The organism is Arthrobacter sp. NPDC058288, from assembly GCF_042880995.1.
GTDB lineage: Bacteria > Actinomycetota > Actinomycetes > Actinomycetales > Micrococcaceae > Arthrobacter.
Map to the genome: position 1 here is coordinate 1 of NZ_JBHVYH010000003.1, position 363690 is coordinate 363690.

325 protein-coding genes, 1 tRNA gene, 1 rRNA gene, 5 pseudogenes and 3 riboswitches are annotated in these 363690 nt (G+C 66.2%); of the genes and pseudogenes, 158 read left to right on the top strand and 174 right to left on the bottom strand.

Annotation, left to right across the window (positions count from 1 at the left end; all coding sequences use genetic code 11):
* The 5 genes and pseudogenes from ACFVWT_RS11000 to ACFVWT_RS11020 all read right to left on the bottom strand — a co-directional run.
* Positions 1-405, bottom strand: a pseudogene (locus tag ACFVWT_RS11000) (endonuclease); the annotation flags it as partial.
* A gap of 240 nt (positions 406-645) precedes the next feature.
* Positions 646-1521 (bottom strand): aminoglycoside phosphotransferase family protein, encoded by an 876-nt coding sequence (locus tag ACFVWT_RS11005; protein WP_390247852.1) that lies wholly within the window; start codon positions 1519-1521, stop codon positions 646-648.
* Between the two features lie 161 nt (positions 1522-1682).
* Complete coding sequence (locus tag ACFVWT_RS11010) at positions 1683-2009, bottom strand: helix-turn-helix transcriptional regulator (protein ID WP_390247853.1); 327 nt, start codon at positions 2007-2009, stop codon at positions 1683-1685.
* Complete coding sequence (locus ACFVWT_RS11015; RefSeq protein WP_390247854.1) at positions 2006-3034, bottom strand: TerC family protein; 1029 nt, start codon at positions 3032-3034, stop codon at positions 2006-2008. Before ACFVWT_RS11015 ends, ACFVWT_RS11010 begins: the two co-directional genes overlap by 4 nt.
* Before the next feature lie 183 nt (positions 3035-3217).
* Positions 3218-3514 (bottom strand): hypothetical protein, encoded by a 297-nt coding sequence (locus ACFVWT_RS11020; RefSeq protein ID WP_390247855.1) that lies wholly within the window; start codon positions 3512-3514, stop codon positions 3218-3220.
* 154 nt (positions 3515-3668) lie between these two features.
* Between ACFVWT_RS11020 and ACFVWT_RS11025 the strand changes: the two genes are divergently transcribed.
* The 3 genes from ACFVWT_RS11025 to ACFVWT_RS11035 all read left to right on the top strand — a co-directional run bounded on the left by ACFVWT_RS11025 (position 3669) and on the right by ACFVWT_RS11035 (position 6238).
* Positions 3669-4208, top strand: a complete 540-nt coding sequence (locus ACFVWT_RS11025) for a TspO/MBR family protein (protein WP_390247856.1) — start codon at positions 3669-3671, stop codon at positions 4206-4208.
* Positions 4209-4254: 46 nt separating this feature from the next.
* Positions 4255-4992, top strand: coding sequence for a VOC family protein (locus ACFVWT_RS11030; RefSeq protein ID WP_390247857.1), 738 nt, complete (start codon positions 4255-4257; stop codon positions 4990-4992).
* A gap of 154 nt (positions 4993-5146) precedes the next feature.
* Positions 5147-6238 carry a type I restriction endonuclease gene (locus ACFVWT_RS11035; protein WP_390247858.1) on the top strand — a complete coding sequence of 364 codons (1092 nt, stop codon included), beginning with the start codon at positions 5147-5149 and terminating at the stop codon, positions 6236-6238.
* 121 nt (positions 6239-6359) lie between these two features.
* On the opposite strand, the gene ACFVWT_RS11040 is transcribed toward ACFVWT_RS11035, so the two are convergent.
* Together ACFVWT_RS11040 and ACFVWT_RS11045 are read right to left on the bottom strand one after the other, a co-directional pair.
* A complete protein-coding gene (locus tag ACFVWT_RS11040; RefSeq protein ID WP_390247859.1) occupies positions 6360-7103 on the bottom strand; it encodes a GPP34 family phosphoprotein in 744 nt (247 codons plus the stop codon).
* 79 nt (positions 7104-7182) lie between these two features.
* The gene (locus ACFVWT_RS11045; RefSeq protein WP_390247860.1) at positions 7183-7623 is read right to left on the bottom strand and encodes a hypothetical protein; all 441 of its coding nucleotides are present in this window, start codon (positions 7621-7623) and stop codon (positions 7183-7185) included.
* Between the two features lie 184 nt (positions 7624-7807).
* Between ACFVWT_RS11045 and ACFVWT_RS11050 the strand changes: the two genes are divergently transcribed.
* The 8 genes from ACFVWT_RS11050 (at position 7808) to ACFVWT_RS11085 (ending at position 19034) form a co-directional block, all read left to right on the top strand.
* Positions 7808-8731 carry a LysR family transcriptional regulator gene (locus tag ACFVWT_RS11050; protein WP_209742294.1) on the top strand — a complete coding sequence of 308 codons (924 nt, stop codon included), beginning with the start codon at positions 7808-7810 and terminating at the stop codon, positions 8729-8731.
* A 149-nt stretch (positions 8732-8880) separates the two neighbouring features.
* The gene (locus tag ACFVWT_RS11055) at positions 8881-9483 is read left to right on the top strand and encodes a TetR/AcrR family transcriptional regulator (protein ID WP_390247861.1); all 603 of its coding nucleotides are present in this window, start codon (positions 8881-8883) and stop codon (positions 9481-9483) included.
* 121 nt (positions 9484-9604) lie between these two features.
* A complete protein-coding gene (locus ACFVWT_RS11060; RefSeq protein ID WP_390247862.1) occupies positions 9605-11143 on the top strand; it encodes an aldehyde dehydrogenase family protein in 1539 nt (512 codons plus the stop codon).
* Positions 11144-12796, top strand: a complete 1653-nt coding sequence (locus tag ACFVWT_RS11065; RefSeq protein WP_390247863.1) for a GMC family oxidoreductase — start codon at positions 11144-11146, stop codon at positions 12794-12796.
* A 123-nt stretch (positions 12797-12919) separates the two neighbouring features.
* Complete coding sequence (locus tag ACFVWT_RS11070; RefSeq protein ID WP_390247864.1) at positions 12920-14506, top strand: APC family permease; 1587 nt, start codon at positions 12920-12922, stop codon at positions 14504-14506.
* Between the two features lie 147 nt (positions 14507-14653).
* On the top strand, positions 14654-15211 hold the full coding sequence (locus ACFVWT_RS11075) for a hypothetical protein (RefSeq protein WP_390247865.1): 558 nt from the start codon (positions 14654-14656) through the stop codon (positions 15209-15211).
* Positions 15208-18108, top strand: a complete 2901-nt coding sequence (locus ACFVWT_RS11080) for an ATP-binding cassette domain-containing protein (protein WP_390247866.1) — start codon at positions 15208-15210, stop codon at positions 18106-18108. Before ACFVWT_RS11075 ends, ACFVWT_RS11080 begins: the two co-directional genes overlap by 4 nt.
* A gap of 95 nt (positions 18109-18203) precedes the next feature.
* Positions 18204-19034: an IclR family transcriptional regulator gene (locus ACFVWT_RS11085; RefSeq protein WP_390247867.1), complete on the top strand. Its 831-nt coding sequence runs from the start codon at positions 18204-18206 to the stop codon at positions 19032-19034.
* Positions 19035-19133: 99 nt separating this feature from the next.
* Here ACFVWT_RS11085 and ACFVWT_RS11090 read toward each other — a convergent pair whose 3' ends face one another.
* Entirely contained in the window at positions 19134-19946 is an 813-nt protein-coding gene (locus tag ACFVWT_RS11090) for an IclR family transcriptional regulator (RefSeq protein ID WP_390247868.1), read from the bottom strand.
* Positions 19947-20426: 480 nt separating this feature from the next.
* Here ACFVWT_RS11090 and ACFVWT_RS11095 point away from each other — a divergent pair, with 480 nt between their 5' ends.
* The 4 genes and pseudogenes from ACFVWT_RS11095 to ACFVWT_RS11110 all read left to right on the top strand — a co-directional run.
* Positions 20427-24293 (top strand): hydantoinase B/oxoprolinase family protein, encoded by a 3867-nt coding sequence (locus ACFVWT_RS11095; RefSeq protein WP_390247869.1) that lies wholly within the window; start codon positions 20427-20429, stop codon positions 24291-24293.
* 118 nt (positions 24294-24411) lie between these two features.
* Positions 24412-25776: an MFS transporter gene (locus tag ACFVWT_RS11100; protein ID WP_390247870.1), complete on the top strand. Its 1365-nt coding sequence runs from the start codon at positions 24412-24414 to the stop codon at positions 25774-25776.
* A gap of 71 nt (positions 25777-25847) precedes the next feature.
* A complete protein-coding gene (locus tag ACFVWT_RS11105) occupies positions 25848-26120 on the top strand; it encodes a glycogen debranching N-terminal domain-containing protein (RefSeq protein WP_390247871.1) in 273 nt (90 codons plus the stop codon).
* 9 nt (positions 26121-26129) lie between these two features.
* Positions 26130-26694 (top strand): annotated as a pseudogene (locus ACFVWT_RS11110) (amylo-alpha-1,6-glucosidase); the annotation flags it as partial.
* On the opposite strand, the pseudogene ACFVWT_RS11115 reads toward ACFVWT_RS11110, so the two are convergent.
* The 3 genes and pseudogenes from ACFVWT_RS11115 to ACFVWT_RS11125 form a co-directional block, all read right to left on the bottom strand.
* Positions 26648-27168, bottom strand: a pseudogene (locus ACFVWT_RS11115) (polysaccharide deacetylase family protein); the annotation flags it as partial. The pseudogenes ACFVWT_RS11110 and ACFVWT_RS11115 sit on opposite strands and share 47 nt — an antisense overlap.
* Positions 27150-27734, bottom strand: a complete 585-nt coding sequence (locus tag ACFVWT_RS11120) for an asparaginase domain-containing protein (RefSeq protein WP_390247872.1) — start codon at positions 27732-27734, stop codon at positions 27150-27152. The gene ACFVWT_RS11120 and the pseudogene ACFVWT_RS11115, both read right to left, overlap by 19 nt.
* A gap of 105 nt (positions 27735-27839) precedes the next feature.
* The gene (locus ACFVWT_RS11125; RefSeq protein WP_390247873.1) at positions 27840-29219 is read right to left on the bottom strand and encodes an MFS transporter; all 1380 of its coding nucleotides are present in this window, start codon (positions 29217-29219) and stop codon (positions 27840-27842) included.
* 292 nt (positions 29220-29511) lie between these two features.
* Between ACFVWT_RS11125 and ACFVWT_RS11130 the strand changes: the two genes are divergently transcribed.
* The gene (locus ACFVWT_RS11130; RefSeq protein WP_390247874.1) at positions 29512-30291 is read left to right on the top strand and encodes an N-carbamoylsarcosine amidohydrolase; all 780 of its coding nucleotides are present in this window, start codon (positions 29512-29514) and stop codon (positions 30289-30291) included.
* 128 nt (positions 30292-30419) lie between these two features.
* Here the strand turns inward: ACFVWT_RS11130 and metH are convergent, their stop codons facing one another.
* The gene (gene metH / locus ACFVWT_RS11135) at positions 30420-34070 is read right to left on the bottom strand and encodes a methionine synthase (protein WP_390247875.1); all 3651 of its coding nucleotides are present in this window, start codon (positions 34068-34070) and stop codon (positions 30420-30422) included.
* Positions 34071-34941: 871 nt separating this feature from the next.
* The gene (locus ACFVWT_RS11140; RefSeq protein WP_390247876.1) at positions 34942-35682 is read right to left on the bottom strand and encodes a hypothetical protein; all 741 of its coding nucleotides are present in this window, start codon (positions 35680-35682) and stop codon (positions 34942-34944) included.
* Positions 35683-35990: 308 nt separating this feature from the next.
* On the opposite strand from ACFVWT_RS11140, the gene ACFVWT_RS11145 reads away from it, so the two are divergent.
* From ACFVWT_RS11145 to ACFVWT_RS11155, 3 genes are all read left to right on the top strand, one after another.
* Positions 35991-37664, top strand: a complete 1674-nt coding sequence (locus tag ACFVWT_RS11145) for an ATP-binding protein (protein WP_390247877.1) — start codon at positions 35991-35993, stop codon at positions 37662-37664.
* Between the two features lie 136 nt (positions 37665-37800).
* Complete coding sequence (locus ACFVWT_RS11150) at positions 37801-39252, top strand: hypothetical protein (RefSeq protein WP_390247878.1); 1452 nt, start codon at positions 37801-37803, stop codon at positions 39250-39252.
* A 5-nt stretch (positions 39253-39257) separates the two neighbouring features.
* The gene (locus ACFVWT_RS11155; RefSeq protein ID WP_390247879.1) at positions 39258-39674 is read left to right on the top strand and encodes an ASCH domain-containing protein; all 417 of its coding nucleotides are present in this window, start codon (positions 39258-39260) and stop codon (positions 39672-39674) included.
* A gap of 69 nt (positions 39675-39743) precedes the next feature.
* Here the strand turns inward: ACFVWT_RS11155 and ACFVWT_RS11160 are convergent, their stop codons facing one another.
* Both ACFVWT_RS11160 and ACFVWT_RS11165 read right to left on the bottom strand, forming a co-directional pair.
* The gene (locus tag ACFVWT_RS11160) at positions 39744-41741 is read right to left on the bottom strand and encodes an ABC transporter ATP-binding protein (RefSeq protein WP_390247880.1); all 1998 of its coding nucleotides are present in this window, start codon (positions 41739-41741) and stop codon (positions 39744-39746) included.
* Positions 41738-43486 carry an ABC transporter ATP-binding protein gene (locus tag ACFVWT_RS11165; protein ID WP_390247881.1) on the bottom strand — a complete coding sequence of 583 codons (1749 nt, stop codon included), beginning with the start codon at positions 43484-43486 and terminating at the stop codon, positions 41738-41740. Before ACFVWT_RS11165 ends, ACFVWT_RS11160 begins: the two co-directional genes overlap by 4 nt.
* 306 nt (positions 43487-43792) lie before the next feature.
* Between ACFVWT_RS11165 and ACFVWT_RS11170 the strand changes: the two genes are divergently transcribed.
* Positions 43793-44197, top strand: coding sequence for a hypothetical protein (locus ACFVWT_RS11170; RefSeq protein WP_390247882.1), 405 nt, complete (start codon positions 43793-43795; stop codon positions 44195-44197).
* 4 nt (positions 44198-44201) lie between these two features.
* Here ACFVWT_RS11170 and ACFVWT_RS11175 read toward each other — a convergent pair whose 3' ends face one another.
* Together ACFVWT_RS11175 and ACFVWT_RS11180 are read right to left on the bottom strand one after the other, a co-directional pair.
* Positions 44202-44525, bottom strand: a complete 324-nt coding sequence (locus ACFVWT_RS11175; protein ID WP_390247883.1) for a YegP family protein — start codon at positions 44523-44525, stop codon at positions 44202-44204.
* 164 nt (positions 44526-44689) lie between these two features.
* Complete coding sequence (locus ACFVWT_RS11180; RefSeq protein WP_390247884.1) at positions 44690-45529, bottom strand: alpha/beta fold hydrolase; 840 nt, start codon at positions 45527-45529, stop codon at positions 44690-44692.
* Positions 45530-45599: 70 nt separating this feature from the next.
* Between ACFVWT_RS11180 and ACFVWT_RS11185 the strand changes: the two genes are divergently transcribed.
* A complete protein-coding gene (locus tag ACFVWT_RS11185; RefSeq protein WP_390247885.1) occupies positions 45600-46070 on the top strand; it encodes a MarR family winged helix-turn-helix transcriptional regulator in 471 nt (156 codons plus the stop codon).
* Positions 46071-46140: 70 nt separating this feature from the next.
* Here the strand turns inward: ACFVWT_RS11185 and ACFVWT_RS11190 are convergent, their stop codons facing one another.
* Positions 46141-46560: a hypothetical protein gene (locus ACFVWT_RS11190; RefSeq protein WP_390247886.1), complete on the bottom strand. Its 420-nt coding sequence runs from the start codon at positions 46558-46560 to the stop codon at positions 46141-46143.
* A 368-nt stretch (positions 46561-46928) separates the two neighbouring features.
* Here ACFVWT_RS11190 and ACFVWT_RS11195 point away from each other — a divergent pair, with 368 nt between their 5' ends.
* Positions 46929-47765 (top strand): PhzF family phenazine biosynthesis protein, encoded by an 837-nt coding sequence (locus ACFVWT_RS11195; protein WP_390247887.1) that lies wholly within the window; start codon positions 46929-46931, stop codon positions 47763-47765.
* A 15-nt stretch (positions 47766-47780) separates the two neighbouring features.
* On the opposite strand, the gene ACFVWT_RS11200 is transcribed toward ACFVWT_RS11195, so the two are convergent.
* Positions 47781-48620: a response regulator transcription factor gene (locus ACFVWT_RS11200; RefSeq protein WP_390247888.1), complete on the bottom strand. Its 840-nt coding sequence runs from the start codon at positions 48618-48620 to the stop codon at positions 47781-47783.
* Between the two features lie 274 nt (positions 48621-48894).
* Between ACFVWT_RS11200 and ACFVWT_RS11205 the strand changes: the two genes are divergently transcribed.
* Positions 48895-49926 carry a hypothetical protein gene (locus tag ACFVWT_RS11205; protein ID WP_390247889.1) on the top strand — a complete coding sequence of 344 codons (1032 nt, stop codon included), beginning with the start codon at positions 48895-48897 and terminating at the stop codon, positions 49924-49926.
* A gap of 65 nt (positions 49927-49991) precedes the next feature.
* Here ACFVWT_RS11205 and ACFVWT_RS11210 read toward each other — a convergent pair whose 3' ends face one another.
* From ACFVWT_RS11210 to ACFVWT_RS11240, 7 genes are all read right to left on the bottom strand, one after another.
* Positions 49992-50150: a hypothetical protein gene (locus ACFVWT_RS11210; RefSeq protein WP_390247890.1), complete on the bottom strand. Its 159-nt coding sequence runs from the start codon at positions 50148-50150 to the stop codon at positions 49992-49994.
* Between the two features lie 4 nt (positions 50151-50154).
* Positions 50155-51204: a glycosyltransferase family 2 protein gene (locus ACFVWT_RS11215; protein ID WP_390247891.1), complete on the bottom strand. Its 1050-nt coding sequence runs from the start codon at positions 51202-51204 to the stop codon at positions 50155-50157.
* A 332-nt stretch (positions 51205-51536) separates the two neighbouring features.
* Positions 51537-52541: a hypothetical protein gene (locus tag ACFVWT_RS11220; protein WP_390247892.1), complete on the bottom strand. Its 1005-nt coding sequence runs from the start codon at positions 52539-52541 to the stop codon at positions 51537-51539.
* 89 nt (positions 52542-52630) lie between these two features.
* Entirely contained in the window at positions 52631-53530 is a 900-nt protein-coding gene (locus tag ACFVWT_RS11225; protein ID WP_390247893.1) for a hypothetical protein, read from the bottom strand.
* A gap of 297 nt (positions 53531-53827) precedes the next feature.
* The gene (locus tag ACFVWT_RS11230) at positions 53828-54781 is read right to left on the bottom strand and encodes a response regulator (RefSeq protein ID WP_390247894.1); all 954 of its coding nucleotides are present in this window, start codon (positions 54779-54781) and stop codon (positions 53828-53830) included.
* A 292-nt stretch (positions 54782-55073) separates the two neighbouring features.
* Entirely contained in the window at positions 55074-55376 is a 303-nt protein-coding gene (locus tag ACFVWT_RS11235; RefSeq protein ID WP_390247895.1) for a hypothetical protein, read from the bottom strand.
* An 8-nt stretch (positions 55377-55384) separates the two neighbouring features.
* Positions 55385-56107: a hypothetical protein gene (locus ACFVWT_RS11240; RefSeq protein ID WP_390247896.1), complete on the bottom strand. Its 723-nt coding sequence runs from the start codon at positions 56105-56107 to the stop codon at positions 55385-55387.
* A 236-nt stretch (positions 56108-56343) separates the two neighbouring features.
* Here ACFVWT_RS11240 and ACFVWT_RS11245 point away from each other — a divergent pair, with 236 nt between their 5' ends.
* Together ACFVWT_RS11245 and ACFVWT_RS11250 are read left to right on the top strand one after the other, a co-directional pair.
* A complete protein-coding gene (locus ACFVWT_RS11245) occupies positions 56344-57705 on the top strand; it encodes a hemolysin family protein (protein ID WP_390247897.1) in 1362 nt (453 codons plus the stop codon).
* On the top strand, positions 57698-58738 hold the full coding sequence (locus ACFVWT_RS11250) for a hemolysin family protein (RefSeq protein ID WP_390247898.1): 1041 nt from the start codon (positions 57698-57700) through the stop codon (positions 58736-58738). The genes ACFVWT_RS11245 and ACFVWT_RS11250 overlap by 8 nt, the downstream gene beginning before the upstream one ends.
* Here the strand turns inward: ACFVWT_RS11250 and ACFVWT_RS11255 are convergent.
* Positions 58735-59424 carry a TetR/AcrR family transcriptional regulator gene (locus ACFVWT_RS11255; RefSeq protein ID WP_390247899.1) on the bottom strand — a complete coding sequence of 230 codons (690 nt, stop codon included), beginning with the start codon at positions 59422-59424 and terminating at the stop codon, positions 58735-58737. The genes ACFVWT_RS11250 and ACFVWT_RS11255 overlap by 4 nt on opposite strands.
* 235 nt (positions 59425-59659) lie before the next feature.
* On the opposite strand from ACFVWT_RS11255, the gene ACFVWT_RS11260 reads away from it, so the two are divergent.
* The 5 genes from ACFVWT_RS11260 to atzF are packed head-to-tail and all read left to right on the top strand — an operon-like array spanning position 59660 to position 68347.
* Positions 59660-61171 (top strand): amino acid permease, encoded by a 1512-nt coding sequence (locus tag ACFVWT_RS11260; protein ID WP_390247900.1) that lies wholly within the window; start codon positions 59660-59662, stop codon positions 61169-61171.
* A 54-nt stretch (positions 61172-61225) separates the two neighbouring features.
* Positions 61226-62128 (top strand): urea amidolyase associated protein UAAP1, encoded by a 903-nt coding sequence (locus ACFVWT_RS11265; protein ID WP_390247901.1) that lies wholly within the window; start codon positions 61226-61228, stop codon positions 62126-62128.
* Positions 62125-62814, top strand: coding sequence for an urea amidolyase associated protein UAAP2 (locus tag ACFVWT_RS11270; protein WP_390247902.1), 690 nt, complete (start codon positions 62125-62127; stop codon positions 62812-62814). The genes ACFVWT_RS11265 and ACFVWT_RS11270 overlap by 4 nt, the downstream gene beginning before the upstream one ends.
* Positions 62811-66470 (top strand): urea carboxylase, encoded by a 3660-nt coding sequence (gene uca / locus ACFVWT_RS11275; protein ID WP_390247903.1) that lies wholly within the window; start codon positions 62811-62813, stop codon positions 66468-66470. Before ACFVWT_RS11270 ends, uca begins: the two co-directional genes overlap by 4 nt.
* Positions 66467-68347, top strand: a complete 1881-nt coding sequence (atzF, locus tag ACFVWT_RS11280; protein ID WP_390247904.1) for an allophanate hydrolase — start codon at positions 66467-66469, stop codon at positions 68345-68347. The genes uca and atzF overlap by 4 nt, the downstream gene beginning before the upstream one ends.
* Before the next feature lies 1 nt (position 68348).
* On the opposite strand, the gene ACFVWT_RS11285 is transcribed toward atzF, so the two are convergent.
* A complete protein-coding gene (locus ACFVWT_RS11285; RefSeq protein WP_390247905.1) occupies positions 68349-69269 on the bottom strand; it encodes a 2-hydroxyacid dehydrogenase in 921 nt (306 codons plus the stop codon).
* A gap of 100 nt (positions 69270-69369) precedes the next feature.
* Positions 69370-69873 carry a hypothetical protein gene (locus ACFVWT_RS11290; protein WP_390247906.1) on the bottom strand — a complete coding sequence of 168 codons (504 nt, stop codon included), beginning with the start codon at positions 69871-69873 and terminating at the stop codon, positions 69370-69372.
* Positions 69874-70067: 194 nt separating this feature from the next.
* Here ACFVWT_RS11290 and ACFVWT_RS11295 point away from each other — a divergent pair, with 194 nt between their 5' ends.
* Positions 70068-70436: a VOC family protein gene (locus ACFVWT_RS11295; protein WP_390247907.1), complete on the top strand. Its 369-nt coding sequence runs from the start codon at positions 70068-70070 to the stop codon at positions 70434-70436.
* A 250-nt stretch (positions 70437-70686) separates the two neighbouring features.
* The gene (locus ACFVWT_RS11300) at positions 70687-73353 is read left to right on the top strand and encodes a Tat pathway signal sequence domain protein (protein ID WP_390247908.1); all 2667 of its coding nucleotides are present in this window, start codon (positions 70687-70689) and stop codon (positions 73351-73353) included.
* Here ACFVWT_RS11300 and ACFVWT_RS11305 read toward each other — a convergent pair.
* The 5 genes from ACFVWT_RS11305 to ACFVWT_RS11325 form a co-directional block, all read right to left on the bottom strand.
* On the bottom strand, positions 73350-74474 hold the full coding sequence (locus ACFVWT_RS11305; RefSeq protein ID WP_390247909.1) for a Gfo/Idh/MocA family protein: 1125 nt from the start codon (positions 74472-74474) through the stop codon (positions 73350-73352). The two genes, ACFVWT_RS11300 and ACFVWT_RS11305, sit on opposite strands and share 4 nt — an antisense overlap.
* 91 nt (positions 74475-74565) lie before the next feature.
* Complete coding sequence (locus ACFVWT_RS11310; RefSeq protein WP_390248189.1) at positions 74566-75771, bottom strand: MFS transporter; 1206 nt, start codon at positions 75769-75771, stop codon at positions 74566-74568.
* A gap of 5 nt (positions 75772-75776) precedes the next feature.
* Positions 75777-76616, bottom strand: a complete 840-nt coding sequence (locus ACFVWT_RS11315; protein ID WP_390247910.1) for a MurR/RpiR family transcriptional regulator — start codon at positions 76614-76616, stop codon at positions 75777-75779.
* 57 nt (positions 76617-76673) lie between these two features.
* Entirely contained in the window at positions 76674-78104 is a 1431-nt protein-coding gene (locus tag ACFVWT_RS11320; protein WP_390247911.1) for a cation:dicarboxylate symporter family transporter, read from the bottom strand.
* Between the two features lie 150 nt (positions 78105-78254).
* Positions 78255-78497: a hypothetical protein gene (locus ACFVWT_RS11325; protein ID WP_390247912.1), complete on the bottom strand. Its 243-nt coding sequence runs from the start codon at positions 78495-78497 to the stop codon at positions 78255-78257.
* 384 nt (positions 78498-78881) lie between these two features.
* On the opposite strand from ACFVWT_RS11325, the gene ACFVWT_RS11330 reads away from it, so the two are divergent.
* Positions 78882-79349: a hypothetical protein gene (locus tag ACFVWT_RS11330; protein WP_390247913.1), complete on the top strand. Its 468-nt coding sequence runs from the start codon at positions 78882-78884 to the stop codon at positions 79347-79349.
* Positions 79350-79455: 106 nt separating this feature from the next.
* Positions 79456-80106, top strand: coding sequence for an SRPBCC family protein (locus ACFVWT_RS11335; RefSeq protein WP_390247914.1), 651 nt, complete (start codon positions 79456-79458; stop codon positions 80104-80106).
* A gap of 95 nt (positions 80107-80201) precedes the next feature.
* Here the strand turns inward: ACFVWT_RS11335 and ACFVWT_RS11340 are convergent, their stop codons facing one another.
* A complete protein-coding gene (locus ACFVWT_RS11340) occupies positions 80202-82268 on the bottom strand; it encodes a rhamnogalacturonan lyase (RefSeq protein ID WP_390247915.1) in 2067 nt (688 codons plus the stop codon).
* Positions 82269-82574: 306 nt separating this feature from the next.
* Complete coding sequence (locus tag ACFVWT_RS11345) at positions 82575-83429, bottom strand: hypothetical protein (protein WP_390247916.1); 855 nt, start codon at positions 83427-83429, stop codon at positions 82575-82577.
* A gap of 150 nt (positions 83430-83579) precedes the next feature.
* On the opposite strand from ACFVWT_RS11345, the gene ACFVWT_RS11350 reads away from it, so the two are divergent.
* Positions 83580-83756 (top strand): CsbD family protein, encoded by a 177-nt coding sequence (locus ACFVWT_RS11350; RefSeq protein WP_390247917.1) that lies wholly within the window; start codon positions 83580-83582, stop codon positions 83754-83756.
* 119 nt (positions 83757-83875) lie between these two features.
* Here ACFVWT_RS11350 and ACFVWT_RS11355 read toward each other — a convergent pair whose 3' ends face one another.
* The 7 genes from ACFVWT_RS11355 to ACFVWT_RS11385 all read right to left on the bottom strand — a co-directional run bounded on the left by ACFVWT_RS11355 (position 83876) and on the right by ACFVWT_RS11385 (position 91491).
* Entirely contained in the window at positions 83876-85132 is a 1257-nt protein-coding gene (locus ACFVWT_RS11355; RefSeq protein WP_390247918.1) for a Gfo/Idh/MocA family protein, read from the bottom strand.
* 44 nt (positions 85133-85176) lie between these two features.
* Positions 85177-85926: a ThuA domain-containing protein gene (locus ACFVWT_RS11360; protein ID WP_390247919.1), complete on the bottom strand. Its 750-nt coding sequence runs from the start codon at positions 85924-85926 to the stop codon at positions 85177-85179.
* Between the two features lies 1 nt (position 85927).
* Positions 85928-87031, bottom strand: a complete 1104-nt coding sequence (locus ACFVWT_RS11365) for a Gfo/Idh/MocA family protein (RefSeq protein WP_390247920.1) — start codon at positions 87029-87031, stop codon at positions 85928-85930.
* A gap of 63 nt (positions 87032-87094) precedes the next feature.
* Positions 87095-87994 carry a carbohydrate ABC transporter permease gene (locus ACFVWT_RS11370; RefSeq protein WP_390247921.1) on the bottom strand — a complete coding sequence of 300 codons (900 nt, stop codon included), beginning with the start codon at positions 87992-87994 and terminating at the stop codon, positions 87095-87097.
* The gene (locus ACFVWT_RS11375; RefSeq protein WP_390247922.1) at positions 87991-88923 is read right to left on the bottom strand and encodes a carbohydrate ABC transporter permease; all 933 of its coding nucleotides are present in this window, start codon (positions 88921-88923) and stop codon (positions 87991-87993) included. Before ACFVWT_RS11375 ends, ACFVWT_RS11370 begins: the two co-directional genes overlap by 4 nt.
* Positions 88924-88925: 2 nt before the next feature.
* The gene (locus tag ACFVWT_RS11380) at positions 88926-90221 is read right to left on the bottom strand and encodes an ABC transporter substrate-binding protein (RefSeq protein ID WP_390247923.1); all 1296 of its coding nucleotides are present in this window, start codon (positions 90219-90221) and stop codon (positions 88926-88928) included.
* Positions 90222-90492: 271 nt separating this feature from the next.
* On the bottom strand, positions 90493-91491 hold the full coding sequence (locus ACFVWT_RS11385; protein WP_390247924.1) for a LacI family DNA-binding transcriptional regulator: 999 nt from the start codon (positions 91489-91491) through the stop codon (positions 90493-90495).
* Between the two features lie 343 nt (positions 91492-91834).
* Between ACFVWT_RS11385 and ACFVWT_RS11390 the strand changes: the two genes are divergently transcribed.
* The 7 genes from ACFVWT_RS11390 to bcp all read left to right on the top strand — a co-directional run bounded on the left by ACFVWT_RS11390 (position 91835) and on the right by bcp (position 99330).
* Positions 91835-92635 (top strand): hydroxypyruvate isomerase family protein, encoded by an 801-nt coding sequence (locus tag ACFVWT_RS11390; RefSeq protein WP_390247925.1) that lies wholly within the window; start codon positions 91835-91837, stop codon positions 92633-92635.
* Between the two features lie 56 nt (positions 92636-92691).
* Complete coding sequence (locus ACFVWT_RS11395) at positions 92692-93570, top strand: 2-hydroxy-3-oxopropionate reductase (protein WP_390247926.1); 879 nt, start codon at positions 92692-92694, stop codon at positions 93568-93570.
* 148 nt (positions 93571-93718) lie between these two features.
* Entirely contained in the window at positions 93719-95497 is a 1779-nt protein-coding gene (gene gcl, locus ACFVWT_RS11400) for a glyoxylate carboligase (protein WP_390247927.1), read from the top strand.
* Positions 95498-95499: 2 nt separating this feature from the next.
* Complete coding sequence (locus ACFVWT_RS11405) at positions 95500-96729, top strand: glycerate kinase (protein WP_390247928.1); 1230 nt, start codon at positions 95500-95502, stop codon at positions 96727-96729.
* A complete protein-coding gene (gene allB / locus ACFVWT_RS11410; protein WP_011693518.1) occupies positions 96722-98065 on the top strand; it encodes an allantoinase AllB in 1344 nt (447 codons plus the stop codon). Before ACFVWT_RS11405 ends, allB begins: the two co-directional genes overlap by 8 nt.
* 11 nt (positions 98066-98076) lie before the next feature.
* Positions 98077-98763, top strand: coding sequence for a winged helix-turn-helix domain-containing protein (locus ACFVWT_RS11415; RefSeq protein ID WP_390247929.1), 687 nt, complete (start codon positions 98077-98079; stop codon positions 98761-98763).
* An 87-nt stretch (positions 98764-98850) separates the two neighbouring features.
* Positions 98851-99330, top strand: coding sequence for a thioredoxin-dependent thiol peroxidase (gene bcp, locus ACFVWT_RS11420; RefSeq protein WP_043484486.1), 480 nt, complete (start codon positions 98851-98853; stop codon positions 99328-99330).
* 115 nt (positions 99331-99445) lie between these two features.
* On the opposite strand, the gene ACFVWT_RS11425 is transcribed toward bcp, so the two are convergent.
* Both ACFVWT_RS11425 and ACFVWT_RS11430 read right to left on the bottom strand, forming a co-directional pair.
* Positions 99446-100405, bottom strand: coding sequence for a polysaccharide deacetylase (locus tag ACFVWT_RS11425; protein WP_390247930.1), 960 nt, complete (start codon positions 100403-100405; stop codon positions 99446-99448).
* Positions 100406-100419: 14 nt separating this feature from the next.
* The gene (locus tag ACFVWT_RS11430) at positions 100420-101955 is read right to left on the bottom strand and encodes a purine-cytosine permease family protein (RefSeq protein WP_390247931.1); all 1536 of its coding nucleotides are present in this window, start codon (positions 101953-101955) and stop codon (positions 100420-100422) included.
* Between the two features lie 108 nt (positions 101956-102063).
* Between ACFVWT_RS11430 and ACFVWT_RS11435 the strand changes: the two genes are divergently transcribed.
* Positions 102064-103689: a PucR family transcriptional regulator gene (locus ACFVWT_RS11435; protein WP_390247932.1), complete on the top strand. Its 1626-nt coding sequence runs from the start codon at positions 102064-102066 to the stop codon at positions 103687-103689.
* Between the two features lie 178 nt (positions 103690-103867).
* Here ACFVWT_RS11435 and purU (ACFVWT_RS11440) read toward each other — a convergent pair whose 3' ends face one another.
* From purU (ACFVWT_RS11440) to glyA, 7 genes are read right to left on the bottom strand one after another with little or no spacing between them, the layout of a single operon-like run.
* Positions 103868-104779: a formyltetrahydrofolate deformylase gene (purU, locus tag ACFVWT_RS11440; RefSeq protein ID WP_390247933.1), complete on the bottom strand. Its 912-nt coding sequence runs from the start codon at positions 104777-104779 to the stop codon at positions 103868-103870.
* 3 nt (positions 104780-104782) lie between these two features.
* On the bottom strand, positions 104783-106156 hold the full coding sequence (locus tag ACFVWT_RS11445) for an L-serine ammonia-lyase (protein ID WP_390247934.1): 1374 nt from the start codon (positions 106154-106156) through the stop codon (positions 104783-104785).
* Complete coding sequence (locus tag ACFVWT_RS11450) at positions 106156-106791, bottom strand: sarcosine oxidase subunit gamma (protein WP_390247935.1); 636 nt, start codon at positions 106789-106791, stop codon at positions 106156-106158. Before ACFVWT_RS11450 ends, ACFVWT_RS11445 begins: the two co-directional genes overlap by 1 nt.
* Positions 106784-109747, bottom strand: a complete 2964-nt coding sequence (locus ACFVWT_RS11455; protein WP_390247936.1) for a 2Fe-2S iron-sulfur cluster-binding protein — start codon at positions 109745-109747, stop codon at positions 106784-106786. The genes ACFVWT_RS11450 and ACFVWT_RS11455 overlap by 8 nt, the downstream gene beginning before the upstream one ends.
* Complete coding sequence (locus tag ACFVWT_RS11460; protein ID WP_390247937.1) at positions 109744-110166, bottom strand: sarcosine oxidase subunit delta family protein; 423 nt, start codon at positions 110164-110166, stop codon at positions 109744-109746. Before ACFVWT_RS11460 ends, ACFVWT_RS11455 begins: the two co-directional genes overlap by 4 nt.
* A 27-nt stretch (positions 110167-110193) precedes the next feature.
* Positions 110194-111414 carry a sarcosine oxidase subunit beta family protein gene (locus ACFVWT_RS11465; RefSeq protein ID WP_390247938.1) on the bottom strand — a complete coding sequence of 407 codons (1221 nt, stop codon included), beginning with the start codon at positions 111412-111414 and terminating at the stop codon, positions 110194-110196.
* A complete protein-coding gene (gene glyA / locus ACFVWT_RS11470; protein WP_390247939.1) occupies positions 111411-112757 on the bottom strand; it encodes a serine hydroxymethyltransferase in 1347 nt (448 codons plus the stop codon). The genes ACFVWT_RS11465 and glyA overlap by 4 nt, the downstream gene beginning before the upstream one ends.
* A 143-nt stretch (positions 112758-112900) precedes the next feature.
* Between glyA and ACFVWT_RS11475 the strand changes: the two genes are divergently transcribed.
* Complete coding sequence (locus tag ACFVWT_RS11475; protein ID WP_390247940.1) at positions 112901-113572, top strand: GntR family transcriptional regulator; 672 nt, start codon at positions 112901-112903, stop codon at positions 113570-113572.
* Positions 113573-113732: 160 nt separating this feature from the next.
* Here the strand turns inward: ACFVWT_RS11475 and ACFVWT_RS11480 are convergent, their stop codons facing one another.
* Together ACFVWT_RS11480 and ACFVWT_RS11485 are read right to left on the bottom strand one after the other, a co-directional pair.
* Complete coding sequence (locus ACFVWT_RS11480; protein ID WP_390247941.1) at positions 113733-114293, bottom strand: hypothetical protein; 561 nt, start codon at positions 114291-114293, stop codon at positions 113733-113735.
* A gap of 178 nt (positions 114294-114471) precedes the next feature.
* Positions 114472-114612 (bottom strand): hypothetical protein, encoded by a 141-nt coding sequence (locus ACFVWT_RS11485; protein WP_354298644.1) that lies wholly within the window; start codon positions 114610-114612, stop codon positions 114472-114474.
* A gap of 592 nt (positions 114613-115204) precedes the next feature.
* On the opposite strand from ACFVWT_RS11485, the gene ACFVWT_RS11490 reads away from it, so the two are divergent.
* Positions 115205-115714 (top strand): hypothetical protein, encoded by a 510-nt coding sequence (locus ACFVWT_RS11490; protein ID WP_390247942.1) that lies wholly within the window; start codon positions 115205-115207, stop codon positions 115712-115714.
* A gap of 23 nt (positions 115715-115737) precedes the next feature.
* Here ACFVWT_RS11490 and hxlA read toward each other — a convergent pair whose 3' ends face one another.
* A complete protein-coding gene (gene hxlA / locus ACFVWT_RS11495) occupies positions 115738-116361 on the bottom strand; it encodes a 3-hexulose-6-phosphate synthase (protein ID WP_390247943.1) in 624 nt (207 codons plus the stop codon).
* A gap of 49 nt (positions 116362-116410) precedes the next feature.
* The gene (hxlB, locus tag ACFVWT_RS11500; RefSeq protein ID WP_390247944.1) at positions 116411-117013 is read right to left on the bottom strand and encodes a 6-phospho-3-hexuloisomerase; all 603 of its coding nucleotides are present in this window, start codon (positions 117011-117013) and stop codon (positions 116411-116413) included.
* 135 nt (positions 117014-117148) lie between these two features.
* Between hxlB and ACFVWT_RS11505 the strand changes: the two genes are divergently transcribed.
* From ACFVWT_RS11505 to ACFVWT_RS11515, 3 genes are all read left to right on the top strand, one after another.
* Entirely contained in the window at positions 117149-118432 is a 1284-nt protein-coding gene (locus ACFVWT_RS11505; RefSeq protein ID WP_390247945.1) for a LuxR C-terminal-related transcriptional regulator, read from the top strand.
* Positions 118433-118434: 2 nt separating this feature from the next.
* A complete protein-coding gene (locus tag ACFVWT_RS11510) occupies positions 118435-119007 on the top strand; it encodes a GNAT family N-acetyltransferase (RefSeq protein ID WP_390247946.1) in 573 nt (190 codons plus the stop codon).
* Between the two features lie 138 nt (positions 119008-119145).
* Complete coding sequence (locus tag ACFVWT_RS11515) at positions 119146-119955, top strand: IclR family transcriptional regulator (RefSeq protein ID WP_390247947.1); 810 nt, start codon at positions 119146-119148, stop codon at positions 119953-119955.
* Between the two features lie 35 nt (positions 119956-119990).
* On the opposite strand, the gene ACFVWT_RS11520 is transcribed toward ACFVWT_RS11515, so the two are convergent.
* A complete protein-coding gene (locus tag ACFVWT_RS11520; protein WP_390247948.1) occupies positions 119991-120923 on the bottom strand; it encodes a LysR family transcriptional regulator in 933 nt (310 codons plus the stop codon).
* A 156-nt stretch (positions 120924-121079) separates the two neighbouring features.
* On the opposite strand from ACFVWT_RS11520, the gene ACFVWT_RS11525 reads away from it, so the two are divergent.
* The 5 genes from ACFVWT_RS11525 to ACFVWT_RS11545 all read left to right on the top strand — a co-directional run bounded on the left by ACFVWT_RS11525 (position 121080) and on the right by ACFVWT_RS11545 (position 129457).
* Positions 121080-122384, top strand: a complete 1305-nt coding sequence (locus ACFVWT_RS11525; RefSeq protein ID WP_390247949.1) for an SRPBCC family protein — start codon at positions 121080-121082, stop codon at positions 122382-122384.
* Complete coding sequence (locus ACFVWT_RS11530; protein ID WP_390247950.1) at positions 122381-123796, top strand: ferredoxin reductase; 1416 nt, start codon at positions 122381-122383, stop codon at positions 123794-123796. The genes ACFVWT_RS11525 and ACFVWT_RS11530 overlap by 4 nt, the downstream gene beginning before the upstream one ends.
* A 259-nt stretch (positions 123797-124055) precedes the next feature.
* Positions 124056-125972 carry a BCCT family transporter gene (locus ACFVWT_RS11535; protein WP_390247951.1) on the top strand — a complete coding sequence of 639 codons (1917 nt, stop codon included), beginning with the start codon at positions 124056-124058 and terminating at the stop codon, positions 125970-125972.
* Between the two features lie 9 nt (positions 125973-125981).
* Positions 125982-126911, top strand: a complete 930-nt coding sequence (gene purU, locus ACFVWT_RS11540; protein WP_390247952.1) for a formyltetrahydrofolate deformylase — start codon at positions 125982-125984, stop codon at positions 126909-126911.
* A gap of 38 nt (positions 126912-126949) precedes the next feature.
* Complete coding sequence (locus ACFVWT_RS11545; protein ID WP_390247953.1) at positions 126950-129457, top strand: FAD-dependent oxidoreductase; 2508 nt, start codon at positions 126950-126952, stop codon at positions 129455-129457.
* Between the two features lie 196 nt (positions 129458-129653).
* Here the strand turns inward: ACFVWT_RS11545 and ACFVWT_RS11550 are convergent, their stop codons facing one another.
* The gene (locus ACFVWT_RS11550) at positions 129654-129938 is read right to left on the bottom strand and encodes a hypothetical protein (RefSeq protein WP_390247954.1); all 285 of its coding nucleotides are present in this window, start codon (positions 129936-129938) and stop codon (positions 129654-129656) included.
* A gap of 166 nt (positions 129939-130104) precedes the next feature.
* Here ACFVWT_RS11550 and ACFVWT_RS11555 point away from each other — a divergent pair, with 166 nt between their 5' ends.
* Positions 130105-131532, top strand: coding sequence for an alpha-amylase family protein (locus tag ACFVWT_RS11555; protein WP_390247955.1), 1428 nt, complete (start codon positions 130105-130107; stop codon positions 131530-131532).
* An 18-nt stretch (positions 131533-131550) separates the two neighbouring features.
* On the opposite strand, the gene ACFVWT_RS11560 is transcribed toward ACFVWT_RS11555, so the two are convergent.
* The 3 genes from ACFVWT_RS11560 to ACFVWT_RS11570 are packed head-to-tail and all read right to left on the bottom strand — an operon-like array spanning position 131551 to position 135676.
* The gene (locus ACFVWT_RS11560) at positions 131551-133920 is read right to left on the bottom strand and encodes an FdhF/YdeP family oxidoreductase (protein WP_390247956.1); all 2370 of its coding nucleotides are present in this window, start codon (positions 133918-133920) and stop codon (positions 131551-131553) included.
* Entirely contained in the window at positions 133917-134537 is a 621-nt protein-coding gene (locus tag ACFVWT_RS11565) for an MBL fold metallo-hydrolase (RefSeq protein WP_390247957.1), read from the bottom strand. Before ACFVWT_RS11565 ends, ACFVWT_RS11560 begins: the two co-directional genes overlap by 4 nt.
* Positions 134534-135676, bottom strand: coding sequence for an S-(hydroxymethyl)mycothiol dehydrogenase (locus ACFVWT_RS11570; RefSeq protein ID WP_390247958.1), 1143 nt, complete (start codon positions 135674-135676; stop codon positions 134534-134536). The genes ACFVWT_RS11565 and ACFVWT_RS11570 overlap by 4 nt, the downstream gene beginning before the upstream one ends.
* A gap of 550 nt (positions 135677-136226) precedes the next feature.
* On the opposite strand from ACFVWT_RS11570, the gene ACFVWT_RS11575 reads away from it, so the two are divergent.
* The 3 genes from ACFVWT_RS11575 to ACFVWT_RS11585 all read left to right on the top strand — a co-directional run bounded on the left by ACFVWT_RS11575 (position 136227) and on the right by ACFVWT_RS11585 (position 139841).
* Positions 136227-137630: an MFS transporter gene (locus ACFVWT_RS11575; RefSeq protein WP_390247959.1), complete on the top strand. Its 1404-nt coding sequence runs from the start codon at positions 136227-136229 to the stop codon at positions 137628-137630.
* Between the two features lie 58 nt (positions 137631-137688).
* Positions 137689-138945 carry an aminopeptidase P family protein gene (locus tag ACFVWT_RS11580; protein WP_390247960.1) on the top strand — a complete coding sequence of 419 codons (1257 nt, stop codon included), beginning with the start codon at positions 137689-137691 and terminating at the stop codon, positions 138943-138945.
* An 89-nt stretch (positions 138946-139034) separates the two neighbouring features.
* Positions 139035-139841, top strand: coding sequence for an IclR family transcriptional regulator (locus tag ACFVWT_RS11585; protein WP_390247961.1), 807 nt, complete (start codon positions 139035-139037; stop codon positions 139839-139841).
* A 23-nt stretch (positions 139842-139864) separates the two neighbouring features.
* On the opposite strand, the gene opgC is transcribed toward ACFVWT_RS11585, so the two are convergent.
* The gene (gene opgC, locus ACFVWT_RS11590; RefSeq protein ID WP_390247962.1) at positions 139865-142390 is read right to left on the bottom strand and encodes an OpgC domain-containing protein; all 2526 of its coding nucleotides are present in this window, start codon (positions 142388-142390) and stop codon (positions 139865-139867) included.
* Entirely contained in the window at positions 142377-143612 is a 1236-nt protein-coding gene (locus ACFVWT_RS11595; RefSeq protein WP_390247963.1) for an ATP-binding protein, read from the bottom strand. Before ACFVWT_RS11595 ends, opgC begins: the two co-directional genes overlap by 14 nt.
* Before the next feature lie 282 nt (positions 143613-143894).
* Here ACFVWT_RS11595 and uraD point away from each other — a divergent pair, with 282 nt between their 5' ends.
* From uraD to purM, 5 genes are all read left to right on the top strand, one after another.
* A complete protein-coding gene (uraD, locus tag ACFVWT_RS11600; RefSeq protein ID WP_390247964.1) occupies positions 143895-144392 on the top strand; it encodes a 2-oxo-4-hydroxy-4-carboxy-5-ureidoimidazoline decarboxylase in 498 nt (165 codons plus the stop codon).
* Positions 144389-144730, top strand: coding sequence for a hydroxyisourate hydrolase (gene uraH, locus ACFVWT_RS11605; RefSeq protein ID WP_390247965.1), 342 nt, complete (start codon positions 144389-144391; stop codon positions 144728-144730). Before uraD ends, uraH begins: the two co-directional genes overlap by 4 nt.
* A 116-nt stretch (positions 144731-144846) precedes the next feature.
* Positions 144847-145197 (top strand): hypothetical protein, encoded by a 351-nt coding sequence (locus ACFVWT_RS11610; RefSeq protein WP_390247966.1) that lies wholly within the window; start codon positions 144847-144849, stop codon positions 145195-145197.
* A 47-nt stretch (positions 145198-145244) separates the two neighbouring features.
* A complete protein-coding gene (purF, locus tag ACFVWT_RS11615; protein ID WP_390247967.1) occupies positions 145245-146891 on the top strand; it encodes an amidophosphoribosyltransferase in 1647 nt (548 codons plus the stop codon).
* On the top strand, positions 146888-148033 hold the full coding sequence (gene purM, locus ACFVWT_RS11620) for a phosphoribosylformylglycinamidine cyclo-ligase (RefSeq protein WP_390247968.1): 1146 nt from the start codon (positions 146888-146890) through the stop codon (positions 148031-148033). The genes purF and purM overlap by 4 nt, the downstream gene beginning before the upstream one ends.
* 99 nt (positions 148034-148132) lie before the next feature.
* On the opposite strand, the gene ACFVWT_RS11625 is transcribed toward purM, so the two are convergent.
* Together ACFVWT_RS11625 and ACFVWT_RS11630 are read right to left on the bottom strand one after the other, a co-directional pair.
* On the bottom strand, positions 148133-148915 hold the full coding sequence (locus ACFVWT_RS11625) for a VOC family protein (RefSeq protein ID WP_390247969.1): 783 nt from the start codon (positions 148913-148915) through the stop codon (positions 148133-148135).
* 214 nt (positions 148916-149129) lie between these two features.
* Complete coding sequence (locus ACFVWT_RS11630) at positions 149130-149363, bottom strand: DUF3073 domain-containing protein (protein WP_104174527.1); 234 nt, start codon at positions 149361-149363, stop codon at positions 149130-149132.
* 279 nt (positions 149364-149642) lie between these two features.
* Between ACFVWT_RS11630 and ACFVWT_RS11635 the strand changes: the two genes are divergently transcribed.
* Positions 149643-150299, top strand: a complete 657-nt coding sequence (locus ACFVWT_RS11635; RefSeq protein WP_390247970.1) for a septum formation family protein — start codon at positions 149643-149645, stop codon at positions 150297-150299.
* Between the two features lie 39 nt (positions 150300-150338).
* On the opposite strand, the gene clpB is transcribed toward ACFVWT_RS11635, so the two are convergent.
* Positions 150339-153008 carry an ATP-dependent chaperone ClpB gene (gene clpB, locus ACFVWT_RS11640; protein ID WP_390248192.1) on the bottom strand — a complete coding sequence of 890 codons (2670 nt, stop codon included), beginning with the start codon at positions 153006-153008 and terminating at the stop codon, positions 150339-150341.
* A gap of 156 nt (positions 153009-153164) precedes the next feature.
* On the bottom strand, positions 153165-153980 hold the full coding sequence (locus ACFVWT_RS11645) for a S1 family peptidase (protein WP_390247971.1): 816 nt from the start codon (positions 153978-153980) through the stop codon (positions 153165-153167).
* Between the two features lie 262 nt (positions 153981-154242).
* Between ACFVWT_RS11645 and ACFVWT_RS11650 the strand changes: the two genes are divergently transcribed.
* Entirely contained in the window at positions 154243-154752 is a 510-nt protein-coding gene (locus ACFVWT_RS11650; protein WP_390247972.1) for a carboxymuconolactone decarboxylase family protein, read from the top strand.
* Positions 154753-154754: 2 nt separating this feature from the next.
* Here ACFVWT_RS11650 and ACFVWT_RS11655 read toward each other — a convergent pair.
* The 5 genes and pseudogenes from ACFVWT_RS11655 to ACFVWT_RS11675 form a co-directional block, all read right to left on the bottom strand.
* A pseudogene (locus ACFVWT_RS11655) lies at positions 154755-155024 on the bottom strand (GMC oxidoreductase); the annotation flags it as partial.
* A gap of 118 nt (positions 155025-155142) precedes the next feature.
* Positions 155143-156219, bottom strand: coding sequence for a sulfate/molybdate ABC transporter ATP-binding protein (locus tag ACFVWT_RS11660; protein ID WP_390247973.1), 1077 nt, complete (start codon positions 156217-156219; stop codon positions 155143-155145).
* Positions 156216-157115 carry an ABC transporter permease gene (locus ACFVWT_RS11665; protein WP_390247974.1) on the bottom strand — a complete coding sequence of 300 codons (900 nt, stop codon included), beginning with the start codon at positions 157113-157115 and terminating at the stop codon, positions 156216-156218. Before ACFVWT_RS11665 ends, ACFVWT_RS11660 begins: the two co-directional genes overlap by 4 nt.
* A 2-nt stretch (positions 157116-157117) precedes the next feature.
* Positions 157118-157924, bottom strand: a complete 807-nt coding sequence (modA, locus tag ACFVWT_RS11670; protein WP_390247975.1) for a molybdate ABC transporter substrate-binding protein — start codon at positions 157922-157924, stop codon at positions 157118-157120.
* The gene (locus tag ACFVWT_RS11675) at positions 157921-158331 is read right to left on the bottom strand and encodes a molybdopterin-binding protein (protein WP_390247976.1); all 411 of its coding nucleotides are present in this window, start codon (positions 158329-158331) and stop codon (positions 157921-157923) included. The genes modA and ACFVWT_RS11675 overlap by 4 nt, the downstream gene beginning before the upstream one ends.
* 168 nt (positions 158332-158499) lie before the next feature.
* Here ACFVWT_RS11675 and ACFVWT_RS11680 point away from each other — a divergent pair, with 168 nt between their 5' ends.
* Positions 158500-159834 carry an FAD-binding oxidoreductase gene (locus ACFVWT_RS11680; protein WP_390247977.1) on the top strand — a complete coding sequence of 445 codons (1335 nt, stop codon included), beginning with the start codon at positions 158500-158502 and terminating at the stop codon, positions 159832-159834.
* Between the two features lie 75 nt (positions 159835-159909).
* Here ACFVWT_RS11680 and ilvD read toward each other — a convergent pair whose 3' ends face one another.
* Together ilvD and ACFVWT_RS11690 are read right to left on the bottom strand one after the other, a co-directional pair.
* Positions 159910-161760, bottom strand: coding sequence for a dihydroxy-acid dehydratase (ilvD, locus tag ACFVWT_RS11685; protein WP_390247978.1), 1851 nt, complete (start codon positions 161758-161760; stop codon positions 159910-159912).
* A 4-nt stretch (positions 161761-161764) separates the two neighbouring features.
* Entirely contained in the window at positions 161765-162466 is a 702-nt protein-coding gene (locus ACFVWT_RS11690; RefSeq protein WP_390247979.1) for a GntR family transcriptional regulator, read from the bottom strand.
* 240 nt (positions 162467-162706) lie between these two features.
* Between ACFVWT_RS11690 and ACFVWT_RS11695 the strand changes: the two genes are divergently transcribed.
* From ACFVWT_RS11695 to ACFVWT_RS11735, 9 genes are all read left to right on the top strand, one after another.
* On the top strand, positions 162707-163873 hold the full coding sequence (locus ACFVWT_RS11695) for a mandelate racemase/muconate lactonizing enzyme family protein (RefSeq protein ID WP_390247980.1): 1167 nt from the start codon (positions 162707-162709) through the stop codon (positions 163871-163873).
* A gap of 92 nt (positions 163874-163965) precedes the next feature.
* Complete coding sequence (locus tag ACFVWT_RS11700) at positions 163966-165342, top strand: cation:dicarboxylate symporter family transporter (RefSeq protein WP_390247981.1); 1377 nt, start codon at positions 163966-163968, stop codon at positions 165340-165342.
* Between the two features lie 96 nt (positions 165343-165438).
* Entirely contained in the window at positions 165439-166386 is a 948-nt protein-coding gene (locus tag ACFVWT_RS11705) for a phosphoglycerate dehydrogenase (RefSeq protein WP_390247982.1), read from the top strand.
* A gap of 35 nt (positions 166387-166421) precedes the next feature.
* On the top strand, positions 166422-167501 hold the full coding sequence (locus ACFVWT_RS11710; protein ID WP_390247983.1) for a tartrate dehydrogenase: 1080 nt from the start codon (positions 166422-166424) through the stop codon (positions 167499-167501).
* Positions 167498-167812 (top strand): hypothetical protein, encoded by a 315-nt coding sequence (locus ACFVWT_RS11715; RefSeq protein WP_390247984.1) that lies wholly within the window; start codon positions 167498-167500, stop codon positions 167810-167812. Before ACFVWT_RS11710 ends, ACFVWT_RS11715 begins: the two co-directional genes overlap by 4 nt.
* 34 nt (positions 167813-167846) lie before the next feature.
* Complete coding sequence (locus ACFVWT_RS11720) at positions 167847-168746, top strand: HpcH/HpaI aldolase/citrate lyase family protein (RefSeq protein ID WP_390248194.1); 900 nt, start codon at positions 167847-167849, stop codon at positions 168744-168746.
* A gap of 55 nt (positions 168747-168801) precedes the next feature.
* Positions 168802-169620 carry a fumarylacetoacetate hydrolase family protein gene (locus ACFVWT_RS11725; protein WP_390247985.1) on the top strand — a complete coding sequence of 273 codons (819 nt, stop codon included), beginning with the start codon at positions 168802-168804 and terminating at the stop codon, positions 169618-169620.
* Between the two features lie 9 nt (positions 169621-169629).
* Positions 169630-170499, top strand: a complete 870-nt coding sequence (locus ACFVWT_RS11730) for a DUF4031 domain-containing protein (protein ID WP_390247986.1) — start codon at positions 169630-169632, stop codon at positions 170497-170499.
* On the top strand, positions 170496-171248 hold the full coding sequence (locus ACFVWT_RS11735) for a 2-phosphosulfolactate phosphatase (RefSeq protein WP_390247987.1): 753 nt from the start codon (positions 170496-170498) through the stop codon (positions 171246-171248). The genes ACFVWT_RS11730 and ACFVWT_RS11735 overlap by 4 nt, the downstream gene beginning before the upstream one ends.
* Here ACFVWT_RS11735 and ACFVWT_RS11740 read toward each other — a convergent pair.
* On the bottom strand, positions 171245-171646 hold the full coding sequence (locus tag ACFVWT_RS11740) for a YccF domain-containing protein (protein WP_209742169.1): 402 nt from the start codon (positions 171644-171646) through the stop codon (positions 171245-171247). The two genes, ACFVWT_RS11735 and ACFVWT_RS11740, sit on opposite strands and share 4 nt — an antisense overlap.
* 86 nt (positions 171647-171732) lie before the next feature.
* Complete coding sequence (locus tag ACFVWT_RS11745) at positions 171733-173127, bottom strand: TrkH family potassium uptake protein (RefSeq protein WP_390247988.1); 1395 nt, start codon at positions 173125-173127, stop codon at positions 171733-171735.
* Between the two features lie 238 nt (positions 173128-173365).
* Between ACFVWT_RS11745 and ACFVWT_RS11750 the strand changes: the two genes are divergently transcribed.
* Together ACFVWT_RS11750 and ACFVWT_RS11755 are read left to right on the top strand one after the other, a co-directional pair.
* Positions 173366-174382 (top strand): magnesium and cobalt transport protein CorA, encoded by a 1017-nt coding sequence (locus ACFVWT_RS11750; protein ID WP_390247989.1) that lies wholly within the window; start codon positions 173366-173368, stop codon positions 174380-174382.
* A complete protein-coding gene (locus ACFVWT_RS11755; RefSeq protein WP_390247990.1) occupies positions 174373-175509 on the top strand; it encodes a serine hydrolase domain-containing protein in 1137 nt (378 codons plus the stop codon). The genes ACFVWT_RS11750 and ACFVWT_RS11755 overlap by 10 nt, the downstream gene beginning before the upstream one ends.
* Before the next feature lie 73 nt (positions 175510-175582).
* Here the strand turns inward: ACFVWT_RS11755 and ACFVWT_RS11760 are convergent, their stop codons facing one another.
* The 3 genes from ACFVWT_RS11760 to ACFVWT_RS11770 all read right to left on the bottom strand — a co-directional run bounded on the left by ACFVWT_RS11760 (position 175583) and on the right by ACFVWT_RS11770 (position 177966).
* Positions 175583-176128: a YceI family protein gene (locus ACFVWT_RS11760; protein WP_390247991.1), complete on the bottom strand. Its 546-nt coding sequence runs from the start codon at positions 176126-176128 to the stop codon at positions 175583-175585.
* Between the two features lie 83 nt (positions 176129-176211).
* Positions 176212-177303, bottom strand: coding sequence for an LLM class flavin-dependent oxidoreductase (locus tag ACFVWT_RS11765; RefSeq protein ID WP_390247992.1), 1092 nt, complete (start codon positions 177301-177303; stop codon positions 176212-176214).
* 66 nt (positions 177304-177369) lie between these two features.
* The gene (locus ACFVWT_RS11770) at positions 177370-177966 is read right to left on the bottom strand and encodes a phosphoribosylanthranilate isomerase (protein ID WP_390247993.1); all 597 of its coding nucleotides are present in this window, start codon (positions 177964-177966) and stop codon (positions 177370-177372) included.
* Positions 177967-178088: 122 nt separating this feature from the next.
* Between ACFVWT_RS11770 and ACFVWT_RS11775 the strand changes: the two genes are divergently transcribed.
* Positions 178089-178721: a HutD family protein gene (locus ACFVWT_RS11775; protein WP_390247994.1), complete on the top strand. Its 633-nt coding sequence runs from the start codon at positions 178089-178091 to the stop codon at positions 178719-178721.
* Positions 178722-178728: 7 nt separating this feature from the next.
* On the opposite strand, the gene ACFVWT_RS11780 is transcribed toward ACFVWT_RS11775, so the two are convergent.
* Complete coding sequence (locus ACFVWT_RS11780) at positions 178729-180690, bottom strand: glycogen debranching N-terminal domain-containing protein (protein WP_390247995.1); 1962 nt, start codon at positions 180688-180690, stop codon at positions 178729-178731.
* A 223-nt stretch (positions 180691-180913) separates the two neighbouring features.
* On the opposite strand from ACFVWT_RS11780, the gene ACFVWT_RS11785 reads away from it, so the two are divergent.
* From ACFVWT_RS11785 to ACFVWT_RS11795, 3 genes are all read left to right on the top strand, one after another.
* Entirely contained in the window at positions 180914-182032 is a 1119-nt protein-coding gene (locus tag ACFVWT_RS11785; protein ID WP_390247996.1) for a LacI family DNA-binding transcriptional regulator, read from the top strand.
* 86 nt (positions 182033-182118) lie between these two features.
* Positions 182119-182184: riboswitch (guanidine-III (ykkC-III) riboswitch) on the top strand.
* A 9-nt stretch (positions 182185-182193) separates the two neighbouring features.
* Positions 182194-182517: a DMT family transporter gene (locus tag ACFVWT_RS11790; RefSeq protein WP_390247997.1), complete on the top strand. Its 324-nt coding sequence runs from the start codon at positions 182194-182196 to the stop codon at positions 182515-182517.
* The gene (locus ACFVWT_RS11795) at positions 182517-182855 is read left to right on the top strand and encodes a DMT family transporter (RefSeq protein ID WP_390247998.1); all 339 of its coding nucleotides are present in this window, start codon (positions 182517-182519) and stop codon (positions 182853-182855) included. Before ACFVWT_RS11790 ends, ACFVWT_RS11795 begins: the two co-directional genes overlap by 1 nt.
* Here ACFVWT_RS11795 and ACFVWT_RS11800 read toward each other — a convergent pair.
* A complete protein-coding gene (locus ACFVWT_RS11800; RefSeq protein WP_390247999.1) occupies positions 182797-183882 on the bottom strand; it encodes a LacI family DNA-binding transcriptional regulator in 1086 nt (361 codons plus the stop codon). The two genes, ACFVWT_RS11795 and ACFVWT_RS11800, sit on opposite strands and share 59 nt — an antisense overlap.
* 196 nt (positions 183883-184078) lie before the next feature.
* On the opposite strand from ACFVWT_RS11800, the gene pulA reads away from it, so the two are divergent.
* The 5 genes from pulA (at position 184079) to ACFVWT_RS11825 (ending at position 191963) form a co-directional block, all read left to right on the top strand.
* Positions 184079-187156, top strand: a complete 3078-nt coding sequence (pulA, locus tag ACFVWT_RS11805) for a pullulanase-type alpha-1,6-glucosidase (protein WP_390248000.1) — start codon at positions 184079-184081, stop codon at positions 187154-187156.
* Positions 187157-187177: 21 nt separating this feature from the next.
* On the top strand, positions 187178-187828 hold the full coding sequence (locus ACFVWT_RS11810) for a nucleoside/nucleotide kinase family protein (protein ID WP_390248001.1): 651 nt from the start codon (positions 187178-187180) through the stop codon (positions 187826-187828).
* A gap of 171 nt (positions 187829-187999) precedes the next feature.
* The gene (locus ACFVWT_RS11815) at positions 188000-190192 is read left to right on the top strand and encodes a putative bifunctional diguanylate cyclase/phosphodiesterase (protein WP_390248002.1); all 2193 of its coding nucleotides are present in this window, start codon (positions 188000-188002) and stop codon (positions 190190-190192) included.
* Positions 190193-190271: 79 nt separating this feature from the next.
* Positions 190272-191291, top strand: a complete 1020-nt coding sequence (locus tag ACFVWT_RS11820) for an aldo/keto reductase (RefSeq protein WP_390248003.1) — start codon at positions 190272-190274, stop codon at positions 191289-191291.
* Positions 191292-191312: 21 nt separating this feature from the next.
* The gene (locus tag ACFVWT_RS11825) at positions 191313-191963 is read left to right on the top strand and encodes an MBL fold metallo-hydrolase (RefSeq protein ID WP_390248004.1); all 651 of its coding nucleotides are present in this window, start codon (positions 191313-191315) and stop codon (positions 191961-191963) included.
* A 171-nt stretch (positions 191964-192134) separates the two neighbouring features.
* Here the strand turns inward: ACFVWT_RS11825 and ACFVWT_RS11830 are convergent, their stop codons facing one another.
* The gene (locus tag ACFVWT_RS11830; RefSeq protein WP_390248005.1) at positions 192135-194042 is read right to left on the bottom strand and encodes a DEAD/DEAH box helicase; all 1908 of its coding nucleotides are present in this window, start codon (positions 194040-194042) and stop codon (positions 192135-192137) included.
* 446 nt (positions 194043-194488) lie between these two features.
* Here ACFVWT_RS11830 and ACFVWT_RS11835 point away from each other — a divergent pair, with 446 nt between their 5' ends.
* From ACFVWT_RS11835 to ACFVWT_RS11890, 12 genes are all read left to right on the top strand, one after another.
* Positions 194489-195133 (top strand): ATP-binding cassette domain-containing protein, encoded by a 645-nt coding sequence (locus ACFVWT_RS11835; RefSeq protein ID WP_390248006.1) that lies wholly within the window; start codon positions 194489-194491, stop codon positions 195131-195133.
* Positions 195123-195923, top strand: a complete 801-nt coding sequence (locus ACFVWT_RS11840) for an ABC transporter permease subunit (RefSeq protein WP_390248007.1) — start codon at positions 195123-195125, stop codon at positions 195921-195923. The genes ACFVWT_RS11835 and ACFVWT_RS11840 overlap by 11 nt, the downstream gene beginning before the upstream one ends.
* Before the next feature lie 127 nt (positions 195924-196050).
* Positions 196051-196545 (top strand): Asp23/Gls24 family envelope stress response protein, encoded by a 495-nt coding sequence (locus ACFVWT_RS11845; RefSeq protein WP_390248008.1) that lies wholly within the window; start codon positions 196051-196053, stop codon positions 196543-196545.
* Complete coding sequence (locus ACFVWT_RS11850; protein ID WP_390248009.1) at positions 196542-196733, top strand: DUF2273 domain-containing protein; 192 nt, start codon at positions 196542-196544, stop codon at positions 196731-196733. The genes ACFVWT_RS11845 and ACFVWT_RS11850 overlap by 4 nt, the downstream gene beginning before the upstream one ends.
* Complete coding sequence (locus ACFVWT_RS11855) at positions 196730-197128, top strand: hypothetical protein (protein WP_390248010.1); 399 nt, start codon at positions 196730-196732, stop codon at positions 197126-197128. Before ACFVWT_RS11850 ends, ACFVWT_RS11855 begins: the two co-directional genes overlap by 4 nt.
* A complete protein-coding gene (locus tag ACFVWT_RS11860; RefSeq protein ID WP_390248011.1) occupies positions 197125-197706 on the top strand; it encodes a DUF6286 domain-containing protein in 582 nt (193 codons plus the stop codon). The genes ACFVWT_RS11855 and ACFVWT_RS11860 overlap by 4 nt, the downstream gene beginning before the upstream one ends.
* Positions 197703-198320 carry a hypothetical protein gene (locus ACFVWT_RS11865; RefSeq protein ID WP_390248012.1) on the top strand — a complete coding sequence of 206 codons (618 nt, stop codon included), beginning with the start codon at positions 197703-197705 and terminating at the stop codon, positions 198318-198320. Before ACFVWT_RS11860 ends, ACFVWT_RS11865 begins: the two co-directional genes overlap by 4 nt.
* Positions 198321-198399: 79 nt before the next feature.
* Positions 198400-198630, top strand: coding sequence for a CsbD family protein (locus ACFVWT_RS11870; protein ID WP_390248013.1), 231 nt, complete (start codon positions 198400-198402; stop codon positions 198628-198630).
* A gap of 74 nt (positions 198631-198704) precedes the next feature.
* The gene (locus ACFVWT_RS11875) at positions 198705-199286 is read left to right on the top strand and encodes an RNA polymerase sigma factor (protein ID WP_390248014.1); all 582 of its coding nucleotides are present in this window, start codon (positions 198705-198707) and stop codon (positions 199284-199286) included.
* Positions 199283-199888, top strand: coding sequence for an Asp23/Gls24 family envelope stress response protein (locus ACFVWT_RS11880; protein ID WP_390248015.1), 606 nt, complete (start codon positions 199283-199285; stop codon positions 199886-199888). The genes ACFVWT_RS11875 and ACFVWT_RS11880 overlap by 4 nt, the downstream gene beginning before the upstream one ends.
* Positions 199885-200229 (top strand): hypothetical protein, encoded by a 345-nt coding sequence (locus ACFVWT_RS11885; RefSeq protein ID WP_390248016.1) that lies wholly within the window; start codon positions 199885-199887, stop codon positions 200227-200229. Before ACFVWT_RS11880 ends, ACFVWT_RS11885 begins: the two co-directional genes overlap by 4 nt.
* A 429-nt stretch (positions 200230-200658) precedes the next feature.
* Positions 200659-202149, top strand: coding sequence for an amino acid permease (locus tag ACFVWT_RS11890; RefSeq protein ID WP_390248017.1), 1491 nt, complete (start codon positions 200659-200661; stop codon positions 202147-202149).
* Here ACFVWT_RS11890 and ACFVWT_RS11895 read toward each other — a convergent pair.
* Positions 202146-203618, bottom strand: coding sequence for an MFS transporter (locus ACFVWT_RS11895; RefSeq protein ID WP_390248018.1), 1473 nt, complete (start codon positions 203616-203618; stop codon positions 202146-202148). The two genes, ACFVWT_RS11890 and ACFVWT_RS11895, sit on opposite strands and share 4 nt — an antisense overlap.
* Positions 203619-203661: 43 nt before the next feature.
* On the opposite strand from ACFVWT_RS11895, the gene ACFVWT_RS11900 reads away from it, so the two are divergent.
* The gene (locus tag ACFVWT_RS11900; RefSeq protein ID WP_390248196.1) at positions 203662-204054 is read left to right on the top strand and encodes a TetR/AcrR family transcriptional regulator; all 393 of its coding nucleotides are present in this window, start codon (positions 203662-203664) and stop codon (positions 204052-204054) included.
* Here ACFVWT_RS11900 and ACFVWT_RS11905 read toward each other — a convergent pair.
* Complete coding sequence (locus ACFVWT_RS11905) at positions 204051-205082, bottom strand: Lrp/AsnC family transcriptional regulator (protein WP_390248198.1); 1032 nt, start codon at positions 205080-205082, stop codon at positions 204051-204053. The two genes, ACFVWT_RS11900 and ACFVWT_RS11905, sit on opposite strands and share 4 nt — an antisense overlap.
* A gap of 144 nt (positions 205083-205226) precedes the next feature.
* Here ACFVWT_RS11905 and ACFVWT_RS11910 point away from each other — a divergent pair, with 144 nt between their 5' ends.
* From ACFVWT_RS11910 to ACFVWT_RS11920, 3 genes are all read left to right on the top strand, one after another.
* Complete coding sequence (locus ACFVWT_RS11910) at positions 205227-206450, top strand: M20 family metallopeptidase (RefSeq protein ID WP_390248019.1); 1224 nt, start codon at positions 205227-205229, stop codon at positions 206448-206450.
* Positions 206451-206476: 26 nt separating this feature from the next.
* On the top strand, positions 206477-207769 hold the full coding sequence (locus tag ACFVWT_RS11915) for an MFS transporter (RefSeq protein ID WP_390248020.1): 1293 nt from the start codon (positions 206477-206479) through the stop codon (positions 207767-207769).
* Positions 207770-207860: 91 nt separating this feature from the next.
* Positions 207861-208202, top strand: coding sequence for a hypothetical protein (locus ACFVWT_RS11920; RefSeq protein WP_390248021.1), 342 nt, complete (start codon positions 207861-207863; stop codon positions 208200-208202).
* 39 nt (positions 208203-208241) lie between these two features.
* Here ACFVWT_RS11920 and ACFVWT_RS11925 read toward each other — a convergent pair whose 3' ends face one another.
* Entirely contained in the window at positions 208242-208454 is a 213-nt protein-coding gene (locus tag ACFVWT_RS11925; RefSeq protein WP_390248022.1) for a hypothetical protein, read from the bottom strand.
* Positions 208455-208586: 132 nt separating this feature from the next.
* On the opposite strand from ACFVWT_RS11925, the gene ACFVWT_RS11930 reads away from it, so the two are divergent.
* Both ACFVWT_RS11930 and ACFVWT_RS11935 read left to right on the top strand, forming a co-directional pair.
* Complete coding sequence (locus ACFVWT_RS11930) at positions 208587-209906, top strand: MFS transporter (RefSeq protein WP_390248023.1); 1320 nt, start codon at positions 208587-208589, stop codon at positions 209904-209906.
* Positions 209907-210311: 405 nt separating this feature from the next.
* The gene (locus tag ACFVWT_RS11935) at positions 210312-211502 is read left to right on the top strand and encodes an ABC transporter substrate-binding protein (RefSeq protein WP_390248024.1); all 1191 of its coding nucleotides are present in this window, start codon (positions 210312-210314) and stop codon (positions 211500-211502) included.
* A gap of 52 nt (positions 211503-211554) precedes the next feature.
* Here the strand turns inward: ACFVWT_RS11935 and ACFVWT_RS11940 are convergent, their stop codons facing one another.
* A complete protein-coding gene (locus tag ACFVWT_RS11940) occupies positions 211555-212856 on the bottom strand; it encodes an MFS transporter (protein ID WP_390248025.1) in 1302 nt (433 codons plus the stop codon).
* A gap of 205 nt (positions 212857-213061) precedes the next feature.
* Between ACFVWT_RS11940 and trmB the strand changes: the two genes are divergently transcribed.
* Positions 213062-214033: a tRNA (guanosine(46)-N7)-methyltransferase TrmB gene (gene trmB, locus ACFVWT_RS11945; protein ID WP_390248026.1), complete on the top strand. Its 972-nt coding sequence runs from the start codon at positions 213062-213064 to the stop codon at positions 214031-214033.
* A gap of 133 nt (positions 214034-214166) precedes the next feature.
* Here the strand turns inward: trmB and ACFVWT_RS11950 are convergent, their stop codons facing one another.
* The 3 genes from ACFVWT_RS11950 to ACFVWT_RS11960 form a co-directional block, all read right to left on the bottom strand.
* Positions 214167-214613 carry a hypothetical protein gene (locus ACFVWT_RS11950; RefSeq protein ID WP_390248027.1) on the bottom strand — a complete coding sequence of 149 codons (447 nt, stop codon included), beginning with the start codon at positions 214611-214613 and terminating at the stop codon, positions 214167-214169.
* A 69-nt stretch (positions 214614-214682) separates the two neighbouring features.
* On the bottom strand, positions 214683-216260 hold the full coding sequence (locus ACFVWT_RS11955) for a hypothetical protein (RefSeq protein WP_390248028.1): 1578 nt from the start codon (positions 216258-216260) through the stop codon (positions 214683-214685).
* A gap of 83 nt (positions 216261-216343) precedes the next feature.
* On the bottom strand, positions 216344-216844 hold the full coding sequence (locus tag ACFVWT_RS11960; protein WP_390248029.1) for a hypothetical protein: 501 nt from the start codon (positions 216842-216844) through the stop codon (positions 216344-216346).
* A 147-nt stretch (positions 216845-216991) separates the two neighbouring features.
* Between ACFVWT_RS11960 and ACFVWT_RS11965 the strand changes: the two genes are divergently transcribed.
* Both ACFVWT_RS11965 and ACFVWT_RS11970 read left to right on the top strand, forming a co-directional pair.
* Complete coding sequence (locus ACFVWT_RS11965; RefSeq protein ID WP_390248030.1) at positions 216992-217882, top strand: DUF1206 domain-containing protein; 891 nt, start codon at positions 216992-216994, stop codon at positions 217880-217882.
* 35 nt (positions 217883-217917) lie between these two features.
* Positions 217918-218397, top strand: coding sequence for an SRPBCC family protein (locus ACFVWT_RS11970; protein ID WP_390248031.1), 480 nt, complete (start codon positions 217918-217920; stop codon positions 218395-218397).
* A gap of 94 nt (positions 218398-218491) precedes the next feature.
* Here the strand turns inward: ACFVWT_RS11970 and ACFVWT_RS11975 are convergent, their stop codons facing one another.
* The 3 genes from ACFVWT_RS11975 to ACFVWT_RS11985 are packed head-to-tail and all read right to left on the bottom strand — an operon-like array spanning position 218492 to position 220894.
* Positions 218492-219658, bottom strand: a complete 1167-nt coding sequence (locus ACFVWT_RS11975) for a pyridoxal phosphate-dependent aminotransferase (protein ID WP_390248032.1) — start codon at positions 219656-219658, stop codon at positions 218492-218494.
* A 31-nt stretch (positions 219659-219689) separates the two neighbouring features.
* The gene (locus ACFVWT_RS11980) at positions 219690-220397 is read right to left on the bottom strand and encodes an anti-sigma factor family protein (protein ID WP_390248033.1); all 708 of its coding nucleotides are present in this window, start codon (positions 220395-220397) and stop codon (positions 219690-219692) included.
* The gene (locus ACFVWT_RS11985; RefSeq protein ID WP_390248034.1) at positions 220394-220894 is read right to left on the bottom strand and encodes a sigma-70 family RNA polymerase sigma factor; all 501 of its coding nucleotides are present in this window, start codon (positions 220892-220894) and stop codon (positions 220394-220396) included. The genes ACFVWT_RS11980 and ACFVWT_RS11985 overlap by 4 nt, the downstream gene beginning before the upstream one ends.
* Positions 220895-221151: 257 nt before the next feature.
* On the opposite strand from ACFVWT_RS11985, the gene ACFVWT_RS11990 reads away from it, so the two are divergent.
* The gene (locus tag ACFVWT_RS11990) at positions 221152-221679 is read left to right on the top strand and encodes a hypothetical protein (protein WP_390248035.1); all 528 of its coding nucleotides are present in this window, start codon (positions 221152-221154) and stop codon (positions 221677-221679) included.
* A 36-nt stretch (positions 221680-221715) separates the two neighbouring features.
* Here ACFVWT_RS11990 and ACFVWT_RS11995 read toward each other — a convergent pair whose 3' ends face one another.
* The 3 genes from ACFVWT_RS11995 to ACFVWT_RS12005 all read right to left on the bottom strand — a co-directional run bounded on the left by ACFVWT_RS11995 (position 221716) and on the right by ACFVWT_RS12005 (position 223890).
* Complete coding sequence (locus tag ACFVWT_RS11995; RefSeq protein ID WP_390248036.1) at positions 221716-222540, bottom strand: hypothetical protein; 825 nt, start codon at positions 222538-222540, stop codon at positions 221716-221718.
* Positions 222533-223090, bottom strand: coding sequence for an RNA polymerase sigma factor (locus ACFVWT_RS12000; protein ID WP_390248037.1), 558 nt, complete (start codon positions 223088-223090; stop codon positions 222533-222535). Before ACFVWT_RS12000 ends, ACFVWT_RS11995 begins: the two co-directional genes overlap by 8 nt.
* A gap of 131 nt (positions 223091-223221) precedes the next feature.
* A complete protein-coding gene (locus ACFVWT_RS12005) occupies positions 223222-223890 on the bottom strand; it encodes a protein tyrosine phosphatase (protein ID WP_390248038.1) in 669 nt (222 codons plus the stop codon).
* Positions 223891-224136: 246 nt separating this feature from the next.
* Between ACFVWT_RS12005 and ACFVWT_RS12010 the strand changes: the two genes are divergently transcribed.
* The gene (locus tag ACFVWT_RS12010) at positions 224137-225369 is read left to right on the top strand and encodes a pyridoxal phosphate-dependent aminotransferase (RefSeq protein ID WP_209742123.1); all 1233 of its coding nucleotides are present in this window, start codon (positions 224137-224139) and stop codon (positions 225367-225369) included.
* Positions 225370-225420: 51 nt separating this feature from the next.
* Here ACFVWT_RS12010 and ACFVWT_RS12015 read toward each other — a convergent pair whose 3' ends face one another.
* Both ACFVWT_RS12015 and ACFVWT_RS12020 read right to left on the bottom strand, forming a co-directional pair.
* Positions 225421-227394: a glycoside hydrolase family 32 protein gene (locus ACFVWT_RS12015; protein WP_390248039.1), complete on the bottom strand. Its 1974-nt coding sequence runs from the start codon at positions 227392-227394 to the stop codon at positions 225421-225423.
* A gap of 169 nt (positions 227395-227563) precedes the next feature.
* Positions 227564-228436 carry a hypothetical protein gene (locus ACFVWT_RS12020; protein ID WP_390248040.1) on the bottom strand — a complete coding sequence of 291 codons (873 nt, stop codon included), beginning with the start codon at positions 228434-228436 and terminating at the stop codon, positions 227564-227566.
* 177 nt (positions 228437-228613) lie between these two features.
* Here ACFVWT_RS12020 and ACFVWT_RS12025 point away from each other — a divergent pair, with 177 nt between their 5' ends.
* On the top strand, positions 228614-232090 hold the full coding sequence (locus tag ACFVWT_RS12025; protein ID WP_390248041.1) for an SNF2-related protein: 3477 nt from the start codon (positions 228614-228616) through the stop codon (positions 232088-232090).
* A 62-nt stretch (positions 232091-232152) separates the two neighbouring features.
* Here ACFVWT_RS12025 and ACFVWT_RS12030 read toward each other — a convergent pair whose 3' ends face one another.
* The 3 genes from ACFVWT_RS12030 to ACFVWT_RS12040 all read right to left on the bottom strand — a co-directional run bounded on the left by ACFVWT_RS12030 (position 232153) and on the right by ACFVWT_RS12040 (position 234234).
* Entirely contained in the window at positions 232153-232539 is a 387-nt protein-coding gene (locus ACFVWT_RS12030; RefSeq protein ID WP_390248200.1) for a hypothetical protein, read from the bottom strand.
* A gap of 267 nt (positions 232540-232806) precedes the next feature.
* Positions 232807-233520, bottom strand: a complete 714-nt coding sequence (locus ACFVWT_RS12035) for a GAF domain-containing protein (protein WP_390248042.1) — start codon at positions 233518-233520, stop codon at positions 232807-232809.
* Positions 233521-233553: 33 nt separating this feature from the next.
* Positions 233554-234234, bottom strand: a complete 681-nt coding sequence (locus ACFVWT_RS12040) for a GAF and ANTAR domain-containing protein (protein ID WP_390248043.1) — start codon at positions 234232-234234, stop codon at positions 233554-233556.
* A 383-nt stretch (positions 234235-234617) separates the two neighbouring features.
* On the opposite strand from ACFVWT_RS12040, the gene ACFVWT_RS12045 reads away from it, so the two are divergent.
* A complete protein-coding gene (locus ACFVWT_RS12045) occupies positions 234618-234923 on the top strand; it encodes a hypothetical protein (RefSeq protein ID WP_390248044.1) in 306 nt (101 codons plus the stop codon).
* Entirely contained in the window at positions 234920-235168 is a 249-nt protein-coding gene (locus ACFVWT_RS12050; RefSeq protein WP_390248045.1) for a hypothetical protein, read from the top strand. Before ACFVWT_RS12045 ends, ACFVWT_RS12050 begins: the two co-directional genes overlap by 4 nt.
* Before the next feature lie 62 nt (positions 235169-235230).
* Here ACFVWT_RS12050 and urtE read toward each other — a convergent pair whose 3' ends face one another.
* Genes urtE through urtA form a run of 5 tightly spaced genes read right to left on the bottom strand, consistent with a single transcriptional unit; the run spans position 235231 to position 240057 of the window.
* Complete coding sequence (urtE, locus tag ACFVWT_RS12055) at positions 235231-235923, bottom strand: urea ABC transporter ATP-binding subunit UrtE (protein ID WP_390248046.1); 693 nt, start codon at positions 235921-235923, stop codon at positions 235231-235233.
* Complete coding sequence (gene urtD, locus ACFVWT_RS12060) at positions 235923-236726, bottom strand: urea ABC transporter ATP-binding protein UrtD (RefSeq protein ID WP_390248047.1); 804 nt, start codon at positions 236724-236726, stop codon at positions 235923-235925. The genes urtE and urtD overlap by 1 nt, the downstream gene beginning before the upstream one ends.
* On the bottom strand, positions 236723-237865 hold the full coding sequence (urtC, locus tag ACFVWT_RS12065; RefSeq protein ID WP_390248048.1) for an urea ABC transporter permease subunit UrtC: 1143 nt from the start codon (positions 237863-237865) through the stop codon (positions 236723-236725). The genes urtD and urtC overlap by 4 nt, the downstream gene beginning before the upstream one ends.
* Positions 237862-238746 (bottom strand): urea ABC transporter permease subunit UrtB, encoded by an 885-nt coding sequence (urtB, locus tag ACFVWT_RS12070; protein WP_390248049.1) that lies wholly within the window; start codon positions 238744-238746, stop codon positions 237862-237864. Before urtB ends, urtC begins: the two co-directional genes overlap by 4 nt.
* Positions 238747-238791: 45 nt before the next feature.
* Positions 238792-240057 (bottom strand): urea ABC transporter substrate-binding protein, encoded by a 1266-nt coding sequence (gene urtA, locus ACFVWT_RS12075; RefSeq protein ID WP_390248050.1) that lies wholly within the window; start codon positions 240055-240057, stop codon positions 238792-238794.
* 279 nt (positions 240058-240336) lie between these two features.
* Here urtA and ACFVWT_RS12080 point away from each other — a divergent pair, with 279 nt between their 5' ends.
* A complete protein-coding gene (locus tag ACFVWT_RS12080; protein ID WP_390248051.1) occupies positions 240337-241272 on the top strand; it encodes a ketopantoate reductase family protein in 936 nt (311 codons plus the stop codon).
* A 17-nt stretch (positions 241273-241289) separates the two neighbouring features.
* On the opposite strand, the gene ACFVWT_RS12085 is transcribed toward ACFVWT_RS12080, so the two are convergent.
* From ACFVWT_RS12085 to ACFVWT_RS12135, 11 genes are all read right to left on the bottom strand, one after another.
* Entirely contained in the window at positions 241290-242123 is an 834-nt protein-coding gene (locus ACFVWT_RS12085) for an alpha/beta fold hydrolase (RefSeq protein ID WP_390248052.1), read from the bottom strand.
* A 110-nt stretch (positions 242124-242233) separates the two neighbouring features.
* A complete protein-coding gene (locus ACFVWT_RS12090; protein WP_209742113.1) occupies positions 242234-242656 on the bottom strand; it encodes a heat shock protein transcriptional repressor HspR in 423 nt (140 codons plus the stop codon).
* A gap of 43 nt (positions 242657-242699) precedes the next feature.
* Positions 242700-243686, bottom strand: coding sequence for a DnaJ C-terminal domain-containing protein (locus ACFVWT_RS12095; protein WP_209742112.1), 987 nt, complete (start codon positions 243684-243686; stop codon positions 242700-242702).
* 199 nt (positions 243687-243885) lie between these two features.
* Positions 243886-244578, bottom strand: coding sequence for a nucleotide exchange factor GrpE (locus ACFVWT_RS12100; RefSeq protein WP_390248053.1), 693 nt, complete (start codon positions 244576-244578; stop codon positions 243886-243888).
* A 2-nt stretch (positions 244579-244580) separates the two neighbouring features.
* Positions 244581-246449 carry a molecular chaperone DnaK gene (dnaK, locus tag ACFVWT_RS12105; protein WP_390248054.1) on the bottom strand — a complete coding sequence of 623 codons (1869 nt, stop codon included), beginning with the start codon at positions 246447-246449 and terminating at the stop codon, positions 244581-244583.
* Positions 246450-246729: 280 nt separating this feature from the next.
* Positions 246730-247170, bottom strand: coding sequence for a hypothetical protein (locus tag ACFVWT_RS12110; RefSeq protein WP_390248055.1), 441 nt, complete (start codon positions 247168-247170; stop codon positions 246730-246732).
* Between the two features lie 85 nt (positions 247171-247255).
* Complete coding sequence (locus tag ACFVWT_RS12115; protein ID WP_390248056.1) at positions 247256-248791, bottom strand: alpha-N-arabinofuranosidase; 1536 nt, start codon at positions 248789-248791, stop codon at positions 247256-247258.
* Positions 248792-248854: 63 nt separating this feature from the next.
* Positions 248855-249754 carry a carbohydrate ABC transporter permease gene (locus ACFVWT_RS12120; RefSeq protein WP_390248057.1) on the bottom strand — a complete coding sequence of 300 codons (900 nt, stop codon included), beginning with the start codon at positions 249752-249754 and terminating at the stop codon, positions 248855-248857.
* 2 nt (positions 249755-249756) lie between these two features.
* Positions 249757-250665 (bottom strand): carbohydrate ABC transporter permease, encoded by a 909-nt coding sequence (locus ACFVWT_RS12125; protein ID WP_390248058.1) that lies wholly within the window; start codon positions 250663-250665, stop codon positions 249757-249759.
* A gap of 79 nt (positions 250666-250744) precedes the next feature.
* On the bottom strand, positions 250745-252076 hold the full coding sequence (locus ACFVWT_RS12130; protein ID WP_390248059.1) for an extracellular solute-binding protein: 1332 nt from the start codon (positions 252074-252076) through the stop codon (positions 250745-250747).
* A 190-nt stretch (positions 252077-252266) separates the two neighbouring features.
* Entirely contained in the window at positions 252267-253010 is a 744-nt protein-coding gene (locus ACFVWT_RS12135; protein WP_390248060.1) for a TetR/AcrR family transcriptional regulator, read from the bottom strand.
* Positions 253011-253160: 150 nt separating this feature from the next.
* On the opposite strand from ACFVWT_RS12135, the gene ACFVWT_RS12140 reads away from it, so the two are divergent.
* Entirely contained in the window at positions 253161-254090 is a 930-nt protein-coding gene (locus ACFVWT_RS12140; protein WP_390248061.1) for an NAD-dependent epimerase/dehydratase family protein, read from the top strand.
* 13 nt (positions 254091-254103) lie between these two features.
* Here ACFVWT_RS12140 and ACFVWT_RS12145 read toward each other — a convergent pair whose 3' ends face one another.
* Positions 254104-256320, bottom strand: coding sequence for an MMPL family transporter (locus ACFVWT_RS12145; RefSeq protein ID WP_390248062.1), 2217 nt, complete (start codon positions 256318-256320; stop codon positions 254104-254106).
* A 221-nt stretch (positions 256321-256541) separates the two neighbouring features.
* On the opposite strand from ACFVWT_RS12145, the gene ACFVWT_RS12150 reads away from it, so the two are divergent.
* Positions 256542-257045 (top strand): MarR family winged helix-turn-helix transcriptional regulator, encoded by a 504-nt coding sequence (locus tag ACFVWT_RS12150; RefSeq protein WP_390248063.1) that lies wholly within the window; start codon positions 256542-256544, stop codon positions 257043-257045.
* Positions 257046-257061: 16 nt separating this feature from the next.
* Here ACFVWT_RS12150 and ACFVWT_RS12155 read toward each other — a convergent pair whose 3' ends face one another.
* Entirely contained in the window at positions 257062-257679 is a 618-nt protein-coding gene (locus ACFVWT_RS12155) for a dihydrofolate reductase family protein (RefSeq protein ID WP_390248064.1), read from the bottom strand.
* 222 nt (positions 257680-257901) lie between these two features.
* Between ACFVWT_RS12155 and ACFVWT_RS12160 the strand changes: the two genes are divergently transcribed.
* The 3 genes from ACFVWT_RS12160 (at position 257902) to ACFVWT_RS12170 (ending at position 260024) form a co-directional block, all read left to right on the top strand.
* Positions 257902-258717, top strand: coding sequence for a methyltransferase domain-containing protein (locus tag ACFVWT_RS12160; RefSeq protein ID WP_390248065.1), 816 nt, complete (start codon positions 257902-257904; stop codon positions 258715-258717).
* 110 nt (positions 258718-258827) lie between these two features.
* The gene (locus ACFVWT_RS12165) at positions 258828-259391 is read left to right on the top strand and encodes a dihydrofolate reductase family protein (protein WP_390248066.1); all 564 of its coding nucleotides are present in this window, start codon (positions 258828-258830) and stop codon (positions 259389-259391) included.
* A 9-nt stretch (positions 259392-259400) separates the two neighbouring features.
* Positions 259401-260024, top strand: coding sequence for a LysE family transporter (locus ACFVWT_RS12170; protein WP_390248067.1), 624 nt, complete (start codon positions 259401-259403; stop codon positions 260022-260024).
* A gap of 89 nt (positions 260025-260113) precedes the next feature.
* On the opposite strand, the gene ACFVWT_RS12175 is transcribed toward ACFVWT_RS12170, so the two are convergent.
* Positions 260114-262693: an ATP-dependent Clp protease ATP-binding subunit gene (locus ACFVWT_RS12175; protein ID WP_390248068.1), complete on the bottom strand. Its 2580-nt coding sequence runs from the start codon at positions 262691-262693 to the stop codon at positions 260114-260116.
* Positions 262694-262923: 230 nt separating this feature from the next.
* Positions 262924-263055 (bottom strand): annotated as a pseudogene (locus ACFVWT_RS12180) (hypothetical protein); the annotation flags it as partial.
* Between the two features lie 17 nt (positions 263056-263072).
* Between ACFVWT_RS12180 and ACFVWT_RS12185 the strand changes: the two are divergent.
* On the top strand, positions 263073-263474 hold the full coding sequence (locus tag ACFVWT_RS12185; protein ID WP_390248202.1) for a MarR family winged helix-turn-helix transcriptional regulator: 402 nt from the start codon (positions 263073-263075) through the stop codon (positions 263472-263474).
* A gap of 27 nt (positions 263475-263501) precedes the next feature.
* On the opposite strand, the gene ACFVWT_RS12190 is transcribed toward ACFVWT_RS12185, so the two are convergent.
* The 7 genes from ACFVWT_RS12190 to ACFVWT_RS12220 all read right to left on the bottom strand — a co-directional run bounded on the left by ACFVWT_RS12190 (position 263502) and on the right by ACFVWT_RS12220 (position 268193).
* Complete coding sequence (locus ACFVWT_RS12190; protein WP_390248069.1) at positions 263502-263756, bottom strand: hypothetical protein; 255 nt, start codon at positions 263754-263756, stop codon at positions 263502-263504.
* 67 nt (positions 263757-263823) lie between these two features.
* A complete protein-coding gene (locus ACFVWT_RS12195; protein WP_390248070.1) occupies positions 263824-264201 on the bottom strand; it encodes an ArsR/SmtB family transcription factor in 378 nt (125 codons plus the stop codon).
* Positions 264161-265447 (bottom strand): MFS transporter, encoded by a 1287-nt coding sequence (locus tag ACFVWT_RS12200; RefSeq protein ID WP_390248071.1) that lies wholly within the window; start codon positions 265445-265447, stop codon positions 264161-264163. The genes ACFVWT_RS12195 and ACFVWT_RS12200 overlap by 41 nt, the downstream gene beginning before the upstream one ends.
* A gap of 72 nt (positions 265448-265519) precedes the next feature.
* Positions 265520-266809 (bottom strand): MFS transporter, encoded by a 1290-nt coding sequence (locus tag ACFVWT_RS12205; protein ID WP_390248072.1) that lies wholly within the window; start codon positions 266807-266809, stop codon positions 265520-265522.
* Positions 266810-267025: 216 nt separating this feature from the next.
* A complete protein-coding gene (locus tag ACFVWT_RS12210) occupies positions 267026-267298 on the bottom strand; it encodes a hypothetical protein (RefSeq protein WP_390248204.1) in 273 nt (90 codons plus the stop codon).
* A gap of 139 nt (positions 267299-267437) precedes the next feature.
* Complete coding sequence (locus ACFVWT_RS12215; RefSeq protein WP_390248073.1) at positions 267438-267860, bottom strand: DUF302 domain-containing protein; 423 nt, start codon at positions 267858-267860, stop codon at positions 267438-267440.
* Positions 267861-267935: 75 nt separating this feature from the next.
* Positions 267936-268193 (bottom strand): metal-sensitive transcriptional regulator, encoded by a 258-nt coding sequence (locus ACFVWT_RS12220; RefSeq protein WP_209742084.1) that lies wholly within the window; start codon positions 268191-268193, stop codon positions 267936-267938.
* 129 nt (positions 268194-268322) lie between these two features.
* On the opposite strand from ACFVWT_RS12220, the gene ACFVWT_RS12225 reads away from it, so the two are divergent.
* The 7 genes from ACFVWT_RS12225 to ACFVWT_RS12255 all read left to right on the top strand — a co-directional run bounded on the left by ACFVWT_RS12225 (position 268323) and on the right by ACFVWT_RS12255 (position 272638).
* Positions 268323-268979 (top strand): rhodanese-like domain-containing protein, encoded by a 657-nt coding sequence (locus ACFVWT_RS12225; RefSeq protein ID WP_390248074.1) that lies wholly within the window; start codon positions 268323-268325, stop codon positions 268977-268979.
* Positions 268976-269734: a sulfite exporter TauE/SafE family protein gene (locus ACFVWT_RS12230; protein WP_390248075.1), complete on the top strand. Its 759-nt coding sequence runs from the start codon at positions 268976-268978 to the stop codon at positions 269732-269734. Before ACFVWT_RS12225 ends, ACFVWT_RS12230 begins: the two co-directional genes overlap by 4 nt.
* 49 nt (positions 269735-269783) lie before the next feature.
* Positions 269784-270125, top strand: a complete 342-nt coding sequence (locus tag ACFVWT_RS12235) for a rhodanese-like domain-containing protein (protein WP_390248076.1) — start codon at positions 269784-269786, stop codon at positions 270123-270125.
* 32 nt (positions 270126-270157) lie between these two features.
* Positions 270158-270463: a rhodanese-like domain-containing protein gene (locus ACFVWT_RS12240; protein WP_390248077.1), complete on the top strand. Its 306-nt coding sequence runs from the start codon at positions 270158-270160 to the stop codon at positions 270461-270463.
* 52 nt (positions 270464-270515) lie between these two features.
* The gene (locus tag ACFVWT_RS12245; protein WP_390248078.1) at positions 270516-270878 is read left to right on the top strand and encodes a thioredoxin family protein; all 363 of its coding nucleotides are present in this window, start codon (positions 270516-270518) and stop codon (positions 270876-270878) included.
* Positions 270879-270897: 19 nt separating this feature from the next.
* A complete protein-coding gene (locus tag ACFVWT_RS12250; RefSeq protein WP_390248079.1) occupies positions 270898-271122 on the top strand; it encodes a hypothetical protein in 225 nt (74 codons plus the stop codon).
* Between the two features lie 106 nt (positions 271123-271228).
* Positions 271229-272638: a rhodanese-like domain-containing protein gene (locus ACFVWT_RS12255; RefSeq protein WP_390248080.1), complete on the top strand. Its 1410-nt coding sequence runs from the start codon at positions 271229-271231 to the stop codon at positions 272636-272638.
* 152 nt (positions 272639-272790) lie between these two features.
* On the opposite strand, the gene ACFVWT_RS12260 is transcribed toward ACFVWT_RS12255, so the two are convergent.
* Positions 272791-273540, bottom strand: coding sequence for a class I SAM-dependent methyltransferase (locus tag ACFVWT_RS12260; protein WP_390248081.1), 750 nt, complete (start codon positions 273538-273540; stop codon positions 272791-272793).
* A 184-nt stretch (positions 273541-273724) separates the two neighbouring features.
* Between ACFVWT_RS12260 and ACFVWT_RS12265 the strand changes: the two genes are divergently transcribed.
* The 6 genes from ACFVWT_RS12265 (at position 273725) to ACFVWT_RS12290 (ending at position 278632) form a co-directional block, all read left to right on the top strand.
* Entirely contained in the window at positions 273725-274156 is a 432-nt protein-coding gene (locus tag ACFVWT_RS12265; protein WP_390248082.1) for a LexA family protein, read from the top strand.
* The gene (locus ACFVWT_RS12270) at positions 274149-275465 is read left to right on the top strand and encodes a Y-family DNA polymerase (RefSeq protein WP_390248083.1); all 1317 of its coding nucleotides are present in this window, start codon (positions 274149-274151) and stop codon (positions 275463-275465) included. The genes ACFVWT_RS12265 and ACFVWT_RS12270 overlap by 8 nt, the downstream gene beginning before the upstream one ends.
* A 23-nt stretch (positions 275466-275488) precedes the next feature.
* Positions 275489-276247, top strand: a complete 759-nt coding sequence (locus ACFVWT_RS12275; protein ID WP_390248084.1) for a prolipoprotein diacylglyceryl transferase — start codon at positions 275489-275491, stop codon at positions 276245-276247.
* Positions 276248-276366: 119 nt separating this feature from the next.
* Positions 276367-276636: a hypothetical protein gene (locus tag ACFVWT_RS12280; RefSeq protein WP_390248085.1), complete on the top strand. Its 270-nt coding sequence runs from the start codon at positions 276367-276369 to the stop codon at positions 276634-276636.
* 2 nt (positions 276637-276638) lie between these two features.
* Positions 276639-278243: a radical SAM protein gene (locus tag ACFVWT_RS12285; RefSeq protein ID WP_390248086.1), complete on the top strand. Its 1605-nt coding sequence runs from the start codon at positions 276639-276641 to the stop codon at positions 278241-278243.
* Between the two features lie 8 nt (positions 278244-278251).
* Entirely contained in the window at positions 278252-278632 is a 381-nt protein-coding gene (locus ACFVWT_RS12290; RefSeq protein ID WP_390248087.1) for a hypothetical protein, read from the top strand.
* A gap of 10 nt (positions 278633-278642) precedes the next feature.
* Here the strand turns inward: ACFVWT_RS12290 and ACFVWT_RS12295 are convergent, their stop codons facing one another.
* Positions 278643-278993 carry a hypothetical protein gene (locus ACFVWT_RS12295; protein WP_390248088.1) on the bottom strand — a complete coding sequence of 117 codons (351 nt, stop codon included), beginning with the start codon at positions 278991-278993 and terminating at the stop codon, positions 278643-278645.
* 160 nt (positions 278994-279153) lie between these two features.
* Between ACFVWT_RS12295 and ACFVWT_RS12300 the strand changes: the two genes are divergently transcribed.
* Together ACFVWT_RS12300 and pabB are read left to right on the top strand one after the other, a co-directional pair.
* Positions 279154-279702 (top strand): low molecular weight protein-tyrosine-phosphatase, encoded by a 549-nt coding sequence (locus ACFVWT_RS12300; RefSeq protein ID WP_390248089.1) that lies wholly within the window; start codon positions 279154-279156, stop codon positions 279700-279702.
* Positions 279699-281777 (top strand): aminodeoxychorismate synthase component I, encoded by a 2079-nt coding sequence (gene pabB, locus ACFVWT_RS12305; protein ID WP_390248090.1) that lies wholly within the window; start codon positions 279699-279701, stop codon positions 281775-281777. Before ACFVWT_RS12300 ends, pabB begins: the two co-directional genes overlap by 4 nt.
* A 19-nt stretch (positions 281778-281796) precedes the next feature.
* On the opposite strand, the gene cls is transcribed toward pabB, so the two are convergent.
* On the bottom strand, positions 281797-283272 hold the full coding sequence (cls, locus tag ACFVWT_RS12310; protein WP_390248091.1) for a cardiolipin synthase: 1476 nt from the start codon (positions 283270-283272) through the stop codon (positions 281797-281799).
* Positions 283273-283377: 105 nt separating this feature from the next.
* On the opposite strand from cls, the gene ACFVWT_RS12315 reads away from it, so the two are divergent.
* Positions 283378-284322 carry an aminodeoxychorismate lyase gene (locus ACFVWT_RS12315; RefSeq protein WP_390248092.1) on the top strand — a complete coding sequence of 315 codons (945 nt, stop codon included), beginning with the start codon at positions 283378-283380 and terminating at the stop codon, positions 284320-284322.
* Between the two features lie 91 nt (positions 284323-284413).
* Here the strand turns inward: ACFVWT_RS12315 and ACFVWT_RS12320 are convergent, their stop codons facing one another.
* From ACFVWT_RS12320 to ACFVWT_RS12340, 5 genes are all read right to left on the bottom strand, one after another.
* Positions 284414-285028 (bottom strand): DinB family protein, encoded by a 615-nt coding sequence (locus ACFVWT_RS12320; RefSeq protein ID WP_390248093.1) that lies wholly within the window; start codon positions 285026-285028, stop codon positions 284414-284416.
* A 136-nt stretch (positions 285029-285164) separates the two neighbouring features.
* Positions 285165-286205, bottom strand: coding sequence for an EAL domain-containing protein (locus tag ACFVWT_RS12325; protein WP_390248094.1), 1041 nt, complete (start codon positions 286203-286205; stop codon positions 285165-285167).
* Positions 286206-286458: 253 nt separating this feature from the next.
* Entirely contained in the window at positions 286459-287484 is a 1026-nt protein-coding gene (locus ACFVWT_RS12330; protein ID WP_390248206.1) for a PLP-dependent cysteine synthase family protein, read from the bottom strand.
* Positions 287481-289094, bottom strand: coding sequence for an aromatic amino acid ammonia-lyase (locus tag ACFVWT_RS12335; RefSeq protein ID WP_390248095.1), 1614 nt, complete (start codon positions 289092-289094; stop codon positions 287481-287483). Before ACFVWT_RS12335 ends, ACFVWT_RS12330 begins: the two co-directional genes overlap by 4 nt.
* A gap of 4 nt (positions 289095-289098) precedes the next feature.
* Entirely contained in the window at positions 289099-290394 is a 1296-nt protein-coding gene (locus ACFVWT_RS12340) for an NtaA/DmoA family FMN-dependent monooxygenase (RefSeq protein WP_390248096.1), read from the bottom strand.
* A 232-nt stretch (positions 290395-290626) separates the two neighbouring features.
* Positions 290627-290739, top strand: a riboswitch (SAM riboswitch).
* A gap of 34 nt (positions 290740-290773) precedes the next feature.
* Here ACFVWT_RS12340 and ACFVWT_RS12345 point away from each other — a divergent pair.
* The 3 genes from ACFVWT_RS12345 to ACFVWT_RS12355 are packed head-to-tail and all read left to right on the top strand — an operon-like array spanning position 290774 to position 292701.
* On the top strand, positions 290774-291085 hold the full coding sequence (locus ACFVWT_RS12345; RefSeq protein ID WP_390248208.1) for a DUF1737 domain-containing protein: 312 nt from the start codon (positions 290774-290776) through the stop codon (positions 291083-291085).
* Positions 291082-291492, top strand: a complete 411-nt coding sequence (locus ACFVWT_RS12350; RefSeq protein ID WP_043485100.1) for a rhodanese-like domain-containing protein — start codon at positions 291082-291084, stop codon at positions 291490-291492. The genes ACFVWT_RS12345 and ACFVWT_RS12350 overlap by 4 nt, the downstream gene beginning before the upstream one ends.
* Positions 291493-292701 (top strand): O-succinylhomoserine sulfhydrylase, encoded by a 1209-nt coding sequence (locus ACFVWT_RS12355; RefSeq protein WP_390248097.1) that lies wholly within the window; start codon positions 291493-291495, stop codon positions 292699-292701.
* Positions 292702-292737: 36 nt separating this feature from the next.
* Here the strand turns inward: ACFVWT_RS12355 and ACFVWT_RS12360 are convergent, their stop codons facing one another.
* The 6 genes from ACFVWT_RS12360 to ACFVWT_RS12385 form a co-directional block, all read right to left on the bottom strand.
* The gene (locus ACFVWT_RS12360) at positions 292738-293061 is read right to left on the bottom strand and encodes a hypothetical protein (RefSeq protein WP_390248098.1); all 324 of its coding nucleotides are present in this window, start codon (positions 293059-293061) and stop codon (positions 292738-292740) included.
* Between the two features lie 28 nt (positions 293062-293089).
* Entirely contained in the window at positions 293090-294316 is a 1227-nt protein-coding gene (locus ACFVWT_RS12365) for a glutamate--cysteine ligase (RefSeq protein ID WP_390248099.1), read from the bottom strand.
* Between the two features lie 73 nt (positions 294317-294389).
* On the bottom strand, positions 294390-295913 hold the full coding sequence (locus tag ACFVWT_RS12370) for a UDP-N-acetylglucosamine 1-carboxyvinyltransferase (RefSeq protein WP_390248100.1): 1524 nt from the start codon (positions 295911-295913) through the stop codon (positions 294390-294392).
* Between the two features lie 108 nt (positions 295914-296021).
* Positions 296022-296825 (bottom strand): energy-coupling factor transporter transmembrane component T family protein, encoded by an 804-nt coding sequence (locus ACFVWT_RS12375; protein ID WP_390248101.1) that lies wholly within the window; start codon positions 296823-296825, stop codon positions 296022-296024.
* A complete protein-coding gene (locus tag ACFVWT_RS12380) occupies positions 296822-298462 on the bottom strand; it encodes an ABC transporter ATP-binding protein (RefSeq protein ID WP_390248102.1) in 1641 nt (546 codons plus the stop codon). Before ACFVWT_RS12380 ends, ACFVWT_RS12375 begins: the two co-directional genes overlap by 4 nt.
* Before the next feature lie 16 nt (positions 298463-298478).
* Positions 298479-299111 (bottom strand): ECF transporter S component, encoded by a 633-nt coding sequence (locus tag ACFVWT_RS12385; RefSeq protein ID WP_390248103.1) that lies wholly within the window; start codon positions 299109-299111, stop codon positions 298479-298481.
* Positions 299112-299184: 73 nt separating this feature from the next.
* A riboswitch (TPP riboswitch) is annotated at positions 299185-299327 on the bottom strand.
* Positions 299328-299478: 151 nt separating this feature from the next.
* Between ACFVWT_RS12385 and ACFVWT_RS12390 the strand changes: the two genes are divergently transcribed.
* Entirely contained in the window at positions 299479-299742 is a 264-nt protein-coding gene (locus ACFVWT_RS12390) for a DUF4235 domain-containing protein (RefSeq protein ID WP_011693690.1), read from the top strand.
* Between the two features lie 112 nt (positions 299743-299854).
* Here ACFVWT_RS12390 and mnhG read toward each other — a convergent pair whose 3' ends face one another.
* Genes mnhG through ACFVWT_RS12420 form a run of 6 tightly spaced genes read right to left on the bottom strand, consistent with a single transcriptional unit; the run spans position 299855 to position 306403 of the window.
* On the bottom strand, positions 299855-300289 hold the full coding sequence (gene mnhG / locus ACFVWT_RS12395; protein WP_390248104.1) for a monovalent cation/H(+) antiporter subunit G: 435 nt from the start codon (positions 300287-300289) through the stop codon (positions 299855-299857).
* The gene (locus tag ACFVWT_RS12400; protein ID WP_390248105.1) at positions 300279-300557 is read right to left on the bottom strand and encodes a monovalent cation/H+ antiporter complex subunit F; all 279 of its coding nucleotides are present in this window, start codon (positions 300555-300557) and stop codon (positions 300279-300281) included. The genes mnhG and ACFVWT_RS12400 overlap by 11 nt, the downstream gene beginning before the upstream one ends.
* Positions 300554-301099, bottom strand: coding sequence for a Na+/H+ antiporter subunit E (locus ACFVWT_RS12405; RefSeq protein WP_390248106.1), 546 nt, complete (start codon positions 301097-301099; stop codon positions 300554-300556). The genes ACFVWT_RS12400 and ACFVWT_RS12405 overlap by 4 nt, the downstream gene beginning before the upstream one ends.
* Positions 301096-302730: a Na+/H+ antiporter subunit D gene (locus ACFVWT_RS12410; protein WP_390248107.1), complete on the bottom strand. Its 1635-nt coding sequence runs from the start codon at positions 302728-302730 to the stop codon at positions 301096-301098. The genes ACFVWT_RS12405 and ACFVWT_RS12410 overlap by 4 nt, the downstream gene beginning before the upstream one ends.
* Positions 302727-303362: a Na(+)/H(+) antiporter subunit C gene (locus tag ACFVWT_RS12415; protein WP_390248108.1), complete on the bottom strand. Its 636-nt coding sequence runs from the start codon at positions 303360-303362 to the stop codon at positions 302727-302729. The genes ACFVWT_RS12410 and ACFVWT_RS12415 overlap by 4 nt, the downstream gene beginning before the upstream one ends.
* Entirely contained in the window at positions 303359-306403 is a 3045-nt protein-coding gene (locus ACFVWT_RS12420) for a Na+/H+ antiporter subunit A (RefSeq protein ID WP_390248109.1), read from the bottom strand. Before ACFVWT_RS12420 ends, ACFVWT_RS12415 begins: the two co-directional genes overlap by 4 nt.
* A gap of 221 nt (positions 306404-306624) precedes the next feature.
* Between ACFVWT_RS12420 and ACFVWT_RS12425 the strand changes: the two genes are divergently transcribed.
* From ACFVWT_RS12425 to ACFVWT_RS12435, 3 genes are all read left to right on the top strand, one after another.
* Positions 306625-308028: an MFS transporter gene (locus ACFVWT_RS12425; protein ID WP_390248111.1), complete on the top strand. Its 1404-nt coding sequence runs from the start codon at positions 306625-306627 to the stop codon at positions 308026-308028.
* A 64-nt stretch (positions 308029-308092) separates the two neighbouring features.
* Complete coding sequence (locus ACFVWT_RS12430; protein ID WP_209742048.1) at positions 308093-308575, top strand: cation:proton antiporter regulatory subunit; 483 nt, start codon at positions 308093-308095, stop codon at positions 308573-308575.
* A gap of 5 nt (positions 308576-308580) precedes the next feature.
* Positions 308581-309771: a cation:proton antiporter gene (locus ACFVWT_RS12435; protein ID WP_390248113.1), complete on the top strand. Its 1191-nt coding sequence runs from the start codon at positions 308581-308583 to the stop codon at positions 309769-309771.
* 71 nt (positions 309772-309842) lie between these two features.
* On the opposite strand, the gene dcd is transcribed toward ACFVWT_RS12435, so the two are convergent.
* Positions 309843-310418: a dCTP deaminase gene (dcd, locus tag ACFVWT_RS12440; protein WP_043430109.1), complete on the bottom strand. Its 576-nt coding sequence runs from the start codon at positions 310416-310418 to the stop codon at positions 309843-309845.
* A 157-nt stretch (positions 310419-310575) separates the two neighbouring features.
* Here dcd and ACFVWT_RS12445 point away from each other — a divergent pair, with 157 nt between their 5' ends.
* Positions 310576-312333 (top strand): CAP domain-containing protein, encoded by a 1758-nt coding sequence (locus ACFVWT_RS12445; RefSeq protein WP_390248115.1) that lies wholly within the window; start codon positions 310576-310578, stop codon positions 312331-312333.
* Positions 312334-312349: 16 nt separating this feature from the next.
* Here the strand turns inward: ACFVWT_RS12445 and ACFVWT_RS12450 are convergent, their stop codons facing one another.
* The gene (locus tag ACFVWT_RS12450; RefSeq protein ID WP_390248117.1) at positions 312350-312796 is read right to left on the bottom strand and encodes an SRPBCC family protein; all 447 of its coding nucleotides are present in this window, start codon (positions 312794-312796) and stop codon (positions 312350-312352) included.
* A 266-nt stretch (positions 312797-313062) separates the two neighbouring features.
* Here ACFVWT_RS12450 and ACFVWT_RS12455 point away from each other — a divergent pair.
* The 3 genes from ACFVWT_RS12455 to ACFVWT_RS12465 all read left to right on the top strand — a co-directional run bounded on the left by ACFVWT_RS12455 (position 313063) and on the right by ACFVWT_RS12465 (position 314522).
* Positions 313063-313136 (top strand) — tRNA-Gly (locus ACFVWT_RS12455).
* 79 nt (positions 313137-313215) lie between these two features.
* On the top strand, positions 313216-313365 hold the full coding sequence (locus ACFVWT_RS12460; RefSeq protein WP_198011525.1) for a hypothetical protein: 150 nt from the start codon (positions 313216-313218) through the stop codon (positions 313363-313365).
* Complete coding sequence (locus ACFVWT_RS12465; protein ID WP_390248119.1) at positions 313362-314522, top strand: N(5)-(carboxyethyl)ornithine synthase; 1161 nt, start codon at positions 313362-313364, stop codon at positions 314520-314522. Before ACFVWT_RS12460 ends, ACFVWT_RS12465 begins: the two co-directional genes overlap by 4 nt.
* On the opposite strand, the gene ACFVWT_RS12470 is transcribed toward ACFVWT_RS12465, so the two are convergent.
* Positions 314455-315960: an MFS transporter gene (locus ACFVWT_RS12470; RefSeq protein WP_390248121.1), complete on the bottom strand. Its 1506-nt coding sequence runs from the start codon at positions 315958-315960 to the stop codon at positions 314455-314457. The genes ACFVWT_RS12465 and ACFVWT_RS12470 overlap by 68 nt on opposite strands.
* A gap of 133 nt (positions 315961-316093) precedes the next feature.
* Between ACFVWT_RS12470 and ACFVWT_RS12475 the strand changes: the two genes are divergently transcribed.
* Both ACFVWT_RS12475 and ACFVWT_RS12480 read left to right on the top strand, forming a co-directional pair.
* Positions 316094-316948, top strand: a complete 855-nt coding sequence (locus ACFVWT_RS12475) for a LysR substrate-binding domain-containing protein (protein ID WP_390248123.1) — start codon at positions 316094-316096, stop codon at positions 316946-316948.
* 331 nt (positions 316949-317279) lie between these two features.
* Positions 317280-317558 (top strand): hypothetical protein, encoded by a 279-nt coding sequence (locus tag ACFVWT_RS12480; protein WP_390248125.1) that lies wholly within the window; start codon positions 317280-317282, stop codon positions 317556-317558.
* 166 nt (positions 317559-317724) lie between these two features.
* On the opposite strand, the gene ACFVWT_RS12485 is transcribed toward ACFVWT_RS12480, so the two are convergent.
* Positions 317725-321276 carry a bifunctional proline dehydrogenase/L-glutamate gamma-semialdehyde dehydrogenase gene (locus ACFVWT_RS12485; protein ID WP_390248127.1) on the bottom strand — a complete coding sequence of 1184 codons (3552 nt, stop codon included), beginning with the start codon at positions 321274-321276 and terminating at the stop codon, positions 317725-317727.
* Between the two features lie 312 nt (positions 321277-321588).
* A complete protein-coding gene (locus tag ACFVWT_RS12490) occupies positions 321589-323052 on the bottom strand; it encodes an amino acid permease (protein ID WP_390248129.1) in 1464 nt (487 codons plus the stop codon).
* Between the two features lie 141 nt (positions 323053-323193).
* Here ACFVWT_RS12490 and ACFVWT_RS12495 point away from each other — a divergent pair, with 141 nt between their 5' ends.
* From ACFVWT_RS12495 to ACFVWT_RS12505, 3 genes are all read left to right on the top strand, one after another.
* Positions 323194-324129 (top strand): LysR family transcriptional regulator, encoded by a 936-nt coding sequence (locus ACFVWT_RS12495; RefSeq protein WP_390248131.1) that lies wholly within the window; start codon positions 323194-323196, stop codon positions 324127-324129.
* 97 nt (positions 324130-324226) lie between these two features.
* On the top strand, positions 324227-324655 hold the full coding sequence (gene panD, locus ACFVWT_RS12500) for an aspartate 1-decarboxylase (protein WP_011693710.1): 429 nt from the start codon (positions 324227-324229) through the stop codon (positions 324653-324655).
* A gap of 146 nt (positions 324656-324801) precedes the next feature.
* Positions 324802-325725 carry an AEC family transporter gene (locus ACFVWT_RS12505; protein ID WP_390248133.1) on the top strand — a complete coding sequence of 308 codons (924 nt, stop codon included), beginning with the start codon at positions 324802-324804 and terminating at the stop codon, positions 325723-325725.
* A gap of 27 nt (positions 325726-325752) precedes the next feature.
* Here the strand turns inward: ACFVWT_RS12505 and otsB are convergent, their stop codons facing one another.
* The 11 genes from otsB to ACFVWT_RS12560 all read right to left on the bottom strand — a co-directional run bounded on the left by otsB (position 325753) and on the right by ACFVWT_RS12560 (position 342082).
* Complete coding sequence (otsB, locus tag ACFVWT_RS12510) at positions 325753-328380, bottom strand: trehalose-phosphatase (RefSeq protein ID WP_390248135.1); 2628 nt, start codon at positions 328378-328380, stop codon at positions 325753-325755.
* 165 nt (positions 328381-328545) lie between these two features.
* On the bottom strand, positions 328546-329649 hold the full coding sequence (locus tag ACFVWT_RS12515) for a PP2C family protein-serine/threonine phosphatase (RefSeq protein ID WP_390248137.1): 1104 nt from the start codon (positions 329647-329649) through the stop codon (positions 328546-328548).
* Positions 329650-329774: 125 nt separating this feature from the next.
* Positions 329775-331886, bottom strand: a complete 2112-nt coding sequence (locus ACFVWT_RS12520) for a hypothetical protein (protein WP_390248139.1) — start codon at positions 331884-331886, stop codon at positions 329775-329777.
* 43 nt (positions 331887-331929) lie between these two features.
* Positions 331930-333021 carry a glycosidase gene (locus ACFVWT_RS12525; protein ID WP_390248141.1) on the bottom strand — a complete coding sequence of 364 codons (1092 nt, stop codon included), beginning with the start codon at positions 333019-333021 and terminating at the stop codon, positions 331930-331932.
* Between the two features lie 3 nt (positions 333022-333024).
* Positions 333025-333981, bottom strand: coding sequence for a carbohydrate ABC transporter permease (locus ACFVWT_RS12530; protein WP_390248143.1), 957 nt, complete (start codon positions 333979-333981; stop codon positions 333025-333027).
* A gap of 1 nt (position 333982) precedes the next feature.
* A complete protein-coding gene (locus ACFVWT_RS12535) occupies positions 333983-334963 on the bottom strand; it encodes a carbohydrate ABC transporter permease (protein ID WP_390248145.1) in 981 nt (326 codons plus the stop codon).
* Positions 334964-334976: 13 nt separating this feature from the next.
* Positions 334977-336278, bottom strand: coding sequence for an ABC transporter substrate-binding protein (locus ACFVWT_RS12540; protein WP_390248147.1), 1302 nt, complete (start codon positions 336276-336278; stop codon positions 334977-334979).
* Between the two features lie 82 nt (positions 336279-336360).
* A complete protein-coding gene (locus tag ACFVWT_RS12545) occupies positions 336361-337380 on the bottom strand; it encodes a LacI family DNA-binding transcriptional regulator (protein ID WP_390248149.1) in 1020 nt (339 codons plus the stop codon).
* Positions 337381-337540: 160 nt separating this feature from the next.
* On the bottom strand, positions 337541-338530 hold the full coding sequence (locus ACFVWT_RS12550; protein WP_390248151.1) for an LLM class flavin-dependent oxidoreductase: 990 nt from the start codon (positions 338528-338530) through the stop codon (positions 337541-337543).
* Positions 338531-338748: 218 nt separating this feature from the next.
* Complete coding sequence (locus ACFVWT_RS12555) at positions 338749-341073, bottom strand: PxKF domain-containing protein (protein WP_390248153.1); 2325 nt, start codon at positions 341071-341073, stop codon at positions 338749-338751.
* A 202-nt stretch (positions 341074-341275) separates the two neighbouring features.
* Positions 341276-342082 carry a hypothetical protein gene (locus tag ACFVWT_RS12560; protein WP_390248155.1) on the bottom strand — a complete coding sequence of 269 codons (807 nt, stop codon included), beginning with the start codon at positions 342080-342082 and terminating at the stop codon, positions 341276-341278.
* 104 nt (positions 342083-342186) lie between these two features.
* Between ACFVWT_RS12560 and ACFVWT_RS12565 the strand changes: the two genes are divergently transcribed.
* The 4 genes from ACFVWT_RS12565 to ACFVWT_RS12580 all read left to right on the top strand — a co-directional run bounded on the left by ACFVWT_RS12565 (position 342187) and on the right by ACFVWT_RS12580 (position 345062).
* Positions 342187-342888, top strand: a complete 702-nt coding sequence (locus ACFVWT_RS12565; RefSeq protein WP_390248157.1) for a type 1 glutamine amidotransferase domain-containing protein — start codon at positions 342187-342189, stop codon at positions 342886-342888.
* A gap of 381 nt (positions 342889-343269) precedes the next feature.
* Positions 343270-344070: an ABC transporter substrate-binding protein gene (locus ACFVWT_RS12570; protein ID WP_390248159.1), complete on the top strand. Its 801-nt coding sequence runs from the start codon at positions 343270-343272 to the stop codon at positions 344068-344070.
* A gap of 89 nt (positions 344071-344159) precedes the next feature.
* Positions 344160-344642, top strand: a complete 483-nt coding sequence (locus tag ACFVWT_RS12575) for a helix-turn-helix transcriptional regulator (protein WP_390248161.1) — start codon at positions 344160-344162, stop codon at positions 344640-344642.
* A 9-nt stretch (positions 344643-344651) separates the two neighbouring features.
* Positions 344652-345062, top strand: a complete 411-nt coding sequence (locus ACFVWT_RS12580; RefSeq protein ID WP_390248163.1) for a VOC family protein — start codon at positions 344652-344654, stop codon at positions 345060-345062.
* Positions 345063-345278: 216 nt separating this feature from the next.
* Here the strand turns inward: ACFVWT_RS12580 and ACFVWT_RS12585 are convergent, their stop codons facing one another.
* The 7 genes from ACFVWT_RS12585 to ACFVWT_RS12615 are packed head-to-tail and all read right to left on the bottom strand — an operon-like array spanning position 345279 to position 352639.
* Complete coding sequence (locus tag ACFVWT_RS12585) at positions 345279-346661, bottom strand: NtaA/DmoA family FMN-dependent monooxygenase (protein ID WP_390248165.1); 1383 nt, start codon at positions 346659-346661, stop codon at positions 345279-345281.
* A 9-nt stretch (positions 346662-346670) separates the two neighbouring features.
* Entirely contained in the window at positions 346671-347750 is a 1080-nt protein-coding gene (locus ACFVWT_RS12590; RefSeq protein ID WP_390248210.1) for an LLM class flavin-dependent oxidoreductase, read from the bottom strand.
* The gene (locus ACFVWT_RS12595) at positions 347750-348580 is read right to left on the bottom strand and encodes a DUF1684 domain-containing protein (protein ID WP_390248167.1); all 831 of its coding nucleotides are present in this window, start codon (positions 348578-348580) and stop codon (positions 347750-347752) included. The genes ACFVWT_RS12590 and ACFVWT_RS12595 overlap by 1 nt, the downstream gene beginning before the upstream one ends.
* Positions 348558-349697, bottom strand: coding sequence for an LLM class flavin-dependent oxidoreductase (locus tag ACFVWT_RS12600; RefSeq protein ID WP_390248169.1), 1140 nt, complete (start codon positions 349695-349697; stop codon positions 348558-348560). Before ACFVWT_RS12600 ends, ACFVWT_RS12595 begins: the two co-directional genes overlap by 23 nt.
* Positions 349694-350722: a transporter substrate-binding domain-containing protein gene (locus tag ACFVWT_RS12605; RefSeq protein WP_390248171.1), complete on the bottom strand. Its 1029-nt coding sequence runs from the start codon at positions 350720-350722 to the stop codon at positions 349694-349696. Before ACFVWT_RS12605 ends, ACFVWT_RS12600 begins: the two co-directional genes overlap by 4 nt.
* 10 nt (positions 350723-350732) lie before the next feature.
* Positions 350733-351575 (bottom strand): amino acid ABC transporter ATP-binding protein, encoded by an 843-nt coding sequence (locus ACFVWT_RS12610; RefSeq protein ID WP_390248173.1) that lies wholly within the window; start codon positions 351573-351575, stop codon positions 350733-350735.
* Positions 351572-352639, bottom strand: coding sequence for an amino acid ABC transporter permease (locus ACFVWT_RS12615; protein ID WP_390248175.1), 1068 nt, complete (start codon positions 352637-352639; stop codon positions 351572-351574). The genes ACFVWT_RS12610 and ACFVWT_RS12615 overlap by 4 nt, the downstream gene beginning before the upstream one ends.
* Before the next feature lie 268 nt (positions 352640-352907).
* Here ACFVWT_RS12615 and ACFVWT_RS12620 point away from each other — a divergent pair, with 268 nt between their 5' ends.
* The 4 genes from ACFVWT_RS12620 (at position 352908) to ACFVWT_RS12635 (ending at position 358309) form a co-directional block, all read left to right on the top strand.
* A complete protein-coding gene (locus ACFVWT_RS12620) occupies positions 352908-354911 on the top strand; it encodes an FAD/NAD(P)-binding protein (protein ID WP_390248177.1) in 2004 nt (667 codons plus the stop codon).
* On the top strand, positions 354899-355447 hold the full coding sequence (locus ACFVWT_RS12625; RefSeq protein ID WP_390248179.1) for a GNAT family N-acetyltransferase: 549 nt from the start codon (positions 354899-354901) through the stop codon (positions 355445-355447). Before ACFVWT_RS12620 ends, ACFVWT_RS12625 begins: the two co-directional genes overlap by 13 nt.
* Before the next feature lie 9 nt (positions 355448-355456).
* On the top strand, positions 355457-357196 hold the full coding sequence (locus ACFVWT_RS12630) for a helicase HerA-like domain-containing protein (protein ID WP_390248181.1): 1740 nt from the start codon (positions 355457-355459) through the stop codon (positions 357194-357196).
* A gap of 120 nt (positions 357197-357316) precedes the next feature.
* Positions 357317-358309 (top strand): hypothetical protein, encoded by a 993-nt coding sequence (locus ACFVWT_RS12635; protein ID WP_390248183.1) that lies wholly within the window; start codon positions 357317-357319, stop codon positions 358307-358309.
* Between the two features lie 119 nt (positions 358310-358428).
* On the opposite strand, the gene ACFVWT_RS12640 is transcribed toward ACFVWT_RS12635, so the two are convergent.
* The 4 genes from ACFVWT_RS12640 to rrf form a co-directional block, all read right to left on the bottom strand.
* Positions 358429-360432, bottom strand: coding sequence for an NHL domain-containing thioredoxin family protein (locus ACFVWT_RS12640; protein WP_390248185.1), 2004 nt, complete (start codon positions 360430-360432; stop codon positions 358429-358431).
* Positions 360432-362603, bottom strand: coding sequence for a cytochrome c oxidase assembly protein (locus tag ACFVWT_RS12645; RefSeq protein ID WP_390248187.1), 2172 nt, complete (start codon positions 362601-362603; stop codon positions 360432-360434). Before ACFVWT_RS12645 ends, ACFVWT_RS12640 begins: the two co-directional genes overlap by 1 nt.
* A 108-nt stretch (positions 362604-362711) precedes the next feature.
* Entirely contained in the window at positions 362712-362996 is a 285-nt protein-coding gene (locus ACFVWT_RS12650) for an HU family DNA-binding protein (RefSeq protein ID WP_011693739.1), read from the bottom strand.
* Positions 362997-363396: 400 nt separating this feature from the next.
* Positions 363397-363513, bottom strand: a 5S ribosomal RNA gene (gene rrf, locus ACFVWT_RS12655).
* Positions 363514-363690 lie beyond the last annotated feature (177 nt).

Genomic DNA, 363690 nt, shown 5'->3' on the forward strand with positions numbered 1-363690 from the left:
GCGCGCTTTGGCCCGGAACCTGCCCGGCACCAGCTCCCCGGCCGGGCAGCCCCGCGCAGCAAAAGGGGCCCCGGGGTCCAGGAAATGCCCCTCCAGGGCAGCGGCAGCGGCCGGGTCCAGACCGGATGTTTCATCACACATCACCCGTGCGTGCTGCCACGACATGCGCCCTGACCCCAGCGCGGACAGGGTCAGGGGCAGCCCGGTGGTCAAGGCGGCCGACTCCGCCAGGAACGCCGCGGCCGAGCGTTCACTCACCGTCAACACACACGCCACCTCCGCTGTCACTGCCATGTCCCGGGCAGTGCGCTCTTGCGGGGAAACGGCCGGCGCCGCCATCGCTGCGGCCGCGGCCGCGTATCCGGCGGCGAAGTGCACTTTCAGCGCGGCCAGCATGGCTTCCATGCCCGCCCACCCCCGCCAGGCCGTCCAGGCACGCGTCCGCTTCGTCCCGAAGAGGGTCAGCTTCAGTCGGGGCCGCGCTTCCGGCCACGCGACTGGCGAACGCAGCCAAGGCAGAAAGGGAGGCCGCCATGCCCTCCAACGTCTCCGCAACTGCTTTGCCGTCCATCCCCACAGCATGCCAGCAGGCACCGACAAAAAACCCCGCTTCAAAGCCACCCCGCTTCAAAGCCGCAGGCAGAGTCAGCCTTCCAGGATCTGCCTGATCCCGAACTCCCCGACGGCGAACATCCGCGGGTTATCGTCGGAGTTGCTCAACATGGCCGTGGACAGGATGAGAGCCCAGCCACGAGCCCTCATCCAGGTGTCCCTTTTCACCGCGGCGCCAAAAGTCTCCATGAAGCGTTCGCGGGCGCCGCCGTCGAACATCAGCCATCCCACGGCGAGATCGACGGCAGGGTCCCCCGCCCCGACGTCGCCGAAATCGATGACGCCAGCCAGCGCGCCGCTGTCCGCCAGCAGGATATTGCCCGGGTGGAGGTCCCCGTGGAGCATCATCGCCGGACCGTCCCAGGCTTCAGCGGCACAGGCCTGCGCCCACACGGCGCTCAGTGCTGCCGCCTGCGGGTAGCGTCCACGGTCCGTGAGCCGTTCCAACACCGCAGAGGCACGGTCCGACAGCGGCACCCCGCGGAAAGGATTCACCGGGACGCCGGTTTCGGCGGGCACATGGAGGGACAGGAGGAAATCGGCCAGGCCTTCGGCGGCGGGGCCGCGGTCTGCCGGGCCGACGTCTGCCGCGGCGGCTCCGGGCACCCACGGCACGATGCTCCACGGCCACGGAAAGTCCGACGTCGGCCGGCCCGCATGGATGGGGACAGGAACCGAAACCGGGGAGCGCCGTGCTATGCCGGGAAGGTAGCGCTGCTCATGCAGTATCAGCGAGACGGCTTCCTCCCGGCGCGGCAGCCGGACGGCCAGGTCATCGCCGAGCCGGAATGTCGCGTTGTCCCAGCCATTCGCAACCCGCGCCAGCGGCCGATCGCCGAGGTCCGGCCGCTGTTCGCGGACCAGACACTGGACGACGGCGTCACTCACTTCCAGCGTGGCTGGTGGCATTCCCGCCATTCAGAGCTCCGCCTTCCATGTTCCTGCGATGCAATCCGGTCCCTTCCATTGTCAGGTACGGACGGTGCGGTCCGCCTTCGGGCGCCATGCCAAGCGGACGACGGCGGGACGTCCCGCCGTCGTCCGCTTGCGTTTGAGAACGGGCAGCGTTCTTACGGTGCCGGATCGGAGAACAACCGGATCAGACCGTCGATTTGCCGGGCTGCCTCGGTGGGATGCCGGAAGTGCTGATGCGGCTTGATGCTGTACCGGGTGCGGCGTCCCACCCGGGAGCGCTGCAGGTATCCGCCGCTTTCGAGGTCCTTGAGGATCTGGAGTGCTGCCCGTGGCGTGATGCCCACCCGGTCGGCGATGTCCGCCACGCGGATTTCGGGGTCCGCCGCCACCGCCAGCAGCACGTGCCCGTGGTTGGTGAGGAAGGTCCACCCGGCCCGCCCGGAGGCGGGCAGGCCGGGTAGGGATGCTTCCTCCGGATTCACGTCCGGACCGGTTTCTTGCCGGGGCGCCGCCACAGCGGCTCCAGGGCTTCGATCTCCTCGTCCGAGGCGGTTCCGAAGGGCGGGTTCGGCGGTGCGGGGAGCGCGTGGCGTCCCTGCCCCCGGGTGGCCCAGAGGCTGGCCGCTATGGATACGCCGAGGATCGTGGCGATGACGGCCAGGGACACCGGGGTGGGGATGTAGTAAATGTCGATCTTGAGGAGCATCTTGATGCCGACCCAGATCAGGACGAGTGCCAGGCCGATCTTGAGGTAGATGAACCGGTGGATCAGGTCGGCCAGGAGGAAGTACATGGCCCGGAGCCCCAGGATGGCGAACGCGTTGGCGGTGAAGACGAGGAATACTTCGTCGGTGACGGCGAAGATCGCCGGGATGGAGTCCACCGCGAAGATGATGTCCGTGACCTCCACCAGGACCAGAACGGCCAGCAACGGGGTGGCAAGCAGGGCGCCGTTCTTGCGGATCAGGAAGCGCTGGCCGTGGAAATCCTCGGTCATGGGCACCCGCCGGCGGAAGAGCGCCAGTGCCTTGGATTTCTCCGGGTCGAGGTGTTCGTTGCGGTGGCGGATCATCTGGACGCCGGTGTAAAGGAGGAAGGCCGCGAAGAGGTACAGCACCCATCCGGCGCTGGCGATGATCGCGGAGCCGGCCGCGATGAAGATCCCCCGGAACACGAGGGCGCCCAGTACACCGAAGAACAGGACGCGGTGCTGGTACTCCCGGGGCACCGCGAAGTACGTGAAGATGATGGCCCAGATGAACACGTTGTCCACGGCGAGGGACTTCTCGATCAGGTAGCCGGCGAAGTACTGCTGGCCGAACTCCGCGCCGTAGACCTGCCACACCAGGGCACCGAAACCAACGCCGAAGGCAACCCATACAGCCGACCACACGGCCGCTTCCCGGACGCCGATCACATGTGCCTTGCGGTGCGCGAAAAGGTCCACGGCCAGCATGAGGACAATGAAGCCAAGGACGGCCAACCAGGCCCATAGGGGAACGTTCATGAGACAAACCCGCTTCCAGTCAGTTAAACCAACTGGAGGTCTTTCCCGGTCCTCTGGGGACCTGTCCCGCCGGGCCGTTCAGGGACGGCCGGACTGACGACGGAACATTTGGGGGATACTCCCCTCCGTACCGAATAGTGAAACATATTTCACGTGTTGCGGCAATGGGTGGGCTTGGGCTTCTCAGGCCGGGGGACGCGGCTGGACGTGGAGGGTTTCCAGATAGTCCTCGTCGTACTTCTCGTCCCTGACATCGTCATTGGGGTAGCCACCGGGAAGGGTCCCCTGGTTCAGGCCGGCCAGAAGGATGTGCTCAAGCCCCGTCTCGGTGTTCATGGCGGTTGCCTGGACGGTTCCAGTGGCCACGCCCGGAATCTTGGCGTTGGCCATTTCATCGATTCCGGCCACGCTGGCGGCGGCCAGGAAAAACGCCGCGACGGCGGCCAGCCCGGGAACTGCTCTCCTTCTCCATGCGCTCATAGCCTCATCGTGGTCTGCCCGCATGGGAACGAGGCACCGTTTGCCTATGGGCAGCCTGTGAAAGGCCAGCACGGGACGACGGCGGGAGGACGACGGCGGGAGGTCGCGCCGTCGTGGTTTGACGGGAAGGCCCGCGGTTGTTCACAGTAGGTCAGTGCTCTTGAACGTTGAACAAAGCGCCCCGGGCACTCTTGCCCCCGGCGCAGGGCCGCGGCGGCGGCAGATTGCGGCCCTCCTCGGATTTCTGGCGGCGTCCTGGGCGGTGTCCCTGCTGGGCTCCCTGCCGATCCGGATAAGCGGTGCCTGGTACGCGGTTGCGGACAAGGCACCGTGGACCCCGCCGGGGTGGGTGTTCGGCTCGGCCTGGCTGGTCCTGTACGCGGCCATGGCGGTGGCGGCGTGGCTGGTGTGGCGGCAGCAGCGCTTCCCGCGCAGGGAGGCGCTCAAGGTGTACGGCGGCCTGATGCTGCTGAACCTGTCGTGGCCGCTGATGTTCTTCGGCATGTACCCGATGCTGGGGACGGCCGCCCTGTGGCTGGCGCTGCTCGTGATTGCAGCCCACGCCGTGATCGCCACCTTAGCCGTGCTGCACTTCGGGCCGATCAGTACGACGGCGGGAGTGCTGATGCTGCCCTACGTTTCGTGGCTGGTGTTCTCGGGGAGCCTGAACCTGTACGCCGCCCTGAACAACTAAGGCCCGCCTCCCGTTTCGGTTGTTGGCTGTTGTAGGGTCTGGCGGTATGGCATTGCAACTCGTTCAGGTGAATTTCAAGGCCCGGGATGACGCAGCGCTCGGCCGGTTTTGGGCGAAGGCACTCGGCTGGGGTGTCTCCAGCGAAGGGCCCGGAGTGACCAATGTTGAACCCGTGGGCTTCGTCTGGCCGGACCCCGCAGCCGTGTGCGTGGATGTGGTCACCGTCCCGGACCCCGAGACGGTCAAGTACCGCGCGCACCTCGATCTCGCCACCACCTCCGCTGCCCATCAGGCGGAGCTAGTCGCACGGCTGAAGGAGCTCGGCGCGGCGGCCGCCGACGTCGGCCAGGGTGACGTGCCGTGGACGGCCCTGGCCGATCCAGAGGGCAACCTGTTCCGGGTGCTGGAACCCCGGTCGATCTACCGGGACACCGGGCCGATCGCCGCCGTGGTGGTGAACTGCACAGACCCGCGGGCCATGGCCCGGTTCTGGAGCGAGGCGATGGACTGGACCCTGCACGAGGTGACGGACAATCATGCGAGGCTGCGTTCGGCCAAGGGCGTGGGGCCGTATCTCGAGTTCCTACGGACTCCCGTTTTGAAGACCGTTTGCGGCCGCGTCCATCTCGACCTGATGCCGTACCCGGGTGATGATCAGGCAGCCGAGGTGGCCCGGCTGCGGGCTCTGGGCGCCACTGACGCGGACGTGGGCCAGGGCGACGTGCCATGGGTGTGCCTCGCGGATTCGGAGGGCAACGCGTTCTGCGTCCTCGCCCCGCGGTGACGAAGCGGGTCATCCGGAGGCGCTGGTGCGAAGTCCCGACCCAAATGTCGAAAATGGCCGACTTAGCCTATTGCTGAAAGCATGCCAGTGTTTCGTATAGATCAGGCCTCGCTACGCTACGGTTGGCAGCATCATCATTTTTCAAGGGGGACAAATGGACTTTGCAGAAAAACTTTCAGCTCTGGCAGCAAAGGTGCGTCAGCAGCGAGGTGTGATCCAAACTGAGGAGGCTACAAAGAACGCATTTGTCATGCCCTTCATTTCCACAATTCTTGGTTACGACGTCTTCAATCCCATGGAAGTCGTTCCAGAGTTCATCGCGGATGTAGGTCTCAAGAAGGGCGAGAAGATCGACTACGCCATCGTCAAGGACGGCGAAGTCCAGATCTTGATTGAGTGCAAAAAGTCCACGGAACCAGTGAAGATCGAGCACGCGTCTCAGCTTTTTCGGTACTTTGCCGTCACGAACGCCAGAATCGCTATCCTGACCAACGGCGAGGTGTACCAGTTCTTCACGGACCTCGATGCACCGAACCGCATGGACGAAAAGCCGTTTCTCGTCCTCGATTTGAGCGACATAGATGAGTCCCTCATACCGGAACTGCAGAAGCTGTCCAAAGACGTCTTTGATCTCGATTCGATCATCAGTGCCGCTGGCGAATTGAAATACATCGGTGAACTCAAGAGGACTTTGGCGGCTCAATTCAAGGAGCCGGAGGATGAGTGGGTCAAGTTCCTCACTGGTCGCGTTTACCCGGGCCCTTACACGCAGAAAGTCCGTGAACAATTCACATCCTTGGTGACCAAGGCGTCCAAGCAGTTCCTGAACGACCAGGTGAACGAGCGCCTAAAGAAAGCCCTCGGCGCCCCCAGCTTCCCGCAAACCGACGACACCACGGCGGCGGCCACCGTCACCAGCGCCCCTGTGGCCGAAGCCGACCTGGCCGAGGCGGATGGTTTGGAAACAACACTGGAGGAAATCGAGGGTTACCAGATCGTCCGGGCAATCGTCTGCAGCGAAGTGAAGCCCGCTCGCGTGGTCCAGAGGGACGCCAAGTCCTATTTCGCGGTGTTGCTGGACGACAACAACCGAAAGCCGATTGCGCGCCTGCACTTCAACCGTACGCAGAAGTACATCGGAATCTTCGACGTCAACAAAGAAGAGACCCGAGTGCCCATCAGCTCGCTGGAAGAAATCTACGAGCACACGGAAGCCCTGCGGGCGAGCGTCAAGAGCTACCTGTGAGCGCAACTACGCCAGCATTACCCGACTGATGCCAGAAACAGCTTGAACCTCAGGAGAAAAGTGAGGGACGGCGGCGGAACTTCCCGCCGTCGTCCCTACCTCGTTTCACAGCGAGCAAGCATCACAAAGTTGCGGCTTCTTCCTCCGCCAATCTGATCAACCGGAGTTCGTCCTCCACGGCGCGGGTCGGCCAATAATCCCTCGCCAGCTCGTTTGCCCGGGTGAGATCTGCTGCCGGGAAGAGCTTGCCGAGCAGTCCGGCGGCCTGAAGCAGGGCGATCAGCACTGTGGTCCTAAGATCGGGCCCCTTGGGCTCAGGCTTGGCGGCAGGCTTAGCACCGTCAGGCTTGGTGGAACCGGAAGCCGTGGCATCCGCAACCCCGGCATCAGGCACCTCGAGATCAGACGGCGCACCGCTCAGCGCGGCGTCGATCTTCTTCCGGAGTGCTTCCTCCGGAGCGTGGTCCTTGTGCGGGTACCGTACGGCCCGGAACCGGCTCAGGTGCTTTTCGCCAACATGTTCCACGACCCCCGCCGACGCCATTCCCTCGTACACGCGCTGAACTTCGGCTCGACTGTCCAGTACGGAAACCCACCATTTGGGAGTACGGGGACGGGATTTGCCACGGATGAGTTCCAGCTCGTCCTGAAAGTCCGTCGTGGGGGCGGTCCCGGTAGCCCTGACGTGCTTTCCCTGCAGCTCGATCGCGCCGAGCAGCGCCAGCTCGGCCAGTATTGCCCCTGCCACGGTGGTCCTGAGTGCGAACAACGGCACTTCAGGTTTGCCGTTGTTGTCGTTCGTGGCCAGGAGCAGGAAGGCCTGGGGGAGGCTGAGTTCCACCGTTTGAGCTGATTCAGCGTTCATAGCATCATGGTGGCCCTGTTGGGCTGCCACCACAATGAGAATTTGCAACCGCCGGCGCCGACGTCCGCGGGAACCCCCGTCAGCGAGTCCCGGCGACGCTGCTCAGGTGCGCGGAGTCCGCTGTCCGCACGTCACGCAGGCTGGCCTGGCACTCAGCCGCACGTCCTGCTACGTCGCCGTGAACGGCAGAGGTGATTGCCTCCACAACAGCGATTTGGCCGGTTGTGTCAGGGACGCCGGGAAACTGCACCTGTGGGGCCTCCTCTGCGGCCACCGGCAACTCCTGCGTGGCGCGCATGCGAAGAATCGCGATCGCAGAAATAAGGCACCAGGCAACGTTCGTGACCACGGAGGGCCACGCTTCGTGGACCGCACCATTGACAATGAAGGCGCATGCACCGATGAGGTTGGCCACCTGGAAGCGCTTACCCGCCTTCAGCCAGCCCATAGAGACCGCCAGGTATGCCGACAGGATCAGAACTGCCCCCGACCAACCTGCGATTTCCCACAGCAGTTCCATGATGTCCTTTCGAGGTGACGCCCGCTGCCATCCGCTGGCGGAATGAAGATGGCGGGCTATGCGTGAATTTGGAGGTCCGGCCCGGATGTCCCCCGCTGGCCTGTCGTTTCAACAGCAATTATGAGGACAGCCCACCTTTAGAGCAATTGCATTCCACTGAAGACCTGGTTTAGAACTACTTAACATGGACATCGATCCGCGCCGGTTGCGCGTTCTTCTTGCAATTGCTCGTACGGGCGGCGTGCTGGCAGCCGCGGACGAGCTGGGGCTTACTCCCTCGGCCGTCTCACAGCAGCTCACCAAATTGGAGGACGAGACGGGGCACGCCCTGGTGGTGCGCACACCCAAGGGCTCAGTTTTGACACCCGCCGGCCTGGCAGTTGCCGAAGCAGGCGAGGAGATTGAACGCGCACTCAGTGTTGCCCGCGCCCGAATCGAAGGCGGGGCCAAGGTCGCAGGAGTCGTACGCGTGGGCGGATTCACCAGCTTCGTCCGGACGGTGGTGATCCCGCGCCTGCCCGAGTGGCGCACCCAGTACCCGCAATTAGCGATCAGGATCGTTGAGGACGACTTCCCTGCGTTGATGCGGCTGCTACGTCAGCGCCAGCTCGACGCCGTCGTGGTTGAGCTTGACTCGACGACCGCCGAGCAACGTTCACTTTCCGCCGGAATGATCGAAGAGCCACTACTTGACGAACCCTGGAAGCTGGTGGTTCCCTCGGGTGCCCTGCTCACCACCGAGAACGTTGATCTCGCCGGGCTGCCATTTCCGTGGCTCGGCGTCGAACCGTCCGCCGCCAACGCGGCGGTGCTCGGTCGCCTTCGCCAGTCAACGGGTGCCCGGATGGAAACTGTCCATCAGTACCAGGACACGCTGACCGCCCTCGCACTCGTGGCTGCTGGCGAGGGTATTGCGATCGCACCCACCTTAGCGTTGAGCGGAGTCCGCCATGACGGGGTGGATGTCCTGGACGTCCCTGGATTGGGCACGCGACGTATCGTCCTGCGACGGTTCGACCGGCGGAGATCAGCCAACATGCCCGTGGACACAGTCGCGCGCCTCCTAAGGGAATCGGCGGCAGCGTTCGACACCCGGTCGACATCCTGACCCGAGCTGCCGGGCCGGGACGTCGGCCTCACCCCTGGCCGGTCGCAGAGGCAATCCGGACGACGGCGGGATGTCCCGCCGTCGTCCGCTTCGGTCATGCGGCGCCCCCGAAAGTGCACTCGTTGCAGGTTAGGCAATAGTCTGGCCGGATGGGGACCAATGCCGTGAACTCCGGCGAACAGATGGACAGGCAGTCGCGCATTCTTGAGGCTGCGCTGGATCTGCTGTCCCGCCATGGGATTTCGGGGGTGAGCATGCGGGCCGTGGCCCGCGAAGCCGGCGTCGCGCTCGGCCTGGTGAACTACTACTACGACGACAAGACCAGCCTGATACGGGCCGCCCTGCGCCGGGTCGATGAACACGACCTTCTGCTCGTGGCACCCGACCCGTCGTCGGATCCGGAGGAGCAGCTGCGCAAGGCCCTGCGGCGAGTGGCGGCCGCCGACCTGCTGACCACCCGCTACCTGTCCCTGCGCCTGCACCTCTGGGCGCTGGCCCAAGCTGACGAAGGCTACGCGCAGATCAACGCCGAGGCGTTCGACCGCTATCTCGACGGCCTTGCCACGCTGGTTTCCAACGCCCAGCCCGCTCTTTCCTGGGAGGCGTGCCGGGGGCGGGCCGCGGACATTGTCGTCATCCAAAACGGCATGTGGCTGACGGCGCTTCTGGGCATTGATGAGGCCTCCATCCAGCGAAGCATCGCCCGCACGGAGCAAATCGCCTTCGCACCTCTTCAGGACCACACCGCCTAGGACCACGGGCTGCACGAGTCCTGAACCACCAGCATCGGGCGGATTAAGCACCCTCCGTAGCATTGAACGACTGTTCAAGAAACTATTGAACACTCGTTCAATCTGCATTACTGTCCCTCGTATGACTTACGCCACACACCTTCGGGACGTCACCCAAACCGCAACAACCGAGACAGCATCCACCCTGTTCATCAACGGTGCCTGGGAGCCGGCCGCCTCCGGCGCTGTCCGCGAAATCCGCAACCCCGCCGACGGCGAGTTGGTGGCCACAGTGTCGGAGGCCGGCCGGGAGGACGCCGAGCGCGCCATCTCCGCAGCCCGTGCCGCCTTCGACTCCGGTGTCTGGTCCTCCGTCCCCGCACCCGAACGCGGCACCTTCCTGCTCAAGGTCGCCGCCGGACTGCGCGAACACCGGGAAAAGTTCGCCCGCGCCGAGTCGCTGGACACCGGCAAGCGCATGGTCGAAAGCCGGATCGACATGGACGACATTGCCGCCTGCTTCGAGTACTTCGGGAGGCTCGCCGGGCAGCAGGCGGGCCGCATGGTCGACGCCGGTAACCCCGCCGTCGTCAGCAAAATCGTCTACGAACCCGTGGGCGTCTGCGGCCTGATCACGCCGTGGAACTACCCCCTGCTCCAGGCGGCATGGAAGATCGCGCCCGCCCTGGCCGCCGGCTGCACCTTCGTCCTCAAGCCCTCCGAGCTGACCCCGTCCACAGCCATCCTGGCCATGCAGCTGCTGCGGGACCTCGGTCTGCCGGACGGCGTCGCCAACCTCGTCACCGGTGCCGGCGCACAGGCGGGCGCACCGCTCTCGGAACATCCCGACGTCGACCTCGTCTCCTTCACGGGCGGGCTGGAAACCGGCAAGCACATCGCGGCGGCCGCCGCCGGCACCGTCAAGAAGGTGGCGCTGGAGCTTGGCGGCAAGAACCCCAACGTGGTGTTCGCGGACGCGGACTTCGACGCCGCCGTCGACAATGCCCTGAACGGCGCCTTCGTCCACTCCGGGCAGGTCTGCTCCGCCGGGGCGCGGCTGGTGGTGGAGGAATCCATCGCCGAACGCTTTGTGGATGAGCTGGTCCGCCGGGCCGAGGGCGTCCGGATCGGCGGCCCGTTTGACGACGCCGCCGAAACCGGGCCGCTGATTTCCGCGGCCCACCGGGACAAGGTCCACGCCTATGTCCAGCGCGGCATCCAGGAGGGTGCGCGGCTGCGGACCGGCGGCGCGGCGCCGCAAGGAGAAAAGTACGACGGCGGTTTCTACTACCAGCCCACCGTCCTGGACCGCGTCCAAAGGGGAATGTCGGTGGTGGTGGACGAGGCGTTCGGCCCCGTGGTCACCGTGGAGACGTTCCGCACCGAGGATGAAGCCGTAGCCACTGCCAACGACACCATCTACGGCCTGGCCGGGGCGGTCTGGACCCAGGACGCCGGCAAGGCGCAGCGCGTGGCATCCCGGCTGCGGCACGGCACCATCTGGATCAACGACTACCACCCCTACCTTCCCCAGGCCGAGTGGGGCGGCTTCGGCCAGTCCGGCGTCGGCCGCGAGCTGGGCCCCACGGGCCTGGCCGAATACCAGGAAGCCAAGCACATCTACCAGAACACCAGCCCGCAGGTCACCGGCTGGTTCGCGGACCACGGCAAGGAGAACTGAATGCACTTCGACAACATTGAGGACCTCGGCGAGCGCGGGTTCGACTACGTCGTGATCGGCGGCGGATCCGCGGGTGCCGCAGTGGCCGCGAGGCTGAGCGAGGACCCGGACGTGTCCGTGGCCCTGGTGGAAGCAGGACCCGATGACCGCAACCTGCCCGAAATCCTGCAGCTGGACCGATGGATGGAGCTGCTGGAATCCGGCTACGACTGGGACTACCCGGTGGAGCCGCAGGAAAATGGCAACTCCTTCATGCGCCACGCCCGTGCCAAAGTGATGGGCGGGTGTTCCAGCCACAACTCGTGCATCGCCTTCTGGGCCCCGCGCGAGGACCTGGACGAGTGGGAGTCCAAGTACGGAGCCGCAGGCTGGAACGCCGATGCCGCCTGGCCGCTTTACCAGCGGCTGGAAACCAACGAGGACGCCGGCCCGGACGCGCCGCACCACGGGGACTCAGGCCCCGTGCACCTGATGAACGTGCCTCCGGCGGACCCAGCCGGCGTGGCGCTTCTGGACGCCTGTGAGCAGGCCGGCATCCCCCGCGCGAAGTTCAACACGGGTAGAACCGTCATCAACGGCGCCAACTTCTTCCAGATCAACCGCCGCGCGGACGGCACCCGGTCATCCAGCTCCGTCTCCTATATCCACCCGATCATCGAACGCCCCAACTTCACCCTGCTGACAGGCCTCCGCGCCCGCCAGCTCGTATTCGACGCGGACAAGCGCTGCACCGGCGTGGACGTGGTGGACTCTGCGTTCGGCCGGACCCACCGGCTCTCCGCCCACCGCGAGGTCATCCTGTCCACCGGCGCCATCGACTCCCCGAAGCTGCTGATGCTCTCCGGCATCGGCCCGGCAGCGCACCTCGCCGCGCACGGCATCGAGGTGCTGGTGGACTCCCCCGGCGTGGGCGAGAACCTGCAGGACCACCCCGAAGGCGTGGTCCAGTTCGAGGCCAAGCAGCCCATGGTGCAAACATCCACCCAGTGGTGGGAAATCGGCATCTTCACCCCCACCGAGGATGGCCTGGACCGCCCGGACCTGATGATGCACTACGGCTCCGTCCCGTTCGACATGAACACCCTGCGGCACGGCTACCCAACCACGGAGAACGGCTTTTCCCTCACCCCGAACGTCACGCACGCCCGCTCCCGCGGCACCGTCCGGCTGCGCAGCCGCGACTTCCGCGACAAACCGATGGTGGACCCGCGCTACTTCACCGATCCCGAAGGCCACGACATGCGGGTCATGGTGGCCGGCATCCGCAAGGCCCGCGAAATCGCCGCCCAGCCCGCCATGGCCGAATGGACCGGCCGCGAGCTCTCGCCCGGCGTCGAGGCGCAGACGGACGAGGAGCTGCGGGAGTACATCCGCAAGACCCACAACACCGTGTACCACCCGGTGGGCACGGTCCGGATGGGTGCGGCCGACGACGGGATGTCACCCCTGGATCCCGAGCTGCGGGTCAAGGGCGTCACCGGCCTGCGCGTGGCGGATGCCTCCGTGATGCCTGAACACGTCACCGTCAACCCCAACATCACCGTCATGATGATCGGCGAGCGCTGCGCCGACCTCATCCAGACCGGCCACACCGGTGGCGCTGAAAGGGCCGCTGCAAGGAAAGAGGAGGAGCTCAGCCCGTCCTTCGCCTGAGAGGCAAGTTCCGGAGGCTATTGATTTCACCCGCGCCCCTTGTGGCCGCGGGGTGCATCGTCGTACTTTTCTGACTTAGGAGTTCACACATTGGAACCCAGCAAGAGTATTGATTCAAGCGGCATGGATGAATTTGGCTACACCCAGACCCTGGACCGGAGCATCGGCAAGTTTGCCAGCTTCGCCGCAGGCGTCAGCTACATCTCCATCCTGACCGGCGTCTTCCAACTGTTCTACTTTGGTTTTTCCATGGCCGGCCCGGCGTACGCCTGGTCTTGGCCCATCGTCTTCGTCGGCCAGCTGATGGTGGCACTCTGTTTCGCCGAGCTGGCCGGCCGCTACCCCGTGGCGGGATCGGTCTACAACTGGGCCAAGCGGCTCTCGTCGGGGACCTCGTCCTGGCTGGCGGGCTGGCTGCTCCTGCTCTCCTCCATCGTGGCGCTGGGCTCCGTGGCACTTGCCCTGCAACTCACCCTGCCCCAGCTCTGGTCCGGTTTCCAGTTCGTCGGTGACGGCACCGGGCCCTACGACTTCGCCATGAACGGCGTGGTGCTGGCCACCATCATGATCACCATCTCCACCCTCATCAACGCCTTCGGCGTGAAGCTGATGACCAGGATCAACAGCATCGGAGTCTTCGTGGAGCTGACCGCGGCCGTGCTGCTGATCCTCGCGCTGGGCTGGCACGTGGTGCGGGGGCCCGAGGTCTTCTTCGACACCGCCAGCTTCGGCGAAGGGCACGACCTTGGCTTCTTCGGCGTCTTCCTCATCGGCGCCATGGCTTCGGGCTACGTCATGTACGGCTTCGATACCGCCAGCTCGCTCGGGGAGGAGACGAAGGACCCCAAGCGCACGGCCCCCAAGGCCATCCTGCGCGCCGTCACGGCCTCGTTCCTGCTGGGCGGCCTGATCCTGCTGTTTGGCATCCTGGCCGCACCGGACCTGGCCGATCCCAAGGTGGGAGCTGCCGACGGCGGGCTGCAGTACATCGTGCTCTCCGTCCTGGGCGGACCTTTCGGCAAGGCCTTCCTGGCATGCATCGTGGTGGCCGTGGTGGTCTGCACCCTGGCTGTCCACGCCGCCGCCATCCGCATGATGTTCGCCATGGCACGGGACAACAACCTGCCGTTCAGCCGGCAGCTCAGCAGGGTGGATCCGGTCCGCAGGACGCCCAAGATCGCGGCGATCGTGATCGGCGTCATGGCCGTCATTCCGCTGCTGGTCAACGTGACGCAGCCGGCCATCTTCACCATCATGTCCAGCATCAGCATCGTCCTGATCTATCTGTCCTACCTGCTGGTCACTGTTCCCCTGCTGCGCAACCGGCTGCTGAAGAAGTGGCCCCTGCAGGATCAGCAGTCCGAAGCCGGGTTCAGCCTTGGCAAATGGGGTCTGCCGGTGAACATCCTCGCGGTCTTCTGGGGCGGTGCCATGACACTGAATCTGGTCTGGCCCCGGCCGGAGATCTACAACTCGGTGCCGCCGTTCGAGTGGTACCTGCAGTGGGGCGGCGTGATCTTCGTGGGCGCCGTGATCATTGGCGGGACCCTGCTCTACCGTCTGAAGATCCGCCACCAGACCGGGGTGCTGGCCGAGCACGCCGCGGCAGTCGCAGCACATCCGTCGTCGGGCGCTGCGCAGTACGAATCAGCAAAGCACGAAGCCCCGGAGGATGCGCTCGCAGTCAAGATGGCCGCGTCGGAAGCTTAGTAACGCCCCCGGAAGGGTCGACGACGGCACTCACCCGAGCGCCGTCGTCGGCCCTTTTGTTTTAATCGGGGACCTGCCCTCTGCCCTGTGACGTCACACAACGGGACGGCATCCCGATCCGGACAGGCCACGCCCTACCCTTGACATGTGACTTTGACTAAGATCCGCACTGCCGCCGCGAGCTCCCTCGCCGCCGCAGGTCTCCTGTTTACCCTCGCCGCCTGTTCCACGCCGGCCGCCACCCAGCCCACCACCTCCGCGCCGGCTTCCCCGGCAACGTCTTCATCCAGCGCCTCCGCCGGGCCCTGCTCCGGCGTGAAGGTCATCGTCGATTCGGGCGCCCTGAAGCAGGATGCCGCTGAAACATCCGTTTGCGTGCCCGCGGACGCGCCGATCCTCGCGTCCAAGGCGCTCGAAGAGGCCAAGGTAAAGACCGAAGGCACCGCCCAATATCCCAAGGAACTGGCATGCCGTGTGAACGGTGTGCCCGCCGCGGACTTCGACATCACCCACAAGGGCGGCACCTACCGGGAAGACTGCAGCAAGATGCCCGCCGCCTTCGCGTACTGGGCCCTCTGGGTCAAGCCGGCCTCCGGTGACTGGGCCTACGCCCAGGAGGGCCTCGCCACCCTGAAGGTGAGCCCCGGAGAGAGCCTGGAACTGCTCTTCACGGTCGACGGCGAACCGGCCGCCCCCGCGGCATGACCTTTCGACCCGCGCCGCTACGTGCAGGGGCGGCCCTCGCCGTCGTCTTCATCGTGGCGCGGGTCATCTACCGCGTCCTATTCAACGGGGCAGGCATTGCTGAGCCGGTTCTGCTCGACCTGCCGGCGATTCGGCTGCCTGCCCCGTACGCCCATGTGGTCCTCCTCGGTCCGGTCACGGCTCCCGGGCTGTGGGCGGCGGTACTGTCCGCCCTGCCGATTGCCGCCATGTTCCTCGGTTTCGGCCTGCTCAACGCCTGGGTGGACGTGGCCCGCGGCTTCGTGCACCTGGCCCGCCGCGGCCCCGTCCAGGGCCTGGCCCGGACGCTTGTGGTGGCCTGGGCGGCGCTCCCGGCGCTCTCCGACGCCGTGACCTCCGTACGCCTGGCTTTCCGGTTGCGGGGCGAACGCTTCGGACCCCGCGCCCTTGTTCCCGTGCTGGAGCGCACCCTTGAGCACGCGGGCCGCGTTTCCGCAGCCCTGGAGCTGCGCGGCTTCGGGAGCAAGGCGGCACACCAACCCGGCCACAGTGTCGAAGCACCGGTCCTCGTCCGGGACGCCGAGTTCCGCATTGGTGACGCGCAGGTGCGCGTCGCAGAATTCACGCCGTCGAGCGGGTCAATCACCGTCATGACCGGGCCCACGGGCTCCGGCAAGTCCACCATCCTCCGGGGTATCGCCGGCCTCCTCTCGCACGTTGATGGCGGAGACATTGCCGGCACCGTGCGCGTGGGCGGAAGGGACCGTGCCGCCACGCCGCCGCGCGATACGGCCCGCCTCGTCGGCGTCGTATTGCAGAACCCCCGCGCAGCCTTCGCCACCACCCGGGTCCGGGACGAAATCTCCCTGGCACTGGAGCTGCGCGGCATGGCATCCGGTAGCGCCAAGGCCCGGGTGCTGGAGGTCGCGGAGAGCATCGGGGTGTCGGCGCTGCTGGACCGGAATGTCAGCACGCTCTCGGCGGGCGAGGCAACGCTCGTAGCCATCGCCGCCGCGGTGGTGGACCAGCCGGACCTACTCCTGGTTGATGAGCCCCTGGCGGACCTTGACGCCGCAGCCCGCGCACACGTTATCGCCGTGCTTGACGCCCTTGCCCGCGATGCCGGTGTCTGCGTCATCGTGGCAGAGCACCGGGCGGAGCCGCTCGTCCCCGTTGCCGACTCGTGGTGGACCATCGACGACGGCGCGCTGATCCCAACAGCAGGGGTACCGGGAGCCGCGCCCTCGCCGTCGCGCCCTGTCGACGCCGGTCCGATGCCGGCACTGCCAGCGGACCTCGCGCCCGTGCTGACGGCAACAAAGCTCGCCGTGCACCGCAAAGGCAAGCCGCTGGTGCGCGACGCATCCCTGACCCTGCACCGCGGTGAAGTGGTGGCCCTGGTGGGGCCGAACGGTGCCGGGAAGTCGTCCCTCCTGGTGGCGCTCGCCCTGGGAGAGGGCACGGTGAGTGAAGGAACGGTCAGTGCAGGAAAGCGCGACGGCGGCACGGTCGACGGCGGGCGCGTCGCCCTGGTGCCGGACGCCTCGGACGACCTCTTCACGAGGGACACCGTCGCCGGGGAGCTCCGCGCGGCCGAACGGCGCCTGGCGCGCAGAAAGAACGGCCAACGGCCCACGCCCGGCTCGGCAGCATCACGTCTTGCCCGTTTACGCGGAGACGTGACGATTCCCATCGGTCACGAGCATCCCCGGGACCTCTCTGCAGGCGAGCGCAGGATCCTGGCCATCGCGCTGCAGACCATGGACGATCCCCAGGTCCTCCTGATCGATGAGCCCACCCGCGGACTCGATCCGGCGGCGCGCACCGCCGTTTCTGCGGCGCTGCGGGCCGCAGCGGACTCCGGCGCGGCGGTTCTGATCGCCACCCACGACCTCGACTTTGCCCACAGCCTTGGCGCCCGGATCCTCCCGATGCGTGACGGCGTCGCGCCCTCTGCCGTGCCGGCTCATGCACCTGAATCGCCCCGTCCCACCCCCCGGCTAGCAGGTGCCGCACTGAAACCAACGGTCGTCGTCGAACAAGACGCGCAGGCCCCGGCGAGGCAGCGCCGCGTCCGGATGCCGCGGGGCGTCGAGCTCGCCGTTCTCGCGGCGGCAAACCTTCTGGCTCTCGCAGCATTCTGCTGGCCGTTGCTAGCCGCGGCCCTCCCCCAGGACGCCACTGCGGCCCTGCCCTACGCGGCACTGGCGATCGCACCCGTGGCGGCAGTCGCCGTCGTGGTGTCCCTGGACGGTTCGGTCCGCTCCGCACACACGGTGGCGTTGCTCGGCGTCCTGGCCGCAGTTGGTTCGGCGGTGCGGGTGGCAAGCACCGGCGTCGGGGGCGTGGAGGCGGTCTTTATCCTGCTGATCCTGGCCGGCCGGGCGTTCGGTGCCCGTTTCGGCATGCTCCTCGGCGCCGCCACCATCGGTCTCTCAAGTGCTTTATGGGGCGGCATCGGGCCGTGGACACCGTTCCAGATCTTCGCCTGTGCGTGGGTGGGCGCGGGGGCCGGCCTGCTCCCACGCCGGGTGCGGGGCAAGGCGGAACTGTGGATGCTGTGCGGCTACGGTGTCGTGGCGTCCTACCTGTTCGGCCTGCTGACCAACCTGTGGTTCTGGCCCTTCGCAGTCGGCGCCGGCACCGGCATCTCCTATGTGCCCGGGGCGCCGCTGGGCACCAACCTCAGCAGCTTCCTGCTGTACTCACTGTTGACGTCGACGGCGGGCTGGGACACCTTGCGCGCCATCACCACAATCGTCGGAATCGCCGTGGTGGGGCGGGCCATCCTCGCGGCACTCCGGCGGGTGAAGCCGGTCTCCGGCGCGGTTCCTGGACCCGGCGGGCAGGCCGTGCAGGCTCAACCTGTCCAGATCCAACCCGCCCAGGCCAAGGACCGGCTTCATCTGGGAGCCTGAGGACACCGTTGGGAAACCCGGCCAGGGCAGTGCCGCGCCGCATCCTCCGTAACTGCGCCTGGGGCTGGGCATATGATGGCCACCAGAGTGGCGGCATGGTCACGAGACGCGAAGGGACGCAGATGGCGGGACGACCGAGGCAGGACAACAGCCAGGTCCAGGGAGCTGCGGCCTCGCTGTTGAACGGTCTTGCTGTACTGGAAGCCTTCTCGGTGCAAAAACCTGTTCTTGGTGTGACTGAGGTTGCTCAACGGGTTGGCCTCCACAAGAGCACCGTCTCACGCATTTTGAGTGGTCTCGCAGAAGCGGGATATGTCCAGCGGGATGAGGAGACGGGGCGGTATCGGCTCGGGCTGGGCCTCCTTGCGTTGGCCGGCCCTTTACTGGCGGACCTGGATGTCCGCCGTGCCGCGGTCCCCTACCTGGAACAATTAACCGAAAGCACCCACGAGACCAGTGCAATCTCCGTCTGGAATGGCCATGAAGCCATCGTCGTGGAGCAGGTGGCCAGCCCCTTTCAGGTCAAACACACTGCCACCATCGGAACCCGGTACAACAAGTTCGAAAGTTCCTCGGTGCGGGTCTTCCTGGCGGAGCTGGCACCGGCCCTCGCGACCGAACTGATCGGATCCGGGCAGATACTACGTACGGCAGGAGATGGACTGCCGGCAGACCACACCACCCACCTGCAGGAAGTCGCCCGTCAGGCCTACGCCGTCAACGACGGCGCAACTGCGGAGGAAGAATTTGGGGTCTCCGCTCCGGTCCGGGATTACCGGGGCAAGGTGGTTGGGTGCATCACTGCATCCGCTCCCCGTTCCCGCGTGCACAAGCACGCCACGAGGGACGCCCTGGTTCAGGCCGTGCAGCATGCCGCCTCGGAGGTATCCACCCGTCTGGGCTGGTCGGTTTCCCTTCCGGACTGAGTCAGCCACGCATCCGGACGTCCTTCGCGGAGTTAACCACTCAGTGGCTGCTGGACCCCACTGCGGGGGTTGCTTCGCCGGCGGAGCCTTAATGGTCCGTCAGTGCACGGGATTTGTTTCCCCCGGGAGGCTGCCCAGCCGAGTCGAAACGCGCTCAGCGGCCTGGAGCACGGCTTCGCGCAGCATCGACTGACTCTTCTGGTACTGAACCCGGGATCGGGGAGCGCTGGCAGTGATGCAGCCGACGACTTCGCCCCGGTAGTCCCGCACGGGGGCGGACACGCCGTATTCCTCGTACGTGGTTTCACCGTCGTTGACGGCATAGCCGTGGTCCCGCACGGCGGCGAGTTGTTCGTGTGCCGGATCTTCGAGCCCGCTGTAGTCCTCTCGCAGGACCGTCCGGCCGGCCAGCAGGCGGTCCGTCTCTTCGGGCGGCAGTTCGGCCAAGAACACACGGACCGAGGAGCTGGCGAACTTGTTATAGCGCGTGCCGATCGCCGCGCTGTGCTTGACCTGATGGGGACTCGCCGTCTGTTCCACGACGATCGCGTTGGTGCCGTTCCAGACGGCGATCGCGGCCGTCTCGCCTGTGGCTTCGGTGAGTTCTTCGAGGTGCGGCAGGGCGGCACGGCGGACGCCGAGCTCGGCCAGCAGCGGTCCTGCCAGGCCGATCATCCCGAGTCCGAGGCGGTATCGCCCGGTGTCTTCGTCGCGCTGCACGTATCCGGCTTCGTCCAGGCCGGTGAGCATCCGGGAGACGGTGCTCTTGTGCAGGCCGACGAGTTCGGAGATCTCCGTGACGCCTAGCAGGGAACGCTTGGCGACGGAGAACGCTTCGAGAACCGTCAGACCGTTAAGCAGCGATGCAGCGGCCCCTTGCGGTTTGTCGTTCGTGATTTGTGGGTCCAGCATGAATTTTCCCTCTCCGGGCGCTAGTGAGCCACCTGTAGCAGTCATGGTACGGCGTGCTTTCCAGTTCCAGCCAGCGGGCTGCCCTCCCCCGCTACAGACACGCGACGGCGCGTCCCAGGAGAAGCGGAACCCGGAACCTGCATCCGACGAATTATTGCTGTTGCATCACTTTAGTTGCTACTTATGCAACGAACAATACCCGCCATCAGTAAGCGCCAAGAACGCCCGCAAACTTCCCGCATTGGCCCATCACCTGACATCGGCACTAAGAAATGAATGCCAAAAGCATTGCGCGTTGTTCATAAAGGAACTAAATTGCTTTCCAAGCAACGATGTGACTCACCACACATCGGATTGCGGGACCGGACCCCCCGGCCCAGCGGACTCCAGCTCCTACCCGGGTGAGAGCGGACCCGGCCGAGAGGCCCCCGGCTTTTCCCTTCAATTCAGTCCTGAACCCACCTTTCGAAAGGACCCCTTATGAAGCGCATCGGAGTAGACGTCGGCGGTACATTCACCGACTTGTATTTCTCAGACGACGACCAGCGCATTGCTGTGGTGGAAAAGGTTCCCTCCACCCCGCACGACCCGTCCGAAGCCGTGATCTCAGGCATCAAGAAGCTCTGTGAGAAGGCGGGCGTTTCGCTTTCGGAGATCGACCAGTTGGTGCACGGGACCACGGTCGCCACGAACACCGCGCTGACGCACACGGGTGCGGAAGTCGGGATGATCACCACCGAGGGTTTCCGTGACATCCTGCACATCGCCCGTCACAAGAAGCCGTACAACTTTTCCCTCCAGCAGGACCTGCCGTGGCAGACCAAGCCCCTGATCAAGCGCCGTCACCGGCTCACCGTCAAGGAGCGCATCACCGCACCGAACGGTGACGTCCTGGTTCCCCTGGACGAGGACGAGGTCCGGGAGCGTGTACGCGAGCTGAAGGCAGCCGGCGTCGAGGCCATCGCGGTCTGCCTATTGCACTCCTATCTGAACCCGGCCCACGAGCAGCGGATCGGGCAGATCGTCGCGGAGGAGTTCCCCGAGGCTTACCTGTCCCTGTCCAGCGAGATCGTGCCCCTGTACCGGGAGTATGAGCGGTTCTCCACCACAGCGCTGAACGCCTATGTCGGGCCCCGGGTTTCGCGATACCTCTACCGTCTGCAGGAGCAGGCCGAAGGATTGGGTTACAAGCGGGAGATCCTGCTGATGCAGTCCTCCGGCGGTATGGTTCCGATCAAGGAGGCCGCCAAGCGCCCTGTCACGCTGATGATGTCCGGACCGGTCGGCGGTCTGATCGGCGGCATGTGGGCCGGTCGTCAGTCCGGCTTCGAGAACGTTGTCACGCTGGACATTGGTGGTACCTCGGCAGACATCGGCGTGGCCTACAAGGGTGAACTGCGCATGCGTCACCTGCTGGACACGAAGATCGGCGACCACCAGGCAATGGTTCCGATGGTGGACATCGACACCATCGGTGCTGGCGGCGGCTCCATCGCGTACGTCGACGCCGGCGGGGTCTTCCGCGTCGGTCCTCAATCTGCGGGAGCTGTCCCGGGCCCGGTCTGCTATGGCCGCGGCGGGTCGGAGCCCACATCGACCGACGCCCAAGTGTTGCTGGGCCGCATGCGCCCTGACCGCGTTCTGGCCGGCTCAGGTATGGATATGGATCTTGAGGGCGCTCGAAAGGCCATGGAGGGTCTGGCAGCAAAGCTCAACATGTCGGTGGATCAGGCCGCCCTCGGCGCGCTGCAGATCCAGAAGTTCGGTATGACCCAGGCGATCGAGCAGAACTCCGTGCGCCGAGGCTACGACCCGCGTGACTTCACCCTCGTCGCTGCAGGCGGTGCCGGCGCACTGTTCGCCTGCGAGATCGCCGCGGAGCTGGAGGTCCCAAAGGTGCTGATCCCGGCCCATCCCGGCATTATGGCCGCCACCGGCCTGTTGGCCACCGACGAGAAGTACGAGTTCGTCGCCACCAACCGGTTCACTTTCGCAGACGCCAACCCTGCCGCGATCCAGGCCTCCTACGAGCAGTTGGAACGCGAGGCCAATGCCCAGCTGGATGCCGAGGACGTGCCGGCCGAACGCCGCAAGCTCGAATGGCTCGCGGACGCCCGCTACGAGGGCCAGGGATACGAGATCCGCTTCACTGCTCCCGAGGGGCCGGTCGACCAGGCCTGGTTGGAAAAGGCCGAGGCAGCCTTCCACGACGCCCACTTTGAGGAGTACGGCCACCGTTTCAAGAACGGCACCGTGGAGGTCATCAACATCCGCGTGGATGCCAGTGCCGTGATGGATGACCTGCCGACGCCGGAAGCGACGAAGTCCGGGTCCCTCAAGGACGCACTGGTGGAAACCCGTCCGGTGACCTTTGAGGAGGGCGGCAAGCCGGTTACGGTGGACACCGGCTTCTACGACCGCGACAAGATGGGGGTGGGTACGGCCTTCTCCGGTCCGGCCATCATCGAACAGTACGACTCCACCGTCGTCATTCCGCCGGGATTCTCAGGAACGGTGGACGCCGCCGGCAACCTCGTTATCGACTGCCCGGCCGCCACGCAGACCGCCGAGAAACTGGCCACCCCGATCCTCATGCGCGTGATTGGCGGCGCCCTGAACTCGGCGGCCAAGGAAATGGCTTCGGTTCTGTTCCGTATGGCCTACTCCTCAATCATCCGCGAGTCCGAGGACCTCGGCGCAGGACTGTTTGACAAGGACGGCAACGTGCTGGCCGAGTCCGACTCCACGCCCATGTTCATGGGCTCCATGCCCAAGATCGTCAAGGGCGTGATCTCTGTCCTGGGCGATGATATCCACGACGGTGACGTTATCCTGCACAACGACCCGTATCTGGGCGCCACGCACTCTCCCGACGTGGCGATTATCGAACCGATCTTCCACGACGGGGAACTCGTCGGCTTCGCCGGCGCCTCGGGCCAGCTGATCGACAACGGCGGCGCGTACTCCGGGCTGATGGTGGACATTCAGGACATCCAGTCCGAAGGCACCATCTTCCGGGCGGTGAAGGTCTACGAGAAGGGCGTCCGGCAGGAATCGCTGATCCGGCACATCCTGAACAACACCCGGACACCCACCTCCAACGAGGGCGACTTCCAGGCGATGATCGCCGCCTGCGAGCTGGCCAAGTCCCGCTACATTGCGCTCATCGAGCGCTACGGCTTCGGCGCGGTCCGCGAGGCCGGCCAGAGCTGGATCGACTACTCGGAGCGGATGCTGCGCCAGGAGATCGCCAAGATCCCGGACGGCGTCTACGAGACCGAGGTGGGCTACCTGGACGACGACGGACGTAACTACGGCAAGAAGCTGCCGATCGTCGTCAAGGTGATCGTCGAGGGTGACGAGATCACCTACGACCTGACCGGGTCCTCCGAACAAGTGCCCACCGCCTATAACTGCGCTTTCGAGGGCACAACGGTCTCGGCGTTCACGTTCATCACCCGCATGATGTTCCTGGACGAGGTCGCCTTCCCGGTGTTTGTGCCCCAGAACGAGGGCATGCTCAAGCCGCTGAAGGTGATCGCCCCGGAGGGCACCATCTTCAACCCGAAGTACCCGGCGGCGACGTTCTCGCGGTTCTCCCAGGTCCAGCGCGCCGTCGACTTGGCTTTGCGGGCCCTCGCCCCCGTCATTCCCGACCGGGTCACCGCCGGCAACTCCGCCCACATCCACTTCATCTCCTACTCCGGCTGGGATGAGAAGCAGGGCGAGTACTGGGTCTACCTCGAGGTCAACGAAGGCTCCTACGGCGGCCGCGCCACCAGCGACGGTCCGGACTCCGTGGACAACCTCATCGCCAACACCCGGAACAACCCGATCGAAGAGCTCGAGTGGCGGTTCCCGATGCGCACCGACCGCTACGAACTGCGTTCCGAGCCGGCGGCGGCTGGCGAGTTCCGCGGCGGGATCGGCATCGTCCGGGAAAACACATTCCTGACCGACACCGCGATCACCTGCGAGGGTGAACGCCACGAGTCGGACGTGCCGTGGGGCGCATTCGGAGGCCATGAAGGCCTCAACGGCACGCTGGTGAAGAACCCCGGCCGGGAAGGCGAGGAGTCCTGGCCCTCCAAGGTCACCGGCCGTCAACTGCTGGCCGGCGATTCTCTTCAGATCATCGTACCCAGCGGTGGCGGTTTCGGTGACCCGCACAAGCGGGACCCGCTGAAGGTCCTCGAGGACGTGCTGGATGGCTTCACCACGGTGGAAGCGGCCGCTCGGGATTATGGCGTGGTCCTTCGGGATGTCAACGACCACCTCACGGTCGACCTGAAAGCCACGGCCGAACGCCGCGACGTCCTGGTCGCGGAGCTGAGCACCACAAGCTGATCCTGGAGCAGCAGTGAGGGGCGGTCTGGGGACCGGTCAGCGATTCTGGCCTCCAGGCCGCCCCTCGCGTTTTGTACTCATCACATCCCCCACCCATCCCCGTGAATTAGGAACCGCTATGTCCACTGCCCCACTCTCCCGATTCGTCGAGTCGGACGTCACCCCCAAGGATGTCCGGCTGGCCACCTGGATATGCTTCTTCGCCTGGACCTTCGCCGTCTACGACTTCGTCCTGTTTGGCAACCTCCTGCCGGTGCTGGCCGCAGACCTCGGCTGGAGTGCGGCCCAGTCCACGGGGATCAATACCTGCGTTACCGCTGGCACTGCACTGGTGGCCTTCGCGATCGGCCCGATCGTCGACCGGATCGGCCGCCGCAAGGGGATCCTGATCGCCGTCATCGGCGCCGCCGTAGCCTCCCTCCTCACCGCCACCGTCGGCTGGGTAGTAGGCCTCGCCGCCGGCCTTGGAATCATCTTCCTGATCCTCGTACGTTCACTGGCCGGTCTCGGCTACGCCGAGCAGGCCATCAACGCCGCCTACCTCAACGAGATGTTCGCCCACCAGAGCGATCCCGCCAAGGCCCGCCGCCGCGGTCTCATCTACTCACTCGTCCAGTCGGGCTGGCCGGTCGGCTCCGTGCTGGCTGCCGGGTCTGTCTACCTGCTGTTCCCCATCGGCGGGTGGGCGCTCTGCTTCGTAGTGGCCGCCATCCCCGCCATCTTCATCGTCATCGCCGGACGTTGGCTCAAGGAGAGCCCCCAGTTCGCCCACCGTCACCAGATCGACAAGATGATCAAGGACGGCCGGGTGGAAGAGGCACAGCAACTCGGTAACAAATACGGAATCGACGTCTCGGAGAAGGCCAGCCCACTCGTCTCCGTCTTCCGCGGGGAATCGCTGCGGTCCACCCTGACAATCGGCGGCGCCTTCCTCCTGAACTGGCTTGGCGTCCTTGCATTCGCGATCCTCGGCACGTCGCTGCTGACGGCACCGGACGGCAAGAACGTCGAGTTCGACAACGCGCTGCTGGTCCTCATCGTCTCCAACGCCACCGCCTTCGCCGGCTACTTGTTCCACGGCTGGCTGGGCGATCGGATCGGGCGCCGCAACGCGATCGGGATTGGCTGGATCCTGTGTGCCGTCTCCTTCTTCGCCATGCTTCAAGCACCGAACGGGAACTTCCCGCTCATCATCGGGCTCTACAGCGCCGGACTGTTCTTCCTTATCGGCCCCTTCTCCGCCCTGCTGTTCTTCACCGGCGAGAGCTTCCCCGTCCACACCCGGGCAACGGGCGCCTCCATTATCAACGCCTCCGGCCAGGTCGGGGCCATCCTCGGCGGCCTGCTGATCACCGCCACCCTCGGCGCCGGCACTGGCTGGATCGACGCCACCCTCTGGTGGGGCGTCATCCCTGTCCTGGCCTCCGGACTGCTGATCTTCGCCGCCCGGAACGTCGACCCCGGCAAGGTCCGCCAGGACTGACAGGCCGCAACTCCCGCACCACAGAAAGTCATCCGCCCGGCAGGAACTCCCTGAGAGTTCCTGCCGGGCGGATGACATTTAAATCGACCGAAGTCAGCGAGTTTCCCCGGCGGCAGATCACCGTCCGCAATTACTCCCTGGAGCCAGCAGAATGCGTGATCTCGCTGCGAATTGATGCGGATTTCGCGGATCTTTTCGAGGTGAAGGAGGCGCGGATCCAGCGGCGCTGGGAGGAAACCCGCCAGCCGGACCGCGACACGTTGACCATCCGGGCCGTCTGGCAGGAGGTCCGAAAGGACGTCGTGATCCACGCCCCCGGCGCAGGCATGTCGCCGGGTTCGTGAGCGTGCTCGATGGCCTACGACGCCGGCGATGCTGCCATGGCGGACGAGCTCGCCGATCGGGCGGCGAAGCTGAAGAAACGGTTCAACGAAGCGTTCTGGCTGCCCGACCGTGGCTACTACGCCGTCGCCCTGGACCGCGACCCGGCGAGCTATCACAACGGTTCCGCCTGGCCCCACGACAATGCGATCATCGCCACCGGCCTGCTCCGCTATGGCTTCGTAGCGGAGTCGCAGCGGATTTCCACAGCCCTGCTGGAAGCGGCAGAGTACCCCGCAGGCCGGTTGCCGGAGCTCTTCTGCGGCTTCAGCCGGGACCAGTTCGCCGCGCCTGTGCCTTACCCGACAGCGTGCTCGCCGCAGGCCTGGGCGGCGACCACGCCGATCCTGCTGGTGACGATTGCCAATTTCGTCCCGGCCGTCCAGGCGCTGCCCGAAGGCATGGTTCTTCGCCGCGGGCACCCGGCCGTGGATTACCGAACTCGTGGAGCAGGCCAGCCGGCACCCGAAGGCTGAAATAAGCGACAGGCCTAACGGGGGCTGCGCCGGGCGAAGTCGCGGGCGACCTCTTCCATGAAGGCGAACTCCACGCCCTCATGTGGCTGACTGTGATCGAAGAGCCTTTCGAGCATGAGCAGGTTCTGCGGCTTGCCGGACACCAAGGGCTTCATCCAGTCTTTTGCGGACTCGGCGCCGTAGTCGATATTGGTCCAGGAGTCCCCGACGCGCACATAGTAAGGGGGAAATCGTTGTGGATCAGGAAGTGGTCGTAGAGGAACCCGCGCTCCAGCAGGATCTCGTTGGTCACCGGGGAGAACTCCCACCACGGCGCCACGTAGCCCACCGGCTTACGCCCGGAACGCCGTTCGATGAGGTCGACGCAGTAGTCGGGGACGTCGGTTTACTGGGGGCGGCTCATGGCGATCGGGTTCTCGTGGCTGTAACCATGCACCCCGATTTCGTGTCCGGCCGTCACGACGGAATCGAACTGCTCCGGAAACGTCTCCACTGAGTGTCCCGGCCAGAACCAGGTCACGGGCATCTCCCGGCGCGGTTCCGTGGGAGAGCAGGACGGCGGCGAGGATGCGCGTCTGGAAGGGGTTGAGGTCCCCCGAGGGGATGGCGCCGGCCAGCACGACGGCACGGCTCCCGGGCTGCACGGCGTGATCCAGCAGGTCCGGCGTCGCGCCGGAGTATGCGGTGACGATTTCCACGCGGGTGCCATCGAACGTGGCCGGCGGCGGCAGCGGCGGGTAGCGGCGGGGCGTGGCCGAAGGGGCTGCTCGCGGTGGTATGCACCTTGCGGGCACCTCGGGCGGAAAGGACCGTTCCGTTGAAGCAGATCAGCGCTCCGGCCCCGCGCAACTGCTGGTCCGCCGCTGCGCGCACCGCCTCCGCGACGTTGCGCGGACCGTCCGCCTCCGGGCTGTCGGCTGTGTGCTGGGCGCCGGTGACCACCACGGGCTTGGGTGAGCCATGCACGAGGTCGAGCAGGAATGCCGTCTCTTCCAAGGTATCCGTGCCGTGGGTGACCGCCACCCCGTCGGTTCCCGGATCGGCGAGGGCCCGCCCTACCTCTTCGGCTACCCGGCGCACTGCCGAGGTGTCGATAGCCACGGCTCTCCCCCGGTGCCGTGGCTTCGTGAAGCGATAGTGCCACCCGTGCCCAAAAGCTGGATGTGTGCCACTGTGTGCTTTCTTTCGACCGGGCCGGCCAGGCCGTCAGACCCTGGGCGCCGCTTCGAAGGTCCTGGCGCGCGCGGGCTCGGCGGCCACGGGGTCGTCGTGGTAGCGGCGCAGAGGCCGTCCTGCCGTCTCGGTCATGAGGAAGGTGGCGACGAGGAATGATGCGACGGCGATGACTGAGACGTAGATCGCGGGCGAGAGCGAATATCCGGTTCCGGCGACCAGCCACGTTGCCACGAAGGGCGCGGTGCCGCCAAACACGGCGTAGGTGATGTTGTAGCAGGTGCCCGATGCTGCGAAACGCACGTCGGTCGAGAACATTTCCGACATCAGAACCGAGGTCACCACGTTAGCGGTCACCGCGCCGAGTCCTATGAGCAGCTGGCTGACAACGGCGGTTGCGAACGTTCCCTGTTCGGCGATCATGTAGGCGGGAATGGTGAGGGTGGCCAGGAGACCGGCGGCGGTCTGCATGGTGCGGCGGCGGCCGATGCGATCCGAGACGCGGCCCATGACGGGGGCCAGCGCCGTCGCGAGGGTCAGCGAGATCAGGCTCGAGAACAGCGCGAGGTGCTGGGGCAGGCCGACCACCTTGATCAGGAAGGTCGACATGTACGTGGAGTAGATGTAGAAGGAGAGTGCCGTGAGCATCACGAACCCGCCCAGGCGCAGCATCGCGCGCCACTGAGTGCGGAAAACGGCCCCCAGGGACGGGGCGGGCCGGGAGGCGGAGTCATCGATCATGGCTTGGAACTCTGGGGACTCGTGGAGCTTGGCGCGGATGTAGAAGGCGATCAGGCCCATCGGCACGGACAGCAGGAAGAGGATGCGCCAGCCCCAATCACCCATGGCCGCAGCGGGCAGGACAAAGCTGAGCAGCGCGCCGAGCCCGGCGGCGAGTGCGAACGAGGAGAACGTCGCCGCGGACATGGCGGACGAGTAGCGGGCCCTGTGGTTGTCGGGGCTGTGCTCGACGACATAGATGGTGGCGCCCGCGTATTCGCCGCCAGCGGAAAAGCCCTGCAAACACCGGGCAAGTACCAACAGGACGGCGGCCCAGATGCCGATCGTCTCGTGGCTCGGGATGAGCCCGATTGCCGCCGTAGACCCGGACATGAGCAGGACGGTCAGGACCAGGATCTTTTTGCGTCCAAGGCGGTCGCCCAGGCGTCCGAAGAAAATCCCGCCCAAGGGCCGCAGCGCGAAGGCTACAGCGAACACGGCGAACGTCTCCAGCAGACCCGTGACCGGATCCTTGGATGCGAAGAAGGTAGCGGCAATGTGGGTTGCCATGTAGCCGTAGATGGCAAAGTCGAACCACTCCACCACGGTCCCGGCAAAGGAGGCCCGCACCACCTTACGCAGGCGTTCCGGGCTCACCTTCTCCAGTGAGTTGTCTGCAAGATCGCGTTCCATGTTGTCTCCATTCGGGGGATGGCGCCAAGACCGCGTGATGCTGCAGTTCTAGCCCAGAATACTGCGGGCTGAGCAGCGCACATATGATCCAGGTCACTGTTGATCAAGCAACAACTTATTTCCTTCTATAGCAACCAGTCAAGGATTTTGTCCGCATTACGGGGAAGTTGGTCCGGTGGAGATGTGGCTCCAAATACCTCTGGTGCTGTGTCGATCCGTGCGCTACAGTAGCCACTACAGCAACCTGGTTGCTACCTTAGAAACACGAGAAGCCGAGAGAGTGGAGAAAACCATGACTGAAATGACAGAGACATTCAACGACATCGAATCCCGCCTTGCAGCAGTGCTGGAGGAGGCGTTCGAAGCCGGAACCAGCATCTACAACGAGCGCGGTTTCAAGCGCCGGATCGGCTACGGCAACCGCCCCGCCGTCATCCATATCGACCTCGCAAACGCCTGGACCCGTCCGGGCCACCCGTTCAGCTGCCCGGGCATGGAGACCATCATCCCGAACGTCCAGCGCATCAACGAGGCCGCGCGCGCCAAGGGGGTTCCCGTCTTCTACACCACGAACGTGTACCGCAACCGCGACGCCACCTCCGGGACGAACGACATGGGTCTGTGGTACTCCAAGATCCCCACGGAGACCCTTCCGGCGGATTCCTACTGGGCTCAAATCGACGACCGCATTGCTCCCGCGGAGGGCGAGGTCGTGATCGAGAAGAATCGCGCCTCGGCGTTCCCGGGGACGAACCTGGAGCTTTTCCTAACCTCCAACCGCATCGACACCCTGATCGTGACAGGCGCGACCGCGGCCGGCTGCGTGCGCCACACCGTCGAAGACGCGATCGCGAAGGGCTTCCGCCCGATCATCCCCCGCGAGACCATCGGCGACCGCGTCCCGGGCGTCGTGCAGTGGAACCTCTACGACATCGACAACAAGTTCGGTGACGTGGAGTCCACGGATTCAGTGGTGGACTACCTGAACCGCCTCCCGCAGTTCGAGGACACCGTCCCGAAGACCCTCGCGGATCGCCAGTTCGAGGTGGCGGCCCCGGCGGATCCGGCATAAGCCACACCGCACGCAGAGCCATGCAGCCCGGCATCCCCGGGCCGACCCGACGACAGCCGGCACCCCTCAGCGGGTGCCGGCTGCCGTCGTTCGGGCCGGGGATGCGGTGATGAGTGCCCCACTTCAACTCACACCTTGAAGTACTTCGCCTCTGGGTGGTGGAACACGAACGCATCCGTGGACTGTTCGGGGTGCAGCATCAGCTCATCGCTGAGGACCACGCCCATCCGCTCGGGACGCAGCAGCTCCGTCACCTTGCGGCGGTCCTCCATGTCAGGGCACGCGGGGTAGCCGAGCGAGAACCGCGCGCCGCGGTAGTCGAGCTTGAAGTACCCGGCCTTGTCCTTGGGCTCCTCGGCCGCGAAGCCCAGCTCGGAGCGGATGCGCGCGTGCCAGAATTCCGCGAGTGCCTCGGTGAGCTGCATGACCAGGCCGTTGAGCTCGTAGTAGTCGCGGTAGTGGTTCCCCTTGAACAGCTCAGACGTGACCTCGTCGATCTTGGAACCGGCGGTGACCAGCTGCACGGGCAGGACGTCCACCTGCCCCGATTCGCGCGAACGTACGAAGTCGGCAAGGCACAGGTGCCGGTCACGGCGCTGGCGCGGGAAGTCGAAACGCAGCCGCTCGGTGCCGATCGGACCGCCTGAGCCGCCATCGGGGGCGAGCAGGCCCGGGGTGCCGAGCACGCCGTCGTGATCCTCGCCGTGGTGCAGCACCACCACCTGTTCCCCTTCGGCGACCACCGGGAAATAGCCGTAGGCGACCGACGCGTCGAGCATTCTCTCGGCGAGGATGCGGTCCAGCCAGTAGCGCAGGCGCGGCCGTCCCTCGAGTTCCACCAGTTCCTCGTAGGAGGCGCCGTCATCGCCGCGGCCGGGCTTGAGCCCCCACTGCCCCATGAACGTGGCGCGCTCGTCGAGCAACGCCGCGTAGTCGTGGAGTGCCACGCCGCGCACAATGCGGGTGCCCCAGAACGGCGGCGCAGGAACGGGGTTGTCGGCGGCCACGTCGGAACGGCCGGGCATGGCCTCCGGCTCGGTCACCGTGAACTTCGGGCCACCCTTGTGGATCCGCTTCTTCAGCGGCGGAAGGCCGACGGCGTCCGGGTCGGCGCCGCGGGCCACCTGCACCAGCGGTTCCATGAGTGCCAGGCCCTCGAAGGCGTCCTTGGCATACCTGACTGTTCCTTCAAACTGCTCCGCCAGGTCCTGCTCCACGTAGGCGCGGGTCAGGGCTGCGCCGCCGAGAATAATCGGCCACTTCTTCGCAAGCCCCCGGGACTGCAGTTCCGCGAGGTTCTCCTTCATCACCACGGTGGACTTCACCAGCAGACCGGACATGCCGATCACGTCGGCGTCGTGCTCCTCGGCTGCGGCCATGATCTCGGCGATCCCCTGCTTGATGCCGATGTTGACCACTTTGTAACCGTTGTTGGTGAGGATGATGTCCACCAGGTTCTTACCGATGTCGTGCACGTCGCCGCGCACAGTGGCGATCACCATGGTGCCCTTGCCTGAGGAATCGGACTTCTCCATGTGCGGCTCGAGCAGGGCCACCGCGTTCTTCATCACCTCGGCTGACTGCAGCACGAACGGCAGCTGCATCTCGCCGGCGCCGAAGCGCTCGCCCACAACCTTCATACCCTCGAGCAGTTGGTCGTTGATGATGCCGAGCGGGGACATGCCTTCGCTGCGGGCAAGGTCCAGGTCAGCTTCCAGGCCCTTGCCTTCGCCGTCGATGATGCGCCGCTGCAGGCGTTCGCCGGTGGGCAGGGCGGCGAGTTCGGCGGCGCGCTGGTCCTTGAGCGCTGCGGTGTCGACGCCGGCGAACAGGTCCAGCATGATGGCCAGGGGATCGTACGTGACGTTGCCGTCGGCGTCGTATTCGCGGCGGTCATAGACCAGGTCCAGGGCCACTTTGCGCTGGTCCTCCGGGAGGGAGGCGAGCGGCACGATCTTGGCGGCGTCGATGATGCCGCTGGACAGGCCGGCCTGCACGGCTTCGTGCAGGAACACGGAGTTCAGCACCACGCGCGCTGCCGGGTTGAGGCCGAAGGACACGTTCGAGACGCCGAGCGTGGTGTTGATGCCCGGGTATTTCGTGGTGATCTGGCGGATGGCCTCGATGGTTTCGATGCCGTCCCGGCGGGTTTCTTCCTGGCCGGTGGCAACGGGGAAGGTCAGGGCGTCCACGATGATGTCCTCGACGCGCATGCCCCATTCGCCCACCAGGGCGTCGACGAGGCGGGAGGCGATGGCCACCTTGCCTTCGGTGGTGCGGGCCTGGCCCTGTTCGTCGATAGTCAGGGCGATCACGGCGGTGCCGTGTTCCTTCACCAGCGGCATGATGCGCGCGAAGCGGCTGTTCGGGCCGTCGCCGTCCTCGTAGTTGACGGAGTTGACCACGGGGCGGCCGCCGATGAGTTCGAGGCCGGCCTGCAGCACTGGCGGTTCGGTGGAGTCGATGACGAGCGGGAGGGTGGAGGCGGACGCGAACCGTGAGACGACCTCCTTGATGTCGGCCACGCCGTCGCGCCCCACGTAGTCAATGCAGACGTCCAGCAGGTGCGCGCCAACGCGGACCTGCTCGCGGGCGATGTCCACGCAGTCGTCCCAGCGCTCTTCGAGCATGGCCTGGCGGAACGCCTTCGAACCGTTCGCGTTGGTGCGCTCACCGATGGCGAGGTAGGCGGATTCCTGGTCAAACGGCACGTGGTGGTAGAGGGACGCGATTCCGGCTTCACGCTCGGTGGGGAGGCGGCCGCCGTCGGCGCCCCTCCCGCCGCTGGTGACGGCGGCGCTGGCGCGGAAGGGCGCAAGACGCTCGACGACGGCGGCCATGTGTTCCGGCGTCGTACCGCAACAGCCGCCCACGAGGCCCAGGCCGAATTCGCGCACGAACTGCTCGTGTGCGGTGGCGAGTTCGCTGGGTGACAGCGGATAGTGCGCACCGTTGGGGCCAAGCACCGGGAGGCCGGCGTTGGGCATGCAGGCGATGGCTACGGAGGACTGCTTGGAGAGGTGGCGCAGGTGCTCGCTCATCTCGTCCGGCCCGGTGGCGCAGTTCAGGCCGATGGCGTCGACGCCGAGCGGCTCGAGCGCGGTGAGCGCCGCGCCGATCTCGGATCCCATGAGCATGGTTCCGGTGGTTTCGACGGTCACCTCGACGAAGATCGGCAGCCGGACGCCGCGGGTGACGATGGCCTGCTTGCAGCCGTTGACCGCGGCTTTGGTCTGCAGGAGGTCCTGGCTGGTCTCGATGAGGAAGGCGTCCGCTCCCCCGTCGATGAGGCCCTCGGCCTGCAGGGCGAAGGTCTGCTTGAGGTAGTCGTAGCTGGTGTGGCCCAGGCTGGGAAGCTTGGTGCCCGGACCCATCGAGCCCAGGACCCAGCGCATGCGTCCGTCTGTCTGTTCTGCCGCTTCTGCGCGCTCGCGGGCGATCGCGGCGCCCTTCCGGGCGAGCTCTTCGATCCGGTCGTCGATGCCGTAGTCGGAGAGGTTGGACCAGTTGGCGCCGAAGGTGTTGGTTTCCACGGCGTCGATGCCTGTGGCGAAGTACGCGTCGTGGATGTCCGCGAGGACGTCCGGGCGGGTGTCGTTGAGGATCTCGTTGCAGCCTTCGAGGCCCAGGAAGTCGACCTTGAGAGACAGTTCCCGGCCCTGCAGCATAGTGCCCATGGCCCCGTCGGCAATGACGACCCGGTGGTTCACGGCGTCCAGGAGCGCCTGGGCGCGAACGGGACGGGGCACGGACTCAATATCAAGCGCAAAACGAGGCATCTAAACAGATTACGTGTGGGGGCTGGAAGGTTGCGCTGTGTGTCCGAGTGCTACGGGGGTGTCCGTGTACTACGGCCGGGGGTGGGGTCTGATTGGAATGCCCTGCACCTCCTAATTGAGGCTAGGCAGCATCGTACCGTCACGCCATCGGTACCTATGACGCTACGGTCGGCAAAGAACTGCTGCGGGCTGGCGAGATCGTCGGTGTTCATTTGGTCCAAACCGGCGTCGAAGAACTCGTTCTAATGTCGACTCGGGTCGCCTCGGGCTGTCCGAGATTGCCGGGTAGTCATTGGCGTGCGACGTGGCTTGGCGGCCTACGCCCTGCAAGTGAAGAGCCGGGCTCAATCGTCGCAGCCCAGCGGCATCGGCTTTCCGGGAGGGTGAGGTCGGCGAAGCGGCCGTCATTGAAGCCAACGCGCCTCTCGTAGGCCCACATAGCAGTCACCGCGCAGTTACCACTGGGACCGGGCCGGGCGCTGACGATTCCTGCTCGATTCCGGCATAGGTGGCCCCGCAATCGCTCTTGACGTCGATCAGGATTTGGAGGCCGCCGTTCCAGCCGCGTAGACGCTGTGGTCCGGCTCTGGCTTGGTTGGGGTCGATGTAGAGACTCTGGGGGTGACGCTCTGCTGGGCATCGACAAGGTCGTGGCCCACCCACAAAGCACCGTTCACCAGCCACACAGGCGCTTCAACGCTGGTGGAGCCATGCCCCAAAAGCGTGGGACAGCCGGCGGTCATGTTTGTTCCTAGATCTACGCGAGGCGCTTCATTGGCAGTGGCTTCATTCCGCAGCCGTGCCTTCTACGGTAGACGCCGATTGCGGGCGTACACTACGGGCGTTCGCGCCGTGAAGAATCTTGGTAAGACTAATCCCATTTCCACAACGATAGGAGGTCCGGGTCGGCATCCGTCTCAAGGTATAGCCAAACGCGCTTCAAATCATGGCCACTTGCACCGGAGTGATCGTCCGACGCGAAGGTCATCTTGAAAAGTTTGTGAGCATCCTCCACGGCTTCCCTTACCTTTAACCAAGCGGCATTACTTGCCGTGACAACGTCTTGGTCTTTGCTCAGCGACGGCTCGAAATACACTCGCCTAACGCCCAACTGTTCGCCAAGAAATGGGTGATCGGGCGGAACGAAGAGTCCGTGTTCCGTCTCAGCGTTCTTTTCAACGAGGTGTGCTAGCAGATCGTGACTTGGCTGGTCGCTGCGCAGATCCTGTTGAATTGCGAACTTCACTTTGTCGTACTTGATCAGTCCAAGGTCCACACGACTGCTGTTTACCAGCGATCCCCTGTGCACCACCATGTCCCGCCCCTCCGAAAACGCTCGAAATACGGGGTCGGCCTTCAAGGCATCCAACCGCTGGCGTCGCCAATCATTTTGTCCCTTGCGCTCAAGATCTATACGCAACATATCAAGTACAGATTTGAGCGAATGAAGGAAAGCATTACAGCTGAAGCGGAACTGGGCGGGGTGATGATAATGATCCATCATCTGATGAAGTTGCCAATGCGCCTCTTCCAGCCTCTCGTGGGCCAATGGAACGGGACATTGCTCGCCGCCTGACTCCTCGTCACGATTCCGCGATTGATCTTCAGTCACGGTTTGAGCATAGCCCCGGCTTCCCTGCCTACTGGCTGAAGGATCCTCTTTGCGGTACGCCAGAGATCCCGAGGTGTCACGTCGATCGTGTCCACCGGCAGCAGCACCCGCATTCAGTTCGAGTCTTCAGCCGAGGGCCAGCGTGTTGGCGAACCGCTTCGCTGCGCTGGGCGGAAGGGGAGTACCGCTAAGCTCGGTGGGTTACAGCAAACGCATTCGTGAGAATTGGGGTCACGTTGAAGTTGTCGAGTGTCCGCTTCAGGAAGTTCAAACAATTTGAAAGTGCGGAGGTAACTCTCCAAGAAGGAATGACTCTCGTTGCGGGTGGAAATAACGCCGGCAAATCTACACTGCTACAAGGCCTGGCTGTGTGGGAGTTTTGTAAAGTGGCTACGCTCGCTCAGCGTGGACCGGAGGGACTGCTCGATTCAAGATCAAGCAGTCAAGGATTCGGACTCGGTGATGACGAGTTCTCCCCAATAAACATACCTTCGCTGAAGCACCTTTGGACCAATCTGAAGACCCAGAAGACAGATGACGATGCCGACGGATACACCCTTTCTGTCGCCTGCGCTTGGCAACATGATGGTAAAAATCATGAGCTGGAGTTCAATCTTGCATTGGCAAATGACCGACTATTCATAAAGGTTTCAAATTCAACACTACAACAAGATGATAAATGCCCCATTATCGCTTACCTACCACCCTTTGCCGGCATCTCAGCCAGGGAAGAACGAACATACGGAGCACTTAGACGGCGACGCATCGGCGAAGGACTCGCAGGTGCGATTCTCCGCAATCTATTGCTTGATATGAGGGACAGCAATATAGAACGCCGCGAAGAACTACGTAGTGGATTAGCCAAAATTCGCACTAAGGACCTCAGACGTCTGCGCGAAGAAGATCCATGGGAGCTCTTGCAGCAAACACTCAGAGAAGTATTTTCCGCGGAGCTGTCGCTCAAAGATTTTGACGAGGAATACCATACGTTCATACAAGTCTTCGTGGAGAAGGGCGAGGTTGACGGATATAAGCTCACCCGCCACCCCGGGTATAACCCTAGAGACCTGATGGTCGAGGGCAGTGGCTTCTTGCAGTGGTTGAGTGTTTATACGCTCGCCACGTCGCCTGTAGCGGACGTACTGCTGTTTGACGAGCCTGATGCCCATTTACATGCGGCGCTTCAATCCCAGCTCGTCGAACGACTCGGGGTTCTAACCAAACAGTTCAACAAACAGGTTCTCTTAGCTACTCACTCCAGCGAGATACTTCGACAAACCGCTCCTGCGCGAATACTTGAGGTGCGTTCAGGCGGAAAGTTTAATTACTTGTCAGAAGACCAGCAAAAAGTAAGCCTGATGGTCGGTATCGGATCAGATTACGCTCCGAAAATTGATAGAATCCGCACAACGAAGAAGGTCTTCTTTTTTGAAGGAACTACTGACCTGGACGTTCTCAAGCTGATTGCTGCCAAGCTCGATGTTTCTTGGCCAACTAATTTTGCTGAGTGGCAAACAAGCGACCATCATAAGGAGCGACGACTTCTTTGGCGCGCCCTCCGAACAGAGTATGGCGATATTTCTGCTCTCAGCCTTAGAGATCGCAATGATGACGCACCTGGCACAGTGGCAGATGATTTACGCGATAAGTCTGAAAAGGTGACGGAGGGCTTTAGTGCTTGTAAATGGCGACGTCGCTATATGGAGTCATATCTAATTGTTCCTCGCGCAATATCAGCTGCAAGCGGAAAACCAGAGTCTGAAGTCCGCAAGATATTGCAGGAAGAAATGTCATTAGTCATAAGCGAAGCCGCTTTTCAAGGCACCAACCCGCCATCTGTTGTTCGCGATCTCCGTGGGAAGGATGTATTGGAAAGGTTTAATCTAACCGCGCACAAGGTGGCTAAAAGCCTCCACCCACACGAGATATGCGAGGACTTAGAAATGATGGTTGGTCACATACGAACTTTTGCGGAAGGATAGTTGTAATAGATGACCTGTCCCATCTTCTATGTGTAGGCGAGTACCGTCCCAAACGATTAGGCGAGTAGCATGCATTTTTATAGTTCCGTAAGGGCTAAGCCCGAGAGCGCAAGCGCATGATCAGCGCGGTCCAGGCATGAAGGTACTACTGGATGCCAACATCGTCATCGCTATTGAAGGTGACACGAACCGCCAACATGTTAATGCCGAAGCTGCCGCGACATTACACCGTTTGATTCTTGCCGCTGATGGCGCGCCCTGCATTATCGAGAATGTCCGGGATGATTTCGTGCGAACGACTAACACCCAGCTTCGTACCCGACGGTTAAGGGAGATATCAAAGTATCTAGCTTTGGCACGCCTTAGCATTCGGCCAGACTTCGCCGAGAGGGCCCGCTATAGTTGGCCGCTAAGTCCTAACGACAAGGTTGACGCCGCACATCTGCTGGCAGTCGAGCGTAATGCTGTGACGTGGCTCGTTACTGAGGATCGTGGTATTCACCGCCGAGCCCAGTATCTGGGACTCGCGGATAGGGTGATGTCGATAGCCGATGCCATCGCCAGCCTTAAAGCCCTGCTGTTCGAGCCCATCGAACACTACGCTGTCGAGAGTGTCAGTCCACACCAATTCGACCTTTCTGATCCAATTTTCGATTCCCTGCGGGTTGGTTACCCTAGCTTTGATGCATGGTGGCAGAACAAGGTAGTTGCCGAAAATCGGCATTGTCTAGTTTTGGGGTCGATCGAGCACGTCACAGGTTTTGCCGTTTTGAAGGCGGATTCACCAGACGTAGGCACTCTGCCAGGTCGAGCCTTAAAAATTTGCACCTTCAAAATTTCAGATAGCGCTGTCGGCGCCAAGCGCGGCGAACTATTGCTCGGAACCGTCATAGAACACGCACGCTCAAACTCCTATGATTCATGCTTTGTCGAGGTTCAAGAGCATCATGGTCCGCTGATTGCGCTTCTTCAGGAGTTCGGCTTCTACCGACTTGGTGAAAAGTCTCCAGGCGAACATGTCTTCGGGAAAGTTCTCACACCGCATTTGGACCACGAACACTACGCTGATCCGCTCGAATACAACCGGAGATACGGGCCGGGCGCAATGCTAGTTGAGCGAGCCTACCTAGTTCCGGTGATACCCGCTTGGCATGGAATGCTATTTCCTTCCACGAGTCCTCAACCCAGCCTTTTTGACCAGACGTACGGAAATGCCGTTCGGAAGGTGTATCTCTGCCATTCGAACATCAAGAAACTGAACCCAGGCGACGCTCTCTTTTTCCTCAGAACCCGTTCCGAACAGGCCGTCCACGCTGTGGGGGTTCTTGAAGCGACACTTCGGACCACAGAAGCTGATCAGATTCTAGGCTTCGCTGGGACGCGAACGGTGTTCTCCCGTGACGAAATAGAAAAGATGTGTGATCGGCCCGTCTTGGCCATCAGATTCCGACTCAATGCAATACTTGAGAGGCCTGTCAGTGTGGAAGAACTCCGCGAGCTTGGGGTAGTCAAGAGATCTCCGCAGTCCATTGCCGAGCTGAGAAGTGAGAGGGGGAAGTCGTGGGCACGCAACGTCGTGGAAGAGTAGCTTTGATGTCTATTCGCCCGGAGTTCGCTCAGGCCATCGTTGAGGGGCGGAAGAAGGTTGAGTTCCGGAAGCGGCCTGTCGCTCCTGACGTAAGTCACGTTCTGATCTACGCGACGATGCCCGTTGGAGCGCTGGTGGGTTGGTTCGCGGTCGACGGGCAGTACACGACCGAACCTAAAAATCTCTGGAGAAAATTTCGGGAAGACGGAGCGATTTCGAGAACCAGATTCTTTGAGTACTACAGCAACGGGTCAGTTGGCACAGGTATCCGGGTGGGGTCCGTCGTTCGGTTCGAGAGCCCACTGTTACTTTCATGGCTGGACGGCGTTTCCCGGCCGCCCCAGAGTTTCCAGTACCTATCAGAACAACAAGCATCCGAATTCTTTGACAGCTGCGTTGCAGAAGACCTAGTTACCGCCTAGTACAGACACTTGTTTCGACGCCAGATATCCTCGAATATAGGGATGATTGACTGCGAGAGTGTCAGCGCCTCAGACCTCCGCCACCGGAGCCGCGAACTGCGCTTCATACAGCCGTGCATAAGCCCCGCCCGCAGCCAACAACGACGCATGAGTCCCCTGTTCCACGATCTGGCCGGCCTCCATCACCAGGATGAGGTCGGCGTCGCGGATCGTGGACAGGCGATGCGCAATGACAAACGAAGTCCGGTCGGACCGCAGCGCACTCATCGCCTTCTGCACCAACACCTCGGTCCGCGTATCCACTGAAGAAGTCGCTTCATCCAAAATCAAAACAGAAGGCCGGGCCAGGAACGCCCGGGCAATCGTCAGCAGCTGCTTCTCGCCGGCCGAAACGTTGCCGCCCTCGTCCTCCAGCACGGTGTCGTAGCCCTCGGGAAGGGAGTGCACGAACCGGTCCACGTACGTCGCCGTCGCCGCCTCCAGGATCTCCTCCTCGGTGGCGTCAGGCCGGCCGTACGCAATGTTGTCCCGGATGGTCCCGCCGAACAGCCACGTATCCTGCAGCACCATCCCCATCCGCGAGCGCAGCTCGCGCCGGGAGACGGAGGTGATGTCCACGCCGTCGAGCGTTATCCGCCCCGCATCAATCTCGTAGAACCGCATCATCAGGTTCACCAGCGTTGTCTTCCCGGCCCCCGTGGGGCCCACGATCGCCACAGTCTGCCCCGGCTCTGCAACCAACGAAAGGTCCGAAATGAGCGGTTTGTCCGGTGAGTAGGAGAACGAGACGTTCTCGAACACCAGCCGCCCCCGCCCGCCGTCGGGAGCAGAACCAGCCGCTTCAGGCGACTGCTCCTCCTCGTCCAGCAGCTCGAACACCCGCTCCGCCGACGCCACACCGGACTGCAGCAGGTTGGCCATGGACCCCAGCTGCGCCAGCGGCTGGGTGAACTGCCGCGAGTACTGGATGAACGCCTGCACATCACCCAGCTGCATCGCGCCCGACGCCACCTGCAGGCCGCCCACCACGGCGATCCCCACGTACACCAGGTTCCCGATGAACGTCATGGCCGGCATGATCAGGCCGGAGATGAACTGCGCGCCGAAGCTCGCCTCATACAGCTCCGCGTTCTTCTGCCGGAACCGCTCCCCCACCTCCTGCTGCCGGCCGAACACCTTCACCAGCGCATGCCCGGTGTACGTCTCCTCGATCTGCCCGTTCAGCTCGCCCGTATGCTTCCACTGCGCCACGAACAGCTTCTGCGAGCGCTTGGCGATCATCGTCGTCGTCACCAGCGTCAACGGAATGGTCACCAGCGCAATCAACGCCAGCGTGGGCGAGAGCAGGAACATCATCACCAGCACGCCCAGCACGGTCAGCAGCGAGGTGACCGCCTGGCTGATGGACTGCTGCAGGCTCTGGGAAATGTTGTCGACGTCGTTCGTCACCCGGCTGAGCAGCTCACCGCGCTGGATCGAATCGAAATACCGCAGCGGCAGCCGGTTGATCTTCGCCTCGATCCGCTCGCGCAGCCGGTACACCGTCCGCTGCACCACGCCGTTGAGCACGTACGCCTGGATCCACATAAACGCGGACGCCAGCACGTACAGCACCAGCGCCCACAGCAGCACGTTGGCCAGCGCGGTGAAGTCGATCCCCTGCCCGGGCGTCAGCGCCATGGCACTGAGCATGTCCGCCTTCTGGTTCTCCCCCGCGGCCCGCAGCTGCGCGATCAGCTGCGCCTTGCTCATCCCCGCCGGGAGCTGCTTGGACACGACGCCGGCGAAAATGAGGTTGGTGCCCTCGCCCAGCAGCCGCGGCCCGATCACGGACAGCGCCACCGCAGCGACGCTCAGCACAATCACCAGCACCAGCCACAGCCGCTCCGGCCGCAGCGTGCCCAGCAGCCGTTTGGCGGACGGCCAGAAGTTCATCGCCTTCTCGGCGGGGACGTTCATCCCGGCGAACGGTCCGCCGTGCCCGGGGCCGCCGCGCGGTCTGGGCATGCGTTCGACGGCGGCAGTTCCGCCGGGTGCCCCGCCTGCCGGCCTGCCTGTGGTGCTCATACCGCCTCCTCCGCTGCCAGCTGCGAGGACACAATCTCGCGGTACGTCTCCGACGTCTCCAGCAGCTCATCGTGCGTTCCGTGCCCCACGATCCTGCCGTCGTCGAGCACAAGGATCTGGTCCGCATCGGCGATGCTGGACACCCGCTGGGCGATGATCACCAGGGTGGCGCCGGAGGTGTCGTGCTTGAGCGCCTGCCGCAGCCGGGCGTCCGTTGCGGTGTCCAGCGACGAGAACGAGTCATCAAAAATGTAGAGCTCGGGCCGTTTCACCAGCGCCCGGGCTATGGCGATCCGCTGCCGCTGGCCCCCGGAGACGTTGGTGCCGCCCTGCGAAATGGGCGCGTCCAGGCCGCCCTCCATCTCCCGGACGAACTCCTGCGCCTGCGCGGTGGACAGCGCGCGCCACAGCTCATCCTCGGTGGCATCGGGCTTGCCGTAGAGCAGGTTGCTGCGCACCGTGCCGGAGAACAGGTACGGCCGCTGCGGCACCAGCCCGATGTGCCCCCACAGCTGGTCCGGGTTCAGCTCGCGGACGTCCACGCCGTCGAACTTCACCGAACCGCTGGTCGCATCGAAAAGCCGCGGCAGCAGGTTCACCAGCGTGGTCTTGCCGGACCCGGTGCTGCCGATGATCGCCGTCGTCTGCCCCGACAGGGCGGTAAAACTGATGCCGGACAAAACCGGCTGCTCGGCACCCGGGTAGGCGAACCCGACGTCGTGCATTTCCAGCTCACCGCTGCCCATGCCGCCCCGGCCGGCGGCAGCGGTGACCGGATGCTCCGGCGGCCGCACGCTCGACTCCGTGGTGAGCACCTGGCCGATCCGGTCCGCCGAGACCGCCGCACGCGGGATCATCACGGCCATGAACGTGGCCATCATGACGGACATCAGGATCTGCAGCAGGTAGCTGAGGAACGCGATCAGCGTGCCCACCTGCATGGAGCCGTCCTCGATCCGGAACGATCCGAACCAGATCACCGCCACGCTGGAGACGTTCAGCACCAGCATCACGGTGGGAAACGCGAGCGCCATCAGCCGGCCGGCCCGGAGCGCGGTGTCCGTGACGTCCTCGTTGGCCTGCGCGAACCGGGCGGTTTCGATGTCCTCGCGCACGAACGCCCGCACCACCCGGATGCCGGTGAGCTGCTCCCGCAGCACCCGGTTCACGGTGTCGATCCGCACCTGCATCTTCCGGAACAGCGGCACCATTCGGGTGATGATCAGCCCGACCGCGATCAGCAGCACCGGGACGCTGACAGCAATCAGCCAGGACAGCTGCGCATCCTGCCGGACCGCCATGATCACCCCGCCGATGCTGAGCATGGGCGCGGCCACCATCAGCGTGGCGGACATCAGCACCAGCTGCTGGACCTGCTGGACGTCGTTCGTGGAGCGGGTGATCAGGCTCGGCGCCCCGAACCGGGTGACCTCCTGCTCGGAGAACTCCCCCACCCGGGTGAAGATGGCCCCGCGCAGGTCCCGGCCCAGGGCCATGGCCGCCTTCGCCCCGAAATACACGGCCACCACCGCGCACGCGATCTGCAGCATGGTGATGAACAGCATCAAGCTGCCCACCCGCAGGATGTAGCCGGTGTCCCCCTTGGCCACGCCCTCATCGATGATGTCCGCGTTGAGCGTGGGCAGGTACAGGGAAGCGATGGACTGCGCCAGCTGGAAAATCACGACGGCGATCAGCAACCGCCGCTGCGGCCGCAGGTATTCAACGAGCAGTTTCCAGAGCATCCGGACTCCACTTCACGCCGCGGGGGCTCCGGTGAGCCCGCGCAATCAGATTCGAAGGCCAGTTTACGACCGGAAGCTGCGAGCGGACCGGGTTCCTCTCAGGGCTTAGGGGCGGCTTGGGGGCTGGCGGCCGGTGTGGCGCCGGGTGCGGTGGCGAGTGGCCGCGGGTGCGGCGGCCGGTTGGCTGCCGGCACGCCCGCAGGAGCGGCCGTTCCCGTATGACAAGACGGCTCCCTGGCCCGTCGCTAGGCTGGAAAATTCAGCGCGCCCGCGGGCGCGGAATGCATGGTGATGATGGGGGACCCTTTGGGGGAACAGCGTTTGATTTTCGGCGGACCGGCCACGGTTCCGCCGGTGGTGAGGGCATCGACGGCGTTCTGGCTGGCCAGCGCGCTCGTCGCCGGCGTACTGCCGGTGATCCTGGAGTTTAGCGGGGTTGGCGCCGGCCGGCCCACGCCCGACTGGGCCATGGTTGTCCTCGCGGTCCCGTTAGTGGCCCTGCAGGTGTGGGCTGCCTTTCGGCTCCTCGCCGGCATCAGGTGGGTCCGCACCGTGCTGACCATCATCGCCGTGCTATCCGCCCTGGGGGCGCCGTTTGAGCTGTCGCCCGTTGTGGTGACCGGGCTGGCCCTCACGCTGGCGGGCGCGGTGCTGATGTGGCTGCCCCCGGCGAACGCGTTCTTCCGGGGGCAGTACGAGGCGGCAGGCTAGCTGTTTAGCGGCGGGTTGCCGGCCTGAGTTGCGGATGCCCGTGATCAGGGTGCAGGTTGTGGGCGGCGCGCGTGCGGAGCAACGGGGTGCCGCTGTGGACCGCCGGCTGCGAGGGCCTGATCCGGTGGGATGCTTCGATCGGGCGGCTGTTGCTCAGATCGCGGATCAGGCCGGTCCCGGCGATCTCACGAACCAGCGCGATCCCCTGGGCGGCAGCCCGCTTGGTGGGGAACTTCACGGAAATGGCCACCAGTTCCCCGGCCTTGCCGAGAAGCCTGAACCTGTACCCGCCGTCGGGTGCGCTTATCAATTCGAAGTGTCCGGACATCGTTGTCAGCCTCCACTCTCAAGGTGATTTGTTCACCTTTTCCAGCCTAGCCGCGGTCCTCGTGCACAGATCAGGGCCGAAGGCCCCCTCCGCGCCCGCGCCCGGTCTGCTAACTGCCGCCGGAAGGGTCAGTGGGCTCGTCAGCCCCGGGCCTGGCTGGGGTTTCATGCCGCGGCCTCGCGATTGCTGTGATGGGCCCAGAATTGCAGGACGTGCTGAGTAACTTCACGGGGTGCGATCAAGAGCGGGGCCACGTGGCCGGCCCCGGTAACCTGCGCAAACCGCCCGTCCGGGACGCTGCGCGCTGCACGCTCCGCCTCCTCCGGATCATTCATCGGATCGTCGCGACCCACCAGCATCAGTGTGGGGACCTGCAGCCGGGGCAGGACCGGGCGAAGGTCCGGGCGCTGCAGCATCACCGAGCGCATGGCCCAGTACTTGCCACGCCTGTTTCCCCGTTGGAATGCTTCACTGATCGCCGCGGCAGCCGTGGGCGCTGTCTTCGCGGCACCGCGCCCGGCCAGCACCTCCGCCAGTGACCCGCTGAACGGTCCTGGGCCTAGCATCCGGTAGAGGAAAACCAACAGGGACATCTGGAGGCGCTCAACACGGGACAAGGGATAAGGCGGGGTGCCGATAGTGGTCAGCGTCCGGCAGCGGGACGGGAATCTGTGGGCAAAGACGATGCCCACATGACCTCCCCAGGCGTTACCGACCCAGTCCACGGGGGCCGAGATGCCCAGAGACTCCAGGATCTGCCCGGCAGCGGTGGCGCAGTCTTCGAGGGAATAAAGCCCTTGCGGTCCAGGACTGTCACCGTGTCCGGGCCCGTCCACCAGGAAAAGCTCGCGCTGCCGGCCCAACTCCTCCACGACGGCGTCGAAGGTCCTGGAATCAACAAACAGGCTGTGCCATAAGAGCGCAGGCGCACCGGTGCCGGCGCGGTGGACCATGAGGGGACCAAGAGTTGTATCAATCATGGTCGAGGAAGTTTCCGAAGACATGTTCGGCCTCCAACATGCATTTGAAGAATTTACTTCGGTTTCCGAAGCTTTATGGGATAAAGTCTCCTCCATGCCCCCACCGCCGTCAAGTGATCCCCAGCGTTCCCGGCTTCCCGTCGGACAGCTCTTAGTCCGCCTGCTTGGAGAGTTCCGGCGCGAACTCCTTGAGGAGGCGGAGGCCTATGGTTATGGGGACATCCGCCTGGCCCATCTGCAGATCACGGGAAACATCGGCACCAAGGGAATCCGCCTCACAGACCTGGCGGCGAGGGCGCAGCTCAGCCTGGCCGCCACGTCGGAACTGGTCAACGAGCTGCAGGAACTGGGGTACTTGGAACGCCGGCCTGACCCGGCCGATGCCCGGGCGAAGCTCATCTTCCCCACCGCCCGAGGGCTACAGCTGCTGCGCGAAGCCTCGGATAAAGTCCGGGAGCTGGAACGGCTGTGGGGCGCCTACGTGGGCGAGGAGCGGTTCGAAGCGGCACTACAAACCCTTCAGGACGTCGTGGATGCCATCCGCCGGGCACAGCCGACAACCTAAACACCCCCGACGATCCTCACGAACCTGGCAGAAACCAATCGCCGTCCCTTCCCCGACGGCGGCTGGTCTGCTAGCTGTCGCCGGAGGGGTCAGTGGGCTCGTCAGCCCCGGGCCTGCCGTGAGAATCGTGACCGCCCGCGGACTCGGTCTCCTGGCCGGCTTCGTCTGAGTCGCGTCCGGGTTCGCTCGAGCCGCGTCCTAAGTCGCGTCCTGAATCCGGGAGGTCGGGATCGTCGGAATAGGGTGCGTACAGGCGGGGAACGTCCTCGATGAGTTCATTGGCCGCCATGGCCAGAAGGTCCCGCTGGACCGAGGGCAGGGAAAGCAGCCCCTGCAGGTAGGCTTCGACTTCGTATTCGCCCACGCTGCCGCCGATGCTGAAGTAGTTCAGCCAGAGGTCCCCGGGCGTGAGGCCCACAGCCTTCAGCGCTGCCCGGAGCTGCCGCCGTTGCTCGGGTTCCTGGGGATCGAAGCCCATGGTGGCGCTCACCTAGTTCCTGCCGGCCGGCATCGCGACGGCGGTGCCCACCTCTTCCTCGGTCAGGAGCAGCCTGCGGATCCTGCCAATCGCGGCGGAGAGGTCGTCCAAGGGAAGCTTCTTTGCCATGGATTGCCCTCCGGCCGGTCGCCGGACCATCCGATTCGCCGGACGGTCCGGGGGAAGTCGTGTGCGGGAAAGAGTCGTCGTGTCCGCAGATTCAGCTTAACCCCGGCGGCGTCCGGACCGCATTGGTTCGCGGCAAGGCCACTTTCCGGAATTGGCTATGGTTTCGATGTCTGACCGCCGCCTACCGTGGTGGAGGAAGTCTCCCGCCGGAGCTACCCGCCATCCAGAGAAAGACCAGCATGCCCACCGTTGTGAATGAATATCCCTTCTCCCAGGTAGACGTCTTTGCGCCGGGCCCGAAAGCCGGGAACCCCGTCGCCGTCGTACATGACGCGGACGGACTGACCACAGAACAGATGCAAAGCTTCGCGAACTGGACCAACCTGTCGGAGACCACGTTCCTGCTGAAGCCCTCGCACCCGGAAGCGGACTACAGGCTGAGGATCTTTACACCGGCATCCGAGCTGCCCTTCGCCGGGCATCCCACACTGGGCTCGGCCCACGCCTGGCTGGAAGAAGGCGGACAGCCGTTCCGTGACGGAGAGCTGCTGCAGGAATGCGAGGCGGGTCTGGTGAAGATCCGCCGCGCCGGCACCGATCTGGCCTTTGCGGCACCGCCGCTGGTCCGCTCCGGTGCGGTTGAGCCGGCCGTGCTGGAGCAGGCCGTCGCCAGCCTGGGCATCGACGCCGGACAGGTCCTGGGCAGCAACTGGGTGGACAACGGCCCGGGCTGGCTGGGAATCCGGCTGGAATCGGCGGAGCAGGTGCTCGAACTCCAGCCGGACTTTGCCCTCATGGACCAGCTCCGCGTGGGCGTTATCGGCGGCTACGCGGAGGGAGGACCGGCGGACTTCGAGGTCCGGGCGTTCGTTCCCGGGTTCGGCGTTCCCGAAGACCCTGTAACCGGAAGCCTCAACGCCGGCCTGGCGCAATGGCTCCTCAGCGAAGGAACGGTAGGCGGCAGCTACACCGTCCAGCAAGGCACCGTCCTGGGACGCGGCGGGCTGGTGACAGTCAGCGTCGAGGACGAGGACATCTGGATCGGCGGAACCAGCCGGGCCGTGGTAAGCGGGCGCGTGTCGATCTAGCGGCAGGCGGGGGTGTTACTGCGGGGTCAGTCGGTAGCCCACTCCCCTGACCGTCTGCACCCACCGCGGCGAACGGGAGCTGTCGCCCAGGCGCTTGCGGAGGTTGCCCATGTGCACCTCCAGCACGCGTTCGTCCCGGGCCGCCACCGCGGAATCCTGGACGGCAGGCTCATTCCGCAGATGGCGGGAAAGGTCCGCCCGGGTCAGCACTGCCCCCTTGTTCTGGAGCAGCGCGCGGAGCAGTTCGAACTGGGTCCGGGTGAGGTCAACGGCTTTTCCGTCCACTGATACCGCGCGGGTGCTGTCCATCAGGGCAAGGCCCCGGTGTTCAAAGTCCCATCCGATCCCCGCATTTGAATCCGCGTTCGGGGCAGCGGAGGCAGGTGGACGGGTTGGAGAGTTGGCCGGAGCTGCCGTTTGCGCACCGTAGGGTTTGGCGACAAAGTGGCCGGCGGCGCACTGCGCTGCGTCCACTAGAGCGTGGCGTCTGGGCCTGCGGAGCATGGCGGCGATCCTGGCCCGGAGCTCGCGGGGACGGAAGGGCCTGGGCAGGTAGTCGTCAGCGCCCGCTTCGAGGCCCAGCAGTGCATCCGCTTCGCTTGCCCGCGCGCTGACCATGATCACGTAGGCGTGGCTGAAGGTACGGATCCGGCGGGAGGCCTCGATGCCGTCGAAGCCGGGAAGGCCCACCTCCACAGTGACCAGGACGGGGTCGTGCTTCCGCACGGCATCCACGCCTTCCGCGCCGGACGCCGCGGCGACGACGTCGAATCCGGACTGGACGAGCAACTCCTCCAGAGATGCCCTGGTGCGACCGTCGCCGTCAACCACCACAGCAATGCCGCGCGTAACCATCAAAACTCCTCGGAAATTCTCGTGTTTATTCAGCTTTAGTAAGTATCACTAATTCCTCAACCACGAATTGCGTAAAAATTGTGGATTTATTGAGGAAAGTCAAAAAGTAAATATCGGCATTCATCTATTGCCAACCCAACCCCACTGAATGATGATCATCTTGTGCTCACTGGGGGCGCGGCGCTGCTGTGATCAGCGCAAAAGTAGGGGGCGTTAAATGGTTTCCTTGAGGTCTCGCGTCGCAAAAGCGGTCTGGCTGAACAGACCGCTTGCCATGCTGGCGGCCGCCAGCCTGGTCATGTTGTCCGCCACAACGCCGGCGCATGCCGCCGACACCACCCCCATGGACCCGAACCCGGGGCCGGCGGGCAGCTTCGCCTGGAAAGGGTTCAACTGGGAAAAGCGGTTCTGGGGCGGTGCACCGCAGTTCAACAAGACCTTCGACGCGGCCAACGTCAGCAATCCCGACGGCAACGGCTACGTCACGCTCTCACTCACCAACCCGACCGGAAGCGCGCCTGTCGGAGCTGAGTTCCAGTCCACCCGGCAGGGATTCGGCTACGGCACCTACAGCACCACGGTGGAGAAGGACGTGAGCGCCCTCCAAAAGGAAGTGGTGTGGGGGTGCCTGTTCACCTACGATCCCCTGGCTTCGCCCGGGTACAACGAGATCGATCTCTGCGAGGCATCAGCCTGGGGCGGCGGTGCAAGCTACGGGGAATCCTGGCCGGTAACGCAGGCGCACGGCTACTGGTTCGATGCCACCAAACCGCCGGGGCAGGGCAACAACACCATCGTCTTTAATACGACGAATGACGCAATCCTCACCCACAGAATGGTCTGGGAACCGGGAAAGATCACGTTCGAAACCTTCGCCGGCGAGGGATACGGGGGAATCCTGCTCAAGCGCACCGTCCTCCAGGGAAGCACCGTTCCCGTGCCGGCCAAAGAAGCCATCCACTTCAACCTTTGGGTCACTGGTGGTGGCGGGGGCGATCCCGAACATGTGAAACCTGAGTCCGTGGTGCTCCGGGACTTCTCGTTCACGCCGGCCGCCAGCACAACGCCTGTTGCCGAGTCCCCCATCAAGCTGACGGCGGCCAACAGCAAGGTCAAGGGCGTCAATTCCACCACCGTGAAGTGGTCCGGGGCCACGGGGTCCAGCGTCACACTCTGGATCAACGGCGCCGCGAAGACCGTCCCCAACACCGGCAGCTATGTGAACAAGTTCAAGGGCGCGGCAACCACAAACTACAAGGTCTGCGATGCAGTTGCGTGCTCCAACGTGGTGAGCGTGGTGACCTGAGCCGAACACGAGCAGGTGGCCCGGATTCGTTGTGAATCCGGGCCACCTGCCCGATCAGGCTGAAGTTACTTGGCCCGGACCGGCACGATCCGCTTGACGGCCATACCGAGCGCCACGAGGGCGAAGGCTGCTAGGGCGAACCAAAAGAGGTCACCGGCCCCGGTTGCGGCGAGGGTTCCGGCACCGGCACCGGCTGCTGCGGGAGCTGCGGGGTTGCTGTACATAGTGTTACCAAGCTTTCTTTTTGTTGAGTGCTGCATCCACGTAAGCCTTCGCGTGGACCACCTGAAGGAACAGGTCGATCAAGAGTTCGTACATCGTTGCGGCCGCCAGCATGTACTTCCAGCCACGCAGCCGCACAGTCACTACCCGTTCGATCACGAAGACACCGGTCACGGCCATCCAGAAGGGCTGAATGTGCAGTCCTTCCCCCGTGCCCAGTGCAAAAGCCACCGTTCCGAAGTAGGCCAACGACACCACGATGCCTGTCACGGAGAGGGCCTGCCTCCCCCAATACGGCCGGGTGACCCTGGTCCAGCCGTACTGGGCACAGTTCTCCACCGCTCCGCGTTTCCACCTCAGCCGCTGCGCCCAGAGTTCGCGCCAGGTGGGCATGATCTCGGTGACCAGCGTGCAGTCGGCCGGTGATTTGATGCGGTAATTGAGGGTCAGCAGTGCGAAGGACAACTCGTTGTCCTCGGTCAACACGGAGGTGTCGTAAACGCCTCCCCTGCCGTTGCCCGGCGGAAGGGTGCCGTCAAGCCGGGCTTCGATGACGTCCACCAGGGTCCGGACACGGAAGAGCGCGGCCGTTCCCGTAACCACCAGGCATTTGCCGTGCAGCCGCTTCACGTCCCGCGCGTACCGTGCGTACTCATTCCGCTGCAGATGGCCCACGAACCCGCCGCCCTCGGCGCCGCGGAAGACGCCGCCCACGGCACCAAGCCGCCTGTCGGCACGCAGGTGACCGGTTGCACGCTCGATAAAGTCATGGTTCAACTGCGAATCGGCGTCCTGGACGAGGATCATGTCTTCCGGATGTGCGCCGGGCAGCAGTCCCTCCAGCGCAAAGTTCAAGGCGCCGGCCTTTTTGTCCGTGTTTCCGACCGTGCGGATGACCTCCGCTCCGAGCGCCAGGGCGATTTCCTCGGTGGCATCGGTGCAGTTGTCGGCAACTACCACCACCCTGTCCGGCGGTTGGGTCTGGGATTTGAGGGATTCGAGCGTGTCAGAAATACCTGCAGCTTCATTATGCGCAGGGATAAGAACTGTAATCACAGTAGTTCGGCACCCGCAGTTCCGGGAGCAGAATTCACATAGTCACGCACAGGCTCCGCAGCTCCCCACCGGAATTAGTCAATTGATTGTTGACTTCGAGTTTTTCAACCGGAACGCAAGCAGGCGGAAAGTATTCGAAAAGGAATCCGCAATCTTCCGTCAAGGAAATGCACACTCAACGGGACCTCAATTTGCCATCTTGAATGGGGCGAAAATACTCAATGCCGGGAGTCGGGGCGGCGGCTTAAAAGCAGAAGTCGGGGTGCTGTCCTGGGACAGCACCCCGACTCCGTTAGCGGGCCACACTCATGGCCCGGGACATACTTTGCTGCTTACAGGAGGCTGTTGCCGCCCTCGTTCACGACGGAACCTTCAGACACAGCCGAAGCAGCAGCATCCAGGCTGGCATTCGCATCCAGATTCACGCCGGCATCCAGATCCGAAACAACGCTGCCCGCAGCAGAACCCTCAGTCGAGCCCTCGCTCCAAGTGCCGTGACCGTCGTTCACAACCGAACCCTCAGACACAGCCGAAGCCGCAGCATCCAGGCTCGCATTCGCATCCAGATTCACGCCCACATTCACGTCCGAAACCACGCTGCCCGCAGCAGAACCCTCATTCCAGGAACCCTCATTCCACGTGCCGTGACCGTCGTTCACAACCGAACCCTCAGACACAGCCGAAGCAGCAGCATCCAGGCTGGCATCCACATCCAGGCTCACGCCGGCATCCAGATCCGAAACAACACTGCCCGCAGCAGAACCCTCAGCAGAGCCCTCGCTCCAGGTGCCGTCGCCGTCCTTCACAACCGAACCTTCAGACACAGCCGAAGCCGCAGCATCCAGGCTCGCATTCGCATCCAGGCTCAGACCAGCATCCAGATCCGAAACAACGCTGCCCGCAGCAGAACCCTCATTCCAGGAACCCTCATTCCAGGAACCCTCATTCCACGTGCCGTGACCGTCGTTCACAACCGACCCCTCAGACACAGCCGAAGCCGCAGCATCCAGGCTGGCGTCAGCATCCAGGTTCACGCCCAGGCCAACGGCAAGGTCGGTGACGGCGCTGGTGTCCGTGGAACTCCCGGTGCCGTGCCCCCAGGTGGAGGTCCCGCCGTCGTTCACTACCGAGCTATTTACTACCGAACCCTCAGCGGCGGCGGAAGTGGCAGCGTCCAGGCTTGCGCCAAGGTTCAGGCTGATGTGGCTTCCCGAGCCGAGGCCCAGGTCCGACGTCGTGGTGGTGGAGTCCGAAGCAGAAGCTGCGCCCGCGCCGAGGATGAGAACTCCGCCGGCAAAAACGGCGCTGCACAGAGTGGTGCGTACGAAAAATTTCATGACAATTCATTCCTTACTAGTGAGGTGAGCCAGGCACGGATGGTGCGTGGCCAGGTGCCGTCCGCGCAGAAGGCGCGGTACCGGCGTCACTAGTCGGGGGAAAAGCCGTGCTCCAGGCTGACCGAACCGGGCAGCTCATCAGAGGGATTGCGGACGTCCTTGAGCGAGATCTGCTTCAAGGAAAACTGGAAGGCGGGAACGTCAGCTGCGACGCTGGATCCGCTGTCGCTACCTGCCCGAAGCAACGAACCGGAGCTCGACGGCGCCGTAGCGGGCGACGCTGGCGAGGGCGTTGCGGGACCTTCGGGTGCGGGAGTCCCCGCTGTCATCACAACGGTGCTGCCCTGCTCACCGGCCGTAGCGACGGGTGAGATGCCCGCCGAAGGTACGGCGGCCGGGGACGTGGCGGCGCTGGACGGTTCAGGTTCCTGCGGAACGGACCCTGCCGTGGACGGCTGGGCGGGGACGTCAACAGGGGCCGGGACGGCGTCGACCGCGTTGCCGGCAACCTCCCCGGCGACGGAACCAACGGAAGCCAGAACGGGTTCGGTGACATCAGCCACCAGCCCCGTGACCGGCGCCGTGATGTCGGCGATCGTTTGGGTCGCGGGGACGACGGCGTCGGAAGCGAGCGACGTTACGGGTGCCACCGCGCTGGTGACCTGCTCGACGACGGCGGTCACCGGTGCCGCAACCGGAGCCACAGCGGTGTCCACGGGCGCCAGAACCGGTTCGGCGATGGCCTGAACCTGCGGCGCAAGCGGGCCTGCCACAGTGGCAACAGGTTCAGTCAGCGCGGCAAGGGGACCTTGTTCATCCGTTGCAGCGCCAGAGGCGGCGGAGTCGGCAGTGATGGGGTCGGTCACGGGCGGCAGCAGGCTGGAAGCCTGTGCCGAGACGGCGCCAAAGACCACCCAGGCGGCCGCGAGCAATGTTGCCAGGATGAGGGACCGCAAGGCGGAGGGAAGCCAGGATGCATTTCCGCGCATTGCCTCACCTCCCGATCATGGCCGGACGTCATCGATTACCGCAGGACTTACAAGCGATTCGCTGCTGCCATGAACGCGGATGGGTACGGCTCGAAGAAATTGGCGGTTTTGACCTGCAGCCCGGATTCCCCTCAACGCCCCCAATGCTGCGCTACGGGGAGCCGCCGGCGCCAGGGCACAGCCCGGGACCGTTCTCCGTATCCCGGGCGCTGCGCCCTTGCCCCGAGGTTCCAGTCAATGCCCCGCGGCAGGCTCGCCACAGAGGCCAAAGCCCCGGAATGCTTCTCGCCGTGATGATCAACGCCGGTGCCCCTGATGCCCCGGCGGACTTCCAAGGGCGGCAGAGCCGGGCCGTTCCGGGCTGCCTATGCGGTTTGGCAGCGGTCGGACGGCCATCAGCGGGGTCCGGATCGCAGCAAGTGCGTCGGCCAGCCGGAGGGCGCCAGCCGCCCTCATGCCGGCCGTGAGCGGCACGGTGCCAGCCTCGCTGGTGCAGTTCAACAGCGCCGCGGTGACCTCGGCGACCAATTCCGGGAACCGGCTGAGCCGGTAGTTTCCGTAGGAGGGGTTTTCCGCTTGCCGCAGCGTCCGGGTGACCAGCACGGCGGCTTGCGTCCTGCGCGCCAGGCCGAGTTTCATCAAAGCGGAGGACACGAGGTTCTTTATGGTCTTTTCCGCCAACGACATTTCCTGGCTGATCTGCCGGTTGGTCATCCCTTTCCCCAAACCGACGGCCACGTTCAATTCCTGTCGGGAGAGCCTCAGGAGTCCCTCGTCCGGCCGGTCCATACCGGGACCGGGGACCGGGCACCGGATCCCTGCCTGGAACCTGCGGCTGTAGGAGGTATCCCCGCCCAGGGCGCGTCGGATCAGCCTGAGCTGTTCCGTGTTGTCATCCTGTTGTGACAGGCACCCCCATGCTCCGGCCAGGATCGAGTCAATCAGCACGGTTTCGTCAATTTCCCCGGTCATCACAACGCACCGGATAGACGAGTCTGCAGCGGCGACGGCCCGGCACACTTCGGCACCGGAACCATCCGGAAGGTCATCGTCCAGGATGACCAGGTCCGGGCGCAGGGCAGGGATCCGCCGGACGGCTTCACAGGCGGACCCTGACTCCCCGACAATTCTGAACCCATGGGACTCCAGCAGCCGCCGAAGCCCCCGCCTCACAACCTCTTCGTCGTCAAGGACGTACACGCTCTGGCCGGTCGACTCGTAGCTCGGTCTGGTGTCCTGGGCAGCCATCATTGCCGCTCCGTTCCTTCGCCCTTGGAGACCGAAAAGGCGCTGTTGCTGTTGCTGGCGCCGGCCTCACTACCGCGAGGACGAACCTTGCCGGATCCCCGTCCGGTGCCTGCTGCCGCACGTTCACGCGCGGGTCCTCACTCCCCACGCTAGACCTAATAGTGGCCGGGCGACAGGCCTCAGCCAACCTCGCATCCAGGAATCCCCGCCTCGGCCTGTGCCAGTCGGATCGGGTGGCGGGAAAGAGGGTCCGGATGAGTGCTGAAAGCGGCCACGTCGTCGCGGAATTCCAAGGTCACCAATACCAGGCAGGAGGGACGAAAGCAGCGACAGTTATGAGAAGGCCCAGGACAGTCACGATCCAGTTCGACACCGACCGCTCCGAATAATGCAGGAGCCCGATCACGCCGAGGATCAGCGCGAATGCTGCAGACATTGCCCATGCGCGACTCTGCGAGAGCAGGAAGAAAACCGGGCTCTGCGTGGGGGCCGTGGCGCCCGCAACCGCAAGGGCGACCAGCATCTCGATGAGAAGAAGGCCGCCGAGGAGAGCCGTCCACCTTCCAACGGGCGTGTGAGGCTTGAACGCAGCTGCCATTTCAGCTCCTAGTGGCCGGCAAAGACGAACTCGGCGATCGCCCAGTAGACGGCGGCAGTTGCCACCAACGCCGTCAGAACGAGGACCAGGGCGGACCGTTCGCGGTAGTGCAGGACTGCGATCAAGCCCGAGGCAGCTGCGGGTCCCCACAGCAGAACGCCCAACTCCGTCACGATTTGCGTGAGCACCGGGTCGGAGTCGAATGGCAGCAGCGATGAGGCGACCATCGAGGCGAGGGCAGCAAACGATAGGCAAAGCGCCCAGGCACCGATCGCAGTCCGAGGCAGCAACGTAACGCGCTGAGCCGAGGCCCGGAAGGAAGCGAAGGATCCCGTCAGGTAGGCCGCGAACGCCACGGCTCCGCCAAGAAGATAAAGATCCCCGTTTCCGATCGTTGGCGCGACGATGGTCAGGACCAGGGCAGCCGCAGCCAGCGCGAATGCCCAGCGACCAAGGCCGGTAGCGAGGATGCGGCCCAACGCCTGCTTCTTTGAACGAACAACAGCCAACAGTGCGAGGGTGACGGCCGCAATGATGCTGACCCATGCAGCGGGCCCGGTCACCTTGTCGATGTCCGCAAACTGGGTTCCGGCTTCGAAACGAAGCAGCGGGGTCAGGTCAAGAAGGAGCAGGCAAAGGATGAAAAAGGCCAGCGCCCAGCGGGCAAGCGGCGAGCGGGGAAGGAACCGCGTGTCCGGCGCAACCATAGCGTTTTTCAGGGACGAACTCATAAGGGCACTCTGCCCGACACCTTCAGGGCGAGATAGGGCTGAAAGGCCCGCCGCGGGGCCTCGACCTGCCGCCCACCCCGCACTCCCCCAACGTTTCGCCCACGGCGCACACGCTTAGTTCGTACGAACCGCAACCCGTAGACTTGGCGACACTATGGATGACCCTCCTTCACATATGCCCAAGCCCCTCCACCTTCTGACCGGTTCACCGGCCACCACGGGAGAGGGGCGCCCGAATGTATGAATGGATCATGCTCGGTATCGGCCTTGTCCTCACGGTAGGTACCGGCTTCTTCGTTGCGTCCGAGTTTGCTCTGGTCAACCTTGACCGCAACGACCTTGAAGCCCGCCAGGCCCGCGGCGAGAAACGCCTGGCGCCCACCATCAAGGCACTCAAGATCACCTCGACGCATCTCTCCGGGGCACAGCTCGGCATTACGCTGACTACGCTCCTCACCGGCTACACCTTCGAACCGGCCATCAGTAAAATGCTCAGCGGCCCGTTGCTGGCGGCGGGCCTGCCTGGGTCCGTGGTGCCCGGGGTCGGCGCCGTGGCGGGTATTTTCCTGGCCACCATCTTCTCGATGGTGATCGGCGAACTCGTCCCCAAGAACTTCGCCCTGGCCCTCCCGCTGGCCACCGCCAAGATCGTGGTCCCGTTCCAGGCCCTGTTCACCGCCGTCTTCAAGCCGGTGATTCTGCTGTTCAACAACACCGCCAACGGCATCATCAGGTCGTTCGGCATCGAGCCGAAGGAAGAGCTTTCCGGCGCGCGCAGCGCCGAGGAACTCAGCTCGCTGGTGCGGCGCTCCGCCCTGGAAGGGGTGCTCGACGTCGACCATGCGGTCCTGCTGCACCGCACCCTCCGCTTCTCTGAGCACTCCGCTGCCGACGTCATGACGCCCCGCGTCCGGATGACGGCTGTGAACGCCGATGATACGGCTGAACAGATCGTCACCCTGGCCTCGTCCACCGGCTACTCGCGTTTTCCGGTGATCGGACGGGACCGCGACGACGTCCTGGGGGTCCTGCACGTCAAGCAGGCGTTCGCTGTTGCCCTGGAGGACCGGGCCAGCGTGACCGCCGCCAGCCTCATGATCGACCCGCTGCGGGTCCCTGAATCCATGGGCGTGGATACGCTGCTGGTCCTGCTCCGCAAGCAGGGCCTGCAGGTGGCCATCGTGTCCGACGAGCATGGCGGAACGGCCGGCATCGTCACCCTGGAAGACCTGGTGGAAGAGATCGTGGGCGAGCTCGAGGACGAACACGACCGCGCACGCGTGGGCGTGGTCCGGACGGGCCGCTCCATCACGTTCGACGCCTCCCTGCGCCCCGACGAACTGCTGGACCGGACGGGGATTGAAGTGCCGGACGGCGAAGAGTACGACACCCTCGCGGGCTTCGTTACCGACCAGCTGGACCGGATCCCCGAGCTCGGCGACGAAGTCACCGTGGACGGCGGAACGCTGCGCGTGGAACGCGTGGTGGGCACCCATGTGGAGCGCCTGCGCTTCACGCCGGACGAATCACAGGAAGCACCCCAGAGCCCGCATGACCGCATCATCGACACCCTCACCTCGGAGCTGACCCATGAGTGAATACCTTCCCGGCATCATCTGGCTGGTAGTGCTCCTGGTGGTCAACGCCTTCTTCGTTGGAGCCGAATTCGCGGTCATCTCCGCCCGCCGGTCACAGATCGAGCCCAAGGCCGAGGCCGGCAGCAAGGCCGCGAAAACCACCCTGTGGGCCATGGAGCACGCCACACTCATGCTGGCCACCAGCCAGCTGGGCATCACCGTGTGCTCACTGGTGATCCTGAACGTTTCCGAACCAGCCATCCACCACCTGCTGGAAATCCCGCTGGGCCTGACCTCGCTCTCCGGCGAGGCAATCGGCATCATCGCCTTCGTGGCCGCGCTGCTGCTGGTGACCTTCCTGCACGTGGTCATTGGCGAAATGGTCCCCAAGAATATCTCGTTCTCCGTTCCCACCCGGGCCGCGCTCATCCTGGCGCCGCCGCTGGTGATGGTGGCACGGGTGTTCAAGCCGGTGATCTGGACCCTCAACGGGATCGCCAACTCCATCCTGCGGCTCTTCAAGGTGCAGCCCAAGGATGAGGCCACCAGCGCCTACACCCTGGACGAGGTGGCGAACATCGTGGAGCAGTCCACCCGGGACGGCATGCTCACGGACACTACCGGCACGCTGAATGCAGCGTTCGAATTCACCGCCAAGACCGTGGCGGACGTGGAAGTGCCCATCAGCGAGATGGTGCTCCTCCCAGCCTCCTCGACGCCGGCGGACATCCAGGGCGCGGTGGCCAGGCACGGGTTCTCCCGCTACATCCTCACGGATGACGACGGCGTGCCCTCCGGTTACCTGCACCTCAAGGACGTCATGGACCTGACGAGCCCGGAAAAGTTCGCCAGGTCCGTGCCTGCCAAGCGGATCCGCCGGCTCGCGTCCGCGTTCAGCGGCAGCGACCTCGAGGACGCACTGGCCACGATGCGCCGCACCGGCGCCCACGTGGCCCGGGTGTTCGACGAGCACGGCAACACCACCGGCGTCCTTTTCCTGGAGGACATCATCGAAGAACTGGTGGGGGAAGTGCAGGACGCGACGAGCGCCTAGCCGCGGCCGTAATCCGCGATCAAGCCCCGGCTGAGTTCGCGGACTTCGTTCAGCTGAGCCGACAGTCCCGCCAGCACCACGGCGGCGTCGGCGGTCTGGGAGGCCGAGTCATTGTCCGCGAGCCCATCAGCGCGAAGGTTGATCAGGGACTCAACCAGGCGGAAAACCAGCTCGCCAAGCGGCGCGCTGCCGGGTCCTCCGGCCGCCGGCAGGAACTCCTCCACCCTTTGGCCTAGGTCCCGGTACAGCTGACGCAGCTCGCGCCTGTCCGCCATGAACGGCTCGAAACGCTCGGCGCGCGCTTCCGGCAGGTGGTACAGGATGCCGAGGTTCCACCGTGCGCTGCATAACAGGCCGCCGTCATAGAGCGCGACTGCGTGGAGGGCCGCGGCCGCCGACACTGCGCCAGCCGGCCGGGGAGCCGCGCAGACCGCCCTCGCGAAGTCCAGACCACCGGCCACGGTGCCCTTCAGCAACTCCCCGAGGATGTCATCCTTCGTGCCGAAGTGATGGTACAGCGAGGACTGGCGCATTCCCACGGCATCGGCGACAGCCCGCGTGGAGGTGTTCGCGAAACCCTGGCCCGTGAAGAGTTCGGCGGCCGCATCGAGGATTTCGTCCCGGGCGGTGGCCCCCGGGCGCACTGGCTGCTGCTTGCGGGGTCGTCCCGGTCCGGCTGAAGTCACCCCACATTCTTACACCGCATGCAGGTGCTCAATGCGCAGCCCGTGAAGGCCGCGGGGAACGGTTAGTTTTTGTTCACAGAACTGAAACACCTCGAAATCCAGCTTTTACACGGGTGAAACGGAACCGGGACACTGCACTGGAAAACTATCAAGTGACCGGTATTTCGGGAGGGGCCATGCAGCGGCTACCCAGATGTGGTCACCAGCCCCCCCCGTTCCAGACACGGAGAAACCGATGACTTCCACCATTTCGACGGCGACCGCCCACGCAGACGATGCAGACCTGACCTCGCTCGGCTACCAGCCCTCACTGCACCGCAAACTTGGCCGCTACGCCTCCTTTGCCGCAGGATTCTCGTTCGTTTCCATCCTGACCACGATCTTCCAGCTCTTCGCCTTCGGCTACTCCTTCGCCGGACCAGCCTTCTTCTGGACCTGGCCGGTAGTACTGATCGGCCAGCTGCTCGTTGCCCTCAACTTCGCCGAACTCGCCGCACGCTACCCGCTCTCCGGCGCCGTCTACCAGTGGTCCCGCCGGATGGGCGGCGAAGTGGTGGGCTGGTTCGCCGGCTGGTTCATGGCAATCGCCCAGGTTGTCACGGCAGCCGCCGCCGCCATCGCACTTCAGGTGGTCCTCCCGCAGCTGTGGGACGGCTTCCAGATTGTGGGTGGCGATCCCGCACTGGCCACCGTCACCGGCGCCGCCAATGCGGTGGTCCTCGGCGCCGCCCTGTTGGTGGTCACCACAGTGATCAACTGCCTGGGCGTCAAGCTCATGTCCCACGTCAACTCCATCGGCGTAACCTGCGAAATCGTAGGCGTCGCTGCCGTCATCCTGGCCCTGGTTTCCGCAGCCCAGCGTGGACCCGAAGTAGTGGCGGACGTCAGCGTGGTGGCCGGCTCGGACCTCGGCGCCGTCGGCGCGTTCCTGGTTTCCGGCCTCATGGCCGCCTACGTCATGGTCGGTTTCAACTCCGCCGGGGAACTCTCGGAGGAGACGAAGAACCCGCGGAAGACAGCTCCCCGCACCATCCTTTCGGCCTTGGTCATTTCCGGAATCGGCGGCGGCCTCATGATCATCACCGCCCTGATGGCCGCCCCCAGCCTCGACGACGGGCGCCTCGCCACCGAGGGCCTCCCCTATGTGCTGACCGCCGTCCTGGGAACCTTCTGGGGCAAGGTCCTCCTGGTGGACGTCGCCGTCGCGATCTTTGTCTGCACCCTGGCCATCCAGACGGCGGGGTCCCGCCTGGTGTTCTCGATGGCCCGAGACGGCAAGCTCCCCGCCTCCGCACTTCTCTCCTCGGTCCACCCGGAGCGCGGCACACCGATGTGGCCGTCCATCGCCATCGGCGGCCTCGCCGTCGGAGTCCTTGCCATCAACATCGGAAACGCCGCCCTGTTCACCACGCTCTGCAGCGTCTGCATCGTCATGGTGTACCTGGCATACCTCCTGGTCACTGTTCCGCAGCTGCTCAGCCGCCTGCGCGGAGACTGGGACCGGGTGGGCCAGACCATGCCGGGCGGGCTGTTCTCGCTGGGACGCTGGGGACTTCCCGTCAACGTCCTGGCCGTACTCTACGGCGCCGTGATGGTGGTCAATCTCGCCTGGCCGCGCCCCGAGGTCTACGACCCCAGCGGCGAAAACGGACTTCTCCTGTTCTCCGCGCCCCTCATGGTGGGGGCCGTGCTGCTCCTGGGCATCTGGGTGCGCAGCCGCAAGGCCTCCGACGTGCCCGCAGCCTAGGGACCCGCCACTGATGACCAACGCCACAGCCACCACCGCCAAGGAATGACTGACATGACACAGACCCTCGAAGCCGCACAGCCCGCCGCCGGAACCGACACTGCCGGAACCGCCACCACGGCGGGTGCGCGCGCCCATGCCCGCGACCAGCACGGACGGACTGCGGACACCATGATCCATGTGCCCGCGAGCGCAGCACCCGAACGCCTGACGTCCGGGCTGCCGGCAGGAGCCGCCGCCTCACTCACCTGGGCAGAATCGCTCGCGTTCGGGCGGTACACGCACCTGGAACTGGCCCGCGGAACCAGGATCCGGCTGACCGATACCGACGGCGACGCCTGCGTCCACGCCGTGCTCTTCCGGGCCGGTGCGAGCTACGAGCGGATCAACGTCGCGGACACCGTCAAGGTCCCGTGGCAGGCCTACCTTGGTCCGGGCCATCCGCTGCTCTCCGATGCCGGCCGGTTGATGGCCACCCTTGTGGCCGACTCCTCCGGCAGGCACGACGCCCTCACCGGAACCACCGGCCTCGCAGGCAACCAGGCCAAGTACGGTGCAGGCTCCGCGCACAGCGCCTCACCCGCAGGCCGCGAACTGCTCACCCTCGGCGCCCTCAAGCACGGCATCAGCCAGCGCGAAGTGCCGCCGTCGATTTCCTTCTTCAAGGGCACCGCCGTAGACGCGGACGGCACCCTCCGGTTCACCGGCAGCGCCGGTGCCGGCACCGCCGTCGAACTGCTCCTCCACATGGACGCGGTGCTGGTGCTCGCCAATACGGCCCACCCGCTGGACCCGCGGCCGGACTTCACCGGAAGCACCGTGGACATCGTTGCGTGGCAGGCGCCCGAAGACCTCGCAGCCCTTGCCGCCGGAAACCTGGGATTCACGCCCGGCCCCGAGCACCTGCTCGCCCTCCAGAACACCGAACACGACTTCACCGCAAGGACTTCCGCATGAACACCAGCACACTGACCGTCCAGCCGCAGGCAACCCAGCCGGACGCCGCTACTGCCGCCCTGGTCCCGGGGCTCGTCGTCCTGGACGAATACGTAGAAGCCCGCGGTCCGTGGTCCGCCGTAGTGGAAGCCGGGGACGTCCTCACCATCGTGGACCTTGAGGGCAACCAGGCCGTGGACTGCCTCCTCTACGCAGACGGAGACACCGCTGTCCGGTACTCCGCCGCCGCAACCATCGCCGCGCAGGGCTCCATCTTCCTCACCACCGGTTCCGTGCTCAGGGCTGACAGCGGCGAACCGCTCATGACCGTGGTGGCCGATGAAGTGGGCGTCCACGACACGATCGGCGGCGCCTGCTCGCAGGAATCCAACACGCTGCGCTACGGCCAGCACACGCACGAACAGCATGCCTGCGTGGAGAACTTCCTCATCGAAGGCTCCAAATGGGGCCTCGGCAAGCCGGACCTGGTCTCCAATATCAACTGGTTCATGAACGTACCCGTGGACCCGGACGGTGCCCTCGGCATCGTGGACGGGCTCTCGGCCCCCGGCAAACGCGTGGCACTCCGCGCCGAGGCCGACACCCTGGTCCTGGTTTCCAACTGCCCCCAGATCAACAACCCCTGCAACGGCTTCAACCCCACGCCCGTGCGCATGATCGTCACCCGCCCGGAGGCCTCCCGATGAACCGCTTCGACACCCTGCTCGTCGCCAACCGCGGCGAAATCGCCTGCCGCATCATCGAGTCCGCCCGGAAGATCGGGCTGCGCACCGTGGCCGTCTTCTCCGAGGCGGACCGCGGCGCCAAGCACGTGCGCCTCGCCGACGAAGCCGTCTTGCTGGGACCGGCCCCCGCCAAGGAGTCCTACCTCCGGGTCGACGCCATCCTGGCCGCCGCGGCAGCCACGGGCGCCGGCGCCATCCACCCCGGCTACGGCTTCCTGTCCGAGGACGCCGGGTTCGCCGAGGCCGTGGAAGCCGCCGGGCTGGTCTTCGTGGGCCCCACTCCGGACCAGCTGCGGATCTTCGGCACCAAGCACACCGCCCGGGACGCCGCCCAGCGCGCCGGAGTGCCCATGATCGCCGGCTCCGGACTGCTTGAGGACCTCGACGCAGCCATCGCCGCCTCCGCCACGATCGGCTTCCCGCTGATGCTCAAGGCAACCGGCGGAGGCGGCGGCATCGGCATGGCCGTATGCCGCACCGAAGCCGAACTGGCCGAGAACTACGCCCGGGTGGCCCGGCTCGCCAGCTCGAGCTTCGGCACCGCCGGCGTCTTCGCCGAGCGCTACATCGAACACGCCCGCCACGTCGAGGTGCAGATTTTCGGTGACGGCGAAGGACGCGTGGTCAGCCTCGGGGACCGTGACTGCTCCCTGCAGCGCCGGCACCAGAAAGTCCTCGAAGAAGCGCCTGCGCCGGACCTTCCGGCCGGACTGCGCGAGGAACTGCACCGCAGCTCCCGTGCTCTCTGCGCCTCCGTGGGCTACCGCTCCGCCGGTACTGTGGAGTTCGTCTACGACCCCGTCCGGCAGGAAGCGTCCTTCCTCGAAGTGAACGCCCGCCTCCAGGTGGAGCACCCGGTCACGGAAGCCGTGACCGGCGTGGACCTGGTGGAATGGATGCTCAACCTGGCCCAGCAGCAGCCCGTGCTGGACGGCCTGCCGGACAGCCTTCCGGTGACCGGCCACGCCGTGGAAGCCCGGATTTACGCCGAAGACCCCGCCCGCAACTTCCAGCCCAGCGCCGGAACCGTCACCAACGCCCAATACCCGGGCGCCGACGTCGTGCGTGTTGACGCGTGGGTGGAAACCGGCAGCGAGGTGTCCACCAACTACGACCCCCTCCTGGGCAAGCTCATCTCCTTCGGTGCCAGCCGGGACGACGCCCTCGACTCCCTGGCGGACGCCCTGGCGCAAACCCGGATGGACGGCATCGAAACCAACCTCGGCATGCTGCGCTCCGTCACAGGGCTGGACGTGGTCCGGGCCGCCGCACACTCCACCAGCACCCTGGACAGCGTGGGCGACCCCGAACCCCGCATCACCGTGGAGCGCCCCGGCCTGCAAACGAGCGTGCAGGACTGGCCCGGACGGACCGGCCTCTGGCAGGTGGGCGTGCCGCCGAGCGGCCCCATGGACGACCTCTCCTTCCGGCTGGGCAACGTGGCGCTGGGCAACCCCGAAGGGGCACCCGGACTCGAGTTCACCATGGCCGGCCCGGCGCTGCGCGTCACCCACGCCACCACCGTCTGCGTCACCGGCGCCGAGGTCGCCGTGACCGTCAACGGCGAAGACGTCCCGGCCTGGGAACCGGTCACGGTTCCCGCCGGCGGCGTGCTCGACGTCGGATCGGCCGAAGGTGCCGGGCTGCGCGGCTACATCCTCTTTGAGGGCGGCCTGGACATCCCCAAATACCTCGGCAGCGCCTCCACCTTCACCCTCGGCCAGTTCGGCGGCCACGGCGGCCGCGTGCTGCGCGCCGGCGATGTGCTCCGCACCGCTGCCGGCACGGCGCCCGACACTGTGCCCGCCCCGGTCCCTGCCGAAAGCCGACCCGCCTTGACCAGGCAGTGGGAGCTCATGGTGGTGGAAGGACCGCACGGCGCCCCGGAGTTCTTCCAGCGCGAGGACATCAACGAACTGTTCGCAGCCTCCTACGAAGTGCATTTCAACTCGGCCAGGACCGGCGTCCGGCTGATCGGCCCGAAGCCCCGCTGGGCACGGAACGACGGCGGCGAGGCGGGCCTGCACCCCTCCAACATCCACGACACCGCCTACTCGGTGGGCGCCCTGGACTTCACCGGGGACACCCCCATCCTGCTCGGCCCCGACGGTCCCAGCCTCGGCGGCTTCGTTTGCCCGGTCACCGTGGTGACCGGCGAGCGCTGGAAGCTCGGCCAGCTCCGCCCCGGCGACACGCTCCGCTTCGTTCCGGTGAAGACCGTCCAGGCGCCGTCTGCCAAAGAGCTCGGGCCGGCCCGGCAGCAGCTGCTGCTCCCCGCTTCCAGCAGCGGCCGCTCGAAGGGCGACGGCGACGACGGCGTGCTGGGCCGCGTGCCCGAAGGCGACGGCCGCCCGGCCGTGACCTACCGCCGCTCCGGTGACGACAACCTGCTCGTGGAATACGGCGACATGGTGCTGGACCTAGGCCTTCGCGCCCGGGTCCACGCCCTGCACCAGGAGCTTGAGCGGCTGCGGCTTCCCGGCATCGTGGACCTGACACCCGGCATCCGCTCGCTGCAGGTCAAGGCCGATCCGTCCGTCCTCCCCACCTCGCGCCTGCTGGGCGTCGTGCGGGAAATCGAGGCCGCCCTCCCCGCCAGTTCGGAGCTGGTGGTTCCAAGCCGCACCGTCAGGCTTCCGCTGTCCTGGGATGATCCCGCCACGCGTGAGGCAATCGAGCGGTACATGGCGGGCGTGCGGGACGACGCACCGTGGTGCCCGTGGAACATCGAGTTCATCCGCCGGATCAACGGGCTGGACTCCGTGAACGACGTCTTCGACACCGTCTTCAACGCCGACTACCTCGTGCTCGGCCTGGGCGACGTTTACCTCGGCGCTCCCGTGGCCACGCCGCTGGACCCGCGGCACCGCCTGGTTACGACGAAGTACAACCCCGCCAGGACCTGGACCCCGGAGAACGCCGTGGGCATCGGCGGCGCGTACATGTGCATCTACGGCATGGAAGGTCCGGGCGGCTACCAGTTTGTCGGCCGCACCACGCAGGTCTGGTCCCGGCACGCCACCGCCGCCCCGTTCGAGCCCGGCTCGCCGTGGCTGCTGAGGTTCTTTGACCGGATTTCCTGGTACCCGGTCAGCCCGGAGGAACTCCTGGACCTGCGGGCGGACATGGCTGCCGGCCGGGGCCGGGGCGTGGAGATCGAGGACGGCACCTTCTCCCTCGCCGAGCACGAGGACTTCCTCGAGGAGAACAGCGATTCGATCGCCGCGTTCCGTGCACGGCAGGAGAAAGCCTTCGCCATCGAACGCAAGGCCTGGGAGGACGCCGGCGAGTTCGACCGTGCGGAAAAGGCCGTCGCCATCGCGCCGCCCTCCGAGGAAGTGGTGGTTCCCGACGGCGGAACCCTGGTGAGCTCGCCGTTCGCGGCGAGCGTCTGGAAGGTGGACGTGGCCCCCGGGGACAAGGTGGTGGCGGGCCAGCCGCTGGTCTCCATTGAAGCCATGAAGATGGAAACCGTGCTGACCGCGCCCAGCGACGGCATTGTGCACCGGGTGCTGCCCAGCGCAGGATCCCAGGTGGTGGCAGGCGAACCGCTGGTGGTCCTCGAAGCGGCGGAACTGAACGAAACAGAACTCGTTCTCGAAGGGAGCGCGGTATGAGCGGCATCAGCGGATCAGCCACCGCCCGGGTGACGGCGGCACTCGCCGCGATCGACGCCGTCGACCGTCCCGAAATCTGGATCACGGTCCGGAGCCGTGAGGACCTGCTGGCCGAGGCCGCGCGCATCGACTCCGACGCGGCGTCCGGCGACCTCCCACTGGCCGGACTCCTGCTGGCGGTGAAGAACAATGTGGACGTCGCCGGAGTGACGACGACGGCGGCGTGCCCCGGTTTCGGGTACGAACCCGCGGAAGATGCTGTGGCAGTGGCGCGGCTGCGTGCCGCCGGCGCCCTGGTGCTGGGCTCAACGAACCTGGACCAGTTCGCCACCGGGCTCGTGGGAACCCGCAGCCCGTACGGCGCGGTCCGCGATGCGCGGCGGCCGGACCGGATCTCGGGCGGCTCCAGTTCAGGATCCGCCGTGGCCGTGGCCCTGGGGCTGGCGGACATCGCCATCGGAACGGACACCGCCGGCTCTGGCCGGGTTCCGGCGGGGCTGCAGGGAATCGTGGGCATCAAGCCCACCCTCAACGTGGTGTCCACGGCGGGAATGGTGCCTGCCTGCCGGTCCTGGGACACTGCCACCATCCTGGCCCGCGACCTGGACACCGCCGAGCTGGCCATGGGGATCATGGCGGGGGAATCGCGGACATGGCCTGCGGACGTACGCCTGGCGGCGCCGTCCCGGCCGCGGGTGGCCTACCCGGCGTCGCTTCCGGCGCTGCCGGAGGCGTGGGTTGCGGAGTTCGGCGCCCAGATCGAACGGCTGCGGTCCACCGGTGTGGACGCCGAGCCGATCGAACTGGACGTCTTCCTGCAGGCGGCCCGGCTGCTGTATGACGGCGCACTCGTGGCCGAGCGCCACGCCGCCGTCGGGTCCTTCATTGACGCTGCAGTCGCGGGCGAGCCCGCAAGCGGCACGGCCGTCGGGCTGGACCCGACGGTCACCGGCATCATCACTGCGGCAGGCCGTGTGCCCGCGCATCAGTACGTCAGTGACACAGCGGCGCTGGAGGAGCTGAGGCGCGAAGCCTTGTCCCGGCTCGAGGGGTTCGACGCCTTGATCGTGCCCACCACTCCCTTCCACCCCACCTTGGCTGAGGTTTCCGCCGATCCCGTGGGCGTGAACTCGCGGATGGGTACGTACACCAACTTCTGCAATCTCTTCGATATGTGCGCCGTCGCAGTGCCTGCCGGCACCGTCGCGGACGTCGGAAGTGATGGCGTTGCGCAGTTCGGCCTCACCGTTGTGGGAAGAACGTTCGACGACGGTGTAGTGGCCGATATCGCCCGCAGGATTGAGGCGACGCCGGACCTCCCGTCACTGTTCGCTTCCGGGGCCGCACCGAATCGGGCCGCCCTTAGCCGTGCCGACGGGGAACGGCTGCCGTGGCCCGTGGCCGCCGGCGCGCAGGCCGTGCCGCTCGTCGTGGTGGGCGCCCACCGCAAGGGGCAGCCGCTGGTGGACGAACTGGAACGGCGGGGCGCGTTCTGGGACGGTCCGGTTACCCTGGCACCCCGTTACCGGATGGTGGCGCTGGACACTCAGCCGCCGAAGCCCGGCGTCGTCCGTTCCGACGAGGGCGCGGAACTGGCCGCAGAGCGGTGGCTGCTGTCCGAGGCCGCTCTGGGATCGTTCCTCGCGGAACTGCCGGAACCCATGCTGCTGGGATCGGTCCGGCTCACTGACGGATCAACGGCCGTCGGTTTTGCCTGCGACGCTGTGGCGGCGTCCCGGGGCAGGGACATCACGCATTTCGGTGACTGGCTGGTGGCCCAGGCCGCGGCGGAACATCCCGCGGACAGAGCCGGCCAGGGCATCTGGAGGCAAACCGGCGAGGCTTTACTGACAGGTCTGCAGCGCGGGCGGGGGTAGCTCAGCCGCCCAGCACCACGTTGACGGGCGGCTCCCCCGCCAGCATCAGGTCGATCTGCCGCTGCAGCAGCCGGCCCATGCGGGGGCGCATCGCCGAACTTGCTCCGCCGACGTGCGGGGTGATGATGACGCCGGGTGTGCTCCACAGCGGGTGGTCCTGCGGCAGCGGCTCGGGATCCGTGACGTCCAGCGCGGCGCGGATCCGTCCCGACGCGGTGTGGCGGACCAGGGCCTCGGTGTCCGCCACCGGGCCCCTGGCCACGTTGACCAGCAGCGCGCCGTCGGGCATTGCCGCCAGGAAGGCGTCGTCGATCAGGTGCGTGGTGGCGTCGCTGAGCGGGACGCCCACCACCACAATGTCATGCTCCGGCAGCAGTTCGGGCAGCTCGGCGATCCCGTGGATCACGCCGCTCTCGTCCGTCCGCCGCCGGCTGGCCACCCTGGTGACGCTGGTTTCGAAGGGGATGAGCCGCTGCTCAATCGCCTTGCCCACGCCGCCGTAGCCCACGATGAGAACGCGCCGGTCGGCCAGGCTGGCGGTGGGCCGGGCTTCCCAGACGCCGTCCTGCTGGTTGCGCATCAGCCGCGGAAACTCGCGCTGGCTGGCCAGCATCATGGCGAGGACCAGTTCCGCGGTGGAGGTTTCGTGCACGCCGGCCGCGTTGGCGAAGACCCGGCCGGCCGGCAGGGAGTCCGCAACGCCGTCGTACCCGATCGACTGGCTCTGCACCAGGTCGGTGTCCACGGCTTCAAGGTTCCGGAGGACCCACGTCCCGCCCATGTACGGCGGGACCACGATGTCGATCTGCGCCTGCGGCGGTTCGCCCGTGAAGTCCCACTGCAGCACGGTGACATCCGGGTGCGGCGTCAGGTATTCGCGAAGTACGGCATCGGGCAGGCTGACAGTGATCTTCCGGGTCATGGGTGCCAGCCTAGTGGAGGGACGGAGCCCGGCGAATTTCCCCTACACGGTGGTGTCGGGGTCCTGTCCAGGGAGCTCCATCCCTTGCTGGGGCGGCCAGTCAGTTGTCAGTGCGGGATGCGCCAGGGCGGGATGCGGAACCGGGGCGGAGGTAGTCCCGGAGCAACGGGAACTCCGTGCGCACGTGGGCGTCCAGTTCCGCGATGAACCTGGGCGTAAAGTAGAGCCGCAGCAACGGATCCAGCACCCGGCCGATCCCCGGCCATCCGGCGCTGATCGTGTGGCGCACCGACACTCCGCCCGGTGCCGGGGTGAATTCCAGGGACAGGCGGGCAGGTAGGGGCACGATCTTCCGGAAGCGCCACACGAGCCTGCGGCCCGGTTCGACCGCTTCCACCACTCCCCGCAGGCGCAACCGGCGCCGGCCGACGAACTCGTCCATGACCACCGCGTCTCCTACCCCGGCGACGGCCCGCCCCAGCACGTGGAGCTGAAGGTGGGTGCCCGGCCACCAGTTCCTGTACCGCTCATCGGTGCAGGCCAGCATGAAGTCGGTGACGTCCCGGCCCGTCAATCCCGCGACGTCGACTCTCGATTCGGTCACCAGCATCGGCGCAACCTGTACCGCCGTGCAGCCGGGAGCCCCCGCGCGGGGGCTGCCAGGTCCGGGTTGTCAGAGGAAAGTCCCATGGGCCAACGCTACGCACCGCGCAGGCAAGGTCAAGAGCCTCCTCTAGCGGCAGCGGAAAGATTCCACACTGCGTTGCGGGGCACTTTGCGTCGGTGTAGCTTGGCGGGATGCTGAGCATTGGCTCGATCGTGATCCGCGTTGATGACCTCCAGGCCCAGATGGCCTTTTGGCAGGCTGCCCTGGGCTTCGAACCCCGGCATGATCCCGGGGACGACTTCGTCATTCTGCAGCCCCCGGGCGGCGCGGGCACCTGCATCTCGCTGAACCGCGTGCCGTCCTCGGTCCACCTTCCGCCGCGCATCCACCTGGACCTTTACACCGAGGACCAGAGCGGCGAGGTGCAGCGTCTCCTGAGCCTGGGCGCTACCCGCGTTGAGTGGAGCAAACGGCCAGCGGACGCGGACTACGTGATCATGGCCGATCCGGAGGGCAACCGCTTCTGCGTCATCGATACCGCCGGCCCCGGCGACCCCTGACCGGCGGCTCCGAGACGAGCACATAGCGTCACACATAAACGCTCACCAGCGCACAGGTGTGCCACAAAAATCATTGACTTGCACCGTTGCGTACTGTTAGAACTGATCGGAAAGCGGTTTCCGACTTATCCCCAACCACCAACCATCCCGGACCACGGGTCGGATTCTGTCGATATTTTGAAACGATACAAGTGCGATGTGAAGCAGCCCTCGACGCTGGTTAGCCACGCGCCTTTGAAGGAGACGGACAATGACGACCGAAGCAATACTCAACTGGCTCGACGGCGACGCTCCCGCGGAGCTCTCCGGCGGCACCACCTGGGGCATGCCCTTCGCCCGGGGCTCGCTGGCCGGCGTCGGCGGACTCTCCCTCTCGGACGCCGAAGGGAGGCCGGTCACCTCGCAGGCCTGGCCGCTCGCAACGTGGCCGGACGGCTCGCTGAAGTGGGCCGGCGTTGCCCTGCCGGCAACCGACGCACCCTCCGCGCACTACCGGGTAATGTCCGACGGCGGCGCCTCGCCGGAGGCCGGGCCATCACCGGAGGCTGCACCCGTCCAGGAGATCACCGTGTCGGAAACCGAAGACTCCATCACTATCTCCACCGGCACGCTGGAAATGGTCATCAACCGAACCGGCTCATCCCTGTTCGCCACCCTCTCCCGCGGCGGCACCGTGGTGGCCCGCGACGGCAAACTGGTCAGCCTGCTCCAGGACGGTGTCCCGGCCGGCCCCGGCAGCGTCAGCCGGGAGGCGTTCACCGGTGAGGTGACCGCCGTCGTGCTTGAACAAAGCGGTCCGGTCCGCGCGGTGGTGCGGCTGGAAGGCTCGCACCGGCCGGACAGCCACAGCGGTGACGGGCGCAGCTGGCTGCCGTTCGTGGTCCGGTTCTACTTTTACGCCGGAGCCCGCAGCGTGCGGATGGTCCACTCCTTCATCTGGGACGGCGATGCCGAGCGCGATTTCCTGGCGGGACTCGGCGTCCGGTTCACGGCGCCGCTCGAGGGCCCGCTGCACGACAGGCATGTGCGCATCGCAGGGGCCGACGGCGGTTTCCTCACCGAGGCGGTGCGCGGCCTGACCGGCCTGCGCCGCGACCCGGGCGAGGCCGTCCGCCGCGCCCAGATCGAGGGACGGGCCACCCCACCGCTGGAGGAGTGGAGCGAACTGGTCTCCCGCCGGCTGCACCTGATCCCGGCCTGGAACGACTACACCCTGACCCAGCTGAGCGCCGACGGCTTCGAGCTCCGCAAGCGGACCGGCGAGGGCCACGGCTGGGTGGGAATCTCCGGCGGCACGCGGGCTGCAGGGTTCTGTTCACTCAGCACTCCCGGCGGCGGCTTCGGCATCGGGGTCCGCAACTTCTGGCAATCCCACCCCGGCCAGCTGGACATCCGCGGCGCCGCCACATCCGAGGCAGAGGTGACGGCGTGGCTGTACTCCCCCGAGGCCCAGCCCATGGACCTGCGGTTCTACCACGACGGGCTGGGGCAGGACACGTTCGAGGAACAGCTCGAGGGCCTGGAAATCACCTACGAGGACTACGAACCGGGATTCGGCACTCCCCGCGGCATCGCCCGCACCCACGAACTGACTCTGTTCGCCTACGACTCCACTCCTGACACCCGCGCCCTCGCCGCCGATGTGGAGGCCTCCTCCACGCCGCCCCTGCTGCAGGCCGCCCCGGAGTACCTGCACTCGGCCGGCGTGTTCGGCGACTGGTCCCCCGTGGACCGCAGCACACCGGAGCGGGCCGGGCTGGAAGACAAGCTGGACTTCCTCTTCGATTTCTACACCGGCCAGGTGGAGCAGCGCCGCTGGTACGGATTCTGGAACTACGGCGACGTGATGCACACCTACGACTCCGACCGGCACGTCTGGCGCTACGACGTGGGCGGATACGCCTGGGACAACTCGGAGCTCTCCCCCGACCTGTGGCTCTGGTACATGTACCTGCGGTCCGGGCCGGCGGACGTGTTCCGTTTTGCCGAGGCCATGACCCGCCACACCGGCGAAGTGGACGTCTACCACCTCGGCGAGTGGCGCGGCCTGGGCTCCCGGCACAACGTCCAGCACTGGGGCTGCAGCGCCAAGCAGCTGCGGATCAGCACGCCCGCCTACCGCCGGTTCTACTACTACCTGACGGCCGACGAACGCACCGGCGACCTGCTCGCCGAACTCGTGGACAGCGACCAGAACTTCCTGGGCCTGGACCCCACCCGCAAGGTGCGCCCGGACATCGCCACGTACCGGCCGGACCGCAGCGCGCTGGCCGTAGGCCTGGGAACCGACTGGGGATCGCTGGCCGCCACCTGGCTGACCGACTGGGAACGCACCGGCAACCCGCGCTCCCGGGACCGCCTGCTGGGCACGATGGCGGACATTGGCGCCCTGAAATACGGTTTCCTCACGGGCGAAGCGCTGTACGACCTGGACAAAGGAAGGTTCGACGCCGGCCGCGATGCGATCAGCGTTTCGCACCTGAGTGCGGTGTTCGGCTTGGTGGAGATCTGCAGCGAACTGGTCAGCCTGGTGCCGGATGCCGCGTTTGAACGCGCGTGGCTGCAGTACTGCCGGCTGTTCCTGGCCTCGGAAGAGGAGCAGGCCGCCGAGGTGGGCCGGCCACTGGAGGGCATCCACCTGACCCAGGCCCACAGCCGGCTCTCCGCCTACGCGGCCGCGCGGCTGGGTGACGCTGAATTGGCCGCGCAGGCCTGGGACAGCTTTGCGGAGGGCGGCGAAAACCTCAACCACCAGGAGGCGTTCATGCTGCGGAAGATCCAACCGCCGTACGTCCTCGCGCCCGTGGACGAGGCCCTGACGGTGTCCACCAACGACGCCGCGCAGTTCGGCCTGGCGGTGATCCAGAACCTGGCCCTGATCGGCGGACACCTTCCGGCGCTCCAGCAGGTGCGCTAGGCGGCAGCCCAGGGCTGGGTTTCGGTCCGGATGTTCTTCCCCGAGTCCACGGACTGCTGGATGGTGAGGGCAAGGTACTGGTCCTGGCAGGCTTCCGCCAGGCTGTAGACCTCCGGGCCGCCGTGAACGTAACCGGCCATGCCTTGCAGCAGGGCTGCGACGGAAAGTTCGTCGTCGGCGAGCCGGGCGGGCAGGAACGGGTTCCGGTAGAGCCAGTTCCCGCCCTCCACCAGGCCCCGGAGAAACAGGCCTTCGTGGTTGCCCGCCTGCCCGGCGTCGATCCGCCGGATTTCGCTGCGCAGGGGCGTGCGGAAGTCCTCCACGTAGCGCAGCTCGGTGTCGCGGAGTTCGCCGCGGTCGCCCCGGACCAGCACGTGCGGAGAACGTATCCAGGAGCGGTACTGATCCGTGGTGAAGTCGAAGACGCCCAGCCTGCCGCCGAAGTCCAGGCGCGCGGACACGTGGGCCTCGTCGATCAACCGGTCTTCTTCCGGGTCCCCGGAGCGGTCGGGTCCGGCCTGCATCCGTGAGCGGAACTCGTGGGCGGTCACCTCGGCGTTTTCGAAACCGATCCCCAGCAGCCGCCTGAGCACGCTGACCCCGTGATATCCGTGGCAGACCGAGGCACAGGCCTCCGTGACGCTGCCCAGTCGGCCCGAGCGGGCGATGGCGATCTGTGCCGAGAGCAGCGGCTCCAGATGATATTGCTCGGCAACCTGGATCCGTGCCCCTTCCTCCACCAGCCGGTGCAGGGACAGGAGCCCCTCAAGATCCGGCGCCGGCGGGGTCTCCGTCAGCACGGGAAGACCGTGCGAGGCGGCATCAGCGATGACTCCCGGCGCGGCGCCCGCATTGACGGATACAACCGCGAAGTCCGGCGTTGTTTCTTCAAGGAGGGCCGCCAGAGTGGGATACGCCGGGACGCCCCACTCCGCTTCCACCGCTGCCCTGCTTTCCTCCCGCCGGGCCACCACGCCACAGACCCGGAAGAGGTGCGGAAGCGCCCGGGCTACACGGAGGAAGAAGCCTGCCCGGTAGCCCCCGCCGATGACGGCGAAGTCAGTTGGCGGCGTGGCGCTCCCGCGGGCCGGAACGTGGTCTCCATGAGAAAGCGGTTTCATGCGTTCAGTCTGCCCGTCCTGCGGCGGTCAAACCAGCCCCCCCTTCCGAAAGGCGGGACGACGGCGCCGCGCCAGTGCCGTCGTCGTCCGCTCAGCTCCCGTCAGCCGGGTCAACGGCTGAGGTGCCGCCACCCGGGCCGGCGTCCGACCCCGCCACAACCACAATCGCTCCGATCAGCAGCGCGGCGTTGGCCCAAAATATACCCAGCACACCCAGTGGTGCTGCCGCGGCACCCATCGCGACCGGCAGCGAAATCTGCGCGAACCGGTTGACTGTCAGCCGGAGGCCAAGGGCTGCCCCGTGGTGGTTGGCGTGCGTCAGCGAGGTAACCCATGCCATGGTGAGGGGCTGGGGTATGCCCAGCCCCAGGCCGAGGCCCACCATCACGGCAACGGCACCGTAGAGTCCGGTCAGGGGCAGGGCGAGCAGTCCTGCGGCTGCCGCCGCGATGGAAACGAGCAGCAGCGCTTTCCGCCCGAACCGGGCAATGAGCCGCATAAGGCCCAGCCTGCTAAGGACGGAAACGGCGGCGCGGAGCGCCAGCAGGACTCCGACAGCGGTGGCATCGATATTCTGCTCCGTGGCCCAGACCGGCACAAAGGCGTACATCAGGTCAACGGTGACCAGCACGGCGCCGCTGACCGCGAGGGACCGCCACATTCCGGGGGTCTTCAGGACTCCGCCGATCTTTGCCGGCTGGGTATTGACAGTGTGGCGCTTCCTGCGGAGTGCTCCGTCCGTGCGCCGCAGGAAGAAGTAGGCGGGTGCGCCCAGCAGGGTGAAGCCAAGGCAGACCAGCAGGCCCAGGGTGGTGTCCGGAGCAGCCCCGCCGCCGGTTCCGAGCGATGCCGCAACCGTCGCCGCGGGCGGGCCGATTAGCTGGCCGATCGAGGCCGCCGCCGTCAGGGTCCCGAATGCGCCCTCCGTCGAGCCCTTGGCGCTCACATGCGCCACGAACGTCTGCTGTCCCACCATCACCAGGAGGTTCCCTAAGCCGATGAACGCGCTTGCCACCAGGAGGAATGGCAGCCCCGGCACGGCAAAAAGCATGGCTGTGCCGGCTGCTGCCGAGATCAGGCCGATGAACGCCATGCCGGTTCCGCCCCGGCGATCGGAAATCCGGCCCGCCGGCAGCGCTACGAGAAGGGCGGGCAGGGCGAACGTGGAGGCGAGGAGTCCCAGGAACACGGGATCGGCGCCGAGGGCAAGGGCACGGTAGCCGATCATCAAGCGGACACCCACCCATGCCGCCTGTGAAAGGACGGCCTGGGCACTCAGTGCGGTACGCCATGGCATCGCGCTCACGCCGGAACGGGGATTTCGGCGGTGCCGCCGAACAACCGGGTCAGGTCATCGATGCTGTCCCGGGCGGCCTTGTACCTGACAGGATCCAGGTGGAACACGGCCAGTTGGAGTGCATAGGCCAGCGCCACGGGAACCAGCTGGGTGCGGTACTCGGGGTCGTCGCCCAGCCTGGCGGTGATGACGTGGTCCGGGCTGGGACGGAACCGGTACCCGGGCACGTCGGTGATCACGATGCTTTTCCCTCCCCTGCGGGCAGCCTCGGAGTTCAGCGCGGCGAGCTGGCGGGGAGCCTCCCGCAGGGCAAAGGAAATCAGCGTGCTGTCTTCGTCGAAGCTGACGAAACGTTCCGCCAGGTCCTTGGGGGTCGGGCTCAGCGCCACCGCGGTAAGCCCGAGCCGCCTGAGGCGCCGCGCCAGCAGCTCGAGCGTAGACCTCTCATCAGGGTTGGAAAACAGGTAGACAGTCTTCGTCGCGTGCAGTATCCGTGCAGCAGTTTCCAGGTCCGCCTGCGGCACGAACTGCGGCAACCGCTGCAGGGCCCGGATTTCGTCCGCGATGAAGGCTGCGAGATCATGCCCGGACTCACCGCGCATGATGGTCCCGCCGGCCTGGAGCGCTTCCTCATCCCGTCGCATATCGCCGCGCAGCTCCGGATAGCCGCGGTATCCGAGTTTCTTCGCCAGCCGGACCACAGTGGACTCATGCGTCTTCGCGCGCTCGGCCACTTCGGCGGCCGTGATCCCGGACATCCCGTCCCCCAGCAGCACGTTCATGACGCGCTCTTCCGACGCGCTGAGCTGGACCGTACTGCTGGCTATGACCGCTTTGAAACCCATGCTTGTTACCGTCTCATGAACATGCAATCTTGCGCAAGATTGCATGTTCGGCGGCCATTACCGTACCGGAGCGGGTTCGGCACCGGCTGATTCGGCACCGGCTGATTCGGCACCGGCTCGTTCGACGGCGGCATCCGCCGCAGGTGCCCCGCCCGCCGTCGTGCCCTCCGCCGTCGTCCTTTCCTCCGCTTCCCCGGCGAAGGCACGGAGCATGGCTTCGCGGTCGAACTGGCCTTCCCATTTGGCCACCACGAACGTGGCCACGCAGTTCCCCAGCAGGTTCACAGAGACGCGCATGGAGTCCATGAGGCGGTCGGCCCCCAGGAGCAGGGCCACGCCGGCCACCGGGAAGATGCCCAGGGCGGCCGCGGTGGCGGAGAGCGCCAGGAAGGCCGAACCCGGGACGCCAGCCATGCCCTTGGAGGTCAGCATGAGGATGCCGAGGGCGGCAAGTTGCTGGCCAAGGTCCAGGTTGTGACCGAAGGCCTGGGCCAGGAACAGCAGGGAGATGGACAGGTACAGCGCGGCCCCGTCCAGGTTGAAGGAGTAACCCGTGGGCACCACCAGTCCCGTGGTGGCCCGGGAGCAGCCGGCGTTGGTCAGCTTGGTCATGATGCGCGGCAGGACGGACTCGGTGGACGCCGTGCCCAGCGCCAGCAGGAATTCTTCGCGGCTGTACTTGATGAATTGCCACAGCGGCACGCGCGGATACACCCAGGCCACCACGAACAGCAGTCCGATGAAGATGATGGCCGCACCGTAGCAGGCAGCGATCAGCAGAGCGTACGTGCCCAGCGAGCCGAGGCCGTACTGGCCGATGATGAAGGCCATGGCGCCGAACGCGCCCACCGGGGCAACGCGCATCACCCAGCCCATGATCTTGAAGAACAGCTCCAGCACGGTCTCCAGGAGGGTCACCACTGGCAGGCAGCGTTCCCGGCCCACCACCACGATGGCCGCGCCAAAGAACACCGAGAAGCAGAGCACCTGCAGGAGGCTGTTGGAGGCGAAGGCGCCCACCACGCTGGTGGGGATGATGCCCAGCAGGAATGCGCCGGCGTCCTTGGGCGGGGCCGTGCCGGTCTTGGCGTTGAGGGCGTCCTGGGACAGGGTGCTCGGGTCGATGTTCAGGCCCGCGCCGGGCTGGACAATGTTGCCCACCACCAGGCCGAATACCAGGGCGAAGAGCGTGGCGCCGGTGAAGTACAGCAGCGCCTTCACGCCCACCCGGCCCACGGCCTTGACGTCACCCACGGCCGAGATGCCCGTGACGATCACCAGGAAGATCAGCGGAGCGATGATCATCTTGATCAGCTGGATAAAACCGTCCCCCAGCGGCCGCAGGGCCGAGCCGAGTTCCGGCCAGAAGTGGCCAATCCCGATGCCCAGGCACACGGCCACGAGGATCTGGAAGAAGAGGGATTTATAAAGGGGCTTCTTCAGCGGTGCACTGCTTGCCTCGGGCACCAGGGGCGAGGGGAGTTTCATCAGGGCTGCCAATCAACGGGGGAAAGGCGCGCTGGACGCCTTCAGGTCATAGGCAACGCTAGGGACCCCGTGTTTCCGGAATGCTAAATCCGTACTGCGGAATTGTTTAACCGCAGAATGGAATCTGCCGCCGGTTCTGGCGGTGCGGCCCTACACCTGGTCATCCCAGGTGCCAGCGCCCTCCGCGGCATCCTCCGGCTTGCGTTCCGCGTCCGGCTCGCCGCTGCCGACGTACGACGCCGGAACGGTGCCTCCCGCCTGCGTCTGCTGTTCTTCGCGGATGTTCTTCGCCGCGCCAGCACCGGGACGGGGCTGCTGCTGATCGGCGGCGTCCGGATCGCCCGGGCCGATCAGGTGTGCGGGGTCGGTTGCAGCTTCCTGGGGGTCAGTCATGATGGCGCCTTTCGTTGGTCCTGGACTCGGTTCTCCCTGCCGGTTTCAAACGCCGGCCGGCACTGCCAGCCTATGGTTCCTCATGACACTGCAGCGACTAATCCGGATATACAATGTCCAGAATTTGGTCCGGTTTTCCCCGTAAAATCGCGGAAAATAGGTGTGCAACGGCACTGGCGCTTGGCCGGAAGCGGGCGGACGATTGTACTACCGGGCTACGAAATGACGTCATCGGACGGGCCCGGAGTCAAGCCCCCCCGTCGAGACCGGGCGTGCTGTTTGAAACCGGATGGAACTGGTTGCCGCGCCACCAGCAAGTGATGCCGCGGCTTACTCGTCCTGCCCGAAAATGTTCCACTCGCATCCTTTTGAGGAGCAAAAGAAATGTCCACAACTACCCCAACTAAATCCCGCCCCTTCGGAACCCGATTTGCATTGATTTCGGCTGTTTCGCTGGGTCTTATTGGCGGACCTGTTGCACTGGCTGTGCCTGCTGACGCCTCGACGTCGCTACGCGGCTGTACCGTTGACCCGCTGAAGCCAACGGACGAACGGAACAACAGGGCGGACTTCAGAATTCGCGTCGATTGCAACGGCAAGAAGACCGTCGAAATCCGTCAGAGGCGCTTTGAGCAGGACAATCGGCGTCACGACGAGCTCCTGGGGCGCACCACCTTCACGGAGCGTTTCGACAGGAATGACGGCCGCATCACCATCCACAGCAGGGACAAGGTCGACAAGGACAAGGGCCGTGACCGCGTGTACCAGGAAGTCTCCTTCCGGGTGAAGAGCGGCAACAACTGGTCCGACTGGACCCGCTGGGAGAAGAGCGACGTCGCCGTCATCCGCTGACCGCTCCGTCGTCTGATCCGTACCGAGCCAGGGGCGCCATGCCCCTGGCTCTTCCGTTCCAACCAAATCCGTTTCAACTGGATCCGTGTCAACCAAAGGAGACGCCGTGAGCACACGAGCGGAAAAACAGATTCTGGTCAACGTGCCGGTGAGCGAGGCCTACAAGCAATGGACCAGGTTCGAGGACTTCCCACGATTTATGAGCGGGGTGGAGAGCGTCACCCAGCTCAGTGAGGAGCGCCTGAAATGGGCGGCCCGCATCGCCGGAGTCCGCCGGGAATGGGAAGCCAGCATCCTGGAGCAAGTGCCAAACCGCCGGGTGGCCTGGGCAGCTACCGCAGGTGCCACCAACTCCGGCGCCGTGGAGTTCGACGACGCCGGGAGCGGCAGGACCTCGGTCAGGCTCACCCTGGAATACCAGCCCGAAGGCTTTGTTGAGAAGGTGGGCACCCTGCTCCACATAGTGGGCCGCCAGGCGGAGCACGACCTCAAGAAGTTCAAGCAGTTCATCGAACACGAAGGCCACGGGACAGGTACTTGGCGGGTACCGGTTCCCGGCAGCGCGCAGGCCGGCGACGGCCCGGAGTACAACCGGTTCGCGCATCCGTTCGATCAGACCAACGGGCTGGTGGACTTCGAGGGAGAGTCCGACGAGACATCAGAGGGCGAAAACCACAGCGCCGCCGAACGCCTACGGGAGCAGCACCGCCACGACGGCCACCTTCCGCCGATGGGAGGCGGCCTCGGACAGCACTGAACCGGCGCAAAGCACCGCCCGCATCCTCACGATGCGGGCGGCACTTGGTTCCGCCGTCGGCGGCTGTTCAGCGTCCGGCTGTATTACTTATCGCCCTACTTATCGGCGCCGACGTAGGTGACTGACGGCATCGCCGGAGTTTCCATTCCCTCGCCAATGAAGAAGCTCGGGTGCGGGGGCTGGTTGTAGGCCACGTTTTCACGGGCCACACCCGTGCGGTACATCGGATCATGCATCAGGGTGCGGAGGCGCACCTCGGTGGGTGACGTGGTGGTGTAGATCCGCAGTTCGGTGCTGTCGCCGGATGGGAAGGCCAGTTCCTCGCGCCAGTCACCCAGCAGGTCAGCCTGAAGGGACGGGTTGCCCTTGGTGGTGTTGTTGCTCCGCGCACCCGTGGCGGTCAGGAGCCGATCACTCGTCTCCGTTTCCCAGTTCCACTTGGAGATGGTGGGCACGCCGACGGACGTTGCGGCGTCATAGTCGTGGTCCACGATTTCGCGCAGCGGGTCGCCGTCCCACCAGGCCAGGAAGTTGGCGGCCGGGATGTTCTCCGCGATCAGTTCACCCTTCGCAGACATCAACTGCCCCACCGGCGAATTCCAGGCGGCACTGCCACCGATCGCCCAGCCTTCGGCGCCGGCATAACGGGGGTCGATATCGCCCGCAGCTCCGCGTCCGGTGTCCTTGATGGCCGGGATGCTCCACAGGACTTCACCCGTGGCGGCGTCACGGAAGGTGGCACCCCGGTTGCCGCTCTGGCTCATGCTTTCGTGCACGGCGAAGGTTTCCAGGCCGGGCCGGGACGGGTCCAGGTCGCCCGTGTGGATGGCGTCTCCGTGGCCCAGCTTGGTGTTGTACAGCGGCTGGCCGTTGTCATCGATGGTCATGGAGCCGAAGACGAACTCGTCCTTGCCGTCCTGGTCCACGTCAGCCACGGACAGGTTGTGGTTTCCCTGGCCCTTGTATTCAGCGCCGGCGACGTCGGAATCGAACTTCCAGCGCTGCACCAGCTTGCCGTTGACCAGGTCATAGGTGACCAGGACCGTCCGGGTGTAGTAGCCCCGGCTGAACATCATGGACGGGTGCTCGCCGTCCAAGTACGCCACCGCGCCGAGGAAACGGTCCACGCGGTTGCCGTAGCCGTCGCCCCACGCGGCCACGGAACCGCGCGGCGGGTCGTAGTTGACGGTGTCCAAGATGGTTCCGCTGGCGCCGTTGAAGACAGTCAGGAATTCAGGCCCGGAGAGGACATAGCCGGCGGCATTGCGGTAGTCCGCCGCCGGATCGCCGATCACGGTACCGGATCCGTCCGTGGTGCCGTCTGCGGTCTTCATCGACAGCTCGGCCTTGCCGTCGCCGTCAAAGTCGTAGGCGAGCAGCTGGGTGTAGTGGGCGCCCGCCCGGATGTTGTGGCCCAAATCAATGCGCCACAGCTTGGTGCCGTCCATCTTGTAGGCGTCCACGTAGACGTTGCCCGTGTAGCCGGACTGCGAGTTGTCCTTGGCGTTGGACGGCGCCCACGTCTGGATGATCTCGTATTTGCCGTCTCCGTCCAGGTCGGCCACGCTGGCGTCGTTGGCGGAGTAGGTATAGGGCTTGCCGTCCTTGGTGACGCCGCCGGCCGGCTTGTCCAGCTTGATGGCCAGGTAGTTCTGCGCCATCGGAGTGAACTCCTCGGTGAGCTGGTTCCGCCCGTCACCGTTGCCGACTGCCTTGATGACGTACTTGGAGGACGCAGTCCCCTCCGGATCCACGTACATGGTGGCGTTCCGGATGGGATCCACTGTGAGCTGCACACCGTCGCGGATCACATGGAAACCGATGCTGTCCCGGTCCAGGCCCAGCATCCGCCAGCTGAGCGTGACGCCCTGGTCGGTGAGGACCGCCACGGGCGCACGGTCCAGGTTTTCCACCTCGCGCTTAAGTGCGGACTGGCCTGACTTGGCCGCCTGCTGGGCCGCCTGGCCGGGATTGGCCTGGCCGGCATTCACGTGCGCCGGATCCGCCTGGGTTGGATCGGCTTGGGTTGGATCGGCTTGGGCTAGCGGGATGCCGGTGAAGACAAGGGCAGCGGCCGCCAGGGTTGCCGCAGCCGCCACGGGTGCCGCCTTTCGGAACCGGCCGTTCTGGCGGGGAAGGGAACATTTCGCGGGGTATGCCAAAGAACATCTCCTTTGATGCTGAAGGCAGCTAAGTCTGCCGTCAATCGGTGTTTGTATCGTTTCATTTCTGCGCTGGCCCCCACCCGGGGACGATTCCGGGAGGGGGTAGGGCAGCAAAGAAAGCGCTTTCCGCACCTAACATTTACCAGGGTGTGACTGGATCGGTCAAGAACTTTACGGTGGAAAGTGGGAGAAAATGTTTCGTTCCGTTTGCTTGTGACCGAGTGGGAACCACTGTCAGCGGCCGGCCCTTGACACCCTCATCCTGTTCAGGCACAAGTCCAGCCCGGCCGGTACCTCGGCGAATTAGTTGGACGGCGAAGGACTCATTGGAGATTCGGATTCCGTCGGAGTCACGGTGACTGTTGCCGTCGTCGTTTCCGTAACGGTTGGCGTTGAGGTTCCGGTGACCGTCGACGTCGAAGTTCCGGTCGGCGTCGGGGTGGCCGTTCCGGAGGAACCACCCTCCGCCTTGTCCAGGACTTCGTTGACCAGGTCTTCCAGCTCCTTCTGGTCGGCGTCGCCCAGGTTCGCCCCGCCCTTGGTGGCCACCACCAGGAGGCGGCCCTGCGCCGCGGAAACCTGCATCAGCATGTCCGAAGCGTTGCCGCCCCGGGTGCTGACCGTCGCGAACGTCTCCTCGCCGTTGGTGTCGGCATTCAACTCCTTGCTGGCCACGTCATAACGCTGCCCCAGCACTGAGAGCGTGAATTTGGCGCACTGGTCCATCTTGCCGCTTACATCCTTGAGCAGGCCGGCGGCGTCGGGCCCTTCGCTTCCCGACTGGGCGGACAACGTGCGCGGCTGCGAGCCCTCGGAGATGGCAATGGCAACGTCACCGCTTTCAACCTTGTCCAGCAACCCGGCCGTGGCGATCCCCTTGCAGCCGGCAGGGTCGGTGGTGGCGGCGCTCATCAGCAGGTTTGCGATGTTACTGCCCTGCGCCACCTGGTCCTTGGAGTAGAGCTTGAGTTCATTGCCGTCCTTATCGGTCCGGCCGGAGATCAGGTCGCGTAGTTCGTCTTCACTGTAAACCTTGGCCTGCGCCGCGCTGGTGGTTGCGCTGGCAGTGGGTGAAGGGCTTTGGCCTCCGCCGCCTGTACATCCGGCCAAAGCCAGCATCGCCGCCGCCGCAACACCAAGGACTGGAAATTTCTTCATGGGAACCACCTCTTCAGATAGCAAGCATGCTTATGGTTCATAGGGTACTACTTCCCGGGCGCCATGGACCTTGGCGCTTTTCTTCCTACAATTTAAGTGGCGGGAATTGCGGCAGCCAGCCGCATGGGCCGCACCACTAGGAGGACCGCAATGGGTTTGGGTGACAGGATCCACAACGCCGCGGAGCGACTTCACGGCAAGGGAAAGAAAGCCGCCGGCGAGGCCGGTGGCAACCGCCGGATGAGGGCCGAAGGAAAGGGCCAGGCCATTAGGGCCGACCTCAAGCAGGCCGGCGAAAAGTTTAGGCACGCCTTCAAACGGCATTAAGGGACAAACTGAAGAAGCGGGCGGCTCCGAAAGGAACCGCCCGCTTCTCTATCCCCCTACACAGCAGTTGTCCGTGAGAACGGGCGGGCAGGGACAGCTGCCTGAACCGTGGAAAAAGCTCAGCTGGCGGAAACACGGCCCGGCAGCGCCGCGTAAAGGTCGTCCGGGTCTTCTTTCTCCCGGGGCGGGACGCATCGCCCGGTGGAGGCTGCCACCGCGGTGACGCTGCTCCTGTTTTTGGCTGACTCTTCGACCGCGGTCAGGACGCGCTGGACCTGGAGCCCGTCGTCGAACGACGGCGACGGCTGGCTTCCGTCCCGAATCGCAAGGAGGAAGTCGCGGATCTGGTGGGTGAAGGTGTGTTCCCAGCCGATCACGTGGCCCTGCGGCCACCAGGCAGCCAGGTACGGGTGCTCCGGCTCGTTCACGAGGATCCGCCGGAATCCCTGCTCCCGGACAGGAAGGCTGGCATCGAGGAAATTCAGTTCGTTCAGGTTCTCGAGGTCAAACGTCAGCGACCCGCGGGAACCGTAGATTTCGAGCTTGAGCGAGTTCTTTTGGCCCGTGGCAACCCGGGATGCCTCCACGGACGCGCTGATGTTCCCCGTCATGCCAAGGGTGGCCCAGGCGGCATCGTCCACTGTCACTTTCTCCGCACCGTTGGGGCCGGGACGGTCGGTGACAAAAGTCCTCAACGTTCCGGTCACCTCCGTGACGGTTTGACCGGTGAGGTGCTGGACCTGGTCGATGGCGTGCGAGGCGATGTCACCCAAGGCTCCGGATCCGGCCGTTTCCTTGCGGAGCCGCCATGTCATGGGAGACTCGGCGTCGGAGAGCCAGTCCTGCAGGTAGGCGGCGCGGACGTGCCGGACAGTGCCCAGCCGGCCCTCTGCAATGAGCTCGCGTGCCAGTGCCAAGGCAGGGACACGGCGGTAGTTGAAGCCGATCATCGACTGCACGCCCCGGGCCCGGGCTTCCGCGGCGGCTGCCGTCATGGCCTCGGCCTCCGCGATGGTGTTCGCGAGCGGCTTTTCCACGAGGACGTGCTTACCGGCGGCCAGTGCAGCGATGGCGATTTCCGCGTGCATCCAGCCCGGGGCACAGATGTCCACGATGTCGATATCGTCCCGTTCAATGACGGCACGCCAGTCCGTGGCGGACTCGGCCCAGCCGTATTTGGCTGCGGCTTCGGCCACCTGGGCGGCGTCCCGGCCCACGAGCACTTTCTGCTCGATGGCCGGGACGTCGAAGAAACTGGCCACGTTCCGCCACGCATTCGAATGGGCCTTCCCCATGAAGGCGTAACCAATGGCGGCCACGCCGAGCGGGCGCGAAACCGGCGGGAAAGGTCGGGACGAGGGTGCGGAGGTGGTCATGTGTTCGTTCCTAGGGAGTGGGTGTTTTGCGAAAATAGAGGGGCCTAGGCTTCCTCGAACCAGCCCCGTGCAGGGTTGGAAACCTCAGGTGCCTCCCGGAACTGCTCCGGCTGGGCCACCCAAGCAACGCCGTTGGCGATGACCTTGCGGATCTGCGGCTGGTGGTACACCGGGTATTCCTGGTCGCCGGGACTGAAGTAGAAGATCCGGCCCTTTCCCCTGGAGAACGTCACACCGGAGCGGAACACCTCGCCGCCGGCGAAGGAGCTGATGAAGATCAGGTCATCGGGTTCCGGAATATCGAACAGTTCGCCATACATCTCCTGCTGGGGGATGACGATGGGGCTTTCGATGCCGGCCGCGATCGGGTGGGAAGGCTTGACAGTCCACACGAGCTCGCGCTCTCCTTCGTTGCGCCACTTCAGCGAGCACGTGGTACCCAGCAGCCTGGTGAAGATCTTGGCGAAGTGCCCGGAGTGCAGCACCACCAGGCCCATGCCTCCCAGCACGTGGCGCTGCACGCGTTCCACCACTTCGTCGCTGACTTCCTGGTGTGCGATGTGCCCCCACCACAGCAGGACGTCCGTCTGCTGCAGGACTTCCTCGGAGAGTCCGTGCTCGGGGTCGGCCAGGGTGGCTGTGGAGATTTCGGAGTCCGGGTAGTAGGAACGGAGCCCGGCGGCAATGGCGCCGTGGATCCCTTCCGGGTACATCTGCGCCATGGTTTCCGGCTCGTTGCGGGCCTCGTGGACGGCCTCGTTCCAGACGACGATGTTCAGTTTCTTATCAGGCATATCAGAGCACCACTTCACGTTTTTCGAGGGCGGACTTGTAGCAGGCATCAAGAATCAGGGCGCGGCTGAGGGCAAGTGACCCGTCGTGGCTTCCCCAGACTGTCTCGCCGCCGCGCACAGCGGCAACGAAGTCGTCGACGACGGCCTGATGGGCGCGTCCGGGTTCGGCCACTACTTCAAAGTCGGCGTTTTCACCGTTCTTTTCGGTAAAGACGTGCACATCGGCCACGGGGTTTTCGGAGGCGCCGACAGAGCGCAGTTCGGCACCGCCGTCGGTTCCGTAGACAGTGAAGTCCATCAGGTCCCGCTCATCGCGGTAGCTGGCCCATCCGGCTTCCACGATGAGCGTCCCGCCGCCTTCCAGCCGGATGAAGGCAGATGCGAAGTCTTCCACTTCGAACTTGTGGCTGGAGTTCGAGGCGGTGTAGCGGGCGTTGCCGCCAAGGCCGCGCGGACCGAGTTCGGAGTGGGTCGACGCCGAGACAGCCAGCACTTTGGGTTCGCCAAGGAGGTGCAGTGCATAGTCCAGGACGTGCACGCCGATGTCTGCCAACGGACCTCCGCCGGCGAGTTCCGGGTTGGTGAACCAGCTGCCCAGCATCGGAATGCCCTGGCGGCGGAGCCAGGATGCCTTGGCGTAGTACGGGCGGCCCAGCGTGCCGTCGTCGATCACTTCCTTGAGGGCCTGGATGTCGCCGCGGCGGCGGTGGTTGAACGCTACGTCCAGGACCCGCCCGGCCTCGCGGGCGGCGTCCACCATTGCCTGCCCCTCCACACCGTTGCGGGCCAACGGCTTTTCGCTCAGCACGTGCAATCCGCGTTCCAAGGCTGCAATCGAGATCGGCGCGTGCAGGAAAGTCGGCACGGCGACGCTGACGGCGTCGAGGCCCTCAAGCTCGATCATGTCTTCCCAGCGGGCGAAGGCATGGGGAATGCTGTACTCCTCCTTCAGCCGGGCAAGGAGTTCTGCTTCCATGCCCGCGACGGCGACAATTTCGACACCGTCGATGTTGCTGTATGCCTTGAGGTGCTGCTGGCCGGCCCAACCAATGCCTACAACTCCCACCTTGAGGGTTGCGGACGGGGCCTGCTGCTGAATGCTCACGTTGTTCCTGTTCTTTCTGTGATTCTGGTTGGAGTCTGTGGAGGGGTCTGCGGCCTGTGGTGGCTAGCCCTTGACCGCGCCGGCCGTCATGCCCGAAACGATGCGCTTCTGGCACACGAGCACAAGGATGACGAGCGGGACCGTAATGATCACCGACGCAGCGCTGATGGTGCCCAGTGGCTGGTCGAATTCGCTGGTTCCGCTGAAGAAGGCAATCGCCACCGGGACCGGGCGGGCCTCCGGCGAGGTGGTCAGGGTGACGGCAAGGAGGAATTCGTTCCAGACCGAGATGAACACCAGGATCGCTGTCGTGGCCAGGCCGGGGACTGCCAGGGGCAGGATGACTTTGCGGAAGGCCGTGAACGGCGTGGCGCCATCCATGTACGCGGATTCCTCGAGTTCCCGCGGGATCTCCCTGAAGAAGGACGTCAGCGTGTAGATCGCCAGCGGCAACGCGAACGTCAGCTTCGGGATGATGAGGCCAAGCAGTGTGTCGTACAGGCCGATTTCGCGCCAGATGGAGAACAACGGGGCCGCGATGGCGATTGCCGGGAAGGTTGTCACGGAGAGGATCAGCGTCAGGATCAAGGCCTTGCGGCGCATCTTCAGCCTTGCCAGGGCATAAGCAGCGAAAGATGCGAACACCAGTGCCACCGTGGTAGTGACGACGGCGATAATCACCGAGTTGCGCAGGGCCAGGAGGAACTCGGGGTTCTGGAATACCACGAGGTAGTTCTCCAAGGTGGGCTGGCTCGGGAAGAGCTCGCCCTGGGACAGGCTCGCCCCCTTCTTGAGCGAGGTGTTGACCAGCCAGTAGAACGGTATGAGCGAGAAGCCCATGACGGCTACGACGAACACCCAGACAAGGGGGTGCAGTTTCGCTTCACCCCGGAGCCGACGCTTCGGTGCCCTGGGGCGCGTGGCGGGTTCCGCCGTCGGGCGTTCTGCAGTCAGCGTGCTCATTGTTCCTCCTTGGCGACTTCTCGGATGTTGCCGCCGGCGAAGCGGACGTAAATGACGGAGACCACCATGACGGTCAGGAAGGTCAGGATGGACAGCGCCGATCCTTCGCCCACCAGCCGGTTTTCGCGCAGCTGGGTGTAGGCCAGCATCGACATGGACTCTGTGCCGTTGGCGCCGCGGGTGAGCACGAACGGCAGGTCGAAGACGCGCAGGGCATCCATGGTGCGGAAGATCGCCGCGAGGACGATTGCGGGACGCAAGAGCGGCAGGGTGATGTGTACGAATGCCTGCCACTTGCTGGCGCCGTCGAGTTCTGCGGCCTCGTAGGTCTCGGAGGAGATGACCTGTAGGCCGGCCAGGATGATGAGTGCCGCGAACGGCGTGGTCTTCCAGACGTCGGCCAGAACGATCACGGCCATGGCGTATCCGTGCTCGCCGAGCCAGACGACGTCGCCGCCGGGCAGTCCGAGGGCGGAGAGGACGTTGGTTACCAGCCCCATGTTTGGCTGGAACATCGTCTGCCAGGTGATGGCGCTGACCACGGTGATGATGGCATACGGCAGCAGAACCACCGTGCGCAGGAGGGCGCGGCCCTTGAACGCGAGGTTCAGCAGCAAGGCCATGGCCGTACCGAGCACCAGCTCCAAGGAGACCGAAAGTCCGGCGAAGAGGAAGGTCTGGCCGAAGGCAGCCCACCATTCAGGGCTGCTCAGGGCGGAGATGTAGTTCTCCAGACCGACGAATCGGGAGAGGCCGGCAGTGCGGACGCTGTACTGGTTCAGGGAGAGCCAGATCGCGTAGCCAATGGGGACCGCCGCCACCAGGGCCATGATGACCAGGGAGGGGCCGGTCATGCGGAGCGCTAGCCGCCGCTCGGCCCGGTCGCGGCCGTTCACGCCGCGACCGGGAACAAGTGTCTTGATGGCCATGTTTAGAAGCTCGCCTTGGCGGTGGCGATCTCCTCGGCCATCTTCTTCACGGCGTCCTCGGCGGAGGCAGTACCGGAAAGGACGGCGTAGACGTTCTTATAGATCGCCTGGGAGATCTGCGGGTAAACCGGGGAGATCGGGCGGGGCTTGGCACCTTTGACGGATGCGAGCAGTTCGGTGGCGAAGGGCATCTTTTGGAGGACTGCCGCATCGGAATAGGCGGCTTCATTGACCGGGGCCTGGGAGTAGTCCATGGCCACGTGCTTCTGCCAATCCGGCGTGGTGGCAAAGTCAATGAACGCCACGGCCCCGGACTGGTTCGTGGAGTGGGCGGAGATGGCCAGGTTCCAGCCGCCCAGCACGCCGGATGCCTTGCCGCCTTCCCATGCGGGCAGCGGCGCCACGCCAAAGCTGCCGGCCAGCGATGTGGCGTTGAGCAGGCGGTATACATGCGGCCAGTTGCGCTGGTAGCCGAAGTCGCCGGACTCATAAGCGAGACGGGCGGGGTCTTCGTTGTACGTCAGGACGGCGCGGTCAGCTGAGCCGTTCTTGAGCCCGTTGCTCATGAAGTCGAGGACCTCGCGGGTCTCCGGCGAATCAATCGCCACGTCGCCCTTGTCGTCGAGTACTTCGCCGCCAGCACTGTAGAGCATTTCGAGGAAGTTCACCGTCAGGCCCTCGTACTGCTTGCCCTGGTAGACGAATCCGTTGCCGGGAGCCTTGGCTGCTTCTGCATAGAGCTGCTGCCAAGTCTCAGGCTTGGCCACCTTGTCCTTCTGGTAGTAGACCAATCCGGCGTTCGTGAAGAACGGCGAGGCCCAGTACTTGTCCTGGTACTTGGTGGTTTCCACCGTGGACGGAATGAGCCGGTCCTTGTTGGACTCTACGAGCTTGGTCTGGTCCAGCAGCCAGCCTTGGGAGGCGAACTCGGAGGTCCAGATGACGTCCGTGACGAAGATATCGCATTCGGTGGACTTGCCTTCGAGACGCTGCACAGCCTGCGTCCGGGCCTCGTCGGTGGTAGCTCCGATCTCGGTGTACTTGGCGGTTACTTTGCCGTTCGCCTTGCCGAAGGCCTCGGCCGTGCCCTTGTAGATGCCGGAAGCGTCCTTGCCGCCACAGATGCTGACGCTGCCGCTGGCGTTGGCTCCCGACGCCGGATCGGCAGCTGCCGCTTTTTCCGCGCCTTGGGGTGCGGCTCCCCCGCCGCAACCGCTGATCAGGAGGCCCGCGGCGATAGCCGCTGCAGCGACAGTGACCAGGCGGGTACGCAAGGAACCTGCGCGCAGTTCGGTCATGTGCGCGGATGTCTGTGATGGTGCGGTGTCCTCCTGGAGCGGAGAAGCAGGTCGAATCAAGTCCACAAGTGGCTCCTTTGGGGGTCTGTGGGCGGTGGGAAGTTCAGTGGGGCGGCGGCTGCCGCGAACCCTGAACATGGCTTCTTTGCCGATGGTTCGTTGAATTTTGGAATCGATTCCAAAACTGCGCAAAATGTAGGGCCTCGCGGCCCGTGGAATCGATTCCAAAATAGTGTGACAGGGACCACGCGAGGCTGTCAACCCTCTTTGCTTAGCCCTTGGTGGAGTCCCGCACCACGAGCTCGTGCGGGAGGAAAGTCCGGCCGCGGCGGTGGGCGCCCGGCACGGTCATCCGCTCGAGGAGCTCGGCGAATGCCACACGGCCCATCTCATAGGCCGGCTGCCGGACCGTGGTCAGTTCCGGGACGCACATTTCCGCCTGGGCCGAGTCATCAAAACCTGCCACGGCAATGTCGTCAGGAACCCGCAACCCGGCGTCGGTGAGTTCACGGACGCACCCGGCCGCGACGATGTCGGTGCCGCAAAACACTGCATCCGGCAGGCCCCCCGCCTCCAGGAGCTTCCGGGCAAGGCTACGCCCTGAGTGGAAGCCGAAATTGCCTTCGCCGAACAGGATTCGGTCCGACGCCAAGCCCGATTCGGCCAGGGCCTGGCGAAAGCCCTCTTCGCGCAGCCGGCCCGAGCGGGCACCCCTGTGGGCGAGCATCGCCAGCCTCTTGCCGCCGGTGTCGATCAGGTGCCGGGTGATGTCGTAAGCGGCCTGACGGTCGTCGATGGACACGCCGAAGGCCGCTTCGGCGTCGACGATCTCACAGACCTGGACGACGCTCATCTGCTCTGCAACGGCATCAACTTCCTGATCCGACATCGTCGGCGAAAACAGAACCAGTCCATCCACGGAGCCATTCCGCAGCATGTCCACCAGTTGCTGTTCGCGCTCCAGGTCCCCGGACGTCGCTGCGATGAGGCTGACATAGCCGGACTCCGCGGCAGCGTCGCCCACACCCCGGAAGACTTCACTGATCACCAAGGAGTCCAGGTTCTTGGCGAGGGCCAAAACACGCATTGTCCGGTCCCGGCGAAGGTCCCGGGCCGAGGCAAGCGGCCGATAGCTGAGCTGTCGAATTGCGGCATTGACCTTTTCCTTGCTCGACTCACTGACAGCCGGACTTCCGTTGAGAACACGGGACACCGTCCCTACAGACACTCCCGCTGTTCGGGCGACGTCCTGGACTGTCGCTCGCGCCATTCGATTGTCCTTCCGCGACCAGTGACAATGGTCCTTGCCGCCACACCACTGCCGTGCCTTACCGGCGTTCCTCAGCATAGCCGCCGGGGAGAACGGCGATGCCAGAATCAATCGGATCCGGGCACAGCCCAGGTGTCGGCGCAGCCGATGCCGCCCCGAACCCTCCCCTTCGATGCGCCTTATGCCCGCACCCGCCCCGTCCCCCTTGACTCGCACCCCACCCTTCTCTAAACTTTTCATAAAGCAGAATCTAAATTCCACAAAGCGGAAAATGTTCAGGCCGGACCGGCAGGAGCAAGCCGAGAGGAAAATAGATCAAAGCCCCTCCTCGGAAGGACCTACGATGACGTACACAGTGAACTGCTCCATCCTCCTGACGGAGCTGCCCTTGCTCGAGCGCCCCGCCGCCGCAAAGGCAGCCGGTTTTGACGCCGTCGAGTTCTGGTGGCCCTTCGAAACGTCCGTTCCCGCGGACAGCGACATCGCCAAGTTCGAGGACGCCATCAAGGACGCCGGCGTCCAGCTCACCGGCCTGAACTTCAACGCCGGCAACATGCCCGGCGGCGACCGCGGCCTGGTTTCCTGGAAGGGTCGTTGCTCTGAGTTCAAGGACAACATCGAAGTCGTCACCGGCATCGGCGAGCGCCTCGGCTGCAAGGCCTTCAACGCCCTCTACGGCAACCGCCAGGACGAGTTCACCCCTGAAGAGCAGGACGAACTCGCGGTCAAGAACCTCGCCGCAGCAGCAGAAGGCGTCGCCCGTATCGGCGGCACCGTCCTCCTAGAACCCGTCAGCGGTGCCCCCTGGTACCCTCTCCTCAAGGCCCAGGACGCCCTCAACGTCATTGCCCGGGTCAAGGAGGAGTCCGGCGCTGAGAACATCAAGCTCCTCGCCGACTTCTACCACCTCGCAGTCAACGGAGACGACGTCGCCGCCGTCATCGAAAAGCACGCAAAGGACTTCGGCCACATCCAGATCGCCGACAACCCCGGCCGCGGGGCTCCCGGAACCGGTGAGCTTCCCCTCGGCGAATGGATCGCCCGCAGCCGCGAACTCGGCTACGAGGGCTACATCGGCCTCGAATACAAGGAACCGCAGGAAACGGCCTTCAGCTGGGCCATCCGCCAGCGCGTCAGCCAGTAGCAGTTTCGACGAGCTCAACCACCGGCACCACCACAGACTTCAGAAAGAGAACCATCATGAGCAACGTTGCAGTCATCGGACTCGGAATCATGGGCCTGCCCATGGCCATCAACCTCGTCAAGGTCGGCCACACCGTCACCGGCTTCAACCGCAGCCAGGACAAGATCGACAAGCTTGTCTCCGAAGGCGGCCAGGGCGCCACGAGCATCGCGGACGCCGTCAAGGACGCCGACGTCGTCATCACCATGGTCCCGGACTCCCCCGATGTTGAGGGCGTAGTCAGCGGACCCGACGGAGTCTTCGCCAATGCGAAGAAGGGCACCTTGTGGATTGACGCCAGCAGCATCCGCCCGGACGTCGCCAAGCGCCTCTCCGAAGAGGCAGCAGCAGCAGGCATCCGCCCGCTGGACGCGCCGGTCTCCGGCGGCGAACAGGGCGCCATCGACGCCGCACTCTCCATCATGGTGGGCGGCGCAGCGGCCGACTTCGAAGCAGCCCAGGACGTCCTCAACGCCGTCGGCAAGACCATCGTCCACGTCGGCCCCGCCGGCTCCGGCCAGACGGTCAAGGCAGCCAACCAGCTGATCGTTGCCGTCAACATCGAGGTCCTCGGCGAGGCCATCGCCTTCCTTGAGGCCTACGGCGTGGACACCGACGCAGCGCTCAAGGTCCTCGGCGGCGGCCTGGCAGGCTCCAAGGTCCTCGACCAGAAGGGCCAGAAGATGCTGGACCGCAACTTCGACCCCGGCTTCCGCCTGGCCCTGCACCACAAGGACCTCGGCATCGTCACCTCCGCAGCCCGCGAAGCCAACGTCGCCATCCCGCTCGGGGCAGTCGTCGCACAGCTGGTCGCCGCCACCGTCAACCAGGGGGACGGAGGCCTGGACCACTCAGGCCTCTTCAAGCAGGTCCTCCAGCTCAGCGGCCGGAAGTAACCCCACCCTCCGCCCTCCCTCCCGAGTTTTTGTCCAGATAATCGGCCCAACTAGCCCTTTATCTCCCGGTATCTGGACAAAAACTCACTTCAGCACACCCAAAATCAGCCCGCAGAGGGCACCCACAGACTTCCCCTAGGAGTACACAATGACCAAGATGCGCACCGTTGACGCTGCCGTCGCGATCCTGGAAAAGGAGGGCGCCACCGAGGCGTTCGGCCTGCCAGGCGCGGCGATCAACCCCTTCTACTCGGCCATGCGGGCCCACGGCGGCATCCGCCACACGCTGGCCCGCCACGTTGAAGGCGCCAGCCACATGGCGGACGGCTACTCCCGCGCCGCGGATGGCAACATCGGCATCTGCATCGGCACCTCCGGCCCTGCCGGCACCGACATGATCACCGGCTTGTACGCCGCCTGGGCCGATTCCATCCCCATGCTCTGCATCACCGGCCAGGCACCCGTTGCCAAGCTGCACAAGGAAGACTTCCAGGCCGTGGACATCGAGTCCATCGCAAAGCCCGTCACCAAGATGGCCATGACCATCCTGGAACCCGGCCAGGTTCCGGGCGCTTTCCAGAAGGCCTTCCAGCTGATGCGCTCCGGCCGCCCCGGCCCGGTTTTGCTGGACCTGCCGATCGACGTGCAGATGGCCGAGATCGAATTCGACATCGACACCTACGAGCCGCTGCCGGTTGAGAAGCCCCGGGCCAGCCGCAAGCAGCTGGAAAAGGCCCTGGACATGCTGACCGCAGGCGAGCGTCCGCTGATCGTGGCCGGCGGCGGCATCATCAACGCCGGCGCCTCCGCACAGCTCGTGGAACTGGCCGAGATCCTGGGCGTTCCGGTCATCCCCACCCTGATGGGCTGGGGCGCCATCTCCGACGACCACCCGCTGATGGCCGGCATGGTGGGCCTGCAGACCTCGCACCGCTACGGCAACGAGAACTACCTGCGCAGCGACTTCGTGATCGGCATCGGCAACCGCTGGGCCAACCGCCACACCGGCGGACTGGACACCTACACGGCCGGCCGCACGTTCGTGCACATCGACATCGAGCCCACGCAGATCGGCCGCGTGTTCTCCCCGGACTTCGGCATCGCGTCCGACGCCGGCGCCGCGCTGACCGGGCTGGTGGAGCTGGCCCGCGAACGCCAGGCGGCCGGATCCCTGCCGGACTACTCCGGCTGGGCCGCCGAATGCCAGGAACGCAAGGCCACCCTGCACCGCAAGACGCACTTCGAGAACATCCCCATCAAGCCGCAGCGCGTGTACGAGGAGATGAACAAGTCCTTCGGCAAGGACACCACCTACGTGTCCACCATCGGCCTGTCCCAGATCGCCGGCGCCCAGATGCTGCACGTGTTCGGCCCGCGCAAGTGGATCAACGCCGGCCAGGCCGGTCCCCTGGGCTGGACCGCTCCGGCCGCCCTGGGCGTGGTCCGCGGCAAGCCGGACGAGACCGTTGTTGCACTGTCCGGTGACTACGACTTCCAGTTCATGATCGAGGAACTGGCCGTGGGCGCACAGTTCAACCTGCCGTACATCCACGTGGTGGTGAACAACTCCTACCTGGGCCTGATCCGCCAGTCCCAGCGCGGCTTCAACATGGAACAGAACGTGTCCCTGGCCTTCGAGAACATCAACAGCCCCGAAACCAACGGCTACGGCGTGGACCACGTCAAGGTCGCCGAGGGCCTGGGCTGCAAGGCCGTCCGGGTGGAAGACCCCAACGACCTGGGCGCCGCGTTCGACAAGGCCAAGGCACTGGCCGGCGAGTTCAAGGTTCCCGTGGTGGTTGAAGTGATCCTGGAAAAGATCACCAACATCTCCATGGGCGTGGAAATCAACGCGGTGAACGAGTTCGAGGAACTGGCAGAGACCAGCGCCGACGCCCCCACCGCCATCCTCGCGATGCAGGCCTAATCATGCGGATCGTGATCGCACCGGACAAGTTCAAGGGCTCACTGTCCGCACCGGAGGTGGCCCGGCACCTGGACGCCGGGCTGCAGTCGGCAACCGGCCACAACCTTGACGTCCTCCGGATTCCGGTGGCCGACGGCGGCGAGGGCACCCTCGATGCCGCCGTCGGCTCCGGGTTCACCCGCCGGAGCGCCGTGGTCAGCGGCCCCACCGGGCAGCCGCTCCGGGCGGACTTCGCGGTCCGCGGCCGCGAGGCGGTCATCGAAATGGCCGCCGCGTCCGGCCTCGCGGTCCTCCCCGCCGAACACGGATCATCCGGCCGGCCGGATTCCGCCAGCGCAAAGAACGCCACCAGCCTGGGCACCGGGGAACTGATCAGGGCAGCGCTCGACGCCGGATGCCGGCAGATCATCCTGGGCGTCGGCGGGAGCGCCAACACCGACGGCGGCGCCGGCGTCCTGCAGGCACTCGGCGCGCAGCTCCTCGACGCCGACGGCAACGAACTGCCGCCCGGCGGCGCAGCCCTCGTCAGGCTGGACCGGATCGATTTTTCCGGATTCGACTCCCGGCTGGACGAGGCGCGCTTTGTCCTGGCCAGCGATGTGGACAACCCGCTCCTGGGAGCCGAAGGTGCCCCGGCGATCTTCGGCCCCCAGAAGGGCGCCACCCCGCAGGACGTGGCAGCACTCGACGCCGCCCTGGCGCACTTTGTGGACGTCCTCGCAGCCGAAATCGGGCCCCGCGCGCTGAAGGCCGCGAACGCACCGGGCGCCGGAGCGGCGGGCGGCGTGGGCTACGCAGCCATCGCGGTCCTGGCCGCGACGCGCAGGCCCGGGATCGACGTCGTACTTGAATTCACCGGTCTCGCCGACCGGCTGGCCGGGGCCGACCTGGTGATCACCGGCGAAGGCAGCCTGGACGAACAGAGCCTGCTCGGCAAGACGCCCATGGGGGTGGCGCGAGCGGCTGCCCGGGCCGGTATTCCGGTGGTGGCAGTCTGCGGCCGGACCACGCTGACGCCGGCACAGCAGAAGGATTCCGGATTCCGGCAGGTCTACCCCCTGACCTCGCTGGAGGCCAAGGTAGAAATATGTATAGCCGAAGCAGCACCACTGCTTGAACAATTGGGAAAGCACATCGGCGCGGAACTGGCGGACCTGACCCGGTCCGCCACCACGGTTGATTCCGCCGCGCCAGCGACCAGCGCCCGCACTAAGGAGCCCCTCAATGTCTGAAGAAAGCTTTGACCTCGTTATCCGGGGGCAGCGCATCCTCACCACCGCCGGCATCGCGCCCCGTGAAGTGGGCGTGCGCGGCGGCAAGATCGTGGCCATCGAACCCCTCGGCAACGGCCTGGCCGGCGCCGAAGTGATCGAACTCGCCGACGACGAAACCCTGATCCCCGGCCTCGTGGACACCCACGTCCACGTCAACGAGCCCGGCCGTACCGAGTGGGAGGGCTTCGCCTCCGCCACCCGTGCCGCCGCCGCCGGCGGCGTCACCACCATCATCGACATGCCGCTGAACTCCATCCCGCCCACCACCACCGTGGAAGGCCTCAAGCTCAAGCGCGAAGTCGCCGAGGACCAGGCCTTCGTGGACGTCGGGTTCTGGGGTGGCGCAGTGCCCGGCAACAAAGCGGACCTGCGCCCGCTGCACGACGAGGGCGTGTTCGGCTTCAAGTGCTTCCTGCTGCACTCCGGCGTGGACGAGTTCCCGCATCTGGAGGCGGACGAGATGGAAGAGGACATGGCCGAGCTCAAGTCCTTCGACTCGCTCATGATCGTCCACGCCGAGGACTCGCACGCCATTGACCGCGCACCGCATCCGGGCGGCGACCATTACTCCACCTTCCTGGCCTCCCGCCCGCGCGGCGCCGAGAACAAGGCCATCGCCGAGGTGATCGAGCGGGCCCGCTGGACCGGCGCCCGCGCCCACATCCTCCACCTGTCCTCCTCCGACGCACTGCCGATGATCGCCAGCGCCAAGCGCGACGGCGTGCACCTCACCGTGGAGACCTGCCCCCACTACCTCACGCTGATGGCCGAGGAGATCCCCGACGGCGCCACCGCCTACAAGTGCTGCCCGCCCATCCGCGAGGCCTCCAACCGCGAGCTCCTCTGGAAGGGCCTGCAGGACGGCACCATCGACTGCATCGTCTCAGACCACTCGCCGTCGACGCTTGACCTGAAGGACCTGGAGAACGGCGACTTCGCCGTGGCCTGGGGTGGCGTCTCCTCGCTGCAGCTCGGCCTGTCGCTGATCTGGACCGAAGCCCGGCACCGCAACATCCCGCTGGAGCAGGTTGTTTCCTGGATGGCCGAGAAGCCGGCCGCCCTGGCACGGCTGTCCAACAAGGGCCAGCTGGCGCTCGGGTTCGACGCGGACTTCTCGGTCTTCGCACCGGATGAGGCCTTTGTGGTGGACGTTTCCAAGCTCAAGCACAAGAATCCCATCACGCCGTACGACGGCAAGGCGCTCTCCGGCGTGGTCCGGAAGACATTTCTGCGCGGACATGAAATCGACGGCCAGACCCCCGGCGGCAAGCTGATCCGCCGCGGCGGCGTCTGAGGCATAACGCCATGGCAGTCCAGGTACATTCTCCGCGTGGCATATGTGCTGCCGGCCAGGCGCAGGCTGGTCCGCAGCTCAAAGCCCATGGCCTGGCCGTCTGGGTAACCCCGGACGGCGACCAGGACATTGACGACGCCGTCATGGCGCGCGCCGCGGAACTGTTGCTGGCGCGTGCCCTCAAGATTGCTCCGGAGGCGGAAGTCCACGTCTGGCCCGCCGCCGGAGCTGCAACTTCCGCTGCCCAGGCCGGCCCGCCGGGGGGACCGCACGGGCCAGCCGGCAGCGGAACCCGGGTGCCGTCGTCGTCCGTTCCGGAGGACTCCCCGGCGGACGACGACGGCGCAACTCCCCTCCCGCCGTCGGCCGGTCCCGCGTGCCTGGTGTCCGTGGACCTCGCTGCGGGTGAAGTCCGGCTGGACGGCACGCTGGTGGCGCTCACCGGCGTCGAGTTCAAGCTGCTCCGCTACCTAGCGGAAAACTGCTCGCGGACCGTCAGCCGGGAGGAACTGCGGTTGTTCCTGGAGTCGTTCGATTCGCCCGCGGCCGCCTCCCGCTCCATCGATGTGTACGTAGGCCGGGTGCGGCGGAAGCTGCGCCGCGGACGGCACGCAATCGCCACTGTTCGCGGCGGCGGATACCAGTTTGTCCCTGGCCCCCACACCAAAGTGCGCGGACCGGCGGAATACTGCATCTGACCCGGTGGTTGTGCCAGTACAGCCGTCTGCCGCACCCGCTGAGTACGCAGCTCTTTTTGTCAGTAAACAGACTCCCGAAGGATCACCATGAGCCCCACCCTGACCACCAAGCTCCAGCCCGGAACCCAGGCCCCGGACTTCACCCTGCCGGACGCCGAAGGCAAGCCGACCTCGCTGGCCGATTACCGCGGCAAGAACGTCATTGTGTACTTCTACCCGGAGGCGGCCACCCCCGGCTGCACTACCGAGGCCTGCGACTTCCGCGACAGCCTCGAATCCCTGCAGGGTTCCGGCTACGAGGTCCTGGGAGTCTCCCCCGACGCCCCCGAAAAGCTCGCCCACTTTACCGGCGACTTCGCCCTGACCTTCCCGCTGCTGGCCGACGAGGACCACGCCGTGGCACTGGCCTACGGCGCCTGGGGCGAAAAGCTGCGCGACGGCGAAGTCACTGAAGGCATCGTCCGTTCCACCGTGGTGCTCGACCCCGAAGGCAAAGTGAAGCTGGCCCAGTACCAGGTCAAGGCCCAGGGGCACGTGGCGGCGCTGAAGGAAACCCTGGGCGTCTAACCGCCTCCTCCCCCGGGCGCCTCTCACTTATCGCAACAAAAGCCGGAACGCTCACTCACCGAGTGAGCGTTCCGGCTTTTTCTGTCAATAGTGAGAGAACGTTCGGCGGGTGGCCTCAGGCCGGTTCAGCGGCCAGCGCTGGCTGACGCACCTGCGCCGGGGTGAAGCGGGCGCCGGCGTCGGGGAATCCAGGGACCTCAATCCGTGCGTGGCTGTGGACTTCGGTGACCGTGTCCCGGGTGTGCTGGGCGATCTTCGCCATCGTAGTGACCCACATTCCGTCCATGTCCTTAACCCGGCTGATCAGCTGTTCCAGGGCCACGGCCTTGGAGGGCCGGCCGGAGATGAACGGGTGGTTGGTCAGCACGAAGCAGCTCCCGGCCGCATGGTGCGCCTCCGCTTCCAACGTCCACATTTCCAGGACCTTGGCGGGGCTTTCAATCACGCCGCTGCCGGTAACGCCAGGATAGAACGCGTACTGCTCCCAGTCGTCCAGCGCCCAGTCCACCGGGATTTCCACCAGATCCCTGGAATCGCCGTCGGCGACGCTGAAGCGGTACGGTGCATCGCCGTCGAGCAGGCTTGAGTCGTACAGGAAGCCGCGGTCTGCCAGGAGCGCCGGTGAGTGCCAGTTCAGTTCCCACCACGGGGCCCGGTAACCGACCGGGCGCACACCCGCCACTTTGGCCAGTGCTTCCAGGCCGCGGTCGATGTACCGCCCCTCGGTGGCCGCGTCGATGCCTTGCATGGGTTCGTGCAGGTAGCCGTGGTGGGCGATCTCGTGGCCGGCGTCCACAATCCGGCGGACCACGTCGGGGTAGCTTTCGGCCGTGAATCCGGGGATGAAGAACGTGGCCTGGATGTCCTGGCGCTGCAGGATCTGCAGCAGCCGGGGCACCGCAACCTTGGGCCCGTAGGACTGGTGCGTCATGAGCGACATCCGGCGGGTGCTGCCGGGGTCGTGGGCGATGGTGCATGACTCCGCGTCGACATCGAAGGTGAAGGACGCGGCCGCCCGGTAGCCTTCGGGCCAGGTGGTGGGGTGGGCGGAGTCCGGGAAGGCGGGGAATTCCATGGTCCGAATCCTTTCTACAGCGAAACTGCGGTGGTGGACGGGCGGGCTGCAGCATCCGGGACGGCCGTCTCCGGGACGGTTACCTGGACCGATTGGACAACGGCTCCGGCCAGAAACTTGCGGTGGACCCGAGGGCCAAGAACCGCGTAGCACGCTGCGCTGCTGACTCCGCCGGCGAGCCAGGACAGATCCCAGCCGCCCAGGGCCACTGCGATGGGGCCCTGCATGATCGGGATGAGTCCGTACATGAACAGCCAGGTGGCGAAAATACCCACCAGGAGGGAGACGACGCCGGCCCAGTTGACTCCGGGGAGGCGCTTGGTAGCCACGCCATCGAACAACCGCGCGGTATCTGCGGGCCAGCGCTTCTCAATCCAGAAGTAGTGCACCAGCATGACGCCGCCCCAGGCCGCCACCCAGGCGACAAGACCGATCAGCCAGGCATCCAGGACTGACGCGAAGTCCTCCTGGAAGATGAAGAACACGACGGCGATGAGCGAGAACACGCCGACGAACAGGTTGAGCTTGCGCCTGCTGATAGAGATGTCCAGTGCCTGTGTTGCGACCGAGAAGGTGTAGATGTTCAGGATGTTGGTGGCGATGGGTCCGTGGAGCACCATGAGCAGCACGGGAAGGGCCAGTGCCCCGAAGTTCTGGACAATGAGTTTGCCGGGGTCGATTTCACCGGTGTTGGTAGCAAGGCTGGCGCCGAGGACGCCCAGCCAGACGACGGGGATGAACTGGCCGAGCACCGATGCGAGGTAGACCTTGCGTTTGGGCACCTGGGTGCTGACGAAGCGGGAGTAGTCTGCGGCGTAGGTGAACCAGGTGATCCCCCAGCCGATACCGATCGCCGTCATGACGGCGCTCATCGCGGCGATCCGTTCCGAACCTTCCAGGATGTGGCCGGCCGGACCGGCGTAGGTCCAGTCGATCTTCATGCCGAACCACGCCACTGCCGACATCACGGCGAGGATGATGATGGTGGGCGGCACAGTCCACTTTTCGAAAGCGGCGATCGCTTTGTAGCCGAACCAGGCGATGGCCACCTGGACTGCCATGATGAACGTGGCGATGCCTATCTTCCAGGCGTAGTTACGGGCTTCTGGGTCCACCCACCCGAGGGTTCCGAACAGGGCCATCACCAGGTCGAGGATGATCCAGGTGTTGACCGCGCACCATCCGATCACCAGGAGCGCCTGGATGGAGGCCGGCAGGTAGTTTCCGCGCCGGCCGAATGCCGCGCGGGCCAGCACCATGCCGGTGGCGCCGGTCTTCTGTCCGAGCAGTACGAAGCAGCCGAACAGGAGCATCCCGATCAGGTTCCCCAAAACCAGAACGGTGACGGTGTCGGCAAAGCCCAGGCCTAGCTGGATGCCCAGCGCGCCGAGCACCCAGTTGATCGGGGCGAGGTTGGCGCCGGCCCAAATCCAGAACTGACCGGAAACCTTGCGGGTGCGCTGCGATTCGGGGATGGGCTGGAGCCACGCTTCGTGGTCTTCGCCGGCTGCGGGCACGTGGCCGGCCGGGGCAGTGGAGTTGTTTTGCATGTGGGGCCTCCGTGGGAGAAAGGGGATACAGCCAGAGTATGTGCCGCAGACCACACACAACAAGATACGATATGTATATCAAAAGACCCATTTGCATGACGGAGCGTAATGCCAATAAAGCTCAGTGAGATCCTGAACCATCCCACCTTCACCGCCGCCGATCCCGTGATCCGCGCCGGTGCTGGCGCAGTGGCGGGTACGCAGCTGCGGTGGGTGCATTCCAGTGAAGTCCTGGACATCGCGCCGTTACTTAGCGGCGGCGAGCTGCTTCTTACGGGTGGCGATGCGCTGGTTACTGCCTCGGATGCCCGACGGGTTGAGTATGTGCGTCAGCTCTCAGAGCGCGGGGTCGGTGCGCTGGCCGTGGAAACGGGCCAGCGGCTCGCCTCGCTGCCGTCGTCGATGATCCAGGCGGCGGAAACCGCCGGGCTTCCCCTTATTGAGTTCCGCAAGGTGGTGCCGTTTGTGGGCATCATGCAGGCGATCAACTCGATGCTGGTCAGTGAATCCGTAGCCCATCTGCGCCGAGCGGATGAGGCCAGCCACGCCATGGCCGTTGAGCTGGCCCACGGGAGCAGCCTGGATCAGATCCTTGCCGTGCTGGCCGGAATCATTGATGCGACGCTGGAGCTCTCATCCGTGTCCGGTGTGACGTTGGGCAACGCCGGGCCGGATGGCGCCGGGACGCGTCCGCCGGGCGGCGCTGATTCCCAGCCGGCAGAAGCCCCTGAATCCGGCATCGGCTCCCCGCCAGGGCCCGGCGGCACGGCAGAGCCGGGCGGCACGGCAGGGCCGGGCACCGGCGGCACGTTGATCAGCATTGATGTGCCGGTCCGCGGCGTGCCCTCCGCGAGGCTGCTCATCAACGTGCTGGCCGGCGGCGACGTCAACCTCGCGCGTGTGGCCGGCGGCCGCTGTGTGGATATCCTGTCGCTCGCGCTGCTGCAACGGATGCCGCCCGGGCTGAAGGAAGTGGCCGGAACGGCGCTGCTGCGGGCTGTCAGTTCCGGCAGCCAGCCCTGGCGGCTTCAGCAGCTCTCCCCCGCCGCCGGGATCCTTCCCTCTGCGACGGTGGTCGCCGTCGTCGTCCGGTCCTCCACCTCACAGCAGCTGAGGGCAGCCATGGACAACATCCTCAAGCGGTCGGCGCAGCAGAGTGCCAGCTATGTGGACAATGCCGAGCTCCTCGCGCTTGCCGCCCTCCCTTTCGACGGTGCGGCGGCCGCGCGGGCCGGGCTGGTGGCGGCACTCAGGGAGCTCCCGGTCGAAGCGGGAACCATGACGGCGGTGGGTCCGCTGGCGGCCGGGATCGAACAGGCACCGTGGTCGCTTTCGGAGGCGAAAAGCGCACTGGATCTCGCCGTGAACGGCTCGCTTCGGGCCGCGGCCCGGCCGGCGTCGGACACGGAATGTGTGGTGATCGACGTCGAGGACCTGGCCGTTGAGCGTCTGGCGGTGCAGCACCTGGACCAGGGCACGCGGCAGGATTTCGTCCGCCAGCAGGTGGGGCCCCTGCTGGATCACGATGCGCGGCGGAACTCCCAGTTGCTCGCGACCCTGGCAACCTGGCTGGACTCGGGTTGTAACACCGCGCAGGCTGCCCGCGAACTGCACGTGGAGCGGCAGTCAATGCATCACCGCCTGCAGCGGATCTTTGAGTTGTGCGGCGGCGATCCGCGCGGAACCGGACGCCTCGCTGCGCTGCACCTCGCCACCCGGCTGGCCGCGCTGTAGCCACCAGCAGCGGCCGGGTAAGACGCTCTCTCACTTAACGCAAGAAAAACCGCGATGCTCTCTCACTTTCCTGGAGAAAGTGAGAGAGCGTCGCGGTGAAACCGACCGGAAGTGAGAGAGCGTCGCGGTGAAACCGACCGGAAGTGAGAGAGCGTCGCGGGTTGCGGAGGGGGCGGGCTTAGCGGAGCACCACTGTCCTGTTGCCGCGCAGGATCACCCGGCCCTCGCAGTGCCAGCGCACCGCGTTGGACAATGCCTTGCACTCGGTGTCGCGGCCGGCGGCCACCAGGTCCTCCGGGCCGTAGGTGTGGTCCACCTCCACCACCTGCTGGGCGATGATGGGGCCCTCGTCCAGCTCGCCGTTGACGTAGTGCGCCGTGGCACCCACCGTTTTCACGCCGCGAGCGTAGGCCTGGTGGTAGGGCTTGGCGCCCTTGAAGCTGGGCAGGAACGAGTGGTGGATGTTGATGGCGCGCCCGTCCAGCTTGCGGGTCAGGCCGTCGCTGAGAACCTGCATGTAGCGGGCCAGCACCACAAGTTCCACGTCGTGCTCGTCCACCAGTTCCAGCAGCCGCGCCTCGGCCTCCGGCTTGGTGGCGGCGGTGACGGGCACATGGAAGAACGGGATGCCGTGCCATTCCACCAACGCCTGGTGGTCGGTGTGGTTGGACACCACGGCCACCACGTCCACCGGCAGCTCGCCGATCCTGGCGCGGAACAGCAGGTCGTTGAGGCAGTGCCCGAACTTGGACACCATGATCAGCACGCGCCGCTTGGAACCGTGCGGCTCCAGCCGCCAGCTCATCCCGAAACGGTCAGCCACCGGGGCAAAAGCGGTCCGCAGGGTGTCCGCCGTGGAGGCATCGCCGTCGGACGCAAAGTGCACCCGCATAAAGAAGTGCCCTTCGGAGCGTTCGCCGAACTGCTGGTTGTCGATGATGTCGCAGCCGTGTTCCAGCAGGAAGCCGGAGACGGCGTGGACGATGCCCGGCGACTCGTTGCAGTCGAGCGTCAGGACATGCTCCACGGTGGTCGCGGGCCCGCCCGCGAGGGACGGGAGGGACGAAGTCTCAGTCTTAATGGCGGTCATGGCTCAGCACTCGATCACATTCACGGCGAGGCCTCCTCGGGAGGTTTCCTTGTACTTGGTTTTCATGTCGGCTCCTGTTTCGCGCATCGTTTTGATGGCTTTGTCGAGGGACACCTTGTGGCTGCCGTCGCCGTGCAGGGCAAGGCGGGCGGCGTTGATGGCTTTGACGCTGGCAATGGCGTTCCGTTCGATGCAGGGGATCTGCACCAGGCCGCCCACGGGGTCGCAGGTCAGCCCGAGGTTGTGTTCAATGCCCACCTCGGCGGCGTTTTCCACCTGTTCGGGTGTGCCGCCGAGCACCTCGCACAGCCCGGCTGCTGCCATGGAGCAGGCCGAGCCCACTTCGCCCTGGCAGCCGACCTCGGCGCCTGAGATGGAAGCGTTGATCTTGAAAAGAATCCCGACGGCGGCTGCCGCCAGCAGGAAGCGGACCACGCCGTCGTCGTCGGCTCCGGGAACAAACTTGACGTAGTAGTGCAGCACCGCCGGCACAATACCGGCCGCGCCGTTGGTGGGGGCGGTGACGATCCGCCCGCCGGCGGCGTTTTCCTCGTTGACGGCCAATGCGAAAAGGTTGACCCACTCCATGGCGCGGAGCGGATCGGTGACGCCGGTGTCCGCGGTCAGGGTTTTGAACAACGACGGCGCCCGGCGCCTGACGTTCAGCCCGCCGGGAAGGATCCCTTCCGCGGCGCAGCCGTTGTCCACGCATTCGCGCATGACGGCCCAGAGTTTCAGCAGCTCCGTCCGGAGCTCCGCTTCGCTGCGCCACACTAGTTCGTTGGCGAGCATGACGTCGGAGATGGACATCCCTTCGCGGCGGCAGATCTCCAGGAGTTCGTCGGCCGTGGTGAAGGGGTACGGCAGCGGGGTGTCGTCCGCCACCACTTTGTCTCCGGCGTCGGCGTCCCCGTCAACTACGAAGCCGCCGCCAATGGAATAGAAGCTCCGTTCGCTGAGCACGGCGCCGGTGTGGTCCAGCGCCCGGAACGTCATGCCGTTGGGGTGGGCGGGCAGGGACTTGCGGCGGTGCAGCACCACGTCCTCGTCCCAGTTGAAGTCCACCCGGTGGTGCCCGCCGATCCGGAGTTCGGCGTCGAGCGCGGCGGCAGCCACCTGGTCGTCGGCGGTGGAGGTGTCCACCGTTTCCGGGTCCAGGCCCTGCAGGCCCAGAACCACTGCCTTGTCGGAGCCGTGGCCCCTGCCGGTGGCGCCGAGCGATCCGAACAGTTCGGCCTGGACCCGGACGGTGGCGCTCAGGTGGCCGTCACCTTTGAGCCCGTCGGCGAACAGTTTCGCCGCTCGCATCGGGCCGACCGTGTGTGACGACGACGGCCCGATGCCAACGGAGAAGAGGTCCAGGGCGCTCAGCGCCATCAGGGCACCTCGGGAGAGGCGTATTCCCTCATGGCGTCCAGGAGCCAGCGGCCCAGGAAGTCCGCGAACGAAGCCCGCGGGAACAGCCGGAAGCTGTCCTCGCCGTTCTTCAGCAGGACCACCGGGATGTTGCCCACCTCGGTGTTCAGGGCAGTTCCCGGGGTGATGCTGCGCGGGTGGAGGTCCAGGGCGCAGCCCTTCTCCAGGACGGCCCGGGCACGCGGGCCGGAGAGCTCGAACGTGGTGCGGTTGGCGGAGAGGTCCACCACCTGGCCGGGAGCGTCGCCCAGGGCTGCCGTGAGGGAGCCGATCAGGTCCCCGCCGAGGGAGTCGTGGGCTTCTTCCGGTGCCACCACCAGGAACTCGGACGGGCCGAGCCACAGGACGCTGATGCCGTCCGAGCCGGCCACTTCGCCGCACCGTGCCGGCAGGCCGCCGGCAACGGCAGCGATGCGTGAGCCCTGCTCGGAGCGGGGGTCAACGCGGATCCCCGCCATGGTCTGGAACGGGCCTTCCCTGAGGACAACCGTTCCCTCCACGGAGCCGGACTCCAGCGCTTCGGCCAGGTGGGAGGCAGGGCTGCGGCGGATGTCCCGGAGTCCATTGATGCCTGTCAGTGCTGCTGTGTTAGCCATCTTTGCGGGTCCCTTCGGGGTCAAAAAGTACGGTTTCTGCGACAACCACGTCAACCAGCTGGTCGCCGGCGGCGGCCACGAGGGTCTCGCCGATGCGGTTGCGGCCATTCTTGATCAGGGCCAGCCCGAACGACCTGCCCAGTGCTGCGCTGTGGTAGCTCGAGGTCACGAAGCCCTGCATGGGGACGGGACCGTAGGCCGGATTGACGGTGATGCCCTTCTCCACGAGCTGGGTTCCTTCCGGCAGCCGCAGCGTCCCGTCCACGGGGAGGACGCTGACCAGGTGCTTGCGGTCCTCGCGCTTGGCATCGGCCCGGGCGTAGGAGCGCTTGCCGATGAACTCCTTGGCCTTGGAGACCACCCATTCCATGCCCGCGTCCTGCGGGGTGACGGTGCCGTCGGTGTCCTGGCCAACGATCGGGTAGCCCTTTTCGGCGCGGAGCACGTGCATGGTTTCCGTGCCGTACGGGGTGATGTTGAATTCTGCCCCGGCGGCGGCCACGGCTTCCCAGGTGTTCAGCCCGTACCAGGACGGCACGTTGATTTCGTAGGCCAGCTCACCGGAGAACGAGATCCGGCAGATCCGGGCCTGCACACCTGAGGCAAGGGTGGTTTCGCGGAAGGTCATGAACGGGAAGGCTTCCGCTTCCAGCCCGCCGTTGGCGGCCAGTTCGGGTGCCACCTTGGCGATGACCGCGCGGGATTTGGGTCCGACGACGGCGATGGTGCTCCACTGTTCGGTGACCGAGGTGCAGTGCACGTCCAGCTCAGGCCATTCGGTCTGCAGCCATTCCTCCAGCCAGTCCAGCACCTTCGCGGCGCCGCCGGTGGTGGTGGTCATGAAGAACCGGTCCTCGTCGAGGCGCAGGGTCACGCCGTCGTCGAAAATCATGCCGTCCGCCATGCACATCACGCCGTAGCGGGCGGAACCCGGGGCGAGCTTCTTGAAGGCGTTGGTGTAGATCCGGTTGAGGAACTCACCGGCGTCCTTGCCCCGGATTTCGATCTTGCCCAGCGTGGTGGCGTCCATGAAGCCCACGGATTCGCGGACGGCGGCGCACTCGCGCAGCACGGCGGTGTCCATGTCCTCTCCGGCCTGCGGGTAGTACCAGGGGCGCTTCCACTGCCCCACGTCCTCGAACAGTGCGCCCTTGGCAACGTGCCACGGGTGGATCGAGGTGACGCGGGCGGGGTCGAACAGCTCGCCGCGCTGGCGTCCGGCCAGTGCCGCGAAGGCCACGGGGGTGAACGGGGCGCGGTAGGTGGTGGTGCCGATGTCCCCGATGCCCCGGGAGGCTTCGCCGGCGGTGCGGAGTGCCGCGGCGATCACGCCGATGGCGTTCACGCCGGAGGTCTTGCCCTGGTCGTTGGCGGTGCTGATGGAGGTGTAGCGCTTGATGTGCTCCACGGACCGCATCCCGGCGCCGGTGGACCGCAGCACGTCAGCCACGGACTGGTCGCGCTGGAAGTCCACGAAGTGGTGGTGCCAGTCATCCGGCGTGCCTTCCTGGCCCGGAACCAGCCACAGCTGGCGGGTGGGGGCGGACGCCTTGGGCTCACCGATGACGGCGGGCTTGGTTTCCGAGGCGAAGCCGGCTGCGATGGCTGCCGAGGCTCCGGCGGAGATGCCTTCGGCGAGGCAGTCCTCGAGTTCGAAGCTGCCGCGGCCGGAGCCGATGGTCTGCTGGTCCGGAACCACAGTGCTCGGCACGAACGCCGCCAGCTCATCATCCCAGCGCAGCTTGCCCTGCCGCTGCGAGTGCAGGTGCACCAGCGGGCTCCAGCCGCCGGAGACGGCCAGCAGGTCGCAGGCAATCTCTTCGATGCCGGAGGTGAGTTCGCCGTCGTCGTTGATGCTGCGGACGGTGACGCTGGCCAGCCGGCCGCTGCCGGCGTCGCCCTCACCGTCGCCAGAAGCGGCGGTGTTGGCCACCGCGCTGCCGATCAGCACCCGGGTGCCGGACTCGACGGCGGCCGCGGCCACCTCCGTGAGGCGGGGCCGGGCGTCCACGACGGCCGCCACCTTGACCCCGGCGGCGCGCAGGTCCGAAGCCAATGCGTAAGCGCTGTCGTTGGTGGTGCTGATGACGACGCGCTGCCCGGCGGCAACGGCGTACCGGTTGAGGTAGCTGCGGACGGCCGAGGCGAGCATGATGCCGGGGCGGTCGTTGTTCTCGAAAACCAGCGGGCGCTCGTGGGCGCCGGGAGCAACCACCACCTGCTTGGCACGGATGTGCCAAATCCGCTGCCGGGAAACGCCGGGGGCGGCAGGGCTGGAGAGGTGGTCCGTGCGGTTTTGGACGGCGACGACGTAGTTGGCATCGTAGGCGCCGAAGGCCGTGGTGCGGTTCAGGACGGTGCATTCGGCTGCGGAGACGAGCTCGGCTTCCACGTCAGCCACCCATTCCAGGGCCGGCTTGCCTTCGATGACCTCGGCCAGGCCCGGTGCGGTGGATCCGGACAGGAGCGATCCGCCCAGTTCGGGCTGGTCGTCCAGCAGCATCACGCGGGCGCCAGTGCGGACCGCCTCGCGGGCCGCGGCGAGGCCGGCGGGGCCGCCGCCGATCACCAGGACGTCGGTGTGCACGAACTTCTTGTCGTACTCGGCGCGGTCCTCCTCGGGGTCGAGGCGGCCCAGGCCGTTGAGCAGGTCCGCCTTCAGTCCGTCCACCAGGGTGACGGTGGTGGCGGGCAGCATGGACTCGGCCACGTGGCCCGGGAACCGTGCCTCGACCCGGACCAGCGCGTTGGATTCCTCCACGCCGGCGGACATGATGCCGCGGGGGCGGTCCTCGTAGAGCGAGTTGCCGGCTGCGATCCGGCCGTTGGCGAGCAGGGCCGAGGCCAGCGTGTCGCCGGGGTGGCCGGTGAATTCCTCGCCGTCCACGGTGAAACGCCAGGAGATGCTGCGATCGATGCGTCCGCCGGCGGCGAGGCGGGCGTTCTGGGAAGTCACTTGGTTGCTCCTTCCGGGGCGATGGTGCCGGGGGCAGTGCTGGTTGCTGAAATGCTGGTTGCAGAGGTGCTGGGCGCGGTGTCCCCGGTAGTGGTGCTGTCAGCGGCGGTGCTGGCAGTGCCGGACTCGGGCGCCGCCGGGACGGACACGTCAGGCCGCGGCGTGCCCATCGGGTAGACGGCCTGGATGTCGTAGCTGACGGTGTCCCGGAGCATGTTGAACCACTGGCGGCAGCCGGTGCTGTGCAGCCAGCGCTCAGCGAACGTGCCCTTGGTGTTGTCGCGGTAGAACAGGAACTCGGCCCATTCACGGTCGTTCATGTCGTTCGGGTTCTCCGGGTACGGCACGTGGGCCTGGCCGCCGTAGTGGAACTCCGTCTCGTCGCGCGAGCCGCAGTTGGGGCATGAGATAAGCAGCATGTGCGTCTTCTTTCTGTGGGACGGCGGCTAGTGGGCCACGGCGGCTGCGCCGTGTTCGTCGATCAGGGCGCCGGTTTCGAAGCGTTCCAACGCAAACGGCTTGTTCAGCTTGTGCGGGGCGCCCGTGGCGATGGTGTGGGCGAACGTGAGTCCGGCAGCGGGGGTGGCCTTGAAGCCGCCGGTGCCCCAGCCGCAGTTCACGAACATGTTCTCCACCGGGGTGGTGCCCACGATCGGCGAGGCATCCAGCGTGGTATCCACGATCCCGCCCCAGGTCCGGAGCACGTGGGCCCGGGCAAAGATGGGGAAGAGTTCGACGGCGGCGGCCATCTGGTTCTCGATCACGTGGAAGGAGCCCCGCTGGCCGTAGCCGTTGTAGGAGTCGACGCCGGCGCCCATGACCAGTTCGCCCTTGTGGGCCTGGGAGACATAGACGTGCACGTGGTTGGACATCACCACGGTGGGGTGGACCGGTTCGTGCAGTTCGGAAACCAGCGCCTGCAGCGGGTGGGACTGGATGGGAAGCCGGAAGCCGGCCATTTCCGCCAGCACCGAGCTGTGGCCGGCGGCGCACAGGCCCACCTTTTCGGTGTTGATGGTGCCGCGGTTGGTCTTGACGCCCACCACGCGGTCGCCGTCCTTGAGGAAGCCGGTGACTTCGCAGTTCTGGATGATGTCCACGCCCAGTTCGTCGCACTTGCGGGCGAAGGCCCAGGCCACGTGGTCGTGCTTGGCGATGCCGGCGCGCGGCTGGTAGGTGGCGCCCATGACGGGGTAGCGGATGTTGTCGCTGATGTTGAGGATCGGGCAGAGTTCCTTGACCTGGTCCGGTTCCAGCCATTCAGCATCCACGCCGTTGAGCTTGTTTGCGCCCACGCGGCGGATGCTTTCGCGGACGTCGCCGAGGGTGTGGGCGAGGTTCATGACGCCGCGCTGGCTGAAGAGGAAGTCGTATTCGAGCTCCTCCGGCAGGATTTCCCAGAGCTTCAGGGCATGCTCGTAGATGGCTGCGCTCTCGTCCCAGAGGTAGTTGGACCGGATGATGGTGGTGTTGCGTGCCATGTTGCCGCCGGCCAGCCAGCCCTTTTCGAGGACCGCGATGTTGGTCATGCCGTGGTTCTTCGCCAGGAAGTAGGCCGTGGCCAGGCCGTGCCCGCCGCCGCCCACAATCACGGCGTCGTAGGAGGTCTTGGGCTCCGGGTTGCGCCAGAGGAAATCCGGGTGCTCGGGGAGCTGTTGGGTGCTCACTGGGCTGCTCCAATCATGTCTGATTCGAACGCGGCGATCTCGCCGCCGTCGTTCTGGGAAAGATGCGGGTACAGGGGGAATTGTTCGGCGAGGGCGGTCACCCGGGCTCGGAGTTCGACGACGGTTTGGTCACCAATGGTGCCGTTGGCAGCAGCGGCGATGAGCGCCGTCGCGATGATGTCCGCAACCTCGGCGAATTCCACGGCGCCGAAGCCGCGGGTGGCCAGGGCGGGCGTTCCGATCCGGAGGCCGGAGGAAACCATCGGCGGGCGGGGGTCGAACGGCACGGCGTTCCGGTTGACCGTGATGCCGATCCGGTGCAGGGCGTCTTCGGCCTGCTGGCCGTCGAGTTCGGAGTTGCGGAGGTCCACCAGGACCAGGTGCACGTCGGTGCCGCCGTTCACCACGGAGATGCCGGCTGCGGCGACGTCGTCGCGGAGGAGCCGTTCGGCCAGCAGCTTGGATCCCTGCAGCACGCGTTCCTGGCGTTCCTTGAATTCCGGGGTGCCGGCCAGCTTGAAGGCCACGGCCTTGGCGGCGATGACATGCTCCAGCGGGCCGCCCTGCTGGCCGGGGAACACTGCGCTGTTGATCTTGCGGGCGTATTCTTCCTTGGCCAGGATGACGCCGCCGCGGGGACCGCCGAGGGTCTTGTGCGTGGTGGTGGTGACGACGTCGGCGTACGGCACCGGGTTGGGGTGCAGCCCTGCGGCCACCAGGCCGGCGAAGTGCGCCATGTCCACCATCAGGTACGCGTCCACGAGGTCGGCGATGCGGCGGAACTCGGCGAAATCGAGCTGGCGGGAGTAGGCGGACCAGCCGGCGACGATCAGCCGCGGGCGGTGCTCCAGTGCCAGCGCTTCGACCTCGGCCATGTCGATCCGGAGGTCCGATTCACGCACGTGGTACGGGACCACGTTGTACAGCTTGCCGGAGAAGTTGATCCGCATGCCGTGGGTGAGGTGACCGCCGTGGGCCAGGTCCAGGCCCATGATGGTGTCGCCCGGGTTCAGCAGCGCGAACATGGCGGCGGCGTTGGCCTGGGCGCCGGAGTGCGGCTGGACGTTGGCGAACTCGGCGCCGAACAGGGCCTTCACCCGGTCGATGGCCAGCTGCTCAATGACGTCAACGTGCTCGCAGCCGCCATAGTAGCGTTTGCCCGGGTAGCCCTCGGCGTACTTGTTGGTGAGTACCGAGCCCTGTGCCTCCATGACTGCGGACGGGGCGAAATTCTCCGAGGCGATCATTTCCAGCGTCGACTGCTGGCGGCCCAGCTCATGGGCGATGGCCTGCTGGACCTCGGGATCGACTGCGGAAAGTCGCTCGTTCAACTGCTCAACCACGGATGCTCCTTTGAAATACCACTATTGCTATGACTGATATATCAGTGTGAGGTCAATGGTATGATTGGGGTCACACGAGAGTCAATAGCCGGGAGCAAAGTGGCACTGAGCTTCCGGTTGGTAGCGAAGAACGGAGCGGCACATTGAATGCACTTCCTGCACTGCCACCCGCCGAGGACGAAGTCCTGTCCCAGGCGGAGGCCGCGTACCGGCAGCTGCGCGACAAACTGATCATGCTGGAGATCAGGCCGGGCGAACCCATCAATGACGGCCAACTGGCGGCCGAGCTCGGATTCGGCCGCACCCCTGTGCGCGAAGCCATTAAGCGGCTTGAGGTGGACCACTTGGTGGTGTCCTATCCGCGCCGGGGAACCTTTGCCACCACCGTGGACTTCACGGAACTGGCCGACGTCTCGGAGGTCCGGGAGCTGCTGGAGCCGCTGGCGGCGCGAAGTGCAGCAACCAGGGCAAATGCCGCCATGCGCCGCGCACTGCTGGACGTCGCCACGATCATCGCGGAGCTTGATCCGAGCCCCGCCGAGTCCCGTGAGCTGATGCGCTACGACCTGACGGTGCACCGGCTGATCTACAAGGCGGCCGCCAACCCGCACCTGGAAGACACCCTGATCCGTTACGACAACCTGGCCACCCGCATCTGGTGCCTGGTCCTGGACAAGGTGCCTTCAGTGAGCGGCCACATCACCGAGCACGTGGAACTGCTCAAGGCAGTGGCCGCGGGCGACGCCGACAAGGCCGGAGAGCTGGCCCTGCACCACGTCACAAGCTTCGAAGAAACGATCCGCAAGGTGCTCTAAGCAGCACCCCTGCAGACGCTCTCTCGCTTTTCGCCGCAAAAGCCGAGGCGCTCTCTCACCTTTCGCCATAAAACCCGAGACGCTCTCTCACTTTCTTCAAGAAAGTAAGAGAGCGTCTCGTATAAAACAGCAGAAAGTGAGAGAGCGTCCTGGCTGCTTCCTAGTGGCCGCCGCCTCCGATCACTCCCGCTTCCACGGCCTTCGTGACAGCGTCCGCCTCGGCCTGTGTCAGCTTGCCGCCGGTGACAGCCTGGTCAAGCCGGGTCTTGAGTTCGGCCGCCCGTTCGGCCTGGCCGGCCGTGCGGATTTCCTCCAGGGCCGCGGTGACCTTTGACTCCTCGACACCGAGCGACTCAGCCAGGGCCTTGGCCATCGCCGCGTCCATCGCGGTACGGTCCGGTTTGGTGCCGTCGGCTGGCTTGGTGCCCTCGGCCGGTTTGTTGGCATCCCGGAAAGCCTGAAGCGCCTCGGTCACCTTGGACTCGTCCACGCCAAGCTTGGTGGCCAGGTCGGCAGCCAGCTGGCCGCGGTCGCCGCCCTTGTGACCCCCGCGCATGCCGCCGTCAGTGGCGGTTGATCCGTCGGTGGACGCTGTGCCCTGGGCCGTTGCGCTGGGGCTCGGGGTTTCGGCCGCCGAGGCCATCCCGGTGACTCCCAGTCCGGCGCCGAGCGCCAGTGCCCCGGCCGTCAGGCCGAGCGTGATTCTCTTCGTGCGTGACATCTGATGTCTCCTCGATCCGCCGCGTGAACGGCTCTTTGGGTAGAACGGCCGGTTTGCACCGTCCTTCACTCAAAGATGCAGCGCCAAGGTAAGGCGTTGCTGTTCGGATCCTGTCGGCAGGCTGTGAATGCGGGCCGGGAGAGCACGTGAATGGTCGAAGGCGTCCGGGCAGGGCGGGTCAGCCGTTCCTCTTCCAGCTCTTCGGCCACTTCACGTTCAGCAGCAGCAGGCCCAGCAGGAGCGAGTCCACTGTCATGATTGCGGCCATAAGGTAGGCCCAGCCGATCATCATGCGTTGTTCACCGCCAACCTGCGGCACGAAGTCTTGGCGGGCATCGATGGTCGCATGACAATCTCCTGACGTGGATCCCCCCAGTCAATCGATAGTCCATCAAGTGTGGCATGGCCGCAGACAGGACGGAACGGCCGGGACTACTCGAATTAAGCCGCCCTGACGCACAAGTGGGCGTACCGAACACTGGCGACCCCAGTGTTAGTGGCTGACGGCGTCTGCAGCTAAGTTGGTACAGGTCCGGAGACGATTTGGGGGAGCTGAATTGCGAACTTTTTGGGGAAAAGTGAGGCCTTGGTGGCCGGCCGCTGCCGCGGGTGCCGCCTATGTGGCAATGGGTCTCGTCGGCGCGGCTTTTACAAACACGGCTGAAAGGTCAGGCTGGGCAGTCGCCGTAGTGCTTGTCCTGCTGGCTTTATTTGTTGTCTTTTCTGTCGTGACGCTGATCCGGATTGTCCAGGGCATCGGTAGCCTTCGCAGAAGGGCCGGCTGGTTGACCAAGTCCGAGAAGCAGCAAAGAGCTGCACGTCAGGCATTCAGGGACGGACGCCGGCGGGCAATCGAGCTCAAGGCGCATTTGTTGGCTGGTGGCCACCCTTTTCTGCTTAGCACCTGGGACGTGATGCTTGAGCCCGATGAGGCACTGATCCTGGATGCCCCGATGACTTATTCTCGCTTCTACGGCACAGACGCGGTCTACAGCCACGTCTCGGGCTTTGCAGTGGGCCGCCCGGCCTGGGTGCTTGCCGCGATGGCAGGGCAGGCAATGGGCAACGCCTCGCGCCGTAATGCCGCCGTGGCCGCGGCCAGTCCGATGTGGCGCGAACACCAGACGTCGCGCACGCTCGTCACCGACCGCCGCATCCTCTGCCGCACCAGCACCGGGTGGCTGAGCTTCTACTACGCCGGTGTCTCCGTGAGCTACCCCAGCCCGGAGGAGTCGACTCTGGTACTGGAGTTCCACGACGCGGAACCCATTAGCTTGCACGGCTCGGAGGGTGCCTCGCTGTGCGTCCTGGCGACGGCTAGCCTCTACGGTCGCGATGCCCTGGCCCAGCACCCCGCACTGGAGTCGTTCCGGGAGCTGGAACCTGCCGAGGAATCCGCGGCGGGGCCGTCGACTCGGTAGGTTCCAGCTCTTCGTCGGCCTCGTTAGATAATCGCCGCACGCAGCTGTTTGGCGGCCAGTGCCGGATCCTCTGCACTGTAGATGGAGCCGCCGACGACGGCGACGTCCGCACCGGCACGCTGTACGGCTTCAATGGTGGAAAGGTTTACACCGCCGGCCACGGAAAACGGCACCCGGGCCTCCTCCCCTGCGCTAAGCAGCACGTTCAGGTTGTAGCCCGGCTTGGCCTGCTCATCGAGGCCTGCGTGGAACTCGATGAACTTGGCGCCGAGCGCACGGGCTTCCTTGGCGCGGGTGACTTTGTCCGCGACGCCGATCAGGTCAACAACGATGCCCTTATTGTGGGCCTTCGCCGCCTTCACCGCTCCGGCAATGGTGGAGTCGTCCGCGCTGCCGAGGACGGACACCAGGTCCGCACCGGCGCCGAAGGCGATCTCGGCTTCCAGCTCTCCGGCGTCCATGGTCTTCATGTCCGCGAAGACAATCTTGTCCGGGTGGGCTGTCTTGACGGCCGTGACGGCGGTCAAGCCGGCGTTCTTCACCAGCGGAGTGCCGAGTTCGATGATGTCAACGTATTCGGCAACCTTGCCCGCGAGTTCGAGGGCGGCTTCGACGGTCAGGACGTCCATGGCGACTTGCAGTTTCATGCGGTGTCTCTTTTCTGGTTGGGGTGGGGTCTCGATGGGGGTTGGTGGCTTATTCGAGGTTCGCGTGGCGCCGCCAGAGTTCCTCGGCAGCGGCCGCGTCCTCGTCCCAAAGGCTTTGGAAGACGGCTTCGGTGGTGGTGAACAGCACCTGTTCAAAGAGACTGCCCGAATACTGCCGTGACACGGCCGAGCCGTGGTCCGTCTTCCGGGCGGCCGGGATAAGTACGACGGCGGAAGCAACCGCCGCGAGCGGCGAACCGGCGTCGGTGGTGTAGACGGCGATCCGTGCGCCCTGGCCGGCCGCGGTTTCCGCCGCCTTGACGACGCCGGCCGTGGTGCCGGAACCGGAGGCGGCGAGCAGCAGGTCCCCTGCGCTGATGGCCGGCGTGGTGGTGTCACCGACCACGTGCACCGTCAGGCCCAGGTGCATGAGCCGCATGGCCGCCATCTTTAGGACGAGCCCGCTGCGGCCGGCTCCGGTCACGAAGATCCTGCTGGCCAGCCGGAGCTCGGTAACGAGCGCCGCTACCTGATCCGGGTCAACGCGCCCGGATACTGCCCTGATTTCCTCCTGGACCAGTTCCCTGTTGCGGCCAAAGGCCCGGGACGCACCGGCCGGAACTGCCGGATCGGTTTCGGCGATGACACTCATCGGCTGGTTCCTCCTTCACGAAAGCAGCTACCTGTCCATCGTCACCCGCCAGCCGGGTGGGTCCAACGCCATCATCGGACGGTCTTAACTACCCAAAGGGATAGGTTGAGACCCGCGCAGACGTACACTGGGCAGGTGAATGCCTCCGACACATCCCTGCTGGAAGCCGTTGCCGGCCTGGCCACAGCACCACTGGCCACCATTGCCCAGCGGCTGCGGGAGGCCACCCTCCCCTATCTGGGAAGCAGCGCCCTGGTCATCTTCACGGAGGACTGCACGGGACGCCCGCAGAAGAAGGCCGGTGACGAGTCGATCATCAGCCGGGTCTCCATCGCCGAGCTGGACCTCATCCGGGCATCGCTTTCCGCTGCAAGTGAAGGGTTGCCGGGTGGCCGGTGGCAGGGTAACACCGTGCTCGGCGGCAAGGAACATCCGGTTCTCGCCTTGTCTTCACCGAGCAACGCCCTGCTGGTCCTTGCTGATCCGCAGCCGCTGCCGGACCCGATCCGGCACGAAGCGGCAGATCGCATGCTCCGCTACCTGTGGACGCTGGCAGCGGAGCGGATCAGGGAAAAGGTTGCGGACGCGCCGCCGTCGTACCTCATCGAATCCCGCGCGGCCTCGGCCGAGCGGGTGAGGGTAACGGCGGAACTGGTGGACCACCACTCCACCACCCTCGAAACCCTGCTCGCCGCGCTGCGGTCGCCCGCCTTAAGCGACGACGCAGCACGAAAGTCCGCCACCGACGTCGCCGCCAGGGCGTTGGTGGGACTACGCACCCTCAGCGACCGCACCACCGACCTCGTGGAGGAACCGGTGGCCACGGCGTTCCAGCGGCTCCGCGAGGACCTGAAGCCGCTCATGAACTTCAGCGGCATCGACGTCCAGTTCATCGAGCCGCCTGTGAACGGCCGCGCCCTGCCGGGCGAAGTGGCGCACGCGGCCCGCGCGATCGTCCGCGGGCTGGTCCTTGCCATGGTGGACCAGGCGGGAGTGCGGCGGATCCGTACGCAATGGGATTGCGACGGCGAGAACCTGCTGGTCAACGTCCGCGACGACGGACCCGGCGAACGCTCCGCGGCCGCACCCGCCATGGCCCGCCTCGCCCAGCGGGTGGAAGCACTCGACGGCAGCATGTCCGTGGAGGTGATGCCCGGCTGGGGTGCCGACGTCGCCATCTCGCTCCCCCTTGATCCGCCTGCCCGCCCGCTGGCCGACGTCGCCGACTGGAAGCTCGGGGACCGAGAACTCGAGGTGCTCCAGCTGCTCGCCGCCGGACAGCGGAACCGTGCAATCGCAGCAAAGCTGCACATCAGCGAGAACACCGTGAAGTTCCACCTGCGCAACATCTACCGGAAAGTGGGCGCCACCTCCCGCACCGAAGCGATCGCCATGGCCCACAGCAACGGCGTGCGATAGGCATGGCAATCCAGGTCCGTCCGGCGGCCCGGTTCGAGGACGTAAAAACGATGGTGGGCCCCAAACGGCCCGACGCGACCGTGTGCTGGTGCCTGAGCTACCGCATCCCCTCCAAACAGAACCTGGCGCTGCGAGGCCCGGAACGCGGTGAAATCGTCAAGGAGTTGGTCCGGCAGGACCCGCCGCCGGGGGTTCTCGCGTACGACGGCGGCGAAGTGGTGGGCTGGGCCGCCGTCCATCCGCGCGCCGACACCAGCTTTGCCCGCAACCGCAAGATCCCGCACCTCGACGACCTCGATGTGTGGTCGGTGTGGTGCATCCGGGTGAGGCCCGGGCACCGCGGCAAAGGGATCTCCCACCACCTGCTCAAGGGCGCCGTCGAATTCGCCCGCAGCCATGGCGCCCCCGCCATTGAGGGCTATCCGGTGGACAACCAGGGCAGCCACGTGGACCTCACCATGGCCTACGTTGGCACGCGGAGCCTCTTCGAGCGGGCCGGGTTCACCATGGCTGCCCCCACTGACTCCGTGCTTAGTGGCTTTCCCCGGGTGCTGATGCGCCGGGACCTCCGTTGACGACCCCGCGCTTAAGGCAATGCCGCCTGACGCACCGGTCTCGGCATAGGATCGACTGTGTGGAACTAACCGAGAGGACGCTCTAGGCGGCCTTGTGGCGGGTAAGCAGGCCGCAGAAACTACTTGAGGGTATGGATCATGGCTTCGAAGAATGACCCTGAATCCGACGTCGACGCGGACTCGGGCCAGCACGGCGGCGTCCAGTCAGTGGACCGGGCAATGGCAGTCCTGGAGATCCTGGCGCGGGACGGCCATGCGGGCGTGAGCGAAATTGCCGAAGAGATGGGCATCCACAAGTCCACCGTCTCCCGGCTGATGGGTTCACTGGTGGCCAGGGAGATGGTCCACCAGAACAGCGAACGGGGCAAGTACCAGCTGGGCTTTGGCATCCTGAGGCTGGCGAGCTCCATCCCCGGACGGCTCAGCCTGGTCCGTGAAGCCCGGCCTGTGCTGGAAGGGCTGGCCGAGGAATTCAAGGAGACGGTGAATCTGGCCGTCCTGCGCTCAAACTACGCCGTCAACGTGGACCAGGCGATGGGCCCGTCCACACTGGCTACCTATGACTGGGTGGGCGGCCTGACCCCGCTCCATGCGACCTCGAGCGGCAAAGTCCTCCTGGCGGCGCTGTCCGCCGACGACCGGGACCGCATCCTGAAGGACACCGGGCTTCCGGCCCGTACGCCGCGGACCATCACCAACCGGGCCGAGCTGGAGAACCAGCTGATCGACGTGGCACGCGAAGGCTACGGCGTGGTCCGCGAAGAGTTCGAAATCGGCCTCAACTCAATGTCCGTGCCGGTGTACAACCACCTGGGCGCGGTGATCGGTGCGGTCAGCATTTCCGGGCCGGCCTTCCGTTTTGACCCGGAAAAAGCACCGGGCCTCCTCGAAGCGCTGAAACAGGCGGGACTGCAGATCAGCGCAAAGATGGGCTACACCCGCCGCTAAGGCATCAGGTCCAGGACGCCCCACGCCGGCAGCGTTCAGAGGTCCTCGTTGAGCCGGTCGGTGAGAATCCGGTTGGCGTTGAACTGCAGGATGCCGAGCGACTCCTTGATCAGGGGTGAGGCGATGCTGCCCCTGCGCACCGCTGCGACGATGCGGCGCGTGGGTTTCGTCTGACCGGTGATGCGTAACCGAACAACGTTTTCGGCACCATGCAAAGGCGCCAGCCGGGGCAGCAGGCCGACGCCCAGCCCCGCTCCCACGAACGCGATGTGGGTTTCCCATTCAACGGCTTCATGGGCGACCCGCGGCGTCACCCCGACTGCCGTGAACGCCGCGCTGAAGAGGGAATGGTACGTGGAACCGGCGGCCTCCGTAATCCAGGGTTCCGATGCCAGCTCTTCAAGCGTCGCTGTTTGGCGTGATGCCAGCGGATGGTCACCGGGAATGATCACGTCCAGTGGATCGTCGAGCAGAACTCTCTGCTCGAAGCGCGGATCGTCCTCACCATAACTGTCGGACTGCATGGCGACGATAACTGCAAGGTCGATTCGTTCCGCAATCAACAAGTCGAAGCAGCGGGCCGGTTCAGCCTCAAGAACCTGCACCTCCAGCAGGGGGCGTGTTGAGCGCAGGGTGGCGGCCAGCGGCGCGAGCAACTGGGCGGCTGCTGAGGAGAATCCGCCGAGGCCAAAGTGGGACTGCACCTGGTCGCCAGCCTCCATGGCTGCGGCGCGCAGGTTCTCCCATTGGGCAATGAGGGGATCCGAGCCCGCCACCAGAAAACGTCCCGTGGCGGTAAGACGCAGGCCCCGGCCGTCTTTCGTCAGCAGCTGCATTCCAAGCACCCGCTGGAGTTCCCGCAATTGCGCGGAGACGGCAGAGGGAGAATAGCCCGTGAGCTCCGCGGTCGCGCCTATGGTGCCGCACCGGGCGAATACGCGGAGTGTGATGAGCCTCGGATCGATCATGCATCTATTCTGCATGGTTATCCTCAAAATCTTGCGCTTTTGTTGCAGCTGACGTGACTCTAATCTCATTACAAGGTCTTCGACCACGCCGTTAGCACCCGTACACCCGTGGTCAACACGCAACACCCACTACCCATGCCTCCCGGGAGGAAACCCATGACTGCTTCAGTGAACGTCCCCCTCAATTCACGCGGAAAACTCGCTGCATCCTTGCCGGCCGAGCAGCTGGCAGAAATTACCGCGTTGTTTGAGTTCCGGCGCACCGGCTACTCCCTCGATGCCCCTTTCTACACCGATCGCTCGATCTTCAACATCGACATGGAGGCCATTTTCGGCCAGCACTGGATCTTTGCCGCCAGCACCGCCGAACTGCCGGAGCCGGGCGACTACGTCACAGTCGACTACGGGCCCTACTCCCTGATTGTGCTGCGCAACGACGACGGCGCCGTGAACGTCCTGCACAACGTTTGCCGCCACCGCGGCGCGCGCGTTCTCACTGAAGCTGCCGGGTCAACCGGAAACCTGGTCTGTGGCTACCACTCCTGGACCTACTCCCCGGAGGGCAACCTGATCCATGCCTCCGCGCCGGGTGAAACGAAGTTCGACAAGAGCTGTTTCGGCCTCAAGCGTGCCCACGGCCGCGAGGTCGCCGGACTTATCTTCGTCTGCATCGCGGATGAACCGCCGACGGACTTCGACGAAACCGCAAAGATCTTCGAGCCCTACCTGGCGCCCCACGATCTCTCGAAGACAAAGATCGCCTACCAGCAGAACATCATCGAAGAGGGCAACTGGAAGCTCGTCATGGAGAACAACCGTGAGTGCTACCACTGCGACGGCCACCCGGAGCTCGCCTGCTCCCTCTTCCCCACCTGGGGCCTGACGGAGGGCCTGATCCCGCCCCATCTTGAGGAAGTGTGGAACCGGAACAAGGAGGCTCAGTCCTCCCTCGAGGAGCGTTGCCGCCGCTACGGCCTTCCCTACGAGGTGGTCGAGCAGCTTGACACGCGCATCGCCGGAATCCGCATCTCGCGGGAATCACTCGATGGAGAGGGTGAATCGTTCTCTGCCGACGGTCGGAGGCTTTCAAAGAAGCTCCTCGGTGACTTGCGCGACTTCCGCCTTGGCCGCTGCTCGATGCACCTGCAGCCCAACAGCTGGTTCCATTTCCTCGGCGACCACGTCATCACGTTCGGCGTCTTCCCCATCAACGAACACCAGAGCCTGGTACGCACCACTTGGCTTGTGGCTGACGACGCCGTGGAAGGCGTCGACTACGACCTGGAAAAGCTCACCTACACCTGGAAGCAGACGAACCTGCAGGACAAGGCGTTCGTGGAGCTCTGCCAGCAGGGTGCGGGCAGTCCCGCCTACGAGCCCGGTCCGTACATGAAGAGCGAATACCAGGTCGAGGCATTCATCAACTGGTACGTGCAGCGCGTGCAGGAGCACTTGGCGTGATTGAACTCCTCACTGAAACGGCAATCCAGGAACCACAGCGTATTCGCGGTCTTGAGATGCCCTGGAACAGGGTGATGGGAAGCACTGAGACACCCGCCCGGGCCGCCCGTGCTTTGGGCCCATGGCATCCGCAGGAGTTCATGGCCGAATGCGTCGAGACTATTCCCGAGGCCGGCGCCATGATGACCTTCGTGTTCCGCCGCTGCGACGGTGCGCCCCTGGCGTTCCGTGCCGGCCAGTACGTGAACGTCGCATTTCCCGTGAATGGCGAGGACCAGGAACCGGTGGACCGCAGCTACTCGCTGTCCAGTTCGCCCACCGAGCCGTGGACCTTCAGCATTACCGTCAAGTGCGACCCCACGGGACTGGTCTCGCCCTGGGTGCACGAGAACGTCAGACCCGGCACCGTTCTTGAGATGCTGGGACCGGTGGGAGCATTCCACCTGCCCGATGCCGACCGACGGGCACGGTATCTCCTGCTTGCTGCCGGCGCAGGCATCACTCCCATCATGTCCATGGTGCGGACCATCCACTCCCTGCCCGGACACGCCGATGTTGTGGTGCTCTACCACGGATCGGATGCTGGAGGCTTTGCCTTCCACCGGGAACTGGCCTATATCGCCTCCGTGGACTCGCGCGTCAAGGTCCACTACTCCCTGGGCGACCGCAGCGTGCCGGAGGGGTGGGAAGGGCTCAGCGGACGGCTGACGGCGGCCATGCTCGAGGAGGTGGCCCCCGATGCCAACGGCCGCCAGGTGTACGCCTGCGGTCCCGAGGGTTACCTGAATACCGCCACCGAGCTCCTCCAAAAGGTCGGCGTCGATGACACTTCCATCTATATGGAGTTCTTCTCGGGAGACCGCCAGACGCTCCTTGAATACCAGGCGGAGGTGGCGTTTGCAGCCGACGTCGCGGAGGAGATCGCCGAGGAGATCGCAGAATCCGCCGAGGACTACTTTGAAAGCCAGCCCGCCGCATTTGGGCTCTACGAGCCCGGCTACGACGCCGACGGGACTCTGCAGGCCTCGGGGTTGCCGCTGGAAATCAGCGACCCGGAGGCACCCGGGTCCGACCCCGCCGTCGACAGCCCGGGCCTGGAGCCGGAAGCCGGCTCCCCTGACGCCTCGAGCTTCAGCACGGTGGGGACAGGCAGCCTCACCATGTCTTTCATGCGTACCGGCATCAATGTCCGGATCGATCCCACCGAGCGCATCCTCGAGGTGGCCCAGCGTGCGGGCGTCAGGATTGGCGCGAACTGCAAGGAAGGCATGTGCGGCTCCTGCAAGGTCGTCAAGCTTTCAGGGGAGATCGAGATGAACCACCAGGGAGGGATCCGGGCGCGGGAAATCTCTGCGGGGAAGTTCCTGCCCTGCTGCTCCACGGCGCAGACGGACCTGGTTATCGATGCCTAGCCCCTGTCCCGGTCCACTGTCAAGGCGCAGCCGGATTCCCTGAAATAGGGCTTAAGACTTCAGAAAACCTTGACAGCCGACTGTGATGCGGACCACTCTGTTGCTTATGGCGAGACGTGTTGATCTTTACGGAACAACCGCCGCGATGGAGCAAAGCTCACCTTGAACAATGAAATGCCAGGAAGGCCCCGATCTTCCGCCCGGCTTGGGGACGCCGGAGTACAGCTTCAGCCCATGAATTCAAACCAAAGGACTTGACATGGCTTTGAACAGCGACATCCGCTCGGATGCCCACCCCCGCCTTGAGCTGGAGGAGCCCAAGCTCCTTCCTGCACCCGAGAACTCTCCTTCCTCCCACGATTCACACGATGCCGAGGACACCGAACAGATCATGCAGGAACTCCGCCAGACCAAAGCCGAGCAGGCTGTGGCAGAGCGGCGGAACCGCAAACTCACCCTCGACAAGGCCACCTTCGGCATCACCGGGGTCCTGGCCCTGGCCTTCGTGGCGTGGGGCTTCCTGGGCCGGGACAGCCTGGCCGCCACGTCAACAGCCGCCCTCGACTGGGTAATGGAGTACACCGGCTGGCTCTTTATGGTCCTGGCCTCGCTTTTCGTTGTTTTTGTGCTCTGGCTGGCCCTGGGCAAGTGGGGCAACATTCCCCTCGGCAAGGACGGCGAGAAGCCCGAGTTCCGGACCGTGTCATGGATTGCCATGATGTTTGCGGCCGGCATGGGCATCGGCCTGATGTTCTACGGTGTGGCCGAGCCGCTGTACCACTACATCTCCCCGCCGCCTGGAACGGTGGACGGACGGACGCCGGCAGCCATCCAGACGGCCATGGCCACCTCCATCTTCCACTGGACCCTGCACCCCTGGGCAATGTACGCCGTCGTCGGCATTGCCATGGCCTACGGCACCTACCGCCTGGGCCGCCGCCAGCTGATCTCGGCAGCGTTCACGTCGCTGTTCGGCATCAGGACGGTGGAAGGGCCGGTGGGCAAGTTCATCAACATCCTGGCGATCTTCGCCACGCTCTTCGGCACGGCGGCTTCCCTGGGTCTCGGCGCCCTCCAAATCGGCAGCGGCCTGACCTCGAACGGCTGGATCGGCGAGATCGGCACACCGGTCCTGGTGGCCATCGTTGCCATCCTGACTGCGTGTTTCGTGGCCTCGGCGGTGTCCGGCATCAGCCGCGGCATCCAGTGGCTGTCCAACATCAACATGGTCCTGGCCGTTGTCCTGGCGCTCATCGTCTTCATCGCGGGGCCAACGCTGTTCATCCTCAACCTCATCCCGGCCGCGGTGGGCGACTACGCCAGGGACCTGGCCGAAATGTCCTCCCGCACCGAGGCCGTCGGTGACGAGGCCCTGCGCACCTGGATGTCCGGCTGGACTATCTTCTACTGGGCCTGGTGGGTGTCCTGGACGCCGTTTGTGGGCATGTTCATCGCCCGCATCAGCCGCGGCCGCACCATCCGGCAGTTCGTCACCGGCGTCCTCCTGGTACCCAGCATCGTCAGCGTCATCTGGTTTGGCATCTTCGGCGGAACGGCCTTCAAGATCCAGGAGGACGCGGACAAGGCAGGCACCGCCGGCCTCGTGTCCATGGCCAGCGGGTCACCGTCAATCGACTTTGACGGAGCTCTGTTCGACCTGGTGAAGAACATGTCCATGCCTGCCTGGCTCACCGCAGCAGTGGTGGTTCTCGCCATGGTCCTGGTGGCCATCTTCTTCATCACCGGAGCCGATTCCGCATCGATCATCATGGCATCCCTGAGCTCCAACGGGTCCTCCGACCCGAAGCGCGGCCTGGTCATCTTCTGGGGCCTGCTCACCGGCGCAGTAGCCGCCGTCATGATGCTGGCCGGCGGTGATGAACCCTCGGAGGCGCTCTCCGGCCTGCAGCGGATCACCATCGTGGCAGCCCTGCCGTTTGTGCTGGTCATGCTGCTGCTGTGCTTCGCCCTGGTCAAGGACCTGCGCCGGGATCCGCTGTCCCTCCGGCGCCGACTGGCGGACTCCGTAGTGGAGCGCGCCATTCGCAGCGGCGTGGACCAGCACGGCGGCGTCCAGTTCGATCTCGTTACCAAGCATCAGTGTGATCAGCGCTGTCCGGACGACGGCCGCTGCGCGGCTTCCCCCGCTGACACCCAAGCCCCCGCAAAGAATTAGGAGTAGACCATGACCACAGTCCTCGAAGGCCGCCCCACCGGTAACGCGACGGTGGAGGCCGGCGACGTTGCCCGCGTCCGCGGCACCGACACCGTACAGTATGTCCTTACCCTTGCGTGCCCGGAGCGCCCCGGAATCGTCCGGGCCATCACAGCATTCCTGGCTGATCGCGGCTTCGACATTGTTGAACACCAGCAGTTCGATGACCACATCAGCGGCAAGCTCTACCTGCGCACGGCCTTCACTCCGGGAGACAAGGAAGTTTCCGCGGAAGGCCTCAGCGCGGAGTTCGCCGCCATCGCCGATGAGTTCGACATGGAATTCGCCATCCACGATGGCCGCCCCCAGCGCCTGCTGGTGATGGTTTCCAAGTTCGGTCACTGCCTCAACGACCTCATCTTCCGCTGGCGCGCCGGAAGCCTGGGTGCGGAGATCGCCGTCGTGGTGTCCAACCACGAGGACCTTCGCCCCATGGCGGAAGCCGCCGGCCTGCCGTTCATCCACGTCCCGGTGACGGCCGCTACCAAGCCCGAAGCGGAAGCGCGCCTGCTGGAACTGGTGGCCGAGTACAACGCGGACCTGGTGGTGCTGGCACGCTACATGCAGGTCCTGTCCAACGACCTGTGCGCCAGCCTCCGCGGCCGCGCCATCAACATCCACCATTCCTTCCTGCCCGGATTCAAGGGGGCCAAGCCCTACCACCAGGCCTATGACCGCGGCGTGAAGCTCATCGGAGCCACCGCGCACTACGTCACCGCAGACCTGGACGAGGGACCGATCATCGAGCAGGAAGTGTTCCGGGTGGACCACAGCCTGGACCCGAATGCCCTGGTCACTGTAGGCAGGGACGCCGAATCGCAGGCACTCTCCCGGGCAGTCAAGTGGCATTGCCAGCACCGGGTCCTGCTCAACAACACCCGCACCGTCGTCTTCCGCTAACGCCAACGCCTCTTACGCAAAAACAGGAGAAACAACCCATGAGCGCATCACCACGCGTTGTCATTATCGGCGCCGGCATCGTCGGAACCAATCTTGCCGACGAACTCGCCACCCGGGGCTGGACCAACATCACGGTGGTGGAACAGGGCCCGCTGGAGCTTGCCGGCGGCTCCACGTCGCACGCGCCGGGCCTGGTGTTCCAGAACAACCCGTCACGGACCATGACCGAATTCGCCACCTACACGGTCAACAAGTTCCTCTCCCTGAGCAAGGACGGCCAGTCCTGCTTCAACCAGGTGGGCGGCCTGGAACTGGCAACTACCCCCGAACGCCTGGCCGACCTCAAGCGCAAGATGGGGGTGATGACCTCCTGGGGCGTCGAAAGCCGGATCGTCGACGCTGATGAATGCGAAAAGATCTACCCGCTGTTGAACACCGGTAAGCTCACCGGCGGCCGCGAGGTCCTGGGCGGCCTGCTCATCCCCACCGACGGCCTGGCCTTGGCCGCCCGCGCGGTGCAGTTGCTGATCGAGCGCTCCAGCGAGCGCGGCGTGACCTTCCTCGGCTCCACCACCGTGACCGGCATCGCCCAGGAGGACGGTAAGGTCACCGGCGTCGAAACGGCCGACGGCGTGATCCCGGCGGACATCGTGGTGTCATGCGCAGGTTTCTGGGGCCGTGAACTCGGCAAGATGGTGGGCCTGGAAGTCCCGCTGCTCCCGCTGGCCCACCAGTACGCCATCAGCACCCCGCTGCCCGAACTCGAGGGCGTCAACGAGCTCCCCAAGGGCGCCAGCAAGCCCATCCTGCGCTACCAGGACAGGGACCTGTACTACCGCGAATGGGGCGACCGCATCGGCATCGGCAGCTACGCCCACCGCCCCATGCCGGTGGACATGTCCGCCCTGCCGAAGGTCTCCGCAGAGGAAATGTCGGACCACCGCATGCCCTCCCGCCTGGAGTTCACCTTGGAAGACTTCCTGCCCGCTTGGGAGGACAGCCAGGACCTGCTGCCGGCCCTCCGCGGGGCCGAGATCGAGGACGGCTTCAACGGCATTTTCTCCTTCACCCCCGACGGCGGCCCGCTCATGGGCGAGTCCCCCGACCTTGCGGGGTTCTTCGTGGCGGAGGCCGTCTGGGTCACCCACTCGGCTGGTGTGGCCAAGGCCATGGCGGAGCTGCTCATCGAGGGCCAGCCCCGCACAGACCTGCACGGCTGCGAACTCACCCGCTTCGAGAAGGTCCAGACCAGCGACGAGTACGTCAGCGAAACCTCCCAGCAGAACTTCGTGGAAATCTACGACGTGCTGCACCCGCTGCAGCCCAAGGAATCCCCGCGGGACCTGCGGGTCAGCCCGTTCAACGTCCGGCAAAAGGAGCTCGGAGCGTTCTTCCTGGAGTCCGCCGGCTGGGAGCGCCCGCACTGGTTCGAGGCCAACCGCGGGCTGCTCGAGGAACTTCCGGCTGAGTGGCAGGCACCGGAGCGGGACGAGTGGGCCGCCATGTTTTCCTCCCCCATTTCGGCGGCCGAAGCGTGGAAGACGCGTACCGCCGTCGGGCTTTACGACATGACGCCGCTGAAGCGGCTGGGCGTCAACGGCCCGGGCGCCCAGGCTCTGCTGCAGCGGCTCAGCACGGGCAACATCGCCAAGAAGCCCGGCGCCGTTACCTACTGCCTGCTGCTGGAGCACGACGGCGGCATCCGCAGTGACGTGACCGTCGCCCGGCTCGCGGAGGAACAGTTCCAGCTCGGCGTGAACAGCAACGTGGACTTCGACTACCTCCGGGTCGAGGCCAGGAAGCAGTCGGCGGCGGATCCGGCGCAGTGGGTGCACGTCTCGGACATCACGGGCAGCACCTGCTGCATCGGGCTCTGGGGGCCGCTGGCACGCGAAGTGATCGGCAAGGTCAGCTCCGACGACCTGACCAACGACGGCCTGAAGTACTTCCGCACCAAGGAAATCTCCGTAGGGGGCATCCCGGTCACGGCCATGCGGCTCTCCTACGTCGGCGAGCTCGGCTGGGAGCTGTACACCACCGCCGAGTACGGACTGAAGCTGTGGGACCTGCTGTTCGAGGCAGGCCAGGAACACGGCATCATCGCGGCCGGGCGCGGCGCGTTCAACAGCATGCGGCTCGAAAAGGGCTACCGGCTGTGGGGCACGGACATGACCTCGGAGCACCACCCCTACCAGGCCGGCTTGGGCTTCTCGATTGCCAAGGACAAGACGGGCTTCGTGGGTTGTGAGGCCCTGGCCGCGCGGAAGGAACAGCCCGCGGACAAGGTGCTGCGGTGCCTGACCGTGGACGACGGCACCTCCCTGGTCCTGGGCAAGGAACCCGTGTACGTCAACGGCGAGGCCGCCGGCTATGTCACCAGCGCCGCCTACGGCTACTCGGTCCGCAAGCCCCTCGCGTACGCCTGGCTGCCTGCCGCGGTGTCCGAGGGCGACGCCGTGGAAGTTGAGTACTTCGGCCGGCGCATCGCGGCCACCGTCTCGGCCGAGCCGCTGTTCGACCCCGGCATGGAGCGGCTGCGCGGCTAGTTCGATGGCGGGTCAGGCGGCCGCACGCCCGTCCTGACCCTGTACTACGCCAGAACGACGGCGACACACCGGCACGTCCGGAGTGTCGCCGTCGTTCTCGGTTAAAGAGGGTCACGACGGCGGGCGGCGGGGCGGCGGGGGCGGGCGGCGGGGACGACGGCGGGCGGCGGGGCGGCGGGGCGGCGGAAGCGGCCGCTTAACCCGCGTAAGCGTCGGTTTCGCGCTGGAGGCGGCGGGTGATCATTTCCACCCGCTTGGACATGTGCGTGCCCACTTGGAGACGGTCGCCTGGCCAGCTGGACGCCTCCCGGGAGTCCTCCAGGGCCTTGGCCAGGGCGCGGGAAAGGGAGTACACCTTCCACGAATGCTTCAGGTAGTGCAGCGCCCGCCTCTTGTACCGGGGGGCTTCCCGCACCAGTCCGACGGCGGCCCGTGCCAGGGCTTCACCCAGCAGTTTCTCCCCGCTTTGAATTCGTTCCATGCGAACCTTCACCATCCCCGGTGCGCAGACTGACTCTTACTTGACCCTTCCCTTCGAGTGTGGCGAACGTAGCTCAGCGTCGGCTCAAAGAAATGCAAGGATTTGCTCAAGGTCCGGCCGGCGAGCCGACGGAGTATGTTGGGAAGCTGACGAAAGGTGGATCTCCATGACGGAACCGGACTGGGTAAAACACGCCATCTGGTGGCAGGTCTACCCCATAGGCTTCGTGGGGGCGGAGCAGTCCGCCGCGGAGCGGGCATCCAAGGCCCCGGCATCCAAGGAGCCGGCATCCAAGGAGCCGGGCCAGCCTGTGGCCCACCGGCTGGGCCAGCTGGTCCCCTGGCTGGACTACGTGCTGGAACTTGGAGCGTCCGGGCTCGCGCTGGGGCCAGTCTTCGCCTCGGAGACCCACGGCTATGACACCACGGACTACTTCCGGATCGATCCCCGGCTGGGCGATGACGCGGACTTTGACGAGCTCATCGCCCAGTGCCACGCCCGCGGGTTGAAGGTCCTGCTCGACGGCGTCTTCAACCACGTGGGACGCAGCTTCGGGGCGTTCCAGGATGTGCTCAGCGACGGCCCGGAAGCCCCGTCCGCGTCGTGGTTCCGCCTGCAGTGGCCGGACTCCGGATGGACGCCGGGCACCGAGCCCGGCTACGAGGACTTCGAGGGCCACCATCACCTGGTGGCGCTCAACCACGACGAACCGGGGGTCGCAGCCCTGGTCACGGACGTGATGAAGCACTGGCTAAGCCGGGGAGCGGACGGCTGGCGGCTGGACGCGGCGTACGCCGTGCCGCCGTCGTTCTGGGCCCCGGTGCTGGCTGAAGTGCGCCGCGAGTATCCGGAGTCCTATTTCGTGGGCGAGTACATCCACGGAGACTTCGCCGAGGAGGTGGAGCGGAGCACCCTCGACTCGGTCACGCAGTACGAACTGTGGAAGGCCGTCTGGAGTTCACTCAACGATGCCAACTTCTACGAACTCGCATCCGCGCTCGGGCGGCACAACGGGTTCCTGGACACCTTCGTGCCGCTCACGTTCGTGGGCAACCACGACGTCACCCGCCTGGCCAGCAAGCTGGCGAACCCGGACCAGCTGGCGCTGGCGCTGACCGTCCTGATGACCGTGGGCGGAACGCCCTGCATCTACTACGGCGACGAACAGGCTTTCCGCGGCATCAAGGAGGAGCGCGCCGGCGGAGACGACGCCGTCCGTCCGGCGTTCCCCGCCGGCCCCGCAGAACTGGCTGCGGCCGGCTGGCCGGTCTACCACCTGCACCAGGAATTGATCAGCCTCCGACGGCGGCATGCCTGGCTGCACCGGGCGCGCACCACGGTTCTGACGCTCAGCAACGAGCACCTCGTCTACCAGGTCCGTAGCGAGGGTAATGCAGGCGCCGGTAGCGCAGGCGACAGCGGCGCAGGCGCCGGCGGAGTGCTGACAGTCGCGCTGAACCTGTCCGGCACGCCGGCGGACCTGCCCGTGCCGTCCGGTTCGGGCGGGCTGCTGGCCGGGCGGGCCCACCGGCGTCCGGACCGGGACGCCGTGGGCCTGCCCGGTTACGGGTGGGCAGTGCTCGGAGAGGGCTAGCTCTCCTGGCCGGTCCTGTTAGCCGGCCGCCGCGGTAGCTGCCTCGCTGCGCCCAGCCGGGGCATCCGCCGCGGTTTCCGCGGGGTGCGGCACGAAACGGACGAACATTGCCTTGAAACCGGGGGTGTTGGATTCCCGCGCCACGTTTTCCTTATGAACCAGGGCGTTGGCCTCGGGGAAGTACGCCGCGGCGCAGCCCTTCGCCGTCGGGTAGGCCACCAGCCGGAACTTGTCCGCCTGCCGGTCGTTTCCGCGGAAGGTGCTCACCACGTCCACCAGGTCCCGGTCCTTGAAGCCGAGTTCGGCCAGGTCCTCCGGATGCACCAGGATCACCCGGCGGCCGTCCGAGATGCCGCGGTACCGGTCATCCACGCCGTAGAACGTGGTGTTGTACTGGTCGTGGCTGCGGATGGTCTGGAGCACCAGGTGCCCTTCGGGCGGAGTCAGGTATTCCAGCGGGCTGACCGTGAACCGTCCGCGGCCGATGTCCGTCTTGAACGAGCGCGTGTCACGCGGCGGGTTGGGCAGCACGAAGCCGTTCTTGGTCCGGACCCTGGTGTTGAAGTCCTGGAAGCCCGGGATGACGCGGGAGATGTGGTCCCGGACCACGTCGTAGTCCGCGGCCATGGCCTTCCAGTCCACCGGGTGGTCCTCGCCGAAGGTGGCGTCGGCCATCCGGGCGATAATCACCGGCTCCGCGAGCAGGTGGTCGGACACCGGGTGGAGCCTGCCCTGCGTGGAGTGGACCACGGACATGGAGTCCTCGACGGACAGGAACTGGGCCCCGCCCGGGTGCTTGTCGTCCTTGTCCGTCCGCCCCAGCGTGGGCAGGATGAGCGAGGTGCGGCCGTGCACCACGTGGGACCGGTTCGGCTTGGTGGACACATGCACGGTCAGGCCGATGCGCTGCATCCCGGCCTCGAGGGTCTCGGTGTCGGAGCAGGCCAGGGAGAAGTTGCCGCCCATGGACACAAAGACGTCCACGTCGTCGCGTTCGAACGCCTCCATCGCTTCCACGGCGTCGTAGCCGTGGCCGCGGGGTGACTGGATGTTGAACTCCCTGTCCAGCGCTTCGAGCAGCCATTCCTTCGGTTTCTCCCAGATGCCCATGGTCCGGTCACCCTGGACGTTGGAGTGTCCGCGGACCGGGCAGGCGCCGGCGCCGGGCTTGCCGAAGTTGCCCTGCAGGAGCAGGACGTTGACCATTTCCTTGATGGTGTCCACCGAGTGGGGCTGCTGCGTGACGCCCAGTGCCCAGCAGAAGATCGTGGCCTTGGACCGGATCAGCATCCCGGCCACGTCCTCGATCTGCTTCCGGGCCAGGCCCGTCGCTTTCTCGGTTTCGTCCCAGTCCAGCTCCCGGCGGGCGTCACGGTAGGCGTCGAAGCCGTCCGTCTGCGCGTCGATGAAGGAACGGTCGACGACGGAACCCGGGTTCCGCTCTTCCTCGGCCAGCAGCAGGTGGCCCAGGGCCTGGAACAGTGCCAGGTCCCCGCCCACCTTGATCTGCAGGTACTCGTCCGCCAGCGGCGTGCCGCCGCCCACGACGCCGGCGATGGTCTGCGGGTCCTTGAAGTTGAACAGGCCGGCCTCCGGCAGCGGGTTCACCGCCACCACCTTGCCGCCCTTGTCCTTGCACTCCTTCAGGGCAGAGAGCATCCGGGGGTGGTTGGTGCCCGGGTTCTGCCCGACCACGAAGATGAGCTCGGAATCGTGGATATCGTCCAGCGACACGGTGCCCTTGCCGATTCCGATGGTCGGGTTCAGCGCCGAGCCGGAGGATTCGTGGCACATGTTGGAGCAGTCCGGCAGGTTGTTGGTGCCCAGGGCCCGCGCAAACAGCTGGTACATGAACGCCGTCTCGTTCGCCGTACGCCCGGAGGTGTAGAAGACGCAGCGGTCCGGCGTGCTGGCCCGGATGTGTTCGCCAATCAGCTCAAAGGCCTCCGCCCAGGAGATCGGCGAATAGTGCGTTTCGCCTTCGCGGATCACCACCGGCTCGCTGAGCCGGCCCTGGTTGCCCAGCCAGTACTCCGTTTTCCCTGACAGTTCGGCGATGGAGTGCTTCGCCCAGAACTCGCCGCCCACCGTGCGCAGCGTGTTCTCCTCGGCCACGGCCTTGGCGCCGTTCTCACAGAACTCCGCCGTCTTGCGTTTCTTGTCCGATTCAGGCCAGGCGCAGCCGGGGCAGTCGAAGCCTCCGCGCTGGTTCAGCCGGAGCAGCGAATGGGCCGTCCGGGCCACCCCGGCCTGCGCCACGGCGCGCTCGAGCGCCACCATCACAGCCTTGACGCCGGCCGCTTCCCGTTTCGGCGGGTGGACTTCAAGGTCGTCCTCGTTGATGTCCTCGACCGGGGCCGGCTGCCTGCCGAACTTGAGGGGTTTCACTGGCTTACCTTGGCCAGCGTCTCGCGCTCCGCGGCAATGGTGGTGCTGTCGCCGTGGCCGGTGCGGACCACCGTAGCGGCAGGCAGGGTCAGCAGCCGTTGGCGGATGGACGCGAGGATGGTGGGGTAGTCGCTGTAGGACCTGCCCGTGGCGCCCGGGCCGCCGTTGAACAGCGTGTCCCCGGTGAACACCGTCCCCTCGTCCTCGAGCTGGAAGCACGTGGACCCGGGCGAGTGGCCCGGGGTGTGGAGGGCGCGCAGGGTGGCCCCGCCCACCTGGAACACATCGCCGTCCGCGAGGTAGCGGTCCGGTTTGACGTCCGGATAGACCTGCTCCCACAGCACCAGGTCGTCAGGGTGCAGGTAGATCGGCGCGCCGACGGCCCCGGCCACGGCACGCGCCGCCCCGATGTGGTCGTTGTGCGCGTGCGTCAGCAGGATGGCCAGGACTTTCCGGCCGCGGACCTGGCTGATGATCGCCTCCGCATCATGCGGGGAGTCGATGATCACGCATTCTTCGTTGTTTCCCACGATCCAGACGTTGTTGTCCACATCCCAGGTGCCGCCGTCGAGCGAAAACGTGCCCGAGGTGACCAGGTTCTCGATGGTGACGCTCATACGGACGCCGCTTCCGGGGCGGTCTGGGCGGCGGCGACGGTTTCAGCGCCCGGGTGGATTTCGACCACGGAACGCAGCACCTTGCCCTCGTGCATCTTCTCGAAGGCCTCCTCCACCTGGTCAATGGTGATGCGTTCGGAGACAAACGCGTCCAGGTCCAGGTTGCCCAGCTTGTAATGCTGCACCAGCATGGGGAAATCGCGGGACGGCAGGCAATCGCCGTACCAGGAGGACTTCAGCGATCCGCCGCGGCCAAAGACGTCCAGCAGCGGCAGCTCAAGCTTCATGTCCGGCGTCGGGACGCCCACCAGCACCACGCGGCCGGCAAGGTCGCGGGCGTAGAACGCCTGCTTGTACGTTTCGGGGCGGCCCACCGCTTCAATCACGACGTCGGCGCCGTTGCCGCCGGTGAGTGCCCGGATGGCTTCGATGGGATCTTCCTTGCTGGAGTCCACTCCGTGGGTGGCGCCCAGGGACTTGGCCATTTCCACCTTGTTGGCGTCGATATCCACCGCGATGATCGTGGTGGCGCCAGCCAGCTTCGCGCCTGCGATGGCGGCAATGCCCACGCCGCCGCAGCCGATCACGGCGACGGATTCGCCGCGCTTGACCTCACCGGTGTTGATGGCGGCGCCAATGCCTGCCATCACGCCGCAGCCGAGGAGCCCGACGGCGGCGGGATCGGCGTCGTCGTCAACTTTGGTGCACTGCCCGGCGGCAACGAGCGTCTTCTCCGCAAACGCACCGATGCCCAGCGCGGGCGAAAGCTCAGTGCCGTCCTCCAGCGTCATCTTCTGCGTCGCGTTGTGCGTGTTGAAGCAGTACTGCGGCTGGCCCTTGGCGCAGGCGCGGCACTCGCCGCACACGGCGCGCCAGTTCAGGATCACGCGGTCGCCGGGGGCCACTTCGGTGACGTCCGGTCCCACCGCGCTGACCACGCCGGTAGCCTCGTGGCCCAGCAGGTAGGGGAAGTCCTCACCGATGCCGCCCTGCTTGTAGTGCAGGTCCGTGTGGCACACCCCGCACGTGAGGATGTCCACCAGCGCTTCACCCGGCCCCGGGTCCGGCACCAGGATGGTCTCCAGCGAAACCGGAGCGTTCTTCTCCTTGACGACAACGGCTTTTACTTTGTGAACCATGATTCTTGTGTTCCTTTCCTGAGCCCGGGGGGCTCGCTGGCAACGGCACCCATTGCCAATCTAGCTGACTCGTTGCGGTTCCAAATCTTCTTCCAGCGGCTCAAGGCCCTGATCGGCGCCCTGTCCGGCGCCCGAAACCCGGACCTGATCCGGGCCTGGGACGGCGGCGTGCGCTGCTGCCTGGGCTGCGGCGGGCACTGCGGCGTGCTCAGGATCTACAAATTGCGCATTACACAACACGATGCGCACAGCGCGTACTGGAAATATGACAGTCGTCACACGGGGGTGTCAATAGACCGCCGGAGTACTACGTCCCGGGGTCCATCGCGGCGTCGCAACAGGCTTCTGCGCGATGCAACAAAACGCAACTGCGTCGCTTTCAACGCAACCAATTTTCCACACCCAGGTTCCTCAGGTGCACTCACCGAGTCCTCAAGGGGCGGAAAGTTCATATCTTGGAAACCAAAAGGTATTGACTGTGTTCCACGTCACGCCTAATCTGGTGCAACAGCGTTGCGCTGAATGCAACCACAAACAATTTGGTGGATACATGAGTAACGAAACTTCCTCTCCCGCTCTTGCGGGAGGACCGGGCGCGGAGCAGGATGGCGTGCATGAAGGCCGCCGCGCCGGCCGCAGTACGTTGAGCGGCCAGAATTTCCAACCTTCTGACAACGATGTCAGCAGGGAAACGCGCCGCAGGGTCATTGCGGCCAGCTTCATCGGCAACTTCGTTGAATGGTTCGACTACGCCGTTTACGGCTACCTTGCCGTTACGATCGCGACGGTTTTCTTCCCCGAATCCGATCCCCAGACCGGGCTTCTGCTGACCTTCGCCCTGTTCGCGATTTCCTTCCTGGTCCGCCCGCTCGGCGGGTTCGTCTGGGGCCACATCGGTGACAAGGTGGGTCGGCGGACCGCTCTCTCCCTGTCGATTCTGATCATGTCCGGAGCGACTTTCTGCATAGCCCTCATTCCGGGCTACAACACAATCGGAATCTGGGCTCCGATCCTGCTGCTGATCATCAGGGTCGTGCAGGGCTTCTCAGCCTCAGGAGAGTACGCCGGCGCATCGGCGTTCCTGGTCGAATACGCCCCCGCCAACAAGCGGGGCGTCTACGCGGCGGTGGTTCCTGCGAGCACCGCAGCAGGCCTGCTCCTTGGTTCCCTGCTGGCGGGCCTGCTGACAGTCCTGATCAGTTCCGACGCGATGCAAAGCTGGGGTTGGCGCCTGCCGTTCCTGCTGGCCGCACCGATGGGACTGATCGGACGCTACATCCGAACCAAGCTGGAAGACACTCCGGTGTTCCGCGAATTGGCAGCGGAGGACGAGGCCGTCAAGGCACCCGTCTCCAGCCTGTTCCGGAACCACTGGCGGCAGCTGCTCCAGGCCGTGGGAGCTGTGCTCCTGAACGCCGTCGGCTTCTATGTGATCCTCAGCTACATGCCCACCTACCTGTCCTCAGAACTGGGCCTGGGCGCAACGGAATCCTTCCTGGCCACCACCATCGCGTTGATCACGTACATCGGGTTCATCTTCCTCACCGGGATGCTCTCGGACCGTTACGGCCGCAAGAAGGTGCTCATCAGCGCGTCCGTTGCATTCATCGTGCTGACGGTGCCGGCGTTCGCCCTCCTGGGAACCGGGAACTTCCTGATCATTGTCCTGGTCCAAATCCTGCTGGGGGCGATGCTCACCCTCAACGACGGCACGCTCCCCAGCTTCCTGGCCGAGATGTTCCCCACCCGTGTCCGCTACAGCGGCTTCGCGGTCAGCTTCAACCTCTCCAACGCCCTTTTCGGCGGCACCGCCCCGTTCATGGCAACCCTCCTGATCGCTGCCACCGCCAGCGATCTGGCACCGGCCTGGTACCTCGTCGCCGCGGCAGTGATCTCCCTGATCGCCGTCTCGCTCTCCAGGGAAACCTGCAACGAGCCGCTGCGCCACGAATAGCCAGCCAAACAACTTCCACTCACCTCAAGTAACTGCACCACGGAAAGGCAACACCACCATGACCATCACAGCATCCGAGAACGCAACGTCCGTCGCCGAACTGGAGCGGCTCAAAGTCCTGAAAAACGGCGACAAGGTCAAGCTGACGTTCTCCGACACGGAGTTTGAGCGCCGCCTCGCCGGCCTGCGCCGCATCATGGCAGAGAAGGACCTGGACGCCGTCGTCCTGACCAGCTACCACTCCATCAAGTACTACTCCGACTTCCTTTTCACCACCTTCGGCCGTTCCTACGCCATGGTGGTCACCAAGGATGACACCGTCACCGTCACCGCCAACATCGACGCCGGCATGCCCTGGCGCCGCAGCTACGGCGACAACATCGTGTACACGGACTGGCGCCGGGACAACTACATCTTCGCCATCCAGGAAGTGCTGCGCACCCGCGGCATCAACCCGCGCCGCCTCGGCGTCGAGGACGACTCGCTGCCGCTGGATAACCGCAACAAGATCCAGGCCGCTTTCCCCTCCGCGACCCTCGTGGACGTGGCGCAGGCGGCCATGCGCCAGCGGATGATCAAGTCCAGCGAGGAGATCGAGGTCATCAAGCACGGGGCGCGCATCGGCGACCTTGGCGGCGAGGCCATCCGCAACGCCATCACCGCCGGGATCACCGAGTACGAGGTCGCGCTGATCGGCACTGAAGCCATGGTGCACGAGATTGCCCGGACCTTCCCGGATTCCGAGATCCGCGACACCTGGGTCTGGTTCCAGTCCGGCATCAACACCGACGGCGCGCACAACTGGGCCACCACCCGCAAAATCCAGGAACACGACATCCTGTCCCTGAACTGCTTCCCGATGACCTCCGGCTACTACACCGCCCTGGAACGCACCCTGTTCTACGGCGAACCGGATGCCCGCTCGCTTGAGCTGTGGAACATCAACGTCGAGGTCCACAAGCGCGGCCTGGAACTGATCAAGCCCGGCGCCGTCTGCAAGGACATCGCCGCGGAGCTGAACGAGATCTACGTCGGTTACGGGCTGCTGGCCAACCGTACCTTCGGCTACGGCCACTCCTTCGGTGTCCTGAGCCACTACTACGGCCGCGAAGCCGGGCTGGAACTCCGCGAGGACATCGACACGGTCCTGGAGCCGGGCATGGTGGTTTCCATGGAGCCGATGATCACTGTCATGGACGGCCAGCCCGGTGCCGGCGGCTACCGCGAGCACGACATCCTGGTGGTCGGCGAGGACGGCGCGGAGAACATCACCAAGTTCCCGTTCGGTCCGGAATACAACATCATCGGGGCCTAGCAAGCACCGGAGTTACCACCGCCGGAAAGCGGCGCCACGTCCTTCGTGGCGCCGCTTTCCGGCTTACATACGGAATGATGGTGCACACCATGACCTCTGCAGAAGCTTCCGAAACCAGCAGCAACGGCGACGCCAAAGGCACGTCCGTCATCGTCAACGCCATCGCGGTGCTGCGAAGTTTCACCGCGGACGAGCCGCTGCTCGGCGTCACCGAGATCGCCAACCGCGTGGGCCTGCACAAGAGCACCGTTTCCCGCATCCTGGCCACCTTCGAACAGGAGCACCTGGTGGAGCGTGATCCGGAGACCCGCAGGTTCCGCCTGGGCCTGGGCCTCATCGCAGTCGCCGGGCCGCTGCTGGCCGAACTCGAAGAGCGCCGGGTGGCCTACCCCGTCCTGCGCGAACTGACGGAGCAGACCGGGGAAACAAGCGCCCTCATGGTGTGGAACGGCTCCGAGTCGATGTGCGTGGAGCAAATTGCCAGCCACCACCAGATCAAGCACACCACCCCGCTGGGCGCCCGGTACAACGATGCCCTCAGCGCTTCGGTCCAGGTCTTCCTCGCCGCCGAGCCTGCCGAGCGTGTGAGGATGTTGCTCCGCAGCGGCGAAATTGCCTATCCGGGCCTGGACGACACCAGCCTGGAGGCCTACCTGATTCGGCTTGGCGACGTCGCCCGGCGCGGCTGGGCCACCAATTACGGCGAGTCCTCCCTGGACGAGGTCGGCCTGGCCGCCCCCGTGTTCGACCACCGCGGCGACGTCGTAGCGGCGGTCCTCATCCCGGCACCGCGTTTCCGGGTCTCCCCGGACACGCTGCAACGCCTCGGGGAATCCTGCAAGGCAGCCGCGGACCGCGTCACCGCCCGCCTCGGCGGCGCCTCCCCGGCGCGCTAACCCGCGCCCCGAGACCCCGCGCGTCAGGTGGGGATGATGCGGAACAGGAACTTGGTCCGGACCATGACCCACAGCAACGCCACAATCAGGGCGTACGCGGCGGTGTTGAGCCAGATGTTCCCCTGCTGCAGTGCCGGGATGTTCGCCACCACGGCGATCAGCACCACGTGCATGATGAAGACGTACAGCGTGGCCCGCCCCAGCGGAATCAGCAACCAGCCGACGGCGCGTTCGATCGGCTTCCAGTAGGCCGTGAGGAGCGCATAGGCCGTCACCAGCAGGGTGAGCACGTTCAGGAGCCGCCCCGGTTCCAGGTACGTCCGCCCGAAGAACTGGTCATAAACGGCGCGGTAGTTCGCATCGGACGTCAGCGCGAGCCGGACATCGTATTCGTTGGCCAGGTAGGGGTTTGCCCAGGACATCACGGCGAAGGCCACAGTGATGGCGGCACAGACACCCACCACCCAGCGGTGCGCGGACAGCCAGGCCACGAGGGTCCGCCGGTAGTAGCCGCCCACCAGGCCCAGCACAAACAGGACCTGCCACACCATCAGCGGGAAGGAATCCTCGAACTGCGACGGCAGGATCCGCAAGCGGAACACGGTGCCGGCGATGTACAGCGCGGTGGTGGCCGCGAGTACCCACAGCACCTTGCCGCGGGCCAGCGCGAGCAGGATCAGCGGGCTGACCAGGAGCATGATGACGTAGAGTCCCATGACGTTGAACTGCCACGGCCCGAACTGCAGGAGCAGCACCGCGGGGATGACGGCCCCGGACACCGGGAACTGCAGCAGGCCCTGCATGCCGGTATAGAGGTCGTAAGTTCGGCCGGCTCCCGACCTGCCGGCGCCGCCGGTGCCCTGGTCCGTGAACGTGGTCAGCACATCCGAGTTGAAGAGCGGAAGCAGGCTGAGGACGAACACCAGGACAACAACTGCTAGCGCGGTCACATACAGCTTGCCCGCGCGCCTGCCGGTTTTCTGTGCAATCTCGCCAATGTTGTCCTGGGCCTTGGGCCCGTAGACCATCCCCAGCACCAGCCCGGACAGCAGCACGAACAGCTCGGCGCCGGAAACGAAGCCGATGGTTTCCTGGGTGAGCAGCTGAAAGAGGGACGTCATGCCCACGTGGTTCACCACTACAAAGAGGATGGCCAGCCCGCGCATCAGGTCAACCCGGGAATCGCGCGACGACGTGTCCGAATATGTCCAGCCCTTCGCCGGGCGCAACCGCACCGGCAGGAACCACAGCAGGATGGCGCCTGCCAGCAGGGCGGCCGCCGCAATCCCCGCCGGAACACCGGACAGCGTGTTGCCGGGTGCCCCGCCCAGCCCCTCCACAGTCCTGGTGACCGGCCCGGTGACGAGCGTGGAATCCTTGAGGGCGGCGCCGGCGGCGGCTGCCACGTCCGGGTTCCGGGTAAGGCGCCAGTCAATAATGGTGTTACCGGCGTCCCCCATGTCCGTTTTCTCGTCCCACACGACGGCGGCAATCCGCTCCAGCTTGCCCGGCGCCGCCTCGTCCAGGACCTGCCTCCACCAGCCGGACTTGATCTCGGCTTCTGACGGTCCGCCCGCCGTCGGACTGAAATAGGCCGCCGTCTGGAGCAGCAGCGGCTTGTCCCGCTTGACTGCGTAGGACTCGTAGAAGTCGGAGTCACCGCCGTCGGAACCGGCGCCCTGAACGGAGGCAGCCCCTCGGGCGGTTCCGTTGAAAAAGGCGGCTAGTTCCCCGTCCCTGGGCAGTGTGTTGACGGCGGCTCCGCCGCCCGTGTCGTCATGCAGTGCCGTCAGGCCCGTCCAATCAACCGCGTCGTCTCCCGGGTAGTACGGGGCGTACGGTGCGTCCGACCCGTTCCAGTCGCCGTCGGAATTGGTGTCCAGTGCAACGAAACCCGGGGTGCCGGGTGCCGGGGCATCACGGTTCCTGGTGAACGGGTAGTCCCGCGCCTGGAACGGCTGCCACACCATCACCGCATTTGATTTCGATTCGAACGCCTGGGCCACCGCGCGGAACGCCGTCACATAGTCCCCGGGCTGCTGTCCCCAAGATACCCAGCTTGTGTTCATGTCCGGGGCGAAGCGGATCAGGAGCTTCCCGGGGAAGCCCTGCGCGAGTTCCTCAAGCTGCCCGGCAAAATCGGCAGCACCGGCTGCGTTCACGTCGGTGAGTGGGACCGAGGGATTCACGGTGAGCAGGGCATGGGCCCCGGACGCGGCACTCTGGGCCAGGAACTCCCGCAGGTAGCCTTTTTCACCGCTCGTCATGGGAAAGGAGACGTCGTGGCCGAGGAGCGCAGGAGTTGCCTGCAGCCGGTCGGCAAAACCGGCGGCGTCGTCCTCGCCCCATTCCAGCACGCCGCCCAGGAGCGGCTTCCCCGAGGAGGCGCCGAGGTCCTCGCCGCTCTTAGTATTCGACGCCGGGATGGCGGCTTGCGCAGCCACGGCAGCCTGCGCAGCCACGGCAGCCTGTGCGGCCCCCGCCGGCAGGAAGAGCACAAGGGAGAGCACCAGGAGTGCGGCCCTCAGGAAGGTTTTAAGCGGATTCATGCGGGCCGCCTTTCGGGAAGAGGGCCGAGACGGTCGTTCCGCCGCCGGGGGTTTCCGTGACCGAGAGTTCTCCGCCGTGCGACTGGACGATCCGCACGCAGGTAGCCAGTCCCAGGCCCGAGCCGGGGGCGTCGCCGGGACGGTGCAGCCGGACCAGGGGTTCAAGGACCCGTTCACGGTCGGCGGCGCTGATGCCCTTGCCGTTGTCCGACACCCGGACGGTGACTCCGCGGTCGTCTGCCAGCGCATAGACCTTGACTTTGAGTTCGCGCGCCGGGCTGCGGTAGTTGGACGCATTGCCCAGGAGGTTCTGCAGCAAGGACCGCAGCTGCGCCGGATCAGCCAAGACTTCCGCGTCCTCGCACTCCAGCCCGCCATCAACGCTGAACCCGTCGCCCAGGTCGCTGACCGCCGCCGCAACGGTGTCCTTGAGGGACACCGGACGGGGACGCAGCATTCCGCCCACCTGGGAGTAGCTGAGGACGCCGTCAAGCATGGAGAGCATCCGCCGCCCGCTGCCTCCGATGTGTTCCAGGTAGCCCGCAGCCGGACTGCCGGGACGGATGTCCTCGTCGTCCTCACTCAGTTCCACATAGCCAAGGATGGTGGTGAGGGGGATCCGCAGGTCATGGCTGACCCGGCCGGCAAAATCTGCGAGCTTGCGGTTGCTGCGTCCCAGTTCTTCCAAAGCATGCTGGAGCTGCAGGGTGCGGTGCTGCAGTTCCAGCACTTCCACGACCTGCGCCGCGAGGACATCCAGCATGGCGGTTTGTTCGGCGGAGAGGGTGGCCGGAGCATCGGAAAAGACGCACAGGGAGCCCAGCGCGAACCCGGAACCGGTCAGCAGCGGGGAGGAGGCGTAGAACCGGACGCTTGCGATCTCTCCGGTCACAAAAGGATTGGCCGCAAACCTGGGGTCGGCTGCAGCGTCGGGCACCACGGTGGTGCGGCCCTGCTGGAAGACCTTGGCGCACATCGAGTCTTCGCGGGCGCAGAGCCCTGGTTTCAATCCTGCAGCCGCGAGCTGGACCTGCTGCTCGGGTGTGATGATGTTGACCACGCTGAAGGGCACGCCACAAAGCTTCGCGGCAAGATCCACCAGGAAGTTCAGGGCGCGCGCCGCGCTGGCACTGGGACTCTCTTCCAACAGTCCGAACTCCCCGAGCACGGAGCGCCGTTTAAAGTCAGCGCTAGCAAGGCTGTGCCCATCTGCTTGAGCCACTTGAGTCCCTTCCCCATCCAGGACACCCGGCCAAGCGCCGCAGTCCCCCCAGCAGGAGTTTAGCGGAGCGGATTGCCGCTCACAGGGGTGAGGTAGTCTCTTGACACCAACCGCAAATTTCGGGTTGACTATTACGCATGCTGAAATAACAGTTCCATGATGCGGAATGCAGGCGAATGCGGCGGCCTTGACTGGATCCGCGAATGCACCTGTAGCGGGGTACTCCCTTTTCCGCATAGCCGACGCCATGGATGCCAGCATTTGCACGAGGGATGAACAAGCATGCAGCTTGCCGTATTCAACGGGGCGGACCGCGCGGAAGTCACCGCGGCACTTCGCCCCTGCATCGACGTCCAACGCTGGGTGGACCAGATCGCGGACGCACGACCCTTTGCCAGCAGCAAGGCCCTTCTGGACTTCGCCCGCGACGCCGCCGCCCCGTTCACACCGGACGAGGTGGAATCGGCCATGGCCCACCATCCTCGGATCGGGGAAAGGCCCACCGCTTCCACCACGGAGGCATCCATGTCCCGGTCGGAGCAGGCAGGAGTGGATCCCGCGGACCAGGACATTGCCACGGCATTGACCGAAGGCAACCGCGCCTACGAGGAGAAGTTCGGCCGGGTGTTCCTGATCCGGGCCGCCGGACGCACCGCGCCGGAAATCCTGGCGGCGCTGCACGAGCGCCTCAACCACACCCCCGAAGAAGAAGACGCCATAGTGGCCGGCCAGCTGCGTGAAATCGCCCTGCTCCGGCTCGAAGGAGTGATCAGCGAATGACCGTTTCACAGGTGACCACCCACATCCTGGACACCGGATCCGGGCGCCCGGCTGCCGGCGTCGCCGTCGGGCTTTACGCGCGCGACGGCGGGGGCTGGAGCCTCGTTGGGTCGGGCACCACCGATGGTGACGGTCGGGCGAAGGACCTCGGCCCGGAACTGCTCCCCGCCGGTACGTACCGGCTGAACTTCGCCACCGGCGCCTACTACGGGGGGCTGGGCACGGCGACGTTCTTCCCGGAAGTAGACCTGGTGTTCACCGTCTCCGACGGCGGGGAGCACTACCACGTGCCGCTGCTCCTGAGCCCCTTCGCCTACTCGACGTACCGCGGCAGCTGACGAGTTTTTGTCCAGATACCGCGGCCAAACGCTCCTCGAAAGCCCATTATCTGGACAAAAACTCGAGACTGGCGGGGGCGGCCAACCCATTCAACACAGGCAGTAGGCTAGAAGGCATGGCTTCTGAAGACACCCCCGCCGAGAGGCGCGAAATCACCGTGCGCCGAGCACCCAAATACGTGCCGTTCCTCATACTTGGCGGACTCGTGGGCATCATCGTTGCGGCGGTCATTGCGTTCGCGCTGCCCGGAGACCCGAGCTACGAACCCAGCTCGGTCTTCGGCTTCTTCCTGGTCCTTTTCGGCGCCGGCGGCGTGATTCTGGGCGCCGTCGTTGCCCTCCTGCTGGACAGGCTCAGCGTCCGCCGTGCCGAACATGCCGTTGTCGAAGCTGTCCCGGACGAGGCCGCGGGCATCGACACGAACGACGGCGATGACACCGGCACCCCGGCCGGCCGGCAGTCATAAACGGGCAACCGGAAAAGTCCTACCCCATCACGTGAGATAATCGACCAGTGGCACGCGGCGATGGAAAACTTTCTCATGATCTTCTCCCTGGCGAAAAAGGCCCCCAAGACGCTTGCGGCGTCTTCGGGGTCTGGGCACCAGGTGAAGAAGTAGCAAAACTCACCTATTACGGGCTGTATGCATTGCAGCACCGCGGTCAGGAGTCGGCTGGCATAGCAACCAGTGACGGCAAGCGGATCAACGTCTATAAGGACATGGGGCTCGTATCCCAGGTCTTCGACGAGACCACGCTGAACACCCTGACCGGGCACCTGGCCGTCGGCCACTGCCGCTATTCCACGACCGGCGCCAGCCACTGGGCCAATGCCCAGCCCACGCTTGGCGCCACCGCCACGGGCACCGTGGCACTGGCCCACAACGGCAACCTCACCAACACTGCCGAGCTCAATGCCATGATCATTGAGCGCAACGGCGGCCAGCTCAGCGGCGAAATGAAACAGGGCAACACCTCGGACACCGCCCTGGTCACCGCACTGCTGGAGGGCGAAGAGGGCAAGTCCCTCGAACAGACCGCCATCGAGCTGCTGCCCAAGATCAAGGGCGGCTTCTGCTTCGTCTTCATGGATGAAGGCACCCTCTACGCCGCACGCGACACCTACGGCATCCGCCCGCTTGTCCTTGGCCGGCTGGAGCGCGGCTGGGTGGTGGCCTCGGAGCAGTCCGCCCTCGCGACCGTGGGCGCCAGCTTCATCCGGGAAATCGAACCCGGCGAATTCATCGCCATTGACGAACAGGGCGTGCGGTCCCAGCGCTTTGCGGAGCCGACGCCGGCAGGCTGCGTTTTCGAGTACGTCTACCTTGCGCGTCCGGACGCCGCCATCGCGGGGCGCTCCGTGTATGAGTCCCGTGTGGAGATGGGCCGCCAGCTGGCCCGCGAGAACACCCAGGAAGCGGACATCGTCATCCCGGTCCCCGAGTCCGGAACCCCGGCCGCCGTGGGCTACGCCGAGGAATCCGGCATCCCGTTCGCGCACGGCTTCGTCAAGAACTCCTACGTGGGCCGCACGTTCATCCAGCCCTCTCAGACCCTGCGCCAGCTGGGCATCCGCCTCAAGCTCAACGCCCTCGAATCCGTGATCCGCGGCAAGCGCGTTGTGGTGGTGGATGACTCGATCGTCCGCGGCAACACCCAGCGCGCCATCGTCCGGATGCTCCGGGAAGCCGGCGCCGCCGCGGTGCACGTGAAGATCTCCTCCCCGCCGGTCCAGTGGCCGTGCTTCTACGGCATCGACTTCGCATCCCGGGCGGAACTGATTGCCAACGGCGCCACCATTGAGGAAATTTCCCAGGCAATCGGCGCCGATTCGCTGGCGTACATCTCCGAAGACGGCATGATCGGTGCCACCCAGCAGCCGCGCGAACGCCTCTGCACCGCTTGCTTCACCGGCAAGTACCCCATCGAGCTTCCGGGCTCCGACAAGCTGGGCAAGAACCTGCTGGAGCGCACGGACCTCGGCGGCCTGCCCGCTGCAGGGTCCGGCACCACAGCAGCTCCCGCCGTTGCCGTAGATTCCGAGGAGGACCCGGCCGGGAAGCCCGGCGCCACGGGCTGCGATCCGGGTCCGGACGCCGAGTTCGAGAACCTGCTGACCGACGCCGACCGTCTGACCGCTGACAAGAAAGAGTCCGTATGACTTCCGCATCTTCCTCCGCCCAGAACGCCGGCATCACGTACGCCTCTGCCGGTGTTGACGTCGAAGCGGGAGACCGCGCCGTCGAACTCATGAAGGACGCCGTCAAGGCCACCCACAATTCCTCCGTGATCGGCGGAGTGGGCGGCTTTGCCGGACTCTACGATGTTTCGAGGCTCCTCACCTTCAAGCGGCCGCTGCTTGCAACGTCCACGGACGGCGTGGGGACCAAGGTGGCCATCGCCCAGGCCATGGACATCCACGACACCATCGGTTTCGACGTGGTGGGCATGGTGGTGGACGACATCGTAGTGGTGGGCGCCGAACCGCTTTACATGACCGACTACATCGCCTGCGGCAAGGTGGTCCCCGAGCGCATCGCGGACATCGTCCGCGGCATCGCGGCAGCCTGCTCCGTGGCCGGCACCGCCCTGGTGGGCGGCGAAACCGCAGAGCACCCGGGCCTGCTGGGTGAGCACGAGTACGACGTCGCCGGTGCCGCCACCGGTGTTGTCGAGGCCGACGCCCTGCTGGGTCCGGACCGCGTCCGCGCCGGCGACGTGGTGATCGGCATGGCCTCATCCGGCCTGCACTCCAACGGCTATTCCCTGGTCCGCCGCGTCATCAACCACGCCGGCTGGGCCCTGGACCGCCAGGTTTCCGAACTCGGACGCACCTTGGGCGAGGAACTGCTCGAGCCCACCCGCGTCTACGCCGCCGACTGCCTTGACCTGGCCCGCACTTTCCCGGTCACAGCCGGCGCGGCCGTCCACGGCTTCAGCCACGTCACCGGCGGCGGCCTCGCGGCGAACCTGGCCCGCGTCCTCCCCCAGGGCCTCATCGCCACGGTGGACCGCGCCACCTGGGAACTCCCCGCCATCTTCAAGCTGGTTTCGGAACTGGGCAACGTCCCGCTGGCCGACCTCGAGCGCACCCTGAACCTCGGCGTGGGCATGGTGGCGATCGTCTCCCCCGAAGCCGCCGACGCCGCGGTCAACCGCCTCAACGACCGCGGCCTGCCGTCCTGGATCATGGGCACCGTGGAAGAGAACTCGGACTCGATCGTGAAGACCGGCCCGGACTACGTCCAGGGTGCCAAGGGTGTTGACGGCGGCGCAGTCCGACTGGTGAACGCCTACGCCTGAGCACCCCGCCTGGGCAACTCATCGAGTGCTCCGCAGCCGCCGTTTCGGGAACTGAAAACGGCAGTTGGGGAGCACTCGCTTGCTTAAGCCTCCAGTTGCTCAAACCTCCAGGACACTGAATACCCCGCCCTGGGGGTCTTTCAGCGTGGCGATGGTTCCTGCCTCGTCGATGTCGTCCGGCTCAACGAGGACCACGCCGCCTGCTGCCACCGCAGCTGCCACCGCTTCCGGGACGTCTGAAACGCCGAAGTACACCTGCCAGCCGGGTTCGAGCGTGTCCTGGGCATCGCCGGGAACCCTGGCGATGCCGGCCACCTCCGCGCCGTGCACCATCAGCGTGGTGTACGTCCCGCCGTCGTCCTGCGGATATTCGGTGACCTCATGCCCGAACAGCTGCTGGAAGAACGCGACAGCTGCCTGCGGTTCGGGTGTCAGCAGTTCAGCCCAGGCCAGCGCCCCGGCCTGGTTGTACCGGGCGGTGCCGGTATGCGTTCCCGGCTGCCACACTCCGGTGGTGCCGCCGCCGGGCGGCGCAACGAACACCAAGACGCCGGTGTCCGCCACGTCCTCGGGACCGAACTCCAGTATGCCGCCTGCATGGGGTGTTTCCTCGGCTATGGCGCCGGCGTCATCCGCGGCAAAGTAGATGTTCCACTGCGCGGCCGTTCCGGACTCCTGCTGGAGGGGATTCTGCGGCGCAATGACGGTGATGAGGTCCCCGTCCAGGTAAGCCTTCGAATAGCTTCGCCCGTCCGGTGTGGGCAGGTCCTCATAGCGCCATCCGAACACGCTTGCGTAGAAGGACTTGGCCGCCTCCACATCCTTGGCCTGGAGGTCCGTCCAGCAGATCTCGCCCGCATTGAAAGTGCTGCGCTCGGTCATAAAATTGTTTCCCTTCGACCCGAACAGTGTAGGCGTACAGCAGAAAGGCCCGTCAGGGCACACCGGAAACCGGCGCGCCCTGACGGGCCTGATATCTGAGGTCAGCACCCGGGGTGCTGGGAAAGAAGAGCCGAAGCATCGTACGGATCACTGTGGTGAATGAACGACGGCGGCACGCCACTGAGTGCCTTACGGCAGGTTCAGCGGGCGACAACTAACCGATTCGACGGGTGTCAACCTCGTCGTCGTCTTCTTCCAAATCATCCGCGTACTTATCCACATAGGCCGAATAATCCGGCTCTACCGGCTCACTCGAGAAACGGCTCGGTGCACGACCCTCGGAGCTCTTGAGCTCACGCTGAAGAGCAGAGTAGTCAGTGTTCGGGGAATAGTACTTAATATCCCGAGCCTGCTTGGTAGCTTTTGCCTTTTGACGGCCGCGCCCCATGGCGTGACCCCCTTTTGTACTCGGACCGGAGGTGGTCACCATTGGCGTTAGTGAGGCCCCGGAATGTTTGGTCAATTTGTCGTACACCTAGATTACATGCTTTCAGCGGTAACTGCTCCCCGGAACGGGCCTCCGGCGGACAGCAGCCACGTTTACGCAGGTCCGGGCCTTCTGCAGCCCCCGGTTTTTCTTCGGTAGAGTCGTTTGAGCGACTCCACGCCGGCGGCCGCAGCCACGGCACAGGGCGGGGAAAAGACGCCGGGAAGGATGAATCTCCACGTGAATGACGAGAACGCTACGGACACCAGCGCCGGGGACCACAGGACTTCCCCGGACGTCGGGTCGCCACCTGCGGTGCCGCCTCCGCCTGCCAGCAACACCCGGAGAACCTCCGGGCATAACTCCGAGCAAAACCAGACCCTGTTGAAGGTCGGGTTCGTAGTGGCCGGGGTTGTACTGCTGGGCCTCTTCATCTGGTGGCTGGCCAGCCTGATCGCCAGCGGCAACGAGCAGGCCGCCAACCAGTCCCCCGCGCCGACTGCCGCGGAGACGGCCCAGTCTGCGCCGGCAACCCGCAGCCAGCTTCCCCAGGACGGCGTCAGCGCCCTGGACTACCAGCTGGGCGACTGCTTCGAGAACTTCGATCCCGAAGCTACGGATTCCCGGGTGGTGGCCTGCACCACGGGCCACTCGGCCCAGCTGGTTGCCCTGTACCGTTACCCGGAATCGGACTCCTATCCGGGCATCGCCGCGCTGCGGCAAAAGGGCCGCGAGATCTGCCAGGACGCCGGCCTCACCGAAGCCGTGGCAAACTACGCCCTTATGCAGCGCAACGCCTACCCGAGCGACACCAGCTGGGAGAAGGGCGACCGGCGGGTGGACTGCTACGTCACGGCGGACAAGGGCAACATCATCATGGAATCCCTGATCCCGTAGGACCGCACCGCCGGACCGCCTCCACCCGCCCTTGCGCTGCTAGCCCTTCCGCCGCACCGACAGGCCGCTGCCGGCGAGGGCGCCGCCGTCGGGCGCTTCCTGTCCGCCCAGGCTGGCAATGGTGAGTTCGTCGACGTCGGCCGCGGTATCCACCAGCACAGTGTCGCCGTCGGCGATGTCGCCGGCGAGGATGGCCTTGGCCAGCCTGTCGCCGATTTCGCGCTGCACCAGCCTGCGCAGCGGCCGGGCGCCGTAGGCGGGATCGAAGCCCGTCATGGCCAGCCAGGCGCGGGCGCCCTCGGTGACTTCCAGCTCAAGGCGGCGGTCACGCAACCGCTTGCCAAGTTCGGCCACCTGGAGTTCCACGATCCGGGCCAGCTGCTCGACGTCCAGCGCGTCAAACAGAACCACTTCGTCCAGCCGGTTCAGGAATTCCGGCTTGAAGGACGCGTGCACGGTGGCCATCACGGCGCTGCGCTTGGCATTGGCATCCAGGGTCTGGTCCACCAGGAACTGGCTGCCCAGGTTCGAGGTCAGCACCAGGATCACGTTTCGGAAATCCACGGTGCGGCCCTGGCCGTCGGTGAGGCGGCCGTCGTCGAGCACCTGGAGCAGGATGTCGAACACCTCGGGATGGGCTTTCTCCACTTCGTCCAGCAGCACCACGGAGTACGGACGACGGCGGACGGCTTCAGTCAGCTGGCCGCCTTCCTCGTAGCCCACGTAGCCCGGAGGGGCACCGACAAGTCGCGCGACGGAGTGCTTTTCGCCGTACTCGGACATGTCGATCCGCACCATGGCGCGTTCGTCGTCGAACAGGAACTCCGCCAGGGCCTTCGCGAGTTCGGTCTTGCCCACGCCGGTGGGTCCCAGGAACAGGAACGAGCCGGTGGGCCGGTTGGGATCGCTGATGCCCGCGCGGGCGCGCCGGACGGCGTCCGATACTGCAGTGACGGCCTTCTTCTGGCCGATCAGCCGCCTGCCGAGTTCCTCTTCCATGTGCAGCAGCTTCTGGCTTTCACCCTGGAGCATGCGGCCGGCCGGAATACCGGTCCAGGCCGAAATCACCTCGGCGATGTCACCAGCCGTGACCTCGTCCGCCACCATGAGTTCCTGCTTGGCACCACCGCCGGCGACCCGGGCGGCTTCTGCCTCGGCGGCAGCTGACAGCTCGCGTTCCAGTGCGGGAAGTTCTCCATACAGGATGCGGGAGGCGGCGGCGAGGTCGCCTTCGCGCTGGTACTTCTCAGCGGCCGAGCGCAGCTCATCGATCCGGGCCTTCAGGTCACCGACATGGTTCAGGCCGGCCTTTTCCGCCTCCCAGCGGGCGTTCAGTGCAGACAGCGCTTCCTTTTTGTCCGCCATGTCCGCCCGCAGCGCGGCGAGGCGTTCCACGGAGGCGGCGTCCTTCTCGTTGGCAAGGGCAAGCTCTTCCATGGTCAGCCGGTCCACCTGGCGCCGCAGCTGGTCGATCTCCTCCGGCGCGGAGTCAATCTCCATGCGGAGCCGGGACGCCGCCTCATCCACGAGGTCGATCGCCTTGTCCGGGAGCTGCCGGCCGGAGATGTAACGGTTGGACAGCGTCGCCGCAGCCACCAGGGCGGAGTCAGCGATGGACACCTTGTGATGTGCCTCGTAGCGTTCCTTCAGCCCGCGGAGGATGCCGATGGTGTCGTCCACGCTCGGCTCGCCCACGAACACCTGCTGGAATCGGCGTTCCAGGGCAGGGTCCTTCTCGATGTTCTCGCGGTATTCGTCCAGCGTGGTGGCACCGATCAGGCGCAGCTCGCCGCGGGCCAGCATGGGCTTGAGCATGTTGCCGGCGTCCATGGAGCTGTCTCCGGAGGCACCTGCGCCCACCACGGTGTGGAGCTCGTCGATGAAGGTCACGATCTGCCCCTCGGAGCTCTTGATCTCCTCGAGCACAGCCTTCAGCCGTTCCTCGAACTCGCCGCGGTACTTGGCTCCGGCCACCATCGAGGCGAGGTCCAGGGCGATGAGGGTCTTGCCCCGCAGGCTCTCCGGTACGTCATTGGCGACGATGCGCTGGGCCAGGCCTTCGACGACGGCGGTCTTGCCGACACCCGGTTCGCCGATGATGACCGGGTTGTTCTTGGTGCGGCGGCTCAGCACCTGGATGATGCGGCGGATCTCGGCGTCGCGGCCGATCACCGGGTCCAGCTTGCCGGACCGGGCGATGGCGGTAAGGTCCGTACCGAACTTCTCCAGTGCCTGGAAGGTGTTCTCGGGGTCGGCGTTGGTGACCTTGCGGTCCCCGCGGACACCCGGCAAGGCGGCGAGCAGGGCTTCGTGGGAGGCCCCGGCGTCGCGCATCAGCTTCCCGACGGCGTCGCTGCCGGCGGAGAGTCCCAGCAGCAGGTGCTCGGTGGAGACATACGTGTCCCCCAGCTTGTCTGCCTCGTTCTGGGCATTCTTGATGGCCTGCAGGGCGGCGCGGGACAGCTGGGCCTGCTGGACGGACGTACCGGAGGATGCCGGGAGGGACTTGATGGCGGTGCTTGCCTGGACGCTGACGGCGTCCGGATCGGTGCCGGTGGCGCGCAGGAGTGCGACCGCCACGCCTTCGCGCTGGTCCATCAGCGCCTTGAGCAGATGGGCAGGCTCAACCTGGGGATTTCCCGCCGTTGAGGCGTTCATGGCTGCTGCCGAAAGAGCCTCCTGGCTCTTGGTGGTGAACTTGGCGTCCAAAGAGAGCTCCTTTCGGGGATAGATCATCTCTTAAAGTTGAGTGTACATGACTCAACTTTGCAGACAGGTCCTACGGTCCATGTTTGCCCACGGCGAAATGGCTGTCTAGGGGCGATTGGCCCCCGCCGGCTGGTCCAGGCAGAGTCGAGTCCAGCATCAGGACGGGGTGATGCCCGTGATGACCGCGATCCAACCCAGATGGCGCGAGACCGCGGCGTGATCGTTGTAGAGGCCGGCAAACCCGGAGGTGTTGCCGGCAGGCAGGATGCTCGACGTCGACAACACACCAACCAGCTTCCCGGCGACAATAAGGGGCCCTCCGGAGTCACCGGACAGCGGGTGCCCCGTCCGGGACTGAGTCCGCACGGACAGGCCGCCGGAAGCGTCTGAGCCCTGCCCCGCCACAGTTACACCGGCGGCCTTGAGCTGGAACGACATGACCCCCGATCCCTCAGCCTGGTCACCCCAGCCGAATACCCGCGCGGCCGAGCCCGGCGCCGGAAAGGTCCTGGACAGGCTGGCGTATTGCCCGGGGTGCGGGGCGGAGAGCTTGAGTAGCAGCACGTCGCCCGCCGGCGAGGGATACCGGGCAGCGACTGTCCGCACCGAACCGCCGACCCCCAGGTACGGGGTGCCGAGACGGACCGACTGAAGTCGCGCAGAGTCGCAGTGCTTGGCAGTAATCACCCAAACCGCCGAGATCTGGCTACCCGCGCAGCCCACCTTCGTCCCCTCGGCGTCATACGCGACCTGGACGGCGAAGGGTGCGTCAGACATGGCAACCGCCTCGCCGCCGGCAATGTTCGTGCCAGCCGGGCCCGGCTCCAGGGGATCCGAAGCCTGGAAAGTGGAGGCTGGTGGCTCGGGGGGCGGCGAACCGGACGCCGGGGCCAGCGGCAGGGCAATGAGAAGCGCTACGGCGCCGGTCACCCGTAGGGCGCGGCGACCCTGGAACCTTCGGCGACATCGCATTTTCACATGGTAGGACTGCAGCCCGGGAAACGTTAGCCCTGCTGGCGGACATGCAGGAGGGCGGCTCCCCCAAGGAACCGCCCTCCGGCTGGCGCAGGAGCCTGCGCATGACATGCGCACAGCCCGACACGCAGGAACTTCCGTGGTGGACCGCCGCCTGCGCGGGGCAGGCAGGCGGTCCGGTAAAAACACTACAACGCCATCCCGGTTATGTCACGACTGTGACAAAAGCTGTCATGTCGTGATGGGTATTCTGGGAGCCATGGACCAGACTCATGATGCCGGCAACCCCACCACCCAGCACGTCTTCCTCGACAAGGAAAGCCCCGCCGTCTGGCGTGCGCTGAACGGTCTTGGCCTGAAGGCACGGGAGGCGGCCGACGAAGCCGGCATCAGCAGGGCACTGACGGAGCTGCTCAACGTCCGGATCTCGCAGATCAACGGCTGTGCCTACTGCCTGAACATGCACGTCGCCGATGCCTTGAAGAACGGCGAAACCACGCAGCGCCTCGCGGTGCTGTCCGCCTGGCGGGACACCGCCTTGTTTACGGAAAAGGAGCGCGCAGCCCTGGCGTTGGCGGAATCAATCACCACCCTGCCGGACGCCCATACCCGTGAAAGGGAGGATGCCTACGCGCGGCAGCACTTGAACACGGCCGAATATTCGGCGGTGAGCTGGCTGGTGATCACCATGAACGCGTTCAACCGCGTGTCCATCACCAGCCAGCACCCCGTGCGGCGCGACGTCAAGGACGAATCCGAGGCGCGTTAGGAAGCCTGTGCCCGCGCAGCCTTCATGAGTTCCGCGCAGCGCTCCCCGATCATCACGCGCATGTCGTGCGGATCGGTTAAGTACCGCGGATCCACCTTGGGCTTGTCCCGGTAGTCGCGGCTGCGGAGCCGGACCGTCCCGCGTGACCTGGCGTGCGTGACGTTGGGCGTCAGGCAGAAACCGTTGTCCGTCATCGGGAAGCCCTGCCGCAGCGTGTGCATGTCGAAGGGGACCGGGCCATAGTGGAACATGAGATCCGGCCGGTCCAGGCCTCCACCGAGAGGGTGGCCATCAGCACGGACAGGGCGATCAAGCCGATCTTCACGGCGAGGTTCTCCGGGATGCGTACTCACGCTTTTGGTGCCGGTTGCGGCGTTTTGAAGGCTTTTGCTAGGCAGGGTAAACGGCCACAGCGGCCGCCTTGATCACGAAGTAGACGCTCATTCCCGGCGCCAGCCCCAGGTCCGCGGAGGCGGCCGGAGTGATGTCTGCGGACATCCCGTCGGCACGCACCCGGATCTGGTCGCCATGCTGCTCCAGGTCGGTGACGGTGACGGCGAACGAGTTCCGCGGACTGCCGTGCGCGTCCGTCAGGAACACGGAAACGGCCGACGGCGGGAAGGCGGCTACGCCGGGCTGCCCGGCCAGGCTTGCGGCCCCGGAACCGTCCGGAAGGGCTTCCTGGTCCGAGTGCCCGGCCACCTCGCGGCCCTCTGCGGTGCGGATCCCTGTGGCCGTGAGGGTTCCCGGAATGAGGTTGAGCCCGGCCAGCCCGGCGGCGAACCGGCTGCGGGGCCGCTGCAGGACCTGCCGGGTGGGTCCTTCCTCGGTGATCCTGCCCTCTTCAAGGACGATCACCCGATCGGCCAGCATCAGGGCGTCAAGGACATCGTGGGTGATGATGATGGCGCGGCGCCCGGCCAGGACCTTCTTCAAAAGCCTGCGGAGCAGCGGCGCGGCGTGGATGTCCAGGGCGGCCATGGGCTCGTCCAGCAGCAGCAGTTCCGGGTGGGCTGCGAGCGCCCGCGCGACAGCCACACGCTGGGCCTGGCCCCCGGAGAGTTCGGCAGGACGCCGGGCTTCAAGGTCCGCTGCATCCACCGCGGCCAGCCATTTCCTGGCCGACTCCCGCGCCGCTTTCCTTGCCGTTCCGGCGCTGCGGGGTCCGAACGCCACGTTTTCCAGGGCGCTAAGGTGCGGGAACAGAAGAGGTTCCTGCGCGAGCAGGGCCGTTCCGCGGTGGTGCGGTGCAGTCCAGGCGGTGGCGCCGCCGTCGAGGTCGAACAGCACTCTTCCGTCGATCTCGGCGCGACCGGTATCCGGCCGCAGCAGCCCGGCAATGACGTTGAGGAGGGTCGATTTCCCGGCACCGTTGGGGCCGAGCACCGCAACGGTTTCGCCCGGCGCAAGGCCCAGGGCGACGTCGAACCCGCGGGCACGCACTGTTGCCTGCATGTGGAAGCTCACGGGGCACCGTCCAGTCGCGGCCCGTCCAGTCTTGTCCCGTCGAGTCCTGTCCCGTCGAGCCGGGCGGCGCCGGTGCTGCCCCTCGGGGTACTGCGTTGGCCGTGGTGCCCCGGGCGCCGGTAAGTCAGCCCCACCACTGTCACGGCCACAGCCACCAGGACGAAAGAAAGCGCCACGGCGGCATCGGCGTCCGTTTCCCGCTGCAGGTAGATTTCCAGCGGCAGCGTCCGGGTCACCCCCTCCAGGCTCCCCGCGAAAGTGAGCGTCGCACCGAATTCGCCCAGGCTCCGGGCGAAGGACAGCACGGCGCCTGAGGCCAGGCCGGGCAGCACCAGCGGCACGGTGACGCGCCGCAACACGGTGGTGGGGCGGGCACCCAGGGTGGCCGCCACTGCCTCGTACCGTCCGCCGGCTGTGCGCAGCGCTCCTTCCAGGCTCACTACGAGGAACGGCAGTGCCACGAAGGTCTGCGCGAGCACCACCGCCGTCGTCGAAAACGCGATCTGGATGCCGGCGGCTTCGAGGCTGCGGCCCAGCAGGCCCTGGCGGCCGAAGGTGTACAGGAGCGCGATGCCGCCCACCACTGGCGGCAGCACCAGCGGCAGCAGTACGAAGGCGCGCAGCAAACGCTGGCCGCGGAAGCTCGAGCGGGCCAGCACCAGGGCCAGCGGCACGCCGAAGACGATGCACAAGGCGGTGCTCGCGGCCGAGGTCCGCAGGCTGAGCGCCAGGGCCGTCAGGGAGGATTCGGACGTGACCAGCGGTATGAACTGGGGCCAGTTGACCCTGGCAGCCATGGCGGCCAAGGGCAGGAGCACGAACAGTGCGCCTGCCGCTGCGATGGCATAGATCCAGCGCGGGATGCCGTGGTACCCGCTCACGTTGCCTCGGTCCATCCTCAGGGCATCCCGAAGCCGGCGTCGGCGAGGATTTTCCTGCCGTCAGCGCCGGACACCATGGCGATGAACGCTGCGGCCAGTTCCGTGTTCCTGCTGGAGCCTACAGTGGCGATGGGATAGGTGTTGACGGCCATGCCCGCTTCGGCGAACGGGATGCCCCTCGCCTTGTTGCCGGCGGCCTTGACGTCGGTGACGTACACCAGGCCCGCGTCGGCTTCGCCAGAGATCACTTTGCCCAGGACGTCCGTGACGGATGATTCCTCGCTGACCGGGGCAAGCGTGACGCCGGCAGCCTTTTCCACGCTGTCCGCCGCGGCCCCGCAGGGTACCTGGCTGGCGCAGACCACTACTTTGACGCCGGGCCTGGCGAGGTCCGCGAAGGAACTGATCGACGCCGGGTTGGACGGCGGGACGGCGATCTGCAGGACGTTTGTGGCGAAGTTCGTCGCTGGGCCGTCGACGAGTCCCGCGTCGGCGAGCTTGGTCATGTTCGTAGTGTCCGCGGAGGCATACACGTCAGCGGGCGCACCCTGGCTGATCTGCGTGGCCAGGTCCGAGGACCCGGCGAAGCTGAGTATCACCTTGGTGCCCGGGTACTTCCTTTCAAACTCTTCCGCAAGCGTTGTGAAGCTGGCTTTCAGCGAAGCCGCCGCAAAAACCGTCACCGTCCCGGAGAGCTGGCCGGCCGTATCCGCGGACGCGCCGCCCGCCCGGCCGGCCGACGTCGACTGAGCGCAAGCGGCAAGGCTTACGGTGAGGGCGGCCACTGTCAGCAGCGCTGCCAGGCGCGGTTTCCGGGGGTTCACACGATGCTCTTTCCCTGCGGCGTTTCAATGATCACGGTGGTGGCTTTGACCACGGCCGTGGCCACGGAACCGAGCTCCAGGCCGAGCTCGCGGACGGCTTCGCTGCTCATCAGGGACACGACGCGGAATGGCCCGCACTGCAGTTCCACCTGGGCCATGACCTTATCCGCGGTGATTCCCGTGACCAGGCCGACGAACCGGTTGCGCGCCGAACTGCCCACCCGGGTGGGGTCATCCGGAAGCTGTGCGTGCTCGCGGGCCAGGGTGGCCAGCTCAAAACCGTCCACGGCCAGCCGGCCGGATTCGTCCTTCACCGGAGTGAGGCTTCCGTTCTCGGTCCAACGGCGGACGGTATCGTCGCTGACACCGAGGAACCGGGCTGCTTCCGCAATGCGTATGGTCGGCATTTGTTCAGCCTATTACCTCATATGCGGTTTTGAAAGCATGATTTATCCTCATATCCGGATTAGCCGCCGTTTGTGCACTCCTCCGTAAGTCTCAGCCGTAGCCCGCCAATCCCCGCCGCAGTACCATTTTCCCTGGGGGCGAAGCCGCCGGCGCCGAGGAGCGTTGCCATGAAATGGATCAGGCCTGACAGTCCGGACTATGACGAATCCCGGAAGCTTTTCAACGCAATGATCGACCGGCGCCCGGCCGTCATTGCCCAATGCGGCACCCCCGCCGACGTTGCCCACGCCCTCCAGCATGCGCGCGACAACGAACTGCCCGTGGCAGTCCGGGCGGGCGGCCATTCGGTGGCCGGGATGTCCATGAACGACGGCGGCCTGGTGGTGGACGTCCGGCCCATGAAATCGGTCAGGGTGGATCCGGAAAGCCGCACGGTCACCGCCGGAGCGGGCCTCACCTGCGGTGAATTCGACCGTGCAACACAGGAACACGGCCTCGCCCTGACGGGCGGCCGCGTCTCCACCACCGGACTGGCCGGCTTCACGCTGGGCGGCGGCTCCGGCTGGCTGGAGCGGGCCTTCGGCTTTGCCTGCGACGACCTGGTCTCGGTGGACCTGGTCACTGCCGGCGGCGACCAGGTCACAGCCAGCGCACGGGAGAACCCGGAACTGTTCTGGGCTTTGCACGGCGGCGGCGGCAACTTCGGCGTGGCCACGTCCTTCACGTTCGGACTCCATGAACTGGGCCCGAAGGTTCATGCCGGCTTTATGCTCTGGCCGGGGGACGCAGCCACAGATGTCAGCCGTGGCTTCCGGGAACTTGCCCTGGCGGCACCCAACGAGGAATGCGCAACCCTCATCTACCTGACAGCCCCGCCCGAGCCGTTTGTTCCGGCGGAGATGGTGGGAAAGATGGCGGTTGCCGTGGTGTACATCTATGCCGGGGGCGCCGACGAAGGCGCGGAACGGGCCAGGCCGTACCGCGCACTCCACCCGGCAGTGGACCTGCTGGGAGATACCAATTACGCCGACTTCCAATGCTCGCTGGACGATCCTCCGGGCATGTACAACTACTGGAGCGCCGACTACCACAATGAACTCTCCGACGACGCCCTGGATGTCATTATTGACTCTGCGCGAAGGCTCCCCGGCCAGCACTCCCAGCAGCTGATTGCGCACTGGGGAGGTGCGGTGGGCGGACCGGCCGCGGCAGCCACACCGTTGCTGAACCGCAATGCGAGCTGGGTCAGCCACCCGTTCGGGCTGGGTGAAACACCGGAGGAGGGCGAGGAAGCCAGGGCGTGGGTTAAGCATTTCCGCCATGACATCGCGCCGTACGCCACCGGCGGGGTGTGGCTGAACTTCATCGGCGATGAAGGCCAGGCCCGCGTCCGCGCGGCGTTCGGGAACGAGAACTTCGACCGGCTGTCCCGGGTGAAACGCGACTTCGACCCGGACAACGTGTTCCGCGGCAACCAGAACATTCCGCCTGCAACAGAGTAGGGAGCGTCACGCCGACCAGGGCTGAGACGTCGATGGCGCTCCAAGTGAATCGTCCGGGAACCAATTGACGGGCGCTTAGTTCTCCACAAGGGAGACGTCGCGGACGGCTCCCTTGTCCGCTGAGAGAGCCATGGCGGCGTAGGCGCGCAGCGCGGGCGAAACCTTGCGGTCCCGGTTCCGCGCCTTGTAGCCGCCGTTGGCCCTGATGTTTTCGGCGCGCGCGGTGAGGACCTGATCTTCCACGTCGAGGTGGATGCGGCGCCGCGGTATGTCGATGGTGATGATGTCACCGTTTTCCACCAGGGCGATGGTTCCGCCGGCGGCCGCCTCGGGGGAAACGTGCCCAATGGAGAGTCCGGAGGTTCCGCCTGAGAAGCGCCCGTCGGTGATAAGGGCACATTTGGCGCCCAAGCCGCGGCCTTTGAGGAACGACGTGGGGTAGAGCATCTCCTGCATGCCGGGACCACCACGCGGGCCTTCATAGCGGACCACGACGACGTCGCCGGCTTTGACGCGTTTGTTGAGGATGATGTCGCAGGCGTCTTCCTGGGAGTCGACTACGACGGCGGGTCCGGTGAAGATGTGGATGGATTCGTCCACGCCGGCGGTTTTGACGACGCAGCCGTCCGGTGCCAGGTTTCCGCGGAGGATGGCCAGCCCGCCGTCTGACGAGTAGGCGTGGTCGATGTCCCTGATGCACCCTGCCTCAGCGTCGCGGTCCAGGGTGTGCCAGCGTTCAGACTGGGAGAACGCCGACGATGAGCGGACCCCGCCCGGAGCCGCGTGGAACAGTTCCACCGCGTCCGGTGAAGGATCTTCGGAGCGGATGTCCCAGCGCGCGAGCCATTCCTTGAGGGACGGGGCGTGGATGGAATTGACGTTTTCGTTCAGGAGTCCTCCGCGCTGCAGTTCTCCGAGGATAGCGGGCATGCCACCAGCACGGTGCACGTCCTCCATCAGGTATGTTCCGTTCGGGGCTACCTTGCAGAGGCAGGGCACCCGGCGGGAGAGCTGGTCGATGTCGGTGAGCGTGTAGTCCAGCTCCGCTTCGTGGGCCGCCGCCAGCAGGTGGAGGATGGTGTTCGTTGACCCGCCCATGGCGATGTCCAGGGCCATGGCATTTTCGAAGGCTTGGCGGCCTGCAACGGCGCGGGGAAGGACGGTTTCGTCGTCCCCGTCGTAGTAGCGCTTGGTGAGATCCACGATGGTGGAACCTGCGTCCTCGTAGAGCGTCCGGCGGGCCGTGTGGGTGGCGAGGGTGGAACCGTTGCCGGGCAGGGAAAGGCCCAGTGCTTCGGTCAGGCAGTTCATGGAGTTCGCCGTGAACATGCCGGAGCAGGAGCCGCACGTGGGGCAGGCGGATTCTTCCACCGACAGGGCATCCTCGTCCGAGATGGACTCGTTGGCGGCGTCAGTCATGGCGTTGACGAGGTGAAGGCGCTTGCGGACCGTTCCGTCGATCAGGACAGCGGTGCCGCCCTCCATGGGACCGCCTGAGACGAACACCGTGGGGATGTTCAGGCGAAGCGCCGCCATCAGCATTCCGGGCGTGATTTTGTCGCAATTCGAGATGCACACCAAGGCATCCGCGCAGTGGGCGTTGACCATGTACTCAACGGAGTCGGCGATCAGGTCGCGGGACGGCAGGGAGTACAGCATCCCGGAGTGCCCCATGGCAATGCCGTCGTCAACGGCGATGGTGTTGAATTCGCGGGCGATGCCACCGGCGGAGTGGATGGCCTCGGAGACTATCCGTCCCACCGGGGCAAGGTGGGTGTGGCCGGGAACGAATTCAGTGAAGCTGTTCGCGACGGCAATGATGGGCTTTCCGAAATCCTCACGGGCCACGCCGGCGGCGCGCAGCAGTGCGCGGGCGCCGGCCATGTTTCGGCCGTGGGTGACAGTGCGGGAACGTAGAGGAGGCATCGTATTAGGCGGTTTTCTCGAAGGCTGCTGTCTGGACGGTTTCGCGTTCCTCCAGGGCTCCGGTTACAGAGGCCGTGAGGCTGTTGGCGATGTGGGTGCGTGCGAGGTTGGCCGCGCCGGCGCCGTCCCGGGCAATGACGAGCTCGAGGATCTGGTGGTGCTGGTTCAGGTCGATGGTGCGGGGCTCATCGCCGGAGGGGAGTTCGAGGCCGATGCGGCGGTAACGGTCGGACTTGTCCCACAGGTCATCCAGGAGTTTGATCATGACGTCGTTGTGCGAGGCGGCGTAGACAGCGCGGTGGAATTCCCTGTGCACGGTGATGGCGTCCTCGCCCCAGACCCGCGTGACCGGCAAGAGCTTCTCGGCTGCCGTGCGCATTGCTGCAATATCGGCGTCGGTCCGGCGGGCGGCTGCCAGTTCCGTTGCTGATGGTTCCAGTGAGAGGCGGACTTCAAGGAGTTCGCGCGCTTCGGAGGCGCTCATGTCAGCCACGCGGGAATCCCGGTGGGTGTCCATGATGATCAGGCCCTCGCTGGCGAGCCGGCGGATCGCCTCACGCAAGGGCGTGATGCTCATGTGCATGTTGTCCGCCAGTTCGTACTGGGAGATGCGCGAGCCCGGAGCCAGGCCACCGGAGAGGATCAGCTGGCGGAGTTCGTTGTACGCCAGGCTGCCCTTGCTGGAAAAGACGTTCGTGGTAGTCATCTGACGCTCCGAATCTCTTACCGAGGTATGGCCCCCGCTGTTCACACTTCACTGCCTTGGAAACATCTTATAAGAAATTCCTCCGAAAGACTTGTGCGCCCCATCACTCCCGGGCTAACCTTGATCCCAAGATCTTATAAGATATTCGCTCGAAGGGCTTATGCCGCTCGTCACCATCTCGGATTAGCTTTAATCCAGGTCTTATAAGAAATAAGATACCCACTCAGGAGAGATTCAAAGATGAAAATCGTTTCCGCCCATGTTGGCACCATTCCCATCAGTTCCTCGATCCGGAACGCCTTCATTGACTTCACCAAGATGGACTGCACGATCATCGCCCTGGTCAGTGATGTGTTCGTCGACGGAAAGCCCCTGGTTGGCTATGGATTCAACTCCAACGGCCGCTACAACGCGACCGGCATCCTGAAGGATCGCATCCTTCCGCGCATCATGGATGCCCCGTCCGAGGATCTTCTGGACGAGGACGGCCAGCTCTCGCCGAAGAAGGCGTGGGACCTGATGATGTCCAACGAAAAGCCCGGCGGCCACGGCGAACGCTCGGTGGCCGTCGGCGTCGCTGACATGGCCCTGCATGATCTCGCAGCGAAGATCGCCGGCGTCCCGCTCTACCGGTGGATCTCTGACCACTACGGCGACGGCAACCCGGACAAGGACGTCTTCGTCTACGCCGCCGGCGGCTACTACGCGCCCGGCAAGAGCCTCGAGGACCTGCAGAACGAAATGCGCGGCTTCCTCGCCAAGGGCTACAACGTGGTCAAGATGAAGATCGGCGGCGCCGACCTGGCCGAAGACCTCCGCCGCATCGAAGCCGTGATCGAGGTCCTCGACGGCGACGCTTCCCGCCTGATGGTGGACGTCAACGGCAAGTTCGACCTCGAGACAGCGCTGGAATACGGCAAAGCCATCGACCAGTACGGGCTGTTCTGGTACGAGGAGGTCGGCGATCCGCTGGACTACGCCCTGAACGCCACCCTCTCCGAGCACTACAAGAACCCGATCGCCACCGGAGAGAACCTGTTCTCCCTCCAGGATGCCCGGAACCTGGTCCGCTACGGCGGCATGCGCCCGGACCGCGACTTCATCCAGGTCGACCCGGCCCTGAGCTACGGCCTGACCGAATACCGCCGGATCCAGGACATGCTCGCCCAGCACGGATGGTCCTCACGCCGCTGCATCCCGCACGGCGGACACCAGTTCTCCCTGCACATCGCCGCAGCCCTCAAGCTCGGCGGCAACGAGTCCTACCCGGGCGAGTTCCAGCCCACCGGCGGCTTCACGGACGACGCCGTCATCGTCAACAGCCGCGTAGCCCCGGGCGACCTGCCGGGCATCGGGCTCGAGGGCAAGGCCGAGTTCTACAAGGTCCTGCGCGCGCTGCACAACTAACCAATCCGGTAGTGCCCCGGTCCCGGGCAGCATCACTGCCCGGGACCGCACCCCTCCACCTTTCTCCGTCCGACGTGCAAAGGAGCACCAAGATGTCCTCCCACACCATGCAGAACCCGCAGCATTCCGCCCACCCGCCCAAGCAGCGATCCCGGTTCGGCCGGCTGATTCGCGAACTCTGGTTCCAAGTCGTCCTCGGCGCCGTCCTGGGCATCGCCGTCGGCCTGCTCCTGCCATCCGTCGGCAAACAGCTCACCCCGCTCAGTGACTGGTTCATCGCCCTGGTGAAGATGATCGTCATCCCTGTGGTGTTCTGCGTGGTGTCCCTGGGCATCGCGTCGATGGACAGCCTGCGCAAAGCCGGGCGTATCGGCGTGAAGGCCCTGGGCTACTTCATCGTCCTGTCACTGGTGTCGATGCTGATCGGCCTGGTCGTCGCCAACGTCTTCCACCCCGGCACAGGCATGAACATCGATCCGTCCAAACTGGACGCCAGCAAGGTTCCGGCAGCAGCTAACAAGGGCTTCGATGGTCTTGAGTTCGTCAGCAACATCATTCCCGAATCGTTGTTCGGGGCCCTGACCGGCCACACCATCATTGCCGCGCTCATGGTCTCCATCGTGTTTGGCGCCGCCCTGAACGTCTCCGGAGAGTCCGGCGCGTTCCTCACCAAGGGCATCCAGGCCCTGTCCACAGTCATCTTCAAGATCGTCAGCTGGGTCATGCGGCTCGCCCCCATCGGCACGTTCGGCGCACTCGCGGCCGTGGTGGCCAACTACGGCACCCAGAGCCTGCAGCAGCTTGGCTACCTTGTCCTGCTGTTCACCGCCACCTGCGTCGTCTATGTCGTCGTGATCCTGGGCACCATCGCCCGTGCCTGCGGACTGAACATCTTCACGGTGATGCGCTATCTCAAGGCCGAACTGCTGATCGCCCTGAGCACCTGCTCCAGCGAAGCAGTCCTACCGCAGCTGATCAAGAAGCTCGAAAACATGGGCGTCGGCAAATCCACCGTGGGCATCGTCATCCCCTCCGGCTTCTCCTTCAACCTCGACGGATCCGCCGTCTACCTGACCATGGCCTCGGTGTTCCTGGCCCAGGCCGTCGGCATGGACCTCTCCTGGGAACAGCAGCTGGTCATGGTCGGCGTCATGATGCTCACCAGCAAGGGCACCGCGGGCATCGCGGGCGGCGCGTTCATCGTCCTGGCCAGCACCCTGAGCTCAGTGGGCGGCATCCCGCTGGCCGCCCTCGCCCTGATCGTCGGCATCGACCGGCTCCTGAACGAAGGCCGCGTCTTCATCAATGTCCTGGGCAACGCCATGGCAGCCGTCGTCGTCGGTAAATGGGAAAAGGATTTCGACCCGGAACAAGCCCGCAAAGCACTGCACGCCTCCGGCCAGAAAAAGAAGGCCATCGAATCAAACACGCCGGCCGCGGTGGAAGCGGACAAGGTCGACGTCCACTAACACCGCACCCGGCCAGGGCCGCCGCGCGCACCGCGGCGGCCCTGACCGGCACGGCAGCGCATCCGCCCCAAACAAGAAGAGGAACCCAGCCACACCATGGCCCCCCGCATCCTGATCACCACCGACTACCTCCACCCCGGAGATGCCGTTGACCAGCTCCTGCGCGAACACGGTCTGGAACCGGTCTACTCTCCATCCCGGGGGCCCCGGACCCCTGAGGAACGCCGCTCCTTGTTCGGCGGCATATCCGGTGCGATCCTAGCCAGCGAGCCGGTCACCGCAGACATGCTCACCGGCGCTGCCGCCCTGCAAGTCATCGCACGCAGTGGCGTGGGGTACGACTCCATCGACGTCCGGGCCGCGGCCGCACAAGGAATCAGGGTCTGCAACGCCCCGGGAACAAACCACCACTCCGTCGCTGAACTGACCATCGGGCTGATCATCATGGCCGCACGCCGCCTCCTGGAGGTCACCAGCGCAGTCCGCCAGGGTCGCTGGCCCCGGGAAGCCGGCCATGAACTGCACGGTTCCACCCTCGGCATTATCGGTTTCGGCCCCAGCGGACGCGCCACCGCAAGCCTTGGCGTCGCCCTTGGCATGACTGTCCTGGTCAGCACCGCCTACCCTGACGGTGATAACCAGGCGGTCCGGTTCACTGATCTCGACACCGTCATCCGCGACGCCGACTACCTCTCGCTGCACACCCGCGGAGGCCAGCGCGCCGGCACACTCATCGACGCGTCCCGGCTGCAGGCGATGAAACCCTCCGCTGTCCTCATCAACACGGCCCGCGGCTCGCTCGTGGACGAAGGGGCCCTGGCCAACGCACTCAACGATGGCATCATTGCCGGCGCCGCGCTGGACGTGCTCGAAAGCGAACCCCTGCCCGGCGACAGCCCCCTCCGGGGCCTGGATAACGTTCTCATCACCTCCCACCTCGCCGGACAGACAGCCGAAGCCCGGGCTCGGGCCGGGCTGGCAGCCGCGCACGCCGTCATTGACGTCATCGAAAACCGTGAACCGGCACACCCGGTCGACCGCTAAAGCCGAACACACGCCAACTACGAAGAAGGATCCTGATGTCGAAATCCCACCGCATCGCAGTCATTCCCGGCGACGGAATCGGGACCGAAGTTGTGCCCGAGGGGCTGCGCGTCTTGGACGCCGCAGCCTCAGCCTTCGACCTCAACCTCACCTACGAACACTTCGATTACGCCTCCGCTGACTACTACACCCGGCACGGGAAGATGCTGCCCGACGGATGGTTCGAGGAACTGAACCGGTTCGATTCCATCTTTTTCGGCGCCGTAGGATGGCCCGACGTCGTCCCCGACCACGTCTCGCTGTGGGGCAGCCTCCTGCAGTTCCGCCGCCACTTCGACCAGTACGTCAGCCTCCGCCCGGTCAAGCTCCTGCCCGGCGTGCCCAGCCCCCTGGCCGGCAGGGTTCCGGGCGACGTGGACTTCTACGTCGTGCGCGAAAACACCGAAGGCGAATACTCCAGCATCGGTGGAAAGATCTTTGAGGGCACCGACCGCGAAACCGTGGTCCAGGAAACCGTCATGACCCGCACCGGCGTGGACCGGATCCTCAAATACGCCTTCGACCTGGCCCAGAGCCGGCCCAAGAAGCACCTGACCTCCGCCACGAAGAGCAACGGCATCTCCATCACCATGCCCTACTGGGACGAACGGGTGCAGGCCATGACCGCCGCCTACCCGGGGATCAAGGTGGACAAGTACCACATCGACATCCTGGCGGCTAACTTTGTCATGCACCCCGATTGGTTCGACGTCGTCGTCGCCAGCAACCTCTTCGGCGACATCCTCTCCGACCTGGGCCCGGCCTGTACCGGCACCATCGGCATCGCCCCCAGCGGCAACATCAACCCTGAACGCAAGTTTCCCAGCCTGTTCGAGCCGGTCCACGGGTCCGCCCCGGACATCGCCGGCAAGGGCATCGCCAACCCCATAGGTCAGATCTGGTGTGCCGCGATGATGCTCGACCACTTGGGGGAACCGGAAGCCGCGGCCGCCATCACCACCGCCATGGAAACCGTCCTTGCCCGCGGAACCCATGCACTTACACCGGACATGGGCGGCAACGCCACTACCGAAGAACTGGGCAAAGCCGTGGCCTCGGTCCTGACCGCACCATGACCCCATCAACCGGCCCCGGCAACCATCGGGCACCTGCCTACGGAGAGCGGATCATGCTCCGGCAGTACATCCATTGGCGCCGGCTTATCGGAGCGACTGTCCAGATCCGCCAGCACGGCAGGATCATCCGCACCGGAACCGTCGATGATGCGATGGCAGACTCCACCGCACTCTGGATCGCAGGCGACGCCGCCCAACCACGCACCATGTACGAAGCCTCGCTCGGGATCGAGGTGTGGACAGAACCGGAAGAAACCGAAGACGGGCTCCGCTACCACCGGATGACATCCCTACCACCATCATCAACCTGAGTTAGCACGCAGACCCATGACGCAGCGCACCTACATGCCCCAAAGCATCGAAGACACCACCCACGCCACCCCGCCGCTCAATGATGTTCCCCAGGCCATACGGCCCGAACGAAACATCCCCGCTGAAATTGCCCGTTCGTGGCTTTTGGTGAACGCAATGAAGCCTGAGCTTTTTGACGTCTCGGCCGTGTCGCGCGCGGACTCGATCATCCTGGATATCGAAGATGCAGTGGACCCATCGCAGAAGGATGCGGCCCGCGAACACGTGATCAACTGGCTGACCGCCGGCGGCCAGGCCTGGGTCCGGATCAATGACGCCACCAGCCCGTTCTGGGCCGCTGACCTCGCCGGCCTGCGCGGTACCCCGGGCCTGCTCGGCGTCATGCTGGCCAAGACCGAGTCCGCGGACCAGGTCACCGAAAGCTACCACCGCATGGACGGCAAGACCCCCGTGATTCCGCTGGTGGAATCCGCCGTCGGCATCGAGGAAGCCAACAACATCGCCAAGGCCCAGGGCGCCTTCCGCCTGGCGTTCGGTTCCGGCGACTTCCGCCGCGACACCGGCATGGCGGCCACTCCCGAGGCGATGGCGTACCCGCGGGCCAAGCTGGTTGTTGCCAGCCGCGTGGGCAACCTCCCCGGCCCCATCGACGGCCCCACGGTGGGGACCAACCACCCGATCCTGCGCGAGCAGACCGGTATCACCGTGATGATGGGCATGACCGGCAAGCTCTGCCTGGCCATCGACCAGACCAACGTCATCAACGAGGTCATCAGCCCCACGCCGTCGGACGTCGCGTGGGCCACGGACTTCATGGCCGACTTCGAAGCCAACGGCCGCGTCATCCGCGACGGCTCCGACCTGCCCCGCCTGGGCCGCGCCGGGAAGATCATGAAACTCGCGGTTGCCTTCGGGGTGCAACCGGCACTCTGAATGCCCTCACCGCGCACTGCCGTAAACAGCAACCAAGATCAGGAAGAGACAACGAATGGCCTACGCAAATTACCAGTACAAGGGTCGCAACTTCATCGGCGAAGTTGACGGCGACCACCTCGTCCCGCTGGCCGGACTCACCGACGTCGGGCCGGAAACATCCGTAGAGCTCCTTGCCAGTGCTGCCCGTCTGACCGAATCACGGGTTGCCCTGTCCGACGTCACCCTGCGCGCTGCGTCGCCACGGGCCGGGAAGATCCTCTGCGTGGGTTTGAACTACAAGGACCATGCCAACGACGCCAGCACGGCCGTCTTTCCCATTCTCTTCCCCAAGTACACGTCCACCCTCGTCGGACCCGATGACGACATCATCTTGCCGCCCGAATCCACCCAGGTCGACTTTGAGGGCGAACTCGCCGTCATCATCGGCAAGACAGGCCGGCGCATCGCCCAGCAGGACGCCATGGACCATATCCTTGGCTATTGCGTCTCCAACGACGTCACCATGCGTGACTTCCAGAACAAGTCCCACCAATGGCTACAGGGCAAAGTCTGGGACAACACCACCCCGCTCGGACCCTGCATTGTCACCCCTGCAGAAGCCGACATCACCAAGGCGGTCATCAGCACAACCCTGAACGGGCAAGTGGTACAAAAATCTGACCTCTCCCACCTGATCTTCAGCATCCCCACACTCATCGCCACCATTTCCGAATTCACCACACTGGAGCCAGGGGACGTCATCCTCACCGGCACACCATCCGGAGTGGGATACCGCCGAGACCCCCAACTGTTCCTCAAGGACGGCGACACCATCACTGTGGCCGTGGAAGGAGTCGGCAGCATCACCAACAACGTGCGGGCGGAAGTCTAGAATTCCTCCATGGCCATCTACCTGGATCCGCCGCTCTGGCCAGCCCACGGAACCCACTTCTCGCACCTGATCTCGGACTCCTCCCTCGACGAGCTGCACCGCTTCGCGGCGGCCGCCGGCATCCCGGAGCGGGCGTTCGACGGCGACCATTACGACGTCTCCGAGGCCAGGTACGACTCCCTCGTCGAGGCCGGCGCCATCCCCGTGGAGGCCAGGATCCTGGTCCGCAAACTGATTGCCTGCGGGCTCCGCATCCCTGCCCGCCAGCGCGGCAAGGCCCTCAAGGTGCCATTGCTGAACCGCTGGAACGCCGTGCTGCCCGGCCATGACGCCCTCTTCCTGGACCTCCTGGACCGGTGGGGCGAGGAGCACCGGAAGTACCACGGCCGCACCCACCTGCTGTCCGTCCTCGAGGCCCTGGACCTGCTCACCGAGCCGGCCGACCCGCCACGCACCGTGGTCCTTGCCGCCTGGTTCCATGACGCCGTCTACCGCGGGATCGCCGGCCAGGACGAGGAGGAATCGGCCCGGCTGGCCGAGGACAGGCTGCTGCATGCCGGGCTGTCCGAGGATGAAGCGTATGAGGTGGGGCGGCTGGTCCGGCTCACCGCCGATCACCGCCCGGAGCCGGGGGACGACGACGGTGCCCTCCTGTGCGACGCGGACCTGTCGGTTCTCGGCGGCGAACCCAAGGCGTACGGCCGCTACCTCAGCGCCGTCCGGGAAGACTTCGCGCACATCGGTGACGCCGACTTCGCGGCGGGACGTGCCGCCGTCGTGCGTCACCTGCTGGAGCTGGACCCGCTGTTCAACACGGACCGCGGCCGTGAGCTCTGGCTTGACTCCGCCCGGCGGAACCTGGCGGGCGAACTCGCATGAGCGAGGTTCAGGCGGCTCACCGGCAGCTGCCGTTCACGGTGCGCTTTGAATGGGGGTACGACGGCGCCATGGCCGTAGCGCCCGGATCCGAACTGGCTGTGGTGGTGGACGTCCTGTGCTTCACCACGTGCGTGAGCGTCGCCGTGGACCGCGGTGCCGAAGTGTTTCCCTACCGCTGGAAAGACAGCACTGCTGCTGATTTTGCCGCGGGCGAGGACGCGGTCCTCGCCGGCCGTCGCGGCGGCAGCGGGGTGAGCCTTTCCCCTGCCAGCCTGCGCTCCGCGCCGGCTCTGGACAGGGTGGTGCTTCCGTCGCCCAACGGCTCTACGCTGGCCCACTCCCTGGCGGGAACGGTGCCGCGCGTGGCGGCGGTGTGCCTTCGGAACGCGCGCGCCACCGCCGAGTGGGCGGCCCGGAACCTTCCGCCGGCAGCGGTGATCGCCGTTATCGCGGCCGGCGAAAGATGGCCCGACGGCGGACTCCGACCCGCGCTGGAGGATCAGTTGGGCGCGGGTGCTTTCCTCGCGGCGCTCCCTGAGCACCGCCGGACCGGCTTTTCCCCCGAGGCGCAGTGGGTCATGGACGCGTTCACCGCTGCGGAGCCGCGGCTTGGTGACACGCTGCTCGAATGCTCCAGCGGCCGGGAGCTCGTTTTCGGCGGCTACCAGGAGGACGTGGAGATCGCAGCGGAACTCAACGGAAGCGCCGCCGTCGCGCTTCTCGACGGCGGCGCGTTCCGCCGGGCCTAGCGGTAGCTGGTGACGAACGGCCGGTCGGAGGGCACAATCTGCTTGCCGAGCGGCATCAGCGAAACCGGGATGAGCTTCAGGTTGGCGATGGCCAGCGGGATCCCGACGATGGTGATGGCCATGGCAAACGCGGTCACCACGTGGCCGATCGCGATCCAGATGCCCGCGACCACCAACCAGATGACGTTGCCCAGCAGCGAGAACACGCCGTTTCCGCCCGGTTTGTCCACCACCATGCGGCCGAAGGGCCATAGCGTGTAGGACGCAATCCGGAAGGACGCAATGCCCCAGGGGATGGTCACGATGAGCAGGCAGCAGATGATCCCCGCGAAGAAGTACCCGAGCGCCAGCCAGAGCCCGCCGCAGACCAGCCAAATGATGTTGAGCAATGTCTTCATACAGCCATTGTCCCCCGCCGGAGCCCGATCAGGCGTCGGGGATTGCCCTGAACCCTCCCTGAATTCCGGGCTCGAATTTCGACGCTTCAGCCGATGATCGGCCGCTCTTCAGGCAAGTGGTAGAGCCTCGGATGCGCAGACAGGGCCAGTGCCGAGGCCACGGTGATGGTCCCGATGCGGCCGACGAACATCAGGGCCATCAGGACCCATTGGGCGCTGGCTGGCAGGTGATAGGTGATACCGGTGCTCACCCCCACTGTGGCAAAGGCGGAAATGGACTCGAAGAGCACCTTTTCGAGGCTGTAATCGGTGAGCATCAGGAGAAGGAGTGTTCCCGCGATGACCGCGGCGACGCCTAGCAACGCAACCGAGAGCGCCTGGCGCTGCGCCGAGGAGCTGATGGACCGGTGGGCAATGGTGACCTGCTCGCGGCCGCGGACCTCGTTCCAAATGGCGAATCCCAGGATCAGGAAGGTGGTGATCTTGATGCCGCCCGCGGTCCCGGCACTCCCGCCGCCGATGAACATGAGGATGTTGGTGACCATCAGGGTTTCCGGCGTGGCGGCGCCGTAATCGATGCTGTTGAAGCCCGCGGTTCGCGGAAACACACTGCCGGCCAGTGCCCCGAGGAACTTGCCGCCGGTGCTGAGGGGACCCAGGGTTTCGGGCCGGTTCCATTCGAAGACGGCGAAGAGCACGAAACCGGCTGCCAGCAGCATGAGGGTGCCGTAGACGGTCAGCCTGACGTGGACGGTCCACCCCTTGACCCGGAACCCGTCCCGCATCAACGCGATGATGACGGGGAAACCCAAGCCTCCGGCAACCACTGCCGCGCAGATGGGGACGATGATCCAGGGGTCCGCGGCGAGCCCCACCAGGTTGTCGCTGTAAAGGGAGAATCCGGCGTTGTTGAAGGCGGACACGGCGTGGAAGACACCGTGCCAGAGTGCCGTGGCCGGGTTGGCGTCATACCCGAACCAGAACCGGAGCGTCAGCACCGCCGCCGTGCTGCCCTCGATGGCAGCCATGATTTTGGCGACCCGCACCAGCACGGACCGCACATCGCCGAAGTTCAGGGTATGGGTTTCGGACTGCGCCACGAGCTGCCCTCGTAGGCCGAGGTTCTTCCTGACCAGCAGTGCGAGCAGGGTTGCCAGCGTCATGATGCCGAAGCCGCCCACCTGAATGAGTCCGAGGATGACTGCCTGGCCGAAGGGCGTCCAGAACGTGGCCGTGTCCACGGTGATGAGCCCCGTGACGCAGACGGCGGAGACCGAGGTGAACAGGGCGGGCATGGCTGTGTCGGACTCAGTGGGGTAATGCGAGGCGGGAAGCATGAGCAGCCCGGCTCCCAGCATGATGACGGCAAGGAACGCTACCGGCACCGACCTGACCGGGTGCAGGAGCAGGCGCCTGATGCGGCTGTCCCCGGTCCGGATATCGGTGCCCGCTTTTGCCGTTCCGCTCAGCGGTGCCGCCATGGGAAGATCCTCTCGTCGGCGGGCGCGAAGGGGCTTAACGCGCCGTGCCGCTATAGCCCGCCGTTTGTCCGGCGCATCACGGAGCGTAGCACCGCGCGATTCCTGCTTAACCCGGTCTTTACGAAATCCTTACGCTCCCCCGTCACGGCGTCACGGCGGCCCGGGCGCATACTGTTGGCAGCGTCCCGGCGAAGGGCTAACGTCACAGCAAGGGACGGTCCGCAGAAGGAGGCTCAGCGTGACCATTGTTGACAATGCCGTCTATGTGGATGGCCGCCGGACCACCGACCCGGAAGGACTAGAGGAGACCTACTTCCTGCTGCGGCAGCGTGAGGGGATGGCCTGGATCGGGCTGTACCGGCCGGACTCGCAGGAACTGCGTTCCGTGGCGGACGAGTTCGAACTCAGCCATCTGGCGGTGGAGGACGCCCTGACCGGGCACCAGCGGGCCAAACTTGAGCACTACGGCGAAACCCTGTTCCTGGTGCTGCGCCCGGCGCGTTATCTCGACGACGTCGAAAAGGTCGAGTTCGGCGAAATCCATGTGTTTGTGGGCACCGATTTTGTGGTCACCGTCCGCCATGCCGAGTCACCGGACCTTGCCCGCGTCCGCCGCAGGATGGAATCCCAGCCCGAGTTCCTGGCGCTGGGACCCGACGCAGTGCTGTACGCCATCCTCGACCAGGTGGTGGATGAGTACGAGCCGGTGGCCGCCGGGCTGGAAAACGACATCGACGAAATCGAGGATGACCTCTTCGGCGGCGACCCCGACGTGTCACGCCGGATCTATGAGCTCTCCCGCCAGGTCATCATGTTCCAGCGCGGAACCAGCCCCCTCGCAGGGATCCTGCAGGCCCTTCTCACCGGCACACCCGAGCACCGGCCCGGCCCCGAACTGCAGGACCACCTGCGCGACGTCCTGGACCACGTCCTGCGGCTTGGCGAGCGGACCGCTTCCTTCAGGGCCCTGCTGCAGAACGCGCTCACCGTCAACGCCGCGCTGGTGGCCCAACGGCAGAACGATGAAATGCGGCGCCTGACGGAATCCAGCTTCGCGCAGAGCGAGCAGGTCAAACGCATCTCCTCGTGGGCTGCCATCCTCTTCGCCCCCACCCTGGTAGGCACCATTTACGGGATGAATTTCCGCACCATGCCTGAGCTGGACTGGGTCTTCGGCTACCCTATGGCGCTGGGCCTGATGGCGGTCATGGGCGTGATCCTCTACGCGGCGTTCAGGCACAACAAATGGATCTGACCGCGCTCCGGCGGGCCCTCTCCAAAACTGCAGCCAAGTCCCGCGTGCCGGGAATGTCCCTGGCCGTCGTGTCACGGGACCGCGTGCTGTATTCCGGCGCGACCGGGTATGCGGACGTCTCTGCCCTGACGCCGGCAACTGCGGACACGGTCTATCCATGGTTTTCGATGACCAAGCCGGTGACGGCCACTGCCGTCCTGCGGCTATCCGACCAGGGGCTCCTGGACCTGCACGCACCTGTGCATGAATACCTGCCCTGGCTGCGCGCCCCCGGCCCTGCCCAGCCCACGGTGTGGCAGCTGCTCAGCCATTCGGCGGGGCTGGGCAATCCGCTGCCCGTGACGTGGATCCACCCCGCGGGCGCAACGGGGCCGGACCAGGAAGAGATGCTGCGGAAACTGATGGCCAGGCGCCGCGCGTTCCGCTACCGGGTGGGAGGTGCCGGGCACTACTCGAACGTCGGCTACCTTGTGGCGGCGCAGATCATCAGCCAGGTCTCCGGCGAGCCGTTCACACGCTATGTCCAACGCGAGATCCTCACCCCGCTGGGAATGGGCTCAACCGGTTTTTCGTATCCGCCCGGGCGTCAGGCGGCCACGGGTTATGTCCGGCTCCCCCGGCACCTTGCACCGTTGCTGGCGCGGATCCTCCCGCCGGGGACGCTGGGTCCACGGCACGGCGACTACTCGTCACTGAATCCGTTCCTGGTTGACGGCGCAGGCTACGGCGGCCTGGTGGGTACCGTACTGGACGCGGCCGAGTTTGCCCGGCTGCACCTCAATGACGGGCTGGCCGCCGCCCCCGGAACCACGGCTTCCGGAACCACGGCCCCCGGGACTGCCGCCGGCCCCACGGCGAACCGCATCCTGCAGGAATCCACGGCCCGGGCCATGCGCGAAATCCATGTCCGGGGAAAGCGGTTTGACCACTCCGCGGGCTGGTTCCGGAAGCACACCCACGGGCCTCACGGGTCCTACGTGGAGCACTTCGGCACCGGGCTGGGGTTCTGGAACATCATGCGCCTCTACCCGGAACGCGGCAGGGCAGTCGTGCTCATGTCCAACGGCTCCACGAGCTACGACTACGCCGCTTTGTTTTCCCTGATCCTCCGGATGCCATGGACCTGAGCCGGTCTGGGCCTGAGCGGCCGCGCGGCTTGCGCCGCGGCTTGCGGCGCGCCTTGTGGCGGGTCCTTCGGGGCTAGCTCTGCTTGACCAGGGCCGCCTCCACGTTGATCTTGACCTTGTCACTGACCAGCAGCCCGCCGGCTTCGAGGGCCGCATTCCACGTCAGTCCGAACTCCTTGCGGCTGATTTCGGCCTCGGCGCTGAAGCCCGCCCGGGTGGCACCGAATGGATCGACAGCCACGCCGGTGAATTCCACTTCGAGTTCCACGGGCTTGGTGATGCCGCGGATGGTGAGGTCACCGGTGACGGTGTAGTCCTCGCCGTCACCTTCGATGCCGGTGGCCCGGAAGGTCATCTCGGGGAACTGCTCGACGTCGAAAAAATCCGCCCCGCGCACATGGGCATCACGGTTGGCGTCGCCGGATTCGAAGCTCGCCGTCTTGACGGTGGCGTGCAGGCTGGACGCCGACAGGGACGTGCCCACGTGCGCCTCGGCCGAGGCGTCAGTGAAGCGGCCGCGGACTTTGCTGATGCCGGCATGGCGGACCGTGAACCCGATTTCGCTGTGCGACATGTCGAGGGTCCAAATGCCGGGGGTAATACCTTGGGGCAGAGTCACAACGGGTCTCCTTTGACTCGGTTGGCGGGCGTGGCCCGCCGGGTTCTTCGGGGTGCTCCCCAGCTGAATGCTAGCGAAGACCCCTAGCCACGGCTAGCCTCCGCGCCCGGCACCTCAGCCGGGCCTGTAGCCGCAGACGCAGACGCAGCCCATTTAGGCTGCCAGCCGATGGCGGGGGCAATGTGGCGGACAATGGTGCCCAGCAGCTTGGCGTTGAAGTCCACGCCCAGCTGGTTCGGGACTGTGAGGAGCAGCGTGTCGGCAGCCTGCACCGCGGCGTCTGCCGCAAGTTCCTCGGCGATCGCCTCAGGCTCGCCCACGTAGCTCTTTCCGAACCGTGCCACCAGGCCGTCGATGATGCCCACCTGGTCCCGCTTTTCCCGCAGGGCGCTGAGGCCGAAGTACCGGCGGTCCTCGTCGTCGACGATGGGCAGGACGCTGCGGCTGACCGATACCCGCGGCGTGTGCGGGTGGCCTGCACCTGCCCAGGCAGTACGGAACATGCTGATCTGCTCCGCCTGCAGCTCGTCGAACGGCACACCTGTGTCTTCGGTCAGCAGCGTGGAACTCATCAGGTTCATCCCCTGCTCCGCGGTCCACACGGCGGTGGCGCGGGATCCGGCGCCCCACCAGATCCGGCGGGCAAGATCCGGCGAGTTCGGCTGCACCGGAAGCCTGCCCGGTCCACCGCCATAGCGTGGATCCGATTCGGCCACCCCGGCACCGGTGATGGCATGGCGGAACACCGCCGTGTGCCGGCGCGCCATGTCGGCGGGGCTCTCGCCGTCGGCCGGAACATGGCCGAACACCGCCGCTCCGTCCCGGGCAGGTTCGGGTGAACCACGGCTGACCCCGAGCTGCAGCCTCCCGCCGCTGATCAGGTCGGTGGCCGACGCCTCCTCGGCCATGTACAGCGGGTTCTCGTACCGCATGTCGATGACGCCGGTGCCCATTTCGATCCTGCTGGTCCGGGCGGCGATGGCGGCCAGTAGCGGGAACGGGGATGCCTGTTGCCGGGCAAAGTGGTGCACCCGGAAGAAGGCGCCGTCGATCCCCAGTTCCTCAGCTGCCACGGCGAGGTCGATGCCCTGCAGCAGCGCATCCCGGGCCGTGCGGGTACGGGACCCCTCAACGTTGCCCCAGTGGCCGAAGGAAAGAAATCCGATGCGCTTCATGACTGCGGCAACAAGAACCGCACGCCATCCATTCCGGCTCGCGCCGCGCACCCCAGGGGAAGGGCGCTAAGCCTTCGCCGCCAGCACGAACGCCCGGATCTTCGCCAGGTCCTTTACTCCGCGGGAGCTTTCAACGCCGGAGGAGACGTCCACTCCCCACGCACCGGCTTCCTTTGCGGCCCGGGCGACGTTAGCGGGGTCGAGGCCCCCTGCCAGCAGCCAGTTCCGGCCGGCCAGCCCCTTGGCCTGCACCGAGGCGTAGTCCCAGGCCTCGCCGGAGCCCGGAACAGCGGCGTCGATCAGCAGCAGTTCCTCGCCCCAGCTGCCGAATGCTTCCGGGGAGGCACCCATGGTGACGGCCCGGATCACCTTCATGCCGGCGTCGTGCGCTGCTGTGACGTCCTGCGGGGTGCGGTCCCCGTGGAGCTGGATCCAGCCCAGGCCGGCGTCGCGGGCGACGGCGATAGCGTCCGCCACCGGCTCGTGGCGGAACACGCCCACGGCCGGGGTGCCGGCCGGAACCTCGGCCAGAAGCTCCCGCGCGCGGGCGGGCGTGACCTCGCGCGGACTCCTGGTCAGGACAAAGCCGACGGCGTCCGCACCGGCGCCGGCCGCCTCCCGGACCGACTCCGGCGTACTCAGCCCACACACCTTGACGAACATCCTTGGCTCCTCCTGCCGCATTTCCTTCACCTGACGTTAGCAAGCCCGCGAAGCCCTACCCGACACCCCTGCACCAACCTCCCTGCCGACGCCGCCCGGCGCCAGGCCGCTAGGCTGGGCGGATGGAGATCATCCGCTATGCCGAACTCAGGGCCGAACCGTGGCGCAACAAGGGCGGGGTCACCCGCGAACTGGCCAGCCATCCGAAAGCTGCCTCCGCCCAGGACGGCGCGTGGGACTGGCGGGTGAGCATCGCCGAGGTGTCCGAGGCCGGAGAGTTCTCCGCTTTTCCCGGGATGGACCGCGTGCTCACCGTGATCGAAGGCGAACTCCTCCTGCTGACGGTTGACGGCGCCGAACACCCGCTGGAAAAGTACCGGCCGTTCCGTTTCTCCGGCGACGCCGACGCCGCCGGCGCACTGCCCACGGGCGACATCCGCGACCTGAACGTGATCACCCGGAACGGGGCGTTCAAGGGATACACGTCCATCATCGAACTCTCCAAGAAGCGCGCGCACCCTGTCTTCGAGGGACAGCTCGGAATCCTGCTGCAGGGCCAGGCAACCGTCAGCACCGGCACCGCCGGAGGCGGGGAGACCCCGGGCGGCAGCGAAGCACCCGACGCAGCCCCGGCGGCCGGCGAGCCGGAGACGCTGGGCCGCTATGACGCCGTCGTCGGCTCTGACTCCGGCACGCCGGAAATCCTTGGCAGGGGATTCCTGGCGGTCGTGTCGATAGACCGCGTTACCGGCTAAGGCCGGGTTACAGGCTGGCGGATGCCTGCAGGTCCTCCCGCTGTGACGGCCGCCCGTTCGGGGCAAGCGCAGCGGCGATCACCACCGAGCTGGCCGAAGCCCAGGCCTGCGGACGGCAGCTCGCCGGGAACGGCACTGGGGTGCGCATGGTGTCCGAGCCGTGGCCGCCAAAGAGCTCCGGCAGCCGCCAGTCGTTGGCTTCGGCCACATGAAGCAGCCCGGCGGCGAGCTGCGCTGCCTCATCCGGGAAGCCGTCCGCCAGCATGCCGCTGATGATCAGGGCCGTGTCATGGCTCCAGACGGCGCCCGCGTGGTACCGGGTTGGCCAGTAGCCTCCGTTGGTGGTGGACAGGGTCCGGACGCCGTAGCCGGAGAACATGGTGGGGTCCATGACGCGGCGCACCACGATCCGCTGCTCCTCCTCATTGAGGATTCCGGTGCCGAGCAGGTGTCCCATGTTGGAGGTCACGCCATCCACCGGGCGTTTGTCCGCATCCAGGGCGAGCGCCGGGTAGGGACCCAGTTCGTCCTCGCACCAGAACTGCGCCCGGAAGCGCTCGGCCATTCCTGCCGCGTAGTCACGCCATTCCTGCGCCCCGGGACGTCCGAAGACGTCGAGGATTTCCGCGCCCACCACGGCGGCCTCGTAGGCGTAGGCCTGGACCTCGGCGAGCGCGATGGGCCCCTTCGCCAGTGAGCCGTCGTGCCAGCGGATGGCGTCGCCGGAGTCCTTCCAGCCCTGGTTCACCAGGCCTTGCCCGGAGGCGTCGAGGTATTCCAGGAAGCCGTCCCCGTCGAGGTCGCCGTGGTCCCTGAGCCATTCGAGGGCGTCCTGGAGGTTGGGCAGGAGTTCCTCCACCTCGTCATCCGGCATGCCGGCTTTCCAGGCGTCGTGCAGGAGGCAGATCCACAGCGGCGTCGCGTCAATGGTTCCGTAGTACACCGGCGGCAGGCGCAGGGCATGACCGCTCTCGGCCATGGTCAGGACGGTCCGGCGGACCTCGTGCAGGATCTTGCCGGGCTGGACGGCCGTGGTGTGGTCCGTCTCCGTGCCCTGCCGGCCGGCGAGCGCGCGGAGCGTTCCGCCGGCGATGGCCGTGTTGACGGGCAGCAGCATGCGCGCCGCGATGATGGAATCGCGGCCGAACATGGTGAAGAACCACGGGGCGCCGGCCGCCAGGAACGTGTCATGCGGATGTGAGTGGTGGGCCAGGCGCAGGCTGTTGAGGTCGCTGACGGACCGTTCCAGGAGCCGGTTGAGCCGGGGGTCGTTTGAGGCCGGAGCCACGATGGGTTCCCCGTCCGCGGCGAGCATCGGGGAATCCTCGTCCGTCAGGTCCACCGCCCAGGCCAGCTCCACGGGCACGCCGGGAAACACCTGCACGGCCCAGTCGATGGTTACCGTGCTGCCATGGATGCGGACGGTTCCGTCGTCCGCCGTGAGTGCCAGGGTGGTGTCCTTGTCCCGCCAGGACCAGGTGGTCCCCTGCGGTTCCACCGGGGTGCCGCCTTGGCCGCCCTGCTTGATGTCTTCCATCGTGGTGTTGTCCGCGCCAAGGGTCAGCCGGACCGTCAGCGACACCGGCTCCCGCATGGCCGACTCAAGGCGCAGCGTCTCAGCCACCCGTCCGGAGCAACCGGTGAGGCTCTCAGTGTCCGCGCCGGGACGGATCCGGCCGGATTGGGCCGAGCGCGTCCGCACCAGCGAGAGCAGCGGGTCCGCCACCTCGGCATCCGCGCGCACAAAGTAGATGTAGTCGGTTTCCTTGGAGGAACGCAACTGGGTGGACACCCATTCAGGCTCCCGCCCGTCCACCGTGAGGATTGCGGTATTGAGCACGCGGTCATCTCCGCAGTAGATCCCTTGCGCTCCGGCATGCCGGATCTGTCCGTGGGCGTCGGACCATGCCTGGATGGGTGCGCTGAAAACGCCGGAGAGATTGTGCAGGTATGGCTGTTCAGAGGCCACGGTGAAACAACTCCTGTGCTGCTGGGTGTGGGTGCGGAGGCTGGTGTCCGCATGACCGGGCGTGAACCTGGCGCGGAAATTTGATCGATCAAATTTGTGCGGTTAAATCCTCTCACACGTTAGTGTGTGAAAAAAGGCGCGCCACGGCGCGCTCGTGGCGGGACGCCCGCCGGTCCCCTGCATGCATTCCACCGCCCAGTACCCGCATCCCTAGGAGCCCCGCTTGCCCCGGCCCACCCTCGCCAGCCTGGCCGGCGAACTTGCCGTGTCACGGCAAACCATCTCCAACGTGCTGAACGCGCCGCACAAGGTCAAACCCGCGACCCGGGAGCGTGTCCAGGCCGCCATCGCCGCGGCCGGCTACCGGCCCAGCGCGGCTGCCCGCCAGTTGCGCACCCAGCGGTCCATGAACCTCGGCATGCGGCTGCTTCCCGCCACGGACGGCATCAACGGCGCTGTCCTGGACCGCTTCCTGCACGCGCTTACTGAAGCAGCCCAGTCGGCGGGCTACCGGCTGACGCTCTTCTGCGCCGACTCGGACACGGACGAAATCCGCCAGTACGAACAACTTCTGGATGTCGCGGGGCTGGACGGATTCATCCTCACCTCCAGCACCCCCGACGACGCACGGACCCGCTGGCTGCAGGAACGCGGCACGCCGTTTGCGGTCTTCGGCCGGCCCTGGGACGCCGCCGGACACCCTGCGGCCGCACACCACCCCTGGGTGGATGTGGACGGGGCAGCCGGAACGGAAGCGGGCGTGAAAGTCTTGCTGGCCCAGGGCCACTCCAGGATTGGATTCCTGGGCTGGTACACGGGCGATCCGGTGGGCGCCGACCGCCACCGCGGCTGGAAGCGCGCCATGACTGCGGCAGGCCACGGCCGGGATGTGGCCAACCTCGGCGTGGAAGCGGAGGACACCGTGGCCGGCGGCGCGTCAGGAGCAGCCCTGCTCGTCTCGAGGGGAGCCACCGCCGTCGTCTGTTCCAGCGATTCCCTGGCGCTGGGTGCCATGGAGACGCTACGGGAATCACGGCTTGGCAGTTCCGGGTCCGGGCTGACTGCCGGCCGGCCCGCTGTCGTTGGCTTTGACAACACTCCCGTCGCTGCGGCGCTGGGACTGTCGAGCATCGCCCAGCCCGTGGAAGAGGCCGCGCGCCACATCATCCGCGTCCTGGCTTACGAGCTGGCGGGCAGCGGTCCCGTTGCCGGAACGGGCACCGTTGGTACAGCGGGCGGCGCCGTCCCTGCAGCCCCCGCCCCGCCGGAAAGGCAGCTCCTCCTTGCACCGCGGGTGGTGGAACGGATTCCGCTGCCGCTGGCGGCAACCGGCACCAGCTAGCGCGCAGCTAAGCCACCGGCCTGCGAAGCACCGGTGAGCTTGGCCACCAACAGTGCCGCCCGCCGTCGGGCGTTGCTACGCTGGAATCAAGGTTCCCGTCCGGAACCTCCGGACGACGGTTCAGTACCCGGCACGCGACAAGACTGGCCAAAGGATCTGTCATGTCGTGGTTAATCCTCATCCTTTCCGGGGCGCTCGAGGCCGTGTGGGCCGCAGCGCTGCACCGGACGTCGCAGGCCAAGGGCCGCCGGCGCGTCCTGCCCGCGGCGGTCTTCCTGGTTTCCGTCATCGCCAGCACCGGCGGCCTCGCCATCGCAATGCAGTCCATCCCCACCGGTACTGCCTACGCGGTCTGGGTGGGTGTCGGCGTGGTGCTGACCTCCGCTTACGCGATGGTCACCAAAGTGGAACGGGCGACGGCGGCGCGGCTGCTGCTGCTCGCCGGTATCGCGGCGTCCGTGGTGGGCCTGAAGGTGGTGGCGTAATGACCAGGAATGCCACTGCGTGGCTGGTCCTGCTCGCCTCCGCCGTGCTGGAGGCCGTCTGGGCCACGGCCCTGGGACTGTCCGACGGCTTCTCCCAGGCACTGCCAACTGCCGTCTTTGCCGTCACCGCAACACTGAGCATGGCGGGACTGGGGATCGCCGTGAAATCGATCCCGCTCGGGACCGCCTACGCCGTATGGGTGGGCATCGGCGCCGCCCTGACAGTGGGCTGGGCCATGGCCACCGGCGTCGAGCCCGCCAGCCCCCTCAAGCTGCTGTTCATTGCCGGGATTGTGGGCTGCGCGGCGGGGCTGAAACTGCTGCCGCAGGACCGGTAGAGCCGCGCACCACCAGGTCGGACGCCAGGACCACCGGCGAGCGGCTGGAATGTTCGCCGGCAATTTCGGCCGCCAGGGCATGCACGGCGGCGTGCGCGATCGCAGCGACGGGCTGCCGGAGCGTGGTCAGCGGCGGATTCGTGAGCGCCATCAGCGGTGAGTCGTCGAAGCCGACGATGGACACGTCCTCCGGCACGCGCAGCCCCCTGGCCTGGACCGCGCGGATGGCACCGAGGGCCATGACATCGGAAGCACACACGATGGCCGTGTGGCCGGAGTCCAAAAGCTCATTCGCCGCGCTCTGGCCGCCTTCCACTGTGAACATGCTGGTGGCCGTGTGCGGTTCCGGGTCCTCGGTGCCCAGGTACTCGGCCAGGGCGGAGCGGAACCCGGCCAGCTTCTGCCTGCTCGGGATGAAGCGGTGCGGGCCGATCGCCAGCCCCACCTTCCGGTGCCCCAGGCTGGCGAGGTGCTGCACCGCAGTGCTGATAGCCGCGGCGTCGTCATTGGACACGGAGGCGGCGGCCAGTTCCGGGCGGGGACCGTTGACCAGGACGAAGGGGATGCCGCGGCCGCGCAGCCGGTGGTAGCGCTCCAGGCTGGCCTGGCCGTCGGCGTGTGAACTGCAGATGAAAATGATCCCGGATGCTTCCTGCGCCACGAGCATTTCAATGTACTCGTCCTCGGAGCGTCCCCCGCCCGGCAGGGCACAGAGGATCGGGATGAAGTCCTCCTGGGACAGGAGCGATACGACGGCCTGTGCAATTGCCGGAAAGATCGGATTGGTCAGGTCCGGGACGATGATCCCCACCTGGCCCCGGGTGGTGCTCCGGGCACGGTCCGGGCGCTCGTAGCCAAGGTCGTCCATCGCGGCGAGGACCGCCTGCCGCACCTCGCGCGAAACACCTTTCCGGCCATTGACCACACGGGACACGGTGGCGATGCTGACGCCCACCTTCCGGGCGAGGTCCTCCAGCTTCGGTCGCTCCGGGGCGGTTGGGTCTGCGCGGCCCGCTGTCGTGCTCATACGGCTCCTTCACCGGAACAGCAGTCCGGAAGTCATGGTGCTCCCAGTGTACGTAAATAGCACGCTGTCTTTTCATGAAAACAGAGCGCAAAATTTTCTGTAAACAGTTGACGTGCATCACAACCGCTACCTAGGCTCATCGGTATCCCCGCTCACCGCCGATGCCGTTCTGGGGCATTGCCAAGGAAGGTCTCCCATGATTCGCCACTCCCGCCTGCCCGGGTCACCGCCCGCCCTCAACAGGAAAGTACTGGCTGCGCTGGCCGCAGCCTGCGTCACTCCCCTCACCCTGGGCGGCCTCGCCCTCCCCGCTTTTGCGGACCACACCGCCGCTCCCGGCACGGTGGCCCTCGTAGGATCGCTGCAGTCCGAAATCGGCTGCCCGGGCGACTGGCAGCCGGAGTGCACCGCCAGCCGGCTGCTGCCGGTGGAGGCATCCGCAACCCTGTACCGGGCCACCTTCGATGTCCCGGCCGGCACTTACGCCATGAAGGTCGCCCTCAACAATTCGTGGGACGAGAACTACGGCGCAGGAGGAGTGGCGGGCGGCGGCGACATCGTGCTCAACGCGCCGGGAGGGCCGGTGACGTTCACGTACGACCACGCCAGCCACACCCTCACCGATGACGTGCCGGATGCCCTGGGAGCCGAGGCCGGGGCGCACTGGCTGACGGCGGACACCATCGCATGGAAGGCCCCCGCCGCCGAGGGCACGAGCTACCGGCTTTACAGCGCCCCCGACGGCGGCCTGGCGGTTGCGGACGGTCAGGTCACCGGGGGTTCCTCCCTTCCGCTCGAACCCGACGCCGAGGGGTTGGATGCAGGCCTTGCGGCCAAGTATCCGCACTTGGCGGGCCTCGCCTCCCTGCGGTTGACTGACGCCGGCTCACGCCAGGCCAAGGAACTGCTCAAAGGCCAACTGCTGGTGGCCGCCGTCGGCCCGGACGGCAAGGTCACAGCCGCCACCGGGGTCCAGGTTCCCGGAGTCCTGGACTCGCTCTACCCCGGTGCGGCAGAGCAGGAACTCGGCCTGGCATGGAAGGGCAAGCGTCCGGAGCTTTCGCTGTGGGCCCCCACGGCCCGCAGCGTCACCGTCCGCACCTACGCCTCCGGCTCCGGCGGCGAGCCCGTGGCCGCCACGGCAATGAAACCGGGCAAGGACGGCGTATGGTCCGTGGTCGGGGACAAGGACTGGAACGGCGCCTACTACCTGTACGAAGTGGAGGTGTTCGTTCCGGAAACCGGCAAAGTTGAGCGGAACCTCGTCACGGACCCCTACAGCGTGGGCCTTTCCGCCAACTCCGAACGCAGCCTGTTCGTGGATCTGGATGACAGGTCGCTGGCACCGGCCGGCTGGGCCAAACTCCAGAAGCCCGCGCTCAGCAAGCCGGAGGACCTTTCCCTCTACGAACTGCACGTGCGTGACTTTTCCATCACCGACGAATCCGTTCCGGCCGAGCACCGCGGCACCTACAAGGCATTCACGGACACCGGCAGCAACGGCATGAAGCGCATGCAGGAACTGGTGGACGCCGGGATGAACGCGGTCCACCTGTTGCCCGTCAACGACATCGGCACCATCGAGGAGCGCCGCAGCGAACAGCGCGAACCGCTCTGTGACCTCGCCGCCCTTCCCGCCGACTCCGAGGAACAGCAGGCCTGCGTGGCCGGGACTGCGGCCAAGGACGGTTTCAACTGGGGCTATGACCCCCTGCACTACACAACACCGGAAGGCTCCTACTCCACCAATCCTGACGGACCCACCAGGATCACTGAATTCCGCGGAATGGTGGCGGCCCTGAACACCACGGGCGCACGGGTAATCCAGGACGTCGTCTACAACCACACTTCCAGTGCCGGCCAGTCCGGCAGCAACAACCTCGACCGGATTGTCCCGGGCTATTACCACCGCCTGAACGCCGTCACCGGATCCCTGGAGACGTCCACGTGCTGCGCCAACACGGCCACCGAGAACGCCATGATGGGCAAACTCATGGTCGACTCGCTGGTGACGCTGGCCAGGACCTACAAACTGGACGGCTTCCGTTTCGACCTCATGGGGCATCACTCAAAGCAGAACATGCTGGACGTCAGGGCTGCCCTGGACAGGCTGACCCTGCCCAAGGACGGCGTGGACGGCAAGAACATCGCCCTGTACGGCGAGGGCTGGAACTTCGGCGAGGTGGCCAACAACGCCAGGTTCGTGCAGGCCACCCAGGCGAACATGGCCGGGACCGGCATCGGCACGTTCAACGACCGCCTGCGCGACGCCGTACGCGGCGGAGGCCCGTTCGACCCCGATCCGCGGGTCCAGGGGTTTGCTTCCGGCCTGTTCACGGATCCCAACGATTCCCCGGCCAACGGCACCCCCGAACAGCAGAAGGCCGCCCTTCTCCTGGCCCAGGACCTGGTGAAGGTAGGCCTGACCGGCAACCTGAAGGACTACTCCTTCATTGACCGCACCGGCGCCGCCGTCAAGGGCTCGGACGTGCCCTACAACGGCGCCCCGGCCGGATACACCAGCGATCCCCAAGAGGCCGTCACCTACGTGGAAGCCCACGACAATGAGACGCTGTTCGACGCCCTCGCCCTGAAGCTGCCGCAGGACACGGCCATGGCCGACCGCACACGGATGCAGACCCTCGCGCTCAGCACCACGGCCTTCGGCCAAGGCATCTCCTTCTGGCACGCCGGAGGCGAATCGCTGCGCAGCAAGTCGCTGGACCGCAACAGCTACGATTCCGGTGACTGGTTCAACGTCCTGGACCACACGGACGCCACCAACGGTTTCGGCCGCGGCCTGCCGCCCAAGGCTGACAACGAGGACAAGTACGGCTACATGCGCCCGCTGCTGGCAGATCCGGCCCAGAAGCCGGCTCCCGCGGACATGGCAGAAGCCCGTCAACGGGCCGAGGAACTGCTGCAGATCCGCAAGAGCACGCCGTTGTTCCACCTGGGCGACGCCGGGCTGGTCCAGCAGAAGGTCTCCTTCCCGGGAGGCGGCCCGGAACAGACCCCGGGCGTGGTGGTGATGCGCATTGACGACTCAGCCGGGACGGACGTGGACAAGAACCTGCGCGGACTCGTGGTGGTGTTCAATGCCTCGGACGAGGCCACGAGCCAGACCGTGTCCGGCACCGCGGGTTCCGCCTATGCCCTGCACCCGGTGCAGGCAGGGGGCGTGGATTCCGTGGTCAAGAGGGCCGCCTATGACGCGCAGTCGGGGACTTTCACCGTCCCCGCCCGCACCGTGGCGGTGTTCCAGGCCAGGTAACGGCGAATTAGGCTGGTGCCCATGGCATCTATCCCGCCGGACGCGCTCCGGCATCCGGAGGTGAGGGCGGCCGCGGCGGACCTGCGCGGCCGCCTCGCGTCCGGGAAACGGACATTGCTCGGCATCACGGGCCCGCCGGGGTCCGGGAAGTCCACCTTTGCAGCGGCCCTGCATTCCCTCTTTGGCCCGGACGTCGCCGTGGTGGTGCCGATGGACGGCTTCCACCTGGGCAACGCGATCATCGACGGCACGCCGCTGCGGCAGCGCAAGGGGGCCATAGACACGTTCGACGCCGGCGGTTACCTCTCACTGCTGCGGCGGCTCGCGCGGCGCGATGAGCCGGTGGTCTACGCCCCGGATTTCCGCCGGGAGATCGACGAGCCCGTGGCAGCCTCCATTGCCGTTCCGGCCTCGGTGCCGCTGGTGATCACCGAAGGGAACTACCTGCTGGCGGACCCTCCCGTGTGGCAGCAGGTCCGGGCGCAGCTGGACGAGGTCTGGTTCATGGACGCTCCCCCCGTACTGCGGTTGGAGCGGCTGGTGGACCGGCATGTGCACTTTGGCATGGACCGGCCGGCCGCGGAGCAATGGGCCGCCGGCTCGGACGAATCCAACGCGCGGCTGATCGAATCCACCCGCACTGCCGCGGACCGGATCATTCCCTGGTCCTGACGATTCCCGTTTGTTGTCGGTGGCCGGACAGCAGTTCCCGTCTTATTTCAGCGGCGGACAGCCAGTGCCGCGCAGCCCTGTTAGCCTGCTCCTAGGATCACCGGACCATCATCGGGTCTCAGCCGGTGGCTGGGTCCCCCCGTGGCTCCTGGACGCAGAGGACAACAGCACATGGATGCGCAAGCGCCTGGCAAGGCTTCAGGAACGGCCGCCCCACCACCGGTGGACACCGCCACCGGTGCTGGGCGCACCTGGAGCCTGCAGCGCGAATGGTCCAGGGCTTTCCTACTCATGCTCGCCGCGCTGCTGATCGGCGCCGTGGTCACGATCGTGGGTGTGCGCGGCCTGATGGACCAAGTGCAGGAAACATCCGACCGGCTGCAACTCGAGCTCGAAAAAGTGGAGATACTCCGGTCCGCCCTCGACAGCCACGAACAGCTGGGGCACCAGGTGCTCTCCGGCGCAGCCGTGGACCGCGCCGCGTTCCACCGGCAGCAGGAGGAAATTTCCCGCCTCTTCGAGGATGTCTCCGCCGTCCTGCCCGCTGAAAAGCACGCGCGGGACACGATTATCGGTGCCCGGCAGTCCTGGCAGGAAGCCCTGACCGACCATGGCCTGTGGGGCAGCCAGGTGCTGTTGCTCAAGGGCAGTCACGTCGAGGAGACGCCGGCTTTGGCCGCCTCCAGCGCAGGAATCCGCAGCCAGCTGGCGGACATCCGGCGCTACTCCCTGGCGGAAATGGACAAGGGACTCGCGCACAGCGCCGAACTCGAACGTTTCCTGGTCATCGCGCGCAGCATCCTGTTCCTGGTGGCCGTGGGCGCTACGGTGTACTTCCGGCGCAGGATGGCCAAGGACCTCATGCGGCCGGTGGGGAGCCTGCACCAGGGCGTCCGCAAGCTGCGGGCCGGAAACTACAACCACCGCATCGAAGTCTTCCGCCGCGATGAACTCGGCGAGCTGGCGGAGGCTTTCAACGGCATGGCCGCCGCTGTCCACAGCAGCCACGAGGCCCTCACACACCGGGCAACCCACGACCCCCTCACCGGCCTGGCAAACCGGGCGGCCCTGATGGAACGCCTCACGGCATCTTTTGGGGCGGGAAGCACCCGCAGGAACCGGCACGAGGGACTGCTGTTCATCGACATCGATGACTTCAAGGAGGTCAACGATTCGCTGGGACACGAGAGGGGTGATGCCCTGCTCATCCAGCTGGCCGCCCGGCTCAAGGGCTGCGTCCGCTCCGACGACGTCGTTGCCCGCCTTGGCGGGGACGAGTTCGCGATCGTTGTGATGGACGACGACGCCGGCTCGGTCACCGCCGGGATCGCCGAACGGATCCACGGGGCGTTGCGCGCACCGTTCTTCCTCGGCGACGACCGCCTGACTGTCACGGCCAGCATGGGCGCGGCCCAGCGCCGTCCGGAAACCACGGACGCTGCCGAGCTGCTGCGGCAGGCGGACTTCGCGATGTATCTTGCCAAGCACGGCGGAAAGGCCCGTTTCCAGCTTTTTGACGCCGAGGGCTACAACCATATGACCTACCGGGCCGCCCTCAAACGGGATTTGGCCTCCGCCGTGGCCGCCGGCCAGTTGCGCCTCGAGTATCAGCCGATTGCCGATCTGAACACTGGAACCATCCTCGGAGTGGAAGCGCTGGTGCGCTGGGAGCACCCCACGCTGGGACTGCTGGCGCCGTCGGAGTTCATTCCGCTCGCGGAGGAAACAGGTGACATTGACGCCGTCGGCTGCTGGGTGCTGGACACCGCGAGCCGCCAGGCGGCCGGCTGGCGGAAATCCCTGCCGCAGTGCGAAGAGCTGTGGATTGCCATCAATCTCTCCACCATCCAGCTACCCAACCCGCGGAACCTGGCCGCCATCACACGCATCCTTGCCGACCCCGCGGCACAGGCGGACAAGGTGGTGCTCGAAGTGACCGAAACAGCCCTCGCGGGCAGCACGGACGGCGGTATCGCCGCACTCAGGACCCTGAAGGAAACCGGCGTGCGCGTGGCCATCGACGACTTCGGGACGGGCTATTCCTCGCTGAGTTCCCTGGCGGTGCTGCCCGCTGACATCCTCAAGATCGACCGTTCGTTCCTTGGGCGGCAAGCGTCCGAGGCGCAATCGGCCGCAATGCTCGAAGGCATCCTGGGACTGGCCCGTATGCTCTCCCTCGAAGTGATCGCCGAAGGTGTCGAGGAAGCCGGACAGCTGGACCTGCTCCGCAGCCTGGATTGCCGGATGGGCCAAGGCTACTTCCTGGCCCGGCCGGGTTCCGCCGAGGCGGTCGAAACGCTCCTGGCTTCGGGTGCCCGCCTGCAGCCCGGCCCGGCAGAGCTCGAGCAGGCCGTCGATTCATGAGGAATACTTGCCCTCCCGCCGGAGTTCTTGGCTGGGACGGCACTATCCGGACAGGCACAGCAGCGAAATGGAGACCACTATGGCACCGGCATCCGCATCACTAGTCCACCTCGGCGACGGATTGAACGTCAGCCCCTTGGGATTCGGCGGCATGGCCCTCACCCCGGTCTACGGCGAAGTGGACCAGGGAGAGGCCTTGCGGACCCTGCACCATGCAGTGGATGCCGGCGTCAGCTTCATCGACACGGCGGACATCTACGGCGGCGGCAGCAACGAGGAACTGATTTCCCGGTTGCTCAAGGAACGCCGGGGCGAAGTGCAGCTGGCCACCAAGTTCGGGCTGGTAGGCACTCCGTCCACCGGCTACACCGACATCCGGGGCGACGCCGCCTATGTGAGGGAGGCGGTGGACGCCAGCCTCCGCCGCCTGGGCACCGACACCATTGACCTGTACTACATGCACCGCCGCGACCTCCGCGTTCCGATTGTGGAAACCGTGGAGGCCATGGCGGCGCTGGTGCAGCAAGGCAAGGTGCGGCACCTCGGCCTGTCGGAAGTGACGGCCGAAGAGCTGCGGGAGGCCAACGGCGTCCACCCGATCGCAGCGGTCCAGAGCGAATGGTCCATCTGGAGCCGCGATGTGGAACGCAACGTTGTTCCCGCGGCGGCCGCGCTTGGGGTGGGGTTTGTGCCATATTCACCGCTGGGCCGGGGATTCCTCACCGGCACAGTGGACGCTTCGAAACTCGGGAGCGGCGACTTCCGGCGCAACATCCCCCGCTTTGCCGCGGACGCGGCGGACGCCAACCAGGGAGTAGTGGCAGCGGTTCAGGCCGTCGCGGCCGAGCTCACCGTCGCCGGCAAGCCGGCAACTCCGGCCCAGGTGGCCCTGGCCTGGCTGTTTGCCCAGGGCAAAAAGCTCGGCCTGCCCGTCGTTCCCATCCCCGGCACGCGCAAGGCGGAACGGATTGATGAGAACCTGGGTGCGCTGTCGCTCGACTTCACCACTGCTCAACTGGAGAAGCTCGACGCCGCAGCGGACGCCGTCGTCGGCTCCCGCTCCGCGGATCCCAAGTGGGTGTCCCAAGGCCGCGAATAGGGTTTCCGTAGACTGAAGCCCATGGATTCCCTCATTCACGACCTGCGTGACATCACCATCCGCCGGATTTCGGTCAGCGAGATGGACAACAACGTTTATCTGCTCACCAGCAAGGCCTCCGGCGCACAGCTCCTGATCGATGCGGCCGATGATCTGGCCGCCATCCAGGCGCTGCTTGCCGAGGCTGCCGCGGATACCTCCGCGACGCCCAGGCTGGCGCTGATTGCCACCACCCACCAGCACTGGGACCATGTCCGCGCGCTACCGGGCCTGGTGGCGGCCACCGGAGTGAAGACGGCGGCCGGGACGGATGACGCCCCGGAACTGCCGGTTCCGGTGGATGTCCTGCTGGACCACGGGGACGTGGGCAACTTCGACGGTTTCGACGTAACGGCAGTGCACCTTCGGGGGCATACGCTGGGGTCGGTGGCGCTGGTGTACCAGGACCCGGCAGGACCTGCGCACATCTTTTCCGGCGATTCGCTGTTCCCCGGAGGCGTGGGCAACACCCAGAAGGATCCGGAGCGCTTCAACCAACTGATCGCCGATGTGAGCGAGCGGCTGTTCGACGTGTACCCGGATGACACCGTGGTGCACCCTGGCCACGGCAAGCCCACCACCCTTGGTGCGGAGCGCCCGCACCTTGGGGAGTGGCGCGCCCGCGGCTGGTAGCTTTCGCTACGCTTTCAGGCTTGCGCGGCGCTTCGTGATTTGCGCGGCGCTTCATGATTTGCGCTGCGCTTCATGATTTGCGCTGCGCTAAATGCCGGTCGCTGCGGATATACCCGCAGCGACCGGCATTTTGCGTCTCGCCCGCTACTTTTGGTCGCGAAAACGCGAGCTTTAGCGGCTGCGGCGTTCGTTCGAAGCCGGAGCCGACGCGCGGCGGGGGCCGCCGCTGCGTGCCGGACGGCCTTCGCCGGAGCGGCCGTTGCCGCCGCCTGCATAGGATCCGCCCGAGGTTCCGCCCGTGTTGGAGGACCAGACTGCAGCGTTGCCGCCGGCCGAGCCGGACTTGCTGCCGGCAGCGGCGCGCTGGCCCGTTGCCGGACGTCCGCTGCGCTGGCCGCCCGTTGCTCCGCCAGTGCGGGGAGCGCCACCGCGCTGCGCACCGGTGCGGGGAGCACTGGTGCGGGTTGCGCCGCCGCGTGCGTCGCCACGGCCGTCGGACGTACGTGCGTCAGATCCGCGGCCGGCCGCTGCACGGCCCCCTGCAGCGGGAACATCGTTGTGGTGCGAGTAGGCAGTGGCACGGCCGCGGCCGCGTGCATTGCGACGCTCGGCGCGCTCAGCATCTGCGCGGTCCTGGTTCTTCTCCGCCACGCGTTCAGCGGCGTTGCGGGCTGCGGCCTGGCCTTCGTAGGCCACGGCACGGCGCTCGGAACGCGGAAGATCCGTGCGGGGAGCCTCGGCCGAGACCCGTCCGCGTCCGCCACGTCCTCCGCGGCCACCCGCGGTGGGTGCAGCCTGAGTGGAGCGGCGGGCGCGCTTGCGCTCCGCGTTGGCACCGGTGGAGGTGCCGCCGCCGTGCTGCGCGGCCTTGGCGGCGAGCAGTGCGGCGCGGGTACGCGGATCGATCTTGTCGGCCATTTCGCCCACCAGTTCGGCAACCAGCGGGGAGTTGGCGGTGACGCGCTCGAAGTTGACCTCGACGCCGGCAGCCTTCATGAGCTTCTTGACGTCGGACTGCTGCTCCGGGAGGGTCAGCGTGACCACGGTGCCGTCGGAACCGGCGCGGGCCGTACGGCCTGAGCGGTGGAGGTATGCCTTGTGCTCCGTGGGCGGGTCGACGTGGATCACCAGTTCGACGTCGTCCACGTGGACGCCGCGGGCTGCGACGTCGGTGGCCACCAGGACGCGGACGTCGCCGGAGGAGAACTCGGCGAGGTTGCGGTCACGGGCGTTCTGCGAGAGGTTGCCGTGCAGGTCGACGGCGGGGATGCCGGCGTCGGTCAGGGTCTTGGCAAGCTTGCGGGCGTGGTGCTTGGTGCGCATGAAGAGCACCCGGCGGCCGGCACCCGAAGCGAGTTCAACGATCAGCTGCTTCTTGACAGTCTGGTCGTTGACGACGAGGACGTGGTGCTCCATGGTGGTCACCGCGGCCTGCGGATCGTCCACGGAGTGTGTCAGCGGGTTGGACAGGTAGCGCTGGACGATCTTGTCCACGCCGTTGTCCAGCGTGGCGGAGAACAGGAGCCGCTGGCCCTGGCTCGGGGTCATGTCCATGAGCTTCTTGACCACCGGCAGGAAGCCGAGGTCGGCCATGTGGTCGGCCTCGTCGAGCACGGTGACCTCGACAGCTTCGAGGGTCAGGATGCGCTGGCGGATCAGGTCCTCCAGGCGGCCGGGGCAGGCGATGACAATGTCGACGCCGGCGCGCAGCGCCTTCTCCTGGCGTGCCTGGGAGATGCCGCCGTAAATCACGGTGGTGTTCAGGCCCATGGCCTTGGCCATCGGCTCGATGGTGGCGTTGATCTGGGTGGCCAGCTCGCGGGTCGGCGCAAGGACCAGGCCCATCGGGCGGCCGGGCTTGCGGAAGTGCTTGGCTTCCCGCTCAGCGAGTCGTGCTACAAGCGGGATGGCGAAGGCAATGGTTTTGCCGGAGCCGGTGCGGCCGCGGCCCAGGACGTCGCGTCCGGCCAGGGTGTCCGGGAGGGTCTTGACCTGGATGGGGAACGGCTCGGTGATTCCCTGGGCGGTGAGGGTGTCGGCAAGTTCTTTGGGCGTGCCGAGGGCAGCAAAAGTAGTCATGTGTTTCAAAGGTCTTTCAGGCGGTATCCGTGCGGATATCGGCCCCCGGTGCCGGTTGGCCCAGGGGTTCGCCGAAGAAAAGTCAGGTGATCAACCGGGCTGCTGCCAACCTTGCGGTAGCGGCGGCCGGGACCAAATAGAACGCGTTCATCGACGCAGGATGTGCCTCTCACATGAAAAAAACCCACTCCCTGCCGGAAAAATCCTTCGGGGATCCGGTTGATGAACCGAATCAAAGTGGGCATCACTGCACATCAAGTTCCACCAGTCTAGCACCCGCACGCCGCAGCCCCCGCTTCGGGGGACCGGCGATGAGGGCTTTGGACTCTTCGCAGCCCGCAACGCCCCGCCCCAGACTGGGCGTATGTGCGCGGAGACCATGGTCCGGCTGACCGACCTCAGAAAGATTTTCGGCAGGACCATCGGGCTCGACGGCGTCAGAGCACGTGGCCTACTGCGCGCACCTGCGCCGCCGCGACGACCGGAAACGATCGCTGGAACTCGCGGACCGCCTGGGCCTGGACCTGGACCGCCCGGCGCGGACGCTCTCGCGAGGGGACCGGCAGAAGCTTGCCGTCATCCTGGCCGTGATGTCCAGGCCGCGGCTGCTGGTGCTGGATGAACCGACAAGCGGCATCGACCCCCTGGTGCAGCAGGTGTTCCACGCCATCCTGCGCGAGCACACCTCGGACGGTGGCTCCGCCCTGTTTTCCTCCCACGTCCTGGGCGAAGTGGAACGTGTAGCGGACCGGATCGGCGTGGTCCGCAAGGGCCGGCTGGTCGCCGTCGAGCGGCTGCAGGAACTCGCGGCGCGGTCCCTGCACCAGGTGCGGGTCCGGTTCGCCGATGACGTTTCCGCGGAGGATTTTTCGGGCGTTCCCGGACTGCGGGATTTGGTGGTTGATGGACGAAACGTCAGCTGCAGCGCTCCGCAATCCGCCCTCGACTCCTTGTTGAAGCGGGTTAGCGCCCGCCGGGTGGAAGACTTCGAATGCGCAGAAGCACCGCTGGAAGATACCTTTCTCAGCTACTACGGCATGGATCGGAATGGCAGCGCCGAAAACGCCATGGCGGGCCGGGATGCTGACTAACGTCCTCACCAAGACCCTCCGCGACCAGGGCAAGGGCCTACTGGCATGGTCGGCAGCGCTGGTGCTGATCGTGGCCATGTACGCCGGCGTGTGGCCCTCGGTGCGCGACCAGCCGTCCATGGGTGACTTCATCGATCAGATGCCCGAAGCTTTCCGCTCCATGTTCGCAACCTCGGGAGCGGACATGTCCACCCCAACCGGCTACATCCAAATCGAGCTGCTGTCCTTCATGGGTCCCATCGCGGTGCTGATCTACGCCATCGGCGCGGGCGCCGGCTCAATCGGCGGTGAGGAGGACCGACACACCATGGACCTGTTGCTCTCCAACCCGGTGAGCCGCACCCGGGTGGTACTCGACAAGTTCCTTGCCATGACCCTGGCGACCTTCCTACTGGCGGCCGTCATGGGGCTTTCGCTGCTTCTCGAGGGCCGGCTCGTCGACCTCGACCTGCCGCCGGGCGAGGTGGCCGCGACCATGCTCCACCTGGCCCTTCTTGGCGTCGTCTTCGGATCGCTGGCACTGGCACTCTCAGCAGCGACCGGCAGGACGGGGCTGAGCCGGGGCCTGCCTGCGGGGCTTGCAGTAGTTGCGTACATCGTGAACGCACTCGCGCCGCTGGTTGACTTCTTCGACCGGATCCAGAAGGCATCGCCGTTCTACCAGTACATTGCCCACGATCCTTTGCGGTCCGGTGTCGCCTGGGACGGCGTCCTGGTAGCCGTCGGCACAATCGCGGCCCTTGTAGTCTTCGCCGTCTTGGGTTTCCGGCGCCGGGACGTGGCAGCCTAGCCCCCAACACCCCACCGCATGTGATGCAGCTCACACAAGGTCCAGCGTGAGGATTGCCGTGCGGGTTGCGTCTTACTGATGACGGCACCACAGAGGTGCCCGTATCAGATGACCAGGAGTGATTGTTTTGACGACCCAGACCCAGGCCAAGACCCCCGCCGATGTGACCAAGTCCCAGTCCCCTGCCGCACCTTCAGCTCCCGCCACGCAGGTCAAGCACGCCGGCAAGGACGGCCGCGGAGCCACCACGGTTGCCGACGGCGTGGTGGCCAAGATCGCGGGCATCGCCATCCAGGAGATCGACGGCGTGTATGCCCTCGGCGGCGGCGCGGCCCGCGCCCTCGGATCCCTGCGCGAACGCGTGGGCCAGAAGGACCTCACCCAGGGCGTGAACGTTGAAGTAGGCCAGACGCAGGTGGCCGTGGACGTGACCCTGGTGGTCGAGTCCCCGCATGCACTTCAGAAGGTGGCAGATGACGCCCGCGACGCCGTGTACACCGCCATCGAAGACCTCGTCGGAATGGAGGTCACGGAGGTCAACGTGACCATCACGGACATCCACGTCCCGTCCGATGACGAGGACCAGGCTGATCAGGCCGCCCGTGAATCGCGGGTAGCTTGAGCCCCGCAATCGCCGGCGCCGCCATCGGAGCCGTCCTGGCGGTGGTGGCCCTGGCCTTCGGCTTTTGGGGCTTCCTGCTGGCCGCCCTCCTGATGGGTGCCGGCGCAGCCGCGGGCCGTGCCGCGGAGGGCAGGCTGGACGTGCGCGGCGTCGCGGACGCCCTGCGCGGCAAGCGCTCATCCTCATGAGCCCCGGGCTGAGGCCCCGTCCGGAGACGGGCAGCCAGGGTTGGCAGCAACGGACGGGCCACACCAGGATCACTGCCAGGGCGCTGACACAGGCCGCCGAGGCTGTGGCCGCGGAGGCCTTCGGACTTCCGGCAGGCACGGTCAAGGCAGGCCTGCGGGACGACGCCGGGCTGCTCGCCATCACCGTAGCGGTTCCGCTTCCCGCTCCGCCCCTCCTTGAACTACCTGCCGCGGGCACGGAGGCAGTGCCCGGCTCGCCCACCGTGTTTGAACAGTCGGACCGGGCCAGGGCGGCCATCATCAAGCACACCGGCGCAGTTACCGGAACAACAGTCAGCCGTGTGGATATCCGCTTGACGGATTCCCACCGGGCTGGCGGAAAGGCGCTGTTATGAGCGGAAAACTCCACATCGGCCGGATGGTCCGCCGGGAATTGCATTCCTCGCGCGCCGCTGCTTCCGCAACCACGGCAGGCGCCGCTTCCGGACTCCTGCTCTGGATGGCCCTCGAGACAGCACTGTCCGCGGCCGGGCAGCCGGCCGTCGTCGCACGGCCGTTGGATGCGGGAAGGTGGCTTGCGGACACGGCGGCCTCCGCAGCCCCGTCCCTGTTGACTGCCGCAGGTGCCGGACTGGGCCTGGGCGGCCTGTTGCTCCTGATGCTTGCTGTTGCACCAGGACGCCGCCCCCGGCATGCGCTCGGCAGCAGCCGTGCAGCCGTCGTCGCGGACCATGAAGTCATCGCCGCAGCGATGTCCCGGGCCGCGCGCCGGCAGGCGGGCCTTGCACCGGACCAGGTTTCCACCACCGTTGGCAGTCGGAGCGTCAGTGTCACCATCCAGCCGACGTCGGGCATTCCGGTCGACGCCGACGCCGTCAAGGCGGCCGTCGACGGCGAACTCGCCACGTACGCGCTGCGCCGCCGCATGCGGAGCAGCGTCCGTGTCACCACCAGAGGGGCGCTCGGACAATGACAGGAACACACCGCGCCCTGAACCGGGCCCTCCTTGCGCTCACCGGGCTGCTGCTAATCGCAGCCGGGGCCCTCGCCGCGGCCGCCGGAACTCTTCCCGGAGCCGCAGCGGAATGGGCTGCAACCGGGAGGGAATCCTGGGGCCGGATCCGCGAACTGCTGGCGGCCGCCCCGCTGCCCGATGGCACAACCAGCTGGTGGACGATTGCCGCCGTCGGCGGCCTGCTGCTGGGCACGGCACTGATGACCGGCTGGGCAGCCTCCCAGGGCGGGGGCCGTACCCGCATTGTGGCGGAAACGCCCGACGCCGGGCAGGGAACCACCACCGTGGAAACGGGCCTGGTGTCCCGGCTGGTCGCGGAAGCCCTGGCGGGCAACCGATTAGTGCTGTCCACATCCGTCAGCGCGTGGCGGGTCCGGGGTCCGGCCGGGAAGGAATCCGCGATAAAAATCAGGATCCAGGCACGCCAGGGCGCCTGCCCCAGGGAACTCGCGGACACTGCGGAGCAGCTCATCGCCGGACTCGACCGGATGCTGGGCCATCCGGTTCCTGTCCTGGTTCGAATCACTGCCGGGACCAGGACGCGCCCGGCCCCACCCGACCGCGCCCATTGACAGCCACGCCGCAACACCCTCTTGAATCACCACCAACCGAAACCGGGAACAACCCGGAACCGTCGCGAAAGGACATCCCATGGGACTCGACGACAAGGGACGCAACACCGTCATCAACCACCTCGGGGGCGCCAAGGAGCAGGCCGGCAAGCTGACCGGCAACAAGGACCTGCAGCGCGAAGGCCAGGCGGACCAGGCCCGGGCGAAGCTCGGCGAGGCCGCCGAGACCGCCAAGGACGCAGCAGCCGACATCGGCGGAAGCATCAAGGCAGCGGCGCAGAAGCTCAAGGACAGCCTCGGCAAAGGCTGAGCGAGACGGCCGCCACCCGGGGTGAGAGCTGCCCTGCCTGAAACCCGCCGCCCCTGAGAGGAAAGCAGAACCAATTGGACGGTCCATCATCCGTGCCGCACGGCCTGGAGCTCGTTCCGGATGCCATCCTTGCCGGGCGCGCCTCCGACGGGGACACCGCCGCCTTTGAAGCCCTGGCCCGGCGCTACGGACCTCAGATGCGGGCATGCGCCCGCCGGATCACCGGGTCCTTCGCTGACGCCGACGACGTAGTCCAGGAGTCGCTGATGCAGGCCTGGAAGCAGCTGGACACGCTGCGGGACAACGGGGCGGTGAAGAGCTGGCTCCTGCGCATCACGGGCAGCCGCAGCATCGACCATTTAAGGCGGCGTAAGGTCCACCCGGAGCTGGCCGCGGAACACGAAGCCACGGCCGGCGGCGCGGGCAACCACCACAATCCCGAATCGGCGGCAGTGAATGGCTCCCGGGTCGCCGCACTGAAGGCGGCGCTGGCCCGCCTCCCGGAAGAGCAGCGCCGCTGCTGGGTCCTCAAGGAGTTCGGGGACCAGAGTTACGAGGAAATCGCCTCGACGTTGAACATCAGTGCCGACAGCGTCCGTGGCCGGCTGGCACAGGCGCGGGTCACGCTGGCCCGTGAAATGGAGGAATGGCGATGAGCATCCCGGACAGGAACCTCGAATGCGGACACAGCCTCGAAGAGCTCAGCACCTATCTGGACACCGGGGACATCCCCGATCCCCGGCACCTGGCGGAATGCCCTGACTGCCAGGCGGCCCTCGCCTCCCTTCGCAACCTCAAAAGCCTGGGACGCGAATTCCTCGGCGAGGAAATCGCGGCAGCGGGGAAGGGGACGGACGACTGGATGCAGTCGATCCTGGACAACCTGCGCCTTGAGGTGCGTCCCGGCCGCACCATTCCGCTGCGGCCGGAGCACCCTGGGGACACCTTGTCCGAAACAGAGGGCGCCATCACGGCGCTGGTCCGCGCCGTGGGCGACGGGATCGAAGGGATCGCCGTGGGCAAGTGCCGGCTCCGCGGGGATGTCACAGTGCCCGGAGCTCCGGTGACGGTTGAGGTCCAACTGGCTGTCCTCTACGGCCATCAGATGATAGGCAAGGCCGCCGCGCTCCGTGAGCACCTCGCCGAGGCACTCGCCCGCCACACGGAACTTAACATCGCGGCAATCGATCTGGCGGTCTCTGACGTCCTGCAGCCGCGTGCAGCCATGCCGCCCACCACAGAGGAGACCCAGCCATGAACCAGCCCCTGCCCGCGGCCGACGGGCTCTATGAGGTCATCCGCTCCGTGGACGGCGTCATTGCCGTGTACCCGGCCCGCCCGGGCTGGCAGAACATTGCAGGCGCAGCGCTGAGCGCGGTCACCGGCGTCCAGGCCGCGCCCGTCCTTGTCCTGCCCGTTCAAGATGTGAATGGCACGACGGCGGAGGTCAGGACCCGGATCGGGATCAGTTCCGCACACCGGGCTCCGGAGGTCTGCCGTGAAGTGGCGGCAGCAGTCCGCCGGCAGCTTGAACCCCTGTCCGTCACCGTGGACGTGCAGGTGGCCGCGATCTCAGACCCCCGGCCGACGCCGCGGTAGCCGGCGCCCGCTCCCGGGGGCCAATCATTGTTACGTCCAACAACGGACTACAGTTGATGCCCTGAGGCTCGACGTTTGTCGAGGGGCGAGAGAAACGGACAGCGGCTGATCCGCCGTCCCGGGAGGCGACGAGAAGGAGGCCCTGCCATGGCAGCACAGCCCGGCACCACGCCGGGGCATGCCCTTTCCCGCTGCGGAAGCCGGCTAACGATCAGCGCCGCCCGCCGTCGTCGTCCCGGCCTCCCACCCCGGAGCGCCGGTTGCACCGCCGCGAAGGGGGCCGCCAACCGGCCCCTAGTCTTAATCCACACCCCCAACTGTTACCTCCGTCACATTCCGTGGCGGCTCCGTGCGGACGGCCGCGGTGCAGCCTGCCGGACGGCAGACCGCCCGCGGCGCAGCCCGCCTGAGACAAGGAAAGAAGCACTGATGTCTGAACGCACCACCACGGTTGCCAGGAACACTGCAACGGAAACCGCCAGCGGAGGCCACAGCCAGGAACCGCACCTCGCCCGGGCACTGGGCAACCGCCACATCCAGCTGCTGGCCATCGGCGGCGCCATCGGCACCGGCCTGTTCATGGGCTCCGGCAAGACCATCTCCCTCGCCGGCCCGTCCGTCATCTTCGTCTACATGATCATCGGCTCCATGCTGTTCTTCGTGATGCGCGCCATGGGCGAAATCCTGCTCTCCAACCTGAATTACAAGTCCTTCAGCGACTTCGCCGGTGACCTCCTGGGCCCCTGGGCGAGTTTTTTCACCGGCTGGTCCTACTGGTTCTTCTGGGTTGTCACGGGAGTGGCGGACATCGTGGCAATTGCCGGCTATGTGGACAAGCTGGCACCCGGAACCCCGCTGTGGATCCCGGCGCTCATCACCCCCGTGGTGCTGATCCTGCTGAACCTCCCCACGGTCAAGGCCTTCGGTGAAGCCGAGTTCTGGTTCGCCATCATCAAGGTGGTTGCCATCCTGGCGCTGATCGGCACCGGCATCGTGATGATCGCAACGCACTTCACGTCCCCCAACGGCGCAGTGGCCAGCCTCGCGAACATCTGGAACGACGGCGGCATGTTCCCGCACGGCATGTTCGGCTTCATCCTCGGCTTCCAGATCGCCATCTTCGCCTTCGCCGGCATCGAACTGGTGGGCACGGCTGCAGCCGAAACCAAGGACCCGGAGAAGAACCTTCCGCGGGCCATCAACTCCATCCCGATCCGCGTCCTGCTCTTCTACGTAGGCGCCCTGGTGGTCATTATGGCGGTCAACCCGTGGCGGACCATCGACGCCGCCAGCAGCCCGTTCATCGGCATGTTCACGCTGGCCGGCCTGGGCATCGCGGCCGTGGTCATCAACCTGGTGGTCCTCACCTCCGCCGCCTCCAGCGCCAACTCCGGCATCTACTCCACCTCGCGCATGGTCTACGGCCTGGCCCAGGACGGCAATGCCCCGAAGGCTTTCGGCAAGCTGAGCATCCGCAAGGTCCCGCAGAACGCCCTGCTGTTCTCCTGCATCTTCCTGCTCGCCGGACTGGTGCTGCTCTACTCGGGTGACTCCGTCATCGGCGCCTTCACGGTGGTCACCTCGGTCGCCTCCGTGCTCACCATGTTCGTCTGGTCCATGATCCTGGTCAGCTACATCATGTTCCGCCGACGCCGGCCCGAACTCCACGCCGCGTCCGCCTTCAAGATGCCCGGCGGCGCGTTTATGCCGTACGTGGTTCTGGCATTCTTCGTGTTCATGCTGGTGGCGCTCGCCCAGGCCGAGGACACCCGGCTTGCCCTGGTGGTGGCTCCCCTCTGGTTCCTGATCCTGGGTGCGGCCTGGTACTTCAACCGCCAGACCCCGCTCCAGCAGGCCCGGATCGAAGAGTGGAAGTCCGAGTCGGATTCGGACAAGGCAAAAGTCAACGCCCTGAGCTAAGGCCTTTTACGCGCCGCAACCCGCGGCGCAACAACTACAGCGACGACGGCGATGGCGGCCGTGAGGGCGAAGACTCCTGCGAAGGAGCCGCCCGAAACACCGCCCGCCGTCGTCGTTGCCGTTCCTGCCGCCGTTCCGGCTAAAGCACCGAACACGATCCCGGTGGTGGCCAGCGCCAACGCGCCGCCCAGGGAGTCGGCAATGGACATGGCCGAACTGTTGAACCCCTCGGTATCCGGCGTGGACATGGCCAGGGTCATTACGCTCAGGCGCGGATACATCAGCCCCATGCCGCCGCCGGCAGAGATCCAGCCGGCGATCGCGACGGCGGACGGCCAGCCCAGGAGCGTGGTCACCAGGGCAAGGACGACGGCGGCGAGCACCATCACTGACCCGATCTTCATGGCCCGGAGGTTGCTGAGCTTCGTGCCCATCCGGCCCTGCACAGCCGAGGCACCGGCCCACGCAAGGGCGCCGCCGGTGAGGGTCAGCCCGGCGAACGTCGGCGAAAAGGAATACCGCTCCACCAGCAGGTACGGGAGGTAGACCTCTGCCCCAAAGAAGGCGGCCGAGACGAGCCCACGGGCCAGGATGACGCTCGGCAGCCCCCGCCGGGCAAGCAGGGTGCCGCGGGGCACCAGCGGGCGCACCGCCACCAGGGCAACCACGACGGCGGCCGCCGCCAGGTAGCCTCCGGCTCCCGGGACCTGCGCGGAGAGATTCAGGCCCAGCACGGCAAGCGCCGCCAGGGTTGCCCACGCGAGCCGGCGGAAGGACCACCGCTGCGTACCTGTGGTTCCTTCCGGTGTGCCGGCCTTGGCGGGGGCGGCTTTGGCGGGGGTACCGTGCAGGCCGTGCAGCGCGGGAACGATCATCAGGAGCGCCGGCACCACCAGGCCCACCACACCCAGGAAGACCCAGTGCCAGCTTGCCGCCTGGGCCACGATTCCGGCCGCGAAGGGGCCCACCAGGGACGGAATCACCCAGGCCGCGGAAAACGCAGCGAAAATCTTCGGGTGCAGCGCCGGCGGGTATACCCGCGCCACCACGACGTAGAGGGCCACGGTCATGGCTCCGCCGCCCAGGCCCTGTACCAGCCGTCCGCCCACCAGGGCAGGCATGCTCCCTGCCGTTCCGGCGATCAGCAGCCCCAGCACGAACAGCGCCACGGAGGCGTACAGGGGCCCCACCGGTCCGCGGCGGTCGGACCAGTTGCCGGCCGCCACCATGCCGATCACACCAGTGGCGAGCGGTCCGGCGAAGGCCAGGGCGTACAAGGCGGCGCCGTCCAGCTCGCGGCTGACCAGCGGCATGATGGTGGCCACGGCCAGGGACTCGAAGGCGGCCAGGAACACCAGGGCGCACGCGCCGGCCGTCACCAGCAGGTAGCGGCGGTGGAGGATGCCGGCCGTCTCGGGGGCGGCGGCAGGGGCGCTTCGTTGCACGGCGGGAGCCTGATTCGTCGTCATGGATGGTGCCTGCCATTAAACACCCCGGGCCGTGTTGTTCGGGGTGGTCCTGAACAACACGGCCCGCGGTGCGTGCCGGCAATCCGGCCCGACGATAGAGAGATGCGTACTCCACGGACGGTTCCGGGACCGCCGCCGCGCTCAACTACCGGATCCCGGTGCCCAAACTGCGCCGGCTGGCCGACGCAGGGCCGGCGTCGCTGCGTCCGGTGGCTACGGCCCGGTTCTGACCCCGTACGCCACCGTTGGGATTGATCCATGTCGCCGTTGCGAGAAGGGTTACGCCGCGACCACCATCGACGAGATCGCCGCGGCAGCCGGCACCACCAGGGTCACCTTCTACGCCTACTACCCCTCGCGCAGTGATCTCATGAAGGACTTCATGGCACGGGTGAACGCGGTGCTGGACCGTGCGGACTGCTCGCCGTGCCGCTAGGCCTCCGGCCCCAGGCCGGCGGACGGCACAACCGCTCCGGTGGCGGTTGAATCGGGGTTGAGCATCCAGCCCACCCGCTTGGCGGCGCTCAGGACCACGACGCTTTCCGCCAGTTCGATCCCTGGGATCCGCTGCTGGAGGGCCAGCTCTGCATTCATCACCTCGGCCAGGGAGTGCAGCCACATGATGATCACAAAGTTGGTCCGCCCGGTGGTGGAAGCGGCAAGCCTGACGTTGCGGAGGCTGCGCAATTCGGCCGCGGCGGCCTCGTGCCGGCCGGGCGGCACATTGGCGAACCATTGGCATGTGACCGGGTAGCCGGAGTACTTCTGCGCGATTTCGCAGCGGAAGGACAGCAACTGGCTGGAGAGAAGGCGGTTCAGCTGCCGCTGGACGGTGGCCGGGTTCCGGCCCAGGCTGCGGGCGATATCCGCTGCCGTTGCCCTCCCGTCCTGCGCGAGGAACGGAATGAGGTCCAGATGGCTTTGCGGCAGCGGGGCGCCCGTACCGGCGGGCGGCACGGAGCCGGCTGCCTCGGGTCCGGCTAGAGCGTTGAAGGCGTTCTGCTGTGCCTTGCTCAGAACGTTGAGCCGCCAGGCGTAGCCGCCCACATAAAGCCGGGTACACAGGGAGGTCCGGTATTTGAGCAGGCCCGGGATCTCTTTGAACTGTGGCACCACGAACTCGCTGAAGCGGCCCAGGGTGGGTGTGATGACCGTCAGCATCAGGTCGCGGTTGCTGGCGGCTTCCTCCACTGTGACCACCTCCGGGATGGCCGCGAGCGCCGCGGTGACCTCAGCGCGCTGCCGCATTTCGCAGTCCACGTCCACCAGCGCAAGGCACATCTGCTTCGGGTCGCCGATCAGGTGGGCTGTTGTCCAGGCGGCGCCGGCAGTCCGAAGCCTGTCCCAGCGGGCCGCCAGGGTGGTGGCATGCACGCCCAGGATCCGGGCGGCATCTGACCAGCTGACGCGTGGCGCGATCTGCAGCGCGTTGATCAGTTCAAGGTCTTCCTCGCTGACATCCATCCGGCGCCGCCACCTCTCCCCGTGCGCGAATCCTGCAGATTCCATCTTACTTTGATTTTTTCGAGCTATTTTCCTGATTGTGAACCAGCTCACTCCAGAATGGACGCACGTCACTAACCACTCGTTCGGGAAGCAGGAGAACATATGTCGATCACCGCCGATGCCAGGGAGCTGCAGGGCGAAATCGCCCGGTTCCGCCACGAGCTGCATCGGGAGCCGGAGATCGGCCTGGATCTGCCCCGGACCCAGGAAAAGGTACTCAAAGCGCTGGAAGGCCTGCCGTACGAGATCACCCTCGGTGAGAGCACGACGTCGGTCACTGCGGTGCTGCGCGGCGGCGCGCCGCACGCGTCGGCCGAGAAGCCGGCGGTCCTGCTCCGCGCGGACATGGACGGTCTGCCCGTCCAGGAACGCACCGGCGTGGACTTCACCTCACGCATCGACGGCACCATGCATGCCTGCGGCCATGACCTCCACACGTCCATGCTGGCCGGCGCCGCCCGGCTCCTGGCCGACCGCCGGGATCAGCTCGCCGGGGACGTTGTCCTGATGTTCCAGCCCGGCGAGGAGGGTTTCGACGGCGCCTCCCACATGATCCGCGAAGGCGTCCTGAACGCTGCGGGCCGGCGCGTGGACGCCGCTTACGCCATGCACGTGTTCTCCGCCCTGGAACCGCACGCGCAGTTCTGCACCAGGCCCGGCGTCATCCTGAGCGCCTCGGACGGACTCTTCGTCACGGTCCTGGGTGCCGGCGGCCACGGCTCCGCACCCCATTCCGCAAAGGACCCCGTCACGGCCGTGGCCGAGATGGTGACCGCCCTGCAGGTGATGATCACCCGCCAGTTCAACATGTTCGATCCAGTGGTCCTCACCGTGGGCCTCCTGCAGGCCGGCACCAAGCGCAACGTCATCCCGGAATCCGCGCGCTTCGAAGCCACCATCCGTACCTTCTCCGATGCCTCCCGGGAACGGATGATGACGGCGATTCCCATGCTCCTCAAAGGCATCGCCGCCGCCCACGGACTGGAGGTGGACGTGGACTACCGCGCCGAGTACCCCCTCAGCGTCACGGATGAAGACGAGACACACACCGCCGAAAAGACCATCCAGAAGCTGTTTGGAGATTCGCGCCTGACCCGCTGGGCCACCCCGCTCAGCGGCTCGGAGGACTTCTCCCGGGTGATGGCCGAGGTGCCCGGCACATTCATCGGGCTCAGCGCCGTTGCCCCCGGCGCAGACCACACCTCCACCCCGTTCAACCACTCCCCCTACGCCACATTCGACGACGGCGTTCTCTCCGACGGCGCGGCGCTCTACGCAGAACTCGCCGTTTCCCGCATCGCAGCCCTCGCGGCTGCAGCCAACTGACCTTCCCTTCTCTTTTGGAGCCCCACATGACTTCCACCGTAGGCATGCCAGCCGAGGTCCAGGTTCACAAATCCCACGTCCGGACCCTCATCGGAACCGGCATCGGCAACGCCGTTGAATGGTACGACTGGGCCATCTACGCCACGTTCTCACCGTTCATTGCCAGCGCACTGTTCAGCAAGGCGGATCCGACGTCGGCCTTCCTGGCCACGCTGGCGATCTTCGCCGTCGGCTTCGTGGCCCGCCCGTTCGGTGGCTTCGTGTTCGGTTGGATCGGCGACCGGATAGGCCGCAAGACGTCCATGACGTTCGCCGTCGGCCTAGCAGCCCTCGGCAGCCTGCTGATCGGCGTCGCCCCCACCTTCGAAGCTGTTGGCGCCCTTGCGTCCGTCATGCTGCTGGTGGCCCGCCTGATCCAGGGCCTGGCCCACGGCGGGGAGCTGCCGTCGTCGCAGACCTACCTCTCAGAGATGGCGCCCAAGGAAAAGCGCGGCTTCTGGGCAACCCTCATCTACACCTCCGGCACCGCCGGCATCCTGGCCGGGACCCTGCTTGGCGCCATCCTGTCCAACGTCCTCAGCCAGGCCGACATGAACGCCTGGGGCTGGCGCATCCCGTTCCTGGTCGGCGGAGCGCTGGGCGTCTACGCACTCGTGATGCGCGCACGGATGAAGGAGACGGCGGCGTTCGAGTCCGAGACTCCCACGGAAAAGCACGAGCCCATGTGGCCGCAGATCTGGCGGCACCGCAAGCAGGCCCTGCAGGTCATCGGCCTGACGGTCGGCCTCACCGTGAGCTACTACATCTGGGGCGTCGTGGCGCCCAGCTACGCCGCAACCACCTTGAAGATGGACCGCGGCGAAGCCCTCTGGGCCGGCGTGATCGCCAACATCGTCTTCATCGCCGCCCTGCCGTTCTGGGGCAGACTGTCCGACCGGATCGGCCGCAAACCGGTCCTGATCATGGGCTCCGCCGGCGCCGCCCTGCTGCACTTCCCCATGACCTGGCTCTTGAAGGACTCCCCCTGGCAGCTGGCCGTCACAATGTCCGTGATGCTGTTCTTCATCGCAGCCAGCGCCGCCATCGTTCCGGCCGTGTATGCCGAGCTCTTCCCCACCAAGATCCGCACGGTCGGCGTCGGCGTCCCCTACTCCATCTGTGTTGCGGCCTTCGGCGGCACGGCCCCGTACCTGCAGACCTGGCTCGGCACCATCGGACAAGCCAACCTGTTCAACGTCTACGCCGTGCTCCTGCTGCTGATCGGCATCGCGTTTGTCTTCACCATCCCGGAAACCAAGGGCAAGGACCTGACGCATTAGCGTTCCCCGCAGCGTCACAGGCCGGGTACGCACACCGGAGGCCCAGCGGGATCTGCGTACAATCGACCGACAGTCATCTATTAAGGGAACCATGAAGAAACTCACCACGGCCCTGCTCGCCGCCGGGCTCATCATCTCCGCTTCCGCTTGCTCCGCGCCGGCAAAACTGACCACCGCTGAAACCTGCGACCGGCTCAAGATTGTTGTCACGGACCCCAGCGCCAACGCCGGCAAGACCGGAATGGTCATCCTGGGCAACAAGCTCCGCCCGCTCGTGGGAGGGGCCTCGGACGAGATGAAGCCCGCCGTGCAGGCCATCCTGGACTACGCGGACGAGAACGCCAAGGAGAACCCGGACGCCGGGAAGGTGGCCGAACTGCAGGCGGGCTACCAGAAGGCCGGCGCCACCTTCGGGCAGCTCTGCAACAACTAAGGAACCCCTAGGGGCGGCCGGACGTGCTCCGGCCGCCCCTCAGCGTTGACGCAGGGGGAACGCTTCTGGCCCAAATGGACGGGGGCGCCCTTCAGTGTCTGCGCCGCTGAACGTTTTCCGGTCGATCCTGATCAGCAGGAGCGCAATCGCAATGCCGGAATCATCCTTGGCCACGCCGAAGAGGGCAAGGTTCTGCATTGGGACGAACACCATGCCCCGGCCCATCAGGATCAGCGCGGGCAGTATGTTCACAACGTAGCTGCCGTCCGCACTGACCCGTGTCAGGCACAACCTGGCGGGGGAGTTTGATACCCCACAGGGTAAATTGAAGAGGCCTCCGGCGCCCTGTAGAGTCCCGCCAAGGACACGCAGTTAAGGATCAGCATGAACGCAGAGGAACGGCCGGAAAGCGGGAAGCTGGACGGGGCACCACCGGGCCACGCCGGCCCGGCCCAGTTCATCCCGGCCCGGCCCGTCCCGGAAGGTCGCAGCCTGCAACGCCGCGTGGTCACCGTCCTGGTCGGCGGCCAGATCCTCGGCGGCATCGGCATGGGCGCGACGCTTTCCCTGGGTTCATTGTTGGCAGCCCAGCTCTCCGGATCCAACGCGTGGTCCGGAATGGCCGCAACGATGAGCACTCTCGGCGCCGCCCTCGCCGCCGTCCCCCTGGCCCGGCTTGCCCAGGCCCGCGGGCGCCGGGTCTCGTTGTCCACGGGCGCCCTCATTGCCGGCGCCGGGGCCGTCGTGGCTATCACCTCCACCGCAGTTGCCGTCTTTCCGCTGCTCCTGCTGGGCCTCATGCTCCTCGGAGCGGGCTCCGCCGTGAACCTGCAGGCACGTTTCGCCGCAACCGATCTTTCACTCCCCGGGTCGCGGGGCCGGGACCTCTCGATCGTGGTCTGGTCCACAACAATCGGAGCCGTTCTGGGCCCGAACCTTTTCGGCCCCGGCGAGGTGGTGGGTGCCGCACTCGGCCTGCCCCCGCTGACCGGCGCCTTCGCCTTTTCAGTGGCCGCCCAGCTTGCAACCGCCGTCGTCTATGCAACCGGCCTGCGGCCGGACCCGCTCCTCACCGCGATGGCTTCCCGCGTTCCCGACCTCGAAGTGCCCCAGCCCAAGAGCGGCATACGGATCCTGCGGAGCAACTCCAGGGCGAGGTATGCGGTGGCCGCCGTCGCCCTCAGCCACGCCACCATGGTGGCACTCATGTCCATGACGCCCGTCCACCTGCGCGACCACGGGGCCAGCCTCACAGTGGTTGGCCTGACGATCAGCCTGCACATCGCCGGCATGTACGGGTTGTCCCCCGTATTCGGCTGGATGGCGGACAAAGCCGGCCGGCTGCGCACCATCCTGCTGGGCCAGGCCATGCTGTTGTCTTCGCTGGTACTGGCCGGATTCGCGTCGGAGTCAGGCCCGGCAGTGACCGCAAGCCTGATCCTGCTGGGGCTTGGCTGGTCCGCCTCGGTGGTTGCCGGGTCTGCATTGGTGGCCGAATCGGCACAGGTGCAGGACCGGCCGGCCATCCAAGGCGTTTCGGACCTGAGCATGAACGCAGCTGCGGCTACCGGCGGTGCGCTGGCCGGCCCGGTGCTGGCCGTCGTCGGCTATTCCGGGCTTGGCCTGATTTCCATCGCACTGGTGGCCACCGTGATCACCTGGACCGCGCTGCAGCCGCGGTCCAGGGCCACCGAACTGAACTGACAGGACATTCGGAAGACGGGCCGCCACGGTCCGGGCCGCTTCCTGCTGGCCGGCAGTCCGGGATGATGACGGCGGCGGCAGTTACGTCACGTGACGCTCCGTGACTTTCCGGACGCCCCGGACGGCCGCCGGGGCTTGCCGATGACGCTTTGCGTCACCGCGTGAACCCCGGTGAACGTGCGCGTCGCGGACCGTTGATAGTGCCGCACCCCGAACCGTAATCTCAGTCCAAGCGCTGGCACCGGGGCACCGGAGACGCTCCACAAGAGCAGCAGGCCCAGCCACTGACCCATGACGGAGGACGGCAGAGATGCCGCCTCGGGCCTCCGTCCCTTCGACCTCCATCCCCGACTGTCATCCGGCGGCAACCCTGTGCAGGCACGCCGCTTTCGTGAAGGAATCCCCATGTCATCGCATCAGAACCCAGAAGGATCCACCCGCATCGTGGCGGGCCAAAGCACCAAACCCCAAAACTCCTCAGCAAAGCGCAAGCGCGCCCTGGGAATCGGCATCGCCGCCGGGCTCGTCGCCCTGATAGCCGGCGGCGCCGCAGTGGCGTCGAACCTTAGCCGCAGCACCGAAGCGCAGCCGGCCGCGGCAGCTGCCGCCGGCACGCCTGCCGCGGAGTTGAAGCTGGGCTACTTCGGCAACGTCACGCACGCCCCGGCGCTGGTGGGCGTGAAGGAAGGTTTCATTGCCGGGAGCCTGGGCGATAGCAAGCTCAGTACACAGGTGTTCAACGCCGGTCCGGCCGCGATCGAGGCGCTGAACGCCGGCGCGATCGACGCCACGTACATCGGCCCGAACCCGGCCATCAACTCGTTTGTGAAGAGCCAGGGTGAGTCCGTGAGCATCATCGCCGGTGCGGCGGCGGGCGGGGCGCAGCTGGTGGTGAAGCCGGAGATCGGCTCGGCGGCGGATTTGAAGGGCAAGACCCTGTCCACGCCGCAGCTGGGCGGGACGCAGGATGTGGCGTTGCGGGCGTGGCTCGCCGGGCAGGGGTACAAGACGAACACCGACGGCAGCGGGGATGTGGCGATCAATCCGACCGAGAACGCGCAGACGCTGAAGCTGTTCCAGGACGGCAAGCTTGACGGCGCGTGGCTGCCGGAGCCGTGGGCGTCCCGGCTGGTGCTGCAGGCCGGCGCGAAGGTGCTGGTGGACGAGAAGGATTTGTGGGACGGGTCGCTGACGGGCAAGCCGGGCGAGTTCCCCACCACCATCCTGATTGTGAACAAGAAGTTCGCCGCGGACCACCCGGACACCGTCAAGGCCCTGTTGAAAGGCCACGCCGAGTCCGTGGCCTGGCTCAACTCCGCGGCCGCCGCCGAGAAGTCCGGCGTCATCAACGCCGCCCTCAAGGAAGCGTCCGGCGCCGAGCTGAAAGCCGACGTCATTGACCGGTCCCTGCAGAACATCGTCTTCACCGTGGATCCGCTGGCCGGAACCTACAAGAAACTGCTCGAGGACGGCGTGAAGGCCGGCACCACCAAGCAGGCGGACATCAACGGCATCTTCGACCTCACCGCCCTGAACAGCGTCACCGCAGAAACCGGCGGCAGCAAGGTCAGCGCAGCCGGTCTCGGCAAGGACTGAGCCACAGGCGCCGCGGGGGCTGAGGGGCGGCAGGCGCCGCCCCTCCAGCCGCTTAACCCCCGATGAAACGGTCCCGCCCGGCCCGGTAGCCGAACACGGCAGCAAACGCCCCCACCGCAAGAAACAGCACACCCGCCGCGGCAAAGGATCCCGTGGCCTGATGCAATTGCCCCACCATCAGCGTGCCCGTGGAGCCGACGCCGTAGCCCACCCCCTGCATCATGCCGGAGAGGTGGGCTGCCGTGTGCCCGTCACGCGTGCGGAGCATGATCATGGTCAGCGCCACCGCGGTCAGGCTGCCCTGCCCGAGGCCCAGCAGCCCGGTCCACACCCAGATGAAGTCCAGCGGCCCGAAAATGCTCAGCGCGAACCCGCCGCCGGTCATCAGCGCCACCACCGTGTTGATGGCCCGTTGGTCGCGGAACCGCGCGGCCAGCGCCGGCGCGAACAGCGAACCAAGCATCTGCAGCACGATGGACGCGGAGACGATCAGCCCGGCCGTCCCGCCGTCCACTCCGCGTTCCCGCAGGATGGGTGCCAGCCAGGCGAACACGCTGAAGGACATCATCGCCTGCAGCACCATGAAGATGGTCACCTGCCAGGCGACCGCTGAGCGCCACACGTTCACGCCGTCGGCAACGGCCTGGTGCCGCGGGTGCCGCTGCCGAAGGGCCAGTGGAAGGAACAACAAAAGGACGACGCCGGCGGGCAGCGCCCAGAACCACAGCGCCGCCGTCCACTCCCCCGACGCGGAGAACACCGGGTAGGTGAACCCCGCCCCCAGTGCGGCCGAGGCGCAGATCGCGGTGGTGTAGAGCCCGCCCATCAGCCCCAGCCGGTGCGGGAAGTCGCGCTTCACGAGGCCGGGCAGCAGCACGTTGCACAGGGCGATGGCAGCGCCGCAGGCCGCTGTTCCGGCCAGCAGCGCCGGCAGGTGGCCGGCGCCCGGCAACTCGACAGGGCGCAGCAGGAGCCCGGTGGTCAGCACGCCCATGGCTCCGAGCAGCACCCGTTCGGCACCGAAACGCCGGGCGAGGACAGGAGCCAGCGGGGCGAAGACCCCCAGCAGGGTCACGGGCACGGTAGTGAGGACCACCACCGCCCAGCCCGGCAGCCCGGCGTCGGACCGTATCTCCGGAAGCACCGCGGCGAAACTGGAGAACACCGTCCGCAGGTTCAGCCCGATCAGTACCAGGCAGACGCCGAGGTAGATCAATCCGCGGCGGCTACTGATGTGCGTAGGTTCGGCGGCGGGCAGTTCGTCGATTTCGGCGTCCACCAGCGTGCCGGGGGCCGCTTTACGGCCGCGGCCGGCTGCGGTGGTCTTTGCTGCGGCGTTGTTGGCTTGGGTCACGCGCCCCATTCTCGCAGGAGTTATCCACATAACGCCGAATCCCGTCACCTGCCCCGCCCGGCCGTCCCTAGTCTGAACTCGCCACGTCCTGGCGCCACAGGACACCCCCCGCAAAGGCATGAGGAGACCACATGTCCACACGCCTGGCAGCCAGTCCCGGGTCTTCGGCTGCTTACAGCGGCTGGTCTCAACTATTCTGGAGGGGATGAGTGAATCCCCAGAAACCCCCCAACCGACGCACGCCCAGACACCGGAGGAAACCCCGGATTCGGCCCCGGAGCAGTCGCAGCCGTCCCGGCCGGTGACGCCCGGCAGCCAGGCCTCGTTCGGAACCTACGGGGGCCGGCCGGTCAGCTTCGTGCGCCGTGGAACCCGGTTGCAGGGCCGCCGCCAGCAGGCTTGGGAGGAGCACTCGGACCGCTGGGCGGTTGACGTCCCGCGGCACATCGCCAACACCTCGGTGCACCCGGACTACGTGTTCGACGCCGAAGCGGAGTTCGGCCGCACTGCCCCCCTGATCGTGGAAATCGGTTCGGGCCTCGGCGACGCCGTCTGCCACGCCGCGGAGGAGAACCCGGACTGGGACTTCCTGGCCGTGGAGGTGTACACCCCCGGGCTCGCCAACACCGTGATCAAGATCAACAGCCGCAAGCTCAGCAACGTCCGCGTGGTGGAGGCCAACGCGCCGGAGGTACTTGCCACCATGCTGCCGGCAGGTTCGGTCAGCGAGGTCTGGGTCTTCTTCCCCGACCCCTGGCACAAGTCGCGCCACCACAAGCGCCGCCTCATCCAGCCCGAGTTCGCCGCGCTCGTCGCCACCGCGCTGAAGCCGGGCGGGCTGTTCCGCGTGGCCACCGACTGGTCCAACTACGCCGTGCACGTCCGCGACGTCATGGCCGGGTCGGCCGATTTCGTGAACCTGCACGACGGCGAACGCAGGGGTCCCGAAAGCCCGCTCACCCAGGTGTGGCAGTCCGGCGTCGAATCCCTGGTGGGCGGCGCGCCCGTCAAGGAGGGCCGCGCCCCGGTAAGCACCGAACACACCGGACCCAACGAGGGCGTGGACGAAACGGGCGGCTGGGCGCCGCGTTTCGAGGGCCGCATCCGGACAAGCTTCGAAAACAAGGCCCACGAAGCAGGCCGCCTCATCTTCGATCTCTGCTACCGGCGGCTGTGAGGCACCATGGCCTCCCCGCAGCCTCTCGCCCCGCAACGCCCCTGCGCTGATTCCCGCGGGCTGGCGGCCGGCATCACCAGCCTGGTGTCCGCCGTGCTGGCACCGGTTGCGGCCGTGTTCGGCTAGGCGCCGGTCAGCTCACCTTGATGGCGCCGACCACTTCCTTGAGCAGGCCGATCCGCGGCTCGAGCTGCGGGTCGACGTACGGCCAGATCACCACGACGCCGATGAACCGGTCCTTTTCCCACACCCCCACGGTGGCGGCCGCCTTCGCGTCGCCCCGTTTATCGTCGTAGCCGACGACGACGGCGTAGGCGGCTTTGCCGGGCAGGTTCAGTTCACCCTCGGTCAGCAGGTTGCCGCCGCGCTCTTCAAGGTAGTGGGCTGACATCAGGTGCGCCCAGCCGTTGGCCTCGGCCGGACCTTCCACGGAGGTGTCATCCTTGATGACCGTGACGAGGACGTCTCCCAGCAGGCCGTACTGTTCGGTGTTGGGGCCTGCGGTCGAGTCGTCCAGGACCAGGGTGTGCTCGGGGAAGTCCGCAGTGAAACCGAGCGGGGATTCGATGTGAACTGTCATGGCTGGTGGTTGCTCCTTCAGCGGTAACTCAGTGTTTATGGGGCAGCGTCGTTGATAGGCCAGGCGAAACTACAGCCGGGAGAGCTTGGTGTCGTTCGGGACCTTCTGGTACGTGCTGACGTTAGTGCTGACCTGGTTTTCCGTGCTGACCTTGACCTCGCCGGCCTTGACATCGAACCCGGCCTCGTTGGACGCCGTGACCACGCTGTTCACCTGGACGGTGGCCGAGCCTGCCTCGTAGAGTTTCGCGGCATCCCGGGCGGCCGCAGCGTCGTTCCCCAGGGCCACGTTCTTCATGTAGCTGTCGATCACGGTGCTGTTTTCCGGCGTGTAGTCGATGTCGATCTTGACGGTGCCCTGGGTGCCTGCCGTGACGCTGGACTCGACGCTGCCGGCCTTGACATCCATTCCCTCCTTGACGCCCTGCGCCACGGTGCCTTCCAGGGATAGGGACACGGAACTGAGGTTATTGTCCTTGTCCATGTTCAACTCCAGGCCGCCCTTGCCCGAGGCCTCGAAGGTCCGCCCGTCCAGGTCCAGGTTGCCTTTGGCGGAAACTTCCACGCTGCCCTTGGACGTCCCGTCACTGAGGTTCTTTTCATAGGCCAGTTCCAGCTTCGCGGAGGCGGCGGCATCGGCCGAATCGGCCCCGGCCTCAAAGCTCAGCGATCCCTTGGCCTTGTCCTCATGGCCGTTGGAGCCGTTGTCTGAAGCGGCCTCGTTCAGGGTGTCCAGGATGTAGTCCGGCGGGTTACCGGCCACGTCCTTGATATCACCCACACTGTCCGGCGGGAGGTCGGCGTACATCTGGTTCCGCGCAGCCATGGCTTCTTCAATGCTGTCGAACGTGTATTCGCGGGCCACCTCGCCGGTCAGGGTGGCACCGGCGGATCCGGAAGCGTCGTTCACGCCCAGGCCCATGTTGCCGTAGACCTTCACGGTGGCCGAGCCATCCGCGTTTTCCACCACTTCCGTGCCCACCTCGGCGCCGCCGTGGACCCACAGGACACGGGCTTCGATCGAAGCCTTTCCCGTCTCCGTGTAGACCGGGATGTCCTCCTTGGCCAGCTCCAGCAGGTGCTGCCGGGCGAGGTCCTGCGCTGATTCCGGGATCCCGCCGTCCATGGTCATCAGGTCCTTGGCCAGCGGACCCTCCGGGCCTTCGCCCTCGATCAGGTACTTCTTGTCCGCGGCCGAGAGGCTGTCCCACCATTTGGCCTGTTCCTCCGGGCTGGCCCCGGCCATTGCGTCCAGCTGACCCTGGAGGTCGGCGCGGTGTTCCGCGGCCTCGCGGGCAGCTTCGAGCTTCTCCTGCGCCCAGTTCTTCATCTGGTCGAACAGGCCCTGCAGCCCGCCCGGCCCGGCGCCGGTGCCGCCCGCGCCGGCCGCCGAGGACTTTTCCTGTTCCGCGGCGTTCTGGAGGAGGATCTTCGAGTTCTGCCGGAGGCTTGCGACCACCCGCTCGATGCTGGGACGGTGGCTGCCCGTCCACTCCTGCCGGAAACGCTCGCCGTCGCCACCTTTCCAGGGGGCGGCAAGGATCTGGCTCTGCAGCGACGACGCCCTGGTGCTGAGCTGTGAAGCAGCTTTGTCTGCGGCCTTGGCCAAGGCGCGAAGCTGACTGACGTCAGCACCGTAAAAAGTCATGATGTCTCCCCAGAGAATGATGCAGTTGCAAGGTGGCGGCTGGTCCATATCGTGCCATGTTGCACCAGGGGGTGCCATGGGCATCACTCCCCATGGGGCCCCGCCAGCAGCCTGAGTCCGTCCGCCACCATCCTGCCGCGGTGGATCACGGTGCGGTCCGGGAGCCGGTCCATGACCGCCGCGGCGGGCCGGGCCGCTGCCACCGCGTCGAAGCGCTCCAGCCTGCAGTCGGCGTCCACCTGCGCGAACGTCCGCACGCGCGTGGTTCCGCGAGCCACCATCATGCCCAGCGCCGTGGCCGCCCGTTCGGTGATGGGCGTTTCCGCCCGGCGCCAGTTGTTGCGGTCGTTCAGCATCATGGTCCACACCCCCGCCCCGCCGGTGTGTCCGCGGAACGGCAGTCCAAGCCGGTTGGAGTCCAGGTGCACGTGGACGTCGGAAAACGCGGGGAGCAGCAGCCTCCCCCGGCCCTCCACCACGGTGACGCCCGGACCGGCCGCCGTGGCGGTTCCAGGCCCCGCCTGCGGCGCGGTTCCCTGCGCCGGTTCCCGCTCCGGGAGGTGAGGTGCGACGGCGGCAATCACCCCGCCGTCGAGCGTTACATCGGAGCGTTCGCCGCCCCAGGGACGGATGTCGCGGATCAGGGTCTCCGCTGTACTGCTGGGTGGCCATCGTTCCAGCCTACTGTCGCGCCGGGCATCGGACCGGGAGCTGTTCCGGAGCCTGTTCCCGTGGCACGATTGGCCTTTAACACTGCCATCGGGACAGACCCGGGGCCACGAGAATTGCACGAGGATCCGGACATCAAAAAAGAACTAAGGGAAGCCGCCGGGACGGCTGAGGAAGTCACCAACTCGCGGCCACTGGAAATCATGGCCCGTGCAGGGTTCGCGGTCAGCGGCATCCTGCATTTCCTGGTGGGCGCCATCGCCATCCGCCTGGCCATGGGCGGCCAAGGCAAGGCGGACGTCAGCGGTGCCGTGCAGGAACTCTCCGGCCAGCCGGCCGGTCCCATCCTGCTGTGGAGCAGCTTTGTGGCCTGCGTGGCCCTGGCCATCTGGCAGACCAGCGATGCGATCTTCGACTTCAGCCATCTGCCCAAGCGCGAAAAAATCGGCAAGAAACTCAAAGCGGCCGGCCAGGCCGTGGTCTTTGCCGCCTTCGCCGTGACGCTGGCCTCGTTCGCCATCGGCACCGGGAAGGACAACAGCCGGTCCACCAGCGATTTCACCATCGCGCTGATGAAAGCCCCAGGCGGCGTTGCGCTGCTGATCGTCATCGGCGCCGCGGTGGCCATTGCAGGGATCGTGTACGGGATCCGCGGCGTCCGGAAGTCGTTCGAAAAGAACCTCAGGATGCCTGCCCCGGGCACCACGCGAACCGCAGTGTCCGTCCTGGGCGTGGTGGGTTACGTCGCGAAGGGCTTCGCGCTGCTGCTGGTGGGCCTCCTGATTATCATTGCCACGGTCAGGTCGCACCCGGAGGAATCCACCGGGCTGGACGGAGGCTTGAAGGCCCTGCGGGACCAGCCGTTCGGGCTCTACCTGCTGGCCGCCGCCGGAATCGGCCTGATCTGCTACGGCGTGTATTCGATGATGCGGGCAAAGCTGGCGAAGATGTGAACCGCCTGGGGCACCCGCCCGGCTAGGGTGGACGCATGCCCCAGGTACGCGCCGAACGATTTATCCGACTCGACCCTGAGACCGCTTTTGCGTTCTCCCAGACCACCGGCGACTTCCGGTTGAAGTGGGACCCCTTCATTTCGGCGCAGGGCTGGCTGGACGGCGCCAAGGCCGCGGGCAAGGGCGTCCGCACCCGGACGGTCTCGAACATGGGGCTGGTGATGGTGAGCGAATACGTCTCCTATGCACCGCCCCGGAACGTGGGCATGACGATGGTTTCCGGGCCGTGGTTCTTCGGCAACTTTGGCGGCGGCTGGCGTTTCACCCCGGCCGACGGCGGCACCCGGGCTGTCTGGAAGTACACCTTTTCCTGCCGGCCGGCGTGGCTGCGGCCGGTGGCGGAGCGGATCGGCAGCTGGCTGCTGGGCCGCGAGATCGAAAAGCGCATCGAGGCTTTCGCCCGGGCGTGCGAGGACCCGGCGCTCGTGGCGGAGTTCCGCTCGCTGCAGCCCTGACCCAAGCCTCCGAGTCCGTGGCTCCGGGCCGGGGGCTGCGTGCCGTCACGCAGCCGCCGGGCCGGCCCCCCGATCTCGCTCGGCCGGCACCAGCTCAGTCGCCTTCGAGGGCGGCCCGGACACGCGCGCCGATGCCGTGCAGCCGCTCCGCCGGTTCGGTGGCGTAGACCAGCCGCACGTACCGCGGCGCCACGTCCTGGCCCCACGCCGTCATGGGGGTCGCGGCGATACGGCCAACAGCCAGGAGCCGCCGGGACAGCTCCGGCGCCCGCATCCCCAGTGCCTCCGCATCCAGCAACAGCGACCAGCCGCCCTCAGGCACCACAACGGGAAGCCCGGCCAACTCGGCGGTCACCAGGTCGCGGCGCGACTGCCACTCCCGCACCGCCCCGGTGATCCCGTCGTCACTGTTGGTCAGTGCGGCGAGGACCCCTGCCTGGTTGAAGCCGCTGGCCACGGCAGTGTTGTAGATCGCGGCGAGGGCCACGTCTCCCATCACCTCCAGGGGGCCGGCCACCCAGCCGACGCGCCAGCCGATCATGCGGTAGGTCTTGGAAACTCCCCCCATGGTGATGGTGTGCGGGGCGAGCTCCGGGAACGACGCCGGATGACGGTACGGCAGGCCGTCGAACAGGATCCGGTCCATGGCGGCGTCATATAGCAGCCAGCAGTCCGCGTGCAGGCAGGCATCACGGACGGCACCCCATTCGGCGTCGTTGAGCACGTGGCCGGTGGGCATCGCGGGGCTCATTAAGAGGATGGCCCGGGTGCGCGCTGAAACCGCCGCGGCCAGCCTCACCGGGTCCAGGCGCCAGCGCCCGCCGGAGACCATCAGCGGAACGAAAACCGGCACGGCCCCTGCAAGCCGGACCCTGTTGATCATGCCCGCATAAGTGGGATCCGTGAGGATCACTTCGTCGCCGTGGTCCACGGTTGCCAGGAGCACGCTCAGCATTCCGGCGAGCGCCCCGCCGGTAATCACCACCTCGGAACGGGGATCGTAGGAGAGCCCTGTCTGCTGCCGGAGCCGGTGCGCCACGGCCTGGCGGAGGGCCAGCGTGCCGGTGAAGGGGAGCCAGCTGTTGGCGGCCATGTTTCCCACAGCCTCGCGGGTGGCGATGATGGCCGACGGCGGCGGCGCGATGTCCGTGTCCAGGTTCTCCATCCGGAGCACGTCGGGATCACCACCGACGGCGGCTGCCACCTTGTCGATGCCGAAGGGCTGAATCCGGGCAAAACGCCCGGTCCTGCCGCGGACCATGTGCCCAGCGTCCCACCGGGTGCAGATCGCGTCAATGGGCTCCGGACGAGCCGTCCACCATGGAAATGACAGCCACTGTCTGTTGGCCCTCGTTGCGCAGTTCCACGCTGCTGATCCGGCTGATCTGGGTGGGTGTTGCCCCGGTGATCCTGGACCGGCCCCCCGGAGTCGCCGACCAGCTGCAGGCACGGTCCTCGGTGCCGTCCCGGCCCTTGACCCACAGGGATAAAGTGCCCCGGGTGGGCAGGCTGGTCCCGGAAAACGAGACCTCGGTCCCCCACGCCTTCTTCGCCAGGGCAAGCTGGACCTGGAGACCCCCCGGGGCCTCCACCGAGTAGCTGGCGTCCGGCCGGGGAGGCTGGTTGAACAGCGGAGCGGCCAACACCCCCGCCGCCAGGCATGCGGCGGCCACCGCCCCGACGAAAGCCGCCCACCGCCGTCGTGATTTCCGCCGCCGTGCTGCCAGTTCGTCCAGCAGCGCGCCAGGCTCCCCTGCGGAAGCCACTACCCCCAACGCAGTGGCTTCCGGGGCTGCCGCCGCGGGCGCCCGCCCGGCCAGGGCGACGGCGTCGACTACGGGGAGGGCATCCAGCAGGGCCGGCAGGCTGGCGAGTTCGTCCAGCTCCCGCCGGCAATCCGGGCACCCGGCGAGGTGCTGCTCGAACCGCGACACGTCAGCCTGCTCCAGGCCGCCCAGCAAGTAGGCTCCCAGCAGTTGGTGCACGTTCGCATCGCTCACCGCTGCACCCCCATTTCGTCAAGGATGGTCCGCAGAGCCCGGACCGCATAGAACGCACGGGACTTCACCGTCCCGGCGGGAATGCTCAGCTCCGCGGCCGTTTCCGCGACAGTGCAGCGCCGGTAGTGCAGTGCCACCAGGACGTCCCGGTGTTCGGAGCTCAGTCGCAGCAAGGCTTCCTCCATCAGTACGCGGTTGAGCAGTTCGTCAACGCGTTCACTGGCTTCCGCGGGGTCTGCCACGTCCCTTTCGGCCGCTTCGAGGGGACGGCGCTGGGCCTTGCGGTAGTTATCGATCATGATGTTCCGGGCGGTGCGGAAGAGGTAGCTCCGCAGGCTGCCGGTAATCTCCGGGGCCTGCTGCCAGACGCGGAGCACCGTTTCCTGGACCACATCCTCAGCCAGTTGCGGATCCCGGCAGGCGCTCAGCACAAAGCGCCGCAGCGCCGGGCCGTGCTCCCGGTATATCGCTGCCACCACGTCTTCATCGAGTGGCATCCCCGCCCCTCCCGCTGTACTGATGGTGCCCTGCATTGTGTGATGCCCCATGGTGCCGCGGCCGGCCGGATGCCCGCCGTTCCCCCGTTACGACGCCGTCCGGACCGAAATGGTTCACCGCCGCCCGCGGTCCACGGAGGCGCCTTACTGAACGATTCCGCTTGTGAACCATTTTGTTCCCTGGTGCGTCGTACCGGATAGCGCCGGCCCGCACTGATCCCGCACCGTTTGGCCGGCACGAATCCAAGGAGCTGGACATGAAGAAGCACTGGGGAACAGGCCTGTACGTTGTGGCGCTGGCCGCGGCCCTCACCGCCTGTGGCGGCGGAACGGGGACCTCGAGTCCCACCACTGCGCAGGGTACGACGGCGGCCTCCGCTCCGGCGGGAACCTCATCGTCCGCGGTCCCCGCCGGAGCGGCTGTACTGAAGACGGGGCCGTCGGCGGCAGGCCGGATCGTAGTGGATGCGAAAGGCATGAGCGTGTATTTCTTCACCAAGGACGTAAAGGACTCCGGCACCAGTGCGTGCACCGGCGCATGCGTTGCCGCGTGGCCGCCGGTTCTCACGGAATCGGCCACGCCGGCCGCGGAGGGCGTCACGGGAACGGTGGCAACCATCGCCACGCCGGAGGGAAAGAAGCAGGTGACGATCAACGGCCTGCCGGTCTACTACTACGCCAAGGACAAAGCCCCCGGTGACATCACCGGCCAGGGCGTCAACAACGTCTGGTACCTGGTGGGCCCTTCAGGGGACATGCTGAAGCCCGCGGCTGGCGGCTACTAGCCAACGGGTTAGCGCTGAGCCCGGCCGGGCACGCGGCTAGCGGACAGGGGAGGGAGCCGGCAGCTCCGGGACGGGCAGCTCCACCGGCGATGTGGGAACAAGGTCGGACGGATCGGGGCTCACGGGGGCAGTTGGAAGCGGCTTGCCCGAGGGCAGCTGTCCAAGTCCCGGAACCTTGGCCGGGTCGCGGGGATCGGGTTTCCCCGGCAGGGTGTGTCCGGGCGTGGGGACGGTGCCCGGCGATGGGGTGGCGGGCTCGCCGGCGCCGCCGTGACCGGGTTGAGTGCCGGAGACTGATCCGCCGTCCGCCGGCGAAGGCACCGGTGAGGCGGGCGCGGGTGCGCCCGGCGCCGTTCCACCGGTACCCGGCACCGACTGGTCGGGCGTGCTTCCCCCACCTCCCGGCGTCATGGTCCCCACGAAGAAGGTCACTGCATGACCGACGTTACCCAGGGTGTGGCGGAAGTTCTCATTGGTGGCCGCCGCAGCGGCACCCCCGGCCGCCAGGGCGGCCGCGACGGAAAGCGCCGTAAGCGGCAACCGGCGTTTGCGCCGTCGTCGGGCGGCCAGCTCATCCAGGGCCGGGTCGGCGTGTGCCGGCTCGGCGGAGGCTGGCTCGGCGGAGGCGGCAGGCAGTGCCATGGCGAGTGTGCGGGGTTCAGCAGGAACAGCGGGAAGCGCTGTCAGCGTTGCGGCTGTCGCCATCAGCGCTTCCACCGCGGCGGACGGCCGCGGGCTGTCGGCGGCCAGTGCACGCAGTTCCAACAGGACAGGGCGCAGTTCGCCCGCGTCTTCCATGCCGGCGTCGGCCAGCAGTTCGTCGATGATCCGCTGGTTCCGGGATGAGGAGTTGTCACTCATGATGTGCCTGGCTTCCTATTGAGGCGCGTTCCCTAAGGGCGATGAGCGCCCGGCGATGCAACTGTTTGACGGCCCCGGGGGTCCGGTCCATGATCTCGGCCGCCTGTTCCACGGACAGGTCCGCCACCACCCTCAGGGCGAGGACTTCCTGGTGGTCCGGGCTGAGTCCTTGAAGGAGGGCTCCTGCGCCTCCGCTGTCCACCTTCGCGAGCGCCAGTTCCTCGGCAGACGCCGAGCTGCGGCCGTCGAGCTCGGACTCGTAGGGGCTGAGCGACGGAGTGCGCTCGTTGCGGCGGTAATAATCCACCATCCGCGCGTGCGCAATGGAGAAAATGAGCGACTTGGCGCCCTGGAGTCCGCCGCTCAGTCCGTCAAGCTTCGGATAGAAGGCAAGGAACACGTCCTGGGTGACCGCCTCCGGATCATCCACGCCGCGAGCCCTGAGGTAACCAAGCACTGCGCCGGAGAACTTTCGGTAGACAAGGGTGAACAGCACGGCGGGGTCGGTCCCGTCCGTGTGCACGTATTCATCTGCCAAAGTGTCCAGCACCCTAAGGCTCCTCCATCCCGCTCAGTGCGGTCACATCTGTCCGAGGTTCGGAAGGCTGCGAACCTGGGCCGGCAGCACCGCGGGACTTCCGCCGCAGCGAAAAGTCCCGCGGTCCACCATAGGCGGCTGTGTTACGGACGGCCAGCTGAGGTGGGCAGCTCAGGGAGCTGGGTGGGGACCTCGGCGGGGATTTCCGGGGTGGCCGGAACTGCTGCCTCGGTGGGCAGCTCCGGGGCTTCCGGAACCTCCGGAGCCTGAACGTCTGCTGCGGCCTCGCCGGAGCCCGTACCTTCAACCTTGCTGCCCTCGGACTTGGCTGCTGCCTTGCCTGCGGCAGTTACGTCCGCGCAGTAGCTTTCGATGTTGGCTTCGCCCTCGGCGGCGATGGAGAGCGACTTGAAGCCGGTGGAGGATGCGTCCAGGCCGCCCTTGGTGAAGGCGGTGCACAGGCCAAAGGCGGCGGGGCCGGTGGCATCCGGGCCGACGGCGGTTGCCGAGGCTTCGGCGGTGGCGTCGGCATCGGTGCCGGCGGCTGCACCATCGGCCGAAGCGGAAGCCGAAGCGGAAGCGGACGGCGTGGCGGAAGCGGATGCTTCGGCCGCGGCGCCTGCCGTGGCGGTCTCGGAGACGCCGCCGACGTGCGGGGCGGGGGCGCCGAGCAGTTCGTGGGCGCTCTGCTGAACGTCAGAAGGAAGGGCTCCGGCAAAGGCGGCTGCGCCGGTGCCACCGACCGCCAGCGTACCGGCCGCCAATGCGCTCGCGGCAACCTTACTAGTGGCAAAAACAGTGAACAAGGACATGAAACCCTCCGAAAACATATACAACAGTGTCAGTAACGGCCGGGTTGGATCCGGCCACTCGAGCTGTGCGGATGCGGTCCGCACTCCCCTTACATCGCTGCGGGTTCCGGAAAGGTTACGCGGTGCCGGAATTCTTTTGCGGGACCCCGGCAAGGCCCGCGGCCGCGGGGCCGGCGCCGGGACCGGCACGGGAGCGGCTGGCTCAACCACAGGTGCTGTCCCGCCGGCGCTGTGAAAAGATCAAGCATGCGTCCGATGCAGCACTCCAGCAAACTCCAGAACGTCCGTTACGAACTCCGCGGACCCATCCTCCAGGCGGCAAAGGAGATGGAAGCCGAAGGACACCGGATCCTCAAGATGAACTTGGGCGACACCGCGCCGTTCGGGCTGGAGACCCCCGAGTCCGTGGTGGTGGACATGATCCACCACCTGCGCGGGGCGCAGGGCTACAGCGATTCCAAGGGAATCTTCTCCGCGCGCACGGCCATCTCGCAGTACTACCAGACCCGCGGCCTGATGCAGATCGGCGTCGAGGACATCTTCATCGGCAACGGCGTCAGTGAGCTCATCTCCATGTGCCTCCAGGCCTTCATGGAAGACGGCGACGAAATCCTCATTCCGGCGCCCGACTACCCGCTGTGGACGGCGGCCGTCACCCTGACCGGCGGCAAGCCAGTGCACTACCTGTGCGACGAGGACGAGCACTGGTGGCCGGACATGGCCGACGTCGAAGCAAAGATCACCAAGCGCACCAAGGCAATCGTGATCATCAACCCGAACAACCCCACAGGAGCCGTGTACCCGCGTCACGTCCTGGAGCAGTTTGCCGCGTTGGCGCGCAAACACCATCTGGTGCTGTTCTCGGACGAGATCTACGAGAAGATCCTGTACGAGGACGCTCAGCACATCCATACAGCCTCGGTGGCCGAGGACATCTGCGTCCTGACGTTCAGCGGCCTCTCCAAGGCCTACCGGATGCCGGGATACCGCGCAGGCTGGGTCGCAGTCACGGGCCCGCTAGCGGCAACACTGGCCTACCGGGAGGGCCTGGAGCTGCTGGCGTCCCTGCGCCTGTGCCCCAATGTCCCAGCCCAGCACGCGATCCAGACGTGCCTTGGCGGCTACCAGAGCATCGAGGCACTGGTCCGGCCGGGCGGCCGGCTCCGTGAGCAGCGGGACCGCGCCCATAAGCTGCTCACCGCCATTCCCGGCGTCACATGTGTTCCCGCGGCGGCGGCCATGTACCTGTTTCCGCGCCTGGACCCGGAGCTCTACCCGTTCAAGAGCGACGAACAGTTCGTCCTGGACCTCCTGCGTGAACAGAAGATCCTGGTCTCGCACGGAACGGCGTTCAACTGGCCCCGGCCGGACCACTTCCGCTTCGTCATCCTTCCCTCAGTGGAAGACATCGAGGAAGCAGTGCGCCGGATCGCCGCATTCCTCGCCTCGTACCGGACCGGCGTGGCGGACGACGCGTAGCGGAGCCGTTGCGCGCCGTCCGGAAACCCGGCGGGCAGAATCAGGCCCGGGTCAGGACGTGGCTGCCATCGGCGTATAGCTGAAGGACTTGAGCGTCAGCGTCCCGTCCTTCGTCAGCGCCCTCAGTCCGTTCGGCGCCCCGGCCGGGAAGACGAGCGAGGTCAGGGTTCTCTCGCCGTCGTTGACGAACACTTCCACGGAGCTGTGGTCCACATAGATTTCAAGCCGGACGCGGCCCTCGCGGGGTGCTGACGGTGCCCGCCGGAGCACGCCGTAATCGGGCGCGAGGCCGGCTGTTTCTTTGGCCGCCCCGTCCCGCGTGACGAAGGCGGTTCCCGATTCGAAGTCATAGCCCACCGTGGCAAAGACCCCGTTTTCGGCCAGCAGCTCCACCTTGGCCTCGGAGCCGTCGTCGCCTGCCGCGCGTTCGAGCGTGAGGTCGAGGCGGTACGCCCCACCCGCCGAAGCGGGACGGCCCGTCGCGGGAAGCCCGGCTGCACCGTCCGGAGTCAGTTTCCGGTCTTCCACGGTGGCGGTGTCTCCTTCCAGCGACTTCAGCGCACTCGTGGGGGTGGAGACGAGCGTGGGCTTGCCGGAGACCGTCTTCAGCCGGATATCCCTGACCAAAGTGTCGGCGCCGCCGTGCCAGTCCTCGGTGGGTAGTTTGCGCGCATAGGCCCAGTTATTCAGCCACGCGATGGCGTGGCGCGACCCCATGCGCTGGCTTTCCGTCAGCCGTGGATCGTCCCAGGTCACGGCGGCGTAGAAGTCGGAGCCGTCATCCAGCCACTGGTGCTTCTGGTCTGATGGCTCGAACCGGGTCCCGTCCCACGTCCCGGTCCAGTAGGCGACGCCGGTGGACTTCCCTTCCTCGGCACCGTTGGCACTGGCTGCAAGGACCCAGGTCCGTTTGGCGGGATCGCCGTCGACGTCAAGCTGGAAGAATTCGGGGCATTCAAGAATTCCCAGGCCCTTGCGTTCAAAGGCCGACAGGTAGCGCCATTCCTTCAGGTTGGCGGAGGCGTACAGGCCGATCTTTTCGCCCTCCGCCAGGGCCATCACCCACTGGTTGTTCGCGTCATCACGGATGATCTTCGGGTCGCGCCAGTGCTGCTCCCCCGGGTTGTCCATCACCGGGTTCCCGTCGTAGGGCTTGAATGTGTAGCCCTTGTCGGTGGAGTAGAAGAGCGACTGCCGCTGGATGCCGTCGTCCTGCTGCGTCATGACGGCGATGACAGCACCTTTGCCGAACCCTGCGGAGTTCCCGTAATCCACCACGGCGCTGCCCGTTTCGATGTCCCCCAGGCCGTTCTTGTACTTTTCAATGGCCACCCCCTCGTCTTTCCAGTGCACCAGGTCGGTGCTGGTGAGGTGGTACCACTCAGTGCCGTTCTCCTCCGGGTAGCCGGCGTTGTAGAGGTAGTAGTAGTGCCAGAGGCCGTCCAGCCAGAACGGCCGCTGCGGATCGTTCATCCAGTTTTCGCGGGGGGTGATGTGGTAGCCGGGGCGGTAGGCGGAGGCTCCGTCCGGCCGCGCGAACGCGGACTCCGCCGGCGCGGGAACCTCGGGCCCCGCGCCCAGGTCGGTCAGCATGGCCTCCACTGCAGCGGCTGTGACGCAGTCCGGGCGGGGGATGTCCGCGGAACCTGCCCGTACCGCCTGGTCCTGGCTGCTGGAACGTACCAGGACGTCCTGCCCCGCCCGGGCGGCGGCCACCCATCCGTCGGCGCATTCAATGGCTCGGAGGTCGGAAACGCCGTCGGTCCGGAGCGGGTGCGCCAGGCTTTCCAGGCTGCGGTCGCCCCCGGCCAGCCAGAACGAGCCATAGCGGCCGGCATCTTTTTTGGCCTCCGCCTGGGCCTCAGCGAGGTCTGCCAGCGCGTCCGCGGCGGGGCTTTCCGGGCCCGGCTGCTGCCCCGCACCCACCACGATGGCCACCGCCGCCAGGACAAGCACCAAGGCAGCGGCCACCGCGGCCCATAGGGCCCGGGGCGTGAGTTTGCTGGAGAGAAACCTGAGCGACATGTCCACCGATCATCGTGATGCACAAACGCCGCCGCCGGTATAAGCCGGCGCCGGCGTTTGTGCATGTTGGTCTGATTTCGCTCAATTTTACAGGGGCCGCGCTTCCGCGTTACCGCCGCGGTCCCGCCGCCTTCCCGCCGGGCGCCCCCGGCAGGGCGGCGCGGGGACCCTAGGCGTCGGCCTCTTCGAACTCCACAGCGGCAACTATCTCCTTGGTGGCGGGGCTGATCATGTAGGCCTCGTCGTCCTCTTCCACCATGATGAAATCACCCTGGTCAGTGGTGAAGTGCCAGGCGAGGACGGTCTCGCCGTTGTGCTCGTAATTGGGATCGCCCATGGTGATCTTCTGCAGTTCCTGACCGGCGACGTCGCACAGTTCGCGGATGATCAACTCGAACTCCGGGGCGTTCTCCAAGGCTTCTTCCGCCGCTTCTGCCTGGCGTTCCGCAAGGTTGGGGATCCGGGCCACGCGTTCGGCGATGTGCAGTTCCAGCTGCTCCCCGTCAAGCAGCAGCAGGCCTTCCTGTCCGCGGAGCCAGGCGGCGTTGAGCGCGAGGATGTCCTCGGTCTCCAGCAGCGACTCGAATTCGTCATCGAGCTCTTCGAGTTCCCGGACCGCCTCCGCGGCGGCGGTCCCGCCGTCGTCATCGGCGCTGCTGAAGGCTTCCGTGTCCCCATCCAAGTACGCGTCAGCGTCGTCCTCGGAGAGCGCGTCGAAGGCCGCGGCGGTGCGGTTGAACAGGGCCAGGTGGGCGGTGGCGCCCATACCTTCCAGTCCTTCGCGGACGTAGGCGTCGATCTCGTCGCGCTCCGGCACCGTGAAGACGTACTGGGCAAAGCCGCCGGCCAGCGCCTGGGTGAGGTAGAAGTCGACGTAGTAGCTGCGGAGCGCGTTCGGCGCGATTTCCGGAGCGTCGAGGAGCTCCGCATACATGGCGTTGACCACGGTCACGTTGGAGTCCACAACGTCTTCGTTGGCCGCCTCGGCGCTTTCGGGTGCCAGGACGACGGGGTGCTTGCTGGCGGGCTGACCGGTGCTCATGGAAAATCCTCACTGCTGAAAGCGGGTGGTGCTCAGGACCCTTTCACGCTAGGGGGCGCACCGGTCCGCAGGTTGAGGAAGAGCTGAACGTTGGGCGAAGTTTCAGGGCCCCTTCCGGCTCGGTAAGATGGATCAGATAACCTGCAGATTTTTGACCTGCTGAAAGTAGCGCGCACCATGCCATCCCAACCGGACGAGAGTGCGGCACTGGCAATACAGACCCCCGCGATCAACGACCGCTCCCTCGCGGCCGGACTCGCCTACGCCATGGGCAGCCGGGTGTCGGGGATCTCCTTTGATGCCGCCACCGGCCTGATGCTCGGCAAGGTCCGCGGCGGGTCGGACGCGCCGTATTCAACCACCGCGAAGCTGGTCCGCAAGGCGGGCGGCTGGAGCTGCACGGTGGGAGTGTGCAGCTGCCCGGTGCGGAAGGACTGCAAGCATGTGGCCGCGCTGCTGTTCGCGGCCGAGGACAACCCGGCCACCCGCGTCCAGCTCCTGGCCCCGGCTGAATCCACCCGGCTGTCCCGCGAGCCCCTCGTGCAGGACATGCCGGACTGGGAGCAGGCACTGGGCCCGCTGATTGCCCGGCCGGGAATCACCCCGTCCACCAACGGCATCCCGCTGGCCCTGCAGTTCGACATTGAAGAGCCGGCCCCGCATTTTTCCTACACCGGCCGCCGTGATCCGCTCCGCAGCGTGCGCCAGCTGAAGGCGCGCCCGGTGATCATGGGCGCCAAGGGCAAGTGGATCCGCGGCGACGTCTCCTGGAACACCCTGAGCTACCTCAACTACCGGCGTGAATGCAACGAGGCCCACGTGGAGTGGATGCAGGAATTCCTTGCCTCCCACACCGCCCTCGCCAACCGGCAGCACAACTCCACCGCGCCCTGGCTGGGGCTGAACACCTACGCCGGGAAGAACCTGTGGAGCCTCCTCGCCCAGGCCCGCAAGATCGGCGTCGCGCTGGTCCACGCCGGCAGCCAGGAGCCCGTCCGGTTTGTGGATGAGCCGGCCGCGGTGGGGCTTAACCTGACCCGCTTCGGCACGTCCGCCGGGGAAACGGGCAGCGGTGCCGCCGTCGAGCCGTCCGCCGCCGGTACCGCCGGCGAAAATAGCAAAACGTCCGACGACGGCGGGTTGACACTGGCGCCCACCATCACCGTTGAGGGAGAAGTGGTTGATCCGGCGTCCGTGGGGACGATCGGCCGGCCGGCCCACGGGATCTTCCTGACATCCGGAGCGGACGCCCTTCCCGGCACGGGCACCGGATCGATCATTACCCTGGCTCCGCTGGAAAGCGGGCTGAGCGAAGAACTCCTGACGTTCGTCACGGCCGGCAGCACGCTGCACATCCCGGCGCGGGACGAGACCCGCTTCCTCACCGGCTTCTACCCCAAGCTCAAACAGGCCGCCCGCGTCACCGCGTCGGATGAGTCCGTGGAACTGCCCACGCTGGCCGTGCCCACCTTGTCGCTCCTGGCCAACTACGGCGCCGACCACAAAGTCCGGCTGCACTGGGAATGGCACTACACGTCGGGGAACCTCGTCACAGCGCAGCCCCTATGGCGGCATCCGGGCGACCACGGCTACCGTGACGATCCCACGGAGGCCCGCATCCTCGAGGCGGTGGGCCAGCCCTGGGAGGTTGTTCCCAAGCTGGGTGAATCCGCCACCGGCGGCTGGGGCACTCCGCGGCTGGCCGCCTCGGCCGAGCTGAGCGGCCTGGACACCCTTGCCTTTACCGAGGAGGTGCTTCCCCGGCTCCGCAACACCCCGGACGTGGTGGTGGACACCTCAGGTGAGATCGCCGACTACCGGGAAGCCGAAGAAGCCCCCGTGGTGGCCATCTCCACCAAGGCCACGGACCAGCGCGACTGGTTCGATCTCGGCATCCAGATCTCCCTCGAAGGCCAGCCCGTTTCCTTCGCAGCAGTGTTCTCCGCCCTCGCCGCCGGCCAGACGAAGATGCTCCTGCCCAGCGGCGCCTACTTCTCGCTGGACCTTCCGGAACTCCACCAGCTGCGGGCCCTGATCGAGGAGGCCCGATCCCTTCAGGACAACAAGGACGCGCCGCTGCAGATCAGCCGGTTCCAGGCCGGGCTCTGGGACGAACTGGCGCACCTTGGCGTTGTGGACGAGCAGGCCGCCGCCTGGCGTGAGGCCGTGGGCGGACTGCTGGAAGGCGGCATCAAGGGGCTGCCCCTGCCGGGGGCCCTGAACGCCGAGCTTCGCCCGTACCAGCTGGAAGGCTTCAACTGGCTCAGCTTCCTCTACAAGCACGGACTGGGCGGGGTACTGGCTGACGACATGGGCCTGGGCAAGACCGTCCAGGCCCTAGCGCTGGTCTGCGCGGCAAAGGAAGCCGCCGCGCCTGAGGGGACAGCGTCTGAGGGGAAAGCGGCCGACGGCGCCGCACCTTTTCTCGTGGTGGCCCCCACCAGCGTCGTGGGCAACTGGGAGGCCGAAACCGCGCGGTTCGCCCCCGGACTGACCGTCCGCGCCATCGGCGAAACGTTCGCTAAGAACGGCGTGGACCCGGCCGAGGCCATGGCCGGAGCGGACATCGTAATTACGTCCTACGCCCTTTTCCGGATCGACTACGAAGCGTATGCGTCGCGGGAGTGGGCCGCCCTGGTGCTGGACGAGGCGCAGTTCGTCAAGAACCACCAGTCCAAGGCCTACCAGTGCGCGCGCAAGCTGCCGGCAGGGTTCAAGCTGGCCATCACCGGCACCCCGCTGGAAAACAACCTGATGGAATTCTGGGCGCTCACGTCGATCGTGGCGCCAGGCCTGTTCGCCAGCCCCAAACGGTTCGCCGAGTACTACCAGAAGCCGGTGGAAAAGAACGGCGACAAGGGGCAGCTGGACAAGCTCCGCCGTCGTGTCCGTCCGCTCATGATGCGGCGGACCAAGGAACAGGTCATCCACGACCTGCCGCCCAAGCAGGAGCAGATCCTGGAGGTGGTGCTGAACCCGCGGCACCAGAAGGTATACCAGACCCACCTGCAGCGCGAGCGCCAGAAGATCCTTGGCCTTATTGAGGACGTCAACAAGAACCGCTTCACCATTTTCCAGTCCCTCACCCTGCTCCGACAGCTCAGCCTGGACGCATCGCTGGTGGACCCGTCCCTGTCCGGGGTACGGTCCAGCAAACTGGACGTGCTATTCGAGCAGCTCGAGGACCTGGTGGCCGAAGGGCACCGTGCACTGATCTTCAGCCAGTTCACCGGCTTCCTGGGCAAGGTCCGGGAACGGCTCGTCGAGGAGAAGATCGAGTTCTGCTACCTCGACGGCGGGACCCGGAACCGCTCCGACGTGGTGAACGAGTTCAAGAACGGCTCCGCCCCCGTGTTCCTGATCAGCCTGAAGGCCGGCGGCTTCGGCCTGAACCTGACCGAGGCGGACTACGTGTTCCTACTGGACCCCTGGTGGAACCCGGCGTCCGAGGCACAGGCGGTGGACCGTACGCACCGGATCGGCCAGGCCCGCAACGTGATGGTCTACCGGCTGGTGGCCAAGGACACCATCGAGGAAAAGGTCATGGCGCTGAAGGCAAAGAAGTCGCAGCTGTTCGCGGACGTCATGGAAGGCGATGCGCTCTCCGGTGGTTCCTTGACGGCCGAAGACCTGGCAGGCCTGTTCAACGACTGACGGCTGACCGGCTCCGCGTTTGGGAAACTGATGTTGGGGGCCGGCCCTCCGCTACGGGTGCCTCAGCCCATGGCCGGGGCCAGGGACCTTCCCCCGGACAGCTGCCTCCGGGCCCAGCGGGCGAGTTTCTTGCCCTTGCCCTTCCACCAGTTGTCCTCATCCTTGTCGTGGTGCAGGCGGAAAATAATCATCACCATCACGAAGACGCCCATGGCTACGTCCATCCACGACCAGAACACGGCGTCAACCAGGACGCTGATGCCCATGACGAGGACAGACGGGACTGCCAGTGTCCGGAAAACGGTGCTGGCCACATAGCGCCGATGTGACCGGGGCACCGACAACGCTCGGACCATGTCAAAACAAAGGCAAGCCACCACCATTGCCTGCCCCAGGGACAGGATGGCCAAACCGGCCATCGATCCGGCGAACAGGGCAACGGATTCCATCCCCGCGCTCACCGGATGCCGCCCTGCCGGGCAGTGCGCGGACAAAACACCTTGGGAATGCACAAAACACACATGAGAAAAACCCCCAGAGACCAGAGACCAAGCTGTGAGACCAAGCTGTGGTCCATTCAAGCCGCTGCCGCGGCGGTCCGTCACGAGTAGTGTGTACTCTATTCTGCCGGCGGGTGGCGCCGCACGTCTCCCAAGTACCGCACATCTGAGTACTCACTCCGGCTCGCCGTTTGCCGTTTGCCGGGGTGATCCTCGTCAGAGCGTGATCTTGCGGCTGATGACTTTTTCGGCCGTATCGTAAATGGTCTGGTTGTGGGCACGGGCATAGTCGCGCAGCATCGAAAAAGCCCGGTTCATGTCCACGTTTGCGGTGTGCGAGATGACGCCCTTCGCCTGTTCAATCTGGATGCGGGTGTTCAGCGCGCGCTGCAGCTGTTCATTGATGATGGCGCTTTCCCTCGCGGCGCGTTCCTGCAGGAGGGTGATGGTGGCGACGTCGGCAAACGCCTGCGCAATGGCTGCGTCTTCCGCGCTGAGGGGGCCGGTCTCACGGCCGAAGAGGTTCATGGCACCGATGGTCCGGCTGCGCAGGCGCATCGGGACGGCGTGCAGGGACCGGAAGCCCTGGGCCAGGGCGGACGCCTGGAACAGCGGCCAGCGGGAACCGTCCGCCGCAATGTCGTCAACGGCCACAACAGCGCCGGTGCGGTAGCAGTCCACGCACGGACCCGCGCCGGCCTCCAGCTGAAGCACCTCCACCAGCTGGCTCTCCTCGCTCGTGGAAGCCATCACCTGGAGATCTCCGGCCGGATCCACCAGCACCAGCCCGGCAGCGGCGGCGTCGAGTATTGCCACGGATTCCTCCACCAAGGTGTGCAGGAGGTCGAAAACGTCGTAATCCGCCACCAGGGTATCCGCTATTTTGACGAACGCGGCACTCACGCGCCCCGCGCGGCTCATCATCGCCATGAAGGGATTCTACTGCACGTCAAGGTTCTCCGTTCACCCGTAATTCGGGGTGAAGTCAAGGGTTTTGGCGACGACGTCACGGGCCACGTCGCGGACCGTGCGGCCCTGCGCGAACGCGTGCGCCCGCAGCATCACCAGCGCGTCTGTGGCGGAGGCCCCGGTCTGGGCAAGGACCATTCCCGTGGCCTGGTGCACTTCGCGCCGGGAAAGCGGCGATCCGTCAGGCGGCGCGTCTGTCCCGCCTCCCGGGGCCAGGGTGAGGAGCTGACGGAGCAGCTGCCACGTCGCGGCATCGGCCAGCTGCAATGCAGTCGAGTGGTCTGCCGGACTCAGCGGGCCGGCATCGGAGCTGTACAGTTCCACCACGCCGATGTCTATGGCACCAAGCACCAGTGGGAACACGAAGAGCGCCGAAACATCAAGGTCCCGCAGGGCTTCGGCGAAGACGGGCCAGTCCGGGTGGGAACCCGAGCACACGTAGGGAAGGAGGACCGGCCTCCGGGTTCCCAGCGCCTCCCAGCGCGGGCCCTCGCCCAGGTCGAACTGCAGCTCGTCAATCCTCGCCGACACCGTGTTACTGGCACAAACCATCGTTTCCGGAGCCAGACCGGAAAAGACGGAAATCGATGCTCCGGTGACGGGCAGCGATTCCAGGAACCCGTTGCAGAGGCTCCCGTCCAGCCCTTCGGTCACCGAGCAGGAGCGGTCAACCATGGCTGGACCACACCGTGCCAACCGCATCCGGGCCGCGGAAGGACGTCGCTTGAACCATAGGAAAGGCACCTTCCATGCATCAACGGCTGCTGTTCTTACAGTTTATGCCTGTTCACTGGTCAATCCGCTGGCCCAGGTCCTGTTCACCCCTTGCCAGGCCGGATATAGTTAAGTGTTGCCCCGGACCCCGGTAGCGCCCATTGTCGGCGAGCTACCCAGGAGGAGTCCATTCAATGCGCGGCCGCCAATTCCTAGAAGCATCGCTCACTAATACGGCATCCCCGGACCATGGGGAGTTGTTGAGGGCCGCCATGTCGGCCAGCCACTGGCGCCGGCCCGATTTGAGCCTGAACCGAAGTTCCTCCGAGGCAAGGCAAACCACGATGCCGTACGATTCCGAACGCTGGCGTGACGAGCTATTGACGGAGATCGAGGACCTCGTGGGGCAGCTGAAGGCCAAAGTGGCGCGCTACTCGCTCCTGCGTTCCGACCCGTCCCTCCAGAACCCGTTGCATCCGGACAACCGGGCTGCCACGGACTGGATGCACGAGGCCCTCGAGGATATCGCTGCGACGGCGCTCGGCATCGAACTGGCGACGCAGGAGCGGATATTTCGCGCGATCTCCGACGTTGACCGGGACGCCACCATCCAAGCCAACCAGGAACCAAAGACAGGAACTGCAGGATGATCAGCGCTATCGAGGTCGGCCGGACCTTACTTGTCGAAGCCGCTGACCCCCGCCTCATTGATGAGGAGTTGAACGCGGCGGTGGAGCAGGCACGGCAGCACGCCATGGAAGAGGGCACATCCGGCATCCTGGTGACACGGCTGGGCCACACCACGTTCACGGTAGCGGTCAGCGCGGACGTTCCCTTCGGCCAGACGCACGAGCGCCAGGGCCCGTCCGTGAGCGCGAGCAGCGCCCGTCCGTGAGCGCGAGCAGCGCCCGGGGCGTCGCCGTCAGTTCAAGCTAGCTCGTCCCCTGCCTGTTTCTGTCAGATCAGCATCGCTTCACGCACCTGCCCGGCCGATTCCGCTCCGCCGCTGCCCCGGGAGCTCACGCGGCCGGCGGCCAGCACGTAATAGCTGTCCGCGGCGTTCAGCGCAAAGCCGATGTGCTGTTCCACCAGCAGGACCCGCATCCCGCTCCGCTGGGACAGCTTGATGATGGTTTCCTGGATTTCGGCCACGACATTGGGCTGGATCCCTTCGGTGGGCTCGTCGAGGATGAGCAGCGTGGGTTCGGTGATCAGCGCCCGGGCGATTGCCAGCTGTTGCCGCTGCCCGCCGGACAGGAGGCCGGCCCGGCGAGCCAGCAGCGGGTTGAGCGCGGGAAACATGTCCAGCGCTTCGGCCACGCGTTCCTTGGCGTTCCTGCGTCCGTCAGCGACGAGCTGAAGATTCTCCAGTGCGGTCAGCTGCCCGAACGACTGCTGGCCCTGCGGGACGTAAGCCATGCCGCGCGCCACCCGCTGGTGCGGCCGGAGGGCGGAGATGTCCTCCCCGTCCAGGGTGATTGTTCCGCGGGTGGGCTTGAGAAGCCCGACGACGGCACGCAGCAGCGTGGTCTTCCCGGCACCGTTGTGGCCCAGGATGGAAACCACTGACCCGTCAGGGACGGTGATATCCACTCCGGAAATGACCTGGGTGCGTCCGTAACCGGTCTGCAGGTCCGTGATTTCCAGCATCAGTGCCCTTCCATTCCGGCAGTGCCGAGGTAGACTTCCTGCACTTTTCGATCGGCCTGCACCTGCGCCACGCTGCCTTCGCTCAGGACCTTGCCCGCCGCGAGGACGGTTACCGAGGTGGCGAACTCCCGGACGAAGTCCATGTCATGTTCGATCACCAGCGTGATGCGGCTCGCCGCGATCCGGCGGAGCAGCTGCCCGGTTTCGTCGCGCTCGTCCTGGCTCATTCCGGCGATGGGTTCGTCCAGGAGCAAGACATCCGAGTCCTGGACCAGCAGCATGCCGATCTCCAGCCATTGCTTCTGCCCGTGGGCCAGGGTTCCTGCCTGCTGATCCGCAGCCTTGGCCAGCCCGATGATCTCAAGGGCTTCCTGCACGGCAGGGTCCACGCCCTTTCGCCTCCTTAGCAGCTCGCGGGCCTTCCTGCCGGGGCCGGCGGCGATGTCCAGGTTCTGCAGGACCGAAAGATTCTCGAAGACGCTTGCGGTCTGGAACGTCCGTCCCACGCCCAGCCGAGCAATCTTGTGGACCTTCCTGCCCAGGATTTCGGTGCCGGTGTGATTCACGGACCCCGTGGCACGGACCAGCCCGGTGATCGCGTCGATGATGGTGGTCTTGCCTGCCCCGTTAGGTCCGATCAGGAACCGCAGGTCGCCCTGGATGACATCGAGGTTGACTTTATCCACGGCGACGAATCCGTCGAAGGCCACGGTAAGGTCGCGGACCTCGAGGTACTTGGGCCGTCCGTGGCGGAGGCCGCCGGCCTGAGGCTCGCCGTCGGGCAGCAGCGTGGGTGTTGTCATCGGCTTGCCCTTTCCGGGATAGTGGCTGGTGCTGTTGCGGAGTCCGGGGTTGCCGCGGGGGCAGGCGCCGTGCTGCGCTGGCCTGTCCGGCGCTGTTTCAGCTGCGAGATGAGCCGCGGCAGCGACGCGAGGCCGCCCGGCATGAAGCCGATGACCAGGACGAAGAGCAAGCCTTGGAAATAGACCCAGAACGACGGGAAGGTGGAGGCCAGGCTGGTCTGGGCGATGGCCACGCTGAGGGCTCCGAGGACGGGGCCCAGCAGCGTTGCCCTGCCTCCGATGGCCACACCGATGAGGAAGGCGATGGATGGAATGACGCCGACGTCGGCTGGCGAGATGATCCCCACGATGGGTACGAACAAGGCGCCGGCGATCCCTGCCATGACAGCTGCGATCACGTAGGTCACCGTTTTGATGGTGGCCGGGTCATAGCCCAGGAACCGGACCCGTTCCTCCTGGTCCCGGACTGCGACGAGCAGCTCGCCGAAGCGGCTGCGCATGAGCCGCCGGGCCGCCGCTAGGGCCAGCAGCAGCACCACGGCAGCGATCGAATACAGCATCAGCTTGTTCGCGGGGTCCTTTAGGTCGAACCCGAAGAACGATCGAAAGCCGCTGAGTCCGTTGGAGCCTCCGGTGGTGGCCTGCTGGCCAATCAGGAACACTGCGAAAGCGGCCGCCAGGGCCTGGCTGAGAATCGCAAAGTAGGCACCCTTGACGCGCCGTTTGAACACGGCCAGTCCCAGGACGAGCGCTACAAGCCCCGGAACAAGGACGACGGCGATGAGGGTTACCGCCGGGCTCCGGAACGGCTCCCACCACCCGGGGACCTCGCCGCTGCCGTACAGCGACATGAAGTCCGGAACGCCGGACCCGCCGAAGAGGGAAGCGTCCGCAAGCTTGAGGTGCATGGCCATGATGTAGGCGCCGAGCCCGAAAAACACGCCTTGCCCGAGCGTGAGCATGCCGCCGCGCCCCCACGCCAGTCCGATCCCCACGGCAACGATCGCGAAGCAGATGAACTTTCCCAACAGGGCGAGGTTGAAGACCGAAAGCGCGGCCGGAGCAACCACGAGCAACAGCACCGCGCCGAGCGCGAAGCCGGCCAGCACCCCCCACCGGGATTGCAGGAAGGTGCTCATGCCAGGCTCCTTGTCTTGAGGCTGAAGATGCCCTGCGGGCGCAGCTGCAGGAAGACGACAATCAGCACCAGGATCAGGACCTTGCCGATGCTGGCCGTCGTCGAAAACTCAAAGACGGACTGCAGCACGCCCAGCGCGAAGGCGGCGATGACGGCGCCCTTGATCTGGCCGACTCCGCCGGCCACCACCACCAGGAAGGCGTCCACGATGTAGTTGGTGCCGAGGTATGGGCTGGTGGAGCCGATCAGCGTGACGGCTACGCCCGCCACTCCGGCGAGGCCCGATCCGACAAAGAACGTCAGCTGGTCCGTGCGCCGGGTGGAGATGCCGCTGGTTTCGGCCAGGTCCCGGTTGAGGACCACCGCCCTGATGCGGCGCCCGAGCGGCGTCGCCTTCAGGATGAGGGCCAGTCCGGCCAGGCAGACCAGTGACAGCAGCAGGATGAAGAGCCGGGTGAGCGGGATGGGCGCTCCCAGCAGTTCGATGTTTCCCTGCAGCCAGCCCGGTGCCCGGACGTCCACGCTGGGCGCACCGAAGATGTCCCGGGCGGCCTGCTGCAGGATGAGGGCCACCCCGAACGTGACCAGCAGGGTATCGAGCGGCCGGTGGTACATCCGGCGCAGCAGTACAGCCTCGAGCACCAGCCCCATCAGGCCCCCCACGAGGAAGCCCACCGGAATGGAAACCAGCAGTGAGATGCCGGCATCGGAGAAACTCCGCTGCACCACGAAGGCCGTGTACGCACCGGCCATCATGAACTCGCCGTGGGCCATGTTGATGACCCCCATCTGGCCGAAGGTCAGCGACAGCCCCAGCGCGGCCAGCAGCAGCACCGAGCCGAGACTGAGTCCGGCAAACATCTGTCCAATCAGCAGTTCCATTCCAGCGGGCCTTTCCTTCGGGTTACTTCAGGGTGGTGGAATCTGCTACTTGGCCAGGTCCTTGGCCCAGTCGTAGCTGGCCAGGAACGGGTCGGGTTCCACCGCCTTGGGTGAAGACCAGACGGTGTCGATCAGGCCCTCGGAGTTGATCTTTCCGATCCGGGGGGTCTTGGTGATGTGGTTGTTCTCGCCGTCCACGGTGACTGTTCCTTCGGGTGCCTCGAACGTCACGCCGCCTGCCGCCGCCTGGACCTTGTCCACCTCAAAGGATCCGGCCTTTTCCACCATGGCCTTCCACAGGTACAGCGAGGTGTACGCCGCCTCCATGGGGTCGCTGGTCACGCGGTCGGCGCCGAACTTCGCTTTGAACGCTGCGACGAACTTCTTGTTGGCAGGGGTATCAAGGGTCTGGTAATAGTCCCAGGCCGTGAGCTGGCCCTTGACGTTGTCCAGTCCGACGCCGGGGACTTCCTCTTCGGCGATGGACACCGAGACCACGGGCATGGATTCGGCCGACAGGCCAACGCTCTTGTACTGCCGGAAGAAGGCCACGTTGCTGTCGCCGTTGAGGGTGTTGAAGACCGCGTCGGCTTTGGAGTCGCGGACTTTGTTCACGATGGTGGAGAACTCCGTGGACCCCAGCGGGGCGTAGTCCTCGCCGAGGACCTTCATCCCGTGTGCTGCCGCGTAGGCCTGGATGATTTTGTTGGCCGTGCGGGGGAAGACGTAGTCACTGCCCACGAGGTAGATGGATTTGGTGCCCTGCTCAGCGAGGTAGTCGAGGGCGGGGATGATCTGCTGGTTGGTGGTGGCCCCGGTGTAGAAGATATTCTTGGAGGCTTCCAGGCCTTCGTACTGCACGGGATAGAACAGCAGGGCGTCGTTGGCTTCGAAGACGGGGAGCATGGCCTTGCGGCTGGAGGAGGTCCAGCCGCCGAAGACCGCAGCGGTGCAGTCCTGCTGGATCAGCTTTCCGGCGCGTTCGGCGAATTTTGTTGGTTCGCTGGCACCGTCCTCGCTGACCACCTGCAGCTGTTTGCCCATGACGCCGCCGGCGGCGTTGATTTCCTCGGCCGCCAGGCTGAGGGAATCGAAGACGGTCTTTTCACTGATGGCCATGGTGCCGGAGAGCGAGTTGATGAATCCCACCTTGACGCTGCTGCCGGACGTGTCAACGCAGGAACTGGCGCCGCTGGCGGTGGAATTGGCGGACGCCGGGTCCGAAATCTGGCTGCCACAGCCGGCCAGGGCGGTCACCATGGCCGCCGCGGCCAGGGGGATCAAAGCGCGCTTAGTTACTGAAACCCTCATGATTACCTGCTTCTCGCTCCGCGCTGCCTCGCGGCAGCGGCTGGTCTCCAGGGCCTTCAGGGTGACCCGTGGGGCTCAATCTAGGAGCGAATTGTTTCGCCAGGCATGTCGGTTCGTTTCCGCACTATTTCAGGCCGGGACCAGCCCGCCGGTATAGCGCACGGAGACGGTAAGTTCGCTGACAAAATGGCGGAAAACCCCCGCGGCAAAGTTAACCTTAAGGAAACTTTCCCGCCGTCATCTTGGACTTAGCGGCGACACATAGCCCTGAGGAGCAGCATGGCCAGCGAGCAGAACGCACAAAGGATCCTGGTTGTCGGTGCCGGTGCCACCGGCGGATATTTTGGTGCGCGCCTGGCGCAGGCGGGCCGGGACGTGACGTTCCTCGTCCGGGAAGGCCGGGCAGCCACCCTGCGCCGGCGCGGCCTCCGCATCACGGGCCTCGGCCGGGAAGACGTCCTTGAACCCAGGCTGGTCACCGCGGCGGGCCTCGACGCCCCGTACGACCTGGTGCTGGTGACAGTGAAGGCCTCAGCCCTCCCCCAGGCACTGGCGGACATGGCGCCGGCAGTGGGGCCGGAAACCGTCATCGTGCCATTCCTGAACGGCATGGCCCACCTGGACTCGCTGGTGGCTGCTTTCGGCGCCGGCCGGGTTCTTGGCGGGATCGTCAAGGTGGTCACCACCGTCACGGACGACGGCGACATCCTGCAGATGAATCCGCTGGCCACCCTCACCGTCGGAGAACTGTCCGGGCCGCCAAGCGACCGTGTTTTGCGGGCCGTGGACACCTTTACCGTGCCCGGGTTCAAGGCTTCGGCCACGGCAGATGCGCTGGCATCGATGTGGCACAAATGGGTCTTCATCGTCGCGGCGGGCGCCGTGACCTGCCTGATGCGGGGACCGGTGGGCGCCATCGTGGCGGTGCCCGGCGGCACGGACTTCGTGCACTCGGTGCTGGCGGAAGCCGGCGCCGTCTCGGCCGCGGCCGGCTATCCGGTGCCGGACCGCGAAAAACAGCTGTCCGTGGACATGCTGACGCAGCCCGGGTCAACCTTCACGTCGTCGTTGTACCGCGACGTCGTGGCCGGCCTTCCCGGCGAGGCGGAACACTTGTTGGGAGATTTCACCCGGCGTGCACGCGTCCTCGGAGCGGACACCCCGCTGATCGACCTGGCCCTGATGCAGCTCAGGGTCCAGGCCGAAACCAGCTAGCGCTGCTTCTTCCCTGCCTACTTCTTAAGGAAGGCCAGGAGTGCTTCGTTGATTTCCTTCGCATGGGTCCAGCACATCCCGTGCGGCGCCCCCTCGATCTCCACATAGTCTGCGTTGGGCAGTGCTTCCTTGAACCGGCGGCCGGCGACATCAATGGGCAGGATGTTGTCCGCGGTTCCGTGGACGATGAGGGAAGGGACATCGATCTTCGGGATATCGGCGCGGAAGTCCGTCAGCCAGGTGGGCTGAGCAGCCACGGAGGCGTGCGCGGAGGATTTACTGGCTGTGGCCCAGTTGGCCCGGAGCGCTTCTTCGCTGAGGCGGCTGCCCAGGGTGTCGTCAGTGTTGAAGAAGTTCTTGAAGAACTCCGTGAAGAACGCGTAGCGGTCTTCTTTCACCGCGCGAAGCAGGCCGTCGAACACGTCCTGGGGGACGCCGTCGGGGTTGTCTTCCGTCTTCAGCAGGAACGGTTCGAGGGAGCCGAGGAACACAGCCTTGGAAACCCGCTCCGAGCCGTAGGTGCTGAGGTAGCGGGCCACTTCACCCGTGCCCATCGAGAAACCCACCAGCACGGCATCGGCGAGGTCGAGTTCGGTGAGCAGGGTGTTGAGGTCGGCAGCAAACGTGTCATAGTCGTAGCCCTCGGTGGGCTGGCTGGACTTGCCGAAGCCGCGGCGGTCATAGGTGATGACCCGGTAGCCCGCCTCCAGCAGCGCGCTGGTCTGCCGTTCCCACGATGCGCCGTCCAGGGGGTAACCGTGGATGAGGACCACGGGCTGTCCCTGCCCGTGGTCCTCGTAGTAGAGCTCTACGGTGGAGCTGTTTTCTTTTCCAACAGGGACAAAAGCCATGAGGCGTTCCTTCCGGGACAGTGAAGACTGGCAGTGAACAGGCGTAACCATCCACTCTGTTCCGGCATCCATGAGCTGTCAAGAACAACAGCGCACCAGCGCAGGTCAGTTCACTCCGTCGGCCGGGGGCGCCACACCACCACAGCCTGGGAGCGGGCGCGGGGTCGCTGGCCGCGGGCCAGGCTCACGACGTCGCCGGCTGCTCCGGCCGCGAAAATGCGCGAATCCAGCGGGCTCCGGCGGCGTCCCAGTTCCTCGGTTAGTTCAGTCACCCGGCGCTGCAGCGCAGCCACCTGGTTTTCCAGCTGGAGGATCCGTTTGATGCCCTCCAGCGACACCCCTTCGTGGGAGAGCCTCTGCACCTCGCGGAGCACGTTGACGTCCCGCTGCGAGTACCGCCGGGATTTGCCGGGTGCGCGGCTGGGCGAGACGATGCCCAGGCGGTCATACTGCCGCAACGTCTGCGGGTGCATATCCGCAAGCTCAGCCGCCACCGAGATCACGAAGATCGGCTGATCGAAATCAATGTCCATGGCCGGCCCCTCCCGCTAGTCCCAGTCCGTGCACGTGCGTTTCCTAGAGGCGTGCCTTGGCTGCCAGGCCGGCCCGCACGTCCTGGCCGTCGGTGGCCGCGGCGAACGCCTTCACCGCCTCCTCGGCCTCCTTGGTCAGCTTCTGCGGAACCACGACGTCGATAGTCACCAGAAGGTCGCCGGTGGCCTTCGCGTGCTTGACCCCGCGGCCCTTGACGCGCAGCGTCCGGCCGGACGGCGTCCCTGCCGGGACACGGACTTTGACCTTCTCGCCGTCGATCGTGGGCACCTCGATGTCAGCGCCCAGGGCGGCTTCCGGGAAGGTGACCGGAACATGGATGCGGAGATTGTCGCCGTCGCGCGTGTAGAAGTCATGGCCCTTGACGTTGACGGTGACCATCAGGTCGCCGTTGCCAGCCGGGCCATACTGTCCCTTGCCGCGGACGCGGACTTTCTGTCCGTCCTTGATCCCGGCCGGAACACGGACGTCGATCACGTCGCCGTCCGGCTCGCGCAGGCCGATGGTGGTGCCGCGGATGGAACCGGCGAAGGAGATGGTGGTGGTGGCAGTACGGTCGGCGCCCTTCTGCGGGGCGCGCTGGAATCCGGCTCCGGAACCGGGTCCGCCGAACTGTCCGCCGAAGAGGTCGGCGAACTCCGGCGGAATGCCGCCCGAAGTGCTGTAGCCACCAGAGTGACGGCCGCCGCCACCGGTGAAGAGGCCGCCGAAGAGGTCCTCGAAGCCCGCACCGCCGGCCGCGCCGCCCCCGCCGCCGGGAGCAAAACGGGCGCCGCCACCCATGGCACGGATGGCGTCATACTGCTGGCGCTCATCCGGATCCGAGAGCACGGAGTAGGCCTCGGAGATGTCCTTGAACTTCTTCTCCGAGGCGACGTTCCCCGCGTTGGTGTCCGGGTGATGCTGCCGAGCAAGCTTCCGGTAGGCCTTCTTGATATCGGCGTCGGAAGCGTCCTTGGCGACTCCAAGGATCTTGTAGAAGTCCTTGTCGACCCAGTCCTGGCTAGCCAATGGCGTTTCCTTTCAAGTTCTACTGTGGCGGGCTCCGAGCGATACAGGGGCCCCCGCCCCTTCGCGTGGTGGCGTGGTCCTTGCGGACCAAGCCACCACGCTCCGGCAGGCCCGATGCCACTCCCTGGGCCCCTGTATCGCTCCGAGCCTGTAATCAACCCACCTTAGGCGACATTAGCCGCCGGTGGCGCCGGTTGAGTTAGGCCGGAACTGCGACGATAACCTGTGCTGCCCGGAGGACCCGCTCGCCGGATTTGTAGCCGGAGCGCAGGACCTGGCTGACTGTGTCGATTTCGACGTCCTGGCCGGGTTGCTGGATGAGGGCCTCGTGGATCGTGGGATCGAACTCCACCCCGGTCTCATCGATGCGCACCAGGCCATAGGTCTTCAGCGCGCTCTCCAGCTTGGCGGCGATCGCGGCGAACGGGCCGTCGGCCAGGTCGCCGTGCTGGCGGGCGGCGTCGACGTCGTCCAGCACCGGAAGCAGCGAGTTCAGGACGCCGATGACGGCCATCTCCCCCGCCACGGCACGGTCGCGTTCCACGCGCTTGCGGTAGTTGACGTATTCGGCCTGCAGGCGGCGGAGATCGTTCCTGAGTTCCTCCGCCTCCTCGGCGCCTACGCCCTGGGCCACCGATTCCTCGGCCGGAACATCAACACTGTTGAGGATGTCCTCGGCCTGGGACAGCGCATCCCCGGAACCGGTGCTCCCCGCGGGTGCGTGTTCCTGGTCAGGGTGGCGGGCCTGGCCGGTCTTCGGATCAACCTTGCGGTTGTCGTGGATGACCGGCTTCTGCGGCTCGTTCTCCTGGCGCTCGTTCTCCCGGTTGTCGCGCGCGTGCTGCTGGCCTGCGGAAGAGCTGTGCTCTTCCTCGTTACCGTGATGCGGCATGACTACTTCTTCTCGTCTTCGTCAACGATCTCGGCGTCGACGATGTCTTCATCAGCCTTGGCGCCCTCGGAGCCCGCGGCACCTTCTGCGCCTGCGGCACCCGTGGCACCGTCCGGCGAACCGGCCTGTGCGTAGATGGCCTCGCCGAGCTTGCTCTGGGAAGCCTGCAGCTTCTCAAACGCGGTCTTCACGGCGGCGTCATCGGTGCCTTCGAGGGCCTTCTTGAGGGCGTCGACGTCGGCCTTGACCTCGGTCTTGACCTCTTCAGGCAGCTTGTCGGCGTTGTCCGCGATCAGCTTGTCCACGGAGTAGGCGAGCTGCTCGGCGGTGTTGCGGGTGTCGGTTGCCTCGCGACGGGCCTTGTCCTCGGCTGCGTGCTCCTCGGCGTCCCTGACCATGCGGTCAATGTCTTCCTTGGAGAGCGCGGTGCCACCGGTGATGGTCATGGACTGTTCCTTGCCGGTGCCCTTGTCCTTCGCCGAGACGTGGACGATGCCGTTGGCGTCGATGTCGAAGGTGACCTCGACCTGCGGGACGCCGCGCGGAGCCGGAGCGATGCCGGTCAGCTCGAAAGTGCCCAGCGGCTTGTTGTCGCGGGTGAACTCGCGCTCGCCCTGGAAGACCTGGATAGCCACGGACGGCTGGTTGTCGTCAGCCGTGGTGAAGGTCTCGGACCGCTTGGTGGGGATGGCCGTGTTGCGCTCGATCAGGTGCGTCATGACACCGCCCTTGGTTTCGATGCCGAGGGACAGCGGGGTGACGTCGATCAGCAGCACGTCCTTGCGCTCGCCCTTCAGGACACCGGCCTGCAGCGCGGCGCCGACGGCGACGACCTCATCCGGGTTGACGCCCTTGTTGGGCTCCTTGCCGCCGGCGAGTTCCTTGACGAGCTCGTACACGGCGGGCATGCGGGTGGAACCGCCCACGAGCACGATGTGGTCGATCTCGGAGAGCTTGATGCCGGCTTCCTTGATGACGTCCTGGAACGGCTTCTTGGTGCGGTCCAGGAGGTCCTTGGTGAGGTCCTGGAACTTGGCACGGGTCAGCTGCTCGTCCAGGTGGACCGGGCCGTCGGGGGTGACGGAGAGGTACTGGAGGGAGACGTTGGTGCTGGTGGAGGAGGACAGCTCCTTCTTGGCCTGCTCGGCAGCTTCACGGAGGCGCTGCAGGGCGATCTTGTCCTTGGAGAGATCGATGCCCTTGACCTTGAGCTGGTTCAGCAGGTAGTTGACCACGCGCTGGTCCCAGTCGTCGCCGCCGAGGTGGTTGTCACCGGCGGTGGCGCGGACCTGGATGGTGGAGAAGTTGTCTTCGTCCTTGCCCACTTCGAGCAGGGAGACGTCGAACGTTCCGCCACCGAGGTCGAAGACGAGGATGAGTTCATCTTCCTTGCCCTTGTCCAGGCCGTAAGCCAGGGCCGCAGCGGTGGGCTCGTTGACAATGCGGAGGACGTTGAGGCCTGCGATTTCGCCGGCTTCCTTGGTGGCCTGGCGCTGGGCGTCGTTGAAGTACGCGGGAACGGTGACCACGGCGTCGGTGACCTTTTCGCCAAGGTAGGACTCGGCGTCGTTCTTCAGCTTCATCAGGATGCGCGCGGAGATTTCCTGCGCGGTGTACTTCTTGTCATCGATGGCGACGTTCCAGTCAGTACCCATGTGGCGCTTGACGGAGGCGATGGTGCGATCGATGTTGTTGACGGCCTGGCGCTTGGCGATCTCGCCGACCAGGACTTCGCCGGACTTGGAGAACGCAACGACGGACGGCGTGGTGCGGCCGCCCTCGGCGTTGGCAATAACGGTGGGCTCGCCACCTTCGAGAACGGAGACGACGGAGTTGGTGGTTCCGAGGTCGATACCTACTGCACGTGACATGTGTTGCTTCCTTCTTTCCTTGGAAACGCTGGTCGAGATTCAGGCACGCCCACTGATTGAGCGATCTACACTCAACTCTACTCAGGGTCGGATTTAAGTCAATCCAAAGTTGAGTCAACCACGCTCAACTCACTGGGCCGCCAGCGTGAAGTGGGCGCCCATGGAGCACTCCAAGGCTGGCAATCCGCGGTTTTCCGACGTCTATCGCGGCCGCGTGACTGCGGTTTCGCTGTGCGTGAAACCGGCGGCCGGGGTAAGCCGGCCGCCGGGTCAGTGGCTGTCAGGGAACGTCGCCGGACTCCTCGGCAGCACCGGGGCCGGCAGCACCGGGGCCGGCTTTACCGGCTTTACCGGCAGTACCGGCGTTGCCGTAGTCGCCGTCCGGATACTCAGCGTCCTCCGGGATCACCAGGTTCTCCCCGGCCGTGCCGGCCTTGCCGTAGTCGCCGGCTTCGTATTCGCCTTCCACGGCACCGGCAGGTTCCTCGACGTCCCCGGCGGTTCCGTAATCGCCTTCGGGATATTCGCCGTCGCCGGTTGCGGCCTCGGCCTCATGCGCAAGTCCGGCCTTGCCGTAGTCTCCGTCGACGTACTGGCCGCTGTCACCTTCGACTGCCGGCGCCGGTTCGGTGCTGCGCTCCGCTACGTATTCGCTGTTCTGGGGCTTTTCGCTGTTCTGGGGCTTTTCGCTGTTCTGGGGCTTTTCGCTGTTCTCTGACACTGACGGTTCCCTCCTGGAAGCATCGGGCGCCCGGACGGGTGCAGGGGCAGTCTATCCATCCGCCCGGCGCTCCAACAGGGGGACGTCAGTTGCGCACGACCTCCAGCTCGATGGCCGCCCAGGACAGCGCCGGCAGGCTCGCGCGGACTTCACCGCCGGCAGCCTTGACACCTTCGAGCGGGGTGAGCCCCACGGCATGGGGGTTGGCCTGCGTGTTGGTGACGAACCGGTCCGCCCCATCGGGTATCCGGAGCACGTCGGCCCGGACCACCTGCCGGGCATCGAATCCTCGAAGGACCACCTCGATGTCCGCTGCTTCCTCAAGCCCGCGGTTGGCCAGGAACAAGGCCATGCGGCCGGTTTCCTCGTTCCAGGTGGCGCTGACGTCCACGAGGTCGGCATCGCCGAACTTGGCGTTGCTGTACTTGTCCGAGTCCACGGCCAGCCGGAGGATCTGCCCGTGTGCCAGTTCGGCCATGCGGGCGAAAGGATGGAAGATGGTCTGCTTCCACGCCGGACCGTTTTCCTCGCTGAGAATGGGGGCAATCACGTTGACCAGCTGCGCCTGGTTGGCGATCTTGACGCGGTCACCGTGGCGGAGCAGGGAGTTTAGGAACGTACCGACGACGACGGCGTCCGTCACGTTGTATTGATCCTCGATCACACGGGGGTGCTCACGCCAGCCGTGCTTGCCCACCTGTTCAGGGCTGTCGGCGTCGCCCGGCCGGGTGTACCAGACGTTCCATTCGTCGAAGGAGAGGTTGATGTGCTTTTTGTGCTTGCCCTTGGCCCGGACGGCGTCCGCGGTGGCGACGACTGATTCGATGAAGTAGTCCATGTCCACGGCGCTGGCCAGGAAACTGCCAGCGTCGCCGTCGTGCTCCTGGTAGTAGGCGTGCAGCGAGACGTAGTCCACCTGCTCGTAGGCGTGGGTCAGGACGGTCTGCTCCCAGGCGCCGAAGGTGGGCATCCCCGAGTTGGAGCTGCCGCAGGCCACGAGTTCGATGTCCGGATCCACAAGGCGCATGGCCTTGGCGGCTTCCTGCGCCAGCCTGCCGTATTCCTCCGCAGTTTTGTGCCCGATCTGCCAGGGACCGTCCATCTCGTTGCCCAGGCACCACAGCTTGATGTTGAAGGGATCCTCGTGGCCGTTCTGTCGGCGGAGGTCGGACAGCCGCGTGCCGGAGGGGATGTTTGCGTATTCCACCAGTTCGCGGGCGGCATCCACGCCGCGGGTGCCGAGGTTGACGGCCTCCATGACCTCCACGCCGGCTTCGCGGGACCAGTCCACGAACTCGTGCAGGCCGAAGGCGTTGGTCTCGAGGGTATGCCAGGCGCCGTCGAGCCGGCGCGGCCGCTCCGCCACGGGCCCGACGCCGTCCTCCCAGTTGTAGCCGGACACGAAGTTGCCGCCGGGATACCGGACCACCGTGGCGCCGAGCTCCTTGACGAGGTCCATGACGTCGCGGCGGAAGCCGCGCTCGTCCGCCCGGGGATGTCCCGGTTCGTAAATGCCGGTGTAGACGCAGCGGCCCATGTGTTCAACAAAGGATCCGAAAATCCGGCGGGGAACCTCAGCTACGGTGAAGTCGCGGTCAATGGTGATGCGTGCGCGGGACATTTTTACTCCAGTCCTGGTTTTGGCTTGGGTTGGATGGTGCGGCGGTCGGACGAGGTGCCCGGACTAGGTGCCGGCGAGGCCGGTGGTGGCCACGCCCCTGATGATCTGGCGTTGGAAGAACAGGAACACCACAATCAGGGGAAGAGCGGCCAGCAGCGCGGAGGCCATGTTCTGGGCGTACTGGATCCCGTAGGCGCTCTTGATGGTCTGCAGCCCCACGGGCAGGGTGAGCAGCGAGCTCTCATTGGTGGCAATGAACGGCCAGAGGAAGTTGTTCCAGGCGCCGATGAACACGAAGATGGCCACGGCGGCCAGGATGGGCCGGGAGAGCGGCAGCACGATCGTGGTGAAGATCCGCAGCCTTCCGGCGCCGTCCATCAGCGCCGCCTCCTCGAGTTCCCGCGGGATCTGGTCGAAGAACTTCTTGAGCACGAACACCATCGGCGAGTGGATCACCTGCGGCAGGATCAGCGCCCAGTACGTGTCGATCAGGTTCAGCGACTGCATCTGCTGGAACAGCGGGATGATGAGGACCGGCGGCGGAATGATGATGGAGGCCACGATCACGCCCATCAGCATCCTCTTGCCGCGGAATTCGATCCGCGAAATGGCGTAGGCCACGGACGCGGAAATCACCAGCGTGATGGCGGTAATCGCCGCGGAGGTGAACAGCGAGTTGAGCGTCCAGGTGGGGATGTTGCCGCTCTGCAGCACTTTGGCAAAGGCATCGAGGGTAAAGCCCGACGCCGGAATCCAGCTGATGGGGGTGGACGCGGCGTCGGTTTCGCTCTTCAGCGCAGTGACAGTGGCCCAGGCAAAGGGCACCAGCCACGCAACAGCGAGGACAGACACGACGACGGTGGCAAGGACGCGGGACAGCGGCGCCTTCGCACGCCGGTTGGTCACGGTTTCGGCATGGCCCTTGGGCTGGAGCGCGGGTTTGGAAAGTGTGGTGGTGGCCATGGCTAGGCGCTCCTTTTCCGTGTGATGAAGACCTGCGCCAGCGCGATGAGCAGGATCAGGCCGAAGAAGATGTAGGAAATGGCTGCGGAGTAGCCCAGCCGGTAGCCCGTGAAACCGGCCTCGAAGATGTACTGGACGATGGAACGCGTCGCTCCACCCGGTCCGCCCTCGGTCATCTGGTAAATCTGGTCGAAGACCTTCAAGGACGCGAGGATCTGCAGGATCACGATCATCACTGTGGTGGGGCCGAGTTGGGGAAGGCTGATGGAGAAGAACTGGCGCCAGCCTCCGGCGCCGTCGAGCGAGGCGGCTTCATAGTGCTGCTGCGGGATGTTCTGCAGCGCGGCCAGGTACAGGAGGAAGTTGAAGCCAACCGTCCACCACACGGTGGCGATCACGACGGCCCACATCGCCACTGCGGGATCGTTCAGCCACGCCACCGGCGGAATGCCGAGATTTGCGAGCATGTCGTTGAACAGCCCGAGCTCCGGGTTGTACATCCAGGCAAAGAACAGCGAGACCACGGTGGAGGCGAGCAGGAACGGGGAGAAGAAGGAGAGCCGCCACAGCCACTGCGCCGGAAGGCCCATGTTCACCAGCGCTGCCAGCGCCAGGGCGATGACCACCAGCGGCACGGTGCTGATCAGCGTGAAGTACAGGGTGTTCCCCAGCGAGCGCCACATGTCCGAGTCGGCGAACGCCTCGGTGTAGTTGGCCAGGCCGATGAACCCGCTGTTGGCGCCGGTGAGGGACTTACCGGTGAGGCTCATCACGGCGCCGGAAATCATGGGCCAGACCAGGAACATCAGGAAGAAGGCGAGGAACGGGGCGGAGAAGGCCCAGCCGTGGATATTGTCACGCCTGGATCGCCGGGATCTCGCGGCGGGCGCTATGGTGCGGGCGGTGCTCATGGGGACTCCTTTGTCACAGGCGGGTTGGTGCTCACGTCGATTCTCAAGCGGGGTTCGGCGGCGTTGCCGGGCCTGGTGCTCACACCGGGTTCGGCATCGCGAGGACTGTATTGATGCGCTTCATGAAGGCATCCCAGCCGTCTGCGGCCTTGTCCCGTCCAAGGAACACGTTCTGGACGTTTTCGGCGAAATAGCCCTGGAAATCGGACCCGGAACCGGTGAACCAGGCTTCGGGGTCGTAGTTGATGATGTCCGCTGCGTGCGCGTAATCCGCCTGCGGGGTCAGGGCCGCGTACTCCTTGGACTTCACCACCGGCTGGTAGGCCGGAATATGGCCGGCCTCCGCCCAGCTCAAGGAGCCCTTGAGCATGGAGGCGACGAACTGATACACGCCGCGGCGCTTGGATTCGTCCAGCGAAGCCTGGTGTGGCAGCACGAACGAGTGCGAGTCGGCGAAGGCCGCCGGCGTTCCGAAAAGGGTGGGGATGGTGCTGGCACCGAGCGGAACACCGGCCGCTTTCATGGTGGGCAGCTCCCACACTCCGGTGAAAAGCAACCCCGAACCCTGGCCGGCGAACTCCGCGATGGCCGTTCCGCCGTCGCCGCTTTTGGTGGAAATCGTGTTGTCCAGCAGGGACGTGATGAACTCCAGGCAGTCGATGGCAACATCCCGCTCCACCTGCGCGGGCGTCCCGGGATCCAGGACGAAGTCCGCGCCGTGCTGGCGGTAGAGGGTATAGAACAGGCGCCACATCTGCGCGCCGTCACCCAGGTACCCGTAGGAGAGCCCGTGCTTGCCGGTGACCCGCTGCAGTTCGCGGCTCACCTCGAGGAATTGTGAGGGCGATGAGATCTCCGCCAGCCGGCCGTCTTTCCCCAGCACTCCGGCTTTGTCCGCCAGCTCGGTGTTGTAGAGCATCACGAACGGGTGCGAGTCCAGCGCAAGTGAAAATACCTGGCCATTGAACTGGCTCTTTTCCCAGATCCTCGGGCCGAAGTCTTCCGGGCGTACGCCGAACTCCGCCAAAAGGTCCAGGTCCCAGGCGTCCAGCAGTCCGCCGGGAGCGTAGCCGGGCACACGGGCCGCATGCATAACAGCCACCTCCGGCGGCCGTCCGCCCGCAGAGGCCATGGCCAGTTTGGTGTAATACGGCGCACCCCATGCGAGCACGGTGGGTTTGATCCTGAAGTCAGGGTGGTCTGCGTTGACTTTGTCGATCATGGCCATCATCTTGATGCCGTCCCCGCCGGACAGGAGGTGCCAGAACCGGATATCGTTCCCCGCCGCCTGGGCCGCACCTCCGCACCCAGTCAGGCTGGCGCCGAGCGAAAGGCTGCCTGCGAGCACACCGCCCCCGAGCAGCAATTGCCTGCGGGTCATCTGCATCGGGCGTGAATCAACTTGCTTCACCGTCACTCCTTTGGACGTAGCCGTTGGAAAAGATCGCCGGCCGTCCGGGCTCCTGCGGCCCGGCTGGGCCGGGCCTGGCGGCTGTGGGCTGAGACACACTTTATATCGTTGTAAATTGAGATACAAGGAAAATTTGTTAGCGCTCACAAAGTGGTAGCCGCCACTCTTCTGCCCCCACGTGCAGCAGCCGTTATTCGAGCCCGGCGATGCCGGCAAGCACCTGCAGGTGATGTTCGAACAGCGCGTCCTTCGCAGAGAAGGTTCCCTCGCCGTACTGGCCGAACACCTCGAAGCTGATAGCCCCGAAAAGTGACGTCCACACCAGCGCTCCGCGCGCCAGCAGCCCGTCCGGGATTGCCAGGCCCCGCTCTTCGCGGATGGCCTTCAAGTCGGCAGCCAGAGCCGAAGGCACCGCGGCCGGAGGCGCCGCAGCTGCGGGGCCCGGTTCCGACCCCAGGGCGCCGGCCCGCCAGGCGCCGTCAAGGAGGGCCATCAGGCTGTAGATCACCCGGGTCCCGGGTTCCGTGGTGCGCTCCGCCGGGGCCCGATACCCGGGCACCGGGCTGCCAAAGAGCAGGGCGTAGCGGGCGGGCTCGCGGAGGGCCCACGCGCGGACGGCGCGGCCCAGCGCCCGGAAGCGCCCGGGGAAGTCCCCCTCCGCAACGCGGCCGACGGCGGCATCCACGTCGTCAGCCAGTTCACCGTAGGCGTCGATCAGCAGCAGGGTGAGGAGTTCGTCCCGGTTTTGCACGTAACGGTACACGGCGGAGGACACGACGCCGAGATCCCTGGCCACGGCCCGAAGCGACAGTGCCGCCGCTCCATGGAGGGCCAGGTGCTCGCGCCCCAGGCGGACTATGTCGTCAACGGTTTGCGCCCTGGCGCGCTCCCTGGGAGTGCGGAGGGGCGGGGTGGCGGCATCGGTAGCTGGCATGCCTCCAGCATTCCACGCCTTAGAGCAGTGTCAACAATTGAGAGCAGCGCTCTTGACTTGCTGCACCGGTCAGGGCATTCTTATTTTCGAGAGCACTGCTCTCTCACAAGGAACCCAAGCAGACTGAACATCCCGAGAAAAGAGAATCCAATGCCCGAACTGTATGTGGTCACCGGCGCCGGCCCTGTTGGCTGGACCGTGGCGGAGCAGCTTGCCGGCCAGGGGAAGCGGGTGCGGGTCCTGACGCGCTCCGGCAGCGGCCCGGAGCACGCCCTCATCGACAGGATGTCCGTGGACGTCTCCGACCCCGCGCTGCTCGGCGAGGCTTTCGCAGGGGCGTCCGCCGTCTTCCACTGCATCCACGGCTCCGCTTACGCTGCGGACGCGTGGGCGCAGGAGCTTCCGGCGGCGGAGGAAGCGGTGCTGGCAGCCGCCGGCGAGGCGGGCGCCGTCGTCGTATTTCCGGAGAGCCTTTACTCCTATAGCCGGCCGGACGACGTGATGGCGGAGGACAGCCCGCGGGAGGCGCAGGGCGGAAAACGCGGGGTCCGGACGGCCCTGCTGAAGGGGCGCGCGGCGTCACCCACGAACACCGTCAGCGTGGTGGCCGGCGATTTCTTCGGGCCGCGGGTGCGGACCGCCCACGCCGGCGAACGCATGGTGCCGGCAGTGCTGGCCGGGAGGAGGATCCTGGTGATCGGCAGCGCGGACCAGCCGCACTCGTTCACGTATGTGCCGGACCTTGCCGCGGCCATGATCCGCGCCGCCCGGACGCCGTCCCTGTGGAACCGGGTGTGGCACGCGCCCACGGGCCCGGCCGTCACCCAGCGCCAGCTTGCGGCGGCCTTCGCGGAAGCCGGCGGGGCGCCGGCACCCAAAGTGGGCGCCGTTCCCGGCTGGCTCCTCCGGGCCATGGGTTTCTTCTCCGCCGGCACCAGGGAGCTGGCCGAGATGCTCTATCAGTTCGAGCGGCCGTTCGTGATGGACTCGCGCGCCAGCGAGTCCGCCCTGGGCCTGCGCCCGACTCCACTGCCGGAAGCTGCAGCGGCAACGGTGGGGTGGTGGCGGGCGCAGGCGTGACGCCGCAGCGCGCCTACCTGCGCCCGGCGCCCTCCAGGTCGGTCTCCAGGCTGCCTTCGTCGCCGCGCGAGCCGGCGAGCGCCCGTTCGTCGTCCTCCAGCCGGGCCGGCTTACCGGGCCACCAGATCCGCCGGCCCAGATCGTAGGAGAGCGCCGGGACCAGCAGTGAGCGGACCAGCACGGTGTCCAGCAGGACCCCGAAGGCCACGATGAAGGCGAGCTGGACCAGGAACATGATGGGGATGACGCCAAGGGCCGCAAAGGTCGCGGCGAGGACCACGCCCGCGGACGTAATGACGCCGCCCGTCACGCCGAGGCCCCGCAGGATTCCCGGCCGGGTGCCGTGCTTCAATGATTCCTCCCGGACCCGGCTCATCAGGAAGATGTTGTAGTCCACGCCCAGGGCCACCAGGAACACGAAGCCGAACAGCGGCACCGTGGCATCGGCGCCGGGGAACCCGAAGATGTTGTTGAACACCAGGGCCGATACGCCCAAGGCGGCGGCGTAGGAAAGGACCACCGAGGCCACCAGCAGGACCGGGGCAAGTACCGAGCGCAGCAGCAGCATGAGGATCACCAGGATGACGGCCAGCACCACGGGGATGATGACCACCAGGTCGCGCTGGGCAGTGGTGTTGGTGTCCAGGGCCGTGGCGGTTACGCCGCCCACCAGCGCGCCGGCGTCGATCTTCTTGAGGTCTTCGCGGAGCTTCACCACGACGTTTTCGGCATCATTGGAATCGGCTGCGTAGTTCAGGGTTGCGTTGATCAGCACCTTACCCTCGCGGACATCGGGCGTGCCCGGGGCGCCCGGCGCCCCCGTGATCGGCACGCTTCCCTCCGCCAGGAGGTAGGCGTCGCCGACGCCTTCGGTCGCCTTGGTCTTGTTCAGCACCTCTTGCGCTTTCGCTTCGTCGGCGACAATCACCGCGGGACTGCCGGAGCCGGCGTCGAAATGGCGGGCCAGGGCGTCCTGGCCGTCCACCGCATTGGAGGCGGTGAGGATGACGTCTGTCTGTGGCACCCCGTTGGCTTTGAGCTGCAGGATGCCCGCGGATGCCACCAGGAGCAGCAGCACGGAGGCTATCCAGACAGTACGGGGCCGGCGGGACACGAGGGAACCGGTAGCCCGCCACAGCCCCTTCTGGCCTTCGAGGCCGGTGACGAACCGAGGTTCGCGTTCGGTCTCGGGCACCAGCTTGGGACGGAACGGCCAGAAGGCGGCGCGGCCCAGCAACGCCATCAGGGCCGGGAGCAGCGTGAGGGCCGCAAAGAGCGAACACAGGATGCCGGCTGCCGCCACCGGGCCCAGCGCCTTGTTGGAGTTGAGGTCGGAAAACAGCAGGCACAGCAGCGCGATGATCACGGTTGCGCCGGAGGCCAGGATGGGCTCGAAGGAGGCTTTCCAGGCCGTGAGGACAGCGGCGGGGCGGTTGGTGGTGTGGGTCAGCGCCTCGCGGAACCTGGCGACATACAGCAGCGCGTAGTCCGTGGCTGCGCCGATGACCAGGATGGAGAGGATTCCCTGGCTTTGGCCGTTGAGCTGGATCCAGCCGAGCTTGGCCATGCCGAAGACCAGCAGGATCGCCGCACAGAGCGCGAACACTGACGTGAAGAGCACCGCGATGGGCAGCAGCAACGAGCGGTAGACAATCAGCAGGATGATGAACACGGCGGCAAGGGCCACGAGGAGCAGGATGCCGTCAATGCCGGCAAAGGCGCTCACCAGGTCCGCGGTCAGCCCCGCGGGGCCGGTTACGAATGTCCGCATTCCTTCCGGAGCTGACGCCTTGACCTCGTCGCGGAGCTCTTGGACGATTTCCTTGACCTCGCCCGAAGAGGAAATGGGCACCACGAACTGGACCGCATCGCCGTCCTTCGACGGGATGGGCCCGATGACGGTGCCGACTGCCTGCAGTTCCTCCAGCTTGGCTTTGAGGGCGGCCGACTCGCCCAGCTGCGCAGGCGTGAAGGCCGAATCGCTCTCGACGACTATGACGGCCGGAATTTCGTCGGAGTCCCTGAACTTTGCCTGCCAGTCCTGCGCCTCCGTGGCTTCTGCGCCGGACGGCAGGAACGAGGCCTGGTCGTTGGACGACACTTCGTCCAGCCGGCCGAAGGTGGGGCCGCCAATACCGGCGACAGCCAGCCAGGTCAGCACCAGCAATACGGGTACCAGCCAGCGGAGCCAGAACGGGACGCGTTCCCGGGAGTGGGGTTTGGGTTTCATGGTTCCTTCTGGAGGTAGTGGACGGGAGTAGAATTTATTCCAGCATAGATTATCTCTCTCATGGAGATAAGTGCCAGGCTAGCTTGTTTTGAAGATTCCGGTCTCGCGGGAATGGCGGCCCGGCCCGGAAGCAATGTCAGGCTGCCGGATCACCGGGCTGAAGTAAGATCCTCAGGACGGCGGCCATAAAGAACAGCCCGGGAAATAGATGGGAGGCAGGGATGGCAGACGACGACGCAGTCCGCACTCCCGGCGGCCCCCCGGCGCTGGTGTTGCTGCTTCAGGAGTTCACGCTGGAAGCCAACCGCTACGTGGACACCGCGGGCGGCCGGAATGACATGCATCGCACGGACCTGAACGCCCTGGCCGTCATCATGCGGCATGCCGCCAAGGGCACGGTGGTCACACCCGGCGTCCTGCGGAAGGAACTCCACCTCAGCTCCCCCGCCACCACGGCCTTGATCGACCGGCTGGACCAGTCCGGCCATGTGGTCCGCGAGCGGCTGGGCTCCGACCGCCGGCAGGTCCAGCTCCGGATGACGCCGAAGGCCTACCGTGACGGCGGTGCCATGTTCCTCCCGCTGGCCCGCCACATGGGCGCGGCCATGGCTGAATTCACCCCCGCGGAACTCGAGGTGGCGGCACGCTTCATGGAATCCATGACCCAGGCGACCATCCGTGCGGCACAGGAAGCGGCAGGGCAGGGCGAGGGGATGGGCGGGTGAAGCCTGGCTGCGCCGCCTACTGCTCGGCGGCCGACATGTCGCCGACGCCTGGCGTGCCGTCCGCGATCGCGTAGCGCTGCAGCACCGCACCCTTTGGTGAGGCAACCACCGGTTCGATGAGTGTGAGGTTGGTCGGAACCACCCCGTCGGCGAAGACCTTTTTGCCCCCGCCGAGGAGGATCGGATACACCCAGAGCGTGAGCCGGTCGAAGAGCCGCTCGGCGAACAGGGTCTGCACGAAGTCGAGGCTGCCGATGACGTGGATGTTCTCGTGCCGGTCGCGCAGTTCTCGCACGGCGGCGACGGCGTCGGGACCCAGCAACGTGGAGCCGGCCCACTCTAGGGCAGGCGTCCGGCGCGAGGCAACGTATTTCGGCAGGCTGTTGAACAGCCGGGCGATGCTTCCGTCCTCGTGCGGCCAGTACGCGGCGAAGATGTCGTAGGTCCGGCGCCCGAGCAGCAGCGCGTCCATCCCCGCCATCCCGGAGTTGACCTGTTCGCCAACGACTTCGTCTATGAGCGGCGCCTGCCAGCCGCCAAACGCGAACCCGCCTGCAGGGTCCTCTTCCGGACCGCCGGGCGCCTGCGCGACGCCGTCGAGCGTGGTGAACAGGTCGATGTGGATGAGTCCCATGCCGTGCTCCGTCCTCTGTCGCCCGTCGTCGGCAGTCATCGACCCGGCGACGACGGGATCACTTCGAGCTTGCCACGCGGCTGCCTCCGGGACAACGGCTATCAACGGCTCGACGCGAGGCCCGCCACGTGTCCGGCAAGGCTCCGGCCGAGTCACGACAACTGCTTGTTTTGGTCCGCTCGATTGCCGCGCATTTTCCCGGCGGAGCGGTAGCGTTTCCTTATGAGTGCACAGCAGCCTGAAGACGTGTACACGCACGGACACCACGAGTCCGTGGTCCGCGCCCATGCCTCACGGACCGCAGAGAATTCCGCCGCGTTCGTGATCCCATACCTCACCCCGGGCACTTCGGTGCTGGATGTGGGCTGCGGGCCGGGCAGCATCACCTGCGACTTCGCCGGCCTCGTGGCGCCGGGGCAGGTCACCGGGCTGGACCGCTCCCCTGACGTGATCGCGCACGCCGCCGCGCTTGCCGCCGAACGCGGCGTGGAGAACGTCGGCTTCGTGGCCGGAAACATCTACGATCTGGACTTCGACGACGAAACGTTCGACGTCGTCCATGCCCACCAGGTCCTCCAGCACCTGACGGACCCCGTGGAGGCCCTGCGCGAAATGCGCCGGGTCGCCAAGCCCGGAGGCATCGTCGCAGTGCGCGACGCCGATTTCCACGGCATGAGCTGGTACCCCGCCGTCCCGGAACTGGACGAATGGATGGAGCTGTACCAGCGCATTGCCCGCCGAAACGGAGCCGAACCCGACGCCGGACGCCGGCTGGTCTCGTGGGCGCAGGCCGCCGGGTTCACGGACGTGGCCCCCTCCAGCAGCAACTGGCTATACGCCACGGGCCAGCAGCGCCGCTGGCAGGCCCGGGTCTGGGGCGAGCGAGTCCTGCATTCGGCGTTCGCGGACCAGGCCCTGGAATACGGCTTCGCCAACGCCGCCGACCTTGCCCGGATTTCCGCGGGCTGGCACCGCTGGGGTTCCACTGACGACGGCTGGTTCCTGATCCCGAACGGCGAGATCATCGCGCGGGCCTAGGTTCGCCACGTCCAGTTACGGGCGGTGTGGCGCGATAAATCGCGGTACCCATTCCCCGCCGGCCCATCCGTACCTAGGATGCAGGAAGACCATCAGCGAGGAGAATCCCCATGCGCAAGTTGACCGCCGGCCTTTTCTACTCTGTGGACGGGGTGGTTGAATCCCCCAATCTTTGGCAGTTCGACAGTTTCGACGAGGAACTCGGCGCCGGGATGAACGAAATGATGGCCAGGGTGGAAACCGGACTCCTGGGCCGGGTGGGCTACGAGCAGTGGTCCGGCTACTGGCCCGGCGCGGCCGCTGACGCCGACTTCGGCGCGTTCATCAATCCCCTGCAGAAGTTCGTGGCCTCCAGGACCTTGTCGGGCGAACTCGAATGGCAGAATTCCCGGCTTATGGACGCACCGCTTGAGGAGTTCGTAGTCAACCTCAAGAACGGCGACGGCGGCGAAATTGCCGTGTTCGCCAGCATCTCGCTGACACGGCAGCTGCTTTTCGCGGGGCTGCTCGACTCTCTGATGCTCATGGTGCACCCGGTCATTGCCGGAAGCGGTCGGCGGCTGTTTGAAGACGGCGATCCGGTGACGCGGCTGGAGCTGCAGGATTCGCAGCGGACCAGCAAGGGGAACATGATCCTCAGCTACGGCGTCCGCCCCTCAGTCCAGCGCCCCTAAACTGGATGGGTGCAACCCTCCCTTTGGCTGGCCCTGGCCGGCGCCGGCGTCCTGATCAGCTTCACCCCCGGAGCGGGTGCCATCAACACCATGAGCAACTCGCTGAATTCGGGTTTCCGGCGGTCAATCTGGGGAATCCTGGGCCAGCAGGCTGCACTGGTGATCCACGTACTGATCGTGGCCCTGGGCGTGGGTGTCCTGGTGGCAAGCTCGCCGGTGGCATTCAACGTCATCCGGTACGCCGGCGCGGCCTACTTGGTCTATCTGGGCATCAGGCAGTTCCTGCACAAGCCGGACCTGGACCAGGAGAAAGCTGCCGAGCTCCGGAATGAACCGGCAGCTTCCATGTTCCGCCGGGGCCTGTGGGTCAACCTGCTGAACCCGAAGGCCGTCGTCTTCTTCCTGGCCTTCATGCCCCAGTTCATCAGGCCTGAGCAGCCCCTGCTGCCCCAGTATCTCGTCCTGACCGCCACTGTGGTGGTCATCGACATTCTGGTGATGTGGTTCTTCTTCGCCGCCGCGGCCAAGTCCTTCCAGCGTTTCACGCACAACGCCCACGGGCAGAAGGTCCTGAACCGGACCTTCGGGGTTCTCTTCGTGGCCGTGGGCATCATGCTCGCGCTGATCCACTAGGAGCAGGGCCCTCCAGCACGCGGCCCGGCCTGCAACGCATCATGCGTCGCCGGCCGGGCCGCGTGCTGTCCGTTCGCGCTGCTCCCCCCTTAGGCGGCCAGCGGAACCTCCGGGCTGCCGGCAGCCACCACCAGCTCCGGCCCGTCCGCGGAAACAGTGACCTGTCCCCCGGCCGCCAGGCCTGAGCCCACCAGCAGATCGGCGATCCGGTCATCGAGTTCGCGTTGGATCACGCGACGCATCGGCCGCGCACCATACTCGGGTTCGTAGCCCCGCTCGGCAATCCAGTCCACCGCGTCCTCGCTGACCACCAGCCCGATGCCCTGGGAGCGCAGGCGGGCTTCGGTCTCGTTCAGCATCAGCCGCACGATCCGGCGCAGCTGGGCCTGGTCGAGCTTGCGGAACAGGACGATCTCGTCGATGCGGTTAAGGAACTCCGGCCGCATCGATTCACGCAGCCGCGCCAGCACGCGGTCGCGCAGGGCCTTCTCCGAGCCGAACGCGCTTCCCTCCCCGGTCGCGGTGAACCCGGTGGGCCCCGCCTTGCTGGCCAGGAACTCCGAGCCCAGGTTCGAGGTCATGATGACCACCGTGTTGCGGAAGTCCACGGTGCGCCCGTGCCCGTCCGTCAGGCGTCCGTCGTCGAGGACCTGCAGGAGGAGGTTGAACACGTCCGGGTGGGCCTTCTCGACCTCGTCAAGCAGAACGATCGAGTACGGATTGCGCCGCACCCGCTCGGTCAGCTGCCCGGCCTCGTCGTAACCCACGTAACCCGGAGGGGCACCCATTAGGCGGCTCACGGTATGCCGTTCACCAAACTCGCTCATATCGAAGCGGATCATGGAGTCCTCGCTGCCGAAGAGCGAGCCCGCCAGCGCTTTGGCGAGTTCGGTCTTGCCCACACCGGTGGGGCCCAGGAACAGGAAGCTCCCGATCGGCCTGCCTGCGGCACCCATGCCCGTGCGGTTGCGGCGAACGGACTTCGCAATCAGGCTCACGGCGTCCTCCTGGCCCACCACCCGCTGGTGCAGGTCTTCTTCCAGCCTGGCCAGCCGTTCCCGGTCACCCTCGGTGATCCGGCTCGCCGGAATGCCCGTTGCGCGGGAGATGATCTCGGCGATCTCCGCTTCACCCACGACGGCGGACCCGCCGCCGTCGGCTTCCTGGCTGGCCGTGCCGCCGTCGAGCTTCTCCTTCAGGGCTTTCGCTTCGTCCCGGAACCGGGAGGCCGCTTCGAAGTCCTCCGCGGCAATGGCGGCGTTCTTCGATTCCTCGAGCGCGTCCAGCCGCCCGAGGAGATCGGAAGCGTCCTGGCGGGACCCGAGCTTCAGGCTCAGCCTGGCACCGGCCTGGTCGATAAGGTCGATCGCCTTGTCGGGAAGGAACCGGTCCGTCACGTATCGGGCGGACAGTTCGACGGCGGCCCTGACCGCCTCGTCGGTGTAGCGGACACCGTGGTGTTCTTCATACCGCTCGCGCAGCCCGGAGAGGATCTGCACGGCATCTTCGATGGAAGGCTCCCCTACCTGCACGGGCTGGAAGCGGCGTTCGAACGCGGGGTCCTTTTCCACCTTGCGGTATTCGTTCAGCGTCGTGGCGCCCACCACGTGGAGTTCGCCGCGGGCCAGCCTCGGCTTCAGGATGTTGCCGGCATCCATGCCGCCTTCGCCCGCGCCGCCTGCACCAATGACGGTGTGGAGCTCGTCGATGAACAGGATGAACCGGCCCGGGTTCGCGGTGACTTCGTCCATCGCCTTGGTCAGGCGCTCTTCGAAGTCGCCGCGGTAGCGGGTTCCTGCAAGCATGGCCGGGAGATCCAGCGAAATGACCCGCTTGTTGCGGAGCTGCTCCGGCACGGTGTCGGCGGCAATGGCCTGCGCCAGGCCTTCCACAATGGCCGTCTTGCCCACGCCGGCTTCGCCGACCAGCACCGGATTGTTCTTGGTGCGCCGGGCAAGGACCTCTATGGTCTGGGCAGTTTCATCGGAGCGTCCGATGACCGGGTCAAGGCCGTCGGAGAGCGCCAGGGCCGTCAGGTCTGTCCCGTAGGTGTCCAGCGTCGGAGTTTCCGAAGCGGTGCCGGAAGCGCTTGCGGATGCTGCAGTTTCCGGGGTGCCGGCTCCGGTCGGCTCGGTGCCGGCAGCCTCGCGGGCCCCTGCCTGGAAGGACTCCGGCGTGACGCCGGCCGCGGCGAGCACCTGCCCTGCGGGTGCATCTTGGTTGAGCACCAGGGCGAAGAACAGGTGCTCCGGGTCGATGTACGTGGATCCGAATGCCCGGGCAACCTGGTAGGCGTCCAGCAGTGCGCGCTGGGCGGACGGCGTCAGCGCCGGAGCGCTAGCCGCTGGCCGGCCGGACTTCTCGGGCAGGCGTTCTTCCGCGGCCCTGGCCACGGCCGCGGGGTCGGCCCCGGCGCGGCGCACGTAACCGATGGCCGGTTCCGCACCGGCCATCGTCCGCAGGATATGCAGGGCATCCACGTCACCGTGCCCCAGGTCCACGGCGAACTGGCCGGCGAGCGAGAGCACCTCATGGGTGCGGCGGCTCAGCAGCCGGGTGATGTCCGTGGGGCGCCCGGACCGGGCCGCGCGCTGGCCCTGCAGGTAGCGCGCAAGGAACTCGTCAAACGAACCGCTGCCGGTACCGGCAGGTCCAAAAAACGTTGGCATGTACCCTCCGTAGGTAAAGTTGAGTGCAATTGACTCAAGTCTCTAGCTACGAAGATTATTCCCGGTCCGGGGACGGGGCCGCAAGTGTCCGTTCGCGCCCGCCCCCGGGGCCGCAAGTGTCCGTTCGCGCCCGCCCCTGGGCCGCAAGTGTCCGTTCGCGCTACTGGAGCTGACCGTTGGCCGGCGCGAGCTTCCGCAGGTCCGCCTTCCGGATCTTGCCGCTCGCCGTCCACGGCCCGCGGCACTTCGCCCCATTTGCCGTCCGGCACGCCGATCACCGCCACGCTGCCCACGGCCTCCAGCTCGGTGATGGCCTGTTCCACCTCCGCCGGGTAGAGGTTCTCGCCGCCGGAGATGATCATGCCAGGACCTCGGATTCCTGCTGGCCAAACTGCACGCCGCAGGGTCCGTTGTGAACAACAGGGCGCTGGCCGAATTCGACCTCAAGGAGCGCTCCTACTCCGTCCTGATCCTGGCCAACAGCGGACTCGAGCCGACGCAGCGCGAAATGGCCGACTTCCTCAGCCTGGACCCCAGCCAGATTGTGGCCCTGGTGGATGAGCTGGAGAAGCGCGGCCTGGTGGCGAGGGCGCCCGGGAAGCAGGACCGCCGGGCAAAGACCGTGACGGCAACCGCCAAGGGAGGGCGGCTCCTCGAGCAGGCCGGCGAGGCTGCGCGAAGGGCTGAAGCGGAAGTTCTGGACGGGCTGCCCGCGGAGGAATCGGCCCAACTCAAGGCGCTGCTCCGCAAAGCCCTGTGGGGTGCCGGATTGCCCGGGTGAGGGTCGGACCTAGCGGGCCGTCCGGGCCTAGCGGGCCGGGCCTTCCGGGCGGGAGCGCCCTTCGCGTTCGGCCTGGTTCCGGCGCGCCAACTCTGCCATGACCACCGGCCCCACCAGGCCGGCGTGGTTCGGGCCCGGGGTGTTTCCACTGTTCCTCAGGAGGCCGGCCAGCGCTTCGAGTTCGCCGGTGGGGACAGCGGACAAGGACGCGTACGCCTTGACGACATGCCGTTCGGCGATGCCGGCATGGCGGCCCCGGTTGGCGTGTAGTTTGCGGCGCATGGGACATCCTCAACGAAGAATCCGGAGGCTGCCTGCATAACCCGGAGCCAGAATACCGCAGACCGGCTCAGTCGTGGAACGGCTCGCCCGTGGTCCGGTGGTCCGCGTGGTTGATGGTTTCCCGGATCAGCCGGACGAGGTGCCCGTCGTGCAGCGAGTAGATGACATGCCGGCCGCTCTTCTTCGCGTCCACCATTCCACTGAGCCTCAACTTGGCCAGATGCTGGCTGACCACGGTTCGCGGAACGGCTGCCGCCGCAGTGAGTTCAGTGACGCTCTTGGGGCCCCGCGAAAGCTGCCACAGCAGATGCAGGCGGGTAGGCTCGGCCAGCATCCGCAGCGTGGCGGCGGCGTTTTCAAGCAACTCCGCGCCAGGGGTGACCGGGTGGACGAGCGAGGGCTCCTCAGCGCCGACGCTGAACGGACTGCTCGGCTGACTGCTCAACGGTCTGCTCCTTGATGGCGGCTGGATCTGCTCCTGAAGGGGTCTTCCGGGGCCAGAACAGGAAGGCTCCTGCACTGCCAAGTATCGCAAGGATTGTCAGCGCCACAGCAGCCCAGCCCAGGCCCGCGGCGGCGCCAATCCAGCCTGCCAGAGGGTAGCTCAGGATATAGCAGGCGTGGGAGAGCGAGAACTGAGCCGTGAAGACGTACGCAAGGGTGCCCTCGGTGGCGGCCTCCCGAAGCAACCGGGAGGAGGGTGTAATGACGGCGGACGTGGCAGCACCCAGCAGGAGCCACAGCGCCAGCAACGGCCACCACCCCGTGTCCGGAGATGCCAGGAATATCACCGCCGAGGCACCGCCGAGTGCCGGCGGGATCAGGGCGGCTCCGGTCATCATGACGGCGCGGTCTCCGAAGCGGTCAAGGAGCCGCGGGGCGGCCAGGGCAACAGCCATGGAGCCGGCGCCGAAGCAGGCAAGGGCGATGGCGAGATCGGATCCCGGACGGTGCAGGCCGTCCCGGACATAGACCACGGTATTGACCAGGACCAGGGCAGTCGGCGCGGACACAGCCAGGTTTAGAGCCAGAAGTGATCTCAGCCGCCGGTCGCGCCAAAAGATCCGCGTTCCCAGGGTGGTCCGGTGCCACAGGGAAGGCTGGGGACCCCCGGCCGGACCGGACCGGGGCAGGGCTGTCATCGCGACGAGGATCGCCGAGGCCAGGAAGCCTGCAACCGTACCGAGGAACAGCTTGTTGTAGCTCATTACTGCCAGTAGCAGCGCTGCGGCAACCGGGCTGACCAGGGCTTCCATGTCGTAGGCGAGCCGGGAGAGCGAAAGGGCGTAGGTGTAGTCCCGGGGATCCTTCAGGATGGTTGGTATCAGCGACTGGAACGCCGGGGTGAAAGTTGCGGACGCAGACTGGAGCAGGAAGATCACCACATAGATCTGCCACGTTTCGGTGATGAACGGCAGGCACAGGGCCATGGCCGCCCGCACCAGGTCAGCGGCGATCAGCACGGGCTTCTTGGGCAGGCGGGCCACCAGCGCGGTGATCACCGGGGCCAGCCCCACGTAGGCCAGCATCTTGATGGTCAGCGCCGTACCAAGGACGGCCCCGGAGTTTTTGCCAGCGATCTCGTACGCCAACAGTCCGAGGGCGATGGTCAGCAGACCGGTCCCCGCCAAAGCCACGATCTGGGCACAGAACAGCCGGGCATAGACTCCGTTGCGAAGGACCGCGAACACTGGACTCCTCAGGTGCATAGGTGCACTAATGTGCACCTATAGACTAGCGGAGTGGCGCCGGGACGCAACCACCTAACGGGATGACGGCTTGTGGTCGGTGCCGCGCATCCGCACTGCCACCACAACACCGGATCCTCCGGTAAGGGCGGCAACGACGGCCACTGCCGCAGGGATGCCGTAGGCGTCGGCGATGATTCCGGACAGCAGGGCGCCGACCGCAAAGCCGCCGTCGCGCCACAGCCGGTAGATCCCCACCGACCTGGCCCGCCATTCAGGGTGGGCAACGTCTCCGATGGCGGCCAGCAGAGTCGGATAGACCATGGCCGTGCCTGCCCCCAGCAGCACCGAAGCGGCCAGCCAGATCTCAAAGCCGGCACCAAAAGCGACCATGCCGAGCGCGACCGCCTGCACCAGCATGCCACCCACAATCAGCGGCTTGCGCCCGATCCGGTCCGATAGCGCGCCGGTCACCAACTGGCCGGCGCCCCACACGGCCGGGTACACCGCCGCGAGGATGCCGATGCGTTCAATCGTCAATCCGGCCGCGGCGAAGAGGACAGGGAACAGCCCCCAGGCCAGGCCGTCATTCAGGTTGTTCACCATTCCCGCCTGACTCACGGAAGACAGCGACTTGTCACGGAAGCTCGTCAGGGTGAACACCTCGCGGTCGCTGAGCTGCCCGTGCGCCCCCTCGTGGGCCGCAACGTGGTCGGCGGCCTCAGCCCTGGCGTGGTGGTGCGTTTCCCGCACGGTGAGTACGGAAAGGCCCAGGCCGACGGCGATAAACGCAGCACCCAGCAGGAACGGACCGGGGCGCAGCCCGTAGGTGGAGGCGATGTAGCCGGTGGCCAGGGCGGTCCCGGCGACGCCGAGGTAGCCGGCCGCCTCATTGAAGCCCATGGCCAGGCCCCGGCGCGACGGACCCACAAGATCCATCTTCATCATGACGGTGGTGGACCAGGTCAGTCCCTGGCTGATGCCGAGGACGACGTTGGCCGCGACGATCCACCCCCACGACGGCCCGAAGATCAGCATCAGCGGGACGGGCAGCGCGACCAGCCACCCCGCCACCAGGACCGGCTTGCGCCCGTAACGGTCCGACAGGGTCCCGGCGAAGTAGTTGGTTGCCGCCTTGGCCACGCCGAACGCCAGGATGTACGTCAACGCGCTGGTGTAGAGGTCCTGCTTGAAGACCTCGCCGGCCAGGAGCGGCAGCACGGTCCTCTCCTGACCCAGCGTCCCGCCGACAAGGGCATTGACCGCCACCAGGATCATGAACTGCGCAAGGTTTTGCCGCAGGCCCAAAGTTATGGCGTTCTTCGTACCGGGCTGACGTTTCGGAAAGGTGTTGCCGGGGGTCATGGGTCTGTTCCTTGGGTTCAGAAAGGGCCCCCGACGGCTCACGGAGTGACGGCCGGGCATCCCGCCCCACAGCGTAACCACACCGTTCGGAAGGGCCGACGGCGACTGGGGACAGCCCGGGTCTCAGCGGGCTTTTCGCCGCCGGCCCCATATCAATTTTAGGAGATTACGCCCCGCTGCGTGCGAGTGGACGCTACCCGTTTTCCCCCGGTTGCGCTATGCAGACGGGGTTCCGGCCACGCGGCCTGCGGCACGTGCGGAGCGGTTGCGCCACCAGCGGCGGACGAGATCCACCATGGCCAGGAGTCCCGCCAGTGGCGAAAGAACCGCTGCGGTGTAGACGAACAGCAGCCACGTGAGCGTTGCAATAGGAGGCTGGCTGGTACTGAGGAGGGAGAGTCCGCCGAAGAAGGCCACTGTCCAAAAAAGAACGACGCCGAAGAGCACCGCCGCAGCAGGGAAATACTCGTTCGTCACTACGGTCATCACAGTGTTCAATGCTCTTCCTCCTGACTGGTTTGGCGCCGGACTTCACCGCGTCAATCTCAGTATGGGGCCAGCCAAACCAGGATTCCGGCAGGACGCAGAAAGCGTGACGAAAATAACCAGAGTCCGCGCCGGGAACTGCTCAGCCGGGGCTCTTTACCGACGCCAGCACTGCCAGCGCTGCACGCAGCCGGGCATCGGCGTCGTTGGCTACTTCCGCGACGGCAGGGCTTGCGCTGAGCTGCACCATGGTCTGCGGGTCAATGGCCTGGATGGTCGTCAGGTCCGCGTCCCGGCCGCGGCGCACCACGACGTTGCAGGGCAGCAGTGCACCGAGGTCCGGCTCGGCGGCAAGTGCACGACTGGCCAGTGCAGGGTTGCAGGCGCCCAGAATGACGTAGTCGCCGAGTGCTTCCGCGGCGTCAGCTCCAAGTTTGGCCTCAAAGGTCGCGCGGACGTTGATTTCCGAAAGGATGCCGAACCCCTGCCCGGCGAGCGCCTCCCGCGTCTGTTCGACGGCGTCACTCCAGGACAGCGGGACGGTCACAGTGTGGGTATAGGTCATATTGTCTCCTTGGACGTGGCCGGCGGGCCGGAACGGCTGGGTTTTCTTGTCGATGATTTGCGGCTTGGCTGCGGCTTAGGCGAGGGACAGGAAGAGCTTTTCCAGCTCTTTCGTGTCCATGCTCGCATCCTTGCGGACAAGGCATTGCTCAAGACCGCTGGCAATGATGGCGAAACCCGCACGGTCCAGCGCCTTTGACACCGCGGCCAGCTGGGTCACGACGTCTTTGCACTCGCGGCCTTCTTCGAGCATCCGGGTTACTGCGGCCAGTTGCCCCTGGGCCCTCTTGAGCCGGTTGATGACCGGGGCGAGGTCGGTTGAATCGAGTTCCATGGTGCCTCCGGGTAAGGGTTGTATGCACTTACAATATACCCCCTGGGGTGTTTTTGACTACCCCCAGGGGTATCTGTAATACTCGGTGGGGTATTCAGCTTTTGTCTGATCCGTCTTGAAAGGACATCCATGACACGCCCCTCCGCTTCGGCATCCTCCTCCGCTTCGCCGGCAGCCCCCGCGGTCACCGCCCTTGATCCGGAAACGCTGCAGACCTGGTTCCAGGAGCACAAGGACCTCGTGGTGATCGACGTACGATCGGCCGCAGAATTCGAATCCCTGCACATCCGCGGGTCGTACAACGTTCCGCTCCCACTGCTTTCCGAGCACACCGACGAACTGGCCGCCCGGCTGGGAAGCCGTGTTGTGCTTGTCTGCCAGTCCGGTGCACGGGCCGAGCAGGCACGGCAGCGCCTCGGCGGCGCAGGCATCGGCACGGCTTATGTCCTGACCGGCGGCGTGCCGGGCTTCGCAGCTGCCGGCGGAAACGTTGTCCGAGGCAAGGCCCGCTGGGACCTGGAGCGCCAGGTCCGCCTTGCGGCCGGCTCCCTGGTGGTGCTGGGCCTGGCCGGCGGAAAGTTCGTCTCGCCCAAGATCCGGCTGCTCGCAGGAGCCATCGGCACGGGCCTGACATTCTCCGCAGCAACCAACACCTGCGCCATGGGTCAGGCCCTCTCGGCGATGCCGTGGAACAAGGCAGCCAAGGAACCCACCCGCGAGTCCGCCATCCTGCAGCTGCCCGCGGCAGGCGTGCAGACCGATCAGGACCGGGCGCAGGCGGCATGATTCCAGCTTTGGCCCTGGGGCTACTCGTCGGGGTTGTGCTCGGCGTGGTCGGGGGCGGCGGCTCGATCATCGCCGTCCCTGCCCTGGTGTACGGAGTGGGCCTAAGCCCCGCGGAGGCCATCCCCACCTCCCTGCTGGTGGTGGGCCTCTCGTCGCTGGCGGCACTCCTGCCACGGTTCCGCGAAGGCATCAACTGGCCCGTTGTCCTCCTGGTCGGAGCGGCCGGCATTCCGGCCGCCTGGGGAGGCGCGGCCGTGGGCCGGCTGCTGGATCCGAACGTACTGATGCTGGCATTCGCGGGCATCATGGTGGTTGCCGGCGTCCGCATGCTGATGCGCACCAAAGAACTGGAGGGTTCTTGCAGCACCGGCCCCGCGCGGGCCCTCCGCTCCTGCGCCCCTAAGGCCGTCGGCGTCGGGCTGCTGGTCGGCTTCCTGACCGGGCTGTTGGGAGTTGGCGGCGGATTCCTCATCACGCCGGCCCTCACGCTCTTCCTGGGGCTGCGTATGAAGCAGGCCGTCGCTTCCTCCCTGGCCATCATTGTCATCAACTCCGCCGCAGGCTTCGGAGCACACGCCGCCGGATTCACCATCGAGTGGTCCACAGTCCTTGCTTTCACGGTGCCGGCCATCCTCGGATCGCTCGGCGCTGCCCGTCTGGCCCGCCTGCTCAAGGACAGGCACGTCCGTATTTCGTTCGCCGTTCTCATCTTCGCTGTGGCCGCCTGGGTCACGGCCAGCACCGTAACAGCCTGACCGGCACCCGTCTGTCCGCCAGCAAGAAGCCCCCAAGAAGGAGAACCCAATGGGACTGATCGACTCGCTGAAGAAGGCCTTCAGCAAACCGTACAAAACCGTCTCGGTGGCCGAGGCCAAGGAGCTCCTGGCATCGCGGGCGGTGCTGATCGACGTCCGCTCCGCGCAGGAATGGCGAACCGGCCACGCACCCCAGGCCAGGCATCTACCCCTGGACAAGCTGCAAACCGGCGTAACGGGCCTGCAAAAGGGCCGTGCCGTCGTCGCCATGTGCCAGTCGGGGGCCCGCTCCGCCTCCGCCGCGCGGCTGCTGGCCAGCCAGGGTTACCAGGCATATTCGCTCCGCGGCGGCATCGGCGCCTGGCGTCAAGCCGGCGAACCCGTCCGCTAACCATCCACCCACATTCCGGAAAGGAACCCGTCATGGCTGAAATCACTGTCACGGAAACTGAGCAGCGGCGCGCCAGCGCACAGATCCTCGACGTCCGCGAGGACTTCGAAGTCGCCGAAGGCATGATCCCCGGCGCCCTGCACATCCCCATGGGGCAGCTGCAGGCCCGCTTGTCCGAGCTGGACCCCGCCGTTCACGTCATCGTCGTCTGCCGCAGCGGCAACAGAAGCGCCCGCGTGGCAGATGCACTCAATGGCGCCGGATTCAGCGCAGACACAATGACCGGCGGCATGATCGCGTGGAGCCGCGCAGGACTCCCTGCCACCCAGCGCTCCTAAACCACCCGCAGCCGCCCCTCCCCCATCCCGGCCATACGTAAGGAATTCAGCCATGGCAACCATCGACATCACGGAAGAATCGCTTGCCCGGACGCTTGAGGAGAACGACATTGTCTTCATTGACTTCTGGGCCGGCTGGTGCGGCCCCTGCCGCATGTTCGCCCCCACCTACGACGCAGCCTCCCGGAAGCACCCGGACATCGTTTTTGCCAAGGTGGACACGGAAGCTGAGCAGGCATTGGCTGCTGCTGCCGGCATCACGTCCATCCCCACGCTGATGGCCTTCCGGGACAAGACCCTGGTCTTCTCCCAGCCGGGTGCGCTCAACGCGGCAGGGCTGGAGCAGGTGGTCCAGGGCGTCAAGAGCCTCGATATGGCAGCGCTGCGCGCGCAGGCAGCGCAGCATCAGTCCTGACGGATATCCACAGAAGCCGATGCGCACCACCACGCCCGGCGATCTCGCGGCAATCTGGCCCCGCACGGTGGTGGTGGACGTGCGGGGGCACGACGCGGTCAACGTCGCCGGAGGCATCACAGAGTGGTACCGGGAAGGGCATCCGGTCAGCTACGCACCGCCCATCCCGGACGCACTTCCGTCCGGACAATGGAAATCGTTAGTGGAGAAACTAGCGAAATGGCGCGCCCGGAGCACCGGCTGACGGTTCCGAAAGCACGGCGGCAGACCATTTGCGATATACCCCCCGGGGTATTATTATTTTGAGTAGACCACCACCGGAACCCACAAACCCTTAAGAAGGAGAACCCATGCTTCTCGAGCGCATCTACGATGAAGACCTCGCCCAGGCCAGCTACTTCATTGGCTGCCAGCGGAAGGGTGAGGCAGTTGTTGTCGACGCCCGCCGTGACATCGACACCTACCGCTCCCTCGCAGCAGCCAACGGCATGAAGATTGTGGCCGTTACCGAGACCCACATCCACGCCGACTACCTCTCGGGCACCCGCGAACTCGCGGCTGCGACCGGGGCCAAAATCTATGTCTCCGGCGAGGGCGGCCCGGACTGGCAGTACGGGTTCGACGGCGAGCGCCTCTTCGACGGCAGCAAGATCACCATCGGTAACATCACCGTCCAGGCCGTCCACACCCCGGGGCACACGCCGGAGCACCTGTCCTTCCTGATCACCGACGGCGCGTTCAGTGCTGAACCCGGCTACCTGCTCTCGGGCGACTTCGTCTTCTCCGGCGATCTGGGCCGCCCCGACCTGCTGGACGAAGCAGCCGGAGGCGTGGACACCCGCTTCCTGGGTGCCAAGCAGCTGTTCTCCAGCCTCCGCGACAAGTTCCTCACCCTGCCCGACTTCGTCCAGGTTTACCCGGGACACGGTGCCGGGAGCGCCTGCGGCAAGGCCCTCGGCGCCATCCCGTCGTCCACGGTGGGCTACGAGCGGCTCTACGCCTGGTGGGGCCCGTACCTGGCCGCCAATGACGAGCAGGGATTCATCGACGAGCTGCTGGACGGCCAGCCGGACGCACACGCCTACTTCGGCCGCATGAAGCGTGAAAACCGCCAGGGCCCTGCCGTCATGGGCGAACGTGCCCCGCTGCCGGAACTCGACACAGCCGCCGTCGTCCGTGACCTGGCGGCAAACAACGTGACCTTCGTGGATACCCGCCCCCACACCGAAGTACACCAGGGCACCGTGGCCGGGGCACTGAACATCCCCGCCGGAAAGTCCGTTGCCAGCTTCGGCGCGTGGGCCGTTGACCCGGAACGGGACAGCCGCCCGCTGGTCCTGCTGGCTTCGGGACAGGAGCAGGCACAGGAGATGTGGGACCACCTGGTGCGGGTCGGAATCGACAACGTGGGCGGGTACGTGACCAGCATCGACGGCCTGCCCGCAGCGACTCCGCGCCTGGTCCAGCCCGAGGAACTCGAAGGCTTCGACGCCGCGGCCGTCCTGGACGTCCGCAACCGCACCGAACACACGGCCGGGCATATCCCCGGATCCCGGCAGCTGAGCGGGGGCCGGGTGCTCTGGAACCTGGACCAGCTCCCCACCGGCGGGACCATCGTGACCTACTGCCAGAGCGGCGTCCGCAGCTCGGTGGCGGCCAGCACCCTGCGCCACGCCGGTTACGACGTCGTGGAACTGGACGGCAGCTACGCCGCCTGGGCCGCTATGGAACAGTCGCTCCAGATCGCTTCGACCCGCTAATCCCGCGGCCGGCCGGCGCCGGCAGCTGGTCCAACCGCGCAAGACCCCCGCCCGGACATTTCCGGGCGGGGGTCTTTCGCCGGGTGAGAACGGGGAACTCCTTCACCGGGGGATGTTCTCCGAAGACGGCAGTGCTGGATTTCCCGAAAGCCTCAGCTCCGGCTTCGGATGAGCGGGCGTGGCGGTCCAGTTTTGACTGTGCCTGCTTCAAGGACGAAGAAGATGAAGGAAAGGAAGGCTGTCCTCTCGCCGCTAAGGATGCGCGGCGGAAGGAGTTCGGGCGGCGTGTCTGGAGAAGGCCCTGGTTCGCACACGGCGGCTACGCGGTATCCCGCCGATGTGAAGGCGCTGATCATCGCGTGAAGTGGTCGGTGCCAGAAGGTCAGGACCGCAGGCTCGCCGTCGAACTCGTAATCCTCCGAGTACTGCCGGAGGGCGAAGTAGTCCTCGGTTGGCTGGTTGACCACGCTGACCGTGGGGTGGTTGACCGACAGGATCAGGCGACCGCCCGGCTTCAGTACGCGCCGCAGTTCAGCGAGTGGTGCCGACCAGTCCTCCAGATAGTGCAGGACCAAGGACGAGACAACGTCGTCGAAGGAGCCATCGGCGAAAGGGAGCGGCTTGGCGAGGTCGGCCACGCACAGGTCCGCGGTCGGACCCAAACGCCGCCTTGCCAATTCGAGCATCGCAGGACTGGAATCGAAGCCGGTCACGATGGCGCCCTTCGCGGCCAAGGCGGCGGACAGCGGCCCCGAGCCACAGCCTGCATCGAGGACGCGGTGACCGGCCACATCGCCGGCAAGGCCAATCATCGCCGGCCGCTCGTAATAGGCATTGAGGAGGCTGGACTCATTTTCAGCCGAGTAGTTCTCGGCAAAGTCGTCATAATGATTGGGCTTCACTACTCTTTCCCTTCAGGCGAATCCTCACGGGCAGGACAATGGGGCTGATCCTAGCAAGCGAGAGCCTTCCCACCCTTCCGCTGACAGGACACCCCTGGGCCAGGAACTTCTGCAGAGAATATCCAATGTCCGAGCCTGGGTCTACACTGAAACTATCGAACATATATTCGAATAAGGGTGTGTTGTGGGCATTGTTATCGGTCCCCGTGTGATAGATGCGGGCACGTCTCTGCTGTCGGTATTGATCTCTCCGGTACCCGTCGCAGCGGGATACCCGTCGCCGGCGCAGGACTATTTCGACGGCCGGATCGACCTCAATGAACACCTCATCCAGGACATCACCAGCACGTACATCGTGCGGGTGTCCGGAGACTCGATGGAAGGCGCCGGGATCAGCGACGGCGACGAGCTGATCGTGAACCGGGCCCTGGATCCCAAGGACGGATCGGTCGTCATAGCGGTGCTCGACGGCGAACTGACCATCAAGCGGCTCAGGGTCACGGCATCGGGAGTGGTGCTTCAGGCGGACAACCCCCGGTATCCGGACATCCGGGTCCCGGCGTTGGCGGACCTGGTGATCTGGGGCGTGGCCACGCGGTGCCTGCACCATGTCTGATACGCAGGCCGCGCCAGAAAGGCGAGCCCAGGACTCGGTCCGGCAAATCGCCTTGGTGGACGTCAATTGCTTCTACGCCTCGGCTGAGCGCGCCTTCGATCCCTCGCTGGAAGGCCGCCCGCTGGTGGTCCTCTCGAATAACGACGGCTGCGCGGTCACCCGGTCCCCCGAAGCCAAGGCCCTAGGCATCCCCGTGGGCGAACCCTGGTTCAAGATCGCGCCCCGGGCCAAGGAGTGGGGACTGGTGGCCAAGTCCAGTAACTACGAGCTGTACGGGGACATCAGCGCCCGCGTGATGGAGCTTCTGGGGCGCTACTCGGCCTGGTTGGAGGTGTACAGCATCGATGAAGCCTTCCTGGGAGTCAGAGGCAGCCCGGATGAGCTCCTGCGTCTCGGCAAAACAATCAAGACGGCTGTGCGCCGCAACGTCGGGGTGCCGGTCTGCGTAGGCATTGCCGGCACCAAGACCCTCGCTAAGCTGGCCAACAAATGGGCGAAGAACAACCCCGCCCTCAATGGCGTGTGCCACTGGGACTCCATGCCGGCCCCGGCCCGCGAAGCACTGATGGGCCGGGTATCCGTCATGGAACTCTGGGGCGTTGCCACCCGGCTCACCAAACGCCTGAACAGCATGGGCATCCACTCGATCCTGGACCTTGCCCGCGCCGATCCCGTCCGGATCCGCGACCGGTTCTCGGTGGTGCTGATGCGCACGGTCCTGGAACTGCAGGGCACCGCGTGCATCCCCCTGGAGGAAGAACGCATTGGACGTGACCAACTCATCTTCAGCCGATCCTTTTCCACGCCCATTACCACCGCCGCGGACCTGCGACAGGTCATGAGCGTCTATGGCCAGCAAGCCAGCGCCCGCCTGGCCAAGCACAGCCTGCAGGCCAAGGTCCTCACAGCGTTTGCCGGCACCTCGTACTACAACCCGGTTGACACGTCCTACCCGTCAGTCTGCGTCACTTTACCCATGCCCACCGCGGATCCGGTGCTGTTGACCAGGGCCGCGCATGCCCTGCTCCCCCGGATCCAGGAAGGGACCAAGTATGTGCGCGCGGGCATCATGGTCACCGACCTGCGCCCCACCGGCCGGCAGTCGCCGCTGCCGGCATTTGCCAACCCGCACGAGGAACGGGGCATCGGCACCCTGCTGGAGGACATCACCCGCCGCTACGGGCGCGGCTCCGTGGGTCTGGGCCATGCGGGAATCCGGGGCGGACCGGACTGGTCCATGCAGCGCACCATGCTCTCGCCCAGGTACACCACACACTGGGACGAGCTTCCTGTGGTCAAAGCAGCCTGAGGACCCGCTGTTACACTCTGCACATGATCGGGCTTCCCTTCGCGGGAGATGGGCTTGTGCACGGCGTTCTGACAGGGTTGGGAATCGCCGCAGCCCTGTTGTTTTACGCCTATGAGAAGGGCCGCCGCGGCCTTACTGATCCCCGGTTGTGGCCCATCGCAGGCTTCGCAGTGGCATTCGGTGCCATCGGATCCCGCGTGCTGACCTGGGATATCTCCCGGCAGGTCTCCCTGGCGGACTGGTGGGGCAACGGCGACCGCAGCATCCTCGCCGGCCTGGTCGGCGCATGGTTCGGGGTCCATCTGGGCAAACGGCTGACAGGCTACAAAGAGTCCACGGGCGACCTGCTCGCACCCGCTGTCGCGCTGGCGATGGTTCTCGGGCGGGTCGGCTGCCTCCTCACCGAACTGCCGGGCATTCCGACCGGCGGCGGTTGGGGAATCGTGCTCACCCCCGCGCAGGCTGCGCTGATCGGCGGGCCCGCCGGGGCCGGACTCCATCCGTCCTTTGCCTACGAGATTGCGTTCCACGCCGCCGCGCTCGCCGTCATGTGGCGTTTTCGCGACCGCCTCCCGCATCCCGGAGACCTTTTCATCTGTTATGTGACCGCCTATGCGCTGTTCAGGTTCGGGGTGGAGTTTGTTCGTGGCAATGAGGTGATCTGGCTGGGAATGAGCCGCCCCCAGTGGTTCCTGCTGGCGATTCTCCCCCTGCTGGGCTGGCGGATCCGGCGGGTGTTCGGGAAACCGCTCCGCCCGGAGCTGAAAGGAAGAGTGGCATGAGCGAGGACACCCCTGACATTCCCCGGAAACCTCCCCCATCCCCACCTCAGAACCCACCCGCGGATGGCCACGACCGGCAAGGCGGCCACGGCTCGGTGCAACAACCGACGGGAGGCTCCATGGCGCTCGGGATCGTGCTCGGCGCCTTGGCACTCTACGTCGTCTACGTTGGGTCCCTTATGGCCGTCGGACCCTACGCGTTTGGCTCCCTCGGCCTCGGCGGGCTGGCTGCATTCATACCGATCGTCGTGTATTTGCTGCTGGCCATCCTGCTGGCCGTGAGGCGCCGGACGTCACGCTTCGGCGCAGGGCTTCTGATTGGCCTCGGAATTTTTGTCCTTTTCGGCGGCGGCCTCTGCGTCGGATCCCTCGCCCAGATGGGAGCCTGAATATGAATCCTTCACCTCTGGCCGCAGGACGGGCGCTTCCCGGTCCCGGCCAGCCGTTGCGCGGCGACCGGATCCACCGCTATGTCACGGCGTTCTGCCCACGCTGCCATGAGACCAATCCTCCGCTTGCCCAGGTGCGGCGCCTGTCCGGGGTCCTGCTCATCCGTGATGATCGCGTGTGGCTCGAACGCGGCTGCCCCGATCACGGCCTGGTGCGCACGCTGTACGACGAATCGCCAGAAATCCTTCGCTACCTGGAGAAATGGCAGGCGCCCACCAAGCAGCACGTCCCCGACCAGGCGGACAACTTCCGCCCGATACCCGAGGCTTACGCCTATGGGCTTCCCGCCATGCAGACGCAGCACACGTGCATCCTCCTGCAGGACATCATCGAGCACTGCAATCTGCGCTGCCCCACGTGCTTCACCTCGTCCGGCCCGCAATTACAAGGAGTGGCGCCACTCACCGAGGTGCTCGCGAATATCGATGCACGGCTTGCCCGGGAGAACGGGCGGCTTGACGTGTTGATGCTCTCCGGCGGCGAGCCCACGCTCTACCCCCGCCTCGCCGAACTTCTGGAGGAGCTGGTCGCCCGGCCGATCGTCCGGATCATGGTGAACAGCAACGGCATGCTGATCGCGACCGACGACGAGCTGCTGGCGCTGCTGGCCAAGCACCGCGACCGGGTGGAGGTCTACCTCCAGCACGACGGGCCCTCCAAGGAGGCATCAATCCATCACCGCGGTGGCGATCTGACCCGCTACAAGGATGCGGCGATCTCGCGGCTGTCCGAGGCGGGCGTCTTCACCACCCTGACAATGACGGCAACGCTCGGCGTCAACGACGGCGAGGTGGGCGCCGTCGTCATGCGGGCCCTGGAAACCCCGTTTGTGGGAGGAGTGGCGCTGCAGCCGGTATTCGGCTCCGGCCGCGGACACGGCATCGATCCCCTGGACCGGCTCACCCACACGGGAGTGCTCGAAAGGCTGGCGGAGCAAACCAACGGGGTGGTCTCGTGGCACGACCTGACAGCCCTGCCGTGCTCACATCCGCACTGCGCGTCCGTCGGCTACATGCTTAAGGATGACTCCGGGGTCTGGCGGTCGCTGACGGCCCTCATCGGGCACGATCAGCTGCTCGCCTGGCTGGAGCTCAACCCGGACAGCATCGCCAACCGCATCGCCGACAGCGCTATTCCGCTCGAGCTGCGCACCCTCATGAAGTCCTCGCTGCTCGACCTGCTGAGCGAACAGTCATCGCTGTCCCACCCGAAAACAGTGGATCTCTGGAAGAACATCTGCAACCAGTGCGACCTCGGCATCGGAACACTGACCACCCTGGCGGCGGGAAAGCTCCCGGGCCAGCAGCAACGGCTGCGCCGGCTTCTCGGCGAACGCATCACGCGGATCATGGTCAAGCCCTTTATGGACATTTCGACCATGATCGAGGAGCGGCTCACCCAATGCTGCGTGCACGTTGGAACCAAGAGCGACGGCGGCGATCACCAGTGCGCTCCGTTCTGCGCCGTCCAGGCGTGGCCGTCCCTGTCCAGGCAACGGATGAGCACTGCTACAGGCCAGCGGCTGCTCCCGGTGCGCCAACTCTAAGGAGGATGATGAGTTCCGATTCCGACGCGAAGCGCATCGCATCCGGCCCCTTGCCGTCGCAACTGGTGCGCGCCCACGGCACCCGGCACGGCGCCCACGGTGTCCAGCAGGACGCCGGCCCGGATCCGCAGTCCGGCGCTCCATTCGATCCGCTGCGCCTGTGCATCTTCGCCACAATAGCCCTGCTGGGCTGGCTGGCCGGCCCGGTTGCCTTGGCGGTGTTCGCGGCCATCGGATTCGTCGGATACTGGAAAGCCCGCCGGAAGGGGCTGACAAAGTCGAACTGCTACCTGCGCGACACCAGGCTTGTACTGGCCTATCTCGGCCTCCTCCTGGGCGCCGGCCTCTGGGGCATGTACGACCTGCTGGCGCGACTGGCCGGCTTCTGAACCCGGCTCGTCAGGCAGCCAGCGGTGAACCGAACATTTCCGCGGCCCGCCGCAGCAGGTGCTCCGGGACGTCGGCTTCGCCGCCGCGCTCGGTCCTGCCAAGGAACACGGCCGTACCCCTGGCAGCATCGGACAGGTCGAGGCCGGCCTCCCGGATGAGTTGGGCTGCGCGGATGTTCGGCGGCAGGTTCATGAGGTGGCTTTCGGCGTTGAGGTAAACGTGCCAGTCGCCGCGGCTGACGGATTCCAGGTGTCCCCCCACCAGCTCCCGAAGAGTATCGGTAGTCGCTTCCAAAGCCACGGTCCTTAGGGGATCGCCCAAGCGGGCCGGAATGACGAGTGCAGTACATGTAGTGCTCATTTTTCTTCCTCAGTACTCATAACTGAGATGCCACTCAATCTGTTCCCGCCCATGCAGTGCCCGCGGGAAATATGACGGAATCCGAAACAGTATTGACTGAAACGTAATGCGCACGGACCGTGACTAGCCAAGAGGGGGCACCATCCCCCATGCTTGCTCCATGTCCTCAATGTCGAGCCCATACCGGATCATCGCGGTGTGCACCGGAAATATCTGCCGGTCCCCGATGGCCGAGCTGATGCTGGCCGAGGCCTTCGCAGCAGCGGGGCTCGCCGGCGACGTCGTGGTGGATTCAGCCGGAACCACCGCCTATGAGGCCGGCCGCCCGATCGATCCCCGGGCCGCCCGCAAGCTGGCCGCCCATCAGCTCGCCTCCAATGCGCACGTGGCACGGGAGTGGCGTCCCGAATGGTTCCGTGACCGCCACCTGATCCTCGCCCTGGACGTGGACCATTACGGCTGGCTCCGGGCCACGGCCCCCGACGGGGAGGCCCTGGCCCGGATCCGGATGCTGCGAAGCTTCGACCCGGCAGTCTCCGGCCGGGACCTCCTGGACCAGGGCATAGAGGATCCCTGGTACGGCGGCCATGCCGACTTCGACGTCACCTGGGACCTTATCAAGGCGGCTGTTCCCGGAATCGTGGACCATGCCCGGCGGGAACTGCGGCAACAGAACCAGTCAGCGCAGCAGGTACGCTCTATTTCATGACCCCTGCACCCGTGATCATTGCCATCGACGGCCGGTCCGGCGCAGGAAAAACCACCCTCGCAATCGAGCTTGCCGCGCGGCTCCGCGAGCATCACAAGGTGTCGCTCTTCCACCTCGAGGACGTCTATCCCGGCTGGAACGGCCTGGCGGCGGGCATCGAACGCTACGTCACCACCGTGCTGGCTCCACTGGGCCGCGGCGAAGCTGCTGAGTGGATCAGCTGGGACTGGGAGAAGCACTACGACGGGCAGGCGCGGACAACGCTGCCGGCAGAGATCGTGATCGTGGAGGGTGTGGGCGCCGCGGCGGCCTCCGCCCGCCCGCTTCTGGACGCCGTGATCTGGGCGGAGTCCTCCGACGACGACCGCCGCACCCGCGCCCTGGCCCGCGACGGCAGCACCTACGAACCGTTTTGGGACCAGTGGGCAGCTCAGGAGGATGAGTGGCTGGCAACGGACCCGGTGCAGGACCATGCCGACATCCGGGTCCTCAACCGGGCCGACGGTACGGCCCCGGATGATGTCCTCCGGGCCCTCCAGTACCTTCCCGCCCTTGCGGCCGTGCTGCTGCCCGAACTCTCGGCCCGCCGCGGCCTCCAGCTCCATGCCGAGCGGCTGGACGGCGTTCCCGACGCCGCCCGGCTCTTTGACGCCCTCTACGGCGGCTCGCCGAATGCCGTATGGCTGGACTCCTCGCTTCGAACGGAGGGAACGGCTGCCGAGCGCAGCCGCTTCAGCATCCTGGCGGACGACGGCGGGAGCTTCGGCCAGGACGTCCGTCACCGTTCCGGCCTGACCCGGCTGACCACCGGCACCGCCACGGTTGCCACTGCCGGACCGTTCTTCCGCTGGCTCGACGGAGTCTGGGGGCGCCGGGCGCTCCGGGCACCAGAGGGCTACACGTGCGAATTCACCCTTGGCTGGCTGGGCTACCTGGGCTACGAACTCAAGCGCGAAACCGGCGGCAGCGACGTCCCGTCCGACATCCCCGATGCCGCCATGATCTTCGCCGGCCGGGCCGTGGTCCTGGACCACCGGGAGGCCAGCGTGTGGCTCCTCGCCCTGGAGGCCCCCGACGCCGCGGAGTGGCTGGAGCTCGCCCGCTCGGCCGTCGCGGCGGCTGCCGAGGCGCCCACCGCACGCCCCGGCGACGGCGCGAACCCTGCCGTCGTCGCCGGCACCGCCGTCGTAGCCGGAACAACGGCCGCCCCCGTGTTCACCGGCCGTGACACCGAGCGGGCCTACAAGCTGAAGATCGCTGAAGCCCAACATGAGATTGCCGAGGGGAACACGTATGAGGTGTGCCTCACCACGGCCGTCAGCGCGGCGGTGCCGGCCGGCCCGGACGGGGTGGACCCCTGGCGCACCTATCTGGCGCTGCGCCGGAAGAATCCGGCACCGTTCGCCAGCTATCTGCGGTTCGGCGGGCTCACCGTGGCCAGCACGTCGCCGGAGCGTTTCCTGCGGATAGCGGCCGACGGCGCCATGCGCGCCGAGCCGATCAAGGGCACCCGCCCCCGGGCCGAGGAACCGGTCCGGGACCAGGAACTGCGCGAGGACCTGGAGTCCTCCCCCAAGGACCGGGCCGAGAACATCATGATCGTGGACCTGCTCCGCAACGACCTCAGCCACTTCGCCGCGGCAGGTTCAGTCACCGTCAGCAGGCTCTGCGCGATCGAAAGCTATGCCACGGTCCACCAGATGGTCAGCACCATAGATGCGAGGCTGAAGCCGGGGCTGCCGCGCGCCGAAGCCGTCGCCGCCTGTTTTCCCGCGGGCTCCATGACGGGGGCGCCGAAGATCAGCACCATGGCCATCCTGGACCGGCTGGAAGGGGCGCCGCGCGGGGTCTATTCGGGCGCCATAGGCTATTTTTCCCTGAGCGGGGCGATGGACACAGCCGTGGCCATCCGGACGCTGGTGATCCGCGCCGACGGTGCCGGCGGCACGGAGCTGAGCCTCGGCGTCGGCGGTGCCATCACCGCCGATTCCTCGCCGCAGGAGGAATACGACGAAATCAGGACCAAGGCATACGGAGTCCTCTCCGCGCTGGGCGCGGCCTTCCCGGAAAGCTGACCCCGGCAGCTGCGCGTCCCTACTGCAGGGTGGCCGTGAGCCGCGCGACGTTGTCCACGTACTTGACCGCCATGGGCCGCTCCATCCAGTCCTCCAGCGTCAGCTCGCGGGAGATGCCCCGGTAGGTGTCCTCCACAGAACGCATCTTGGCAACGATGTCGGCGCCAAGGAGCATCACCGAAACCTCCAGGTTGAGCGAGAAGGACCTCATGTCCATATTGCTGGACCCCAGGACCGCCACTTCGTCGTCGATGGTGAAATGCTTCGCGTGCAGCACGAACGGCGCCTTGTACAGGTAGATCCGCACGCCCGCTTCCAGCAGCGCCTCGTAGTAGGACTGCTGAGCGTGGTGGACCAGGAACTGGTCCCCCTTTTCCGAGACGAAAAGTTCGACGTCGACGCCGCGTTGTGCCGCCGTCGTCACCGCATAGAGCAGCGAATCATCGGGGACGAAGTACGGGCTGCAGATGGAGATCTTGTGCTGGGCGGAGTAGATGAGGGTGTTGAAGAGGCGCAGGTTGTTCTCGGTGATGAAGCCGGGGCCGCTGGGGACGGCCTGGGCGGTCACGGCGCCCGCTGCCGACTCGGGCTGGTGGGCCAGCTGGTCCTCCAGGGACTCGTCGGTCTCGCTGAGCCAGTCGGTGGCGAAGACCACGTTGAGCGTGGTGACGATCGGCCCGCGCAGGCAGGCCATGAGCTCCACCCACTCGCGCCCCACCTTGCGGTGCCGGGGATTGTTGTAGGAGGGCTCGATCAGGTTCTGCGAGCCCGTGAAGGCGATTTCGCCGTCGATCACCATGATCTTGCGGTGGTTGCGCAGGTCGGGCCGTCGCCACTGGCCATGGACGGGATTCAGCGGCAACATGGGCCGCCACTGAATCTTGCTGGCCTTCAGGCGCGCGATGAGCTTGCGGTAGCCCTTGATCCGCAGGGTGCCCAGGTGGTCGAACAGCACACGGACCTGGACGCCGCGCTCCGCGGCCTCTTCCAGGGCGGTGAACAGGTCGTCGGTGATGTGGTCCGTGCTCATGATGTAGAACTCGGCGTTGACGAAGTTCTTCGCGCCGCGCACTGCGGTGGCCATGGCCTTGATGGAGTCGGGATAACCGGGCAGCAGCTCCACGCTGTTGCCGTCCACCATGGGCAGCGAACCGAGGGTCTTGTTCAGTTCTGCCGCCGAGGCCACCCATTCCGGGCCGTCGTATTCGATTTCGACGGCGGCCAGCTGGGAGGTGCCGGCACGGACCCGCTTGTTCACGGCATCCTGCTGTGCCCGGCGTTTCCGGGAGAGTTTGAAGTTTCCAAAAAGCAGGAACAGGATCAGGCCGAGAGCGGGCACAAAGAAGATTCCCAGCAGCCAGGCCATGGCCGTGGTAGGGCGGCGATTACCGGGAATGATGCCCAGCGCCAGCACCCGGATTATCAGGTCAACAATGCTCAACGCCAGCACGAGCCAGTAAGGCGCGGTGCCCACCAGCGGAAACGGCCACAACACAGACAGACTCCAACGGTTACTCGCCCGCCGGACCGGTTCCGGAGAGGCGTCCAGCACAGCCTATCCTCCGCGGGGAGGAAGCGGTGCCGAGGCTAAGCTTGAGGCATGACTCCTGCTGCCCCGGCCACCGTTCTAGTATTCCTTGACCCCCGCTTCGACGACGGCCGGATCGCCGATGCTTCCCGGCCGCAGCTGATGGCCACGGACCAGGGTGCCACGCGCGGAGACGGCGTTTTTGAATCCATGCTGGCCGTTGGCGGAAACCCGAGGAAGCTCGATGCCCACCTGCGGCGGCTGCAGGGTTCGGCCCGCGCGCTGGAGCTGGACATCCCCGCGGAGGACACCTGGCGCCGGGCCATCGCGACGGCAGTGGCCGAATACCGGTCCCAGCATCCCGCCGGCACACCGGAGGAAGACGAGACGGTGGTGAAGCTGATCTGCACCCGCGGCGCCGAGGGCGGAGCGGCCCCCACCTGCTGGGTCCAGGCTTCCCCCGTCCCCGCCGCAGGCCGGCGCCAGCGCGAGACCGGAATCGACGTTATCCTCCTGGACCGCGGCTACGACAGTGAAGTGGGCGAACGGGCGCCGTGGCTGCTGCTGGGCGCCAAGACGCTCTCCTACGCGGTGAACATGGCGGCCCTGCGGTACGCCCACAACCAGGGGGCGGACGACGTCATCTTCACGTCCTCCGACGGCCGCGTCCTCGAAGGCCCCACGTCCACCGTCCTGCTGGCGCACCTTGACACGGTCGACGACGGCGACGGCGGCACCCGCACGGTACGCCGCCTCATCACCCCGCAACTGGACAGCGGCATCCTCCCGGGAACGTCGCAGGGCGCGCTCTTTGCTGCCGCCAAAGCCGCGGGCTGGGAACTCGGCTACGGCCCGCTGGAGCCAAGGGACCTCTTCGATGCCGACGCCGTGTGGCTGATCTCCAGTATCCGGCTGCTGGCTCCGGTGAACCACATCGACGGCAAGGAAATCGGCACGCCCGCGCTCCGGAAACAGCTGACCGACGAGCTCAACGAGCTGTTCGCCACCATCGAATAGCTGCCGCCGCCCCCACGGAACGCTCTCTCACATCCTGCCGGTTTTACCCAAACGCACTCTCACATCCTGCCGGTTTTACCCAAACGCTCTCTCACATCCTGCCGGTTTTACCCAAACGCTCTCTCACATGATCCGCTGCCGTGCGGGCAGCCGCGTCGATCCGCGAGCGGTGCGCAGCCCACTCAGCGGGGGTGCGCGTCGTCAGGTTCGGGTCGCCCGGCCGCTGGCCGGCTGAACCGTCGATGAGCTCGCGGAGGATGTCCGCGTGGCCCAGGTGCTGGGCGGTTTCCACACACATGTGTACGAGGATCTGGTGGAGGGTCACGTGCATGCGTTCTTCCGGCCACCAGGGCACCTCGCCGGGCGCGTCCAGCGGCAGTGCGTCAATCGTGGCGTCACTGTGCTCGGCGGAGAACCGATGGAGTTCAATGATCTGCTCCCGGGTTTCCTCCGGACCAGCCCACATGTCGGCGTCGGGTTCCGCGTCCTCAGCGTCCCAGGGCAAGTTCCGCTGACTCGGGCGCGCGAAGACCTCGCCGAAGTATCCGAGCTCCACGCTGGCCACATGCTTCACGAGGCCCAGCAGGTTGGTGCCGGTCGGCGTCAGGGGTCTCCGGGCGTCGTACTCATCCAGCCCGTCGAGTTTGGCCAGGAGGTCCGCGCGCCGCGTGCGCAGGTAGCGGTGCAGAGTTGCCTTGTCATCCATAGCGGGCACTATACCCACCCCTCGCTCAACGGTGCTGCGCAGGATTGCAGGCAGCCACAACTGAGAGAGCGTCCCGGAAAAACCGGCAGGAACTGAGAGAGCGTCCCGGAAAAACCGGCAGGAACTGAGAGAGCGTCTAATTGGCGGGGCCGGCGGACCCTGAAATGGAGGCTTCGTGATCGGAAGAGGTTCGCCAGGCGGCCCAGTCGAGCGGCTGGACCGAGGGGCGGCCAAGGAGGTATCCCTGCCCGTAGGCCATCCCCAGGTCCATTACGGCCGTGAGCTCGGCCTGGGTTTCGATTCCCTCGGCAACCAGGTCCGCGCCGACTTGCCGGGCAAACTCCACCATGGCCGCGCCCAGGGTCTTCTGGCCCGCGGCGTGGTCGATTCCCGCGATGAGGCTACGGTCGAGCTTGATGATGTCCGGGCTGAGGTGCGTGACCTGGCTCATCGAGCCGAACCCTGCCCCCGCCCCGTCGACAGCCAGCCGCAGTCCGCGCAACCGAAGGGGTGCCAGTGCTGCCACGACGGGATCGTATTCATGCTCGGCAAGCCGTTCCGTCAACTCGATGACGATCCGGTCCACGGCCAGTTGGGATTGCTCCACGAACGCCCGGAGCCGGGGGTCGAGGCAGGTAGCTGGCGACAGGTTCAGAGCCACATACACGTGGGGCGGCAACTGTTCCGCGGCAACAAGGGCTGCCTGCAGGGCGGCGAATTCAAGGTCCGTCCCAAGGCCCACGGCAGCAGCCTCATTGAACCAATGATCCGCACTCGCGCCGTCGTCGCTGACGAAACGCGTCAGCGCCTCCACCCCGACGACGTTCCGGCTGGGAAGTTCGTGGATGGGCTGGAACGCGGTGAGGAGCATCCTGTCGCCGAGGATCGCCTCGATGCGGCGCCTGCTCCGGCGGGTGAACAGCACCGTACTGCCGTAGTCCTCATCGGGAGTCGGCAGGTCGGGACTGGGAAGGGCGTCCTCGGAGTCGTCCGACTGCTCGTCCGTGATGCTCCGGGTGGCCATGAGGTGCTCCAGGAGAGCGCGTTCAGGATTACCCGGGTGCGATTCCATCCGGCTGCGCAGCTGCTCACGTGCCCACTCGCTCTGAGGAGTGGCGTCATCCAGTACCGACTCGATGATGTCCCACGCCTGTCCACGGATCGTCGGATCACTCACGTCCGAAGGCGGGATCGACTGCGGTCCCCGGAAAGCAGCCGACTCTCCATCGGTCAATGCTGGAAAAGAAGTCTCATCCATTGACATTGGCTATTCCTTTATAAGTGCTGGTCCCGGCTGAGCCCGGGACCCGTCCATGATTGCACCGCGCACTGATTAGAGGATGCGGGAACCGCGAACGTTTCAAAAGCGTACAACGAGACCGTGCTATGTGTCTCTAGCTGTGTCCGAGTCGTGATGCTAAGCACGCGAGCTAATCCTCCACGAATTCCGCGGCCAGATGGATGTGGTTATCGGCCAGCCACACCGGATTGAAGGCCTTGCTCAGGTAGTTGCTGCCGGCGTCGGGCGCTATTGCCACCACCACAGAGCCGTGCGGCGCGGCGCGCGCGACCCTGAGTGCCGCAGCCACCGCAAGCCCGGACGAGGGCCCCAGGGACAGCCCCTCTTCGTTCAGCAGCCGGTGCTCCGTCGTGTACACCTCATTGTTGGGGATGCGCAGGAAGCGGTCCACAATGCCGCGATTGAAGATCTTGGGCCACTCGGCTTCCGGCCAGGAGTTGCCCACGCCGTCCACCAGGATCTCGCCCGGAGGGCCCCCGCTGTACACGGAACCAACAGGGTCCGCGGCGATCACCTCCACATGGCCGCCGGTCTTTTCCTTCAGGTACCGGCCGTTGCCGCTGATGGTGCCGCCGGTGCCGATCCCGGCCACGAAATGCGTCACTTTCCCGGACGTCTGCTGCCAGATTTCCGGCGCTGTCCCTTCGTAGTGGGCCAGCGGATTGGCCGGATTATCGAACTGCTGAGGCCGCCAGGCTCCCGGGTTTTCTGCCGTGATCCGGGCCGCGACGGCCCGTGCGTTCTCCGGCGACTCCGACGGCGCGGCCCAGTCCGTCACCACCACCCTGGCGCCATAACGGTGCAGCGCGGCGAGCTTCTCGGATGAGATGGTGTCCCCGGTGACCACCACCACGGGGTGTCCGGTGAGGGCACCGATCAGCGCCAGCCCGATCCCGGTGTTCCCGGAAGTGCTCTCCACAATGGTTGCCCCCGGCCGGAGCTCACCGCTGCGCTCAGCCGCGCGGACCATGCTCAGTGCTGTCCGGTCCTTGATGGAGCCGCCGGGGTTGTCGGATTCGAGCTTGACGTACACCGTACTGCCCAAGCCCTTGCCAAGGACGTCCAGCGGCACCAGCGGAGTGTTTCCCACCTGTGCCAGGACGGCGCCGGCATCTGCCGCAACATCAGCCTCCCGGACCGCGTGCCTGCCCGTCATGGTGCCCATCGCTGCCTTTCTGTGCTGCCGGCGGCATGGGGTCCCGGGCCGCCGATCAGGGCACTGTTTAGGCCGCTGCCGAGGAGGACGTCCAGCTCAGCGCGCGCCTCGTCCACGAGCGCCGCGGCCGGCAGGTGCCGGGCCAGCAGGCCGGAAAGGCTGTCGACGACGGCGGCCGTCCCTTGTCCCAGCGGTCGCACCGCCCGCGCTTCCGCCCCGCCCAGCAGGTACGCCGCTGTCAGCGCCTCGATGGCGAGCAGCTTCCCGGCAGCATCGACGGAACGCTCCAGCTGCTGGAGTGCCAGCGGCGCCAGCGTGGAGTGATCTTCGACGTCGGCGGACAGCGTGGGCGCACCGAGTGTTGCCGGCGCCGCCAGGAATTTGAGCTCGGACAGCAGGCCGGCGGCCGAATACCAGAGCAGCCCGGGCAGCTCTTCCGGCTCCAGCGGCGCTCCGTTCGTGGCAGCTTCGAGGTGCCGCTGGCGGATCCGCCGCTGCGGGGGGTAGAGCTTGGCGATCCGGCGTTCGCTGCTGATCCCGAGGTGGGCCAGTCCCAGGCGCAGCGCCTCGAAGGCCAGGGCCAGCTGCATGGGCTGGAAGTTGCCGCCGGAAACCATCCGCCCGGAGCCGATGTCTGTGAGGGGGTTGTCACCCCGACCGTTCAGCTCCACTTCCAAGGCATCTTCCAGGGCAGTGATCTGGCACCGGACGGCGCCGTGGGTCTGGGGTGCCGCCCGGAAGGAAAGGGCGTCCTGCACCGAAACCTCCCGCTCCGAGTCCTCCAGCCACCCGCCCTCGAGGAGCCGCAACACATGGGCCGCTGTGACCGCTTGCCCGTGCACGGCTTTGGCAGCCTGCACAGCCGGTGAAAACGGGCTGAGGTTGCCGCCGCCGTCGTGCCTTGCGGTCGCCTCAAGCGACAGCGCGAGCGCCGTGTCCGCAAGGTCGGCGAGCCGCAGGATGCGGTGCAGGACCAGCGCGCCGACGCCGATGGAATAGGAGTTGGAGCTGACCAGGGCCAGGGCTTCGCCGGGCGCCAGTTCCAGCGGAGCCAGCCCGGCGTCGGCCAGCGCCTGGCCGCCGGGCACCAGCTGCCCGTCCGACCCCACGGCCTGGCCCTCCCCGATGGCGACGGCGGCCACCGCGGCCAGCTGGGTGAGGTCGGCGGACCCTACGGATCCTTCGCGCGGGATGGCGGGGACCACGCCCCGGTTGAGCATGTCGGCATAGAAGCGGGCTGTTTCCGGCCGGACTCCGGAGCCGCCGCGGCTGAAGCCCACCAGCCGTGCCAGAATCACTGCCCGGACCTCATCAGCGCCCAGCAGGTCCCCCACGCCGCTGTTGTGGTACCGCACCACCTGCACCTGGTAGGCGAGGATCGACGTCTCCTCCACAGCGGTGTCGCGCCCGGAGCCGAGCAAAGTGTTGAGTCCGTAGACGCGGTGGCCGGAATCGATGGCCTGCTGCACCACCTCACGCGAGAGCCCGATCAGCTCCTGGGCGTCCACGCTCAGGACGAACTTCACGGCCGGATCGGCCGCGGCTTCAGCGATGTCCCTGGCGCGCAGGTGCGCCGTGCCGATCAGGAAGGTGCCGCTGCCGTCGCCCATGGCACTAGAAGTCCAGCAGGTTCCGGCGGAAGCCGCCGTCGCCATAGCTTGTCCGGAGCAGCCCGCGGCGCCGCAGCACCGGGGCCAGCCGGTCCAGCACGCCGTGAACCGTGGCCGGATCAACGAAGCCGGAGAACAGGAAGCCGTCCCCGCCCACCCGGACGCCGGTTTCCTCAAGGTAGTCGGCGATCTCCTCGACCGTGCCGATGATGCTGTCCCCCGCGCCGCCGCTGCGGGCCTGCAGGAGCTGGCGCAGCGTGGACCCGGGAGGGCCCGCCTTGGCGAAATGGTCCAGGGTGCCCTGGTTGCTGTTCGTGGTGAGCTCAGGGAGGGTGGCGTCGAGGTCGAACTGTTTGAAGTCGATCACGGAAAGGTAGGAGATGGAGTTCAGCTGGCTGTCGATGTCGCGCTGCGTCAGTTCCCGGCGCTGCTCCCGGAGCTCGTCGGCTTCGGCGCGGGAGCCCACCACGGCGGGCTTGAGGACATACAGCACCTTGACGTCGTCGGGGTTCCGCCCTGCCGCCGCCGCCTCGGCCCGGATCGAATCGCGGTAGGCCTTCATGCCGTCCGCTCCCCTGGCCAGGCCGATCGCGACGTCGGCGTTGCCGCCCGCGAATGCCTTGCCCCGCGGGGACGCCCCGGCCTGAACCAGGACGGGTTCCTCAGGCAGCGGCGCGGTGTTGAGCGGGCCCCGGACCTTGAAGAAGCGGCCGTTGTGGTTGATCGGGTGAACCTTCGTATGGTCCGCGAAGATCCCGGCGTCCGCATCCTCGACGATGGCGTCCGGATCCCAGCTGTGCCAGAGCTTGCGCACCACCTCCACGAATTCCTCCGCTTTTTCGTAGCGGAGGTCATGCTCGATCTGCTGGTCCAGCCCGTAGTTCTGCGCGGCCAGGTCGCTGCCGGAGGTCACCACGTTCCAGCCCAGCTGGCCGTTGGAGAAGTGCTGCAGGGTGGCCAGCAGGCGGGCCGCGGTGAACGGCGGGTAGAAGGACGCGCTCACCGTGGGAACAATGCCCAGGTGTTCCGTGGCGGAGAGCAGGTAGGGCACCAGGGCCAGCGGATCGTGTTTGGGCGCGAAGGACGCCTGCGCCAGCGACACTTCAGCGGTCCCGCCGTAGGTGTCCGGCACCGTGAGGGAATCCTCGATGATGAACAGGTCCAGCCCCGCACGTTCGAATTCCCGCACGGCGTGCTGGTAAACGGCGGGTTTCTTCCAGTCGTACCCGATGCCGTACCCCGGCGTGCCCCAGCCCTGAACGCCGAAACCGTGACCCACGAACCAACCGAAGTGCAGCATGGGACTGACTGTATTCCGGTTCGATTCGTTCATAGCTGCCTGATTTCATCCGGCGTTACGGCGGTTCATCTCCCGTCATTATCCTCCCGGCATGGACTTTTGTAACCGCAATATGGGGTCACTCACGGGGCACCGGAAACGCGGAGGCGGCGCCGCTTTCGGCTGTGTCCCGTTACGGAAGATGACGACGACGGCGGTGCGGGCCGCCGTCGTAAGTGTTACGTTTTTGGGGAGTAATGAGAACCGGCGCCAAGCCCTGACTGGCCGGTCGGCAACCCTCCTTCCGCGGCGGGGTGCCTCAGGTGAATACTCGGCATATCGATATTCGAGCTGCAAGCGTGAGAGAAGGAGATCCGTCGTGTCCGACGCACCCGCACCGCTGGCCCCGGCCGCCAACCCGGCCGCCGCTGACCAGGAACAACCGGCCCTGCCGCAGGAAAAGCTGGCCTACCGGCTCATCACCGGCCCCGACGACCGCTCCTTCTGCGAGCGCATCTCCGCGGCCCTTGCCGATGGCTATGTCCTGCACGGAGGCCCGGCGGCAACCTTCAACGGCACCAGCGTGATCGTGGCCCAGGCCGTGATCCTGCCAGCGGCCGTCGCCAGTTCGGACGCTGCAGTGGCAACCGCAGTGGACGAACTTGAGTTCGACGCCGATTTCCCGGGCGAAGGCTTCGAGGGCCACGCATGAGCTACGCCGGAGACCTGAGCCCGCAGGACGCCTGGGCCAAACTGGAGCAGGGCGCCGTCCTGGTGGATGTCCGCACCGAGGGCGAGTGGGCGCACATTGGCATCCCGGACACCAAGGCCACGGACAACGATCCCCTCTTCATCCAGTGGACCTTCCCCGGCGGCATCCCCAACCCGGATTTTGTCGACCAGCTGAAGCAGCAGGCCCCCGAGGACTCCGGCGTCGAACTGGTGTTCCTCTGCCGTTCCGGCGTACGGTCCGTCGCCGCGGCAATCGCCGCCACGCGGGCCGGGTTCACCGCATACAACGTCCTCGAAGGCTTTGAAGGGGAACCGGACCGTTTCGGCGAACGCACCGTCAACGGCTGGAAGAACCGCGGCCTGCCCACCAACCTCGGAAAGAACTAAGTGACCTTCAATCCCGACGCCGCCGGCTGGAGCCCCGACACCCAGGCTGTCCGCGGCGGACTTGACCGCACCAATTTCCAGGAAACCGCCGAGCCGATCTTCCTCAACTCGGGGTTCGTCTACGAATCCGCGGCAGCTGCCGAGCGGGCATTCACCGGCGAGGACGAACGGTTTGTCTACTCCCGCTACGGCAACCCGTCCGTCGCCACCTTCCAGGAACGCCTCCGGCTGCTTGAAGGCACGGAAGCGTGCTTTGCGACGGCGTCCGGCATGTCCGCCGTCTTCACGGCGCTGGGTGCCCTGCTGGCTGCCGGCGACCGGGTGGTTGCTGCCCGCTCACTGTTCGGCTCCTGCTTTGTGATCCTGAACGAGATCCTGCCCCGGTGGGGCGTCGAAACGGTGTTTGTGGACGGCCCGGACCTGGAACAGTGGCGCGCCGCCCTTTCGGAGCCGACGACGGCGGTCTTCTTCGAGTCGCCGTCCAACCCGATGCAGGAAATCGTGGACATCGCCGCGGTCAGCGAACTGGCGCACGCGGCAGGGGCGACCGTCGTCGTCGACAACGTCTTTGCCACTCCGCTGCTGCAGCGCTGCGGCGAGCTCGGCGCGGATGTGATTGTGTACTCCGGCACCAAGCACATCGACGGCCAGGGCCGCGTCCTGGGCGGCGCCATCCTCGGCACCAAGGAGTTCATCGAAGGCCCGGTCAAGCAGCTGATGCGCCACACCGGGCCTGCGCTTTCCGCCTTCAACGCCTGGGTGCTGACGAAGGGCTTGGAAACCATGGCGCTGCGCGTCAACCATTCCTCGGCCTCCGCGCTCCGCCTGGCCGAATGGCTGGAGAACCAGCCGGCGGTCAGCTGGGTCAAGTACCCGCTGCTGAAGTCCCACCCGCAGTATGAGCTGGCGGCCAAGCAGATGAAGGCCGGCGGCACCGTGCTGACGCTGGAGCTTTCGCCCTCAGGGGGCCGGAGCGCGAAGGAAGCAGCCTTTGCGCTGCTGGACGCGCTGCGGATCATCGACATTTCCAACAACCTTGGCGATGCCAAGACGCTCATCACCCACCCGGCCACCACGACGCACCGCGCCATGGGGCCGGAGGGCCGCGCGGCGATCGGGTTGAGCGACGGCGTGGTCCGGCTGTCCGTGGGACTCGAGGATGTTGACGACCTCATGCGCGACCTGGAGCAGGCGCTCAAGCAGATCTGAGGGACGGCTACCTGTTTCTTCCTGCCCCGCCGAACGTCAGGTGTCCAGTTCCCAGTGCAGGCGGATCGCTTCGGCTATCGGGCCGGCCGCAACGTCCACGGTGAAAGCCACGGGCGCGGTTCCGGTCTCTTCGATGACGGTGTCATGGTAGACGCGCCCGCATGCCGGGCACAGCGTGTAGAGGTCCTCGTCCCCCGGCCACTCGGCCAGCCCGGGCGGGACGGGAGTTCCCTCGCCAAGGTGCACGGGCATGCCTTCGGAGTTGGCCTGGATCAGCCCCTCGTCGCTGACGGTGTTTCCGCAGACGCAGGTGATGGTGGTGACATCGTGTCCCGTGACTGTTGCGTATTCGGTTTCCATGGCGCGCTCCGGGGTAGTAGGAACCTGTTCACGACTGGCGGACGCGCAACAGCACGGGCGCCTTCTCGCGCGCGGTGATGGCCTCGGTCCGGCGCATGCTCACGTCCACAGCGTGGGCGACCACTGCGGCCAGCCCGGCAGCGGCGTCCGAGGTCCTGGCAAGGCCTTCCTGCATGGCAACACGCTGTTGTTCCGAACCGGTCCCCCGGCCCAGGATTCTCCGCACGCCTTCCCGGGCAAGTTCCAACTCGTCCTGTTCCGCCAGGACTGGCGCCACATAGTCCACCAGCGCGTCCACCACTTCCTCTGCGGGAGCGGGACGGAACGTGCCGAAATCCAGAAGGTCTCCCCGGAGCCCGCAGTTGCTCGCCTGCCACGCGGCCATCCGCAGCAGCACCGTCGGCACGGGCGAGGGGTCCACACCGGCCCGCCATTCCCTGCTGGCCGATTCCACCAGGCCGCGCACCAGGACGGCGATCAGGGCGGCGTCCTCGGCCTGCAGGCAGACGTCCGCAACCCGGACTTCCACGGTGGGATGGTTGCGGGAAAGCCTCGCGTCAAAATAGATCATGCCTTCGTCAAGCAGCACGCCGCTGTCCAGCAGCCGGGTGACCACGCGGCGGTACATGGAGTGCGTCCCGAAGATCTGCGAGGGACCCGACGTCGGCCAGCGGTTCCAGGCCTGCGTGCGGTAACTCTCGAAGCCGGTTTCCACGCCGTTCCAGTACGGCGAGTTCGCGCTGAGCGCGGTGAGCACCGCCAGCTTGTCCCTGATCCGGTCGATGACGGCCACGCCTTCTTCCGGGGATTCGACGAAAGTGTGGACGTGGAACCCGCAGGTCAGCTGCTCGTGGACGGTGAGGCCAAAGCGCTCCTGCATGGTGGCATAGCGGGGATTCGGCGTGGTGTGCGTCGTGGAGGCAATCGGCGAAGTCGCCAGCGCGGCCACCCGCGCATTGTGCTTCTTCGCGGCGGTGTCCGCCAGGGCCCGGCCCTGGAGGATCTGGAGGAGCAGCTCCTCATAGTTCAGGCACGGGCGGGTTTGCGTTTCGATCTGCTCGAGTTTCAGTTCGGCAGTCAGTCCGGTGTCGTTGTCGTCACGGGTTGGATCGTGGGGGTCCGGGATCCGGGGTTTGTCCGGGGCATCGTCCGCAGCAAGCTTCCGCCCTGCCAGCAGGGCGTCCGCCAGCGCCAGCGGCTCCCCGGTCACGGGGTCCACAATCAGCAGCTCTTCCTCAACCCCGAAAGTTCGCATGCATACATTGTGCTCCTGTACGGCCCTGTACGACAGGCGCCGCAACGGCGCCTGTCGTACAGGGCAGGACGGGTCAGTCCTGGAAGTACTCGATTTTGGCGCCGATGGTGTTGAGCCGCTCGGCCAGGTCCTCGTACCCGCGCTCGATCACGTAGATGTTGCGCAGCTCGGACACCCCGCGGGCGGCCAGCATGGCCAGCAGGATGCATGCAGCGGGGCGCAGCGCCGGCGGGCAGCCCACCTCGGCGGCACGCCACCGCGTGGGTCCATTGACATAGATCCGGTGCGGATCCAGCAGCTGGACCCGGGCGCCCAGCTTGTTGAGCTCGGTCAGGTAGATGGCGCGGTTCTCATAGACCCAGTCGTGGATCATGGTCTGGCCTTCGGCATTGGCGGCAATGACGGCGAAGAAGGGCAGGTTGTCGATATTCAGGCCCGGGAACGGCATCGGGTGGATCTTGTCCGTGGGGGCATGCAATGCGGAGGGTTTGGTGGTGACGTCCACCAGCCGGGTGCGGCCGTTACGGGCGAAATACTCCCCGGAAATCTCGAGCTCCTGGCCCATCTGCTCCAGGGTGGCGAGTTCGATCTCCATGAACTCGATGGGAACCCGGCGGATGGTGACCTCGGAATTGGTCACGATGCCGGCGGTGATGAGGCTCATCGCTTCGATGGGGTCCTCCGACGGGAAGTATTCGATGTCGACGTCGATGGAGGGCACCCCGGTGATTTTCAGCGTGGTGGTCCCCACGCCGTCGATCTCCACGCCCAGGCCCTGCAGGTAGAAGCAGAGATCCTGGACCATGTAGTTGGGGCTTGCGTTGCGGATCACCGTGGTGCCGCGGCGGTGGGCGGCGGCCATAATGGCGTTTTCGGTGACCGTGTCGCCGCGTTCGCTCAGTACAAAGGTGCGGTTGTCGCCGTCGGCCGGCGGAGCCTGCACCGAATAGAAGCCCGAGGTGGCTTCCACGGACAGGCCGAACTGGCGCAGGGCCTGCATGTGCGGCTCCACGGTGCGGGTGCCCAGGTCGCAGCCGCCCGCGTACGGGAGCCGGTACTCCGCGGACTCGTCCAGGAGCGGTCCCAGCAGCATGATCACGCTGCGGGTGCGGCGGGCAGCCTCCACGTCCATGGAATCCAGGTCCAGGACGGCGGGGCGGCGGATCTGCAGGTCGTTGGCATTGAGCCAGGTGCATTCGACGCCGATGCTCGTGAGGACCTCCACGATCCGGTTCACTTCCTCGATCCGTGCCAGCCGGCGCAGCGTGGTGGTGCCGCGGTTGATGAGGCTGGCGCAGAGAAGGGCAACTCCGGCGTTCTTGCTGCTGTTGACGTCCACCGAACCGGACAGCGTGCGGCCGCCCTCCACCCGGAGGTGTGTCATCTGCGGCCGGCCCACTTTGACGATGCTGCGGCCAACAATGGCCTCGAGCCGCTGGATCATTTTGAGGCTGAGGTTCTGCTTGCCCTGTTCCATCCGGGCGATGGCGCTTTGGCTGGTGCCCAGCTCGGCCGCCAGCTGCCCCTGGGTCCAGCCCTTTTCGCCGCGGGCATCGCGGAGCAGCAGGCCAACGTGTTCAGCAGTCTCTTGAGTCATACAAGAAAAATATCACGCATGAGCTATTCGGGGGCGCGAAACGCCGCAAAGCGCTACCTAGCTCACAGAATATTCACCTCATGCGATATGCGGTGTGATAGCCGGCCGCTATTGCTGCCCGAGGAACACCATGTTCCACGTTCCCGCCGCAACGGCCGCACAGACCGCCACGGTGGCGATCAGCACACCGCCGAGAACCACCCAGATGTCCAGCGTGCTGTACGTGGACTCACGCGCCCAGGTCCGCTGCGCACCGCCAAACCCCCGAGCCTCCATAGTGACGGCCAGCCGTGAAGCCCGGCGCACGGCCTGGACCAGGAGTCCGAAGCTCTGCCCCAGCGTCGCCCGGAGGCGCTGCACCGGGCTCCCGTGCGAACCCACGCCGCGGGCGCGCCGGGCCATGCCGATTGTCTGCCATTCCTCGGCCATCAGCCCCACGAGCCGCATGGCGGCCAGCGTGCCCAGCACAAAGCGGTGCGGCAGCTTCGCTTTCTGGGCCAGGGCGTCGGCCAAGTCCGTGGGGTCCGTGCAGCTCATCAGCAGCACCGCGGGAAGGGCGATCGCCAGTCCCCGCAGCAGGAATCCCAGCCCGAGCTCCAGTGACCCTTCACTGATGGACCAGATGCCGACGTCGAGCAGTATCCTTCCGGCGTCCGGCGACAGGATCGAGGTGCTCCAACCGCCCAGTGCGGCCGCCAGGATCAGCGGCCAGCCACGCTGCCAGAGCAACGCGACGGTCAGTCCGGCCAGCGGAAAGAGCAGCAGCTCGAAGGCCAGCGCAACGGAGGCGGACACCCAGTCGATGGACAGCGCCAACACCACGGTCATCAGCATGACGACGGCGAACTTGGCCAGCGGATTGGCCCGGGTCAGCAGGGCGTGGTTGGCCTGGAGGGTCAGCGCTTCCCTCATGGTGCAGCCACCTCCGGGTTGCGCAGTCCGGACCGGCCGGGTTCTGGCGCGCCCAGTTTCAGCTCGGTGCCGCCCAGGACATCGCTGAACTCCTGGTCGTGGGTCACCGACACCACGGCGGTGCCGGCGTCGAGGAGTTCGGACAGGAAGGATGCGAGCTCGGCCCAGGTGTTGGCGTCCTGGCCGAATGTGGGCTCGTCGAGGATCAGCACGCGGGGATGTGCGGCCAGTACGGTGGCGACGGACAGCCGGCGCTTCTCCCCGCCGGAAAGCGTGTAGGGGTTCGCGTCCACCAGCTTGGTCAACCGGAGGCGCTCCAGGAGTTCGTCCACGCGGTCCTCGCCGTGGCCCAGGTGCCGCGGGCCGAACATCAGCTCATCCAGCACCCGGCCGGTGACGAACTGGTGCTCCGGCTCCTGGAACACGGTTCCGATCCGGGAGATCAGCTGCTCCGCCTTCCACTTGTACGGGTCAATGCCGGCGCCTTCGCTGAGGTCAAGCGTGGCGGAAACCGTCCCCGCCACCGGCTGGAGCAGCCCTGCGAGGGTCAGGGCAAACGTGGACTTTCCGGAACCGTTGGGCCCCGTGATGGTCAATGCCTGGCCCGCCCGGACCTGCGCGGTAATGCCGGACTGCACCGGGACCGGCGGGACGGCCTTGAAGCGCCGCCGGCGGGGGCGTTCGCGGGAGACTGCGAGGTTCTCCGCGGCCAGCAAGAGGTTCCCGGCCCCCGGATCTCCGTTGGCGCCGGAGGTCCCGGAGGCACCCGGCGCTCCCACGCCGTCCGGCTCCAGGGCTGCACCGGTTCGCGCCCGGGTGGCGGGAACGTATCCCGGCACCCAGACGCCTGCGGCAACGAGCATGTCCCGCGCCTGCGCCAGGACCTGGTCCGGGGGGCCGTCCAAGAGCACCGCGTTGTCCGTGGCGGATCCTGGCTGCAGCACCACGATCCGGTCCACAAGGTCTTTCCAAACGCCCACGCGGTGTTCCACCACCACCAGTGTTGCCCCGGTCTTGTCCAGGCACCGGCCCACGGCGTCGCGGACTTCCAGGACGCCCGCAGGGTCCAGGTTGGCAGTGGGCTCGTCGAGGAGCAGCAGTCCCGGGCGCATGGCGAGGATGCCGGCAAGCGCGAGGCGCTGCTTTTGGCCGCCGGACAGGGCCGACGTCGGGTGGTCCAGCGGCAGGTGGGCCAGTCCGACGTCGTCGAGCGCCGCTCCGACGCGCGTCCAGATGTCCGCGCGCGGGACGGCGAGGTTCTCTGCGCCGAAGGCGACGTCGTCCCCTACGCGGGAAAGGACCACCTGCGTCTCGGGGTCCTGCTGCATCAGGCCGGCGCGCCCGCGCTGCAAACGCGGCGGGGCGCCGTCGATCAGCAGGGTGCCGGTCTCGTCGGAGTCGTCGGCATCTGGCGTTCCGTCGTGGCGGGCTCCGGAGTCGCTGTCCCCGAGCACCCCGGCGAGTGCGTGCAGCAGCGTGGATTTGCCCGCTCCGGAAGGACCCAGCAGCAGCACGCGTTCGCCCGGCTGGATGTCCAGGTCCAGGCCCTGGACGGCAGGGAGGGGCCGGCCGGCATGCCGCCAGCCCCAGCCGCGCGCCGTAACCGCTGCCGGGCGGACGGTGTCGGAAGACGTCATGAGCAGTGTGCGTTCATCAGGAGAAGACGGGCTCCGTCGCTGCCTTGCGGGAGGCGAAGGAGCTCAGCACGCCGGTCCGGGCCAGGCCGCGGGTGGCGAGCCAGGACAGGCCTCCGGCGATGATGGCGCCCGAGATGGCCGTAAAGATGATGTAGGCCAGCTTGTCGCCGGCGGCGTAGGCGATGTTCCAACCCCACGGGGCGAACGAATCGTTCAGGCCGCAGAAGAGGCCTGCGGCGGCACCGGCCAGCAGCGAAACGGGCAGGTTGAACTTCCTGTAAACGAACACCGCGAAGATGATCTCCGCACCGAGCCCCTGCACGAAGCCGGAGAACAGCACGGAGGCACCATACTGCGACCCCATGATCAGCTCACCGGTGGCGGCCACTGTTTCGCAGAACAGGGCCGCTCCGGGCTTGCGGATGATCAGCATGCCCAGGACGGCGGGAATCATCCAGCCGCCTGCGATAAGGCCGGTCAGCGGCGGGTAGACGGCGTTCATGGGCGGCGAAACTGCGGCGGCCCCCTGGGACCAGGCCCAGAAGATGACACCACCGGCTACGGCGATCAACGCGGCAACCACGATGTCCACCACACGCCAGTTGTACTTGCTGTTGCCAAGCGTCTGCTTGGCCGTCATTCCAGTCATTTTCTTCCTCCTGAGGTACAGGAGGGGAGAGTGTTCCCCGGACCGTCCACGGCTTCCGCCGCCTGCTGCCGGACACTCTGAGAACTCGACTCCCTTGCGCCGGTACTAACCGGATCAGGTTCGAGGGTCTGCGGCTGTCCGCACTCTCAGCGCCCGCCTCCGGTTCCCTGGAATATTCCAGTGATGCCCGACGGCGACGCTCCCCTGTCGTATCAATTCGCCCTTTGTGGGCGTGGATCAGTTTACACCCGCGGACCCGCGAAATCCCGGTGCGGGTGTCACAATGCGCGGTGATCCGGGCGGGGTGATGCGGTTAGGCTAGGGGAAGCCCTGTTTCCGTCGTTTCCCACCTGTAAGGGGTACTGGAGTGAGTTTCTTCATCAAGCTGCTAGGAACCGGAGTGAGCCTGCTTGCCGGATTTGCCGGCACCAAGGCCGTTGACGTCGTCTGGGAAAAGATCACCGGCCGCAAGCCCCCGAAGGGCGACAAGGACGACGTCCCCACCACCCTGCGCAGCGCCCTGACCTTCGCACTGATCTCGGCGGCTGTCAGCGCCATCATCCAGGTCCTGGCCAACCGGGGCACCCAGCGTGCCATCACCCGCTTCGCCAAGAGCCAGGACATCGTTTAGTCCCACCCGGGAGAGTTTTTGTCCAGATAACGGGAGGTAATTGACCTCCAAGTCGCGATATCTGGACAAAAACTCCACCAGGGGTGGCGCCCCGGAACTTGCGGGCCGCCACTTAGGCTGCGCCGTCGTCGTCCTCGTCGGCGGCGCGCTTTTCTGATTCCTGCCTCGCGGCGGCCTTCTTGTCGGCTGCCTTCAGCACCACGGCCTCCAGTTCATCCGTGGTGAGCAGTTCCTTGTGCAGGTGCTTGGTGCGGTAGCCTGCCCGGCCCACCATGTGGGCGGACACCGGAACGGTGAGCACCTGGAAGATCCACGCCACGAACAACACGGGCCACACCCACCAGGTCCGCAGCTGCAGGCCCACCGAGGCCAGCAGCAGGAAGAGTCCCAGCACCTGGGGCTTCGTGGCGGCGTGCATCCTGCTCATCAGGTCGGGGAAGCGCAACAGGCCGATGGCCGCACCGAGGGACATCAGGGCGCCCACCACCATAAAGACGGCCGACACTGCATCAATGACTGTGTCCACGGCGGAGGGTTCAGGATTCATGGGGCTGCTCCCGCCGGTCGGCCACGAAGCGCGCCACGGTCACGGATCCAATGAACCCGATGATGGACAGCGCCACGAGCAGCATCAGGTTGTTCAGGTGCCCGTTGACGGCCATGTCAATGCAGAGCGTGGCACCGATGATGGCCAGCAGCACGTCAGAGGCCAGCACCCGGTCCAGCAGGGACGGGCCGATGGCGATCCGGACAATCGCCCCGGCTGCCGCCAGGGACAGGATCACGGCCGTTACGGTCAGGACGACGTCCATCATGCGCCCACCTCCTGTTTCAGTGCGGCCAGTTCCTCGCGGGTGCCCATAATCCTGATGAGTGCCGCCTCGGCATCCCGGACCTCTTTGCGCAGGTTCACAATGTCCTCTCCGCTCCGCACATTGAGTCCGTGGATATAGAGGGTGGACGTGGAGCGGTCCACTTCCACCACCAGCGAGCCCGGAATCAGCGAGATGACGTGGCCGGTGGCGGTCACCATGAGGTCCGAGTGGCTGCGCAGCTTGACGGCGACGACGGCGTTGGTCACCTTGGGCCCGCGGGCCAGCGCCAAGTACAGCACCTGGAAGCTGGCGGCCACCACTTTGCCCAGGAACACGATTGCGAACGGGACTGCCCGCACAATGCTGAAGCGGCCGCCCAGCTCCACCGGGGGCAGGTAGAAAAGCCGTGCCACCACAACGGCGATCAGCGCACCGAACAGCAGGTTACCGGGGCTGAAGTCCTGCCAGAGCGCGGCCCAGACGAACACCAGCCAGACCAGCAGGGGCAGTTCCTGCCGGATCGAGATCCGTCGCCGGTTCATTTCTTCCCCTCCTGCTGTGGGACCCCAGGCTGTCCAGGCTCAGGCTGCGCGATCGGGGGCACGGGGGCGTTTTCGCCCAGCACGGCCTGGATGTACGCGGACCGGTCCAGCATTTCCACGGCCGACTGGTCCGCCACCCGGAAGAGCGGCCCGGCAAAGACGGTGAGTGCCACGCCGAAGGCAACAAGGCCCAGGGTTGATCCCACCATGGTCCGCGGCAGCAGCGTGACGTTGCGCTTGCCCGCGCGGTCGCCCGTGTCGGAGTCCTCAGGAGCCGCCAGCAGCACAGGGTCCGGGTTCTCTGCGTCCTCGGGCTTGCGCCAGAACGCGCGGTTCCAGACACGGGCGACCGCCAGGAGCGTCAGCAGGCTGGTCACAACGCCGCCGATCACCAGGGCGTAGGCCAGCGGGGTGCCAAGCTGCACACCGGCCTGCAGCAGCCCGAGCTTGCCCAGGAAACCCGAGAACGGCGGGATGCCGGCCAGGTTCATGGCGGGGATGAAGAACAGCAGGGCCAGGATCGGGGACAGTTTGGCCAGGCCGGCGACGCGGTCGATCGACGAGCTTCCGCCGCGGCGTTCGATCAGGCCGGTGACCAGGAAGAGGCTGGTCTGGATGGTGATGTGGTGGGCCACGTAGAACACCGCAGCGCCAAGTCCGGCCACCGAGGACATCGCCAGCCCGAACACCATGTAGCCGATGTGGCTCACCAGGGTGAACGAGAGCAGACGCTTGATGTCGCTCTGGGCCAGCGCACCGAGGATTCCCACCACCATGGTCAGTAAGGCCGCCACCATCAGCGGCGTGTTCAGCGAGTCCCCCGGAAAGAGGAGCGTCTCGGTGCGCACCATGGCATAGACGCCCACCTTGGTCAGCAAGCCGGCGAACACCGCAGTGACGGGGGCTGGTGCCGTGGGGTAGGAGTCAGGCAGCCAGAAGGACAGCGGGAAGACAGCCGCCTTGATGCCGAAGGCCACCAGCAGCATCACGTGCAGCAGCATCCGCGTTCCGGGGTCCAGGTCCGCGAGCTTGACGGCAAGATCCGCCATGTTGATGGTTCCGGTGGCGCCGTAGATCATGGCGATGGCGATCAGGAACAGGACGGAGGACACCACGGAGACCACCACGTAGGTCACGCCGGCACGGATGCGGGGGCCGGTTCCGCCGAGGGTCATCAGCACGTAGCTTGCCGTCAGCAGGATCTCGAACCCCACGTAGAGGTTGAAGAGATCACCCGACAGGAAGGCGTTGGACACGCCGGCCACCAGGATCAGGTAGGTCGGGTGGAAGATCGACAGCGGCGCGTCCTGGTCGCCGTCGGCCATGCCCTGGCCGGTGGCGTACACCAGCACCGCGAGGCTGACCGTGGAGGAGACCACCAGCATCAGGGACGAGAACTGGTCCACCACCATCACGATGCCCCACGGCGGCAGCCAGCCGCCGATGTTGACGGCCGCGGTTCCGCCGTCCCAGACGGAAGCCAGCAGCACGCATTCGAGCAGGAGTGTCAGCGAGAGCAGCGTGATGCTGACGGCCCGCTGGGCCCGGGAGTGCCGGATCAGCACGAACGTCAGGGCGGCACCGAGGATGGGAAGTACGACGGCGAGCGGGGCAAAGCTTGCGATGTTCACTTCACGCCTCCTTCCGGGCCGGGAGTCACGTTTTGGGAGCCGGGCTGCTCTTCCGCAGCGGCGTCCTTGGCTTTGATCTTGCGGTCGCCGGCTTTCACGGTGGCCACGCCGCCTTCCGGGCGTCGGCCTGAAGTGCCGTGGCCTGGAACGTCGCCGGAGCCGCTACCGGCGGACAGGTCCGAATCACTGATGCCTTTGCCGTCCGAACCGATCATGGTCAGCGGGAATTCCGAGGTTTCCACCGGGATCTCGGAATCGTCCTCCGCGTCGAAACTGGGGGTTTCGGCAACGCGGATGTCCTCGACGTCGTCCTGGATCTCATCGCGGCGCGCCAGCACCCAGGTCCGGTAGATGATGCCCAGCATGAAAGCCGTCACCGCGAACGAGATCACGATCGATGTCAGGATCAGTGCCTGCGGGAGGGGGTCGTTGTAGTCGCGGGGGTCCGTGTCCTTGCTGAACATGGGTGCCAGGCCGGCGTAGCCGCCGGTGGCCAGGATCAGCAGGTTGGTGGCGTTGGCCAGCAGCATCAGGCCCAGCAGCACCCTGGTGAGGCTGCGTTCCATGATCAGGTAGATGCCGCAGGCATAGAGCGCGCCCATGACGGTCAGCAATGTCAGGTTGACGCTCATGCCTTCCCCCTCCCGGTGGTTTCGGCGGGAACTCCGTCCGGTTCCTGCCCTTCGGTCTCGCCCTCGGGGTCCTCTTCAAAGTGCTCATCGATTTCTGCTCCCAGGCTGCGCAGCACGTCCAGCACCAGACCCACCACCACGATGTAGACGCCGATGTCGAAGATGGTGGAGGTGACGAACTTGATGTCGCCGAACACCGGCAGCCACAGTTCGATGATGGCGCTCTGGAACACCTGGCCGCCCAGCAGGAGCGGCACCACTCCGGATGCCGCTGCCGTGGCCAGCCCGATTCCCAGGAGGGTCCCCGCACCCACGGGGGTGGCCTCCCGCAGTTCGAAGCGGCCGCCGGCAAGGTAGCGGATCGTCAGGGCGAGTCCCGCCGTCAGGCCGCCGGCGAAACCGCCGCCGGGAAGATTGTGCCCGGCAAGCAGGAGGTAGATGGAGAAGACGATCATCGAGTGGAACACCAGACGGGTGACCACTTCAAAGATGATGGAGCGGCGCTCGGGGGCCAGGGTGCGACCTGCCACGAGCCACGCGTCCCGGGTGGAGGCCGCAAACTTGCGGCTCAGGGCCAACGCGGCGCTGTCACGGGAGCTCTGGCCGGCTCCGGAGCGCCGGCCCACCGTCCCTTCTGCCACGGAGGAGGCGGCCCGGATGCCGTCTCCGCGCCCCCTAACAAAGATGAGGCTGGCCACGCCCGTGGCAGCCAGGGCCAGGACGGAGATCTCGCCGAAGGTATCCCACGCCCGGATGTCCACGAGGGTGACGTTGACGATGTTCAGTCCCCCGCCGCCTTCGTAGGCAAGCCGCGGGAACTCTAGGGCGACGGGCGTCGCGACCCGGGCGCCCATCGCGTAGATGGCCACGAAGATCATGGTGACTCCGAACGCCGCCCCGATGATCACGCGGATCACCCGGTACTTGCCGCCGGTGCGGTCGCGGAGTTCGGCCGGCAGGCTGCGCATGGCCAGGACAAACGCCACCAGGATGATGGTTTCCACCAGCATTTGGGTCAGGGCGAGGTCCGGTGCGCCCTGCAGTGCGAACATCAGGGCAATGCCGTAGCCGGTCACGGAGACCATCAGCACGGCGAGGAACCGCTTGTTTGCCCGCACGGCAGCCAGTGCCCCGATCACGATGCCGGCCCCGGCCACCAGTTGCAGCGGCGAATTGGGATCGATGAAGTACAGGCCGTCCGGCAGCGGCTTCCCGGCAATGAGGAGGGCGGTGAGCGGAAGCGCGAACGCCACGGTGAGGATCACCGCGAGGTAGAAGAACAGCGAACCACGCTGGGTGCGTCCCGTTACCCATACGGCAACGTCATCCAGCGCCCCGATGGTCATTTGGTAGGCGCGGTCGCCGTCCACCCACGCCGGTACCAGGCTCTGGCCTCTGGCGACCATGTTGCGGCCGTAGAACATTGCCAGGCCGAGCGCGAAAGTGATGGCCGTCAGGCCCAGCGCAGGCGTGAGGCCGTGCCACAGCGCGAGGTGGCCGGCGGCGGTGGCCGGATCACCGCCGTCGTGCACGAACTCCGCGGCGTACGGCTGGATCCAGCCGTCCACCGGCGCCGGCCACAGGCCGTAGACGATAGTGAGCAGGCTCAGCAGTGCCGGGGCGGCAAGGAAGGACGGCTTGATGGCCTTGAACGGTGTGGGCGCGATGCCCGGCTTCGACGCAAAGGCGCCCCACATAAAACGGGCACTGTAGGCGAAGGTAAGGATGGATCCAAGGACCAGCCCGGCCAGCACTACCAGCCCCCAGGGGCCGGCCGCATCACCGGACGTGCCGTAGTGCACGAAAGCCTCGAACACCGATTCCTTGGCCACGAAGCCTGCCAGCGGCGGGATGCCGGCCATCGAGGCGGCACCGATGGCCGCAACCACGGCCAGGGCACGCGAGGCCTTGTAGACGCCGGAGAGCTTGCGCAGATCGCGGGTTCCGGACTGGTGGTCGATGATCCCCACCACCAGGAACAGGGTGGCCTTGAAGAGCCCGTGGGCCAGGAGCAGCGCCAAACCGGCCAGTGCCGCGTCCGGTTTGCCGAGCCCCACCACCATGGTGAGGAATCCCAGCTGGCTCACCGTGCCGTAGGCCAGGATCAGCTTGATATCGGTCTGCCGCAGCGCCCTGTACCCGCCCACCAGCATGGTGGCCAGGCCCAGCCCCAGCACCATGGGCAGCCAGTACGCTGTTTCAGCGAACCCGGGCGCCAGCCGTGCCACGAGGTAGACGCCGGCCTTCACCATGGCAGCGGCGTGGAGGTATGCGCTCACGGGGGTGGGCGCCGCCATGGCTCCGGGGAGCCAGAAATGGAACGGGATCAGCGCGGACTTCGTCACGGCACCGATGAGGATCAGAACGACGGCGGCGGCCACGGCTCCCGCTGCCGGTCCGGCGGCCAGCCCGGGAGCCTGTTCCAGGATGGCCGATATCCGGTAGGTTCCGGCGCTGGAGCCCAGCATAATGAGGCCCACCAGCATGGCCAGGCCGCCCGCCGTGGTGACCATCAGGGCCTGCAGGGCCGAACGCCTGGCGGAGAGCCGGGTGCGTGCGTAGCCGATCAGCAGGTAGGACAGGACGGTGGTGAGTTCCCAGAAGATGAACATCAGGAGCAGGTCGTCGGCCGTGACCAGGCCGAACATCGCCCCGGCGAAGGCCAGGAGCTGGGCGCCGAAACCGCCCAGGTTGCTGTCCTTGTTCTTGAAGTAGCGCGCACAGTAGACCAGCACCAGGGCACCCACGCCGAGCACCAGCAGTGACATGATCCAGGCCAGCGGGTCCATCCGGAACGCCAGCTCGATCTTGAGTTCCGGGATCCAGGGAAGAATCTCGGTGACGGCGCTGCCCGTGAAGGGTGGCGTTGCGGAGGCTTGGCCCGAGGCTCCCTGGTACACGGCGTCGCGCTGCAGGAGCAGCCAGACGAATGAGCCGGCGGGGACCGCAGCCAGCGCGTAGAACGTATTCCTGCGGAACCTCCGGAAGAAGAACGGCGCCACGGCAGCCACCGCGAAATGCACGGCAAGGACTGTGATCACTGGTATCTCCGCAACGTCAGGAATTCGATTGTCAAAAGTTGGAGCAGGCGGTCATTCGTCAGGTTCGGTGCACACAGTTTATCAAGCGGATGCAAACACTTTTGCCACCCGCCCGGGCGTCGCGGGGCGGATTCCCCGCGACGCCGGGGAGTTTCCACCCCCTGTTCACTCGCCGTTGCAAATGGTTCGTCGTATCGCCAGGGCCGGATAGCATTCAGCCTATGAACCCCGTCACCGCTTCCGCGGCTACGCAGCCCCCGTCCGAACTGGAGTCCGGAACGTTGGCCACCAGCAAGGGCAAAGTCCTCGCGTGGGCCGCCTGGGACTGGGGTTCGGCGGCTTTCAATGCCGTGATGACCACCTTCGTGTTCACGGTGTACCTGACCTCCAACGCCTTCGGCGGCGAGGACCAGGCGTCGGCGGTGCTCGGCGGTGCGCTGGCGATTGCGGGGGCGGCCATCGCCCTGCTGGCGCCGGTGACGGGCCAGCGCTCGGACACCGGCGGCCGCCGGAAACTGTGGCTGGGCGTCAACACGGCCGCCGTCGCGGTTTTGACCGGATTGTGCTTTTTTGTGTTTCCGCGGCCGGAGTTCCTGCTGCTGGGCGTCACGCTCATCGCCCTCGGCAACGTCTTCTTCGAATTCGCCGGGGTGAACTACAACGCCATGCTGGCGCAGATTTCCACTCCAAAGAACATCGGCAAGGTCAGCGGCTTCGGCTGGGGCATGGGATACCTGGGCGGCATCGTCGCCCTGCTGATCGTGCTGCAGCTGTTCGTCCAGCCGGGCTTTGCGTGGTTCGGGGCGTCCACCGAAGACAGCCTCAATATCCGCCTCGTGGCGGTGTTCTCTGCCCTCTGGTTCTTCGTCTTTGCGTTGCCAGTCCTGTTCGCCGTACCCGAGCTGCCCCGGCCGCAGCGGGCCGCCAAGCTGGGATTCCTGGCTTCCTACGGCTTGCTGGTACGCCGCATCAAGGCGATCTACCGGACCAGCCCGCACACCATCTTCTTCCTCCTGGCCAGCGCTATCTTCCGCGACGGCCTGGCCGCCGTCTTTACCTTTGGCGGGATCATCGCTGCGGGAACCTTCGGCTTCGAACTGAAGGAAGTCATCTTCTTCGCCATCTTCGGCAACATCGTTGCGGCTGTGGGAGCCATGATCGGCGGCTTCCTGGACGATCGGATCGGGCCGAAAGCCGTCATCATCGGCTCGCTTGCCGGCCTGCTGATTGCGGGAACCGTCATTCTGGTCCTGGGCAACGGCAGCTACGTCTTCTTCGGCCAGGCCTGGGCGGGCACCACCACGTTCTGGGTCTTCGGGCTGTTCCTGTGCCTCTTCGTTGGGCCCGCCCAGTCCTCCTCCCGCGCCTACCTTGCCCGGCTGGCGCCGCATGGCGAATCCGGCGAGCTCTTTGGCCTGTACGCCACCACCGGCCGCGCGGTCAGTTTCCTGGCACCGACACTTTTCACCCTCTGCATTGCGGTGGCGGCGCCGCTTGTGGCGCCTGGTGAAGCCCAGCGCTGGGGCATCCTCGGCATCATGGTGGTGCTGCTGGCCGGGCTGCTGGTGCTGCTGCCGGTCAAGGCGCCCGGAAAGGTCGAGATCGCCGTGGTTCCCGCGGCCTGAACGTCCGGCCGGCAATTCGTCAATTCGACCCTCCAACACCCTCCGTGCGGACTAGGCTGGTGCCATGAACGTGGATGAGACAGACCTCCCTGGCCTCGGCAGGCGCAAGGATTTCATGACCGCTTCCGGCCGCCGGATCGGCGTGGTGGAATACCGCGAGGGTCAAACCGAGCTGATCGTTTCCACCTGGGACGATCCCGACACGTGCCAGGCGTCCATCCCCCTGACCGCCGACGAAGCCGCGGCCCTGGGCAACCTGCTGGGCGGGCAGCGCCTGGCCATGCAGCTCTCCGAAGAGCACCGTGAAATCCCGGGAATTGTTACCCGCCAGTTCTCCATCGGCGGGGACTCACCGTTCCATAACCAGCCCATGGGCAAAGCCTGCATCCGCACCCGCAGCGGCGTCTCCATCGTCGCGATCATGCGGGAAGGCGAGGTGCTCCCCTCCCCGGGGCCCGACGTCGTCCTCCACCCGGGCGACCTGCTCGTGGCGGTCGGAACGCAAGAAGGTCTTGATACAGCAGCCGATATCCTGCGCAACGGCTGAGCGGCATGGATCCGCTCGCGCTAACCCTCATCGAGCTGGGGGCCGTCGTGTTCTGCCTTGGCCTGCTGGCCAGGCTGGCCGGGCGGATCGGAATGTCCCCCATTCCCCTGTACCTGGTGGGCGGTCTGTTTTTTGGTGCCGGCGGACTCGTCAAGCTCGAAGGAATGCACGAATTCGCGCACCTTTCCGGCGAGATCGGTGTGATCCTGCTGCTACTTATGCTCGGATTGGAATATACGGCGGCTGAACTGGTCACCGGCCTCCGGCGGTCCTGGCAGGCCGGCGTCCTGGACCTCGTACTGAACTTCATTCCGGGGGCGGGGCTCGCCGTGCTGCTGGGCTGGGGCCTGGTGGGAGCAATGGTGATGGGCGGCGTCACGTACATCTCGTCCTCCGGAATCGCCGCCAAGGTGATCACCGACCTCGGCCGGATCGGTAACCGCGAAACCCCGGTGGTCCTTTCCATCCTGGTCTTCGAGGACCTGGCGATGGCCGTCTACCTGCCCGTCCTCACCGCCACGCTGGCCGGGGTCAGTTTCCTGGTGGGATTGCAGACGGTCGGGATTTCGCTCGGCGTGGTGACCGTGGTGCTGATAGTGGCCCTCCGGCACGGGCACCACGTGTCCAAGGCAGTGCACAGCGAAAATTCCGAGGTGTTCCTGCTGAACCTCCTCGGCGCGGCGCTCCTGGTTGCAGGTCTGGCCGCCGCCATGCAGGTCTCGGCCGCGGTGGGGGCGTTCATGCTGGGCATCGCCATTTCCGGTGCCACGGCGCACAGCGCAACGCGGATCCTCGAACCCCTCCGGGACTTGTTCGCGGCCATCTTTTTCGTGGTCTTCGGACTCAACACCGATCCCTCATCCATCCCGCCGGTACTGGGGTGGGCGCTGATCCTGGCGGTCGTCACGGCCGCCACCAAGATGATCACGGGAATCTGGGCGGCGAAGCGGGCAGGAATTGGCCTGCCCGGCCGTTTCCGCGCGGGGGCCGCCCTGATTGCGCGCGGCGAGTTCTCGATCGTCATCGCCGGCCTGGCGGTGGCGTCGGGTGTGGTGCCGCACGATCTCGCGGCACTGGCCACGGCCTACGTGCTCATCATGGCAATCATGGGTCCGCTGGCGGCACGCTACGTGGAACCGGTCGTGAAGATGCTGCGCCGCCCGGCGAAACCCCGGCCTGCCGCCCGCCCCATCTGACGCTCCCTCAGATCCTGCCGCCTTTACGGCGACGCTCTCTCAGATCCTGCCGCCTTTTCAGCGACGCTCTCTCAGATCTCGGTGCGGTGGAAGTTCAGGTAGCTGCGGCTGGCGGTGGGACCGCGCTGGCCCTGGTAGCGGTTGCCGTACTCACCTGAACCGTAGGGGAATTCGGCGGCGGAGCTGAGCTTGAAGAAGCACAGCTGGCCGATCTTCATGCCGGGCCACAGCTTGATGGGCAGAGTGGCCATGTTGGAAAGCTCCAGCGTGACGTGTCCGGAGAACCCGGGATCGATGAACCCTGCGGTGGAGTGCGTCAGCAGCCCCAGCCGGCCCAGCGAGGACTTGCCTTCGAGCCGCGCCGCAATGTCGTCCGGCAAGGTGACGGTTTCGTAGGTGGAGCCCAGCACAAACTCGCCCGGGTGCAGGATGAACGGCTCGCCGCGGTCCACTTCCACGAGGCGCGTCAGCTCAGGCTGGTCCTCGGCGGGGTCGATGTGCGCGTACTTGTGGTTGTCGAACAACCGGAAGAACCGGTCGATCCGGACGTCCACGGAGGACGGCTGGACCATCACCGGGTCATACGGATCCAGGACAATCCGTTGGGAATCAATTTCGGCACGAATATCGCGGTCAGAGATCAGCACACTCAAAAATACCGCACCATTGCCGAGCCCGTTGTCCGGGGTTACTGTTACTGCTGATAAGGAACGTCATCTCCGATACAGGATGAGTCTGATGTTGCGGCTGTGACGGTTGCGCGCTCCCCATGAAGGAGCCGGCACCGACGGATCTGGGGTTGGCTTGAGGAAGATTTCGGCACGGACATTGGCAGCCACGATCTGCGCACTGGCGCTCACCTTGCCTGCGGCCGGCCAGCTGGGGGGACCTTCCTCAAGCCCGGAATCCGCTCCGTCCTCCGTAGCGGCCTGGCAGGCGCAGAGCGTCGCCCTCGGTCCGCCGTCGTTCGTGTCCGACGGCGCCACGGCCGCCGTCGATAACGCACCGGGGCAACGCCTCGCCCCCGCCGTGGACCCGGACATCACGGACGTGGACCCGGGCGGCACAACTGCCGCTGTGGCCGATACCTCAGGAACGACCGACGCGGCGGGCGGCGCACTCCCCACCGGCACTCCGCCGCCGTCAGCGGAAAACCCGCCGGAGCCGGCGTCCGTTCCGCCATTGTCCGCAACCGACGCCGATCTGGCGGCCCTCACCCAGACCAGGCCGCAGACCCAGCCGGTACCCGCCGCGGGCACCGAAGCCCTCCGGACCGAATCACTGACCACGCAGGCCCTCGTCAGGGACGACCCGTCGTCCCAGATTTTGGCGGTGTTCAACGCCATCAACAGCTACCGCGCGTCCTTTGGACTGCCCGCGGTGAAGTACCACGCCACTGTTGCCTCGATGGCCCAGGAGTGGTCGGACAGCATCGCGTCCCGGGAAGTGATCGAGCACCGCTCAAGCTTCTGGACAGATTCCCGGGCCCTCAGCCCCACCAACGGCGCCGGTGAGGTCATCGCCGTCCGCTGGGACCGCGACGCCGCACAGCTTGTGGAGTGGTGGAAGGGCTCACCCGCCCACAACGCAATCCTGAAGGACCCGCGGTTCAACGTGATGGGCATCGGGATCACCTTCACGGACGGCAACTGGCAGACCACGCCCAACCGCTACACCATGTGGGGAGTGGTGGACTTCTTTGGATACGGCACGCTGCCTGCGGGAACCACCAGCAGCCCGGGCGGCAGCACGGCAATGCCCGTTCCGCCCGCCAGCGTGTGCGATCCGCTGGTGCGGCACATGCCGCCAACCGCGGACCTGGCGGTGGCCGCCATCAAGGGCCCTGCCGACCTTGTGTCGGTGAACTCATCCGGTGAACTCATCAACCGCCCGTCCCTGGGGAACCGGCAATACGGTGCACAACAAGTCATCGGGACCGGATTCGGTTCTGCGAAGGAACTCTTTGTCACGGACTGGGACCGGGACGGCGTCTTTGACGTCCTGGTCCAGTGGACGGATGGAAGGGTCACGCTCCACGCAGGCTCGGCGGCCGGCGGATTCCTTCCAGCGGTGGCGCTGGGCCAGTCCGGGTGGGCCGGAATGACCCTGGCAGTGGGCGGCTGGTGCGCCAACAACAGGCTCCCGCAGCTGGTGGCACTGGACGGCGCCGGGAACCTCTGGCTGTACCCTAACCGCGGGAACGGGGACCTGGCGGAGCGGAGCCTGATGGCGTCCGGCGTGTCAGCGAACCGGCTCGCAATGGTGGATTACGACGGCGACGGTTTCCAGGACCTGCTGGCACGGCAGCCGGACGGGTACGTCCGCCTCTTCCGGGGCTCAGGCGCGCCGGTACCGCGCGCTGAAACCCGGGCCGTGGTGGCCAGCGGCTGGTCGGACGTTACAGCCGTCCGTCCGCTGCGGGATGTGACGGGCCTGAACTCAACGGGACTGGCCCTTCGACGCGCTGGCGACGTGGTGCAGTATTGGGACCTCAGCACCGGAACCCTGGCGTCGCCGTCGTCCATCACCGGAGCGTGGGCGGGTCAGCGCCTCGCGCAGTAGCCGGCTCAAAGGTCGGTTACGGCTCAGCCGGCCGTGACTCCAGGACTTCCTTGAGCCGTTCCAGCTGCGCGACTTCAGACTTCATGGTCCGTTGGATCATGAAGTCCATCAGTCCGGCCAGGCCCTTGGGCCGGGACTCCAGGGCAAACCTGACCCGGGTGTTTGTTCCCTCGGTGCTCAGGTAGTAGCCGCCGTGCGGGCGGGCCGGGCCGGCAACCACTTGGAACTGGATCTCGGCGCCCGGGCGGAGCTGGGTGATCCGGAAGTCGGCGGCGATGGGGCGGCCCGCCGGGCCGGCCAGGGTCTGCTGGTAGACCGCACCGCAGGCGCCCACCGCCCCTGAACGCAATTCGATGTTCCGGATTCCTTCCCGCCATGAGGGAAGGTTCAGCCCGTCCTGCAGGAACTGGTACACGGTCATGGCATCGCGTTCCACGACGACCTCGTACTCTGCAAATGCCACGGGGATCCCTTGATTGTCGGACAGCTTTCGTGCGTAGCCCGTTCCCCTGATACTGCAGCTAACCCCAACAGGATAGTCAGCCTGGACGGTTGCGGCGCGGCCGCGGCCGTGCCTTAACCGAAGAGTTATCGAAAGGACCGAAGCGTTATCGAAAGGGTGCTGTTGCCTGGCGGCCGTGTCCCTGTTCTGGGACGACGCACGGCTGAGGTAAAGTAAATCCGGTTGACGCAACCGGGACACGGCCGAGGTATATGGCTGGTCCCTCTGCGGCTGTAGCTCAATGGTAGAGCGCTAGCTTCCCAAGCTTGATACGCGGGTTCGATTCCCGTCAGCCGCTCCAATCCTCCTGCCGGGCCATTAGGCGGCTACCTGTATCGTCAGGAGTCAGGAACCCCTTCGGTTCCGCTACAGGAGCAATCATGGCTGACAAGTCCCCGCGTCAAGCAGCATCCGCGAAATCCGGCAAATCCATCAAGGAAAAACGTGCCGACAAGAGGGCAGCGGCAGCGCCGCCGAGCTCCCTCGACAAGGCAACCGCCACCAAGGCAGCGAGCCCCAAAAAGAAGTGACCGGTTCCGCGAACCACCTCAGCCTCGGAGTCATCGCCAGCACCCGCAAACCTGACGAACGCCGGCTCCCGCTCCACCCCCTTCACCTGGACCGCATCGCGCCCGAGCTGCGCCGGCACATTATCCTTGAGGAGGGCTACGGTGAACGGTTCGGCGTTTCGGACCGCCATCTGGCATCCCTCGTGGGACGGATTGCCACCCGCGGCGAGATCATTGCCGACGCCGACGTCGTCCTGCTGCCCAAGCCGCAGCCGGAGGACCTGGCGGACCTCCGCGACGGCCAGGTCCTCTGGGGCTGGCCGCACTGCGTCCAGGACCGTGCCATCACCCAGCTGGCCATCGACAAGAAGCTCACGCTGATCGCCTTCGAGGCCATGAACCACTGGGCGGGCGACGGCGGCTTCGGCCTCCATGTCTTCCACAAGAACAACGAACTGGCCGGCTATTGCTCGGTCATCCATGCCCTTGCCCTCACCGGCTCCACGGGCGTCTACGGCCGGCGGCTCTCCGCCGTCGTCATCGGTTTCGGGGCCACGGCCCGCGGCGCCGTCACGGCGCTTAACGCCCACGGCATCCACGACGTCCAGGTGCTCACCAACCGCGGCGTCGCCGCCGTCGGCTCGCCCATCCACTCGGTGCGGATCGCCCAGTTCGACCATGACGACAAGGCGCCGTTCCTCAGCCAGGTCATCACGGAGCGCGGCAGGGTTCCGCTGGCGCCGTTCCTGGCCGAGAGCGACATTGTGGTCAACTGCACGCTGCAGGACCCCAACGCTCCGCTAACGTACCTGCGTGAAGAGGACCTCAGCGCGTTCCGTCCGGGCAGCCTGATTGTGGACGTTTCCTGCGACGAGGGAATGGGCTTCAGCTGGGCGAAAACCACCACCTTCGCCGAGCCCATGCTCACCGTGGGAGACCACATCGACTACTACGCCGTGGACCACAGTCCCTCCTACCTGTGGAACTCCTCCAGCTGGGAGATCAGCGAGGCGCTGCTCCCCTTCCTGGAAACCGTCATCTCGGGTCCCGGGGCATGGGCCGGAAACGAGACGATCGCCCGTGCCATTGAAATCCGCAGCGGGGAGATCCTTAACAAGGACGTGCTGCAGTTCCAGCAGCGGCAGGCGGAGTACCCGCACGACCCTCTGGACGCGTAGCGGGCTGCTGGGGCGCCGGCCCTGAGGGCCTGCGTCCCGGCCGCTTCGCCTTCCGGCTGACAATACGGACGAGGTGGCGCCGGTCCTTGAGGTTCACCTTGAGGGTCAGCTCACCGCGCCGGGCCAGTACGACGGCGACAGTCACCGCCGCCAGGACCGGCACCCCGCCGGAGACCAGGATGGCGGTGTGCGGGTCCAGGTGCTCGGCAATCCAGCCCATCATGGGGCCGCCGATGGCCTGGCCGCCGATCAGCACCATGATGTACAGGCTCATGACGCGTCCCCGGATTCCCATGTTGGAACTGACCTGCACAAGCTGGTTGGCAGCGGTAAGGAACATCAGGCACCAGAAGCCGGAGAGCACCATGGCGGTGCCGAACCACACCATGGACGGGGCCAGGGCCGCGAGGCAGAGCATCAGGCCGTACATTCCCGCCCCCAGCACCACCGACCGCAGCCGCAGCTGGCGGCGGCGGGTGGAGGTAACAGCCCCGGCGAGCGCACCAAGCGCCACCAGTGCGTTCAGCAGGCCGTAGCCTCCGGCGCCGGCGTCGTACACATGGTCCGCGAAGGCGGCCAGCAGCACCGGCAGGCTCATGGCGAAAACGGCGATGAACCCTGCCATCAGCCACGGCCAGTAGATGGTGGGCTTGCTCAGCGCGTACCGCAGCCCCTCCCGGAGCATGCCCTTGCGCTTCGGCGCGGGCGCAGTGATGAACAGCTGGTCCTTGCGCAGAAGCAGCAGCATTGCCACCGTGGAACAGCAGGCCGCCGCATTGGCAGCGAACGCCCAGCCGGCACCTACCGCAGTGAGCAGAAGCCCGGCAAGTGCGGGCCCGATCAGGCCGCCCAGCTGGAAGGTCGTTGAGTTCACGCTGATGGCGTTGCGCAGGTAGGTGGGGCCCACTAGTTCATTGACGAAGACCTGCCGGGCCGGCTGGTCCAGCACGGTGACCAGCCCCAGGACCAGGGCGATCGCGTAGACGTGCCACACTTCGATGCGCTGGCTCAGCGCCAGGATGGCAAGGGCCGCGGCAAGGACTGCGGCAACCGACTGGCAGAGGATGAGGATCTTCCGTTTGGGGAACCTGTCCGCCATCATGCCGCCCCACGGCCCCAGCACCAGCGACGGCATGAACTGCAGCGCCACCGTGATGCCGACCGCCGTAACGGAGCCCGAAAGCTGCAGCACCAGCCAGTCCTGCGCGATCCGTTGCATCCAGAGCGCGATCACAGCGATGAAGTGTCCGATCGCAAAGATGCGGAAGTTGGGGACGCGGAGGGAGATGAAGGTTTGGCGCCAGGGCAGACGTTCGCTGACGACGGCGATCGGCTGGGTGACGTCCCGGGGCTGCGGTGCGGTCTGCGGTGGCGGGGATGCGGCGGAATCGATGACGGGCTGGCTGACGGTTGCCGTGAAAGGCGGAGGGGGTGCCACAGGGAATCCTCAAAGGTGCGGGCGGGCGGGATACGTCCACGCTATGGTGGCCCTAGGAGATTATGGAAGCGTATTGTTCCTATAACTAACATTGCGAACCGCAATAGTACTTCCCCAGCCCCGCAGGAGTGCCATGTTTGAACCCGCCCAGCTCCGCTCCTTTTTGGCGGTCGCCGAAACCCTCAGCTTCACCAAGGCGGGGGAGCGGCTGGGGCTGGCCCAGCCCACGGTCAGCCAGCACGTGCGCAAGCTGGAAGCCGCGGCCAAGCGGGTCCTGATTGCCCGGGACACCAGGGACGTACGTCTGACGGACAACGGCGATGCCATGGCCGGCTTCGCGCGGACCATCCTCGCGGCCCACGATGCGGCGTCCCGCTATTTCTCCGGGTCCGCGATGCGCGGCCGGCTCCGCTTCGGGACCGCGGACGACCTCGCGATCACCGGGCTCCCCCGCATCCTTCGGGAGTTCCGCCAGATCTATCCCCAGATCAACCTGGAACTCACCGTGGGTCAGAGCGACCAGCTCTACCGGAAACTGAACGCCGGGCAACTCGACCTGGTCTTCGTGAAATGGGTGGCCGGAGCAAAGGACGGCACGGTGGTCCAGCACGACGCCTTTGCGTGGGTGGGCCTGGAACAGACCGTGCTTGAGCCCGGGGACCCCGTCCCGCTGATCGCCTACCCGTCGCCCAGCCTCAGCAGGAAGCTCGCCATCGACGCCCTCGAATCCCGTGGCCGGACCTGGCGAATCACGTGCACAACCCGGCAGATCAGCGGGGTCCTGGCCGCTGTACGGGCAGGAATCGGCGTCGCCGTGATGCCGTCCTCGCTGGTTCCGGACGATCTGAAGATCATCACCCGCCGCTTTGACCTGCCGCCAGTAGGGGACGTCGATTTCACGCTGATCCGGAACCCGCTCGCGAATGCCGAGGTAATCGATGCGCTCACCCAGGCGATTGTGGGGCGAACGATTAAGCGCTCCGCCTAGGAATTGGCGCCCGCCCCTGGTGGGCGCAACGGAGGTGATCGAGCAAGTAGGTAGTCGGCCCCGCGCAAGTGGTTATTCCACGTAAGTGATTGAAGTTATTACGTGCGTAAATTATGCTGAATTGTGTTAAAGGTTAAGCAGAAGCCGCTGACAACGATTCGATGACGAACCGTGTCCGCCCACGCTGCCTTGGGGGCGCCTGACGGACAAAGTTCGGGATAGGCATGCTATGACGCCAACCACGAACCACCCGCATCTTTCAGTCTCAAATCCAGTCCACTCACTCAAAACGGTACGCCCGCTGGGCATAGGGACCCACCACAACACGCCGGTGCACCACGAATCAAGCGCACACGCTGACCTGGTCAGCCAGCGCGAACCGCATCCCGCCGCCACCCTGGTGGACACTGAGTTCGTAGGCAGCCCCTACTGCGAACGCTGCGGGACGGATGAATTCATCTACCTGGAGACGTTTGTCCCGGCAAAGTTCCGGCACGACGGCACTCTCCGGAAGGCGGGTGAAGTCACCTACTTCTGCACCGGATGCGAAGAATTTTCGGCACACTCGGTCCCGGCCTCATGGGTACCCCCGGGCTGGTACTTGGGCTAAGGAACGGTTCCCGCCGTTCACCAAAACAGTTTTCACGTCAGCAAATGTAAAAACGCCGCCGGCAGGCACCCGAGGGTGCCTGCCGGCGGCGATTGTCTTCTGGGCGATTGTTTCCTGGCTGGGGCCCCCGGACGACAGGGCCCCAGGCCCTTGGATCAGGAGCCCCCTAGATCAGGCTGTCCGAAAGGTGGTTAGGCGTTCCGAACCGGTGCGCGGTGATGCTGACAGCCTGCTCGTGCAGGAACGGGAGCAGTTCCACGCGGCCGGCTTCGGTGACCGGGTGGGCGTAAACGGCCAGGTCCGGCCGTCCGCCGGTGGCTTCAGCCAGCGCCTTCGCGTCGCCGCCCAGGAGCCGGATCCGGCCGCCGGACAGTTTTCCAGCATCGGCGAGCCTGGCTGCGGAGGCCAGCCACGCGGCGTCGTCCTCCACCGTGACGGCGATATCCAGGGCGGTGAGCGCTGCCAGCAACGGGGCGGGCAGTTCGACGGCGGTGGAAACCGTCAGTGCCGAACCGGCCAGGACACCGGCGGCTACCGTCCTGACCAGGGCCGCGAGCGGTTCGCCTTCGGAGAGGCGGACCGTTACCGGCAGGGAGCGGTAGCGGAAGATGTTCCGCTCCGCGCTGAGTCCTGAGACATCCTTGGCGGTGCCGAACTCATCGGCCCAGGCAAGGGCGTCCGAGGCCAAGGCCCGCTCCAGGGCTTCTACGGCGGGAGCGTCCAGTGAACCCTTTGCAGCAGCGGCCACGCGGCGGACGCCGGGGTTGGTCACGGCTGCCTTGGGACTTCCATCAGCGCCGCCTGCGGTGCTGGCTTTGCTGACCCAGTCGCCCAGGCCGGCGAGGTAGTTGGGTCCGCCGGCCTTGGTACCGGCGCCGACGGCCGACTTCTTCCAGCCGCCGAACGGCTGGCGCTGCACGATGGCCCCGGTGATGCCGCGGTTCACGTAGAGGTTGCCTGCCTGGATGCTGTCCAGCCAGAGTCCCACTTCGTCGGTGCTCAGTGAGTGCAGGCCGGCGGTCAGGCCGTACTCCACCTGGTTCTGGATGGCGATGGCGTCTTCCAGGGTGGCGGCGGTCATCACGCCCAGGACGGGCCCGAAGAACTCGGTGAGGTGGAAGTAGGATCCGCGGCGCACGCCGTAGCGGACGCCCGGGCTCCAAAGCCGGCCGGTTTCGTCGAGCTTGCGCGGCTCAACGGCCCAGTTTTCGCCCTCGCCGAGGGTGGTGAGGGCATTGAGGAGCTTGCCGTTGGCGGGTTCGATGATCGGACCCATCTGGCTGGCGGGGTCCTCGGGGTAGCCCACCTTGAGTGACGTGACGGCGTCGATCAGTTGGTTGTGGAACCGTTTGGAGGTGGCCACCGAGCCCACCAGGATCACAAGCGAGGCGGCGGAGCACTTCTGCCCGGCGTGGCCGAAGGCGGAGTAGGCCACGTCCTTGGCCGCAAGGTCCAGGTCCGCGCTGGGCGTGACGATGATGGCGTTCTTGCCGCTGGTCTCGGCCAGGAGCGGCAGGTCCTTGCGGAAGGAGCGGAACAGTTCGGCGGTTTCGTAGCCGCCGGTCAGGATGACGCGGTCCACGGCCGGGTGCGAGATGAGCTGCTGGCCGAGCTCACGTTCGCCGAGCTGCACCATGGTGAGCACGTCGCGGGGTACGCCGGCCTCCCAAAGGGCCTCAATCATGACGGCGCCGCTGCGGCGGGCCTGCTTGGCCGGCTTGATGACGACGGCGGAGCCGGCGGCGAGTGCCGCGAGGGTGGAGCCGGCCGGGATGGCCACCGGGAAGTTCCACGGCGGGGTCACAACGGTGAGCTTGGACGGGACGAAGGTGGCGCCGTCGACGTCGTCGAGCTTGCGGGCCGATTCGGCATAGTAGTGGGCGAAGTCCACAGCCTCGCTGACCTCGGGATCACCCTGGTCGATGGTCTTGCCGGTTTCGCTGGCCATGACCTCGAGCAGGTCCGCGCGGCGCGCCTCCAGGATGTCGCCGGCGCGGTGCAGGACAGCGGCGCGCTCGGCGCCGCTGAGGGCGCCCCAGGCCTTGCCCTTGTCGACGGCGGTGGCGATCACCGTGTTGAGGGTCTCAGCGTCCGTGATGGTGGCCGCTTCCACGGAGGCGTTGCCCAGCGTGGAGGACGGAACGCGCTCCAGGATGGCCCGGCCCCAGTCGCGGTTGGCGGGCAGGGACGGGTCCGTGTCCGGAGTGTTTTCGAAGGAGTCATGCGGCATCGGCTCGGCCGGGAGGCTGCGGTTCTGCCGGCGGTTGGGGCCGGGGACTTCGTCGTCGAGCTCTGCCAGTGAGGCAAGGAAGCGCTGCTTCTCACGCTCAAAGAGCACTTCGTTTTCGGAAAGTTCGAAGACGGCGGACATGAAGTTGTCCTGGCTGGCGCCTTCTTCGAGCCGGCGGATCAGGTAGGCGATCGCGACGTCGAACTCGGCCGGGTGCACCACGGGCGTGTAGAGGAGCAGCGAGCCGACGTCCTTCTTGACGGCTTCGGCCTGGCCCTGCGCCATGCCCAGCAGCATCTCGAATTCGATACCCTGCTCTGCGGTATCCGCGATGCCGCGCTGCTTGGCCAGCAGCCACGCGAAGGCGATGTCGAAGAGGTTGTGGCCTGCGACGCCGATCCGGATGTTCTTGATCCGGTCCGGGTGCAGCGAGTAATTGATGACGCGCTTGTAGTTGGTGTCCGAGTCCTGCTTGGTGTTCCAGGTGGCCAGCGGCCAGTCGTGCAGGGAGGATTCGACCTGTTCCATGGGCAGGTTCGCGCCCTTGACCACGCGGACCTTGATGGCGGCGCCGCCGTTGGCGCGGCGTTCAGCAGCCCAGTCCTGCAGGCGGATCATTGCCGCGAGGGCGTCCGGCAGGTAGGCCTGGAGCACAATGCCGGCCTCGAGGTTCTTGAACTCCGGCTTGTCCAGGATCCTGGTGAAGACCGCGATGGTCATGTCCAGGTCCTTGTATTCCTCCATGTCCAGGTTGATGAACTTGGCCTTCTGCCCTCCGGCGGCGAACGAGGCGGCGCGGGTGAAGAGCGGCGTGAGCTTCTCCACGACGTGCTGGACGGCCTCGTCGAATGCCCAGGCGGAGTGCGGTGCAACGGTGGAGGACACTTTGATGGACACGTAATCCACGTCGGGGCGGGCCAGCAGGGCGTGGGTTCCCTCGAGGCGGCGGGAAGCCTCGTGCTCACCGAGCACTGCTTCGCCGAGGAGGTTGACGTTGAGCTTGATGCCGTCCTTGCGGATCTTGGCGATGGCCGGGCCGAGCTTGGCATCCGTGGCATCGACGATCAGGTGGCCCACCATTTCGCGGAGCACCTTCCGGGCCACCGGGATGACAACCCGCGGCAGGACGGGGGCCATGGTGCCGCCCAGGCGGACGGCGCTGCGCATGTACCAGGGCAGGAAGGCAGGGACCTTCGGGGCAAGGGCCGCCAGGTTGCGGGCGGCGACATGCAGGTCCTCGGGGCGGACAACGCCGTCGACGAAGCCGACCGTGAAGTCGAGTCCGTTGGGGTCCTTCAGCACGCCGGCGAGCTGTTCAGCGGAGGCGTCCACGGGAACCTTGGCGGCCTCCGTCAACCAGTGGCGCACCAGACCGATGGTTTCCCCGGCCAGGGCCTGGGCATCGGCTACATGGGAACCGGCCGCAGGGGCCGATTCGGCGACCGTCTTTCCGGCGAGGACACCGGGCTCCGTTGAAATGTGGGTCATGGCTAACACTCGTTCTTTCCGTTGGTGAGGACCTTCTTTCCACCAGTATGAGCCTGGCGTAACTTAAGATAAAGCGACGTTTTCTGAGCAATACAGGTTAGAGAATCTGATGAATCAAAACCCCGTCCGAACGTTCGGAAACCACCCCCCGACGCTCTCTCACTTCCGGCCCCTTTTGGCCGACGTTCTCTCACTTCCCGCCCGAAACGACGAACCCCCTCCCACCGGGGTGGGAGAGGGTTCGTCGATAAGGCACCGGACCGGAGAGAGCGTCCGGTTTTGTGGTGCAGGAGGTGAGAGAGAGTTGAGTAGCTACGCCAGGGGGCGGTGCATTTCGACGGCTTCTTCATGCCGCGGACTGTTCGGATTCATGAGCGAGTGCTTGCGGCCGTAGCCGAAGTAGATGATCAGCCCGACCACCAGCCAGACGAAGAAGCGGAGCCAGGTTTCCCAGTGCAGCTGGAACATCAGGAAGGCCGAGGCCAGCACACCGAACGCGGGGATTACCGGCATGAACGGCAGGCGGAAGGCGCGGGGAGCGTCGGGCTTCTTGTAGCGGAAAACGATCACCGAGAAACAAACCACCACGAACGCGGCAAGGATGCCGATATTCGTCAGGTCTGCGACGGCCTTGATCGGGAAGACTCCTGCCAGCAGGGCGGACGCGACGCCGGCGATCCAGGTCACTCGCTGCGGGGTTCCGTGCCGGTCCGTCTTGGAGAACCAGCCCGGGAGCAGGCCGTCGCGGCTCATGGAGAACCAGACGCGGGTGACACCGAGGAGGAATGTCAGCATCACGGTGAGGATGGACAGCACCGCGAACACGGAAATGATCGTGGCGATGACCGGCAGGCCGACGCCGGTGAACGCGGAGGCGAAGCCCGCCTTCGGATCGATGTCCTTGTAGTTCTGCATGCCGGTGAGGACCAGGGTGGCCGCCACGTAAAGCAGCATGGCGATGATGAGCGAGAGGATGATCGCCTTCGGCATGTGCTTCTTGCCGTCCGTGGCTTCCTCTGCCGCGGTACTCATGGCGTCATAGCCGAACACCGCGAAGAACACGGTGGCCGAGCCTGCCAGCACAGGGCCAAAGCCGCTTGGCATGAACGGGTTGTAATTGTTCGTGTCGATGTAGAAGATGCCCAGGCCAATGATGAACAGGATCAGGACTACCTTGATGGCCACTGCCACCAGCTCAAAGCGGCCGAACGCCCGGGTTCCCCGGGAAAGGATCCAGGTCACGACGAGGCAGACAACAATTGCGGGGATGTTGACGATTCCGCCCTTGCCTTCGTCCGGGGTGGACGTCATCCAGATGGGCATGTGGATGCCGATGCCGGAGAGGAACGCGTCAAAGTAGCCGGAAATACCAATGGCCACGACGGCCACGATCGCAATGTATTCGAGGAGCAGGTCCCAGCCGATGAACCAGCCGATCACTTCGCCGAGGGCCACGTAGCCGTAGGTGTAGGCCGAGCCCGCGCGGGGAATCATGCCGGCAAATTCCGCGTAGGACAACGCGGCGGCCGCAGAGGCGAGGCCCGCAATCAGGAAGGAAAACAGCACCGCGGGGCCAACCCCCGGCTCGCTTTCGCTGCCGTGGGCCACAAGGCCCGCCAGGGAGAAGATGCCGACGCCGATGATGCCGCCGACGCCAATGGCCGTCAGCTGCCACAGGCCCAGGCTCTTCATCAACCCGCTGTGCTTGTTTTCTTCCTCTATGTCATCAATCGGCTTTCGCCGCATGATCGACTGGGATAAGTCTTTTGTGCTCATCAGGGACTCCTGCTTAGATGTGGACCCATCAATCCGCCCTGTGATGGGGGTAACTCAGTCTGTTTAGTATGCAAGCCCAATTGCATTAGATAAAGTGAATTCTCCTAATTAATATTCATTAGATTTAGCGAAGGAACAGCGATGCTCGACGTCCGGCGGTTGAGGCTGCTCCGTGAACTCAAGATCCGTGGAACCTTGGCCGAGGTGGCGGACGCCCTCCAGTACAGTCCGTCATCGGTGTCCCAGCAGCTGGCGCTATTGGAGAAGGAGGCCGGGGTGCAGCTGCTGCGTAAGACCGGGCGCCGGGTCCAGCTGACGCCGCAGGCTGAAGTCCTGGTGGCGCACACCGCCCATCTGCTTGAAACGCTGGAACAAGCCGAGGCCGATCTGGCCGCCAGCCTCACCACCGTCTCCGGAACCGTCCGGATAGCCGTCTTCCAGTCCGCCGCCCTGGCACTCATGCCGGGAACCCTGACCCGGATGGCGGCGACTTACCCTGAAGTCAGGATCGAGATGGTCCAGCGGGAGCCGGAAACGGCGTTGCACGAAACGTGGGCCCGGGACTTTGACCTGGTCATCGCCGAGCAATACCCCGGCCATGCCGCGCCTCGCTACGCCGAACTGGACCGCCTCCGGCTGACCGCGGACGCCATCCGGCTGGCAGTCCCCGGACCGGACATGGGCCTGCCGCCCGTCCGTTCTCTCGAAGACACGGCGGACCTTGCCTGGGTGATGGAGCCCAGGGGTGCGGCGTCCAGGCACTGGGCTGAGCAGGCCTGCCGCAGCGCGGGTTTCGAACCTGACGTCCGGTACGAAACGGCGGACCTCCAGGCGCAGATCCGCCTGATCGAGTCCGGCAACGCCGTCGGGCTGATGCCCGACCTTGTCTGGACCGGCAGGGAAACGTCGGCGCAACTGCTGCTGCTGCCGGGGAATCCCCACCGGACCGTTTTCACGTCCGTGAGGCGTTCCAGCGCCAAGCGGCCCGCCATCCTGGCCGCCCGCGAAGTACTGGCCATAACAGCCGATTCGATTGCCCCCGCAGGCCCGGTCCCGCCGGAACCCAAACCCGCATAACCTCCCGGGAATCAGTTTGGTGGCGGCCCAGCGGGGACGACAGGAAGTTCCCTACGTCACAGCGCCAAAGGGCGCCGGGCGTTAGACTGGGCACGTTATGAATCGCACAATGTTTAAGTCCAAAATCCACCGGGCCACTGTCACGCATGCCGATCTGCACTACGTGGGGTCGGTCACCGTTGACCTGGACCTGCTGGAGGCTGCGGACATTCTTCCCGGAGAGCTCGTGGCGATCGTTGACGTCACCAACGGCGCCCGGCTGGAGACCTACACCATTGCCGGAGAGCGCGGTTCCGGAGTTATCGGCATCAACGGCGCGGCTGCGCACCTGATGCACGAGAATGACATCGTCATCCTGATCACCTATGCCGAGATGACCACTGAAGAAGCCAAGGCCTACACGCCCAAGGTGGTCCATGTGGACAAAGACAACAAGATTGTCCAGATCGGCAACGACCCCGCCGAGGGGCACACCCGCGGCCTCATGCGGCCGCCGTTCGCCCTCAACAACTCGGCCCTAAACTAGGCTCCCTCCGCCGGAACCGCCTCCGTCCGGATACCGAGATCCTGCCCACACTCCCGCTTCAGGCTTAATAAATCTGATTAGGCTGGGATGGTGAACGCCAAACCCCGCCCGCCCGGCCTGCAAGGGAAACTGCCAGGGACATCCGGGTGCTAGGCGTTCTCGCGGGCTTCTTCGTGGTGTGGTCCATCATCCTGGTGGGCATGTTCGTGGGCCGCCGCAAGGTGCTGGGAGAAAACGCCCGGTCCGTGCTCAGCGCGCTGACGTTCTTCGTGGCCAGTCCCGCGCTCCTCTTCGAAACCCTCAGCAAAGCCAAGCTCCACGATGTCTTCGCCGCTCCCCTGCTGGTGACCGCCGCCGGCGCGATAATCACTGCCGCAATCTTCTTCGTGATCGTGCGGTTCCTGCTGAAGCGGAGCGTGCCCGAATCGCTGATGTCGTCCATGAGCGCATCCTTGGCGAACTCCGCGAACCTGGGTATTCCCATTGCCGTATATGTCCTCGGCGACGCAAGCTACGTAGCGCCGCTGCTGATCTTCCAGCTGGCCTTCTTTACGCCTCTCTTCCTGATGGCCCTGGATGCCACCACCAGTTCACACCGGACCACCCCCGCCGGGTTTGCCCTCATGATCCTCAAGAACCCGATGATCGTGGGATCCGCACTGGGCCTCGTGGTGGCGGGAACGGGGTGGCAGGTGCCGGAGCTGGTCATGCAGCCCATCCACCTGATCGGCGGGGCAGCCATCCCCGCCATGCTGATCGCCTTCGGCATGAGCCTGAACGGATCACGGCCCCTGCAGGCAGCCACCGGCCGCCGCATCGACGTGCTGCTGGCCAGCGCATTCAAGCTCGTCATCCACCCTGCCATCGCCTACCTGGTGGCACGGCTGATCGGCATGGAGGGACAGGCCCTCTTTGCCGTCGTCGTGACATCCGCACTACCCACCGCCCAGAACGTTTTCGTCGCGGCCAGCCGCTACCGGACAGGTATCACCGTTGCCAAGGACACCGTGCTGATCACCACGGTCGTGGCAGTGCCGGCCATGATCGGCGTGGCCCTGCTCCTCACCTAGAACCAGGCCCGGCCCTTGGCCAACACGCTAGTTCTTCTGGTGCTGATCCAGGAGCCGGGCGCAGCGGATGAAGCCCAGGTGGGAGTATGCCTGCGGATGGTTGCCCAGGTGGGTTTCGGTGCCGGGATCGTATTCTTCGGGCAGCAGCCCGGTGGGGCCGAACAGGTTCACCAGCTGGTCGAACAGGTCCCAGGCATCCTCAATCCGGCCCACCGCCACGTAAGCCTCGATGAGCCACGTAGTGCAGATGTGGAAGCCGCCCTCCAGCCCCGGCAGGCCGTCGTCGTACCTGTACCGGAAAACGGTGGGTCCCACCCGGAGCTCCCGTTCCACTGCTGTGACAGTGTCCAGGAACCGCTGGTCGTTCACATCCAGCAGCCCGGACAGGCCGATGTGCAGAACGGCCGCGTCGAGGTCGGGGCTGTCGTATGCGACCGTGTAGGACGCCGCGCCGTCATCCCAGCCTTCGCGGAGGACTTCCTCGCGGATGGTTGCGGCGGTGGGCGCCCACTCGGGTTCCGGCGCCCTGCCGTGCCTGGCCGCGGTGCGCAGCGCCCGGTCCAGGGTCACCCAGCACATCACCTTGGTGTAGACGTGGTGCCGGGGTGCGCGGCGTGCTTCCCAGATCCCGTGGTCTGCCTCGTGCCAGCGGGCCATCACGGCCGAGGCCATTTGGATCATGAGCTCCCAGTGTGAATCCTCCAGTGTGCCCTCGCGCTCACTCACCGCGCAGATGAGTTCCGCGATAGGCCCGAAAACGTCCAGCTGCACCTGGTGGTCCGCGGCGTTGCCGATCCTGACGGGGCGTGATCCCGCATAGCCCGGCAGGCTTTCGATGATGGCCTCCGTGGACAGCGGCGCTCCCGTGACCGAATACAGCGGATGCAGCCATTCCGGTCCGGGTGCGTTGTCCAGGATTCGGCCCAGCCAGCGCAGGAAACCGAAAGCTTCCCTGGTGGAGCCCAGGTCCACGAGCGCATTGACGGTCATGGACCCGTCCCGCAGCCAGCAGTAGCGGTAGTCCCAGTTCCGGGTGCCGCCGATTCCTTCCGGCAGCGACGTGGTGGGGGCGGCAAGGACGGCGCCGGTGGGTTCGTGCACCAGCGCGCGGAGCACCAGCGCCGAGCGGCGCACCAGAGACGGCTTGACACCCGGCAGGTCCAGCTCCTGGACCCACCGCCTGGAGTGATGGGCGACGGCGGCGCGGCGCTCGGTTTCGCCGCCCACCCCCGTGTGGGTGGGCTCGGTGTCACCGCAGCGCAGGTTCAGCACCACGGGGCCGTTCCGCAGGTTCACGTCCGCGGTGGCAGTGGCATGCCGCCCGTCCGAGGTGATGGAAAAACTGACGCCGGGGGCCAGCAGGATGATGGGATCGGAAGTGCCCACCACGTGGAGCTCCTCGCCCCGCGCCTCCATGCTGAACGGGGCGTTGGCGTAGTCGGGCCGGGGCGCGAAGACGATCCGGGCCGCGCCGCTGCCGGACAGCACCCGGACCAGGCTGGTGATCCCGTCCGGGGCCGGCTCAAGGTAGTCGGTCACGGTGACATCGGCCCAGCGGGTTTCCACGATCATGGTGCTGTCCACGTAGCGCTGGCCCAGGACCTGGGATGCCTTGACCGGTTCCACCGAGAAATGGCCCGCAGCGTCGCCGCCCAGGATGTGGGCGAACAGGGATCCGGAGTCCGGCAGCGGATGGCTCATCCAGCAGACTTTGGCTTCGGGGGTGATCAGCGCCGTGGACGAGCCGTTGCCGATCATCGAGTGGCGCTCCAGGCCAACGGCGTCCTCCCCGAAAAGCCAAGCCCGCCGCAGTTCGAACAGGATGGCCAGGACCCGGGCGAAGGATTCGGGGTCCCGAAGGCGGTGGGCGGCCGCGGTGGGCCCCTCCCCCACCTTGATGCCCATGTCCGGGCCGCGCAGGGTGGCCATCGCCAGTTCGTCGCTGGAGGCGTCGCCGGCATAGAGGGCGGCACTCACGCCCAGGCGGGCGCGAAGGTGCTCCAGGGCGTCGGCCTTGGACGGTTCCACCACGGAGAGGTCCAGCACGGAGCCGTCCACGATGTAGAACAGGCCGTGGGCGCGGGCCACTTCTTCGGCCTTCTCCAGCACCTTGGCCACGACCGCAGGCGAGGCCGGCCTGGTGTGCACGGACACCGCCACGGGCTTGCGTTCGATGCTGATCCCTTTATAGGCACCAATCGTTTCAACAAGGGCCTGGCTTGCCTGCTGGAGCACCGATTCGGTGGCCAGTGACAGGCCGTGGGCGAAGCCCATGTCGAACTCGGCGCCGTGGGATCCCACCAGGTGCACCTCCGCCGGGAGCCTGGATACTGCCGCCAGGTCCCGCAGCGACCTGCCGGAGATGACGGCCGCGTGCGTGTTGGGCAGGGCGGCCAGGGCCCGGAGCGCAATCGCGGCGCTGCCCAGGGGCAGGGTTTCAGTGGAGATCCCCTCGGCGTCGCACAGCGTGCCGCCGTAGTTGCAGGCCACCAGCAGCCCTGGTGTGCGGGCGAGGATCTTGAGTTCAGCGAGCAGGTTTGGCGTGAGGCCGTCGTCGGCGGCGTCGGACTGCACGAACGCGCGGAGCAGGCCGAGCGGCAACGAGCGTGTCAGGAGGGCAGAATCGGCCACTGACTGGTTGAGAGGAGTAGGCACAGGCGACGTCCTTCGGATAATCCCCAATGATGAGAAAAGTCCGGCGAGGGACATACCCCCAGTCTCCGATGCCGTCGTTACACCAGAATATCCCTGTCATTGCGGGAATGTAACGTGTGCGCGCCCCTTGGTTTCAGGCAGCTGCGGCAGCTGCCGCGCCCCGATTCACTGCAGCGCCCGTTTCAGCACAACCACAGTGGCGTCGTCGGAAACGTCGCGGCCCGAGGCCAGCTCAAGGACGGCGTCGCAGGCAGCCTGCGCACTGGCGGGGCCCGAGACAGTACCGGCCACCACGGCCGTGAGGACCTCGACGTCGGGGTAGACATCCAGCAGGCCGTCGCTGACTACGGCCAGGCAATCGCCGGGATCGAGCGAGACCTGGTGAGCATCCCATTCCTGGTCGGGCCAGGCTCCCACCGGCGGGCCGCCGGTGAGCAGCCGCGAGCAGCTTCCGTCCGCCTTAATGTGCAGCGCGAGGCCGTGGCCGGCGTCCAGGTACTGCAGGATGCCGGTGGCCGCGTCGAGCCGGGCGTGGAAAAGCGTGACGAAGGATGCGGACTGTTCGAGGTCGGCTTCCAGTATCCTGCCGGCAGAGCTGAACGCTTCACTCAGCGGCGCGCGGTGCGCCACGGAACGCATGACGGCGCGGACAGTGGCAGCAATCAGCGCGGCCCCCATGCCTTTGCCCATCGCATCGGCCAGCGTGAGCTGCAGCCCGCCGTCGCTGCGGTACCAATCGAAGAAGTCGCCGCCCACGTTGCGGGAGGGGCGGAAGGATCCGGCGATGTCGAACCCGTCAAGCGATAGGCCCTCAGCCGGGAGGAGGCTGCGCTGGACCTCGACGGCGCGGCGCAATTCATCCTGGGCTGCGGCCTCGTGAACGGCACTGGCGCGCGGCCTGCGGAACAAGGCGGTGATCCGGGATCCGAGTTCCCGGGGGCTGAAGGGCTTGGTGAGGTAGTCGTCCGCCCCCGTGTCGAGCCCGGTGAGGCGGTCCAGTTCGTCGCCGCGGGCTGTGATCATCAGGATGTAGGCATCGGAAAACTTGCGCAGCTCACGGCAGACCTGAACGCCGTCCGTGTCCGGCAGGTTGAGGTCCAGCGTCACCAGTTCGGCGCCCTCGCGCTGCATCAGATCAATACCGGCGCGCCCGGTTGACACGGCTGACACCTGGAAGCCCTGCTTCGTCAGAATGTGGACCAGCAGGCCCCGGATGTCGTCATCGTCCTCAATGACCAGGGCGCGGCGTACGTCCGGCTCATCAGTCATGCCCTTATTAGACTCCGTGCGGACTGGTCTTGTCACATCGGCCTCAGCCGGACCTTCCTGCCACACCAGGGCGCGGCGGGTTCGGGCCGGGCACCGCGGCGGCGCCGGGCCCGAAACCGCCGGCGTTAGTGCGCCAGGAACGTCACCATGGTGAAGCCCCCGGGCGCCACCGTCACGTGCCCCGTTCGCGGGCCGACGTCGTTCTTCGCGCCCTTCACCGGCTGGCCGGAGGAGTCGTACTGGCGCTGGACCATGGTGCATCCGTCCGGAACGTCGACGTCCTTAACCGTTGTGGAACCGGCCGCGCTCACGTAGACGGTGGAATCACCGCCGGCCCCTGAGACCGACACCGTGGAGATCTTCGGCTGCAGCAGGAGTGCGTCCAGCGCAACGCTTCCATCGGTGGTGCCGACGACGGCGGTCAGTCCGGCGGACAGCGCACGCTTGAGCGAGTAGGGAAAGAGGATGCCGGGGGCATCCGTGATGCCCTGCGTCCCTGCATCGCCGTTTTCCGTGGTCCCCAGCGGCCCCTTGGCGGACGTCCATACGGTGCTGCCGGACGGGGCTGTCCCCCGGTTCACGATGGGATAGATGTTGTTCGCCTGGTCGGAGGCCGGTAGCGGAATGTTCAGGGCAGCCCCGGCCTTCAGGTCCACGTAGGCTCCGCCGGAGAGGTTTGCTTCACCGGTCCAGGCCGAGGCCGGCCTGACCACGGCCCCCTCGCCGGTGATGGTGCCCGATTCCGCTTCCACCACACTGAGGCCGTGAGTGGACACCGTCCGGTTGATGCCCACGGCAGCCGCCTTCAGGGCCGGATCTGCGTCCAGCGCCAGCATGGTGAGGAGTGCGTGGATGGTGGATTCCGCACCGGAGTTGGGATTGACCCGGCCGTCCGGTTCGATGCCGTCGATCGCCGTACCCGTGGCAGGGTTGTAGGCCGGGACGCCGCTGGGGTTGGCTCCGAAGAACCATCCAGCAGTGACCGCGGCAAGATCCAGCAGGCCCGGCGCATCAGCGGCCCTGGCCGTGGCCACGAGACTTTGGACCCTGGAGTCCACGCCGTAGGCGATTTGCGCTTCGCCGGGCGTCGGGCTCCAGGCGTTGTCGGGTCCGCCCGCGGCCAGGAGCTGGGGTGTGAACCGGGCGGTGTCCTTGACTGCCGCTTCAAGCAGCGCCGGTTTGCCCAGCACCTGGGAGGCGGTGGCGACGGCGGCGGGGGCCATGCCGCCCCAGGCGTGCCAGAGTGTCTGCGATTTGTTCCAGGGCATGATGGCGCCAAAAGGCCATTGGCCGGCGGAACCGGAGGACATTGCGGCCACGCCTTCGCTAAGACGGTCCAGTGCCGTGGCCGCCAACTCATCGCCCGGAACGGAGCTCACGTAGGAGGAAAGTCCCAGCACGGCCTCGGCCGAGGCGTCGGCGCCGCCGGCGATGAGCCATGCCGGCACCTGCACGCCGTCCGCGGTGTCATAGGTGCCGTACTTTGCAAGGGACTGTTTGTTGAGCGAGCCTAAGGCAAGGTGCAGCCGGTCCTGCAGGAAACCGGCGAACTCGGGATCGTCGTCCTGGAACGCCGTGAAACCCTCGCCGAGTGCCCATACGGTGCGCGCAAGCCAGTATGACTCTGCCGAGTCGGAGGGGTCCGGCAGTTCCACCGGTTTGGCGCTGGGGGTCAGGCTTCCGTCCGACTGCTGCCACAGCACAACGTTGCCTGCGTTCGGGCCGTCCGTGGTCTGGAGGAACGTCAGCGAGCGCAGGGTCTGGAACGCCCGCTGCTTGCTGGCGGCATCGCCGGTCTGCTGCCAGTGCCGTAGGTAGACCACCGCTGTGCGTGCGATGTCATCGGCGTTGTAGGCCCCCTGGGTCCAATGCCCTGTGGCGGGGTCGAGGTCTCCGCCGCCGACGCGGCCGTAGCTCCCGTCCGCTTTTTTGTCCGCGTAGGTCCACGGCGCCTGGGCGGAGGGGATCTCGTCCAGCTTGTAGGTGGTGTGGCCCGCCACGGGCGTGAGAGGGACAGTATCCATCAGGAAGTCCAGGTGCGCCGTGTTGGTGAGGGGCCCTGTTTCGGCCGGGGCGCCGGGAGCGGCCGGGACCGGGGTGGTCAGCGCCCGTGCGGCTTCCTGTACGGGTCCCGGAGCCGCGGAGGCCGCTCCCGCTCCCGCCAGGAGCATCGACGCGGCCACAACGATGGCCAGCGGTTTGGTTCGTGTCTTCGGGCGGACATCGTTGTTCGTCATCGGTACTCCTGGTGGGGGCGGTCAGGCGGGCGGCGGGACGGGGCTAGTTGGCCGGGACCCGGTCCAGCCTGGCAACGCCGATCTTCGAGTCGGCCATGCCGTAGAACACGAACAACTGGCCGTCCACTTCCTCGATGGCGGTGGGGAACACCACGTTGGGCACGATGCCGGAGATCTCGTCTTCGGTTTCCGGCGCCAGCAACGGCTTGTCGCTGCGGGCAATGACCTTGGAGGGGTCATTGGCGTCCAGGATCATGGCGGCCGCGGTGTAGTTAACCTTCTGCTGGTGGTCGAACGCCGACTTCTCCAATGCACCGGCCACGCCGTGGTGGATGAGCAGCCAGCCTTCGTCGACTCGGATCGGCGCGGGGCCTCCGCCGATCTTGAGTTCCTCGAAAGGGAACTCACTGAGGGCAACGAGGGTGTGCTTGCCCATGTGCACCAGGTTCCGGATGTCCTTTTCCACGTCTTCCACGGCCACGTAGGAGATCCAGATGCCCGGGCGGTTGTCCGTGACGCCGGCGGGCAGGTGCTCGCCCTCGCCGTCGCGGATCCAGCCCAGGTCCCACATGGGGCGGTGCAGCATCGCATAGGAGGGAACGCCGTCGGGATCGTTGACCGGTTCCGGGAAGAACACGGCGTCCTTGTTGGGAAACAGGTTCAGGTCCATGGAGAGCTCGGCCTTGTATTCGAAGAAGCACGGGCCCAGGCGTTCCCAGCTGCGGAGGTCCTCGGAATGCGCGAACGCGAGCCGCGGCCCCAGCGGGCCGTATGCAACGTAGGTCATCAGGTGCTTGCCCAAGGAGGGCACCCACGTGGTGCGCGGATCCTCAGTGCCGGCATTGTTGAGGCCGCGTTCCCAGCCCTCGTCCGGGGCGAGCACCACGCCCATGCGTTCCACACCGGTGGGTACGCCGTCTTCGATGACAACCTTGGCAAGGCCCACGCGGGACACATTACCCTTGGCCACGAGGCGCGGAAGCAGGTAGAGCTCGCCGTCCGGGCCGCGGCCGCTGGCCGGGTTGAGGACGCCTTCCGCCTCGAAGTCGTTGCCCTCCTCGGGGGACATGATGACCCCGGCGCGGGTGAGGGTGAAAGGGACGGTGGGGAGTGCAGAAGTGTGGGGGGAAGTCATTGATTAGCCCTTTACGCTTGATCCGATATTGGTGGAAATGAATTGGCGCTGGAAGAAGATGAACAGCGCGATGGCAGGTGCCGCGAGGACGCAGGCGCCGGCGAGGATTGCCCCGAACGGGTTGGAGGCCGTGGCGGCAACGTTGGAAATGTAGTTGGCGAGGGACACCGCGAGAGGCTGGATGGCCGAGTCCTTGGTGACCAGGAACGGCCACAGGAACTCGTTCCACGGCCCGATGAAGGTCAGCAGGATCGCTGTGACAATCGCGGGCCTGACCAGCGGGATGGCGATCTGCCACAGGATCCGCAACTCGGAGGCGCCGTCGATCCGTGCTGCCTCAAAGAGCGTGGACGGCAGCTGCATGAAGTATTGGCGGAAGACGAAGACGGCAGTGGAGTTGATGGCGAACGGCAGGATCATGCCGATGTAGCTGTCCGCCAGGCCGTAATCGCGGACGATCATCACGTACAGCGGAATGAGCAGCAGCTGGAACGGAATCATCTGCACCAGCAGCATCATGCCGAACACGAAGCCCTTGCCGCGGAAGTGCATCTGCGCCAGGGCGTAGCCCACCAGGAGGCCGAAGACCACGGTGAACAGGATGACGCCGCCGGTGAAGATGCCGGAGTTGGCCAGGCCCTTCAGCAGGTCGATGGAACCGTTGATGTTGGCGTAGTTCTCGCCGGTGAGGTTGGCCGGATTGGGGAACGCACCCGCCACCGAAGTGTCCGGGGACGTCTGCAGCGAGCCGATGAACATGTAGTAGAAGGGGAAAAGGAACACGAAGGCGCCTACGGCCAGCAGCACGAAGCTGCCGATGCCAAGGTTCCTGCGCTTTTCAACCGTGGAACCTCCGCGGCCGGAACCTCCGCGGGTGGAAGGAAGGGCACCCGGCTGCCCGGCGTCGTCGTTCTTTTCGTTGTCGTTGTTGGCGGCGGTGGCCGCGTCGATGACCGACATGTCAGTCCTCCTTTCCGCCTACGAGGCGTTTCTGGATCAGGGCGATCAGCAGGACGCCGACCACAAGGATGACGCCCAGTGCGGCTGCCACGTCGGGGTTTCCCTGCAGGATGCCCTTCTGGTACATCAGGAACACCGGCGACGTCGATGCGCCGTCCGGGCCGCCGCCTCCGGTGAGAAGGTACGGCTCGGTGAAGAGGTTGGCGCCGGTGATGGTGGCGAGCAGCGTGACCAGCACGCTGGCCGAGCGCACGCCGGGGACCGTGATGTTCCAGAACTGCACCCACTTGTTCCCGCCGTCCACCGAGGCGGATTCGTACAGCTCGTCCGGGATGTTCTGCAGTGCGGCCAGGTACAGCAGGATGAAGAATCCCAGCTGTTTCCACGTGACGTACAGCGCCACCGTTGGCATGGCCAGCCAGGAGTTGGTCAGCCAGGACGGGTTCGGGGCCAGAGGCCCCAGCAGCGCGTTGACCAGCCCGTTTTGCTGGAACAGGAACAGCCAGACGCCGACGACGGCGACGCTCGCGGTGACGTACGGGACGTAGTAGCTGACCCGGAAGAAGGTCCGCAGCTTCGTCACGCGGTTCAGCGCGTTGGCCAGGACCAGCGACAGCCCGACGGTCAACGGAACGTTGATGACGAGGAACACGCCGATGTTGGCGAAGGAACGCTGGACTGCCGGATCGGACAGGACGGTGATGTAGTTGTCCAACCCCACGAACGGGCGGTCCACCTTGACCCGCGGGGCCGTGAAGAAGAAGTCGTGGAAGGACATGTAGACGGCGTAGCCCAGAGGGTACGCCAGGACTGCCAGGACGTAGATGACGTACGGGGCGCTGAACAGCAGTCCCAGCGGCTGGCGGCCCAGGATGTTCTTGCGTTTCCTGGGGGCCAGCCGCCGGTCAGCCGTCCGCCCGACCGGCGCGCCCGTTGCGGGACTGCCCGCAGCTGGGCCGCCGTCAGAAGAGCGGAGTGACATTGGGGATCACCCGCTACTTCTGGGCTGCCAGTTGGTCGATCTTTTCCGCGGCGCCCTTGAACGCGGAGTCAATGCTTTCGTTGCCGAAGATCACTGACTTGGCGTAGGCGGTGCGGAAGGTCTGCCAGACCTCAACCGAGTTGGGCACGTTGGGCACCTCGACGGTGCGTCCGGCCTGCTCGGCGAACTGGGTGTACAGCGGGTTCTTGGCGAAGTAGTCGGCGTACGCAGTGGCAAGGTCCTTGCGCATGGGCATCTGGCCGGTCCCGGCAAGCAGCTTGCCGTCCTGCTCCTGGCTGGTGGCAAACTTCATGACCTCCCAGGCTGTGCCCTGGTTCTCGCACGCAGAGTACATGGCCACGTTCTTGGCGTCCGAGAAGGTGGACGTATCGGCCTTGGCCTCAGCGGCCGGCACCGGCACAGCGCCCCAGTTGACCTTGTCTTTGTAAGCGGCGATGGCCCACGGGCCCGCCAGGGACATGGCCGACTTTCCCTCACCGAAGGCGTCGCCCTGGAAGACCTCCTTGGACGCCAGGTTCTCCTTGTAAAGGGTTTCGAACATTGTGGCGACCTGCTTGCCCTCCTCGCTGTCGAAGGTGGCTTTGCCATCCTTCAGCAGCGGTGTGCCGTCCGTGTTGGCAGCGTAGAACGGGTAAAAGTCGAACCAGGACTGGAAGAAGTCACTGGCCGGGGAGGGCCATACGGCGTTGGCCGTGGCGCCGGACTTCACGAGGGTCCGGGCGGTTTCAAGGAATTCGGCATGCGAGCCGAGCTTGGGGTTCTCGGCGTCCAGGCCGGCCTTGGCGAAGATGTCCTTGTTATAGAACAGGACCACCGGGTTGGACTTCCACGGAAGCTGGTACATCTTCCCGTCCGTGGACTTGTACTGGTCGGCGAGGTCTCCGGTGCGGTCCTTGATGTACTGCGCGCCGTCGGGAAAGGAGTCGAGGGCGACGAGTCCGCCCTGCTTCTGGAACTGCGGCACTGCCACCGGAGCGGTGTTGAAGACCAGGCACGGGGCGTTGCCTGCCGTGATGGCTGCGCCGATGACTTCCTCGGAGCTCTTGCCTGCCGGGATTTCCTGGGCGTCGATCTTCTGGTCCGGGTGGGCGGCGTTCCAGGACTCCACCATTGCCTTGCCCCACTTCACCTCGAACTCGTTGTTGGAGTACCAGATCTTGATGGGGCCCTTAGCGGCCGTGGCCGAGTCGGCAGAACTGCTTCCCCCTCCCCCGCCGCAGGCAGCGAGGCCTGCGCCCATGATGGTCAGGGCGGCCACGGACAGTACTCGCGTGGCTGTTGAAAAGCGCTTCATTGCGACTCCTATTTAGGGGAACAGAGGGTTGGGTGCGGGGTGGATCTGGGCAGGGGTGTGGCTGGATAGAGGATGGAGCGTGCTAGCGGGCGGGTACCGGGCCGGTGGATGCCCTGACCAAAAGCGTCGGAGCCTGGAGGACGGTGTCTTGCCCGTCGTGGGCGTTGCTGAGCTGGTTGAGGAGCACTTGGGCCGCAACCCGGCCCCAGAGCATGGGATCGGTGGAGACGGTGGTGAGGGGCGGATTGAGGTACTGGGTGAAGTCCGCGTTGTCATAGCCGGTGACGGACAAATCGCCGGGCACAGTGAGTCCCTGGGTTTGTGCGTAGGACTGGCCGGCGGTCGCCATCAGGTCATTGGCGTAGACGATTGCCGTGGGTTTGTCCGCACGCCGGAGCAGTTCGGCGGTGGCGGCCATGCCACCGGCGGCAGTGAAGTCTGCTTCCGCGAACAGGTCGGCGCGGAGGCCGGCAGCAGTCAGCGCGTCTTCCCACGCCTGGCGGCGGCTCCGGCCGTGGATGTACTCCTGGCCGCCGCCCACATGGGCAATGCGGGTATGGCCCAGCGCCACCAGATGTTCGACGGCTGCCGTGATTCCGGCGCAGTCGTCCATGGAAACGGCAGGGAACGGGGATTCCGCGTCGGGCCGGTTCAGGGTGACCGCCGGGAGTTTGAGTTCCTGCAGCAGCGGGATGCGGGAGTCGTCGTGGCGGACGTCGGTGAGGAGGAACCCGTCGACCCTTCCATTCTCGGCCAGCTTGCGGTAGCAGCGTTCCTCCGCCCCGGCACCGGTGGCGACGCTGAGCACAAGGGTGTAGTCGTGTTCGGAGAGTGCTGTTTCAATGCCGGCGATGAACGCCGGAAAGAAAGGGTCGGTTCCGAGCAGGGAGGGGTCCCTGGCGACGACGAGTCCCAAGGCGTAGGCCTTGGCCGAGGAGAGGCCCTTGGCCCGCAGGCTGGGTTTCCAGCCGAGCTCCTTGGCCACCTGAAGGATCCGTTCCCGGGTCCCCTCGCTGACCCCCGGCTGGCCGTTTAGTGCATACGAGACAGCACCCTTGCTGACGCCGGCCGCGTGGGCGACGTCGCTGATGGTGACTGCCATGGATTCCGCCTTCATTTGATCAGCAGTCCAGTGATCCAACTCACTGAACCGGTTCAGTGATAACCACTAAACCGGTTCAGTTGAAAGTTGTCAAGGGAAGAGATCAGAAAAGCAGGTAAACCACCGGCCGCCGGCAGCTGGCGGCCGGCGGCGGGTGCCCCTAGGCGCGGACCAGCCCCGCAGCCGCGGCGAGGAGTTCCACGGACCGCAGGCGGGCCTCGGTTCCGTTGCTCTGGTGGGCCACAATCAGTTCGTCCGCGTCGGCGTGGGCGGCGAACTCGTCCAGGTAGTCCATCACCACGTCCGGGGTTCCGATCGCCGAGTACTTCATCATCTGGGCCACGTGCTGGCCCTGCGGGGAGTCGAGGATCATGTCCGCTTCGTCGTCCGTGAACACCCTGCCGTTGCCGAAGAACAGGGACACCCGGGCGCGTTTGGTGGCCTGGAACATTTCCGCGGCCTCGGAGGCGGAATCTGCCGCGATCACGTTGACGCCGGCGATCACGTGCGGGGCGTCAAGCTGCGCCGAGGGCTTGAATTCCCGGCGGTAGATGGCCACGGCGTCCTGAAGGGCATTGGGAGCGAAATGTGAAGCGAAGGCGTACGGCAATCCAAGCTGCGCTGCGAGCCGGGCCCCGAAAAGGGAGGACCCCAGAATGTACAGCGGGACATTGGTGCCCTTGCCCGGGGTCGCCTCGACGCCCTGGATCCGGCTGGGGCCGGTGAGGTAGCCCTGCAGTTCCAGGACATCCTGCGGGAAGCTGTCGGCGGACATCGGGTCGCGGCGGAGCGCACGCATGGTGTTCTGGTCGCTGCCGGGCGCACGGCCCAGGCCCAGGTCGATGCGTCCCGGATGCAGGGTCTCCAGCGTGCCGAACTGCTCGGCGATGGTCAGCGGGGAATGGTTGGGCAGCATGACGCCGCCGGCACCCAGCCTGATGCTGCTGGTGTTGGCCGCGATGTGCGCGATCAGCACGCTCGTGGCCGAAGAAGCGATGGAGGACATGTTGTGGTGCTCCGCGTACCAGACCCGCCGGTAGCCCAACTCCTCCGCCCGCTGCGCCATGGCCACGCTGCCGGCAAAGCTCTCGGCCGCCGTCTGGCCCTTAGCGATGGTGGCCAGGTCAAGGATGGAAAGCGGAACAGTCACGGAGGAGCCGGCCTTTCGTAGCGAAGCGTTGCGGTCGCCGTTCCGTTGCGGAACGGGCACACTTGCGACAACGACGGCGGCAGCCGGGTTATTTCTCGATGTCGCCGTGGCGCCGGACACTCGGGAGTCGTGGTGCCGGACACGCAGGGGCGGGGCCGCCGTGTCCGGCAACCCCGCTCCTTTTTAGCTCAATTGTGCTATTTGGTGATGTCCGATACCTACTTCAGCTTGAAGTTGGCATCGATATGGGAGCCGTCAGACGCGACCATCGAGAGTTGGAAGCAGGAGCCCGGCTGGTTCGGGGTCTTCCAGTTGTAGATGTACTGGCCGCCCGTCGAGTCGTACCGCAGCGAGGTATTGCCGGTGGCCGTGATCTCGATGCTGTCCTGGATAGCCAGCGGGCTGCAGGCGATCTGCCGGACTCCCATCTTCACGATGCTCGTGTCCGTCAGTTCAGTGGAGCCGGCGAACAGTTCGAACTTGGCAGGAACGGTGCTCCCCGCCTTCACCGTATTGAAGACGCCGCCCATGTCGATGGGCTGGTAGAACCCCTTTGTTTCCCACCTCTTTACCGTGTAGGTCTGCTTCGTTTCGGAGGTGCGTCCGGCCTTGTCGGTGGCCGTGGCCACCAGCGTGTGGGTACCCGGCTCGGTGGAGTAATCGCTGACGACGCAGCCGGCGGGGCCGGAGCCCCCATCGCTGGCGGTGCACGTGGGTGCGGAGCCAACGAAGCCGAAGTACGCGTCCGCCAAAACTGAGTCGAATGTGGCCACCGGGTCCGTCAGATCCACCTTGAAAGCGTCGCTGCGCACTTTGTCCGCAGGAGTGGTGTTGTCGGCCTTGTCCGTGAAGGCGGGGCTGATCAGGACCAGGTCCGAGCCTTCTTCTGTGGACACAACCTTCTGCTCCGTGGTTTCCAAGCCTGACAGCGCATCCGAACCGGTGAACGTTGCCGTCACCGGACCGGTGAACCAGTCGTTCAGGCCCTTGGTGCCGCTGAGTCCCGTGAACGAAACGGACGGCGCGGTCAGGTCAATCTTGTAGCTCGCGGACGCCGCACCGGCCTCCGCAATGTTGCCCGCCACGTCCTCAAAGGCAGGGCTGCCAACGACGACGGCGGCCCCCTCGCCGTCGGACGTTGCTGTCTGCGTTGCTACTGACGGCCCCGAGACGGAGTCTGTGCCGGTAAACGTCGCCGTTACCGGGGCGTTGTACCAGCCGTTCGTATTGGGCTCCCGGTCGGCCTCTGTGTACGCCACTGACGGGGCCGTGGCATCGATCTTGAAGCTATGGATGACTGCTCCAAGGGCCGAGGCGTTGCCTGCTGTGTCGCTGAACACCGGGCTGCGGACCTCGATGGCTTCCCCTTCGGCGCCGTCGGCTGTTGTTTCGCTTGCGGATTGGGATGCCGGACCGGACGTTACGTCGGTAGCCGTAAACGTCGCCGTGACGGGTCCCCGGAACCAGCCGTCGTTACCGGCAAGGCCTTCGCCTCCCCCGTAGCTGACCTCGGGGGGTGTGGCGTCGAGGCCAAGAGGCGCGGTTGCCTTGGAGGCAGTGCCCCCCGCGCTGGTTGCGGAGCAGGTGTACTCAATCTTGACCTGGTCCGCCGAAATGATCTGCTGACCGCAGCCGCTGGTGGTCAGTGAGACGGGCGAATCCGCGTCGGTGACCGTCCAGTTGAGGGTCAGCGGAGCGGTGAACCATTCGCTGAGACCGTTGGGGGTTCCCGGCGTGAGCGTGTAGCTGATCTGCGGGCCGCTGGGGTCTACGATGTCGTAGTTCGCGGAGCCGCTGGCGGTGAGCCCGCCGCCGTCGGTGTAGCTGCAGCTTGCTGTCTGCTGGCCGATCCCGTCCGTGGCGTAAGGTCCGGTGATGCCGCTCAGTGTTGCGGCAAAGGTCTTGTTTCCGTCTTCAGCATCCGCGACGTTGCAGGAGGCTGCCGGGACCGATCCCTTGGCATACGACGCACCCGTGCTGACCCCGGCCAAAGTGAGGGTCGGAGCGGTGTTGGCCGGGGCCGGAGCCACGACGTTGACGGTAAACGTCGCCTGCGTGAGGTCGAAGGTGCCGCCTGTGTTGTTGGCGACCTGGCTGGCGGTGATGGTCGAAACTCCGGTAGCCGCCGGCGTGACGGTCACCAGTTTGGTGTCCCCGCAGCTTGAGAACGTCACCGAAGAGGGGCTGACGGTTGCGGCCGCCGTATTGCTCGAGACCAGATTCAGGGTGAGTACGCTGCTGGCGGTCAGGTTGCAGCCCTGTTTGCCGTCGCCGTTGGCCGGCTCAATGGCCAGAGTGGTGGTCCCCGCAGGGCCTCCAACATTCAGCGGCATTATCTCGGCAACGGCATCCACGCTCCCGTCGAGATTGTTGAAGACGGTATCTGCCTGAGCCACCACGGCCCCGGCAAGGAGCATGCCGCCCGCCGTCACCGCGGCCAGAAGCTTCGTGCCGGCACGCCCCGCGGACCCGGCAAAACCGAGCCCCGTTCCCCGCCGGCGTTTTGATCCCTGCCCGGGACCCCCTCGATCTGAATTGTTCACTGCAGCGCCTCCCTCGCGACAATGCGGCCGTCAGTGGCCGCAAATGTAGTCCTGATGCTAGGGGTGGGCGTTGACAAACACACCAGTAAGTTCCACTCGACTTCTAGTGCGTATATACCTGTTTTTTCACATCCTGTACTCGGTTCTCACTGAGGCAACTTCAGATAACGCTGCGCACTCCTGTCACACGGGTTCCGAAGGGCTATACGCAGGCGTAGTTGTAGTCGAGGCCGTTGGAAACATACTGCGTCACTGCCACCGTGCTGCCCGGCGTAAGTCCATCCAAGGAGCAGTTGGACTTGGCGCCCTTCAAGGTTCGGGCACCTGCGAGCCAACTGGGAAGTCCCGCCAAATTGCTGGTGGAGGGGACCGCTCCGGCAATCTTGCCCCACTGGTAGCCCGTGGAATAGATCCCGACGTCGGCGCCGATGCTTTCGAAGTAGTCGGTCATACCTTCCAGGTCTGCCCGGTTGGCTTCGGTGTCCGATTGCCAGCTGTTTTCGGTTTCCACGTCCAGCCACCAGAAGTAGTCCTCCGGGTCGTCGACGCCGCGTAAGACGGCGTCGTCGTAGGCTTTCGCATAGCCGTACACGTAGGCGCAGGCTTTGTCGTTCTTGCCCCCGCAATTCCCGTAGGGGTTGTCCACCATAGTGCCCATGTAGAAGTTGGATGTGGGCCACCAGGACCCGGCTAAGCCGGGGTTGGCGGTGTTCACGTAGAGGGCGACGCGCGGCTGGCTGGTCGCCTGCGGATGCCTGATGGTGGACTCGGCCCAGTTCAACTGATCCTCAAGGCAGCGATTCGTGGCGTTCGCGAGGCCGTTGTTGACGCCAACAACCCCGAAAGCCAGCCCCTCGGGCAGGATTTTTCCGCATTGCGGCCACGAGACATCGATGCCTACGCGGTCGGACGTACGCGGGGGTGCCGCCGTCGCCGGACTGCCGCCCGCCAGGGCCAAGGCCAGAGCCGTGGCAATGGATAGAACCATCTTCAGCATCGATGCGGCCATACCAAAGTCTACTTCCGGCCCCATCCGCAGGAATACTCAGCATGCTTAGCGGGTTGCCTCCCTAGGAGCCGGGCCGAACGGGCCGGCCGGACAGGAGCAACATCATGGCAAACATTCTGATGGTCGTATCCGCTGCCGATTCCCTCACCATGCGGGACGGCACCCAGCACCCCACCGGCTACTGGGCCGAGGAGCTGGTGGTATCGCACCAGACCCTGCGCGACGCGGGCCACACAGTGCACATCGCAACGCCCGGCGGCGCCAAGCCCACCGTGGACGAGGTGAGCCTCGCCGCCGAGTCGGCCGGCGGCCAGGACCGAGCGGACGGCTTCCGTGAATACCTCACAAAGATCGACGCCGAGCTTTCCGCGCCGCTGGTACTCGCCGAGGTCGACCCCTCCGGGTACGGCGCCGTGGTGATGCCGGGCGGCCACGGCCCCATGGCGGACCTCTACAAGGACGCCGACCTGGGCCGCATCCTGGCTGACGCAGACCGGGCCGGCAAGGTCATCGCGCCGTTCTGCCACGGTCCGGCTGGCCTCCTCAGCGCCGTTGACGACGCCGGGAAGTTCGCCTTCACGGGACGCCGCCTCACCGTTTTCTCGGACGAGGAGGAACTCAACGGTGGCACGGGACCCAACACGCCGTGGTTCGTGGAGGACGCGCTGAAGGAGAAGGGGGCCATTGTGGAGAACGGCGCCGCCTGGGGCTCCAATGTGGTCCGCGACCGAAACCTGATCACCGGGCAGAACCCGCAGTCCAGCGAGGACGTGGCGAAGGAAGTCATCAAGGCCCTCGGAGAGTAGGCCGGCTTTCCCCCGCGGCGGCGGCCGGGTATCTTCGGCCCGGCCGCCGCCGCCGCCGGACGCGTTCCCGTGACGCCCGCAGACGCCGGATTAACCCCGGTTACCCCCTGTATCGCCGGGTTTCACCGTGCTTTGACCGGTTTTTCACCCTGCCGGATAGTTGCTGGCACAAGCACGAAATCCGACACTTCCAAGGGGAAACCATGGCCCGTTTTTCACTCAAACCCGGCGTCACCGCCGCTGGCAGCCACCACTCTGCTGGGGCTTGCGGCCTGCTCCGACCCCGGCGCCGCAGCGGCCCCGGCGTCCGGACCGGTAACCTCCGCCACGGGCGTCAAACAGTTCAATCTGTCTCCCGAGCAGAACCGGGAGACAGCCGCCGTGGACCCGGCAGCCGCGGCCCTCGTGCCGGAAGGCATCAAGAAGGACGGCAAACTGACGGTCGCCGTCAGCCCCTTCGCGGCGCCGCTGGCCGTCTACGCCACGGACAACAAGACCCCGGTGGGCAACGAGGTGGACATCGCCGTCGCGCTGGCCCAGACGCTGGGCCTGGAAGCTGACATCGTCCCCACCGCCTGGGCCGACTGGCCCCTCGGCGTCGAATCCGGCAAGTACGAGGCCGTGCTGTCCAACGTGACGGTGACCGAGGAGCGCAAGCTCAAGTTCGACTTCGCGAGCTACCGGGACGACAAACTTGGTTTCTACGCCAAGAGCGACAGCTCCGTCAGCAAGGTGGAATCCGCTCCGGATGTTGCCGGCAAGCGCGTGATTGTGGGTTCGGGGACCAACCAGGAGTCCATCCTGCTGCGCTGGGACGAGGAGAACAAGAAAAACGGCCTGCCGTCCGTTGAGTTCCAGTATTACGACGACGACTCCGCCTCTTCGCTCGCCCTCCAGTCCGGACGCGCCGACCTGACGTTCGGACCGAACGCGACTGCGGCCTTCAAGACGGCTTCCGACGCCAAGACCAAGCTGGTTGGCCTGGTGGACGGCGGCTGGCCGCTGAAGGCCAGCATCGCGGCCACCACCAAGAAGGGCAACGGCTTTGCCGCTGCTGCCCAGGCAGGTCTGAACCACCTGATCGAAGACGGAAGTTACGCCAAGATCCTGGACCGCTGGGGCCTCAGCTCCGAGGCCGTGCAGAACTCCGAGCTGAACCCGGCCGGACTGCCGAAGAAGTAATCCGCCCCTCGGCACGCAGTGCAGGGTGGCCCGCGGCTGCCCTGCACTTCGCTGTGGCGAACCCCGGAGCCGCAGCGTACGCTCAAAGCATGACCCCGCAAGAGCTCGCGAACCTCGCGCACCTGCGCAGGGCGCGGGACCTGATCGACAGGGACTTCGCCCTCCCCCTTGACGTGCCCACTATGGCGAGCAAAGCCTTGATGTCACCGGCGCACTTTTCGCGGCAGTTCCGGGCAGCCTACGGCGAGACGCCGTACAGCTACCTCATGACCCGCCGGATCGAGCGCTCCATGGCGTTGCTCCGGGCCGGGATAAGCGTGACGGATGCGTGCATGGCTGTTGGCTGTACGTCGCTGGGATCCTTCAGCTCCCGCTTTACCGAGCTCGTTGGCGAACCGCCCAGCGTGTACAGGCTCCGGGAACACAGCGCCGTTGAAGCGATGCCAGGGTGCCTCGCCCGGCTCACCACGAGGCCCAGCCGGCGCGGCTTCGGAACGCCGTCCGGCCCTGCAGCAGGGGCCGTGGAACAAGTGAGCAGGATTCGAGAAGCGGCACTGACCGCAGCCGAATAGCTTGGTTGCATGAACATTTCACTCCAGTACTGCAACATCACCGTCAACGACACCGAAAAGGCCCTCAGCTTCTACCGGGATGCCCTCGGCCTCGAACTACGCAACGACGTGGCCTCCGGAGGATTCCACTGGATCACGCTCGGCAGCGCAACCCAGCCCGGTCTCGAGATCGTGCTCTCCGAACCGCATGCCGGACGTTCCCAGGAGGACGGGGACATGATGCAGGAGCTCCTCACCAAGGGGGTGCTGCCAATGCTCATCTTCCGCACCGACGATCTGGACGCCACCTTCGAGAAGGTCCGGGCGTCCGGGGCCGAGGTCATGCAGGAGCCCATCGACCAGCCGTGGGGACCGCGCGACTGCGCCTTCCGCGATCCTTCCGGAAACATGGTCCGGATCGCCCAGGCCCCGAAGAACTGATCTCCCCCCACGCGTCAGAAAAAGGCGTCAGAAACTCACTCCCCACACAACGAAATCCCCGACGGACCGGTGTCCGTCGGGGATTCCTTTGATGGGCGGCTCCGCGTCCTCTAGAGATACTGCTGCCAGATGGTCAGTTGCAGCTTCACCGTATCCGCGGCCGATTCCCGGTCAGCATCTCCCACTTGCGTGCCGGACGCGTCCCCGCCCATCAGCTCAGGCCCTCGCTTCCGAAGGGGCGGCTGACACGCCAGCGAAGTCCGCTTCAGGACGCTCCGGCGTTGTCAGCCCCAGGTTCTCCCGCAGCGTGCTGCCGGCGTATTCGGTGGGGTACACGCCGCGTTCCTGGAGCGCGGGCACCAGATGGTTGACGATGTCGTCCAGGCCGGTGGGGATCAGCCACGGCGAGATGTTGAAGCCGTCCACTGCACCGGTCCGGGCGTAGTCGGCCAACCGGTCGGCCACCTCGGCGTAGGAGCCGTTGAAGGTGGCGTCCACCCGGCTGGTTTTGGCGGACACGAACTGGCGGATGGTCAGTCCCTTCTCCTTGGCTTCGGCCCGCCACTGGTCGGCCAACTGCCGGGCTTTTGCGCCGTGGAAGCCGCTCCCGCGGGTCTCGGAGGTCTCCTCCACCACGGGATCAATCTCCGGCAGGGGCCCGTCCGGATCGTATTCACTGAGTTCGCGTCCCCAGAACTGTTCCAGGTAGGCGATGGCCTGCTGCGGGCCGATCTGCAGGCTGCGGACCCAGGCCTTTTTGTCCCGTGCCTCCTGCGGGGTGGCCGCCAGGATGAACTCGCTGGCCGGCATGATCTTGACGTCGTTGGCTCCGCGTCCGGCTTTTAGCGTCCGCTCCACGATGTCGCGTCGGAACTCGAGGGCATCGTCGAACTTGGGATGGGCGGAGAATATGACGTCGGCCTGCCGGGCGGCGAAGTCGCGGCCGTCCGGGGAGTCACCGGCTTGGAACAGCACCGGACGGTACTGGTCGCTGCGGGGCAGACGCGGCGTCACGTCCACGGAGTAGTGCTGCCCCTGGTGGACCACACGGCGCCAGGTCCCGGCGTCGGCGTCGTGGGAATCCCAGATCCGCTTGGCGGTCTCCACGAACGCCTCGGCATGCGTGTAGCGGTCAGCGTGGTCCAGATACCCGCCGCGACGGAAGTTGGCGCCGGTCCAGGCGTTGTCCGTGGTGACGATGTTCCACGCCGCACGTCCGCCGGAGAGCAGGTCCAGCGAGGACAGCCTGTGCGCGAGGTCCGCCGGATCGTTGTAGGTGGTGTTTTGGGTGGCGACGAGTCCGATGTTGGAGGTCACGGCGGCCAGGGCTGCCAGCATGGTCTGGGCGTCGGGACGCCCTGCAACGTCCAGTTCATGCGGTCGGCCCAGGTGCTCGCGGAGGCGGAGCCCCTCACCCAGGAAGAAGGCGGCAAACAGTCCCCGTTCAGCTGTCTGGGCGATGCGGCGGAACGATTCGAAGTCCGTCTGCGAGCCGGATTCGGCGGCCTTCCAGATGGTTCCCGAGTTGACGCCCTGGAAGAAGATGCCGAACTGGAGCTTCCCGGTCGGCTGGTATTTAGCACGGCTGTGCTTTGTCATGGTTTTCCCCTAGTTTCCGACGGCGGTAGCGGCGTAGCGACTGGCAGGCCGTTCCAGGCCCAGCAGATCCCTGAAGGTCCCGTCCTGCGCCACCGGGGAGAGCGCTCCCCTGCGCCGCAGTTCCGGCAGCACCAGGCCCGACAGTTCTTCAAAGTCAGCGGCGAACGTTGCCGGATGCAGCCGGACCCCGTCCGCCACTTCGAGTAATTCGGTCAGCAGATCGGCCAGGGCAGTCGCAGATCCGGCAAAGCGTGCCCGCTGGGTGCCCCCAACGCCGGCCGGCCGGCCGGTAGCACGCTGTTGGTCCCCGAGCCGCGGGGCGGCGGCCTGACCGCGGGCGTCCAGAACGACGTCGAGCTCCACGACGACGGCGGGCGACCCGCCGCCCAGACGTTCCCGCACGTCACGGACTTCCTCCGCGAGGAGCTCTGCCGTCGGGGCGGAGACCAGGACTGCGTCCACCGCGGAGGGCTCCACCAGGCCTGCGCCCACGAGGGACGCCGGCACGAGCACCGGAAGCTGTCCCTGAAGCGGGCGGGGGATGATGGACGGGCCCTTGACCGAGTAGCCGGGGCCGTCGAAGTCCACGTAGTGCAGCTTTCCGGCGTCGAGGTAGCGGCCGCTGGCGACGTCCCGGATCACGGCGTCGTCCTCCCAGGAGTCCCAGAGCCTGCGGCTGACTTCGATGGACGCCGCGGCTTCCCGCGCAAGGCCGTCACCGGCAACGTACGAGCGCCCGACGGCGGCGGCCGCCGCGGGGTTGTCCCCTGCGGTTGCGATCCAGCCGGCACGGCCGCCGCTGACATAGTCAAGGCTGGCGAGCTGGGTGGAGGCGTGGAAGGGCTCGGTGTAGGCCGTGTCCACTTCCGGGATCAGGACAAGGGAGCGGGTCAGCGGCCCGGCGAACGCGGCGCGCTGCAGCGCGTTCAGCCGTCCCTGCGCCGGGGAATCGCTGAATGTCACGGCGTGGAAACCGGCCGACTCGGCGGCCAGCACGGCGGCGGCGAGTGCCGAAGCTCCCCCGGTAACGCCGTCGAGCTCGAGCGCCAGGAATCCCCAGCCTCCGGCGGTGTTGTTTGTGTTGCCCATCATGCCTCCTGACGTTCGGTGGGCGTCTGCTCGCCGGCTTCGACCGCTACCGGTAGCCGGTTCTCGGCGGGCGGCAGCGGGCATGTGGCCAGGTCTGTGTAGGCGCACGGTAGGTTCACGGCCCGGTTGAAGTCCAGGTGGACCGTGCCATCCGCTCCGGGTGCCGCAATGGTCAGCGAGCGGTTGGCTGCGTAGGTGGTCTTGCCGGACGTTTCATCCTTGAACAGCACGGACAGGCTGCCCGGTGCGTGGCCGTTGAATGCCGTCAGCGTCAGGTCCTTCCCGCCCAGCCAGAACCGGACCTGGCCGGGGGCTTCGTACACATGCTGGATGCCCTCGACGGCGGCGCCCACCGTCGTGGCGCGTGGTTCGTCGAACGGGACAAAGGTGCCCTCGATGGCGTAGGCGGGGTCCGGTGCGTACGCCGGCGTCCCCCGGTACTCCCGGAGCAGCGGATTGTCCGGGTGGCGGGGCCGGACGATGTATTCGCCGCCGCGTTTGGCGAGTTCGACGATGGTGTCCCCCGCCGCCAGGTTGATGCCGCCGCGTTCCGCGATGGGTCCGAACAGCACGGTGGTGCCGCCGCCGGCGCTCAGTTCCCTGCCGTCCTGCTGCAGGGTCTCGCCTTCCGACAAAACCAGGCGGACGGCGCCGCCCTCCACATTCCAGGTGCCGGGAACGCCGTCAAGCCGCGCGGGTTCCTCCCCGAGCCAGTGCAGGTGCGTCACCGCGAGGAAGCCGTGGGGATCGGCGCGGTGACGCTCATGGGCGGCGTGCCACTCGGCCCAGGCCGCGGCGAACGACGTTTCAGTGTGCGTAGACGTGGGCATGATCGCTCCTGTAGTTCTCGTGGTCGGCACTGACGGCAGCGGCCGCGTCCGGTTCGGTGGCTCCGGCTGACTCCGGACGGCCGCCGAAAGGATCCCCAGGTTCCCAGAGGCTCGTGGGCGCGGCCGCCCGGACCTTGGGGATGACCTCCAGGGCGAACCGCTCCAGGATGTCGAGCTGCTGTTCGAAGGGCAGGATGGTGGGCAGCGAGATGGACTGGAGGTCGTGGGCGTAAACCTCGTGGTAGCGAAGGATCTTGTCCGCCACCTGCTCCGGGCTGCCCACCAGGGCGGGTCCTTCCGCGACAGCGTGGTGGATGTCCCGGAACGGGGAGTTGTTGCCCGGCACGTTCCTGCCGAACTGCTTCTTGGCTTCCTGCGTGGTGTCCGCGATGAACACGCCGCCCGCGCCGCTGCCCGATCCGAGGTACTGGTGCCGCGGATCGTGCCCGTAACGTTCGTACTCTTCGCGGTAATGGTCGATCAGCACCTGGTAGTTCTCGCGTGGCTGGATGGCGTTGGCAGTGAACAGCGGATCACCCCACTTTGCCGCGAGTGCCGCGGAGGTCAGGGTGGTGGCTGAGCCGTGCCAGACACGGGGTGCGCCGGCGAAAGGCCGCGGCGTGGTGATGGTCGGTTCTGTCAGCGCGGAGCGGAATCTTCCGGTCCACGTGACGTTTTCCTCGGTCCACAGCCGGCGGAGCAGCCCGTACTTCTCCGCCAGGAGGTCCCATTGGTCCTCGAGGTCCAGGCCGAACAGCGGATACTGCAGAACTTCGTTGCCTTTGCCGATCACCAGTTCCAGCCGTCCCCGGCTCAGCTGGTCGATCGTGGCGTAGTCCTCCGCAACGCGCACGGGGTCAAGGACGGAGAGGACGGTCACCCCGCTTTGCAGCCGGATCCGGCTGGTGACAGCGGCGATGGCGGCAAGCACGGTGGTGGGCGACGACGAGATGAACTCCCCGGCGTGCCGCTCCCCCACCGAGAAGCTGTCGTACCCCAACTCCTCGGCGCGCTGCGCAGTCCGGACCACCTGGTTGAGCCGGTCAGCCGTCGAGACGATCGCCCCTGTGACCGGGTTCTTCAGGTGCGGGATGATGTCGAGGACCTGGAACTTCACTTGCCGGTCCCGAAGTTGGCCTCAGTCACGGTCTTGGACTCCGGCAGGGCTTCCTCGGACAGGCCCCAGCGTTCCAGGACCTTGCCGTAGGATCCGTCCTTGATGGCGGAGTTCAGCGCCTCGGTGATGACGGGCGCCAGCCCGTTGCCCTTGAGCGACGTAGCGGCCACCAGGGTTTCGGATGGCCAGCCGGCGTTGACCTTGCCCACGATCTTCAGGTCGTCCCGGGTATTCTCACGGTACGCCGTGGACGGGTAGGGCGCGATGTTCAGGTCGGTGCGGCCCGAGGACAGCGCCAGGATTGTGTCGGCGTCGGAGGAGTAGTACTGCAGCACCGCCGGCGCCTTGCCCTTGCCTTCGAGTTCCTTGTTCCACGCCAGCAGGATCTTCTCCTGGTTGGTGCCGGAGCCCACCGAAACCTTCAGGCCGGAGATGTCGTCCGCACCCTTGATGTCATAGCTGGAACTCTTCTTGGCTTCGAAGCCCATGTAGGCGGCCCGGTAGCTGGCGAAGTCGAACAGCTTCACGCGGGCGGCATTGATGCCCACGTTGGAGAACACGGCCTCGAAGTCGCCGGACTGGGTCTTCAGCGGCCAGTTCTCCCAGGAGGTGACCTGGATGTCGAGCTCGAGTCCCAGCTTGTCCGCCACCAGCTGGGCGATGTCCAGTTCGGAGCCGATGGGCGTCTTGTCGTCCGTGGCGTGGAAGGACAGCGGGATGGACCCGGCCGTGGTGGCCACGGTGAGCTTGCCGTCCTTGCCGATCAGCTCGGGGACCTTAGCGGCGAGCGCCGCGTCCTTCTCCGCGCGGATGCGCTGCTGGTCCGGTGAGGTGTTGTAGACGACGCCGTTGCGTGCCGCCGTCGTCGCCGGCTTATCTCCGGAGGCAGCTGCCCCCGGATCGGCGCAGCCGCTCAGCGCCAGGGTGCCGGACAGAGTTCCAAGAAGGACGACGACGGGCAGGGAGCGCGCTCGTGCCTTGCCTGTCATTGAAGCAACCCGTAGCCGGGTGTTGGTCGATGCCATGGAGGTTTCCTTAGATATTGAAGGCGGGTTCGATCACCTTGGAGAAGAAACTCCTGGTGCGTTCTTCCTGCGGTTTGGTGAAGATGTCCTGGGGCGCGCCCTGTTCCACGATCTGCCCCTGGTCCATGAAGACCACGGTGTCCGCCACGTCACGGGCGAAGCCCATTTCGTGGGTGACGATGATCAGGGTGGTCCCGGAGGTGGCCAGTTCGCGGATGACGTCCAGGACCTCGTTGACGAGTTCCGGGTCCAGCGCCGAGGTGGGCTCGTCAAAGAGGAGGATCTTGGGGTCCAGCGCCAGGGCCCGGGCAATCGCCACGCGCTGCTGCTGTCCCCCGGACAGCTGGCGCGGGTAGGCGCCGGCGCGGTCTTTGAGGCCAACCCTGTCCAGCAGTTCCAGCCCTCGTTCACGGGCTTCGGCCTTGGTCAGGCGCGGCTTGCCGGAGCGCGGTGCCACCACGGGCGCCTCGGTGACATTTTCCAATGCCGTGAGGTGCGGGAAGAGATTGAAGTTCTGGAACACCATGCCGGTTTCGGTGCGCTGCTTGAGGATGTCCTTCTCGCGCAGTTCATGGAGCCGCTTTCCGCGGACCTCATAGCCCACCAGTTCGCCGTCGATGGCGATGAACCCGCCGTCCACTTTTTCGAGGTGGTTGATGGTGCGCAGCAAGGTGGACTTGCCGGACCCGGACGGGCCCACGATGACGGCCACTCCGCCCGGTTCAACGGTCAGCGTGATGCCCTTGAGGACTTCAGTGGAGCCGAAGGATTTCCGGACCTTGGTGATTTCCACGAGCCCGCGGGTTGCTGCGGGTGCCGTTGGATGTTCTGGTGCAGCGACGGCCGTGCTCATCGGGCGCTCCTTGCTCGGTTGTCGGTAACGGCAGCGTGGGTGGCGAAGAACCTGCGGGCCTTCTGGAGCGGCGTCAGCGGGAGGGTCCGCACGGCGCCCTTCGAATAGTGCCGTTCGATGTAGTACTGGAAAACGCTGAGCACCGAGGTGATCACCACGTACCAGAGCGTGGCCACGAGGAGCAGCGGCAACACCTGCTGGGTGCGGTTGTAGATGACCTGGACGGTGTAGAACAGCTCCGAGTACGCCAGGACATAAACGATGGAGGTGCCCTTGACCAGGCCGATGATCTCGTTGAAGGCGGTGGGCAGGATGGCCCGCATGGCCTGCGGCAGGACGATCCTGGTAGAGCGCCGCCAGGCCGGGATGCCGAGCGCGGCTGCTGCTTCCAGCTGCCCCTGGTCCACCGAGAGGATGCCGCCGCGGATGATCTCCGCCGAGTAGGCCGCCTGGTTGAGCGTCAGGCCAAGGACGGCTGCCGCGAACTGGCTGATCAGCGTGGTGGTCTGGACTTCGAAGAAGCGGACGTCCGTGAAGGGAATTCCCAGGCTGATCTTCTCGTAGAGGTAGCCCAGGTTGTACCAGAGGAGCATCTGCACCAGGAGCGGGGTGGAGCGGAAGATCCAGGAGAAGGTCCAGGACACCGAGACCAGCAGCGGGGAAGCGGAGAGGCGCATCAGTGCGAGGATGAAGCCCAGGATGAACCCGAGGGCACCGGAGATGGCGGTCAGCTTGAGCGTTTCCACCAGCCCGTTGACCACGGACTGAGCGGTGAACCACTGGGCCACCACCCCCCATTCCCAGCGCGGGTTCGTGGCCAGGGACCACGCCACCGCGGCCACGCCGAGCGCCACTACTGCAGTGCCCACCCAGCGCCACGGGTGGCGGGACGGGACCAGCCGGTAGTCGGCGTAGTCGGTGGCGGGTCCGCGGGACTGCGGGTTCTCGGGTCCCCGGGGTCCGCCCTGTTCCGCGGACGGGCCGGGGTTGGAAACGCTTGCGTCGGTTCCGGCGGACGCCGGCCCTGCTGCGGACTGCGCTGCCCGGGTTGCTGTTGAACTCATGCGCCACCTCGCTTCTTGTTTTGCTGGATTGGTTTACCGCGTTCGGATTGCTGCAAATCTAGGGACGCCGGAAAGCGGCAGCAAGGCGGCATGTTGCATTGCTTCACGGAGGTTCTCACGGCGTCATGAGTCGCTTTCTTGCGCGGATTTACGCGCTGTTACGCGGCGTGAACGGCCGTGACCCGAGCCTCGACCGCGCTCTGCCGGGCTGCCTAGCATGAGGCGAAAACCCGGTCCCGGACCACCCCGCCTGAACAGGAGCCCAGCCGTGCCAACGAACATCCCTACCGTGGCCTTTGTGGGCGGCGGTCCCCGGACGGCCGGCGTCCTGGAACGCCTCGCGGCCAACCGGCCGGAACTGTTTGCCCGGCCGCTGGCCGTCCATGTCATCGAGCCCCACGTTCCCGGCTCCGGCAGGATCTGGCGCTATGACCAGCACCCCGGCCTGCTGCTCAACTCCGCGGCAGCGGACATCACCATGTTCACCGATGTCTCCGTAACGTGCGAGGGCCCCGCCGCCGACGGCCCCGGACTCGACGGGTGGGCTGCCGGTGTGCTGGATGGCAGCATTACCGACGTTCCCCCGCTCCCGACTGAACTTCAACGCCAGCTGCGCGCCCTGACCGGCGCCACGTTTCCCACGCGCCAGCTGCAGAGCGTCTACCTTGAGTGGTTCTTCCGCCGGGCGGTTTCCGCGCTGGGCCCCGACATCGCAGTCACTGTCCACCGGGACACCGCGGTCCGGATCGATTCCGACGGGGACGACGGCACCGGCGCGTACCGTGTCACGCTCGCCGGCGGCGGGACCGTTGACGCCGACGTCGTGGTTTCCGCCCTTGGCCACACCGATTCACTGCCGGACGAGGCGTCCGCGGGTCTCGCCGGCTTCGCGGCCCGGCACGGTCTCTTCCATGCCGAACCCAGCTACACCACCGACGTCGACTATTCAGCGCTGGCCCCCGCCCAGGACGTGATCGTCTCGGGCATGGGGCTGGCATTCGTGGACCTGGTGGTCCTGCTGACCGAAGGCCGGGGAGGCCGGTTCGAGGAAACGCCCGACGGCGGTCTGGCGTACGTTGCATCCGGCGCGGAACCGCGGCTTTGGGCCGGTTCGCGGCGCGGAGTTCCGTACCATTCCAAGATTTCCTCCACCCTCCGCGGTGAAGCGCCCGGTGGTCCCCGCTTCTTCACGGCCGCCGCCGTGCAGGACTTGCTGGCCCGGCACGGGGAACTGGACTTCCGGACCCACCTCTGGCCGTTGATCGCCAAGGACGCCGGGTATGGCTACTTCCGCGAGCTCTTCACGGGCTACCCGGAGCGCGTGAGGATCGACTGGGACGAATTTTCGGACCGGTTCGGCACACTGGACTGGTACAGCCCCGAACGCGAACGGCTGGTTCGCGAATCGGTTCCGGACACGGCGTTCCACCTGGACTTCGAGCAGCTGGACCATCCGTTTGCCGGGCGTGACTTCGCCGGACACGACGACGTGCAGCGCGCCGTGGCGGCTTACATCGAGCACGACCTCCGGCTCCGGACCAGCCCGGACCACTCGGAGACGCTGGCCCTGTTCATCGCGCTGCTGAAGGTGTACATGGAGCTGGGGCGGCTGGTGCCGGCGGAACGGCTGAATGCGCGGTCGCAACAGGCGGTCCAGGGCTGGTGGCACGGGTTCTTCAGCTTCGTGGACTCCGGACCGCCGCCGCAGCGCCTGCGGGAACTGCTGGCTCTCCACCGGGCAGGGCTGCTGCAGTTCCTCGGGCCGGGGCTGGAAATTGTGCCCGACGAGGCATCCGGGCGGTTCGTGGCTGTGTCCGCGCATAGCGGGGTGCGGGTACCGGCTGCGGCTTTGGTCGAAGCGCGCCTGCCTGCCCCCGCGGTGTCCGGCTCGGCAAATCCCCTGCTCCGGCATCTGCACAGCTCCGGGCTGGGCAGCGAGCAGGCGGTCCTCACAGCCGTTGGACTCCACGCAACCGGGCGGCTGCTGGTCTCCGCGGCCGGTGAGCTCGTCAGCGCGGTGGGCGAACCGAACGGCAGGCTGTTCGCCGTCGGCCCCCACACCTCTGGTTGGGGCGCCGGAGCCTTTGCGCGGCCCGGGACGAACGCCGCACCGTTCCGGGAGAACGATGCGCTGGCCCGGCGGGTCCTTCGCTTGCTGGCTGAAGACCCGCATGACGGAGTAGGACCCGAACCCGGCGATCGTGGACGCCGTGACGTTGAAGCGGCGGCTGTTGCGGCCGCCTCGGGAAAGGCCCAGCCATGGAACAACTAACCGTCCCGCCGGCGTCGTTGCCGGCACCCGCCCCCTTGGAGGCGTCAGCCCTGACCGTGCTGAACCTGCCGATGCATGACGCCCGGGTCCGGCCGCTGCTGGACGAGCTCGCCCAGGAGTACGACACCCGGTATGGCGATTTGTTTGGCCGTAAGGCCGCGGCCGAAGAACTCAACCGCTACCCTGCGGCGGAATTCGCCGCGCCGGGAGGGGCGCTGCTAATCGTCCAGGAAAACGGAGAGTCCGTGGCGGGCGGGGCTTTCCGGCGGCACGGGCCGGGGACAGCCGAATTCAAACGGATCTGGACGCACTCGGCACACCGCCGTCGCGGGCTGGCCCGGTTCGTGCTCGCTGAGCTTGAGGCCCTGGCAGTCCGCCGGTGCTACAGCCAGGTGTACCTGACCACGGGTCTGCGACAGCCCGAAGCGAAGCATCTCTACCTTAACTCCGGGTACGAGCCACTGTTCGATGTGGCCGCCGATCCCGAAACCATCAAGTTCCTGGCATTCAGCAAAGATCTGGGCACCCGCGGCTAAGCTATCGGCATGGCCATCAAATCCACCGCAGATAAAGTCGCCACCATCCAGAAGGGCTACACCCTGGACGGCGCCACGATCGAGCTGGGGGCCGCGATCGTCGACGGCGAACTCCACAAGGATGCCCCCGTCCGGCTGCCCCTGGCCATGATGAACCGGCACGGGCTGGTGGCCGGCGCAACAGGCACAGGCAAGACCGTCACGCTCCACATGATGGCGGAGCAGCTGTCCACAGCCGGGGTGCCGGTGTTCCTCGCCGACATCAAGGGCGACCTTTCCGGGCTGGCCACCGCCGCCACCGGCAGCGAGAAACTGAAAGCGCGCACGGACAGCATCGGCCAGGCCTGGGCGGGCAAGACTTTTCCGGTGGAGTTCCTGGCTCTTGGCGGTGACGGAAACGGCATCCCTGTCCGGGCCACCATCACGTCCTTCGGCCCCATTCTGCTCTCGCGCATTATGGAGCTCAACGACACCCAGGAATCCAGCCTGCAGCTCGTCTTCCACTTTGCGGACAAGAACAACCTGGAACTGATCGACCTCAAGGACCTCAGGGCGGTCATCCAGTTCCTCACCTCGGACGCGGGCAAGGACGAGCTTGAGGCGCTGGGCGGTCTCTCCAAGGCGACGGCCGGCGTCATCCTCCGCGAACTGGTGAACCTTGAGGCCCAGGGCATGGAAGCTTTCTTCGGCGAACCCGAATTCGACACCGCCGAACTGCTGCGTACCGCCCCTGACGGCCGTGGCGTCATCACCTGCCTGGAACTGCCCACCCTGCAGACCAAACCCATGGTGTTCTCCACTTTCCTCATGTGGCTGCTCGCAGACCTGTTCGAGGACCTGCCCGAAGCCGGGGACCTGGACAAGCCCAAGCTGGTCTTCTTCCTCGACGAGGCCCACCTGCTCTTCAACGACGCTTCCAAGGCGTTCCTGGAGGCGATTACCACCACTGTCCGGCTCATCCGTTCCAAGGGTGTGGGTATCTTCTTTGTCACCCAGACGCCCAAGGACGTGCCGGCCGAGGTCCTCGGTCAGCTGGCGAACCGCATCCAACACGCCCTGCGCGCGTTCACCCCGGAAGACGCCAAGGCCCTGAAAGCCACCGTGTCCACGTTCCCGGTGAGCGATTACGACCTCGAGGAAACGCTGACCTCGGCCGGCATCGGTGAAGCCGTCATCACGGTGATGAATGAAAAGGGCGCCCCCACCCCGGTGGCATTGACCCGGCTCCGGGCCCCGGAGTCAGTGATGGGCCCCAGCACCGAGGACCTCGTCAAGAGCACTGTGGCCGGTTCCGCGCTGCTCGTGAAATACGGCACGGCCGTGGACAACGTCTCCGCATACGAGAAGATCTCCGGAAAGAGCGCCGCGTCCACCGGGGCGGCAGCCCCGGGCCAGCCTCCGAGTCCGAACGCGGACATTTTTGTGCCCAACAGCCCCGGGCCCGGAAGCCCTGTTCCCGGAACCGCGGACCAGGCCGCTGTGGATGCCGAAGCCCGGCGCATCGAGGAAGAAATCCTGGGCCGCCCCAGCAGCAGGCCCGCCCCGGCACCGGAACGGCCCCGCAGCGGCGGACGCACAGTGCCGAAAACCCGCAAGGAGCCAGGCGGGGGCATGGTCGACGACCTTGCCGGAGCCCTGGGCGGTGCGCTGGGCGGCGGCCTCAAAAGCATGGCCCGCTCGCTCGGCACGCAGCTGGGCCGGGAGCTGTTGAGGGGCGTCTTCGGCACGTCCTCCCGGCGCCGCCGCTAGCGCCGCCGCGGGGTCCGGCCAGCCGCCGTCGGACTGTCTGACAGCCGCCGGGCGGCGTCATGCTTGGGGTCGCCCGCACCTGCTTTCACGCGCCTTGCAGGTAACGTAAGGTGCGTGCAGATGAGTCAAGCGTTGGTGAGGATCGCGGCCGGATGGCTGCTGGGCCTGATGCTTGCCATCGCCGGAGCCATCGTCGCGGTCAACCTGGTGAACGCCTCGGTAGCGAGTCCCGAGCAGCCGGTACGCGAATATCTGGACGCTTTGCAGAAGGGTGAGGGCGAGAAAGCACTCGGCCTCCTGCGCGCCTCCGTACCGGAAAGCGACGCAGCCATGCTGGACGGAACGGCCCTGCAAACGGCGGCTTCCCGGGTGACGAACGTGAAGTTCGGCGAGACCCAGGAACGGCCGGGGAACCAGGTCATGGTTCCGATGGACTACACCATTGACGGGAGCAGGCTCAGCACCGAGTTCCTGCTGGAGCGGACCGGGACCGAATGGCTTTTCTTCAACAAGTGGGCGTTCGTGCCGGCCAAGCTTCCCGTCCTGGAAGTCACAGTGGTCAACTCCAACCAGGCCACCCTCAACGGTATTCCGGTGAACATGCCCAACGGCCGCAATTCCTTCGCCGTCTTTTATCCCGGTGAGTACGAGGCCAGCCTGAACGGCGAGTACTTCTCAGCCCCGGCCAGCCGAGCCACGGTGTCCGGACGTGATGTTCCCACGGCCCCGCTAAGCCTCCTGACGGAAGCCACCCCCGCGCTGAAGGACGCCGTGGGCGCCAAGGTCAAGGAATTCCTGGATACCTGCGCCGCGGAAGCCGTCAAGGAGCAGAAACTCCAGCCCGATTGCCCGTTCTACCACGCCACGTTCAACAGGGTGACGCCGGGAACCATTAACTGGAGCATCAGCGAGTACCCGAAGGTATCCATCGAGCCCTTTGGCGGCCGCTGGGTGGTGGCACCGCTGGACGGGAAGGCCCGGTTGAAGGCACAGCAAACCGATCTGTTCACCGGCATCGTCAGCGACCTGGATGTGGAGCACGACTTCAGCTTCACCACCCGCCTGGACGTTGACGGAGACACGATCCGGGTCACGCCGCTCCTCAGCTACTAGGCGCCGGCGCAGGTCACGCGTCACGCCGCGGCGTCCGCAGGCCTCCTTAACACCAGAAGGCTGCGGCACGTGACGCCTGGTCACGGGCCGCAGCCTTCAGTAGTGCTTTGGGGAGGACCTCAGTCCATGCCGCGGAGGTCCAGGACCAGCTCGGTGTCGCCGTCGGCCTGCAACACCACCGGGATGCCCCAGTCCTGCTGGTACAGGTGGCAGGCAGCGTGGTCGGGGATCTCGCCGTCAGCCGTTTCCGGGCCGTCGCAAGCGGCGGCGCGCGCCGTAATGTGCAGGACGCCCTCCGGAACGTCGGAGGAGAGCTCCAGCGTCCGCTGCAGGCCCACTGATGTGCCGCCGCCCGCAACCAGCAGTTCGGGCGGGGTGGAGGAGATCTTCAGCTGCGTAGGGTCGCCCCAGCGGTCGTCCAGCTTTTGCCCGGTGGGCGCCGTGAAGCGGACCGTGAGCTCCAGCGTTCCGGGGGCGACGGGGCTCTTGGGCCGGTGCGTCTGGACGGCTCCCTCGTCCACCTGCTGCGCTTCCTTGGGGATGGGCACGTAGATCAGCTGGTGCTTGTTGGCTTCCACCACCACCAGCAGCGGCTCGGAGCCGGCAGTGTGCGTGTGGTCCACAATCACGTCGGACGGCTCGGAGAGCCCGCGGGCGAGCGTCGACACGGTACCGGTGGCGGGATCGTAGCGGCGCACGGCACCGTTGTAGGTGTCCGCGATGGCAACGGATCCGTCAGGCAGAACGGTGACGCCGAGCGGGTGCTGCAGCCTTGCCTCCGTGGCCGGCCCGTCACGGAAGCCGAAGTCGAACAGGCCCTTGCCGACGGCGGATTCCACGGTGACTGTACCGTCGTCGTCGATCACCAGTTTGCGCAGGGCGGAGGTCTCCGAGTCCGCCACCCAGATGTTGCCGTCGGCGTCTTCGGCCAGGCCGGACGACTGGGCGAACCAGGCCTCGTGGGCGGCACCGTCCAGGAGCCCTTCCAGGCCGTTTCCGGCCAGGATTGATACGCCTCCGGAGATCGGGTCGAAGCTGAAGATCTGGTGGACTCCGGCCATGGCAACCACCACGGCGTTGAGTTTGGCGGACCAGACGACGTCCCACGGCGAGCTCAGCGCTACGTCCAGGGGATGGTCGCTGAGGCGTCCGGTGAAGCCTGCGGCGTCCTCGTCCACGCGCGCCGGCCCTGTCTCGAGCAGGCGCTGCACGCCGCTGCCGGCGAGCGTGGTGACGGTTCCGTCCGCGAGGGACAGCCCGCGCAGGCGGTGGTTGACGGAGTCGGCAATCACGACGTCGTAGCCCGTCTTCGCGGCCACGTCCTCCGGCAGGAGGACAAGGCCCTGCGGTTCGTTGAACTGTGCGGTGGCCTTGACGGAGTCGACGTCGGCGCCGGGGCCGTCGGCGTGGCCCTTCGTTCCGGAACCGTAGGTGCGCAGGACCGTGTGGAAGTCCGTGTCCAGCTCCACCAGGCGGTGGTGGCCGGTATCCGTGACGAGCCAGGAGCCTGCGTCGGGCGCGGCACCGTCGGACGTCTTGTTGGAGCGGGTGCCGCGGCCGGCCGGAAGGTAAAGGGCCTTGCCCGGGAACCGCAACGTGCCCGACGTCGGCTCCGGGGCAACGTACGGACCGTTGCCGCGGTGCAGGGTCCCTTTGGCCTCGTGCTGGGCAATGAGTTCCGGGATCAGTACGGACAGGCCGTCAGCGTGGCCTTCGCCGGACAGGTGCGCCACGATGTAGCCCTCGGGGTCGATGACCACCAGGGTGGGCCAGGCGCGGGCCGTGTACGCCTTCCAGGTCTCCAGCTCGGGATCGTCCAGGACGGGGTGGTGGATCTCGTAGCGCTCCACGGCGGCGGCGAGGGCGACCGGATCGGCCTCGTGCTCGAACTTCGGGGAATGCACGCCCACCGTCACCAGGACGTCGGAGTACTTCTCTTCCAGCGGGCGCAGCTCATCGAGAACGTGCAGGCAGTTGATGCAGCAGAAGGTCCAGAAGTCCAGGAGCACGATCTTGCCGCGCAGGGCTTCCAGGTCCAGCGACTTCCCGCCGGTGTTCAGCCAGTTGCGGCCCACCAGTTCAGAGGCGCGGACCCGGAGGTGGGTGCGTACGGTTTCGCTCATCAGCGTCCTTCCAGCTTTGAGTTGCGTTCAGCCAGCTTGGCGTCGCGTTCAGCCAATTTGGCAAACATATCGTTGTAAGCAGTGAGATCGGCGTCGTTATTCCTGTCCGCCGCCCGGTCGGTCCGTTTGGACTCCCGTGCATCCGAACGGGACCACATGATGGCGACGCCGATGGCCACCAGGAGCGTGGGCACTTCGCCGATGCCCCAGGCCACTGCCCCGCCCATCTGCTGGTCCAGCAGCGCGGAGGGTCCCCAGGCGCGGCCCAGGTTGCCGAAGTAGTCCGCAGCCAGCAGGTTGGTGCCGCCCATGATCGCGACGCCGAAGAAGGCGTGGAAGCCCATGGTGGCCAGGAGAAGCAGCAGCCGCATGGGGTACGGCGCGCGGCGGGGCAGCGGGTCCGTGCCGATCATGGTCAGGACGAAGATGTAGCCGGTAAGGGCGAAGTGCAGGTTCATGAGTTCGTGGCCCACGTGGTCGCGCATGGCGTAGCCGAACGCATCCGAATAGTAGAAGAGCACGATGGAACCGGCAAAGTTGGCCGCGGCGAAGAGCGGGTGCGTGACCAGCTGGGAGAACTTGGAGTGCACAAACAGCAGCAGCCATTCACGCAGGCCCCGCGAGCCGTCTCCGCGAGCCGGCAGGGCGCGCAGTGCGAGCGTCACGGGCGCGCCAAGCACCAGGAAGATCGGCGCCACCATGGTCAGCGCCATGTGGTCCACCATGTGCGCGGAGAACAGCACCCGGCCGTAGACCGACGGCGGTCCGGAGGTGATGTAGGTGAGGACCAGGAGCCCGATCACCCAGTTGATGCTGCGGAACCAGGACCACTTGTCGCCCCGGCGCCGGACCTTGGCCACCCCAAGGAAATACGAGACCAGGCCGACGGCGGCCACGGCGATCCAGAGCCAGTCGAGGCGCCATTCCGTGAGCCAGCGCTCCGGGGTCAGTTCAGGCGGCAGTTCGTAGCCGGAGAGAATGAAGGCCGGTGAGGCGTCCGGAGCGAAGGTGGTGGGCTGCGGCGGAGCTGAGCGGCCCAGCGCAACGGCGATGCCTGAGGTCGCTCCCATGATCAGCAGTTCGGCGACGACAAGCTGCCACAGCACCCGTCGCGATGACAGGGCGCCGCCCTTGCGGTTCAGTTGCGGGATGACCCATTGGCGGTGCATCAGTCCGATGCCGCCGAGCATCAGGGTGGCCGTGGCCTTGGCAAGCACCATCTGCCCGTAGGCGGATCCGAAAAGGTCGTGCCAGTTGGTGATCCGGATGCTCGCGTTGATGATGCCGGAGGCGAACACCAGGACAAAGGCGAATCCGGCCAAGGAGGAGAAGCGGCGGAGCGTGGGCTCGGTGATGTCCGCCTTGCCGGCTACTTTGGCACCGGGGTTGGCGCCCGCGCCGGTGCCCGTCAGGAGGCCGGACAGGACGGCCAGCATGATGATGCCGCCTACCCAGGCGGACACCCCCACCAGGTGCAGCGCCAGGGAGTTGATGGCGCCTTCATGGTCGCTGGAACTTGAGGAGTGGCCGATGAGCGCGATGGGCACCATGCCCGCCAGCGACAGCACCAGAGTGATCGCCAGGCCGGTCAGAGACCTCACCCCGAACAGGGCGGTTGTCACCACGGCAGCAACGATGGTCACGGTCAGCCAGGCACGGCCGGTTTCGATGTCCGTCATGAAGTAGACCAGTGCGCGGGTGAACTCCGCATCTCCGGAGAGCGATTGGCCAGCCACGTCCGAATAGGTGAGCACCAGCACTGCGATCGCTGACAGCGTCCACGCTGCGCCTGCAGCTGCCGCCACGGCCAGTGCACGGGAGAACGCCGGGTGCTCTGGTGTGGCGGTGTCCTTGGACCGGGAACCGTTGGCATTGCGCGGCAGGATGCCGACGGCGAAAATCAGGCCACCAATCACTGTGGCCAGCGAGACGTTGTGAACGGCTTTACTGACGGGCAGTCCCCAGCGGACCAGGGCCCCGGGATCAGACACCTCGCGTGCGGCAGCCGCTCCGGAGAACAGGAGCGCCGCTGCCAGCCCTAGGAAGAGCGCCGCAATACCGGCGAACTGCCACGGCCGGGAAATACCCGCAGCGCCCACAGAGACCCCCGTCTTTCCCTGAGTGGGGGAAGGCGGCGGAAGGGTGGGGCGGGATTTTGCTGCTGAGGGCACCTATCCATTGTCCGCTACGGCTGCCTGCGCCGCGAATCGACGGGTTGAACGCAAAGGGAGCGGCAACCCGTAGGTTGCCGCTCCCTTTCAAGCGTTGGACGCCGGATGCTACTTCTTGGAGACAGCAGCCTTCAGCTTGGAGCCCGCGGTCAGCTTGACGCTGTGGCCAGCGGCGATCTGGATGGTCTCGCCGGTCTGCGGGTTGCGGCCCGTACGGGCTGCACGGTCGGTGCGCTCAACTGCGAGCCAGCCCGGGATGGTGATCTTCTCGCCCGCGGCGACAGAGGTCTCGAAAACCTCGAACAGTGCATCGAGCACGGAGTTGACGGCTGCCTGGCTGGTGCCGGCCTTGCCTGCTACCTCTGCAACAAGTTCACTACGGTTCTTAGCCATTTATGTCCTCCTGGACGGTCATGATTTCTGGAGCCTGAACGCGGCATGCGCACAAGCCACTGTTCGAAAACTTACCAGCTTGCCGCGGTCAGGTCCGCAAATTCCGCGTGTTTCCGCCATTTTTTGAGGTAAATCACCGGTTTTGAGGCCTTTTGACCCCGTATTTCGCCATCAGCGGACGGCCGCCCGAGCCGGCTCGGGGACGGACGATGGACGCTCGGTCAGTTGTTGGCGGTTGTTCGCGGACGCTCGCTCAGTCTTGGTGGTGTTCGACGGCGGTGGCCGGCCCGGGTGCTGCCGGCCCGTGTGGCGGGTCCTGGTGCGTGGCACGTGTGGCGGGTGGGGTGGTTAAAGTGGGAGAGCCCCAACCGTGTGGTTGGGGCTCTCGACCTGAATGGTGTTCCGGCGGTGACCTACTCTCCCACACCCTCCCGGGTGCAGTACCATCGGCGCTGTGGGTCTTAGCTTCCGGGTTCGGAATGGGACCGGGCGTTTCCCCCACGCTATGACCGCCGTAACCCTTGCTCCGCACCGGCCGCCCCTGGGGGTGGTGGTGGGAAAACTGGTGGTTACAACTGTGGTGTTGTTATGTAGTTGTTTTGGTTCTCAAGCAACGGGTTTGTTGGTTGGGAACCACATAGTGGACGCAAGCAGTCTTGTTCTCTTCGTACCATTGTTTGGTGTGAACCCCTTT

Bases quoted from the DNA above. Each gene is read 5' to 3' on its own strand.
- ACFVWT_RS11665 (WP_390247974.1), bottom strand. From the start codon at position 157,115: ATGGACCGAGGCAACGTGAGCGGGTACCACGGCATCCCGCGCTGGATC.
- ACFVWT_RS11030 (WP_390247857.1), top strand. From the start codon at position 4,255: ATGGCATTGCAACTCGTTCAGGTGAATTTCAAGGCCCGGGATGACGCA.
- urtC (WP_390248048.1), bottom strand. From the start codon at position 237,865: ATGAGCACCTTCCTGCAATCCCGGTGGGGGGTGCTGGCCGGCTTCGCG.
- ACFVWT_RS11910 (WP_390248019.1), top strand. From the start codon at position 205,227: ATGTCGATCACCGCCGATGCCAGGGAGCTGCAGGGCGAAATCGCCCGG.
- ACFVWT_RS11405 (WP_390247928.1), top strand. From the start codon at position 95,500: ATGCGGATCGTGATCGCACCGGACAAGTTCAAGGGCTCACTGTCCGCA.
- ACFVWT_RS11245 (WP_390247897.1), top strand. From the start codon at position 56,344: ATGTATGAATGGATCATGCTCGGTATCGGCCTTGTCCTCACGGTAGGT.
- ACFVWT_RS12400 (WP_390248105.1), bottom strand. From the start codon at position 300,557: ATGATGGACGTCGTCCTGACCGTAACGGCCGTGATCCTGTCCCTGGCG.
- ACFVWT_RS11820 (WP_390248003.1), top strand. From the start codon at position 190,272: ATGGCACCGGCATCCGCATCACTAGTCCACCTCGGCGACGGATTGAAC.
- ACFVWT_RS11735 (WP_390247987.1), top strand. From the start codon at position 170,496: ATGAGCGAGGTTCAGGCGGCTCACCGGCAGCTGCCGTTCACGGTGCGC.
- ACFVWT_RS12220 (WP_209742084.1), bottom strand. From the start codon at position 268,193: ATGGAACTCGATTCAACCGACCTCGCCCCGGTCATCAACCGGCTCAAG.
- ACFVWT_RS11755 (WP_390247990.1), top strand. From the start codon at position 174,373: ATGGATCTGACCGCGCTCCGGCGGGCCCTCTCCAAAACTGCAGCCAAG.
- ACFVWT_RS11730 (WP_390247986.1), top strand. From the start codon at position 169,630: ATGGCCATCTACCTGGATCCGCCGCTCTGGCCAGCCCACGGAACCCAC.
- ACFVWT_RS11235 (WP_390247895.1), bottom strand. From the start codon at position 55,376: ATGGCAGCTGCGTTCAAGCCTCACACGCCCGTTGGAAGGTGGACGGCT.
- uraH (WP_390247965.1), top strand. From the start codon at position 144,389: ATGACCGTTTCACAGGTGACCACCCACATCCTGGACACCGGATCCGGG.
- ACFVWT_RS11995 (WP_390248036.1), bottom strand. From the start codon at position 222,540: ATGAGTGACAACTCCTCATCCCGGAACCAGCGGATCATCGACGAACTG.
- ACFVWT_RS12650 (WP_011693739.1), bottom strand. From the start codon at position 362,996: ATGGCTAAGAACCGTAGTGAACTTGTTGCAGAGGTAGCAGGCAAGGCC.
- ACFVWT_RS12190 (WP_390248069.1), bottom strand. From the start codon at position 263,756: ATGCGCCGCAAACTACACGCCAACCGGGGCCGCCATGCCGGCATCGCC.
- ACFVWT_RS11800 (WP_390247999.1), bottom strand. From the start codon at position 183,882: ATGAGCACGACAGCGGGCCGCGCAGACCCAACCGCCCCGGAGCGACCG.
- ACFVWT_RS11700 (WP_390247981.1), top strand. From the start codon at position 163,966: ATGTCCTCCCACACCATGCAGAACCCGCAGCATTCCGCCCACCCGCCC.
- ACFVWT_RS12615 (WP_390248175.1), bottom strand. From the start codon at position 352,639: ATGAGTTCAACAGCAACCCGGGCAGCGCAGTCCGCAGCAGGGCCGGCG.
- ACFVWT_RS12560 (WP_390248155.1), bottom strand. From the start codon at position 342,082: ATGGCCGCATCGATGCTGAAGATGGTTCTATCCATTGCCACGGCTCTG.
- metH (WP_390247875.1), bottom strand. From the start codon at position 34,070: ATGCCTCGTTTTGCGCTTGATATTGAGTCCGTGCCCCGTCCCGTTCGC.
- ACFVWT_RS12100 (WP_390248053.1), bottom strand. From the start codon at position 244,578: ATGCCGCATCACGGTAACGAGGAAGAGCACAGCTCTTCCGCAGGCCAG.
- ACFVWT_RS11950 (WP_390248027.1), bottom strand. From the start codon at position 214,613: ATGACAGTTCACATCGAATCCCCGCTCGGTTTCACTGCGGACTTCCCC.
- ACFVWT_RS11055 (WP_390247861.1), top strand. From the start codon at position 8,881: ATGGGGACCAATGCCGTGAACTCCGGCGAACAGATGGACAGGCAGTCG.
- ACFVWT_RS11715 (WP_390247984.1), top strand. From the start codon at position 167,498: ATGACCCCATCAACCGGCCCCGGCAACCATCGGGCACCTGCCTACGGA.
- ACFVWT_RS11520 (WP_390247948.1), bottom strand. From the start codon at position 120,923: ATGATCGATCCGAGGCTCATCACACTCCGCGTATTCGCCCGGTGCGGC.
- ACFVWT_RS12535 (WP_390248145.1), bottom strand. From the start codon at position 334,963: ATGTCACTCCGCTCTTCTGACGGCGGCCCAGCTGCGGGCAGTCCCGCA.
- ACFVWT_RS12240 (WP_390248077.1), top strand. From the start codon at position 270,158: ATGGCTGAAATCACTGTCACGGAAACTGAGCAGCGGCGCGCCAGCGCA.
- ACFVWT_RS12235 (WP_390248076.1), top strand. From the start codon at position 269,784: ATGGGACTGATCGACTCGCTGAAGAAGGCCTTCAGCAAACCGTACAAA.
- ACFVWT_RS12640 (WP_390248185.1), bottom strand. From the start codon at position 360,432: ATGAGCGAAACCGTACGCACCCACCTCCGGGTCCGCGCCTCTGAACTG.
- ACFVWT_RS11765 (WP_390247992.1), bottom strand. From the start codon at position 177,303: ATGAAGCGCATCGGATTTCTTTCCTTCGGCCACTGGGGCAACGTTGAG.
- ACFVWT_RS11210 (WP_390247890.1), bottom strand. From the start codon at position 50,150: ATGTACAGCAACCCCGCAGCTCCCGCAGCAGCCGGTGCCGGTGCCGGA.
- ACFVWT_RS12580 (WP_390248163.1), top strand. From the start codon at position 344,652: ATGAACATTTCACTCCAGTACTGCAACATCACCGTCAACGACACCGAA.
- ACFVWT_RS12025 (WP_390248041.1), top strand. From the start codon at position 228,614: ATGCCATCCCAACCGGACGAGAGTGCGGCACTGGCAATACAGACCCCC.
- ACFVWT_RS11265 (WP_390247901.1), top strand. From the start codon at position 61,226: ATGACACAGACCCTCGAAGCCGCACAGCCCGCCGCCGGAACCGACACT.
- ACFVWT_RS11175 (WP_390247883.1), bottom strand. From the start codon at position 44,525: ATGTCCGGACACTTCGAATTGATAAGCGCACCCGACGGCGGGTACAGG.
- ACFVWT_RS11610 (WP_390247966.1), top strand. From the start codon at position 144,847: ATGGCTTCTGAAGACACCCCCGCCGAGAGGCGCGAAATCACCGTGCGC.
- ACFVWT_RS12045 (WP_390248044.1), top strand. From the start codon at position 234,618: ATGCCGTACGATTCCGAACGCTGGCGTGACGAGCTATTGACGGAGATC.
- ACFVWT_RS12230 (WP_390248075.1), top strand. From the start codon at position 268,976: ATGATTCCAGCTTTGGCCCTGGGGCTACTCGTCGGGGTTGTGCTCGGC.
- hxlB (WP_390247944.1), bottom strand. From the start codon at position 117,013: ATGAGTGTCATCGCCGAAACCGATCCGGCAGTTCCGGCCGGTGCGTCC.
- ACFVWT_RS11060 (WP_390247862.1), top strand. From the start codon at position 9,605: ATGACTTACGCCACACACCTTCGGGACGTCACCCAAACCGCAACAACC.
- ACFVWT_RS12385 (WP_390248103.1), bottom strand. From the start codon at position 299,111: ATGACTGGAATGACGGCCAAGCAGACGCTTGGCAACAGCAAGTACAAC.
- ACFVWT_RS11975 (WP_390248032.1), bottom strand. From the start codon at position 219,658: ATGGTCCGCGGCAGGACCGGGCGTTTTGCCCGGATTCAGCCCTTCGGC.
- uraD (WP_390247964.1), top strand. From the start codon at position 143,895: ATGCAGCTTGCCGTATTCAACGGGGCGGACCGCGCGGAAGTCACCGCG.
- ACFVWT_RS11330 (WP_390247913.1), top strand. From the start codon at position 78,882: ATGTCCACAACTACCCCAACTAAATCCCGCCCCTTCGGAACCCGATTT.
- ACFVWT_RS12625 (WP_390248179.1), top strand. From the start codon at position 354,899: ATGGAACAACTAACCGTCCCGCCGGCGTCGTTGCCGGCACCCGCCCCC.
- ACFVWT_RS12145 (WP_390248062.1), bottom strand. From the start codon at position 256,320: ATGAAACCCAAACCCCACTCCCGGGAACGCGTCCCGTTCTGGCTCCGC.
- ACFVWT_RS12590 (WP_390248210.1), bottom strand. From the start codon at position 347,750: ATGGGCAACACAAACAACACCGCCGGAGGCTGGGGATTCCTGGCGCTC.
- ACFVWT_RS11325 (WP_390247912.1), bottom strand. From the start codon at position 78,497: ATGACTGACCCCCAGGAAGCTGCAACCGACCCCGCACACCTGATCGGC.
- ACFVWT_RS11725 (WP_390247985.1), top strand. From the start codon at position 168,802: ATGGCCTACGCAAATTACCAGTACAAGGGTCGCAACTTCATCGGCGAA.
- bcp (WP_043484486.1), top strand. From the start codon at position 98,851: ATGAGCCCCACCCTGACCACCAAGCTCCAGCCCGGAACCCAGGCCCCG.
- ACFVWT_RS11855 (WP_390248010.1), top strand. From the start codon at position 196,730: ATGAGCCCCGGGCTGAGGCCCCGTCCGGAGACGGGCAGCCAGGGTTGG.
- ACFVWT_RS12350 (WP_043485100.1), top strand. From the start codon at position 291,082: ATGAGCTACGCCGGAGACCTGAGCCCGCAGGACGCCTGGGCCAAACTG.
- ACFVWT_RS11145 (WP_390247877.1), top strand. From the start codon at position 35,991: ATGACTCTCGTTGCGGGTGGAAATAACGCCGGCAAATCTACACTGCTA.
- ACFVWT_RS12380 (WP_390248102.1), bottom strand. From the start codon at position 298,462: ATGACGTCTTCCGACACCGTCCGCCCGGCAGCGGTTACGGCGCGCGGC.
- ACFVWT_RS11585 (WP_390247961.1), top strand. From the start codon at position 139,035: ATGACCTCTGCAGAAGCTTCCGAAACCAGCAGCAACGGCGACGCCAAA.
- ACFVWT_RS12430 (WP_209742048.1), top strand. From the start codon at position 308,093: ATGAACGTGGATGAGACAGACCTCCCTGGCCTCGGCAGGCGCAAGGAT.
- ACFVWT_RS12495 (WP_390248131.1), top strand. From the start codon at position 323,194: ATGCTCGACGTCCGGCGGTTGAGGCTGCTCCGTGAACTCAAGATCCGT.
- ACFVWT_RS11895 (WP_390248018.1), bottom strand. From the start codon at position 203,618: ATGACGACGAATCAGGCTCCCGCCGTGCAACGAAGCGCCCCTGCCGCC.
- ACFVWT_RS12205 (WP_390248072.1), bottom strand. From the start codon at position 266,809: ATGACCCCCGGCAACACCTTTCCGAAACGTCAGCCCGGTACGAAGAAC.
- ACFVWT_RS12115 (WP_390248056.1), bottom strand. From the start codon at position 248,791: ATGTCCCGCGCACGCATCACCATTGACCGCGACTTCACCGTAGCTGAG.
- ACFVWT_RS11450 (WP_390247935.1), bottom strand. From the start codon at position 106,791: ATGGCTAACACAGCAGCACTGACAGGCATCAATGGACTCCGGGACATC.
- ACFVWT_RS12370 (WP_390248100.1), bottom strand. From the start codon at position 295,913: ATGACTCAAGAGACTGCTGAACACGTTGGCCTGCTGCTCCGCGATGCC.
- ACFVWT_RS12010 (WP_209742123.1), top strand. From the start codon at position 224,137: ATGCGTCCGATGCAGCACTCCAGCAAACTCCAGAACGTCCGTTACGAA.
- ACFVWT_RS11090 (WP_390247868.1), bottom strand. From the start codon at position 19,946: ATGCTGGACCCACAAATCACGAACGACAAACCGCAAGGGGCCGCTGCA.
- ACFVWT_RS11865 (WP_390248012.1), top strand. From the start codon at position 197,703: ATGACAGGAACACACCGCGCCCTGAACCGGGCCCTCCTTGCGCTCACC.
- ACFVWT_RS12630 (WP_390248181.1), top strand. From the start codon at position 355,457: ATGGCCATCAAATCCACCGCAGATAAAGTCGCCACCATCCAGAAGGGC.
- ACFVWT_RS12125 (WP_390248058.1), bottom strand. From the start codon at position 250,665: ATGAGCACCGCCCGCACCATAGCGCCCGCCGCGAGATCCCGGCGATCC.
- ACFVWT_RS12005 (WP_390248038.1), bottom strand. From the start codon at position 223,890: ATGTCCTTGTTCACTGTTTTTGCCACTAGTAAGGTTGCCGCGAGCGCA.
- ACFVWT_RS12080 (WP_390248051.1), top strand. From the start codon at position 240,337: ATGGCCAGCGAGCAGAACGCACAAAGGATCCTGGTTGTCGGTGCCGGT.
- urtE (WP_390248046.1), bottom strand. From the start codon at position 235,923: ATGCTGGAAATCACGGACCTGCAGACCGGTTACGGACGCACCCAGGTC.
- ACFVWT_RS11550 (WP_390247954.1), bottom strand. From the start codon at position 129,938: ATGGAACGAATTCAAAGCGGGGAGAAACTGCTGGGTGAAGCCCTGGCA.
- ACFVWT_RS11570 (WP_390247958.1), bottom strand. From the start codon at position 135,676: ATGGTTCACAAAGTAAAAGCCGTTGTCGTCAAGGAGAAGAACGCTCCG.
- ACFVWT_RS11860 (WP_390248011.1), top strand. From the start codon at position 197,125: ATGAGCGGAAAACTCCACATCGGCCGGATGGTCCGCCGGGAATTGCAT.
- ACFVWT_RS11580 (WP_390247960.1), top strand. From the start codon at position 137,689: ATGACCATCACAGCATCCGAGAACGCAACGTCCGTCGCCGAACTGGAG.
- ACFVWT_RS11790 (WP_390247997.1), top strand. From the start codon at position 182,194: ATGTCGTGGTTAATCCTCATCCTTTCCGGGGCGCTCGAGGCCGTGTGG.
- ACFVWT_RS11705 (WP_390247982.1), top strand. From the start codon at position 165,439: ATGGCCCCCCGCATCCTGATCACCACCGACTACCTCCACCCCGGAGAT.
- ACFVWT_RS11395 (WP_390247926.1), top strand. From the start codon at position 92,692: ATGAGCAACGTTGCAGTCATCGGACTCGGAATCATGGGCCTGCCCATG.
- ACFVWT_RS12245 (WP_390248078.1), top strand. From the start codon at position 270,516: ATGGCAACCATCGACATCACGGAAGAATCGCTTGCCCGGACGCTTGAG.
- ACFVWT_RS11870 (WP_390248013.1), top strand. From the start codon at position 198,400: ATGGGACTCGACGACAAGGGACGCAACACCGTCATCAACCACCTCGGG.
- ACFVWT_RS11160 (WP_390247880.1), bottom strand. From the start codon at position 41,741: ATGAGCACCACAGGCAGGCCGGCAGGCGGGGCACCCGGCGGAACTGCC.
- ACFVWT_RS11955 (WP_390248028.1), bottom strand. From the start codon at position 216,260: ATGACTTTTTACGGTGCTGACGTCAGTCAGCTTCGCGCCTTGGCCAAG.
- ACFVWT_RS12365 (WP_390248099.1), bottom strand. From the start codon at position 294,316: ATGCGAACTTTCGGGGTTGAGGAAGAGCTGCTGATTGTGGACCCCGTG.
- ACFVWT_RS12280 (WP_390248085.1), top strand. From the start codon at position 276,367: ATGGCGCTCGGGATCGTGCTCGGCGCCTTGGCACTCTACGTCGTCTAC.
- ACFVWT_RS11430 (WP_390247931.1), bottom strand. From the start codon at position 101,955: ATGCAAAACAACTCCACTGCCCCGGCCGGCCACGTGCCCGCAGCCGGC.
- ACFVWT_RS11460 (WP_390247937.1), bottom strand. From the start codon at position 110,166: ATGCTGCTTATCTCATGCCCCAACTGCGGCTCGCGCGACGAGACGGAG.
- ACFVWT_RS11225 (WP_390247893.1), bottom strand. From the start codon at position 53,530: ATGCGCGGAAATGCATCCTGGCTTCCCTCCGCCTTGCGGTCCCTCATC.
- urtB (WP_390248049.1), bottom strand. From the start codon at position 238,746: ATGGAACTGCTGATTGGACAGATGTTTGCCGGACTCAGTCTCGGCTCG.
- ACFVWT_RS11250 (WP_390247898.1), top strand. From the start codon at position 57,698: ATGAGTGAATACCTTCCCGGCATCATCTGGCTGGTAGTGCTCCTGGTG.
- ACFVWT_RS11675 (WP_390247976.1), bottom strand. From the start codon at position 158,331: ATGCCGACCATACGCATTGCGGAAGCAGCCCGGTTCCTCGGTGTCAGC.
- ACFVWT_RS12020 (WP_390248040.1), bottom strand. From the start codon at position 228,436: ATGAGCACCGGTCAGCCCGCCAGCAAGCACCCCGTCGTCCTGGCACCC.
- ACFVWT_RS12135 (WP_390248060.1), bottom strand. From the start codon at position 253,010: ATGCCAGCTACCGATGCCGCCACCCCGCCCCTCCGCACTCCCAGGGAG.
- ACFVWT_RS11810 (WP_390248001.1), top strand. From the start codon at position 187,178: ATGGCATCTATCCCGCCGGACGCGCTCCGGCATCCGGAGGTGAGGGCG.
- ACFVWT_RS12405 (WP_390248106.1), bottom strand. From the start codon at position 301,099: ATGAACCGGCGACGGATCTCGATCCGGCAGGAACTGCCCCTGCTGGTC.
- ACFVWT_RS11375 (WP_390247922.1), bottom strand. From the start codon at position 88,923: ATGGCCATCAAGACACTTGTTCCCGGTCGCGGCGTGAACGGCCGCGAC.
- ACFVWT_RS12490 (WP_390248129.1), bottom strand. From the start codon at position 323,052: ATGAGCACAAAAGACTTATCCCAGTCGATCATGCGGCGAAAGCCGATT.
- ACFVWT_RS11360 (WP_390247919.1), bottom strand. From the start codon at position 85,926: ATGCCTGATAAGAAACTGAACATCGTCGTCTGGAACGAGGCCGTCCAC.
- ACFVWT_RS11050 (WP_209742294.1), top strand. From the start codon at position 7,808: ATGGACATCGATCCGCGCCGGTTGCGCGTTCTTCTTGCAATTGCTCGT.
- ACFVWT_RS11625 (WP_390247969.1), bottom strand. From the start codon at position 148,915: ATGACCGAGCGCAGCACTTTCAATGCGGGCGAGATCTGCTGGACGGAC.
- ACFVWT_RS11095 (WP_390247869.1), top strand. From the start codon at position 20,427: ATGAAGCGCATCGGAGTAGACGTCGGCGGTACATTCACCGACTTGTAT.
- ACFVWT_RS11355 (WP_390247918.1), bottom strand. From the start codon at position 85,132: ATGACCACCTCCGCACCCTCGTCCCGACCTTTCCCGCCGGTTTCGCGC.
- ACFVWT_RS11840 (WP_390248007.1), top strand. From the start codon at position 195,123: ATGCTGACTAACGTCCTCACCAAGACCCTCCGCGACCAGGGCAAGGGC.
- ACFVWT_RS12040 (WP_390248043.1), bottom strand. From the start codon at position 234,234: ATGGTTGACCGCTCCTGCTCGGTGACCGAAGGGCTGGACGGGAGCCTC.
- ACFVWT_RS12030 (WP_390248200.1), bottom strand. From the start codon at position 232,539: ATGGAATCCGTTGCCCTGTTCGCCGGATCGATGGCCGGTTTGGCCATC.
- ACFVWT_RS11295 (WP_390247907.1), top strand. From the start codon at position 70,068: ATGCTGAGCATTGGCTCGATCGTGATCCGCGTTGATGACCTCCAGGCC.
- purM (WP_390247968.1), top strand. From the start codon at position 146,888: ATGACTTCCGCATCTTCCTCCGCCCAGAACGCCGGCATCACGTACGCC.
- ACFVWT_RS11285 (WP_390247905.1), bottom strand. From the start codon at position 69,269: ATGACCCGGAAGATCACTGTCAGCCTGCCCGATGCCGTACTTCGCGAA.
- ACFVWT_RS12120 (WP_390248057.1), bottom strand. From the start codon at position 249,754: ATGGCCACCACCACACTTTCCAAACCCGCGCTCCAGCCCAAGGGCCAT.
- ACFVWT_RS11985 (WP_390248034.1), bottom strand. From the start codon at position 220,894: ATGCCACTCGATGAAGACGTGGTGGCAGCGATATACCGGGAGCACGGC.
- ACFVWT_RS12595 (WP_390248167.1), bottom strand. From the start codon at position 348,580: ATGCCCACGTCTACGCACACTGAAACGTCGTTCGCCGCGGCCTGGGCC.
- ACFVWT_RS11205 (WP_390247889.1), top strand. From the start codon at position 48,895: ATGCTGGCGGCCGCCAGCCTGGTCATGTTGTCCGCCACAACGCCGGCG.
- ACFVWT_RS11370 (WP_390247921.1), bottom strand. From the start codon at position 87,994: ATGAGCACGCTGACTGCAGAACGCCCGACGGCGGAACCCGCCACGCGC.
- ACFVWT_RS11390 (WP_390247925.1), top strand. From the start codon at position 91,835: ATGACGTACACAGTGAACTGCTCCATCCTCCTGACGGAGCTGCCCTTG.
- ACFVWT_RS12475 (WP_390248123.1), top strand. From the start codon at position 316,094: ATGTTTGAACCCGCCCAGCTCCGCTCCTTTTTGGCGGTCGCCGAAACC.
- ACFVWT_RS11930 (WP_390248023.1), top strand. From the start codon at position 208,587: ATGAACGCAGAGGAACGGCCGGAAAGCGGGAAGCTGGACGGGGCACCA.
- ACFVWT_RS11885 (WP_390248016.1), top strand. From the start codon at position 199,885: ATGAACCAGCCCCTGCCCGCGGCCGACGGGCTCTATGAGGTCATCCGC.
- ACFVWT_RS11270 (WP_390247902.1), top strand. From the start codon at position 62,125: ATGAACACCAGCACACTGACCGTCCAGCCGCAGGCAACCCAGCCGGAC.
- ACFVWT_RS11380 (WP_390247923.1), bottom strand. From the start codon at position 90,221: ATGACCGAACTGCGCGCAGGTTCCTTGCGTACCCGCCTGGTCACTGTC.
- ACFVWT_RS11555 (WP_390247955.1), top strand. From the start codon at position 130,105: ATGACGGAACCGGACTGGGTAAAACACGCCATCTGGTGGCAGGTCTAC.
- ACFVWT_RS11080 (WP_390247866.1), top strand. From the start codon at position 15,208: ATGACCTTTCGACCCGCGCCGCTACGTGCAGGGGCGGCCCTCGCCGTC.
- ACFVWT_RS12150 (WP_390248063.1), top strand. From the start codon at position 256,542: ATGGCAGACGACGACGCAGTCCGCACTCCCGGCGGCCCCCCGGCGCTG.
- ACFVWT_RS11035 (WP_390247858.1), top strand. From the start codon at position 5,147: ATGGACTTTGCAGAAAAACTTTCAGCTCTGGCAGCAAAGGTGCGTCAG.
- ACFVWT_RS11545 (WP_390247953.1), top strand. From the start codon at position 126,950: ATGAGCGCATCACCACGCGTTGTCATTATCGGCGCCGGCATCGTCGGA.
- ACFVWT_RS11535 (WP_390247951.1), top strand. From the start codon at position 124,056: ATGGCTTTGAACAGCGACATCCGCTCGGATGCCCACCCCCGCCTTGAG.
- ACFVWT_RS11915 (WP_390248020.1), top strand. From the start codon at position 206,477: ATGACTTCCACCGTAGGCATGCCAGCCGAGGTCCAGGTTCACAAATCC.
- ACFVWT_RS11425 (WP_390247930.1), bottom strand. From the start codon at position 100,405: ATGGAATTCCCCGCCTTCCCGGACTCCGCCCACCCCACCACCTGGCCC.
- ACFVWT_RS12015 (WP_390248039.1), bottom strand. From the start codon at position 227,394: ATGTCGCTCAGGTTTCTCTCCAGCAAACTCACGCCCCGGGCCCTATGG.
- ACFVWT_RS11815 (WP_390248002.1), top strand. From the start codon at position 188,000: ATGGATGCGCAAGCGCCTGGCAAGGCTTCAGGAACGGCCGCCCCACCA.
- ACFVWT_RS12435 (WP_390248113.1), top strand. From the start codon at position 308,581: ATGGATCCGCTCGCGCTAACCCTCATCGAGCTGGGGGCCGTCGTGTTC.
- ACFVWT_RS12270 (WP_390248083.1), top strand. From the start codon at position 274,149: ATGTCTGATACGCAGGCCGCGCCAGAAAGGCGAGCCCAGGACTCGGTC.
- ACFVWT_RS12575 (WP_390248161.1), top strand. From the start codon at position 344,160: ATGACCCCGCAAGAGCTCGCGAACCTCGCGCACCTGCGCAGGGCGCGG.
- allB (WP_011693518.1), top strand. From the start codon at position 96,722: ATGTCTGAAGAAAGCTTTGACCTCGTTATCCGGGGGCAGCGCATCCTC.
- ACFVWT_RS11220 (WP_390247892.1), bottom strand. From the start codon at position 52,541: ATGAAATTTTTCGTACGCACCACTCTGTGCAGCGCCGTTTTTGCCGGC.
- ACFVWT_RS12225 (WP_390248074.1), top strand. From the start codon at position 268,323: ATGACACGCCCCTCCGCTTCGGCATCCTCCTCCGCTTCGCCGGCAGCC.
- ACFVWT_RS11710 (WP_390247983.1), top strand. From the start codon at position 166,422: ATGTCGAAATCCCACCGCATCGCAGTCATTCCCGGCGACGGAATCGGG.
- opgC (WP_390247962.1), bottom strand. From the start codon at position 142,390: ATGAATCCGCTTAAAACCTTCCTGAGGGCCGCACTCCTGGTGCTCTCC.
- ACFVWT_RS12175 (WP_390248068.1), bottom strand. From the start codon at position 262,693: ATGCCAACGTTTTTTGGACCTGCCGGTACCGGCAGCGGTTCGTTTGAC.
- ACFVWT_RS11565 (WP_390247957.1), bottom strand. From the start codon at position 134,537: ATGAGCGTCACCATCGAGAACCTGGTCACCTCGGGCACGTTTTCGCTC.
- ACFVWT_RS11920 (WP_390248021.1), top strand. From the start codon at position 207,861: ATGAAGAAACTCACCACGGCCCTGCTCGCCGCCGGGCTCATCATCTCC.
- ACFVWT_RS11510 (WP_390247946.1), top strand. From the start codon at position 118,435: ATGGCAATCCAGGTCCGTCCGGCGGCCCGGTTCGAGGACGTAAAAACG.
- ACFVWT_RS12160 (WP_390248065.1), top strand. From the start codon at position 257,902: ATGAGTGCACAGCAGCCTGAAGACGTGTACACGCACGGACACCACGAG.
- ACFVWT_RS11650 (WP_390247972.1), top strand. From the start codon at position 154,243: ATGGACCAGACTCATGATGCCGGCAACCCCACCACCCAGCACGTCTTC.
- ACFVWT_RS12415 (WP_390248108.1), bottom strand. From the start codon at position 303,362: ATGAGCGTCAACCTGACATTGCTGACCGTCATGGGCGCGCTCTATGCC.
- ACFVWT_RS12610 (WP_390248173.1), bottom strand. From the start codon at position 351,575: ATGAGCACGGCCGTCGCTGCACCAGAACATCCAACGGCACCCGCAGCA.
- ACFVWT_RS11315 (WP_390247910.1), bottom strand. From the start codon at position 76,616: ATGGGTTTCAAAGCGGTCATAGCCAGCAGTACGGTCCAGCTCAGCGCG.
- ACFVWT_RS12285 (WP_390248086.1), top strand. From the start codon at position 276,639: ATGAATCCTTCACCTCTGGCCGCAGGACGGGCGCTTCCCGGTCCCGGC.
- ACFVWT_RS12340 (WP_390248096.1), bottom strand. From the start codon at position 290,394: ATGCTGCACTTCGGTTGGTTCGTGGGTCACGGTTTCGGCGTTCAGGGC.
- ACFVWT_RS11260 (WP_390247900.1), top strand. From the start codon at position 59,660: ATGACTTCCACCATTTCGACGGCGACCGCCCACGCAGACGATGCAGAC.
- ilvD (WP_390247978.1), bottom strand. From the start codon at position 161,760: ATGCCTCCTCTACGTTCCCGCACTGTCACCCACGGCCGAAACATGGCC.
- atzF (WP_390247904.1), top strand. From the start codon at position 66,467: ATGAGCGGCATCAGCGGATCAGCCACCGCCCGGGTGACGGCGGCACTC.
- ACFVWT_RS11515 (WP_390247947.1), top strand. From the start codon at position 119,146: ATGGCTTCGAAGAATGACCCTGAATCCGACGTCGACGCGGACTCGGGC.
- ACFVWT_RS11130 (WP_390247874.1), top strand. From the start codon at position 29,512: ATGACTGAAATGACAGAGACATTCAACGACATCGAATCCCGCCTTGCA.
- ACFVWT_RS11990 (WP_390248035.1), top strand. From the start codon at position 221,152: ATGAAGAAGCACTGGGGAACAGGCCTGTACGTTGTGGCGCTGGCCGCG.
- ACFVWT_RS12540 (WP_390248147.1), bottom strand. From the start codon at position 336,278: ATGAAGCGCTTTTCAACAGCCACGCGAGTACTGTCCGTGGCCGCCCTG.
- ACFVWT_RS11320 (WP_390247911.1), bottom strand. From the start codon at position 78,104: ATGAAACTCCCCTCGCCCCTGGTGCCCGAGGCAAGCAGTGCACCGCTG.
- ACFVWT_RS12085 (WP_390248052.1), bottom strand. From the start codon at position 242,123: ATGGCTTTTGTCCCTGTTGGAAAAGAAAACAGCTCCACCGTAGAGCTC.
- ACFVWT_RS11185 (WP_390247885.1), top strand. From the start codon at position 45,600: ATGCCCCCACCGCCGTCAAGTGATCCCCAGCGTTCCCGGCTTCCCGTC.
- ACFVWT_RS11645 (WP_390247971.1), bottom strand. From the start codon at position 153,980: ATGCGATGTCGCCGAAGGTTCCAGGGTCGCCGCGCCCTACGGGTGACC.
- ACFVWT_RS11005 (WP_390247852.1), bottom strand. From the start codon at position 1,521: ATGCCACCAGCCACGCTGGAAGTGAGTGACGCCGTCGTCCAGTGTCTG.
- ACFVWT_RS11155 (WP_390247879.1), top strand. From the start codon at position 39,258: ATGTCTATTCGCCCGGAGTTCGCTCAGGCCATCGTTGAGGGGCGGAAG.
- ACFVWT_RS12485 (WP_390248127.1), bottom strand. From the start codon at position 321,276: ATGACCCACATTTCAACGGAGCCCGGTGTCCTCGCCGGAAAGACGGTC.
- ACFVWT_RS11105 (WP_390247871.1), top strand. From the start codon at position 25,848: ATGACATTTAAATCGACCGAAGTCAGCGAGTTTCCCCGGCGGCAGATC.
- ACFVWT_RS11435 (WP_390247932.1), top strand. From the start codon at position 102,064: ATGCCAATAAAGCTCAGTGAGATCCTGAACCATCCCACCTTCACCGCC.
- ACFVWT_RS11200 (WP_390247888.1), bottom strand. From the start codon at position 48,620: ATGGTTACGCGCGGCATTGCTGTGGTGGTTGACGGCGACGGTCGCACC.
- ACFVWT_RS12300 (WP_390248089.1), top strand. From the start codon at position 279,154: ATGTCCTCAATGTCGAGCCCATACCGGATCATCGCGGTGTGCACCGGA.
- ACFVWT_RS11935 (WP_390248024.1), top strand. From the start codon at position 210,312: ATGTCATCGCATCAGAACCCAGAAGGATCCACCCGCATCGTGGCGGGC.
- ACFVWT_RS12425 (WP_390248111.1), top strand. From the start codon at position 306,625: ATGAACCCCGTCACCGCTTCCGCGGCTACGCAGCCCCCGTCCGAACTG.
- ACFVWT_RS12565 (WP_390248157.1), top strand. From the start codon at position 342,187: ATGGCAAACATTCTGATGGTCGTATCCGCTGCCGATTCCCTCACCATG.
- ACFVWT_RS11480 (WP_390247941.1), bottom strand. From the start codon at position 114,293: ATGTCACGCACGAAGAGAATCACGCTCGGCCTGACGGCCGGGGCACTG.
- ACFVWT_RS11385 (WP_390247924.1), bottom strand. From the start codon at position 91,491: ATGGCGCGAGCGACAGTCCAGGACGTCGCCCGAACAGCGGGAGTGTCT.
- ACFVWT_RS11575 (WP_390247959.1), top strand. From the start codon at position 136,227: ATGAGTAACGAAACTTCCTCTCCCGCTCTTGCGGGAGGACCGGGCGCG.
- ACFVWT_RS11045 (WP_390247860.1), bottom strand. From the start codon at position 7,623: ATGGAACTGCTGTGGGAAATCGCAGGTTGGTCGGGGGCAGTTCTGATC.
- ACFVWT_RS12635 (WP_390248183.1), top strand. From the start codon at position 357,317: ATGAGTCAAGCGTTGGTGAGGATCGCGGCCGGATGGCTGCTGGGCCTG.
- ACFVWT_RS11745 (WP_390247988.1), bottom strand. From the start codon at position 173,127: ATGGCGGCACCGCTGAGCGGAACGGCAAAAGCGGGCACCGATATCCGG.
- ACFVWT_RS11770 (WP_390247993.1), bottom strand. From the start codon at position 177,966: ATGTTCGTCAAGGTGTGTGGGCTGAGTACGCCGGAGTCGGTCCGGGAG.
- ACFVWT_RS12275 (WP_390248084.1), top strand. From the start codon at position 275,489: ATGATCGGGCTTCCCTTCGCGGGAGATGGGCTTGTGCACGGCGTTCTG.
- urtA (WP_390248050.1), bottom strand. From the start codon at position 240,057: ATGAGGGTTTCAGTAACTAAGCGCGCTTTGATCCCCCTGGCCGCGGCG.
- ACFVWT_RS11740 (WP_209742169.1), bottom strand. From the start codon at position 171,646: ATGAAGACATTGCTCAACATCATTTGGCTGGTCTGCGGCGGGCTCTGG.
- ACFVWT_RS11180 (WP_390247884.1), bottom strand. From the start codon at position 45,529: ATGTCTTCGGAAACTTCCTCGACCATGATTGATACAACTCTTGGTCCC.
- ACFVWT_RS12165 (WP_390248066.1), top strand. From the start codon at position 258,828: ATGCGCAAGTTGACCGCCGGCCTTTTCTACTCTGTGGACGGGGTGGTT.
- ACFVWT_RS12140 (WP_390248061.1), top strand. From the start codon at position 253,161: ATGCCCGAACTGTATGTGGTCACCGGCGCCGGCCCTGTTGGCTGGACC.
- ACFVWT_RS11070 (WP_390247864.1), top strand. From the start codon at position 12,920: ATGGATGAATTTGGCTACACCCAGACCCTGGACCGGAGCATCGGCAAG.
- ACFVWT_RS12250 (WP_390248079.1), top strand. From the start codon at position 270,898: ATGCGCACCACCACGCCCGGCGATCTCGCGGCAATCTGGCCCCGCACG.
- ACFVWT_RS11445 (WP_390247934.1), bottom strand. From the start codon at position 106,156: ATGGCGCTGAGCGCCCTGGACCTCTTCTCCGTTGGCATCGGGCCGTCG.
- ACFVWT_RS11525 (WP_390247949.1), top strand. From the start codon at position 121,080: ATGACTGCTTCAGTGAACGTCCCCCTCAATTCACGCGGAAAACTCGCT.
- ACFVWT_RS11125 (WP_390247873.1), bottom strand. From the start codon at position 29,219: ATGGAACGCGATCTTGCAGACAACTCACTGGAGAAGGTGAGCCCGGAA.
- ACFVWT_RS12155 (WP_390248064.1), bottom strand. From the start codon at position 257,679: ATGGGACTCATCCACATCGACCTGTTCACCACGCTCGACGGCGTCGCG.
- ACFVWT_RS12050 (WP_390248045.1), top strand. From the start codon at position 234,920: ATGATCAGCGCTATCGAGGTCGGCCGGACCTTACTTGTCGAAGCCGCT.
- ACFVWT_RS11020 (WP_390247855.1), bottom strand. From the start codon at position 3,514: ATGAGCGCATGGAGAAGGAGAGCAGTTCCCGGGCTGGCCGCCGTCGCG.
- ACFVWT_RS12525 (WP_390248141.1), bottom strand. From the start codon at position 333,021: ATGACTTCCCCCCACACTTCTGCACTCCCCACCGTCCCTTTCACCCTC.
- ACFVWT_RS12605 (WP_390248171.1), bottom strand. From the start codon at position 350,722: ATGGCATCGACCAACACCCGGCTACGGGTTGCTTCAATGACAGGCAAG.
- ACFVWT_RS11310 (WP_390248189.1), bottom strand. From the start codon at position 75,771: ATGCCATGGCGTACCGCACTGAGTGCCCAGGCCGTCCTTTCACAGGCG.
- purU (WP_390247933.1), bottom strand. From the start codon at position 104,779: ATGACCGCCATTAAGACTGAGACTTCGTCCCTCCCGTCCCTCGCGGGC.
- ACFVWT_RS12375 (WP_390248101.1), bottom strand. From the start codon at position 296,825: ATGAGGGAAGCGCTGACCCTCCAGGCCAACCACGCCCTGCTGACCCGG.
- ACFVWT_RS12520 (WP_390248139.1), bottom strand. From the start codon at position 331,886: ATGACGAACAACGATGTCCGCCCGAAGACACGAACCAAACCGCTGGCC.
- ACFVWT_RS11350 (WP_390247917.1), top strand. From the start codon at position 83,580: ATGGGTTTGGGTGACAGGATCCACAACGCCGCGGAGCGACTTCACGGC.
- ACFVWT_RS11690 (WP_390247979.1), bottom strand. From the start codon at position 162,466: ATGACTACCACGAACGTCTTTTCCAGCAAGGGCAGCCTGGCGTACAAC.
- ACFVWT_RS11680 (WP_390247977.1), top strand. From the start codon at position 158,500: ATGAAATGGATCAGGCCTGACAGTCCGGACTATGACGAATCCCGGAAG.
- ACFVWT_RS11230 (WP_390247894.1), bottom strand. From the start codon at position 54,781: ATGATGGCTGCCCAGGACACCAGACCGAGCTACGAGTCGACCGGCCAG.
- ACFVWT_RS11880 (WP_390248015.1), top strand. From the start codon at position 199,283: ATGAGCATCCCGGACAGGAACCTCGAATGCGGACACAGCCTCGAAGAG.
- ACFVWT_RS11345 (WP_390247916.1), bottom strand. From the start codon at position 83,429: ATGAAGAAATTTCCAGTCCTTGGTGTTGCGGCGGCGGCGATGCTGGCT.
- ACFVWT_RS11775 (WP_390247994.1), top strand. From the start codon at position 178,089: ATGGAGATCATCCGCTATGCCGAACTCAGGGCCGAACCGTGGCGCAAC.
- hxlA (WP_390247943.1), bottom strand. From the start codon at position 116,361: ATGAAACTGCAAGTCGCCATGGACGTCCTGACCGTCGAAGCCGCCCTC.
- uca (WP_390247903.1), top strand. From the start codon at position 62,811: ATGAACCGCTTCGACACCCTGCTCGTCGCCAACCGCGGCGAAATCGCC.
- ACFVWT_RS11415 (WP_390247929.1), top strand. From the start codon at position 98,077: ATGGCAGTCCAGGTACATTCTCCGCGTGGCATATGTGCTGCCGGCCAG.
- dnaK (WP_390248054.1), bottom strand. From the start codon at position 246,449: ATGTCACGTGCAGTAGGTATCGACCTCGGAACCACCAACTCCGTCGTC.
- mnhG (WP_390248104.1), bottom strand. From the start codon at position 300,289: ATGAATCCTGAACCCTCCGCCGTGGACACAGTCATTGATGCAGTGTCG.
- ACFVWT_RS12585 (WP_390248165.1), bottom strand. From the start codon at position 346,661: ATGACAAAGCACAGCCGTGCTAAATACCAGCCGACCGGGAAGCTCCAG.
- ACFVWT_RS11720 (WP_390248194.1), top strand. From the start codon at position 167,847: ATGCCCCAAAGCATCGAAGACACCACCCACGCCACCCCGCCGCTCAAT.
- ACFVWT_RS11240 (WP_390247896.1), bottom strand. From the start codon at position 56,107: ATGAGTTCGTCCCTGAAAAACGCTATGGTTGCGCCGGACACGCGGTTC.
- ACFVWT_RS11970 (WP_390248031.1), top strand. From the start codon at position 217,918: ATGCCCCAGGTACGCGCCGAACGATTTATCCGACTCGACCCTGAGACC.
- urtD (WP_390248047.1), bottom strand. From the start codon at position 236,726: ATGACAACACCCACGCTGCTGCCCGACGGCGAGCCTCAGGCCGGCGGC.
- ACFVWT_RS11890 (WP_390248017.1), top strand. From the start codon at position 200,659: ATGTCTGAACGCACCACCACGGTTGCCAGGAACACTGCAACGGAAACC.
- ACFVWT_RS12320 (WP_390248093.1), bottom strand. From the start codon at position 285,028: ATGGATGACAAGGCAACTCTGCACCGCTACCTGCGCACGCGGCGCGCG.
- pabB (WP_390248090.1), top strand. From the start codon at position 279,699: ATGACCCCTGCACCCGTGATCATTGCCATCGACGGCCGGTCCGGCGCA.
- ACFVWT_RS11300 (WP_390247908.1), top strand. From the start codon at position 70,687: ATGACGACCGAAGCAATACTCAACTGGCTCGACGGCGACGCTCCCGCG.
- ACFVWT_RS11630 (WP_104174527.1), bottom strand. From the start codon at position 149,363: ATGGGGCGCGGCCGTCAAAAGGCAAAAGCTACCAAGCAGGCTCGGGAT.
- ACFVWT_RS12290 (WP_390248087.1), top strand. From the start codon at position 278,252: ATGAGTTCCGATTCCGACGCGAAGCGCATCGCATCCGGCCCCTTGCCG.
- ACFVWT_RS12460 (WP_198011525.1), top strand. From the start codon at position 313,216: ATGGCTGACAAGTCCCCGCGTCAAGCAGCATCCGCGAAATCCGGCAAA.
- ACFVWT_RS12330 (WP_390248206.1), bottom strand. From the start codon at position 287,484: ATGACGGGCAGGCACGCGGTCCGGGAGGCTGATGTTGCGGCAGATGCC.
- ACFVWT_RS12530 (WP_390248143.1), bottom strand. From the start codon at position 333,981: ATGTCGGTCATCGACGCGGCCACCGCCGCCAACAACGACAACGAAAAG.
- ACFVWT_RS11695 (WP_390247980.1), top strand. From the start codon at position 162,707: ATGAAAATCGTTTCCGCCCATGTTGGCACCATTCCCATCAGTTCCTCG.
- purU (WP_390247952.1), top strand. From the start codon at position 125,982: ATGACCACAGTCCTCGAAGGCCGCCCCACCGGTAACGCGACGGTGGAG.
- ACFVWT_RS11015 (WP_390247854.1), bottom strand. From the start codon at position 3,034: ATGAACGTTCCCCTATGGGCCTGGTTGGCCGTCCTTGGCTTCATTGTC.
- ACFVWT_RS12315 (WP_390248092.1), top strand. From the start codon at position 283,378: ATGACTCCTGCTGCCCCGGCCACCGTTCTAGTATTCCTTGACCCCCGC.
- trmB (WP_390248026.1), top strand. From the start codon at position 213,062: ATGAGTGAATCCCCAGAAACCCCCCAACCGACGCACGCCCAGACACCG.
- ACFVWT_RS11795 (WP_390247998.1), top strand. From the start codon at position 182,517: ATGACCAGGAATGCCACTGCGTGGCTGGTCCTGCTCGCCTCCGCCGTG.
- ACFVWT_RS12215 (WP_390248073.1), bottom strand. From the start codon at position 267,860: ATGACCTATACCCACACTGTGACCGTCCCGCTGTCCTGGAGTGACGCC.
- ACFVWT_RS11065 (WP_390247863.1), top strand. From the start codon at position 11,144: ATGCACTTCGACAACATTGAGGACCTCGGCGAGCGCGGGTTCGACTAC.
- panD (WP_011693710.1), top strand. From the start codon at position 324,227: ATGAATCGCACAATGTTTAAGTCCAAAATCCACCGGGCCACTGTCACG.
- ACFVWT_RS11100 (WP_390247870.1), top strand. From the start codon at position 24,412: ATGTCCACTGCCCCACTCTCCCGATTCGTCGAGTCGGACGTCACCCCC.
- ACFVWT_RS12090 (WP_209742113.1), bottom strand. From the start codon at position 242,656: ATGGACATTGATTTCGATCAGCCGATCTTCGTGATCTCGGTGGCGGCT.
- ACFVWT_RS11085 (WP_390247867.1), top strand. From the start codon at position 18,204: ATGGTCACGAGACGCGAAGGGACGCAGATGGCGGGACGACCGAGGCAG.
- ACFVWT_RS11825 (WP_390248004.1), top strand. From the start codon at position 191,313: ATGGATTCCCTCATTCACGACCTGCGTGACATCACCATCCGCCGGATT.
- ACFVWT_RS11830 (WP_390248005.1), bottom strand. From the start codon at position 194,042: ATGACTACTTTTGCTGCCCTCGGCACGCCCAAAGAACTTGCCGACACC.
- gcl (WP_390247927.1), top strand. From the start codon at position 93,719: ATGACCAAGATGCGCACCGTTGACGCTGCCGTCGCGATCCTGGAAAAG.
- ACFVWT_RS12335 (WP_390248095.1), bottom strand. From the start codon at position 289,094: ATGGGCGACGGCAGCGGCACCTTCCTGATCGGCACGGCGCACCTGCGC.
- ACFVWT_RS12545 (WP_390248149.1), bottom strand. From the start codon at position 337,380: ATGGCAGTCACCATCAGCGACGTCGCCCACGCGGCCGGCGTCAGCAAG.
- ACFVWT_RS11905 (WP_390248198.1), bottom strand. From the start codon at position 205,082: ATGGATGTCAGCGAGGAAGACCTTGAACTGATCAACGCGCTGCAGATC.
- ACFVWT_RS12515 (WP_390248137.1), bottom strand. From the start codon at position 329,649: ATGACTGATGAGCCGGACGTACGCCGCGCCCTGGTCATTGAGGACGAT.
- ACFVWT_RS12360 (WP_390248098.1), bottom strand. From the start codon at position 293,061: ATGGAAACCGAATACGCAACAGTCACGGGACACGATGTCACCACCATC.
- ACFVWT_RS12255 (WP_390248080.1), top strand. From the start codon at position 271,229: ATGCTTCTCGAGCGCATCTACGATGAAGACCTCGCCCAGGCCAGCTAC.
- ACFVWT_RS12295 (WP_390248088.1), bottom strand. From the start codon at position 278,993: ATGAGCACTACATGTACTGCACTCGTCATTCCGGCCCGCTTGGGCGAT.
- ACFVWT_RS11305 (WP_390247909.1), bottom strand. From the start codon at position 74,474: ATGAAACCGCTTTCTCATGGAGACCACGTTCCGGCCCGCGGGAGCGCC.
- ACFVWT_RS11150 (WP_390247878.1), top strand. From the start codon at position 37,801: ATGAAGGTACTACTGGATGCCAACATCGTCATCGCTATTGAAGGTGAC.
- ACFVWT_RS11040 (WP_390247859.1), bottom strand. From the start codon at position 7,103: ATGAACGCTGAATCAGCTCAAACGGTGGAACTCAGCCTCCCCCAGGCC.
- ACFVWT_RS11165 (WP_390247881.1), bottom strand. From the start codon at position 43,486: ATGCTCTGGAAACTGCTCGTTGAATACCTGCGGCCGCAGCGGCGGTTG.
- ACFVWT_RS12035 (WP_390248042.1), bottom strand. From the start codon at position 233,520: ATGGCGATGATGAGCCGCGCGGGGCGCGTGAGTGCCGCGTTCGTCAAA.
- pulA (WP_390248000.1), top strand. From the start codon at position 184,079: ATGATTCGCCACTCCCGCCTGCCCGGGTCACCGCCCGCCCTCAACAGG.